Source organism: Ruegeria sediminis (assembly GCF_005938215.1).
Taxonomy (GTDB): domain Bacteria; phylum Pseudomonadota; class Alphaproteobacteria; order Rhodobacterales; family Rhodobacteraceae; genus Ruegeria; species Ruegeria sediminis.
This window is the reverse complement of the sequence record NZ_VCPD01000002.1, coordinates 1-453231: the sequence shown is the minus strand read 5'-3', so window position 1 is coordinate 453231 and position 453231 is coordinate 1. Positions and strand designations below refer to the sequence as shown.

429 protein-coding genes, 8 tRNA genes, 1 other RNA gene and 2 pseudogenes (1 of these 440 only partly in view) are annotated in these 453231 nt (G+C 61.5%); 222 read left to right on the top strand and 218 right to left on the bottom strand.

Translation table 11 applies throughout. The features are described 5' to 3' along the window. Positions 1–116, bottom strand: partial view of an acyl-CoA dehydrogenase family protein gene (locus FGK63_RS06820; protein ID WP_138840858.1) — the 5' end (the start) only. The gene continues 1027 nt to the left of window position 1, outside the view; 116 of the gene's 1143 nt are visible here — the first part of the coding sequence; its start codon is at positions 114–116; the stop codon falls past the left edge of the window. A gap of 173 nt (positions 117–289) precedes the next feature. Between FGK63_RS06820 and FGK63_RS06815 the strand changes: the two genes are divergently transcribed. After that, positions 290–1147, top strand: coding sequence for a hypothetical protein (locus tag FGK63_RS06815; RefSeq protein WP_138840857.1), 858 nt, complete (start codon positions 290–292; stop codon positions 1145–1147). 6 nt (positions 1148–1153) lie between these two features. Here FGK63_RS06815 and FGK63_RS06810 read toward each other — a convergent pair whose 3' ends face one another. Next, a complete protein-coding gene (locus tag FGK63_RS06810) occupies positions 1154–2269 on the bottom strand; it encodes a carboxylate-amine ligase (RefSeq protein WP_138840856.1) in 1116 nt (371 codons plus the stop codon). Positions 2270–2407: 138 nt separating this feature from the next. On the opposite strand from FGK63_RS06810, the gene FGK63_RS06805 reads away from it, so the two are divergent. Further along, on the top strand, positions 2408–3253 hold the full coding sequence (locus FGK63_RS06805; protein WP_138840855.1) for a class I SAM-dependent methyltransferase: 846 nt from the start codon (positions 2408–2410) through the stop codon (positions 3251–3253). A 78-nt stretch (positions 3254–3331) separates the two neighbouring features. Next, positions 3332–3823, top strand: coding sequence for a fasciclin domain-containing protein (locus tag FGK63_RS06800; RefSeq protein WP_138840854.1), 492 nt, complete (start codon positions 3332–3334; stop codon positions 3821–3823). Between the two features lie 55 nt (positions 3824–3878). Here the strand turns inward: FGK63_RS06800 and FGK63_RS06795 are convergent, their stop codons facing one another. Together FGK63_RS06795 and FGK63_RS06790 are read right to left on the bottom strand one after the other, a co-directional pair. Continuing rightward, positions 3879–4460: a L,D-transpeptidase gene (locus tag FGK63_RS06795; protein WP_171052605.1), complete on the bottom strand. Its 582-nt coding sequence runs from the start codon at positions 4458–4460 to the stop codon at positions 3879–3881. A gap of 213 nt (positions 4461–4673) precedes the next feature. Continuing rightward, entirely contained in the window at positions 4674–6173 is a 1500-nt protein-coding gene (locus FGK63_RS06790) for a CoA-acylating methylmalonate-semialdehyde dehydrogenase (protein ID WP_138840852.1), read from the bottom strand. 104 nt (positions 6174–6277) lie between these two features. On the opposite strand from FGK63_RS06790, the gene FGK63_RS06785 reads away from it, so the two are divergent. The 3 genes from FGK63_RS06785 (at position 6278) to coaD (ending at position 8279) form a co-directional block, all read left to right on the top strand. After that, positions 6278–7180, top strand: coding sequence for a LysR family transcriptional regulator (locus FGK63_RS06785; RefSeq protein ID WP_138840851.1), 903 nt, complete (start codon positions 6278–6280; stop codon positions 7178–7180). Between the two features lie 60 nt (positions 7181–7240). Next, positions 7241–7678, top strand: a complete 438-nt coding sequence (locus FGK63_RS06780) for a CBS domain-containing protein (protein ID WP_138840850.1) — start codon at positions 7241–7243, stop codon at positions 7676–7678. 103 nt (positions 7679–7781) lie between these two features. After that, positions 7782–8279 carry a pantetheine-phosphate adenylyltransferase gene (gene coaD / locus FGK63_RS06775; protein ID WP_138840849.1) on the top strand — a complete coding sequence of 166 codons (498 nt, stop codon included), beginning with the start codon at positions 7782–7784 and terminating at the stop codon, positions 8277–8279. Between the two features lie 34 nt (positions 8280–8313). Here the strand turns inward: coaD and FGK63_RS20700 are convergent, their stop codons facing one another. Both FGK63_RS20700 and gap read right to left on the bottom strand, forming a co-directional pair. Next, positions 8314–8457: a hypothetical protein gene (locus tag FGK63_RS20700; protein WP_171052587.1), complete on the bottom strand. Its 144-nt coding sequence runs from the start codon at positions 8455–8457 to the stop codon at positions 8314–8316. Positions 8458–8533: 76 nt separating this feature from the next. Continuing rightward, positions 8534–9535 carry a type I glyceraldehyde-3-phosphate dehydrogenase gene (gap, locus tag FGK63_RS06770; RefSeq protein WP_138840848.1) on the bottom strand — a complete coding sequence of 334 codons (1002 nt, stop codon included), beginning with the start codon at positions 9533–9535 and terminating at the stop codon, positions 8534–8536. A gap of 183 nt (positions 9536–9718) precedes the next feature. Between gap and FGK63_RS06765 the strand changes: the two genes are divergently transcribed. After that, entirely contained in the window at positions 9719–10690 is a 972-nt protein-coding gene (locus FGK63_RS06765) for a DUF808 domain-containing protein (RefSeq protein WP_138840847.1), read from the top strand. A 151-nt stretch (positions 10691–10841) separates the two neighbouring features. On the opposite strand, the gene bfr is transcribed toward FGK63_RS06765, so the two are convergent. Together bfr and tkt are read right to left on the bottom strand one after the other, a co-directional pair. After that, complete coding sequence (bfr, locus tag FGK63_RS06760; RefSeq protein WP_138840846.1) at positions 10842–11330, bottom strand: bacterioferritin; 489 nt, start codon at positions 11328–11330, stop codon at positions 10842–10844. Between the two features lie 423 nt (positions 11331–11753). After that, positions 11754–13778, bottom strand: coding sequence for a transketolase (gene tkt / locus FGK63_RS06750; RefSeq protein ID WP_138840844.1), 2025 nt, complete (start codon positions 13776–13778; stop codon positions 11754–11756). Positions 13779–14017: 239 nt separating this feature from the next. On the opposite strand from tkt, the gene FGK63_RS06745 reads away from it, so the two are divergent. Then, positions 14018–14803: a coiled-coil domain-containing protein gene (locus FGK63_RS06745; RefSeq protein ID WP_138840843.1), complete on the top strand. Its 786-nt coding sequence runs from the start codon at positions 14018–14020 to the stop codon at positions 14801–14803. Further along, on the top strand, positions 14803–15198 hold the full coding sequence (locus FGK63_RS06740; RefSeq protein WP_138840842.1) for a cell division protein ZapA: 396 nt from the start codon (positions 14803–14805) through the stop codon (positions 15196–15198). The genes FGK63_RS06745 and FGK63_RS06740 overlap by 1 nt, the downstream gene beginning before the upstream one ends. Before the next feature lie 151 nt (positions 15199–15349). Here FGK63_RS06740 and grxD read toward each other — a convergent pair whose 3' ends face one another. The 7 genes from grxD to FGK63_RS06705 all read right to left on the bottom strand — a co-directional run bounded on the left by grxD (position 15350) and on the right by FGK63_RS06705 (position 23287). Next, complete coding sequence (gene grxD / locus FGK63_RS06735; protein ID WP_138840841.1) at positions 15350–15712, bottom strand: Grx4 family monothiol glutaredoxin; 363 nt, start codon at positions 15710–15712, stop codon at positions 15350–15352. Positions 15713–15750: 38 nt separating this feature from the next. Beyond that, positions 15751–15981, bottom strand: a complete 231-nt coding sequence (locus FGK63_RS06730; RefSeq protein WP_138840840.1) for a hypothetical protein — start codon at positions 15979–15981, stop codon at positions 15751–15753. Between the two features lie 60 nt (positions 15982–16041). After that, positions 16042–16278 carry a BolA/IbaG family iron-sulfur metabolism protein gene (locus FGK63_RS06725; protein ID WP_138840839.1) on the bottom strand — a complete coding sequence of 79 codons (237 nt, stop codon included), beginning with the start codon at positions 16276–16278 and terminating at the stop codon, positions 16042–16044. A gap of 138 nt (positions 16279–16416) precedes the next feature. Beyond that, on the bottom strand, positions 16417–18576 hold the full coding sequence (gene purL / locus FGK63_RS06720; protein ID WP_138840838.1) for a phosphoribosylformylglycinamidine synthase subunit PurL: 2160 nt from the start codon (positions 18574–18576) through the stop codon (positions 16417–16419). Between the two features lie 88 nt (positions 18577–18664). Further along, a complete protein-coding gene (locus tag FGK63_RS06715) occupies positions 18665–19786 on the bottom strand; it encodes a BamA/TamA family outer membrane protein (protein WP_138840837.1) in 1122 nt (373 codons plus the stop codon). A gap of 39 nt (positions 19787–19825) precedes the next feature. Beyond that, a complete protein-coding gene (locus FGK63_RS06710) occupies positions 19826–22090 on the bottom strand; it encodes a mechanosensitive ion channel family protein (protein WP_138840836.1) in 2265 nt (754 codons plus the stop codon). A 288-nt stretch (positions 22091–22378) separates the two neighbouring features. Further along, the gene (locus FGK63_RS06705; protein ID WP_138840835.1) at positions 22379–23287 is read right to left on the bottom strand and encodes a LysR family transcriptional regulator; all 909 of its coding nucleotides are present in this window, start codon (positions 23285–23287) and stop codon (positions 22379–22381) included. 149 nt (positions 23288–23436) lie between these two features. Here FGK63_RS06705 and FGK63_RS06700 point away from each other — a divergent pair, with 149 nt between their 5' ends. The 11 genes from FGK63_RS06700 (at position 23437) to FGK63_RS06650 (ending at position 36512) form a co-directional block, all read left to right on the top strand. Then, positions 23437–26880 carry an indolepyruvate ferredoxin oxidoreductase family protein gene (locus tag FGK63_RS06700; protein WP_281282110.1) on the top strand — a complete coding sequence of 1148 codons (3444 nt, stop codon included), beginning with the start codon at positions 23437–23439 and terminating at the stop codon, positions 26878–26880. Between the two features lie 78 nt (positions 26881–26958). Further along, complete coding sequence (locus FGK63_RS06695) at positions 26959–27837, top strand: lysophospholipid acyltransferase family protein (protein ID WP_138840833.1); 879 nt, start codon at positions 26959–26961, stop codon at positions 27835–27837. Positions 27838–27845: 8 nt separating this feature from the next. Further along, on the top strand, positions 27846–28655 hold the full coding sequence (locus FGK63_RS06690; RefSeq protein ID WP_138840832.1) for a glutamate racemase: 810 nt from the start codon (positions 27846–27848) through the stop codon (positions 28653–28655). A gap of 93 nt (positions 28656–28748) precedes the next feature. Then, on the top strand, positions 28749–29777 hold the full coding sequence (argC, locus tag FGK63_RS06685; protein WP_138840831.1) for an N-acetyl-gamma-glutamyl-phosphate reductase: 1029 nt from the start codon (positions 28749–28751) through the stop codon (positions 29775–29777). A 7-nt stretch (positions 29778–29784) separates the two neighbouring features. Beyond that, positions 29785–30231, top strand: a complete 447-nt coding sequence (gene ccmE / locus FGK63_RS06680; RefSeq protein ID WP_138840830.1) for a cytochrome c maturation protein CcmE — start codon at positions 29785–29787, stop codon at positions 30229–30231. A 151-nt stretch (positions 30232–30382) separates the two neighbouring features. Beyond that, positions 30383–30994, top strand: coding sequence for a holin-associated N-acetylmuramidase (locus tag FGK63_RS06675; protein WP_138840829.1), 612 nt, complete (start codon positions 30383–30385; stop codon positions 30992–30994). Beyond that, complete coding sequence (locus tag FGK63_RS06670; RefSeq protein ID WP_171052586.1) at positions 30985–31566, top strand: holin family protein; 582 nt, start codon at positions 30985–30987, stop codon at positions 31564–31566. Before FGK63_RS06675 ends, FGK63_RS06670 begins: the two co-directional genes overlap by 10 nt. Positions 31567–31641: 75 nt before the next feature. Next, positions 31642–33606 (top strand): heme lyase CcmF/NrfE family subunit, encoded by a 1965-nt coding sequence (locus FGK63_RS06665; RefSeq protein ID WP_138840828.1) that lies wholly within the window; start codon positions 31642–31644, stop codon positions 33604–33606. Next, on the top strand, positions 33603–34058 hold the full coding sequence (locus FGK63_RS06660; RefSeq protein ID WP_138840827.1) for a cytochrome c-type biogenesis protein: 456 nt from the start codon (positions 33603–33605) through the stop codon (positions 34056–34058). Before FGK63_RS06665 ends, FGK63_RS06660 begins: the two co-directional genes overlap by 4 nt. 75 nt (positions 34059–34133) lie before the next feature. Further along, positions 34134–34910, top strand: coding sequence for an enoyl-CoA hydratase-related protein (locus FGK63_RS06655; RefSeq protein ID WP_138840826.1), 777 nt, complete (start codon positions 34134–34136; stop codon positions 34908–34910). Between the two features lie 42 nt (positions 34911–34952). Beyond that, positions 34953–36512: a trypsin-like peptidase domain-containing protein gene (locus tag FGK63_RS06650; RefSeq protein ID WP_138840825.1), complete on the top strand. Its 1560-nt coding sequence runs from the start codon at positions 34953–34955 to the stop codon at positions 36510–36512. A gap of 62 nt (positions 36513–36574) precedes the next feature. Here FGK63_RS06650 and bmt read toward each other — a convergent pair whose 3' ends face one another. Next, positions 36575–37594, bottom strand: a complete 1020-nt coding sequence (gene bmt / locus FGK63_RS06645) for a betaine--homocysteine S-methyltransferase (protein ID WP_138840824.1) — start codon at positions 37592–37594, stop codon at positions 36575–36577. Between the two features lie 146 nt (positions 37595–37740). Continuing rightward, the gene (locus tag FGK63_RS06640; protein WP_138840823.1) at positions 37741–38061 is read right to left on the bottom strand and encodes a DUF1476 domain-containing protein; all 321 of its coding nucleotides are present in this window, start codon (positions 38059–38061) and stop codon (positions 37741–37743) included. Positions 38062–38221: 160 nt separating this feature from the next. Between FGK63_RS06640 and purC the strand changes: the two genes are divergently transcribed. The 8 genes from purC (at position 38222) to FGK63_RS06600 (ending at position 48279) form a co-directional block, all read left to right on the top strand. Then, a complete protein-coding gene (gene purC, locus FGK63_RS06635) occupies positions 38222–38977 on the top strand; it encodes a phosphoribosylaminoimidazolesuccinocarboxamide synthase (protein ID WP_138840822.1) in 756 nt (251 codons plus the stop codon). A gap of 159 nt (positions 38978–39136) precedes the next feature. Next, positions 39137–39817, top strand: coding sequence for a MarC family protein (locus FGK63_RS06630; protein ID WP_138840821.1), 681 nt, complete (start codon positions 39137–39139; stop codon positions 39815–39817). Between the two features lie 154 nt (positions 39818–39971). After that, positions 39972–40202, top strand: a complete 231-nt coding sequence (gene purS, locus FGK63_RS06625; RefSeq protein WP_138840820.1) for a phosphoribosylformylglycinamidine synthase subunit PurS — start codon at positions 39972–39974, stop codon at positions 40200–40202. A 3-nt stretch (positions 40203–40205) separates the two neighbouring features. Then, on the top strand, positions 40206–41249 hold the full coding sequence (locus tag FGK63_RS06620; RefSeq protein WP_138840819.1) for a zinc-dependent alcohol dehydrogenase family protein: 1044 nt from the start codon (positions 40206–40208) through the stop codon (positions 41247–41249). Positions 41250–41260: 11 nt separating this feature from the next. Beyond that, positions 41261–41929 (top strand): phosphoribosylformylglycinamidine synthase subunit PurQ, encoded by a 669-nt coding sequence (gene purQ / locus FGK63_RS06615; RefSeq protein WP_138840818.1) that lies wholly within the window; start codon positions 41261–41263, stop codon positions 41927–41929. Between the two features lie 36 nt (positions 41930–41965). Then, positions 41966–43744 (top strand): sensor histidine kinase, encoded by a 1779-nt coding sequence (locus FGK63_RS06610; protein WP_138840817.1) that lies wholly within the window; start codon positions 41966–41968, stop codon positions 43742–43744. Positions 43745–43756: 12 nt separating this feature from the next. Next, positions 43757–45091 (top strand): sigma-54-dependent transcriptional regulator, encoded by a 1335-nt coding sequence (locus FGK63_RS06605; protein WP_138840816.1) that lies wholly within the window; start codon positions 43757–43759, stop codon positions 45089–45091. A 527-nt stretch (positions 45092–45618) separates the two neighbouring features. Continuing rightward, a complete protein-coding gene (locus FGK63_RS06600) occupies positions 45619–48279 on the top strand; it encodes an Rne/Rng family ribonuclease (RefSeq protein WP_138840815.1) in 2661 nt (886 codons plus the stop codon). A 40-nt stretch (positions 48280–48319) separates the two neighbouring features. Here FGK63_RS06600 and FGK63_RS06595 read toward each other — a convergent pair whose 3' ends face one another. Next, positions 48320–48553: a sulfurtransferase TusA family protein gene (locus FGK63_RS06595; protein WP_138841205.1), complete on the bottom strand. Its 234-nt coding sequence runs from the start codon at positions 48551–48553 to the stop codon at positions 48320–48322. A 106-nt stretch (positions 48554–48659) separates the two neighbouring features. Here FGK63_RS06595 and FGK63_RS06590 point away from each other — a divergent pair, with 106 nt between their 5' ends. The 4 genes from FGK63_RS06590 (at position 48660) to FGK63_RS06575 (ending at position 52999) form a co-directional block, all read left to right on the top strand. Continuing rightward, complete coding sequence (locus FGK63_RS06590; RefSeq protein ID WP_138840814.1) at positions 48660–49412, top strand: cytochrome c biogenesis CcdA family protein; 753 nt, start codon at positions 48660–48662, stop codon at positions 49410–49412. Positions 49413–49478: 66 nt separating this feature from the next. After that, positions 49479–50693, top strand: coding sequence for a hypothetical protein (locus FGK63_RS06585; RefSeq protein ID WP_138840813.1), 1215 nt, complete (start codon positions 49479–49481; stop codon positions 50691–50693). Next, entirely contained in the window at positions 50690–52039 is a 1350-nt protein-coding gene (locus tag FGK63_RS06580) for a cytochrome P450 (protein WP_138840812.1), read from the top strand. Before FGK63_RS06585 ends, FGK63_RS06580 begins: the two co-directional genes overlap by 4 nt. 72 nt (positions 52040–52111) lie before the next feature. Continuing rightward, the gene (locus FGK63_RS06575) at positions 52112–52999 is read left to right on the top strand and encodes a fructose bisphosphate aldolase (protein ID WP_138840811.1); all 888 of its coding nucleotides are present in this window, start codon (positions 52112–52114) and stop codon (positions 52997–52999) included. A 28-nt stretch (positions 53000–53027) separates the two neighbouring features. Here the strand turns inward: FGK63_RS06575 and FGK63_RS06570 are convergent, their stop codons facing one another. The 4 genes from FGK63_RS06570 to fumC are packed head-to-tail and all read right to left on the bottom strand — an operon-like array spanning position 53028 to position 55483. Then, positions 53028–53636, bottom strand: a complete 609-nt coding sequence (locus FGK63_RS06570; protein ID WP_138840810.1) for a DNA-3-methyladenine glycosylase I — start codon at positions 53634–53636, stop codon at positions 53028–53030. Between the two features lie 58 nt (positions 53637–53694). Then, the gene (locus tag FGK63_RS06565) at positions 53695–53916 is read right to left on the bottom strand and encodes a ribbon-helix-helix domain-containing protein (RefSeq protein WP_138840809.1); all 222 of its coding nucleotides are present in this window, start codon (positions 53914–53916) and stop codon (positions 53695–53697) included. After that, a complete protein-coding gene (locus tag FGK63_RS06560) occupies positions 53913–54089 on the bottom strand; it encodes a DUF4169 family protein (protein WP_138840808.1) in 177 nt (58 codons plus the stop codon). The genes FGK63_RS06565 and FGK63_RS06560 overlap by 4 nt, the downstream gene beginning before the upstream one ends. Next, the gene (gene fumC / locus FGK63_RS06555) at positions 54089–55483 is read right to left on the bottom strand and encodes a class II fumarate hydratase (RefSeq protein ID WP_138840807.1); all 1395 of its coding nucleotides are present in this window, start codon (positions 55481–55483) and stop codon (positions 54089–54091) included. Before fumC ends, FGK63_RS06560 begins: the two co-directional genes overlap by 1 nt. 207 nt (positions 55484–55690) lie before the next feature. On the opposite strand from fumC, the gene FGK63_RS06550 reads away from it, so the two are divergent. Continuing rightward, positions 55691–56254: a hypothetical protein gene (locus FGK63_RS06550; RefSeq protein ID WP_138840806.1), complete on the top strand. Its 564-nt coding sequence runs from the start codon at positions 55691–55693 to the stop codon at positions 56252–56254. Positions 56255–56262: 8 nt separating this feature from the next. Here the strand turns inward: FGK63_RS06550 and FGK63_RS06545 are convergent, their stop codons facing one another. From FGK63_RS06545 to FGK63_RS06510, 8 genes are all read right to left on the bottom strand, one after another. Then, on the bottom strand, positions 56263–56733 hold the full coding sequence (locus FGK63_RS06545; protein ID WP_138840805.1) for an SspB family protein: 471 nt from the start codon (positions 56731–56733) through the stop codon (positions 56263–56265). A 76-nt stretch (positions 56734–56809) separates the two neighbouring features. Further along, positions 56810–58060 carry a chromate efflux transporter gene (gene chrA / locus FGK63_RS06540; RefSeq protein WP_138840804.1) on the bottom strand — a complete coding sequence of 417 codons (1251 nt, stop codon included), beginning with the start codon at positions 58058–58060 and terminating at the stop codon, positions 56810–56812. Continuing rightward, positions 58057–58872 carry a chromate resistance protein ChrB domain-containing protein gene (locus FGK63_RS06535; protein WP_138840803.1) on the bottom strand — a complete coding sequence of 272 codons (816 nt, stop codon included), beginning with the start codon at positions 58870–58872 and terminating at the stop codon, positions 58057–58059. The genes chrA and FGK63_RS06535 overlap by 4 nt, the downstream gene beginning before the upstream one ends. Before the next feature lie 135 nt (positions 58873–59007). Continuing rightward, positions 59008–59439 (bottom strand): ester cyclase, encoded by a 432-nt coding sequence (locus FGK63_RS06530; protein ID WP_138840802.1) that lies wholly within the window; start codon positions 59437–59439, stop codon positions 59008–59010. Between the two features lie 97 nt (positions 59440–59536). Continuing rightward, positions 59537–59885: a transfer-messenger RNA gene (ssrA, locus tag FGK63_RS06525) on the bottom strand. 162 nt (positions 59886–60047) lie between these two features. Then, the gene (locus tag FGK63_RS06520) at positions 60048–60701 is read right to left on the bottom strand and encodes a hypothetical protein (RefSeq protein WP_425471843.1); all 654 of its coding nucleotides are present in this window, start codon (positions 60699–60701) and stop codon (positions 60048–60050) included. A gap of 10 nt (positions 60702–60711) precedes the next feature. Continuing rightward, a complete protein-coding gene (locus FGK63_RS06515) occupies positions 60712–62112 on the bottom strand; it encodes a selenium-binding protein SBP56-related protein (protein ID WP_138840800.1) in 1401 nt (466 codons plus the stop codon). 128 nt (positions 62113–62240) lie between these two features. Further along, positions 62241–62975: a FadR/GntR family transcriptional regulator gene (locus FGK63_RS06510; RefSeq protein ID WP_138840799.1), complete on the bottom strand. Its 735-nt coding sequence runs from the start codon at positions 62973–62975 to the stop codon at positions 62241–62243. An 86-nt stretch (positions 62976–63061) separates the two neighbouring features. Here FGK63_RS06510 and FGK63_RS06505 point away from each other — a divergent pair, with 86 nt between their 5' ends. From FGK63_RS06505 to FGK63_RS06425, 18 genes are all read left to right on the top strand, one after another. Then, positions 63062–63823: a DUF2182 domain-containing protein gene (locus FGK63_RS06505; RefSeq protein ID WP_138840798.1), complete on the top strand. Its 762-nt coding sequence runs from the start codon at positions 63062–63064 to the stop codon at positions 63821–63823. Positions 63824–63835: 12 nt separating this feature from the next. Beyond that, a complete protein-coding gene (locus FGK63_RS06500) occupies positions 63836–64522 on the top strand; it encodes a DUF1326 domain-containing protein (RefSeq protein ID WP_138840797.1) in 687 nt (228 codons plus the stop codon). Beyond that, on the top strand, positions 64522–65028 hold the full coding sequence (locus FGK63_RS06495; RefSeq protein ID WP_138840796.1) for a DinB family protein: 507 nt from the start codon (positions 64522–64524) through the stop codon (positions 65026–65028). Before FGK63_RS06500 ends, FGK63_RS06495 begins: the two co-directional genes overlap by 1 nt. A 1-nt stretch (position 65029) precedes the next feature. After that, positions 65030–66124, top strand: a complete 1095-nt coding sequence (locus FGK63_RS06490) for a dimethylsulfoniopropionate demethylase (protein WP_138840795.1) — start codon at positions 65030–65032, stop codon at positions 66122–66124. A gap of 90 nt (positions 66125–66214) precedes the next feature. After that, positions 66215–67210 carry an acryloyl-CoA reductase gene (gene acuI, locus FGK63_RS06485; RefSeq protein ID WP_138840794.1) on the top strand — a complete coding sequence of 332 codons (996 nt, stop codon included), beginning with the start codon at positions 66215–66217 and terminating at the stop codon, positions 67208–67210. Between the two features lie 189 nt (positions 67211–67399). After that, complete coding sequence (gene frr / locus FGK63_RS06480) at positions 67400–67963, top strand: ribosome recycling factor (RefSeq protein ID WP_138840793.1); 564 nt, start codon at positions 67400–67402, stop codon at positions 67961–67963. Positions 67964–67972: 9 nt separating this feature from the next. After that, complete coding sequence (locus tag FGK63_RS06475; RefSeq protein WP_138840792.1) at positions 67973–68704, top strand: undecaprenyl pyrophosphate synthase; 732 nt, start codon at positions 67973–67975, stop codon at positions 68702–68704. Continuing rightward, positions 68701–69483: a phosphatidate cytidylyltransferase gene (locus tag FGK63_RS06470; RefSeq protein WP_138840791.1), complete on the top strand. Its 783-nt coding sequence runs from the start codon at positions 68701–68703 to the stop codon at positions 69481–69483. The genes FGK63_RS06475 and FGK63_RS06470 overlap by 4 nt, the downstream gene beginning before the upstream one ends. Beyond that, positions 69483–70655: a 1-deoxy-D-xylulose-5-phosphate reductoisomerase gene (gene dxr / locus FGK63_RS06465; protein ID WP_138840790.1), complete on the top strand. Its 1173-nt coding sequence runs from the start codon at positions 69483–69485 to the stop codon at positions 70653–70655. Before FGK63_RS06470 ends, dxr begins: the two co-directional genes overlap by 1 nt. A 4-nt stretch (positions 70656–70659) precedes the next feature. After that, positions 70660–72012, top strand: a complete 1353-nt coding sequence (gene rseP, locus FGK63_RS06460) for an RIP metalloprotease RseP (RefSeq protein ID WP_138840789.1) — start codon at positions 70660–70662, stop codon at positions 72010–72012. Positions 72013–72115: 103 nt separating this feature from the next. After that, positions 72116–72244 (top strand): hypothetical protein, encoded by a 129-nt coding sequence (locus FGK63_RS21110; RefSeq protein ID WP_281282111.1) that lies wholly within the window; start codon positions 72116–72118, stop codon positions 72242–72244. A 130-nt stretch (positions 72245–72374) separates the two neighbouring features. After that, positions 72375–74735 (top strand): outer membrane protein assembly factor BamA, encoded by a 2361-nt coding sequence (gene bamA / locus FGK63_RS06455; protein WP_138840788.1) that lies wholly within the window; start codon positions 72375–72377, stop codon positions 74733–74735. A gap of 6 nt (positions 74736–74741) precedes the next feature. Then, complete coding sequence (locus FGK63_RS06450) at positions 74742–75314, top strand: OmpH/Skp family outer membrane protein (protein WP_246043967.1); 573 nt, start codon at positions 74742–74744, stop codon at positions 75312–75314. An 86-nt stretch (positions 75315–75400) separates the two neighbouring features. After that, on the top strand, positions 75401–75868 hold the full coding sequence (fabZ, locus tag FGK63_RS06445; RefSeq protein ID WP_138840786.1) for a 3-hydroxyacyl-ACP dehydratase FabZ: 468 nt from the start codon (positions 75401–75403) through the stop codon (positions 75866–75868). 2 nt (positions 75869–75870) lie between these two features. Beyond that, positions 75871–76656 carry an acyl-ACP--UDP-N-acetylglucosamine O-acyltransferase gene (lpxA, locus tag FGK63_RS06440; protein WP_138840785.1) on the top strand — a complete coding sequence of 262 codons (786 nt, stop codon included), beginning with the start codon at positions 75871–75873 and terminating at the stop codon, positions 76654–76656. Positions 76657–76660: 4 nt separating this feature from the next. Continuing rightward, the gene (locus tag FGK63_RS06435; protein ID WP_138840784.1) at positions 76661–77455 is read left to right on the top strand and encodes an LpxI family protein; all 795 of its coding nucleotides are present in this window, start codon (positions 76661–76663) and stop codon (positions 77453–77455) included. Further along, complete coding sequence (lpxB, locus tag FGK63_RS06430; protein WP_138840783.1) at positions 77455–78621, top strand: lipid-A-disaccharide synthase; 1167 nt, start codon at positions 77455–77457, stop codon at positions 78619–78621. The genes FGK63_RS06435 and lpxB overlap by 1 nt, the downstream gene beginning before the upstream one ends. Next, positions 78614–79195 carry a hypothetical protein gene (locus FGK63_RS06425; protein WP_138840782.1) on the top strand — a complete coding sequence of 194 codons (582 nt, stop codon included), beginning with the start codon at positions 78614–78616 and terminating at the stop codon, positions 79193–79195. Before lpxB ends, FGK63_RS06425 begins: the two co-directional genes overlap by 8 nt. Here FGK63_RS06425 and mnmA read toward each other — a convergent pair. Beyond that, positions 79189–80334, bottom strand: coding sequence for a tRNA 2-thiouridine(34) synthase MnmA (mnmA, locus tag FGK63_RS06420; protein ID WP_138840781.1), 1146 nt, complete (start codon positions 80332–80334; stop codon positions 79189–79191). The genes FGK63_RS06425 and mnmA overlap by 7 nt on opposite strands. A gap of 133 nt (positions 80335–80467) precedes the next feature. On the opposite strand from mnmA, the gene sciP reads away from it, so the two are divergent. The 5 genes from sciP (at position 80468) to FGK63_RS21105 (ending at position 86131) form a co-directional block, all read left to right on the top strand. After that, positions 80468–80746 (top strand): CtrA inhibitor SciP, encoded by a 279-nt coding sequence (gene sciP, locus FGK63_RS06415; protein ID WP_138840780.1) that lies wholly within the window; start codon positions 80468–80470, stop codon positions 80744–80746. A gap of 96 nt (positions 80747–80842) precedes the next feature. After that, a complete protein-coding gene (ctrA, locus tag FGK63_RS06410; protein WP_138840779.1) occupies positions 80843–81559 on the top strand; it encodes a response regulator transcription factor CtrA in 717 nt (238 codons plus the stop codon). Positions 81560–81682: 123 nt separating this feature from the next. Beyond that, positions 81683–83809 (top strand): NAD-dependent DNA ligase LigA, encoded by a 2127-nt coding sequence (ligA, locus tag FGK63_RS06405; protein WP_138840778.1) that lies wholly within the window; start codon positions 81683–81685, stop codon positions 83807–83809. After that, the gene (gene recG / locus FGK63_RS06400; RefSeq protein ID WP_138840777.1) at positions 83806–85896 is read left to right on the top strand and encodes an ATP-dependent DNA helicase RecG; all 2091 of its coding nucleotides are present in this window, start codon (positions 83806–83808) and stop codon (positions 85894–85896) included. The genes ligA and recG overlap by 4 nt, the downstream gene beginning before the upstream one ends. 112 nt (positions 85897–86008) lie before the next feature. After that, on the top strand, positions 86009–86131 hold the full coding sequence (locus FGK63_RS21105) for a hypothetical protein (protein WP_281282108.1): 123 nt from the start codon (positions 86009–86011) through the stop codon (positions 86129–86131). Between the two features lie 184 nt (positions 86132–86315). On the opposite strand, the gene FGK63_RS06395 is transcribed toward FGK63_RS21105, so the two are convergent. After that, positions 86316–86954, bottom strand: a complete 639-nt coding sequence (locus FGK63_RS06395) for a MarC family protein (RefSeq protein WP_138840776.1) — start codon at positions 86952–86954, stop codon at positions 86316–86318. 56 nt (positions 86955–87010) lie between these two features. After that, entirely contained in the window at positions 87011–87463 is a 453-nt protein-coding gene (locus FGK63_RS06390; RefSeq protein WP_138840775.1) for an iron-sulfur cluster assembly scaffold protein, read from the bottom strand. A 67-nt stretch (positions 87464–87530) separates the two neighbouring features. Between FGK63_RS06390 and hisI the strand changes: the two genes are divergently transcribed. After that, positions 87531–87890 (top strand): phosphoribosyl-AMP cyclohydrolase, encoded by a 360-nt coding sequence (gene hisI, locus FGK63_RS06385; RefSeq protein ID WP_138840774.1) that lies wholly within the window; start codon positions 87531–87533, stop codon positions 87888–87890. 61 nt (positions 87891–87951) lie between these two features. On the opposite strand, the gene gluQRS is transcribed toward hisI, so the two are convergent. The 4 genes from gluQRS to FGK63_RS06365 all read right to left on the bottom strand — a co-directional run bounded on the left by gluQRS (position 87952) and on the right by FGK63_RS06365 (position 91858). Next, positions 87952–88797 (bottom strand): tRNA glutamyl-Q(34) synthetase GluQRS, encoded by an 846-nt coding sequence (gene gluQRS, locus FGK63_RS06380; protein WP_138840773.1) that lies wholly within the window; start codon positions 88795–88797, stop codon positions 87952–87954. After that, positions 88794–89408: a class I SAM-dependent DNA methyltransferase gene (locus FGK63_RS06375; protein ID WP_138840772.1), complete on the bottom strand. Its 615-nt coding sequence runs from the start codon at positions 89406–89408 to the stop codon at positions 88794–88796. Before FGK63_RS06375 ends, gluQRS begins: the two co-directional genes overlap by 4 nt. A 37-nt stretch (positions 89409–89445) precedes the next feature. Further along, entirely contained in the window at positions 89446–90786 is a 1341-nt protein-coding gene (trmFO, locus tag FGK63_RS06370; RefSeq protein ID WP_138840771.1) for a methylenetetrahydrofolate--tRNA-(uracil(54)-C(5))-methyltransferase (FADH(2)-oxidizing) TrmFO, read from the bottom strand. A 286-nt stretch (positions 90787–91072) separates the two neighbouring features. Then, on the bottom strand, positions 91073–91858 hold the full coding sequence (locus tag FGK63_RS06365) for an enoyl-CoA hydratase (RefSeq protein WP_138840770.1): 786 nt from the start codon (positions 91856–91858) through the stop codon (positions 91073–91075). Positions 91859–91916: 58 nt separating this feature from the next. Here FGK63_RS06365 and FGK63_RS06360 point away from each other — a divergent pair, with 58 nt between their 5' ends. After that, positions 91917–92360 carry a PaaI family thioesterase gene (locus FGK63_RS06360; protein WP_138840769.1) on the top strand — a complete coding sequence of 148 codons (444 nt, stop codon included), beginning with the start codon at positions 91917–91919 and terminating at the stop codon, positions 92358–92360. A 59-nt stretch (positions 92361–92419) separates the two neighbouring features. Here FGK63_RS06360 and FGK63_RS06355 read toward each other — a convergent pair whose 3' ends face one another. After that, the gene (locus FGK63_RS06355) at positions 92420–92647 is read right to left on the bottom strand and encodes a DUF1127 domain-containing protein (protein WP_138840768.1); all 228 of its coding nucleotides are present in this window, start codon (positions 92645–92647) and stop codon (positions 92420–92422) included. A gap of 100 nt (positions 92648–92747) precedes the next feature. Between FGK63_RS06355 and FGK63_RS06350 the strand changes: the two genes are divergently transcribed. The 3 genes from FGK63_RS06350 to rpsI all read left to right on the top strand — a co-directional run bounded on the left by FGK63_RS06350 (position 92748) and on the right by rpsI (position 95263). Then, on the top strand, positions 92748–94151 hold the full coding sequence (locus FGK63_RS06350) for an aminotransferase-like domain-containing protein (RefSeq protein ID WP_138840767.1): 1404 nt from the start codon (positions 92748–92750) through the stop codon (positions 94149–94151). A gap of 164 nt (positions 94152–94315) precedes the next feature. Next, positions 94316–94774 (top strand): 50S ribosomal protein L13, encoded by a 459-nt coding sequence (rplM, locus tag FGK63_RS06345; protein ID WP_138840766.1) that lies wholly within the window; start codon positions 94316–94318, stop codon positions 94772–94774. A gap of 6 nt (positions 94775–94780) precedes the next feature. Continuing rightward, on the top strand, positions 94781–95263 hold the full coding sequence (rpsI, locus tag FGK63_RS06340) for a 30S ribosomal protein S9 (protein WP_138840765.1): 483 nt from the start codon (positions 94781–94783) through the stop codon (positions 95261–95263). An 85-nt stretch (positions 95264–95348) separates the two neighbouring features. Here rpsI and FGK63_RS06335 read toward each other — a convergent pair whose 3' ends face one another. The 10 genes from FGK63_RS06335 to FGK63_RS06290 form a co-directional block, all read right to left on the bottom strand. Then, entirely contained in the window at positions 95349–96509 is a 1161-nt protein-coding gene (locus FGK63_RS06335; protein WP_138840764.1) for an ABC transporter substrate-binding protein, read from the bottom strand. 29 nt (positions 96510–96538) lie between these two features. Then, complete coding sequence (locus FGK63_RS06330) at positions 96539–98425, bottom strand: AMP-dependent synthetase/ligase (protein WP_138840763.1); 1887 nt, start codon at positions 98423–98425, stop codon at positions 96539–96541. Between the two features lie 5 nt (positions 98426–98430). Continuing rightward, on the bottom strand, positions 98431–99204 hold the full coding sequence (locus FGK63_RS06325; RefSeq protein WP_138840762.1) for an ABC transporter ATP-binding protein: 774 nt from the start codon (positions 99202–99204) through the stop codon (positions 98431–98433). Beyond that, positions 99201–99965: an ABC transporter ATP-binding protein gene (locus FGK63_RS06320; protein ID WP_138840761.1), complete on the bottom strand. Its 765-nt coding sequence runs from the start codon at positions 99963–99965 to the stop codon at positions 99201–99203. The genes FGK63_RS06325 and FGK63_RS06320 overlap by 4 nt, the downstream gene beginning before the upstream one ends. Further along, entirely contained in the window at positions 99962–101059 is a 1098-nt protein-coding gene (locus FGK63_RS06315) for a branched-chain amino acid ABC transporter permease (protein ID WP_138840760.1), read from the bottom strand. The genes FGK63_RS06320 and FGK63_RS06315 overlap by 4 nt, the downstream gene beginning before the upstream one ends. A gap of 4 nt (positions 101060–101063) precedes the next feature. Beyond that, complete coding sequence (locus tag FGK63_RS06310) at positions 101064–101939, bottom strand: branched-chain amino acid ABC transporter permease (protein ID WP_138840759.1); 876 nt, start codon at positions 101937–101939, stop codon at positions 101064–101066. 78 nt (positions 101940–102017) lie between these two features. Continuing rightward, a complete protein-coding gene (locus tag FGK63_RS06305) occupies positions 102018–103046 on the bottom strand; it encodes a zinc-binding dehydrogenase (RefSeq protein ID WP_138840758.1) in 1029 nt (342 codons plus the stop codon). Positions 103047–103364: 318 nt separating this feature from the next. Further along, a complete protein-coding gene (locus FGK63_RS06300; protein WP_138840757.1) occupies positions 103365–103886 on the bottom strand; it encodes a hypothetical protein in 522 nt (173 codons plus the stop codon). A gap of 208 nt (positions 103887–104094) precedes the next feature. Continuing rightward, positions 104095–104169: transfer RNA gene (locus tag FGK63_RS06295), tRNA-Asn, on the bottom strand. 74 nt (positions 104170–104243) lie between these two features. Further along, positions 104244–105158 carry an MBL fold metallo-hydrolase gene (locus FGK63_RS06290; protein WP_138840756.1) on the bottom strand — a complete coding sequence of 305 codons (915 nt, stop codon included), beginning with the start codon at positions 105156–105158 and terminating at the stop codon, positions 104244–104246. Positions 105159–105202: 44 nt separating this feature from the next. On the opposite strand from FGK63_RS06290, the gene FGK63_RS06285 reads away from it, so the two are divergent. Beyond that, entirely contained in the window at positions 105203–106522 is a 1320-nt protein-coding gene (locus FGK63_RS06285) for an ATP-binding protein (RefSeq protein ID WP_138840755.1), read from the top strand. 106 nt (positions 106523–106628) lie between these two features. Then, on the top strand, positions 106629–106778 hold the full coding sequence (locus tag FGK63_RS20695; protein ID WP_171052585.1) for a hypothetical protein: 150 nt from the start codon (positions 106629–106631) through the stop codon (positions 106776–106778). 113 nt (positions 106779–106891) lie between these two features. Here FGK63_RS20695 and FGK63_RS06280 read toward each other — a convergent pair whose 3' ends face one another. Next, entirely contained in the window at positions 106892–107104 is a 213-nt protein-coding gene (locus FGK63_RS06280) for a hypothetical protein (RefSeq protein WP_138840754.1), read from the bottom strand. A 38-nt stretch (positions 107105–107142) separates the two neighbouring features. Then, a tRNA-Ile gene (locus tag FGK63_RS06275) sits at positions 107143–107219 on the bottom strand. A 106-nt stretch (positions 107220–107325) separates the two neighbouring features. Between FGK63_RS06275 and purM the strand changes: the two genes are divergently transcribed. From purM to rnd, 3 genes are all read left to right on the top strand, one after another. Further along, a complete protein-coding gene (gene purM / locus FGK63_RS06270) occupies positions 107326–108372 on the top strand; it encodes a phosphoribosylformylglycinamidine cyclo-ligase (protein ID WP_138840753.1) in 1047 nt (348 codons plus the stop codon). Beyond that, on the top strand, positions 108369–108965 hold the full coding sequence (purN, locus tag FGK63_RS06265) for a phosphoribosylglycinamide formyltransferase (protein ID WP_138840752.1): 597 nt from the start codon (positions 108369–108371) through the stop codon (positions 108963–108965). The genes purM and purN overlap by 4 nt, the downstream gene beginning before the upstream one ends. A 118-nt stretch (positions 108966–109083) precedes the next feature. Continuing rightward, positions 109084–110241 carry a ribonuclease D gene (rnd, locus tag FGK63_RS06260; RefSeq protein WP_138840751.1) on the top strand — a complete coding sequence of 386 codons (1158 nt, stop codon included), beginning with the start codon at positions 109084–109086 and terminating at the stop codon, positions 110239–110241. A 10-nt stretch (positions 110242–110251) separates the two neighbouring features. Here the strand turns inward: rnd and FGK63_RS06255 are convergent, their stop codons facing one another. Further along, positions 110252–110779, bottom strand: coding sequence for a hypothetical protein (locus tag FGK63_RS06255; RefSeq protein ID WP_138840750.1), 528 nt, complete (start codon positions 110777–110779; stop codon positions 110252–110254). A 137-nt stretch (positions 110780–110916) separates the two neighbouring features. On the opposite strand from FGK63_RS06255, the gene FGK63_RS06250 reads away from it, so the two are divergent. Next, a complete protein-coding gene (locus tag FGK63_RS06250; RefSeq protein WP_138840749.1) occupies positions 110917–111327 on the top strand; it encodes a SufE family protein in 411 nt (136 codons plus the stop codon). 32 nt (positions 111328–111359) lie between these two features. Here FGK63_RS06250 and FGK63_RS06245 read toward each other — a convergent pair whose 3' ends face one another. The 3 genes from FGK63_RS06245 to FGK63_RS06235 all read right to left on the bottom strand — a co-directional run bounded on the left by FGK63_RS06245 (position 111360) and on the right by FGK63_RS06235 (position 113992). Next, positions 111360–112034 carry a DUF1638 domain-containing protein gene (locus FGK63_RS06245; protein ID WP_138840748.1) on the bottom strand — a complete coding sequence of 225 codons (675 nt, stop codon included), beginning with the start codon at positions 112032–112034 and terminating at the stop codon, positions 111360–111362. 77 nt (positions 112035–112111) lie between these two features. Further along, complete coding sequence (locus tag FGK63_RS06240) at positions 112112–113146, bottom strand: Hint domain-containing protein (protein WP_138840747.1); 1035 nt, start codon at positions 113144–113146, stop codon at positions 112112–112114. Positions 113147–113293: 147 nt separating this feature from the next. Then, positions 113294–113992 carry a corrinoid protein gene (locus tag FGK63_RS06235; RefSeq protein ID WP_138840746.1) on the bottom strand — a complete coding sequence of 233 codons (699 nt, stop codon included), beginning with the start codon at positions 113990–113992 and terminating at the stop codon, positions 113294–113296. A 280-nt stretch (positions 113993–114272) separates the two neighbouring features. Here FGK63_RS06235 and FGK63_RS06230 point away from each other — a divergent pair, with 280 nt between their 5' ends. After that, on the top strand, positions 114273–115361 hold the full coding sequence (locus tag FGK63_RS06230; RefSeq protein ID WP_138840745.1) for a PA0069 family radical SAM protein: 1089 nt from the start codon (positions 114273–114275) through the stop codon (positions 115359–115361). A gap of 54 nt (positions 115362–115415) precedes the next feature. Here FGK63_RS06230 and gltA read toward each other — a convergent pair whose 3' ends face one another. Beyond that, positions 115416–116711 carry a citrate synthase gene (gene gltA / locus FGK63_RS06225; RefSeq protein WP_138840744.1) on the bottom strand — a complete coding sequence of 432 codons (1296 nt, stop codon included), beginning with the start codon at positions 116709–116711 and terminating at the stop codon, positions 115416–115418. 119 nt (positions 116712–116830) lie between these two features. Further along, the gene (gltX, locus tag FGK63_RS06220; protein ID WP_138840743.1) at positions 116831–118231 is read right to left on the bottom strand and encodes a glutamate--tRNA ligase; all 1401 of its coding nucleotides are present in this window, start codon (positions 118229–118231) and stop codon (positions 116831–116833) included. A gap of 78 nt (positions 118232–118309) precedes the next feature. On the opposite strand from gltX, the gene FGK63_RS06215 reads away from it, so the two are divergent. Then, on the top strand, positions 118310–120361 hold the full coding sequence (locus FGK63_RS06215; protein ID WP_138840742.1) for a ComEC/Rec2 family competence protein: 2052 nt from the start codon (positions 118310–118312) through the stop codon (positions 120359–120361). Here FGK63_RS06215 and lexA read toward each other — a convergent pair. The 6 genes from lexA to FGK63_RS06185 form a co-directional block, all read right to left on the bottom strand. Continuing rightward, positions 120355–121053, bottom strand: coding sequence for a transcriptional repressor LexA (gene lexA / locus FGK63_RS06210; RefSeq protein ID WP_138840741.1), 699 nt, complete (start codon positions 121051–121053; stop codon positions 120355–120357). The genes FGK63_RS06215 and lexA overlap by 7 nt on opposite strands. Before the next feature lie 77 nt (positions 121054–121130). Continuing rightward, complete coding sequence (locus FGK63_RS06205) at positions 121131–122303, bottom strand: molybdopterin molybdotransferase MoeA (RefSeq protein ID WP_138840740.1); 1173 nt, start codon at positions 122301–122303, stop codon at positions 121131–121133. Continuing rightward, the gene (gene moaC, locus FGK63_RS06200) at positions 122300–122773 is read right to left on the bottom strand and encodes a cyclic pyranopterin monophosphate synthase MoaC (RefSeq protein WP_138840739.1); all 474 of its coding nucleotides are present in this window, start codon (positions 122771–122773) and stop codon (positions 122300–122302) included. Before moaC ends, FGK63_RS06205 begins: the two co-directional genes overlap by 4 nt. Further along, positions 122773–123585 (bottom strand): indole-3-glycerol phosphate synthase TrpC, encoded by an 813-nt coding sequence (gene trpC / locus FGK63_RS06195; RefSeq protein ID WP_138840738.1) that lies wholly within the window; start codon positions 123583–123585, stop codon positions 122773–122775. The genes moaC and trpC overlap by 1 nt, the downstream gene beginning before the upstream one ends. Continuing rightward, the gene (trpD, locus tag FGK63_RS06190; protein ID WP_138840737.1) at positions 123582–124601 is read right to left on the bottom strand and encodes an anthranilate phosphoribosyltransferase; all 1020 of its coding nucleotides are present in this window, start codon (positions 124599–124601) and stop codon (positions 123582–123584) included. Before trpD ends, trpC begins: the two co-directional genes overlap by 4 nt. After that, a complete protein-coding gene (locus FGK63_RS06185) occupies positions 124598–125179 on the bottom strand; it encodes an anthranilate synthase component II (RefSeq protein WP_138840736.1) in 582 nt (193 codons plus the stop codon). Before FGK63_RS06185 ends, trpD begins: the two co-directional genes overlap by 4 nt. 199 nt (positions 125180–125378) lie before the next feature. On the opposite strand from FGK63_RS06185, the gene FGK63_RS06180 reads away from it, so the two are divergent. Further along, positions 125379–126824, top strand: coding sequence for a polysaccharide deacteylase family 2 protein (locus FGK63_RS06180; protein ID WP_138840735.1), 1446 nt, complete (start codon positions 125379–125381; stop codon positions 126822–126824). 33 nt (positions 126825–126857) lie between these two features. On the opposite strand, the gene trpE is transcribed toward FGK63_RS06180, so the two are convergent. The 5 genes from trpE to fabI all read right to left on the bottom strand — a co-directional run bounded on the left by trpE (position 126858) and on the right by fabI (position 132920). Then, complete coding sequence (trpE, locus tag FGK63_RS06175) at positions 126858–128369, bottom strand: anthranilate synthase component I (protein ID WP_138840734.1); 1512 nt, start codon at positions 128367–128369, stop codon at positions 126858–126860. Positions 128370–128379: 10 nt separating this feature from the next. Continuing rightward, the gene (locus FGK63_RS06170; protein WP_138840733.1) at positions 128380–130224 is read right to left on the bottom strand and encodes a peptidyl-prolyl cis-trans isomerase; all 1845 of its coding nucleotides are present in this window, start codon (positions 130222–130224) and stop codon (positions 128380–128382) included. Positions 130225–130304: 80 nt separating this feature from the next. Further along, positions 130305–131480, bottom strand: a complete 1176-nt coding sequence (locus FGK63_RS06165) for an aminotransferase (protein WP_138840732.1) — start codon at positions 131478–131480, stop codon at positions 130305–130307. A 117-nt stretch (positions 131481–131597) separates the two neighbouring features. Next, the gene (gene gpt / locus FGK63_RS06160) at positions 131598–132107 is read right to left on the bottom strand and encodes a xanthine phosphoribosyltransferase (RefSeq protein ID WP_138840731.1); all 510 of its coding nucleotides are present in this window, start codon (positions 132105–132107) and stop codon (positions 131598–131600) included. A 6-nt stretch (positions 132108–132113) separates the two neighbouring features. After that, positions 132114–132920, bottom strand: coding sequence for an enoyl-ACP reductase FabI (gene fabI, locus FGK63_RS06155; protein WP_138840730.1), 807 nt, complete (start codon positions 132918–132920; stop codon positions 132114–132116). A gap of 135 nt (positions 132921–133055) precedes the next feature. Between fabI and pdxH the strand changes: the two genes are divergently transcribed. The 4 genes from pdxH (at position 133056) to FGK63_RS06135 (ending at position 134910) form a co-directional block, all read left to right on the top strand. Next, positions 133056–133661 carry a pyridoxamine 5'-phosphate oxidase gene (gene pdxH, locus FGK63_RS06150; protein WP_138840729.1) on the top strand — a complete coding sequence of 202 codons (606 nt, stop codon included), beginning with the start codon at positions 133056–133058 and terminating at the stop codon, positions 133659–133661. 142 nt (positions 133662–133803) lie between these two features. Then, on the top strand, positions 133804–134313 hold the full coding sequence (locus FGK63_RS06145; protein WP_425471842.1) for a cold-shock protein: 510 nt from the start codon (positions 133804–133806) through the stop codon (positions 134311–134313). Between the two features lie 9 nt (positions 134314–134322). Then, the gene (locus FGK63_RS06140) at positions 134323–134790 is read left to right on the top strand and encodes a DUF192 domain-containing protein (RefSeq protein ID WP_138840727.1); all 468 of its coding nucleotides are present in this window, start codon (positions 134323–134325) and stop codon (positions 134788–134790) included. Between the two features lie 43 nt (positions 134791–134833). Next, a tRNA-Pro gene (locus tag FGK63_RS06135) sits at positions 134834–134910 on the top strand. An 8-nt stretch (positions 134911–134918) separates the two neighbouring features. Here FGK63_RS06135 and FGK63_RS06130 read toward each other — a convergent pair. Beyond that, positions 134919–135326 (bottom strand): hypothetical protein, encoded by a 408-nt coding sequence (locus tag FGK63_RS06130; protein ID WP_246043966.1) that lies wholly within the window; start codon positions 135324–135326, stop codon positions 134919–134921. Positions 135327–135906: 580 nt separating this feature from the next. Between FGK63_RS06130 and FGK63_RS06125 the strand changes: the two genes are divergently transcribed. Then, positions 135907–139545 (top strand): vitamin B12-dependent ribonucleotide reductase, encoded by a 3639-nt coding sequence (locus FGK63_RS06125; protein WP_138840725.1) that lies wholly within the window; start codon positions 135907–135909, stop codon positions 139543–139545. 811 nt (positions 139546–140356) lie between these two features. After that, positions 140357–140602 (top strand): EF-hand domain-containing protein, encoded by a 246-nt coding sequence (locus FGK63_RS06120; protein WP_138840724.1) that lies wholly within the window; start codon positions 140357–140359, stop codon positions 140600–140602. Positions 140603–140650: 48 nt separating this feature from the next. Here the strand turns inward: FGK63_RS06120 and FGK63_RS06115 are convergent, their stop codons facing one another. From FGK63_RS06115 to FGK63_RS06105, 3 genes are all read right to left on the bottom strand, one after another. Then, on the bottom strand, positions 140651–142195 hold the full coding sequence (locus tag FGK63_RS06115) for a trimethylamine methyltransferase family protein (protein WP_138840723.1): 1545 nt from the start codon (positions 142193–142195) through the stop codon (positions 140651–140653). Between the two features lie 235 nt (positions 142196–142430). Then, the gene (locus FGK63_RS06110; protein ID WP_138840722.1) at positions 142431–143612 is read right to left on the bottom strand and encodes a pyridoxal phosphate-dependent aminotransferase; all 1182 of its coding nucleotides are present in this window, start codon (positions 143610–143612) and stop codon (positions 142431–142433) included. A 57-nt stretch (positions 143613–143669) separates the two neighbouring features. Next, the gene (locus FGK63_RS06105) at positions 143670–144014 is read right to left on the bottom strand and encodes an MmcQ/YjbR family DNA-binding protein (protein WP_138840721.1); all 345 of its coding nucleotides are present in this window, start codon (positions 144012–144014) and stop codon (positions 143670–143672) included. A 216-nt stretch (positions 144015–144230) separates the two neighbouring features. On the opposite strand from FGK63_RS06105, the gene cysS reads away from it, so the two are divergent. From cysS to FGK63_RS06085, 4 genes are all read left to right on the top strand, one after another. After that, on the top strand, positions 144231–145631 hold the full coding sequence (gene cysS / locus FGK63_RS06100; RefSeq protein ID WP_138840720.1) for a cysteine--tRNA ligase: 1401 nt from the start codon (positions 144231–144233) through the stop codon (positions 145629–145631). Positions 145632–145706: 75 nt separating this feature from the next. Next, on the top strand, positions 145707–147338 hold the full coding sequence (cimA, locus tag FGK63_RS06095) for a citramalate synthase (protein WP_138840719.1): 1632 nt from the start codon (positions 145707–145709) through the stop codon (positions 147336–147338). Further along, complete coding sequence (locus FGK63_RS06090) at positions 147293–148057, top strand: class I SAM-dependent methyltransferase (RefSeq protein WP_246043965.1); 765 nt, start codon at positions 147293–147295, stop codon at positions 148055–148057. The genes cimA and FGK63_RS06090 overlap by 46 nt, the downstream gene beginning before the upstream one ends. Beyond that, positions 148054–148830: a squalene/phytoene synthase family protein gene (locus tag FGK63_RS06085; protein ID WP_138840718.1), complete on the top strand. Its 777-nt coding sequence runs from the start codon at positions 148054–148056 to the stop codon at positions 148828–148830. The genes FGK63_RS06090 and FGK63_RS06085 overlap by 4 nt, the downstream gene beginning before the upstream one ends. Positions 148831–148839: 9 nt before the next feature. Here FGK63_RS06085 and FGK63_RS06080 read toward each other — a convergent pair whose 3' ends face one another. Next, on the bottom strand, positions 148840–150060 hold the full coding sequence (locus FGK63_RS06080) for an MFS transporter (RefSeq protein ID WP_425471841.1): 1221 nt from the start codon (positions 150058–150060) through the stop codon (positions 148840–148842). Between the two features lie 109 nt (positions 150061–150169). Between FGK63_RS06080 and FGK63_RS06075 the strand changes: the two genes are divergently transcribed. Both FGK63_RS06075 and FGK63_RS06070 read left to right on the top strand, forming a co-directional pair. After that, on the top strand, positions 150170–150802 hold the full coding sequence (locus FGK63_RS06075; RefSeq protein ID WP_138840716.1) for a DNA-3-methyladenine glycosylase family protein: 633 nt from the start codon (positions 150170–150172) through the stop codon (positions 150800–150802). Next, positions 150799–151464, top strand: a complete 666-nt coding sequence (locus FGK63_RS06070; RefSeq protein WP_138840715.1) for an alpha/beta hydrolase — start codon at positions 150799–150801, stop codon at positions 151462–151464. Before FGK63_RS06075 ends, FGK63_RS06070 begins: the two co-directional genes overlap by 4 nt. A gap of 13 nt (positions 151465–151477) precedes the next feature. Here the strand turns inward: FGK63_RS06070 and FGK63_RS06065 are convergent, their stop codons facing one another. Next, a complete protein-coding gene (locus FGK63_RS06065) occupies positions 151478–151903 on the bottom strand; it encodes a VOC family protein (protein WP_138840714.1) in 426 nt (141 codons plus the stop codon). Between the two features lie 32 nt (positions 151904–151935). Then, positions 151936–152538 (bottom strand): pseudouridine synthase, encoded by a 603-nt coding sequence (locus tag FGK63_RS06060; RefSeq protein WP_138840713.1) that lies wholly within the window; start codon positions 152536–152538, stop codon positions 151936–151938. A 215-nt stretch (positions 152539–152753) separates the two neighbouring features. Between FGK63_RS06060 and FGK63_RS06055 the strand changes: the two genes are divergently transcribed. Then, positions 152754–153338 (top strand): HNH endonuclease, encoded by a 585-nt coding sequence (locus FGK63_RS06055; RefSeq protein WP_138840712.1) that lies wholly within the window; start codon positions 152754–152756, stop codon positions 153336–153338. Between the two features lie 10 nt (positions 153339–153348). On the opposite strand, the gene FGK63_RS06050 is transcribed toward FGK63_RS06055, so the two are convergent. Further along, positions 153349–153813, bottom strand: coding sequence for a disulfide bond formation protein B (locus FGK63_RS06050; protein WP_138840711.1), 465 nt, complete (start codon positions 153811–153813; stop codon positions 153349–153351). Beyond that, positions 153810–154388 carry a YqaA family protein gene (locus tag FGK63_RS06045; protein ID WP_138840710.1) on the bottom strand — a complete coding sequence of 193 codons (579 nt, stop codon included), beginning with the start codon at positions 154386–154388 and terminating at the stop codon, positions 153810–153812. Before FGK63_RS06045 ends, FGK63_RS06050 begins: the two co-directional genes overlap by 4 nt. Positions 154389–155388: 1000 nt before the next feature. Between FGK63_RS06045 and FGK63_RS06040 the strand changes: the two genes are divergently transcribed. The 5 genes from FGK63_RS06040 (at position 155389) to FGK63_RS06020 (ending at position 156964) form a co-directional block, all read left to right on the top strand. Then, positions 155389–155745: a MarR family winged helix-turn-helix transcriptional regulator gene (locus tag FGK63_RS06040; RefSeq protein WP_138840709.1), complete on the top strand. Its 357-nt coding sequence runs from the start codon at positions 155389–155391 to the stop codon at positions 155743–155745. Between the two features lie 45 nt (positions 155746–155790). Continuing rightward, positions 155791–156282 (top strand): hypothetical protein, encoded by a 492-nt coding sequence (locus FGK63_RS06035; protein ID WP_138840708.1) that lies wholly within the window; start codon positions 155791–155793, stop codon positions 156280–156282. A gap of 22 nt (positions 156283–156304) precedes the next feature. Further along, entirely contained in the window at positions 156305–156430 is a 126-nt protein-coding gene (locus FGK63_RS21100; protein WP_281282107.1) for a hypothetical protein, read from the top strand. Positions 156431–156476: 46 nt separating this feature from the next. Beyond that, a tRNA-Leu gene (locus tag FGK63_RS06025) sits at positions 156477–156560 on the top strand. 17 nt (positions 156561–156577) lie between these two features. Then, positions 156578–156964, top strand: a complete 387-nt coding sequence (locus tag FGK63_RS06020; RefSeq protein ID WP_138840706.1) for a hypothetical protein — start codon at positions 156578–156580, stop codon at positions 156962–156964. Positions 156965–157520: 556 nt separating this feature from the next. On the opposite strand, the gene FGK63_RS06015 is transcribed toward FGK63_RS06020, so the two are convergent. After that, positions 157521–158195 (bottom strand): phosphoribosyltransferase, encoded by a 675-nt coding sequence (locus tag FGK63_RS06015; RefSeq protein WP_138840705.1) that lies wholly within the window; start codon positions 158193–158195, stop codon positions 157521–157523. 188 nt (positions 158196–158383) lie between these two features. On the opposite strand from FGK63_RS06015, the gene FGK63_RS06010 reads away from it, so the two are divergent. The 3 genes from FGK63_RS06010 to FGK63_RS06000 all read left to right on the top strand — a co-directional run bounded on the left by FGK63_RS06010 (position 158384) and on the right by FGK63_RS06000 (position 160798). Further along, a complete protein-coding gene (locus tag FGK63_RS06010; RefSeq protein WP_138840704.1) occupies positions 158384–159226 on the top strand; it encodes a glycosyltransferase family 25 protein in 843 nt (280 codons plus the stop codon). A gap of 148 nt (positions 159227–159374) precedes the next feature. Next, positions 159375–159743 (top strand): group I truncated hemoglobin, encoded by a 369-nt coding sequence (locus FGK63_RS06005; RefSeq protein ID WP_138840703.1) that lies wholly within the window; start codon positions 159375–159377, stop codon positions 159741–159743. Beyond that, a complete protein-coding gene (locus tag FGK63_RS06000) occupies positions 159740–160798 on the top strand; it encodes an adenylate/guanylate cyclase domain-containing protein (RefSeq protein WP_138840702.1) in 1059 nt (352 codons plus the stop codon). Before FGK63_RS06005 ends, FGK63_RS06000 begins: the two co-directional genes overlap by 4 nt. 31 nt (positions 160799–160829) lie before the next feature. Here the strand turns inward: FGK63_RS06000 and FGK63_RS05995 are convergent, their stop codons facing one another. From FGK63_RS05995 to FGK63_RS05955, 9 genes are all read right to left on the bottom strand, one after another. Next, positions 160830–161444, bottom strand: coding sequence for a TetR/AcrR family transcriptional regulator (locus FGK63_RS05995; protein WP_138840701.1), 615 nt, complete (start codon positions 161442–161444; stop codon positions 160830–160832). Beyond that, positions 161437–162306, bottom strand: coding sequence for a polyphosphate kinase 2 (gene ppk2, locus FGK63_RS05990; RefSeq protein ID WP_138840700.1), 870 nt, complete (start codon positions 162304–162306; stop codon positions 161437–161439). The genes FGK63_RS05995 and ppk2 overlap by 8 nt, the downstream gene beginning before the upstream one ends. A 49-nt stretch (positions 162307–162355) precedes the next feature. Further along, on the bottom strand, positions 162356–163309 hold the full coding sequence (locus FGK63_RS05985) for an alpha/beta fold hydrolase (RefSeq protein WP_246043963.1): 954 nt from the start codon (positions 163307–163309) through the stop codon (positions 162356–162358). Next, entirely contained in the window at positions 163299–164216 is a 918-nt protein-coding gene (metA, locus tag FGK63_RS05980; protein ID WP_138840698.1) for a homoserine O-acetyltransferase MetA, read from the bottom strand. The genes FGK63_RS05985 and metA overlap by 11 nt, the downstream gene beginning before the upstream one ends. A gap of 38 nt (positions 164217–164254) precedes the next feature. After that, on the bottom strand, positions 164255–165127 hold the full coding sequence (locus tag FGK63_RS05975; RefSeq protein WP_138840697.1) for an ATPase: 873 nt from the start codon (positions 165125–165127) through the stop codon (positions 164255–164257). Between the two features lie 47 nt (positions 165128–165174). Further along, positions 165175–166074 (bottom strand): DMT family transporter, encoded by a 900-nt coding sequence (locus FGK63_RS05970; protein WP_138840696.1) that lies wholly within the window; start codon positions 166072–166074, stop codon positions 165175–165177. A 102-nt stretch (positions 166075–166176) separates the two neighbouring features. Then, positions 166177–167067: a DMT family transporter gene (locus FGK63_RS05965; RefSeq protein ID WP_246043962.1), complete on the bottom strand. Its 891-nt coding sequence runs from the start codon at positions 167065–167067 to the stop codon at positions 166177–166179. A gap of 126 nt (positions 167068–167193) precedes the next feature. Continuing rightward, positions 167194–168756, bottom strand: a complete 1563-nt coding sequence (gene guaA / locus FGK63_RS05960; protein WP_138840695.1) for a glutamine-hydrolyzing GMP synthase — start codon at positions 168754–168756, stop codon at positions 167194–167196. 101 nt (positions 168757–168857) lie between these two features. Further along, positions 168858–169571 (bottom strand): DUF2270 domain-containing protein, encoded by a 714-nt coding sequence (locus FGK63_RS05955; protein ID WP_138840694.1) that lies wholly within the window; start codon positions 169569–169571, stop codon positions 168858–168860. A gap of 149 nt (positions 169572–169720) precedes the next feature. Here FGK63_RS05955 and FGK63_RS05950 point away from each other — a divergent pair, with 149 nt between their 5' ends. Further along, positions 169721–171265: a trimethylamine methyltransferase family protein gene (locus FGK63_RS05950; protein WP_138840693.1), complete on the top strand. Its 1545-nt coding sequence runs from the start codon at positions 169721–169723 to the stop codon at positions 171263–171265. On the opposite strand, the gene FGK63_RS05945 is transcribed toward FGK63_RS05950, so the two are convergent. Beyond that, positions 171266–171553, bottom strand: coding sequence for a DUF6477 family protein (locus FGK63_RS05945; protein ID WP_342777311.1), 288 nt, complete (start codon positions 171551–171553; stop codon positions 171266–171268). It lies immediately after the preceding gene. Positions 171554–171805: 252 nt separating this feature from the next. On the opposite strand from FGK63_RS05945, the gene FGK63_RS05940 reads away from it, so the two are divergent. Next, positions 171806–172918: a DUF6456 domain-containing protein gene (locus tag FGK63_RS05940; RefSeq protein WP_138840691.1), complete on the top strand. Its 1113-nt coding sequence runs from the start codon at positions 171806–171808 to the stop codon at positions 172916–172918. 69 nt (positions 172919–172987) lie between these two features. Then, complete coding sequence (locus FGK63_RS05935; protein WP_138840690.1) at positions 172988–173929, top strand: LysR substrate-binding domain-containing protein; 942 nt, start codon at positions 172988–172990, stop codon at positions 173927–173929. Between the two features lie 74 nt (positions 173930–174003). On the opposite strand, the gene FGK63_RS05930 is transcribed toward FGK63_RS05935, so the two are convergent. Continuing rightward, positions 174004–174552 carry a peroxiredoxin gene (locus FGK63_RS05930; RefSeq protein ID WP_138840689.1) on the bottom strand — a complete coding sequence of 183 codons (549 nt, stop codon included), beginning with the start codon at positions 174550–174552 and terminating at the stop codon, positions 174004–174006. 263 nt (positions 174553–174815) lie between these two features. Here FGK63_RS05930 and lipA point away from each other — a divergent pair, with 263 nt between their 5' ends. Beyond that, a complete protein-coding gene (gene lipA / locus FGK63_RS05925) occupies positions 174816–175766 on the top strand; it encodes a lipoyl synthase (RefSeq protein ID WP_138840688.1) in 951 nt (316 codons plus the stop codon). After that, positions 175763–176905 (top strand): amidohydrolase, encoded by a 1143-nt coding sequence (locus FGK63_RS05920; RefSeq protein ID WP_138840687.1) that lies wholly within the window; start codon positions 175763–175765, stop codon positions 176903–176905. The genes lipA and FGK63_RS05920 overlap by 4 nt, the downstream gene beginning before the upstream one ends. A 215-nt stretch (positions 176906–177120) precedes the next feature. On the opposite strand, the gene hpt is transcribed toward FGK63_RS05920, so the two are convergent. Continuing rightward, positions 177121–177663: a hypoxanthine phosphoribosyltransferase gene (gene hpt, locus FGK63_RS05915; protein WP_138840686.1), complete on the bottom strand. Its 543-nt coding sequence runs from the start codon at positions 177661–177663 to the stop codon at positions 177121–177123. Between the two features lie 72 nt (positions 177664–177735). On the opposite strand from hpt, the gene FGK63_RS05910 reads away from it, so the two are divergent. Then, positions 177736–178182 (top strand): type II toxin-antitoxin system RatA family toxin, encoded by a 447-nt coding sequence (locus tag FGK63_RS05910; protein ID WP_138840685.1) that lies wholly within the window; start codon positions 177736–177738, stop codon positions 178180–178182. A 37-nt stretch (positions 178183–178219) separates the two neighbouring features. Then, on the top strand, positions 178220–179563 hold the full coding sequence (locus tag FGK63_RS05905) for an MmgE/PrpD family protein (RefSeq protein ID WP_138840684.1): 1344 nt from the start codon (positions 178220–178222) through the stop codon (positions 179561–179563). Between the two features lie 42 nt (positions 179564–179605). Here the strand turns inward: FGK63_RS05905 and FGK63_RS05900 are convergent, their stop codons facing one another. The 4 genes from FGK63_RS05900 to FGK63_RS05885 all read right to left on the bottom strand — a co-directional run bounded on the left by FGK63_RS05900 (position 179606) and on the right by FGK63_RS05885 (position 183085). Beyond that, positions 179606–180787, bottom strand: a complete 1182-nt coding sequence (locus FGK63_RS05900) for an ammonium transporter (protein WP_138840683.1) — start codon at positions 180785–180787, stop codon at positions 179606–179608. A gap of 194 nt (positions 180788–180981) precedes the next feature. Beyond that, positions 180982–181464 (bottom strand): CinA family protein, encoded by a 483-nt coding sequence (locus FGK63_RS05895; protein WP_138840682.1) that lies wholly within the window; start codon positions 181462–181464, stop codon positions 180982–180984. Then, on the bottom strand, positions 181461–181958 hold the full coding sequence (locus tag FGK63_RS05890) for a phosphatidylglycerophosphatase A family protein (RefSeq protein ID WP_138840681.1): 498 nt from the start codon (positions 181956–181958) through the stop codon (positions 181461–181463). The genes FGK63_RS05895 and FGK63_RS05890 overlap by 4 nt, the downstream gene beginning before the upstream one ends. Continuing rightward, positions 181955–183085, bottom strand: a complete 1131-nt coding sequence (locus FGK63_RS05885; RefSeq protein WP_138840680.1) for a bifunctional 2-C-methyl-D-erythritol 4-phosphate cytidylyltransferase/2-C-methyl-D-erythritol 2,4-cyclodiphosphate synthase — start codon at positions 183083–183085, stop codon at positions 181955–181957. The genes FGK63_RS05890 and FGK63_RS05885 overlap by 4 nt, the downstream gene beginning before the upstream one ends. A gap of 183 nt (positions 183086–183268) precedes the next feature. Here FGK63_RS05885 and dusB point away from each other — a divergent pair, with 183 nt between their 5' ends. The 5 genes from dusB (at position 183269) to ntrX (ending at position 190489) form a co-directional block, all read left to right on the top strand. Continuing rightward, positions 183269–184252 (top strand): tRNA dihydrouridine synthase DusB, encoded by a 984-nt coding sequence (gene dusB / locus FGK63_RS05880; protein ID WP_281282106.1) that lies wholly within the window; start codon positions 183269–183271, stop codon positions 184250–184252. Beyond that, positions 184249–185331 (top strand): two-component system sensor histidine kinase NtrB, encoded by a 1083-nt coding sequence (locus tag FGK63_RS05875; protein ID WP_138840678.1) that lies wholly within the window; start codon positions 184249–184251, stop codon positions 185329–185331. The genes dusB and FGK63_RS05875 overlap by 4 nt, the downstream gene beginning before the upstream one ends. After that, entirely contained in the window at positions 185331–186698 is a 1368-nt protein-coding gene (locus tag FGK63_RS05870) for a response regulator (protein WP_138840677.1), read from the top strand. Before FGK63_RS05875 ends, FGK63_RS05870 begins: the two co-directional genes overlap by 1 nt. A 129-nt stretch (positions 186699–186827) precedes the next feature. Then, a complete protein-coding gene (locus tag FGK63_RS05865) occupies positions 186828–189083 on the top strand; it encodes a sensor histidine kinase NtrY-like (protein WP_425471836.1) in 2256 nt (751 codons plus the stop codon). Then, positions 189080–190489, top strand: a complete 1410-nt coding sequence (gene ntrX / locus FGK63_RS05860) for a nitrogen assimilation response regulator NtrX (protein WP_138840675.1) — start codon at positions 189080–189082, stop codon at positions 190487–190489. The genes FGK63_RS05865 and ntrX overlap by 4 nt, the downstream gene beginning before the upstream one ends. Before the next feature lie 26 nt (positions 190490–190515). Here ntrX and FGK63_RS05855 read toward each other — a convergent pair whose 3' ends face one another. Next, the gene (locus tag FGK63_RS05855; RefSeq protein ID WP_138840674.1) at positions 190516–190983 is read right to left on the bottom strand and encodes a hypothetical protein; all 468 of its coding nucleotides are present in this window, start codon (positions 190981–190983) and stop codon (positions 190516–190518) included. 96 nt (positions 190984–191079) lie between these two features. Between FGK63_RS05855 and trkA the strand changes: the two genes are divergently transcribed. From trkA to hflX, 4 genes are all read left to right on the top strand, one after another. After that, positions 191080–192456, top strand: coding sequence for a Trk system potassium transporter TrkA (gene trkA, locus FGK63_RS05850; protein ID WP_138840673.1), 1377 nt, complete (start codon positions 191080–191082; stop codon positions 192454–192456). After that, positions 192456–193994 carry a TrkH family potassium uptake protein gene (locus FGK63_RS05845; RefSeq protein WP_138840672.1) on the top strand — a complete coding sequence of 513 codons (1539 nt, stop codon included), beginning with the start codon at positions 192456–192458 and terminating at the stop codon, positions 193992–193994. The genes trkA and FGK63_RS05845 overlap by 1 nt, the downstream gene beginning before the upstream one ends. A 130-nt stretch (positions 193995–194124) precedes the next feature. Then, positions 194125–194364, top strand: coding sequence for an RNA chaperone Hfq (hfq, locus tag FGK63_RS05840; protein WP_005982826.1), 240 nt, complete (start codon positions 194125–194127; stop codon positions 194362–194364). Next, positions 194364–195635, top strand: coding sequence for a GTPase HflX (gene hflX / locus FGK63_RS05835; protein ID WP_138840671.1), 1272 nt, complete (start codon positions 194364–194366; stop codon positions 195633–195635). The genes hfq and hflX overlap by 1 nt, the downstream gene beginning before the upstream one ends. Positions 195636–195638: 3 nt before the next feature. Here the strand turns inward: hflX and FGK63_RS05830 are convergent, their stop codons facing one another. The 5 genes from FGK63_RS05830 to hemB all read right to left on the bottom strand — a co-directional run bounded on the left by FGK63_RS05830 (position 195639) and on the right by hemB (position 201644). After that, positions 195639–196034: an SgcJ/EcaC family oxidoreductase gene (locus tag FGK63_RS05830; RefSeq protein WP_138840670.1), complete on the bottom strand. Its 396-nt coding sequence runs from the start codon at positions 196032–196034 to the stop codon at positions 195639–195641. 60 nt (positions 196035–196094) lie between these two features. Beyond that, positions 196095–197267 (bottom strand): cation:proton antiporter, encoded by a 1173-nt coding sequence (locus tag FGK63_RS05825; protein ID WP_138840669.1) that lies wholly within the window; start codon positions 197265–197267, stop codon positions 196095–196097. A 3-nt stretch (positions 197268–197270) separates the two neighbouring features. After that, positions 197271–199733 (bottom strand): penicillin acylase family protein, encoded by a 2463-nt coding sequence (locus FGK63_RS05820; RefSeq protein WP_138840668.1) that lies wholly within the window; start codon positions 199731–199733, stop codon positions 197271–197273. Positions 199734–199927: 194 nt separating this feature from the next. Continuing rightward, complete coding sequence (locus tag FGK63_RS05815) at positions 199928–200500, bottom strand: lipid-binding SYLF domain-containing protein (protein WP_138840667.1); 573 nt, start codon at positions 200498–200500, stop codon at positions 199928–199930. Positions 200501–200645: 145 nt separating this feature from the next. Beyond that, on the bottom strand, positions 200646–201644 hold the full coding sequence (hemB, locus tag FGK63_RS05810) for a porphobilinogen synthase (RefSeq protein WP_138840666.1): 999 nt from the start codon (positions 201642–201644) through the stop codon (positions 200646–200648). 121 nt (positions 201645–201765) lie between these two features. On the opposite strand from hemB, the gene FGK63_RS05805 reads away from it, so the two are divergent. Both FGK63_RS05805 and mfd read left to right on the top strand, forming a co-directional pair. Beyond that, positions 201766–202290: a component of SufBCD complex gene (locus tag FGK63_RS05805; RefSeq protein WP_138840665.1), complete on the top strand. Its 525-nt coding sequence runs from the start codon at positions 201766–201768 to the stop codon at positions 202288–202290. Positions 202291–202312: 22 nt separating this feature from the next. Beyond that, positions 202313–205768, top strand: coding sequence for a transcription-repair coupling factor (gene mfd, locus FGK63_RS05800; RefSeq protein ID WP_138840664.1), 3456 nt, complete (start codon positions 202313–202315; stop codon positions 205766–205768). Positions 205769–205778: 10 nt separating this feature from the next. Here mfd and FGK63_RS05795 read toward each other — a convergent pair whose 3' ends face one another. From FGK63_RS05795 to FGK63_RS05785, 3 genes are read right to left on the bottom strand one after another with little or no spacing between them, the layout of a single operon-like run. After that, positions 205779–206450 (bottom strand): SH3 domain-containing protein, encoded by a 672-nt coding sequence (locus FGK63_RS05795; protein ID WP_138840663.1) that lies wholly within the window; start codon positions 206448–206450, stop codon positions 205779–205781. Next, positions 206447–208111: a tetratricopeptide repeat protein gene (locus FGK63_RS05790; RefSeq protein WP_138840662.1), complete on the bottom strand. Its 1665-nt coding sequence runs from the start codon at positions 208109–208111 to the stop codon at positions 206447–206449. Before FGK63_RS05790 ends, FGK63_RS05795 begins: the two co-directional genes overlap by 4 nt. Before the next feature lie 58 nt (positions 208112–208169). Beyond that, positions 208170–209378, bottom strand: coding sequence for a multidrug effflux MFS transporter (locus FGK63_RS05785; protein ID WP_138840661.1), 1209 nt, complete (start codon positions 209376–209378; stop codon positions 208170–208172). 151 nt (positions 209379–209529) lie between these two features. Here FGK63_RS05785 and FGK63_RS05780 point away from each other — a divergent pair, with 151 nt between their 5' ends. Further along, positions 209530–209841: a hypothetical protein gene (locus FGK63_RS05780; RefSeq protein ID WP_138840660.1), complete on the top strand. Its 312-nt coding sequence runs from the start codon at positions 209530–209532 to the stop codon at positions 209839–209841. 47 nt (positions 209842–209888) lie between these two features. Here the strand turns inward: FGK63_RS05780 and FGK63_RS05775 are convergent, their stop codons facing one another. Beyond that, positions 209889–210542 carry a DsbA family oxidoreductase gene (locus FGK63_RS05775; protein ID WP_138840659.1) on the bottom strand — a complete coding sequence of 218 codons (654 nt, stop codon included), beginning with the start codon at positions 210540–210542 and terminating at the stop codon, positions 209889–209891. Between the two features lie 221 nt (positions 210543–210763). Between FGK63_RS05775 and FGK63_RS05770 the strand changes: the two genes are divergently transcribed. Beyond that, complete coding sequence (locus tag FGK63_RS05770) at positions 210764–211387, top strand: helix-turn-helix domain-containing protein (RefSeq protein WP_138840658.1); 624 nt, start codon at positions 210764–210766, stop codon at positions 211385–211387. Here the strand turns inward: FGK63_RS05770 and FGK63_RS21155 are convergent, their stop codons facing one another. The 6 genes from FGK63_RS21155 to FGK63_RS20690 form a co-directional block, all read right to left on the bottom strand. Beyond that, entirely contained in the window at positions 211388–211525 is a 138-nt protein-coding gene (locus tag FGK63_RS21155; RefSeq protein WP_342777310.1) for a hypothetical protein, read from the bottom strand. 277 nt (positions 211526–211802) lie between these two features. After that, positions 211803–212462 carry an aquaporin gene (locus tag FGK63_RS05760; RefSeq protein ID WP_138840656.1) on the bottom strand — a complete coding sequence of 220 codons (660 nt, stop codon included), beginning with the start codon at positions 212460–212462 and terminating at the stop codon, positions 211803–211805. Continuing rightward, complete coding sequence (locus FGK63_RS05755) at positions 212459–212935, bottom strand: arsenate reductase ArsC (protein ID WP_138840655.1); 477 nt, start codon at positions 212933–212935, stop codon at positions 212459–212461. The genes FGK63_RS05760 and FGK63_RS05755 overlap by 4 nt, the downstream gene beginning before the upstream one ends. Before the next feature lie 29 nt (positions 212936–212964). Further along, complete coding sequence (locus FGK63_RS05750) at positions 212965–213789, bottom strand: metalloregulator ArsR/SmtB family transcription factor (protein WP_138840654.1); 825 nt, start codon at positions 213787–213789, stop codon at positions 212965–212967. Between the two features lie 32 nt (positions 213790–213821). Continuing rightward, positions 213822–215636, bottom strand: a complete 1815-nt coding sequence (locus FGK63_RS05745; RefSeq protein WP_425471835.1) for an extracellular solute-binding protein — start codon at positions 215634–215636, stop codon at positions 213822–213824. 160 nt (positions 215637–215796) lie between these two features. After that, the gene (locus FGK63_RS20690) at positions 215797–215940 is read right to left on the bottom strand and encodes a hypothetical protein (RefSeq protein WP_171052584.1); all 144 of its coding nucleotides are present in this window, start codon (positions 215938–215940) and stop codon (positions 215797–215799) included. 42 nt (positions 215941–215982) lie between these two features. On the opposite strand from FGK63_RS20690, the gene FGK63_RS05740 reads away from it, so the two are divergent. Then, entirely contained in the window at positions 215983–216756 is a 774-nt protein-coding gene (locus tag FGK63_RS05740; protein WP_138840653.1) for a 3-hydroxybutyrate dehydrogenase, read from the top strand. A 47-nt stretch (positions 216757–216803) separates the two neighbouring features. Here the strand turns inward: FGK63_RS05740 and FGK63_RS05735 are convergent, their stop codons facing one another. The 3 genes from FGK63_RS05735 to FGK63_RS05725 form a co-directional block, all read right to left on the bottom strand. After that, positions 216804–217529 carry a DUF502 domain-containing protein gene (locus tag FGK63_RS05735; RefSeq protein WP_138840652.1) on the bottom strand — a complete coding sequence of 242 codons (726 nt, stop codon included), beginning with the start codon at positions 217527–217529 and terminating at the stop codon, positions 216804–216806. A 78-nt stretch (positions 217530–217607) separates the two neighbouring features. Then, the gene (locus FGK63_RS05730) at positions 217608–218522 is read right to left on the bottom strand and encodes a pseudouridine-5'-phosphate glycosidase (RefSeq protein WP_138840651.1); all 915 of its coding nucleotides are present in this window, start codon (positions 218520–218522) and stop codon (positions 217608–217610) included. After that, positions 218519–219412, bottom strand: coding sequence for a PfkB family carbohydrate kinase (locus FGK63_RS05725; RefSeq protein WP_138840650.1), 894 nt, complete (start codon positions 219410–219412; stop codon positions 218519–218521). The genes FGK63_RS05730 and FGK63_RS05725 overlap by 4 nt, the downstream gene beginning before the upstream one ends. Positions 219413–219614: 202 nt before the next feature. Between FGK63_RS05725 and FGK63_RS05720 the strand changes: the two genes are divergently transcribed. Continuing rightward, the gene (locus tag FGK63_RS05720) at positions 219615–220763 is read left to right on the top strand and encodes a HupE/UreJ family protein (protein ID WP_138840649.1); all 1149 of its coding nucleotides are present in this window, start codon (positions 219615–219617) and stop codon (positions 220761–220763) included. Here FGK63_RS05720 and FGK63_RS05715 read toward each other — a convergent pair. Next, positions 220760–221380 (bottom strand): thiamine phosphate synthase, encoded by a 621-nt coding sequence (locus FGK63_RS05715; RefSeq protein WP_138840648.1) that lies wholly within the window; start codon positions 221378–221380, stop codon positions 220760–220762. The genes FGK63_RS05720 and FGK63_RS05715 overlap by 4 nt on opposite strands. 157 nt (positions 221381–221537) lie before the next feature. Here FGK63_RS05715 and FGK63_RS05710 point away from each other — a divergent pair, with 157 nt between their 5' ends. The 4 genes from FGK63_RS05710 (at position 221538) to FGK63_RS05695 (ending at position 225930) form a co-directional block, all read left to right on the top strand. Beyond that, positions 221538–222281: an RNA methyltransferase gene (locus FGK63_RS05710; protein WP_138840647.1), complete on the top strand. Its 744-nt coding sequence runs from the start codon at positions 221538–221540 to the stop codon at positions 222279–222281. A 60-nt stretch (positions 222282–222341) separates the two neighbouring features. Continuing rightward, the gene (ctaA, locus tag FGK63_RS05705; RefSeq protein WP_138840646.1) at positions 222342–223487 is read left to right on the top strand and encodes a heme A synthase; all 1146 of its coding nucleotides are present in this window, start codon (positions 222342–222344) and stop codon (positions 223485–223487) included. A gap of 6 nt (positions 223488–223493) precedes the next feature. Next, positions 223494–224963: a carboxypeptidase M32 gene (locus tag FGK63_RS05700; protein ID WP_138840645.1), complete on the top strand. Its 1470-nt coding sequence runs from the start codon at positions 223494–223496 to the stop codon at positions 224961–224963. Positions 224964–225087: 124 nt separating this feature from the next. Further along, the gene (locus tag FGK63_RS05695) at positions 225088–225930 is read left to right on the top strand and encodes a DUF4396 domain-containing protein (RefSeq protein ID WP_218961115.1); all 843 of its coding nucleotides are present in this window, start codon (positions 225088–225090) and stop codon (positions 225928–225930) included. A gap of 96 nt (positions 225931–226026) precedes the next feature. On the opposite strand, the gene gyrA is transcribed toward FGK63_RS05695, so the two are convergent. After that, a complete protein-coding gene (gyrA, locus tag FGK63_RS05690; protein WP_138840643.1) occupies positions 226027–228753 on the bottom strand; it encodes a DNA gyrase subunit A in 2727 nt (908 codons plus the stop codon). A gap of 192 nt (positions 228754–228945) precedes the next feature. On the opposite strand from gyrA, the gene FGK63_RS05685 reads away from it, so the two are divergent. After that, on the top strand, positions 228946–229215 hold the full coding sequence (locus FGK63_RS05685; protein WP_138840642.1) for an usg protein: 270 nt from the start codon (positions 228946–228948) through the stop codon (positions 229213–229215). Positions 229216–229451: 236 nt separating this feature from the next. Next, positions 229452–230150 (top strand): lipid-binding SYLF domain-containing protein, encoded by a 699-nt coding sequence (locus FGK63_RS05680; RefSeq protein WP_138840641.1) that lies wholly within the window; start codon positions 229452–229454, stop codon positions 230148–230150. A gap of 3 nt (positions 230151–230153) precedes the next feature. Here FGK63_RS05680 and FGK63_RS05675 read toward each other — a convergent pair whose 3' ends face one another. Next, complete coding sequence (locus FGK63_RS05675) at positions 230154–231107, bottom strand: radical SAM protein (RefSeq protein WP_138840640.1); 954 nt, start codon at positions 231105–231107, stop codon at positions 230154–230156. Positions 231108–231269: 162 nt separating this feature from the next. Between FGK63_RS05675 and zwf the strand changes: the two genes are divergently transcribed. From zwf to FGK63_RS05655, 4 genes are all read left to right on the top strand, one after another. Then, complete coding sequence (gene zwf / locus FGK63_RS05670; RefSeq protein ID WP_138840639.1) at positions 231270–232724, top strand: glucose-6-phosphate dehydrogenase; 1455 nt, start codon at positions 231270–231272, stop codon at positions 232722–232724. Beyond that, positions 232721–233392, top strand: a complete 672-nt coding sequence (gene pgl / locus FGK63_RS05665; protein ID WP_138840638.1) for a 6-phosphogluconolactonase — start codon at positions 232721–232723, stop codon at positions 233390–233392. Before zwf ends, pgl begins: the two co-directional genes overlap by 4 nt. 12 nt (positions 233393–233404) lie before the next feature. Next, complete coding sequence (gene pgi, locus FGK63_RS05660; RefSeq protein WP_138840637.1) at positions 233405–235012, top strand: glucose-6-phosphate isomerase; 1608 nt, start codon at positions 233405–233407, stop codon at positions 235010–235012. A gap of 184 nt (positions 235013–235196) precedes the next feature. Then, complete coding sequence (locus tag FGK63_RS05655) at positions 235197–236816, top strand: long-chain-fatty-acid--CoA ligase (RefSeq protein WP_138840636.1); 1620 nt, start codon at positions 235197–235199, stop codon at positions 236814–236816. A 475-nt stretch (positions 236817–237291) separates the two neighbouring features. Here FGK63_RS05655 and FGK63_RS05650 read toward each other — a convergent pair whose 3' ends face one another. Further along, positions 237292–238077 carry a 3-methyl-2-oxobutanoate hydroxymethyltransferase gene (locus FGK63_RS05650; protein WP_138840635.1) on the bottom strand — a complete coding sequence of 262 codons (786 nt, stop codon included), beginning with the start codon at positions 238075–238077 and terminating at the stop codon, positions 237292–237294. Next, a complete protein-coding gene (locus tag FGK63_RS05645; RefSeq protein ID WP_138840634.1) occupies positions 238078–239058 on the bottom strand; it encodes a sterol desaturase family protein in 981 nt (326 codons plus the stop codon). It abuts the gene before it with no gap. A gap of 106 nt (positions 239059–239164) precedes the next feature. Here FGK63_RS05645 and FGK63_RS05640 point away from each other — a divergent pair, with 106 nt between their 5' ends. Further along, positions 239165–240097, top strand: coding sequence for a LysR family transcriptional regulator (locus FGK63_RS05640; RefSeq protein ID WP_138840633.1), 933 nt, complete (start codon positions 239165–239167; stop codon positions 240095–240097). A gap of 9 nt (positions 240098–240106) precedes the next feature. Here FGK63_RS05640 and FGK63_RS21185 read toward each other — a convergent pair whose 3' ends face one another. From FGK63_RS21185 to gntH, 4 genes are all read right to left on the bottom strand, one after another. Continuing rightward, on the bottom strand, positions 240107–240346 hold the full coding sequence (locus tag FGK63_RS21185) for a TRIC cation channel family protein (RefSeq protein ID WP_171052583.1): 240 nt from the start codon (positions 240344–240346) through the stop codon (positions 240107–240109). A gap of 302 nt (positions 240347–240648) precedes the next feature. Beyond that, the gene (locus FGK63_RS05630; RefSeq protein WP_138840632.1) at positions 240649–241428 is read right to left on the bottom strand and encodes a bestrophin-like domain; all 780 of its coding nucleotides are present in this window, start codon (positions 241426–241428) and stop codon (positions 240649–240651) included. Between the two features lie 479 nt (positions 241429–241907). Continuing rightward, the gene (locus FGK63_RS05625; protein ID WP_138840631.1) at positions 241908–242897 is read right to left on the bottom strand and encodes a CobW family GTP-binding protein; all 990 of its coding nucleotides are present in this window, start codon (positions 242895–242897) and stop codon (positions 241908–241910) included. A gap of 15 nt (positions 242898–242912) precedes the next feature. After that, on the bottom strand, positions 242913–244373 hold the full coding sequence (gene gntH / locus FGK63_RS05620; RefSeq protein ID WP_138840630.1) for a guanitoxin biosynthesis MBL fold metallo-hydrolase GntH: 1461 nt from the start codon (positions 244371–244373) through the stop codon (positions 242913–242915). Positions 244374–244439: 66 nt separating this feature from the next. On the opposite strand from gntH, the gene FGK63_RS05615 reads away from it, so the two are divergent. Further along, complete coding sequence (locus tag FGK63_RS05615; RefSeq protein ID WP_171052582.1) at positions 244440–245477, top strand: helix-turn-helix domain-containing protein; 1038 nt, start codon at positions 244440–244442, stop codon at positions 245475–245477. A gap of 136 nt (positions 245478–245613) precedes the next feature. Here the strand turns inward: FGK63_RS05615 and FGK63_RS05610 are convergent, their stop codons facing one another. The 3 genes from FGK63_RS05610 to FGK63_RS05600 all read right to left on the bottom strand — a co-directional run bounded on the left by FGK63_RS05610 (position 245614) and on the right by FGK63_RS05600 (position 250405). Next, entirely contained in the window at positions 245614–245841 is a 228-nt protein-coding gene (locus tag FGK63_RS05610; protein ID WP_138840628.1) for a hypothetical protein, read from the bottom strand. A 404-nt stretch (positions 245842–246245) separates the two neighbouring features. Further along, positions 246246–247880 (bottom strand): N,N-dimethylformamidase beta subunit family domain-containing protein, encoded by a 1635-nt coding sequence (locus tag FGK63_RS05605; protein ID WP_138840627.1) that lies wholly within the window; start codon positions 247878–247880, stop codon positions 246246–246248. Between the two features lie 44 nt (positions 247881–247924). Continuing rightward, complete coding sequence (locus FGK63_RS05600) at positions 247925–250405, bottom strand: CoA transferase (protein WP_138840626.1); 2481 nt, start codon at positions 250403–250405, stop codon at positions 247925–247927. A 113-nt stretch (positions 250406–250518) separates the two neighbouring features. Here FGK63_RS05600 and FGK63_RS05595 point away from each other — a divergent pair, with 113 nt between their 5' ends. Next, a complete protein-coding gene (locus FGK63_RS05595) occupies positions 250519–251508 on the top strand; it encodes a GlxA family transcriptional regulator (RefSeq protein ID WP_138840625.1) in 990 nt (329 codons plus the stop codon). Positions 251509–251887: 379 nt separating this feature from the next. On the opposite strand, the gene FGK63_RS05590 is transcribed toward FGK63_RS05595, so the two are convergent. From FGK63_RS05590 to FGK63_RS05580, 3 genes are read right to left on the bottom strand one after another with little or no spacing between them, the layout of a single operon-like run. After that, complete coding sequence (locus FGK63_RS05590; protein WP_138840624.1) at positions 251888–252298, bottom strand: helix-turn-helix transcriptional regulator; 411 nt, start codon at positions 252296–252298, stop codon at positions 251888–251890. Beyond that, entirely contained in the window at positions 252295–252870 is a 576-nt protein-coding gene (locus FGK63_RS05585) for a cytochrome b/b6 domain-containing protein (RefSeq protein ID WP_138840623.1), read from the bottom strand. Before FGK63_RS05585 ends, FGK63_RS05590 begins: the two co-directional genes overlap by 4 nt. Positions 252871–252877: 7 nt before the next feature. After that, the gene (locus FGK63_RS05580; protein WP_138840622.1) at positions 252878–253129 is read right to left on the bottom strand and encodes a PepSY domain-containing protein; all 252 of its coding nucleotides are present in this window, start codon (positions 253127–253129) and stop codon (positions 252878–252880) included. 639 nt (positions 253130–253768) lie between these two features. Between FGK63_RS05580 and FGK63_RS05570 the strand changes: the two genes are divergently transcribed. The 3 genes from FGK63_RS05570 (at position 253769) to FGK63_RS05560 (ending at position 255684) form a co-directional block, all read left to right on the top strand. After that, on the top strand, positions 253769–254410 hold the full coding sequence (locus FGK63_RS05570; protein WP_138840620.1) for a hypothetical protein: 642 nt from the start codon (positions 253769–253771) through the stop codon (positions 254408–254410). 165 nt (positions 254411–254575) lie between these two features. Further along, positions 254576–255064 (top strand): peptidase associated/transthyretin-like domain-containing protein, encoded by a 489-nt coding sequence (locus FGK63_RS05565; protein WP_138840619.1) that lies wholly within the window; start codon positions 254576–254578, stop codon positions 255062–255064. Between the two features lie 20 nt (positions 255065–255084). After that, positions 255085–255684 (top strand): ferric reductase-like transmembrane domain-containing protein, encoded by a 600-nt coding sequence (locus FGK63_RS05560; protein ID WP_138840618.1) that lies wholly within the window; start codon positions 255085–255087, stop codon positions 255682–255684. Between the two features lie 229 nt (positions 255685–255913). Here the strand turns inward: FGK63_RS05560 and FGK63_RS05555 are convergent. Then, positions 255914–256003, bottom strand: a tRNA-Ser gene (locus tag FGK63_RS05555). Between the two features lie 126 nt (positions 256004–256129). On the opposite strand from FGK63_RS05555, the gene FGK63_RS05550 reads away from it, so the two are divergent. The 9 genes from FGK63_RS05550 (at position 256130) to FGK63_RS05510 (ending at position 263599) form a co-directional block, all read left to right on the top strand. Further along, on the top strand, positions 256130–256969 hold the full coding sequence (locus FGK63_RS05550) for a DUF2059 domain-containing protein (RefSeq protein WP_425471834.1): 840 nt from the start codon (positions 256130–256132) through the stop codon (positions 256967–256969). After that, positions 256969–257778 (top strand): DUF2059 domain-containing protein, encoded by an 810-nt coding sequence (locus tag FGK63_RS05545; protein WP_138840616.1) that lies wholly within the window; start codon positions 256969–256971, stop codon positions 257776–257778. The genes FGK63_RS05550 and FGK63_RS05545 overlap by 1 nt, the downstream gene beginning before the upstream one ends. Positions 257779–257991: 213 nt before the next feature. Beyond that, positions 257992–258600: a 50S ribosomal protein L21 gene (locus FGK63_RS05540; RefSeq protein ID WP_138840615.1), complete on the top strand. Its 609-nt coding sequence runs from the start codon at positions 257992–257994 to the stop codon at positions 258598–258600. An 11-nt stretch (positions 258601–258611) separates the two neighbouring features. Further along, a complete protein-coding gene (gene rpmA / locus FGK63_RS05535) occupies positions 258612–258881 on the top strand; it encodes a 50S ribosomal protein L27 (protein WP_138840614.1) in 270 nt (89 codons plus the stop codon). A gap of 95 nt (positions 258882–258976) precedes the next feature. Continuing rightward, positions 258977–259585: a LysE family translocator gene (locus FGK63_RS05530; protein WP_138840613.1), complete on the top strand. Its 609-nt coding sequence runs from the start codon at positions 258977–258979 to the stop codon at positions 259583–259585. After that, positions 259582–260118, top strand: coding sequence for a GNAT family N-acetyltransferase (locus FGK63_RS05525; protein ID WP_138840612.1), 537 nt, complete (start codon positions 259582–259584; stop codon positions 260116–260118). The genes FGK63_RS05530 and FGK63_RS05525 overlap by 4 nt, the downstream gene beginning before the upstream one ends. A gap of 36 nt (positions 260119–260154) precedes the next feature. Then, the gene (gene obgE, locus FGK63_RS05520; protein ID WP_138840611.1) at positions 260155–261189 is read left to right on the top strand and encodes a GTPase ObgE; all 1035 of its coding nucleotides are present in this window, start codon (positions 260155–260157) and stop codon (positions 261187–261189) included. Continuing rightward, complete coding sequence (gene proB, locus FGK63_RS05515) at positions 261177–262283, top strand: glutamate 5-kinase (RefSeq protein WP_138840610.1); 1107 nt, start codon at positions 261177–261179, stop codon at positions 262281–262283. Before obgE ends, proB begins: the two co-directional genes overlap by 13 nt. Before the next feature lie 53 nt (positions 262284–262336). Further along, positions 262337–263599, top strand: a complete 1263-nt coding sequence (locus FGK63_RS05510) for a glutamate-5-semialdehyde dehydrogenase (protein WP_138841200.1) — start codon at positions 262337–262339, stop codon at positions 263597–263599. A gap of 21 nt (positions 263600–263620) precedes the next feature. Here the strand turns inward: FGK63_RS05510 and FGK63_RS05505 are convergent, their stop codons facing one another. After that, entirely contained in the window at positions 263621–264217 is a 597-nt protein-coding gene (locus tag FGK63_RS05505) for a histidine phosphotransferase family protein (RefSeq protein WP_138840609.1), read from the bottom strand. A gap of 46 nt (positions 264218–264263) precedes the next feature. Between FGK63_RS05505 and FGK63_RS05500 the strand changes: the two genes are divergently transcribed. The 4 genes from FGK63_RS05500 to FGK63_RS05485 all read left to right on the top strand — a co-directional run bounded on the left by FGK63_RS05500 (position 264264) and on the right by FGK63_RS05485 (position 267345). Then, the gene (locus FGK63_RS05500) at positions 264264–264446 is read left to right on the top strand and encodes a DUF3553 domain-containing protein (protein WP_010440107.1); all 183 of its coding nucleotides are present in this window, start codon (positions 264264–264266) and stop codon (positions 264444–264446) included. A 116-nt stretch (positions 264447–264562) separates the two neighbouring features. Further along, a complete protein-coding gene (gene olsB / locus FGK63_RS05495; protein WP_138840608.1) occupies positions 264563–265330 on the top strand; it encodes an L-ornithine N(alpha)-acyltransferase in 768 nt (255 codons plus the stop codon). Then, positions 265327–266166, top strand: a complete 840-nt coding sequence (gene olsA, locus FGK63_RS05490; RefSeq protein ID WP_138840607.1) for a lyso-ornithine lipid O-acyltransferase — start codon at positions 265327–265329, stop codon at positions 266164–266166. Before olsB ends, olsA begins: the two co-directional genes overlap by 4 nt. Before the next feature lie 153 nt (positions 266167–266319). Continuing rightward, a complete protein-coding gene (locus FGK63_RS05485) occupies positions 266320–267345 on the top strand; it encodes a DcaP family trimeric outer membrane transporter (RefSeq protein ID WP_218961114.1) in 1026 nt (341 codons plus the stop codon). Between the two features lie 7 nt (positions 267346–267352). Here the strand turns inward: FGK63_RS05485 and FGK63_RS05480 are convergent, their stop codons facing one another. After that, a complete protein-coding gene (locus FGK63_RS05480; protein ID WP_138840605.1) occupies positions 267353–268483 on the bottom strand; it encodes a porin in 1131 nt (376 codons plus the stop codon). Between the two features lie 239 nt (positions 268484–268722). Between FGK63_RS05480 and rpsB the strand changes: the two genes are divergently transcribed. After that, positions 268723–269502, top strand: coding sequence for a 30S ribosomal protein S2 (rpsB, locus tag FGK63_RS05475; RefSeq protein WP_138840604.1), 780 nt, complete (start codon positions 268723–268725; stop codon positions 269500–269502). 76 nt (positions 269503–269578) lie between these two features. Continuing rightward, on the top strand, positions 269579–270454 hold the full coding sequence (tsf, locus tag FGK63_RS05470) for a translation elongation factor Ts (RefSeq protein WP_138840603.1): 876 nt from the start codon (positions 269579–269581) through the stop codon (positions 270452–270454). Positions 270455–270858: 404 nt separating this feature from the next. Here tsf and FGK63_RS05465 read toward each other — a convergent pair whose 3' ends face one another. The 4 genes from FGK63_RS05465 to FGK63_RS05450 all read right to left on the bottom strand — a co-directional run bounded on the left by FGK63_RS05465 (position 270859) and on the right by FGK63_RS05450 (position 273758). Then, positions 270859–271614: a helix-turn-helix transcriptional regulator gene (locus FGK63_RS05465; RefSeq protein ID WP_138840602.1), complete on the bottom strand. Its 756-nt coding sequence runs from the start codon at positions 271612–271614 to the stop codon at positions 270859–270861. Further along, the gene (gene aroQ / locus FGK63_RS05460) at positions 271611–272060 is read right to left on the bottom strand and encodes a type II 3-dehydroquinate dehydratase (RefSeq protein WP_138840601.1); all 450 of its coding nucleotides are present in this window, start codon (positions 272058–272060) and stop codon (positions 271611–271613) included. Before aroQ ends, FGK63_RS05465 begins: the two co-directional genes overlap by 4 nt. Positions 272061–272199: 139 nt before the next feature. Further along, entirely contained in the window at positions 272200–272670 is a 471-nt protein-coding gene (locus FGK63_RS05455; RefSeq protein ID WP_138841199.1) for a MaoC family dehydratase, read from the bottom strand. A gap of 92 nt (positions 272671–272762) precedes the next feature. Beyond that, on the bottom strand, positions 272763–273758 hold the full coding sequence (locus tag FGK63_RS05450) for an NADPH:quinone oxidoreductase family protein (RefSeq protein WP_138841198.1): 996 nt from the start codon (positions 273756–273758) through the stop codon (positions 272763–272765). Between the two features lie 133 nt (positions 273759–273891). Here FGK63_RS05450 and FGK63_RS05445 point away from each other — a divergent pair, with 133 nt between their 5' ends. From FGK63_RS05445 to FGK63_RS05400, 10 genes are all read left to right on the top strand, one after another. Next, positions 273892–275055, top strand: coding sequence for an acyl-CoA dehydrogenase family protein (locus FGK63_RS05445; protein ID WP_425471833.1), 1164 nt, complete (start codon positions 273892–273894; stop codon positions 275053–275055). A 4-nt stretch (positions 275056–275059) separates the two neighbouring features. Next, positions 275060–276175, top strand: coding sequence for an acyl-CoA dehydrogenase family protein (locus FGK63_RS05440; protein WP_138840599.1), 1116 nt, complete (start codon positions 275060–275062; stop codon positions 276173–276175). 10 nt (positions 276176–276185) lie between these two features. Beyond that, on the top strand, positions 276186–277007 hold the full coding sequence (locus FGK63_RS05435) for an SDR family oxidoreductase (RefSeq protein WP_138840598.1): 822 nt from the start codon (positions 276186–276188) through the stop codon (positions 277005–277007). 57 nt (positions 277008–277064) lie between these two features. After that, positions 277065–278066: an NAD(P)H-dependent flavin oxidoreductase gene (locus FGK63_RS05430; protein ID WP_138840597.1), complete on the top strand. Its 1002-nt coding sequence runs from the start codon at positions 277065–277067 to the stop codon at positions 278064–278066. 3 nt (positions 278067–278069) lie between these two features. Beyond that, positions 278070–278720 carry a histidine phosphatase family protein gene (locus tag FGK63_RS05425; RefSeq protein ID WP_138840596.1) on the top strand — a complete coding sequence of 217 codons (651 nt, stop codon included), beginning with the start codon at positions 278070–278072 and terminating at the stop codon, positions 278718–278720. 9 nt (positions 278721–278729) lie between these two features. Continuing rightward, positions 278730–279758, top strand: coding sequence for a phosphotransferase family protein (locus tag FGK63_RS05420; protein WP_138840595.1), 1029 nt, complete (start codon positions 278730–278732; stop codon positions 279756–279758). Positions 279759–279765: 7 nt separating this feature from the next. Further along, positions 279766–280563, top strand: a complete 798-nt coding sequence (locus FGK63_RS05415; protein WP_138840594.1) for an IclR family transcriptional regulator — start codon at positions 279766–279768, stop codon at positions 280561–280563. Positions 280564–280718: 155 nt separating this feature from the next. After that, on the top strand, positions 280719–281462 hold the full coding sequence (locus tag FGK63_RS05410; protein ID WP_138840593.1) for an enoyl-CoA hydratase/isomerase family protein: 744 nt from the start codon (positions 280719–280721) through the stop codon (positions 281460–281462). 78 nt (positions 281463–281540) lie between these two features. Further along, on the top strand, positions 281541–282776 hold the full coding sequence (locus FGK63_RS05405; RefSeq protein ID WP_138840592.1) for a serine hydrolase domain-containing protein: 1236 nt from the start codon (positions 281541–281543) through the stop codon (positions 282774–282776). A gap of 47 nt (positions 282777–282823) precedes the next feature. Further along, entirely contained in the window at positions 282824–283693 is an 870-nt protein-coding gene (locus FGK63_RS05400; RefSeq protein WP_138840591.1) for an acyl-CoA thioesterase, read from the top strand. On the opposite strand, the gene FGK63_RS05395 is transcribed toward FGK63_RS05400, so the two are convergent. From FGK63_RS05395 to FGK63_RS05385, 3 genes are all read right to left on the bottom strand, one after another. Next, positions 283690–284454: an SDR family oxidoreductase gene (locus FGK63_RS05395; RefSeq protein ID WP_138841197.1), complete on the bottom strand. Its 765-nt coding sequence runs from the start codon at positions 284452–284454 to the stop codon at positions 283690–283692. The two genes, FGK63_RS05400 and FGK63_RS05395, sit on opposite strands and share 4 nt — an antisense overlap. Positions 284455–284690: 236 nt before the next feature. Continuing rightward, entirely contained in the window at positions 284691–286436 is a 1746-nt protein-coding gene (locus FGK63_RS05390) for a SulP family inorganic anion transporter (RefSeq protein WP_138841196.1), read from the bottom strand. Positions 286437–286599: 163 nt separating this feature from the next. After that, the gene (locus tag FGK63_RS05385) at positions 286600–287829 is read right to left on the bottom strand and encodes an acyl-CoA dehydrogenase (RefSeq protein WP_138840590.1); all 1230 of its coding nucleotides are present in this window, start codon (positions 287827–287829) and stop codon (positions 286600–286602) included. Positions 287830–287926: 97 nt separating this feature from the next. Here FGK63_RS05385 and FGK63_RS05380 point away from each other — a divergent pair, with 97 nt between their 5' ends. Continuing rightward, positions 287927–288838: a LysR family transcriptional regulator gene (locus FGK63_RS05380; protein ID WP_138840589.1), complete on the top strand. Its 912-nt coding sequence runs from the start codon at positions 287927–287929 to the stop codon at positions 288836–288838. On the opposite strand, the gene phoB is transcribed toward FGK63_RS05380, so the two are convergent. From phoB to FGK63_RS05330, 10 genes are all read right to left on the bottom strand, one after another. After that, positions 288835–289524, bottom strand: a complete 690-nt coding sequence (gene phoB / locus FGK63_RS05375) for a phosphate regulon transcriptional regulator PhoB (protein WP_138840588.1) — start codon at positions 289522–289524, stop codon at positions 288835–288837. The two genes, FGK63_RS05380 and phoB, sit on opposite strands and share 4 nt — an antisense overlap. A gap of 11 nt (positions 289525–289535) precedes the next feature. Further along, complete coding sequence (gene phoU, locus FGK63_RS05370) at positions 289536–290237, bottom strand: phosphate signaling complex protein PhoU (protein ID WP_138841195.1); 702 nt, start codon at positions 290235–290237, stop codon at positions 289536–289538. Between the two features lie 16 nt (positions 290238–290253). Then, the gene (pstB, locus tag FGK63_RS05365) at positions 290254–291051 is read right to left on the bottom strand and encodes a phosphate ABC transporter ATP-binding protein PstB (RefSeq protein WP_138840587.1); all 798 of its coding nucleotides are present in this window, start codon (positions 291049–291051) and stop codon (positions 290254–290256) included. 14 nt (positions 291052–291065) lie between these two features. Continuing rightward, positions 291066–292418, bottom strand: a complete 1353-nt coding sequence (pstA, locus tag FGK63_RS05360; RefSeq protein WP_138840586.1) for a phosphate ABC transporter permease PstA — start codon at positions 292416–292418, stop codon at positions 291066–291068. Continuing rightward, the gene (gene pstC, locus FGK63_RS05355) at positions 292415–293887 is read right to left on the bottom strand and encodes a phosphate ABC transporter permease subunit PstC (protein WP_138840585.1); all 1473 of its coding nucleotides are present in this window, start codon (positions 293885–293887) and stop codon (positions 292415–292417) included. The genes pstA and pstC overlap by 4 nt, the downstream gene beginning before the upstream one ends. Before the next feature lie 80 nt (positions 293888–293967). Next, entirely contained in the window at positions 293968–295008 is a 1041-nt protein-coding gene (locus tag FGK63_RS05350; protein ID WP_138840584.1) for a substrate-binding domain-containing protein, read from the bottom strand. A 187-nt stretch (positions 295009–295195) separates the two neighbouring features. Continuing rightward, entirely contained in the window at positions 295196–296257 is a 1062-nt protein-coding gene (locus tag FGK63_RS05345; protein ID WP_171052580.1) for a sensor histidine kinase, read from the bottom strand. Between the two features lie 87 nt (positions 296258–296344). Then, the gene (locus tag FGK63_RS05340) at positions 296345–296866 is read right to left on the bottom strand and encodes a gamma carbonic anhydrase family protein (RefSeq protein ID WP_138840583.1); all 522 of its coding nucleotides are present in this window, start codon (positions 296864–296866) and stop codon (positions 296345–296347) included. Beyond that, entirely contained in the window at positions 296863–297504 is a 642-nt protein-coding gene (gene gmk, locus FGK63_RS05335) for a guanylate kinase (RefSeq protein WP_138840582.1), read from the bottom strand. The genes FGK63_RS05340 and gmk overlap by 4 nt, the downstream gene beginning before the upstream one ends. An 18-nt stretch (positions 297505–297522) precedes the next feature. Continuing rightward, positions 297523–298413, bottom strand: a complete 891-nt coding sequence (locus FGK63_RS05330) for a YicC/YloC family endoribonuclease (RefSeq protein WP_138840581.1) — start codon at positions 298411–298413, stop codon at positions 297523–297525. Between FGK63_RS05330 and FGK63_RS20940 the strand changes: the two genes are divergently transcribed. Further along, a complete protein-coding gene (locus tag FGK63_RS20940) occupies positions 298400–298684 on the top strand; it encodes a hypothetical protein (protein WP_218961124.1) in 285 nt (94 codons plus the stop codon). The genes FGK63_RS05330 and FGK63_RS20940 overlap by 14 nt on opposite strands. 19 nt (positions 298685–298703) lie before the next feature. Continuing rightward, positions 298704–299324: a PAS domain-containing protein gene (locus FGK63_RS05325; RefSeq protein ID WP_246043961.1), complete on the top strand. Its 621-nt coding sequence runs from the start codon at positions 298704–298706 to the stop codon at positions 299322–299324. Positions 299325–299461: 137 nt separating this feature from the next. On the opposite strand, the gene FGK63_RS05320 is transcribed toward FGK63_RS05325, so the two are convergent. After that, entirely contained in the window at positions 299462–300832 is a 1371-nt protein-coding gene (locus FGK63_RS05320; protein WP_138840580.1) for a class II 3-deoxy-7-phosphoheptulonate synthase, read from the bottom strand. A gap of 170 nt (positions 300833–301002) precedes the next feature. On the opposite strand from FGK63_RS05320, the gene FGK63_RS05315 reads away from it, so the two are divergent. Then, a complete protein-coding gene (locus FGK63_RS05315; RefSeq protein ID WP_138840579.1) occupies positions 301003–302007 on the top strand; it encodes a GlxA family transcriptional regulator in 1005 nt (334 codons plus the stop codon). A gap of 7 nt (positions 302008–302014) precedes the next feature. Here the strand turns inward: FGK63_RS05315 and FGK63_RS05310 are convergent, their stop codons facing one another. Continuing rightward, a complete protein-coding gene (locus tag FGK63_RS05310) occupies positions 302015–303106 on the bottom strand; it encodes a PQQ-dependent sugar dehydrogenase (RefSeq protein ID WP_138840578.1) in 1092 nt (363 codons plus the stop codon). A gap of 168 nt (positions 303107–303274) precedes the next feature. On the opposite strand from FGK63_RS05310, the gene FGK63_RS05305 reads away from it, so the two are divergent. The 6 genes from FGK63_RS05305 (at position 303275) to FGK63_RS05280 (ending at position 308948) form a co-directional block, all read left to right on the top strand. Beyond that, the gene (locus FGK63_RS05305; protein ID WP_138840577.1) at positions 303275–304456 is read left to right on the top strand and encodes an ABC transporter substrate-binding protein; all 1182 of its coding nucleotides are present in this window, start codon (positions 303275–303277) and stop codon (positions 304454–304456) included. 134 nt (positions 304457–304590) lie between these two features. Further along, positions 304591–305379, top strand: coding sequence for an ABC transporter ATP-binding protein (locus tag FGK63_RS05300; protein WP_138840576.1), 789 nt, complete (start codon positions 304591–304593; stop codon positions 305377–305379). Beyond that, complete coding sequence (locus FGK63_RS05295) at positions 305376–306206, top strand: ABC transporter ATP-binding protein (protein WP_138840575.1); 831 nt, start codon at positions 305376–305378, stop codon at positions 306204–306206. The genes FGK63_RS05300 and FGK63_RS05295 overlap by 4 nt, the downstream gene beginning before the upstream one ends. Before the next feature lie 3 nt (positions 306207–306209). Next, the gene (locus tag FGK63_RS05290) at positions 306210–307220 is read left to right on the top strand and encodes a branched-chain amino acid ABC transporter permease (RefSeq protein ID WP_138840574.1); all 1011 of its coding nucleotides are present in this window, start codon (positions 306210–306212) and stop codon (positions 307218–307220) included. Beyond that, the gene (locus tag FGK63_RS05285; protein ID WP_138840573.1) at positions 307217–308521 is read left to right on the top strand and encodes a branched-chain amino acid ABC transporter permease; all 1305 of its coding nucleotides are present in this window, start codon (positions 307217–307219) and stop codon (positions 308519–308521) included. The genes FGK63_RS05290 and FGK63_RS05285 overlap by 4 nt, the downstream gene beginning before the upstream one ends. A 178-nt stretch (positions 308522–308699) precedes the next feature. After that, positions 308700–308948, top strand: a complete 249-nt coding sequence (locus FGK63_RS05280; RefSeq protein ID WP_138840572.1) for a hypothetical protein — start codon at positions 308700–308702, stop codon at positions 308946–308948. A 13-nt stretch (positions 308949–308961) separates the two neighbouring features. Here FGK63_RS05280 and FGK63_RS05275 read toward each other — a convergent pair whose 3' ends face one another. Continuing rightward, positions 308962–310509, bottom strand: coding sequence for a helicase HerA-like domain-containing protein (locus tag FGK63_RS05275; RefSeq protein WP_138840571.1), 1548 nt, complete (start codon positions 310507–310509; stop codon positions 308962–308964). 472 nt (positions 310510–310981) lie between these two features. On the opposite strand from FGK63_RS05275, the gene FGK63_RS05270 reads away from it, so the two are divergent. Continuing rightward, positions 310982–311599 carry an invasion associated locus B family protein gene (locus FGK63_RS05270; RefSeq protein WP_138840570.1) on the top strand — a complete coding sequence of 206 codons (618 nt, stop codon included), beginning with the start codon at positions 310982–310984 and terminating at the stop codon, positions 311597–311599. 65 nt (positions 311600–311664) lie between these two features. Here FGK63_RS05270 and FGK63_RS05265 read toward each other — a convergent pair whose 3' ends face one another. The 4 genes from FGK63_RS05265 to FGK63_RS05250 are packed head-to-tail and all read right to left on the bottom strand — an operon-like array spanning position 311665 to position 315912. Continuing rightward, positions 311665–312873, bottom strand: a complete 1209-nt coding sequence (locus FGK63_RS05265) for a beta-ketoacyl-[acyl-carrier-protein] synthase family protein (protein WP_138840569.1) — start codon at positions 312871–312873, stop codon at positions 311665–311667. An 8-nt stretch (positions 312874–312881) separates the two neighbouring features. Then, positions 312882–313139 carry an acyl carrier protein gene (locus FGK63_RS05260; protein ID WP_138840568.1) on the bottom strand — a complete coding sequence of 86 codons (258 nt, stop codon included), beginning with the start codon at positions 313137–313139 and terminating at the stop codon, positions 312882–312884. 32 nt (positions 313140–313171) lie between these two features. Further along, positions 313172–314263, bottom strand: coding sequence for a UDP-3-O-(3-hydroxymyristoyl)glucosamine N-acyltransferase (gene lpxD / locus FGK63_RS05255; protein WP_138840567.1), 1092 nt, complete (start codon positions 314261–314263; stop codon positions 313172–313174). A 38-nt stretch (positions 314264–314301) separates the two neighbouring features. Next, positions 314302–315912, bottom strand: a complete 1611-nt coding sequence (locus tag FGK63_RS05250; RefSeq protein ID WP_138841192.1) for a L,D-transpeptidase family protein — start codon at positions 315910–315912, stop codon at positions 314302–314304. 367 nt (positions 315913–316279) lie between these two features. Between FGK63_RS05250 and mepK the strand changes: the two genes are divergently transcribed. Continuing rightward, positions 316280–316849 (top strand): peptidoglycan L,D-endopeptidase MepK, encoded by a 570-nt coding sequence (gene mepK / locus FGK63_RS05245; RefSeq protein WP_138840566.1) that lies wholly within the window; start codon positions 316280–316282, stop codon positions 316847–316849. A gap of 323 nt (positions 316850–317172) precedes the next feature. Here mepK and FGK63_RS05240 read toward each other — a convergent pair whose 3' ends face one another. Beyond that, on the bottom strand, positions 317173–317610 hold the full coding sequence (locus FGK63_RS05240; RefSeq protein ID WP_138840565.1) for a hypothetical protein: 438 nt from the start codon (positions 317608–317610) through the stop codon (positions 317173–317175). A 693-nt stretch (positions 317611–318303) separates the two neighbouring features. On the opposite strand from FGK63_RS05240, the gene FGK63_RS05235 reads away from it, so the two are divergent. The 5 genes and pseudogenes from FGK63_RS05235 to FGK63_RS21010 form a co-directional block, all read left to right on the top strand. Next, a complete protein-coding gene (locus FGK63_RS05235; RefSeq protein ID WP_138840564.1) occupies positions 318304–318948 on the top strand; it encodes a recombinase family protein in 645 nt (214 codons plus the stop codon). A gap of 1152 nt (positions 318949–320100) precedes the next feature. Further along, positions 320101–320463 (top strand): hypothetical protein, encoded by a 363-nt coding sequence (locus FGK63_RS05230; protein WP_138840563.1) that lies wholly within the window; start codon positions 320101–320103, stop codon positions 320461–320463. Between the two features lie 50 nt (positions 320464–320513). Further along, the gene (locus tag FGK63_RS05225; protein ID WP_138840562.1) at positions 320514–321503 is read left to right on the top strand and encodes a hypothetical protein; all 990 of its coding nucleotides are present in this window, start codon (positions 320514–320516) and stop codon (positions 321501–321503) included. Between the two features lie 6 nt (positions 321504–321509). Next, positions 321510–321731, top strand: coding sequence for a hypothetical protein (locus FGK63_RS20935; RefSeq protein WP_218961113.1), 222 nt, complete (start codon positions 321510–321512; stop codon positions 321729–321731). 80 nt (positions 321732–321811) lie between these two features. Beyond that, a pseudogene (locus FGK63_RS21010) lies at positions 321812–322036 on the top strand (BRO-N domain-containing protein); the annotation flags it as partial. 502 nt (positions 322037–322538) lie between these two features. On the opposite strand, the gene FGK63_RS05215 reads toward FGK63_RS21010, so the two are convergent. The 11 genes from FGK63_RS05215 to iscR all read right to left on the bottom strand — a co-directional run bounded on the left by FGK63_RS05215 (position 322539) and on the right by iscR (position 331905). Then, the gene (locus FGK63_RS05215; protein WP_171052579.1) at positions 322539–323879 is read right to left on the bottom strand and encodes a site-specific integrase; all 1341 of its coding nucleotides are present in this window, start codon (positions 323877–323879) and stop codon (positions 322539–322541) included. 91 nt (positions 323880–323970) lie between these two features. Then, a tRNA-Arg gene (locus tag FGK63_RS05210) sits at positions 323971–324047 on the bottom strand. 109 nt (positions 324048–324156) lie between these two features. Then, on the bottom strand, positions 324157–325377 hold the full coding sequence (locus tag FGK63_RS05205) for a cysteine desulfurase (RefSeq protein WP_138840560.1): 1221 nt from the start codon (positions 325375–325377) through the stop codon (positions 324157–324159). Further along, the gene (locus tag FGK63_RS05200) at positions 325370–325963 is read right to left on the bottom strand and encodes a Yip1 family protein (protein ID WP_138840559.1); all 594 of its coding nucleotides are present in this window, start codon (positions 325961–325963) and stop codon (positions 325370–325372) included. Before FGK63_RS05200 ends, FGK63_RS05205 begins: the two co-directional genes overlap by 8 nt. Then, complete coding sequence (locus tag FGK63_RS05195) at positions 325960–326445, bottom strand: YIP1 family protein (protein WP_138840558.1); 486 nt, start codon at positions 326443–326445, stop codon at positions 325960–325962. Before FGK63_RS05195 ends, FGK63_RS05200 begins: the two co-directional genes overlap by 4 nt. Beyond that, positions 326445–327725, bottom strand: a complete 1281-nt coding sequence (gene sufD, locus FGK63_RS05190; protein ID WP_138840557.1) for a Fe-S cluster assembly protein SufD — start codon at positions 327723–327725, stop codon at positions 326445–326447. Before sufD ends, FGK63_RS05195 begins: the two co-directional genes overlap by 1 nt. Further along, positions 327725–328480, bottom strand: a complete 756-nt coding sequence (gene sufC, locus FGK63_RS05185; RefSeq protein ID WP_138840556.1) for a Fe-S cluster assembly ATPase SufC — start codon at positions 328478–328480, stop codon at positions 327725–327727. Before sufC ends, sufD begins: the two co-directional genes overlap by 1 nt. A gap of 19 nt (positions 328481–328499) precedes the next feature. Continuing rightward, positions 328500–328688 carry a heavy metal-binding domain-containing protein gene (locus FGK63_RS05180; protein WP_246043960.1) on the bottom strand — a complete coding sequence of 63 codons (189 nt, stop codon included), beginning with the start codon at positions 328686–328688 and terminating at the stop codon, positions 328500–328502. A 115-nt stretch (positions 328689–328803) separates the two neighbouring features. Continuing rightward, the gene (gene sufB, locus FGK63_RS05175; RefSeq protein ID WP_138840555.1) at positions 328804–330324 is read right to left on the bottom strand and encodes a Fe-S cluster assembly protein SufB; all 1521 of its coding nucleotides are present in this window, start codon (positions 330322–330324) and stop codon (positions 328804–328806) included. 18 nt (positions 330325–330342) lie between these two features. Next, positions 330343–331386 (bottom strand): cysteine desulfurase family protein, encoded by a 1044-nt coding sequence (locus FGK63_RS05170; protein WP_138840554.1) that lies wholly within the window; start codon positions 331384–331386, stop codon positions 330343–330345. Between the two features lie 60 nt (positions 331387–331446). After that, entirely contained in the window at positions 331447–331905 is a 459-nt protein-coding gene (gene iscR, locus FGK63_RS05165) for a Fe-S cluster assembly transcriptional regulator IscR (protein ID WP_138840553.1), read from the bottom strand. A gap of 179 nt (positions 331906–332084) precedes the next feature. Between iscR and FGK63_RS05160 the strand changes: the two genes are divergently transcribed. The 5 genes from FGK63_RS05160 (at position 332085) to FGK63_RS05140 (ending at position 337040) form a co-directional block, all read left to right on the top strand. Beyond that, positions 332085–332738 (top strand): alpha/beta hydrolase, encoded by a 654-nt coding sequence (locus FGK63_RS05160; protein ID WP_138840552.1) that lies wholly within the window; start codon positions 332085–332087, stop codon positions 332736–332738. Further along, positions 332738–332983, top strand: coding sequence for a hypothetical protein (locus tag FGK63_RS05155; protein WP_138840551.1), 246 nt, complete (start codon positions 332738–332740; stop codon positions 332981–332983). Before FGK63_RS05160 ends, FGK63_RS05155 begins: the two co-directional genes overlap by 1 nt. A 488-nt stretch (positions 332984–333471) precedes the next feature. After that, positions 333472–333807 carry a DMT family transporter gene (locus FGK63_RS05150; protein ID WP_138840550.1) on the top strand — a complete coding sequence of 112 codons (336 nt, stop codon included), beginning with the start codon at positions 333472–333474 and terminating at the stop codon, positions 333805–333807. Positions 333808–333883: 76 nt separating this feature from the next. Next, positions 333884–335701: a translational GTPase TypA gene (gene typA / locus FGK63_RS05145; RefSeq protein ID WP_138840549.1), complete on the top strand. Its 1818-nt coding sequence runs from the start codon at positions 333884–333886 to the stop codon at positions 335699–335701. Between the two features lie 748 nt (positions 335702–336449). After that, positions 336450–337040 carry a hypothetical protein gene (locus tag FGK63_RS05140; protein ID WP_138840548.1) on the top strand — a complete coding sequence of 197 codons (591 nt, stop codon included), beginning with the start codon at positions 336450–336452 and terminating at the stop codon, positions 337038–337040. Positions 337041–337125: 85 nt separating this feature from the next. Here the strand turns inward: FGK63_RS05140 and FGK63_RS05135 are convergent, their stop codons facing one another. The 7 genes from FGK63_RS05135 to guaB form a co-directional block, all read right to left on the bottom strand. Next, complete coding sequence (locus FGK63_RS05135; protein WP_246043959.1) at positions 337126–337821, bottom strand: transglutaminase-like cysteine peptidase; 696 nt, start codon at positions 337819–337821, stop codon at positions 337126–337128. 292 nt (positions 337822–338113) lie between these two features. Beyond that, positions 338114–338401 (bottom strand): DUF1330 domain-containing protein, encoded by a 288-nt coding sequence (locus FGK63_RS05130; RefSeq protein WP_138840547.1) that lies wholly within the window; start codon positions 338399–338401, stop codon positions 338114–338116. Between the two features lies 1 nt (position 338402). Further along, a complete protein-coding gene (gene alaS, locus FGK63_RS05125) occupies positions 338403–341072 on the bottom strand; it encodes an alanine--tRNA ligase (protein WP_138840546.1) in 2670 nt (889 codons plus the stop codon). A 173-nt stretch (positions 341073–341245) separates the two neighbouring features. Next, positions 341246–342313, bottom strand: coding sequence for a recombinase RecA (gene recA, locus FGK63_RS05120; protein ID WP_138840545.1), 1068 nt, complete (start codon positions 342311–342313; stop codon positions 341246–341248). A 336-nt stretch (positions 342314–342649) separates the two neighbouring features. After that, complete coding sequence (locus FGK63_RS05115; protein ID WP_138840544.1) at positions 342650–344956, bottom strand: hybrid sensor histidine kinase/response regulator; 2307 nt, start codon at positions 344954–344956, stop codon at positions 342650–342652. Between the two features lie 90 nt (positions 344957–345046). Next, entirely contained in the window at positions 345047–346216 is a 1170-nt protein-coding gene (locus tag FGK63_RS05110) for an RsmB/NOP family class I SAM-dependent RNA methyltransferase (protein WP_138840543.1), read from the bottom strand. A 27-nt stretch (positions 346217–346243) separates the two neighbouring features. Beyond that, positions 346244–347692: an IMP dehydrogenase gene (guaB, locus tag FGK63_RS05105; RefSeq protein ID WP_138840542.1), complete on the bottom strand. Its 1449-nt coding sequence runs from the start codon at positions 347690–347692 to the stop codon at positions 346244–346246. Positions 347693–347941: 249 nt separating this feature from the next. Here guaB and FGK63_RS05100 point away from each other — a divergent pair, with 249 nt between their 5' ends. Together FGK63_RS05100 and FGK63_RS05095 are read left to right on the top strand one after the other, a co-directional pair. Then, a complete protein-coding gene (locus FGK63_RS05100) occupies positions 347942–349984 on the top strand; it encodes an ASKHA domain-containing protein (protein ID WP_138840541.1) in 2043 nt (680 codons plus the stop codon). A 23-nt stretch (positions 349985–350007) separates the two neighbouring features. Next, complete coding sequence (locus FGK63_RS05095; RefSeq protein WP_138840540.1) at positions 350008–350865, top strand: class I SAM-dependent methyltransferase; 858 nt, start codon at positions 350008–350010, stop codon at positions 350863–350865. 68 nt (positions 350866–350933) lie between these two features. Here the strand turns inward: FGK63_RS05095 and FGK63_RS05090 are convergent. The 5 genes from FGK63_RS05090 to FGK63_RS05070 all read right to left on the bottom strand — a co-directional run bounded on the left by FGK63_RS05090 (position 350934) and on the right by FGK63_RS05070 (position 354382). Further along, a tRNA-Gly gene (locus tag FGK63_RS05090) sits at positions 350934–351007 on the bottom strand. A gap of 77 nt (positions 351008–351084) precedes the next feature. Continuing rightward, positions 351085–351906, bottom strand: a complete 822-nt coding sequence (locus FGK63_RS05085) for a polyphosphate kinase 2 family protein (RefSeq protein ID WP_171052578.1) — start codon at positions 351904–351906, stop codon at positions 351085–351087. Positions 351907–352051: 145 nt separating this feature from the next. Further along, entirely contained in the window at positions 352052–353113 is a 1062-nt protein-coding gene (locus tag FGK63_RS05080) for a methyltetrahydrofolate cobalamin methyltransferase (RefSeq protein WP_138840538.1), read from the bottom strand. 9 nt (positions 353114–353122) lie between these two features. After that, positions 353123–354049: a methylenetetrahydrofolate reductase gene (locus FGK63_RS05075; RefSeq protein ID WP_138840537.1), complete on the bottom strand. Its 927-nt coding sequence runs from the start codon at positions 354047–354049 to the stop codon at positions 353123–353125. A 36-nt stretch (positions 354050–354085) separates the two neighbouring features. Further along, positions 354086–354382: a virulence factor gene (locus FGK63_RS05070; RefSeq protein WP_138840536.1), complete on the bottom strand. Its 297-nt coding sequence runs from the start codon at positions 354380–354382 to the stop codon at positions 354086–354088. Between the two features lie 240 nt (positions 354383–354622). Here FGK63_RS05070 and FGK63_RS05065 point away from each other — a divergent pair, with 240 nt between their 5' ends. Both FGK63_RS05065 and FGK63_RS05060 read left to right on the top strand, forming a co-directional pair. Continuing rightward, entirely contained in the window at positions 354623–355735 is a 1113-nt protein-coding gene (locus tag FGK63_RS05065) for a Ppx/GppA phosphatase family protein (protein ID WP_138840535.1), read from the top strand. Next, positions 355735–356451, top strand: a complete 717-nt coding sequence (locus FGK63_RS05060; RefSeq protein WP_138840534.1) for an RlmE family RNA methyltransferase — start codon at positions 355735–355737, stop codon at positions 356449–356451. Before FGK63_RS05065 ends, FGK63_RS05060 begins: the two co-directional genes overlap by 1 nt. Positions 356452–356480: 29 nt before the next feature. Here FGK63_RS05060 and FGK63_RS20680 read toward each other — a convergent pair whose 3' ends face one another. The 3 genes from FGK63_RS20680 to FGK63_RS05050 all read right to left on the bottom strand — a co-directional run bounded on the left by FGK63_RS20680 (position 356481) and on the right by FGK63_RS05050 (position 359610). Continuing rightward, the gene (locus FGK63_RS20680; RefSeq protein WP_171052577.1) at positions 356481–356681 is read right to left on the bottom strand and encodes a hypothetical protein; all 201 of its coding nucleotides are present in this window, start codon (positions 356679–356681) and stop codon (positions 356481–356483) included. A 101-nt stretch (positions 356682–356782) separates the two neighbouring features. Then, the gene (locus FGK63_RS05055) at positions 356783–358702 is read right to left on the bottom strand and encodes a cytochrome c3 family protein (protein ID WP_138841189.1); all 1920 of its coding nucleotides are present in this window, start codon (positions 358700–358702) and stop codon (positions 356783–356785) included. 38 nt (positions 358703–358740) lie between these two features. Further along, positions 358741–359610 carry a YihY/virulence factor BrkB family protein gene (locus FGK63_RS05050; RefSeq protein ID WP_138840533.1) on the bottom strand — a complete coding sequence of 290 codons (870 nt, stop codon included), beginning with the start codon at positions 359608–359610 and terminating at the stop codon, positions 358741–358743. Between the two features lie 235 nt (positions 359611–359845). On the opposite strand from FGK63_RS05050, the gene FGK63_RS05045 reads away from it, so the two are divergent. The 4 genes from FGK63_RS05045 (at position 359846) to cls (ending at position 365237) form a co-directional block, all read left to right on the top strand. Continuing rightward, the gene (locus FGK63_RS05045) at positions 359846–360874 is read left to right on the top strand and encodes an AI-2E family transporter (RefSeq protein WP_246043958.1); all 1029 of its coding nucleotides are present in this window, start codon (positions 359846–359848) and stop codon (positions 360872–360874) included. 249 nt (positions 360875–361123) lie between these two features. Beyond that, positions 361124–362743, top strand: coding sequence for an arylsulfatase (locus FGK63_RS05040; protein WP_138840532.1), 1620 nt, complete (start codon positions 361124–361126; stop codon positions 362741–362743). An 85-nt stretch (positions 362744–362828) separates the two neighbouring features. Continuing rightward, entirely contained in the window at positions 362829–363800 is a 972-nt protein-coding gene (locus FGK63_RS05035) for an HAD family hydrolase (RefSeq protein WP_138840531.1), read from the top strand. A gap of 24 nt (positions 363801–363824) precedes the next feature. Then, positions 363825–365237, top strand: a complete 1413-nt coding sequence (gene cls, locus FGK63_RS05030) for a cardiolipin synthase (RefSeq protein WP_138840530.1) — start codon at positions 363825–363827, stop codon at positions 365235–365237. Here cls and FGK63_RS05025 read toward each other — a convergent pair. Next, entirely contained in the window at positions 365234–365668 is a 435-nt protein-coding gene (locus FGK63_RS05025; RefSeq protein ID WP_138840529.1) for a potassium channel family protein, read from the bottom strand. The two genes, cls and FGK63_RS05025, sit on opposite strands and share 4 nt — an antisense overlap. Before the next feature lie 188 nt (positions 365669–365856). Here FGK63_RS05025 and FGK63_RS05020 point away from each other — a divergent pair, with 188 nt between their 5' ends. From FGK63_RS05020 to FGK63_RS05010, 3 genes are read left to right on the top strand one after another with little or no spacing between them, the layout of a single operon-like run. Further along, on the top strand, positions 365857–366504 hold the full coding sequence (locus FGK63_RS05020) for an ABC transporter ATP-binding protein (RefSeq protein WP_138840528.1): 648 nt from the start codon (positions 365857–365859) through the stop codon (positions 366502–366504). After that, positions 366501–368915: an ABC transporter permease gene (locus FGK63_RS05015; RefSeq protein WP_138840527.1), complete on the top strand. Its 2415-nt coding sequence runs from the start codon at positions 366501–366503 to the stop codon at positions 368913–368915. Before FGK63_RS05020 ends, FGK63_RS05015 begins: the two co-directional genes overlap by 4 nt. Next, positions 368905–369942, top strand: a complete 1038-nt coding sequence (locus tag FGK63_RS05010; protein ID WP_138840526.1) for a lipocalin-like domain-containing protein — start codon at positions 368905–368907, stop codon at positions 369940–369942. Before FGK63_RS05015 ends, FGK63_RS05010 begins: the two co-directional genes overlap by 11 nt. Before the next feature lie 15 nt (positions 369943–369957). Here FGK63_RS05010 and FGK63_RS05005 read toward each other — a convergent pair whose 3' ends face one another. The 4 genes from FGK63_RS05005 to glf form a co-directional block, all read right to left on the bottom strand. After that, a complete protein-coding gene (locus FGK63_RS05005; RefSeq protein ID WP_138840525.1) occupies positions 369958–370389 on the bottom strand; it encodes a universal stress protein in 432 nt (143 codons plus the stop codon). Then, positions 370386–372995, bottom strand: a complete 2610-nt coding sequence (locus tag FGK63_RS05000; RefSeq protein WP_138840524.1) for a TRAP transporter permease — start codon at positions 372993–372995, stop codon at positions 370386–370388. Before FGK63_RS05000 ends, FGK63_RS05005 begins: the two co-directional genes overlap by 4 nt. 105 nt (positions 372996–373100) lie before the next feature. Continuing rightward, on the bottom strand, positions 373101–374069 hold the full coding sequence (locus FGK63_RS04995) for a TAXI family TRAP transporter solute-binding subunit (protein WP_138840523.1): 969 nt from the start codon (positions 374067–374069) through the stop codon (positions 373101–373103). Positions 374070–374439: 370 nt separating this feature from the next. After that, positions 374440–375597 carry a UDP-galactopyranose mutase gene (glf, locus tag FGK63_RS04990; protein WP_171052576.1) on the bottom strand — a complete coding sequence of 386 codons (1158 nt, stop codon included), beginning with the start codon at positions 375595–375597 and terminating at the stop codon, positions 374440–374442. Positions 375598–375932: 335 nt separating this feature from the next. On the opposite strand from glf, the gene FGK63_RS04985 reads away from it, so the two are divergent. Then, on the top strand, positions 375933–376565 hold the full coding sequence (locus FGK63_RS04985; RefSeq protein ID WP_246043957.1) for a porin family protein: 633 nt from the start codon (positions 375933–375935) through the stop codon (positions 376563–376565). Positions 376566–376660: 95 nt separating this feature from the next. Then, a tRNA-Asn gene (locus FGK63_RS04980) sits at positions 376661–376735 on the top strand. A gap of 215 nt (positions 376736–376950) precedes the next feature. Here FGK63_RS04980 and FGK63_RS04975 read toward each other — a convergent pair. Continuing rightward, complete coding sequence (locus FGK63_RS04975) at positions 376951–377712, bottom strand: DeoR/GlpR family DNA-binding transcription regulator (RefSeq protein ID WP_138840521.1); 762 nt, start codon at positions 377710–377712, stop codon at positions 376951–376953. 262 nt (positions 377713–377974) lie between these two features. On the opposite strand from FGK63_RS04975, the gene glpD reads away from it, so the two are divergent. From glpD to FGK63_RS04925, 10 genes are all read left to right on the top strand, one after another. Further along, entirely contained in the window at positions 377975–379573 is a 1599-nt protein-coding gene (glpD, locus tag FGK63_RS04970) for a glycerol-3-phosphate dehydrogenase (protein ID WP_138840520.1), read from the top strand. A 13-nt stretch (positions 379574–379586) separates the two neighbouring features. After that, positions 379587–380675, top strand: a complete 1089-nt coding sequence (locus FGK63_RS04965) for an ABC transporter ATP-binding protein (protein WP_138840519.1) — start codon at positions 379587–379589, stop codon at positions 380673–380675. Between the two features lie 12 nt (positions 380676–380687). After that, positions 380688–381764, top strand: coding sequence for an ABC transporter ATP-binding protein (locus FGK63_RS04960; RefSeq protein WP_138840518.1), 1077 nt, complete (start codon positions 380688–380690; stop codon positions 381762–381764). After that, a complete protein-coding gene (locus tag FGK63_RS04955; protein WP_138840517.1) occupies positions 381764–382633 on the top strand; it encodes a carbohydrate ABC transporter permease in 870 nt (289 codons plus the stop codon). Before FGK63_RS04960 ends, FGK63_RS04955 begins: the two co-directional genes overlap by 1 nt. A gap of 3 nt (positions 382634–382636) precedes the next feature. Then, entirely contained in the window at positions 382637–383488 is an 852-nt protein-coding gene (locus FGK63_RS04950; RefSeq protein WP_138840516.1) for a carbohydrate ABC transporter permease, read from the top strand. 23 nt (positions 383489–383511) lie between these two features. After that, positions 383512–383784 carry a DUF2160 domain-containing protein gene (locus FGK63_RS04945; RefSeq protein ID WP_138840515.1) on the top strand — a complete coding sequence of 91 codons (273 nt, stop codon included), beginning with the start codon at positions 383512–383514 and terminating at the stop codon, positions 383782–383784. 96 nt (positions 383785–383880) lie between these two features. Next, a complete protein-coding gene (locus FGK63_RS04940) occupies positions 383881–385602 on the top strand; it encodes an ABC transporter substrate-binding protein (protein ID WP_138840514.1) in 1722 nt (573 codons plus the stop codon). 96 nt (positions 385603–385698) lie between these two features. After that, complete coding sequence (gene glpK, locus FGK63_RS04935; RefSeq protein ID WP_138840513.1) at positions 385699–387183, top strand: glycerol kinase GlpK; 1485 nt, start codon at positions 385699–385701, stop codon at positions 387181–387183. 12 nt (positions 387184–387195) lie between these two features. Further along, the gene (locus FGK63_RS04930) at positions 387196–388179 is read left to right on the top strand and encodes a class 1 fructose-bisphosphatase (RefSeq protein WP_138840512.1); all 984 of its coding nucleotides are present in this window, start codon (positions 387196–387198) and stop codon (positions 388177–388179) included. Further along, the gene (locus FGK63_RS04925; protein WP_138840511.1) at positions 388176–389336 is read left to right on the top strand and encodes an iron-containing alcohol dehydrogenase; all 1161 of its coding nucleotides are present in this window, start codon (positions 388176–388178) and stop codon (positions 389334–389336) included. The genes FGK63_RS04930 and FGK63_RS04925 overlap by 4 nt, the downstream gene beginning before the upstream one ends. A gap of 14 nt (positions 389337–389350) precedes the next feature. Here FGK63_RS04925 and FGK63_RS21005 read toward each other — a convergent pair whose 3' ends face one another. The 5 genes from FGK63_RS21005 to FGK63_RS04900 form a co-directional block, all read right to left on the bottom strand. Beyond that, positions 389351–389611, bottom strand: coding sequence for a hypothetical protein (locus tag FGK63_RS21005; RefSeq protein ID WP_246043956.1), 261 nt, complete (start codon positions 389609–389611; stop codon positions 389351–389353). A 262-nt stretch (positions 389612–389873) separates the two neighbouring features. Continuing rightward, entirely contained in the window at positions 389874–390647 is a 774-nt protein-coding gene (locus FGK63_RS04915; RefSeq protein ID WP_138840510.1) for a maleate cis-trans isomerase family protein, read from the bottom strand. Between the two features lie 10 nt (positions 390648–390657). Continuing rightward, positions 390658–391824, bottom strand: a complete 1167-nt coding sequence (locus FGK63_RS04910) for a M24 family metallopeptidase (RefSeq protein ID WP_138840509.1) — start codon at positions 391822–391824, stop codon at positions 390658–390660. Next, entirely contained in the window at positions 391817–393013 is a 1197-nt protein-coding gene (locus FGK63_RS04905) for a diaminopropionate ammonia-lyase (protein WP_138840508.1), read from the bottom strand. Before FGK63_RS04905 ends, FGK63_RS04910 begins: the two co-directional genes overlap by 8 nt. A 5-nt stretch (positions 393014–393018) precedes the next feature. Next, on the bottom strand, positions 393019–394164 hold the full coding sequence (locus tag FGK63_RS04900; RefSeq protein ID WP_138840507.1) for an amidohydrolase: 1146 nt from the start codon (positions 394162–394164) through the stop codon (positions 393019–393021). 123 nt (positions 394165–394287) lie between these two features. Between FGK63_RS04900 and FGK63_RS04895 the strand changes: the two genes are divergently transcribed. Beyond that, a complete protein-coding gene (locus tag FGK63_RS04895) occupies positions 394288–394737 on the top strand; it encodes an Lrp/AsnC family transcriptional regulator (protein WP_138841186.1) in 450 nt (149 codons plus the stop codon). Positions 394738–394801: 64 nt separating this feature from the next. Here the strand turns inward: FGK63_RS04895 and hisD are convergent, their stop codons facing one another. From hisD to FGK63_RS04870, 5 genes are all read right to left on the bottom strand, one after another. Continuing rightward, positions 394802–396100 carry a histidinol dehydrogenase gene (hisD, locus tag FGK63_RS04890; protein ID WP_138840506.1) on the bottom strand — a complete coding sequence of 433 codons (1299 nt, stop codon included), beginning with the start codon at positions 396098–396100 and terminating at the stop codon, positions 394802–394804. Next, a complete protein-coding gene (cuyB, locus tag FGK63_RS04885; RefSeq protein ID WP_138840505.1) occupies positions 396097–396876 on the bottom strand; it encodes a cysteate racemase in 780 nt (259 codons plus the stop codon). The genes hisD and cuyB overlap by 4 nt, the downstream gene beginning before the upstream one ends. A gap of 3 nt (positions 396877–396879) precedes the next feature. Next, entirely contained in the window at positions 396880–397893 is a 1014-nt protein-coding gene (gene cuyA, locus FGK63_RS04880; protein WP_138840504.1) for a D-cysteate sulfo-lyase, read from the bottom strand. A gap of 46 nt (positions 397894–397939) precedes the next feature. After that, positions 397940–400375 carry a GcvT family protein gene (locus FGK63_RS04875; protein ID WP_138840503.1) on the bottom strand — a complete coding sequence of 812 codons (2436 nt, stop codon included), beginning with the start codon at positions 400373–400375 and terminating at the stop codon, positions 397940–397942. A gap of 152 nt (positions 400376–400527) precedes the next feature. Next, a complete protein-coding gene (locus tag FGK63_RS04870; protein WP_138840502.1) occupies positions 400528–401508 on the bottom strand; it encodes a LysR family transcriptional regulator in 981 nt (326 codons plus the stop codon). Positions 401509–401698: 190 nt separating this feature from the next. On the opposite strand from FGK63_RS04870, the gene FGK63_RS04865 reads away from it, so the two are divergent. From FGK63_RS04865 to FGK63_RS04855, 3 genes are all read left to right on the top strand, one after another. Then, positions 401699–402709 carry a taurine ABC transporter substrate-binding protein gene (locus FGK63_RS04865; protein WP_138840501.1) on the top strand — a complete coding sequence of 337 codons (1011 nt, stop codon included), beginning with the start codon at positions 401699–401701 and terminating at the stop codon, positions 402707–402709. A 73-nt stretch (positions 402710–402782) separates the two neighbouring features. Beyond that, a complete protein-coding gene (locus FGK63_RS04860) occupies positions 402783–403601 on the top strand; it encodes an ABC transporter ATP-binding protein (RefSeq protein ID WP_138840500.1) in 819 nt (272 codons plus the stop codon). 5 nt (positions 403602–403606) lie between these two features. Further along, the gene (locus FGK63_RS04855; RefSeq protein ID WP_138841185.1) at positions 403607–404863 is read left to right on the top strand and encodes an ABC transporter permease subunit; all 1257 of its coding nucleotides are present in this window, start codon (positions 403607–403609) and stop codon (positions 404861–404863) included. Positions 404864–404953: 90 nt separating this feature from the next. On the opposite strand, the gene FGK63_RS04850 is transcribed toward FGK63_RS04855, so the two are convergent. The 8 genes from FGK63_RS04850 to FGK63_RS04815 all read right to left on the bottom strand — a co-directional run bounded on the left by FGK63_RS04850 (position 404954) and on the right by FGK63_RS04815 (position 414214). Beyond that, entirely contained in the window at positions 404954–406600 is a 1647-nt protein-coding gene (locus tag FGK63_RS04850) for a BCCT family transporter (RefSeq protein ID WP_138840499.1), read from the bottom strand. A gap of 40 nt (positions 406601–406640) precedes the next feature. Further along, positions 406641–407147 carry a universal stress protein gene (locus FGK63_RS04845; protein ID WP_342777306.1) on the bottom strand — a complete coding sequence of 169 codons (507 nt, stop codon included), beginning with the start codon at positions 407145–407147 and terminating at the stop codon, positions 406641–406643. A 147-nt stretch (positions 407148–407294) separates the two neighbouring features. Then, positions 407295–408206 (bottom strand): sugar kinase, encoded by a 912-nt coding sequence (locus FGK63_RS04840; RefSeq protein ID WP_138840498.1) that lies wholly within the window; start codon positions 408204–408206, stop codon positions 407295–407297. A gap of 38 nt (positions 408207–408244) precedes the next feature. Further along, positions 408245–410038: an IlvD/Edd family dehydratase gene (locus tag FGK63_RS04835; protein ID WP_138840497.1), complete on the bottom strand. Its 1794-nt coding sequence runs from the start codon at positions 410036–410038 to the stop codon at positions 408245–408247. A 14-nt stretch (positions 410039–410052) separates the two neighbouring features. Then, complete coding sequence (locus tag FGK63_RS04830) at positions 410053–411249, bottom strand: mandelate racemase/muconate lactonizing enzyme family protein (RefSeq protein ID WP_138840496.1); 1197 nt, start codon at positions 411247–411249, stop codon at positions 410053–410055. Between the two features lie 10 nt (positions 411250–411259). Beyond that, positions 411260–412576 (bottom strand): TRAP transporter large permease, encoded by a 1317-nt coding sequence (locus FGK63_RS04825; protein WP_138840495.1) that lies wholly within the window; start codon positions 412574–412576, stop codon positions 411260–411262. Further along, on the bottom strand, positions 412576–413130 hold the full coding sequence (locus FGK63_RS04820; RefSeq protein ID WP_138840494.1) for a TRAP transporter small permease subunit: 555 nt from the start codon (positions 413128–413130) through the stop codon (positions 412576–412578). Before FGK63_RS04820 ends, FGK63_RS04825 begins: the two co-directional genes overlap by 1 nt. A 64-nt stretch (positions 413131–413194) precedes the next feature. Then, positions 413195–414214: a TRAP transporter substrate-binding protein gene (locus tag FGK63_RS04815; protein ID WP_138840493.1), complete on the bottom strand. Its 1020-nt coding sequence runs from the start codon at positions 414212–414214 to the stop codon at positions 413195–413197. Positions 414215–414368: 154 nt separating this feature from the next. Here FGK63_RS04815 and FGK63_RS04810 point away from each other — a divergent pair, with 154 nt between their 5' ends. Then, positions 414369–415424 carry a LacI family DNA-binding transcriptional regulator gene (locus FGK63_RS04810; protein ID WP_138840492.1) on the top strand — a complete coding sequence of 352 codons (1056 nt, stop codon included), beginning with the start codon at positions 414369–414371 and terminating at the stop codon, positions 415422–415424. A 33-nt stretch (positions 415425–415457) separates the two neighbouring features. Here the strand turns inward: FGK63_RS04810 and FGK63_RS04805 are convergent, their stop codons facing one another. From FGK63_RS04805 to FGK63_RS04795, 3 genes are read right to left on the bottom strand one after another with little or no spacing between them, the layout of a single operon-like run. Continuing rightward, positions 415458–416876 (bottom strand): efflux transporter outer membrane subunit, encoded by a 1419-nt coding sequence (locus tag FGK63_RS04805; RefSeq protein ID WP_138840491.1) that lies wholly within the window; start codon positions 416874–416876, stop codon positions 415458–415460. Positions 416877–416899: 23 nt separating this feature from the next. Beyond that, positions 416900–418045, bottom strand: a complete 1146-nt coding sequence (locus FGK63_RS04800; RefSeq protein WP_138840490.1) for an HlyD family secretion protein — start codon at positions 418043–418045, stop codon at positions 416900–416902. Positions 418046–418048: 3 nt separating this feature from the next. Then, entirely contained in the window at positions 418049–418459 is a 411-nt protein-coding gene (locus FGK63_RS04795) for a DUF3302 domain-containing protein (protein ID WP_138840489.1), read from the bottom strand. Positions 418460–418846: 387 nt separating this feature from the next. Between FGK63_RS04795 and mprF the strand changes: the two genes are divergently transcribed. The 16 genes from mprF (at position 418847) to FGK63_RS04715 (ending at position 438525) form a co-directional block, all read left to right on the top strand. Next, positions 418847–421435, top strand: coding sequence for a bifunctional lysylphosphatidylglycerol flippase/synthetase MprF (mprF, locus tag FGK63_RS04790; protein ID WP_138840488.1), 2589 nt, complete (start codon positions 418847–418849; stop codon positions 421433–421435). Between the two features lie 10 nt (positions 421436–421445). After that, on the top strand, positions 421446–421766 hold the full coding sequence (locus tag FGK63_RS04785; RefSeq protein WP_138840487.1) for a YidH family protein: 321 nt from the start codon (positions 421446–421448) through the stop codon (positions 421764–421766). Between the two features lie 105 nt (positions 421767–421871). Then, positions 421872–422663, top strand: coding sequence for a ubiquinol oxidase subunit II (cyoA, locus tag FGK63_RS04780; protein WP_171052575.1), 792 nt, complete (start codon positions 421872–421874; stop codon positions 422661–422663). Further along, positions 422660–424621, top strand: coding sequence for a cbb3-type cytochrome c oxidase subunit I (locus tag FGK63_RS04775; RefSeq protein WP_246043955.1), 1962 nt, complete (start codon positions 422660–422662; stop codon positions 424619–424621). Before cyoA ends, FGK63_RS04775 begins: the two co-directional genes overlap by 4 nt. After that, positions 424618–425193: a cytochrome c oxidase subunit 3 gene (locus FGK63_RS04770; protein WP_138840485.1), complete on the top strand. Its 576-nt coding sequence runs from the start codon at positions 424618–424620 to the stop codon at positions 425191–425193. The genes FGK63_RS04775 and FGK63_RS04770 overlap by 4 nt, the downstream gene beginning before the upstream one ends. Beyond that, positions 425193–425483 (top strand): cytochrome o ubiquinol oxidase subunit IV, encoded by a 291-nt coding sequence (gene cyoD / locus FGK63_RS04765; protein ID WP_138840484.1) that lies wholly within the window; start codon positions 425193–425195, stop codon positions 425481–425483. The genes FGK63_RS04770 and cyoD overlap by 1 nt, the downstream gene beginning before the upstream one ends. 205 nt (positions 425484–425688) lie before the next feature. Then, positions 425689–426261 (top strand): dTDP-4-dehydrorhamnose 3,5-epimerase, encoded by a 573-nt coding sequence (gene rfbC / locus FGK63_RS04760; RefSeq protein WP_138840483.1) that lies wholly within the window; start codon positions 425689–425691, stop codon positions 426259–426261. Further along, the gene (gene rfbB / locus FGK63_RS04755) at positions 426258–427307 is read left to right on the top strand and encodes a dTDP-glucose 4,6-dehydratase (protein ID WP_138840482.1); all 1050 of its coding nucleotides are present in this window, start codon (positions 426258–426260) and stop codon (positions 427305–427307) included. Before rfbC ends, rfbB begins: the two co-directional genes overlap by 4 nt. Beyond that, entirely contained in the window at positions 427304–428167 is an 864-nt protein-coding gene (gene rfbD / locus FGK63_RS04750; RefSeq protein WP_138840481.1) for a dTDP-4-dehydrorhamnose reductase, read from the top strand. The genes rfbB and rfbD overlap by 4 nt, the downstream gene beginning before the upstream one ends. Next, positions 428164–429039: a glucose-1-phosphate thymidylyltransferase RfbA gene (gene rfbA / locus FGK63_RS04745; RefSeq protein ID WP_138840480.1), complete on the top strand. Its 876-nt coding sequence runs from the start codon at positions 428164–428166 to the stop codon at positions 429037–429039. The genes rfbD and rfbA overlap by 4 nt, the downstream gene beginning before the upstream one ends. A gap of 58 nt (positions 429040–429097) precedes the next feature. Then, the gene (locus FGK63_RS04740) at positions 429098–430075 is read left to right on the top strand and encodes a glycosyltransferase family 8 protein (protein WP_138840479.1); all 978 of its coding nucleotides are present in this window, start codon (positions 429098–429100) and stop codon (positions 430073–430075) included. After that, a complete protein-coding gene (locus tag FGK63_RS04735; RefSeq protein ID WP_138840478.1) occupies positions 430065–431204 on the top strand; it encodes a rhamnan synthesis F family protein in 1140 nt (379 codons plus the stop codon). The genes FGK63_RS04740 and FGK63_RS04735 overlap by 11 nt, the downstream gene beginning before the upstream one ends. A gap of 424 nt (positions 431205–431628) precedes the next feature. After that, positions 431629–433563, top strand: a complete 1935-nt coding sequence (locus FGK63_RS04730; RefSeq protein WP_138840477.1) for a PrkA family serine protein kinase — start codon at positions 431629–431631, stop codon at positions 433561–433563. A gap of 20 nt (positions 433564–433583) precedes the next feature. Continuing rightward, positions 433584–434906 carry a YeaH/YhbH family protein gene (locus FGK63_RS04725; RefSeq protein WP_138840476.1) on the top strand — a complete coding sequence of 441 codons (1323 nt, stop codon included), beginning with the start codon at positions 433584–433586 and terminating at the stop codon, positions 434904–434906. Further along, positions 434899–436383: a SpoVR family protein gene (locus FGK63_RS04720; protein ID WP_138840475.1), complete on the top strand. Its 1485-nt coding sequence runs from the start codon at positions 434899–434901 to the stop codon at positions 436381–436383. Before FGK63_RS04725 ends, FGK63_RS04720 begins: the two co-directional genes overlap by 8 nt. Positions 436384–437091: 708 nt before the next feature. Then, on the top strand, positions 437092–438525 hold the full coding sequence (locus tag FGK63_RS04715) for an oligosaccharide flippase family protein (RefSeq protein ID WP_138840474.1): 1434 nt from the start codon (positions 437092–437094) through the stop codon (positions 438523–438525). A gap of 16 nt (positions 438526–438541) precedes the next feature. Here FGK63_RS04715 and FGK63_RS04710 read toward each other — a convergent pair whose 3' ends face one another. After that, positions 438542–440089, bottom strand: a complete 1548-nt coding sequence (locus FGK63_RS04710; RefSeq protein WP_138840473.1) for a GMC oxidoreductase — start codon at positions 440087–440089, stop codon at positions 438542–438544. 361 nt (positions 440090–440450) lie between these two features. Between FGK63_RS04710 and FGK63_RS04705 the strand changes: the two genes are divergently transcribed. Beyond that, positions 440451–441602 carry a glycosyltransferase family 4 protein gene (locus FGK63_RS04705; RefSeq protein ID WP_171052574.1) on the top strand — a complete coding sequence of 384 codons (1152 nt, stop codon included), beginning with the start codon at positions 440451–440453 and terminating at the stop codon, positions 441600–441602. 18 nt (positions 441603–441620) lie between these two features. On the opposite strand, the gene FGK63_RS04700 is transcribed toward FGK63_RS04705, so the two are convergent. From FGK63_RS04700 to capB, 8 genes are all read right to left on the bottom strand, one after another. Continuing rightward, positions 441621–442742, bottom strand: coding sequence for an NAD-dependent epimerase/dehydratase family protein (locus FGK63_RS04700; RefSeq protein ID WP_138840471.1), 1122 nt, complete (start codon positions 442740–442742; stop codon positions 441621–441623). A 523-nt stretch (positions 442743–443265) separates the two neighbouring features. Then, positions 443266–444435: an ABC transporter substrate-binding protein gene (locus FGK63_RS04690; RefSeq protein WP_138840470.1), complete on the bottom strand. Its 1170-nt coding sequence runs from the start codon at positions 444433–444435 to the stop codon at positions 443266–443268. 13 nt (positions 444436–444448) lie between these two features. Continuing rightward, positions 444449–445513 (bottom strand): branched-chain amino acid ABC transporter permease, encoded by a 1065-nt coding sequence (locus FGK63_RS04685; RefSeq protein ID WP_138840469.1) that lies wholly within the window; start codon positions 445511–445513, stop codon positions 444449–444451. Position 445514: 1 nt separating this feature from the next. Beyond that, a complete protein-coding gene (locus FGK63_RS04680; RefSeq protein WP_138840468.1) occupies positions 445515–446429 on the bottom strand; it encodes a branched-chain amino acid ABC transporter permease in 915 nt (304 codons plus the stop codon). Next, positions 446426–447166, bottom strand: a complete 741-nt coding sequence (locus FGK63_RS04675; protein ID WP_138840467.1) for an ABC transporter ATP-binding protein — start codon at positions 447164–447166, stop codon at positions 446426–446428. Before FGK63_RS04675 ends, FGK63_RS04680 begins: the two co-directional genes overlap by 4 nt. Further along, complete coding sequence (locus FGK63_RS04670) at positions 447166–447915, bottom strand: ABC transporter ATP-binding protein (RefSeq protein ID WP_138840466.1); 750 nt, start codon at positions 447913–447915, stop codon at positions 447166–447168. The genes FGK63_RS04675 and FGK63_RS04670 overlap by 1 nt, the downstream gene beginning before the upstream one ends. A 3-nt stretch (positions 447916–447918) precedes the next feature. Then, entirely contained in the window at positions 447919–450039 is a 2121-nt protein-coding gene (capA, locus tag FGK63_RS04665) for a caprolactamase subunit alpha (protein WP_138840465.1), read from the bottom strand. Between the two features lie 26 nt (positions 450040–450065). Then, the gene (capB, locus tag FGK63_RS04660) at positions 450066–451817 is read right to left on the bottom strand and encodes a caprolactamase subunit beta (protein WP_138840464.1); all 1752 of its coding nucleotides are present in this window, start codon (positions 451815–451817) and stop codon (positions 450066–450068) included. Between the two features lie 275 nt (positions 451818–452092). On the opposite strand from capB, the gene FGK63_RS04655 reads away from it, so the two are divergent. Next, positions 452093–453043, top strand: coding sequence for an AraC-like ligand-binding domain-containing protein (locus tag FGK63_RS04655; protein ID WP_138840463.1), 951 nt, complete (start codon positions 452093–452095; stop codon positions 453041–453043). A gap of 46 nt (positions 453044–453089) precedes the next feature. On the opposite strand, the pseudogene FGK63_RS04650 reads toward FGK63_RS04655, so the two are convergent. Beyond that, positions 453090–453231 (bottom strand): annotated as a pseudogene (locus FGK63_RS04650) (electron transfer flavoprotein subunit alpha/FixB family protein); the annotation flags it as partial.

The following is a 453231-nucleotide window of genomic DNA, read 5'->3' as shown; positions in this document are numbered from 1 at the left end:
TTGGGAATCGTGCCTTCGGATTCCCACTGGCGGGCGAAGGGGGCGATATTCTCCTGCCCGAACGCATGAGCCATGTCGAAAATGGCGGTTTGTTCCTCGGTCAATGCGAAATCCATGGACAGTCTCCCTCCGGCGTTGTGAATTGAACGACTGTTTATTTCCGAATTCTTACAGAAGTTTTGCACGGGCAGCAATCGTGCAGCATTCCTCGCAGGGGTTTGGGCGGCGGGCCCAGTTTGGGGTATGCTTGGAGCACGTTTCAACAACTGATTTTCCAAGGAGCACCGGCATGTCGAATTTCAAGATGGCGGTCGTGGTCATTCACGGCATGGGCAGCCAGTTTTCGGGGGTAGAGCAGCCTTCTTCGGCGCTGACTTTCTCGCGGGAACTGCACAAGCGGGTCGAACGGTTCGTGGGGGCGGACATGGGCGAGGTCGCGTGGCGTGAAGTCGTGTGGGCGCATGTGCTTCAGGGACGCCAGAAGGAGTATCTGCGAAAAATCAAGCGTCGTACCGGGTATGATGATGTCCGCGAATTCGTCGTGCGCAACCTTTCGGATGCGGCGTCCTACCGGCAGACACCCGACGGGACCGACAAGACCTACGAGGCGATTCACGCGCAAGTCGACAGGGTGATGGAGGATGTCCGGGTGCAGGTGGGAGATCAGGCGCCGGTCCTGCTGTTGGCGCATTCGCTCGGCGGTCACATCATGTCCAACTACATCTACGATCTGCAGCGTCACTTGCTGGACACCGGGCAAACCCTGCACAGCACTCCGGTCAGGAACATGCAAACGGTGGCGGGTATAATGACCTTTGGGTGCAACATTCCGATCTTTCTGTTTGCCTATCCTGAAGCCAGCATCACGCCGATTGCTCCACCGAACTCTGCACTGCCCCAAGGACTCAGGTTCCAGACATGGTGGTACAATTTCTTCGACAAGCATGACGTCCTGGGTTATCCCCTGCGCGACTGCGCTCCGGCCTATGATCTGTTGGTGGCAAGCCGGGAAATCCGCGACGTATCAATCAATTCCGGGAACATCTTCACTTCATGGAACCCGTTGTCGCACAACGGGTACTGGAAGGACCCGGACCTGTACGAGCCGGTCGGGCGAATGATCCGGAACATGCTGCGGGTGCTTTGACGCGGGTCAGAGGTCGGCGTGGAACTCTTCGATCAGGTGCCGCACGACCGCCTGTCCGGGGTCTTCTCCCTTGGCCGCCGCCTCGGCATGCACACGGCGCTGCCGCGTCGCCGAAGTGCCGTTTTCGGCGATCTGGCGCAGGCGCGCGATCTCGGTCAGCGTGTCCAGGGCCTCGGCGTCTTCGGCGAGCATTCCCACCAACTCGTCCATCAACTCGGTCATCGGTTTGATGGAGCGTTCGCCGAAATCGATCAACCCTTCTCCGACGCCATATCGCTGCGCCCGCCATCGGTTCTCGCCGATCAGGAAACGGTCATATTGCCGCCAGCGCAGGTTGCGGGCCTTGAGGCGGCACAGCATCCGGGTCAGCGCCTGGACCATCGCTGCCAGCGACAGCGCGTGTTCCATCCTGGGCTGGACGTCCATGATCCGCGTTTCCAGCGTCGGAAAGCGGTGTGACGGTCGCAGGTCCCACCAGATCTTCGTGGTGTCCTCGATCACACCCAGGTCGACAAGAATGCCTGTCGTACGCTCGTATTCCGACCAGCTGCCGAATGTGGGGGGCAGGCCGGTGCGCGGCAGGTTGTCGAATATGGTCAGTCTGTACGAGGAAAGCTTGGTATCCTCGCCACCCCAAAAGGGCGAAGACGTCGAGAGCGCCAGCAGATGCGGCAAGAAGTAGCTGAGCTGCGGCATCAGGTCGGACCGGAGCGGCGGATCCTCGATACCGACATGGACGTGCATCCCGCAGATCAACATCCGCCGCGCCACGCCGCCCAGGGCATGGTGCAGGGCGTCATAGCGTTCCTTTCGGGTATGGTGCTGATCCTTCCAGTCGGCAAACGGGTGGCAGGACACGGCAATGGGCGCCAGGTTATGTTCCGCCGCGCGCTTGGCCACGCAGGTACGAAGGCGTTTGAGATCCTCGCGGGCGCCGGCGATCGTGGCGTAGGGGCGGGTGCCCACTTCGATCTGGCATTGCAGGAATTCCGGGCTGACCTGGCCTTCGAAATCGTCCTGGCAGGCTTTCATCATGGCCTCGGGCGCCACGGCAAGTTGCAGGGAATCCCGATCGACCAGAAGGTATTCTTCCTCGATCCCAATCGTGAATTCCTGCTGCATTCCGGTTCTCCTGAGTTCGTTGCCGTTCAGTGAATACGGATTGACCCGAATTGCCAAGGGGTTGCGGCATCGCTTCTTGCGGTCACGCGACGTGGGGCGTTATGGAAGCGTAAACCGCAGGACAAGAGGGACCGGCCCGTGAAACCAAGAAAATTTCCCCGAGCCAACGCCTTTCTCGACCGGTTTGGGGTCAGGCTGATTGATCGGGCGACCGAGCGGGACGAGCGGGCGCGGCTGGAAGAGTTCGAGCGGGCAGGGGGGCTGAACGGCCCGGCCTATGCCCTGTCTCCCGGGATGGACAAGTTCGATATCGCGAAGCTGGTCGGGGAATATCGCGAACATGCCATCGCGCTGAACGCACTGAAAGACCCGTCTTCGAACCAGACCGGCTATCAACCCGGTAACGGTTACTATGACAGCCCGGACGCCGATGCGCTCTACCTGATGATCCGCCGCTTCCGGCCGAAGCGGGTGGTCGAGGTCGGGTGTGGAAACTCGACTCGCGTTACGCGGCAGGCTGTGATGGATGGCGGGATCGAAACTGAAATCACCGCAATCGACCCCTTTCCGCGCGCCGATATCGCCCATGTGGTCGACCATTTCGAACAGAAGCGTCTGGAACAGGTGGATCCCGCGCTGTTCGCCGGACTTGAAGCGGGTGACGTGCTGTTCATCGACTCGAGCCACGTTGTACGGATGAGCAACGACGTGGCGCATCTGTTTTGCCGGATCATTCCGGAGCTGAAGCCGGGTGTCGTGATCCATGTGCACGACGTGTTCCTACCCTACGAATATCCCAAGCGGTTCTTCTATGATTGCCCGGGCTGGGGCGAGCAATATGTGCTGCACGCGCTGCTTCAGACTGGAGGTTACGAGATGCTTTGGCCCGGGTACTACCTGCAGCAGGCCCGGCCCGACGCGGTCGAGGTATTGCCGTTTCTTTCCGAAGGGCGGGCGCAGAGCCTTTGGGTGATGAAAAAATAGCGGCAAAAGAAAAATTGATCCGGCCGCCGGAACCGGGCGTACCACTTTCCATCAAACGCAGGAGAGGAGTTCGCTGCAATGTTTCGTCGCAAGTTCATGGGAATTTTCGGAGCCGCCGCTTTGGCAATGACAGGCGCGATGCCGCTGAAGGCCGAGGCCGGTCAGGACATCGTCGACACCGCGGTTTCGGCCGGATCGTTCAACACGCTGGTTGCCGCCGTGCAGGCAGCGGACCTGGTGGGGACGCTCAAGGGCGAGGGTCCGTTCACCGTGTTCGCGCCCACGGATGAGGCGTTCGCGGCCCTTCCGGAAGGTACGGTCGAGACCCTGCTCAAGCCCGAGAACAAGGATCAGCTGGTTGCGATCCTGACCTATCATGTGGTGCCGGCCAAGGTGATGTCCGGCGACATCGCGGGCAAGAAAGCTCAGGTGATGACCGTGCAGGGCGACCGGCTGGAGGTCAACGCGCGCAACGGCGTCAAGGTTGAAGGCGCCGAGGTCATTCAGGCCGACATCGTCGCCTCGAACGGCGTGATCCATGTCGTGGACAAGGTATTGCTGCCGGAATAATCCTTCCGTTGTTCAGGCAGTATGCCCCGGTCCGAAAGGACCGGGGCTATTTCGTTCAGATAAGCCGCACCTGCGTGCCGATCTGCACAAGTTCGTACAGTTCTTCGACATGCTGGTTGTAAAGCCCGATGCACCCGGACGAGCTTTGGCGCCCAATCTTGCGGGTGTCATGCGTGCCGTGGACCAGGTAGGCCGGCCAGGTGAGGTACATGGCGCGCGTGCCCAGCGGGTTGCCCGGATCGCCGCCTTCGATCCGCTCGGGCAGCGACGGGTCGCGCTCGCGCATCGAGGCGGTCGGTGTCCAACTGGGGTTTTCGGACTTGCGCACAACCTCGGTATGGCCGCGCTTGGTCAGTTCCTCGGACATCGGAACCGACGAGGGGTACAGCCGGTAGGTCACGCCGTCGCCGCCCCAGTAATGCACGGCGCGGCTGGTGATGTCGGCCAACAGGCAGCCGACGCCGAGACTCGCGAAATGGTCCTGCCAGTCCTGCTGTGCGAAGGACGAGACGTTGCGACGTGTCGGCACCTGCGTTTCGATCGGCGGTTCATTCACCGGAAATGCGCTTTGAGCACGGACAAGGGCCGGAGCGGACAATGCGCTAGCAACACCCAGCAGGGCGCTGCGGCGGGTCATGCGAAATTTGGACACGGAAAGCCTCCGATAATCTGCTCGACTGCTGTTATTCGCGGCGACGTTACGTGTCAATTGACGGTTTTTCCAGAGAGGCGGGGCTGAAATTTTCGTGAGTCCGGGCGCTCGCCCGATCGCTGGCAAAGGTCTGCCGAAACGAAAGACCCCGGCCATCTGGCCGGGGTCGGTATTGAACATGCGGAATGCGCGTTGTGGTCAGTCCATCGGCTTGAAGTGGAACTCGCCGCCTTCCTTCAGACCCGAGGGCCAGCGCGAGGTGATGGTCTTGGTGCGCGTGTAGAACTTGAACGCATCGGGGCCGTGCTGGTTCAGATCGCCGAAGGCCGACTTCTTCCAGCCGCCGAAGGTGTGATAGGCCAGCGGCACCGGGATCGGTACATTGATGCCGACCATGCCGATGTTGATCCGGTTGGCGAAGTCGCGGGCGGTGTCGCCGTCGCGCGTGAAGATCGCTGTGCCGTTGCCGTATTCATGGTCCATCGCAAGACCAAGGGCTTCCTCATAGGTCTTGGCGCGAACGGTGGACAGGACGGGACCAAAGATCTCTTTCTTGTAGATGTCCATGTCCTTGGTCACGTTGTCGAACAGGTGCGGGCCGACGAAGAACCCGTCTTCGTAACCCTGCAGGCTGAAGTCGCGGCCATCGACCACCAGTTTCGCACCCTGATCCACGCCGGACTGCACCAGGCGCAGGATGTTCTCCTTGGCGGCCGCGGTCACGACCGGGCCGTAGTCCACGTCGTCGCCGGCGGTGTAGGGGCCGACTTTGAGCTTTTCGACGCGCGGAATCAGCTTTTCGATCAGGCGATCGGCGGTCTCGTCACCGACCGGGACGGCGACCGAAATGGCCATGCAGCGTTCGCCCGCAGCGCCATAGCCTGCGCCAACCAGCGCGTCCGCGGCCTGATCCATGTCGGCATCGGGCATGACGATCATGTGGTTCTTGGCACCGCCGAAGCACTGCACGCGCTTGCCGTTGGCGCAACCAGTCGAATAGATGTACTCGGCGATGGGGGTCGAACCGACGAAGCCGATCGACTGGATCACCGGATGGTGCAGAATTGCGTCCACCGCTTCCTTGTCGCCGTTCACGACCTGCAGGATGCCTTTGGGCAAACCGGCTTCTTCCATCAGTTCGGCCAGCATCAGCGGAACCGAGGGGTCACGTTCGGACGGCTTCAGGATGAAGGCGTTGCCGCAGGCGATCGCGGGCGCGAACATCCACATCGGGATCATGGCCGGGAAGTTGAAGGGGGTGATGCCGGCGGTGACGCCGAGCGGTTGGCGCATCGAATAGATGTCGATGCCCGGGCCGGCGCTGTCGGTGAATTCGCCCTTCAGCATCTGGGGCGCGCCGATGCAGTATTCCACCACTTCCAGCCCGCGCTGAACGTCGCCCTTGGCGTCAGGGAAGGTCTTGCCGTGCTCGCGGCTCAAAGCTTCGGCCAGCTTGTCCATGTCGCGGTTCAGCAGATCGACGAATTTCATCAGCACGCGGGCGCGGCGCTGCGGGTTGACGGCTGCCCAGGCGGGTTGCGCAGCGGCTGCGATCTCGACTGCCTTGGCAAGTTCGTCTTTAGAGGCCAGCGGGCACTTGGCCTGCACTTCGCCGGTGGCGGGGTTGTAGACATCGGCAAAGCGACCGGACTTGCCGGTCACGTGCTCGCCATTGATGTAGTGGGTCAGTTCCTGCATCTGGGACTCCTCCGATGAATTTGGGCGCACCATAGGCTTGCAGAAATCCCCTGAACAGAGGCAATGTTCCAAAGTAGCTTTGCAAAAATGTAGGTGTGGGTGCGATGGAGCCGAATTGGGATGACATGAAGATTTTCCTTGCCGTGTCGCGCGAGGAAAGCCTTTCTGCGGCGGGGCGTCTTCTGAAACTCGATCCCGCTACCGTGGGACGACGTGTGTCCCGGCTGGAGACGGCGCTGGACGCGCCGCTTTTTACCAAATCCCCGCAAGGTTACGTGCTGACGGCGGCGGGCGAGCGGCTGATGGCGCATGCCCTTCAGGCCGAAGAGGCGATGCGGGCGGCTGCCGGAACCATGGCGGGGCCGGCCGGAACGCTGAGCGGCCAGATCCGGATCGGCGCGCCGGACGGCTGCGCCAATTACCTGCTGCCGCAAGTCTGCGCCAGGATATGCGACGCAAACCCGGATCTCGACATACAGATCCTGGCGTTGCCGCGGATCATCAACCTGTCGCGGCGCGAGGCGGACATGGCCGTGACTGTCAGCGCGCCCACGGCCGGGCAGTTGCTGGTTCAGAAGATCAGCGACTACAAGCTGCACATGGTCGCCACGCGCGGATACCTGGAAACTCATCCGTTCATCCAGACGACAGCGGATCTCAAGCAGCACAGGATGGTCGGCTATATCCCCGACATGATCTTTGATCGAGAGCTGGATTACCTCAATGATTTGGGTATCGAGCGTGTCGCGCTTGCATCAAATTCCGTTTCCGTCCAACTCCGGCAGATCTCGGTCGGGACGGGGGTCGGAGTGGCCCATGACTTCACGCTGCCGTTTCATCCGGAATTGCGGAAAATACTGACGGATCAGGTCAGTCTGACGCGCAGCTTCCATCTGGTGCGGCATCAGGGAGACCAGCGCAACCAGCGTCTGAACCGGTTCGCCGAGGCGCTGACGCGCGGAATCCGCGACGAAGTCGCCCGGCTTGAGGGGGAAGCTGCATCTTGACAGGATCGGGCAATCCGGCAACGCTTTGGAAAACGTGAGTTTATTTCGGAGGTGTTGCATATGCTCGTACAGGCTCTTTTGAAAACAAAGGCGACCGAGGGCGTAGTTACCGTTCCTTCCTCCACGACGGTCTCCGAAGTGGCCAAGATCCTGGCGGAAAAGCGGATTGGTACGGTCGTCATTTCCGACGATGGCGGAGAAACGGCGATGGGCATCCTGTCAGAGCGCGACATCGTCCGCGAACTCGCAGCCAGCGGCAGCGGCTGCCTGTTCGGAACGGCCAAGGCGTACATGACAACCAATCTGGTCACCTGCACCAGCCAGTCGAGCGTCAAGGAGATCATGTCCCTGATGACCGAAGGCCGCTTCCGCCACATGCCGGTGGTCGAGGAAGGCAAGCTGATCGGAATCGTGACGCTGGGCGACGTGGTCAAGGCGCAGTTGATGGAAGTGGAAATGGAGAAGGATGCCCTAGCAGGCATGATCATGGGGCACTGATCCGGGGCTGCGGAAGCGGGGTCGCGCCTGACGGTGCGGCCACTTGCACCCGCAGCGAAGTTGTGTTTGCTTCCGCAGAAATATTCTTGCGCAGGAGAACGTCATGCGGGTTGCCTTGTATCCCGGGACATTCGATCCGATCACCTTGGGTCATATCGACATCATCCGTCGCGCTGCCGCCCTTGTCGACAAGCTGGTGATTGGTGTCGCGATCAATCGGGACAAGGGGCCTATGTTCTCGCTGGAAGAACGCGTCGCCATGATCGAGACGGAATGCGCCTACCTGAGCGAACAGACCGGCACCGAGATCGTCGCCCATCCCTTTGAAAACCTGTTGATCGATTGCGCCCATGACGTCGGCGCCCAGATCATCATCCGCGGTCTGCGCGCGGTTGCCGATTTCGAGTACGAATTCCAGATGGTCGGCATGAACCGGGCGCTGGACGACACGGTCGAGACCGTCTTTCTCATGGCTGACGCCCGCCGTCAGGCCATCGCCAGCAAGCTGGTGAAGGAGATCGCCAGACTGGGCGGCGACGTGTCGAAATTCGTCACCCCGCAGGTCAACGAGGCTTTGAAATCGCGGCTGGCTCAGGGCTGATTTCGGGGCATCACCTGACATCAAGGAAGGCGGATCATCTCCAGAAGGCCAGCCAATCCAGGAATTCGTAGAATTTCCTGCCGAGAAACAGAAGGTGCTCGGTGCCGAAAATGGCGTAGTCCACCATGAATGCGCCGAGGATGAGAACCCCAAGCCAAATGGCGATCCGGTCGGTCATGGTGGCCCCGATGCAATTGAAAGCGCCCGCCCAGATAACCTGAACGGGCGTTGCGTAACAAGAGCTTAGGCGGGGGTCAGCCCAGTTTGCCCATCGCGACGGCGACATCGGCCATGCGGACCGAAAAGCCCCATTCATTGTCGTACCAGGCCAACACGCGCACCATCCGGCCTTCGACCACGCGGGTCTGATCCGGGGCGAAGATCGAGCTTTCTTCGGTATGGTTGAAATCGGTGGATACCAGCGGGGCGGGCTCGTATCCCAGGACGCGCTTCATCGGACCTTCGGCAGCTTCCTTGACGATGGCGTTGATCTCTTCGGCGGTGACGTCACGGCCAGCGCGGAAGGTCAGATCGACGGCCGAGACGTTCGGGGTCGGCACGCGAATGGCAGAGCCATCCAAACGCCCCTTGAGGCGCGGCAGCACCTCGCCCAGAGCCTTGGCGGCGCCGGTGGTGGTCGGGATCATCGACATTGCCGCGGCGCGGGCGCGGTACAGGTCCTTGTGACGACGGTCCAGCGTCGGCTGGTCGCCGGTATAGGCGTGGATCGTGGTCATGATGCCATGCTCGATGCCGACACCCTCGTCCAGCACCTTTGCCAGCGGAGCGAGGCAGTTGGTTGTGCAGGAACCGTTGGAGATCATCCTGTCGCCGGCTTCAAGCTGGTCGTCGTTCACGCCGAAGACGATGGTTTTGTCCACGTTCTTGCCGGGGGCGGACAGCAGCACCTTCTTTGCGCCGCGCTCAAGGTGCACATTGGCCTTGGTCCCGTCATTGAAGTTGCCGGTGCATTCGAGAACCACATCGCACCCATCCCAGTCCAACTCGTTCAGGTCGTAGGTCGAGAACATCTGCATGTCGCCGCGGCCCAGGTTCATGGTGCCGTCGCCGATGGTGACCTCGCCAGGAAAGCGGCCGTGGACGCTGTCGTACTTGATCAGGTGGGCAGCGGTATCCAGCGGGCCGGTGGCGTTGACCTTGATCACCTCGATATCATCGCGGCCCGAAGCCGCGATGTGGGACAGGGTGCAGCGGCCGATGCGGCCAAAACCGTTGATGCCAACCTTGATGGTCATGTTGCGACTCCGAATGACGTGAAGTTTGCGGGCCGTATAGACGTGCAGGCTGCGGGCAGAAAGGGCAAAATCGGCGCAAATTGAATATGTTAGCGCAAAACCCTGTCGATTGCGCTAACGCTTGCGCTAAGGGTTGGATCGGGTAGGGTTCAAGAGCGGGAGGTTGAGCGAAAGGGCGCCTGGATGAGTGGTCTTCTGGCCTTGTTGGACGATGTGGCGGGGATCGCCAAGGTTGCGGCGGCTTCCGTAGACGACGTGGCGGCCAACGCGGCCAAGGCCAGCGCCAAAGCCGCAGGAGCGGTGATCGACGATGCGGCGGTCACGCCGAAATACGTCCATGGCTTCGCGCCCGCGCGCGAGTTGCCGATCATCTGGAAAATCGCCAAGGGATCGATCCGCAACAAATTGCTGATCCTTTTGCCAGTGGCGCTGGCGCTGTCGAACTTCGCGCCCTGGCTGATTGCACCGCTTCTGATGCTGGGGGGCGCGTATCTGTGCTTTGAGGGCGCGGAAAAGATCTATCACGCGCTGGTGCCCCATGACGACACGCACGTGTTCAAGGAAGACGAACCCGGCGATCCACTGCATCTGGAGGAGCAGAAGGCGGCGGGCGCGATCAAGACCGACTTCATCCTTTCGGCCGAGATCATGACGATTATCCTTGCCGCGATCCCGCAGAGTGATTTCTGGATGGAGGCGGCGACGCTGGCCGTGGCCGGGGTGGCCATCACGATTGCCGTCTACGGTTCAGTGGCGCTGATCGTGAAGGCCGACGATGTCGGCCTGTTTGTCGCGCAGTATGGGCGGTTGGGCGTCACCCGCGCCATGGGGCGCGGTGTGGTGCGGGCCATGCCGGGATTCATGCGGCTGCTGACGATCATCGGTACGGCGGCCATGCTGTGGGTCGGCGGCTCGATCGTGGTTCACGGGCTGGAAGAACTGGGATTTGGCTGGCTGGGACACCACATCCACGATTGGGCCTATGCTGTGGGGCACGCAGTACCCGAACAATGGACGGCTGTCGTGGAGTGGTCGGCGAAGGCCGCGCTGGACGGAATTCTGGGGCTTGTCTTGGGAATGATTCTGATCCCCGTCGCAACCAATGCGATTGCACCGCTGTTCGCCAAATTCGGGTCGCAGAAATCCTCTAATTGATCCGGTTGATGCGTAGGGTTCGTTTCACTCGTCGGGCGCGTCGGTAGGCCGGTTGCTTATCGGTGACATGCACAAAGTCGCGCGCAGCTCGGAAGCACGAAATCAGGAGAGTTTTCGAAAACCCTCCTGAGCCTTCGGTCGCGTGCCGTGATCAGTCGTCGGCTTCGTTGGCCGGTTCGGCGTTGAGCTGGCCGTAATTCTGGGCGCCGATTTCATCGTGCAGGTCAATCTGGGTTTCCAGAAAATCGATATGACCCTGTTCATCCAGGATCAATTCTTCAAAAAGATGCATCGAGGCGTAATCGCCAACCTCGGCGCAGTACTTCCGGGCTTCTGTGTAAAGCTTGACCGCTTCCATTTCGGCGGCCAGGTCGCAGGTCAGGGTTTCGCGCACATTTTCGCCGATCCGCAGAGGATCAAGAGTTTGCAGGTTCGGGTGTCCTTCCAGAAAGATGATCCGGTCGATCAGCTTGTCGGCATGTTCCATCTCTTCGATGGATTCTTCACGCATCTTCTTGGCGAGTTTTCCGTAGCCCCAGTCCTTTTGAAGCCGGTAGTGCAGCCAGAACTGGCTGACGGCAGTCAGTTCAACCCGAAGCGCCTTGTTCAAGTACTCGATGACCTTCTTGTCGCCCTTCATGTCCCCGTCTCCTTTCGCTGGCGGTTTTCCTGAGACCCCGCAAGACTGCGGGCACTTCGAGGTTATCGTTTTGACGCATCGTTGCAACGAACAGTTTCATGCAACCGCCGCAGTCGGGGGTCTTGCCCAGCGCGTGATAGATTTTTCCCGGGGTCACGATGGTCTTTGGATCGGCAGCGCGCATCCAGTCGATAGCGGCGTGAATGTCACGGTCGGATATGGATTCGCAACTGCAGACGATCATGGGGCGGCCTGTCGTGTTCTTGTTTGGCTGCATAATCGATAAAAACAGTCGGAAAGTCAATCCTGATAGAAAATATCGGAATAAGGTCTGAAAGCGGCGTGTAAGCCAATAAAGAAAAACAAGAAACCCACCGGCGGGCCGGTGGGTTCGATTTCAGCGCACTGTACAGGTGCTGCGGATCAGAGACCCAGCAGGGCTTTGACCTTGGCGACTGTGGCCTCGGCGGTGATGCCGAAATGCTTGTACAGTTCTTCCGCCGGGGCCGAAGCGCCGAAGCCCGACATGCCGATGAATCCGGCCTTGGCTTCTCGTCCGCGTTCGCCGAGCAGCCAGCGGTCCCAGCCGCCGTCGCGGACCGCGGCTTCGATGCCGACCCGCACCGGACCAGCAGGCAGCACACGCTTGCGATAGGCATCGTCCTGCTCGGCAAACAACTCCATGCAGGGCATCGAGACGACGCGGGTACCGATACCTTCGGCTTCGAGCATGGCCTTGGCTTGCATCGCGATCGAGACCTCGGATCCGGTGGCGATCAGAATGGCCTGCCGTTTGCCTTCGGCCTCTGCGAGCACATAGGCGCCCTGTGCGGTCAGGTTCTTGGTCTTGTGTTCAGTGCGCACGGTCGGGACGCCCTGGCGGGTCAGTGAAAGGACCGAAGGGCTGCTCTTGAAAGTCAGCGCCAATTCCCACGACTCGGCGGTCTCGACCGTGTCGGCGGGGCGGAACACGTAGGTGTTGGGGGTCGCGCGGCTGATCGCCAGATGCTCGACCGGCTGGTGCGTCGGGCCGTCTTCGCCCAGCCCGATCGAGTCATGGGTCATGACGAATACGCTGGGGATCTGCATCAGTGCGGCCAGACGCATTGCGGGGCGGGCATAGTCGGTAAAGCACATGAAGGTGCCGCCATAAGGGCGTATGCCGCCATGCAAAGCCATGCCGTTCATCGCGGCGGCCATGCCGTGTTCGCGGATGCCGTAGTAGATGTACCGGCCTTTGCGGTTTTCCGGATCGAACACGCCCAGATCTGCGGTCTTTGTGTTGTTCGAGCCGGTCAGATCGGCCGAGCCGCCAACCGTTTCGGTCATTACCGGGTTCACCACGCTCAGAACTTTTTCCGAAGCGGCGCGGGTGGCCAGCTTCGGCTGATCTTCCGAGGCTTGCTTTTTCAAGGCGCGGATGACGCTTGTAAGCTTCTTCGGTGCTTCGAAGGCATAGGCCCGGTTGAACTCAGCCTGCTTGCGCTCGGAGAGGGTTGCAAACCGGTCTTCCCAGGCCTTGCGCTCGGCCGCACCGCGGGCGCCGATGGCTTCCCAGGCGGCTTTTACATCCGCCGGAACCTCGAACGCGCCGAGCGGGCAACCATATGCTTGCTTGGCGGCCTTGAGTTGCTCTGCATCTGTCAGCGCGCCATGACCTTTGGAAGTGTCCTGCGCCGCGTGGCCGAATGCGATATGGGTCTTGCAGGCGATCATCGTGGGTTTTCTCGACGCCTTGGCCTGGGTGATGGCGGCGTCGACCGCTTTGGGATCGTGGCCGTCGATTTCGATCACGTGCCAGCCCGAGGCGGCGAAGCGCCGGACCTGGTCGGTGCGGTCCGACAGATCGACCTTGCCGTCGATGGTGATGTTGTTGTTGTCCCAGAACACGATCAGCTTCGACAGTTCGTGACGCCCGGCAAGGCCGATCGCCTCTTGGCTGACGCCTTCCATCAGACAACCGTCACCGGCGATGACATAGGTATAGTGGTCAACCACCTTCTTGCCGTAGTGAGCGCGCTGGATTTCCTCGGCCATGGCGAAGCCGACGGCGTTGGAAATGCCTTGGCCCAGTGGGCCGGTCGTGGTTTCGATGCCTTTCGCCAGGAAATTTTCGGGGTGGCCTGCCGTCTTGGCACGAAGCTGGCGGAAGTTCCTGATCTCGTCCAGCGTGATCTCGGCATTGCCCGTCAGGTAAAGCAGCGAATAAAGCAGCATCGAGCCGTGCCCGGCAGACAGGATGAACCGGTCGCGGTCGGGCCACGTCGGGTTTGCGGCATCGAATTTCAGGTGCTTTTCGAACAGAACGGTCGCAACGTCGGCCATGCCCATCGGCATGCCGGAATGTCCGGAATTCGCGGCGGCGACCGCGTCGAGGGTCAGAGAGCGGATGGCCGAAGCCTTGGCCCAGTGTTCGGGGTTCGCATTGCGCAGCGCAGTCAGGTCCACGGCACTTGTTCCTTTGGATTACGGGCGTTTCGCGCGCTCAATACCATCCAACCCCCAAAGTGCAAGCGGAACCCGGCGCAAGGCCGTTCCGGCGCTTCAGGAGTGTTGTCCAAGTCGTTGAAAGCAAAAGGGGGGTATTTTCCGGCCCGTTTCGGTAGACTAGTGCTATTCGCGGCCGTTTCCGATTCGGGATCCGGTGGCGCACAAGAACGAACCTTGGAAACAAAGGCAAAACGGGCATGAGCCAGATCGAGGAATTGCACAACCGTATCACCTCCGCGATGGAGCGGATCGGCTCGGGCGTCGAGGCGCTTCGAGGACAGGCCGCTGCCGCCGTCGGCGAAGATCTGGCGCTGAAGGCGGCCTTGGAAGAGGAAAGGGTTGCCAACGCCCAGCTTGAGGAACGTCTGAAAGCCCTCAAGGAACGCCATGCCGCGGAAATCGACGCCCTGCGCGCCGACGCTGGGAATGGCGAGGATGTGCAGGCTCTGAAAGCCGAACTCGAGGAATTGCGCAGTGGCGTCGCAGACGAGTCCGAGGTGAACGAACTTCGAACGCAGCTGGCCGACGCAGCGGCCAAGCTGACTGCGGTAGAAGCGGCGCGCGCCGAATTGGCCGAAGCCAAGGCCGCACTGGAAAACAACGACGACAAGGCCCGGTTGCTGGCGGAGATCTCGGCGCTCAAGGCGGAACTGGCCAACAGCGAGCGGGTAGGGGAACTCAGTGCCGAGCTTGACATGCTGCGGGCCGAGCGGGTCAGCCACGGCGCCGCCATGTCGCGGCTGGACAGCGACCTACAACAGCTGCGCAAGGCGAATGAGCAGCTTCGTGAAACCGTTGCCGAACTGCGGGCGGCGGGCGAAGCCGGGTTGGCAAACCCGGATTTGTTGAATCGCGCCACGAAGTCCGAGCTTGAGGCGTTGCGCGCCGTGCGGGCGACCGACGCGGCCGAAGCACATGCGGTGCTGGCGAGGCTGGAGCCGCTGCTGGCTCAGGCGAACCTGGCGGAAGGAGAGGTGGAGTGATGCCCGAGGTAACCATTCAGATCGGAGGGCGCGACTTTCAGGTGTCCTGTCAGGATGGCGAGGAGTCCTATCTGTACGCGGCGGCCAAGTTGCTGGACGACGAGGCGCAGGTACTGTCGGACCAGATCGGGCGGATGCCCGAGTCCCGGATGTTGCTGATGGCGGGGCTGATGCTGGCCGACAAATCCGCGGCGACAGAGGAAAGGATCAAGTCGCTCGAGGCGAAACTGGCTGACCGTGAAGCCGTACTCGAACAGATCCGCAACGCTCCACCGCCCGAGCCTGAGCGCGTGGAAGTGGCCGTAGTGCCGCCTTTGGTCACAGATACGCTCGCGGAATTGGCCGCCCGCGCCGAGGCGCTGGCGGACATGGTCGAGGAAAAAAGCCGCGCTTGAATCGGATTGCGCTCGCCGCGTCTGCAGGTTGCAGCGCAACCGGGCGCGCATCAAGGGCTGGCGAAAAGCCTCAAGAGGCAGACGAGGTTTCTGGCGGCGGATCGCACCGCCAAGGTGGTTGTGATGAGAGTCGATCCGGAGCCCGATCCCGTCAGGCGTTCGCCTCGCGGATCTTGTCAGCGGCTTCCTTGTTGTAGGCAACTCCGTTCTCGTCGAACAGGCTGTCCAGTTCTCCCGACAGCGTCATCTCTGTGATGATGTCGCAGCCGCCCACAAACTCGCCCTTCACATAGAGCTGCGGAATCGTCGGCCAGTCTGAATAGTCCTTGATGCCCTGACGGATCTCTTCGTCGGCCAGCACGTTCACATCGGTGAAATCGACGCCCATGTAGTTCAGGACGCCCGCCACGCGAGAGGAGAATCCGCATTGCGGCATCTCCTTGGTGCCTTTCATGTAAAGCACCACGTCGTTCGCTTTGATGGTTTCGTCAATCCGGGTCTTTGCGTCGCTCATCTCGCTATTCCTTGTATCTGCCCGCGGTTCGCGGGCGGTCAGTCCGTTCGGCGGCCGAACCGCCAGTTGTTCTTTTCCAGACGCTGATCCAATGGATGGATCTTTGCAACCCCGTCCGCCTGCCAGGGGCGCCGTCTGAGGCTTTCAGGATCCGGCCGCATGTCCGACAAACGGCGTCTGCTGTTGCGTTTCAGATATGCTTCGACCAGTGCGGCGACAACCACCAGTGCAATCAAGCCGCCAATAATGATGTAAAGCCAGAACATCATGCTGTGTCGCGTTCATTTCGCCTTGTCTTCGCTGGATCAGCTCAAGCGGCCACCCCTCTGTTATTCGGGGGCTTTTGTCGTAAGTGCCAATGCGTGCAACTCGCCATCCGGGCCGTCCATCTTGCCCTTGAGCGCTGCATAGACGGCGCGCTGTTGCTGGACCCGGTTCTTGCCGCGAAAGCTCTCGTCCACCACCAGCGCGGACATGTGAACGCCATCGTTCCCGCCAACTTGTATTTTCGCGTCAGGAAAGGCTTCGCGCAGAAGGCGTTCGATTTCGTGGGCGCTCATCGGCATGTAGGATACTCCTGAAGGTCTTTGTGAAGATGTAGAGCGATGCGGGATGCCACGCAAGGGCAGGCTGAAAGGGCTGAAAACGGAACTCCTGCGCCACTGACGAGCGCAGGAACCGTTTGGTCATTTCCGGAAAATGGATCAGGCAACGGCTGCCGCAAAACTGGTTCGGAACGTGCCCGCCAGTTCGGACAGCGGGGCCTCCGATCCTCCGATCCGGATGGTGTCGCCGGTGAACCGGCCCACCGATGCGATCGGAACGCCAACCTGTCCAGCGGCAATCATCAGCGCCTCGGCCTGATCGAAGTTGCAGGCGACCAAATACCTCGCCTGATCCTCGCCGAACAGCACCTCGGTCGGTGCGGAATCAAGGTGGACCCCGACGCCCGCCGCCTCGGCCAATTCAAAAGCCGCCAGCGCGAGGCCGCCGTCGCCCAGATCGGTGCATGCCTTTATCATGGAGCGGTTGGCGCGGATGAATTCGCCGTTGCGCTTCTCCGCTTCAAGATCGACATGCGGGGCATCGCCGTCTTCACGGTTGAAAACCTCGGCAAGCAGAGCGGATTGGCCCAGGTGGCCCCTGGTTTCACCGACGACCAACGCAACGTGGCCTTCGCGGACCTCGTTGCCGATGATTTCGTCGGTGTGGTTCAGCAGGCCCACGGCGCCGATCGTGGGAGTAGGCAGGATCGCCTGGCCGTCCGTCTCGTTGTAAAGGGACACGTTGCCTGACACGATCGGCATGTCCAGCGCGGCGCAGGCAGCACCGATGCCTTTGATCGCACCGACGAACTGACCCATGATCTCGGGCTTTTCCGGGTTGCCGAAGTTCAGGTTGTCGGTCGTGGCCAGCGGCTTGGCGCCCACAGCGGTCAGGTTGCGATAAGCTTCGGCCACCGCCTGCTTGCCGCCTTCCTCGGGGTTGGCGCGGACATAACGGGGCGTGACATCCGAAGTGAAGGCAAGCACCTTGTCGGTGCCGTGCACACGCACCATGCCGGCACCCAGACCTGGGGTGCGCGCCGTATCGGCCATGACCATCGTGTCATATTGTTCGTAGACCCACTGCTTCCCCGCATAGTTGGGCGATGAGAGCAGCGCGCGCAGGCCGTCGATCGGGTCGATCTGGGGAATGTCGGTCAGTTCTTCGGGCGCCGGCGTCGGCACCCAGGGGCGGTCGTATTCGGGAGCGGTGGACGAAAGCTTTGAAAGAGGCAGGTCGGCCTTGATATCGCCGTTGTGGATAATCAGGAAACGATCCTCGGGTATCGTTTCGCCAACTATTGCGAAATCGAGGTCCCATTTCTCGAACACCGCACGCGCTTCAGCCTCCTTTTCAGGCTTCAGCACCATGAGCATACGCTCCTGCGATTCCGACAGCATCATCTCGTAGGCGGTCATGTTGTCTTCGCGCTGAGGAACCGCGTCGAGGTCCAGTCGGATGCCCAGACCGCCCTTGTCGCCCATTTCGACCGCCGAGCAGGTAAGGCCAGCAGCGCCCATGTCCTGGATCGAAATCACGGCCCCGGTCTTCATCAGCTCCAGGCAGGCTTCCATCAGACGTTTTTCGGTGAAGGGATCGCCAACCTGAACCGTGGGCCGCTTTTCCTCGATCGTATCGTCGAACTCGGCCGAGGCCATCGTCGCACCACCGACACCGTCGCGACCGGTCTTGGCGCCAAGGTAGACCACTGGCATTCCCACGCCGGAGGCGGCCGAGTAAAAGATCTTGTCACTGTCCGCGAGACCGGCGGCAAACGCGTTCACAAGGCAATTGCCGTTGTAGGCGGGGTGAAACCGGACCTCGCCCCCAACGCAGGGTACGCCGAAACAGTTGCCGTAGCCGCCGATGCCCTCGACCACACCATTGACCAGACGGCGCGTCTTGTGGTGCGACGGTTCGCCAAAGGACAGGGCGTTCATCGACGCGATAGGGCGCGCGCCCATGGTGAAGACGTCGCGCAGGATGCCGCCGACACCAGTCGCCGCGCCCTGGTAGGGTTCGATGTACGACGGGTGGTTGTGGCTTTCCATCTTGAAGACCACGGCCTGGCCATCGCCGATGTCCACCACGCCCGCGTTTTCGCCCGGGCCACAGATCACCTGCGGACCAGAGGTGGGCAGGGTGCGAAGCCATTTCTTGGAGGATTTGTAGGAGCAATGCTCGTTCCACATGGCCGAGAAGATGCCAAGCTCGGTGAAGGTGGGTTCCCGGCCGATGATCTCGAGGATCATGTCGTATTCTTCGGGCTTCAACCCGTGCGCGGCAATCAGTTCCGGTGTGATGGCGGGCTCTTGCATCGTCTGTCCTGTCCCCAAGCTGGCCGATATTGCGCGCCTTTTAGGGCAAGGGCGCGCCGGGGGAAAGGGCCAAGAGCATGCAGTGTTGTCAGAACCGTTGCCCTACGTAGATGTAGAGGTTGTCCTCTTGCTGGTCGTTGCGACTGAAGTCGACCGAGAAATCCAGCGGAAACTTCTGCGAGACCCGGTAGCGGGCGCCGATGCCATAGGCCGTATGGGTTCCGCCTGTGTCGAGATCGGAAAAGTCGCTTCCGGCTTGTCCGGCACCGCCAAAGGCCACCACCCCGATGCGCTTGGAAATCCGCTGGCGCAGTTCGACCTGCAGAGAGGCCGAGCGGAAATCCAGAAATTGCGTGGCCGAAAACCCCCTGAACGCGTCGATCGTTCCAAGGCCGCACTGGTCGAAAAACGGCGTTTCGGACGAGGCGGCGCATAGGGAAAACCGGGTGGCGACGACGCCTCGGTTCCACGGGCTGAGGTAGAACGTGTAGTTCGCGTAGGATTTTGAGTAGTCCTGCACGAGGCCGTTGAGCGCATATCCTCGAGTTGCTTCGAAGTGGAGGATGTGACCGTCAGCCGGATAGATCGTGTCATCCCGCGTGCCCCAGTCCGATACTACGCCCACGTTTCCGATTTTCACGTTCAGGAACTGGTCGAAGGGTGGAGGAATTGGCGGAAGCCCCACGAAGGCGGGCGTTATCGTCGTATCAAGGTATCGGAAGGTTGCGCCAAAGGACAGGTCGGGCGTCACGCCGTAGGACAGGCTCAGCCGGCCCAGAACCCCGTCCTGGCGGATCGGCAACACTCCTACGCTGGTGAACAGGTCGTATTGGACGTCTGCCTTTCCATAGATCGCTTCCACGTTCCAACGGTTGTCGGCGAGATTGAGGTTGATGGCAGCTGCGCCGGCCATGCTGCCGTTGTCCGACCGAAGCCCACCGGCCCCGATGACCGAGGGGTCCGATCCTTCGTCCAGTTGGAACAGGTAGCCCGCGCCAAGAACCAGGCCCGATCCAATCGTCGGGTTCGAAAACGGAATGGGCGCCACGACGATGGATCCGCGGCGGAAGCCGACCGTTTCGTCTTTGGAGTAGTCGTCCAATGTACTGACATGTTTGTCTAGAACGCCATGAGCGTCCTGCGCGCTCGCCATACCGGCCGATACGCTGAACACTCCGGACAAGGCAATTCCGACCGCTCTGTGAAGCACTGTCAGTTTCCCGTGGTTCCAACGCCCAACCAAGCGACTCTACTTCTTGCCTTCCTGCTGCTCGGCCTGCTGCGCTGCCGCCTCGCCGGCGGCCGCGCCGATCGCGGCCTTTTGCTCTTCCGAGAGATGCTCGGCCTCGTCCAGTCCCGGAATGGCGACCCGAACCTCGCGGCGGGCAAAGTCGATCCCCGCCTCGTTGAACGCGCGTTTCACCCGGTTGTAGATCTCCTTGCGGATGGTGAACTGGGTACCCGGCTTGGCCATGAACTTGCCGCGTATGATCATGCCGACATCGTCGAAGTCGAAGACGCCCTGGCTCTTGAAGGGTTGCAGGAAGCCGTCCTTGTGAATCGGGTCCTCCATCATCTCGGCGCCGATCTTCTTGAATATCTTCTTGACCTTGTTGGGGTCGGTGTCGAACGGAACGGTGAATTTCAATTTCATGATGACCCAGTCGCGGCTGTAGTTGGTCAGCTTCTGGATCTCGCCATAGGGGATCGTATGCACCGCGCCGCGGTGATGGCGCAGTTGCATCGAGCGGATCGAGATCTTTTCGACTGTACCCGCGGTGCCTCCGACATCGACGTACTCGCCCACGCGGAACGCATCATCGATCAGGAAGAAGATGCCGCCGACGATGTCCGAGACCAGTTTCTGAGCGCCGAAACCGATGGCCAAACCCAGGATCCCTGCGCCGGCCAGCAGCGGCGTGATGTCAAGGCCAAGCGCCCCGAGCGCGAGAAGGCCGAAAATGACCGCTATCCCGACCTGCGCGGTGACACGCAGCAGGGGCAGCACGGTGGCAAGGCGGGAGCCACCGGCACCTCCGCCTTCGCCCGCCTCTTCGTCCTGCGTCTGTGCGGCTGTCTGCTCCTGTGCCAGCCGGCGGTTGATCCAGAGCGACACGACTTCGTTCAGGATGTAGCCGATGGCGATGATCATGAAGAACTGGATCACCTTGCCGCCGGCATCGGTTCCGGCTCCCGCGATGTTCCGCAGGTCGATGTCCCAGGCATTGGCGATCATCAGGATCACAAAGACCCCGGCCACCACCCGGCCAATGCGGATATAGCTGCGCTTGGTCGCCTTGTGGGCGCGTTCCGCTACCGGGCCGCTGCCGATCATCGGGGGTTGCAGGTGGCGCACCAATCCGCGGATCAGCGTGTCGATGGCCGGCGCCATCAGCAGCCAGAACATGGTTATGAAATGCGCCCCTCCGGCTGCGGCGGCAAGCAGTGTAGCGTTGTCCGTCGCGGCCAGGTACTCGATCACCAGCCACATGACGGCCGAAACGCCGATTGCGAAATAGGGGTAGAAATCGGCGACCCTCTCATCAAACTCTGTGCGGTCCGGGTCGGTGCCGCGCATCATGTCGCTCAGTCCCTTGCGCGCGGTCCAGGCGATCAGGCCGATATAGATGTGGATCGACGTGTTCAGCCAGAAGCCCAGACGCATTTCGGCCATCGGGACGCCGTTCAGGTTGTTGAATCTCAGGATGAACAGCGTGAAGCCGATAAGCAGGAACAGACCGATCAGGTTGCGGTGCAGGTACTTTGCCCATTGGTCGTCAACATTGACGAGGCGCAAGGACGACCGTTCCGGGGCCAACACGAACCGCGAAATCGCGGCGCCAAGACGGGGAAACCAGATCATGTAGAAGACAAACGGGGCGGCGAAAGCGATCTGCTGCTCGTCCAGCAATTGCCGCCCCACGAAGATCAGCACGTAATAAAAGACGATCAAACCGAGGATTTCTCGGCAGAAACGTCGGAACAGAAATGAAACCGCGCCGCGCAAATCGCTTTCGGCGTCGCCCGGAACGGCCCTGGTCCAGCGGCGGGTCCACAGTCCGACAGCCTTTTCCGCGGCGTAACCAATGGCCAGCGCCAGAAAAGTGAAGCCGAACAGCTTGCCAAGCCCGGCCGCGCCGAAGGTCGCCCCGAAATTGGCGAATGCCTCGGCTTGCAGCGAGATGAGCGAGGGCACCTTCCGGATCACGTCGAGCCAAGAGGCGACCATGGCGCGGGCGGTGTCGATCAGAGACGCGATCAGACCTTTCTTCGGTTCAACTTCGTCCTGCTTGGCCGCAACCGCGTCCAGGCGTTCCAGCAGCAGGGCACGAACCTGATCGTCCGACATGCGCGCGACAAGGTCATCGACCTGTTCCGGCGTCAAATCCTCGGGAACGACGACGGTGGAAGGCGCCGCCGCGTCGCCGGAGGCCGCAGTGTCTTGTGCGAAGGCAGGCAAAGTCAGGAAGGCTAGTGCTGCCAGCGCCAGCAACAGGCGGGTGAATTGGAACATGGACTGACCCTCAATCTCTTAATTCTGTTGGTTTTTCGGAATCATAGGCAAAGGCGCCCCGATTTCCCAGAAAAATTCAGCCGTTTGGAGGCGATTGAGGTAGCGGCTGTTGCCTGGCCGAAAAAAAAGGCCGAGCTCTAAGCTCGGCCGTAGTCCAACAGGGAGGTATGAAGATGATGAGCGTTTCAGCATCATCGCCTTCGCGTGACCATTTAGGGGGCCCGGTCCCCCCGTTCAAGAAAATTCAGGGTGCAACATGCTCATGTCCGCTATGCTGCAGGTGCATAGCTACAGCTTTCCCATCTGCCTCAACTGCTTGCGGTGGGCAATGATCTCGTCCTGAACGAAGTCGCGGAAGGCCGCAACGCGCTGCGAATGACGCAATTCCTCGGGATAGGCGAGATAAACGGGAACATCCGCGCTTTCGATGTCAGGAATGACGCGCACCAGATCGGGGAAGTCCTCGGTCACGTAATCCGGCAGAACGCCGATGCCCAGGTTGTGCAGCACGCCCTGCAGAACGCCGAAATAGTTGTTCACGGTCAGCAGGGATTTCGGATTGTAAGTCATCAGGTGCTGGACCAGCGATGCACCGGCGCTCACCTGCGCCGCGGTGGGGTTTTGGCAGATGAGCCTGTGGTGCTGGATGTCGCTCAGTGTTTCGGTGGGGACACCGCAACCGTCCACGTAGTCCCGCGTGGCGTACAGTTGGATCTGCACCGTCATCAGGCGCTTTCTGACCAGGTCGGCCTGGCTGGGTTCCTTCATGCGGATGGCGACGTCGGCCTCGCGCATGGGCAGATCCAACACCCGTTCTTCAAGCATCAGGTCAATATTGAGTTCAGGGTACTTCTCATAAAGCTTAGGCAGGCGCGGAGCGAGCCAGAGCGTCCCGAATCCGAATGTGGTGGTCACGCGCAACTCGCCGAACACCTCTTCTTCGCTGTCGCGGATGCGCGCTGCCGCGGCGTCCAGGCGTTTGGACATCGCGTTGGTGGCGTCGAACAGCAGTTCTCCCTGTTCGGTGAGAATCAGGCCGCGCGCGTGCCGGTGAAAGAGGGTCGCGTTCAGCGCCTCTTCGAGCGCGCGGATTTGCCGGCTGACTGCCGATTGCGACAGATTCAGCTTGTCTCCCGCATGGGTCAGGCTGCCCGCATCGGCAACCGCGTGAAATATTCTGAGCTTGTCCCAATCCATTGCCGCAACTTTCGTTATTGGTCCGATGCCCTATATGAAAGGTGTAACAATTTCCACAATCAACCGAGGTTGCCGAAACGGAAAGGGGAAAAAATCACCTATACAGGTCAGAAATTATGACCTAAAATGGGTGGAGGATAACGCACTCTATTCCGGCGAAGGGGAGACGTCAGATGAGTCAGGCGAAAATTTCGCTTAATGACCGGTTCGACTTGGAAAAAAGCCCGGTTCTTTTGAACGGAACGCAGGCGCTGGTGCGCTTGATGCTGATGCAGAAGGCCCGCGACCGCGAGGCCGGACTGAACACCGCAGGACTGGTCACCGGCTATCGCGGCTCGCCTCTCGGGGCGGTGGATCTGCAGATGGTCCGAGCGCAAAAGCGGCTGTCCGAGCACGATGTCACATTCCAGTACGGGTTGAACGAGGATCTGGCCGCCACCGCCCTGTGGGGCAGCCAGCAGGCGGGGCTTCGCGGCGACGGCAAGTTCGATGGCGTCTTCGGCCTTTGGTACGGCAAGGGGCCGGGGGTGGACCGTTCGGGCGACGTGATGCGCCATGCCAACATGGCCGGCACTTCGAAACATGGCGGCGTTCTGATGGCGATGGGCGACGACCATACCGGCGAAAGCTCAACCGTGCTGCACCAATCCGAATGGTCACTGGTGGACATGTACATGCCGGTGGTCAGCCCGGCCGGAGTTCAAGAAATCCTGGATTACGGCATCTACGGGTTTGCGCTGAGCCGGTTCGCCGGGCTCTGGGTCGGTCTGAAGACCATGAAAGACACGATCGAAGTGACGTCGGTCGTGGATGGTCGCCCCGATCGGATGAAACTGATCGTGCCCGAATTCGACATGCCCAAGGGCGGGCTGAACATTCGGCTTGGCGACACGCCGCACGAGCAGGAAAGCCGGATCATCGATTTCAAGCGCTTCGCCGCCGAGACATTCTCGCATGTCAACAAGATGGACAAGCGGATGTGGGGCAAGCCCGGCGCCAAGATCGGCATCGCGGCTGCGGGCAAGAACTGGCTGGACCTCGTCCATGCAATGTCGCTCTTGCATATCGACGAGCAAGAAGCCGAACGCCTTGGCATCACCACCTACAAGATCGGTCAGACTTTCCCGCTGGACATGAAAGGGTTCCATGACTGGGCCGAGGGGCTGGACCTGATCATCATAGTCGAGGAAAAGCGCAAGCTGATCGAGGTTCAGGTCAAGGAAGCCATCTTTGACGACCGCCGCGGCCGCCGCGTCTATGGCTGGTACAAGGGCGGCGCGGGCACCATGCACCGTGACGAACTGTTCCCGACCCGCGGTGCGCTGGATCCGGTGATGATCGCCGAGAAACTTGGACAGATCCTGATCGAAGAGGGGCACGACACCGACGGAATCCGCGCGGGCCTAGCCAAGCTGGACGACGCGCGCCGGGCCGACAACGCCCAGGAAATCGCGTCGCGCCTGCCTTATTTCTGCTCGGGCTGCCCGCACAACACTTCGACCAAACTGCCGGACGGCAGCCGCGCCTATGCGGGGATCGGCTGTCACTACATGGTGCAGTGGATGGATCGCAACACCACCGGCTTCACGCAGATGGGCGGCGAGGGCGCGAACTGGATCGGCGAGGCACCATTCTCGACCACGAAGCACGTGTTCCAGAATCTTGGCGACGGCACCTACAACCACTCGGGCGTTCAGGCCATCCGGGCGGCTCTGGCGGCCAGGACCAACATCACCTTCAAGATCCTGTTCAACGACGCGGTCGCTATGACCGGCGGCCAGCACAACGAAGGCGACCTGACCGCGGAGCGCATCGTCAACGAGTTGAAGGCGATGGGACTGAAGCACGTCGCCGTGGTCTATGACGACAAGGAAGACGTGAATTTCGCGGCCCTGCCGAAGGGCATCGAGACGCACGAGCGCGCCGAGATGATGAACGTCCAGAAGCGCTACCGCGAGATCGAGGGCGTCTCGGCCATCGTTTACATTCAGACCTGCGCGGCCGAGAAGCGCCGGCGTCGCAAGAAGGGCGAGTTCCCCGATCCGGACAAGCGGGTATTCATCAATACCGACGTCTGCGAAGGCTGCGGCGATTGCGGGATCCAGTCGAACTGCGTTTCCATCGTACCGAAGGAAACCGAACTCGGCCGCAAGCGCGCTATCGACCAGTCGAGCTGCAACAAGGATTATTCCTGCCTCAAGGGCTTCTGCCCGTCCTTCGTGACGCTCGAAGGCGCCAAGATCCGCAAGGAGGCCACGACCGAGATCGACCTGCCGCATCTGCCTATGCCGGAACTTCCGCAGATCAACGGTACGCATAACGTGGTCATCACCGGTGTCGGCGGCACGGGCGTCGTGACCATCGGTGCCGTGATGGCCCAGGCCGCCCAGATCGACGGCAAGGGTGCGGGCATGATGGAGATGGCGGGCCTGGCGCAGAAGGGCGGCGCGGTGCATATCCATTGCCGTCTGGCCAACAAGCCCGAAGATATCAGCGCCATTCGCGTGGCGACCGGCGAGGCCCATGCGCTGATCGGTGGCGATCTGGTGGTATCGGCCGGTGCCAAAACTCTTGGCCTGACGCAGTCGGGCAAGACCGGCGCCGTCGTCAACAGCCACGAGATCATCACCGGCGATTTTACCCGCAACACCGATTTTCATATCCCGACCGAACAGCTTTCGTTGGCCCTTGAGGCGCGGCTGCGGGATCGTCTTGACCTGTTCGATGCCACGGAACTTGCGCGCGCGGTGATGGGCGACTCGATCTATTCGAACATGATGGTGTTTGGCGCGGCCTGGCAGCGCGGCCTGCTGCCGATCAGCCATGACGCGATCATGGAGGCGATCGAACTGAACGGAGCGGCCGTCGAGCGCAACAAGCGCGCCTTCGAAATCGGCCGCTGGGCGGTACTGCACCCGGAAGAAGTCGGCAAGATCCTGAAGCCGACGGTCGTCGAACTGCCCAAGACGCTGGACGAAAAGATATCGTTCCGTGCCGATCACCTTGTCGCCTATCAAGGCAAGCGCCTGGCGAAACGTTATCGCACCATGCTCGACGGAATCGAGGATGAAGGGCTGAAAGAGGCGGTCGCCAAGGGGTATCACAAGCTGCTCGCCTACAAGGACGAGTACGAAGTGGCCCGCCTGCTGTTGAAGAACCGAGACAAGGTGGCCGCCGAGTTCGACGGCGACCCGAAGATGACGCTGCATCTGGCGCCGCCGATTCTGGGCGGCAAGGATCCGGACGGTCGCCCCAAGAAGCGGGAATTCGGAGAATGGATGCTGGGGCCGCTCAAACTGCTGTCGCGGATGAAGGCTTTGCGGGGAACCCCGTTGGACATTTTTGGCTACAGCGCGGACCGCAGGATGGAGCGGGCGTTGGTCAGGCAGTACGAAAAGGACATGAGGGAGGTCCTGCCCAAGCTGAACTCGCAAACCCGCGATGCGATTGTCGCGCTGGCGCAGCTGCCGCTTGACATCAAGGGTTTTGGCCCGGTCAAGAACGCCAACGAAGCCAAGGCGGCCAAACGGCGCGAGGAACTCTTGGCGGTGATCCGCCAAGGTGGGCCGGAGATGAAGAAGGCGGCTGAGTAAAACGTCACGAACCTGTCGCGAAGGCTATGCAAAATTGTCGCCTGCCCGTATTTAGCCGGCAACGACTCGGAGCAACGCATGCCTTCGCGCAGACACATCGCCCGCGACATCTCTTATGCTCACTCGGCCGCGACCAAGGGAGGAAGGGCAGTCATCCGCCTGATGGAAAACACGACCGGGCGATTGCGTCTCATCAAACGTGCTGACGGTTACGAAGACGAAGTGGCGGCTGGCCGCGATTTCTGGGCGGTGATGGTCGAACGCTACGGTCTGAGTCTGGATGTGATCGGCGGATCGCTGGACAACATTCCCAAAGATGTGCCGCTAATCCTGATCGCCAACCATCCCTATGGAATCCTGGATGGGTTGATGATGGGAAACATCCTGTCCAAAACCCGCGGCGATTTCCGCATTCTGGCGAACCGGGTGTTTCGCAAGGCCGAGGATCTGGACCGCATCATTCTGCCGATCTCGTTCGATCAGGACAAGGAGGCGAGGCGCACCAACCTTGAAACCCGGAAGATCGCGCTAGACTACTTGGGGGAGGGCGGCGCCATAGGCATTTTTCCCGGCGGTACAGTCAGCACCGCGGCAAAGCCGTTTTCGCACCCGATGGATCCGGGGTGGCGAGGGTTCACCGCGCGCATGGTGGCGAAATCGGACGCAGTGGTGGTGCCCGTTTTTTTTGACGGCCACACATCGCGGTTGTTCCAGGTCGCGAGCCATCTGCACAGCACACTTCGCATGGGTTTGCTGATCAAGGAGTTCAAGAATCGTGTCGATACTTCGGTGAAAATCGTGGTTGGCGAGCCCCTTGGACGCGACATTCTCGACCCGATGGCACGTGACACGCGCAAGATGATGGATTTTCTGCGCAAAGCCACGTATGAGCTTTCTCCGGAACCGTTGAAGTCGTACGACTACGGTTATGAATTCGAGAAACGGCATCGCGCCTGAAGGGGCAAATGGCAGTAGGCATCTTTGATTCCGGTCTGGGCGGGCTGACCGTCCTGAACGCCGCGCAGAAGCATCTGCCGGACGTTCCATTCCTGTATTTTGCCGACAGCGCCCATGCGCCTTACGGCGTTCGGGACGCCGAGGACATCTATCAGCTCACGCGCTCGGCTGTTCAGGATCTATGGAACCGGGGCTGCAACCTGGTGATTCTGGCCTGCAATACCGCCAGCGCCGCCGCTCTGCGTCGGATGCAGGAAGAGGGAGTGCCTGCGGGCAAGCGTGTGCTTGGGGTCTTCGTACCGCTGATCGAGGCGTTGACCGAACGGCAATGGGGCGACAACTCGCCCCCGCGCGAGGTCGCGGTAAAGCATGTGGCGCTTTTTGCCACTCCTGCGACCGTCGCGAGCAGAGCGTTCCAGCGCGAACTCGCGTTCCGGGCCATCGGCGTCGATGTCGAGGCGCAAAGCTGCGGCGGCGTGGTTGATGCGATCGAGGAAGGGGACCTGATCCTGGCCGAGGCGCTGGTTCGGTCACATGTGGACGCGCTCAAGCGAAAGATGCCCTTTCCCGAGGCCGCGGTATTGGGCTGCACCCATTATCCGTTGATGGAAGCGACGTTTCAGGCGGCTCTGGGTCCGGATGTGAAAGTCTATAGCCAAGGTGATCTGGTGGCCTCGAGCCTTGCGGACTATCTGAAGCGGCATCCCAACATGCTGGGCGAGGGCGAGGGCGGATTCCTGACCACCGGCAAGCCGGGTTTCGTCAGCGACCGGGCGACGCAGTTCCTTCGACGACAGATCACGTTTCAGGCTGCCTGACTTCGGTCAAGGACGGCCCGTTTCGCTTTCCTTATTCCCGTGGCCGTCGCATCGGCGGTCGTGACATGTGACACCCAATGCAAGAGGTCTGGCATGACCCATAAAATCGCAATACTTGGCGCCAGCGGCTATACCGGCGCGGAACTGGTGCGGCTGATCGCCGAGCACCCGAACATGGAAATCACCGCACTGGCCGCCGAACGCAAGGCAGGGCAGACAATGGCGCAGGTCTTTCCGCATCTGCGGCACCTGGACCTGCCGGCGCTGTGCAAAATCTCGGAGATCGATTTCGGCCAGATCGATCTGTGCTTTTGCGCGCTGCCGCACATGACCTCGCAGGAGGTGATCCGGGATCTGCCGAAAACGCTGAAGATCGTTGATTTGTCTGCGGATTTCCGGCTGCGCGATCCGGCCGAATACGAGAAGTGGTACGGCAATCCGCATGTCGCGCTGGAGCAGCAGGCAGAGGCGGTTTATGGCCTGACCGAGTTCTACCGTGACGAGATCCGCAAGGCGCGGCTTGTGGCCGGGACCGGCTGCAACGCCGCAACCGGGCAATACGTGCTGCGGCCGCTGATCGCAGCCGGAGTGATCGATCTGGACGACATCATCCTCGATCTGAAATGCGCGGTATCGGGGGCTGGCCGGTCCCTGAAGGAAAATCTTTTACACGCCGAGTTGAGCGAGGGCTACAACGCCTATGCAATAGGCGGCACGCACCGGCACCTGGGCGAATTCGACCAGGAATTCTCGAAGATCGCCGGGCGTACCGTGCATGTGCAGTTCACGCCGCACCTGATCCCGGCCAATCGGGGCATTCTGGCCACCACCTATGTGCATGGCGATCCGCGCAGTGTGTATGACACGCTCTGCCATGCCTATGAGGGCGAACCGTTCATCCGGATGCTGCCCTTCGGCGAAGCCCCTTCGACCCACCATGTCCGCGGGTCGAATTTCTGTCATATCGGCGTCACCGCCGATCGTATCGAACGCCGCGCCATCGTCATCGGTGCGCTGGACAACCTGACGAAAGGTAGCAGCGGGCAAGCCTTGCAGAACGCAAACCTGATGTTAGGTGAAAACGAGACCACGGGCCTGATGATGGCCCCGCTTTTCCCGTGAGGACGAGATGAAATCGCTCAAGAAACAACGCCGCATCCAAGTTATCCTCCTGGCCATCGTGGCCCTTGTGCTGGCGACCGGGTTGATTGGGTACGCGATGCGCGACGGCATCAATTTCTTCCGCGCACCCAGCCAGATCATAGCCGAGCCGCCCGAACCGACCGAGGTGTTCCGCATCGGCGGCCTGGTCGAGGATGGCACGCTGGTGCGGGGCCAGGGAGAGACCGTGCGGTTCTCGGTTACAGACGGCGGAGGCAGCGTGCCGGTGGTCTATACCGGCGTGTTGCCCGATCTCTTTGCCGAGAACCAGGGAATGATCGGCACGGGGAGTTACGTGAACGGCGTGTTCGAAGCTACGGAAATCCTTGCAAAACACGATGAAACTTACATGCCGAAAGAGGTGATGGATGCCCTCAAGGAACAGGGTGTCTACCAGGAGCCCGGCGAAAGCTGAGTGCAGCCGCGCCGTGAAACTCTGGCGGCGGTTTTCGGGTACTTGGAAATCAAAGGGCGTTGCGCGGATCGGCCGTGCAGCGCCCTTTCCTTTCGATGGGGATTAATACAATTGCCGGACCTTTTCCGCGTTTTCGCGGAGGACTTGATAAATGCAGTCGGTACGGCAGATCGCCGAAGAGATCGTGACGCGGGAGGGAGGGTTCGTGAACGATCCCGACGATCCGGGTGGTGCAACGAAACATGGCGTTACCATTCATACGTTGCGGCGGTTGGGGTTGGACCTGACCGGCGACGGCGAGGTGGGCATCGCGGACGTCAAGGCCCTGAGCCGGGCGCAGGCGGTGGAGATTTTCCTGACTCACTATTTCCACCGGCCCCGGATTGGGGAGACGCCCGAGGCTCTGTGGGCGCCGCTTTTCGACATGAACGTCAATGCCGGGCCGCAAGCAGTTCGAATCCTGCAGAATTTGCTGCAGGCAATGGGGTATACCTTGCGTGTGGACGGGTTGATAGGGCCGCATACGCTAAAGGCTTGCCGTGCGGCGGCTGATCCGGACGCAATCGCGCTGCGCGATGCCTACGGCGTGGAACGGCGGAACTTTTATTTCCGCCTTGCCAATAAGCGGCCCGCTGCGCGGAAATATGTTCGTACCCGTGACGGTCAAAAAGGCGGATGGATCCGCCGGGCCGAGGCGTTTCTTTCCCCTCGCTACCATCTGAGCGAGGACGCGTTTCAAAGGAGGATCGCAGCATGGGGTTGATTTCCGGTATCCTGACGCTGCTGTTCGGGGAAGGTCGAAACGCGTTGCGCGAGACAGCGGAGGTCTTCCGGGAGAACGCTGAAGCCGGGGCAGAAAGGTCGGTGTCTCTGCACGAGCAGGCGATGACGCAGTTCGGGGCCGAGTTTTTGCTGCCCCAAAAGGGCATGTACGATCGTTTCATCGACGGTCTGAATCGCTTGCCGCGCCCGGCACTGGCGCTTGGAACCTTGGCGATGTTCGTTGCGGCGATGGTCGATCCCCTGTGGTTCGCCGAGAGGATGCAGGGGATCGCGCTGGTGCCCGAGCCCCTGTGGTGGCTCTTGGGGGTGATCGTCTCGTTCTATTTCGGGGCGCGACACCAGGCCAAGGTGCAGGACTTGCAGCGCGAAGTTGCCAGCACCGTACTGAGAGCGCCGCAGGTCGTGGCCAACATCTCCGCATTGCGGGAAATGAGGGCGGATAGCCCAGGTGCGGCGGGTCACGGGACGGATGCGGAAGTTGCCCAGTCGTCGGTGGAACACGACGCGAATCCGGCGCTCGAGGACTGGCGCAAGCTGCGCCGGACCTCGTAAACCGCGACACTATGTTCAGGCGGGCGCTGCTAAAGTGATTGGCGCTCGCCGGCGTGGCGGATTATATCTCGGGCCATGATTACCGAGCTTGGCCACTTCGCCCTAATCCTCGCCTTTCTGGTCGCGATCGTTCAGACCGTCGTGCCCCTGGTGGGAGCCCATAAACGCTGGTCCGGATGGATGGCCATGGCAGAACCAGCGGCCGTGGCGCAATTCCTGCTGACGGCCTTCGCCTTCGGTGCCTTGACCTGGGCTTTCGTAACCTCGGATTTCTCGCTGCGCCTGGTGGTGATGAACAGCCACTCGGCCAAACCGATGCTTTACAAGATCAGCGGCACGTGGGGAAACCACGAAGGTTCAATGCTGCTGTGGGTGCTGATCGTGACGCTGTTCGGCGCGATGGCGGCCTGGTTCGGCGGCGGCTTGCCGCCGACGCTGAAGGCCCGGGTTCTTGCGGTGCAGTCGGCGATCGCGGTGGCGTTTTTTGCCTTCATTCTGTTCACTTCGAACCCGTTCCTGCGGTTGGCCGTGCCACCTTTTGACGGGCAGGATCTGAACCCGCTGCTGCAGGATCCGGGCCTCGCCTTCCACCCGCCGTTTCTTTACTTGGGTTACGTGGGTCTCAGCATGGCGTTCAGCTTTGCAGTCGCCGCCCTGATCGAAGGTCGCGTGGACGCTGCATGGGCGCGTTGGGTGCGGCCTTGGACGCTGGCGGCTTGGGTGTTTCTGACCATCGGCATCGCGCTGGGATCGTGGTGGGCTTATTACGAACTGGGCTGGGGCGGTTTCTGGTTCTGGGATCCGGTCGAGAACGCCTCGTTCATGCCGTGGCTTTTGGCGGCGGCGCTGCTGCACTCCGCCATTGTGGTGGAAAAACGCGAGGCGCTGAAAAGCTGGACCATCCTGCTTGCGATCATCGCCTTCGGCTTTTCGCTGATCGGCACCTTCATCGTGCGTTCGGGCATCCTGACTTCGGTTCACGCCTTTGCGAATGACCCGGAACGCGGCGTCTTCATCCTCGCCATTCTGGCGTTCTTCATCGGCGGCGCGCTGACCCTGTTTGCGGCGCGTGCGCAGGCGATGGAGGCCAAGGGCGTCTTTGGAATGGTCAGTCGCGAAAGCGCGCTTGTCGTCAACAACATCCTGCTGGCGGTCGGGTGTTTCGTCGTCTTCTTCGGGACGCTCTGGCCGATCGTGGCCGAGATGGCCTTTGGCCGCAAGCTGTCCGTCGGCGCGCCGTTCTTCAACGCGGCCTTCACGCCCTTCATGGTGGCGCTTGGAATCATTCTTCCGCTTGGGTCGATGCTTCCGTGGAAACGCGGCAGGCTGGGCCGCGTCGCTTGGTCGTTGCGCTATGTTTTCGGACTGGCGCTTGCGCTGGCCATCCTGGTCTGGGCAATGCAGACCGGACGCAGCGCGCTGGGGCCGGTTGGGGTCTTCCTGGGGACGTGGATCGCCTGTGGTGCGGCAGTCGATCTGTGGAGCAGGACTGGACGGTCAGGCAGCCTGTCGCGCATGATGCGCCTGCCGAGGGCCGATTGGGGCAAGGCCGTGGCGCATTCCGGGCTTGGCGTCACCATGTTCGCCATTGCCGGTCTGATGGCCTGGGAGATCGAGGATATCCGCGTTGCGCGCATGGGCGAACCCTTCGAAGTAGGCGGGTTTACTCTGACCCTCGAAGAAGTGCAGCGCGTGCAGGGGCCGAACTATGTCTCTACCATGGGCTCGGTGAAGCTCGAGCGCGATGGCCGTCAGATCACTACCCTGCACCCCGAGAAACGCGACTATCCCGTTGCCCGGATGCCCACGACCGAAGCTGCCATCGACTATCGCTTCACGCGGGACGTCTATGTCGTGATCGGCGACCGGCAGGATGACGGCAACTGGACCATGCGGACTTACATCAAACCCTTCGCCAACTGGATCTGGGGCGGCTGTATCCTGATGGCTCTTGGCGGTGTCCTCAGCCTGTCCGACCGCCGATTCCGTGTTGCGGCGGGCGCGCGCAAGGCGCCGAGCGGAGGAGTGCCTGCGGAATGAAGCGCCTGATCCTGATCCTCACGCTGCTGGCCGGACCGCTGTTTGCGGTGCAACCAGACGAAGTTCTGGACGACCCGGCGCTTGAGGCCCGTGCCAGGGAGTTGAGCCAGGGCTTGCGCTGTCTGGTCTGCCGGAACGAAAGCATAGACGACAGCAATGCGGAACTGGCGCGCGATCTTCGCCTACTGGTGCGCGAACGTCTGGTCGCCGGGGACACGGATGAAGAGGTGATCGACTTTGTCGTCGATCGCTACGGTGAATACGTGCTTCTCAAGCCCACCACGACGGGGGCGAACTGGCTGCTGTGGTTGGCGGGGCCGGCCATGCTGCTGGTCGCTGCGGTCATGGGATGGAGCTTTCTGCGTGGCCGTTCGCGCAAGCGTACTGCAGCGGTCGAAGCGACTCTGACGGATAGCGAGAAGGAGCGGCTGCGCCAAATTCTGGAAGAGTGACGCGCGGTTTCACTTTCCCTGAACGTCAGCTTGCGCCAGTTTGCGGGCCAATGGAACGCAGGCGAGGGGCTTCCCATGCAGTATGAAACCATCACGTTCGACATTACCGACGGCCTGGCCGTCCTGACGCTGAACCGGCCGGAAAAGATGAACGCGCTGACCACGCAGATGCGGGCGGAGATCACTCACGCCATGCAGCGGGGTGCACGGAATGCCCGCGCCATCGTGATGACCGGTGCGGGCGGCGCTTTCTGCACCGGGCAGGACCTGGGCGATGCGTCGAGTACCGGCAAGATCGACCTCGAACGCGCGCTGCGGGACGAATACGAGCCGATGCTCGAATCGGTCTATGACTGCCCCGTGCCCACGATTGCGGCTGTGAACGGTCCGGCAGCGGGGGCAGGGGCCAATCTGGCGCTCTGCGCAGACGTGGTGATCGCAACCGAAAGCGCCTATTTCCTACAGGCTTTCGCTCGGATCGGGCTGATGCCGGACGCTGGAGGCACCTGGTTCATGCCGCGCCAGATGGGGTTCGCCAAGGCGATGGGGGCGGCGCTTTTCGCTGACAAGATCAGTGCCCGGCAGGCGGATGATTGGGGCCTGATCTGGGAGGCCGTGGCGGACGACGAGTTCGACGCGCATTGGCGCAGGCGGGCGGCCTATCTTGCCAACGGCCCGACCGCCGGCTTCGCGGCCATTAAGAAGGCGATCCGCGGCACCTATGACAAGTCGTTGCCCGAGCAGTTGGCGGCAGAGGCACATCTTCAGGGCGAATGCGGACGGACGCGCGATTTTACCGAAGGCGTGGTGGCCTTTCTTGAGAAGCGGCCCGCAAGGTTCGAAGGCCGCTAAACCATTGACAAATGAAGGCTGGAGGCGCGTCATGTCCGGGACATGACCGCTCCGACCCCAAGCCCCTGCGCTGCGGTTCTGGAACATCTGACAGGACGGAACCGCGGCCACTACTCCTGGATCACATCCGACGCGATGGACATCTGGTTGGATGGCGAAGATCGCCTGCGTGTTCTGTTGCCCGGCGCCCGGTTGCTGGAAGGGCAGCACGTGGCCCGCATCCTGCGCGACGGCGAGGAATTCTCGGTCGTTTCCTCCGACAGTTCCGAGATCTGGGTCAACCGGAAGAAGGTTGAGCAGGCGCCGCTGGTACAGGGCGACACGATCGAGTTCGGCGAAACCGGCCCATTGTCACGGTTCCGCGTCTATGACGAGGACACCGAGCCCAAACCGACGTTGGTGGAGATATTTGGTGACGCGCTTTCCTATCTTCGTAGCAGTCGGAAGCCTTTGCCGAGGCGATTGTTCCGGGCCGTAGGCGGATTGGCAGGCCGCATAGCACGCGATGCGACCTTGCTGTTCCGCGTCGGGGTTCTGTCCGCACTCCTCGCATTGACCGTGGCTGTCGTTGCGCAATTCCGGGAGGATCGGAGCATTCGTGCCCAGATCGAAAGCGGGCGTTTCCAGGTCGAAGCGGTGGCGGCCGCGCTGACTGAAGCGCAACGCGAGGCGATCCGACCCGGTGATCTTGCAGCCCTTCAGGAAGAATTGAGCGCGCGGGTTTCCGTGCAGGCCGAACGGTTGCAGACGCTCGAGGCCCGTACCGGCGCCGCGATGCGTGTGGTGGGCGCGGCGGCCGGTTCCGTCGCGTTCATTCAGGGCGGCTACGGGCTGCGCCACAGGGAAAGCGGACAGATGCTGCGGCAGGTCGTGGGGGTGGACGGGCTGCCGATACGCCTGCCGACCGGGCAACCGATGCTGTCGCTGGAGGGAAATGGGCCCGTGGCCGAAGTGCAATTCAACGGCACCGGTTTCGTTCTGCGAGACACCGGCCTGATCGTGACCAATCGGCATGTTGCAGTGCCTTGGGCCAACAAGCCCGGCGTGCAGATGGGGGGAGAGGCGATGGAACCGCTGATGATCCGGTTCATCGGCTACTTCCCTGAGCGGATCGGACCGATGGATCTTTCCCTCGTGGCGGCCAGCGATACGGCCGATGTCGCATTGCTGGCTCCGGCCGAAGGAGTGGAACTGCCCCCTGGGTTGCCGCTGGCCGAAGAACTTCCGGTTCCGGGGCAGGAGATCCTCGTCATGGGCTTTCCCACCGGGCTCATGTCGTTACTCGCCCAATCGGGTGAGGAATTCGTTGAAGATTTACGCGAACGCGGGGAAACCGGGTTCTGGCAGGTGGCGGCGCGCCTGTCCGAGGCCGGGCTGATGTCGCCTCTGTCCAGCCGCGGAATCGTAGGGCAGGCCACAAGCGCCGCGGTGGTTTACGATGCCGAAACCACCCATGGCGGCAGCGGCGGTCCGGTCCTCGATCTGAAAGGACAGGTAGTCGCGGTGAACGCTGCGATCATTCCGGAGTTTGGCGGATCGAATTTCGGTGTGCCGGTGGCGCAGGTGCGGCACCTTCTGGAGGTCACTGCCGGGACTCAATAATCTGAGGCGACAAGAAAAAGCCGCCCAAAGGCGGCTTGAAACACGTTCGTGACTTTGTTGTCTCAGGCCCGGCGGCGGCGACCACGGCTTCGGCGATCCGCACTTGCCGCGTCGTCTCCTGTTCCGTCCGAGGCCGAAGTGAACGGGCCGAGTGCCGCCGTGATCTGATCCAGAGTCGGACGATCGCCGCGCGACGTGCTGTCCAGCGCCTCGCGCATCTTGCGCAAGTGATCGGGCATCGTGCCGCAACAGCCGCCGATGATCGTGGCGCCCGCATCCCGTGCCATGGCGGCGTATTGGCCCATAAGCTCTGGGGTGCCGTCATAGTGGATGTGACCGTTCACGTATTTCGGGATGCCTGCATTACCCTTGGAAATAATCGGGCGCTCGGTTCCCTGGGCGACGAAACCCAGGACGGTGCGCAGGATGTCGGAGGCGCCCGTGCCGCAATTGGCGCCGAAGGCCAGCGGCGGGTTCGGCAGGGATTCGACCAGCAGCGCCAGATCGGAAGATGTCACACCCATCATGGTGCGTCCGGCAGTGTCAAAGCTCATGGTTCCGCACCATGGCATGTCGGCGAGGGCAAAAGCCTCGGCGGCCGCGCGGAACTCTTCCGGTGCGCTGATGGTTTCAAGCCACAGGATATCGGCGCCGCCTTCCTTGAGTCCTTGCGCCTGTTCATGGAACATCTCGACCGCTACCGCGTGCGACAGGCTGCCGACCGGCTCCATAATTTCGCCGGTCGGGCCGACCGAACCGGCGACGACAACCGTGCGACCGGCCTTGTCCGCAACCTCGCGACCCAGTTCTGCGCCGATGCGGTTCAACTCGCCCACGCGGTTCTGCGCGTCATGCAGTTTGAGGCGCGCTGCGGTGCCGCCAAACGTGTTGGTCAGGAACAGATCGCTGCCCGCGTCGACCGAACCTTGGTACAAAGCCCTGATCTTGTCTGCCGCCGTGGTATTCCACAATTCGGGCGCATCGCCTGATTGCAGGCCCATGTTGAACAAGTTGGTCCCGGTGGCGCCATCCGCGAGGATGACGTCGTTGGCTGCAAGCAGATCGGCAAGCGCGTTTGTCATGGTCGAGAATCCATAGCGACGGCGACCAATGGACGCCAAAATCAGAGACGCCCCGTTTCCCATGAACGGGGCGTCAAATCAAACTCATAAAACTCATGAAGATCATGAGGCTTGCGCCAAGGTCAGCGCCGGGCGCAGCGCCCGCATCACCTGTCGGTTTCGGAGAGAAGCTGTTCCTTGGCTTCTGCCAGAAGCTCGGCCATCTTGCCTCGGATCGTCTGCTCGTCCGCCAGGTCGCCCAAGTACGACTGGACGGCGTTGACCACATCGTCTTCGCTGACGTGCTGAATGTCGGTATGGATCAGTTCGTCACCATATTTGCGGGCCTGTTCGACGGTTTCGCCTTTGAGCGCCGAAGCCCAGACGGCCATGAACCGGTTGCGGCGCATGCGTGCAAGAAACTGCATCTGCTCGTCATGGGCGAATTTGGCTTCAAAAGCGGCTTCGCGCTCGTCGAATGTGGTCATGGGTGGCGCCCCCTTAGATGTTTTTCGTCGATTCAGGTATGACGCCGCCATGCCGCATCCGCAAGAGGGCGCAGCCAGCTTGCGACACAACGGCGCTTGCCTTATGAGGGCGCAAACGCGAAGGGACTCATTCCCTCGCCCCAAAAGGGAAAGGTCGCTCATGGCGCGTCGCAAGAAGATCTACGAAGGCAAGGCCAAGATCCTTTATGAGGGCCCCGAGCCGGGAACGATCGTTCAATATTTTAAGGATGACGCCACCGCTTTCAACGCGGCCAAGAAGGATGTGATCGAAGGCAAGGGCGTGTTGAACAACCGTCTGTCCGAGTTCTTCATGACCGGTCTCAACCAGATCGGCGTGCCGACCCATTTCATCCGCCGGCTGAACATGCGCGAGCAGCTTGTGCGTAGCTGCGAGATCATCCCGCTTGAAGTGATCGTTCGCAACTATGCGGCAGGTTCCTTTACCAAGCGTCTCGGGATCGCCGAGGGCACCCAACTGCCGCGTCCGATCGTCGAGTACTGCTACAAGGACGACGCGCTGGGTGATCCGCTGGTGACCGAAGAACACATCGCCGCGTTCGGTTGGGCAAGCCAGCAGGACATGGACGACATCCTCAGCCTTGCGTTGCGGGTCAACGACTTCATGAGCGGCATGATGCTGGCCGTGGGCATTCGCCTGATCGATTTCAAGATCGAGATCGGCAGGGTTTACGATGGCGACTTCCAGCGTCTGATCGTGGCCGACGAGATCAGCCCCGACAGCTGCCGGCTGTGGGACATCGAGACCGGGCAGAAGCTGGACAAGGACGTGTTCCGGCGCGATCTGGGCAATCTGACCGACGCCTACTCGGAAGTGGCCCGCCGCCTTGGCGTCTTGCCGAAGACCGCGGTCGCAAAGCCGACGCTTATCAATTGACGTCAAAGCTGGCCGCCGTAGCCAGCCGAGGTAGGAAACCGAACAAGGCCGAGGCGCACAGCCTCGGCCTTTTTAGTCCTTGTTTCGCCTCGGGTTGACTTGAGGCCCCATGTCCTGTGCACTTTGTGACAAGCTTTTTGTCGGTCCGAGGTGCGGGAAATGGCCGAACTCTTTCATCTGGATACGTTTTTCCTTTTTCTTGCCGCCTTGCTTGCGATCTTTAATCCGCTCTACGGGCTTCCGGTCTTTCTGAGTTTGACGGCAGGCTATACCACGGCCGAGCGGCGGCGTGTCGCCCTTGTCGCGACCCTTGCGGTGACGATCATCGCGATGCTGTCGGTGCTGGTGGGCGAAGAGATCCTGGCGATCTTCGGCATCGACATCCCGTCATTCCGAATCGCCGGGGGGCTGATCGTTCTGGGCATAGGGATGACGATGCTGAACGCAGGCGATCGGCCGCCCGGAGACCAGGCGGCAGCCAGCGAAGGCCAGGAGCGAAAGCAGAGCATTGCCGTCGTGCCTCTGGCGATCCCGTTGACCATCGGCCCCGGCACCATTGCGACGACAATCGTCTTTGCCCACACGCTGTCCGACCCCGCCGAGATCGTGACCTTGGGTTCTGCCGTTTTGATCGCCTGTGCCATCGTCGGCGTAGGGCTTTACTTCGGGGACACGATTTCCCGGATCTTGGGCGACACGATGATCAGCGTTCTGACCCGGATCATGGCGATCATCCTAGTGGCAGTTGCAATAGAAATGATGTTAACGGGCGCCTTCGAAGCCTTCGATGCCCACTTTCCTGACTGGGCTCCGAAGCCTCCATCCGAAGCCACCAAATGAAACGGTTGCCGCGTCCCACTGGCCGGGGCGAAGCACGGTCTTGCGCTGCGTTCTTCTTGCGCGCAAAGGGTTGTTCAAATTCAGCAGGCAGGGTATCTCCGCGCTCAACGGAACCGGCCGGTAGCGGGACGGGAGTCAGTTGGAGTTGCAAAGAATGAAAGCGCGTGTGCATGTGATGCTGAAGAACGGGGTACTGGACCCGCAGGGCGAAGCGGTTCGCCACGCGTTGGGCGCCATGGGCTTCGACAAGGTCGAAGGCGTGCGTCAGGGCAAGGTGATCGATCTGGACCTGGCCGACGGTGCGACGGAAGCGGATGTGGTCGAGATGTGCGAGAAGCTTTTGGCCAATACCGTGATCGAACGTTACGAGATCGAACTGGTCTGATCGATGCGGGCCGCGCGTCTGATCGCTTACCGTCAGCCGCTGGAACTGGCGACAGTCCCGGATCCTGAACCGGATCCGGATGGCGTCGTCATCCGGGTGCTCGCTTGCGGCGTGTGTCGGTCTGACTGGCACGCCTGGTCCGGATCGGATCCCGACGTCGCGCTGCCGATGACGCCCGGCCATGAATATTGCGGTCAAGTCGTCGCTGTGGGTGCGCGGGTCACGCGCTGGCGCATCGGTGACCGGGTGATAGCGCCGTTCATCCTGGCCTGCGGCCGATGCGGAGATTGCGCCGCCGGCAACCAAACGATCTGCGCAGAACAGGTGGTGCCCGGCTTTACATGCGATGGCGCGTTCGCCGAGATGATCGCGGTGCAGCATGCCGATGCCAACCTGACGGCGCTGCCCGACACGCTTGCGCCCGAGGTTGCTGCGGCGCTGGGGTGCAGGGTCACGACCGCGTGGCAGGCGCTGGTGGGCCGTGCGCAGGTCCGGCCTGGAGAATGGCTGGCGGTGTTCGGCGGCGGCGGCGTCGGGATATCGACGCTGCTATTGGGCCGCGCGCTTGGCGCGCGCGTGGTGGTCATCGACATAGACGATGACAAGCTTGCCTACGCCCGAACGCTCGGGGCGGATGCCGTCGTGAATGCGGCAACCGGCGATGCGCCCGAGGCCGTGCGTGAGATCACCGGCGGTGGAGCGCATGTGGGGATCGAAGCGCTTGGCGTCGAGGCCACGACCGTCGCCACGATGCGGTCCCTGCGCAAGCTGGGCCGGATGGTGCAGATCGGTATGCCCGCCGGAGACCATTCTCAAATGTCCTTGCCGATGGATGTGCTTTATTCCGGGCAGTTGACGGTCTACGGAACGCGCGGCATGCCCAGTTGGCGGTATCCGTCATTGTTGAACATGATCGCCGGCGGACACGTCGATTTGGGCCCGCTGGTGACGCGCAAGATCGCTCTTAGCCAGGCGAGCGACGAACTTGCCGCTTTCGACCGGCCCGCGCCGCCGGGCGTTGCGGTCATCACCGATTTTGTGACTTAGGAGGATCTGCCATGCGTGCAGCCGTAGTCGTTTTTCCCGGATCGAACTGCGATCGAGATCTCGCCGTCGCCTTCGAACGGGCCGGGTTCCAGGTGGACATGGTCTGGCACAAGGATGCATCCCTGCCGAACGGAGTGGACATCGTGGGGGTCCCCGGCGGCTTCTCCTACGGCGATTATCTGCGCTGCGGCGCCATTGCGGCGCAATCGCCGATCTGCAAGGCGGTCGTTGATCACACCGAGCGCGGCGGATATGCGGTCGGCATCTGCAACGGGTTCCAGATCCTGACGGAAACGGGCATTCTGCCAGGTGCGCTGCTGCGCAACGCCGGGCTGAAATACATCTGCCGCACCGTGGGGCTGAAAGTCGAAACCAGCGACAGCGCCTTTACCGAAGGGTACAATGCCGGTGACGTGATCGGCATACCGATCGCGCATCACGACGGCAACTATTTCGCGGACGACGAAACCCTATCGGCGTTGCGTGACCAGGATCGTATCGCCTTCACCTATACCGAGAACCCGAACGGGTCGTGCAGCGACATCGCCGGCATCCTTTCTGCGAACCGCCGGGTGCTGGGCATGATGCCGCATCCCGAGCGTGCAGCGGACGAGGGGCATGGCGGCACCGACGGGGCGGCGCTCTTCCGCGCATTGGCCGGCGTTCTGACGCCGGCGTGACTTGAGTAGGCGGCTTTCGAGGCGTAGCTTCGGAGGATGAGTTCCGAGGGCATTTCGAGACAGGACAATCGCCGCATCAGGCTGGGCGGCGGGTCGCTTGGCTGGCGGCTGCGCACGGCCGTCATCCTCCTGTTGGTGGTGGCCGCGGCGACGGTCTGGGTCACGAACCGCCTGCTGACCGACCGCTTCACCGAAAGCACCCGCAGCCGCGCGGAACTGCGCCTTGCGCTCTATTCCGGCAACCTGCTCAGCGAGTTGCGGCGAAACGCCATCGTCCCGCAGTTGCTGGCGCGCGATCCGACCCTCATCGCGGCGCTGCAATCGAACGATTTCTCGCTGTCGACGCAGCGCCTGATCTCCTTCGTGGAAGAGATCGGCGCGGCGTCTCTGATGTTGCTGGACCGTGACGGGCGGTCGGTGGCGGCCACGGACCGGAACCGGCTGGGCGAGACGCACCGCAACTCGCCGTTCTTCGTCGAGGCCGTGCGATCGAATTCCACGATCTTCAACGTGATCCGGCGCGAGGCGGGCAGCTACAGTTTTTCCTACGCCCGCCGCCTGGAAGCCAACAACGAAATCCTTGGCGTCATCGTGGTCGAAGTCGATCTGCGGAAGTTCGAACGCGCCTGGGCGGGTATTTCGGACGCGGTGATGGTCACCGACAGTACCGGGACCATCATCCTGTCGACGGAACCGCAATGGCGGGGGCTGGATGAGAATGCGGCGCTACTGCGTCAGCCGCCGCAAAACGCGATCGAACGCGCCATCCGGGCCACCACCGACTGGACCGCGCTGCCGCCTGACGCCTACGTGCAGGGCGAGGCGGTGATGCGCACCGAGAACCGCATCCCGTTCCGGGGCTGGCAGATGACCTCGTTCACCACCTACGCGTCGATCCGCGAGCGGGTGAACGGCGTGTTGGCGTTGGAAATCATGGGGTTCGCGATTCTTCTGGCGCTGGTCTTCTACGCGCTGAGCCGCCGGACGGCGTTGCGCATGGCGTTGTTCCAGCGGGAGTCGGCGGAGCTTCGCGCATTGAATGCACGGCTGCAGCGGGAAATCGCTGAGCGCGAAAGGGTTGAGAAAACCCTGGAAGTGGCCGAGCAGACGCTGGCCCAAAGCTCGAAGCTGGCCGCCTTGGGCGAGATGTCGGCGGCGGTCAGCCACGAGTTGAACCAGCCGCTGGCCGCGATGAAGACCTATCTTGCCGGGGCCCGCCTGTTGCTGCGGCGCAACCGCCCCGAAGAGGCGCTGGCCAGTTTCGGTCGCATCGATGGGCTGATCGAGCGGATGGGGGCGATCACGCGTCAGCTGAAATCCTATGCGCGCAAGGGTGCAGATGCGTTTTCGCCCGTGAATCTCAAGGATGCGCTGGCCTCGTCGCTGTCGATGATGGAGCCGCAACTGCGGCAGAGGCATGTGAAGATCACCCAGATCCTGCCCGAGGAGCCCGTTCTGGTCATGGGCGACCGGATGCGGATCGAGCAGGTCATGGTGAACCTCTTGCGAAATGCGCTGGATGCCACCAAATCTGTTTCGGAACCGGACGTCGAGATCATACTTGCCGCCGGCGATACCGCCATCCTGACGGTGCGGGACAATGGTCATGGTATCGAGGATATCGAGAACCTGTTCGAACCCTTCTACACGACCAAGCAACCGGGAGACGGGGTAGGGTTGGGACTTGCCATTTCGTCCGGGATCGTGAACGACCACGGGGGACGGTTGACTGCACGCAACGGGCAACACGGCGGCGCGGTATTCGAGATGCGGTTGCCGATACTGGACAAGGACGGCCTCGAGGCCGCCGAATGACGAGGAATGACTATGGCACAGGCCATGAAAATTGCCATCGTGGATGACGAACAGGACATGCGCCAGTCGATCAGCCAATGGCTTGCGCTGTCCGGATACGACACGGAAACTTTCGCCAGCGCCGAAGAGGCGCTCAAGGCGTTGGGGCCGGACTATCCCGGCATCGTGATTTCGGACATCAAGATGCCAGGCATGGACGGCATCCAGCTTCTCAAGAAGCTCATGGGCGTGGACAGCGCCTTGCCGGTCATCATGATCACCGGTCACGGCGATGTGCCGATGGCGGTCGAGGCCATGCGGGTCGGCGCATTCGACTTTCTTGAAAAACCGTTCAATCCCGACAGGATGTCTGAATTGGCGAAACGGGCCAGCAATGCCCGCCGTCTGACGCTGGACAACCGTGCCCTGCGCCGTGAGTTGTCGGGCGGCACCCAGATCATGAAAAAGCTGATCGGCGCTAGCCCGGTGATGGAACGTGTGCGCGAGGATATCCTGGATCTAGGGCAGGCCGACGGACACGTTCTGATCGACGGCGAAACCGGCACCGGCAAGACGCTGGTCGCGCACGCACTGCATGCCGTCGGCAGCCGCGCGGGCAAGAAATTCGTTTTGGTATCCTGCGCGGCGCTTGAGGAAGAGGCGCTGTCGAAGCGTCTGTTCGGTCCGATGATGCCCGAGGATGCGCAGTTGCCCGCGATCGAAGAGGCGCGAGGCGGCACGTTGGTTCTGGAAGGAATCGAGGCGCTGAGTGACACGCTGCAGGCCCGGCTTCTGAGTGTGATGAACGACCAGGGAACGCCGGCCGAAACGCGGATCGTCGCGATCTCGAACCTGCAGGAGGCCGGCAAGACCTGCGAAGACGTGCTGCGCCCGGACCTGTTCTATCGTCTGGCCGCGCTGCGCATCACCATGCCGCCTTTGCGCCAGCGGGGGGAAGACATCCTGACACTTTTCACCCGTCTCAGCGAGCAGTTCGCCGAGGAATACGGCTGCGAGGCGCCCCAGGTCAGCGCGCAAGAAGCCGCGCAACTGCTGCAGGCTCCCTGGCCCGGAAACGTGCGCCAACTGATCAACATCGCCGAGCGCGCGGTGCTGCAATCGCGACGGGGCTCGGGAACCATCGCTTCGCTGCTGATGTCGGATCATGATGAAATGCAGCCGGTGATGACAACAGAGGGCAAGCCGCTCAAGGAATATGTCGAGGCGTTCGAGCGGATGCTGATCGACAACACGATGCGACGCCACAAGGGCTCGATCGCGTCCGTGATGGAAGAGCTTTGCCTGCCGCGCCGTACGCTGAACGAAAAGATGGCGAAATACGGGTTGCAGCGTTCGGATTACCTCTGACCGCAACTTCCGCCGGGTCGGATCAGGAGATTTGGCGGAAAACCATTTTAGAACAGCTGGTTGTTTGTCGTTGTTACCGTGCGCTCATCGGGTCGTTGGGTTGGCAAAATCGGACGCCGCCGTTTTGCCATTGTCTTTTCCACAGGAGTGCTTTTATTGTGGCAGAACGGGCAGGGCGCGATGTGTGCCCCGGTGCCCCGAATCTTTGAGTTTCGCTGCTCTGCCTCGTATGGCGATGATCCCCACAGGGCAAAGCAGACCGATTGTGCCCCAACATGGGGCAGTGGAGTGCCTTTGCCCGGGCAATCGGGTGAAAGGAATTAATGGGCAGGCGCGTGGCGTTCCCGCGCTTGTCGGAGAAGAACCGCGATGACGCGCGCGCTAGGATTGAGAGATCGTGCAGGGGGCCAAAGAGCCAGACCCTGCCGCGCGCCGTCCGAAATCGCCCTGACAAGACACCACCCCAAAAGCGCCCGTCCACCCGGACCGGGTAGGACAACGCGATTGGCGCGGTGCACCAAGGAAACATGGCAAAGAAAATGCTTATCGATGCCACCCACGCGGAGGAGACCCGCGTCGTGGTGGTGGACGGAAACAAGGTCGAAGAGTTTGACTTTGAATCCGAAAACAAGCGTCAGCTTGCAGGCAACATCTATCTCGCAAAGGTAACGCGGGTCGAACCGTCGCTTCAGGCGGCCTTTGTGGATTACGGCGGAAACCGTCACGGTTTCCTGGCCTTTTCGGAAATCCATCCGGATTACTACCAGATCCCCGTCGCCGACCGTGAGGCGCTGATGGAGGAAGAGCGCGCCTATGCCGAGGCTTTGAAGGCCCGCGACGAGGCGGATGAGGGCAAGCCAAAGTCGCGGCGGCGGTCACGTTCGCGCACCAAGGCTGAAGATTTCAAGTCGAAGGACCTGATCGAGACCAAGGACTTGTCCTCGGAACCTACGGGCATGGAGACCATCGACCTGGGCGAGGACGAGGAGCATATCGACATTCCGGAAGGCACCTCGCCCATGGAACTGGTTGCCGAAACCCCGGTGGAAGAGCCGGAGGACGCGTCCGAAGAAGAAACTGCGGTTTTTGACCAAGCCGACGACGACGGAGAGGACGACGAAACCGCGCGAGCGGATGATGATGAAGAAGAGGACGGTGACGACGAAAACGGCGACGACGATCATGCCGAGGCGTCCGAAAAGGATGACAGCATCGAATCCGTTGCCGAAGAGGATGACATCGAGGACATCCGTCCGCCGCGCAAACCGCGCCCGCGCCGCTACAAGATCCAGGAAGTGATCAAGGTCCGGCAGGTTCTGCTGGTGCAGGTCGTCAAGGAAGAGCGTGGCAACAAGGGCGCTGCGCTGACGACCTATCTTTCGCTGGCGGGCCGTTATTGCGTTCTGATGCCCAACACTGCCCGTGGCGGCGGAATCAGCCGCAAGATCACAAATGCGGTGGATCGCAAGAAACTCAAGGAAATAGCCTCGGAAATCGACGTGCCGAGCGGCGCTGGCCTGATAATCCGCACGGCCGGGGCCAAGCGGACCAAATCCGAGATCAAGCGCGACTATGAATACCTTCAGCGTCTGTGGGAACAGATCCGGGAACTGACGCTGAAGTCCATCGCGCCTGCCAAGATCTATGAGGAAGGCGACCTGATCAAACGCTCGATCCGCGATCTCTACAGCCGCGACATCGACGAGGTTCTGGTCGAGGGTGAAAGCGGCTATCGCATCGCCAAGGACTTCATGAAGATGATCATGCCGTCGCACGCCAAGAACGTGCAGCGGTACGAGGACCAGTTGCCGCTCTTCGCGCGCTACCAGGTGGAAAGCTACCTGAGCTCGATGTTCAATCCGACGGTTCAGTTGAAATCCGGCGGCTACATCGTGATCGGCGTGACCGAGGCGCTGGTGGCGATCGACGTGAACTCTGGCCGGGCCACAAAGGAAGGCTCGATCGAGGAAACCGCGCTCAAGACCAACCTGGAGGCTGCCGACGAGGTGGCTCGCCAGTTGCGCCTGCGCGATCTTGCCGGCCTCATCGTGATCGACTTCATCGATATGGATGAGCGCAAGAACAACGCTGCCGTCGAAAAGCGGTTGAAGGACAAGCTCAAGACCGACCGGGCGCGCATCCAGGTCGGACGCATCTCGGGCTTTGGCCTGCTGGAGATGAGCCGTCAGCGTCTGCGCCCCGGCATGATCGAAGCCACGACACAGCCGTGCCCATCCTGCCACGGTACGGGGTTGATCCGCTCGGACGACAACATGGCTCTGTCGATCCTGCGCCAGATCGAGGAGGAAGGCACCCGCCGTCGGTCGCGCGAGGTTCTCGTGCGCTGCCCGGTGAACATCGCCAACTTCCTGATGAACCAGAAGCGCGAGCATATTGCGCAGATCGAGGCTCGGTACGGGCTGTCGGTGCGGGTCGAGGGAGATGTGCATCTGGTCAGTCCCGACTTCTCGATGGAGAAGTTCAAAACGGCCAGCCGCGTGGTTCCCGAGGCACCCGCGCCTGTCGTGTCGGTTGACGCCAAGCTCATGGATCAGATCGATGCTGACGAGGATGAAGAAGAAGTCATTCAGGACGAGGAAGAGACCAAGCCCAAGTCCAAGCGCAAGCGCCGCCGCCGCAGTCGTCGCAAGAAGAGCGGCGGCAACGGGGATGCGCCAGAAGTGACCGAAGAGCAGGGCGACGAAGCGTCCTCGGGGGACGCAGAGCCCGATGAGGTTGCGGAAACGCCTGCCGAAGCTGCTCTGGAAGAGGCTGAGAAAGCGGTAACTTCCAAACCCAAGAAAACCCGCGCACCGCGTTCGAGAAAGAAGAAGACCGAAGAGGTTGCCGAACCGGACAGCGCGGTTGCGGAAAAGCCGACCGAGGCGGAAACGGCTGATGGCGACGCACAAGGCGATGAACAGACTTCGGTGACCGAGAAGGCCGTCGAAACGGTCGACGCGGCGCCGGAAGCTGCCGAAGAAGCCCAAACAACCGCGGAACCCGAGCAACCTGTGCTTTCCGAGACTGATGCGGACGCGGACCAGGCGGAGCCTGTCGCAGAAAACGCCGAAGAAGTGAGCCCGGAAAAGGCCGAACCAGTGCTGGAAACCGTTGCTGAGAAAGCTCCGGAGCCCGAAGATACCGGCAAGCCCAAGCGTCGCGGGTGGTGGTCGATCGGAACCTGATACGAGGAAATGGGGCGGGTCACATCGACCCGCCTTTTTCTTATCCGCCTTTGCGGATCAGATAGCTCTGGTAGCCGTTCTCGTCATCTTGCGAGACCAGAGCATGTCCCGCTTCCGCGCAGAAATGGGGCACGTCCACAATCGCCGCCGGATCATCCGCCAGAACGCGCAGAAGCGCGCCGTCAGGCAGCGATTTCAGTCGCTTGCGGGCTTTCAGGACGGGCAGGGGGCACAGTAGGCCAAGCGCGTCCAGGGTTTCGGTAACTTCTGTCATACCCGCCAGATATTCCGCCGCGCCGCTTCTGTCCAGCATCCGGAGCACGGGGATGTGACCGCATGGCCACGTGACGCCGCCGCGATGATGACATATGTGCAGAATCATGTTCGGAATCGATATCATCGATGCGGGCCTGCTGCCTGCCATGTTCGTCGCGATGCTCGGCGGAATCATCAGTTTCCTGTCACCGTGTGTGTTGCCAATCGTGCCGCCTTACCTGGCCTATATGAGCGGCGTGACTATCCACGAGATGCAGGATCAGGCACATGCCCGACGCAAGGCGACCTTGGCGGCGTTGTTCTTCGTTCTGGGGCTGTCGACGGTGTTCCTGCTGCTCGGATTCACGGCGTCGGCCTTCGGCGCGTTTTTTCTTTCTAATCAAGAACTTTTCGCCAAACTCTCAGGCGCGGTCGTGATCGTTTTCGGTCTGCATTTCCTGAACGCGTTCCGTATTCCGCTACTGGACCGGGAGGCGCGGATGGAAGCCGGGGATGCCGGCGGCTCGGTCTTTGGCGCGTACCTTTTGGGGTTGGCCTTCGCCTTCGGCTGGACCCCTTGCATCGGGCCGCAACTGGGCGCAATTCTGTCACTGGCGGCCTCGGAAGCGTCCGTGGCACGCGGCACGTTGCTGCTTGGGGTTTACGCTGCGGGGCTGGGGGTTCCCTTCCTGCTGGCGGCCATGTTCCTCAACCGCTCGATGACGGTGATGAACCGGATCAAACCCCATATGGGCAAGATCGAAAAGGGTATGGGAGCCTTGCTGCTCATCGTGGGCGTGATGTTGATCACCGGCCTGTTCTCTGAGTTCAGCTGGTGGCTTCTGGAAACATTCCCGGGCCTTGCGACGCTTGGCTGAGGTCATCGGGGCGGGGCTTACGCTTGCCCCGATGCTGCGCTAGGCTGCGCTCCAGAGGTCATGGCCATGAGCAGTCTATCGCCGCAGAAACGGGTGCGCCGGCGCCGGGTGTTCTACATTCCCGGCTACGATCCGAATCCACCACGCAGATACAGGGAACTCTACCGCAAGGAGGCCGCGGCCCAGGCGCGGATTTCCGGCTATGAGATCAACCTGAAACCGAAATCCGGAGAAGGCTCTTATGGATGGCAGGTTTCCTCCTTCCAGGACGGCAGCCAAACGGAAACGGAGTTCGCGGTTCTGGTCTGGTCGGATGTCGTGCGCACCAGCATGTCGAACTCGATCCCCGCTACATATCTGCAACTGGCAAGGACGGCATGGATCTACGCGTCGACCGGTGCGTTGTGGCGCCTCATGAGACTGCGCAAAGGGCCCGTCATCGCTGCATTTTACCCTGTTGGCATGTTGCTGCTTCAGTTGGCGCTGGCGCTGGCAATCGTGTGGATCGTGGGCAAGGCGACAGCGCCTGTTCTGCACTGGCTTAGCCCGGTGCCGGGGATCGTGCTGGCCGGTCTGATCCTGCACCGCTTCAGGGCCCTCGATCACAAGCTTTACGTCTATTACCTGTTGCACAACTACGCCTATTCCGCGCGTTTCCGGGGGGAATATCCGCCAGAGTTTGAGGCCAAAATCGCGCAGTTCGTCGATCTCATCGGCACGGCGATGCGGGACGACGTGGACGAGGTTCTTGTCGTCGGACACAGTTCGGGCGCGCACCTTGCCGTTTCGGTTGTGGCGGACCTGATCCGCGAGGGACACGTCGCCGAAAATCGACCCGCATTGGGCTTGTTGACGTTGGGTCAGGTGATGCCGATGGTATCCTTCCTGCCGAGGGCGCACCGGCTGCGCGGTGATCTGAATTATCTTAGCGCGAGGAACGAACTCGCCTGGGCAGACGTTTCGGCCCCGGGCGACGGCTGTTCCTTTGCGCTCTGTGACCCTGTGACGGTCAGCGGTGTGGCCGGTCCCGGTAAAAAATGGCCACTGGTCCTTTCTGCGGCCTTCACGCAAACGCTTTCGCCGGACCGTTGGTCCGAACTGCGCTGGCGGTTCTTCCGGTTGCACTTCCAGTATCTCTGCGCCTTCGACAGGCCAGGCGATTACGACTATTTCCGGATCACCGCGGGCCCCATGACCCTTGCAGAAAGGTATCGGGGCAGGGCGCCTTCACGGTCGCGTATAGATGTGGCGGTGTCCAAATACACTTCGGTGGCCGCATGATCCCGCCAAAGCCGCCTGCGCGGGCCGACAAGGTCTCGTTGTGGCGCTACCTAAAACTGTTTCGCCAGGATCTTCTGTCTGCGCAGCCGCAACGACTCTACCGGGCCTGGATGGCCGAGTTCCGGACGCCTTTCTTCCGATCCTTCCTGATCAACCAGCCGGATCTGATCGACACGGTGCTCAAGCAGCGCCCGGATGACTTCCCGAAATCCAACCGAATCCGCGAGGGGCTGAGGCCATTGCTGGGCGAGTCCGTCTTTCTTACTAATGGCGAGACATGGAAGCGGCAACGGCGCATCATCGATCCGGCCTTCGAAGGCGGGAGGTTGCGTGACACGTTTCCCGCCATGCGGGACGCCGCAGAGGCTTGCGTGGCACGGTTGCGGCAGCGTATCGGGCAAGACATCGAGTTCGAGGAAATCACAAGCCATGCCGCGGCAGACGTGATTTTCAGAACCCTGTTCTCCATCCCCATCGAACACGAAATCGCCACGCGCGTGTTCGACAGGTTTCGCGCGTACCAGCGGGCGCAACCTCTGCTGAACACCGCCGCGTTCGTTCCCGTTCCGCGCTGGGTTCCCCGGTTCCACTCGCGCGAAACTCGCGAGAGTGCGGCCGAGATCCGGACGCTGATCGAACGGCTGACCTGTGACCGCATGGCCGCCATCAATACCGGGACAGCGCCCGACGATCTGGCGACCAAGATCATGACCACCGCGGATCCGGTGACGGGCGAGCGGTTCGGCACGGCCGAGATGGTAGACCAGGTGGCGATCTTCTTCCTTGCCGGTCACGAAACAAGTGCGTCGGCGCTGGCCTGGACCTTGTACCTCATGGCGCTTTATCCCGAGTGGCAGGACCGGTTGGCGGCCGAGGCGCAGGCTTTGGAAGACGAAAGTTTTGCCGTGATGTCGAAACTCAGGCTCAGCCGCGACGTGTTCCGCGAGGCGCTTCGGCTTTACCCGCCGGTGCCGATGATGGTGCGCGAGGCAACATGCCCCGAACGGTTCCGTGGGCGGGACGTGCCCAAGGGGGCGCAGATCGTGCTCAGCCCGTGGCATTTGCACCGTCACGAACGGCTTTGGGACCGTCCAGACGAATTCGACCCGGCGCGATGGCAAACCGAGAACGGCAAAACCTGCCAACGTGACGCCTATGTCCCGTTTTCCGCCGGACCCAGGGTTTGTACCGGGGCCGGGTTCGCCATGGTCGAAGGGCCGTTGATCCTGTCGATGCTGCTGCGCCACTTCCGGCTTGAGCGGATCGATGGCAAGGATCCCGTTCCGGTAGCGCATCTGACCGTGCGGGCGCGGGATGGGATCTGGCTGCGGGTGGTTGAGCGTTAACACGCTACCATCCGTCAAAGCCTTGCTGTATTCGGAAACGCAAATCGGAATCAGATTGAACGGGAAAGTGATATGTCCAAGGCAGACCAGCGCGAACAGATGAAAAACGGTGCGGGCTTCATCGCGGCTCTGGACCAGAGCGGTGGTTCGACCCCGAAGGCGCTGGCGCTTTACGGCGTCGATGCCGCCCAGTACGGGTCCGAAGAAGAGATGTTCGCCGAGATCCAGAAGATGCGCGAACGGATCATCCTGGCCGACGATTTCACCAAGGCGAAGGTGATAGGCGCAATCCTGTTCGAACGCACCTTGGGCGAAGAAATCGAAGGCCAGCAGGTCGCTGACTACCTCTGGTCGGTCAAAGGCGTCGTGCCGTTCCTGAAGATCGACAAGGGCCTGGAGGAACAGGCCAATGGCGTCCAGATGATGAAGCCGATCCCGGGCTTGGCCGCAACTCTGGCCAAGGCGTCGCCCATGGGCGTGTTTGGCACCAAGGAACGCTCGGTTATCCACGAAGCCAATGCCGAAGGGATCGCCGCCGTGGTGGCGCAACAGTTCGACGTCGCGCGCGAGGTGATCGCGGCCGGAATGGTGCCGATCGTCGAGCCGGAGGTGAACATCGACTCGGCAACCAAGGCCGAGGCCGAGGACCTGCTGAAAGCCGAAATCCTCAAGCATCTCGACACGCTGGACGACGGCCAGGAAGTGATGCTGAAGCTGACCATCCCGAGCAAGGCGAACCTGTACGACGAACTGGCCGACCATCCGCGCGTTCTGCGCGTGGTTGCGCTGTCGGGCGGCTACTCCACCGAAGAAGCCTGCGATCTGCTGAACAGGAACGGCAAGATGATTGCCTCCTTCTCTCGCGCCTTGACCGAAGGGCTGTCCAAGCAGATGTCGGACGCCGAATTCATCGCGGCATTGGGCAGCAATATCGATAAGATCTACCGCGCCTCGGTGTGACAGAGCAGGCGCTCTGCGGGGCGCCTTTTCATTCCGGCTTGGTAAAATCCCGGCGCAGCCGCGTGGCCTTCTCGCGCATCGCGCACCCTACGGCATGGTCGTTCACCAGCCCCATTGCCTGCATGAAGGCGAAGACCGTCGTAGGACCGACGAATTTCCATCCGCGTTTCTTGAGATCCTTGGACATGGCCACCGATTCGGGCGAGGTCGAAACCGTTTGCGGTTCGGGCAAATCCTCGGGCAGCGCCTCGTATCGCCAGACGTAGGCCGCAAGCGAGCCTGTCTCCGCCACCAGTTCGTGTGCCCGGCGCGCGTTGTTGATGACCGCCTCGATCTTTCCCTTGTGGCGGATGATGCCCTTGTCGTTCAGCAGGCGCTCCACGTCTTTGTCGGTGAACTCAGCTACCCGTTCGATGTCGAAGCCGTGGAATGCCGCCCGGAAATTCTCGCGTTTTGCCAGGATGGTGCGCCAACTGAGACCTGACTGGAAGCTTTCGAGGCAGAGCTTCTCGAAAAGGCGTTGATCGTCTGCGACCGGATAGCCCCATTCGGTGTCGTGGTATTCGAAAAACTCGGGTGCCGCTTGGCACCAGCGGCAACGGGGCAGGCCGTCCGGGCCGGGAATCGTTTCGCTCATCGGATGATCCTGTTTTGTTCCCATCCAATCAGCCAGCTATCAGTTCGTATTTCAAGCATCAATCGCGCTGGCGGTACCAGTTCAGGATGAAAACCCGAATGGCGGAGGCGAGGCCGGTTTCGGGATCGCGCGCGACATCGATTTCGGAGGCCAGCACATTGATCGGCAAGCCTTTTGTTTTGGCGATTTCACGAAAGGCTTGCCAGAATTCGTCCTCGAGCGACACGGAGGTCCGGTGCCCCTTGAGCGTCAGCGAGCGTTTGACGGGCGGGCCGCTCATTTGTCGCGCTCATGCCCGTCAAGGTCGCGGCGTTCCTTTTCCGCACGGGCTTTTTCCAGGTCTTTTTCCGCCTTGGTGCGACCAAAGGCTGCCGCATTTGCGTTTGCGCGGGCCTTTTTCTCGGCCCGCGCCTTTTCCTTTCGGTACCGGTTCAGGTTGACCGGCTTGCCCATCAGTCTTTTGGCCCGATCATCTCTTCGGGGCGAACGACGTCGTCAAATGTTGCCTCATCGACAAAACCCAGTCTGACCGCTTCTTCTTTCAAAGTGGTGCCGTTCTTGTGGGCTGTCTTGGCGACGGTCGTTGCGTTGTCATACCCGATTGTGGGGGCCAACGCGGTGACCAGCATCAGCGATTCCTTCATCAGCTTGTCGATGCGCGGTTTGTTGGCCTCGATGCCCAGCAGCATCCGTTCGGTGAAGCTGTCCGCCGCATCGCCCAGCAATTGGATCGACTGCAGCAGGTTGTAGGACATCATCGGGTTGTAGACGTTCAACTCGAAATGGCCCTGCGAGCCCGCGAACTTGATGGCGGCGTCATTGCCCATCACGTGGGCGGCCACTTGTGTCAGCGCCTCGGCCTGCGTCGGGTTAACCTTGCCCGGCATGATCGACGATCCCGGCTCGTTTTCGGGCAGGATCAACTCGCCCAGCCCCGAACGCGGACCAGAGCCGAGGAAGCGGATGTCATTGGCGATCTTGTAGCAAGACCCGGCAATCGTCGCGAGCGCACCCGACAGGAAAACCATCGCGTCATGGGCGGCCAGCGCCTCGAACTTGTTGGGCGCGGTCACGAAGGGCAAACCGGTGATCTCGGCCATGTTGGCGGCGACGGTCTCGCCCCAGCCTTTCTGGGTGTTCAGCCCGGTACCCACGGCTGTACCGCCCTGCGCAAGCTCGTAGATGCCCGGCATGGCCGCGTTCACACGCGCGATGCCCTGACGGATCTGATGCGCGTAGCCCGAAAACTCCTGGCCCAGCGTCAGCGGCGTCGCGTCTTGGGTATGGGTGCGGCCGATCTTGATGATGTCCTTGAACTCCTGGGCCTTCTGCTCCAGACCAGCGGCCAGCTTTTCCAGCCCCGGCAGCAGAACGTCACGCACCATCATTGCGGTGGCGATGTGCATGGCGGTGGGGAAGGTGTCATTCGACGATTGCCCCATGTTGCAGTGATCGTTGGGATGCACCGGATCCTTGGACCCGATCACGCCGCCGAGGATTTCGATGGCGCGGTTTGCGATCACCTCGTTCGAGTTCATGTTGGACTGGGTGCCCGACCCGGTTTGCCAGACGACCAGAGGAAAGTTGTCGTCGAACTTGCCTTCAATCACCTCGCCGGCCGCCTGAATGATGGCATCAGCCAGTTTGGCATCCAGTTTGCCGCTGGCCTTGTTCGCCATGGCGCAGGCCTTTTTGATCACGCCCAACGCGCGGACGATGGCCACGGGCTGTTTTTCCCAGCCGATGGGGAAATTCATGATGGAACGCTGCGTCTGAGCGCCCCAATACTTGTCGGCGGGAACTTCCAGCGGGCCAAAGCTGTCGGTTTCGGTGCGGGTCTGAGACATCTGTCACTCCGTCTGGTATGCAGTTGTATGCCGTTTAGCCGCGTCGCCCTTTGGACGCAATCGGCCAGTTGCGCGCACCATAAAGTCATGCGGGCGCAAGGTATAGGATCAAAGCCCGCGTCAATTTTTCGTGGCAAGAGAAAGAGCGTCGTTGTGCCGGACCCTCTCGCTTGTAGAATGTCTGCCATAACCGTGACGGAGGCCCTCATGTTTGGATCGACCCGAAGCCGGAATGCGATGCCCCTGTTGGTGGCAGCGCTAAGCCTTTTGTGGTTATTGTCACTGGTCGTTCCGGCCTGGGCGACGGGGATTGCGCCTTTTGTCGGATCCTACGAAGGCTCGGCCGAGTTGGTCGATTCCGAAGGCACGTCCACACCGAGGGACATGAGCGTCACGATCACCGAAACGAAATCGGGTTTCAACGTCAGTTGGACGACGACGACGTACAAACCGGACGGGCGGGTAAAAGAAGGCAAGTATTCGGTCGATTTCGTGCCGTCGGACCGGGAAAACATCTTTTCCGCCGCAATGGCCCGAAACGTCTTTGGTCACGAGGTCCAACTTAACCCCATGAAGGGTGAGCCTTATGTCTGGGGCCGGATCGTCGGCGACACACTGACGGTCTACTCGCTGTTCATCGATGAGCAGGGCGGGTACGAGATGCAACAGTTTGACCGGACGCTAGCTGAAGGCGGGCTCAACCTGTCGTTCTCCCGGTTTCGAAATGGAATGAAGTCCCGGTCGGTCGAAACCTTCCTGAAAAGGCTGTAGGATCCGCATTATTTGCGAAAACTGTCCAGCGACACGACGTCCGCGTCGTGGTGCGCGCTGGCTTCTTCTTCGTCATCGTCCTCGGGCCCGCCGGGGAGCTGCGCAGAATCCTCTTCCTCGTCCTCGTCGCTGCTTTCGAACCGCAGCCCGAATTCGACGGATGGATCGACGAAGGTCTTGATCGCGGAATAGGGAATGTAGATCGGTTCGGGCGTGTCACCGAAGTTCAGCGTTATGGAAAACCCGTCGTCGTCGACGTTCAGGTTTTCGAACCAATGCTGCATGACGATCGTCATCTCGCCAGGGTAGCGGTCGCGTAGCCATTCGGCGAGTTCCACGCCCGGATAGCGAGTGTCGAACGTGATGAAGAAATGATGTGCTCCGGGCAGACCATGCTCTGACACCTGGGTCAGAACGCTTTTGATCAAGCCCCGCATCGCGGTGTGCATCAGGTTTCCGTAGTTGATGTCGCGCGACATTTCCCATCCTCAAGAATTCTCGTGTTCAGCATAGGGGATTCGGTCGGAAACAAAAGACCAACTCGTGCAATATTGGTCAGAAGAAATGGGTTAGTGCTCCGACGGTTGCCATGATGGCCAACGCGGTCGCCAAACCGGATTTCAACTTGAAAATCAGTAGTCCAGCCAGCAGCGTCAATGCAGCAGCAACCGCATCCAGAGAAGCGAGGGACGGCAGCGGAATGGATACAGGACCCAGTGAATAGGCCGGGACCGACCCGAAAAGAACGTTCAGCGCGAACCACACGGACAGGTTGAGAATCACTCCGACCACAGCGGCGGTGATACCGCGCAGCGCCGAGGACAAACGCGGACGAGCAGCGATCTGCTCCAGATATGGCGCTGCCAAGAAAATCCAGAGAAAACAGGGCACGAAGGTCGCCCAAAGCGCAACCGCGCCTGCGGCCAGCGCCAGAGAGGCACCACCGGAGATCTGCCCCGTCAACATCGCCACGAATTGCGTGACCAAGATCAGCGGGCCAGGAGTCGTCTCGGCCAATCCCAGCGCGTCGATCATCTGGTCGGTCGTGACCCAGTTGTATTTGTCCACGACGGTCTGGGTCATGTAGGCAAGAACCGCGTAGGCGCCGCCGAAGGTCACGACGGCAAGGCGGGCGAAGAACCAACCCAGATCGCTGAGAAGTTTCTGACCCGAAAGCGTCAGCGCAAACAGCGGCGCCAGCCAGAGGCTGAGCCACAGCGCCGCCGTCCGCAGCGGGCGGGAACCGGTCCGGGACGCAGGAACGGTCGCCGGCACTGTTTGGCCGGTGGTCGCGAAACCCCAGATCGCCGCAACGGCGATGATCAGTGGAAACGGCAGGTCGAGCGCAAAGATCGCCAGAAAGGCGAGTGTCGCGATCACGCGTGACGCGGGATCCGTCAGCGCCTTGCGCGACAGGTTCCTGAGCGCGTGCAGTACGATCACGATGACAGTTGCCTTCACACCCAGAAAGGCCGCCTGTACCAGCGGCAAATTTCCGAACGCGGCGTAAAGGCCGACAAGTATGGCGATGATTGCAGCCCCTGGCAGAACGAACAGACAGCCTGCAATCAATCCACCAGGAACGCCGCGCAATCGCCAGCCGGCGTAGGTCGCCAATTGCATCGCTTCGGGTCCGGGCAGCAACATGCAAAGCGACAGCGCACGCAAATAGGCCTGCTCGTCCAGCCAGAGGCGGTCTTCGACCAGTTCCCTGTGCATCAGCGAGATCTGGGCAGCCGGCCCGCCGAAGGACATGAGGCCGATACGCCCGAAGACGCGAAACAACTCGCCGAATGTGGGCGTCATGACTTGCGGTCCGCGGGCCAGTCATGCCCCTCGTCAAAGCCATCGCGGGCCCAACGGTAATACGCGTCGTAAATGTCCATACCGGCCTGCAACTGCTGATGATCATCCCGGTACTGGCGCGACAGCCCGACCGAGATGGCCAGCAGACCCGCAGCTTCGGGCGCAAGGTCATGCCGGTTGGTGTCGGCGCCGCGCACGACGGTTGCCAGGCGGTTCAGCGCCTCGGTCCGAAGGTGGAATTCATCCAGCATCGCGTCAAAGGTGCAAGCGTCTCCGCGATGGCTCCAGAAGGTGTTTTCCACGTCGAACGGAACGGCCCCGAAACGCTCCGCCACGCTTTCCACCTCGGCGGGGGCGACGAACAGAAAACGGGCGCCGGGATCGACGAAACGGCGGATGAGCCAAGGGCAGGCGATCCGGTCGATCTTCGGGCGATGGCGCGTAACCCAGAGGGTGTGATCGCCGACAGGTTTGGGAATCGCGCCCGCAGCGACGCTTGGCGCCCCGGCGAGGTCGCGCCAGGCGAACATTCCCCCATCCAGGAATTCCGCCTCGTGCCCGTCCCCGCGCAGCCACGATGCAAGGCCCTGGCTGAGTTTCCTGCCCTTTTGGCAAACGATCACGCAGGGCTGGCCGCCGACGCGTTCGTGGAGTGCGTCCAGGTCAGTGTGCGGCAGACGAACGGAGCCGGGGATCAGATGCGGATCGCTGGCTAAATCTTCGTCGAGTCGTATGTCGACAATCGTCGGTGCCTTGGGCGTCCCGACCAGCCGAAGCAGTTGTTGGGCGGTGATAGCATTGGGTGCAGCCATGGCATGTCTCCCTTTCTTGCGGATACATGCGAAACTTGGGCTGTCGCCTCACGGGGCGTTCGCAGAATGTGACCCCATGAGACCTTGCTACCTTGGAAAAGCGCCGAGCGTCAATATGGCTGGTCCGAGTTCCCGCTACGCCCAGTCCAGCCTTTGTCCTGTCATGCAGACGGGCAGAGTATCCTGAGGGAATTGGCCCAACTGTTCAAAGAACGAGATAAAATCGAACTGATTGTAGGCTTCGACCACCTTGCCATCGCGAAACCGCGCCATCACCTGACCTGTCACTTCGATCGGCGCCCCGGTATCCGCGCGCGTCGTATGCACATGCAGGATCGCCGAAAGCCAATTTCCGTCTTCGATGATCTTTGGCAGATCCACCCTGATATCGCCCAGGATGTGGCGGAATGCGGTCACCAGATCGCGGAAATCGTCCGGGCCGACCTGCATCTCCGGGATCAACCCCTCGGCCGTCGTGTCGGGCGTGAAGAACCGGCTGATCGCATCGGTGTTTCCCTGTTCCCAAACCTCTGCATACCAAGCCTTCAACACATCGGATTTCGTCATGTCGGGTCTCCGTCCTATTTCCTCGGACCTTGACGGAAATGAGTGAACGAAAGTTGAACGCGTTTGGCGTTTGGGGCAGTTGATTTCGGTGGGATGAGATGCAGGTTTCTGTTGCCAGGTACCTGCGGACCCCGCCTTACGCGGCTAGGCGCAAGGGCTTAGATTTCGGTCTTTCGGACTGCTTACGCAGCCAGAGCAACCGGAGCACGATTGTCATTGGCAATTATGCTTAACGGACCGATAACGGTGGTACCTCACCGGGACAAAGCAAACCCCTTTAGACGTTCGTCGATCCTATTTCGGCCCCATTATCCCCCAATGACGAGATGTTGGTGGAGCCGCCGGGTACCGCCCCCGGGTCCGATCCGCTTATTACGAGCGCGTTTATGTCCATAGTTCTTGCGAACGGTGGAAATATAGTCAGGCGGAACGGGCATTGCAAGCGGGCAAGGGGCGTTGGATGGCGGTTCTTGAGTGTAGTAAAAGAGTTTTCCCTTCGTGCCGTTGTGATGCATGTAATATAGATAAAACAATTTGTTGCGATTTGATATTCATGTGCGAATTGCCGATGGCACCAGCAGTTCAGCCTTTCTCCAGCAGGGCTTCGATCAAACCGCTGCCCAGAGACTCAGGCCACCGACCAGCAACAGGCTCAGCGCCCACACCAATTCCAGATCGAACCAGCCACGCGACAGGAAACGAAGGCCGAGCCACCGGAACACCGCATAGGCCAGAACACCTCCGGAAACGACCATCGCCAGCGTGTGAACGAAGGCTACGACCAGGGCCAACACCACGTTGGTCCCCATGATCTCGGAAGCGGCTCGATGGCCCCGGTCCATCTCGTCCAGTCCGCAAAGGCCGAGGTAAATGGGCAGGATCATCAGCGCCGCGCCATGCGCGAGCGCCACAAGGAAGGACCAAAGGGCAAGGCGCGACGGTGGCACGCGCGCCAGAAACCTCGGGTGGCGGCGTGTAACCATCAGGTAGAGACCCATACCGATCACCAACAGTGCCGCGACCAAGCGAATCTCGCGCTGCAAATCGATGAGCGCGACCATCAGGGTGAAAGGCAGCAGCACCGCAAGCATCGCGAGGAAATGACCTCCGGCAAGTGCTCCGAGGGCTTTCCATAGGGAAAAGCGTTGCCTTTCCATCAACGCGGAAGACACTGCAAGCGGCCATCCCATTCCCGGGTTGAGCCCGTGATAGAACCCGCTCACCACAACGGCCAGCCAGAGGCCGGCCGCCGTTGTCGTCAGGTCACTCAACTCAGACCGACGGGTAGCAGAAACTATCCGTCGAACAGTCGCCGCCCTCCAGCCGGATCTGGTGCGTGCGATAGCCTTTGGGGAATTCGATCCAGAACTCCGGGTCGAGCGTCAGGCCACCATTCTCTCCCACATCGGCTTTGACCATCGCGGCACCCCGGTCGCCTGGATAGAATTGATCGTCCCATGTGGAATAGAGCGAATTGGTCCAGTAGACCCGCTTGCCGTCGCGGCTGATCTCAACCATCTGCGGGCCGTAGCCGAAGTCCCTGCCGTTCGGATGCTTGGTTTTCTTGACGATGCCGCCGATATCGACCTTGCCGGCAAGCTTTGGGTTCATCGGATCCGAAACGTCATATTGATGCATCTCTCCAAGGCCCCAGCAGGAGACGTAGAGGTACTTGTCATCAAGGCTCAGGTCGATGTCGGTCACCAGCGGCGGAACTGCGGAAAACCCCTTGAGCAGTTCCGGCAGGTCGTCCGGGTCCGCTGGTTGCGGGTCAATGGTGATGGTTTTCTTGGCTTCGAAAGTGCCGTCCTCCTTGCGCCACCAGGTGAAGACGGCCCCCTGCAGGTTGGTCGTGTCAACGACAACTCCGCAGAACCCATGCTGTTTGACCGGGTCATGCGCAGGGCGGATCTCGAGCGCCATCTGGTGGTTCTCTCCAAGGTCGATGGTCTGGATGTTGGTGCGGTTGCGCAGGTTCCAGAAATGGATGCGGTGGCCGTATTTGTTCGACAGCAAGTCTTCGGGCACCAGCCCATTCTCGAATTGCGGCGGCAATGCCCATTCCGAACTCACCATGTAGTCCCGCGGAAGATTCCACCAGAAGTCATAGTGCTTGTCCTGAACGCCGCGCTCGATCTCGTAGCGGCCGATGATGTCGAAGGTCTGGCAGTCGAGGATGAAAATGCCGGGAGGGCCGTCGGTGCCGTCGGGCCCACCGCCGCCCAGCGTGCTGACATAGATCCCCTCGGGGCCGCAATGGATGGTGTGCGGGCGGGAATACCCTGTCTTGGCAAAGACCTCCTTGGGTTCGATGATCTTGTGGATCTTCGCGTTGAGGGGGTCTTTCACATCCACGATGTAGATGCGGCTGGACCGGATGCCGGGGATGATAAGGTACCTGCGTTCAAGGAACGCGTGGCCGGTCAGGGGCGAAAGCGCGGATGAACAGGCGTTCCAGCCGAAGTGGTGAAACTCGTCCCCCTTTTCCGGCATGATGACCTTGTGGACGATCTTGCAATAGTCATCCGAAGTGGGATCGACGTTCACCACGGCCAATCCGTCGGGTTGCGAGGAATCGGGGCTGAGCATCAGGGTGAAGGCCAGCGTTTCCGCCGGCGCTTCCATTGCGATCTTTGGCGATGGATAGAAAGTCGGGTCCGGTCTAAGGTTCATAACTTCCTCCCGTAACGAATTGTCATTCTGTTATTTCAGAGAAAACCGGTCTTTGCGCCGGGCGTTATGCTGCCTGACCAAGTGTCCGTCCCGGACCTGGTTCCGTCAAGGTTCTTTTGAGGTAGGGTTCAGCCGGACTGTTTCCGCCGGCGCTCCGCGACATCACGTGCCAGTTGCCGGGTATAGGTTTCCAGTTCCACCAGGGCAGCGTCAACCTCGCCCGCGGCGCGGGCGTCCAGCGCGTCGGCGATGCGGGTATGCAGGGCAATGATCGACTCGCGGGAACGGGCGGAAAAGGTGATCATGTTCATCAGCGGCTGCATCGCTTCGACGGCCCCGGCCAACTGATAAGACAGAACAGGGTTGCCCGCGCCGTCGACCAGCGCGCGGTGGAATGCCACGTCCGAAGCGCAGAAGGCCTCGTCGGTAAGGCCGGGTTGGGACTGCCGGAAGATCTCGGTCCGCATGGTCGCCAGATGATCGGGCGTGCGGCGCTCGGCGGACAGTGGGGCGCAGGCCCGTTCCAGCGCGTACCGCGCCTCGCAGGCCGTGTCGAAGCTGACGGCGTTCATCGACAGCAGAAGGGTCGAGGTGGTAATCTGCTGCGAATAGGCGTCCTCGAAGTTCAGCCGGTTCACGAATGCGCCGCCGGTTGCGCCGCGTTGCGTGCGGATCAACGACTGTGCCGCCAGCCGTTTCAGCGCCTCACGCACGGTCGGGCGTGAGACTTGGAACTGGTCTGCCAATTCCGCTTCGGAGGGCAGGCGGGCGTCGACGATCAACTCGCCGGAAACGATCGCCGCCTTGATGGCCTGAGCGATTTGGGCGGACAGGTCGGCCGGGTTTTGCGGGTCGATTTTCATGAATGACCATTTTTCATTTGTCTGACATTTAAAAGTCTGACATTTGAAAAGCAAGAGATGAGTCGGGCGTGAGGAGAGGGAGAGCCATGCTGTCGGACCGCATCAGGGCCATGTCTGCGCCTCGCTGGCTGGCATTGTTCACAGGTATAGTCGCGGCATGGACCGCGTTGTACCTTATGGCGATTCCGGCAGAGCAGCGGCAGTTCGGCGCGATTTACGGCGCCGATTTCTGGGCCAGCCTATGCACAGTCACTCCGGACGCGGCGGGGTTTGCGCGCATGTTCGCCATGTGGGTGCTGATGTCGGCTGCTATGATGGCGCCGACGGTGCTGCCGGCGCTGGCCACCTATGAAGAGCTTGGCCAGAGCGGCGCCGACGCGAGCATGGCGCGACTGCTGGGCGGCTACATGTCTGTCTGGCTCGGTTTTTCCTTGGTGGCGGCGGCGCTTCAGATGGGTCTGTTCCGCGCCGGGCTGCTGGATCCCCTGGGGCAAAGCGGCACCGTATGGCTGACCGCCGGTCTGCTCGGGATCGCGGGGCTATACCAATTCTCGCCAGTCAAGGATCTCTGTCTGGAGAAATGCCGCTCGCCGATGATGTTCTTCATGTCCCATTGGGACGAGGGGCCGTGGCGCAACGGAATCCGACTGGGGCTCGTCTGTCTGGGCTGCTGCTGGGCGCTGATGCTGCTGGCCTTCGTGGGCGGCGTAATGAACCTCGCCTTCATGGGCCTCGCCACCGCGATCATGGTTTTCGAGAAACTGCCCGAACTTGGGCGATGGATAACCCGACCGCTGGGCGGGTTGCTGATCGTGGCTTCCGCCGCGATCGGGTTTGGTTTGGTCTAAGGAGGAAATAGAATGGCAAGCGACCGACTGGAAGTGCCAGAAAAGATCGACAGCCGACACCCGGCCGCAGAACGGAAGGATCCCGGTCTGACGCCTTGGGCGATCAAAGGGGAACTGGTCCTGAACTGCAACTGCACGGTGTTCTGCCCATGCGTGGTGTCGCTGGGCAAGCACGCCCCGACCGAGGGGCATTGCCAGACCTGGGGCGGTGTGCGGATCGACAGCGGCCATTATGGCGACGAGGACCTGTCCGGCCTCAACATTGGTCTGCTGATCGAGATCCCCGGCATGATGTCGCGCGGCAACTGGAAGGCAGCCGTGTTCATTGACGATCGCGCAAGCCATGCCGCCTATGAAGCTCTGGTCAAGATTTTCTCAGGTCAGGCCCGCGGCACGACCGGGTTGTTCTCAGTATTGGTGGGCGAATTCCTTGGCGCCGAGCGCCAGCCGGTTTCCTATGTCAACGACGGCAAGAACCGTCACATTACCGTTGGCAAGAAGATACAGGGCACCGTGTTCCCTGTCGAAGGCAAGGACAAGGATCAAGAAGTCGTGATCACGAACACTGAGTACTGGATGGGTCCCGACATCACCGTCGCCACCGCCAGCAAGGGTCGGGTACGTGCCTTTGGCCGCGTCTGGGATTTCGAGGGCCGCTCGGCCGAGATTTGCCAGATCGACTGGCACGGGCCCAAGTAATGATCTCCGCCGAATACGCCCGGCAGATGGCCCGCTACAATCGCTGGCAGAACAGCCAGTTGGCGGGCTTTCTTGCGGAGCTTCCGGTCGATGAACTGACCCGCGACCGCGGGGCGTTCTTCGGGTCGATCCTGGGCACGGCAAATCATTTGCTCTGGGGCGACACGATGTGGATGTCGCGGTTCGACGGGGGCGACGCCCCCGCGGGCGGCATTTCCGACAGCACCGGATTCTGCCCCGATCTGCCGGCCTGGCAAGAGGCCCGAACGGCCGTGGACGCCCGCATCGGCCGCTGGGCGGAGAACCTGACGGATGCAGAGTTGCAGGGCGATCTCACCTGGTACTCTGGTGCCGCGGGGCGCGAGGTTTCCAAGCCGCTGGCGATGCTGGTGGTCCACATGTTCAATCATCAGACCCACCACCGGGGTCAGATCCACAAGATGCTGACCGAAAGCGGATCCTCCGCTCCGGTCAGCGATCTGTTCTTCATGCCAGAGGATGTATGAGATGGCGGTGATCTTCCCGTCGCGCCGCGTGCGCAAGACCCCGTTCACGCCGGGCGTAGAGGCCGCAGGCGTCGGCGGATATACGGTCTACAACCACATGCTGTTGCCGACCTTTTTTGAAGGCGTCGCCGCGGATGCAGCGCATCTGAAGCAGCACGTCCAGATCTGGGACGTAGCCTGTGAACGGCAGGTGCAGATCAAGGGGCCGGACGCGCTCAGGCTGATGAAGCTGCTCAGCCCGCGCGACATGGACCGGATGGAGCCCGATCAGTGCTATTACGTGCCGACGGTCGACCACCAGGGCGGGATGCTGAACGATCCGGTGGCGGTCAAGCTGGCAGACGATCATTATTGGTTGTCCGTCGCGGATGGCGACCTGTGGCAATTTGCGTTGGGGCTGGCGATTGGGCGCAGTCTGGATGTGGAGATCGACGAACCCGACGTCTCGCCGCTGGCGGTGCAGGGACCCAAGGCCGACGACCTTATGGCGCGGGTGTTTGGCGACGTAGTGCGCGATATCAGGTTCTTCCGCTACAAGCGTCTACCGTTCGAGGGGCGCGAATTCGTGGTGGCGAGGTCGGGCTGGTCGAAACAGGGCGGGTTCGAGATCTACGTGGAAGGGTCGGAATACGGAATGCCGCTCTGGGATGCGCTGTTCGCCGCAGGGCAGGATCTGAACGTCCGGGCCGGCTGTCCCAACAACATCGAACGGATCGAAAGCGGGCTTCTCAGCTTTGGCAATGACATGGGGCGGGAGAATACGCCATATGAATGCGGTCTGGGTCGGTTCTGCAACTCGCCGGAAGATTTCATCGGCAAGGCGGCGCTGGCCGATCAGGCCAAAAACGGGCCGCCGCGCCAGATCCGGCCATTGGTGATCGAAGGCGAAATCGGAATGTGCGCCGGGTCCTGGCCGCTGCTGGCCGATGGAAGGCAGGTAGGGCAAGTGGGTTCGGCCATCCATTCTCCTGAATTCGGTGTGAACGTCGCCATCGGCATGGTCGACCGTTCGCATTGGGCGCCGGGTACGCGGATCGAGATCGAGACCGAGCAGGGCATGCGTTGGGCCGTCGTGCAGGAGAGGTTCTGGCGCTGAATGCGGGCAGACCGAACCGCATTCGACCGGTGAAACTGAAAATGATGCAAAAGCGGGGCGCGGACGCGTCCAAAGCGAAGGAGGGAAATGATGTTCAACGCGTTGGTGGTTGAAAAGGATGAAGAAAGCGGCAAGGCGACAGCGTCGATCCAGCAATTGGGCGAAGATGCTCTGCCCAATGGCGAAGTGACCGTGGCCGTCGATTACTCGACCGTGAACTACAAGGACGGGCTGTGCCTGAGTTCCAGCGGTGGCGGTTTGGTGCGGAAATACCCGCACGTGCCGGGAATCGATTTTGCCGGAACGGTCGAGGGGTCATCCGACAGCCGCTACAAGCCCGGCGACAAGGTGGTGCTGACCGGCTGGCGCGTTGGCGAGGCGCATTGGGGCGGTTATTCGCAGAAGGCCAACGTGCTGGCGGATTGGCTGGTGCCGCTGCCCGACGGTTTGGACGCACGGCAGGCGATGGCGGTGGGCACCGCCGGTTTCACCGCGATGCTGGCCGTGATGGCGCTTGAGGATCATGGGCTGAAGCCGGGGCACGGCCCGGTTCTGGTGACCGGCGCGGCAGGTGGTGTGGGCTCGGTCGCGACCGCGATTCTGGCAAATCTCGGGTACGAGGTGGCAGGCGTTACCGGACGTCCCGAAACTGAGGACTATCTTCGGTCGCTTGGCGCGACCAAGATCGTCCCGCGCGACGAGCTGAACGAAACCACCAAGCGGCCCCTCGAAAGCGAGATCTGGGCCGGGTGTGTCGATGCCGTCGGCGGCGCGATGCTGGCGCGTGTTTTGGGGCAGATGAAATACGGGGCTTCGGTCGCCGCGGTGGGCTTGGCCGGAGGCGCGGCTCTGCCCGCGACTGTCATCCCGTTCCTGCTGCGGGGGGTGAACCTGCTTGGGATCGACAGCGTGATGCAGCCCTACGACAATCGCCTCCGCGCGTGGAAGCGCATCGCGACCGACCTGCCGATGGACAAGCTGGAATCGATGATCCAGCCCGCAAAGCTGAGTGACCTGCCCAAGCTGGGCGCAGACATCCTGCAAGGCAATGTCAAAGGCCGTGTCGTGGTTGACGTGAACGCCTGAACTATTTTACGGCGGCGAACCTGCCCGGGACAGCGACCGGGCAGGTCATGCGACGCTTGGAAAGAAATGGCGGAAAGCGCAAAAACTGTTCTCGCCATTGCCACATTTCCCAGCCAAGATTGCTATACATCCCATTTCCGATGGCTTATGACCCATCCGAACAGCACCTGACTACGGGGAGTGAGCAGCATGTCTGACGATTTCGAACTGGACACCGATGATCTCAAACGCCGCATGGATGGCGCGATGGCCAATCTGCGGACCGAATTTGCCTCGTTGCGGACCGGTCGGGCTTCGGCTTCGATGCTGGAGCCTATCATGGTGGACGCATATGGGTCGCCGACTCCGATCAACCAGGTTGGCACGGTCAACGTGCCCGAGCCGCGCATGGTTACTGTAAATGTGTGGGACAAGTCGTTGGTAGGTAAGGTGGAAAAAGCGATTCGCGAAAGCGGGCTTGGCATCAACCCTCAGCTCAACGGCACCATTATCATGCTGCCGATCCCCGAGTTGAACGAGGAACGCCGCCGCGAATTGACCAAGGTCGCCGGCCAGTATGCCGAACATGCCCGCGTCGCCATCCGCAACGTGCGCCGCGACGGGATGGACCAGGTCAAGAAGGCCAAGGCTGACGGCCTGTCCGAGGACGATCAGAAATACTGGGAAACCGAGGTTCAGGACCTCACGGACGAGATGATCAAGGCCGTCGACCAAGCGCTTGAGACCAAGCAAGCCGAAATCATGCAGGTTTGAGCGGCAATCATGCCCAACGACCCCAATATCCGGCCCCCGCTTGGCCCGCGCCACGTCGCCATCATCATGGACGGCAACGGTCGTTGGGCGCAGGCGCGCGGGCGGCCGCGGCTGTTCGGACACCACGCCGGCGCCCAACGCGTGCGCGAGGTGGTCGAAGCCTGTCCGTATTTGGGCATCAAGTACATGACGATATTCGCGTTTTCGACCGAAAACTGGAAACGGACCCAGGTCGAGGTGGCTGGGCTCATGAGCCTTTTCCGGCGCTATATTTCCAAGGAAACGCGTGCGCTGGCCGCCAACAACGTCCGCGTGCGCTTCATCGGCGATCGCGTGCGTCTTGACGCAAAGCTGGTCGAGCTGATGGATGCATTGGAGGCGCAGACCTGCGGCAATACCGGTGTCAACCTGACCGTGGCGCTGAACTATGGCGGGCGGGACGAGGTGGCGCGGGCGACCAAGCGGCTTGCGCTGGACGTGGCCGAAGGCAAACTCAAACCCGAAGACGTGGACGAGGAAACCCTGCCCAGATACCTCGATACTTGCGTGCTGCCCGATCCGGACCTGGTCATCCGCACCAGCGGCGAGGCGCGGATCTCGAATTTCCTGCTCTGGCAATCCGCCTACGCCGAATACGAGTTCATCGACACGCTTTGGCCCGACTTCACGGCCGCCGAGCTTGAGCAGTTGTGCCGCAACTTCGGAACTCGTGATCGGCGGTTCGGGATGGTCCCGGCATGAATGACGGGCGCTGGTCGGACCTGACGGCCCGGGTTGGCTCGGCTGTCGTTCTGGTTGCCATCGGCGCGATCGAGGTTTGGCTGGGAGGCCTGTGGTTCGAAAGCTTCATCGCCGTAGCCTGTGGCCTGATGATCTGGGAACTGGTCCGGATGGTCGATCCGGATCGCCGCGGCGTCGCTGTGCAGCTTTCGCTTTTGACTGCCTTTGCCGTGCTGCTGAGCTATCATGTGCCTTCCGTTTTCACGCTTCCCATCTTGCTCGCGCCTGCGCTGGTGGGGGCGGGGCAGGTGACCCGGCATCGAGGGATCTACGTCGTTTTCGCCGTCTGGATCGCCGCGGCGGGGCTGGGTTTCATATCCATACGCGAGTCCATGGGTTTCGGCTGGATGGTGTGGCTGATTTCCGTGGTGGTGGCGACTGATGTTGCCGGGTATTTCGCGGGCAAGACCTTTGGCGGCCCAAAATTCTGGCCGAAAGTCAGCCCCAAGAAAACATGGTCCGGAACCGCCGGCGGCTGGATTGCGGCCGCTCTGGTGGGGGCCGGCTTTGCGGTCTATGCCGGTTTCGGCTTTGCCTTGGTCCTGGTATCCGTGCTGACCTCGATGGCAAGCCAAGCCGGGGATATTGCCGAAAGCGCCGTCAAGCGCAAACTGGGGGTCAAGGACAGTTCGAACCTGATCCCAGGCCACGGCGGTTTCCTCGACCGGTTTGACGGCATGATGGGCGCTGCCGTCTTCGTTCTGATCGCAGGGCTGATCTACGCGCCCGGGGCGATGTGATGCGCAAGGTTTCCATATTCGGCGCGACCGGTTCGATCGGTCAGAACACGATCGACCTGATTGCGCGTGACCCCTCGGCATATAACGTCGTGGCCCTGACCGGCGGGGCCAATGTAAGGCAGTTGGCCGAGGATGCGCGGCGTCTGGGTGCGGATTTGGCCGTGACCGCTTATGAGGACTGTCTCGGCGATCTGCGCGCCGCCCTTGCGGGCAGCGGTGTGGAGGCCGCTGCAGGGCAGACTGCTCTGATCGAGGCGGCAGCTCGACCGGCCGATTGGGTCATGTCTGCAATCGTCGGATCTGCCGGTCTGGCCCCCGGGATCGAAGCCTTGAAGCAGGGCGCGACGCTTGCCCTGGCCAACAAAGAGACACTGGTCTGCGCGGGAAAGTTGGTGCTGGAAACCGCCCGGCGGCATGGCGCCCGTTTGCTTCCCGTGGACAGCGAGCATTCGGCGGTGTTCCAGGCGCTGGCGGGCGAAGATATGGCGGCAGTGGAACGCATCATCATCACAGCCAGTGGCGGCGCTTTCCGCGACTGGCCGATCGAGGACCTGGCCCGGGCGACGGTCGAGCAGGCCTCGAGCCATCCCAACTGGAACATGGGGCAACGGATCACGATCGACAGCGCCTCAATGTTCAACAAGGCGTTGGAAGTCATAGAAACGTATGAGTTTTTCGGCATCGAGCCGGACGCTATCGAGGTGCTGGTTCATCCCGAATCCATGGTTCACGCGCTGGTCGGGTTCCGCGACGGGGCATTGATGGCGCATCTCGGGGCTCCGGACATGCGCCATGCCATCGGCTATGCGCTGCACTGGCCCGATCGGCGCGATCTGCCGGTGGAGCGGCTGGATCTGGCCAAGCTGGGGCAACTGCACTTCCGGACCCCTGACGAGCGGCGCTATCCGGCACTTCGACTGGCCCGCGAGGTCATGGCGCGGGGTGGTTTGGCAGGGGCTGCCTTCAACGCCGCAAAGGAACGCGCGCTGGATCTGTTCCTGGAACGAAAGATCGGGTTTCTGGACATGGCGCATAGCGTCGAGGCCGTTCTGGACCGTTTCGAAGCGGCCAGCGGGCTGCTTGATGTGGCGATGACACTTGATAACGTTCGGGAAACGGACCATCTGGCACGTAAGTGGGTGGATGAAACCGTGATCAAACGAGCAGGGTAAGTACTTGGATATCATATCACTGATCCCGGAATTCGGCGGTCTTCTCTACACCATCGCCGCATTCGTGGTGGCCCTGTCGGTCATCGTGGCCGTGCATGAATACGGTCACTACATCGTCGGCCGGTGGTCCGGTATCCATGCCGAGGTGTTTTCCATAGGCTTCGGACCGGTCCTGTGGAGCCGAACCGACAAACGCGGCACCCGTTGGCAGATCGCCGCCCTGCCGTTCGGCGGCTACGTCAAGTTCCTGGGCGACGCCAATGCCGCCTCGGGCAAGGACGGCGAGACGATGGCCGAAATCTATGACCGCGATCCCGAAGATCTGCGTCACACCATGCACGGCGCCCCGCTCTGGGCGCGCACGGCCACGGTTGCTGCCGGTCCCATCTTCAACTTCGTGCTGTCCATCATCGTGTTCGGGCTGATCTTCTGGAGCCAAGGTCAGGCCAAGGAACCCTTGACGGTTGGCGAGCTTTTTTCCTTGCCCGGTTCGGTACAGGAACTGCAGGAAGGCGATGAGATCATTGCAATCGAAGGGGTTCCTACCCCGGATTTTGACGAGGATGAAACATGGTCCGATTTCGTGGATGCATTGCCCGTACAACCGTCGCTGGACTACACGGTTCGTCGCGATGGGCAGGAACTGACCGCGGCAGGGCCATGGCTGTTTCCGCCGCTGATCCAGCAAATCGCGCCGCGCAGCGCCGCCATGGATACGGGATTGGAGGCAGGTGATGTCATCGTTGCGATCGATGATGAACCAATCTTTGCGTTCTCGCAGCTAAAGGACAAGGTCGAGTCCTCGGACGGCCGTCCGTTGCTGCTCGACGTTTGGCGCGACGGGGCGGAGCTTGAGTTCGCGCTGGCCCCGCGCCGCACCGACGAACCCAGGCCCGAGGGCGGATTTGTCACGCATTGGCGCATCGGCATCATCGGCGGCATGGCGCTGGAGCCGGCGACCGAACCGACCGGTCTGGGAACCGCCCTGTCCGGGGGAGTCGCGCAGACTTGGCGGATCATCGAAGGCTCGCTGTCCGGGATCTGGCACATGATCACGGGTGCGATCAGCACCTGCAACATCTCCGGTCCGATCGGCATCGCCGAAACTTCGGGCGCGATGGCGAGCCAAGGAGCGCAGAGTTTTGTCTTCTTTATTGCCGTCCTGTCGGCTGCGGTCGGATTGCTGAATCTGTTCCCCATTCCAGCGCTGGATGGCGGGCATCTGCTTTTCTATGCCTACGAAGCGGTGGCCGGAAAGCCGCCCAGCGACGCGGTGTTGCGGGTGCTGATGGCGGTCGGGATCACCCTGATCCTGTCGCTGATGGTGTTTTCGCTCAGCAACGACCTTTTCTGCTGATCGCGTGGGGGCGCAAGCCCGCGAGCCGTCAAAGTCTCGCCATATTTGCTTGGTAGGTTTGCTGCAAATTGGAACCTCACAAGCGATTGCGGACCAGAAAGTGATGCTGAGTACACTTCAACACTCCTACCGTGGCCTGAGCCTGTTGATGACCCTGAATTGGGACCGTTTCCTGAGCGTGGCAGCCATCGCGATTGCACTGACCGCAGGGGCCTATGTGCTGACCCTGTGATTCCCGGATTGACCTGAGGTTCATCGCTGCGCGGCCCATCGGGCCGCGTTGTTGTTTTGCGCTTTTGACAACCTACTGCAATGTCGGTACTCAACTTCTAAAGTCTGAGGAAATTTGGGTAGAGACAAAAATGACTGACAGGCGAGGCGCGGGCACATCCTGCGGTTACGGCGCACCGAAGGCCTACATTTTGTGGCAATCAGCGGTGGCCTTTTTCTTTTTCTTTGCAACGGTTTTTCTGGTCACGCCGCAGCCGGCACATGCGCAGAGCTACACCTTCAACACGGTGCAGGTCGAAGGCAACCAGCGTATCGAAACCGCGACCATCCTGGCCCGAATGGGAATCGAACGCGGCAAGCCGGTTAGTGCGGGGGAATTGAACGACGCCTATCAGCGACTGCTTGACAGTGGTGTTTTTGAAACAGTCGAGTTGACGCCGCGAGGCAATACGCTGGTCGTTGCGGTGTCGGAATACCCGACAATCAACAGGATCAGCTTCGAGGGCAACCGCCGCGTCAAGGACGAGGTGTTGCAGGAAGCCATCGGGTCACAGTCGCGCCGCGTCTTCACGCCCGAGCAGGCTGAAAAGGACGCCAACCTCGTGGCCGAGATCTACTCGGCACAAGGACGCGTCGCGGCGACCGTCGTGCCGCGCATCATCCGCCGCAGCGAGAACCGCGTCGATCTGGTCTTCGAGATTTCCGAGGGCACCACGATCGAGATCGAGCGCGTCAGCTTTGTCGGCAACCGGGCATTCTCGGACCGCCGGCTGCGGCAGGTGCTGGAGACCAAGCAGGCCAACATCCTGCGGACCTTCCTGCGGTCGGACACGTTCATCGCCGACAGGATCGAGTTCGACAAACAGGTGTTGCGCGATTTCTACCTGTCGCGCGGCTATGTCGATTTCCGCGTGAACAGCGCGAATGTCGAGTTCACGCGCGAGCGGGACGCCTTTTTCCTCGTCATGGATGTGACCGAAGGCCAGCAGTTCAAGTTCGGGCGGATCACAACCGTCAGCGAGATCCCAGGCGTGGATGCCGCGATCTATCAGAACGCGCTCAAAGTCAAACCGGGGGTGGTCTATTCGCCGTCGCTGGTGGAAAACTCGATCGCACGTCTGGAGCGTCTCGGACTAAAGCAGGGTGTCGATTTCCTCCGCGTGGAACCCCGCATCAAGCGGAACAACCGCGACTTGACCTTGGATGTCGAATTCGCACTGACCAAGGGACCGCGGATCTTTGTCGAACGCATCGACATCGAAGGCAACACCACGACGCTTGACCGCGTGATCCGCCGTCAGTTCGACTCGGTGGAAGGCGACCCGTTCAACCCCCGCGAAATCCGGCAGAGCGCCGAACGCATTCGCGCGCTGGGGTTCTTCGCGACCGCAGACGTCGAAACTCGGGAAGGGTCGTCGCCGAGCCAGGTTATCGTGGACGTGGACGTCGAGGAGCAGCCGACAGGGTCGCTCAGCCTCGGCGGCAGCTACTCGATTTCGGACGGTTTCGGTGTTGCCGTCGGTCTGCAGGAATCCAACTTCCTCGGCCGCGGACAGACCTTGGGCCTGACGCTTTCGACCGCGCAGGAAGCCGAACAGTACGTGATCAACTTCTCCGAGCCCTACCTGCTGGGCCGCAGACTACGGTTCGACATCGGCACTGGTCTGGCGACCCAGAACTCGAACTTTTCGTCCTATGACGTGAAGCGCGTGTTCTTCAATCCCGCGCTCACCTTCTCGACCGGCGAGTTGTCCTCGGTCCAGTTCCGCTACAACTGGCAAGACAGCGAAATGAAGGGCAGATCGAACGAGGTCAACGGGGCCGTCATCAGTTCGGAAATCGCGCAGGGCAAGCGGACGACCAGTTTGCTTGGCATTTCCTACACGTACGACAGCCGTCTGGGCGGGCTGAACCCCAATGCCGGCGTCCTGTTCGAGGTCGGAGTGGACGCTGCCGGGCTTGGCGGAGACAACGAGTTCATCAAGACGTCGGGTCGCGTGATCGGGCAGACGCGGGTACTGAACGAAGAGGTGACTCTGCGGGCCACTCTGGAAGCCGGGGCCCTGTCCTGGACCGGCAACGACTTCAGCCGCACCATCGACCGTTACCTTCTGGGTCCGAACACCTTCCGCGGTTTCGAGCCGGCGGGTCTTGGCCCGCGCGACCTTTCAGGTGGGCAGGACGATGCCATCGGCGGCAACTACTATTGGGTTACCCGGTTCGAAGCCGACTTCCCGCTGGGGCTGCCCGAAGAGTTGGGCCTGCGCGGTGGCGTGTTCTACGACGTCGGCAATCTCTGGGATCTGTCCGACGTGAACACGGCCGGCGGGAACATTGTTGGCGCTGATGGTTCGGTGCGGCACGTTCTTGGCCTTTCGCTGCTCTGGACCACAGGTTTCGGTCCGCTTCGGTTTAACTTCTCGAAGGCTCTCAAGAAGGAGAGCTTCGACAAGGAGCAGAGCTTCGACCTGACCATCCAGGCAAATTTCTGACACCAGATGGACATGCGTCTGTTGAGAAATCTGCGACAGGGCCCGCTTCGGGCCCTGTGCGTCTTTTTGGCCCTGATCGGACCCGTTCCGGCGTTGTCACAGCAACTTGGGCTGCCCGACGCGGCCATCCTCACGATCTCGAGCGACCGCCTTTTTGCCGGTTCGGCCTTCGGCCGGCGTGTCATCGATGAAATCGAATCCGAAGGGGCGGAACTGGCCGCCGAGAACGAGCGCATCGTGGCGGACCTCAGCCGGGAAGAGAAGGAACTGACCGAACAACGCGCGGAAATGACGCCCGAGGAGTTCCGCGAACTGGCCGATGCGTTCGACCGCAAGGTGCAAAGCCACCGTGAAGGGCAACGGGCCAAGCTGGAAGCCCTCGGTGCGCGCGGCGACGAGGCGCGTGGCGTGTTTCTCCGGTTGGCGAGGCCGATACTAGTCGACCTTTTGCGCGAATCCGGCGCCGGCGTCATCCTGGAGCGGTCGAGCGTGTTTCTCAGTTCGGACGCCACCGACATTACCGACATCGCCATTGCCCGCATCGACGCCGAAATAGGCGACGGCAAGGACCTGGAATAGCAGGACGGCAAACAGGCAAGCTTGCCCTTCCGTGGCGGGATTGTTAACCACTCAGAAAACACCATCCAGAACAGGAAAACCGCACGATGACCACGGAAACCAAGAGTGCCGACATTCAGCTGATTCAGCGGATCCTGCCGCACCGGTATCCGTTTCTGCTGGTCGACAAGGTGATCGAGATCAACGGCTACCACTCGGCCATCGGTATCAAGAACGTGACCATGAACGAGCCTCATTTTCAGGGCCACTTCCCTGGCACCCCGATCATGCCGGGCGTGACCATCATCGAGGCGATGGCGCAGACCGCCGGTGTGATGCTGGGGGTCGGGTTCGACGTGGTGGACACCGACCTGCTGATCTATTTCATGAACATCGACAAGTGCAAGTTCCGCCGAAAGGTGGTGCCCGGAGACGTGATGGAAATGCATATCGAAACGCTGCGCGGCAAGCCCGGCGGCAAGATCTTCAAGTTCAACGGCCGCGCGACCGTCGACGGGGAAGTCGCGGCCGAGGCCGAGTTCTCGGCGATGGTGGACTGGACACCGGAAAGCTGATCATGACGCAGATACATCCGAGTGCGATCATCGAAGACGGCGCGCAGATCGGGCAGGGCTGCGTGATCGGCCCGTTTTGCCATGTGGGATCCAGTGTTTCTTTGGGCGACAGGGTCGTGCTGAAATCGCATGTGGTCGTCACCGGAGAAACGACGATCGGTGAAGACAGCATTGTATTCAATTTTTCAGTGATCGGAGAAATTCCGCAGGATCTGAAATTCAAGGGCGAAAACACCCGGCTGGAAATCGGCAAGCGCAACCGCATACGCGAACACGTGACCGTCAATGCAGGGACCGAAGGCGGTGGCGGCGTCACCCGGATCGGCGATGACTGCCTGCTGATGGCGGGTGCGCATGTGGCCCATGACGTGCAGATCGGCAACCGGGTTATCATGGTGAACCATGCCGGTGCCGCAGGTCATTGCATCATCGAAGATGACGTGATCGTGGGTGGTCTGTCAGGCTTGCATCAATGGGTGCGCGTCGGGCGCGGAGCCATCATCGGCGCGTTGACCATGGTTGCCAACGACGTGATACCTTACGGGCTGGTGCAGGCGTCGCGCGGCGAATTGGACGGGTTGAACCTGGTGGGCCTCAAACGGCGGGGCGTATCGCGCGCCGACATCGCCGCATTGCGCGCGGCGTTCCGGGAGCTGTCCGAAGGCGAGGGGACCTTCATGGAGCGGGCCAGGCGCCTGGGCGAGGATAACGACAGCGAATATGTGCAGCGGATCGTCGATTTCGTTACTGGCGAGACGGACCGGTCCTTCTTGACGCCGAGGAAGTGATGCCATGCTGGCTCTGATCGCCGGAACCGGGGCATTGCCGGACGAACTCGTGGCGCGTTTGCCCGAACGCCCGCTGATCTGCGCGATGGAGGGATTCGAGCCGGACCGCCTGAAAGTGGACCGCGCCTTCCCGCTGGAACAACTCGGCAGTTTCATCGCCGACATCAAGTCGCGCGGAGTGGTCGAGGTCTGCATGGCGGGGGCGGTGCGCCGCCCGGTGATCGATCCAAACCGGATCGACGCGGAAACCCTTCCTCTGGTCCCGATCCTGAAGCGCGCGGTCATGTCCGGCGATGACGGAGCGCTGCGCGCGGTGATCGGCATATTCGAGGAAGCCGGGCTGACCGTCCGTGCCGCGCACGAGCTGGCCCCGGACATTCTGCCGCCGCTCGGCTGCTTGACGGACGCGCAACCCACCGAGGCGGATCTGGCGGATGCGCATCGCGGAGCGGGCATCCTGCGCGCGATGAGCGCGGCTGACGTCGGGCAAGCCTGCGTGGTGCTGCGCGGCCAGGCGCTGGCGATCGAAGGGGTCTTCGGAACGGCATGGATGCTGGAGTCGCTGACCCAACGGCCCGATGCCGGAGGCGGCGTCCTGTTCAAGGCGCCGAAGCCGGACCAGGACCGCCGTGCGGACTTGCCCACGATCGGGCCAAATACAGTGACTGCCGCCGTGGCGGCGGGGCTTTCCGGGATCGTGATAGAAAAGGGCGGTGTCATCGTGCTCGAACGCGACCGGGTGGTGGATGAATGCAATCGTCTCGGACTGTTCCTTCTTGTGCGGGAGCGCGCGGCCTGATGCGGGTGTTCCTTGTGGCCGGAGAACCTTCGGGCGACCGGCTGGGCGGGGCGCTGATGGAAGGGTTGAAGACCCTCGCGCCGGATGTCCGGTTCGACGGTGTCGGTGGGCCGCTGATGCAGGCGCAGGGGCTGGTCAGCCGGTTTCCCATGTCCGAGCTGACCGTCATGGGACTGATCGAAGTCCTGCCCAAGTATTTCCACCTCAAACGCCGCATCGCTGAGACGGCGCAGGCTGTTCTCGAAACCAGACCGGATGTTCTGATCACCATAGACAGCCCGGATTTTAGCCTGCGCGTGGCGAAGCTGGTCAAGGCGGCCAGTGGCATCCGCACGGTGCATTACGTGGCGCCCAGCGTCTGGGCCTGGCGTCCGGGTCGGGCCGACAAGATGGCGAAGGTCATCGACCATGTTCTGGCGCTTCTTCCTTTCGAGCCGCCCTACATGGAACGCGCCGGGATGGAATGCGATTTCGTCGGGCACCCGGTCGTCAACGAACCCCTAGCGAGCGTCGAGGAAAAGTCGCGCTTTCGCAGCGAGTTCGGGCTTGGGGATGCGCCGCTCTTGCTGGCCTTGCCCGGATCGCGGCGTGGCGAGGTCGAGCGGTTGGCCCCGGTATTCGGCGAGGCGCTCAGGATGCATCTGTCGCGGCATCCGGAAATGCGGGTGGTGGTGCCTGCCGTCGCTCATATCGCGGATCAGGTGGCGGAGCAGGTCCGCAATTGGCCGGGCGATCCGGTCGTCGTAGACCCGCGCGGTGTCGAACCTACTCTTGCAGCGGCGCACAAACGCGCCGCCTTCGGGGCGGCCGATCTGGCGCTGGCCGCCTCGGGAACGGTGTCATTGGAACTCGCCGCACAGGCAACGCCGATGGTGATTTCCTACAAGCTGAACTGGCTCACCCAGAAGATGGCCGAACGGTTGGTCAAGCTGGATACGGTGACGCTGGTCAATCTGGTCAGCGACACGCGAGCAGTGCCGGAATGCCTGGGGCCGGAATGCGTGCCGGACAAGATCGCGGCCCGGCTGGCCGAGGTGCAGGCAAATCCCGAGACTCAGACCGAGGCCATGCGCGTGACGATGGAGCGGTTGGGGCGAGGCGGTGAATCCCCCGGTTTGCGGGCTGCCCAAGCGGTGTTGGACCGTATGCCGGGCAGAAATGCTTGATCATCTTCTTTTCTTGTTTTCCGCGGGTACTGCCCAGGTTCTGACCAACCTCGACAATATGGCGGCATTGGCCGTAACGATGCTGGTCGTTGGGCGCGCAAAGGCAGTCGGTGGGTTTGCACTGGCACAACTCTTGGTGATTTCGGCGTCGCTTGCGGCGGCTGCCGAAATCAGTGGCGCAATACCCTCATGGACCGGGTACTTGGGTGTAATCCCGTTGACCTTGGGGGCTTGGGGAATCTGGCGGCAGTTTGCCCGGCAGCCGGAGTCCATGCCTGCGCCCACGTCAAAGGGTTCGGTATTCGTGATCGCGGCCATGTTCCTTGGTATGTCGGTGGACAGTTTTGCGGTCATGGCGCCGCTGCTGGCGGATTCGACGCCAAGTTACCGATTTGCCGGTTTTCTGGGGGCATCCCTAGCCGCCGCAGGATTGGCGGCGCTGGCCATGTTGGGTGCGCAGGCTTCTTTCCTTGCCGGGAAATGGGCGGGACGACTGGAAAAGTTGGGCCCGTTCGTCATGGTCTTTGCCGGGCTCTACATCCTCAGCAATTCGGGTACCGACGCTATTCAGTAGCCGCGCCAGATCCAGCCGCCGCCGAAGATGCGGCTGCCGCCGGTTTCGTAGAATACGCAAGCCTGTCCCGGCGAAACCCCTTCTTCCGGTGTCAGCAACTCGACTTCGGCCGTGGTGTCCGACAGGGGGCGGACAACTGCTTCGCGCGGCGGGCGGGTCGAACGGACCTTGACAGAAAGGTGCCATTCCGGCCGGCTTGTGAACGGTTCGTCACCAAGCCAGTTGATCTCGCGCACGGGCACGGTGCGGGTGGCCAGCATCTCCTTGGGGCCGACCACGACCTGCTGGCGGTCAACGTCCAGCTTGACCACGTAGAGCGGTTCGCTGAGACCGCCTATGCCCAGGCCCCGGCGCTGGCCGATCGTGTAGTGGATCACGCCGTCATGCGCGCCCAGAACACGGCCATCCGCATGAACGATCTCGCCCGGCTCCGCAGCGCCGGGGCGCAGTTTCTCGATCACGCTGGCATAATTGCCATTTGGTACAAAGCAGATGTCCTGACTGTCCGGCTTGTCCGCCACGGCAAGCCCGTATTGCGCCGCCAACACGCGGGTCGCGCCCTTCGAAGGCAGGTGGCCCAGCGGAAAACGCAGGTAGTCCAGTTGCTCTGGCGTGGTCGAAAACAGGAAATAGGACTGGTCGCGGTTGGCGTCTTCGGCGCAGTGCAACTCTGGCCCGTTCGGCCCCAGCTTGCGCTGGATGTAATGTCCGGTCGCCATGCAGTCCGCCTCGAGATCCTTGGCGGTCCCCAGCAGGTCCTTGAACTTGACCCGCTCGTTGCAGCGGATGCAGGGAACCGGTGTGGCGCCGGCCAGATAGCTGTCGGCGAACTCGTCGATCACCGCGTCCTTGAAGATGTTCTCGTAGTCCAGGACATAGTGGGGAAAGCCCCGCTCTTCGGCCACGCGACGCGCGTCATGGATATCGATCCCGGCGCAGCAGGCGCCCTTCTTGGCCAATGCCGCGCCGTGGTCGTAAAGCTGCAGGGTGACGCCCACCACGTCGTAACCCTGATCGGCCAGGTAGGCGGCGACGACGGAACTGTCCACGCCGCCGGACATGGCGACGACCACCCGCGTTTCCGAGGGCGGTTTGGCGAAGCCGAGCGAGTTCAGCGGTGTCTCGGTATCGAGGGCCATTTGTGCGGATCCTGTCCGGGTTAACGAAGACCGGCAGAATATAGGAAAATCCTAGACACTCTCAAGGGGCGGTTTCACCCCGCCTTAAGATGCGGGCGACCAGCGTGCAGAAGCGTAAAATGAGGAGCGGGAGATGTATTTGCACAAGGTTGATGGCCCGCGGTCGGTCACACTTCCGGACGGTTCCATCCTGTCGCGCGCAGATCTGCCCCCTGAAGGTACACAACGGTGGGTTGCGTCCAGAAAGGCGGCTGTGGTCAAGGGAGTGCTTTACGGATTGCTGACGTTGTCCGAAGCCAAGCAAAGGTATGGCCTCAGCGATGAAGAGTTCAACGCCTGGGCATCGGCCGTTGTCGATCACGGAGAAAACGCGCTGAAGGTGACGTGGTTGAAAAAATATCGACAACCTTAAGTTGATGGGAAATAACTCAATTATCGGTAACGTCAGGTTAACCATTCTTGGTCAGGCTCGATACGAAACCGGAACATTGCAAAGTGGAGACTTGAGATGCGCATACTTCTTGTCGAGGATGATCCGACCACGTCAAAAAGCATCGAGTTGATGCTGACCCATGCCAACCTGAACGTCTATGCGACCGATCTGGGCGAAGAGGGGATCGACCTGGCCAAGCTGTACGACTATGACCTGATCCTGCTGGATTTGAACTTGCCGGACATGACCGGGCATGAGGTGCTGCGGCAATTGCGGATCGCGAAGATCGAAACGCCGATTCTGATCCTTTCCGGAGCGGATGACACCGAAAGCAAGATCAAGGGGTTCGGATACGGCGCGGACGACTATCTGACCAAGCCATTCCACCGCGAGGAACTGGTTGCGCGCATTCACGCCATCGTGCGCCGTTCAAAGGGGCATTCCCAGTCGATCATCCGGACCGGGCGCATCGCGGTCAACCTGGATGCAAAAACGGTCGAGGCCGACGGTCAGCCGGTGCATCTGACCGGCAAGGAATACCAGATGCTGGAGCTGCTGAGCCTGCGCAAGGGAACCACGCTGACCAAGGAAATGTTTCTGAATCATCTCTATGGCGGCATGGATGAACCGGAACTCAAGATCATCGACGTATTCATCTGCAAGCTGCGCAAAAAGCTGAGCAACGCGACGGGCGGCGAGAACTATGTCGAGACGGTCTGGGGCCGCGGCTATGTTCTTCGCGAGCCGCAGCCAACCACGGCGAATGAACCCCGAATGGCCATCGGAGCCTGACCCTATCGACGAAGGCCGCCACGGGTCCGGGGCGGCACTGCCACTCACGGCAAGGGAACATCTGGACCTGCACATGGCCTCGCCCTATCACTGGTGTTCAAGATCGAGCGACAGGGCGGGGCCATGAACGACACCATTCCGGCGGACAAACTGACCGAAGCCCAGGCACGGGAGGAACTGGCCCGGTTGGCAGAGGAGATTCTGCGGGCCAACGAACTCTATCACACCGCCGACGCGCCCGAGATTTCAGACGCCGAATACGACGCGCTCAAGCGCCGCAATGCCGAGATCGAAGCGCGTTTTCCGCATCTGAAACGCAGCGACAGCCCCTCGGAGCAGGTCGGTGCCCGCCCGGGCGAAGGGTTCGCCAAGGTCACCCATGTGGTCCGCATGATGTCACTGGGCAATGCCTTCGACGAAGAGGATGTGGCGGATTTCGACAGGTCGGTGCGCAAGTACCTCGGGCTCGATTCTATGGTGCCATTGGCTTATTCGGCCGAGCCCAAGATCGACGGGCTGTCCTTGTCCCTGCGCTATGAAAACGGAGTTCTGGTTCAGGCCGCAACCCGCGGCGACGGCGAGGTGGGCGAGAACGTCACCGCCAATGCCCGCACCCTTTCGGACATCCCGGATCGGATCGATGGTGCGCCGAACGTGCTGGAAGTGCGCGGTGAGGTCTATATGTCCCACGCGGATTTCGAGGCGCTGAACAAACGGCAGGCCGAGACGGGTGGAAAGCTGTTCGCGAATCCCCGCAACGCGGCCGCCGGATCCTTGCGCCAGCTTGACGCGGAGATCACCCGCTCTCGCCCGCTGCGCTTTTATGCATATTCCTGGGGCGAGGTCTCGGAGCCGCTCGGTAAATCCCAGATCGAAGCTATCGACCGCCTGCGTGGTTTAGGTTTTCAGACCAACCCCCTGACGCGGCTTTGCAATACCCTGAACGAAATGATGGCGCATTACCGCGAGATCGAAGCACAGCGGGCCACTCTCGGCTATGATATCGACGGTGTCGTCTACAAGGTCAACGACTTGTCGCTGCAGGCGCGGCTTGGGTTCCGCTCGACCACGCCCCGCTGGGCGATCGCGCACAAGTTCCCGGCCGAACTGGCCTGGACCCGGCTGGAAGCCATCGACATTCAGGTCGGCCGCACCGGCGCGCTCAGCCCGGTCGCGCGGCTGTCGCCCGTGACGGTAGGCGGTGTCGTGGTGTCCAACGCTACCCTGCACAACGAGGATTACATCGCGGGGCGGGATGCCAAGGGCGGCGCGATCCGTGGCGGCAAGGACATCCGTGTCGGCGACTGGGTCCAGGTCTATCGCGCCGGAGACGTCATCCCCAAAGTCGCGGATGTGGACCTGTCGAAACGTCCCGCTGACGCCGAACCCTATGTCTTTCCGATACAGTGCCCCGAATGCGGCAGCGACGCGATCCGCGAAGAGGGTGATGCGGTTCGGCGCTGCGCCGGCGGCGTGATCTGTCCGGCGCAGGCGGTCGAGAAACTCAAGCATTTCGTGTCGCGAAAAGCCTTCGATATCGAGGGGCTGGGCGCCAAGCAGATCGAGATGTTCTACGACGACCCGGACCTGCCGGTGAAGACGCCGGCGGATATCTTCACACTGCAGGAACGGGACGCGGCCAACCTGACGAAGCTCGCGAACCGCAAGGGCTGGGGTCCGCAGAGCGCCGCCAACCTGTGGGCCGCTATTGATGAAAAGCGCACGATCCCACTAGGGCGGTTGTTGTTTGCCTTGGGAATCCGACACGTCGGCGAGGCGGCCTCGAACCTTATCGCCAATCACTACGGCACCTGGGAGGAGTTCGAGCGCAGCATAACCGCGGCGGCCGGATGCGAAGGGCCGGAATGGGAAACGCTGCTGAGCATCGACGGCGTGGGCGAGGTCATGGCGCGCGCCTTGGTTTCGGCATTCGCGCAGGAGGCCGAGCGCCAGAGCATCGATGCGCTTGTGGCGCAGTTGAAAGTCGAGGAGGCCAGGCGGCCGGATACGACGGGCAGCCCGGTCGCCGGCAAGACCATCGTGTTCACCGGTTCCCTGGAAAAGATGACGCGCGCCGAAGCCAAGGCGCGGGCCGAGGCTTTGGGGGCCAAGGTGTCGGGGTCCGTCAGCAAGAACACCGATCTGGTCGTGGCTGGTCCCGGCGCAGGTTCCAAGGCCAAGAAGGCGGCTGAGCTGGGCGTCGAGACCATGGACGAAGATGGCTGGCTGCAGCTGATCGGACAGGCATGAAGGGCAGGCCAGAACAGCTTTTCCCGCTATTTGCCGGGCTCGAAACGCTTGAGGGTGTGGGACCCAAGACGGCTCAACTGCTGGGGCAGCTCGAGATCGAAACGCCGCGCGACGTTTTGTTCTCGCTCCCGTACGCAGTGGTGGACCGGCGGCGGCGCGACACCATCAAGGGCGCTGAAATCCCGTCTACGCTGACGGTCGAAGTGACCGTGGGCGCGCACCGCCCGCCGCGTACCAAGGGCGGCGCCTACCGTGTTCATGTCGAGGATTCGCAGGCCGATTTCCAACTGGTCTTTTTTCACGCCCGTGGCGACTACCTGAAAAAGGTATTGCCGCAAGGTGCCCGGAGCGTGGTCTCTGGCAAGCTGGAACTGTTCGACGGCATGGCCCAGATGGTGCATCCGGATCACATGCTGCCGGTCGAGGAGGCCGTTGACATCCCGGAGTTCGAGCCGGTCTATCACCTGACTCAGGGCGTGACGCAAAAAACGGCCTACAAGGCGGCGCAAAGTGCGCTTGCACGCGCGCCCGGGCTGGCGGAGTGGATAGATCCGGCACTTGTGGCGCGCGAAGGCTGGACCGACTGGCGCTCGGCGATCCAAACGGCGCACTCGCCGCGGGGGCTTGATGACGTGGCTTTTTCGGCACCGGCCCGGGCTCGGCTGGCCTATGACGAATTATTCGCACACCAACTGACGTTGGCAATCGCACGACAGCGCGAACGCAGGGCGCGCGGCATCGTCAGCGTCGGAACCGGGGCGTTGCAGTCCCGTGTTTTGGCCAACCTGCCATACCGACCAACTGCAGCGCAGGTCCGGGCGATCGAGGAAATCGCGGCCGACATGGCGTCGGAGGCGCGGATGAACCGGCTGCTGCAGGGCGACGTTGGTGCTGGCAAGACGCTTGTGGCTTTCATGGCGCTTTTGGTCGCGGTCGAAGCGGGCGGGCAGGGGGTGATGATGGCGCCCACGGAAATCCTTGCCCGCCAGCATCTCGAAGGGCTGCGGCCGCTGGCCGAGGAGGCGGGCGTCGTTCTAGAATTGCTGACCGGTCGGGACAAGGGCGCAGAACGCAAGGCGAAACTCGCCGCATTGAAGCGCGGCGACATTCACATTCTGGTCGGTACGCACGCCGTGTTTCAAAGCGACGTGGAATTCCGCGAACTGCGCCTTGCCGTCGTCGACGAACAGCACCGCTTTGGCGTTCGCCAGCGGATGGAACTGGCTGAGAAGGGTGTCGCTGCGGATGTTCTGGTGATGACGGCCACGCCGATCCCACGCAGCCTGGCGCTGGCGCAATATGGCGACATGGACGTGTCGGTGCTGGATGAGAAGCCGCCGGGGCGCAAGCCGATCAAGACGGCAATCGTCAGCACGCAGCGCATGGACGAGGTCGTGGCGCATCTGCGGCGTGCGATCGAAGAAGGGCGCCAGTGCTATTGGGTCTGCCCGCTGGTCGACGAATCCGAGGTTTCCGACCTGACCGCCGCCGAAGAAAGGTTCAAGCATTTGCGGGCGGTCCTCGGCGAAGGTGTCGTCGGCCTTGTCCACGGTCAGATGCCGCCCGCCGAGAAGGATGCGGCGATGGCCGCTTTCCAGTCCGGTGAGACACAGGTTCTGGTCGCCACCACGGTTATCGAGGTTGGTGTCAATGTCCCCAACGCCACGATCATGGTGATCGAGCGGGCCGAGATCTTTGGTCTGGCGCAGTTGCACCAGTTGCGCGGCCGGGTGGGGCGGGGCGATGCCGATTCGACTTGCCTGCTGATGTATCAGCCGCCGCTCAGCGAAGGTGGGCGGAGGCGGCTTGAAGTTCTGCGCGAAACCGAAGACGGATTCCGTATTGCCGAAACCGACCTTGAAATGCGGGGCGCAGGCGACCTGATCGGGACCGCGCAGTCGGGGCTGCCTAAATTCCGCATTGCCGATCTTGAGCGCCAGGCCGGGTTGATGGCCGTGGCCCAGACCGACGCGCGGTCCCTGCTTGCCTCGGATCCCAAGCTGGCCTCGGAACGGGGAAGGGCTGCCCGCGTACTGTTGTGGCTGATGAAGCAGGATCAGGCGATCCGTTTGATTTCAGTAGGTTAAGGTGTCGGAACGCAAAAAGTTCACAAATGTTCTTAAAAAGTTCTTTACAGATGCGGCGAGAAATGAGAACAAAAGGTCAACAAAGGCTTAATTCCTGACCGGAGGTGAGACCATGCTGACCCAGATCAAGACCGCGCTTGTTCGTTCGCAGAAGACGTTGCTGCAGGATACGGTGGGCGCCGCATCGCTGGTGGTCATGCTGATGGTCGCTCTCCATCTGCCCACAGTGTTCTGAGCCATTCTGCCTGCGGTCTCGCGCCGGCCTGCCAGCATCGCCTGTCCCATCTGATGCAAGGGTGACCTGCCTTTCCCAAGACCCTTGAGGGGCCCTGCCTCGGCCCCGCCTGGCCAACCGGATCCCTCGCGAGACCCGCGCAAACTGCCGCCGCTCTCTCCGCCCGGGAGGAGCGGCGGTTTTTTCACAACTGACCGGTCTTGAAAATGTCGAGCAATGCCGACAGGACCGAATTCGCCGCGACCGACGCCAGGATCATACCCATGACCCGGCTGATGATGGCCGAGCCGGCATGGCCAATGAGACGTATGATCGGATCGGCGAGCAACATCATGACGAAAGCGGTGGCGATGACGGCCAGCATGACGATTGCGGTGATGCTTTGGTGCGCAATACTGAAATGGTCGTTGTCGGTCAGCAGGACGACCGCGAGCATCGCTCCGGGCGACGCGAGGGACGGCACGGCCAGCGGAAAGATCGCCGGATTTGGCTTGTCCGCGTCCTGGGCCGTTTCCTCCTCAGTCTGGCGCCGGTCCGATTCCGGTTTGCTCTCGCCAAAGATCATGGTGAGCGCGAACAGGAAAAGGATGATTCCGCCTGCTACCTGGAAGGAATTAAGGCCGATATCCAGCGCGTCGATGAGCAACTGGCCCAGGACCAGAAAGAACATCAGTACACCGGCACTTACCAGCGCGGCCTGAAAAGCGGTGCGGCGACGTGCCGAGGCATCCATTGTCGCAGTTACGGCAATGAAAACCGGAACGGTTCCGATCGGATCAATCACGACCCACAGGGTGACAAAGGCTTCCAACAGATCGGCCAAATCGGGCTCCCAGACTTTGTTGCGAGCCTAAGCTGAATGACCGAAAAAAGCCATGTTCAGGCGCAGTTGGCCTGTTCCGCCTGTTCCATGGCTTCGGCGGTCGCTTCGAGCGACAGCAGGATCGAGGCATGGCGATTCTTGTAGTCACGGGCCGGCATCAGCACTTCGAGCCCGTCGAAAGGCGCATCCGGGGCGGGTCCGCCCTGTTTCAGCATCGACTTGAGTTGGTCGCGGGCGGTTTCCACCTGTTGCAGGGTGGCGCCGACGACCGCGCTGCCCACCACCGAAGCCGAGGCCTGGCCGAGCGCACAGGCCTTGACGTCCTGCCCGAACTCGGAAATCCGGCCGTCCTGAATTTTGACATCGACGGTCACTGTCGAACCGCAGAGAGGCGAGCGTTTCTTGACCGTGGCGTCCGGGTTTTCCAGCCGGTCGAGATGCGGGATATCAGCCGCAAGTGCGAGGATACGGCTGGAATATAGCTTGATCAGATCGGTCTCGCCGGACATGGGTTTCCCTCGTTGGCTGTTCCCCATACATAATGGCCGTGTTTCGGGATGCAAAAGGTTTTTGCCCATGTCATTCGACCCTTCTTCATTGAAATTCAACGAGGCCGGGTTGATCCCGGCCATCGCTCAGGACGAGAACTCGGGCGAGGTTCTGATGATGGCCTGGATGAACGCCGATGCGGTGGAGCAAACACTTCGGACGCGCAGGGTCACGTATTGGTCCCGTTCGCGCCAATCCTTCTGGGTCAAGGGCGAAAGCTCGGGGCATGTTCAGGAACTGGTGGATTTCCGCGTCGATTGCGACCGCGACTGCCTGCTGTTGGTGGTGCGGCAGACGGGGCCTGCCTGTCATACGAACCGACGGAGTTGCTTTTACACCGGAGTTCGCGAAGGTGAGGAAGTTGAATTGATGGCGCCGTTGCCATGAATGGCCCGTGCCGGGCCATGCCTTCGGCGAGAGTATTTTTGAAAAGATGAAGGAAAGGGCGTCAGAGAGCGACCAAGGCTCGGACGTCTTGCGGACTTGCGCCTTCTTCCCGGTACTTCGCGATGGCGCGGGCATCGTCGCGCTTGGCGAGGCGCTTGCCGCGCTCGTCGCGGATCAGGCGGTGGTGATGGTAGATCGGCGTGTGCAGGTTCAGCAATGCCTGCAGCAGCACGTGGATCGCGGTGGCGTCGAACAGGTCTTCGCCACGGATGACATGAGTGATGCCTTGGTCGGCGTCGTCCACCACGACGGAAAGGTGGTAGGAGCTGTGCATGTGCCGGCGCACGAGAACGAAGTCCCCAACGGATTCGATCAGTGCCTCGGGGGCCGGGACATGCGTACCCGTATGGGTTGGACCGGTTTCGACAAAGCGCAGGGACGGGGCCGCAGCAAGCGCCTTGCGGATGTCGAGCCGGAGCACGTCGTCAGGGCCAGCATCGGATAACGGCCGTTCAAGACACGTACCCGGGTAGATGCGACCATCAGGGCCGAATTGCGGCACACCCTCCTGCGGGGCACCGGCCGCGGCTTCGATGTCGGCGCGGTTGCACTTGCACGGGTAGACCAGGTTCAGGCGGATGAGCAGTTCCAAAGCCTGCCGGTACCGGGGCAGACGGTCCGATTGCCGCATGACGGGCGTGGGCCATTCGAGGCCCAGCCAATGCAGATCGTCATGAATCTGGGCCTCCCAGTGCGGGCGGGCGCGGCTCTGGTCGATATCCTCGATGCGGAGCAGGAATGTCCCGCCTGCCGTCCGCGCCATGTCATGGGCCAGCATCGCGGAATAAGCGTGGCCAAGGTGCAGAGGACCGGTTGGGGAAGGAGCGAATCTCGTGATGAAGGTCACGCTTTTTCAACAACATATACGTCAGACTTCAGGTCCATTCCCGGCAGGTGCGGACCGTGTTCGCGGAATAGCAGGCGCGCGGCACCTATGTCCAGCCAATCGCTGAGGCGCACGGTGTAGGCGGGATCCGCCAGGGCATGGTCGTTGAAGGAGAAGGCCAGCAAACCGCCTTTGGGCAGGGCCTTCATCAACAGATCGAAGGTCGACGGCGGCGCTGCTCCGACGCCGATGACGCCGATGGCTGTTATGGCCTTGTAGGCGCCCTGCGACAGGGGGGCGGGATCGGTGATTTCGAAGGTGGAGAGGTTGCGGTACACCCCTTTGGCACGAGCCCCCTCAAGCATCTTGGGCGTGGGATCGATGCCGTCGATGACCTTGTAGCCCACCCGGGACAGCGCCACGCCGGAAAGTCCCGTGCCGCAACCGAAATCCAGGACCGGGGTCTGCGGCTCGGGCAGTTGGGACCAAAGCGCATCTGCCACGCGGCCGGGGGTGGCATAACCGTGTTCAGTGACCTCTTCGTCATAAGAGGCGGCCCATTTCTCATAGTGGGTGCGGGTCGCCTGCGGCGAGTCAAGATTGTAGGTGTCTTTCAGGAACTTGTCGCTCATGCCCGTATGTTAGGCGCAGCACGCGATTTCCGTCCAGTCAGGAATGCGAGAGCCACTCGGTCCAGGCCGCCTTTGCCCGATCGGTGTAGGCCTTGTATCGGTCCTTCCGGCCGCGGCGCCCCCCCTTCAGTCCATCGACGGGGCGGAACAGGCCGAAATTGACGTTCATCGGCTGAAAGGTCTTGGCCTCGGCCCCGCCCGTGATGTGGTGGATCAGCGCGCCCATGGCGCTGTCCTGCGGAACCTCGGGCAGCGATCTGCCCTGCATCTCGGCGGCGGCCATGCGGCCGGCCAGCAAACCCATCGCGGCGCTTTCGACATAGCCTTCGACGCCGGTGATCTGCCCGGCAAAGCGGATATTCGGACGCGATTTCAGCCGCATCCGGCTGTCGAGCAGCGTAGGCGAGTTGATGAAGGTGTTGCGGTGGATGCCGCCCAGGCGCGCAAAACTGGCGTTTTCCAGGCCGGGGATCATGCGGAACACCTCGGTCTGCGCCCCATATTTCATCTTGGTCTGGAAGCCCACGATGTTGAACAGGGTGCCCAGCGCATTGTCACGGCGCAACTGCACCACTGCGAACGGCTTGACCGCCGGTTGATGCGGGTTGGTCAGGCCGACCGGTTTCATCGGCCCGTGTCGCAGGGTTTCGCGCCCGCGTTCGGCCATCACCTCGATCGGCAGGCAGCCGTCGAAATAGCCGGCCGTTTCGCCTTCGTGGAACTCGGTCTTGTCGGCGGCCAGAAGCGCGTCGATGAAGGCTTCGTACTGATCGCGGTCCATCGGGCAGTTGAGGTAGGCGGTGCGCTCTTCCTCGGTCTCGCCCTTGTCGTAACGCGACTGCATCCAGGCCCGCGACATGTCGATGCTTTCGGCATAGACGATCGGCGCTATGGCATCGAAAAAGGCCAGTGCGTCGGCCCCGGTCTCTTTCCGGATCGCTTCGCCCAAGGCAGGCGAGGTCAGCGGCCCGGTTGCAAAGATCCATTGGCCGTCGGCAGGCAGGTCCGTGACTTCCTCGCCGGTGACGGAGACCCGCGGATGCGCGCGGAGCTTGGCGGTGACGGTTTCGGCGAATGGGTCGCGGTCAACGGCCAGCGCGCCACCCGCGGGTAGGCGATGGGCGTCCGCGGTCGTCATGATCAGCCCGTTCGCCGCGCGCATCTCCCAATGCAGGAGGCCGACCGCATTCTGCTCGTCGTCATCCGAGCGGAAGGAGTTGGAACACACCATCTCGGCCAGGTTTCCGGTCTGGTGCGCGAAGGTGCCGACTTTGGGCCGCATCTCGTGAATCACCACGTCGATACCTGCCTCGGCGGCCTGCCATGCGGCTTCGGACCCGGCCATGCCGCCGCCCACGATATGCAATCTTTCGGTCATGGGCAGCCACATAGGGCAGGGAGCGGTGCTGTGCAACGCCCTGCGGCCAATGCGGAGCATACGCCAAAAGGCGGGCAGACAGACGGCATCGTTGCTTTCTGGGAACTTGGGGTCGCCGCTGCGGGAATGTCAGTGCCGGTGAGAGAAACCAGCAGGAGGGACCTTCCGCCCACGGCGACCCAAAAGTGTGGATAAGGCTATGCCTTGACAAACCTTTGTCACAGTATTGCCGTTTTGAAAAGCCCCAAATCGAGAACAATCACGACCTGTTGTTGAAACAATTAACCTATTGGCTCCAATTCGGGTCTCTTTTTTCGATAAATGCCGAGATACCTTCTTCGGTCTCGCGGTAGAGCATATTCTCGACCATTACGTCTCCGGTATAGGCATAAGCCTGCTCGAGCGGCATCTGGAGTTGCTGGTAGAATGCTTGCTTCCCGATCTTCACCACCGACCCTAGTTTTGCGGCCAAGGTCTCGGCCAGGGATCGGGTTTCCTGTTCCAGCGCCTCGGGCGGCACGGCGCGATTCACCAGACCCAGTTCCACCGCACGGTTGGCTTCGATGAACTGGCCTGTGGTGAGCATCTCGAAGGCTTGCTTGCGGGGAATGTTGCGGCTGAGCGCGACCATGGGCGTCGAGCAGAAAAGGCCGATGTTGACGCCATTGACGCCGAACCGCGTGCCTTCGGCGGCCACAGCCAGGTCACAGGTGGCCACCAACTGGCATCCTGCGGCTGTGGCGATGCCATGAACCTGCGCGATGACGGGTTGCGGCAGCGACTGGACAGACATCATCATTCGGGCGCAGCGGTCGAACAGGTTCTTGAAATAGGCGCGGCCTCCATCTTCGGCCTGCCGGCCCGCCGTCATCTGTTTTAGGTCATGCCCGGCGCAGAACGCCTTGCCGGCGCCAGACAGGATCACCGCGCGGATGGACCGGTCCTCGCGCAGCGCATCCAGTTCGGCCTGCAGCGCCGCCAGCATCTCGTCGCTGAGCGCGTTCAGCCTGTCGGGCGCGTTCATTCGCAAATGCGTCACCGCACCAGTGTCGCTACGTTCCAGAATTGCCATCTTGCCCTCTCTGCATGAGTCAGGGCAACTCTAAGGCCGACAGCCGGGGAGTGGAAGAATGTCGTTGGCAATGTGCAAGGAAGAATTGGCGGAATATCTTGCGGTCGTTTTTCCGCAGGTCAAAGAGGACTTTGCCATCGACGATCTGACCGAGGACTCCGTGACCATGCGCCTGCTGACTGCGGATCGGCACCTGCGGCCGGGCGGCACCGTTTCGGGCCCGTCCATGTTCGCTCTGGCGGATGTCTGTGTCTACGCAATGGTGCTTGCGCGGCTGGGGCGCATGGCGCTGGCCGTGACCACAAGCTGTTCCATGGATTTCATGCGGAAACCCGAAGGGCAGGCGCAGATGATCGCCAAGTGCCGGTTGCTCAAGCTGGGCCGGACGCTCGCGGTGGGGGACATCCTGATGTACTCGGAAGGTTCGGACAAGCCGGTCGCGCGCGCCACCATGACCTATTCCGTACCGCCCGCCGGGTCGGCTGCGTCGGTGGCGGGGTAAAAAAGGCCGGGGACGGGCCCCGGCCAGGATGAGGTCCCGCGGACGGGACTGGGGATGCATCAGAACTGCCAGAACCGGCGGTTCATTTCCTGGTGCGCTGCCATTCGGGTCAGGCCCACGTCCTTGAGCAGCCTGTCGTCCAGGCGGCCGAGATTGACGCGGGTTCGGCGGCGTTGTTCCCACTTGGTCACGACCGCGGCAAAGCGTACGGCCAGTGATGCGATCAGCGGCAGCCGGGGGCTGGCGGTCAGCAGCGTCAGGGCGGGGCTTTGCGTTGCGCGTGTCATGGGCGGTTTCCTTTCCGAATTGTATTGACACAAATGTAATCAACTTGATACTCAGTAGTGGTACATTCCGAATTGTGTCGAAATCAAAGGAAAGATTGTAGTGAGTACAATTTGGCCAGAACGGTTGCCGCAATCCAAGGGGCCGAAATACACGCTTGTTGCGGATACAATCAGGAAAGCGATCGAAAACAAGACACTGGAGACCGGTGCCAGGCTGCCGCCCGTGCGGGAGTTGGCCTACAGACTGCGGATCACGCCCGGCACCGTGGCACGGGCCTATTCGCTTTTGACGGATGAAGGGCTGCTTCAGGCCGAAGTTGGACGCGGTACATTCGTGGCGGCGCCTAAGTCGCCGATCCTCGATGATGTCTGGTCACGGCAGCTGCACCTTAGAGAGGACAAGTACAACGCGCATGTCAGCCTGTTCAGCCCACGGCTGGCGGATGTGGGGCAGGTGGCGTTGATACGGGAATGTCTGATGAAGGTGGCGCAGTCCGATCCAGAAATGTTCCTGAACTACCCGACCCGGGACGCCTATCAACCGGCCCGGCAAGCGGTGGTCGATTGGCTATCGGACTTGCCGCTGGGACCGCTGACCGCCGACGATATCGTGCTGACACATGGCGGGCAGAACGGGCTTTGCGTGGTGTTCCAGACCATTCTTCGTGGGCCCAAACCGATCGTTCTGGTCGAAGATCTGTCCTATGCGGGATTTCGTCGGGCTGGCGAACTCATGCGGGCCGAGGTGGTGGGCATCCGTATGGACAAGTGGGGAATATGCCCCGAGGCATTGGACGATACGCTGCGTCAAACCCAGGCGCAGGCAGTCTGCGTTTCGCCGGAGGTGCAGAACCCAACCGGAAGCCATTCGCCGCTGGAGCGCCGGAAGGAAGTTGTCGAAGTCGCGCGCCGCCACGATCTTCAGATCGTCGAAGATGATTGCTATCGGATGGGCGAAGCCCGCGCCTCCAGCTATAGGGCCTTGGCGCCCGAGCGGGGATGGCATGTCTCGTCGATCTCCAAGACGCTGACTCCGGCCTTGCGCGTCGGCTTTGCCATCGCGCCACTGGAGCGCAGCGCGGATCTGAGACGATCCGCCGAGTATGGGTATTTCGGGTTGGCGCAACCGATCGTGGAACTGACTCGGCTGCTTCTCAGTGATCCCCGCGCCCGGAAGATCGCCCAGGATGCCCGTGCGCGCATGGGGGAATATGTGCGTGTGACGGTCAATGCGCTTGGCGGCTTCGATCTGGTCTGGGATGCCGAGGTTCCCTTCGTCTGGCTCAAACTCCCCTCGGGCTGGCGGTCGGCGGCCTTCAGCAGGGCGGCAGAGCGAGAAGGCATACAGGTCCGCTCGGCGGATGAATTCGCCTTGCGCGACGGTCGCGCCCCGAATGCGGTGCGCATCGCGATGAACGGGCACGTATCGCTGGAGCGGTTTGAGGAGGCGATGCTGCGCCTGCGCGCGCTTCTGGATAATCCGCCGGAGCAAATCAGTGTGTAAATCTGGGGTAATAATATACCTATTTTGTAATCCATTGAAAACATGATGATAAAACGGCACAGATGTGCTTGACCTGATCGCACGCCGCACATAAAACCCGTCCATCGAATTCGGACCGGTCTTGGTTGAGACCGGTCTTTCACATCAAACAGGATTGTCCTGACATGAAAACCTTCTCTGCAACACCTGCAGACATCGACAAGAAGTGGATCCTGATCGACGCCGAAGGCGTTGTTCTGGGCCGTCTCGCCTCGATTGTCGCCATGCGTCTGCGTGGCAAGCACAAGCCGTCGTTCACCCCGAACATGGACATGGGCGACAACGTCATCATCATCAACGCCGACAAGGTTCAGATGACCGGCAAGAAGCGCGAAGAAAACTTCTACTGGCACACCGGCCATCCGGGCGGCATCAAGTCGCGCACCAAGCAGCAGATCCTCGAGGGCGCACACCCCGAGCGCGTGGTCTACCAGGCCGTCAAGCGCATGCTGCCGGGCAACCGCCTGTCGCGTCAGCAGATGACCAACCTGCGCATCTACGCCGGTGCCGCGCACCCGCACGAAGCCCAGGCCCCCGAAGTTCTGGATGTCAAATCCATGAACAAGAAAAACACCCGGAGCTAATGACCGATGGCTGATCAGATCAACACTCTCGAAGAGCTGGGCGCCGTCGCAGGCGTTGAAACCCTGACCGCAGACGAGCCGCGGGAACCCGTGCGCGACGAGCTGGGCCGCTCCTACGCCACCGGCAAGCGCAAGGACGCCGTTGCCCGCGTCTGGATCAAGCCGGGGTCCGGCAAGGTCACCGTGAACGGCAAGGACCAGGACGTGTATTTCGCCCGTCCGGTGCTGCAGCTGATCCTGCGCCAGCCTTTCCAGGTTGCCGGTGTCGAAGGCGAGTTCGACGTTGTCGCAACCGTCAAGGGCGGTGGCCTGACCGGTCAGGCCGGCGCGGTCAAGCACGGCATCTCGAAAGCCCTGCAGCTTTACGATCCGTCGCTGCGTGGCGCTTTGAAGGCTGCGGGCTTCCTGACCCGCGACAGCCGTGTCGTGGAACGCAAGAAATTCGGTCGCCGCAAGGCCCGCCGTTCGTTCCAGTTCTCGAAGCGTTAACCGCACCGGGAGATACGAAAAGAAAAGGGCTCGCGATTGCAAGCCCTTTTTTATTTTCAGTGACTTGAGGCCAAAAGCTCAGGCGTTATTCTTCGTAGATCTTTTTCCACGCGCCGTTCTCGACCACGTTCACATAGACCGAGTCGGCGCCTTGGTGGTCGTCGGGTCCATAGGTCATGTGGTTGCCCACCAGATCGTCCTGATAGTCCAGCGATTCCATGGCGGCGATGAAGCTTTCGTGGGTCAGATCGGGGCCGGCGGCCTCCAGTGCCTTTACCATCATCTCGGCCGCGGCGTAGCCTAGCATGGCAAAGCCCACCGGATCCTCGCCCGTGGCGGCCTTGTACTCTTCGATGAACGCCTTGGGTGCGGGTTCGTCCGCGCGCGCCCACAGATCCTGCCACGAGGCCGCCGCATAGAAACCGTCGGTCACGCCGCCCGGCACCTGCGCCACCACGGTCAGGAAGCTGGCCGAGGTGCCCATGAACTTCATGTCCTCAAGCCCCATCTTCTTGGCGGTGCCCACCACGGTGATGGCCTGACGCACGCCCAAGGCCATGGTGACGATGTCGCACCCTTCGTCCTTCAGCTTGCTGAGCGAGCCGACAAAATCGGTTTCGTCCGGCTTGTGCGTCGTTTCCGCGGCAAATTCGATGCCTGCCTCTTCGGCGCCCGCCTTGGATCCTTCGAGGATTTCCTCGCCGAAATCGGTCGGCAGATACATCGTGCAGACCTTGTCTGCGCCGAATTGTTCGGCCAGGTATTTCACGCCGACGCGGCTTTGGTCATAGTAGCTGGAGAACGAGGTGAACTTGTTCTTCATCGGCTCCTGCAGCATCTGCCTTGCCGCCGAAAGCGGGGCGACGTTCGGGATTCCCATGGGATCAAGCAGCTTGAAGCCGGCCAGGTTCATGGGGGTGCCAAGCGATTGCAGCATCGCAAAGACCTTGTCGCGGTTCAGCAGCTTGTTGTAGCCCTGCATCGCGCGCGGCATCTGATAGCCGTTGTCCTCGACCACATAGCGGATCTTGCGGCCGTGCACGCCGCCTTCCGCGTTCACGCGGTCGAAGACCACGTTCGCGCCCTTGACCGCTGGCACGCCCACCGCGGCGAAGATACCTGACAGGTCGTTTACCGAACCGATCACGATTTCGTCGTCAGTGACGCCCTGTGTTTCGGCGCTGGCCAAAGTCGCCGCCGCCGTCAGGGCGGTTGCGGCCGCAAGCCGTTTGATCATTTTCTTCATGTTTCTCCTCCCTTTGGGTAATCCCGTGTTTATTTGTACATATCTTCGATCAGATGTGAGTGCTTCTTTTCAACAAAACTCCGTTTCAGCTTCATCGTCGCGGTCAGTTCGTCGTCCTCAGCGGTCAGCAGCACGTCGATCAGGCGGAAATCCTTGATCTGCTCGACGCGGGCGAACTCTTTGTTGACGGCGTCGACCTCGGCGGCGATCAGGTCCTTTACGTCTTTCGCGGCGCAAAGCGACGCGAAATTCGAGAACGGCACCTTGCGGTCCTGAGCGTATTTCTCGACGTTCTCCTGATCAATCATGATCAGCGCCGTCAGGAACTTGCGCCGGTCACCGATGATCACCGCGTCCGAAATGTAGTGGCTGAACTTCAGGCGGCTCTCGATCTCGGCGGGGGTGATGTTCTTGCCGCCCGCGGTGATGATGATGTCCTTCAAGCGGCCGGTGATCGTTACGTAACCGTCTTGGTCCATTCGTCCGATGTCGCCGGTCCGTAGCCAGCCGTCGGCGGTGAACGCCTCGGCGGTCTTTTCGTTGTTGCGCCAGTAGCCCTGGAAATTGTTCAGGCCGTGGACCTGGATTTCGCCATCATCGGCGATGCGGACGTCGATGCCCGGAACCGCCTTGCCGATCGTGCCCAGTTTGTTTTCCTCTGGTGTATTGATCGTGGCGATGCCGGATGTTTCGGTCATGCCGTAGCCCTCGACCAGCGGCACGCCGATCGCCCAATACCATTTCAGCAAGGCCGGTGAGATTGGCGCGGCACCGGTGCCGCCGCGACGCAGCTTGTCCATGCCCAGCATCCGACGCAGGTTGCGCAGGACAAGCCTGTCCCAAAGCCAGAAATTGGCGGCGACCCCTGCGGGAACCGATTTGTTTTCAACAAGATACTCGGCGCGCTTCATCCCCGCTTTGAGCGCCATGCCGAACGCCGCGCGCCCGGCTGGCGTGGCCTCCTGCGCCATGATCAGGACCTGGGAATAGATTTTTTCCCAGACCCGCGGTACGGCCGTGAAGGTGTCGGGTGAGACCTCCTGCAGGTTGGCGAACACCGTTTCCGGGCTTTCGGCGAAATTGACAGTGCTTTTCGACGCCAGCGGGAAGTAGATCGAAACATCCCGTTCGAGTATGTGGCAAAGCGGCAGGAAACAAAGCTGTTCGTCCGTCGGTTGCGTGGGCAGGCGATGCGCGCCGGCTTCGATCGCGGCCATGACGTTCTCGTGGCTCAGCATCGCCCCCTTCGGCATTCCGGTCGTGCCCGAGGTGTAGATGAGCAAGACGGTGTCCTGCGGCTTTGCCTTGGCGATTTCCGCTTCGAAGGCGCCAGGTTCGTCCCGTTCCGCCTGCCGCCCGATCTCGTATAGCTCGTCGATCATCAGGCAGCGGTGATGCTCCAGATCGTGCAGCCCTTCATCCTCGAGGATGATGACGTTCAGCAGCCCCGGCACCTCGCCTTCGATCTGAAGGTACTTGTCCAGTTGCTCCTCGTCCTCGACGATCAGGAACCGGCTGTCGCTGTCGTTGACGAGATAGGCAAGCTGGTTGGCCGAGTCGGTGGTGTAGACACCTGCAGCAATGCCGCCAACACATTGAATTCCCATGTCGAAATAGGCCCATTCCTTGCGGTCTTCGCTGAGGATCGAAACGACCTCTCCGCGCTGGAGCCCAAGTTTGCGCAGGGCGAGGCCGATCCATTTGGCGTGGTTCCAATAGTCCGACCAGGAATAGGACTTCCAGATGCCGAAGTCCTTTTCCCGGTGCGCGGTTTGGCTTCCCAGATCTTTGCAGCGTTTTTCGAACAGCCCGACGATGGTGTCTGTGCCATCGACCAGAACCGGACGCTGCCCCGGGGTTGCGTTGAACGTGACACCGTTGATCACGGTCTGGGCGGGCAGGGTGTTTGCATCCATCTTGCTCACCTCCATGTCTTCCTGCGTTTCCAGCGGCGGTTCTCGCGCGCGCCTTCTTCCTGAACGCCCAGGTAGAAATTCTGGATGTCCTCGGATTTCATCAGGTCTTCTGCCGTGCCGTCCATGACGATCCGTCCGACTTCCATGACATAGCCGTCATGGGCCAGTTCCAGTGCCGCCGAAGCGTTCTGTTCGACCAGCATCATTGTCATGTTCTGCTCTTCATTGAGCCGCTTGAGGATTGCAAAAATCTCTTGCACGAGAATGGGGGACAGCCCCAGGGACGGCTCGTCCAGCAGCATGATCCGCGGATTTGCCATCAGCCCGCGACCGATTGCCAGCATCTGCTGTTGTCCGCCCGAAAGTGTGCCGGCCTCCTGATTGCGGCGTTCGGCTAGTATCGGAAAATAGCTGAACACCAGATCCCGGTCGCGTTCGATTTGCGCCTTGTCCGCAAGGGTATATGCCCCGAGGCTAAGGTTCTCATCCACGGTCAACAGGGGAAAGACCTCGCGCCCTTCGGGGACGTGCACGATGCCTTTCTGCACGACCTTGTGCGGTTCCCAGCCCTGGATGTCTTCGCCCTCGAATGTGATCGTGCCCTTTTCGGGGTCCATCACGCCGGATACGGTCTTCAGCAGAGTCGTCTTGCCTGCGCCGTTCGCGCCGAGGATCGAAACGATCCGTCCCGGCCGTACGTCCAGAGACACGCCACGGATTGCCATGATGGGGCCATAGAAGCTTTCGATGTTGCGAATCTTGAGTACCGGTTCGCTCATGACGCTTTCCCCAGATAGGCTTCGATCACGGCGGGATGCGACTGTACCTCGGCAGGGGTGCCTAGTGCCAGCTTGGCACCGTCAGCCATTGCCAGAACCCGGTCCGAAACGCCCGAGACCAGCCCCATGTCATGTTCGACCATCAGCACGGTGATCCCCATCTGGCGGCGAATGTCGTCGATCCACCAGCGCATGTCCGTGGTCTCTTCCACCGACAGACCCGATGCCGGCTCATCCAGCAGCAGAAGCTTGGGATCGGTGGCCAGTGCGCGCGCCACTTCGACGACCTTGCGGACCCCGTAAGGAAGCCCCGCGATCATCTTGTCGCGATATGCCTGCAGATCGAGAAAATCTATGACTTCCTCGACCTTTTCCCGGTTCTCCAGTTCCTGCCGTTTCACGGACGGCGTAAAGAAAAGTTCCGAAATCACGTTGCTTTTGTGATGCCGGTGCCGTCCGACCAGAAGGTTTTGCAACACCGTGGCATGTTCGAAAAGTTCGATGTTCTGGAACGTCCGCGCCACGCCATAGGCCGCTACGCCCGAGGGTTTTACCGCCAGCAGGTCTTGTCCGTCGAACCGGATCGTACCCTCGAAAGGATCATAAAATCGCGATATCAGGTTGAAGACGGTGGACTTTCCCGCGCCGTTCGGGCCGACGATGGCAAAAACCTCGCCTTCCTCGACCGAAAAGGACAGGCGGTCCACCGCCGTCAGCCCACCGAATTTCAGCGTCACGTTTTCAAGCTCAAGCAGGCTCATCTCAGACGCTCCGTTTTCAGATAGGATTTCTGTCGTTTGAACATGTCCTTGCGGTAGAAGGGGAACAGTTCGATCCAGGTGCGTATCTTGAGCCATCGGCCGTAAATGCCCATCGGTTCGAACAGGATGAAGGCGATCAGGATCATGCCGAAGACGCCGAATTCGAGGCCGGGAATGGCGACGGTGTCGCCGCCGAACAGGGCGCCGACATACTCCTTGGCGATGGACAGGAACTGCGGCAGAAACCCGATCACGATGGCGCCGAAGAATGCGCCGTGGATCGACCCCAGGCCGCCGATCACGATCATCATCAACAACTGGATCGAGATCACGACGCTGAAGGTCTCGTTGTTGAAGGCGCCGGCATAAAGCCCCATCAACGCGCCGGCCCAGCCGGTGACGGTGCAGGACAGACCGAAAGAGATGGTCTTGGTCCGGGCGATGTCGACGCCCATGGCCTGTGCGGATACCTCGCTGTCGCGGACCGCGATGAAGCTGCGGCCCAAGGGTGCGCGCAACAGATTGATGTATCCCAGCGTCACGATCACCGTAACCGTCAGCACCAGCCAAAAGAACTGACCTGGCGTTCCCCAGCGTTCGATCATGTGGCCGAAGATCTCGACGCCGCCGATATACTTGCCGCCGACACCGCCGGTAATGGGATCGGCCAGGACGATGATATCGTCCATCAGGATCGACAGGGCGAGGGTGAAGATAGCAAGGTAGATGCCGTGAAGGCGCAGGGCAGGGACGGCGATGGTAGCTCCGATCACGCCGGTCAGGATTCCCGCAAGGGGAAAGGCGATCAGAAATGGAATGCCCGCTTCGATCAGGATTACGTTGGCGTAACAGCCTATGGCCAGGAAGGCCGCGTGACCAAGGCTCGCTTGACCGGTGTGGCCGGTCAGGACCATCAGGCCCAGCCCCGCGATTGCCCAGATCAGGACGTTGGTCAACTCACCCAGGTAAAAGTCGTTGAGCCACCAGGGGGCGGCAATGACCACCGCCAACAGGATCAGGTACAGGCTCAGCTGATATCCGTCTTTCCAGGGGCGGATATCCTGCATGTAGTCGGTTTTGAATACGATCCGCATGGGTCTAGACCTTTTTGACGCGCACTTGAGAGAACAACCCGTGCGGGCGGAAGATCAGCACGGCCAGCAGCAGCGCGTAGGGCGCGATCTGGCTGTAGCCGGCGGCGATGTAGCGGCTGGCGAAGGGTTCGATCACGCCGACGATCAGCCCACCGGCCAGCGCGCCGGGCAGGCTGCCAAATCCACCGATGACGGCGGCGGCGAAGGCCTTGATCCCCAAAAGTCCCGTGTTGGGATCGACCGAACCCTTGGCGGCGAAGAGGATGCCGGCGACGCCCGCGACCGCCCCGGCGAGGGCCCAGATCAGGCCCTGCACCCGTTTGACAGGAATGCCCATGTAATAAGCCGCCAGTTGGTTCTGCGAGGCGCCCTGCATTGCCAGCCCGAGCTTGGTCTTGCTGAAGAACACATACAGCGACCAGGTAAGCAGGATGGTCACGATGATCACCGCCACATCCTCCATGCCCAGCACCAGACCGCCGAACCGGACTTCCTTGCCCGCCAGCGGGTTCTGCAGGGTCTGCGGCTCGTGCCCCCAGATCAGCCCGGCGACGAAGCGGATCACGAATCCCAGCGCGATCGTCAGGATCACGACCGCGGTCTGGCTTTCTCCGAACATCCTTCGGATCACCAACCGGTCGAGCAGGTAGCCCAACGCGGCCATCACGCCCAGCGAGATGGGCAGCGCCATCCAGAAGGGCAGCCCCATATATTCCGTGTTCGTCAATCCGATGGTCACGAAGGCGCCCAGCATCATGAAATCGCCCTGCGCGAAGTTCACTGCCTCGGTCGCCTTGTAGATCAGCACGAAGCCAAGCGCGATCAGGCCGTAAACGCAGCCATTCGCCAGCCCGCTGATCAGCAGCTGTATGTTGTCCAAATTTTCCTCCCTGCGCCGGTAAGCCCGACGTCCTTTTTCATGCCCCGCCGCTCCTCACTTCGCCGGGGCATGCGCCCACTATGGCGTGATCATCACCTTTCCGTCAGTCTTTTTTAGGGCCTCGGCCAAACCTGACACAACGTCACGCAGCGGGAGATGCGTCGATACATCGGTTTTCCACCGTCCGTCCGCGAACCGCGCCTGCACTTCGGCCACGACGCGGATCTGATCGGCGGGCGGCGTGCTCATCATCCATTGGGTCAGCCAGAATCCCTCGATCCGTTTGCCCATGAAAATCAATTGTCCCATCTGCGTCAGCCTGGGCTGTTCGGCGCTGAGCTTGCCATAGCTTACCCAGCGGGCCTTGTTCGGCATCGCCGCGAAGATCTGTTCAGACAACTGGTCGGATACCGCGTCGAGAAAGACGCGCGGTTTCAGCGTCTTGCTGATGGCAGCGAATTTTTCGGGCAGATCCGGATCGTTTGTGACGAGAACCTCATCCGCACCAAGTTCCCTGAGCGCGTCCACCGTTTCGGCACGCCGGACAAGGGCGATGGGCTTCAGTCCCAGATCACGGCCAAGGCTGCACATCAGCTTGCCCAATTGGCTGGTCGCGGCCGAGACGACAAACGCGTCGCCCTCGGATCGGGCAATGTCGACCATCGCCATGGCCGTCATCGGGTTGACGATCTGCGCGGCGCCATTCTCGTCCGAGATGTCGGGGCGCAGCGGAATGCACATCTGGGCCTGCGTCACGACGTACTCGGCCCAAGCGCCGGACCCCGACGCGACAAAGGCGACACGTTGCCCTTTCAGCGCCTCGGCCCCCGAACCTATGGCAACCACGTCGCCGCAACCTTCGAAACCGGCGGGCGCGCCCTTGACGCGTGGCTGACCATATTCACCCTTGATGAAATGCAGGTCCGAAGGGTTGACTGAGGCCATGCGAAGACGGATCAGCACCTGACCCGGCCCCGGTTCGGGTAAGGGCAGTTCGGCAGGGGCCAGCCATTCCGAGGCATTGTCTATGCCGGGTCCGGTCGCCGTACCGGAGAATCCGTCATGGGTCTGGACGACCGCGAACATCGTTCCGGGCAAATCTGTCATTCTGATATCCTTCTGAAAAAGCAGCGCGGGCGAAAACCGTCAATTTTGGCCCGAGGCAGCCTGTCGGCCGAGCGTCCGTACCAAACCTTGGGACCGTTTCGGATCATTGTCCGAACAACAAGACTCATTGCAGGTTTGATAAGCGGCTCCGATGTGCGGGTCAGCGCGTTGGTCTGGATCACGGGCGGGTCCGATTGCAGCAGTACTGGTACAAGGCAATCATGCCCGCTTGGTTCCCGTCAATTCGCCTTCCCTGTGACGTGGCGGAAACAGGTTGGGCAACGAGGCCGGCGCGGCAGGACCGCCGGCCTCGGCAGATCATTGCGTGAGCAATTTGCGCAGTTCGGCGATTTTGTCGGACAAGGTTTCCGGCGCGGCCTTGATTTCATCCAGAATCTTGATCGCCTCGGTCTTCACGTCTTCGGCCAAGGGGCTTTTCTGAATGTCGGCGACAACCTTGTCATAGTCGAAGCCTTCTTCCGTCAGATAGCCTTGTTCTTCGAAGCTTTTCAGCAGGGCGTCACCTTGGTCTCCCAAGGCCGCGACCTGATCCTGCGCCTGTTGCGACAGGGACTGAGCCGCCTCTCCGGCCTGCTGAGTGGCGCTGTCGACGGCGTCTCCGGCTTGATCGGCCAATTCCGACGCCTTTTCGGTCGAAGACTCAACCACCGATCCGGCCGCCTCCGAGACGGCTTTGGCGGCATCGTTCAACGCCTGGCCTGCGTCGTCAGCCGCCGCTTCCAGCTTTTCGGCGGGGGTCGGCTCGGGTTGGGACAGATAGTAATAAGCGCCCGCGCCCAAGGCGGCGACAACGACCGCTGTTATGATTAATCGGGACATGTTGACCTCCTTTTGTTCATGTGTCCCTCAAGATGGGTGCTACTTTGTGTTCAAAAAGGGTGACGTTGTAGAAAATCTTTTTATTCCCGTGGCTTGAGCTGGGAATTGCTGAATGATCATGGTTTCGGCGGCAGGATAGTGCCGGTTTGGTTTGTGAAAAACAAAAAGGGGTCCGACAAACCCTGTCGAACCCCTTCGCTGAATCTGTTGGCTCCGGCGGTAGGGATCGAACCTACGACCAATTGATTAACAGTCAACTGCTCTACCGCTGAGCTACGCCGGAACTTCGGGCGATATAGCAACCCGGATTTTGTCCGTCCAGAGGGGAACTAGGCAAAATCGGGATTTTTTTAGTCGTCATGTCAGTCTCGAAAACCGAGCCGCCGCGGACAACTCGCCCTGCGGCTCGACGCGTGATTTTCCCGTCAGGTCCACCAGATGGGCAAACACATTCCGCTCGGCCGCGGGAAGAAGGCTGGCAGGCGTATCCGTGTAGATCCGCTGGGCCAGTTCCCGTGCCGTGGCAGGAGCCTCGGTGAGCGCCGCCAGGATCGCCGCCTCCCTGCCCATACGATGCGCGATCAGCCAGTCCAGACGCCCGGCCGGGTCCGTCACCGGCGCGCCGTGGCCCGGGTGAAGGACGTTCCAGTTCCGGGCCCGCAGCCGGTGACACGCAGCCATGAAGTCGGTCAGATCGCCATCCGGCGGCGAAACCAGCGAACTGGCCCAGCCCATGACGTGATCGGCGGTAAAGCAGGCGTCTTCCCAGGCCAGCGCGATGTGGTTGCCCAAGTGGCCCGGCGTATGGAGCACTTCAAGCGACCAGCCATCGCCGCGTATCAACTCGCCATCGGCCACCTCGACATCCGGGCGGAATGCGTGATCGATACCCTCGCCGCCACCGGCAAGCCCACCTGCCGCCAGCCGCTTCATCACTGTGCTGCGACCGGCCTCGGGGCCGCCGAACGCATGGACGGGCGCTCCGGTCCTTTGCGCCAGCGGCGCCGCCAGCGGAGAATGGTCCAGATGCGTGTGCGTCACGAAGATGTGGCTTATCCTCTGCCCGGGTTTCAGCGCATTCAGGATCGCGTCCATGTGGGCCATATCCAACGGCCCCGGATCGATCACCGCGACATCCCGTTCTCCAAGGAGATAGGTGTTGGTGCCGCGATAAGTCATGGGAGAGGGATTTGGCGCCAGCACACGCAGCAAGCCGGGCGCCAGTTCGACAGGCACCCCGGCCGGAGGATCGAATTCGTCGGGTGGTTGCATCGCGGCCTCTTCCTCTTTTTTCAACGGCTCGCTAGGCTTACCCCATGTCCTTCCACTGGTTCAAACCCTATGCGCCGCGAAGCCTCTATGCCCGTGCGGCCATCATCCTGATCCTGCCGATGGTGGTGGTCCTGCTGGTCGTCGCCGTGGCCTTCATGCAGCGCCATTTGGAGGACGTAACTTCGCAGATGACCCGGACGGTTTCACGAGAAATCAGCCTGATCAGCGACCAGATGAAGGGTGCGGACAGCCGGCAAGAGGCCTTGGCCCGGGCCGAACCCGCGCTTTCGGCCCTGCAGATGCAGGCGCGGTTTCTCAATCCGGGCGAGGTGCCGTCGGTCGGGTCCCGCCGGTGGTACGATTTCACTGCGCCAATCGTCGTCGACAAGCTGCACCAGCTTTTGCCCGCGGTCACCGCCGTATCGATTCCGAACAGCCGGCGGACCCTGGTTTTTCTCGAGACCGAGCTTGGCCCGCTGGAACTGGCCTTCGATCCGCGCCGCCTGTCGCCCGCGGCGCCTCACCAATTGATCGTGACAATGGTGTTCTTTGCTGTTCTCATGACTTCGATTTCCTTCCTGTACATGCGCAATCAGCTTCGCCCCATCACGCGGCTGGCCGACGCCGCGCAGGCCTTTGGCCGGGGCCGGTCAGTTCCTTATGCGCCAAGCGGCGCGATCGAGGTGCGCGCGGCGGGCAACGCTTTTCTGGACATGCGCGCCCGGATCGAACGGCAGATCGAACAGCGCACGATGATGCTGTCCGGTGTCAGTCACGATCTGCGCACACCGCTGACCCGGCTCAAGCTGGGTCTGTCTATGCTGCCCGACGAGGATGCCGCGCCGATGCTCAAGGATGTGGATGAGATGCAGCGCCTGCTCGACACATTCCTGGAGTTTTCGCGCGGCGCCTCCGAAGGTACGCCCGAGGCGGTGGACCCGGGCACGCTGCTCCGCCAGATCGTCGAGGATGCAAGGCGGGCAGGGCGGTCGGTCGAATTGTCGGAATGCCAGTCGAACGGCAAAGTGATGCTGCGGCCAGTCGCGATTCGCCGCGCGGTGGAGAACCTGATCGGCAACGCGGTGCTCTACGGAACCTGTGCCGAAGTCAGCATGTCGCTGACGCCGAAAACGCTGCGCATCCGGGTCGAGGATGACGGACCCGGAATCCCACCCGAACAGCGTCTTGAAGCGGTGAAGCCCTTTGCCCGTCTGGACCCCGCGCGAAACCAGAATCGGGGCAGCGGCGTTGGGCTGGGCCTGGCCATCGTCGCCGACGTCGCCCGCGCTCATGGCGGCGTGCTCCGGTTGGGCCAAAGCGAACGGTTGGGCGGATTGTGCGCCGACATCGTGATTTCGCGATAGCTGGTCGGCAATTCCGGCACACCGGGCAAGGCGGTTTTGCGGGGCCCGGAATTCCGGTTAAAGTTCATTGCGCTGGCGGTTTCGAAGAAGAAAAGGCGCGCGTCAGGTGAGCACCAGACTCCATTTCAAACAGACGTTGCTTCTGTTCTGGGCCATCTGGTGGCTGTTTGCGATTCTGACCGACTTCATCGGCGGGCTGGAATTGCTGGGCGCTACATCGACGCCCTGGTTTGCCGGTCCAACTATCCTTTCCTGAGCAATACCCTGGCCCCGTTCGGAGTGCCCGGCGCCGTTGAGGTCTTTTTCTTTGTAGGAATCATCGCTTGGGCATTGCTCTCTTCGGTTCTGTTTTTCCTGACTTTTTTCTCTTCACCCGCGAACCGGTAGTCGTGGTTGCGGCGCGTGGACCGCGCTTTCATCGTTTCCTTGGGACTGTGGCTCGCCTTCTTCCTGGCCGATCAGGTTGTCATGAAATTCGACCTCGAGGAAAACCACATGGTTCAAGGCGGCTTCCAACTGCTTTGCCATCTCGCCTGCCATCTGCTTGCCGACTGACGGCAGCCAGCGCGGCCGGCTGGTCATGGGAAGACCGTCCAAAGTGAAGCGTTTCTCGAAGTTACTGGTAGGCCCGGAGGGACTCGAACCCCCAACCAAAGCGTTATGAGCGCTCTGCTCTAACCAATTGAGCTACAGGCCCGCCTGAGCGCCTTGCGTATCACGCGTATCGCCCGCGTCAAGCCTGACCGTTGCATGCGCGGGCACAATCGACTAACCCGCGTCAAAGCACTCATGAGGGATTTGCCATGACAGCGGGCAAGAGCGGCATGACCTATGCCGATGCGGGCGTGGATATCGATGCGGGCAACGCGCTGGTCGACCGGATCAAGCCTGCGGCCAAGCGAACGGACCGTTCGGGCGTGATGAGCGGGTTGGGAGGTTTCGGCGCGCTCTTCGATCTCAAGGCGGCGGGATACAGCGACCCGATTCTGGTGGGCGCGACGGATGGTGTCGGCACCAAGCTGCGGATCGCGATCGATACCGGCGTCGTGGACGGGGTGGGGATCGACCTGGTTGCCATGTGTGTGAACGACCTGATTTGCCAGGGCGCCGAGCCGCTGTTTTTCCTTGATTATTTCGCCACCGGCAAGCTTGAGACGGACAAGGCCGCGCGGATCATCGAAGGCATTGCCGAAGGCTGCGTCCGATCGGGCTGCGCGTTGATCGGTGGCGAGACGGCGGAAATGCCGGGAATGTATCCTGCCGGTGATTTCGACCTGGCAGGCTTTGCCGTCGGCGCGATGGAACGCGGCTCGGCCTTGCCTGCAGGCGTGAGCGAAGGCGACGTCCTGCTTGGCCTGGCCTCGGACGGCGTGCATTCCAATGGTTATTCGCTGGTGCGGCGTCTGGTCGAACATTCCGGTCTCACTTGGGAATCGGACTGCCCGTTCGCGAACGGCTCGCTGGGCGAGGTGCTTCTCACCCCGACCCGGCTTTACGTGAAATCTACGCTCAGCGCGATCCGTGCAGGCGGCGTGAACGCCCTCGCTCATATCACCGGCGGCGGCCTGACCGAGAACCTTCCGCGCGTTCTGCCCGAGGGCACGGGGGCCAGGATCGATCTGGATGCCTGGGATCTTCCGCCGGTGTTCCGATGGATGGCCGATACCGGCGGGATCGCCGAGGCAGAAATGCTCAAGACCTTCAACTGCGGCATCGGCATGATCGTGGTTTGCGCGGCGGACCGCGCCGACGATCTGGCAAACCTGCTGGCGGCCGAAGGCGAAACCGTGGCCCGTATCGGAACCGTCACCGACACGCCCGGCGTCGCCTACACGGGCACGCTGTTGTGAGCCACAAACGCGTCGCCATTCTGATCTCGGGTGGAGGGTCGAACATGGTGTCGCTGGTCGACAGCATGTCCGGCGACCATCCGGCGCGGCCCTGCCTCGTCCTCTCCAACGAGGCGCAGGCAGGCGGGCTTAGGAAGGCGGCGGATCGGGGCATTCCGACAGCGGTGGTCGATCATCGACCATTTGCCGGCGATCGCGCTGCGTTCGAGGCGGAATTGCTCAAACCGTTGCTGGCGGCCGAGCCGGACATCGTCTGTCTTGCCGGTTTCATGCGGGTTCTGACGGCCGGTTTCGTGTCGCGGTTTCAGGGGCGGATGCTGAACATCCACCCATCGCTGCTGCCCAAGTACAAGGGACTGCACACTCACGCCCGCGCGCTCGAAGCGGGCGATACCGAACATGGCTGCACCGTGCATCAGGTGACCGCGGCGCTGGACGATGGCCCAATCCTTGGTCAGGCGCGAGTGCCCGTCGAACCCGGTGATACGCCCGAAATTCTGGCCGCGCGGGTTCTGGTGTGGGAGCACAAGCTGTACCCAGCCGTTCTGCGCCGGTTCGCTTCGGGCAACAGTGATCCGGTTCTCTTGCCTTGACAGCTTGACGGAGATTTACACGCGCCCGCGGTTCAGCCTATGTTCGCGCGTGGCGCCTGCAGCGATACAAGTTTCTACGGGCAGTAAAAGAACATAAGAGCAAGACTTAATACCGCGCATGAGAACACTGACCACAACGCAAGAACTGGCCGAATTCTGCAAGGCCGCCGCCGCCCATCCCTATGTCACCGTCGATACCGAGTTTCTGCGCGAGCGGACGTATTACTCCAAGCTGTGTCTGGTTCAGCTGGCCTATCCATCGGACGACGACGCAAGCGCGGTGCTGGTGGATCCTCTGGCCGACGGAATTTCGGTGGAGCCGCTGCTGGATCTGTTCCGCAACGAAGACGTAGTCAAGGTCTTTCACGCCGCACGGCAGGATCTGGAAATTTTCTGGGTCGAGGCCGGCGTCTTCCCCAAGCCGCTTTTCGACACACAGGTCGCGGCGATGGTCTGCGGCTTTGGTGAGCAGGTGGGCTACGAGACTCTCGTGCGCAAGATCTGCAAACAAGGGCTCGACAAGACCTCGCGCTTTACCGACTGGTCGCGTCGCCCTCTGACCGATGCGCAAAAGACCTATGCGCTGGCGGATGTGACCCATCTGCGGAAGATCTACGAACACCTTGCGGCCGAGTTGAAAAAGACCAACCGGACGCATTGGGTGGCCGAGGAACTACGCACGCTGACCGACCCCGCCACCTACGACATCCGCCCCGAAGAAGCGTGGCGACGGGTCAAGACGCGCACCAATTCGGCTAAGTTTCTGGCCGTGGTAAAGGAACTTGCCCAGTTCCGCGAAACCTATGCGCAAGACAACAACGTTCCCAGAAGCCGCGTGTTCAAGGACGACGCGCTGATCGAACTGGCCTCGACCAAACCCCGCACGCCTGCGGATCTGGGTGGTTCACGGCTGCTGCTGCGCGATGCGCGAAAGGGGGCGATCGCGGACGGTATCCTGGCCGCAGTCAAGCGCGGCATCGACTGCCCGCCCGAAAAGATGCCCCGCGCGGATACAAGCCGCGACAAGCTGAAGGTCAATCCGGCCCTGGCCGATCTGCTGCGTGTGCTTCTGAAGTCAAAGACCGAAAGCTCGGGCGTTGCCGCCAAGCTGATCGCCACCAGCGCGGAGCTCGATCAGATAGCGGCAGGCGAGCGCGAGGTTCCCGCGATGTCGGGCTGGCGCTTCGAAGTGTTCGGAGAGGACGCGCTGCGCCTTTGCGACGGCAAGATCGCCCTGACCGCCATGGGGCAGGAAGTCAAGGTGGTGTCGCTCTGACGTCCCCGGTTCAACGCCGACGGGCTTCGCGCGCGTTCTGTTGACCCGACACGCGGATCAGGCGGATCCCTTCCAGTTCCTGAGTCGTGACATTGACCGCATCGGAAACTGTGCGCGAGCGTTCGGGGCCCTGCGTCGTCGGCTCTTCGGGGTAGATCACGCGGAACGTGTAGGCCAGGACGCCGTTCTTTGCGTTTTCTTCCGACGGATCAGGACGCAGTTCGGCGCCAAAGGCTCCTTGCCGTGCGGCGACGCCGCTGGCAAAGATGATCGCGCCCGTGTTGGTCGGGTCGATCCGCAACTCCGACACCACGGCGATCGGGACGCTCCGGTCCACTTCATCCGGGCGCGCAAACAGGCCTTTTCCCGAACTTTGCGGAACCAGTGGGTTTGTTTCCTGGGCGGTCGCCGAAGCTTCGACCGTGGTGGACGTGCTGTCCCCGAACCAGTTCGTCGGGTTAGCCCGGGAATTCTGCCAACTGCTGCAGGCAGTCAGGGACACGGAGGCGACCAGAAGGGCAATCAGTGGTTTTCTCATGGTACTCGGCACACAGACAGAATTTGGTCGCAACGGGTTAGCCCATCTTTAACCGTTTGAAAAGCCATGGCAGGGCTGGACAGGGCGGCGTCGGCAACTTAGGTCACAATCGAGAACCGAAAAAAGAGGACCTGCAAATGGCGAGCCCTGCCTTTGAAGAAATCGTGGAAGATTTCGAATTCCTCGAGGATTGGGAAGACCGTTACCGCCACGTGATCGAGCAGGGCAAGGCGATGGAGCCGCTGGACGATGCGCTGAAGGTCCCGGCGACCAAGGTTCACGGCTGCGCCAGTCAGGTGTGGCTGCACCCGGTGATCGAAAACGGGGTGTTCCGGTTCGACGGCGACAGCGACGCGCTGATCGTTCGTGGCCTGATCGCGCTGCTGCGCTCGCTGTATAACGGGCTGCCAGTGACCGAGGTTCCAAAGGTTGACGCCCGGGCGGAAATGGCCCGGCTGGGGCTCAACGACCATTTGTCGGCGCAGCGGTCCAACGGGTTGCGGTCCATGATTGAGCGGATCCGCGAGGTGGCCTCGGAACACGCCTGAACGGCGCGAGGCTGATCTGCCATATCAGGTTCTTACTGTTCGGAAGACGCGGACCTCTGGGCCCAATCCGCCAAGGTGGTCTCAAGATCCCCATACCCGGTGAAACGGCGTTCGAATTCCAAACCCATGCGCTCGGCGCATTCCCGCGCTTTTTTTGTCAGTGCCGGGTCGTCGGTCTGGGCCTGATAGACAAGTTTTGTGTAGTTTCCGAAGTACATGTCGCGTAATTGCGGATGACGGTCCAGACCCAGCGGTTTCCACACGAAAGCGTCGAACTGCCGGGCCAGGAAATCGGTCAGATAGAATGCCGTGGCCTCACTTTCATCCCGCGCCTCAAAGGCTTGATTTCCTTCGAAAAACGAGTAGCAGTGGGGGCCTTCGACCATCTCGACGCCAAGCCTCTCGCACGCCTTTTGCAACAGGCCACCGGTGCCGCAATCGGCATAGACGACGAAGATGCGGTCATAGGCGTTGCGGTGTTTCTTGACGGCCTCTTCGACGGCTTCGGTGATCTTCTCCGGATGCACGTGCAGGATGGCGGGCAGGCATGTCAAATCCATGTGATTCCAGCCGTTGCGGGCCTTCACATCCAGGATTTCGCGCGCAAGCGCCCCACAGGCGATCAGCAGGATGCGTCCGGATGGTTCGGAAACGGCCAGGCCATCCTTTGTCAGTTGTTCATCGTCTGGCAGGTCTTGCCTGGTCATGTCGCGACTCCGGTTTTGCGCCGCCCAAGGAAAACCCGTCACCGGATCGGGGGCAAGCCCCGATCCGACATCGCAGGTCAGGCCACCGACATAAGCGCCTCATGCGCGCGAAGGGACGGGCGGGCGCTGGGGCCGTATGCAACCGGACCCATGACCGCGAGTTCGGGGAAAAGCGTCGTGATCTCGCGGTGTGCCTCATCGCCAAGAATGCCCCAGGACAGATCCCCCGGATGGAAGCTTTCGCTCGGGCAACCCTCGGCCATGATCACCTCGTGCCGGTCGAACAGAAGGTGGTAGTAAGTGACGAAGCCGCCGGGTTCGAGGGTAATGTTGCGGCCATTCACCAGGTGTTTCGCGGGCACAAGAGCCTCGTCATGGCCGGTGTAGAGTTGGAGGCGCCAACCGCGCAGCAGCATCCGGTGTTGCTGCGACACCTTCAGGTCGCGGGAGTTCTCCAACGCGCCCGCGCGGAACAGCACCGGTGCGAAACTTCCGGTCGCAGACACGGTCCGATGCCCGATCCATCGAACCGGTTGCAGGCCATTGTCGAGCGTGGAAACCAGGTCGCCGGGTTTCAGCGATTCGATCGGGCGTTCCCCCTGTTCGGTTTCGATCATCGTGCCCGAGCAGAAACAGGTGACGATGTTCCAACTTTGGCGGCTTGATGTCAGACCTTGGGCGACGTTGCTTTCGAGGTTATCCAATCTCAGCGAACGGATACCCTTGGCCTCCAATGCCGATTGATCGGCGTTGTTTTGGAACTCCGGGACGAGGTATGTGTTGCCGGCCACATCCTGAGCTACAACGGCGGTTATCGAAGCGGTAGTGCCGTCAATATAGGTGATTGTCGCATAATATGTCACGGACGCGTCGTAGGTCTGCGCCGGACCGCCATCTATCGAAAACCGATCGGCCGGCGAGTTGTTCATATTGTAGTAGTCGCCCGGATTGCCGACGTTTTTCCACTCGACCGCACGGTTCAAAAGCGCATCGCCGGGGCCGCCGAAAGTCATTCCGACCAGAGCCGCAGCATTTTCTGCGATGTTGTTGCCTTCCACCGTGTCGATGTCGGCGAGATTCCCCAGGAAAATCGCGTTGAAAGTTCTGGGCATCGGTAACCTCAATACCAATCAATTCCGTGCGGCAGATCTAGCACGGAAAACTGTAAACAAAAGATGAATGCCGCCGTAACAAGCTGATAAAAAAAGAAAAGGCCGCCCGAAATTGGGCGGCCCTTGGAAACAATCGCGATCGTCGGATCAGGCGGTCAGCTGGTTGTGCTTGCGCGACACGAAGTGCTTTGCGGTTTCGACGGCCACTGCCGCGTCACGGCAATAGGCGTCGGCGCCGATGGCCTTGCCGAATTCTTCGTTCAGCGGCGCGCCGCCCACCAGAACGATGTACTCGTCCCGGACGCCTTGTTCGACCAACGTGTCGATCACGACCTTCATGTAAGGCATGGTGGTCGTCAGCAGGGCTGACATGCCCAGAATGTCGGGCTTTTCGGTTTCCAGCGCTTCCAGGTAGTTTTCAACCGGGTTGTTGATGCCCAGATCGACCACTTCAAAGCCGGCGCCTTCCATCATCATCGACACGAGGTTCTTGCCGATGTCGTGGATGTCGCCCTTGACGGTGCCGATCACCATCTTGCCGACGCGCGGTGCGCCGGTTTCGGCCAGCAGCGGCTTGAGGATGGCCATGCCGCCCTTCATGGCGTTGGCCGCCAGAAGAACTTCGGGCACGAACAGGATCCCGTCGCGGAAGTCGGCGCCCACGATGGTCATGCCGCCCACCAGGGCCTTGGTGAGGATGTCATAGGGCGCCCAACCGCGCTCCAGAAGGATGTTCACGCCTTCTTCGATCTCTTCCTTGAGACCGTCGTAAAGGTCGTCAAACATCTGCTCGACGAGTTCGTCGTCGTTCAGTTCCGACAGGACGATGTCTTCTTCATCCGACATGAGCCGTTTCCCTGAGCTGTTTGGGGCCGCGCCCCAGTGTGGCAAGTTGGTCCGTTTTTGCCATTTCGCCGCATTTCGACTGCGTTGATTGCGACATAGGCGGTTCCGCAACCGACCTATAGATCAGATTTTGACGCGTCACGAAGGAATAATTCACATGATCTTCCTGAACGCACCACATGTCGCCTCCGAAAAGGCCCGGTCGCCCGATCCGTGTGCCGGTGTGACGCGAGCCAGTGAATCAGTTGCCGATGTTCCCTTATTGTTCTAGATTTGGGGAATGGAACAATTGAAGAACACGGCGGAATCTCAATTCAACGCACCGGGTCGCGGCGCGGTGTCGAACCATGCCGGGCGGTTCGAGCGCCACGAAACCGCAGCCTTCGACGATGGATGGGACAACGAAGAAGAAACTCCCGTTCTTCAGACGGTTGTGCGGGACGAAGTGGCACGCAGCCTGATCACCTACAACCGCTCTCCGGATCTTCCTTTCGACCGCTCGATCAATCCCTACCGCGGTTGCGAACACGGTTGCGTCTATTGCTTCGCCCGTCCGACCCACGCCTATCTGGGCCTGTCCCCCGGTCTGGATTTTGAAACCCGGCTGATTGCGCGACCTAACGCGGCCGAAGTGTTGCGTCGCGAATTGGCGGCGCGGTCATACAAGGTTGCGCCGATCGCCATTGGCACGAACACCGACCCGTATCAGCCGATCGAAAAGGACAGGCAGATTACACGGGCTTGTCTCGAGGTGCTAAAGGACACCCGACACCCGGTCGCCATCGTCACGAAGGGGGCCTTGATAGAACGCGATCTGGATATCCTTGCCCACATGGCGCGGGATGGGCTGGTGAGAGTCGGCATATCGCTGACGACTCTCGATGCCGGACTGTCACGTCGGATGGAGCCGCGCGCACCTGCACCGCTGCGCCGACTGCGGACGATCGAACGCCTGGCGCGGGCGGGCGTGCCTGTGCGGGTCATGACATCGCCGCTGATCCCCGGTTTGACCGATCACGAGCTTGAGGCGCTGTTGCAAGCGGCCAGGGACTCCGGCGCGGATGCAGCCAGTTGGATCATGTTGCGGTTGCCCCGCGAGGTTTCGCAACTCTGGCAGGAGTGGCTGGCCGCGCACGAACCAGGCCGCGCCGACAAGGTCATGACCAGGCTGCGCGAGATGCACGGCGGTCGCGACTACGACCCGCGCTGGGGGCACCGGATGCTCGGCGAAGGTCGCTACGCAGAAATGATCGCCCAGCGGTTCAGGGCAGCCGTCAAGCGGATCGGCCTGGAAATCGAAACGGCGCCGCTTCGCAGCGACCTGTTCGTCCGGCCCGAGCGGGCAGGGGCGCAACTGTCCCTGTTCTGAAACGGCAAACGCCCCGGACAAGGCCGGGGCGTTTTCGTTTCGTTGCAGTGTATCTCAGCGTTTTTCGATATCCACGTAGTCGCGCATCGTCTCGCCCAGATACAGCTGGCGCGGGCGGCCGATCTTGTTCTGCGGGTCGGCGATCATTTCCTTCCACTGGCTGACCCAGCCGACAGTGCGCGACAGCGCGAAGATCGGCGTGAACATCGAGGTCGGGAAGCCCATCGCCTCGAGGATGATGCCCGAGTAGAAATCCACGTTCGGAAACAGCTTCTTGTCGATGAAATAGGGATCCTCCAGCGCCTGCCTCTCCAGCGCCTTGGCCACCTGCAGCTTGGGGTTGTTGTCGACGCCAAGCAGGTCCAGCACCTCGTCGGCGGACTGCTTCATCACCTTGGCGCGCGGATCGAAGTTCTTGTAGACGCGGTGGCCAAAACCCATGAGCCGGAACGGATCGTCATGATCCTTGGCGCGGGCGATGTATTCTGGAATGCGGTCGACGGTGCCGATCTCTTCCAGCATCTCCAGGCAAGCCTGGTTGGCGCCGCCATGCGCCGGCCCCCAGAGGCAGGCGATGCCGGCCGCGATGCAGGCGAACGGGTTGGCGCCCGAGGACGAGGCCAGGCGCACGGTCGAGGTCGATGCGTTCTGCTCGTGGTCCGCGTGCAGGGTCAGGATCCGGTCCATGGCGCGGCTGAGAACCGGGTTTACTTCGTAATCCTCGGCCGGAACGGCGAAGCACATGTACAGGAAGTTGGACGCATAATCGAGATCGTTACGCGGATACACGAACGGTTGGCCGATCGAGTACTTGTACGCCATGGCCGCAATCGTCGGCATCTTGGCGATCAGCCGGTGCGCCGCAATCTCGCGCTGGCGCAGATCGCTCACGTCGGTCGAATCGTGATAGAAGGCCGACATCGCGCCCACCACGCCCACCATGGTCGCCATCGGGTGCGCATCCCGGCGGAATCCACGGAAGAAATAGTGCATCTGCTCGTGGATCATCGTGTGCCGGGTGATCGTGGTCTCGAACTTCTCCAGTTCCTCCGCCGACGGCAGATGGCCGTAGAGCAGCAGGAAGCACACTTCCAGATAGTGAGATTTTTCCGCAAGCTGGTCGATCGGGTAGCCGCGGTGCAGCAATTCGCCCTTTTCACCGTCGATATAGGTGATGGTGCTGTCGCAGCTTGCGGTCGACGTGAAGCCCGGATCATAGGTGAACACACCCGCCTGACCGTAAAGCTTGCGGATGTCGATCACGTCCGGCCCCACAGTCGGAGAAAAGACCGGCAGCTCGTAGCTCTTGCCATGCACAGTCAGTTTGGCTGTTTCTTTGCTCTCAGACATGGTTGTCCTTTCCTCGTTCATGCGCAGGCCGGTTCGCTGTCCGACCGTGCGGGCAACGGCTGCGCGCCGGCGCAGTCCGTAATATAGCGGAGCAGCGTTACCTGAACATGAAACCAGGCTTAATTCACTGCATCAGAAAGCCGCGCCAAGGTCTCTTCTCGCCCCAGCACAAGCATCATGTCGAAAACCGAAGGTGTGACAGCACGACCCGCCAGCACAGCCCTGAGCGGACCCGCCAGTTTGCCGAACTTCAACCCCTGCGTTTCGGCGAACGCGTTCAGGGCCTCCTCCAGTCCGTCTCGGGTCCAGCTAGCATTTTGCACGTGCGGCGTCAATTCGTTCAGTATACCGTCGGATACAGACCGCAGCGCCTTCGTGGCATTTTCATCGGGCGAAATCGGGCGCGATGTCAGAACAAAACGCGCCTTTTCAAGAAGTTCCGGGAATGTGCGGGCCCGATCCTTGAGGCAATACATCGCACGCTCCAGATCACCGGCTTGTGTCGGGGAAAGCGCTGGAAGTTTCGCGGCGTCCAGGTAAGCCTCGATTTCTTGCCGCAGCGCAGCATCATCCGAGACCGCAATATGTTGTCCGCAGAGATTTTCCAGTTTTTTCAGATCGAACCGGGCAGGGCTCTTGCCGATCCCGTCCAGATCGAACCATTCCCTGGCCTGTTCGTCGGTGAAGAACTCGTCGTCGCCGTGGCTCCAGCCGAGCCGCGCCAGGTAATTCCGCATTCCGGCGGCCGGATATCCCATCGCCTGGTATTCCTGCGCGCCCAACGCCCCGTGGCGTTTGCTGAGTTTCTTTCCGTCCGGCCCGTGGATCAGAGGGATATGCGCCCAGACCGGCACTTCCCATCCCATCGCCTCGTAGATCATCATCTGACGGGCGGCGTTGTTCAGGTGGTCGTCGCCCCGGATCACGTGCGTCACGCCCATGTCGTGGTCATCCACCACGACGGCCAGCATGTAGACCGGCGTTCCGTCCGACCGCAGCAGGATCATGTCGTCCAGCTGATCGTTGCGGATGGTCACGTCGCCCTGCACCTGGTCGCGGATCACGGTCACGCCGTCCTGCGGCGCCTTGATGCGGATGGCATAGGGCGCGTCGGGATGGTTTGCGGCATCCGCATCGCGCCACGGGCTGCGGAACAGGGTGGATTTTCCCTCGGCGCGGGCCTTCTCGCGGAAATCGGCAATTTCGTCCTGTGTGGAAAAGCACTTGTAGGCCTTCCCCTCGGCCAGAAGCTGGTGCGCCACTTCGGCGTGGCGTGCGGCACCTTCGAACTGGCTGATGACGTCCCCGTCGTGGTCCAGACCCAGCCACTCCAGACCCTGCAGAATCGCGGCCGTCGCCTCAGGGGTCGAGCGTTCGCGGTCAGTGTCCTCGATCCGCAAAAGGAATTTGCCGCCGCGCCCGCGCGCATAGAGCCAGTTGAACAGCGCCGTGCGGGCCCCGCCGATGTGCAGGTAGCCGGTGGGCGAGGGGGCGAATCGGGTGACGACCTGTTCGGACATGGAGGCAATTAACCTTTTGGTAACCGTGGCGGGATAGCGTTGGCGCCTGTCTAACGAGCCGGGCGGACGGGGGCAACCATGCGCGTTCTGGCAAGGGTCGAGGCCGCGTTGCTGGCGCAGCGCGGGAATCTGCTTCTCTGGTCGCCAGTGTGTCTGGCGCTGGGGATCGGCCTCTATTTCGCCCTTCCGCAAGAGCCAGAGCGGCGTGCCTACACGGGCGTCGTTCTGTTGGCGTTTGGCTTGATCTGGATCGGGCGCAAGATGCCGGCGGCCTGGGCTCCGTTGACTTGGGCGCTGGCGCTGGCGGCCGCGGGTTTCGCGGTAGCCGGCGCCCGGGCCCACAGGATGGCGGCGCCGGTTCTGGAATGGCGCTATCACGGCCCGATCGAGGGGCGGGTCGTGGGGCTGGACCGGTCCGCCTCGGATGCGCTGCGGGTCACACTGGACGAAGTTCGTCTCAAAGGCGTTCTTGCCGTGCGCAGGCCCGCGCGCATCCGTCTGTCCCTGCATGGCGACAGCGTGGCGTTGATGCCGGGCCAGCGGATCATGACGACCGGACACTTGTCGCCCCCGCAGGGCCCGGTGGAGCCGGGCGGCTACGACTTCCGCCGCCATGCCTGGTTTCTGGGTCTTGGGGCGACCGGATACACCCGGAATCCGGTCGTGACCGCAGCGCCGCCGCAGGACGGCGCTGCGGGGTTGCGCGTTGCGGCACTGAGGACCGCCATTTCGGGCCGGGTCCTGGCGGTTTTGCCCGGCGATGTCGGCGGCTTTGGCGCGGCTGTGACCACTGGCGACCGCAGCGCCATCAGCCAGGACGCGGTGGACGTCCTGCGGGTGTCCAACCTTGCGCATCTGCTGGCGATCTCGGGGCTGCACATGGGCTTGCTGGCCGGTTTCGTCTACGCGGCCATGCGGATCGGGCTGTCGCTTGTGCCGCCGCTGGCGCTGCGAATTCCCGTGCGCAAGATCTCTGCCCTCTTTGCCCTGGTGGCGGCATCAGGTTATCTGGCGCTGTCGGGCAATAGCGTGGCGACCGAGCGAGCGTTCATCATGGTGGCGGTGATGATGGGCGCTGTCCTCGTGGATCGACGCGCCATCTCGCTGCGCGCAGTGGCAGTCGCGGCGATCGTTGTCTTGTGTCTGCGCCCCGAGTCGCTGCTCAGCCCCGGTTTCCAGATGTCCTTCGCTGCGACGACCGCGCTGGTGGCGGTGTTCGGCGGGCTGCGGGATGTCGGGATCGGCCTTGGCCCGGCCTGGCTCAGGCCGACGGCAAGCTTGTTTCTTGCCTCCACCGTAGCCGGTCTGGCGACCGCGCCGATAGGGGCCGCGCATTTCAACATGCTGGCGCATTACGGGCTGTTGGCCAATGTGCTGTCGGTGCCGGTAATGGGGGCTGTGGTCATACCGGCGGCGGTACTGGCCGTGGTGCTGTCGCCGTTGGGCCTAGAATGGGTCGGGCTGTGGATCATGGGCCGTGGTCTGAACTGGATCCTCGGGGTAGGAGAATGGGTCGCGGGCATGGTCGGCGCACGCGGGTTCGTCGCCAGCCCCCCGGATTATGTTCTGCCAGTCTTGGCACTGGGTGCACTGTGGCTCATCCTGTGGCGGGGCAGGGGGCGTTGGGCCGGGATCTTACCCATGATCATCGCTCTTTCGCTCTGGGGGCAGGTGCAACGCCCCGAAGTTCTGGTGGCCGACACCGGCGGACTTGTGGGCGTGATGACGGAACAGGGCCGGGCGCTGAGCAGGGACCGGGGCAGCAGCTTCATTGCGACCGTCTGGCTGGAAAACGACGGGGACGGGGCCGATCAAGCGGCCGCCGCCGCGCGATGGCCGCAACCGGACGGAGATTTGCGACGCTTCCGACTGATCGACAGGGAGCTGATCCACGTCACGGGCAAACGCGCGGCGCAGCGCCTGGACGGCTGCCATGCAAACCTGATTGTCGTGTCCACGGTCTCGCTCGACCTCACCGGCGAATGCGACGTTTTCGATCCCGAGCGGCTCAGGCTGACCGGCAGCCTCGCCCTTGATGGCGGCACGGTTCGGACCAGCGTAGAAATGTCAGGAAATCGATTGTGGTCGCCGACCCGAAACCCGGACCGGCGTCTGGCGAAATCTCAGTAAGTCCGGATCAGCCCGACCAGTCGGCCCTGCACCTTTACCTTGTCCTCGGGCAGAACGCGGGTTTCATAGGCGGGGTTCGCCGCCTCGAGAGCGATGGCATTGCCACGCCGGAAGAACCGTTTGAGCGTGGCCTCCTGATCCTCGACCAACGCCACGACGATGTCGCCGTTGTCCGCGACAGATGTTTCCCGGATCACCACCACGTCGCCATCGTTGATGCCGGCGTCGATCATCGAGTCGCCCCGCACCTCGAGCGCGTAATGCTCGCCCCGGCCTGAGATCATGGAGCCTGGCACGGCCACCTGATGCGAGACGTGGCTGATCGCCTCGATAGGCACACCGGCGGCGATCCGGCCCATGACCGGCAATTCGATCGCATGCACCGCGACCGGCTCCACGTTGGCGGGCCGCGGGCCAGAGGGCCTGTCGCCTTCGATCACGCGCGGTTTGAAACCCGCTGTCGGTTCGCCGCCCAGGCTTTCCGGCAGCTTCACGATTTCGATGGCGCGCGCACGGTGAGCCAGCCGGCGGATGAAGCCGCGCTCCTCCAGCGCCGTGATAAGCCGGTGGATGCCGGACTTCGACCGCAGGTCCAGCGCCGCCTTCATCTCGTCGAAACTGGGCGGAACACCGTCAGCCTGCACCCGTTTGTGGATGAACTCCAACAGATCCAGTTGTTTCTTGGTCAACATTGCTCGTACCTCGTCGCTCATGCGTTTGCTTTTGTTCTACGCATGTTCACGTTTTGTGTCAACCGATTTGGGTGGGGTTACAAGGGTAGGTAGAGTACCTCATCCCCGGAATCGCGCGCCGGATCCTCCGGCGGGCGCACAAGCAAGGCGTTCGCCCGAGCCAGGACGCTCAGCAGGGAACTGTCCTGATCGGCGCAGGCGCGGAGTCCGTTATCGTCGAGCACGGCGCGCATGTAATGTTCGCGCGGACCGTTCTTGTCGATCGGCGCCGCCAACCGTGCGCGGCGGAAGGGCGGCAGCGTCTCTTCCAGCCCCAGCATCCGGCGGACCATGGGCGCCAGAAATAGATATCCGCACACCATGGCCGAGACTGGATTGCCCGGCAGCCCGACCATGGCCGCGTCTCCCATCCGCCCCGCCATCAGCGGTTTCCCCGGCCGCATCCGGATCTTGTAGAAGGACCGTTCCATACCCAGTCCGGCTGCCACCTGACCGACAAGATCATGATCCCCGACCGACGCGCCGCCGATCGTCACCACCATATCCGCGCCCTCGGCCAGCGAAAACGCCGTTTCGAGGGACGAAACCGTGTCCCGGGCGATCGGCAGAATGCGGACATGCGCGCCGAACCCTTCCAGCAGGGCCTTGAGGCCAAAGGTGTTTGACGCGATGATCTGGTTCGGTCCGGGATCCTCTCCGGGCATTACCAGTTCGTCGCCGGTGGAAATCAGTGCGATGTCGGGTATTCGCGTCACGGGAACCGAGGCGATGTTCATTGCCGCCATCAGCGCGACGTCCTCGGCGCGCAGCAGTCGCGGCGCTTCGATCGTTGTTCCTTTGGTAAAATCGACGCCAGCCGGTCGGATGTTGGTCTTGGTCCCCGGATCGTCTTTGACGGTTATCAGGTTGCCGCGCCGCTCCACATCTTCCTGAATGACGACGAAATCTGCACCGTCCGGCACCGGAGCCCCGGTGAATATCCGCACGGCCTGGCCGGCGCCGACGCTCCCGTCAAAGCCGTGACCCGCGGCCGCTTCGCCGATGACCTTGAACATGGCGTGCATCTCGACCTCGGCCGCCTTGACCGCGTAACCGTCCATCGACGATGCGGCAAAAGGAGGCTGGTCGCGCGTCGCGGCAACGTCACGGGCAAGCACACGGCCAGCGGCTTCGGTCAGGGGTACGTCTTCGGACGGCAACACCCGGACAAGATCGAACAGCAGGGCGCGGGCTTCCTCGACCGTGATCATTGCGCCTCGTATCGCCCCGATTTTCCGCCATCTTTCAGCAGGACGCGAATGCCGCCAATCTCCATCGCCTTGTCGACGGCCTTGGCCATGTCATAGACGGTCAGCGCGGCGGTGGACACGGCTGTCAGCGCCTCCATCTCGACGCCGGTCTGTCCCGTGGTCTTGACCGTCGCCTCGACGCGGATTCCTGGCAGATCGGGGTCCAGCGTCAGTTCGACCGCTACCTTGGTCACCGGAAGCGGGTGGCACAGCGGGATCAGGTCGGGTGTCTTCTTGGCGCCCATGATCCCCGCCAGCCGCGCGACGCCTAAGACGTCACCTTTCTTGGCCTTGCCTTCCGCAATGATGTCAAAGGTTTCCCGCGCCATCCTTATGTGCCCCTCGGCAACCGCCACCCGGGGGGTCACGGCCTTGTCCGAGACATCGACCATATGCGCGTCGCCCTTCTTGTCGAAATGGGTCAGCGGCATCACATCGCTCCGGGCACCAACGGGTTCGCCAGAAGGGCGCGGGTCGCCGCAGCCACATCATCCTGACGCATCAGGCTTTCGCCAATCAGGAAACAGCGCGCGCCGTACCGGGCGATGTCCGACAGATCCGCGGGCGTGTTGAGACCGCTTTCGCTGACGATCATTCGATCGGCAGGAACAAGCTTGGACAGGCGCCGCGTTACGTCAAGAGAGGTCTCGAAGGTCTTGAGATTGCGGTTGTTTACCCCGATCAGGCGGCTTTGCAGGTCCGACGCGCGTTCCAGCTCGGCCTCGTCATGAACCTCGATCAGAACGTCCATGTCCCAGTCGATGGCGGTCTGTTCCAGTTCCGCGGCCTGCGCGTCGCTCACCGAGGCCATGATGATGAGGATGCAGTCAGCGCCCAGAACGCGCGCCTCGACCACCTGATAGGGGTCGTACATGAAATCCTTGCGCAGCACGGGCAGTTCGCAGGCTTCGCGCGCTGCCGTCAGATAGCCTTTTTCACCCTGAAAGCTCGGCGTGTCGGTCAGGACCGAAAGGCAGGTTGCCCCGCCTTCCTCGTAGGCTTGGGCCAGGGCGGGCGGGTCGAAATCCGGACGGATCAACCCTTTGGACGGGCTGGCTTTCTTGATCTCCGCGATCAGGCCGTAGCCGTTCCTTTTCGCCTTTTCCAGGGCCTTGGCAAACCCGCGCACGGGTGTCGCCTCGCGGGCTTGGAACTCCAGATCCGCCTGGGGTATCCGCTCCTTGTCGGCCGCGACTTCCTCAAGTTTATAGGCTTTGATCTTGTCGAGAATTGTACCAGTCATGCGGCGTCCTGTGTAATTCGGGCCAGTGCGGCGATCTTGTCCTTGGCTTTGCCGCTGTCGATGCTTTCAGTGGCCATGGCGACGCCTTCGCGCAGGTCGTTCGCGGCGTCGGCAACCACCAGCGCGGCCGCCGAGTTCAGCAGCACCGCGTCGCGATAGGCCGACGGTGCGCCGTCCAGCAGGGCTCGGAAGGCGGCAGCGTTGTCCTCAGGCGTGCCGCCAAGGATGTCTTCGAATGGGTGCACCGGCAAACCGGCATCTTCGGGATGCAATTCCACCTCCTTGACGACGCCGTCTTCCAGCGCGGCGATCCAGCTGACTCCGGTGATGGTCAGCTCGTCTGTGCCGTCGGATCCATGCACCAGCCATGCGTGGTCCGATCCCAGCACGCCCAGGGTTTCGGCCATCGGGCGGATCAGGTCGCGGCTGAAGGCGCCGGTCAACTGGCGCTTGACCCCCGCCGGATTGGTAAGAGGCCCAAGGATGTTGAAGATGGTGCGGGTTCCCAACTCCTGCCGGGTCGGCATCACGTGGGCGATCGCCGGGTGGTGCATCGGCGCCATCATGAAGCCGATCCCGGCCTCTTTCAGCGCCTTTTCAACGACCTTCGGGCCGACCATCACGTTGATTCCCATCTGCCCCAGCGCGTCCGCCGCGCCGGATTTCGAGCTGAGATTGCGGTTGCCGTGCTTGGCGACGACGACGCCCGCGCCCGCGACGACAAATGCCGTGGCCGTCGAGATGTTCAGCGTTCCCTTGCCGTCGCCGCCTGTGCCGACAATGTCCATGGCGCCTTCGGGCGCTTTCACCGCGTTGCATTTGGCGCGCATCACGGCGGCGGCGGCGGCATATTCATCCACCGTTTCACCGCGCGTCCGCATCGCCATCAGCAGCCCCCCGATCTGGCTGGGCGTTGCTTCACCCTCGAACAGGAGTTTGAAGGCGGTCTCGGCCTCGGCGCGGGTCAGGGGCCGGTCGGCGGCGGCTCCGATCAGCGGTTTCAGCGCGTCACTCATGCAGGGACTTTCATCTCGTTCAGGAAGTTTCTCAGCAGGGCGTGGCCATGCTCGGATGCGATCGATTCCGGATGGAACTGCACGCCATGAATCGGCAGATCCCGATGCTGCAGGCCCATGATGGTGCCATCCTCAAGCTCCGCCGTGATCTCGAGGCAATCCGGCAGGCTTTTCCGTTCGACCACAAGCGAGTGATAACGTGTCGCCTCGAACGGTGACGGGACACCGGCGAACACGCCTTTGCCCGTATGATGCATGGTTCCCATCTTGCCATGCACGATTTCATGGCACCGCACCACCTTGCCGCCAAAAGCCTGGCCAATGGTCTGATGCCCAAGACAGACACCCATCAACGGCGTTCTCGTTTCGGCGGCAGCCTGCGTCAGTGCCAGGCAGATGCCGGCTTGATCCGGATCGCAGGGGCCGGGGCTCAGCAGAATGCCGGCGGGATTCATCGCCATCGCCTCCTGGACGTCCAGCGCGTCATTGCGCCGCACGACCATCTTGGCGCCAAGCTCTCCCAGATAGTGGACGAGATTGTAGGTGAACGAGTCGTAGTTGTCGATCAGCAGCAGCATTCGGGCACATATCTCGGTTGGGCATTTGGGACTGGCGGTATGGTCCCGGGCCACGGTATAGTATCGGGGACATACATGCTCAGGCTTGTGCGGCAGCGTCAAGGGCGCATCCGTGCGACGGTGGCCCGGGGGACGTCAACGCCGCAACAGACGGTGAGACAATGAACGAGGCAAGAGAAGGACATAGGGGCAAGCAGAGATGAGCCGATTTCTCGGAGGAATGACAGCGGGCGCGGTCGTGGTGGTCGCCATGGGCGCATTCCTGTCGCTGAACACGCCGATGTCGCACAGTCCGCTCGTCGCCAGCAAGGCGCCGGCGACGGAACCGCCGGGCCAGAACGGGACCGACAGCGAGGTCAAGGAACCGGGCGCCGATGCCGACCTGGTAGAGCTTGCGCCGCACGCGCCGAAAGACGGCAAGGCTAAGGCCGACTGCCTGGCCGCCCTGGACGAAGGCGCGACCAAACCGTCCGACCGGCCCGCCGTGGGTGGCGCCACGGGAGCGTTGAAGAAGCCCGAAGCCGCTTCGGAGACCGGCGTGGATGTCGCGACCGTTGCGCCCGTCGCTCCGCCAGCGCCCTCGGCATTGCCCAACTCTCCGCAGGAAGACATCCAGCCAGTCGTGGTCGACAACGCACCTTCGCAGCCGACGGCGAAACAGGCCGAACCGGTTCCGGCATCGGAACCCGGAAAGGAAGAACCGGCGGAACAGGCTGGGCCGCAGATCGCTGCAATTGACGACAAGCCCGCCGAGCCGCCGATCGCCAAACCCGAGCCGGCTCTCAAACCCGAGCCCTCGGGCGAGGCTGGGGTCGAGAAAGAGGACGACGAGACGCCGTCGCGTCCGCGAATGGCGGCGCTTCCACAGATCGGCGGCGCCGAAAACGCCGAACCCGGCGTCACGGTCGGCACACGTGTCGTACCCCTGATCGACCGCGACAAGGAACCGGAGGTCGTGGAACTGCCGGCGATAAAGCCGATCGAGGCGCACGCCGCGGCGTTTGCAAACCCCGAGGGCAGGCCCCTCATGTCGATCGTTCTGATCGACGACGAAGGCTCTTTCGGTGTCGAGGCGCTGCAGGACTTCCCGTACCCGCTGAGTTTCGCAGTCAGCCCGACAGACCCGCAGGCCGCCGAAAAGATGGCACGGCACCGTGCGGCCGGCTTCGAGGTTCTGGCGATGGTGGACCTGCACGAGGCCGCCAGCGCGCAGGATGCCGAGGTTTCGATGTCCGTCTGGCTGGATACTCTGCCGGAAACCGTCGGAATCTTGGAAGGAACCGCATCCGGGATTCAGGGCAACCGCAAGCTTGCGGATCAGGTCGCAGCCATCGCCGGTGGCACCGGCCGCGGTCTGCTCACGCAGGACAGCGGGCTGAACACCGTGCAGAAACTTGCCGCGCGAAATGGCGTGCCTTCGGCCGTCGTGTTCCGCGACTTCGACGGCGCCGGGCAAGAGACCAAGACCATGCGCCGCTTTCTCGACCAGGCCGCGTTCCGCGCCGGGCAGGAAGGGGCCGTCGTCATGCTGGGCCGGGTGCGCCCCGAGACGATTTCCGCCTTGCTGCTCTGGGGGCTAGAGGACGCGACCGACAGGGTCGCTCTGGCGCCGATCTCGGCGGTCCTGATGAAAAGCCAGGAATAGGCGGGCGCTGACGTAGCCCGCCGGAACGACCGATCAGCGGTTGCCCGGCCCGGCAAACCGCGCCGCGTCCACGGCCGCACGGCGGATGGCGTTCGATTTGTGCACCGTTTCCATGTATTCCGCCTCGGGGTCGCTGTCATAGACGACGCCGCCTCCAGCCTGGATATACAGCCTGCGGTCCTTCACGATGGCGGTGCGTAGCGCGATGCACATGTCCATGTCGCCGCCCGCGCTGAAATAACCGACGCCGCCGCCGTAGATACCGCGTTTTTCGGGCTCGAGCTCGTCGATGATCTCCATCGCCCGCACTTTCGGTGCACCAGACACTGTTCCCGCAGGCATACCGGCGAAAAAGGCGTCCAGCGCGTCCTTGCCCTCGGCCAGTTCGCCCACGACATTCGACACGATGTGCATCACGTGGCTGTACCGCTCGATGATGAATTTCTCGGTCGGGCGCACGGTGCCGATCTTGGACACCCGGCCCGTGTCGTTGCGGCCCAGGTCAAGCAGCATGAGGTGTTCGGCCAGTTCCTTCTGATCCGCCAACAGATCTGCCTCGAGCGCGCGGTCCTCTTCCGGCGTGGCTCCGCGCGGGCGTGTGCCGGCGATCGGGCGGATGGTGACTTCCTTTCCGAAAACGCGCACCAGGATTTCCGGGCTCGCGCCGACCACCTGGAAACCGCCGAAGTTGAAGTAGAACATGAAGGGCGACGGGTTGGTCCGCCGCAAGCTCCGGTACAGCGCGAAGGGCGGCAGTGGAAAGTCCTGCGTCCAGCGTTGCGCCGGGACGACCTGAAAGATGTCGCCCGCGCGAATGTAATCCTTGGCCTTTTCGACGGCCTCCATGTAGGCAGCCTTGGTATAGTTCGACTGCGGCGGCGCGATCTCATGCGCTTCGCCCAGATCCCGGGATTCGGCGGGCATGGCGCGCTCCAGGTCGCGCACCGCGTCCATCACGCGCTCGGCGGCCTGCGCATAGGCCGCCTTGGCCGTTTGACCGTCGTTGACCCAGGCGGGCGAGACCACCGTGACCTCTCCCTTGACGCCGTCAAGGACGGCGACGACCGACGGGCGCATCATCACCGCATCCGGCAGGCCCAGCGGATCTGGGTTGACGTTCGGCAGGTGCTCGACCAGCCGCACCATGTCGTAGCCCAGATAGCCGAACAACCCGGCGGCGGCCTGCGGAAGGTCGTCGGGCAGCGCGATGCGGCTTTCCGCCAGCAGCGCGCGCAGGTTGTCCATCGGATTGCGGTCCTGCGGTTCGAACGCCTCGGGGTCGAACCGGGCCGAGCGGTTCAGCGACGAACGCTCGCCGTCGCAGCGCCAGATCAGATCCGGCTTCATCCCGATGATCGAATAGCGCCCGCGCACTTCGCCCCCCGTCACCGATTCCAGCATGAAGGCGTCCTTCTGCGCGCCCGTCAGCTTGAGCATCAGCGATACCGGCGTGTCCAGGTCGGCGGCGAGCCGCGTGTAGACGACCTGGTTTTCACCCGCTTCATAAGCGCGGGCGAAGGTGTCGAAATCCGGGGTCAGGGCCATGTCCGATCCCTTACTGGAAGCTGGCCTGAACCGCGTTCAGGGCACGCTGGTCCAGTGTCGGCTGCGCGCGGATCTGCGCGTCCCGGACATAGATGTCAAAGATGTTCTGCGCCAGCGCCTGATCGAGCTGCGCCGACATGGCCGCGCGCATCTGGGTCAGGTCTTCGGTGTCCGCGGGCGGCAGCACTTCGTCCAGCCGCACGATCAACGCGGTGCCGGGGCCCGCGATCACGCGCATGTCGCCCGGTTCCATTTCAAAGACCTGGACCATGAAGTCGTTGGGAACGTCTTCCAGGAACGCGGTGCGGGTCAGCCCGTTCTCGACGCGGAACGGCAGGCCGGTCGCGGTGAAATCGCCGTCGGTCGCCAGTTGCGGCAGCAGGCGGTTGGCCTGTTCCTGCAACGCCTTCGCGGTTTCCGCCTGCATCCAGGCGGCAATCACCCGGTTGCGGGCGCTTTCCAGCGGTTCGGGCCGCGGTTCCAGTTCTTCGTCGAGCCGCAGCGCAAAGATCGAGCCGTCCTCCAGGAATGCGATCTCCGGGAAGTCGTCGGCGCTGACCGCCTCGGCCACCGAGCGGAATCCGTCATAGGCCGCGACGCCGTCCGAACTGTCCGTCGTCCAGTCGATCTGGCCCAATTCCATTTCGGTTTCGTTTGCCAACTCTTCCAGCGTCGCGCCGCCCGCAAGCAGGTCGTTGATGTCCTCGGACTGCGCCTCGATCAGGCGACGGGCGCGTTCGGCGGCCAGTTCGTCGCGCAACTCGGCCTCTGCGTCCTCGAATGTGGTGATCTGCTCGGCCAGCGTTCCGTTGACGCGGAACAATGCCGGCCCGAGATCCGAGGGCAGGGGGCCGACCACCTGGCCGATCTCGGCCGCAAAGATTGCCTCGGCCGCGTCGCCCAGATCGTCTGCCGTCATATCGCCAAGGTCGATGTCGCGCAGTTCCAGCCCGCGATCCTGCACCAGTTTCTCAAAGGTGGTTCCGGCGACCTCAAGCTGTGCCTTTGCGCTTTCGGCTGCTTCTTCGTTCGCAAAGACCAGCCTTTCGACCAACCGCCGTTCCGGCTGTTGGAACTCGGCCTCGCGCTGCTCGTAAAGGCGGCGGACGCTGTCCTCGTCCAGGTCGACCGAATCCAGCAGCATCTCGGGCGAGAGCAGGGCATAGGTCAGCCGTTTGGTGCGCGGCAGCATGAATTGATCCTGGTGCGCGTCGTAATAGTCCTGGATCTGCGCATCGGTCGGCGCGGCCACCGGCGTGTCCAGGTTTTCGCGCGACAGCGTCGCCACGGTGAAACTGCGCCGCGCGCCGACATAGTCGGCCAGCGTGTCCGCCATGGTGTCGGGCATCGTGACGCCCGCCATGATCGCGCCCTGTACCAGCGTGCGGGCGGATTCGTTGCGCAGTTCCTCTTCGAATTCGGCTTCGCTCACGCCGATCTGTTCCAGTTGAAAGCGGTAGGATTCGCGGTCGAATTTTCCGTCAACGCCCTGAAATGCGGGAATCGAAACGATTTCCTTCTGCAGGTTCTCGTCACCGATCGACACGCCAAGCCGGGCGACTTCGTTGTCGAGCGAGGCAAGGGCGATCAGCCGGGCCAGGGCCATCTGGTCCAGCCCCATTTCGCGGGCCTGCGCCATCTGAAGCGGCTGTCCGGTCTGGGCTTCGATGGCGCGGATCTCGCGCTGCAACTCGCGGGCATAGGCGTCGACGGTCACCGTTTCGTCGCCCACCTGCGCCACGGTCCGCACGGTGCCGGTCAGGTTCACCGCGCCGAACCCTGCAAGGCCAAGCATCAGCAGGCCCATGAGGATCCAGACGAAGGTTTTCGATAAGCTTTTGACGCCCGCGGCCATGGTGCCCCCTTGGTTTGTGGCTGGTGTTCCGCCCCTTTGATTGCGGCCCTGAATACGACGCGCCGTGACGGGGGGCAAGCTCAGAAGGCCAGCGCAGCCAGCCGCTCGAACAATTGCCCGATTCCGGCCCGGTCGAGGTTCGCGAAAGCGATGCGAACCTGCCTCTGTCCTTCCGGGTCATTTTCCGGCATGAACATCGTTCCCGGCAGCAGCAGAACCCCGGCATCGGCGACCAGCCGACGGGCCAACTCGTCCGAAGGCATGTCGAACGGGTGTTCGAGATAGGCGAAATAGGCGCCAAGCCCCAGCAGTTTCCACCCCCGGTCCTCCAACGCCCCCACACCTTCGGAAATCGCCGCGCGCCGGTCCAGGATCTCGGCCCGCTCACCGGCAAGCCACTGGCTCAGGTTCCGCATTCCCCAAAGCGCCGCGTGCTGGCCGATCTGGCCCGGACAGATCGCGACCGTGTCGAGGAACTTCTCGATTTCGGCCAACAGCGCCGGGTTCGTGGCCAGAGCGCCGACCCGGTGCCCGGTCAGACGGTAGGACTTGGAGAAGGAATAGAGATGCACCAGCGTCTCGTCCCAGTCCGGTTGCTGGAACAGATCGTGCGGCGCGCCGTCCCGGCTGTCGAAGTCGCGGTAGGTCTCATCGACCAGCAGTTTGAGGCCGGTCTCTTTCGCTAGGTCGTAAAACGCACGGACCAGTTCCGCCGGATACTCGACGCCTCCGGGGTTGTTCGGCGTGACCAGCGCGATCGCGCGGGTCCGCTCGGTGATGAGCCCGCGCGCCTTTTCCGGGTCGGGCAACAAGTCGTCGCCGGTGCGCAGATCCACGGCCCTCACGCCGGCCATGTCCAGCCACATCTTGTGGTTGAAGTACCAGGGCGTCGGCAGGATCACCTCGTCGCCTTCGCCGGTGATGGCAGAAATCGCCGCCGCGAAGGCCTGATTGCAGCCCGAAGTGATGGCGACCTGCCGCGCCTCGACCGAGGCGTGGTAGTGCGACGAAATCTGCCGCGCAAGCTCTGCGCGCAACTCGTCATTGCCCAGCACCGGCCCATACAGATGCGCGCTGTCCTCGGTCATGGCGAAGTCGGCCATGGCCTTGCGCAAGGCGGCTGGCGGCGGATCGACAGGCGCGGCCTGGCTGACGTTGATCAGGGGCCGATTTTCGGGAAACTTGACGCCTTGCAGCCAGCGGCGCGCCTCCATGACCGGCGGGGCGAAAGTGGCGGCGGTGCGGGTGATACTCATGTGTCGATCCGGATCGGCTGATGGTTTCGGTATAATGCGGATGCGGGCCTGACAGGCACGCCGGGCGGCGAACCTGCGGCGGAAAACAAAAAGCGCCCCGGCCGGGACGCTTCTGGATCAGTCGGTGCCGCGATAGGGTTCGACGTATTGCAGGGCCATGTCCCAGGGAAAGAAGATCCAGGTATCCTGGCTTACCTCGGTGATGAACGTGTCCACCATCGGGCGGCCCTTGGGCTTGGCGTAGACGGTGGCGAAATGCGCCTTGGGGTACATGTTTCGCACCAGTTCCAGCGTCTTTCCGCTGTCCACCAGGTCGTCGATGATCAGGATGCCTTCGCCGTCGCCCATCAGATCTGCGTCAGGCGACTTCAGCACTTCGGCCTGACCCTGCGCCTGGTGGTGGTAGGACCGAACGCTGATCGTATCGACCGTGCGTATGTCCAATTCGCGGCTGACGATCATCGCGGGTGCCATGCCACCGCGGGTGATCGCCACCACTGCGCGCCAGGCCCCGTCATCCGGGCCTTGCCCGTCAAGCCGCCACGCCAGCGCCCGAGCATCGCGATGGATCTGGTCCCAGCTGATGTGAAAGCCTTTTTCGTGGGGCAGGCGGTCCTTGCCGGTCATCGTCGTTTATCCCTTTTCCACGTCGGGCGCATCGACGGCCTTCATGCCGACGATGTGGTATCCCGAATCCACGTGCAGGTTCTCGCCCGTCACGCCGCTGCTGAGATCGGACAACAGATAAAGCGCCGATTTTCCAACTTCGTCGATGGTCACGTTGCGGCGCAGGGGCGAGTTGTACTCGTTCCACTTCATGATGTAGCGGAAGTCGCCGATGCCGCTGGCGGCCAAGGTCTTGATCGGCCCTGCGGAGATCGAGTTGACGCGGATGCCGTCCTTGCCCAGGTCCTCGGCCAGGTATTTCACCGACGCCTCCAGCGCGGCCTTGGCGACGCCCATGACATTGTAATGCGGCATAACCTGCTCGGCGCCGTAATAGGTGAGGGTCACGGCGCTGCCGCCTTCGGTCATCAGCTTTTCGGCGCGCTGCATGACGGCGGTGAAGGAATAGACCGACACGTCCATGGTCAGCTTGAAATTGGCGCGGCTGGTATCGACGTAGCGGCCGCGCAATTCGTTCTTGTCGGAAAAGCCGATGGCGTGAACCACGAAATCCAGCCGACCCCACTTGTTCTCAAGCTCTGTGAACAGGGCGTCGATCGACGCCTCGTCGCTGACGTCGCAGGGAAGCACGATCTCGCTGCCCAGTTGAACGGCCAGAGGATCGACGCGCTTTTTCAGCGCATCGCCCTGATAGGAAAAAGCAAGCTCGGCCCCGGCCTCGGACAAGGCGCGGGCGATGCCCCACGCGATGGACTTGTCATTGGCCAGTCCCATGATGAGGCCGCGCTTGCCGGCCATCAACTGATTTGACATGTTCGGTTCTCCGCCTGTCGTCGCGATGTGTTGAGGTGGTTTATGCCATTGGTCTGATTGCTTCAAGGCCGCGTGCTCTTGCCCGCGGCGAGTTCTGGCCGTAGGGTCAAATGTGAAGCGTTCAAGGGGATGGAAATGAACGAACGTGACGGCATCTTTGCCGGGACCGACCCGTTTGTCATAGCGAGTCGGTGGTTGAGGGAGGCTGAAAAAACCGAACCCAACGACCCCAACGCGATCGCCTTGGCGACCGTGGATTCGCAAGGTTTGCCCAACGCCCGCATGGTTCTTTTGAAGGACATCGATGCGGACGCCTTTGTTTTCTATACCAACTATGAAAGCGCCAAGGCGCAGGAACTCGACGGCGCGGGCAAGGCGGCCTTCGTGATGCATTGGAAATCGTTGCGGCGTCAAATCCGCGTTCGTGGTACAATCGCGCGCGAAGAGGGTGGGAATGCCGACGAATATTTCGCCTCCCGCTCGCTGAAAAGCCGGCTGGGCGCGTGGGCGTCACGCCAGTCGCGGCCTCTGTCGAGCCGCGCGGCGCTAATGGCGGAAGTGGCCAAGGTGACCGCGAAACTGGGGACAAACCCGCCCCGCCCGCCATTCTGGGGAGGATACCGTCTGGTGCCAAGCGAGATCGAATTCTGGGCGGATGGCGCGTTCCGTCTGCACGACAGGTTCGTCTGGCGGCGAGAGCAGCCCGAGAAGGAGTGGCAAGTGCAAAGGCTGAATCCATGAGACTCGCGCAACTTGAAATGCAACCGCTGGAAAACAAAGGGTTTTTAACGCTTGAATTTGCGCTGCAAAAGCCTACACATCACTCCCTTAATGATCGAACAAAATCCACGATGGGAAAGACGTGCCTGAAGATCTGAACGACATGTACCGCGTCCGCGGACACGTGAAATGGTTCGACCCCGCCAAGGGGTTCGGATTCGTCGTGTCCGAAACCGGCGGGCCGGACATTCTCTTGCATGTGAACGTGCTTCGGAACTTCGGCCAGAGTTCGGTTGCCGATGGTGCTGGCATCGAGATCATGACCCATCGCACCGAGCGGGGCGTGCAGGCGGTCGAGGTTCTCAGCATCGAGCCGCCGGCGCGGACCGAAACGATGATGCTTGCGGATTTCGCCGATCTCGATCCCGACGTCATCGCGCAGGCGCCCCTGGAAGCGGCACGGGTCAAATGGTTCGACAAGGGCAAGGGCTTTGGCTTTGCCAACGTGTTCGGCCGCAGCGAGGATGTCTTTCTGCACATCGAAGTCCTGCGGCGGTCGGGCCTTGCGGATCTGCAGCCCGGTGAAGCTCTGGCCATGCGCGTGATCGACGGCAAGCGCGGACGGATGGCCGCCCAGGTCCTGGCCTGGGAAGCGGCGCTGAACAACCGCTGAGTCACCGCCATGAAAGGTCTGTTCGCAACTCTGGCCCTGATCACGCAGGTCTGGGCCGGGATGGCCGCCGCCGCCTGTTCCCCCGAGGTCGTTGATCTGAAGAACGAACTGGCGCAGATTCGCTTCAACATCGAATTGGCGGTTACCCCGCAGGAGAGGTCCAAGGGCCTGATGTTCCGCGAACCCATGCCCGACCGGTCGGGAATGCTGTTCGTTTTCGACCCTCCGCAGCCGGTTGCCTTCTGGATGAAGAACACGCTGATCCCGCTCGACATGATTTTCGTCGATCGCACCGGCGTCGTGACGCGCGTGCATCACGGTGCGATTCCCGGTGACGTGACCCCGATCGATGGCGGTGAAGCTGTCTTTGCGGTGCTCGAGGTCAATGCCGGGCTGGCTGCCCGCTACGCCATCGCCCCCGGCACCGTGCTTCGGCACGAGATTTTTGCCCAAGGTCCCGCGATCTGGCCCTGTTAGGTCTTTTCAAACCCGGATCGCGCCGTTAGGAAGGCGCACGGTCCGGGGCGTGGCGCAGTCTGGTAGCGCACCTGTTTTGGGTACAGGGGGTCGTGAGTTCGAATCTCGCCGCCCCGACCACTTTCCGATCAGACCGGGGTCCCTCCCGCCACTTGGTAAAGCCGCGTGAGTTTCCGGTCCAGCGTCGGGCTTTCGATGGCGACCTTGAGTGTCCTGCCCGACTTTTGCGGAATCAGCAGGAACATGTCCGCGTCCACCTGATACCCTCCCTGGTTCTTGACCGAACTCAGCTGCATGACGCTTTTCGGCAATTTTTGCGGGTACCCGTCGAAGTTGAGGATAAGATAGGCGGTCGTTTCCGGCGACAGCAGCTGCCGGCATTCGGTACTGGTCTGGCTGATGCGCCGGAACTCCTCGCCGGGATCGTTGCAGGCCGCCTCGAAGGCAGTGAAGAGATCCGCGGGAAACTCGGAGAACTGCGCGCTGCGCGACGAGATTCCCTCATGTTGTGGTGTGCAGGCCACGATTGCGGCCATGACGGGAAGACTCCAGAGCGCGCGCATGGCCGGAAAATCCAAATAATGATGTCACGTATCCCGAACTTTAGGACATCGCCGGGCCGCGAGCGACAGTGATTCTGTTTGCGCTGAAATTGTGTGCGGTTTTTGCAGGGTTTTCATTCCTTGCCGTAAGCACCCCCCAGCAAACGGGAAAATCGAAATGCGCTTTGCCGATGCCGGTGAAATGCCACTGAGGAAAACCCTGTGGAGGAATCGGGAATAACCTGCGGCGCCGATTCCCGGCCTTGCGGGTCAACAGAAAAGATTGCCCTCAAGGCGGAAAAATGCCGTTGACCTGATATGGGGACATACGTCAGATTGTGGGAGCCGGATCAGCTGCCACTAAATCTGGTAGGGAATGACCAGAAAGGCAGCAGGCGAGGGACGGAGAGAATACCAAGGTTTCGTTTGACCGCATGTCGGTCATGCGCTGCGGTTCGCAGCGTCGGGGTTTCTTTGTCCTGCGTGATGCGGCGACCGGTACGGAAGACGTAATTCGGGTTTTTCACGGTCGAATTGACCGGAAGCGAAGTTGGTTGAAGCTAGGGCGGCGGACATGAAGATTGATAGAAAGTTCACGAAGGCAGGGCAGGACGCATATGCGGAGTTGGAGTTCATCTCCGCGACTTCCGAGATTCGCAACCCGGATGGCACCATCGTATTCCGGCTGGACGAGATCGAAGTGCCAGCCCGTTGGAGCCAGGTTGCCAGCGACGTGATCGCTCAGAAATATTTCCGAAAGGCCGGTGTTCCTTCGCGCCTGAAGAAGGTCAAAGAAAAGGGTGTGCCCGAATTTCTGTGGCGCTCGGTGCCCGAAGACGGGGCCGAATTCGGGGGCGAAACCTCGTCCAAGCAGGTATTCGACCGCCTTGCCGGTGCATGGGCTTATTGGGGTTGGAAAGGCGGCTATTTCTCGACCGAGGAAGATGCGCGCGCCTATTTCGACGAGATGCGCTACATGCTGGCAACCCAACGCGCCGCGCCGAACTCGCCGCAATGGTTCAACACCGGCCTGCACTGGGCCTATGGAATCGACGGGCCGGCGCAGGGGCATCACTATGTCGACCACCAGACCGGCAAGCTGACCAAATCGAAGTCGGCCTACGAGCATCCGCAGCCGCATGCCTGCTTCATCCAGTCGGTCAACGACGACCTGGTGAACGACGGCGGCATCATGGACCTCTGGGTGCGCGAGGCGCGCCTGTTCAAATATGGCTCTGGCACCGGAACGAACTTCTCGCACCTGCGCGCCGAAGGCGAGGCGCTGTCCGGCGGCGGCAAGTCCTCGGGTCTCATGGGCTTTCTCAAGATCGGCGACCGCGCCGCAGGCGCGATCAAATCAGGCGGGACAACCCGTCGAGCAGCGAAGATGGTGATCGTCGATGCAGATCACCCTGACATCGAGCAATTCATCGAATGGAAGGTGATCGAAGAGCAGAAGGTGGCCTCGATCGTAGCCGGTTCGAAAATGCACGAAAAGATGCTGAACGGCATTTTCGAGGCCATCCGCTCCTGGGACGGCGTTCAAGACGACGCCTATGACCCCAATACCAATGACGGCCTCAAGTCCGCCATCCGCGAGGCGAAAAAGGTCGCGATTCCTGAAACCTACATCAAGCGCGTGCTGGATTACGCCCGGCAGGGCCATGACAGCATCGAATTCCCGACCTACGACACCGACTGGGACAGCGATGCCTACAGCACCGTGTCGGGGCAGAATTCCAACAACTCGATCCGCGTGACCAACGCCTTCCTCAAGGCGGTCGAAAAGGACGCGGACTGGGAACTGATCAACCGTGTCGACGGCAAGGTCGCCAAGACGGTCAAGGCGCGCGACTTGTGGGAAAAGGTCGGCCATGCCGCCTGGGCCTGCGCAGACCCCGGCATCCAGTACCATGACACCGTGAACGAGTGGCACACCTGCCCCGAAGACGGTCCGATCCGCGGCTCGAACCCGTGCTCCGAGTACATGTTCCTCGACGACACCGCCTGCAACCTGGCATCGATGAACCTGCTGACCTTCCTCAAGGACGGCGAGTTCCAGGCCGAGGACTACATGCACGCCGCCCGGCTCTGGACGCTGACGCTGGAAATTTCGGTGATGATGGCGCAGTTCCCGTCCAAGGAGATCGCGCAGCTTTCCTACGATTTCCGCACCCTGGGTCTGGGCTACGCCAATATCGGCGGCCTGCTGATGAACATGGGCTACGGCTATGACTCGCCCGAAGGCCGGGCGATCTGCGGCGCGCTGACCGCGATAATGACCGGCGTGGCTTACGCCACCTCGGCCGAGATCGCCGGAGAACTCGGTCCCTTCGCCGGATACGAACGCAACGCCGACCACATGCTGCGCGTCATCCGCAACCATCGCCGCGCCGCGCAAGGCGTCGCAGAAGGCTATGAAAAGCTGAGCGTCAAGCCGGTCCCGCTGGATCACGCAAACTGTCCCGACAAGCGCCTCGTCGAACTGGCCATGAGCTCTTGGGACGACGCGCTGAGCCTCGGTGAAAAGAACGGCTACCGCAACGCGCAGGCCACGGTGATCGCGCCCACCGGCACCATCGGCCTGGTGATGGACTGCGACACCACTGGGATCGAGCCCGACTTCGCCCTGGTCAAGTTCAAGAAACTGGCGGGCGGCGGCTACTTCAAGATCATCAACCGCTCGGTTCCTTCGGCGCTGGAAAAGCTGGGCTATTCCAGTTCTCAGATCGAAGAGATCGTGTCCTATGCCGTCGGCCACGGAACCATCGGCAACGCGCCGGGGATCAACCACACCTCGCTGACCGGCCACGGCTTCGGCCCGAATGAGCTGCGCAAGATCGACGAGGCGCTGGGATCGGCCTTCGACATCCGCTTCGTCTTCAACCAGTGGACCCTGGGCGAAGAGTTCTGCACCGGTGTTCTGGGCATCCCGGCGTCCAAGCTGAACGACCCGACCTTCGACCTGCTCCGCCACCTGGGTTTCACCCGCAAGGACATCGAGGCGGCCAACGATCATGTCTGCGGCACCATGACCCTTGAGGGCGCGCCGCACCTGAAACCCGAGCATTACGCAATCTTCGACTGCGCCAACGCCTGCGGCAAGAAAGGCAAGCGGTTCCTCAGCGTCGATAGCCACATCACCATGATGGCGGCGGCGCAAAGCTTCATCTCGGGCGCGATCTCCAAAACGATCAACATGCCGAACAACGCGACCATCGAGGATTGCCAAAAGGCCTACGAACTCAGCTGGTCGCTTGGCATCAAGGCCAACGCGCTTTACCGCGACGGTTCCAAGCTGAGCCAACCCCTGGCGGCGGCGCTGGTCGAGGATGACGACGACGCGGCCGAGACGCTGGAAAGCGGCACGCCGCAGGAAAAGGCGATCACGCTGGCCGAGAAGGTCATCGAAAAGGTCGTGGTCAAGGAGATCATCCGCAGCCACCGCGAAAAGCTGCCGCACAGGCGCAAGGGCTATACGCAAAAGGCCATCGTCGGCGGGCACAAGGTCTATCTGCGGACCGGTGAATTCGCGGACGGTTCGCTGGGCGAGATCTTCATCGACATGCACAAGGAAGGCGCCGGCTTTCGGGCAATGATGAACAACTTCGCCATCGCGGTGTCGGTCGGCCTGCAATATGGCGTGCCGCTCGAGGAATTCGTCGACGCCTTCACCTTCACCAAGTTCGAACCGGCGGGGATGGTGCAGGGCAACGACTCGATCAAGAACGCCACTTCGATCCTCGACTACATCTTCCGCGAACTGGCGGTCAGCTACCTTGACCGCACCGATCTGGCCCATGTGAAACCCGAAGGCGCCACCTTTGACGACCTGGGCCGGGGCGAGGAAGAGGGCGTGTCGAACGTCAGCGAAATCAGTGAAACCGCGGCCTCCAGGTCGTTGGAAGTGCTGAAGCAAATCAGTTCGACCGGTTATCTCCGCAAGCGCCTGCCGCAGGAACTGGCGGTGTTCAATACCTCGCACAGCGGCTTCGGCGGCATGGCGGACGCCGCGGCGGCCTTCCAGGCCAGCACCTCTGAAACCGTCATCGCGACGGAAACCGTGGCGACGGGCGCCATGGACGCCCGCACCAAGGCCAAGATGCAGGGGTACGAGGGCGACCCCTGCGGCGAATGCGGCAACTACACGCTGGTGCGCAACGGCACCTGCATGAAGTGCAACACCTGCGGAGCGACGAGCGGGTGTAGCTGAGGAGAAAAAGATGAAGGTGACCGGCTTCTATCGAATTGAAAGCGAAACTCGGCAGTTTCAGATAGATTGCGAAGGAGATGAGACTGATCTGCCCGTACCGTATGGCTTTCTGTGTGAAAACAGAAACAACGCTAACAAACTGGAAATATTTCTCGAGGAATCTGGAGTTCAAGCAGACGTTGGAATGCGTATGCGGTGCCTAAAACCAGTGACTGCTACAGATCGCCAGTCTTGCGAAAGGTCGATACCGGTCAGCTTTGTATTGAGATCGCGCCATTAACAAGTGGCGTGTAGGGGTCCGGATTTCCCTCGGTGATCCGACCCCGACGAAACCCGGGATGGGGCAGTGCCTGAGACTTACCCAAGGCGCCCCATCCCACTCGGTGGAACATGCCCGTGTTCTGCCGGGAACAGGGTGGGGCGGAATATCAGTCCTTCCCACTCGCACCAGGGGCGGGTGCGCTCGCCCCATACGACGTCCAGGCCGCAGGCAAAAAAACACCGGGCGGTCAACGAATTGAGCTTGGACGGCGAAACTAGACAGGGGGCTTCGGCCCCCTCTTTCTTTTTCACCGACTCGGACCTGTTTGAGCGAAGGTCTGCCATTTCTCCCGATGGTTGTAGGGGGTTAGCCGCTGATGGCCAATTCCGACAGTCCATCGCGCGGAACGCCGCGCAGGCGACGGGGCTGATCCGGCGGGCTTTGGCGCGGACACCGACGCGATCCTTCAATCTGATGACGAAGTGGTCTGACCGGGTTTAGCTGTCCCAGTCCGGACAAAGAAACGCAATTCAACCAGGAGATACTGACATGAAACCGCAACACCTGGCGCTGATCGCCGCAATCACTGCGGGACTTCCGTCCTTGGCGCTTGCGCAGTCGGCGGCCGATGCCAATGGCGACGGAATGCTGACAATCGAAGAACTGCAGGCCGTCATTCCTGATCTCGAAGCGGAGCAGTTCGCCAGTATGGATGTGAACGGCGACGGTTCTTTGGATCAGGATGAAGTGGCCGCGGCGCAGGAAGCCGGGCTGCTGCCAGCCACTGACGGCTGATCGGAAACTGCGGCGGCCCATGAACGATGGGCCGCCGTTTTCAATGACTTACGACGACAAGTGAATGTTGAACCGCTTGCGGATCTCGGCGTCGAGCGCCGCATCGAAGCGCGCGGGCGACCGCTCGGCCAGTATCCGGTTTTTCCGCGCCACGGCCTTTTCGATCAGGTCCGGCTTGCCCCGTTCCACCCATTCCTTGGGCGAGGTTCGGTCGCCAAGCGTCGGATAGACGTAATCCGCCTGCATCCGACCCAGGGTCTGGTCGGTGCCCAGATAGTGACCGCTGCCGCCTAGGCAGACCTCTGCGATCTGGTCCACCGCCAGGGTTTCGTCGGTCACTTCGATGCCGCGTACGCAACGCAACGCCTGACCGATCAGATCGTCGCCCAGGATCAGGGATTCGTGGCAGAAGCCAAGCAGCGATGAGTGCATCCCCGCCGCCTCGTACACCATGTTGAGGCCCGAGAGGCCCGCCATCACGTTCGAGCACATCTGCTCCCAGCCGGCCTGCATGTCGGGCAGTTTCGAATCCGACGCCCCGGCGGCGGCGCCTCCGGGCAGGTCGTAGAAATGGTGCATCTGGGCGCAGCCGGCCGTCAGCAGCGCCTGTTCGCCCGACCCAACGGTCATCGCGCCGGTGCGCAGGTCGAGGCCAAAGGGCCAGGTGCCGAAGACCGCCGGGGCGCCGGGTTTCACGGCATTGACATAGACCAGCCCCGCCAGGCACTCGGCCACCGCCTGCACGATGGCGCCCGCCACGGTGGAAGGCGCCGTCGCACCCGCCATGCCCGCCGACAGCAGCAGGACCGGCATCCCGGCCTTGATGCACTCCTCCATCACCTGACAGCTTTCGGTGGCGAACTTCATCGGCGGCACCACGAAGCAGTTCGAGTTCGACACGAACGGCCGCTCGCGCCACTTGTCCTCGCCACCGGCGATCATGTGCAGCAGTTCCATCGCGGGGGCGACATAGCTGGGGTCGGTGAACGAGGTGCCGACATGCTTGAAGGTGCCCGAGCAGCAGGCATAGATCGTGTTCAGGTCCATTTCCCGATTGTCCAAAATGTCACGACAGACCATTGGACGTTGTACAAAATGGATATTTTCCAGGTTTTCGCAGATGCGCGCGGCGTCGTGCAGGTCCTGAACCGTCGAGTCGCGGTATTCCCGCCCATCGACATCCACCATGTGAACCGCCGCACCGGCAGTGCCGTAGTGCACACGTTTGCCCGAGAGATCGAGGTCGGTCCTGCCGTCGCGGCTGAATAACGTGACGGAACGGTTCGCCTTGGCCAGCGTGTCCTCGACCAGCGCCCGCGGAAACCGGATGCGACCGTCATCACCTAAGATGCAGCCGGCGGCAGTCAGGTAGTCGATGCCGCTTTGCGGCGCATCCGCAAGGCCGATCCGTTCGAGAGCGTCGAGCGCGGCATGGTGAATCCGTTCAACCCCTTCTTGCGTCAGCGGTTTCAGCCAGCCGCCTTCAAGTCCGGGGCGCACCGGGCGCAGATGTTCGGGAAGGGCCGTGGCACGGGCTGCACGACGGGCCGCGCGACCTCCAGTGCGGGAGATGCTCCGAGTTTGATCGTTCATATGGGGTATCCGTATGGAGTTGAAGAAAGGGTTGCGGCTTCAACCGTTTCCTGGCCGTCCACGCGCCGCACGCCCGCGATCCGCTCCGATCGTGCGGCTGACCAAGCAGATTTTCGACTGCTCGCCCTGCATGCGGCTCCTCCCTGTTCAGCCGAATGTTGCATCTGGGCCGCACTCGATCTGTCCTGTTTGCGACCTCACGGCATGTCGATTTGGGAGTTTCCTTTGATCCGGGCTATTCGAACGCGCGCTGTTCGCTAAGCACCGAAGCGAACTGGCACAATGTGGACAATGCCGCGGCAAAAGCCTCGATCGTCATCGCGACACGCACATGCCCTGCCGCTGCGCGGCCAAAGCTTTCTCCGGGCATGACGGCGATGTGATGGCTGTCCAGCAGGGCGTTGGCAAAGGCTTCGCCCGTCAGACCCGTGGCGCGAATGTCGAGCATCAGGTACATCGCGCCCTGCGAGGGGATCATGGTCACCGCGTTCTGACGCCCAAGTATGCCGCTCGCCAGTGCGCGCCGGCGTCGGAAGGGTTCGGAGATCTCGTCTTCGAGTTCACGCCCGGAACTCAGCGCGAAACTTGCCGCGTCCTGAATGAAGCCCGGCACTCCATAGGTCGTATGGGTCGCGAGGTTGATCAGGTGCCCGATCACCTCGGCCGGCGCCACGATCCAGCCGCATCGCGATCCCGTCATGGCGTGGGACTTGGACATGGAACCCACGACCAGCGTGCGCTCGGCCATGTCCGGCAGGGCGCGAGGAGAGACATGCCCACCTTCCCAGACCTGAGTATCGTAGACTTCGTCCGAAATCAGCCACAGGTCGCGCCGCTTGCAGACCTCGGCGATGCTCTCGAGTGTTTCGCGGGAATAGATGACGCCGGTAGGATTGTTGGGGGTGTTGATCAACAGCGACACCGCGCCGTGGGCGGCGGCGTCGATATCGGCGGCCCGCGGCTGGAACGCATCTTCGGCGCGGGTCCTGACTGCCTTGGCAATCGCGCCAACGCCCCGGATCGTGCCGGGGTAGGTGGCGTAGTATGGGTCGAGATAAAGCGCCGTATCGCCATAATCGCAGGCAGCGCTGTGCGCGGCGAACAATGCGGCCTGACCGCCGGGAGTAATCAAGACATTGTCGCGGGTGGTCGGAACACCGGTGCGCGTCTGAACCCGGGCGGCGACCGTATCGCGCAGCAGCGCGGTGCCAGGGACCATCGCATAACCTGTATGTCCTCCGACTGCCGATGCATTCATCGCATCTAGGATGGACGGGTGCGTTCCGATGTCATGCTCGCCTATGGTCAGTTCCGTGACCGCAACCCCTTCGGAAATCATTCGCCGTGCACGGTAGAATACATCCCAGCCGTCCGAACCGCCGCCAGTCAGATGTGTGATGCGGTGCGACAGCTTCATGGGGAACCTCTCTCGATAACTGACGGGGAGAGGGGCAGAGCCCTCGGGCAATGTCAATCACTTGCGCGGCGGCAGGGCTGCCTGCGCTTTCTTGGTCAATGAACCGCGCACGATGTCGTAGGATGTTACGATCCGGTGCCGCAACTCGTCCGGATCGGTCGTCCAGGGAATGTGGATCCAGCTTTGGTGGAAATACCGCGCCTTTATCCCGATCCCGGCGTCTATCAGCATCCGGGCGGTTTCCACGTCGGGCGTCTTGACCGAGACGCCGTCATCCGCAGTACCTACACAAGCGAACATCTTGCCACCAATCTTCCAGGCGTCATGCCCCCCGCCCCACGGGTCCGAAACCTCGGCCCCAGGCAGGGTGGCGCAGATGGAATTGACGGTATCGCGGCTCATGCGCAAATGATTGTCGGAATCGCGCACGCGACACAAGACTTGGCCGAGCGGGCCTGTCGTGCTATGAGCGGCCCATGAACCGGACCATTTGCATCATCATCTGCTGCATTACCTGCTGAACCTTCACGCGGGCCGGTTTCTTTCGTTTTCATCTCCGAGACAAGTTGCTATGCCCGCGCCAACGCGCAAGCATCTGCTGCCCAAGGACATGACCCGATGACGACGATCAAGCTGTACAACACACGGACCCGAAAGAAGGAAGAGTTCGTTCCGCTCGACCCCGACAATGTCCGGATGTATGTCTGCGGACCCACCGTCTATGACCGCGCTCATCTGGGCAATGCGCGGCCCGTAGTCGTGTTCGACGTGCTCTACCGGTTGCTTAGGCAGGTTTATGGCTCGGACCATGTGACTTACGTGCGGAATTTCACGGACGTAGACGACAAGATCAACGCCCGCGCCGCCGAAACGGACCGCCAGATCGGCGACATCACTGCCGAGACGACGCAATGGTTCCTGGACGACATGGGCAAGCTTGGCGCGCTGGAGCCTGACCACATGCCGCGTGCGACGCAGTACATCGACCAGATGATAGAGATGATCGAAACCCTGATCGAAAAGGGCCACGCCTATGCGGCCGAAGGCCATGTACTGTTCGCGGTGGACTCGTGGAAGGAAGGGTACGGCAAGCTGTCGGGCCGGTCGGTGGACGACATGATCGCCGGTGCCCGGGTCGAGGTTGCGCCCTACAAGAAGAACCCGATGGACTTCGTTTTGTGGAAACCCTCGACCGCCGATCTTCCGGGCTGGGACAGCCCGTGGGGCCGGGGGCGCCCGGGTTGGCATATCGAGTGCTCGGCCATGGCTTACGAGTTGCTGGGCGAAAGCTTCGACATCCACGGCGGCGGCAACGACCTGATGTTCCCGCACCACGAAAACGAGATCGCGCAAAGCCGCTGCGCGCATCCCGAGGGTCACTTCGCCAATGTCTGGCTGCACAACGAAATGCTGCAGGTCGAAGGCAAGAAGATGTCCAAGTCTCTGGGCAACTTCTTTACCGTGCATGATCTGCTGGAACAGGGCGTGCCGGGCGAGGTGATCCGCTTTGTGTTTCTGTCGACGCATTATCGGAAGCCGATGGACTGGACTGCGGAAAAGGCTGTTTCGGCTGAAGCAAAGTTGTTCGGGTTCGTTGAACTCATCGCGATGTATGGAGATCTGGAAATCGCGAGATCCTTGGCCCCTGAAAGGGCGATCATTGATGCACTTGCGGATGATCTAAACACGCATGCCGCACTCGAATGCCTGTCAAAAATGAACGATGCGGATAGCGCGAACCGTCTGGCCCGGAACATTGAATTTCTGGGGCTTTATTCCTGGTCGCAGCTTGAAAGAAAGGTGTCAGCTTACCGGGATGCCAAAACAATCTTGCGGTCGCTTGAGAAAAAACTTTCAACTCTCAGAGAAGTTGCCCTGAGTACAAAGGATTTTTCCGAAGTGGACGCGATGAAATCGGCGCTTCAGATCGCAAACGTGAGCGTTCGAATGAACAAGTCCGGGATTTCGCTCAGCCCGGAAATGGGCTTTGATCCGGCCAAACTGGAGCCGCTGCTGTGAACGGTTTTGGAACACAGGGCCGCGCCCGACCTGTGGGGGGCGGGACGGGCGGATCCGCTACGACGGAGCTGCGGTATGACTAGGGAACGCCTCTACATCTACGACACCACCCTGCGAGACGGGCAACAGACGCAGGGGGTGCAATTCTCGACCGCCGAGAAGGTGCAGATCGCGCAGGCGCTGGACGGGTTGGGTGTGGACTACATCGAGGGCGGCTGGCCCGGGGCCAATCCGACGGACAGCGCCTTTTTCGATGCCGCTCCGACGACCAAGGCACGGCTGACGGCCTTTGGAATGACCAAGCGCTCGGGCCGGTCGGCCGAGAACGATGATGTTCTGGCCGCCGTGATGAACGCAGGGACACGGGCCGTCTGTCTGGTCGGAAAGGCGCACGATTACCACGTGACTCACGCCCTAGGCATCCCGTTGGAAGACAACGTCGAGAATATCCGCGCCTCGATCGCGCATCTGGTGGCGCAAGGTCGCGAGGCGCTGTTCGACGCCGAGCATTTCTTTGACGGCTACAAGGACAACCCGGACTATGCGGTCGAGGTCTGCCAGGCGGCTCTGGAGGCGGGTGCGCGCTGGGTTGTGCTGTGCGATACGAATGGCGGTGCATTGCCTGCCGAGGTTGGCCGGATCGTGGGCGAGGTGATCGCAGCCGGACTGCCCGGTGACCGGTTGGGCATTCACACTCACAACGACACCGAGAACGCCGTGGCCTGTTCGCTGGCCGCAGTCGATGCCGGCGCGCGGCAGATCCAGGGAACGCTGAACGGATTGGGCGAACGCTGCGGCAACGCCAACTTGACGGCGCTGATCCCGACATTGCTGCTCAAGGAACCATACGCTTCCAAATATGATACCGGAATCAGCCGTGAGGCATTGGCCGGTCTGACCCGGATCAGCCGGATGCTGGACGATATCCTGAACCGAGTTCCGACCAAGCAGGCCGCCTATGTCGGCGCGTCGGCCTTTGCCCACAAGGCGGGGCTTCATGCCAGCGCGATCCTCAAGGACCCGTCCACCTACGAGCATGTGGACCCGGCCACCGTCGGAAACGCCCGTATCATTCCGATGTCCAACCAGGCCGGACAATCCAACCTTCGCAAACGCCTGACCGAAGCCGGGTTGAAGGTCGAGGCAGACGATCCGGCGCTTGGCCGTATCCTGGAACGGATCAAGGCGCGCGAGGCCGAAGGGTATTCCTATGACACCGCGCAGGCCTCGTTCGAGTTGCTGGCGCGCGAGGAACTGGGGCAGATGCCGGAATTCTTCGAGGTCAAGCGCTACAAGGTCACGGTGGAGCGACGGAAGAACAAATACAACAAGATGGTCAGCCTGTCCGAGGCGGTCGTCGTGGTGAAGGTGGATGGCGAGAAGAAGCTTTCGGTCAGTGAATCCCTGGATGAAAGCGGCAGCGACCGAGGGCCGGTGAACGCCCTGGCCAAGGCGCTTGCGAAGGATCTGGGGCGCTATTCCGAAGTGCTGGATGACCTGCATCTTGTCGATTTCAAGGTGCGCATCACGCAAGGCGGCACCGAGGCCGTTACCCGTGTCATCATCGACAGTGAAGACGGGCAGGGGCGGCGCTGGTCCACGGTAGGCGTCAGCGCGAACATCGTGGACGCGTCCTTCGAGGCGCTTCTGGAGGCGATCCAGTGGAAACTCGTCCGCGACTGCGGCGCCAAGGCGACGGCCGCGTGATGGACTGGGAGTCGTTCTTCACCTTGCATCGCGGCCTTCCGCGCGAAGGGCCGGGCTGCCCCGACGATGTGTTCTGGGCGCTGGAACGCATCGGATTATACGGCGAATTGAACGTCTGCGACGCGGGCTGCGGACCTGGCGCCGATCTGGAAACGCTGGCCGAAGCCCTGCCACAGGCGCAACTGTTGGGAATCGAGTCGCAACCGCAGTTCGTGGAGGAGGCGCAAGCGCGCTGTGGCCGTTTCGGCGACCGGGTCCGGGTGATCGAAGGCGACATGGCCGACCCCGGCGGGCCTTTCGACCTGATCTGGTGTGCTGGCGCTCTTTACTTTCTGGGCGTGACCGAAGGGTTGACGGCGTGGCGCAATGCACTTGCGCCGGGCGGTTGGGTGGCATTTTCCGAACCCGTTCTCTTGCCCGGCTCTCAATCGGCGGCCGCACGGGAATTCTGGGAGGAATACCCGGCGCTGACGGAAATGGAGGGGATCACCGACCGTGTGTCCAAAGCAGGTTATGACGTGATAGACTACCGGTTGATCGTCGGCGCGCCTTGGGCGACGTACTACGGCCCCTTGCGCGATCGGATCGCCGAGTTGCGGGCCCAGAACCCCGGCGTGGCGCTATGTGCCGTTCTGGACGCACATGAACGCGAGATCAGTTTGTGGGAAGCCGCCCGGGATCAGATCGCCTACGCGCTTGTCCTTGCACAACCTGCATGACCTTCGACGACGATCTCAACGCCTGCGCCGCCCTGATACAGCGGGCCGATCCCGACAGGTTTCTGGCGGCAATGGCCGCGCCGGTCGAAGCACGTGCGGTGCTGTTTCCGCTTTACGCGCTGAATGTCGAAGTCTCGCGCGCGCCCTGGGTCACGCAGGAGCCGATGATCGCCGAAATGCGGCTGCAATGGTGGCGCGACGCTCTGGGAGAGATCGCCATGGGCGGGCAGGTGCGGAGGCATGAGGTTGTCACGCCGCTTGCTGCGGCAGTGCCGCCCGACCTTGCAGGGGAGTTGGATGAGTATGTGGCGGTAAGGCGCTGGGATATATACCGGGATCCGTTCGAGAATGCCGAGCATTTTGTCAAGTACATCGACCAGAGTGCAGGAACGTTGACTTGGGTTGCTGCGCGGGCGTTGGGTGATGCCGACGAGGGCGTCGTGCGCGATTTTGGCTTTGCCGCCGGCATCGCCAATTGGTTCCGCGCGATACCGGAACTTGAGGCCCGCGGCCGGGTTCCCCTGCTGGATGGCACGCCGGATGGGGTGAGGCGGCTGGCTCAGGAAGCACTGGACAGGCTGGCGCGGGCGCGGAGCAATCGCGTCGCGGTGTCACGTCCCGCTCGCGCGGCGCTGTTGGCCGGGTGGCAGACCGAAACCATTCTACGACAAGCCTTGTCGGATCCCGTTCGCGTTTCTGAGGGAAATTTGGGACAAAGCGAATTCCGGCGCAGAACCTCGTTGATGTGGGTCGCAGCGACCGGTCGCTGGTAAGCCCTCGGCTTAGATCGTTTCGGGGTCGGACGGCCGCAAGGCAAGCCACAACAGCGCGCCGCCGGCCAGTGTCAGCAGCGGGACCATCGCCAGGTTGACAGCGGTCCAGCCTTCTACCGGCGAGCCGCCCGAACAGTTCATCAGCCCGCCCGAAGCCAGCGATGCGAACGTCACGCCGCCAAAAACCAGAAGGTCGTTGAGGCCCTGCATCCGTCCACGCTCGTGCACTTCGTGCGCGCCTGCCAGCATCGTCGTCGCCCCGATGAAGCCAAAGTTCCAGCCCACGCCCAGCAGGATCAGGGCGATGAAGAAATTGCCCAGTTCGACGCCTTGCAGCGCGATCAGTCCCGCTCCTGCAAGTATGGCGAGCCCGGCCGCAACGATCTTTTCCACACCAAAGCGCGCGATCAGGTGGCCAGTGAAAAAGCTGGGCACGTACATCGCCAGCACATGGCTGGTGACCACGTCGGCGGCATCGCCTTCGGTATAGCCGCATCCCACTACCGCCAGCGGGGTCGAGGTCATCACCAGGTTCATGAGCGCGTATGAGACCATGGCGCAGATCACCGCGACGGCGATGCGCGGGTTGCTCAGCAGTTCGCGGCGGCTGCGTCCCCGCGGGCTGTCCTGGGTGGGGCGGGGCGGTTTGGGGATGTCGAGAAAGAAGAACAGCCCCGAACCGATCAGGTTGACCGCAATCACTGCGAAATAGGTCCCAAGAAACGGGATGACATAGGCTTGCGACGTCAGCTTGACGATCTGGGGACCGATGATCGCGGCGGCCAGCCCTCCGGCCATAACGTAAGAGATCGCCTTTGGCCGGAATTCGTTCGACGCGGTGTCGGCAGCGGCGAAGCGGTAGAAGCCGTGCGCGCTCATGTAAATGCCGGTCAGCAGGCTTCCTGCCAGAAAGACCGGGAACGACCCGAGATACAGGCCATAAGCGCCTACCATGCCGCCAAATGCGCCGGCAATTGCCCCCACAAGGAAACCAGCCCGGCGGCCCCATTTCTGCATGATTGCGGAAATCGGCGTGGCCGCCAGCATCGAGCCAAGGACGATCAGCGAAATCGGCAGTGTCGCGAGGCAGGGATTGGTCGCCAGCGACTGACCGGCAAGCCCGCCGACCGTGAAGATCATCGGCATCTGAGCGCCGAGAATCGCCTGCGCGGCCACCAGAACGGCGACGTTGCGTTTGGCCTGGCTGTTGTCCGGTGCGGCGGCGGTCATGGTCATGGGCGCATCCGTAGCGGCAATCCGGATTCACCTCAAGCGGGTTGAATATGCGCCACGCCAGCCTAACGTAGCTGACGCGGCGTCGGGCGAAAGGAACGGAAAAGTGGCGGTCGGGCGGATCATCGAGACACCGGATTGTGTCGCCGAAGGCGCGGCATGGCTTGCGGACCGATGTCCGCGCTTGGCCTACGCGATGGACCAGACCGGCCCCTTGCCGCTACGTCGCCACCCTGACGGCTTTGCCCAATTGCTCAGCGCCATCGTGAGTCAGCAGGTCAGCGTGGCCTCAGCCAACGCGATTTTGGGGCGGATGAAGGACTCGGGGCTTACCGGTCCGCGCAAGATCATGTGGGCCACCGACGACGATCTGCGCGCCGTGGGCCTGAGCCGTCAGAAGATCCGCTACGCCCGTGCCCTGGCGGCGGCGCGGATCGACTACAAGGCATTGCGGGCCGCGCCCGATGACGAGGTCGTGGCAATCCTGACCGAGGTTCCGGGCATCGGCATCTGGACCGCCGAGATTTACGCGATGTTCTCGCTGGGCCGTGCCGATGTCTTTGCGCCAGGAGATCTGGCGCTGCAAGAGGCGGCGCGTATCCTGTATGACCTGCCCAAACGTCCGACCGACAGGGAACTGCGTCAAATGGCCGAAGTCTGGTCGCCGTGGCGGTCGGTTGCAGCGCGCGTGCTCTGGGCCTATTACCGCGTGGCCAAGGACAGGGAAGGGATCAGATGACTCGGGTTTTGAATGCGGGCCGCAAGGCGCCGGTCTCGGGCACGACACGCTCGGTCGTGGTTTTCGTGCACGGTTATGGCGCCAACGGGGCGGACCTTTTGGGGCTGGCCGATGTTCTGGGCGAACACCTGCCCGACACGCTGTTCGTTGCGCCGGACGCGCCCGAGACCATTCCGGGCATGCCTTTCGGCTATCAGTGGTTCCCAATTCCCTGGATCGACGGCTCGTCCGAGGAGGAGGCCCGCCGCGGGCTGGAAATGGCGGTCGAGGATTTCAACGCCTTTCTCGACGCGCTGATGATCGACGAGGACGTCCTGCCCGAGCAGGTCGTACTGTTCGGGTTTTCGCAAGGCACCATGATGAGCCTCTACGTGGCGCCGCGCCGCGAGGATCCGGTTGCGGGGATCGTCGCCTTCTCGGGCCGGTTGCTGGAACCGGATCTGCTTGCCGACGAGGTCGTCAGCCGGATGCCGGTCTTGCTGGTTCATGGCGATTCCGATGACCTGGTGCCGCCGCAATCGCTGCCCGAAGCGGCCGAGGCGCTGCAGCGTGCCGGGTTCAAAGAGGTCTATGCCCACGTGATGAAGGGAACCGGGCACGGTATCGCGCCGGATGGCCTGAGCGTTGCGCTGGCCTTCATGCGCGACAAGCTGGGCCTGTGAAGGCGGCCGAGCGTCAGTCCCACAGCCAGGCTTCGGCGAACTCAACGGAATTCCCCGCAGGATCCCGAACGTAGAGCGATCTGGCGCCGTTGGGCCAGTCGAACTCGGTATCGATCGGCGTTCCCGCCGATTCAAGCCGTTCGCGCATTGCCTGAAACTGATCTCTTTCCAGCACAAGGCAGACGTGTCCTGGCCCGCGCGCTCCGTGCGGCGGCACTGGAAGGCGCGGGTTGCTGGGCGGCAGCTCCGTCTTGTCCGGATTGAAAACCAGCAAAACCGAGGATCCGACGCGAAAGAATGCGTGCCGGTTGTCCACCCGCTGGAACTGCTCAAGGCCCAGCAGGCGGCCATAAAATTCCTCGGCCTTGTCGAGATCATCGACATAAATCGCCGCTTCGAGAATTGCGGTCGGGGCTGGGGCATTGGGCAGGTCGTTCATGGCGGCAGCGTAGCAGCCACGACGTGGCCCTGTCACTTCCTCCGGCGACTTTTGCCTTGTGATTTGAGCGTGGATGTTTCGGGCATGGGCAGGGTTTCCCACCTGCCGGGCTGCAGGCCGTCCAATGTCCAGTCGCCGATGCGGCAGCGGATCAGGCGAAGGGTCGGGTGCCCGACCGCAGCGGTCATGCGGCGCACCTGTCGGTTGCGCCCTTCACGGATCGTCAGTTCGATCCAGCGATCCGGAACCGACTTGCGCACCCGGATCGGAGGTGTCCGCGGCCAGAGATCTTTCGGTTCTTCGATGAGCCGGGCCTGTGCCGGGCGCGTCAACCCATCGTTCAACTCAACGCCGTCACGCAAGGCGCGAAGCGCGTCTGCATCCGGAACTCCTTCCACCTGAACCCAATAGGTTTTGGCCATCTTGTGTTTCGGGTCCGAAATCTGCGCCTGGAGGCGCCCGTCATCCGTAAGCAGCATCAGTCCCTCACTGTCACGATCAAGCCGCCCCGCCGGGTAGACGCCGGGCAAGTCGATGAAATCCGACAAGGTGCGACGAGTAGAACCAGCACTGCCGCGATCGGTGAATTGCGGCAGCACGTCGAAGGGTTTGTTGAAGCGGATGAACCAGGCCATGAAATCACCCAATAGCGTGTGGCGGCCGGTGTGGGCAAGTTGTGGATAACTGTCACGCAGGTGTTACCTGACCGGCATATCACATCTCCGACATATTGTGGAAACTCAGGGCTTGCCAGAGTTAATGCACGATATATAGTCGAAGTAAGGCCGGGGCGGGTGCTCCCCGCTCTGATGTCGAAAGCGGGCAGTGCAGGGCGAGGAGAGATTCCGTCATGGATGGAGATTTCAGGACCGAATTTGTCAGGGAACCGGGCGCGCTGAAGCAGCATCCGGCGTTGGTTCTGAACGCTGACTATCGTCCGCTTTCCTACTATCCGCTTTCTCTCTGGCCGTGGCAGGAGGCGATCAAGGCTGCCTGGCTCGACCGGGTGGTCATAGTCGCCGAATATGACGAGGTGGTCCGCAGTCCGAGCACGGAGATCCGAATACCATCTGTCGTTGTGCTCAAGGACTATGTGAAACCCCAAAAGCGCGTGGCCTTCACGCGCTTTAATTTGTTTCTGAGGGATGAATTCCGCTGCCAGTATTGCGGCAGCAAGGGCGACCTGACCTTCGATCATGTGGTGCCGCGCGCAGCGGGCGGGGTGACCAGTTGGCAGAACGTGGTTGCGGCCTGCAGCCCGTGCAACCTGCGCAAGGGGTCCAAGTCGCTGCGGCAAGCGGGCATGACGCTGCGCAAGCCGCCGCGTCAGCCGCAGGCCGAGGAGTTGCGGAACGTCGGGCGGAAGTTCCCGCCCAATCACCTTCATGCCAGCTGGATGGATTTTCTCTACTGGGATGCCGAACTGGAGGCCTGAACGTCGCCCGTCACCGGAAACGCATGGCGGCAAGCCAGATCAGGGCCAGTCCAATCGATATCACCGCGTTCCAGCTCGCCATCGACAGGCCGAACATCTCCCACGGGACTTCGTCGCATCGCACAAGCGGAGCGGCCATGATCTGATCCAGGAGTTGCTGCGTTGAAAGCCCGCCGATATCACCCGATGAACAGGTCGACGGACCTTCCCACCAACCGCGCTCGACACCAGTATGATAGAAGCCAATGCCGGCAGTCGTCAGCGCCGCCAGCGCACCAGCCAAAGGCAGCAGCCGTATTGCGGGAGCGGCCAGCGCGGCTGCCCCGATCAGAACCGCGGCGCCATGCGGATAGCGCTGCCAGATGCACAGCTTACAGGGCGCCATGCCACCAAGGTACTGAAAGCCCCAGGCGCCCAAAAGCATTGCCGCAGAGCCCAGCATTGCCAGCAGGATCAGTGACTTTCTGTTCGTCATAGGTATTTCACCAGCATGAATCCCCCGATCAGAAGGATGATGAAGGCCGTGAAGACCAGTCCAAGCCGTTTCTCGATGAAATCGCGGATCGGTTCGCCAAATCCCCATAGCAGGCCCGCGACAGCAAAGAACCGCAAGGCGCGGGCAAGGATCGAGGTGGCGACAAAGGTCCCCAGCGGCATCCCGGTCCAGCCGGACATGATGGTTATGACCTTGTAAGGGAAGGGCGTTACCCCAGCCGTCAGCACCGCCCAGAAGCCGAAATCGTTGAAGCGCGTGTTGAACGCCTCCATCGCGTCGGATTTCCCCATCGCCTGCAGGACAGGCTGGCCTACGCTGTCATAGAAGAACGCGCCGATGGCATATCCCAGCAACCCGCCGAGAACCGACGAAACCAACGCCACCGAAGCGATCAGCCACGCCTTGGACGGGCGGGCCAGGATCATCGGAATCATCAGCACGTCCGGCGGGATCGGAAAGACCGAGCTTTCCACGAACGCCACGATTGCCAGGGCCCACATGGCTTGAGGGTGTTCGGCCAGACGGATTGTCCAGTCATAGAGCGATCGCAGCATCGGGTGCGGTATCCATTCCACTGTGTTGCGAATGGCAAATCACGCGGTCTGCAGGAGGTCAACCATTGTCGCCGAGAAAGGTCGGTACATCGACCATTTTTGCCTCTGGACCTTCGACGCCACGGGCGCTAATGCAGTGTCCGTGGCCCAAGTGGCGGAATGGTAGACGCAGGGGATTCAAAATCCCGAGCCGCTGCAGTGCGGCAACCCTCCACACAGGCAGCAATCCACCAGATGGAGACGGAAAGTGTAGCCCTAACAGCGCGTTAGGTCTCTTTTCGCATGTCCCGAAGTCTGCACAGGTGGAGCATCTGCAGGGGAGTACGTCACCACCTTGAGTGACGGGTGCGCCACCTCTCCACGGGTGGATCAAGTCACCGCAAGTCACCAGCAAGTCACCAGTGACGTGGCTCTGAAGTCAACTACCCACACCTTAGCCCTGAGGTTCACACATTAAGGGTCACCTTAAGGTTCACCTAAAGGGCAGCCCCCAAAGAGGAAGATACATGGAAGCCGTGAAGCCAGCCGAAGACTTGATCTTGCAGCAGCAAGACCTTGAGAATGAGATGACGATAATATGACACACAGTCCCGTAGTGATACCATATCTGGTTGCACTCGGGGCTGAACTAAACGACGGACAGGTAGCGGGGACGAAGCACTGCACCCGCCGACTTTCGTTTAGTATTGGGGATACGGATGATATTAGCAGCAGTAGAATATGGCAGCCGGGAAACGGTTGTCGAGTACGACCGCCTCGCTCGGTGGTCGGATGTAAAGGTTGAACGCCTCGACGAGAGGCAGGTTATCTACGACCTCGGGAAATTTGCCGTCACGCACACAAATTTCTTTGACAACCCTAGGTCGTTTGGTAAACGGTCGAAATGTACCAAGTGGCTGTGTGCATTGCTCTTTCTGATCGGAGGAGCAGCAGCACATGCAGCCGGGTTCACGCCCATCGAGTGGATGGGCACGGTTATGTAAGAAACTAGGAGAAGATCATGCCCACCCAAACATTCAGCAACGATAGCGACCGGCGTTCCTTCCGCTCTATCTTCGCGGTCTGTAGCAAGCTCCGAGACATAGACGAAAACATGCCCCTTCAGCAGGCGCTGGTCTTCCTTTGGGCAGCCCTGAACGAAGGCAAGACACAGGTCGATCTACGGCGCGATCTGGACATGCTCTCCTCCACAGCTTCGCGTAACCTCGCGGCGCTCTCCAAGGTTCACCGGCTGGGCAAACCCGGATTGAACCTGATCGAATGGGTCGAGAACCCCGAAGACAGACGGGCCAAACTGATCTACCTCACTGTGAAGGGTAGGCAACTCGCCTCGAAACTACTGGAACCTCTCTCCTGAGGTTCTTTTCTTTTACCCCTAAGTCTCCCTGAAAGGAGCATTTCCATGAATGCACAAGACACCATCAGCCGCGTCCGCAGCATCCGCACGGCCATGCATTACGGTATGAGCATCGGCTTGGTCCAGAACCAGCTGTTCGCCCTTGAACGTGAACTGGCCCCGACCCAGAAGCCTGACTTCGAGATTGGCATTGAGGGGTTCGACACGGTTCTGTCCTACCTGAGCAAGACCAACCCCGAGGCGCTGGACCTCATCCACGACCCCATCCATGACACCGTCAAGGACGGCAAGACGCTGGCTGTACGGGCCCGCTGCCGTGGCCTTCCGGTACTGCGGGTCGAGGCCCCTGCGCACATCAAGACGCGCTACCCCACCTGTCCCCCAGCAGCCTCGATCTGGCGCTGGTGGCACTCAACGAATGGAACGAGAGAAAGGAAGCAGCATGAGCATGCACATCCAAACCACAGACCTTTCGGAGGTCAGCTTGGAGGACATGAGCCGCGCCCATACAGTTGCCCTCTTGAAGCGCAGCGGTGAGTGTGGCGAGGTGGAAATCCACATGGTCAAGAACCGCGACGATGGTCGGTTGGGCCGGGTTCCGCTCGGCTACTACTTAGGCCTGACCCAGATTGACCCCTTTGAGGGTTTCTATCCGTCCCTCATGAAGTGGGTCGAAGACGCCTGATCAACCCTTGACACTCACCCTCGCGTCCAACTAGATCATCCCCGCTGCGGGTGTGGCGGAATGGTAGACGCGAGGGTCTCAAACACCCTTACCGCAAGGTGTGCCGGTTCGAGTCCGGCCACCCGCACCACCCCCAAAGGAAATCCCATGCAGCTACCTATGGCCGGGGCCTTCGAAGGCACCCGCACAGCAACCCGTTTGCCTCGCCCCTCTCCAACCACTCTGGGCCTCTACGCCGACGCCAAGGGCACCATTGAGGTGGTGGACTTCGGTTTCAACGAGGTCTACCGGGTCGAGGCCCGCATAGGCACCCAGATCGCGGTCAACCCAAACATGACGAGTGACGCCCGTATCCAACTCATCGCAGATGCGCGGGGCAGGATGATGCGGTACGTCTACGGCCCGGTCTACGATGAGCTTATCCAGGTCATGACGTTGATGTTCGATGAGGGCCTCCACCGGGGCGACCCTGCTTTCGACCGGCTGCAGGACATGATGGATACCTTCGGGCGCTCCTTCAAGGGGGACGTCTGAGCAGTCCCACAACAGACACGCAGGGGGACACCTAATCCCCTGTCAGATATGCCCGCGTCACTGGTGACTTAAGTGGTGACGTGGGTGGTGACGCGGTGACGCGCCCGCTTTAGTAAAAACAATAGCTTACGGAGAAGGCATGCCATTCAAAATCCCCCGCTGGCAACAGCGTGTGAGTTCGAGTCTCACCTTGGGCACCACATTGTCTAAAAAAACTGAAACTGCGTGCGTTCCGTGGAGCTGATCCTCTTGATTGCCGCACCCGGCTGAAAGCACTTGGTGCTCAATTTGGCGTCGACATTTGCAAGACCGCTTAGCAATTAATCTCTGGCCGATTTTGGCATGTGCGGCGACCTAAAATGACATAAAGGCATGGGTGTCATGCTGGCCCATTGCTGCTATTGCAGCATACATGCCCGACAGCCTGATCGCCCATTTTTTAGCGCAGGCACCAATTGCGGATCCTGCCGGCCCGAGTTGCAACAACTGATCGACGACGTCTCGCCAAAGAAACTGGCCGCCGAGTGAAGCCTTTTGGTCATGCTTTCGACGTTGATCACTTGTTGGATGTTTCGCCGCCCGAGCGGATCGCATTCGCTTCGTCCAGCAACTGCACCACTTCTTCGTCCGAGGTCTGCGAGAAGTCGGAATAATGCGCGCCAATCGCCCAGAATGGTTCGGGCGTTTCCAGGCAGATGATGTCGTTTACGTCACCGCGCAGTTCGGCAAGCGTATCCTGGGGGGCTACGGGAACCGCCAGCAAGATCCTCGCCGGCTTCCGGCGCTTCAGGCCCTTGAGCGAGGCCCGGACCGTTGCGCCGGTGGCGATACCGTCATCGACGACTATGGCGGTACGCCCTTCGACCGGCACTTGCGCCCGTTCGCCCAGATAGATCTGTCGGCGGCGCTGGATCTCGGTCAATTGCCTTGCCGCCATGCGGTCGATGTCATCGCCGGTCAGTCCAAAAGCCCTTGCGACACCGGAATTGATGACGACCTGCGGATCGTCACCGTTCACGATTGCCGCGGCGGCCAGTTCCGGTTGCGAAGGCACCCCTATCTTGCGGACCATGATCAGGTCCATCGGGATGCGAAGCGCCCGAACGATCTCGATCCCGATCGGAACGCCGCCGCGCGGCAGCGCCAGCACCAGCGCGTCGATCAGATTCATTTCGCCAAGCGCCGAGGCCAGGTTTTTGCCGGCTTCGGCCCGGTTCACGAATTGCTTCATGTTCTTCTCCTTTCACCGGTTTCGATGCGGACATCAGAACAGGGACAGCTTAGCACTTTGTCGGACTTGTCGGAGGATCGACTTGCGGAAACGGCTACGGCCCGGCTATCGACAGCCCCTTGTCGTTGCGGCTATGACGTCACCGAAGCAAGTATCGGGGCCTACACCCCAGCAAAAAAGGCCGCAGCGTGCAAAACGACAAGCCGGAACCAAGGTCTGACATTTTCTACATCAACCTCGACCGGGTACCCGCGCGCCGGGATTTCGTGGAAAGACACTTTGTCGAGCGAGGTCTGGGGTTGCCAACCCGGCTGAGCGCCACGGACGCCGCCGCGCCCGGCGCCCTGGATCATGCTGGCTACGTTCCTGGTACCGGCGGGCGCTGGGGCCTGAAGCTGAGCGAGATTGCCTGTTTCGAAAGCCACAGGCGTATCTGGCAGATTGCGGTGGAGCGTGGCTTGAATGCGGTGGCGATATTCGAAGACGATTTGCGCCTGTCGTGCGATGCTGCGCCAGTGATCGAAAGATTGCTGGAAAACGGTGATGACTTCGATCTGGTCAAGATTGACTATTGCCCAAAAATCAACCGGTTCGGGCCGTTTGTTGACATGAATGGGGTGCCGGTCCGCGAGCTTTTGACGATGGCATCCAGTGCTGCAGGTTACATTCTGTCGGGCCGAGGCGCGGAAAAGTTGTTGGCTAAATCAGAACGATACTCGGACCATCTGGACGATTTCCTTTTTACACCGGGGCCGGGCTGGAGGATGTTTCAGAGCTTTCCCGCGGTCGGTGTCCAAGCCGTTTGGCACAAGGACCCGGGCGATGCGCCCGAAGTCCTGAAAACAAGCGAACGCACGCAGGCTCCCGAGATCAATTGCGGGTTGGACAAGGGGCCGTTGTGGTTCCGGTTGCGCAGGGAACTGCTTGCTGCGCGGCGCAAACTGCACTGGCGCTTTGGTGGCGAGGCACGGTTGCTTGAACAGGGTGGTTTCGTCGGTCATATCCCCTGCGCCGAAGACCTGGACGTCTGACCCGATGACGTCATGACACGCTGTTGAGTGTATGGCAATTCGCGCCGGTCCCGAAACCGCCGTTTCGAAAGCGTCAAGTTGGTTAACAATTTCGGCAATATACACTATCCTGATCAGAATAAGATCATGCTTTCCCGGGCCAGGTGCGATGAGCCAGACGATTTATGAAAAATACGGCGGCTTCAAGACCATCAGCCGGATCGTGATGACCTTCTATGAAATGGCACTGGATTCCGACCAGATCGGCGGCTACTTCGCGGATATCGACATGCCGCGAATTATCGATCACCAGACAAAGTTCGTGTCCTCTCTGGTCGGTGGCCCCGCATCCTTCAGCGACGAGCGTATTGAAGCGGTGCATCGCCATCTGAACATCAGCCATGCCGATTTCGACGAGATGACCGAACTGTTTTCCGAGGCGCTGGCCGAGCATGGAATGTCCGAACCGGACATCCGGACCGCGCTTGCTGCCATCGAGGAAAAGCGATCGATCATCGTGGTTCGTGACGCGGCATGAGCATCTCTGCCATCAACGAGCATCTGTTGCGCGCAATCGGGGTCGGTGTTGCGGTGGTACGCGCTTCGGACCTGAGTTTCGTTTTCCACAATGAACCCTTCGCGGAATGGTTCGGCGCACCGGGAGAAGCAGACACACTCAAGGATATCCTCGACGCCCTGGATGCAGCGGAACTGGACAAGGTACGCAGTACCGGAGAGCGTTACTCGGTCGAATTGCAGATCAAGCCCAAGCGGCGCACCCTGATATTTGCGATCAACATCTCTCTTGCCAACTCTTTGGACGAACAGATACTCGTCGTGGAATGCCAGAACATCACGCGCATCCGCGAACTGGAAAGCATGATCGACAGCTATTCGACCATGGTCGAACGGAACACCCGTGAACTGGAGCGGGAGAAAGAGCGGGTCGAACGGCTACTGCTCAACCTCATGCCGCGCTCGGTCTACGAGGAATTCAAGACATTCGGAGTGGTGACGCCGCAGCTTTATGAAAACGTTTCGGTCGTAATGCTGGATTTCGTGGATTTCACCGATTTCGCGGCGAGGACGGATCCGACGGTGACACTGGGCGAGTTGAACGACATTTTCACAGCCTTCGACCGTATCGTTGAACAGTTCGGTTGCGAGCGGATCAAGACCATCGGTGACGCCTATCTGGCGGTATCGGGCATGCCGGATCCTACACCGGATCATGCGACCGCCGTAGCGCATTGCGCCACGCGGTTCCTGCGTTATCTGGAACGCCGCAACGAAAGCCACCCGCACAAATGGCGCGCCCGGATCGGGTTGGGAACGGGCGCCGCAGTGGGGTCCGTGGTCGGCATCCAGAAATACGTCTACGATGTGTTCGGCCCGGCGGTGAATATGGCATCAAGGCTGCAAGTTTTTGCCAATCCAATGAAAATCGTTGCCCCGGAAGAAATGAAATTCGCGCTGATCGACGAATTCCACGTCTCGGACCTTGGGCCGGTGGACATCAAGGGCATTGGCGAGGTGGAACTGATCAGCGTCAGTTCTCCGCTGCGGTCGCCGCAACCGGCGGCAAGGTTCTGAGCACGCACCCCAGGCTCGTCTGCCGAAATCCCTATTGATCCGGCTCAAGCAACCCAAGACCCCGAAGGTATATGCCGATACCGGTTTCCAGGAGGTCTTCTGGCGCGAAAGGCGAGGTTGTACCGGCGTTTCTGGCGTAAAGTTCAACCACCCCGTGGCTCATGGCCCAGATATGGGCGCTGAACATCGTTGCGGGCGGGCGCTTTTCCGGCGGAATATGCTTGGACAGATCGGCGGCCGCCTTCTCAAGAACGGCCTTTGCCCGATTGGCGGCGGCGGCAAGTTCCGGCGTCCGGTTGACCGAGATGCCGCTTTCAAACATCGAGATGTAGTGGCCGGGGTGCTTGCGCGCAAAGGCCAGGTAAGCGCGCCCGGTCGCTTCGAAAGCGGCCAGCGCCGATGGCTGGCCCTTGTCATAGGCGTGCTGCATCAGGTCGGCGAACATCTCGAACCCTTGCCGGGCGGCTTCTGCGATCAGATCCTCGCGTCCTTCGAAATGCCGATAGACCGCCGCAGGCGTGACGCCGGCCTGCTTGGCCGCCTCGGACAAGGTGAACCCGGTCGGTCCCTTTTCCTCGATGAGCGTCAGCGCAGCGTCGATCAGGGCTTGCCTCAGGTTCCCGTGATGATAGCCGCGTTTAGTCATCCCAGATATCCGGCCCTCCGCATATCTTCCCGTCGATCGCGCCCAAAGCCCTCTGGTCCTTTTCCTGGTAGTCGAGTGCGTGAAGAACGGTGCGTATCGCCGCCAGCCGCGCGCGTTTCTTGTCGTCCGAGCGAATGACGGTCCAGGGACAGATGTCGGAATGCGATCTGGTGAGTGTTTCGGAGATCGCGGCAGAGTATTCGTCCCATTTCTCCAGGCCCGCGACGTCGATCGGGCTGAGTTTCCAGTGCTTCAGGGGGTCGTTTTCACGGGCGAGAAAACGCTTCAGTTGTTCGGCGCGGCCCACGTTGAGCCAGAACTTGAAAAGCCTGATGCCGTCATCGACCAACCCCTGTTCCAATGGAAGAACCTGTCGAAAGAACCGCTCGCGTTCATGGCTTTCGCAGAATCCGAAGACATGTTCGACAACGCCGCGGTTGTACCAACTGCGGTCGAAGAACGCGATTTCGCCTGCCGAGGGCAGGTGCGAGATGTACCGCTGGAAGTACCACTGGCTGCGTTCGGCGTCCGATGGTTTGGCCAAGGCCACAACACGCGCGCCCCTGGGATTAAGGTTCTCGCGAAACCGCTTGATCGTGCCCCCTTTTCCGGCGGCATCGCGGCCTTCGAAGATGATGACGATACGTTGCTCTGTTTCCTTGACCCAGGACTGCATCTTGACGAGTTCGATCTGCAGGTCCTCGATCTCGTCGTCATAGTCCTTGGATTTCATCCGTTCGGAATATGGGTAGGAGGGGTTGAGGATATCGGCCTTGTCCGATTTGTCGATGGCCTTGCGTATCTCCTTGGGAGCCTTTTCGTTGTAGTAGGAGGTGATGGCGCCTGCCTTTGCCCGGGTCATGCAATGTCTCCCAGTGAAATCCGTACCTTACTATGGAATGTGAATCGGATTAACGCAAACCCGCTCGTGCCGCTGCCCGATCGACCGCCGCTGCGACTTCTTCGGCGGCGACCACCTGTGGCATATGTCCGATGCCTTCGAGACGGACAAGGTTTGCTTCCGGTATTTCCTGCACCAGTTTGCCCGAGTGTCGGTCAAGGCCAACCGTCACATCGGCAGTGCCGTGAACGATTTCCGTGGGCACGCCAATTCCGCTGTAGAAGGGCTGCAGCGCGACGATTTCATCCTGCAGGCTGGCGCGCTGCAACGCATTGGAGTGCATCGAGTGGCGGCGCAGCGTCAGACCCGGTCCGAAATGCTCTGCATAGCCTTGTGGCGCCGTTTGCGGAGCAAAAACCTCGTCCAAAGCGTTCGACACGAAACTGTCCGGAACGTACGCGGTGACGAGGGGCAGAACCAGGGCGCTGCCGACCGGATGCGACGCCACCGTGTTGAAGAGATCCAGCGGGTCGTCCCACGGGTGCGATGCAGCGGCCACCGGAACCAGCGCAGAGATGTTTTCCGGGTGGTGGACCGCCCACGCCAGCGCCACCGAGCCGCCATAACTCTGACCAAGTACGATCGGCCTGTCCGCGCCAAGCTGCACGGCCGCCTTCTGCAGAATTGCGGCCTGGTCTGAAATGCTTTCGCCGCCGGAGTTGAACCTGCCGGAATACCCGAGGCCCGGACGGTCAAAGGCGATCACCCGGTAGTTTTCCGCGAGGATCGGCGCCAAAGAAAACGTCATGTCGCGGGCGTTTCCGCTGGAGCCGTGGATCAACACCACATCCGGCCCTTCGCCCATGACGACTGCATGTATCGGCACGCCATCCACATCCAGCATGATGCCTTCTGCGGGATATTCAGCTTCGGCATGAGTCTCGTGACGCGCCGCCTTCCAGACGGTCAACACGGTCAGCGCAGCAAAAAGCAGGCCGACGGATATCAGGACCTTAACCGCCAATGGCTTCCAGGTCGTAGGGCGTGGTCTGATAAATCTCGTTGATCCAGTTGCCATAAAGCAGGTGCGCGTGGCTGCGCCAGCGGTTCTGCGGCGTCCGGCTGGGATCGTCGCCGGGATAGTAGTTGATCGGTACGTTGATCGGCGTGCCGTTCATCACGTCCCTGTCATATTCCTGCTTCAGCGTGTCACTGTCATATTCGAAGTGGTTGAAGATGTAGAGTGCGCGGTGTGACGGGTCCTCGACCAGGCAGGGACCGACCTCGTCGCTGCCGAGAAGGGTGCGCAGGGCCGGCACCGCGTCGATCTCGGCCTGCTTCATCTCGGTCCAGCGGCTTACCGGAATGACGCAATCGTCTGAAAACCCGCGCAGAAACGGCGAGGCGGGCGCAAGGTTCCTGTGCCGGAAACAGCCGAATGCCTTGTGATCCAGGATGTGCTTCCGGACACCGTGGAAATGGTTGATCATCGCCATCCCGCCCCAGCAGACGCCGAAGGTGGAATGCACGTTCGTCTGGGTCCAGTCGAAGACTTCGCAGATTTCGCCCCAGTAGGTGACGTCGGAGAAATCCAGATGCTCGATCGGCGCGCCGGTGATGATCAGGCCGTCGAATTTCTCGCCTTTCACCTCCTGGAAGGGGCGGTAGAATTCCTCCATGTGTTCGGCGGCGGTGTTGCGGGTCTGATGTTCGGTCATGCGGATCAGCGACAGCTCGATCTGCAATGGCGTCGCCCCGATCAGACGCGCGAACTGGTTCTCTGTCTGGATCTTCTTCGGCATCAGATTCAGCAATCCGATCCGCAGGGGCCTGATGTCCTGTCGCGCCGCCTGGTCCTCGGACATCACCATGACGCCCTCGCGCGTGAGGACGTCATAGGCGGGCAGGTCGGAGGGAATCTTGATGGGCATAGACTCGGGACTTTGGTGTTGCGAACGAAATCAGGACATTAGGTCGGCTTGGTGCGGGTCTCAAGGGTACGTTCGATCAACTCATCGAAATCGCCCGCATCGCGCACCGCGCCGATGTCGTCGTCCGTCACGGTGACGCCCCAGTTGCGCGCCATCGCCTCGTACCGCGGCTGGCGATGGGCCAGGGCCTGTGCATAGGTCCAGCGGATGAAGGCATCGGGATCCACCTCGTCTTCGGCGCAGCCCTTTACGGCCAGGTATTCGCTCCAGACGCGGGTCAGGAACTCTGGCTGATACGACATCGGCTTGGGCGCTTTGTCAAAGCGGCGGATCAGCCGGTCAGTATGGGCATCGTCGCCCTTGATCCAGATCATCAGCGTGTGCTGGGAAAGATCGGACAGGACACGGTCGTTCGGATCGTCCGGCTCGACCCATTCGCAGATCGATCCGCCCGTATCGCAGATGAAATTCGGATATCCATAAAGTCGTAGCGCCCGGTCGATGAAGTACTCGGTGTCCAGCAGCGCGTGGATCTCGGCTTGTCGGAACTGCTCCTGACGGCGGCGGTACTCTTCAATCTCAAGACCGCCGAGCGCGGGATTGCCCGGCTTGCCCAGATATGTCGAAACCGGGGTGAGGTTAGAGAAGGAGATGTTCGAGCCGATATAGATCGAGTCCGACATCAGCAGATCGCGCAGAAACGGCACCTTCATGGCATGCGCCTTGGCGTTGTCAGCGATGTACTCGCCCATGTAGCGCGTGCCGATCCGGTAATCGATCGAGTAGTGGAACCACTGGCCCTGATCGCGCAATAGGTTCGAGACATGGGTCTTGCCCAGCCCGGACATGCCGAAGAACAGCACCTTTTTGCGCGCTGCTTCGCGCCATTCCTTTGCCGAGCCGTAGATCATGCCCCACCTTCCTTTTGCGCCCTTGCTAAATCGGGGGGCAGGCCGCGTCAATCGCGGCGGCGCCCGGACCGGTTCAGGACCACGAGGCCAAGCGCCAGCAGTGCAAAGCCGCCATATGCCTGTGGCCCCAGAACCTCGTCCCGCAGGGCCGCGCCGAGCAGGATCGCGACGGGCGGAATGATGAGAGTGACCAACAGCAGATTCCCAGCCCCCGCCATCGCCAGAACCCGATAGTAAAGCAGGTATGCACCGGCGGTCGCGATCAGCGAGTAATAAGCAATGGCCGCCCATGTTATCGGCTGCAATTCCAGAGAGGGTGGCCCATCGATCAGCAGGGCCATCGGCAGGATGGTGAGGGTCGAGCCGGTCAGCATTCCGGCTGCAGCCACCTGCGGCGGAAGAAATGACAGCTTCAACCGGGCCCAGGCCCCGGCAAAGGCATAGGACAAAGTGCCGGCGAGTATGGCCAGTTGGGCTAGGTTGCGAGGATCGAAACTGGTGAAGTTGCGCAACCCGATGGCGGCCGCGACGCCGGCGAAACCAAGGGCAACACCTATGGCCCTATGCGCCGTCAGCCTTTCGTCCGGAAAGACCATCGCCGCCACGATCACCCCGAATATCGCGGTGGCCGCGTTCAAAATTGAAGTCAGGCCGCTTTCGACATGGAGTTGGCCCCAGGCCATGAGGCTGAAAGGGATGACGTTGTTGAGCAGCCCCATCACCAGAAAGGCGCCCCAGACCCGCGGATCGCGTGGCAGCGGCAGCCGCATGACAAGCACCGCGACCCACAAGACCAGCATCGCCCAGAACGTCCGGTGAAGAACCGAAGTGACGACAGGAACCTCGTCCAGCGCCACCCGGATCGAGACAAAGGACGCGCCCCAGATCACTCCCAGGAGGATCAGTTCGGACCAGGCGCGGGGGGACAGGTTCTTTTGTTCGCTCATAGGTTTGGATTAACCGCAGCCGGCACGCCCTGCGACCCGGTTCCTGCGCAATGAACGGCGTCGGACGAGCCGGGTGGTAACCTTCGCGTTGACGGTCCTTGTTCAGGCACGGCGACCCGCGCGAAGCTTACCGGAAGCGTCCAGGATGTTGATGTAATTGCCGGCGAAAATCACGGCCGCGCCGACCAGCACCCAAATGTCCAACGGCTCGTGGTAGAGCAGCATTCCCAGAACGGCGATCGTGGGCAGGCGCGCAAAGTCGATGGGCACAACGACCGTGGCCGGAGCAATCGACAGCGCATTGGTGATGCAGAAATGCGCAAGCAGCCCGGCCAACCCGACGAGGATGAGAAATGGCGCGGTCTGAAGCGTGGGCAAAGCAATGTCTCCATCAAATCCCGAAGCCGCAATGCCCAGTATCGCCTGAATGACCGTAAGCCAGAACATGATGCAGCCGATGCTCGCAATCTGCGTCAACTTCTTGGTCGAAATAGTTGTAATAGCAAAGAAAATTGCGGACATCGCGGCGGTGACCACGCCAATGTTCAGTGTGGTGGCCCCCGGGCGCGCCACGATGAGAATGCCGATGAATCCAATCGCCGCCGCCGCAACCCGCACCGGCGTCAGACGCTCGCCCAGCAAAAGCGGCGACAGGACGATGACCCAAAGCGGTTGGGTGAATTCCAGCGCAAAAACCTGCGCCAGCGGAATGACGGTGACCGCGTAAAACCAAAGGTTCTGCCCGGTGAAGTGCACGACATTGCGGGCGACCTGCAGCCCCATCCGCCGGGTTGTGACCTGCGACCAGCTTTTCGTGGCCGTCAAAACCAGCGAGACGACAAGGATACCGACAAAGCTGCGGTACATCATGATTTCGAAAGTGTCGTGCGTGACACTCAGTTCCCGGCCCGCGATGGCCATGGACGAGAACGAGGCGATAGCCCCGGTCATCCAGAGCGCGGCTTTGCCAACTTGTACCGGTCCCTGATCCATCCTTGCCTCCCGCCGACACGTGGACCCGCAAAATCGGATCGGGTCAAGCGAGAAACCCGCTATGGCGCGCCGGATCCGGCGCTTTCGATACGAAAAAGCCGGGCGCTGGCCCGGCTTGACGCTTGATCACTCCCACTCGATCGTCCCGGGCGGTTTCGAGGTGATGTCGTAGGTACAGCGGTTGATGCCCTTGACCTCGTTGATGATCCGCGTGGCGGTTTCGCCAAGGAACTCGTGGCTGAACGGGTAGTAATCCGCGGTCATACCATCGACCGACGTGACTGCGCGCAACGCGCAGGCATAATCATAGGTACGCCCGTCACCCATTACGCCAACGGTACGAACCGGCAGGATCGCGACGAAAGCCTGCCAGATCTCGTCGTAGAGACCGTGCTTGCGGATCTGGTCGATGTAGATCGCGTCCGCCTCGCGCAGGATGTTCAGCTTTTCGCGCGTGATCTCTCCCGGGCAACGGATCGCAAGGCCGGGGCCGGGGAAGGGGTGGCGGCCGATGAACGACGCGGGCAGGCCCAGTTCGTGACCCAGTGCGCGGACCTCGTCCTTGAACAGTTCGCGCAGTGGTTCGACCAGCTTCAGTCCCATCTTTTCAGGCAGGCCGCCCACGTTATGATGCGACTTGATCGTGACGGACGGACCGCCGCTGAACGAGACGGATTCGATCACATCGGGATAGAGCGTGCCTTGGGCAAGGAATTCAGCGCCTTCGATGGTGTCGGCGTGTTTTTGGAAAACGTCGATGAACAGCTTGCCGATGATCTTGCGCTTGGTCTCGGGATCGCTGACGCCTTCGAGTTCGCCGAGGAACAGGTCGGATTCATCGGCGTGAATCAGAGGCAGGTTGTAATGCTCGCGGAACATGCCGACCACTTCGGCGGCTTCGTTTTTTCGCAGCAGGCCGTGATCGACGAAAACACAAGTCAGTTGCTCGCCGATCGCCTCGTGGATCAGGATTGCCGCGACCGAGCTGTCGACACCCCCGGACAACGCGCAGATCACCTTCTTGTCGCCAACCTGCTCGCGGATCTTGCGGATCATTTCCTCGCGGTAGGCGCCCATCGTCCAGTCGCCGGCAAACCCGGCGATCTTGACGAAATTCTCATAAAGCGTCTTGCCGTTCGGCGTATGGTGCACTTCGGGGTGGAACTGCACGGCATAGAAGTGCCGGCTCATGTCGGCGGTGATGGCAAAAGGCGCATTGGGCGACGTGCCATAAACTTCGAAACCCGGAGCGAGTTGGCTGACGTGATCGCCGTGGGACATCCAGACCTGCTCGTTGCCTTCCAGGAACCAGCCACGCAGAAGGTCGATATGCTCGCCTTTCTGGGTGACGTAGGCGCGGCCGAACTCGGCGGTGCCATGCCCTGATTCAACCATGCCGCCAAGCTGTGTCATCATGACCTGCTGCCCGTAGCAGATGCCCAGGATTGGCAGGCCCATTTCGAACAGCTCTTGCGGCGCGCGCGGAGAACCTTCGCGGGTCACGCTGTCGGGGCCGCCGGACAGGATCACGGCCTTCGGGCTCATCTCGCGGATGAAGCCTGCGGTGACGTTCTGGTAGGGGTGAATTTCACAATAGACGTTCAGTTCGCGCAGGCGGCGGGCAATCAGCTGCGTCACCTGGCTGCCGAAGTCGATGATCAGAAGGCGGTCGTGGGATGTCTGGGTCATGACTGGCTCTTAGGTCGCGTCGCCGATTTGTGCAAGCGGTATGAGGGCGATCGCGACCACGCGCAATCGCGCGCGGGTTTTATCCTTGTGGTGTACGCGGCTTAACCCATGGAATGAGAACTGGCGGCCCCGCGCCGGGCAGCCCGGGCGCCGTCCACACGATAGCTCCAGATTGCGATCGTGGACCAGGACACCACGTAGATCAGACCTATGGCGACGATCACTTCGCCGGGCAGAGGGCCAACATCGGCCCTTTGAAACGCCTGTTCCCAGCTTTGAACAGGGGTCGGATGAACCGCCAGCTTTCCGGCGAAGGCCAGCGACTGGATCAGCAGGATCCACAGGTAATTCCGTCGGATGCGCCTGCCGATCGCGATCAGGAAACCGATATGGTAGCGCGGCCGCAGATAGTCTTCGGCCAGAACCTTCTGCCAGTTCTCTTCCATGTGCAGATCCCCGTCATAAAGCAGCGGGGCGTAAAAATGCGTCTCAAGCCAACGGGCCCTCGCACGCCACACATTGAAGTAGCGATAACGGCGCGCTTCCAGCATCAGGAACAGAATGATGAGGACGCCGACAAGCACCAGGGGCAGGGGGGACGCCTCGGGCGACGCGAACGAGATCGACAGCGCGACGCCAAGGGTCACGACCGCCCAGTTCGAGGTGGTGTCGAGCCGGGTCCGCCAGATCGTGCTGCGGTATACCTCACCGCGATAAAGGTGGGCCACCGCACCGATTTCCGCGGCGCTGAGGGTCTTGCGTTCGGTTTCAGGTTCAGAAATCGGTTTTATCTCCCTTGGCTTTGTCTGGATCATGCCTTTGCGTCAGGCTTGGGTCAAAACATTACCGACACCTCCGGCATGTCGCTTTCCCCCCTCAGGTGCCGTAATCCATATTCGGAGGTGGGGAAGAGTCCTGTAATTAGACCGCCAAAGCAGAACCATCTTATCCAAGGGATCATCTCATGGCAGAGGCAAACACCCAACGCAGAGGACGTGGCGGTGGCGGTGCGGCACGGCGGGCCGAGCGCACGGCAGTCCGTATCGAAACCGCGAAATACATCGAACGCAACATTCCGAACTTCGAGATCCTGAACGACGAGGCCCTTGAAATCATCGAGGCCAACGCGGAAACGATTCTGGAAGAGGTGGGCGTCAATTTCATCGAGAACCCCGGTGCGCTCGAACTCTGGCGCAACGCTGGCGCCGATGTCGATGGCGAGCGGGTTCGGATTCCCCGCGGCCTCGCCCGCAAGCTGTGCGCAACAGCGCCCAGCCAGTTCACCCAACACGCCCGCAACCCCGAGAAATCGGTGGTGATCGGCGGCCGCAACCTGGTTCTTGCCCCGGTTTATGGCCCTCCCTTCGTGCGCGACGTCCAGGGCGGCCGGCGCTATGCCACGATGGAAGATTTCAACAAGTTCGTGAAACTGGCCTACATGTCCAAGTGGCTGCACCACTCGGGCGGCACGGTGTGCGAACCGACCGACATACCGGTCAACAAGCGCCACCTCGACATGCTGATGGCGCATATGACGCTGAGCGACAAACCCTTCATGGGCTCGGTGACCGATCCCAGCCGGGCACAGGACAGCGTCGACATGTGCGGGATCCTGTTCGGAAAGGATTTCGTGCAGGAAAACACCGTGATGACTTCGCTCATCAACATCAACTCGCCGATGACCTTCGACGATGTGATGATGGGCGCGCTGGAGGTCTATGCCAAGAACAACCAGGCCGCGATCATTTCGCCCTTCATCGTGGGTGGCGCAATGGCACCTGTGTCCGTGGCCGGCACCTTGACCCAGGTTCTGGCCGAGGTTCTTTCCGGCATCGCCTATTCTCAGTTGATCCGTCCCGGCGCGCCAGTGATCTTTGGCGCATTCGTGACCTCGATCGACATGAACTCGGGCGCTCCGACCTTCGGCACACCCGAAGCCGCGCATATTACCTATGGCGCCGGTCAGTTGGCCCGCCGTCTGGGCGTGCCTTACCGCTCGGCCGGGTCGTTCTGCGGCTCGAAACTGCCTGACGCGCAAGCGGCGTACGAAACGTCGAACTCGCTCAACATGGGTCTTCTGGCGGGTGTCAACTTCATGCTCCATGCCTGCGGCTGGCTCGAAGGCGGTCTGGTCGCTGATTTCGAGAAGTTCGTCATGGATGCGGACCAATTGGGCGTTCTGCACGGGCTGGCCAGAGGCGTGGCCTACGACGAGAATGCGCAGGCAATGGATGCCATCCGCGAAGTCGGCCCGGGCGGCCACTACCTGGGATGCGCGCATACCCAGGCCAACTTCAAGGAGGCGTTCTGGAAGACCGAACTGCTGGATTACAAGCCGTTCGAGACCTGGGAGGACGAAGGCTCTCGCGATACGCGAACGCTGGCCGCACGCCGGGTCGAGCATCTGCTGGCGAATTACCAGCAGCCGCAGCTTGATCCGGAAATCGCCGCGGCACTGGCTGCCTATGTGGCCGAAAAGAAGGCGTCGATGCCCGACGCCTTCATGTAATCAAGCGTGAAGAGAGGCGCAGCTGGCCTGATACAGCTGCGCCTCACCCAAGATCGCGATCAGCACGTCCAGATGCCGGGCCAGGGAATAGGCGGCACCGTCGTCGCGACGCTGATCGTTCAGTTCCCGTTCCATATCCAACAGCTTCATCAACGCGGCCCCGGAAGTCGGAAGGGTTCCGTATCCGAAAAGCCGTTGCAGGTGGCGGTCACGATTGTACTCCTGCGTCCCGAATTTCGCTGCCCGGATCAAAAGCCGGGGGCGGCGGAGTGTTGAGAGTGTTGTCATGATATCCTGCATGTGATGACCCTTCCTGGTTCTGCGTGATCCCGCGCGTTGTGACACAATCTATAAGGGTGTTGCCCGCATCAACGAACAACGTGCGATGGTTTCACGACTGTTTATCTTTTTGAATCAATCCTGCCCGGAACCGCTGGCCTTTAACGAACGGGTAACGAAACCGCTCATAGGTAGAGTTTTGTTAACCTTAATTCCGCTGGCGAATTGAGACCGTGTCACTGTCGACGAGGGCGTGAAACCATGGAAAATCGTATTGTTTCTTCCGTTCCGGCCTGGGTTCCCGAAGGCGCGCAGCGTTACTTGGCCCATACCGAGGCGGGGCGGTCGATCAGGGACCTTGCGCGTTCGGCGGGCTGTCATGCCTCGACCGTGCTGCGGCAGATCCGGCGGATCGAGATGCGCCGAGACGATCCTCTGGTGGATGCGGCCCTTCAGTCCCTCGCCGCGCATCTGGCGGCGCCAAGACGGGAAGGCGTGCCACATGGCGGGGTGTGGATGCGCCCGGATGAGATGCCGGAAGACGAGGCGCAGCAAGCCGAAGCCTTCGACCGCGAAGCGTTGCGGGTTCTGCGGCGGTTGTGCGAGGCGGGGGCAGTACTTGCCGTGGCCGAGGACATGGACAAGGCCGTGGTCGTTCGGGATGGCGGCGAGACCGGCGCCACAAGAACCGCGGTCGTGGACAGCGAGGTCGCCCAGGCGCTCGCGTTAAACGATTGGATTTCCTGCAACAAACCTGGTCGCATATCGAGGTATCACATCACTCCGCTAGGGCGCAGCGCTTACGGCCAGTTGGTGGCCAACGCGGAAAACCGCGCCCGTTCCCGCAACGACCTGGGCTTTGCCGAGGTCCGCGCGCCCTTCGCTCCGCAAGGCCACGGTTTCATCGACGAAGGCGACAGGCCGAGGCGGTTGCGGTACAGTTTGACCGAAAGCCCTTTGATCGCGCTCGCGCGACGCCGGGATCGGGACGGACAACCCTTTCTCGATGAGGCGCTCGTTCGTGCGGGCGAACGGTTGCGCGAAGACTTCGAGCTGTCTCAGATCGGGCCGCAGATTGCGCAGAACTGGGATCGCTTTCTGACCGGCGGCGTGAGCAGTGACCCGGTATCGGATGCGCATGCCGGCCGTGGTCCGGCTGCGGCGCGCGAGCGTGTCGCGCGGGCGCTTTCGGATCTGGGGCCGGGGCTTAGCGACGTTGCTTTGCGGTGTTGTTGTTATCTGGAAGGGTTGGAACTTGCGGAAAAGCGGATGGGGTGGTCGGCCCGATCTGGCAAGATCGTGCTGCGGATCGCGCTGCAGCGGTTGAAACGGCACTATGACGGACAGGCCGAACGCGACCGCTTGATCGGCTAATTCCGACGGACATCGCCGTCTTGCATTGATCCAGCTTGCCGAAGCCGGGTGAAGTGATAGCTTTTGGCTATGAATTTCACTCTCAGGCAACTTCAGTACTTCAAGGCTGTCGTGGAACACCGGAACTTCGGCCGCGCGGCGCAAGCGTGCCACGTGTCACAACCGGCCCTGTCGGTCCAGATAAGGGCGCTGGAAGATCTGTTGGGCGGTCCGCTGGTCGAGCGCCGATCGCGGGACATTCTTCTTACGCCGCTGGGCCGGGACGTGCTGGAACATGCCCGGTACATCCTTGGCGCGGCCGATCGGCTGGACCGGTTGGCCCGCGATCACTCCGGAGGGCAGAAATCGCTGTCGCTGGGTCTTATCCCGACGATGGCGCCCTATCTGCTGCCCGGCGTTCTGGCTGCGTTGCGGTCCGGCGACGTGTCCTTGCGCGTGCAGATCCGCGAGGCGCGGACCGAACGGCTGTTGGCGCTGCTGCGCGAAGGCGAGATCGACGCCGCGGTGCTGGCGTTGCCGTCCGGCACTCCCGGGCTGCACGAAGAACCGCTGTTCGAAGACAGGTTTTTGCTTGCGGGCAACCAGGCAAGGCTGGACCGTCTGGCCAACAGCCCAGAGGCGCTGCGGCCTACCGACCTGAAATCGGCGCATCTGATGCTTCTGGAAGACGGTCACTGCCTGACGGATCAGGCGTTGGAAGTGTGCGGCCATGATCGCACCAGCGCACGGATCGACATGGGAGCGTCTTCGTTGGCCACTCTGTCGCGGCTGGTGGCCGAAGGTTTCGGCCTGACGCTGATGCCGGAACTTGCCGCCCGTGCCGAGGCCGAGGCTGTGCCGGGCCTCAAGCTGTTGCGTTTCACCGAACCGCAACCCGCACGAACGGTCGGCCTGGTTCGCCGCGACTCCACGTCAGCCGACGGATGGTTCGACGAGTTGGCGGATGTGATACGTGAAGTGGGCGAAGGGATTGTCGAACGCACACGCTCGAACGCCACCCTTTGCGCCTGACCCTAAATCGGCATCGCGGAAAGAAAAGGGGCCCGGCAAATGCGGGCCCCTAAGCAAGGATTTCTCCGACCAGATCAGGCCAGTTCGGGCTGCTTCGCCTCGGCGAGATAGCTCAACAGGTTTTCCGGCGAGGAAACGCCGTAAGGATCCTCGGGGCAGTTGTCCATCAGGCCGGGCTCTTCGAACCATGCTTCGACAACACCGTCGTTGACGATGGCTGCATAGCGCCACGAACGCATGCCGAAGCCCAGGTTGTCCTTGTCGACCAACATGCCCATCTTGCGGGTGAATTCGCCCGAGCCGTCCGGGATCACTTTGACGTTCTCCAGCTTCTGATCCTGCGCCCATTTGTTCATCACGAAGCTGTCATTCACCGACATGCAGTAGATCGCGTCGATGCCATGCGACTTGAACGTCTCGAAGCCCTTCTCGAAACCGGGCAACTGGTAGGTCGAGCAGGTGGGGGTGAACGCGCCGGGCAGCGAGAACAGGATCACACGCTTTCCGGCGAAATAGTCGGCGGTTGTCTTGTCTTCCCAACGGAACGGATTGGGGCCTTCGACCGCTTCGTCGCGCACGCGGGTGTGGAAGGTCACGTTGGGCAGTTTTGCGCCAGTTTTCATGATCTAGCTCCTGTGATTCACTGTCTTCTTCGCGGGGGCTTAAAACGATTCTAACTGGGCTTCAACGGTTGAAATTCTGCGTGCGCCAACTACTCAAAACCCAATTCAAACATTGGCATAGGGGCAAATACCCATATTTTTCTTGTCGCCATGCCGCATCTGCAAACTGGATGCGCATAGCGGCCATGCGTCACTGGCCTTACTTGTGACCCCACGTTATGTTATCGGGAAACCGTGTTGACCCAAATTGACGGAAAACCTCTGTGCGTGACCTGAAAATCCCCGAGCAACGGCATCCGGAAAAGGCGCATCGCCCTGACAATGCGCAGCCCAAGAAACCAAGCTGGATCCGCGTCAAGGCGCCCGGCGGCAAGGGCTATGCCGACACCCACAAGATCATGCGCGAGAACAACCTGGTAACCGTCTGCGAAGAGGCCGGTTGCCCCAATGTCGGCGAGTGCTGGAGCGCGGGCCACGCCACCATGATGATCATGGGCGAGATCTGCACGCGCGGCTGCACCTTCTGCAACATCGCGACGGGCCGGCCGGACGCGCTGGACGTCTTTGAACCCGGTCGGGTGGCTCATGCCGTCGAAAAGCTGGGTCTCAACCATGTGGTCATCACCTCGGTCGACCGGGACGATCTGGAAGACGGCGGCGCCGAGCACTTCGCGCAGACGGTCCGCGCGGTGCGGCACCGTTCTCCCAGCACGACGATCGAGATCCTCACGCCGGATTTCCTGAAATGCGATCCGTCGGTGCTGGAGGTTGTTGTCGAGGCGAAGCCCGACGTTTTCAACCACAACCTGGAGACCGTTCCCGGCCTCTATCCCGAAGTGCGCCCCGGCGCGCGGTATTTCCACTCGCTGCGTCTTCTGCAGCGCGTCAAGGAACTCGATCCGTCCATTTTCACCAAGTCGGGCATCATGGTCGGACTGGGCGAACAGGAACAGCAAGTCCGCCAGGTGATGGATGACATGCGGGCGGCGGATATCGACTTCTTGACCATCGGGCAGTACCTGCAGCCGACGCCGAAACACCATCGTGTTGACCGGTTCGTGACGCCCGAGGAATTCGCGGCATACGAAAAAGCCGCCTACGGCAAAGGCTTCCTGATGGTTTCGGCCACCCCGCTGACGCGCTCGTCCTACCACGCTGGCGACGATTTCGCCCGTTTGCGCGAGGCGAGGCAGAAGAAGCTTGGACAGGCATGACGCCCGAAGCGCAGGCGCGTCTCGCGGACCTGCGGCATGAACTGCACCAATATCCCGAGATTTCCGGGCAGGAAGAACAAACCGCAGCCCGCATCCAAAGCTGGCTGCGACAGTGCCAGCCGGACGAGGTTCTGACCGGCATTGGCGCTCACGGAGTTGCCGCCGTGTTCGACAGCGGCATCGAGGGTCCGTGCGTAGGCGTAAGGTGCGAACTCGACGCCCTGCCCATCGAAGAACAATCCGTCGCGGACCATGCGTCGCGCGTGTCGGGCATGGCGCATCTCTGTGGCCACGATGGACACATGACTATGGTCCTTGCGGTTGCGGAGGCATTGGCACTGGACCGACCGAAACGGGGCAGGGTGGTGCTGATCTTCCAGCCCGCGGAAGAAACTGGAAAAGGTGCGGCTGCCTATATGGCGGATCCCGCATTTGAGCGCATTGCGCCGGACTATGTGTTTTCTCTGCACAACCTGCCCGGACTTCCGCTCGGAAAGGTGGAACTTTGCACTGGTCCGGCCAATTGTGCCTCGCGCGGGATGCGCGTCGTGCTGAAGGGAAAGACTTCGCACGCTGCCGCCCCGCAAGACGGGCTTTCGCCCGCTGCTGCGATGGCGCGGCTGATGCCTGCTCTCGCTGGTTTGGGCAGGGGAGGAGCGCTTGATGCGGGCTACGCCCTGACGACGCTGACCCACGCAGAATTGGGCGAACCCACCTTCGGCGTGGCGCCAGGGCGAGGCGAGCTATGGGTGACTCTTCGCACGGTATCGGACGAACGGATGCAGCAATTGGTCAACGAAGCCGAAACGCTGGCGCGGGCTGAGGCCGCGACTGCAGGGTTAGGGGTGGAAATTGCCTATGACGACATCTTCGAAGCCTGCACCAACCATGCCGAAGCGGTGAGAATCCTGTCCCGCGCTTGCCAGACGAATGGCGTACCTCTGCAGTTGACGTACAAGCCTCAGCGGTTTTCCGAAGATTTCGGGCAATTTGCGAAAGGCGCGGTTTCGGCGATGTTCTGGCTGGGGGCAGGGCGTGACCACCCGCAGCTTCACAATCCGGATTACGATTTCCCGGACACGCTCATACCCGTCGGCGCAGGCATTTTTCTTGCCGCCATCCGTGACGTGTTGGGCTGAAGCCTGACCTCCTCAGGGCCGGAGTTTCAGCGCCTCGCTTCGGGCCCATTCAGGCCACCAGCCCATGTATTCGATCCCGGCTACGATGAGGCAGGCAAGAATGACGCCGAAAACGAATTTCACGCGTCCCTCCGACGGAGGATTCCGCGCCCATTTCGACATGCGCAAAAAGTGCCGGATGTTCATCTTGGCCTCCGCCGGGGTTTGCCGGTGACTCAGCTGTCAGGAAACCGGACCTTGCCGATGAAGGGCAGATTCCGGTTCCTCTGCGCATAGTCGATGCCATAGCCCACCACGAATTCGTCGGGGATCTCGAACCCGATCCAGTCAGAGCGGAAATCCACCTCGCGGCGGCTGGGCTTGTCCAGAAGGGCGATGGACTTCAGTCTCCTTGGTTTCCTGCTTTCCAATAGGTGGGTCACGTGGTTCAGCGTGTGGCCGGTATCCACGATATCCTCGACGACCAGCACGTCGCGCCCTTCAATAGCGCCGCGCAAATCCTTGAGAATACGCACTTCCCGGCTGCTTTCCATCGCGTCGCCATATGATGAAGCCTCGAGGAAATCCACTTCGATGGGCAGATCCAGTTCGCGCACCAGATCGGCGATGAAAACGAAGCTGCCGCGCAGCAAGCCGACGACCACAAGCTTTTCGGTATCGCCGAATTCGGCGGAAATCTCGCGGCACAGCTCCTCGATCCGAGCGGCGATCGCCTTGGCCGAGATCATCTCATCTATCACATATGCGCGTTGGCTCATGTCGGGCCCCTTGATCTTTGGCGCGCAACATACGACATGACGCGCCATTGTCATGCAATAAAACCGGAACTGATGCCTACCCACTCGGAAACCCGTCACCTGCCTTACACCGCCCAGCAGATGTACGATCTGGTCGCCGACGTGGCCAAGTACCCGCAGTTCCTGCCCTGGTGTGCGGCCGCCCGCATCCGGCGCACCTATGCGCTTGGCGAGGTCGAGGTGATGGAGGCGGATCTGGTGATTTCCTTCAAGGTGTTCCGCGAACGTTTCGGCAGCCGCGTCACGCTTCAGCCGGTGATCAAGCGGATCGACACCGAATACCTGGATGGTCCCTTCCGCTACATGAAATCCGACTGGACATTCCACGAATCGCCGGACGGTGGTTGCAATGTCTCGTTCCATGTGGATTTCGAGTTCAAGAACGCGGTCCTGCAGGGGATCATCGGCGTGGTTTTCAACGAAGCGATGCACCGGATCGTGCGCGCCTTCGAACAGCGCGCCGCCGCTCTCTACGGCTGAGGCTTTACCCGCCGTCTAGCGGCGCTAGACTGCGACCATGACTGATCTGACCTCGACACTTGCCGACTTTGCCGCGGGGCCGGTTGCGACCACGACCCAGGCCCGGATCGTCGCATCCCTGTCCGCGCTGGACTGGCTCGCCGTCGGGCGGGCGGGTGCGGATGAGCCGGTGTCGCGAATCGTCCGCGACATGGTGCTTGAAGAAGGCGGTGTCGCCCAGGCGCAGTTGTTCGGTGAAGGTGCCGCCCCCTTGCGCGGCGCGGCGCTGGTCAATGGCACGGTTTCCCACGCGCTCGACTATGACGATACGCATTTCGCGCATATCGGGCACCCTTCGGTCGCGGTGTTCCCCGCTGCGTTGGCCATCGCGGAAAGCACCGACCGGATGCTTGTCGATCTGTTGGAAGCGGCATTGGTGGGGATGGAGGTGTCCATCCGCATCGGCCTTTGGCTGGGGCGCAGCCACTATCAGACCGGTTTCCATCAGACGGCAACCTCGGGTGCATTTGGTGCGGCCGTCGCGGCTGGTCGGCTGGCCGGGCTGAACGCGGATCAGATGAAGAAGGTCCTGGGCCTGACCGCTACCCGAGCATCGGGGCTCAAGGCGCAGTTCGGAACCATGGGCAAGCCGTACAATGCCGGTATCGCCGCTGCGGCCGGCCTCGAGGCGGTTCTTTTGGTGCAGCGCGGGTTCGAGCCCAACCCGGATGCGCTGGAAGGTCCGTTCGGCTTTGGTGCGACCCATCACGGCGCGCTGGATCTTGTCGCTGCGCTGGACGGGCTGGGGGACGAATGGCTTTTCGAATCCGTCAGCCACAAGTTCCACGCCTGTTGTCACGGCCTGCATGCCGCACTCGAAGCGGCGCTTGCGCTGGACATCGCGGAACCGGAGGTCGCGGAAATCAAGGTCAAGACGCATCCGCGCTGGATGAGCGTGTGCAACCAACCGGCGCCGACAACTGGGTTGGGGGCAAAATTTTCGTATCGCACCGTGATCGCGATGCAAGCGCTGGGGCACGATACGGCAAAACTCGACAGTTATTCAGAGGCGGTCTGCGCCGATCCGCGCCTGATTTCCTTGCGGAACCGGATTGCGGTCGAGGCGGATGAGAGCCTGTCCGAGACGCAGGCGCACTTGTCTCTGCTGCGGCGCGACGGTGTCCGGCGCGAGGTGACGCATGACCTGATGACTCCGCTTTCGCTGAGTGAGCGAGAGGACCGCGTGCGCGAGAAGGCGGCCAAGCTGATCGGCGCCGATGAGTCGGACGAAATCTGGTCGATGCTGCGAACCGGCGGACGCACCAGAGATCTGGCGGCGCGGCTGAACGCTGCGCGAGGCATTGCCGCGAGTGAGGCGGAAAGAAAAAGCGGGCCTCAATAAGCCCGCTTCATGCCCTTTCGGGCGCAGAGCACTGAGGTGGGCTCAGCTGCTCATGTCATAGGCCCGCTCTCCGTGAACTGAAAGATCGAGCCCGTTTGTCTCGGTTTCGGCATCTACGCGAAGCGCGGTGACAAGTGCAACCACTTTCACCAGTACAATAGTGACAACTGCCGTAAAGGCACCCACGATGATCAACCCTCCAAGCTGCGCGGTCCAGCTTCCAAGACCATAGACCGCAATCATCAGCGTGCCGAAAATGCCGCCCACGCCATGCACGGCAAACACATCCAGGGTGTCATCGATCCTGAGCATGTTGCGGATGACGTTGACGGCCTCCTGGCACAGGATTCCGGCTACCGCACCGATGATCAGCGCCTGTACCGGATCGACATAGCCGGAGGCAGGCGTGATCGAGGCGAGGCCGGCAATCGTACCGGTCACCAGGCCGACCATCGATGCCTTGCCGTATTTGATACGCTCCCAAAGCGCCCAGGTCAGCGATGCGGTCGCCGCCGAAATATGCGTGACCGTCAGCGCCATCGCCGCACCGCCATCGGCGGCCAACTGCGACCCGCCGTTGAAGCCGAACCAGCCCACCCACAGCATCGCCGCGCCGATCATGACGAAGCCGGGATTGTGCGGCGGCGTCGTGCGGTTGCGGCGGGGGCCAAGGAAGATCGCGACGATCAGCGCCGCGATGCCAGCGGTTTCGTGAACGACGATCCCGCCGGCAAAGTCGCGAACACCGACCTCGCCCAGAATGCCGCCATCGGTCAGGATACCTCCACCCCAGATCCAGTGAACCACCGGCGCATAGCAGAGCAGCATCCACAGGCTGGAAAAGGTAAGTACGAAGCCGAAGCCCACACGCTCCACATACGCGCCCACGATCAGGGCCGGGGTGATGATGGCGAAGGTCATCTGGAAGGCAAAGAACAGGATCTCGGGCAAGGTGCCGGACAGGCTGTCGGCGGTGACCCCGGTCAGGAACGCTTTGCCCAGACCGCCCCAAAGCCCCGAAGTTCCGTCGCCGAAGGCGATGGAATAGCCCGCAATGAGCCAAAGGATACTCATGAGGCAGGCGATGGCGAAGCAGTGCATGAACACGCTGAGCACGTTTCGCGCTCGAACGAGCCCGCCGTAGAACAGGGAAAGACCGGGAAGGGTCATGAAAAGAACCAACGCCGTCGCGACGATGATCCAGGCTGTATCGGCTCCGTTCATGGGCCGCTCTCCTTTCGCGTCAGGTTCACCGGTTCGCCGCAGGGGCGGTCGGACCGGCACCGTGTGAGTGGTGATGAGAAGCCTTCAAGCGAAGCGCGGGCGAGGAAAAAAGAGGCAACCCCGGTCGGGCCTGCCTGTTTTGGCATCTTTTGTTCAAATGGTGATTATTTGCGCGTCAATTCCGGCAAACCGCCTCATTTTTCCGCGAAATGGGAAAGCCCCAACATCAGCAGGTTCAACGCATGATCCCGTGCGGCACGCCGCACCCGGTCTCGTCCGGGCGCCCCGAATTCGATGGTTTCGACGCGCGTCTGCAGTCCAGTTCCGGCAAGGCCGAAACAGACGCGGCCCTCGGGCTTGAACCCGGACCCGCCGGGCCCTGCGATGCCGGTTACGGATACCGCCAGTTGCGCGTGCGAATTCCTCAGCGCGCCTTCGGCCATTTCCTTCGCCACTTCCTCGGACACCGCCCCAACCGCATCAAGAGTTGCGGCCCTGACGCCCAGCATTTCCTGCTTGGCCTTATTGCTGTAGGTGACGAAGCCACGTTCAACCACATCCGAACTGCCCGGGATGTCGGTCAGGGCGGCGGCGACCATGCCACCGGTACAACTTTCCGCGGTGACGATCTTGACCTTCAGCGCCCTTGCGCGGTCGAGCAGTTCGATGACATTCACAGCCCCAGAACTCCATGTGCCAGCGCCGCAAGAAGCGCGACGCCGATGGCGGCGAATATGCCGGCGATCATGTCGTCCAGCATCACGCCCAACGGTCCACCCTTTCGGTCCGCCCAACCGACGGGACCGGGTTTGGCGATGTCGAACAGGCGGAACAGTACGAATGCGGCGATCCAGCCCGGCCACAGGGCCGTGATCGAGATGCCATGCGCCCAAGCCGGATAAGACAGCGCCCAGAGCGCGATGAACTGGCCCACGACCTCGTCGATCACGATTTCGGATGGGTCATGATCCTCTTGCCCCTCGGTCATAACGCCAGTGGCCCAAAACCCGCCCAGGAAAGCCGCCAGCGTCGCCAGAACCAGCAGGGGAAATCCTCCGGCAATGTGCAGGATCCATGCCATCGGCAGAGCTGCCAACGAACCCCAGGTGCCGGGGGCAGGGCGCAGATAACCGACACCGGCCACCGTGCCTATGAGCTGCGCCAGACTCATGCGCGCACCAGACAGGCTGTGGCAATCGCGGCGATGCCTTCGCCGCGACCGGTGAAACCGAGACGTTCCGAAGTCGTCGCCTTGACCGAGACCTGATCGGCGCGCAGCCCCATGATCCGGGCCATCTCGGCGCGCATCGCATCGGCATGTGGCCCGATCTTTGGCTGTTCGCAGACCAGCGTGCAGTCAGCGTTCGAGATGGCAAAGCCCATTCCGGCCGCCAGATCGACCGCGTGGCGCAGGAAAACTTCGCTCGCAGCCCCTTTCCACTGCTGATCGGACGGCGGGAAATGCTGGCCGATGTCGCCCCGCGCCAGAGCGCCATAGATTGCATCGGTCACCGCGTGCATTCCAACGTCGGCGTCGGAATGCCCCTGGAGCCCGCGATCATGTGGCACCTTCACGCCACACAGGATCACGTGATCTCCGGGCCCGAAGCGGTGCACGTCATAGCCGTTGCCAAGCCTGATATCCATGAAAGCTCCCAAAATCCGTTCGGCCCGGGCGAAATCCTCGGGGCGCGTTATCTTGATGTTGTCGGGGTCGCCCGGAACGATGGCGACCTCGATTCCCGCGGCGCGAGCAACCTCCACGTCATCCGCTGCGCCTCCGGGGTGGGCGTCATGGGCGGCAACAATGACATCATAGTGGAACCCTTGCGGAGTCTGCGCGGCATAAAGGCCAGCTCTGTCCTGCGTGCCGGTGACCCGCGCCTCGTCTCCGGTCCATAGCGCGTCCGTCACGGCCAATCCCGGTGCGGCTGCGGCATGGGTTTCAAGCGCGGCCAGCACACCCGCAATTGTATCGGGCGAAACGCAGGGCCGCGCCACGTCATGGATCACGACCTTTTCGACACCAAGCCCAACGAGAGAGCGTAGGCCGTTCCGCACGGATCCGGCGCGATCCAGACCGCCTCGAGCGAGGATCAAGTCGGTACCCTCAAACTCCTCCCACGCTCTGCGGTCTTCTTCGGAAAGTACCAGCACAATGTGATCGAGACCGGCAGCCCGGAACCTGTCCAGGGTCCAGTCGGCGACTCTGCGACCCGCCAGTACACGCCATTGTTTCGGCGCGCCGCCGGCGCGCTGCCCCCGTCCGGCGGCGACGATGATGGCGGCTGTGGTCATGGTCTGGTCGGCTCCTGTTGTTGGGGTTCTGTTTATGGGGCGGCGTAAGCAGAGGCAATCGCCCGCGTTGGCGTGCTGAAAAAATAGGCAAATGATGCTTCTGCGGGCTTGCCGGGTCGGGATTTGTTGTTCATAGCCTGCGATTTCGGTATCAAACTCTCGACTGCACAAGGATTAGGCACGTTGACCCTGCGTCTCGCCGACAAGGAATTGAACCCGCCAGTGCTTCTGGCGCCCATGGCCGGAATCACCGACCGCCCGTTCCGCGACCTCGTCATGAGTTTCGGCGCCGGCATGGTGGTCAGCGAAATGGTCGCATCTCAGGAGATGGTGCAGGCCAAGCCCGGAGTGCGCGAACGCGCCGAACTTTCGGCGGACGTCGAGAACACGGCCGTGCAACTTGCCGGGCGCGAGGCGCACTGGATGGCCGAGGCCGCCCGCCAGGTGGCGGACCGGGGCGCGCGGGTGATCGACATCAACATGGGCTGCCCGGCCAAGAAGGTGACGAACGGCTATTCCGGATCGGCCTTGCTCAAGACCCCAGATCACGCGCTGACTTTGATCGAGGCGGTCGTCGATGCGGTGGACGTGCCGGTCACGCTGAAAACCCGCCTCGGCTGGGACGAAAACCTGCTCAACGCGCCCGAAATCGCCCGAAGGGCCGAGGACGCTGGGATCCGAATGGTCACGATCCACGGACGCACCCGCTGCCAGTTCTACAAGGGCCGCGCGGATTGGCGGGCGATCGCCGCGGTGAAACAGGCCGTGTCCATTCCCGTCATCGCCAACGGCGATATCATCGATAGCGAAACTGCGCGCACCGCGTTGCGGCAATCCGGGGCGGATGGCGTCATGGTCGGGCGCGGGGCGCAGGGAAAGCCGTGGCTGCTGGCAGAGCTTTGCCACGACATCTACGGAACGGAATCGCCGGACGTTCCCGAAGGCGCCGCGCTGATCGAAATGGTGCGCGCGCATTACGCTGCAATGCTGAATTTCTACGGTGCCGAACTCGGCCTGCGCGTCGCCCGCAAGCACTTGGGCTGGTACATGGACGAGGCGGGAACCGCCGTGCCGTTGCGGCGCGCCGTTCTGACCTCGCGCAATCCGGACGAGGTTTTGCGCCTGCTGGGCGAGGCGCTGGCGCCGCAATCGGAGCAGGTGGCATGACATCGGATCAGGAAATCTGGACCTCTCTGCCGGTTCCGGCCTTCGTCATAGATGCCGAGGACCGCATCGCCGACGTGAATTCGGCCGGAGAGGGATTTCTGAACGCGTCGCGCAAGTCGGTGCTTGGCCATCCGGTCTGGGATGAGATCGCCGTGGACGCGCCGCTGGAAGAAGCGTTTCAGCGCGCTCGGACGAATGGAACGCCTCTGTTCGTCAACGATGTGGATGTGGGCTCGGGCAGCCGCGCACCGCTGCAGTGCGCGCTGCAGATCGCACCGCTGATCGGCCATCCCGGATCGATGATCATGACCATCTCGCCGCGCGAACTGGCCGGGCGGATGACGCAGAGCCACACGGCGAAATCCGCCGCGCAGTCCGCCATCGGCATGGCAGAGATGCTGGCGCACGAAATCAAGAACCCGCTTGCTGGAATTACAGGCGCGGCGCAGCTTCTCAGCATGAACATTTCGCCACAGGATCTGGAATTGACAGATCTTATCGTCGAGGAAAGCCGCCGGATCGTCAAATTGCTGGAACAGGTCGAACAATTCGGAAACCTGTCGCGGCCCGATCTCAAGCCGGTAAACATCCACGATGTTCTGGACAAGGCGCGGCGCTCGGCTTTGCTGGGCTTTGGGGCGGACATGACCATTGTCGAAGACTACGACCCTTCGCTGCCGCTGGCCCATGGCGATCCGGACCAATTGTTGCAGGTGGTTCTGAATCTGCTCAAGAACGCCTCGGAGGCGGCGGGGGCCGGGGGCGGCACGATCCGTCTGCACACCTATTTCGAACATTCCTTCAGACTTCGCCGCAGCGACGGGTCGGGCCATTCGCTGCCCCTGCAGATCGAGGTCATCGACGATGGCCCGGGACTGCCCGAGAACATACGCGCCGACATTTTCGATCCGTTCGTGTCGGGGCGTGAGAATGGTACCGGCTTGGGCCTGGCGCTGGTCAGCAAGATCGTTTCGGACCACGACGGCTGGATTTCGGTGGATTCGGTGCCCGGACGCACCGTGTTTCGCCTGTCGCTGCCCCGCGCGCCGCGGGAAATCGTAACAGAGGAGAGACCCTGATGGATGGCACCGTTCTGGTCGCGGATGACGACCGTACGATCCGCACCGTTCTGACCCAGGCGCTGACGCGCGCGGGCTGCAAGGTACATGCCACCTCTTCGCTGACCACGCTGATGCGCTGGGTTGCCGAGGGCAAGGGCGACGTTGTGATCTCGGACGTGGTCATGCCCGACGGCAACGGCCTGGAGATGTTGCCAAAAATTGCGCAGGATCGCCCCGGTTTGCCCGTCATCGTGATCTCTGCACAGAACACCATCATGACTGCAATTCAGGCCGCCGAGGCCGAGGCGTATGACTATCTGCCGAAACCCTTCGATCTGCCTGACCTGATGAAGCGAACTGCCCGTGCGCTGGAGCAGAAACGTCGCGCGCCGGCCGCGCCGCAGGAAGAAAGCGAGGATCGGCCCGAAGAGTTGCCGCTGGTCGGGCGCACGCCGGTCATGCAGGCGCTCTACCGGTTGGTGGCCCGAGTGATGAATACCGACCTGCCGGTGATGATCTCGGGCGAGAGCGGGACGGGCAAATCGCTGATCGCGAGGGCAATCCATGACTTCTCGGACCGGCGGACATTGCCCTTCGTGACCGTGACCGGCGCGGAACTGCGGGACCTGGAGGGTCCGGCGCGTGTCATGGCGCGGGTTCGCGGCGGCACGCTTTTGATCGACGAAGTGGGCGACATCGAGGAAGAAATACAGGCACGCATCGTGCGGATGATGGATGCGCCCAGCGACCATGTGCCGAGGTTCATGGCCACAAGCCAGACCGATCTGGCCGGGGCGATGGAAAACGGGCGCGTGCGGCAGGATCTGTATTATCGCCTCAGCGGGGCGACCGTCCATGTTCCGTCCCTGCGCGAGCGGGTTGATGACATCCCATTGCTGGCCGAGCATTTCCTGGCCCGCGAGGAGCGGGACGGCGCGTCCAAGCGGTGGCTCAGCGCCGAGGCGTTGGAACTTGTTCGCCGCTACTCCTGGCCTGGCAACGTGCGACAGTTGGAAAACGCGGTGCGCCGTCTGGGCCTGACCAGCCGCGCCAGCGAAATCACCCGCGCCGAAGTGGAGGCCGTTCTGGGCAGCCAGCCCGAAGTCGAGCCGGTTCTTGGCGGCAGCGACAAGGAAAAACTGTCGACTTCGGTGGCCCGTCATCTGCGGCGCTATTTCGATCTGCACGGCAACATGCTGCCTGCGCCGGGCCTGTATCAGCGCATCCTGCGCGAGGTCGAAGCGCCGCTGATCGAGATCGCGCTGGACGCAACTGCCGGGAATCAGGCGAAATGTGCCGACCTTTTGGGGATCAATCGGAATACGCTTCGTAAAAAAATCACCGATCTCGATATTCAGGTGACACGCCGCCGCAAACTGATGTAATATCGCCACACAAATCGTGGCATCCGGGTGTCAACCCGGCAAGGACCACGACATATGGCGGTAAGCCGCGAACGCGGCACATTAGAATGAGGGCAGCAGGTGGCATCCCGGGCACAGTACGGGCCATTCTTGACGATCAGCCGGTGGCGCAACTCCCGAAAGTTCCGTAATTACGGCACGTTGGGACTGGTTGTTCTGGGCCCTGTTCTGACGCTGGCAACCTATCTCGTCATCGGTCCGCTCGATCTTGGCGCGTCGGCGCCAACACTGCGACTCGTACTGCTGGCCGACCTCGTTTACGTTCTGGTGCTGGCCGCGCTGGTGCTCAGCCAATTGGGCCGACTCATCGCGGCGCGGCGGGCCAAATCGGCGGGTTCCCGCCTGCACCTCCGCCTGATCGGTGCGTTCACCTTCCTGGCGCTCGTGCCGACCGTCACCGTGGCCATCTTTGCGGGCCTCACCGTGAACATCGGTCTGGAAGGGTGGTTTTCCGACCGGGTGCGGCAGGTCGTGGGTTCTTCGCTGTCGGCGGCCGAAGCCTACGAGGCGGAGCACCGGCAAGGCCTGGCCCAGGACGCCAGCGTGCTGGCGCGATATCTCGACAATGCGCGAAAGGTCAATTTCTACGTCTCGGATGCGGAACTGCGCGAATTTCTGGCCCAAGGGCAGGGCCAGATACAGCGCGGGCTTCGCGAGGCCTATGTAATTGACGGCACCGGTGAGATCCGGTCGCGCGGCGACAGGTCATACCTTTTCAATTTCGAACGTCCGACACCGGAACAGATTGCGCAGGCAGCGGATGAGGGCCTGCTGATCATCAAGGATTGGAGCAACAACGAATTCCGCGCCATTGTTCCCCTCAAGGCCTATCTGGATCGGTACCTCTATGTCAGCCGTGACGTGGACGGCAAGATCTTGAACCTGCTCGACGAAACCAAGGAAACCGCCCAGTTCTATCAACAGCTCGAAAGCGATCGGGGCCGGGTGCTGTTCGAGTTCGGGCTTCTTTATGTGGGTTTCGCGGTCATCCTGATCCTCGCGGCCGTGTCGCTGGGCATGTGGTTCGCCGAGCGTCTGTCACGCCCCGTTGGGCGGCTGACCACGGCGGCGCAGCGTGTCGGCGGGGGCGATCTGAGCGTTCAGGTGGTCGAAGAGAAGGGCGACGACGAGATCGCAATGCTCGGCCGCTATTTCAACCAGATGACCCGGCAACTGAAAGGCCAGCGCGACGCTCTTTTGGACAATACCCGCCAGATCGAGCGCCGCCGGAGGCTTTTCGATTCGGTGCTGAGTTCCGTGACCTCGGGCGTGGTGGGGCTGGACCCGGACGGCCGCGTCACTTTCGTGAACCGTTCAGCGGAAAGCCTGCTGGACTGGTCCGGCGACGAGCACAGCCTGGCGCTTGGGATAGCCGTGCCTGAATTTTTACCGCTGTTCGAGACACTCAAGGAAGGCGCGCAGGAAACCGTGCAGAGCGAGGTCAAGGTCAGCCGCAAGGGGCGGCTTGAGAACCTTTTGGTTCGGTTGTCCACGCGGCGCGGCGAGGACGGGCGGCTGGAAGGCTACGTGATCGCCTTCGACGACGTGACCGATCTGGTCAGCGCCCAGAGGATGGCGGCCTGGGGTGACGTCGCGCGCAGGATTGCGCATGAAATCAAGAACCCGCTGACGCCGATCCAACTGAGCGCCGAGCGAATCAAGCGCAAGTTCTCGCGCAAACTGGACGAAGAGGACTGCGAAAGCCTGGAGTCCATGACCGCGGTCATCGTGCGCCAGACCAATGATTTGCGGCGCATCGTTGACGAGTTCTCGAAATTCGCCCGGATGCCCGAGCCGGTGAGGCAGCAGGAGAACCTTGTCGATCTGGTGCGAGAGGCGGTGCTGCTGCAGCAAGCCGGACAGCCGGACGTGAAGATCAAGGCAGATCTGCCCGACCACGAGGTAATGGCCGACGTGGATTCGACAATGCTCAGCCAGGCGTTGACAAACCTTATCAAGAACGCCGGCGAAGCCATTGAAACGTTGAAGGAAAACGGCGCACCCAACAATCTTGAGCCGCAGATCCATGTTGCCTTGACGGATGCCCCCGAAGGTACGCTCATCACCATCTCCGACAATGGGATCGGCTTGCCCGAGGACCGGGCCCGGCTGTTCGAGCCCTATGTGACCACGCGCGACGAAGGAACGGGCCTGGGGCTGCCCATCGTCAAGAAGATCATCGAAGAACACGGCGGCACTCTCGTACTTGAGGATGCGCCTGTGTTCGACGGACAGGACCATTTTGGCGCGATGGCCGTGATCCGTCTACCAAGGGTCGAGACCCTCCCATCAGATGCGCCGCCGAAGCAGGCGACCAAAACCAAAACGAAAGCAGGCCAATCATGAGTGATATTCTGATCGTAGACGACGAGCGAGACATTCGCGAACTGGTGTCCGACATTCTGGAGGATGAGGGCTATTCCACCCGGCTGGCTGGCAATTCCGACGAGTGCATGGCCTCGATCAATGCCGAACCGCCGGGGCTTTTGATCCTCGACATCTGGCTCAAGGACAGCCGGATGGACGGAATCGACATCCTCAAGGCTGTCAAACGGGACAATCCCGATGTTCCCGTTGTCATCATTTCCGGGCATGGCAACATCGAGATCGCCGTGGCGGCGATCAAGCAGGGGGCTTACGATTTCATCGAAAAGCCCTTCAACATCGACCAGCTCATGGTGGTGATCCGGCGCGCGATGGAGACCTCGCGGCTGCGTCGCGAGAATGCCGCCTTGAAACGGCGCGAGGTGAGCAGTTCAGACATGATCGGCAAGTCGGCCGCTTTCCGCGCCATGCAGAGCCAATTGGACAAGGTCACCAAGTCCAACGGCCGCGTCATGCTGCGCGGCCCGGCCGGATCCGGCAAGGAGATTGCGGCGCGTTACATCCATGCGCACTCAAACCGCGCCAACGGCCCCTTCGTCACCGTGAACTGCGCCGGAATGGAACCCGAGCGCATGGAAGAGGTGCTGTTCGGCCGGGAATCTCCCGAACGCGGCATCGAATCCGGCCTGTTGGAAGAGGCGCACGGCGGCGTCATCTATTTCGACGAGGTCGCCGACATGCCGCTGGGGACGCAATCCAAGATCTTGCGCGTTCTGGTTGATCAGCAATTCCAGCGCGTCGGCGGCTCGGATAAGGTGCGGGTGGATCTGCGGGTTATTTCCTCTACAAACAAGGATTTGGAGGCTGAAATTCAAGCAGACCGCTTCCGGGAGGAGCTGTATCACCGTCTGAACGTGGTGCCGATTTCGGTGCCGTCGCTTGAGGAGCGGCGCGAGGACATTCCGCTGCTGGCGCAGCATTTTATCGAAATGTGCAACGAAGCCCAAGGGTTGGCGGCGCGCGAACTTACCGACGAAGCGGTCGCCCTGATGCAGACCATGGTCTGGCCGGGAAATGTGCGTCAACTCAAGAACATGATCGAACGGGTTCTGATCCTGGGCGACAGTTCCGGGCCGATCGAGGCGCGCGAGTTGCCGAGCGACGACATCAAGGCCGAGGACGAGGGGCGCGTGGTCCTGTCGGGCGCTTTGGCGACCCTTCCGCTGCGCGAGGCGCGCGAGGCGTTCGAGCGCGAATACCTGCTGACTCAGATCAACCGGTTCGGGGGAAATATCAGCCGTACCGCCAGCTTTGTCGGCATGGAACGCAGCGCGCTGCACCGAAAACTGAAATCGCTGGGCGTGGTGACGACGACCAAATCCGGCGCGCGGGTCGCCCGCGTGGACGAAACGGAACCGGCGGAATAGGCAAAGCTTCCGGATTGTACATCCCGCTAAGGGGTGATGATCTGAAAAGTACCGTCGTCGAACCTGACATAACAGGAGCCGCCGGACAGCGGCGGCAGCTTGGTCGTCCGCTGGGCGGGGACCCGAGACTTAACGTTCTGCTTGCAGGGCGGCAGGCTGACCGGACGAAAACCTTTTGCCGCCATGCACTGCGCCTCGACCTGGTTGCGCAAGCTCTGGTTGACATCGACCGAATAGATGCGGCCGGGATCCCACCAACCCGGTGTCGTGTAGCATTGCCCGGCGTTGTTGCAAATTGTGCGGCCGGGATAGTAGATGGGCGCGGTCTGCCGGACCTGGTTCGCGACGGGCGCATCCCTCAGCGCCTTGACCTGGCAATCCGTGGTTTCGGCCTGCATCCGCGAGACCGACGCGCCCTCCTGGTAATAGAGCGAAAGCGGGCCGCACGAGCCGAGGCAGAGGGCAAGCAGCGTGGTTCGGATCACTGTTTTCATACACTTACACTGCCGCAGCCATTGGATGAATACAAATGAATTGACCGCCTGTAGGGCATCTGTCATTCAAAACCTTCAGGCAGAAAGGCCAGAGGCATGAAGGTCATCATTTGCGGCGCCGGCCAGGTTGGCTGGCAGATCGCGCGTCACCTTTCCGGCGAACTGAACGACGTGACGGTGGTCGACAGCAATCCCGATCTGGTGCGGCGGGCGACCGAGACGCTGGACGTGCAGGGCATCGCCGGGTTCGCCAGCTATCCGGACGTGCTGGAGCGGGCAGGGGCGCGGGATGCGGACATGATCATCGCCGCGACCTACTCGGACGAGGTGAACATGGTCACCTGCCAGATGGCGCATTCCGTGTTCTCGATCCAGCGCAAGATTGCCCGGCTGCGGGCGAAATCCTATCTCGAGGCGATCCACTCGGATCTCTACCGGCGCGACCATCTGCCGATCGACGTGGTGATCAGCCCCGAGCGCGAGGTGGCGGCGGCGGCGATGCGGCGTCTGTCCGCGCCGGCGGCCTTCGACACCGAGATGTTCATGGACGGCAAGGTGCAGCTGCTGGGCATCCGCATCGGCGAGGACTGCCCGATCGTGAACACCCCGCTGCGCCAGCTGACGGACCTGTTCTCGACCCTGAGCGCCATCGTGGTCGGCGTGCGGCGCGAGGGCACGCTGTTCGCGCCCGAGCCGGACGACCAGCTTTTCATTGCCGATGAATGCTACGTCTTCACAAAGGTCGAAGACGTTGAACGGACCATGGAGGTATTCGGCAAGAAGCAGAAGAAACAGGACCGCGTGGTCATCGTGGGCGGCGGCAACGTCGGGTTGGAGGTTGCCAAGACGCTGGAAGAACGCAAGAGCCGCATTCGGGCCAAGGTCATCGAACGCGACCGGCGCTGCGCCGAGCGGGCCGCCGAGGCGCTGGAGCGGACCATCGTCCTGAACGGGGATGGCTTGGATTCGGCGCTGCTGAGCGAGGCGGGGATCGACCGCGCCGACGCGATGCTGGCCGTGACCGATGACGACCGCACGAACATGCTGGCCGCGGTGCGGGCCAAGGCCGACGGCTGCCCGCTGGCCATCGCACTGATCAACGATCCCAGCATGGTGGCGCTGATGGGGCCGCTGGGGATCGACGCCTATATCAACCCCCGCGCCACGACGGTCAGTTCGATCCTGCGGCACATCCGGCACGGACGGGTTCGGCAGGTCTATTCCATCGGCGACGCCGAGGCCGAGGTGATCGAGGCCGAGGTTCTTTCGACCTCGCCCATGGCCGGACAGAAACTGCGCGACATCGACTTTCCCGAGGGGGTTCTGGTGGGCGCGGTGCGCAAGGGCGACGAGGTCCTGCGGCCGACCGGCAGCCTGAGAATCGAGGAAAAGGACGTGGTGGCGATCTTTGCGATGTCCGATGACGTTCCCGAGGTCGAGCGTCTGATGCAGGTTTCGATCGATTTCTTCTGATGGCGACGCGGACGGGACAACAGATCGGAACGATGCGGCGCCTGCCGCTGTTCCTTCTGATCTGGGGTATCGTTTCATTCGCCATGTGGATACCCGCGGCCTATGCGCTGGCGCTGGATGACGAGGACACGTCGCGTTCGTTCTTCTATTCCGGGCTGGTGGGGCTGGTCGTCGTCTCGATGATCGCCCTGTCGATGCAGAACCGCCATCCGAAGCGCGGAACGCTGGGGCAGCTGGCGGTCCTGCTGGCGACCTTCACTGTCCTGCCGCTGTTCCTTGCGGTGCCGCTGCATGACGCCCTGGGAACCACGAGTTTCCTGAACGCCTATTTCGACATGGTCAGCGCCCTGACCACCACCGGGGCCGACATTTTCGCGGATCCGGGCCGGCTGTCGTCGCCGCTGCACCTGTGGCGGGCGCTGGTCGGCTGGATGGGCGGGCTGCTGATGTGGATCGCCGCCTCGGCCATCCTGGCGCCGCTGTCGCTGGGCGGGTTCGAGGTGACCGCCAAGGGCGAGCCGGGCCGCCCGGTTTCCGGGGTCGCGCAAAGCGAAAAGGCGGATCCGCGCGGGCGCCTGTTGCGCGTGACCATGACGCTGGCGCCGGTCTATGCCGGCCTGACGGGTGTGATCTGGCTGTTGCTGATGGTCGCCGGGGAAGGCGCCCTGACCGCCGTCTGCCACGCGATGTCGGTGATGGCGACTTCGGGAATTTCGCCGGTGGGCGGGCTGCCGGGATCGACGGCGGGCGTGACCGGCGAGGTGATCATTTTCCTGTTCCTGTTCTTCGCGCTGTCCCGCCTGACCTTTTCGTCGGACACCGCGACGGGCGGGTATTCGCGGCTGGACAAGGACCCCGAGTTCCGCATCGGCCTGCTGATCGTCGCCGGCGTGACGCTGATGCTATTCTTTCGGCATTGGTACGGAGCCTACGAGGTGGGCGAGGAAATGAACGCCGAGCGGGGGCTGCACTCGCTCTGGGGCGGGATGTTCACGGTGCTGTCCTTTCTGAGCACCACAGGTTTCAAGAGCGCCTATTGGGCGGAATCGCAGCAATGGTCGGGGCTGGGCACGCCCGGGCTAATCCTGATGGGGCTCGCCCTGATCGGCGGCGGAGTGGCGACCACGGCGGGCGGGGTCAAGCTGCTCAGGGTTTTTGCGCTGTACCTCAATGGCGCGCGGGAAGTGGACAGGCTGATCCATCCCTCGTCGGTCAGCAGCGCCAATGCGGGCAACCGCCGCATTCAGCGCGACGGGGCCTTCATCGCCTGGGTCTTCATCATGCTGTTCGCGCTGGCGCTTGCGACGTCCAGCATGGCGCTGGCGGCGATGGGGTCGAGTTTCGAGCAGGCCATGGTTCTCAGCGTTGCGGCGCTGACCACGACCGGGCCGCTGATTCACAGCGCGACCGAGATCCCGATCCGGCTTGTGGAACTTGGGGCGGGGGCAAAACTGGTGCTGTGCGCGGGCATGATCATCGGGCGGCTGGAGACGCTGGCGATCATCGCGCTTTTGACGCCGGCCCTGTGGCGCGGCTGACCCTGTGGGCTAAACTGCGGTTTCGCCTGTTTTTTCGTCTGGAATATCTCATCACTGCACTCCATACTCTTCCGATGGGAGCGCGTTGGTCCGCAGCGCGTAGCAAGAACAACGGCGAGATTATAAAAACATGGCTTCGGACAGACAGAATCTTCAGGACGCGTTCCTGAACAATGTACGGAAAGCAAAAGTCCCGGTTACGATCTTCCTGATAAACGGCGTGAAATTGCAGGGTGTCATTACCTGGTTCGACAATTTCTGCGTGCTTCTGCGCCGCGACGGACAGTCGCAGTTGGTCTACAAACATGCGATCTCGACCATCATGCCGTCGCAGCCGATCAACCTGTACGAGGGCGAAGACGCCTCTTGATGGAACATGACAGGGTGCGCACCCGCGCCTGGGTGCTGCATCCCGATATCAAGTCAGACAATGAGCGCCGGCCACCCGAACCGGCGCTGGAGGAGGCTGTGGCATTGGCTGCGGCGCTGCCCGATCTGGATGTGATCGGGTCGGAAACCGTGCGACTGCCGCGCGCGCAGCCGGGCCTTCTGTTCGGGAGCGGCAAGATCGAGGAGCTTGGCGCGCGGTTTCGCGAAGGCGAGATCGAACTGGTTCTGATCGACGGGCCGGTCACGCCGGTTCAGCAGCGCAACCTGGAGCGGGAATGGAAGGTCAAGATCCTGGACCGCACGGGCCTGATCCTTGAGATCTTTTCGGATCGCGCACGCACCCGCGAGGGCGTGCTTCAGGTCGAAATGGCGGCGCTGAGCTATCAGCGCACGCGCCTTGTGCGGGCCTGGACCCACCTTGAGCGGCAGCGCGGCGGGCTGGGGTTCGTGGGCGGCCCGGGTGAAACCCAGATCGAGGCGGACCGCCGCGCCATCGACGAGCAACTCGTGCGCCTGCGCCGGCAGTTGCAGAAAGTGGTCAAGACGCGAACCCTGCATCGGGCGGCGCGCGCCAAGGTGCCCTATCCGATCGTGGCGCTGGTGGGTTACACGAACGCCGGCAAATCGACGCTGTTCAACCGCCTGACCGGGGCCGAAGTGATGGCGAAGGACATGCTGTTCGCCACGCTGGACCCGACGATGCGACGGGTCGAGTTGCCCGACGGGCCCGAAGTCATCCTGTCGGACACGGTGGGGTTCATCTCGAACCTGCCGACCGAGCTGGTCGCGGCCTTCCGCGCCACGCTGGAGGAAGTTCTGGGCGCCGACCTGATCGTTCACGTGCGCGACATCAGCCATGCCGAGACCGAGGCGCAGGCGCAGGATGTCGAGGCGATCCTGTCCTCGCTGGGCGTCGATGAGGATCGCGGCCGCCTTGAGGTTTGGAACAAGATCGACCTTCTGGCCGAAGAGGACCGTACCGCGGTGCTGGCGCGCGCCGCGCGGGACCCCGAGGTTTTCGCCATATCGGCCGTGAGCGGCGAAGGGGTGCAGCCGTTGCTGGCGAGCATTGCCGAAAAGCTGCAGGGGGTTCGCCACGAAGAGGTTCTGCGGCTGGGCTTTGACGAAGGCCGCAAGCGCGCGTGGCTGTTTCAGCAGGATGTCGTGCAGGCCGAGAACCAGACCGAGGACGGTTTCGAGATCACGGTGCTGTGGACGCCGAAGCAGCAGGCGCAGTACGCCGCCCTGTAGGTTTCAGACCCCGTCAATCTGGCGCTGATGATCCTCGGCGTCGAACCAATCGCGCGAAGATACGACCTTGTAATCGGCATCCAGATCCCACTCTTCCCAACCGCGGGTCACGACGTGATTGCCGGTTTCAGCATGGTGGCCTTCGAGCGTCCAGACGAAGATCGCGTGATCGCCGGCCTTTCGCATCATGTCGCAGCGGACCTCGAGATCGGGGAAATCGGTGAAGAACCCCCTGGCCATTTCGGCGATGGCGGCGCGGCCCTTCATCGGCTCGCCGCCGTTGATGGCGATCTGACCTTCGCCCGCAAAAAAGCTGGCGACCGCGTTGGGGTCTCCGGAACTCCAGGCGATCGCGTAGTCGCGCGCCAGGTTCTGCAGAATGTCCTGTTGGCTCGCCATGAGACGTTCTCCGCTTGGTGCCTAGACCCCGGGAAGGGTAAGCATTTGAAGGGACTTCGTCTATGACCGTGTCTTTTCCGTGCGGGCGATCGCCCATGAGGCGGCCAGGGGACCGATCAGTTCGAAGACGACCGTGGCCGAAACCGCAAGCGCCATGATGGCGGCGCCATGATCCGGGAACAGGTCCGAGGCGATGAGCGCCATGCCGATGGCCACCCCCGCCTGCGGCAGCAGGGCCGGGCCGTACAAGGCCCGTTCGGGCGTTGGGGCGTTGGCGGCGATGCCGCCGATCCAGCCGCCCAGAACCCGGCCCAGAATGCGCAGAACCACATAGGCCAGTCCCAACGGTCCGACGGTCAGCAAAGCGGTCGCGTCCAGGCTGGCGCCGGCCAGGATGAAGAAGATGATCATAAAGGGCCATTCCAGGTGCTCGATTTCGCGGAAAGCCTTGGTGTGGTGCCTGGCCGCGTTCACGATCACCGCGCCGACCGTCATGCCCGCGATGAGGTAGGACAGCCCGAACCAGAGCGCGAGGCCGGTGGTCAGGAACACCAGCCCCAGCGCCTCGATCCGCAGGGGCTCGCCGCCCGAAAGGCGGCCGGTCAGGTAGGCCGCCGGAAGACCGATGGCGATGCCGAGCAGGATAGAACCCGCGACCTCGGCCAGGCCCGCGAGCAGAACGTGGGGGCCGGTTTCCGAACCTTCCAACCCCTGCGCCAGAACGATGATCAGCGCGAAAAGAATGACGCCCCAGGCGTCGTCGATGGCGACGATGCCCTTGAGCGTCCGGCTGAAACCGCCTTTGGCGTGCTTTTGCCGAATGACATCGTAGATCGCGGCCGGATCGGTGGCCGTCGCAAGCGCCCCGATCAGCAGCGCGGCGCTTGCGGGAATGCCGATCGCCCAGAGGCCGGTGGAAACGATCGTCATGGTCGCGATCACCACCGAGAGCGAAATCGCCAGGATCTCGCGGCCATGCGTCCGCATCGTGGACAGCGAAAGCTCTCCGCCCAGCAGAAAGGCGACCATGCCCAGCGCGATGACGGAGACCACCGGGTAGAGATCCTGAACCGAGCGCGGAATCAGGTCGGCGCCCGCGGTTCCGGCGAACAATCCGCACAGCAGAAGCAGCGTCACCCGCGGCAGCCGTGTGCGCCGCCCAAGCTGATCCACCGCCAGGCCGGTCAGGAACAGGAGCCCCAGAACGATCAGCGCGACGGCGTTCGCCTGCATGGCTCAGCGCGGGACCAGCTGCGTCACACCGACGGCGGCGGCACGGGCGAGATCGGTGTCGAGCGACATGGGGATGTATTCCCCGCGCCGCCAGAGCTGGGCCTGATCGTCGTAGTAGCGCGACAGGAAATGGCCGGACTGCCCGGTCGAGGTGATGAAGACCGAACTGTCGGGATCGGCAAAGTCGTAGACGCCGCGGTAGCCCGCGCCATGTACGTTCAGGAACGGATCGGGATCCTCGCCCGAGCTGCGCCCGCGCTGCAGGGTGTTGTCGCCGCCGCTGGTGGATTGCCGGATGTTCATGAAATAGCGCAGCAGCGGCACCTCTCCCAGGACCTGGTGATCGTGGGTCGCCTGGTGCGCGTCGCCCCAGCGCAGGGATTCAAGGGCGGTTCCGTGCCGCTCGGATATCCAGACCAGCGCATCGTTCAGGGCCAACCGCGCCATGTCTGTGCAGGTTTCCACCGGCGCGCTCTGCTTGACGTCGCACCAGGCCGAGGCGCCGTCGATGTCGCGGTAGACCCTTTCGATGAAGAGCGGTTCGACGTGCTTGAACTCCTCGGCCAGCGGGCCGAGATCGTCTGCGATCAGGCGCTTCTGCAGGGCGCGGAGCCACGCGGCGTAGATCAGCGGTTCGGGCATGTATTCGTTCATCTCGCCGTTCCACTCGGCCAGCAGCGCAAGGGCTATCTGGCGCTGGCGTTCGGGCGTGCCTTCGGGCGCGGATTCGCCGGTGAACCACAGGTCGGCGCCGATCAGCGGCAGCAGCGAACGGGCGGTGAAGCTGATGGTGTCCAGCTGCGCCTCGATGAAGCTGTCGCGGGTGTGCACCTCGCGGTCCTGCATCAGCTTTTCCCAGCGATGCACCCGCTGGGTGTCGCCCCAAACGAACGAGACATGCTCGGGGAAGGGACGGTCGATGATCTTGTTGTTGGTGTTGCCCAGCAGGCCGCCGGCGGGCGAGACGAATTCCGGGTTGGAGGAATAGGGCATCCGGCCCTGCCAGCGGTTCTCGGGCAGCCAGCCCTGGCTGGGCATCCGGCCCTGGCTGTGGTGGCGGGCGTCGCGCTTGGGCATCGCGCCGATCGTCTTCATGGCGATGGTCGATCTGTCGGCCAGCGACAGGTTCTGCGACGGCGCGATGAACCGTTCGGCTGCCTGGATCGCGCCTTGGACATCGTCGGAAATCATCAGCGCCATCGAGGCGGACATCGACGTGTCGCGCGGGCTGAGCACCGTCCAGGACAGCGACACGACATGGCCCGGCGGGGTGATGGTTTCGAGACCGTAGAAGGTGCCGGGCAGCACCGGCCCGTTTTCCGTCCAGCGCAGGGTCAACGTGATCGGCGGCGCATCCTTGATGTCGATGATCGAGGGGCGCGAGTCGAACTTTTTGTAGCCGTCCGGCGTCAGGTATTCCTCGGGGTTCTCGGGGTTGAGCTTTTCGATGTAGAGATCCTGGTCGTCCAGATAGGACGAGGTCAGCCCCCAGCCCAGACGGTCGCTGCGCCCGGCCATGATGGCGGGCACGCCGGGAATCGAGGCGCCGATCACGCCGCCATTGGCGAGTTCGAGGCGGGCAAGGTACCAGATCGCCGGCGCGGTGAAGCCCAGGTGCGGGTCGTTGGCAAGAAGGGTGCCGCCGCTGGCCGACCGCGAGGGCGCGGCTGTCCAGGCGTTGGACGCGCCGGCAAGGCCCCTGCGGGGGAAGGGCGACAGCGGATCGTCCGGCATGGGCGCGGCCGATGCGAAGCGCTGCGCGCCGGGAAACAGCGCGGCATATTCCGGCAGGGCGGCGATGCCGCTGCCGGGAACGTCGGGCAGAATGTCCGAAAGCCGGGCCGGATCGTCGAGCATCAGCGAGGTCCGCGCGCGCAGCACCTCTTCCTCGAGATGGCCGGACAACTGAAGCCCCATCAGCTTGATGATCGCCAGGCTGTCGCCGGGCTGCCAGGGGGCGACGGGGATGTTGAACAGGAACATCTCGGGCGCGCCGCGGCCCAATGCCTCGTCGTTGATTTCGGCCAGACGGGCGTTCACGCCATCCGCATAGGCCCTGAGCGCGGCCTTGGTGTAGTCGTCCTGCACCTCGACGGATTGCAGCGCCAGCCGGTAGAGATCGAGCCGCCGCAGCAGCTTGTCTACGGTGACGGTGCGCTGGCCGAAGATCTCGGACAGGCGCCCCTGAACGGTGCGCCGCAAAACGGTCATCTGCCACAGCCGGTCCTGCGCATGGGCATAGCCAAGACCGAAGAACACGTCTGGGTCGGATTCGCCGAAGATGTGCGGGACGTTGGCGTTGTCGCGGACGATCTCGACCGGGGCGGCAAGGCCGTCCACCTTTACCGTCTGGTCGTAATCGGGAAGGGACTGGCTGGCGAGGAAATAGACCAGGGCGATGACCGCCACCACCAGCACCACGAGACCGGCGGCAATGCGCATTAGCCAGCGAAAAAGAAGACGCATCGACTCCCCGTACCGTCGTTGAGGTTTTGACCTGTGCGGAGATTAGTTGAACCGCGCCCGGACCGAAAGGGGGCCTGTCCCGGCGTCAGCCCGCGCGGCGCATTGGGGGCACGGACCCCGAAGAGGGTCCTGTGCCGTTGGCCGAAGTGTTTTCGCAAGGGGCGGGGGTGCAGCGGCCCGCCCGGTCGCATCGATCAGGGGATGATGCGCGTGTACTTGGTGCCTTCCAGCGTGGCGCCGATCTGCAGGCCCGCCTGTCCGAAAATCGCGGCCAGGACCGGCGTGCGCAGCGTCGTGGTGTCGGTGGCGATCGAGTCGGCCTGATCCCGGACCACGTATCCGACGTCGGCCCCGGCGGTCCAGCCGCTGGCGCGGCGGAATTCGTTCAGCGCGTCCTGGGTCATGAAGAACAGCACATGCGCGTATTGCTGCGCCCCGATCTGGAGCCCGGCGCTGCCCTTGACCGCCGAGTAGTAGTCCACGGTGACGCCGTTGATGCGCAGCGCGCCGCGGCCATAGCCGCCGCCGACCACGAAGCCGGCTTCGGTCACCAGCGGCATGACCAGAATGCCGTTGGCCTTTTGGCCGATTTCGACCGTGTTGGGGTATTGCGAATACATCTGGTTCAGCGTCGCATCGACACGCGCGTCGATCATGTTGGCGTTCGAATTGCCGACACCGTTGCCGCAGGCGGCGGTGAAGGTCAGCCCGGCCATGCCAAAGGCAAAGCCGCGACGGGTCAGTCGGGGGGTAGGGGAACTGCTCATCTCTCTTTGGTCTCTTTTGATCATGCCTGAAAAGCCGGGTTAACCCGGTCTTGCGGGAAAGACTACGACGATTGCGCCCGGGTGTCACGGGGAAGCTGCCTGCTGGCCGCTGCAATTCAGCGAAAAATCGCAGGATCTTGGCCGGTCAGCCGTTCAGGATCCGTGCGGCGGCCGGGGCGAAATAGGTCAGGACGCCGTCGCAGCCCGCGCGTTTGAACGCCAGCAGGCTTTCCAGCATCACCTTCTCGCCGTCGATCCAGCCGTTCTGCGCCGCCGCCTGGATCATCGCGTATTCGCCCGAGACCTGATAGGCATAGGTCGGTGCGCCGAACGTGTCCTTGACCCTTCGGCAGATGTCCAGATAGGGCATTCCCGGCTTGATCATCACCATGTCCGCGCCCTCGGTCAGGTCGCGTTCGATCAGGCGCAGCGCCTCGTTCGAGTTGGCGGGGTCCATCTGGTAGGTCTTCTTGTCCCCTTTCAGCGCGCCGGAGGCGCCCACGGCATCGCGGAACGGGCCGTAGAAGGCGCTGGCGTATTTCGCGGCGTAGCTGAGGATCATCACGTTGTGGTGGCCCGCATTTTCGAGCGCCCGCCGCATCGCGCCGATCCGTCCGTCCATCATGTCTGACGGCCCGATGATGTCCGCCCCGGCGTCGGCCTGCGCCAGGGTCATCTTGACCAGCGCCTCGACGGTGGCGTCGTTGACGATCTCGCCATCCACCACGTAACCGTCATGGCCGTCGATGTTGTAGGGGTCGAGCGCCACGTCGGTCATCACCGCGATGTCGGGCGCGGCCGCCTTGATCGCGCGGATGGCGCGGTTCGACAGGTTGTCGGGGCTCCAGGCCTCGGCGCAATCCTCGGTCTTGAGGCTGGGGTCTGTATAGGGAAACAGGCAGATGGCCGGAATGCCGAGCGCCTGCGCCTCGACCGCGGCCGCCGCGATCAGGTCGACCGACCGCCGCACCACGCCGGGCATCGACGGAACCGGCTCTTCGATCCCTTCGCCATCGCGCACGAAGACCGGCCAGATCAGGTCGTTGACGGTCAAGGTGTTCTCGCGCACCAGGCCCCGGATGGATTCGGACTGGCGGGCACGGCGGAAGCGCGCATTCGGATAAGGGGCGATGGTCGGTTTCATGGCGCGCTCTCCTTGCACATCTGCGCATTGGGTGGCATGAAAATTCACCGGCCTCAAGGGTATCAATGGCCGCGGCAGCGCGGTAGAACGGGCAAAAAGCCGAACGAAAAGGGACGCGCGGTTGGACTGGTATACCTCGATCTTCGAACTCATTGATTTGCGAAGTTTCTCCAATCTCTGGTTCTGGATCGCGGTGGCGGTTCTCTGGTCATCGGCCAGTCATTGGGTGCTGGGCGTCCCCTACGACATGATCCAGCGCGCCCGGCGCGTCGGCGGGCAGGCCGAGGCGGACCTGCTGGACATCGTGCGAATCCACGTGAACCGAGTCCTCTACATCATTGAAGTATCAGGGGTTTGGCTGCTTGCCATCGTGTGCTTCCTGCTGTCGATGCTGGCGATGCTGGGGTTCTACTACAGCATCGAATTCGCACAGGCGGTTTTCCTGATGGCCTTCCCGATGTCGCTGGTGGCGCTGTTGAACCTTTCCTTCGCCCGGCGTATCAGGCGGCAGGAACCGAAGCTTGAGATCGTGGCGAAACTGCTGTTGCGGTGCAGGCTTTATGTTCAGCTGATCGGGATCGTCTCGATCTTCGTAACCTCCCTGTGGGGCATGTATCAGAACCTCTCGATCGGAGTTCTGGGGTAGGACAATTCTGGAAGGCAAGCGGATGAAGGCTCCGAACCACGTGACAGTCGGCGGCGCCCCGGAAGGGTTTGACGCGCAACTGATCCTGAACGAGATCGCCCGTTCCGAAGGTCCGGTCTGCCATGTCGCGCGGGATGACAAGCGGATGGAGGCGATGCGGGCGGCGCTGGCGTTCTTTGCGCCGGACATGCCGGTGTTCGTCTTTCCCGGCTGGGATTGCCTGCCTTATGACCGGGTTTCGCCCAATCCCGACATCGCGGCAAGCCGGGTGGCGACGCTGGCCGCGCTGGTCCACCAGATGCCGGACCGGTTCGTCCTGCTGACCACGCTGAACGCGGCAACGCAGCGGGTGCCCGCCCGCGCGGTGCTGCGCGAAGCGGCCTTTACCGCCCGGGTGGGCCATCGCATCGACGAAGCGGCGTTGCGCGGCTTTCTCGTACGCATGGGCTTCAGCCAGAGTCCCACGGTTATGGAGCCGGGCGATTATGCGGTCAGGGGGGGGATCATCGACATATTCCCTCCGGGCGACAGCGGGCCCGTGCGGCTGGACCTGTTCGGCGACGTGCTGGACGGCGCCCGGCGGTTCGATCCGGCGAGCCAGCGCACGACCGAAAAGCTGGACGTGGTGGAGTTGGCCCCGGTGTCCGAGGTCATCCTGGATGAGGCGGCGATCACCCGGTTCCGCCAGAACTACCGGATCGAGTTCGGAGCGGCGGGAACCGACGACCCCCTGTACGAAGCGGTGAGCGCGGGGCGCAAGCATCAGGGGATGGAACATTGGCTGCCGTTCTTCCACGAGTCGCTGGAAACGCTGTTCGACTACATTCCCAACGCGACGGTCACGCTGGACGACCAGGTGACGCCCGCGCGGCTGGCGCGGTGGGAAAGCATCCGCGACCAGTACGAGACGCGGCGGCTGGCGCTGGAAAACCGCTCGCGGATGGACACGGTCTATAAACCGTTGCCGCCGGCGCTGCTTTATCTGGATGACGACGCCTGGACCGTTTCAGTGACGGACCGGAGGGTGTTGCAGTTCAACCCGTTGCCGCAATCGTCGGGGCCCGGCGTCATCGATGCGGGCGGCCGGATCGGGCGCAATTTCTCGCCCGAACGACAGCAGGAAAACATCAGTCTTTTCGGCGCGTTGACCGGTCACATTCAGGCTAAGCTTGAAAAAGGCCCGGTGCTGATCGCGTCCTATTCCGAAGGTGCGCGCGAACGTCTGACCGGGCTTATCGAGGACGAGGGGCTGGCCGAGGCCATCCCTGTTCGGAACGGCACCCGGATCGGCAAGCGCGGCCTGCATCTGGCGGTCTGGGCTTTGGAACACGGGTTCGAGACGCCGGACCTGACCGTGATCTCGGAGCAGGACGTTCTGGGCGACCGCCTGATCCGGCAGCCGCGCAAACGCCGCAAGGCCGAGAATTTCTTGACCGAGGCGCAGTCGCTGAGCCCCGGCGACCTGGTGGTTCACGTTGATCACGGGATCGGCCGCTACCAGGGGCTGGAAGTCATCACCGCCGCGGGCGCGGCACATGAATGCCTGGCCCTGGAATATGCCGAGGAAGCCAAGCTGTACCTGCCGGTCGAGAACATCGAGCTGTTGTCGAAATACGGGCACGAGGAGGGATTGCTTGACCGTCTTGGCGGCGGCGCATGGCAGGCCAAGAAGGCCAGGCTGAAAGAGCGCATCCGCGAGATGGCGGACCGGCTGATCCGCATTGCCGCCGAGCGGGCGCTGCGCAAGGCGCCGATCATGGATCCGCCGCATCACGCCTGGGAGGAGTTCAGCGCGCGGTTTCCCTATCAGGAGACCGAGGACCAACTGCGCGCCATCGCCGACGTGATGGACGATCTGCATTCGGGCACGCCGATGGACCGGCTGATCTGCGGCGACGTGGGGTTCGGCAAGACCGAAGTGGCGATGCGCGCGGCCTTTGTCGCCGCGATGTCCGGGTTGCAGGTCGCGGTGATCGCGCCGACGACGCTGCTTGCGCGGCAGCACGCGGCCTCGTTCAAGGACCGCTTCCGCGGCTTTCCCCTGCAGGTCCGGCAGCTTTCGCGCTTTGTTTCCGGCAAGGAGGCGCAGCAGACCCGCGAAGGACTGGCGCGCGGCACGGTAGATATCGTGATCGGAACCCACGCGCTTTTGGCCAAGGGTGTCCGGTTCAACAATCTGGGCCTGCTGATCATCGACGAGGAACAGCATTTCGGGGTTTCCCACAAGGAGCGGCTGAAGCAGCTGCGATCCGACATCCACGTTCTGACGCTGACCGCGACGCCGATTCCGCGCACCCTGCAACTGAGCCTGACGGGCGTGCGGGATCTGTCGATCATCGGCACGCCGCCCATCGACCGGCTGGCGATCCGCACCTATGTCAGCGAGTTCGACGCGGTCACCATACGCGAGGCGCTGCTGCGCGAGCATTACCGCGGCGGGCAGAGTTTCTATGTCGTGCCGCGCATCTCGGACCTGCCGGAGATCGAGGAGTTCCTGAAACAGCAGCTGCCGGAGCTTTCCTATGTGGTGGCGCATGGGCAGATGGCGGCGGGCGAGCTGGATGACCGGATGAACGCGTTTTACGACGGAAAGTACGACGTGCTGCTGGCGACGACCATCGTGGAAAGCGGATTGGACATCCCGACGGCGAATACGATGGTGGTGCATCGGGCCGACATGTTCGGCCTTGCGCAGCTTTACCAGATCAGGGGGCGCGTCGGACGTTCCAAGGCGCGCGCCTATGCCTATCTGACGACCAAACCGCGCACGCGGCTGACGCCGGCCGCCGAAAAACGCCTGCGGGTGCTGGGGTCGCTCGACACGCTGGGGGCGGGGTTCACGCTGGCGTCGCAGGATCTGGACATCCGCGGCGCGGGCAACCTGCTGGGCGAAGAACAGTCCGGCCAGATGCGCGACGTGGGTTACGAGCTGTATCAGTCTATGCTGGAAGAGGCGATCGCCAAGATCAAGGCGGGCGAGATGGAGGGGCTGTCCGAGGCCGACGACCAGTGGGCGCCGCAGATCAACCTGGGCGTACCGGTGCTGATCCCCGAGGATTACGTGCCCGACCTGGACGTGCGCCTGGGCCTGTACCGCCGGCTGTCGTCGCTGTCGACCAAGGTCGAGCTTGAAGGTTTTGCCGCCGAACTGATCGACCGTTTCGGCACGCTGCCCAAGGAGGTGAACATGCTGCTGCTGGTGGTGCGCATCAAGGCCATGTGCAAGCGGGCGGGCATCGCCAAGCTGGATGGCGGGCCGAAGGGCGCGACGATCCAGTTCCACAACGACAAGTTCGCTTCGCCCGAGGGGTTGGTCGAATTCATCCAGAACCAGCGCGGACTTGCCAAGGTCAAGGACAACAAGATCATCGTGCGCCGCGACTGGACGAAGGAGAGCGACAAGATCAAGGGGGCATTCGCCATCGCCCGGGACCTGGCCGAGAAGGTCGCCGAGACGCGGAAAAAGGCCAAGGTCTGACCCCCGGCTCTCAGTCGCCGCTGACGAAGGTGCAGAGTTGCCATCGGCCGTCGTCGGATTTGACCAGCGCGGCGCGGTGTCCGACCATCGACCATAGGTAGTCGCGGTGCATGAACCCTCGGGTTCCGTCGGTGAGCATGACCTTCTGGTATTCGGCCTGCGGATCGTGGTCGGCGATCAGAACGACCTCGTGGCTGATCTGGTCCAGGATGCGGGCGTCGCCGTCGGCCCGGTCGCGCAGGGCGACACGGGTGCCGGTGACGAAATAGGCGTGGATGGGATCGACCGAGGCCGGCAGCCTGATGCGCCACTGGTGCGGCATCCAGAACTCGCCCATGTCGTCGAAGTAACCGGGGGCGGCAAGTGTCTGTTCGAGCGCGACCCAGTAAGCCTCGCGCATGTCGTCGGCCTGATCGCGGTATTCTTCGGCCAGCGTGTCGGGCGGAAGCGTCAGCCTTTCCCGCAACTCCTCAGGCCCGCCGGAGCCGCCGTGGCCGAGATGGATGTCGGGACAGGCAGCCGCCACGACCGCCTCGGTATCCCGTTCGGCGACATGGGCCAAAAGGGCATCGCGGAACGCCAACAGGGACGGATCGCGCCCGGCCTCGTCGGCGGGCGGAAAGCGCATGCGTTCGGCCTGGACCGGGGTGGCCGCGAGTATCAGCACGGGCAGAAGCTTCATTCGGCGGCCTTCATCGCGGCCTGCGCGCAGAAGCAGGAAGCCGCCACCGCACGATCGGCGCGGGCAAGGGCGAGGTCGAGCCGCTGTTTGATCTGGAGAATTTCCTGTTGCTCGCCACGGGCCTTAAGGCAGTCATGCAAGCCCTTGAGACTCCAGACATTGTCGGGGTGGATGCTGGCGCGGCTCAGATTGCCGCCAAGCCCCAGATCCTCGCGATAGACCGCCTCGGCCTCGGCCAAGTGGCCCTGTTCGAAGAGCAGCGCGCCCAGGGCATGGCGCGTGGGCTGCATCCAGCCCCAGGGTTCGTCGTAGGGCAAGGTGTCGTCCAGTTCGACCGAACGGCGAAGATGCGCAAAGGCCGCGTCGTGATTGCCCTTGCGGTATTCGATCTCGCCCCGCAGCATTTCCGTTGCAATGTCAAGCAGATCGACGACGCGGTTGTTGTGGAGCAGCCGGGTTTCCGGAACCCGGTCCTTGGCGGCAAGAAACAGTTTTTCCTCGGCTTCGGCCCGCGTCACGTCGCCGGTCGCGGCGAAGGCCACGGCGCGGGCGTAATGCGTGGTGGCGGTGAGCGTGCGGAAAAGGTCGGGGTCGTCGGGCAGGTCCAGCGCCATCGCCTCGTGCCAGCGGCCGAACCGGATCAGAATGTGGGGACCCATCGACATGTAGCTTTCAAAGTAGTCGGCCATCGGCGGGCTTTCGATGCGCAGCATCTCTTCGGGCGTCGTGTCCCAGATGCCCTGGTTGGCGCGCAGGGCCGGTTCCATCTGCCCCAGGAACAGGGCGCCGTAAATGACGAAGTGATAGTTGTGCTGGCGATAGCCGGTGTAGATGTTGAACGCGCCTTCGCGCTCGAAATACTTCAGGTCGGCCTCGATCGCCTTTTCGTTCCAGTGAACCACGTTCTGATAGTGGCCGCACAGCACGTCGATATGGGTCGGCATGTGCACCAGATGCCCTGCATCGGGAACGAGCGTGCGCAGGACATCGCCGGCCTTGAGCGCCTTTTCCGGGGTGGGCGACATTTCCATCAGGTGTACATAAAGATGCAGAAGGCCGGGATGGGTCATTGCCGCCGGATCGTTGGCCATCGCCCATTCCAGGGCTTCCTGCGCTTCGACCGTTGCGGCGCCTTCGGCCGGGACGCCCGCCTTGAGGTCCCACATCTGCCAGGGCGTGAGGTTCAGCAGCGATTCGACGAAGATCGTGCGCAGGTCGAGGTGGTCTGGCACAAGGGCAAAGGCCGCGCGCATGGCATCGGCAAAGTCGTGGTCCCACACATGCATATCGTCGATCGGGTCGCGCCAGGGATAGCGGGCGGGCAGGGCGCGGATCAGCGCCTGTTCGACCGGAGTGACGTTTTCCACCAACGCGAGCGCGTTTTGCGTCGCATCGTAAGCCTTGGCCAGCGCCTGGGCACGGCCGGAGTCGTCCAGCAACTCCCACGGCAGGTTGTAGTTCGGCCCGGCTGCGTAGGCGACGCCCCAATGGGCCATCGCGCAGTTCGGGTCGTGGCCGAGGGCGCGTTCGAAACAGGCCACCGCCTCTTCGTGATTGTAGCCGTAGGTCCAGGCCAGCCCCTGGTCGAACCACATCTGCGCTTCGGTCGAAGCCGTGGTGACCGCGCAGTGATGGTTGCCGAGATCGTAATAGTCGTTCATCGAAATCCCTCCGCCCTGTCGCGGGGCAGAGTAGTCGAAAACGGCGGGTCTGCACAGGTCAGGCGGGGAGGCGATCCTCGATCCGGCCCATATGCAGCATCAGGCCGAAGGCGAGTACGCACATGGTCAGGACGCCGGTGGTCAGCGGAGTCAGCGAGCCGTCGAACAACAGCCCGACCGGCGCGGCGATCGCCGCGGCGAGCACGGTCGAGATCGAGCCGATGACCGAAGCCGCCATCCCCGCGATATGGCCCATCGGCTCCATCGCGATCGCGTTGAGATTGCCGAGCGTCGTTCCCGCCATGAAGAAGATCGAGGTCTGCCATGCCACGAACAGCGCGAAGGAGGCCGTGTCCGACAGATCCGTTCCGTTCAGGGCGATGACAGCGGAGGTGAAGATTATCTGCGCGAACAGCGTCCACGTCACCATACGCCGCATCCCCACGCGGACCACGACCGCCGCGTTCAACAGGCTTGCGGTCCCGGACATCAGGGCGACGAAACCGAACCAGAAAGGGAAGCTTTCGGCCCGGTCGTGGATGATGTCGTAGACGGGTTGAACCATCGTCAGCATGGTGAAAAGCGTGCCCATGCACAGGGTCTGTACGACGATGGACAGGCGGACGGTCGGGTGCGAGAACATCTCTTGTGCGGCGCTGATCATCAGCGGCAACCGGAAGGGTCGGCGGTTTTCGAGGGCCAGCGACTCGGGCAGGCGGAAACCCATCCAGAAGATCGTGATCAGGGAAAAGAGGATGAACGAGGCGAATATCCCGCGCCAGCCGGCGATGGCGATCACGCCCGCGCCCAGCATCGGGGCGATGGCGGGGACCAGCGTGAAGATCATCATGGCGATCGACACGATCCGGGCCATCTCGCGCCCCGCGTAGAGATCGCGCACGATCGCCATTGCGACGACGCGGGGACCCGCGGCGCCCAGCCCCTGCGCGACCCGGGCCGCCAGAACCAGTTCGAGCGACGAGCTTGCCCAGGCGACCACGGAGGCCAGGATGTAAATGGCGGCGCCGGCGAAGATCACCGGCTTGCGCCCGAAGGCGTCGGACAGCGGACCGGTGAAAAAGGTTCCGATTCCCATGCCCAGGACGAAGGATGTCAGGATCAGCTGCGCCCGGTTGGGGTCGGCAGGGCTGAGCTGCGCGCCGATTTCGGGCAGCGCGGGCAGCATCGAGTCGATCGAAAAGGCAATCGTCGCGAACATCATCGCGATCAGCGCGATGAACTCGGCCTTGGACATGCGGTCAGCCATGGGGAACTCCTAACCCGGTCGCGCTATCACGGCTGGCGGGCGAGGTCCAGATTGAGACTTGCGCAAAAGCCGACAAAAACTGTCAAATAAATGGTTGCGAAACTCCTGACTAAAACAATAAGAATTAGCCATCAAAAAACGGAGCGACTCGATGAAACGATTGATGATTTGCATGACCGCAGCCCTGTTCGGAACCGCCGCGCTGGCGTCAGGGCCGGGGGAATCGCACAAGGGCGGGACCGCGTACCTGGGCAATGGAGCGTTCACTTACGAAATATTCGAAACCGCGGTGGAACACGCCGACCTCGAGGGGTGCCCGGCCGAGTTCGATCCCGAGGCGGTGTTCTGCCGGTTGACCGTCGCCGCCGACATGGCGCACGTCTTCGTGTTCTCGTACAACGGAGATCAGCCGCTGCTGGCGGTGAAGGGCTATGAACTGGGTGACGGTTTCCTGCCGTTCTGAACCGCGAGCCGGACGCGGGGCCTGGCCGGTACTGGCCGGGTCCGGGGTTATACGGCGGTGTTCAACTGATCCTTGATCTCGCCAATCACCTTTTCCCACAGTTCGGGCGGCTGCGCGCCCGGTACGGCGTGCTTGTTGGCGACGATGAAGGTGGGAACCGAGTTGACGCCCATCTGGCGGGAATGGGCGTCGCGGTTGCGGATGTCCTCGCGGTCGGCATCGGATTTCAGCAGCTTCAGAACCAGGGCGGCGTCCATGCCGATACCGTCCGCGATGTCGGCCAGAACCTCGTGATCTCCGATGTCGCGGGCTTCGACGAAATAGGCGTTGAAAAGGGCGTCCACCGCGGCGTTCTGCTTGCCCTCGATCCCGGCCCAATGGATCAGGCGGTGCGCGTCCAGCGTGTTGGGCGTGCGCTGCATGTCTTCGAAATTGATCGAGAGCCCGGCCTTTTCGGCATGTTCAACCACGGGCGCATAGGCCTGCACCGCGCCTTCCTTGCCGCCGAACTTGCGCTCGAGGTATTCGCGGCGGTCCATGCCTTCGTCGGGCATGTCGGGGTTCAACTGGAAGGGATGCCATTCGATGACGAAGGGATGGTCGGGGATCGCGGCCAGCGCCTTTTCCAGATTGGTCTTGCCGATGTAGCACCACGGGCAGATCGGATCGGACAAAATGTCCAGCTTGACGGTCTGGGTCATTCGGGCGGTCCCTTGGGTTGCGCCGGCGGGGCTGGCGGATGGATGAAGGCGCGCTGTCAGACAGGAGCGCGCCGGGTCCGCCTTGACATAAGGGGGCAGGGCAGGAACGTCCAGTTTTTCCCGCGCTTTGTGAAAAACCGCGACGCTGTATGCGCCCCGTTCGCCGCGGCCCGGCATGGTGCACGTTGCAAGCACCGCCGGGCGGCCCTATAGAACGTGCCATGACAAGCCGCGATCCCAAATCCATCATCCGCATTGCCCGCGACAACGGGATTGAAACCGAGGCCGAGCCTCTGGATTTGGGCGCCCGCGTGCGCGAGTTGCGCAAGGCGCGGGACTGGACGCTTGAGCAGGCCGCGAGCCAGGCCGGGCTGGCGCGATCGACCCTCAGCAAGATCGAGAACGGGCAGATGTCGCCGACCTATGACGCGCTGAAGAAGCTGGCGGTCGGGTTGCAGATCTCGGTGCCGCAGCTGTTTACACCGCCGCAGCGGGAACAGGTGATCGGGCGCATGTCGGTCACGAAATCGGGCGCGGGAACGGCCCATGCCACGGCGACCTACGAACACGAGCTGCTGGCGGAGACGCTGACCAAGAAACAGATGCTGCCCTATCGCGCCCGTGTGCGCGCCCGGTCGATGGAGGAATTCGACGGCTGGGTCCGCCACGACGGCGAAGAGTTTCTGTACGTCCTGACCGGGGTGGTCAGGCTGTATACGGAGTTTTACGAACCGGTCGAGATGCGCCGCGGCGACAGCGCCTATTACGACGGCAGCATGGGGCATAACGTCATATCCGTCAGCGACGAAGACGCCACCATCCTTTGGGTCACATCTCTGGCGTGATCAGCGACGGAATTCGCGGTTCAGCGACTCGGTAAATAGAAAATCCTCGACCTCTTCACGAGCCTCGTTGACCGTCAGGTGATGCCGTTCGGCCAGATAAGCCTCGAACCGCTTGCGGTCCTGCTTCACGTAAGCCATGTCCCTATCGCGCAAATTCGGAAAACGCGTCTTTGCGCGGGCATATGATGAGGCCCAATCTTGCGTCAGGTCCGACCAGTTCAACATGTGCGAGCTTTCCCTGTTTTGGTATGCGGAACGCTCCCCTCCCTGACCAAGGTTACGTAGAGTCGCGGTTTGATGGAGACAGGACAAAATGCCGCACGTATGCAGGTTGAGTTCGTGCCGGCGTTCTGCCCGTTCCCAGTGTTCCGCGCCAGGTGCAAGCAGGCGGTGTCGATGAGGCCTTGCGGGCCTGTTACTCCGGGTCCGAAAACAGCCAGTTGAGCACCACGTGCCCGATGAAAACCGCGAGAATCTGCATCGCGACGAAGGGCAGGATGTGGGCCGGGAAGATGCCCGCGAAAGTGTCCGTGAACCCTCTTGCGAGGGTGACGGCCGGGTTCGCGAAACTTGTGGATGACGTGTACCAGTAGGCGCCGGTTATGTAGAGACCCACAAGCGGCGGTACCGCATCGGGTTTGTGCCGAATTCCGCCGAAGATCACGAAGAGCAGGCCGAGCGTCGCGATGATCTCGGAGAACCATTGGTTCGCGCCGGTCCGGTGCATGGTGGTCGAGCTTTGCAGAATCGGCAGGTCGAACATGAAGTGCGCGGCCCAGACACCGATGATGCCGCCGGCCAGCTGGCACAGGACATAGGGCGCCACGGCGTTCCAGCGGTGTTCGCCGCGCAAGGCGAAGGCCAGCGTGACGGCGGGGTTGAAATGCGCGCCCGAGACCGGGCCGAGCGTGGTGATGATCGCATAGAGGATGCATCCCGTGGCGATGGCATTGGCCAGCAGGGCAAGCCCGACATTGCCGCCCGACAGCGTGTCGGCCATGATCCCCGATCCGACGACTCCGATCAGCAGGAAGGCGGTGCCGAGGAATTCGGCGAAGTATCTGCGGGCGTTCATGCGATTTCTCCGATGCGCTTGAGGTGTTCCGAAAGCTCGGTCCGGTTCATGGTTTCGATCGGAAGGTCGAGCAGCGCGGCGGCCCGGCGTCCGAGGATGTCGTAGGCGGTGGCGAAGGCCTGTTCCCATTCGGATTCGGATGCGGCCGCTGGGTCTTCGACGCCCCAGTGGGCACGGACCGGAGCGCCGGGCCAGACCGGGCATGTCTCTTGGGCGGCCGAACCGCATACCGTGATCACCATGTCCATCTCCGGTGCGCCGTCGGCCGCGAATTCGTCCCAGCTTTTGGAGCGCGCGGCCGAAATGTCGTGGCCCCTGGCCGCCAGAAGGGCAAGTGATTGCGGATGCACCTTGCCGGTCGGGTTCGAGCCTGCGGAAAAGGCGCGGACGCGGCCTGCGCCGTGGTGATTGAGCAGGGATTCCAGCAGGATGGACCGGGCCGAGTTGCCGGTGCAGAGAACGAGGATGTTCATGTGGTTTTCCTTGGAGTGATGCAGGGAACTCAGTCGGTCATGCGGCCGATGTCGTCCAACATGTGCTGCAGCGAGATGCGGTCGAGCGTTTCGAACGGCAGGTTCACGAATGCGGTGATCCGGTTTCGCAGCAGGCCATAGGCTTGCTGGAAGGCGAGACGTTTCCGGGCGCCGGCGCCAGCGGCCTTGACGGGATCGGCCAGGCCCCAATGCGCGCTCATCGGCTGGCCGGGCCAGGTCGGGCAGGTTTCATTGGCGGCACGGTCGCAGACGGTGAAGACGAAATCCATTTTTGGAGCGCCGTCGGCAACGAATTCGGCCACGGATTTCGAGCGCAATTGCGAAATGTCGTAACCCTTGTGCTTCAACAGGTCCAACACTTCGGGGTGGGGATTGTCGGAGGGAGCGGTGCCTGCGGAATACACATTGAACCTGCCTTTTCCTTCTTCGCGCAGGATGGCCTCGGCCATGATCGAACGGGCCGAGTTGCCGGTGCAGACGAACAGGGCGTTCAGAACGCGGTCCCGTGTGGTGATGACGGGGTCCTTGGATGGGGACAGGCAGAGATCGGGGCGGTTCCCGCAGCAGTCGCCGAGAAGGCCGCTGAACAGGTTTCTGACCTCGGGCAGGTTTGCGGTGTAGTGCAGGGAAGTGCCGTCGCGCGATTGTTCGATCAGGCCGGCGCTTCGCAGCACGTTGAGGTAGGAAGAGGTGGTGTTCGGCTTTAGATCCAGCGCCTCGGCGATGTGTCCGGCGGGCACGGAATCCGGGTAGCGCCGCATCAGCAGGCGGAACAGGTCCAGCCGCCGGGGATGGGCGAGGGCGTTCAGCTTGTCACTCAGGCTTATTTCCATATTTCGCGAAATACGGAATCAGAGTCCTCGCGTCAATCCTCGTACCACCAGACATCCGGCATGTATTGCGGACCGTCGCCGTAGATCGGCAGGCGTTCGGGATATTTGAGCTGCTTGGCGTGGGCGATGCGGCCGACGTCGAAGCTCCAGATCGGGATAACGTAGCGGCCCGTGGTCAGAACCCGGTCGAGCGCCCGCGTCGCGGCGACGAAGTCCTCGCGGGATTCGGCGGCCAGTATCGCGTCGATCATCGCGTCAGCGGCCGGCGAGGCCATGCCCATGAGATTCCGGGTGCCCGGAGTGGCGGCGCCTTCGCTGCCCCAATAGAGCCGCTGCTCGTTGCCGGGAGACAGCGACAACTCGCGCCGGAACGGCGTCATGGCGAAATCGAGTTCCGCGACGCGGCCCGCATATTGCGCGTTGTCCACCTTTTCGGTCGTGACCTTGATTCCAAGACGTTCCAGCGCGCGGGCATAGATTTCGATCACGGTCTGCATGTCCGTGTCGCCTTGGCGGATCAGGATCGAAAATTCGAAAGGATCGCCGTCGGCGTTCCTGAGTACGCCGTCCGTCACGCTCCAGCCGGCCTCGGCCAGCAGGTCCGCCGCAACCCGAAGGTTCTTGCGGTTGCGGGCCGACCCGTCGCCTTGCGGCAATTCGTAACCGTCCAGAGCCCCCGGGAGGAGATGTTCTGCGTATGGCTCGAGCAGGGACCGGACCTTGCTGTCGGCCGGCCCCGGCTGCATGGCCAGGTCCGAACCCGAGAAAAACGAGGTGATGCGGGACTGTGCGCTGCCCGTGATGGTGTCGTTGATGTATTCGAAGTTGAAGGCGAAGAGCAGCGCCTCGCGCACGCGCCAGTCATCGAAGGGAGGCTGGCGGGTGTTCATGACGAAACCCGTCATGCCCGAAGGCTTGCCGTGCGGGATCTCGGTCTTGACGACATCCCCCCTGCGAACGGCCGGGAAATCGTATTGGGTTTCCCATTTCTCGGCGTTGAATTCACGCACGGCGGTCAGTTCGCCGGCCTTGAACGCCTCGAACAGGACCGTCTCGTCGCCATAGAATTCGATCCGCAATTCGTCGAAATTCATCGTCCCCCGGCGAAACGGCACGTCCTTGCCCCAGTAATCCGGGTTTCGCTTCAGCGTGACGAAGCGGCTGGGTTCGTAATCGGTGACGACATAAGGCCCGGTCCCGATCGGGATCTCCTGCAGGGGGGCGTTGGCGAAATCCTTCCCTTCCCATTGGGCTTTGTTCAGGATCGGGCGCAGGCCGGCGATCATGGCCAGTTCCCGGTCCTCCTCGGAAAAGGTGATGCGGACCGAGCGCGGGCCGGTCTGTTCGATCCTGTCGATCTGGGACCAGAGGCCGCGGTACCGCAGGTGCCCCTTTGTGCCCAAAGTCTCGTAGGACCAGATCACGTCATCGACCGTCACCGGGCTGCCGTCGGAGAATCGGGCCTCTTCCCGGAGGGTGAATTCGACCCAGGATCGGTCCTCGGGGGTCTCGACTGATTCGGCCAGAAGGCCGTAGAGCGAGAAGGGTTCGTCCCAGGATCGGCCCATCAGGCTCTCGTAGGACCAGAAGCGAAGTTGCCAGGGATCGGTGCCTTTCTGGACGAAAGGATTGAGGCTGTCGAACCCGCCGGTGTTGCCGAACACCACGCGGCCACCTTTGGGGGCGTCGGGGTTGGCGTAAGGCAGGGACACAAAATCCGGTGGCAGGGCCGGGTCCCCATACATAGCTATGCCATGAACCGATTCTGCTTGCGCGTTTTGTATGGACAAAAAGAGCGCGACACCCGCCATCAGCGGGAGGTGTTGGCGAAAAAAATTCAGTCGCAATTTGGCTACTATCCTGCTCTGGCCTTATTTTGCTTGGGATTCACCGTAGCGATGGTTTTCCATATTTTCAAACTTTTAGCTTGGATGACGGCGCGGAATTGCTTATAAAGGATGCACTGCTCGATAGGTTTCTTGCCTGTATGAAACCTGCCTCAATAACTTAACGCCCGCTTCGTGCGGGCGTTTTTTTTGGCGGTCGCGCGGCGGTTTTCCATTCACGTTCGACACCGGCCATGCCCGGCGCGCCGATGGCCGGACGCATGGTCGCGGCACGGTTTTGCCATTCCCTTTGCAACTGCAGCATGGCAGTCTCCGGAAAAATCGGGCTGAGAAAGGGAGAGCTGTCATGTCCTTGTCGGGCAAAACCGCAATCATCACGGGATCGAATTCGGGGATCGGACTGGGCATCGCCCGTGAACTGGCCAAGGCCGGGGCGGATGTGGTGCTGAACTCCTTCACCGATCGCGACGAGGACCACGCGCTTGCGGCGCAGATCGCGCAGGAGACGGGAACCAACGCGCGCTACATCAAGGCCGACATGTCCAAGGGCGACGAATGCCGGGCGCTGATCGAAAAGGCCGGGTCGTGCGACATCCTGATCAACAACGCCGGGATCCAGCATGTCTCGCCGATCGACAGCTTTCCGGTCGACAAGTGGGACGCGATCATCGCGATCAACCTGAACTCGGCCTTTCACACCACGGCCGCGGCGCTGCCGATGATGCGCGCGGCGGGCTGGGGCCGGATCGTCAACATCGCCTCGGCGCACGGTCTGACCGCGTCTCCGTTCAAGTCGGCCTATATCGCGGCCAAGCACGGCATCGTCGGGATGACCAAGACCGTGGCGCTGGAAACCGCGCAGGAGCCGATCACCTGCAATGCGATCTGCCCGGGCTATGTGCTGACGCCGCTGGTCGAGGCGCAGATACCCGACACCATGAAGGAATACGGCATGAGCCGCGAGGACGTGATCAAGAACGTGATGCTGGTCCGGCAGCCGTCGCGCGAGTTCGCCACCGTCGAACAGCTGGGCGGTACGGCGGTGTTCCTGTGCTCGGTCGCGGCGGCGCAGATCACGGGAACCACGATTTCGGTCGATGGAGGCTGGACGGCGCTTTGACGGGCGGGGGTCCCCACGTCTTTACGAGATAGAAAGGCCGGGCGGCGTCATTCGACCTTTTCGACGAGAGCGGCCTTATTGTCCTTCCCCTTCGGCTTTTCGATCGGGCGCGTCGGATCCTTTTCGTTCGGGTAGACAAGACCGGCCGAGATGACCAGCTTGGCCGCGTCTTCCACCGACATGTCGAGGATGATGACATCCTCGGCGGGGAAATACAGAAGGAAGCCCGAGGTCGGGTTCGGCGTGGTCGGAACGAAAACGCTGAGAAGCTCGCCCTCGGTATCGGCGCGTTTCGCGACTTCGCCCTTGGCGGTGGTCGAGACGAAGCCGATGGCCCATATGCCCTTGCGGGGATATTGGATCAGGCAGGCCTGCTCGAACGAGCGTTCGGTCTGCGCGAAGACCGTCTCGGAAATCTGCTTGATGCCGGAATAGATCGAGCGCACGACCGGCATCCGGGCGACCAGGCTTTCCGCGAAGTGGATCAGCGACCGGCCGATGATGCCCTTGGCGATCCAGCCGATGATGATCGTGAAGATCAGGAAGATGATGACGCCGACGCCGCGCAGGTTGATGCCGACATACTGTTCCGGCTGGAACCTTGCGGGGATCAGCGGCAGAACCGCGCTGTCGATCCATCCCACCGCGGACCAGATCAGCCAGAGCGTCAGCCAGACCGGCGCAATGACCACGATGCCCGTCAGAAAAGACGCGCGCAGCCGGGACAACAGCCCCGGGCGTCGGTGAGGTTCTTCGTCGAACGGTGTGTTCATCGCGGTTCCGAATGATTTATCGAGTTAGTTAGGGAGTTTGATGCGCCGGTACAATAGGCCGCCGGATCAAAGACGCCGTCAGGACTGGAGCGGGAGCAGCGCCTTTGCGATTTCGGCCGCAAGGCGCGCATTGTTGCGCACCAGCGCGATATTCGCCGTCAACGAGCGGCCTTCGGTCCGTTCAAAGATCCGTTGCAGCAAGTAGGGCGTCACGCCCTTGCCGGTGATCCTGTGGGCCTCGGCATCCGCTTGCGCGCTGGCGATGATCGGGGCCAGCTCATCGGCCGCAATCTGATCCGCCGCGGGGATGGGATTCGACACCAGCTGCCCGCCGGGCAGACCCAGCGCCCGGCGCATCGCATGGGCGCGGGCAATCTCGTCGGCGCTGTCCATGCGCAAGGGTGCGGCGAGGGGCGATTGCGCCGACCAGAAGGCGGGAAAGGCGTCCTGGCCGTAGGCGATGACGGGAACACCGAGGGTTTCCAGCACTTCGAGCGTTTTTGCCAGGTCGAGGATCGCCTTGGCTCCGGCGGCCACTACGGTGACTGGCGTCTGCGCCAGTTCATGCAGGTCGGCGGAGATGTCGAAGGTCGTTTCCGCGCCCTGATGGACGCCGCCGATGCCGCCGGTTGCAAAGACCTCGACCCCAGCAAGGCGCGCGGCGATCATCGTGGCGGCGACGGTGGTCGCGCCGGTGCCGCCGCCGGCCATGCAGGCCGCCATGTCGGCGCGGGACAGTTTGGCGACGCCTTGCGCCTGTCCCAGCGCGGCCAGCTGCTCGGGCTCCAGCCCCACGTGCAGCCGACCTTGGATCACGGCCATGGTCGCCGGCACGGCGCCCGCATCCCGGATGTCCTGTTCGACCTGCCTTGCCACTTCGACGTTCTGGGGGTGGGGCATGCCGTGCGTGATGATCGTGCTTTCAAGCGCGACGACGGGGCGGCCCGCATCCTTGGCGGCGCGGACCTCGGCGGAATACTGGATGTCGATCACAGGGGGGTGTCTCCGGAAACGTAGGTTGCGGCGGCGTTCAGGGCGCGGCCCAGGGCCTCGTCCCGGTCGGCGCCCTTGGCTTCGGCGGCGATGTGGGCCGCCATGAAAGTATCGCCCGCGCCGGTCACGCGGGTCACCAGCACCGGTGGCGGGGTGCGGGTCAGGATCCCGTCGGCGCTGGCCTCGGTTGCGGAATTGCCGCCGTCGGTCACAAGCGCCCGCCGCGCGCCGCGTTCAAGCAGGCAGTCGGCGGCGCTGGCCGAGTCGGTGAATTCGCGCTGGCAGAGCAGGCTGGCCTCTTCGAGATTGAGATATAGCGTGGCGCGGCCGTGCTGAAGGAACGGCAGCAGGCGCTCGGCCTTGCCGGGCGAGGCCGGGGCGACGCGAAGGTCCGCGCGCCCGAAGGCCGGGCTTTGCGCAATCTCTTCGAGCAGCGCGATCGTCAGGTTGCCGTCGAGCGCGATGGGGCCGTCGAACGGCGAGTTTTCCGAACCCAGAGGCCCGTGGATCAGCGGATGCAGGATCTTGGCCCCCGCCGCCTCGAGCGAATGGGCGTCGGCGATCGCCGCGATCAGGCCGTTCGCCCCCTCGACGGCCATGTACCGGTCGGTCGGAAGATCTTCGGAACGGTAGATGTGATCCGTGTCCATGCCCAGCATGGAGCAGGAATGGACCAGTTCGTCACCTTCGGCGTCGCGTCCGATCGCCGTCAGCAGCGTCGGTTTCATTCCGAAGCGCACCAGCGTCATGGCGATGTTCATCGCGACGCCGCCGGGCAGGCGGGTGATGCGGCCCGGCACGTCGGATCCCTGCCGCATGTGGCTGGCGGATCGCCCGATCACGTCCCAGAGGACCGAGCCGATGCAGAGGATGTCGGTGGTGTTGGTCATCCGGCTTTCATGCCGCAGCACCGGAGGCGGCGCAAGGGAGAAGGCCGATGCAGAAGGAATCGGCGGGGGCTGTTGCGGGTACTGTAGGCAAGCAATATTTTGTGGGCAGCATACGGGTTTCCGCTTGATCTTGATGTGGTTCAGTCGAAAACTCGTGGACAGGTGCATTGGGTTAATCGTCGGATTTGGGGTCGGAACGGATATGGTTGGATTGCGCGGGGCGGCTGGTCTGACTCGGATCGTCCTGGGGCTGTTTCTGCTGTTCGCCCTTTGCGCCCTGCCTGATCGGCCAGCCGCCCATGGCGTGACCCCGACCGTGGCGGATTTCCGCGTCGAGAAGGGGCAGTTGTTCCTTGAGTTGCGGATAAATGTCGAAGCCTTCGTGGCCGGCGTCGAACTGGACGGACTGGCCGACACGAGGGAATCGAATGTTTCGGAACGGTACGAAACCCTGCGCGGGATGGCGGCGGCACAGCTTGAGCCGCGAGTGCGGGAGTTCTTTCCGGAGTGGATCAAGGGCATTCAGGCCGAGGCGGGCGGGCCGCTGGATCTGTCATACGAGGGCGTGCGGATCCCGGTGGTCGGCAGCACGGATGCGCCGCGCAAGTCGGTCATGCTGCTGACTGCCGATCTGCCGCCGGGCGCGCGCAGCCTTCGACTGACCTGGCCGGTCGGGGCCGGGGCACTGGTGCTGCGGCAACAGGGCGTGCAGGCGCCCTATACCGGCTATCTGCGCGGAGGCGAGATCAGCCCGCCGATCCCTTTGGCCGGGGGCGCCTCGCTTGGCCCTTGGGAGACGTTCGAAGCCTATGTCCCGACCGGGTTTGAACAGATCCTGCCGCGGGGCACCGAGCAGATCCTGTTCATGCTGGGGATCTTCTTTCTGTCGCATCGAACGCGCCCGCTGGTTCAGCAGTTCGCAACCTTGTCGCTGGGCGTCGCGGTCGGGATGGCGGCGAAGACGCTGGCGCTGGTCGAAGTGCCGGCCGGGATCGTGCCGCCGATGGTCGCGGCATCGATCGTGCTGATCGCCGCGGAAAACGTGTTCTTCAGGCGGCTGCATCCGTGGCGGCTGATCCTGGTCTTGCTGTTCGGGATCTTCCACGGGCTGGCCCTGGCGCATGTGCTGGACGGGATCGGGCTGCCGCCGGTCCAGTTGCTGAGCGCAATGGGCGGATATTATCTGGGGATCGAACTCGGCCTTCTGGCGGTTGTCGTCGTGGCCTATCTTGCGACCGCGCTGTGGTTCCGCCGGAAACCCTGGTACCGGGGCCGGATCGCCATTCCGGCCTCGCTGGTCATCGCGCTGGTCGGGGGATACCTTCTGGCGCAGCCCTACCTGTCGGTCTAGCCCATCGCGGCGATGAGCGTATTGAGGCTGGCCAGCGGATCCTCGGCCGACCAGATCTCGTCTCCGATGCCGAAGAAATCCGTGTGCGGGGCAAGGGTGCGGACGATTTCGTCGGTCAGGCCGCCCTCGGCGACGACGGGAACCTCGATCATCTCGGACCACCATTGAAACAGGTCCGGATCCGCGAAGGAACCGTCGCCCAGCGAGGATTGCCCCACCGGGCCGAAGGCCACGTAATCGGCCCCGGCCTCGCCGGCGGTCATGCCGTCATGGCGCGAGGTGCCGCAGAAACTGCCGACGACCGCGTCCGGGCCAAGCTCCTTTCGGGCGGCGCGCACGGACCGCGCGGCATCGTCCAGGTGGACGCCATCCAGCCCGAGGCGCTGCGCCAGAAGCACATGGTTCGAGATGACCAGCGCGACGTCCCTGGCATGGGCGACTTCGCGGCAGGCATCGGCCGCGCGCGCGATCTGATCCTCGTCCTTGCCGGCCAGGGCCAGGCGGATGCAGGCGATCTCGGCTCCGTCAACAACGCGGGCGAGCCGATCGGGGAAAGAGGCCAGCGAGATCGCCGGCGGGGTGATGAGATAGATCTGCGGCTGCTCGGGAGTGTCCATCGGCGCGTCCTTCGATTTCCTTGGCGCGGTTTAGCGGATTGCGTGCTGGAAGCAATCTTTTATGCCGGACGTTGCGGGAATTGCAAACCGAAGGGGCAGGGGTGGCTTGCCCTGTCCGGATGTCGGGATTACAGCAGGCGGGATTTCGGAGAAGACCATGCCCAGCGACAGACTTCAGCCATCCTTCGTGCTCGTGCGCCCGCAGATGGGCGAGAACATCGGCGCCGCCGCGCGCGCCATGTGGAATTTCGGCCTGGACCGGATGCGGATCGTCGCGCCGCGCGACGGCTGGCCGAACCCCAAGGCGGTCGCGATGTCGAGCGGCGCAGGGCGGCTGCTGGACGAGGCGCAGCTGTTCGACGACCTCGAAGGCGCGCTGTCGGACCGGACCTTTTCCTTTGCCACCACCGCGCGTCCGCGCGGCATGACCAAGCCGGTCTACAGCCCCGAACGCGCCATGCAGATCGCGGCCGAGATGGTCGCGGCGGGCGAGAAGGTCGCGGTTCTGTTCGGGCCCGAGCGCGCCGGTCTTGAGAACGAGGATATCGCCAAGGCCAATGCCATCATCTCGGTTCCGGTGAACCCGGAATACGCCTCGCTGAACCTCGCGCAATGCGTGCTGCTGACCGCGTATGAGTGGATGCGCCAGACCGGTGACGTGGTTCATGAAGCGACCGACCTGGGCAAGGGAGACTGGGCCACGGGGCTGGAAGTCGAGAAGCTGGTGGAGCATTACGAGGAACGGCTGGACGCGGCCGGGTTCTTCTATCCTCCGGAAAAGGCGGAGGGCATGAAGGTGAACCTGCGCAACCTGTGGTCCCGGATGCGGATGACCCGCGCGGATGTCCAGATGCTGCACGGGATCATGCGGCAGATGGTCCGCTGGAAGGAAAAGGGCTGAAGCTGGACGCGGGCGGGTGGCCGCCTTAGCTTGCGGGAAACTGAACGGCATGAGGATGACATGAGCGGCAAGCGCAGCATCTTTGAGGAAGTCTCGGATGACCAGAAACAGTCGGCGGCCCAGCCCGGCCTGATCGACCGCGGCCGCGGCGGCGCTCGGCGCGGCATCCGCATCTGGTTGATGCTGCTGTTCGCCATGGTGGTCGCCATGATCGTCGTCGGCGGCCTGACCCGGCTGACCGACAGCGGACTGTCGATCACCGAGTGGCGTCCGATCACCGGGGCCGTCCCGCCGATGAACGAGGCCGAATGGCAGGCCGAATTCGACAAGTACAAGCAGATCGACCAGTGGCGCATCCAGAACCAGTGGATGGAACTGGACGATTTCAAGGAGATCTACTGGTGGGAATGGGGGCATCGTCAGCTTGGCCGGGTGATCGGCCTGGTCTGGGCGATCGGCTTCGTCGGTTTTCTGGTTGCGCGCCGGATACCTGCCGGCTGGACCGGCCGCCTGCTGCTGCCCGGCGTTCTGGGCGGGGTCCAGGGCGCCGTGGGATGGTGGATGGTCGCCTCGGGCGTGACGCAGGGCGAGGGCATGACCTCGGTCGCCAGCTACCGGCTTGCCGTGCATCTGGGGCTGGCCTTCGTGATCCTGGGTTTCCTGGCCTGGTACATCTACATGCTTGGCCGCGACGAGAGGGACCTGATGCAGGCGCGGCGGGCGAAGGAGGCCAGGCTTTTCTCGCTTTCGACGGGGCTGATGCATTTTGCCTTTCTGCAGATCCTGATCGGCGCGATGGTGGCCGGTATCGATGCGGGCCGGTCTTATACCGACTGGCCGCTGATCGGCGGGCAACTGCTGCCGCCTGACGCCACGGTGCTTGAGCCGATGTGGCGCAACTTCTTCGAAAGTCCCGGGCTGGTTCAGTTCATCCATCGCTGCGCGGGATACCTGTTGTTGATTTTCGGCGTCGTGGTCTGGCTGCGCGGGCGCAACAGCGCGCATCCCCAGACCCGCTTCGCCTTCAACGCCGTGTTCGCGGCGCTTCTCTTGCAGGTGGTTCTGGGTATCGTGACCGTCGTCTACGGGGCCCCGTGGCAGATCGCCATTTTGCACCAGTTGCTGGCGATCGTGCTATGGACCTTGATCCTGCGCGCCCGCTTCCTGACCGCCTATCCGATCGCAACCTCACTTCGTGGAGCCTGACGCACGATGACCGCCTTTGACGAATTGATGGCCTTTCAGCGCGAAACCACCGCACTGGCGCAGATCGCCGGGCGACTGGGCTGGGACCAGGAAACCGTGATGCCGCGCGGTGCGGCCCGGCAGCGCGGCGAAGAGATGGCCGCGATCGAGGCGGTGCTGCATTCCCGCCGCTCGGACCCGCGCGTCGCGGATTGGCTGGAGCGGGCCGAGGCGCCCTGCGAGGTGGGGGCGGCGCAACTACGCGAAATTCGCCGCGCCTATGACCGGACGATCAAGGTCCCTGCCGATCTGGCCAAGGCAATCGCCCGCGTGACCTCGGAAGCGCAGGGGAAATGGGCGCAAGCCCGCGCCGACGAGGATGTCGCGGCGTTTCTGCCCGTTCTTGAAGAGGTTGTTGCGTTGAAGCGCGAGGAGGGCGCGGCGCTGGCCCGGGGCGGCGACATCTATGATGCGATGGTCGAGGATTACGAGCCGCACACGACCAGCGCGCAGATCGCGGAAATCTTCGACACGATGCGCCCACGGCTGGTCGAGTTGCGCGGTGCAGTCCTGGACAGGCCCATGCCCAAGGCGGTATCCGGACGGTTCGCCGAAAGCGATCAGCTGCGCCTGTCGCACAAGCTTGCGGTGGCGTTCGGCTACGACATGGATCGCGGCCGGGTGGACAAGGCGGTGCATCCGTTCAGCTCGGGCAGCGGGTCGGACGTGCGGATCACCACGCGGACCAGCGAGACCGACCCGTTCAACTGTTTTTACTCGACCATCCACGAGGTCGGCCACGCCGCCTATGAACAGGGGATCGACCCCGGTTACGCGCTGACGCCGCTGGGCCAGGGCGTGTCGATGGGTGTGCATGAAAGCCAGAGCCGGATATACGAAAACCAGCTTGGCCGGTCGCGCGCCTTTACCCGCTGGCTGTTCGACCAGATGACCGAGGTATTCGGTGATTTCGGGATCGCAAATGCTGACGAGTTCTATTCCGCCGTGAACCGTGTCGACAAAGGCTACATCCGGACCGAGGCCGACGAGGTGCAGTACAACCTGCACATCATGCTGCGCTTCGATCTTGAACGCGCGCTGATGCGGGGCGATCTGCAGGTGGCCGATCTGGAGGCCGCTTGGAACGACCGTTTCGCGGCTGATTTCGGCTATGCGGTGGACAAGCCGTCGAACGGGTGCCTGCAGGACGTTCACTGGTCGGTGGGGCTGTTCGGTTATTTCCCGACCTATTCGCTGGGCAACGTCTATGCCGGGTGCCTGCACGAGGCGCTGCGGGGCGCGGTGCCGGATCTGGACCCGCAACTGGTCCAGGGCGACACCTCGCGGGCGACCGGCTGGCTGCGCGAGAATCTGCAGCGTCACGGCGGGCTGTTCGCGCCCAGGGATGTGATCAAGCGCGCCAGCGGCCAGGAGCCGGGGCCGGAGCCCCTGCTGCAATACCTGGAGGACAAGTTCGGCGGGCTGTACGGGCTGTAGGGCCAAGCGCCCCGGTCGGACAAACCGCTTGCCGGGCTGCAGCGATATGCGGTTTCCGGCATGTCGTGGTATCGTCGCATGACCGAAAGGTCAGTGCGGGGTAGGATCGATGCTGGAAGGCGCGATGCTTGTGTGGTTTCTGCTGACAGGCGCCAGCGTCCTGTTCGTGGTCTGGGACTCGGTGTCGAACGGCGTCACAAGCTGGGTGCAGCGCGCGGCGTGGATACTGGTCACGCTCTACACTGGACCGGTCGGGTTGTTCTTTTACCTGATGGCCTGTCGCAGACCGTTTCCCGGCGGGCATGATCAATTCACCAAGGCCACCTGGAAACAGGGCGTGAACAGCGAAATGCACTGCGTCGCCGGAGACGCGACGGGCATCATCGTCGCGGCTGTGTTGGTGTATTCCATGGCCCTGCCAAACGGGTGGGACATCGTCGTCGAATACAGCTTTGGTTTCATCTCGGGGCTGTTCATCTTTCAGGCGCTGATGATGTTGCCCATGTTCGGAAGCTATGCCCAGGCCGTGCGCAAGACGGTTTTTGCCGAGACGGTGTCGATGAACATGGTCATGACGGGGATGATCCCGACGATGGTCCTGCTGTCGGCGGCATGGCCCGGTTCCGAGAACCCGCTGACCCCGGCTTTCTGGTTCCGGATGAGCCTGGCGACGGTCGTGGGCGCCGTGATCGCCTTTCCCATGAACTGGTGGCTGGTCGCAAATCACCTAAAGCATGGCTGCATGTCCCTGCCGGGGGCCGATGGGCCTGCACCGGCTTTGGGCCATGAATCACCTGAAGGTCCCGACCATTCCGACAAACCCATGGGTGATGACATGAGTGGGCACAAGATGATGGAAATGAACACGCTTTCGACCCCGCGGATGCTGGGTTGGGTGATGGGAACTTACGCCATTCTGATCGCGGCGCTTTGGCTGACCTCTCGGTTCGTGCCGATCGAATTCTGATTTCGGCTGCGGTGGCCAGCCCTGGAACGGTCAGGGGCTTCTGCGCATGTCACGCAGAAGCCCCGTTTGGTTTGGCAGGTTCCAAAGGACGGGTGCTTACTCGTCTTCGTCTTCGTCCTGCTGGTCCGCGATCCAGGCGACGCTGACCACCACTTCGCCCTTGCCGGTGTTGAAGACCTTGACCCCGCCGGCCGAGCGCGAGCGGAACGAGATGCCGTCGACAGGTACGCGGATCGATTGCCCCTTGGAGGTCGCCAGCATGATCTGGTCGTCGATCTCGACAGGGAAAGAAGCGACCAGTTCGCCGCCGCGCATGGCCTTGTCCATCGCCGCGACGCCCATGCCGCCGCGTCCGCGAACGGGGTAGTCGTGCGACGAACTCAGCTTGCCGGACCCGCCGGCGGTGATGGTCAGGATCAGGTTCTCGGCCGCCGACATTTCGGCATAGCGTTCCTGCGGCAGAACGCTGTCGGCATTGCCTTCGTCTTCTTCCACCTCGGAGTCGTCCGTGACGCCGGCCATCAGACGGCGCATCTTGAGATAGGCGGCACGTTCGTCCGCGGTCGCCTCGAAATGGCGGATCACCGACATGGACACCACGCGGTCGCCATTGCTCAGCCTGATGCCGCGAACGCCGGTCGATTTCCGCCCCTTGAAGACGCGGACATCGGTGGTCCGGAACCGAATGGCGCGGCCCGAGTTCGTGACCAGCATCACGTCGTCATCTTCCGAGCAGATGCGCGCATTCACCAGCTCCACGCCTTCGGGCAGGTCCATCGCGATCTTGCCGTTGCGCTTGACGTTGGTGAAATCGCTGAGCGCATTGCGGCGCACGTCGCCTGCGCTGGTGGCGAAGACGACCTGAAGATCGTCCCAATGTTCCTCGTCCACATCCACCGGCATGATCGCGGCGATCGAAACGCCAGTCGGGATCGGCAGGATGTTGACGATCGCCTTGCCTTTGCCGGTGCGCCCGCTTTGAGGCAGGCGCCAGGTCTTGAGCTTGTAGACCATGCCGTCGGTGGTGAAGAACAGAAGCTGCGTGTGGGTGTTGGCGACGAAGAGGGTGGTGACCACGTCCTCTTCCTTGGTCTGCATCCCCGACAAGCCCTTGCCGCCGCGCTTCTGGGCGCGGAAATCGGCCAGCGGCGTGCGCTTGATGTAGCCGCCCGAGGTCACGGTCACCACCATGTCCTCGCGCTCGATCAGGTCTTCGTCCTCCATGTCGCCGGACCAGTCCACGATCTCGGTACGGCGCGGAACGGCGAAGCTTTCCTTAACCTCGCGCAGCTCGTCGGCGATGATGCCCATGATCCGCTCGCGCGAGGACAGGATTTCGAGGTATTCCTTGATCTTGCCCGCCAGTTCTTCAAGCTCGTCCGTGACTTCCTTGACGCCCAGCTGAGTCAGTCGCTGCAGGCGCAGGTCCAGGATTGCGCGGGCCTGGATTTCGGACAGGTTGTAGGTGCCGTCCTCGTTCATCGTATGGGTCGGATCGTCGATCAGCCGGATGTAGGCGGCGATGTCCGAGGCCGGCCAGCGGCGGGTCATCAGCTTTTCGCGCGCCTCGGCGGCGTCGGCGGAGGAGCGGATGGTGGCGACCACCTCGTCCACGTTCGACACAGCAACGGCCAGACCGCACAGGACATGGCTGCGCTCGCGCGCCTTGCGCAGGTCAAAGGCGGTGCGGCGGGCGACGACTTCTTCGCGGAAGTCGATGAAGCAGGTCAGGAACCGGCGCAGCGTCAACTGCTCGGGCCGGCCGCCGTTCAGCGCCAGCATGTTGCAGCCGAACGAGGTCTGCATCGGGGTGAACCGGTAAAGCTGGTTCAGCACCACTTCGGGCGTCGCGTCGCGCTTGAGTTCCACGACCACGCGCACGCCGTTGCGGTCGGATTCGTCCTGCACATGGGCCACGCCTTCGATGCGCTTTTCGCGCACCGCTTCGGCGATCTTTTCGATCATCGCGGCCTTGTTCACTTGGTAGGGGATCTCGTCCACGATGATGGCGTAGCGGTCCTTGCGCAACTCTTCGACCCGCGTCTTGGCGCGGATGATGACGCTGCCGCGCCCTTCGAGATAAGCCTTGCGCGCGCCGGACCGGCCCAGCATGACGCCCCCGGTGGGAAAGTCGGGGCCGGGAACATAGGCGATCAGCTGTTCGCTGGTCAGGTCCGGGTCGTCGATCAATGCAAGCGTCGCGTCCACGACCTCGCCCAGGTTGTGCGGCGGGATGTTTGTGGCCATGCCCACGGCAATGCCGCCCGCGCCGTTGACCAGCATGTTCGGGAACCGGGCGGGAAGGACGGTCGGTTCCTTGTCCTTGCCGTCGTAGTTGTCCTGGAAATCGACCGTTTCCTTTTCGATGTCCGCCAGCAGGGCCGAAGCGGGCTTGTCCATGCGAACTTCGGTGTAGCGCATGGCCGCCGGGTTGTCGCCGTCCATCGAGCCGAAGTTGCCCTGACCGTCGAGCAGCGGCAGCGACATCGAGAAATCCTGCGCCATCCGCACCAGCGCATCATAGATCGCCGAGTCGCCGTGCGGGTGGTACTTACCCATGACGTCACCGACCGGACGGGCCGACTTGCGGTAGGGTTTGTCATGCGTGTTGCCGGTTTCGTGCATCGCGTAGAGGATGCGCCGATGCACCGGTTTCAGACCGTCCCGCAAGTCCGGAATCGCGCGGCTGACGATGACCGACATCGCATAGTCCAGATACGAGGTCCGCATCTCGGATTCGATGGACACGGTCGGGCCGTCATACGCGGGTCGCGGCGGCGGTGATGTGTCTTCGTTTTCAGGGGTTTCTGGCGTATCGCTCACGTAAACTGCCCGTTCTTTGTGCAGGGTCTATATCTTGTGGAGGCACCTTATCAGACCCGGCACATAAGGTGCAAGCAAGCTGCGCCCGTGCAACGCAATCGGAATTCACGTCAGGGTAACGCTTTGTTTTCGTACGTGTTTGACCAATTCCGTGGTATCTTGGAGAGACCGAAGCAAGAAACGGAGGTCTGCATGAAAAAAACCGAAACCGAATTGATGCTCAAGGGCTATGGCCTGACGACGGCCGAATTCTTCTACCGAATGCCGGATTACATCCACGTGCTGAACACCTTCATCTGGCAGGACTACGACATCGCGCCGGATCACCCGAAGCTGTTCAGTTTCATCGAATTCTGGCAACGCGAGATCGAAGGCCCGTTGCACTCTGTCCGGTTCACGCATCGCAAGATGCTGGCATCCGGAGAATGGCGCAACGTGGTCGGGGAATTCAGGCTGAACTGAGCGGATTTCAGGATCAATTCACCACGGGCCGGAGTTGCATTCTTTCCGGCGATGGACGTGGACATTCATTGCCCGGCGCGACGCGCCCGAAAGTCATTTTTCAAGAACGCGGCCACATTGCATTGTTGTGTGAGACCGATGTGGCCCCTTTTTTTTGCCCGCGCACGGAGTGTTTCAATTTTCTCGGGGTCGGCTATGGTTGACCCGCACAGATTTTCTGCGTTCGGGGTGTTCGCATGACCAGAGTTCTGCCCGCCATCGTTGCCTGTCTGATCCTGAGCGGGCCTGCATCCGCGCAAGGTCTGCTGGACAAGATCAAGAAAGGCGCGAACGATGCGGCGGCAGCGGTCGGTCGTGGCGCTGAAACGGTTGGAAACGCGATCGGGACCGGCGTCGACAAGGTTGAAGATTCCATCGATTCCACGAACGAACTAGTCAGGAACGAGGCGACGCCCGAGGAAACGCGTGCCAAGCTGGATGCCATGGCCGGCAGGGTCATGTCGCAGCTGCTGGAGGAGAACCCGGACGCAAACGCCGTGTATGAAGCCAGCGCCGGATATGCCGCGTTCGACACACGCAAGGTGACGGTCTTTCCGGTTTCGGCCGGTTACGGCCGGGGTGTTGCGGTGTCCAAGGCGGATGGCAGCCGGACCTACATGAACATGGGAACCGGCGGCGTCGGCGCCGCGTTCGGCATCGGCGGGTTCGAAACCCAGTTCGTGATCTTTTTCGAAACCCAGGCCGATTTCGACGTCTTCGTGATCCAGGGCTTCGACGCGACGGCGGAATCGAGCGCCATGTACGGAGAAGACAAGACCGAGCAGGCCGTCCGGTTCATCGACGGGCGGTCCATTTTCGTGCTCGACAAGACGGGCTGGCGCGTCGCCGCCGGCGCTTCGGGCACGAGGTACTGGAAGGCTCCGGACCTGAACTGAGGATCAGACCGAACAGCTTGCGCCGCCGAGCACGCAGAACTTGGCGCAATGGGGGTGGTTCAGCTGCACGTCCGCCTCGGCCTCGCGCAGCGTGGCGCCCATCTCGAATTCCGGCGAATAGGGCAAGAGGGTGCAGGCCAGCACCACGGGCGCCGTGGCCCCCCTGCGTTTGACCACCATGCGCGAGCTGGCGCACATGACGTCCGTGGGCGACTTGCCCAGAATGCCCCAGCAGGCCGTCGTGATCTCGGGCACTTCGACGGTTTCGTCCATCTCGGGGAAAAGTACGGTCTGGCCGGGATCCTGCGCGTCGATGGCGAATCCGTGCTCGGCAAAGAACGCGGCATAACCCGCGCGGCTTTCGGCATCGGTTCCTCCCCAGACGGTGCGGCCTGCGACCGCCATTCGGAAGCCGTTGTCGCGGAGCCATTTCATGCCTTCCAGGGTCTTCGCAAAGCTTCCCGCGCCGCGTTCTGCATCGTGGAGTTCAGGCCGGAAATGATCGACGGAAACGCGGAGCGTCAGCCGATCGCCGTGATCGCGCCGGAGCGCGAGCAGCCCTTCGCGCATCTGCCTGCGCATCATCGGGCGCATCGCGTTGGTGAGGATCAGAACCTCGAAGCCGCGTTCCAGCGCGGCGCGGGTCAGCGCGATCATCTCGGGGTTCATGAAGGGTTCGCCGCCGGTGAATCCGATCTCGCGAATGGGCCAGCCGCGATCCTCGATCTGGTCGAGAAAGGCACGCACTTCATCGGCCGAGATATAGACCAGCGCGTCATTCGTCGGACTGCTTTCGATATAGCAGTTCGCGCATTCGATGTTGCACAGGGTTCCGGTGTTGAACCAAAGCGTTTCCGGCCGGGTCAAGCTTACCGAGGCGCGGGTCTGGCCGTCGGCTGTCACGAATCTGTCCTGAAACTTGCCGATGTTGGCGCTGTGGGGGGCGTTGTCTTTCATTCCCGCTTCCGGCTGCTGAAACTGTCCGAACGATCTAGCCTATTGCGTCGGACAAGTTAAAGTCGCAAGCAGGCGGTCTGACGGAGTTTTGATTGCGGGCGATCGGAAAAACTGGTGGCGCTAACATTGGACATGCGGACAGGACAGCGTTAAGGAAAATTCATGGTTTCTCGCGTCATACCGGTAGAACCTTTCGATCTGGTCGTTTTTGGCGGAACCGGCGACCTGGCACAGCGCAAGATATTGCCTGCCTTGTTCCGCAGGTTCTGCGGCGGTCAGTGGCCGGAGGACGTTCTTGTACTGGGCGCCGCACGAAAAAAGCTGGATGACGACGGCTACAGGGCGCTGGTCGCCGGCTGGCTGAAGGAACATGCGCCGGATCGGAGTGCGGATTGCGCGGCGCTGGACCGGTTCCTTTCGCGCGTCGGCTACGTACCGGTGGAGGCGCAAGGCGACGAGGGGTGGCCGGAACTGGCGGCACGGCTGAGCCGTGACCGGGTGCGCGCCTTTTACTTTTCCGTCGGTCCACGCCTGTTCGGCGCGCTGGCCGAGCGCATCGAAGCCCACGGAATGGCCTCTGACAAGACGCGAATCGTGGTCGAAAAACCGTTCGGTCACGATCTGGAAAGCGCACGGGCGCTGAATGCCACGCTCGCCGGGCATTTTCGCGAACGGCAGATCTATCGGATCGATCATTACCTGGGCAAGGAAACGGTCCAGAACCTGATGGCGGTGCGCTTTGGCAACATGCTGTTCGAACCCCTCTGGAACAGCCAGTACGTGGATCACATCCAGATCACCGTTGCCGAGACCGTCGGCGTGGACGGCCGCGAAAGCTACTACGACCGCGCGGGCGCGATGCGGGACATGGTGCAGAATCACCTGATGCAGTTGCTGTGCCTGATCGCGATGGAGCCGCCGGCGAAGTTCGATCCGGACGCGGTGCGGGACGAAAAGCTCAAGGTGATCCGCGCACTTGACCCGGTGCTGCCGCATCACATCGTGCGCGGTCAGTACGTGGGCGTCGATGGGCAGCCGGGCTATCGCGAGGTGGTCGGGAATCCGCGCTCATCGACCGAAAGCTATATCGCCCTGCGCGCCCATATCAGCAATTGGCGTTGGGCGGGGACGCCGTTCTACCTGCGCACGGGCAAAAGGCTGGTGGCGCGGTCATCGGTCATCAACGTGATGTTCAAGGACGCGCCTCATTCGATCTTCGGCGCCGACGCCGGGAGGCACGCCAACGTGCTGTCGATCCGGCTGCAGCCGAACGAGGGCATAACGCTCAAGGTCACGATCAAGGAGCCGGGCCAAGGCGGGATGCGATTGGTGGACGTACCGCTGGACATGAGCTTTGCCGAGGCGCTGGGGCCTGAAAATCAGGTTTCGCCAGATGCTTATGAACGGCTTATAATGGACGTGGTGCGCGGCAACCAGACGCTGTTCATGCGTGGGGACGAGGTCGAAGCCGCATGGGCCTGGACCGACCCGATCATCGCCGGCTGGGAATCGAGTGGCGATGTTCCGAAACCATATGACTGCGGCAGTACCGGGCCGGGCGACGCCGAACTGCTGATGAAACGTGACGGTCGAAACTGGCAGGGGATCAAACCATGAATATTCAGGAATACGCCGATCGCGACATGCTGGCCATCGATGTGGCCAACAAGCTGGCCGGAGAGCTGGAAACCGCCTTGCTGCACGACGAGGCCGTCGCCTTTGCCGTGCCCGGCGGCACCACGCCCGGCCCGATCTTCGACAGCCTGTGCGCCGCGGACATCGAATGGGAACGGGTCAGGGTTCTGCCCACGGATGAACGCTGCGTGCCGCAGGACCACGAACGTTCCAACGCCCGGCTTATCCAGGAACACCTTCTTGTCAACCGCGCCGCGTCGGCGCAATTCGTGCCTCTTTACGTCCCTTCCGCGAATCCCGAAGACGCCTTGCCCGAGATCGAGGCGCTGATCGCGCCGGTGCTGCCGCTGCACGTTCTTGTGCTTGGCATGGGCGAGGACATGCACACGGCCTCGCTTTACCCCGGCATGCCCGGCCTGGAACAGGCGCTGAGCAGCGACGCGCCAATCCTGGCGGTCGCGCGGACCGAGGTGCAGCCGGAGCCGCGGATCACGCTTACGGCGCCGGTGCTGGACGGCGCCCTGTCGAAACACCTGGTGATCTACGGAGAGCGCAAGCGCGAAGCTTTGGAGCGGGCGATGTCCAAGCCGCCCGAAGAAGCGCCGATCGCGGCCGTTCTGAGTGGAATAACCGTGCACTGGGCCGAATAGGATCATTCAATCATGTTCGATCATTTGAAGACATTGGCCGCATCGGCGCGCGAGCGTCGTATCCTGGACCTTTTCGCGGCCGATCCCGATCGCGCCGCGCGCTTTTCGGCGGGAACCGGGGACATGCATTTCGACTATTCCAAGACACTCATCGACGATGAAATCCGCGCGTCGCTGCTGAAGCTATGTGACGAGGCCGGGCTGGCGGCGCGCCGCGACGAGATGTTTGCGGGCGAGAAGATCAACGAGACCGAGGGCAGGGCGGTTCTGCACACCGCCTTGCGCAATCTCGATGGCGACCCGATCGAGGTCGATGGCGGCGACGTGATGCCCGAAGTGCTGGAGACCCTGCGCCGGATGCGGGTCTTTGCCGAGGAAATCCGCGGCGGGGCGGCGCAGGGCGCGGGCGGCGGCATTACGGATGTGGTGAACATAGGGATCGGGGGATCGGATCTTGGCCCCGTCATGGCGACGCTGGCGCTTTCTCCCTACCACGACGGCCCGCGCGTGCATTTCGTGTCGAACGTGGACGGCGCCCATATCGCGGACATTCTCCGCCCGCTGGACCCGACCCGGACACTGGTCATCGTGGCGTCCAAAACCTTCACCACGATCGAAACCATGACCAACGCCCGGACGGCGCGCGCATGGATGCAGGAGGGCGGCGGCGATCCGGCCCGTCAATTCGCGGCCGTATCCTCGGCGCTGGACCGGACCGAGGCGTTCGGGATCCCCGCTGACCGCGTTTTCGGATTTGCCGACTGGGTCGGCGGCAGGTACTCGGTTTGGGGGCCGGTCGGTCTGCCTGTTCTGATCGCGGTCGGGTCATACGCCTTCGACGCCTTCCTGCGCGGCGGTCAGGCGATGGATCTGCATTTCCGGTCCGCCGACTGGGCCGAGAACGTGCCCGTCATGCTGGCGCTTGTCGGGATCTGGCACCGGCAGGTATTGGGCTGCGCCAGCCGGGCGGTGCTGCCTTACGATCAGCGGCTGTTGCGGCTGCCGGCCTACTTGCAGCAGCTCGAGATGGAATCGAACGGCAAATCGGTGGCGATGGACGGTTCGGCACTGTCCGCACCGTGCGGGCCGATCATCTGGGGCGAACCCGGAACCAACGGGCAACATGCGTTTTTCCAGCTGATTCACCAGGGTACGGACGTGGTTCCCTGTGAATTTCTGGTTGCCGCGGAAGGGCACGAACCGGAACTGGCGCATCACCACCGGCTGCTGCTGGCCAATTGCTTAGCGCAGTCCGAAGCGTTGATGCGGGGGCGGTCCCTGGATGAGGCGCGCGCGCGGACGGCGGCCGCCGGTCTGACCGGCGAGGAACTGGAACGCCAGGCGCGGCATCGCGTCTTTCCGGGGAACCGGCCTTCGACCACGCTGATCTACCCGAAACTCACGCCGTTCGTTCTTGGGCAGATCGTGGCGCTTTACGAGCACCGCGTGTTCGTCGAGGGCACGATTCTTGGGATCAATTCCTTCGATCAGTGGGGTGTCGAGCTTGGCAAGGAGCTGGCCACCTCGCTGGGTCCGCTGGTGGACGGCGAAGCCGGCGCCGAGGGCAAGGACGGCTCGACCGCGGCCCTGATCGCCTACGCGCTGCGCTACAGATCCTGATCCGCGCCGGCGGGATAGTGGTGCCGTTGCGCCAAGTCTTGCAAGGTATGTTGTCAACCGGCGAATTGCTTGGCAGGGTCGCGTTGAGGAGGAGCCTTGATCACCCGGCATTCCCGGACTTGTCGAGGCACAGGAACAAAGATCGGGCGGCCGTGAACCCGCCCGGCCAAGGGGAGGATGCCACATGCTGGGACAGATGATGACGCAGCCGCTGCTGATCTCATCGCTTATCGACCATGCGGAACGCTATCACGGCCAGACCGAGATCTGGTCGGTGGAAACCGCCGGAGGCGTGACCCAGACAAGCTGGGCCGAAGTCGCGCGCAACGCCCGCCGGCTTGGCTCGGCGCTGAGCAAGCTGGGGCTCGAGCCGCAGGACAGGGTCGCCACGATCGCGTGGAACAACCGGCGCCATCTGGAGATCTATTACGGAGTGTCCGGCGCCGGTTTCGTCTGTCACACGATCAACCCGCGCCTGTTCCCGGAACAACTGGTCTATATCATCAACCACGCACAGGACCGGGTCGTGTTCGTGGACGCGACATTCGTGCCGCTGGTGGCCGCGCTGAGGGACCAACTGACCGAAACCCGCCATTTCGTGCTGATGGGTCCGCGGGACCAGGCCGCGTTGGATCAGGTGCCGGGCCTGCTGTTCTATGACGAATTGATCGAGACCGGCGACGAGGATTTCCAGTGGCCCAGCTTTGACGAAAACACCGCTTCGAGCCTGTGCTACACGTCGGGTACGACAGGCAACCCCAAGGGCGTTCTCTATTCCCACCGGTCCACGGTGCTGCACAGTTTTGCTTCGAACACGCGCGACGTGATCGGGTATTCGGCCATGGATGTGGTGCTGCCGGTGGTGCCGATGTTCCACGTCAATGCCTGGGGGTCGCCCTATGCCTGCGCCATGTCCGGCGCGCGGATGGTTTTGCCGGGGCCCGACCTGCATGGCGAGGCGTTGGTGGGCCTGATCGACACCTACGGGGTCACGCTGGCCATGGGCGTACCGACGATCTGGCAGGGTCTGCTGGCCCATGCCGCAAGTTCGGGCAGCAAGCTGGACAGCCTGCAGCGCACTGTCATCGGGGGCTCGGCCTGCCCGCCGTCGATGATCGCCAAGTTCCGCGATCAATACGGCGTCGAAACGGTCCATGCCTGGGGCATGTCGGAAATGAGCCCGCTGGGCACGTCGAACCACCCGCTTGCCAAGCACCGCGACCTGCCGCTTGAGGATCAGTACCGGCTGCGCGAGAACCAGGGGCGGCCGCCCTACGGCGTGGAACTCAAGATCGTCGACGACGACGGCAACGATCTGCCGAACGATGGCGTGACCCAGGGCGATCTGATGGTGCGCGGGCACTGGGTTCTGACCAGCTATTTCCATATGGAGGATCAGCAGTTGCTGCAGGACGGCTGGTTCGCCACCGGCGACGTCGCCACGCTGGACCCCGACGGCTACATGACGATCCGCGACCGGTCCAAGGACATCATCAAGTCCGGCGGCGAATGGATCAGTTCGGTCGAGTTGGAAAACATTGCGGTTGCGCATCCGAAACTGGCGACTGCCGCGGTCGTCGGCGTGAAACACCCCAAATGGGACGAACGCCCGCTGCTCGTGGCCGTGAAAGCCGACGGGCAGGAGCCCACGGAAGACGAATTGCTGAGTTTCTTCGACGGCAAGATCGCCAGCTGGCAGATCCCCGACAAGGTTGTCTTCGTGGACGCGCTGCCGCTGAATGCGACCGGCAAGGTGCTGAAGCGGAAACTGCGCGAGGAGTTCTTTGACGTTTTGACGGGGTAGGCGGGGAATGGAACGCCGATCGGCGCTGAAACAACGGATCAGCTGGAATTCACGGCGATAATGGCGGAGAGACAGGGATTCGAACCCTGGGTGGACTTGCGCCCACAACGGTTTTCGAGACCGTTTCTTGGGTTCTTCTGAGAATTGCAGAGTCAACAAAACAAGGGAATTGTCTGGTTCGAAATGGGCAAAGTCGGCATGGGTGAAGGGTAGGGGCGTGATAGGAATGTGTCAAAGCAGGGAACGGGAAGTTCTCCCGCTTCGGATTTTGAGCGGTAGTTCTGAATGGATGGTGCTTTCCGGAAAATGGGCGGGTTCCGGACCTTCGCTGCGATCGCATGCCTCACGGTCTAATCAGCAGGAGCGGACATTTCTTGGCGACGGAAACCGGGCTACGCCTCCGCGCTGCGGCAATGCGCTCCGATCTCGAGATTCGGCGTTCTGCAACACGGCCGATGCCGGTCATACTTCCGCATCAAACATCGTGTCTCCAGACGCCCTGCAAAGCATCGGGGTCCATTTTCACGATATGATCCGCCTCAGGAAACGCGCCGGATGAAACATCCGCGATGAACTCCTTGTAGGCGGCGACCCTTTCGGCCTGGAGACGGTCCCGCTCGGCCGCGAAGTTCCGGTAGGTCTTGGCATGGCGCGGGACATGCCCCCGGTTCTCGCCCAGCAGGTCGGCGGAAAACAGGTATTGCACATCGCACCCACCGCCCGAGCCCAGCGAGATCGTCAGCATCGATGTCCGTCTCGAGATCTCTGCAGCAAGGTTCGCGGTTACGACTTCCATCTCGACCGCGAAGGCACCGGCTGCCTCGAAATCCTGAACCTGCCGCCAGACCATCCTGGCCTGTTCCAGCGTCTTTCCCACGGCGCGGTAGCCGCCTGTCCAGGTGGCCTTGGGCGGCACCAGCCCGACATGGCAGATGACCGGCACCCCTTCGCGCGCAAGCGCCTCGACGACCGACGGGCTCATGCCGCAGTAGATCGATTGCGCGCCGGCTTGCATCGCCGCCATCGCGTCGCGCAGAACCTCCGTTGCATCGGCGTGTTTTCCCCAAGGCATCCCGAACTGGAAATGCGTATCGGGTACCGCCCTGGCAAAATGTGCGCGTTCCGGAATGAAGGCAGTACCTATCATGTCCATGCCCGCCTGCGACGCAGCGATGGCTTCTTCTTCGCGGGCGACCTGGACATAGGCCAATTGGCGCTTGCCTTTGGCCTCCAGCAGATCCCTGATCGTCAAGGCGGCCATTCAGTTCCCCGTCATCTTCTTGCGCCGCTCCTTCATCCGCTCGTTCGCCTCGCTGGTCCCGTCGTGGAACGAACCGAACAGCTTGTCCCACGGGATCTCGAGCGAGCCGTAATTGCACTCGAAGTAGCGGTGGTGCATCTGGTGATGGAACGTTCCCAATGCCAGGCGGTTCTTGTCCTTGACCAGAAGACCCTCGAACCCGGTGTGGGTGGTGGTGGCGGTCAGCGCGTAATACTGCAGATGGTAGAGGATGTGGACCGGATGCGCGGCAACGATCCAGTGGATCAGGACCGAGCCCAGAAAGATCACATGCTCCACGGGATGCATCGACATCCCGGACCATGGCCCCACGTTGATGTTCCGATGATGCAGCGCGTGCACGTGCCGGTAGAGGAACGGCACGTGCAGCAGGCGGTGGATCCAGTAGAAATAAAAGCTCTCCCACACCGGGATCAGCAGGAACAGCGCAATGAACCAGACCGGGTGCGCGGCCCAAGTCAGCATCGGCGCGTAGCCGTTCGCCAGGGCCCAGAACATCAGCACCTCGTATGCCGTCCAGACCGTGACGCCGCTGGCCAGGGTCCAGAACATGTTGTCCCTGATCTGGCCGCCCAGCGTGAACTGGCGCCCGTTCTTCATCAGCGGGCGCGTGTCATAGCGCAGTTTCTGACCTTGCCGGGTGAAGGTGTAGAAATAGAGGTGCAGCCCGCCGGCCACCAGCGACATCAGCACGAGGTTGCGCAAATACATCTGCGCGATCCATCCGAAGGCGAAGGTGCGCGACTCCTCCAGCGGCGGCTGGAACCAGTAGTACGACGCAAACGCGATGCCGACGATGATCAGCCGTTCTGTGATCAGGAACCACGAGTTCCAGACCCAGGCCAGCATGTCGAGCGGGCGCAGAGGCCGGGCGAAGAACGGGGAAACCTTGAGCGGGACGGCAGGAACATGGTTCCAGCCTTTGAGAGGTGCATCTGACATCCGAGTTGCCTTCCAACCGAGCAGCACAGGCCGGAGTTTGACAGAAGCGGAAACCTGTGAAAAACAGTTTTAATAGCGTAATAAAACCGGAAAAACCGAGGTAGTCGTGGCGATCACACTCAAGGCGATGGAGTATTACACAACCGCATTGCGCCATGGGAACATCGCGAGGGCCGCGGAAGAGTTGAACATCGCCGCTTCCGCCGTGTCCGCTGCGATTGACCAGGTTGAGGCCGCGTTCGATTTGACACTGATCACAAGACAGCGGTCACGCGGGATACAGGCCAATGCAAGCGGGCGCTTGGTGGCGCAAAAGTTCGAGCGCTTGCTTGAAGACTACCAATCGGTTCTTTCCGAGGGTGCAGATCTGAAGGAAGCCCTGAGCGGCACGTTGCGCATCGGGTATTACGCGCCCGTTGCCCCCGCTTTCTTGCCGTCCATCCTTTCCTCCTTCGTTCCCGAGGGCAACAAAGTGGTGCTGCATCTCGAAGAATGCGACAACAACAGCGCACAGGATGGCTTGGTGAACGGAACATACGACGTCATTCTCTTCGTCGGTGAGGATGTGCGGCCCACCGTCGATTTCGACGTTCTGGTCGAGGCCCCTGCCTACTGCCTGTTGCCCGCGTCGCATCCTTTGGCCACGCAAGGCAGTGTGAGCATGGCGCAGGTTGCAAAAGAGCCTCTTGTTGTACTCAACCGTCCTGTTGCGGCAACTTATTACCAGGGCCTTCTTGAAGCGCACACCAAGGATATCTCGATCGTTGCCTACGCAAACTCGACCGAGATGGTGCGCAGTCTTGTCAGCGCAGGCCATGGATGCGCGGTTCTCAACATGCAGCCGCTGACGTCGACAAGCTATTGCGGCGCCGAGTTGGCGGGTTTGCCGATTTCCGATCCGCTGCCGCCTCTGCCCCTTGCCGTCGGCTACGACAAATCGCGCCCTCGCCGCCTGGTGCAGCATTTCGTTGACGCCTGTCACGAACACTTCTCCGACACCGGAAATGAAAGATGCATCGTCGAAAGACAACGGGTCTGATCGCCGGCGTCAGCTTTTCCGGGGGAAGCAATCTCGCCGCGGTTTGCTGCATCGGGGCAGGATCATCGGCTGCGTGATCGTCAGCATATCGCAAATGATGCCACCGCCGGTAGCGGTTACCATACCCATGCTGGCGGCGTCCAACAATGGCGCTCCGAATGCAAGCGCCGCATGGCAGCCGACCACAGCGAAGGCCGCCAGTCCCAGGACGGAATGAAGAAGAGCGTGATCAGGGCGGCGGCCAGGCACACTGTGAGTTCGGTGTATCGGGACCTGCGTCCATTTTCGGGCTTTTTTTGGCAGGTTTCTCTGATCCCAACCTTCGATCGCCCGGTCTTGCAGTGTGCCCGGGGCGGAGCGATTGAGACGAGATGAGACGGAAATTCGGAAATCACCGAGGCCTCGGCGAAAAGGTCGCCAAGGACATATGTGAGAAGATCAGCAAACGCTCTGCGGTTTCCTAGGCACGAAGGATCGCCGTATCGGACGCGCCAGAGTTCCGGTTCGTCCGTCGCCGGAATGCCCCCGGAAGTCGCAGGCCGGTTGGGAACTCAACCCCTTTGCCAGTCCGCAATCGATCGCGCCGTGTCCAGCATCGGCTGCTGGTTCAGGCGAATGAACCCCTGGTTCGGCCGGTCGAGATCATGGATCAGCATGATGACGGCTGTCACAAGAAAGGCCATCAACAAGGTTGAGCTTCCCAGCCGGGAGGTTTCCAGCGCGGCAACGTATCCGGAAAAGCCCATCGCGCAACAGGCGACGAAATAGATCGTCAGGTAAACCACTTCAGGGATATGAGCGCGGCTGGCGGCGAGCCGGGTGGTCTGAAGATCGATCGTGGTATTCAGCGCGTCTATGTACAGGCCGGTCGGAACCATCGCCGGATCAAGCGCCGCTGCCTTCATGGCGCGCTGCCACAGGGTTTCCTGGATTTCGTTGGACCGGTTCACAAGCGCCTTGAGATCGACGTGCGTCGGACCAACTTCGGCGATCCTCTGCCGGAGATCAATGTACTCGGCAATGAGTGCGACGCTTTCACCGGCATAGGGCACCGGTATCATGCGCGCCCGCAGCGCGGCGGTTCCTATTGCGTTGGCCTCTTCGAGAAGCGCAAGGCGACGCGCTTCATGCCGGCTCAGAGCCATGGCGAAGGTGAAGCCAACCAGCAAGGCGAGCATTCCCAGGATCGCGGAATGCAGCGTCGTGACGCTCGTTCCGCCCGCGGCTTCGCGAGACCTGGAAAACCAGACACCGATCAAGGCGCTGCCCACGAAGAGCATGATCGTGGCGGCAAGTGTAAACCACAGTGAAAAATCTATGACTTCGGGCATTTGACACTCGCGGTTCGGAGCATGAATACGTCCCTTTGGCCGGACGCGAATTGAACACGTTCGACACCATCATCTGCGAGCAATCTGTTCCTCTCGTCAATCTGGAACAAAACAATAAATTCGATTGCTCGCAGTCCTTTTTCCCCTTGATGCCCATAAAACCCCGCGGTGCCGACGACGCATCACGTTTCAGATGCGCGCCCGCGGCGAATGTCGAATCTTGTGCGCCGCGCTGCAGAGAGGGCTGGCGCAGGTGAACGGCGCGAGTGGGCCAGGAGAGTGGGTTGGGAGCCTTTTGTTCCAAGCTGATGCTGTAATGGTCCAAAGGTCTGGAGTGAGCCCAGTCTTGTCTTTGCTGGTAGCCGCAGTGTTCTTGGCGTGGGCGATTTTTTCGGACCTTCGCCGCGATCAATTAAAAAGACCGCTCCAGTCTTCCTTGAAGGTTGTTGGCAAGGCGAAGGCGGAAAACAAAGCGTCCTTTACGCCACTTCGAGAAACACTCTTCTCAAGGTGTCTTCCGAAACGGCTCCGGGCGCTCCGATTGCGACGAGGCGTGTTTCCGGCTTGCGGCTTCCCCACTTTTTGTCTCGCGCAATGTCGATGCGCTTGCCGACAACCTGCACGACGATCCGGTGTTCGGGGGCCTCCTCGCTGAAGACGAACCCTTTTATGCGGTACACCTCGCCTGGCAGTTCCTTGATTGCTTCTCGCAGGCCCGACAAGGTGACCGGAAGGTCCGAGCGGAACATCGTGGTCGAGAATTGAGCCGCGTGGTCATGGTGATGCGAGTGTTCTGGACACCCGCAACCGGAGTCATGAACGTGGTCAGGCACGTCCGCATCCAGTTGCTCGGCGGAAAACCTGCCGACCGAGAGAAGTATGTCGAGCGGTACGTCAGCGTCGACTGCTTCCACCAACCGGTAGCGGCGGAAGCGAGAGCCCAGCCATTCGTGGACCTTCTGCACCGTTTCCCGGTTTACGAGATCCACCTTGTTTAGGACTACCATGTCCGAGAAGGCGATCTGGCGCAGTTTCAGTTCCATTTGTTCTGGCGCCGCAAAGACTTGTTCAGCGTCGACGAGGCACATGATGCTGTCGAGGCGGATCATGTCGCGGAACCTTTGGTCGGTAAAAGTCATGGCGATGGAAGACGGGTCGGAAACGCCGCTGGCTTCCAGCAGGATGTATTCCGGCCGCTCCGGACGGGCGAGCACCGCCTCGACCGTCTCGATCAGGTCATCCCGGATCGAGCAGCAGACGCAGCCATTGGCGAGGCTCATGACGTCGTCCTCGACGCCCACTACGAGATCGGCATCGACATTGATGGACCCGAAATCATTGACCAGAACTGCGACGCGCAGGCCGTGGTTTCCGGTAAGGATCCGGTTCAGAAGGGTTGTCTTACCGGCTCCGAGGAAGCCGGTAAGGATGGTGACGGGAACGGCAGAGGTTGAGCCGAATTCGATCATGCAGGCACCTGTTCCTTACTTGTCGCGGGGACCGAGCACGTCGGACACCTTGATCGTTAGGTCCTTCGGCCATTCACCGTCGGGAGCGCGGAAGACATCCTCGGGGTAGTATTCCTTCGGATCGATCTCCATGTCGCGGTACTTCTGATCCTGCTGATCGGCGCGGGTCAGGCGTGGATTTGGCAGCGTAATCTCTTCGGGCAGTTCGAGCCGACCGGCATCCACTTCGGCTTGCAACTCGCGGAACGGCGGCACCGTTCCCGATTTACCAGGAATCACCGCCTTGCGATACCAGATTGCCTCCTTGGTGACATTCACGACAGCAACGTCGATGCCCCACTGGAACAGGCCGTCGTAATGCGCGCGGATACCTGCCAGCATCTCCGCATCGATATCCTCGTCCTGCGTGTAGTGGGTGACCATGCCAAGCCTTGGACGCGCATCCGCGAAAAGCTTGCCGACCGCGTAGTGAGAGGTGTGGTGCGTATCGATGGTGTAGTTGAAGAGCTCTTGCGGGATACCGTATTTGTAGGTCATTAGTTGGCCGATATCTTGACCGGACATTTCGGTCACGAACACGTCAGCGCCTTCGCCATATTTCCGCGACAACTCGTCAGGGCGACCATCACCCGTCCAGACAAAGCTGAGGCCGTTCCAATCGAGGCGGTATCCCACAGCGCCGTCCTTGGCGTGGCTTCGCGGCCACGAACGTACCGTGACACCATCCTCGTCATAGACGACGCCCCCCTCTTGACGGAAGTCGAACTCGTTGACCTCAATCTCGTACCCGTCTCCGATGGGAAATACGTCGAAGGCTTCCAGATGCCACCTCAGCATCTGCTTCATACCGTCGACCATTGCTTGGGTGCCAAGTTCCGGGGTGCGCCCCGAAGGCCCATGGATGCGCAGTGGCGTGTACCCGCCCGACCACGCCCGGAACGGATAGATGTAGGGAATGTCGGCATAGTGGTCGACGTGAAGATGCGAGATGAAGATGTCGTTGATCAATTGCCCCGGCACCTGCATTCCCACGATATTGCGCACGCAACCCGAGCCGAAATCGAAAAAGAAGCGCTTGCCGTTGCCAAGCTCGACCATGATGCACGTCCCGGCCTGATCCTCCCGCGGCGGATAGGGGGTTGAGCCGCAGAAGGAGATGCGCATCTCGTCAGGACCAAGCTCCTCGGAGAGCGGGAAATAGTTGGCGTTGGAGCCCGTCATGTATTTGGTCGGTCGGAAGTATTCGGGCAGGCTGATGCCCCCGGCCGGGCGGCCGCCATACGGGTTCTTAAGCTCCGCCCCGAGTGGCCCGCTGCCTTCGTGAGCCTCGGCGCTCCCGGCTGCCAACCCTGCGGCGCCGGTTGCTGCAGCGCCTGTCGCGATGCCTTTCAGCACTGTGCGGCGCGTCGGGTCCTGCGGCGCACCGTCCTCGATGTGGTTCGGCTGTTTCGGGTCGTTCTGAATGTCTTTGGTCATTCGATGCGTCCTTCGTTGACGTGCCGGCCGCATAGGGCCACGAAAAAGGTGCTTAGAAGATGCACAATGGCGCGTCAGAACAGTGATCGAGATTCCGCAAATTTTTGCTTTTTGCTGAACTGCCGCTACTGTTCTGTGATGGCACGCGAAAATCAAATTTTGCTTCAGGCATGTTTCAATGACGTGGACTTGTTCTGCGACACCACGAGACATTGGGACCTCGACTTCAAGCCATTGTCCGGTGTGAACAACGGCCTGGCGGCTGCAGAAGTCGTACAGGTCGGTTTTGGCGAAGTCGAATTCGGCTCCGCGCGAATTCGTGCGTCACTCGATCAGGCAGGAGCCCCCCCGGCTGGCCGGCACACCTTGGTGGTACTCGGCTCAAGCATCCGAAACCTGTGGTGGAGAGGCAGGACGGTAACCTCTGATGACGTTCTGATCTTTCCTGAAGGGGCTGAAATTGCATGTTTTTCTGGACCTGACTTTCTCAATTTCTGCCTGTCGGTGACCGAACAATACGTTGTGGAACTCGCCGAGCGCGCTCAAGTGCAGCTTCCTGCCTTGAAGCGCCGTCCGGAAGTGTTCCGTCCTGCACCGCAGGTGATTCACGCCGCACGAAGCGTTCTTGCCGAAACCCGCATCCGCCCTGCGTCGGTATCGCAGGATGCAGTCCGCGACACGACGGACAGTCTCGTCTTGGCCTGGCTCGCGCAAGGCGGGGTGCACCTGAACGAAAGATCTCCCCGCAAGGGGGAACGTGGCCTTGCCAGGTGCCTCTCGCTGATCGAAGCGTCACCGCATAGACAACTGCCGGTGTTGGAGCTATGCGAACTCGCCGGTGTATCGCGGCGGACGCTTGAGGCGTTGTTCCATGATCGATTTGGCGTCGGACCTGCCGCTTTCATGAAAATGCGACGTCTCGCTTCTGTGCGGAGCGATCTCCGAAAATCTCCCCCGGACGAGACCCTCATTGGCGACGCAATGTCGAAATACGGTTTCATGCATGTTGGTCAGTTCGCCGCTGATTACAGAAAAGCCTTTGGAGAGCGGCCTTCCGAGACACTTAAAGACGGCCGGCGCAGGGTTGCCGAGAGCAGACATTGACCATCGACCTAGTCTGTGAACGGTCAGGGCCGGCAACGTCGACGAATTCACGAATCCGCTCGCAGCGACCGCAGCGCCCCTTGACAGCTGCAAGTCATGAACAACCTCCTGGCCAATCCTGCCGAAGCCCGACGTCCTATGCTGCAGCGCCACCAACCAGCCGGAACACATCCCTTGGGTCACGCAGCCCCTTGAGGCTCAACTTGCCGCCCGTTTCGACCTGATAATCGTCCTCTACAGGCCCCTCGTCCTCGCGGCTCCGGTCAATGACCTCAAGAATACTGCGTGTCGCTTGCTCACGCTCATGCCCGCGAACAAGGTCGGCCAGCAGAAATTCCCGAGTTGCACCTTTCTGCACGGCCAATCCCCCGTCCCGTTACTCACAGTGAAGAACTTAGGCATGCCAATCTACACTCGCCAGACAAATGCACTTCCGGCGTTCCGAGAAAGTTGGCTCCGTTGAATTATGAAGTTCCTGGGTGGCGCACGAATGGCCGGTTTGGCGAAGTTGCACTACAGCGGCGATGGATGTGGTGAATGACAGCTTTGGGCCGTTTTCGCCAGTTCGACGTCTCCTAAACTGGGGCGGCAAGCGGCCATTCGCCGTATTTTGCTTCAACGGTGAAAATGCGTTGTTAGCGCCGAAGTGCTCGCTCCCTGACAATCGACGGCTGTTGTCCTTCACTCACTGTTGCCGACAGCTACAGAGTTTCAAGTTAAGCGAATGGCAGATTTTTTCACGAGCTTTTCGGTTTGCCAATCGTCAGTTCACCATTCCGCACCAAAGCGATCCAATACATTGCTCGTGATGCGTTCCACCTGCCAGTCATGGCGGGCAAGTCCCATGACCCATTCGCATGTGCCTGCAGTGAATACCTCGCCCTTGCCGCGTTTCCAGGATACGATCACACCGTTGCCGCGCGTGGAGCGGTCCAGGGTCTCCGGGGTGATCTCACCGAACAAGGACAACGCCTTGAAGGCCGCGTCGGCGGACCCGATGTAGACCGTCTCGCCCCAGGTGCCGTGGTCGGGCTCCACATTGGTCGCCAGCCCCATCGCCAGGATCTCCAGTGCCGGGTCGGCCCCGTCCGCGCCTGTGGCGAATGGCAACCCGTCCTCCATTCTGCAATCGACTCCGTCCACTTCGTATCCGAAGATGCGCGAAGACGCGCCCAGTTGGTCGCCGTACCCGAGCTGTGTTCCTTCGAATGCCCAATGCTGCGGGCGGTAGACGGTGAAACCGTTGCTGCCCTGACCGGTGCAGCGGCCCAATCCTGCATACATCCCTTTCAGCCCATTGGCCCCAAAGGTCTGAGCTCCCGGCCAGTTCACAGGGGCGACCTCCCATGCAGCGGTGACGAGGTGCTCTTGGTCCGTGCCCACCAGTGGATCCTGCGTCGCGATGTACTTGTAGCAGACCTGGGTGCGCCCCGCGTTCTCGATTCGGGTCTGCCAGAGGAAGTTTCCGGCAAAACGCGCCACCCGTCCGCCGTTTTCAGTGAACCTGTCCACCGCCCTGCGCATGTTGGCACTCCAATACTCGTCATGGCCAACGAACACCGCGCAGGCATGGCGGCTCAACAGGTCCGGATCGGCCTCGAGGTCGTGCTGTGTGGCGAAGTCAAACTCGTACCCTTGCGCTTCGGCCCAGCGGGCGAAATGACGTTCATAGCTGGCCCAGCCGGCAGAGGCGTATTTCTTGGAATAGCCATAGGCATAGGCCCATTCCATGTAAGGGTAACGCACCATGCCGCCCGGAACGTGGGTCACGTCGGGAACGGCCCGTGGAGCGCCTTCGGGCAGCTTGCAGAAACCCCGCGTCCAAGGGCGCTGAGTAGAAACCACGGGCGAGAAGGCGTTGCGTTCGGGGCCGGTGATCCCTTCGTAGTGGTTCGACCCGCCCCAACAATTGTAGGCCAGCCAGGTTCCGGTGGCGCAGACCAGGACATAAGGCGCGGCCGGGCGATCCGCCTCGCGGCGCAGCAAGAACAGATGGTGTTCCTCGACCACGTCACCATCGCGTTCCGCCCGCAGCGTGACCAGATAGCCGCCTTCATTCCAGTCTTTCGGTATGGTGAATTCATAGGTTGCGGCCCAATCGCAGCCGCGAACCGAGCAATCCGGCGGTGTTTCCTGATGCACACCCGGCAGATCGGTCTCCTGCAAAACCGGGTGGTAAGTCGCACCATCACGACCGATTTCCAGGTCCCAGGTGGCGGCGGTGGTCGAGACCTGCAGCGCGACCCGGTCGCCCGGGGAATAGGTGAAACGCTCGGTATAGCCCCAGACCTCCAGCACGTTTCGGTCCCGTGCTGGGCCGATGTAGTAATTGTCCAGGATGTGCCGTGCCTTGGCGCGAGTGCGCGGGGTGGTAGCCGGACCGGCGCTCTCCGAATTCGTCATTTTGTCTGAGTCTCCTGGTTGCACGGCGACGAGCTCGATCCAGCCTATTCCGGCAGGTATTTTTCCGACCAGCTTTCTCCGGCGGCGCCGTTGACGATCATCTCATGGATACGTTCGGTACTGTACCCGAGTTGTTCCAGTACCTTGCGGGTATGTGCGCCGTATTTCGGCATCGGACCTGGGATTCGAACTCGAGCCTTTGCGGGGCGGACCGCATTTGGCGCAACCAGATCGCACCAGCGCCCCATGGGGTGCAGGTCGTGGCGCACCACGCTGAAGGTCCCTTGGTCGAGGTCAATCTCTCCCACGCTTTCCAATTGCAGCGCCGCATCCCGCGTGGCGTGCAGTGAGCCGAGCGGCATCACCGTGCTTGACGTCCCTGAAAAGGCAGTGGCCCAGTGCGCGGTGGGTCGGGTGCCGAAACGACCGCTAAGTGCGGTGGCCAAAGCGTCCTCGGGCAAGTCCGCCAAATCCGCCAGATCGGGCACTTCGCACAGCGCCTCCTGCCGGTTGGTGGGAGCGGCAAAGAACATCCAGCCATCCGCGGCACGGTAGCAGTGGTAGAACGGTCCCCAGCCAAGCGCCTCGCGTCCCGAGGGTTCGTCGAACGGCGCCCTGCCGTCGAAATCGTACATCAGTTGCGCCTGGATCAGGTTGCCGGCCGCCGCCAACGCCGCACGGGCGATGCCTCCCTCGCCGGTACGTTCCAGCCGCAGCAAGGCCGCGCCAAGCGCCACACAAGCGCAATAACCGGTCAGCACGTCGATTGTGCCAAAATGAGCGTGTTCTTCCGGGGTTTCCATTCCACCACCAAAGCGCACCATTACCCCGGTCGCGGCCTGGGCCAGATCGTCGTAGCCAAGATGGTCGGATTTCGGTCCACGCGATGGCCCGCCGAACGCATCCAATTGCACCAGGATCAGGCGTGGATTGATCGTGGCCAGCTGCTCCGGTGACAGACCCAGCGCGTCGCGTTGGGCATCCGTGCCGTTCATGGTGATGACGTCCGATCGGGCGATCAGCTTTCGAAGCGCATCCTGCCCGGTCGGTTTACGCAGGTTCAGCAGCACGCTTTCCTTGCCGCGATGGGCATGCAGACCAAAGACCACGGCATTCCACGGATCGACCGAGGGCGAGACCGGTTGCACCATTGTCACTTCAGCACCGTAGCGGGCAAGGGTCGAACCGATGGTGGGGCCCGCGATCACGTTGGTCAGGTCGAGCACCTTGAGCCCGTCGAGCCAGCCCGCGGAGCCGGCAACCGCCGGCGCGGTCCGGGGCGCCTCGGCCAGTATCTTGGCGAGTTGTTCCCGCGCGCCGTCCTCCACGGGACCAGGGCGCTTCACCAACGCCATGTCGTCTCCTGCCAGCCAAGCGACATTTCCCATCTGCTTCATTCGACCGTGACGCGGGTCATCGACCTCAAGGACCAAGCCGGAGGCCAACGCATGGGGGTCGTGCATCCACTCCCGGCTGGAACGCTGAGCGGTAGCCGGGGCCTTGGCCGCGCCGAACAGCATCTCCCAATCATGCGAGGGTTTCGTGAGAAAGGCCGCCTTCATTGCGTCGGATATTCGGGCACGATCCTTCTCGCCCACAGGGTAGTTTCGCAGCGCCCATGTGTCCGGCCAATCCACCTGATCGAGATATGCGTCGAAATCGGGCAAGCCGTCCGCAAGATCCTTGAGACCCAGCGTTTCCAAGACCCTACGAGGGTGGTTCACAATACTGCACGCCACCACGTAGAAGCCGCGGCCGTCGGCGCAGGTATAGGTGCGATAGAAGGGGTCGAGGAACTCGGACAGTTCTTCGTAGCGCAAATCCATTGGCAAACCTTCAGCGGAACGGCGATCCAGTTCGACCTCGCGCGGAGATTTGAAGCGTTGGGGGTAGTCTTCGATTTGTTCACAATTGTAGACCAGTCCCTCCAATAGCGCCGAGGCCAACGGGACCTCGATATGATCGCCGCCATTTCTTGGACGGGCATACAGAGCGAACTGGACAGCCATCGCTCCAAACGCCGCACCGTAGGCCGAGGCCAGGGTAAGGGGCGTGAACGAGGGATTGATGCCCATCAGCCGCCGGTTCAACCCCATGTCGGTGAACTGGCCGGTGCGGGCGGCGATAACCGCCTCCCACGCAGGCAGATCGGCCAGCGCCGGATCAGTCGAGGCAAAGCCCGGAAGCGACAGCGAGATGATCTGCGGGTTGATGCGGCGCAATTCTTCAGGCCCGAGACCAAGACGGGACATGACACCGGGACGGAAGTTCTCGATCACCACGTCGGCGCGGGCAACAAGATCCCGTGCGATGGCCAATCCGTCGTCGGATTTCAGATCCAGTGTCAGCGCGGATTTGCCGCGCGACAGCATATCGGTGGCGGGTTCCTTCAGCCGAGGGCCGCTTGGGGGATCAATTCGGATCACATCTGCACCCAGATCCGCCAGCATCATGCCCACAAGCGGACCGGCGAGGTATTGGCCGAAATCGAGAACACGGATGTGCTCAAGTGGGCGGGTCGTCATCGAGTGAATCTCCTGTCGCCATACGCAAACCGGTTGCGCTGACTTGCGACGTTAGAGTTGCCTTTACCTCCACCGCGCGCCAATTTGGACAAAATGCACGCCGAAATTGCCAAATGCCATCTCTAAGTGTCTCCATCCTGCTTTCCGAAGCTTTTTCGAACATCGTGCTCGCCTGCCTGCTGGAACCGCTGCGGGTGGTCCGTGACAGCTTGGACGCGGATATCACCTGGTCGATCCTCACCCACGACGACGCGGCAGTGGCGAGTTCCAGCGGAATTCGGGTCGAACCGGATACGTTGCAGCGCTATGCGCAGAAGAGCGACCTGGTGCTGGTGATCGGCGGCGATCAATTCCGCGAAGAGGTCGCAAAGGGTTCAATACGAAACAGCTTGCGGATCGCACGGCGGTCTGGAGTGGTGATCGGGGCCGACACCGGGGCTTGGCTATTGGCATCCTGCGGCTTGCTGGACGGGCGGCGGGCCACCATTCATTGGCAATTGCATTCCGAGTTCGCCGAGACCTTTTTGAATACGCACACCACCAACGAGCGTTTTGTACGCGACGGGCGCTTCTGGACCTGCGGCAGTGCCGCGACAGCGCTGGACTTGATCCTGTTGTTCATTGACGAAAACTTCGGCCCCGCAGTTGCGCTTGATGTATCGACAATGTTCCTGCATGACACGCCACCGCAGGCGGACCCCGCAAGAAATTTTCCAACGCTTGGCGGTCGCGGGTCCGGGCAGTTGCGGAAAGTGCTGACCTTGATGGCGGACGCGATTGAAACCCCGCTGCCCTTGTCGGAACTCGCGCGCCGGTCCAATCTGTCAGAGCGAAACCTGTCGCGCTTGTTCGTGAAGGAACTTGGTGTCCCTCCTGGGCGTTACTACCAAACATTGCGTCTGGCCCGTGCCCGTGAACTGGCAACACATTCCGGAGTTGGAATCGAGGAAATCGCCCTGCGCTGTGGTTTTTCAACCGCATCCGGGCTGCGCAAGGCATACAGAAAGCAATACGGGACGGTTCTGCGACCTCGCAGATTGGCACAGCGAGCAATCACTGCAATTCGTACCGAAGACCTTTCGGGGCTGGGTATCAAGTCTTGAACCAGTGAACGACCGTCGTTCGCCGTGTTTTCCAGATGCCGCGACAGCAATCCCGGAAGTATGAATTTGCTGCGAAAGACTGGACAGTACGTCGCGCCGACCTCCATCTGGTCGCTGATCGTGAACATGCGGCGCATGGCCGGTTTGGTGAAGCCGCATTGCGGCAACAGTTGACATGTTCAACGGCAGGTCAGGGCCGTACTCGACAAGACATCGTAAGACCTTCGCACCTCGCCGCGAACCAGTTTTTTTGGGCAAACATTGAAGGACCAGTCTGCCGCGGCGCAAAGTGTCTGCAACCCCCGAAAAGTACTACGATAACTCCGCTTGGATTCCATATGAGGCGAATCTACATTGTTCGCACATTGCCGACCGGTGTCTATGCAAGTGCGGAATCATGGCCGTTGTTGGCCTCATCCGCGAACAAGTCGGCTGACATCAGCTCTTCCATGCACAAGCTGACAAACTGGGCGCGGCCGTGTGTGCCTGACTTGGTATAGATGCTGGTGGCTTGCGCGCGCACGGTGCCGGGCGCGGTGTTCCTGACATTTGCGATGGCCTCGTTTTCGATGCCCTTGAGGATCATGATTGCGACGTCTCGCTCCGCGGGAGTCAGGTTCCAGTCTTCAAAGAAACCCTCCATCACCTCGGCCATTTGCCCGCCGCCGCCGAGGTCGACGATAACGTCACCGATGACGAACAGCGCGCACAGAGCTTGCAGAATGATGATGCCGGCAAGCACCGTCGCGCGTCGTTCCTTTGCTTTGGCCGTCTGCTCTCGACGATTCACTCCACCTTGGTTCCCAGAGGAATACGCTTGCGTCCATTTACCATTGCACGCACCAGATTGATACCTGAACGCCAAGCATCAAATCCCACGCCCGCAACATGCAACCCGACTGACAGGAGCAGCCAGTAGAACGCCAATTCGTGGGCTTCCGCCACCCAGCCAATGCCAAGGAACCGGAGCGTCGTCATCATGTAACCGGTTACGCCAAGAGCGATCACGGTGAGCCAGAGGTTGTAGACCATGAGCGCACCCAACGGGTTGTGCGACAGTTGGACGGTGTGGTCACCGCGCAAAACCCTCCGCACATGGCTGACTGCCCGCATAGGGCTGGGCGGGAAGGCCGAGAACCGTGCGTTCCTCGATCCGATGCCCCCCCAAAGAAGGCGAATGGCAACAAGCCCCAGCGCGGCATAACCAACCCATTCGTGCAGTTTGCTTTCGTCGTCGGTGATTGCGCCGTTCACAAGGATCGTGAGGGCAAGGGACCAGTGGATCAGCCGGACAAGCGGGTCCCACACGAGGGTGTCGCGGGCGCCGTCGCGCCCGCTGGTCTGATTTTCTGCTACCGACATCGTCCGCTCACTTCATCTCGAGCTTCGTGACCTTGCCGGTCTTGGGGTCCACATAGACTTCGCCCCTGGTCTTGTCCTTGACGAAATAGACCTCGATCTTGCCGTCTTCCATTTCGGCGTTGCGAACCTCGTAGCCCATATTTGTCAGGCTGGTGGTCACTTCTTCCATCGTGGTGCCGAGCATCGTGTCCATGCCCAGGTCTTCCGCAAATGCGGGATTGGCCAGGGCGACAAGCGTTGTCAGAGCAAGAGTGCGCATCGCATTTTCCTCGTTTCAGATTTCTCAATGGCGGCAACGGCAGTTGTCGCGGTGCACCGACCTGAGCGTTCTGACCCTGTTTCACCATTGGCGAATGGCTTATTCAGCCTCGATTAAGCGCTTGCTTAAAACAAGAGAGCGCCAATGAGAGAATTATGGGGTGACGGCGACCGAACCGATCGGACAGGCTACAGGATCGAAATTGCGTTCACAGGTGTCGATTTCACTATTGGCGATGCTGCCCGCCGGTGGATTCTAAGAAAAAACTGCGACGCTCCAAATCTCGTCGCCGGAGCCATCAGAAACACATTCACCATCGACCCTGACCATTCCAGTGATCACGAAAACACGCGTCACGACGAACGAATGGCCGATCTGACGGCCAGGCTGCGGTAGATGCCGACGCCGTGGAAGTCCGCTCTGGGGTCCAACGCATCACAATAAGCGGCGAAAAATACCCACCGACAACGGGCCTTTCGATTAAGCTTTTGGGGGTGGTGATCCGTTCTTCCGTGAAAAGGACAGTCAGCCCAACTGGGCGGCCACGTTCCCTATCACTTGACCGTGAAGTCCTGATCGCGGTCTTTCGTCCAACCCTGCAACTCCGCAAACTGCGGGCAGTCGCAAAGGGAGGATGTCATGACCCGATTGACCACGCTATTTGCCCTGACAATTCTGGCCTCACAATCGCTTCCGGCGGATGCACAAGAGCCGCCGATGGGGTTCTTCGTAACCTCGGTCGGGCTGGGCGACGGCGGAAATCTTGGAGGGCTCGAGGGCGCGGACGCCCATTGCCAGAGCCTCGCCGAAGCCGCCGGCGCAGGCGATCGCGAATGGCGCGCCTACCTGTCTACGCAGGAAGAGGGCAAGCGCGGCATCTCGGCGCGGGAAAGGATCGGCACGGGCCCGTGGTACAACGCCATTGGCGAACTCATCGCCGTCGACCTCGATCAGCTTCACATCAACCCCAACATCTTCCTGCGCACCGCGCTGGACGAAAACGGCAACCGGATCATGGGGCGCTATGACGAGCGCAACGAGCACGACATCCTGACAGGGACACAGGAGGACGGCACCGCCTATTTCCCCTGGCAGGAAGGCGACAAGACCTGCTCGAACTGGACCTCGAACGGCGAGGGTGCGGCGACTGTGGGCCACCATGACCGGCATGGCGGCGGAAACACCTCATGGAATGCGGCACACCAATCGCGCGGATGCAGTGCGGACAACCTGCGCTCGACCGGTGGAAACGGCTATTTCTACTGCTTCGCGGCGGATTAGAACGGCCCGCTTGCGCCCCCGCGCTCACGAAACCTTGAGCGCGGTTTGCCCCGCTCAGGGCCGCGCCGCACTCGGAAAATTTCGAATCGTGCTACATTCAGGCTCTGTCGCTGCTGGGCTGGCCGGATCGGCCCAGCGACAGCAAGTTCCGTAGGAGAACTCCACATGCCTACCGTTCTATTGACCCGCCGCTCGCTCATCGTCAACGGATGCGCCGCCATGGCCGCCGTCGTGTCTGTGCCCATTGTCCCCGCCCAGGCTCAGGGCCTGGCACCGACGCCCACGATGCGCGGTGGGGCCAACAACTATCTTCCCGGCGCACCCATCGTGAACCGGATCGGCGTTGGCGGCTTCTGGATGACCGGCACGGTGCGCCGCGCCGGCGATGGCGCCCCGCTGGCCGGGCAGCGCATCCAGATCTGGGCCCACACCACCGAAGGGCATGAACGCGATCCGCACAGCCACGGCGCCACGCTCACCGACGCGAATGGCGAATTCCGTCTCGAAATGCCTCAGATCGTGCCTGCCTTCGGCCAGCCGCACGGCCACCTCGCCTATGACAGTGGTGAGTTCGAACCCGTTTTTCTGCGTCCCGTCATGCCAAGCGCCAAGGACACCAGCCTCAGCGCGCATTTCGTGCTTCAGCCCGTCTGAACCGGGTGGGCCGCCGCGGGATGACGCTGCTCCGCGCAGCCCTGATCTGGTCCGCCCTGGCGATTGCCGTCGTCGTGCCGCTCGCCGCCGCACTGAACAGCCCGCTGCTCGCCTGGCGCCAACCCGTCTATATCGCCGCCGGGTTGGCGGGGGTCGTCGCAATGGCGCTGCTGCTGGTGCAGCCACTGCTTGCGGGCAACTACCTGCCGGGCCTGTCGCTTGCGCGCAGCCGGCGTGTGCATCGCTGGACCGGCGGGTTTCTTGTCGCCGCGATCGTCGCCCATGTCGCCGGCCTTTGGGTCACCAGCCCACCGGACGTTGTCGACGCCCTTCTGTTCGCATCGCCGACACCGTTTTCGGCATGGGGTGTGATCTCGATGTGGGCGGTTTTTGCCGCCGCGCTGATGGCCGCTTTGCGCAAACGGATGCGGCTGCGTCCTCGCACATGGCGTCTCGGCCACACGACCCTTGTGACAATCGCCGCCGTCAGCAGCATCGTCCACGCCATGTTGATCGAAGGCACGATGGAAGTGGTGTCCAAACTTGGCCTCTGCGCGCTGGTCCTGGCGACCTTGGTGAAGGCGGTGATCGACCGGCGGGTGTGGAAGACCCGAAGATGAACCGAAACTCGGAGGCGACGCCAGATAACGCAAGTACGGTTGTCTGCGCGAGCGCGCAATGATCAGGGGCACGGGGGTCATTGCCGACACCCCAAAGGGACATAGCCGGCATCGGTGGAAGGCCCAAAAGGGGTCATAGTATGACACCTTTGACCCAAAGCATCGCCAATAACGGAAATCGTACCACGCCCTGAAATACGATAGATATCATTGCTTTTCAGAGCGATAATGGCGGAGAGACAGGGATTCGAACCCTGGGTGGACTTGCGCCCACAACGGTTTTCGAGACCGCCCCGTTCGACCACTCCGGCACCTCTCCGCGGGGGTCTGTGAGGGGGGGATTTAGTGGTGAACGCCGGGCGGTGCAAGCAGAAATTTCCGGAAATTCGCCATTCCCGGATTTTCCGTTGCCTGCCGCCGGAAATCACCTAGGCTGGATGTCATGATGCACGTTTCTCTCCGCTTCCTTGTTCTGATCCTTGCTCCGGTGTTGGCCCTGGCGGTCGCGACGGCACCGATTTCGGCTGCCGAACGGAGCCGGATCGAAGCCTTTCTGAAAACCACCGGGTTCGATGTCGCGCTCGACAGCATCGCGCTTGCGTCATCCTCGGCGCCCGGGATGCTGGGGATCGATCCCGGCGATTTCGGATCCGACTGGACGCGCCTGACCGACGAAGTCTTCGACACCGAAGAGATGCATGAGCTGGCCGTGTCCATCCTCGAACAGACACTGAGCGACGAGGCGCTTGAACACGCGGTGGACTTCTATGCCTCGGACCTGGGGCAGAGGCTGGTGGAGGCGGAAAACGCTTCACACATGGTCGAGGACGACGACGCCAAGCAGTTGGAGGGGCAGGAAATCGTTGCGGGCCTGGTCAGGGACGGGTCACCGCGGGTGGAAAGCCTTAAGCGGATGAACCGCGCGATCGACGCCAGCGGCATCGCTCTGAAGGCCCTTCAGGAGATCCAGATCCGCTTCCTGCTGGCCGCAAGCGGGGCAGGGGTGATCGACCTTGAGATGAGCGCGGACGAATTGCGCGAAATGATGCGGCACAACGAAGGCTCGATGCGAAACGCGCTGCAGATGTCCGCGCTGGCCGGGGCCGCCTACACCTACAAGGACTTCTCGGACGCGGACGTCACGGCTTATGCCGAGGCGTTGGAGCAGCCATTGATGCAGGAGGTCTATGAACTGTTGAACGCGGTCCAGTACGAGATCATGGCCGGGCGTTTTGAGGTTCTGGCGGCGCGGATGGCCGAACTGCATCCGGCCCAGGATATCTGATGCGGCTCGGCGCCTTTCTTGTCGGGGTCTCGCTTGTCTGGTCGGCGCCCCTGGCCGCGGACGAGGCAGTGGACCGGCTTGCAAGCGCCATGCGCATTGACGAGGTGGTGGGCATACTTCGTGAAGAGGGGTTGAGCTATGCGCGCGATCTCGACCAGGACATGCTGGGCGGAAGTGGCGGTTCGTTTTTCGAAAGCCAGGTCGAAATCATCTACGCAACCGAGGCGATGAAGGCCGATCTCCGAAACGCGCTGGACGTGGGGCTGACGCCGGGCCAGATCGAACAGGCGGCGCTGTTCTTTGAAAGCGATCTGGGGCAGATGATCATCGCGCTGGAGAACTCGGCTCGCCGGGCCTTTTCCGACGATGCGGTCGAAGAGATGGCCAAGGCCAACTACGCGGCGGTGGATCGCAATTCGGCCCTGTTTCTGCTGGTCGACGAGTATGTGCAGATCAACGACCTGGTGGAGCAGAACCTGAACGGCACGTTGAGCGCAGATTTCAACTTTCTTCGGGGCGTCGCTGATGGGCAGGATGTTTTCAGCGACGACGCGGCCTTGCTGTCGACGCTTCTGACGCGCAAGGACGAGACACGGAAGGAAACCGAGGACTGGCTGTATGGTTTTCTTCTGATGGCCTACCAGCCGCTGAGCGAGGCGCAGTTGCGGGAAAACATCGCCTTTTCCAGAACCGAAGCGGGAAAGGCCCTGAACACGGCCTTGTTCGAGGGGTTCGACCGGATGTATGACCGCATCTCCTTCGAACTCGGGTTTGCGGTCGGCGGCGCCATGACGGCATCGGACCTGTGATCGCCGATATCTGTTGACATTCCGACGGAATGCTTGGATAAGCGCGCATCCCGGCCGGATATTCCGCGCCGGGTATCGTTATTGTTCGGCCCGCAAGGTTTTCCTGAAGGGTCTCAAATCCGCCCTGAAAGGGCGCGCTGTTCGAGGTGGCATCAAGCCGGCAACGCCCGCAGGACGGGGACCACAGAACGCGGCAATGAAAAGGAATGACGCATGTTTGCGGTCCTCAAGACTGGCGGCAAGCAGTACAAGGTTCAGGCGGGCGATATGCTCCGCGTCGAGAAACTGGCTGCCGACGCAGGTGAAAAAGTTCAATTCAACGACGTTCTGATGCTGGGCGGTGACGCTCCGGTCGTCGGCGCGCCGTTCGTCGCTGGCGCTGCCGTTCAGGCCGAAGTGATCGAACAGGTCAAGGGTGACAAGGTCATCCACTTCGTCAAGCGCCGTCGCAAGCACAGCTCGAAGCGCACCAAGGGCCACCGTCAGAAACTGACCCTGGTCAAGATCACCGACATCCTCACCTCGGGTGCGGACAAGTCGGGCGTCAAGGTCGCAACCGGTTCGGCACCGGCCGGCGTAGCTGCTCCGGCGGCCAAGCCCGCCAAGAAGGCCGAAGCGAAGGCCGCAACACCGGCCGCCGCCGCCGACGATCTGACCCAGATCACCGGTGTCGGTCCCGCCGCAGTCAAGAAACTGGCCGATGCAGGCATCGTGAGCTTCGCCGCTCTGGCTGCCTTGTCGGACGAGCAGATTGCTGCTATCGAGACGATCAAAGTGAAACCCGAATGGGTTGAGCAGGCCAAAGAGCTGGCCAAAGGCTAAGGAGAGAGAGAATGGCACATAAGAAAGCTGGCGGTTCCTCCCGTAACGGCCGCGACTCCGCGGGTCGTCGCCTTGGCGTGAAACTGTACGGCGGCCAGGCCGCTGTTGCAGGCAACATCATCGTGCGTCAGCGCGGCACCAAGTTCTGGCCGGGCGAAGGCGTTGGCATTGGCAAGGATCATACCATCTTTGCTACCGTCGACGGCGCCGTGACCTTCCACAAGGGCCTCAAGGGCCGCACCTTCATTTCGGTTCTGCCAGCGGCGGAGGCCGCAGAGTAAGCCGAGACCCGAAAAGGTTTGGAAAAATTCCAAGGGGACCGGCAGAAAATGCCGGTCCCCTTTCGCTTTTCACCAAGTTTTGAAACGCCGTTGGAATGACCGTTGCCACGACCAGTTTCCTGATCTTTGCCGCTTCGCAGGTCGGCACGCCGGGACCGGCCAACATGGTCCTGTTGGGAACGGGTGCGCGCTATGGGTTCCGGGCGGCTTTGCCCTTTGTGGCGGGCGTGGTGTTGGGCAAGCAGTTGATCATCTGGCCGGTGGGCTTTGGATTGATGCAACTGGCGGAACTGGTGCCTGGGTTTTTCGAAGTTCTCAAATATGTTTCGGCGGCCTACATCTGCTGGCTGGCCTGGAAAATCGCCAACTTGCGTCTTTCGGCGGAAGGGTTCGAAGGCGATGCGCCGGGGTTCTGGGCCGGTTTGGTGGTTCACCCCCTGAATCCGAAGGCCTGGGCGATGATCGTGGCGGGTTTTACCGGGTTTGTGGCTACTGGAACGCCACCATTTGATGCTACACTGACGATCGCTCTCTGTTTGTTGTTCTGTCAATTGCTGCTGCACCCGGTCTGGACATTTGCCGGAGATAGAATTGCCCACGCGGTTGCGGGAAAGGTTGTCGAAAAATATCTGATGTGGACGTTGGCATGTCTTACGGTCGCGTCCGTGTTGTTTGTGTTGTTCGGAGGAGGAGCGCACATATGAAGTTGGAAACAATAACAAATCAGCCGGTCATCGAAACCGAGCGGTTCGACCTGCGGCCGGTGCGCCGGTCGGATATGGGGTTGATCGAGCACTACGCCAGCGACGAGCGTGTTGCCAGGATGACCACGGCGATTCCGCACCCGTTGCCGCCCGGTTCGACCGAGGCATTCGTGATCCGGTCCATGGCCGAGGACCGGGACGAGGATGTTTGGGTCATGGATGCCACCAGGGATGGCGGGCCGGAACTGATCGGGGTGATTTCGCTGAAAAGGCTGGACCGCAACCAGTCCGAAGTCGGGTATTGGGTCGCGCCGATCTATTGGAACACCGGCATCGCCTCGATGGCGGTCGAAGCCCTGGTTCAGGCCAATCCGCAGGACAACACCACCATGTTCGCCAGCGTGTTTCAGGACAACCCGGCCTCGGCCCGGGTATTGACCCATTGCGGATTTCAGTATCTCGGCGATGCCGAAACCTATTCCGTTGCTCGCGACGCTAATGTAGCAACCTGGACATACAGCCGAAAACTCTGACTTGTGGCCGAAGTGGCCTTTGCATAAGGGGACCCCATGAAATTTCTCGATCTTGCAAAGGTCCACATCCGGTCCGGGGCCGGGGGCGGCGGTTGCGTCAGCTTTCGGCGCGAAAAGTTCATTGAATTCGGCGGACCCGACGGGGGCGACGGGGGCAAAGGCGGCTCGGTCTGGGCCGAGGCGGTTGACGGGCTGAACACCCTGATCGATTTCCGCTATCAGCAGCATTTCTTTGCCAAGAACGGGCAACCGGGCCAAGGCCGTCAGCGCACCGGCAAGGATGGCGACGACATCGTGCTTCGGGTTCCGGTGGGGACCGAAATTCTCGACGAGGACGAAGAAACCGTCATAGCGGATCTGACCCAGGTGGGCGAACGGGTGCTGCTGGCGCGAGGCGGCAACGGCGGCTTCGGCAACCTGCACTTCAAATCCGCCACCAACCAGGCTCCGCGCCGGGCGAATCCCGGGCAGGCCAGCGTCGAGCGCACCATCTGGCTGCGCCTCAAGCTGATCGCGGATGTGGGGCTGCTGGGCATGCCCAATGCCGGCAAGTCCACCTTTCTGGCGGCGACATCAAATGCCCGGCCGAAGATCGCGGACTACCCCTTTACCACCCTGCATCCGAACCTTGGCGTCGTCGGGGTGGACAATGTGGAATTCGTCGTGGCCGACATCCCCGGCCTGATCGAAGGCGCCCATGAAGGTCGCGGTATCGGCGACCGTTTCCTGGGCCATGTCGAGCGTTGCGCCGTTCTTCTGCACCTTGTCGATGGGACGTCGGAAACGGTGGCCGAGGATTACCGGACCATCATCCACGAACTCGAAGCCTATGGCGGCGATCTGGCCGGCAAACCGCGGATCACGGTTCTGAACAAGATCGACGCGCTGGATGACGAGGAAATGGAACTTGCCAAGAGCGAGTTGGAGGATGCAGTCGGCGGGCCCGTGATGACCATGTCCGGCGCCTCGCATCAGGGAGTGACCGAGGTCCTGCGCGCCCTGCGCGCCAAGATCGACCAGGATCGCCTGCGCCACAAGCCGGTCGAGGAGGCCCAGCCTTGGCAACCCTGACTTCGGCGCGCAGGCTGGTCGTCAAGATCGGATCGGCGCTTTTGGTGGATCGGCAGACAGGGTTATTGCGATCGGAGTGGCTGCTGTCGCTGGCGCAGGACGTCGCCTGGCTGAAAAAACAGGGCACTTCCGTCATTTTGGTCTCTTCAGGCTCGATCGCGTTGGGGCGTGGGGTGCTGAACCTGCCGTCAACCGCGCTGCCGTTGGAACAGTCGCAGGCGGCCGCAGCGGTCGGCCAGATCCGCCTTGCCCGCGCCTATGAGGAAGTTCTGGCGCCGCACCAGATCACCACCGCGCAGGTTCTGGTCACGCTGGAAGACAGCGAAGACCGCCGGCGTTACCTGAATTCCCGCGCGACGCTGGAAACTCTGCTGAGCCTGGACGTCGTTCCGATTGTCAATGAAAACGACACAGTCGCGACGGATGAAATCCGGTATGGCGACAATGATCGGCTTGCGGCGCAGATCGCTGTGACCGTCGGCGCCGATCAGTTGATCCTGCTTTCGGATGTGGACGGGTTCTATTCAGCCAACCCGAATCACGATGCCGATGCGCGTCGTTTCGACTTCGTCGAACAGATCACCCCCGAGATCGAGGCCATGGCCGGCGACGCCGGGTCGGGTCTGTCAAAGGGGGGCATGAAGACCAAGCTGATGGCGGCCAAGATGGCGACCGCGGCCGGATGCGACATGGCGATCACCGAAGGATCGCCTCTCAATCCTCTGAAAACGCTGGAGAATGGCGCGAACTGCACTTGGTTCACGGCCAAGCTTGACCCGCAGGCGGCCCGCAAACGCTGGATCGCGGCGATGAAGCCGCGCGGCGCGATCGTCGTAGACGACGGAGCGGCAAGGGCGCTTGCGAACGGCAAGAGCCTTCTGCCGGCAGGGATCGTCGAGGTGACCGGCGATTTCGGGCGCGGCGATCCGGTTGCGATCCTCGACCGCAAGTCGCACAGGCTGGGGCAGGGGCTGAGTCGGTACACCGCGCAGGAGGCGGAGGTGATCAAGGGGCGCAAATCCTCGGAAATAGAACCGACATTGGGTTATCCCGGCCGCGCAGCTCTGATACACCGTGACGATATGGCCCTCTGACACATCTTTTTGCTAGAAGTTCGGAAATTCGAATGACCGGAAAGGCGTCCACGATGAAGGATCTCGACAACATTCCAGCCCTGATGGCCGAACTGGGCGCCCGCGCCAAAGAGGCTTCGAGAGAATTGGCCTTTGCCAGCGCCGAACGCAAACACGCGGCGTTGATCGCGGCGGCGGATGCGGTCTGGGCCAATCGTGCAAAGATCGTCGCGGCCAATGCCAAGGATTTGGATTTTGGTCGCGACAAGGGGCTGAGCCCGGCCATGATGGACCGGCTGATGCTGGACGAGAACCGGATTCTCAGCATGGTTGATGGCCTGCGCACGGTGGCCGAGCAGGCCGATCCGGTTGGCGAAGTTCTTGCCGAATGGGACATGCCTTCGGGCCTGAACATCCGGCGGGTGCGCACGCCGCTGGGGGTGATCGGCGTGATCTACGAAAGCCGCCCGAACGTGACTGCCGATGCGGGTGCATTGTGCCTGAAATCCGGCAACGCCGTGATCCTTCGAGGCGGCTCGGAGAGCTTTCATTCCTCTGGCGCGATTCATGCCTGCCTGGTCGAAGGGTTGAAGGCCGCAAACCTGCCGGAACACGCGATCCAACTGGTGCCGACCCGTGACCGGGCCGCGGTGCAGGAGTTGCTGACCATGACCGACTACGTGGACGTGATCGTGCCGCGCGGCGGCAAGGGTCTTGTCGGACTGGTGCAGCGCGAAGCGCGGGTGCCGGTTTTCGCGCATCTCGAAGGGATCGTGCACATCTATGTCGACAAGGCCGCCGATCCGGCCAAGACGATCGAGGTTGTTCTAAACGCCAAGACGCGGCGGACCGGCATATGCGGTGCCGCCGAGTGCCTGCTTGTCCACCAGGACGTGGTGGGCACGCTGGGCAGCGAGATGGTGGCCGCGCTGCTGGCCGCAGGCGTCGAGGTTCACGCCGAGGGTGGTCTGGCCATCGACGGCACGGTTCCCGCCACATCTCAGGACTGGGGCAGGGAATATCTCGACAGCATCATCGCCGCGCGCCCGGTCGCCGGCATCGACGAGGCGATCGAGCATATCCGCACTTATGGCTCCAGCCATACCGACTGCATCATGACCGAGGACCCAGCCGCAGCGGCGCGCTTTTTCGAGCGGCTGGACAGCGCCATCCTTATGCTCAACGCCTCGACCCAATTCGCGGATGGGGGAGAGTTCGGCATGGGAGCGGAGATCGGCATCGCGACCGGCAAGATGCATGCGCGCGGTCCGGTGGGCGCGGCGCAGCTTACCAGTTTCAAGTACCTGGTGCGGGGCGACGGTACGACCCGCGCCTGATCCGGCCGGCCTGCCGCCAGGTCAGAACCGGATCACCACGCGCGTCGACGAGGTTTCGGCGCGGACGCGCCGCCCCGCCTCGGCGGCGATTGCAGGCAGCAGGGCGAACTGGACGAGCGCCGGCGTGATACGCGCACGGGTGGTCCGGGCGTTCAGGCCATGCCAGAGATCTGATTCTATGTTCATCTTGTCGGCCATTCCGGCCACGGTCCATTGCCCGCCATCGCAAGCGACTTCGACAGTGCCGCCCAGGGGCATCGCCGTTTCGCAGCATAACAGCGCAAGGAACGCAAGTTTGACCTCGGTACGCGGCTTCGGCTCCTGCGGCGCCCAATGCGCCTTGATCCGGCTGGCGCGGCCGAGGTCGTCGAGGATCTTGGCGATTTCCGTGCGTCCCAATCTGGCCTCGCCGGATGACCCAAAGGCGATTCGAAAGAACCGGATACGCGCACCCGCATTTCCGACGCTGCCCGAGATCAGTTCCATCTCGGGGCCTTGCACCGCCCCGACCATGTCCAGCAACTCCAGCCCGTTGGTGATGGCGCCGATGGGGCTGATCAGATCGTGGCAAATCCGCGAGCCGATCAAGGCGGCAAGGTTGACGCTGCTATCGCCCATGGATACCTCCTGTTGCATCCGCCAGTTGCCCTGATACGAGCCGGAAATGACAGATCTGAATGCCATACTTGCACCGGGCATGTACGTCCGCCACCCGGATTTCCCCGATTGGGGGGTCGGACAGGTACAGTCCAATATCGGCGGCAAGATCACCGTCAACTTCCGCGAGCAGGGGAAGGTGGTGATCGACGGGACGCGCATAGCCCTGATGCCCGTCTTTGATCCGTGAAACTGGTTTACGAAAGGTTAACGCCGCCGCGGTACACGTGGCGCAGGTTGTCATTTTCCCGAAATGTGCTGTATCAGACGCAGCGTCCTGAACTTCTCCTGACTACTGGATCGTGAATGCCGGATCGCGGGCCCTCCTTCACCGTCAAGATTGCCCAGACCGAGGATGAACTGCGGGCGGCCCAGCGGTTGCGCTATGACGTGTTCGTGCGCGAACTGGGCGGCGGCGGCGAAATGGTGGATCACGAGGCTGGGCTTGAACAGGACCGTTTCGACCCGTTCTTCGACCACATGCTGGCCATCGACAACGATACCGCCGAGGTCATCGGCGTCTATCGTTTGCTGCCTGGGGACCGCGCCGAAGAAGTCGGCCAGTTCTATTCGGAAGATGAATATGATCTGAGCGTTCTCAAGGCCAGCGGTCGCAAACTTCTTGAACTGGGCCGGTCCTGCGTTCATCCCGCCTATCGGGGCGGCACGGCCATGTACCACCTCTGGCACGGGTTGGCGGGATATGTGGCCGAGCACGAGATCGACGTGCTGTTCGGCGTCGCCAGCTTTCACGGAACGGATGTTCAGGCGTTGGCGCAACCCTTGTCGATGTTGCACCACAACCACCTTGCGCCAGCGGAACTGAGGGTCCGGGCACAACCGGCTTCCTACGTGGACATGAATCTTGTTCCGGCAACCGAGCTTGACCGGCGCAAGGCGATGCTTGCGGTTCCGGCCCTCATCAAGGCCTATCTGCGACTAGGGGGGTTCGTCGGAGACGGGGCCTTCATCGATCACGGCTTCAACACCACCGACGTGTGTCTGATCCTCGACACCGCCCGAATGAACGAGCGCCAGAGGCGCATCTACGCCGGAGCGTCACCCGACCGATGAACCCGTCATGGCATAGCGAGGACGCGCCGGACCCGGTGGAAATCGGCGCATTGGGCTGGCTTCTGGTGATCCTGCGCGGCGTGCCGCTTGCCGCGATGCTTTTTGTCGGTCTGCTGGTTCTGGTTGCGATCCGCCTGATCGAAAAGCCGATCTGCGGGATGCACCGGCCGGTCACGGCCTTTCTGCCGCAGTTCGTGGGCCGGAATGCGTTCCGCATTCTTGGCATCAAGCTTCGGACCACCGGCGACCTGATGCGCGAACGCGGCGCAGTCGTGGCGAACCATACGTCATGGCTGGACATCTTCGCGCTCAATGCGCGCAAGCGCGTCTATTTCGTGTCCAAGGATGAGGTCGCGCAATGGCCGGCCATCGGCTGGCTGGCCCGCGCGGCCGGAACGGTGTTCATCGAGCGCAATCCGAGAAAAGCGCGAGAGCAGACAAAGTTGTTCGAAGAACGGCTCAGGGCAGGGCACAAGCTGCTGTTCTTCCCGGAAGGAACCTCGACCGACGGGCTGCGCGTGCTGCCGTTCAAAACCACACTGTTCGCAGCGTTTTTCGCCCCGAAACTCAGGTCCTTCATGTATGTGCAGCCGGTCACTGTCGTGTTTCACGCCCCCAAGGGACAGCCCGACCGCTTCTATGGCTGGTGGGGAGACATGGACTTTGGTCCGCATCTGCTCAAGACGCTGGCGGCATGGCCGCAGGGTTCGGTCGAACTGATCTATCATCCGGCCGTGCCGGTGGCGGGCTTTGCCGACCGCAAGGAACTTGCCAGGTTTTGCGAGGATCAGGTTCGGAACGGTCATTATCGCGCCGTGGAAGCCGATCAAGACTGACGCAGGCGATCTGCGTCCTTTGCACAACAGGTGCGTTTCATTTGATTTGGCGCAGTCTGTGTCCCGACCAGATGCGGTATCTTGCCACCAAGAACGAGTGCTTTTGCGGGGTTCGATATGCAAACCGTCTTGAAAACCATTTGTTGCGGCTGCGTGGCGACGACGATCGGCCTGTCGCCCGCATTTGCCGAAGATGACCGGTCGCCCTTGGCATTCGATATCGGATCCGGTGTGACCGTCACGCCTTATGGCTATGTCAAACTGGATTTGATCCGGGACTTTGACTACGAGCTTGGAAATACGACCGCTCAGATCCGCAACATCGGGCTTCCCAACGGACCGGCGACGGGCACTTTCGACCGAGCAAACGTTCGAGAAACGCGGATCGGTTTCGACGTCCACGGCCAGGACATCTTTGCCCGATTCGAGGGCGACTTCTACGGCAGCAACGAAGCCCTGAGATTGCGCCACGCGTTCGTGGAATGGAACGGCTTCATCGTCGGCCAGAACTGGACCAACTACATGTCGGTCGAAACCCTTGCCGACACCGTGGATTTCCAGGGGCCCGGCGGCTATCCCTTCGCGCGGAAGCCGCAAGTGCGTTACACCTTCAACCCGAGCGCAAGATGGACCGTCTCGGCTTCGGCGGAAGAGGATGTAGCCAATTCGGACGACGTCGCCTTCACAGCGGCTGTGCGCTACGGCTTTGACTTTGGAATGGTCCGTGTTTCCGGCCTTTGGCGCGACGCGACCATTTCCGGCAACGACGTCGAAGGCTGGGGCATGACATTCGCAGGTCTTTTCCGTCCGTGGCAGGGCGGCACGATCAAGGCCGGGGTTTCCATCGGTGACGGTACCGCGGACATTCTCAACGCCGGTCTTTCGGGACCTGCGGTGTTTCTTGGCGGCGACACGGTCGAATACAACGCCGGCGCCGTGACCGTTTCGCATCAGGTCAACGACAAGCTGAAGCTTGCCATCACGGGTGGCTGGGTGGACCTGGACCGGGCCGTAGGAACCAATACCAAGGATCTGCAGACCGTCCATCTGTCGGCGTTTTACACCGTCTACAAGAACACAACGCTGATGGCCGAGTATTTCAACGGGCGCCGCAAGGATGCTTCGGGCAATTCCTTTGACGCGGACCGGGTGCAGTTTGCCGTGAAATACGCGTTCTGAACTTTGCTCAGAACCTGACCCGCGCGCCGATCTGGACCGCGCCTGCGTCCTGATAGCTGACGGGCGTGGGATCGTCGTAGGAAAATGAGCGGTATCCTCCGTAGACCTCGAGATTCCGCTGCTCGAAGTTCTGGATGATGCCTGCACCCCACATGCGCGAGGTCGATGCGCGCGCGGCATAGTCCCGACCCAGAAAACTCTCGATCACGAAGTTGGTCGGACCAAAGTCGAACAGGTCCGTGTTCCACCCGCCTTTGACGTAGATGTAACCTGGCTGTGTTTCCTCGGATGACTGGCCCGCGGCCACCGACAGATAAAGGCCGCTGCGTTGATCCAGGGCGGATATGGAACCGACCGTCATGCGCGAAGTTCCGGGCCTTCCATCGGCATAGCCCGAACCGATCGCGCCAATGACCTTGAATCTGTCGAAACTCCGGTCAAAGCGTAGCGCGAAGCCGTAGTACCGATCGTCGTCCCCGGATTTCAGGACCTCCTTTCCGATGCCTGCGGACAAGGAGAACCCGGCGATCGCGGGTGTGTCGTACCGCAACCTGAGACGGCGCGATCCGTCGAAGTTGTCGAACGTGTCGCCAATCGTGACGCCGGTGAGCGTTCCGTCCGACGCGCGCAGGAAATAGGCTCCGTTGGCTTCGGGTATCGTGGATTTCGCCACGACAACCGTGCCGCCGAGATTGGACTCCGCAACGCCGTCCGTCGGCATGCTGCCTTGCCCGATCCTGAATGTGCCGAGATGGCTGTCATGTATGAACTGGACCTTGCGAAGATCGGTCCGGCTCCAGTCCCAGAACTTGGGCGTGAATGTCTGGCTTGTCTTGCTGGACGGACGAAACCCCAGGCCGGATTCGAACTGAAAAGACAACGCGGCCAAATCCGAGCCGGGCTCAATGAAAAAGCCCAACCGGCTGTTGGAGTTGGTGATGTCGACGATGTTGCCAGTCTTTTCCTGCCCATCATCAAAGGACTGGTAGGCGAAATGAAGTTGACCGTAGGGTGCAAAGACGTAGCCGCCGGCCAGTTTATACGTCGGCAACTCGGAACGGCCCATCGTAGCGGTCAGCATCAGGCCGACGCCAAGTGCCACGGCCCCGACGGCCTGGCGTGTTGCAGTACTGTCCATGTATCCCACCTTGTTCCCGGCAGTCCGCCTTTTGGTGCCACGGGAAAGCGTCGATACCATGACGCAGACGGTTTTCCACCCTTGCAACCGGGGAAAAGCTGCCTTATACGCGCGCTATTCAAACCCGCAGGCGGGGTTTTGGCCTTTTTGGGGGAGACATCCCCATAAAGACCGCCGGTTGGAGCATCCGCTTCTCTATCACCCCCGCCAAGGCGTAAACCGGAAAGGAAAAACTAAGCATGGCTCTTCCCGAGTTCACCATGCGTCAGCTGCTGGAAGCTGGCGTTCACTTCGGCCACCAGACTCAACGCTGGAACCCGCGCATGGCTCCGTTCATCTACGGCGCGCGCAACGGCATCCACATCCTCGACCTGACGCAGACCGTCCCGATGCTGGACCAGGCTCTGCAGGTCATTCGCGAAACCGTTGCAAAAGGCGGCCGCATCCTGTTCGTCGGCACCAAGCGTCAGGCTGCCGGCCCGATCGCCGAAGCTGCCGAAAAGTCGGCGCAGTACTACATGAACCACCGCTGGCTGGGCGGCACGCTGACCAACTGGAAAACCGTTTCCCAGTCGATCAGCCGTCTCAAGCAGATCGACGAGACAATGGAATCCGGCGCCGAGGGCCTGACCAAGAAAGAGCGTCTGGGCATGGAACGAGACCAGGAGAAGCTGCAGGCTTCGCTGGGCGGCATCCGCGAGATGGGCGGCGTTCCGGATCTGCTGTTCGTCATCGACGTCAAGAAAGAAGCGCTGGCCATTGCCGAAGCCAACAAGCTGGGCATTCCGGTCGTGGCCGTAGTTGACACCAACTGCTCGCCCGATGGCATCGACTACATCATCCCCGGCAACGACGACGCGGCCCGCGCCATCGCACTTTACTGCGATCTGGCTTCGCGCGCTGCCTTGGACGGCATGTCGGCGCAGCTGGGCGCCGCTGGCGTCGATCTGGGTGAGTTGGAAGAAACTCCGGTCGAAGAAGCCGTTGCCGCAGACGCCGAAGAAACGGCCGAAGCCTAAGCTGCCCGTCACTGAAATGACATATGGGGCAGGGTATGACCTGCCCCAAATCCGTTTGAATTGAGGAGAGCCGAAAATGGCAATCACAGCAGCACTCGTTAAAGAACTGCGCGACGCAACCGGCGCCGGCATGATGGACGCCAAGAAGGCGCTGACCGAAACCGATGGCGACATGGACGCCGCCGTTGACTGGCTGCGTACCAAGGGTCTGGCCAAGGCCGCCAAGAAATCGGGCCGCACCGCCGCCGAAGGCCTGGTTGCCGTCGTCGTCGAAGGTGGCAAGGGCGTCGCCGTCGAAGTCAACGCTGAAACCGATTTTGTCGCCAAGAACTCCGAATTCCAGGAGATGGTTTCGCGTATTGCCACTGCTGCCCTGAACGCGGCTGATGTCGAGGCTCTGAAGGACGCCGACCTGGGCGGCAAGACCGTTGCCGACACCCTGACCGACAAGATCGCCACCATCGGCGAGAACATGACCCTGCGCCGCATGGCCAAGATCGAAGGCGACACCGTCGTTTCCTACGTCCACAACGCCGTGACCCCTGGCATGGGCAAGATCGGCGTTCTGGTCGGTCTGAAAGGTGGCGATGAGACCATTGGCAAGCAGGTCGCAATGCACATCGCGGCCGTGAACCCGGCTGCCCTTTCCGAGGCGGACATGGATCCGGCCATGATCGAGAAGGAAAAGCAGGTTCAGATGGACATCGCCCGCGAATCCGGCAAGCCGGAAGCGGTGATCGAAAAGATGATCGAGGGGCGCATGAAGAAATTCGTGGCCGAGTCGACCCTGCTGAACCAGCAGTTCGTTGTGAATCCCGATCTGACCGTCGAAGCTGCCGCGAAAGAGGCCGGCGCCACGATCACCGGGTTCATTCGTCTGGAAGTCGGCGAAGGCATCGCACGCGAAAAGGAAGACTTCGCTGCCGAAGTCGCCAAAGCGGCCCAAGGCTGACACGCCTTCGTCCGGCCCTGAGAGTCCGGACGCGACCAATTGCAAGCCGGTTGCACACAGTGCAGCCGGCTTTGTTCGTTCTCGGTCACCGGAGAACGTGCGACCACGCGCTGTAGCGAAACGTCAGGTTCATAGCGGTTTTGGGAAATTAAATGAGGGGCCCCACAATGATGGGGATGGTAGGGGCCCCTCAAAATTTCCGACTCAAGCGCGCGAGGAATAAACGCCTTTTGTCGGAGTGACCGGAGAGCCCCGAAATCGCGAAGGTCCGATCGAAATGTTCCTTGGCTAAAGCCACCACTCACGGAACAGTTTCATTGTGCTATTTCGCACCCGGTAAAGGGAAGTCATGATTTCCTTACCCAAGGTAATTTGGCGCGATTTAGCATCACAATCGCGTTACCCTAAGCCTCCATCACGAACATCTGGTTGTGCAGAGATGCCTTCAGGACAGCCTGCGCCGTGGTTTCGACCGATAGCGCCTCGCGGGCGAGCCGCAGGTGCTTTTCGACGGTCGCCGTCGTGAGGCCCATGAGTAGGGCAATGTCCTGCGTGGTCTTTCCATCCCCGACCCATTGCAGCGCCTCGCGCTGGCGTCTGGTCAGCGCCCGGTTCGGAGCGTTGTAGGGCAGGGTCAGGATCTTGAGATGAGCCATGTTGTTCATCAGCAGAATGTCCTGGCCATGCTTGTCCCACAGCGCGTCAACCTCGTCCTGGGGCCGTCCGTTTTCAGCGCAGAGCGAAATCGCCCCCTTGGACCGCATCGAGACCGAGTTGAAGCTGATCGTATAGCCACTGACGACGCCCATTGATTGGTTGAACTCGTAGACCCGCCGCTCTTGCGGGGACATCACGTTGCTGTTCATCATCTCGGCAATGAGGCGCCAGCTGGCCGCGCCTTCGTGGTTCAACGCCCATTTCAACATCGGCGCGTGGAAGTAGAGCCCCGAGTGCAGGAAACCGTCCAGGTATTCCTTGCAGTGGTTGGAAAGAATGACGAAATCCGCGGGGTCGCCAAGCGATGTCTCGGTCCGGTACTGCGTGCATCCGTACAGAAGCCGCACGAACCCGTACTCAGCCATCTGGCGGCAATGTGCGTCCCAGAATTCTTCCAGCGTCTTGGTATAACTCAGAAAATGCAGGTATTCCCGTAGCTTCATCCGAGCGTTTCCCCTTGCAGATATGCGGCCAATGCATCGAGCGCGAGGGTGTAACCCCGTGCCCCGAAGCCGCAGATTTGCCCGATCGCGACCGGAGCTATGAACGACTTGTGCCGAAAGGTTTCCCGGGCGTGAATGTTCGACAGGTGAACCTCGACCACTGGCACCTGGGCCGAGGAAATCGCGTCCATGATGGCAACCGATGTATGGGTGTATGCCCCGGCATTCAGAACGATCCCGTCCTGTTCTTTGCGGGCAGCATGAATCGCGTCGATGAGAGCGCCTTCGTGGTTCGACTGACCGCAGGTCACCTTCAGCCCGCGTTTCTCCCCGTGCCGGGTGCAGGCCTCTTCGATCATCTTCAATGTCGTGTTCCCGTAAACCTCGGGCTGGCGCGTGCCCAGCAGGTTGAGGTTCGGGCCATTGAGGACCAAGATTTTACTCATGCGTGTAATTTCCCCATAGACTCTCTCATAGCCATGAATGGGATTGACTGTCCACAGGCCTGTCGGTCGCATGCAACATACAGGTGACCTAACGGCGGGAATATGACCATTACCGGCATTTATCGGGGAAAAAATCGGGCTAGAGATCAAAAATGGTCAACCCCAGCCAACTTGTGACCAGGGCGGGGGTATTCTGGTTCTCGATCTCGACGGTCAGATCGTGAACCCGCAACAACTCGGTCTCGGACCGTTTGCGCACCTTGCTCAGGACGAAGCGTCCACGGATGCGGGCGCCGGAGCGCACGGGCGCCAGAAACCGCAGCTTGTCGAAGCCATAGTTGATCCCCATCGCCTGACCAGGCAGCGGATCGAAACAGTCGTAGAACATGCGGCTTGCCAGCGACAGCGTCAGGAACCCATGGGCAATGGATCCGCCGAACGGGGTTTCGGCAGCCGCGCGGCTTGGGTCGACGTGGATCCATTGGTCGTCCAACGTCACCCGGGCGAACTCGTCGATCATGTGCTGGCTGACGGTAATCCAGTCCGACACGCCGACCTCGACGCCAAGGTTTTCCTGTGCAGCCGCCAGAGCGTTGTCCAATGCCGACATGAAGTGTTCCTCGATCTTTGCTTGGAATGCCGCCGTCAACACGGTCAAGCGGGGTTCCGGATTTCCGAGGCTTCGCGCACTCGGGCCGTGCCTCAGTCCATCGTGATCACGACCTTGCCCATGACCTTGCGCGCTTGCATGAGGTCCAGCGCCTCGGCAGCCTGTTCCAGCGGATAACGCGCACTGATCCGGGGCTTGATCCTGCCCTCGCCGTATAGACGGAACAGGTCGGCCATATTCTCTGCATGGCCCTTGGGATCCCGGAACACCGACGCGCCCCAAAAGACACCGACGATCTGACATCCTTTGAGCAAGGTCAGATTGAGCGGGATTTTCGGGATGCCAGCCGGGAACCCGACGACAAGATACCGCCCTTGCCAGGCCGTCGCCCGCAACGCCGGCTCGGCATAGTCTCCGCCCACCGCGTCGTAGACAACGTCCGCCCCTTCGCCGCCGGCCAACTTCTTGATATCCGCCGACAGCGCCTTTTGCGCGTCCTTGTCCATCCGGAGCGGATAGACGAGCGTTTCGTCCGCTCCGATCTCGCGGCAGAACTCGGCCTTTTCCTGCGACGACACCGCCGCGATAACCTGCGCGCCGGCCGCCTTGCCAAGCTCGATTGCAGCGGCGCCGACGCCCCCGGCGGCACCCAGGATCAACAAGCTTTCACCAGCCTGCAGCGCGGCCCGGTCCTTGAGCGCGTGGTGGGAAGTTCCGTATGTAAAGATGAAGCAGGCGGCATCCTCGTAAGGCATCGTATCGGGCATCTTCACGGCAGAAGCGGCCCTGATTGTCAGATGCGTGGCGAACCCGCCGTGACCGGTCAGGGCGAGCACCCGGTCGCCTGTCTTGAACCCCTCGACCCCTTCGCCGATGGCCAGAACCTCGCCCGCGATCTCGCCGCCAGGAGCGAAGGGGCGGGGCGGTTTCATCTGGTATAGGTCCCGGATCATCAGCGTGTCGGGAAAGTTCACCCCGGCCGCACGCACCCGCACCAGCAATTCGCCCTTCTTCGGCACGGGATCGGGGAGTTCGGTCAATTCCAGTGTTTCCGGCCCGCCGGGCGCTGTGCTGAGCATTGCTTTCATGGACATTCTCCCCTCTCTCGGCCGCGCGGAATCTGCAAACTGACGTGAAGTCTTCTGTCGGCTCAGGCTGTTGTCAACCAGCTTTCGAAATGCAATTTTGCTATGCGAAACGGCTTTCTGTGCGGGAGGAGACATGGGCATGGAAGCAACGGAACCAGAAGCTTTTCGGGGCGAATTGCGCGCCTGGCTTGAGGATAATTGCCCCGACGAAATGCGGGACGGCCGTAATGACGAGGCTAGCATCTGCTGGGGCGGAAAGAACTGGAAATTCGCATCCGACGCCCAGCGGACCTGGTTGGAACGCTGCGTCACCAAAGGCTACACGGTGCCGACCTGGCCGGTCGAATACGGCGGGGCCGGGCTCAACCGCGAGCAGGAAAAGATATTTCACGACGAGATGCGCCGCCTGAACGCGCGCTACCCTTTGCAAAGCTTTGGCATCTGGATGCTGGGCCCGGCGTTGCTGCATTTCGGCACGCATGAGCAGAAAAAGCACTATCTGCCACCGATCGCCCGCGGTGAAGTCCGCTGGTGCCAAGGCTATTCCGAACCCGGCGCGGGGTCCGACCTCGCCAGCCTGCAAACACGATGCGAGGACAAGGGCGATCACTGGCTGGTCAACGGACAGAAGATCTGGACATCCTATGCCGACAAGGCCGACTGGATATTTGCGCTGGTGCGGACAGACCGTGACGCACCGAAGCACAAGGGTATTTCCTTTGTTCTGATCGACATGCAGAGCGATGGCGTTTCGACCCGGCCTATCAAGCTGATTTCGGGCGTTTCACCATTTTGCGAGACGTTTTTCGACCATGTGAAGGTGCCGAAAGATCTGGTCGTGGGCGAAGTCAACCGGGGGTGGGACGTGGCCAAGTACCTGTTGACCCACGAACGCGAGATGATTTCGGCTGCTGGCGGCACGATGGGCGCGGGCAGGCCGCTTGGCGCGGTTCTGGCCGACAGCGAGACGGGGCTGACCGATCCGGTTCTGCGCGCCGATGCGATGCGCGCCGAGATCGATGGCCTTGCGGTCGGCCTGACGCTGGAACGCTACAAGGATCAGGCCGAGGCCGGGCAGGGGGCAGGCGATGCCTCGGCCATGCTGAAATACATGGGGACCGAGTTGAACAAGCGGCGGCTGGAACTGGTGATGGCAGCGGGTGGATCCGATGCCTTGGGCTGGGACGACGACCGGGCGCCGAACTGGCTGAGAACCAAGGCGAATTCCATCGAAGGCGGCACCTCCGAAGTGATGCTTTCAATCATTTCCAAGCGCGTGCTTGGGCTGCCGGGTTGACGACATGGCGAAGCTAGTAAGGACAGACGAAGAAGCCCTTCTTGCGGAGGCCGCGCGCGGTTTCCTGGATGGCGCAGCCCCCGTCTCGCGTCTGCGGAACATGCGGGATTCGGGGGAAACGGCGGACCCGGGGCTTTGGAAGGCCATGGTCGAAATGGGTTGGGCCGGGATTCTGGTGCCCGAAGCTGCAGGCGGTTCGGACATGGGCCATGCTGCGGCCTGTGTTCTGGCTGGCGAGATGGGCAAGACTTTGGCTTCGTCCCCTTTCATATCGACGGCAGTAATCGCCGCGACGGCGCTGCGCCAGGTATCGGACAGGCGCGCGACCGAGGCGCTTGGCCGAATAGCGGCAGGCCAGGCAACTTATGCCCTGGCCGTGGACGAAGGGGCCAAGTTTGACCCCGCCAATACCCGGATGGAGGCTCGGGCCGATGGCAACGGCTTCCGGCTGAACGGCGAAAAGCGGTTCGTGGTCGATGGCGGCAATGCCGACCGCCTGCTGGTTCTGGCGCGTACCGGCAACGGGTTGACGCTGTTCGACATTCCGTCGGGCAGGGAGGGAGTGAGCCGAGAACGCCGAGCGACGATAGACAGCCGGGATACGGCGGATATCCGGTTCGACGAGGTGGTTGCCACCGGGGAAGATGTCCTGGGGCAGGTGGACGACGCCATGACCGTCCTGAAACCCGCGCTGGAGGCAGGGCAGGCTGCATTGGCCGCCGAGATGGCCGGCCTCGCCGCCGGGGCCTTCGGCATGACCGTGGAATACCTCAAGGAGCGCAAGCAATTCGGCGTTCCGATCGGGGCCTTCCAGGCGCTGCAGCACCGGGCGGCGCATCTTTGGTGCGAATGCGAAGTGACGGCCTCGGCCATCATGCACGCTGGCCGGATGCTTGATGACGATCCGGGCAATGCTTCGCTGGCCGTGTCGCTCGCCAAGGCGCGTGCCACCGACACGGCACAGCGCGCCGTGCAGGAAGGCGTTCAGATGCACGGCGGCATCGGCATGACGGACGCCTTCGACATGGGGTTCTACATGAAACGCGCAAGGGTCGCGGCCGAATGGTTGGGCGACTATGGGTACCACGCAAACATCGTCGCGCAAGCGCGCGGGTTCTAAGGATAAACACATGACACCGGAAGCTCTGTTTTCTCTTCACGGCAAGACCGCGCTGATTACGGGCGGCGCCACCGGCATCGGTCGGATGGCCGCCGAAGCACTTGTGCGTGCGGGCGCCCGCGTGCTGATCGCCTCGCGCAAGGGCGACGCCTGCGAGGCTGTCGCGATCGAACTGAACGCTTTGGACGCGCCCGGTACGGCGGAAGGGTTTGCGGGCGACGTCGGCAGCAAGGGCGGTGTGGATGCGCTGGTCGCCGAAGTCAAGAAGCGCACGGAAACCCTTGATATCCTGATGAACAATGCAGGCGTCACCTGGGGCGCTCCGATGGGGCAGTTTCCACATGAGGCCTGGGACAAGGTTATGTCGGTCAACGTGGCCGGTGTGTTCGACCTGACCCAGAAACTGCTGCCGATGCTGATGAAGTCCGGAACGGTGGAAGACCCGGCGCGGGTTGTGAATGTGGGCTCGGTGATGGGAGAGATCCCGATGGGCGACGGCGCCTACAGCTATTCCGCGTCCAAGGCAGCGGTCATCCACCTGACCAAGATCATGGCTAAGGAGTTGTCGCCCCATGCGATCACCGTCAACGCGCTGGCCCCGGGGCCCTTCGTGTCGCGCATGACGGCCTTCGCCACGGCGGACCGGGAAATGCGCGAAAAGGTCGGGTCGGACGTGCCGCTGAAACGTGTGGGCCGGGACGAGGATATCGCGGGCTGCATGTTGTTCCTGTGCGGCAGGGGCGGTTCCTATGTCACCGGCGCGGTTATTCCGGTTTCGGGCGGCATCAATGTCATGGCCGGGCAGAACATCTTTGAAAAAGCGCTTCAGTAGAATGTGTTGGACCGAATTTTTCACTCAAAATGCAAGCAAGGGATGGACATGAAAGACATGGCCTGGAAACGAGACGACAGCCACCTTCCTGAACAACTGCGCGGGCTGCGCCTGCCGATGATCGGCTCGCCCCTGTTCATCATCTCGGTACCTGAACTGGTGATCGCCCAGTGCAAGGCCGGGATCATCGGAGCCTTCCCGGCGCTGAACGCGCGCGAGGCGGATGGAGAACCGCCGCTGCTCGAAGTCTGGCTGAAGCGGATTACCGAGGAGCTGGACCGCCACAACCAGCAAAATCCCGACAATCCCGCCGCGCCGTTCGCCGTTAACCAAATCGTCCATCGCTCGAACGCGCGGCTTGAACGGGATCTCGAGATCTGCGCGCGCTGGAAGGTACCTGTCTGGATCACATCGCTGGGCGCGCGGGTCGAGGTCAACGAAGCGGCGCACAGTTGCGGCGGTGTCGTGCTGCATGACATCATCAACAACACTTTTGCGCGGAAGGCGATCGAAAAAGGCGCCGACGGGCTGATCGCCGTAGCTGCAGGCGCAGGCGGGCACGCCGGTCAACAGTCTCCGATGGCGCTGGTTCGCGAAATCCGGCAGTGGTTCAACGGGCCGATTGCCCTTTCGGGCGCCATCGCCTGCGGCGAGTCGCTGCTGGCGGCGCGGGCCATGGGCGCGGATTTCGGTTATGTCGGGTCTCCCTTCATCGCCACCCACGAGGCGAATGCGCAAGAGGAATACAAACGCATGATCGTCGAGAGCGGTGCCGAGGATATCGTCTATTCCTCGCTCTTTACCGGCGTGCACGGCAACTATCTGAAGAAGTCCGTGGTGCGGGCAGGAATGGATCCGGACAACCTGCCGTCGGCGGACGCGTCCACGATGAATTTCGGCCAGGGATCTTCCAAGCCGAAGGCGTGGAAGGAAATCTGGGGCTCGGGGCAGGGTATCGGCGGTGTGACCAAGATCGTTCATGCGGCCGAGCTTGTGGATCGAATCGACCGGGAGTACCGGGCCGCGGGCGCCAGACTGACCGCCGAGTTCATGGGGTAAACCATGGCGGAGTTGCTGGTCGTTCGTCACGCTCAGGCCTCGTTCGGGGCCGAGAATTACGACCAGTTGAGTGAGTTGGGCCACCGGCAGTCCGTGATTGCGGGCGAAACTTTGCGCCGGATGGGATGGGTTCCGGACCGCCTGGTCACAGGTACCCTGGCGCGGCAAAAACAAACCTTGCAGTCGATGGGGTTTAAGGAAGAACCCGATGAACATCCGGGCTGGAACGAGTATGATTTCCACGACCTGCTGCGTGTCCGGTTCGGCGGCACCATTCCCGGCCCGGTACAGAATGACCGCAAGACCCACTTTCGAACCTTGCGCGACACGCTGCGGGACTGGCAGGCGGGCGGAGTCGTCGGCGCGCGTGAAACCTGGGCTGCGTTCAAGTCTCGGGTCGAGGCGGCCAAGGTTTTTGCCACCGGGACCGAAGCCAAACGCGTTCTCGTCATCAGTTCAGGTGGCGCTATCGGGCAGTTGGTCGCCGCAAGTCTTGATGCGCCGCCGGAACAGATGATCGCGCTGAACCTGCAGGTCAAGAACACCTCGATGACGCGTTTCATATTCACGCCCCGCGCCTTTTTCCTTCACGAATTCAACGCCACGCCGCATTTCGCGCCGCCCGAACATGCTGCATTGCTGACCTACAGCTGAGGATCCGTCATGAGCCAAGACACCCAATCCCTCGATCTGGACGCCGTCGATGCCTATCTGCGGAAGCATCTTGAGGGGTACCAGGGCCCGTTGCAGGCCACCAAGTTCACCGTGGGCCAGTCCAACCCGACCTTCCTGCTGAAGACGCCGGAACGGAATTATGTCCTGCGGCGCAAACCGCCAGGAGTGCTGTTGAAATCAGCCCACGCCGTAGATCGTGAGTTCCGGGTTCAAAGGGCGTTGGCGAATACCAAGGTTCCGGTCGCCAGGATGTACCTGCTGTGCGAGGACGATAGCGTGATCGGCTCGACCTTCTACGTGATGGAGCATCTGGACGGCCGAAACTTTTTCGAACCCACGATGGATGGGGAAGCCAACGAAACCCGCGCGGCGGTCTTCGACGAGATGAACCGGGTACTTGCCGAGTTGCATATGGTCGATGTGGACAAGGTCGGGCTGTCGGATTTCGGGCCGCCGGGAAACTACTTTGAACGCCAGATCGGCCGTTGGACCAAGCAGTACCGGGCCTCGGAGACCGGGGCGATTGCGGATATGGACGATCTGATCGACGCGCTGAACCGGGACCTGCCTGCCGATGACGGGCAGCGGACACTTGTGCACGGCGACTACCGCATCGACAACATGATGTTCGAAAAGAACGGCACGGCCTGTCTGGGCGTGTTGGACTGGGAGCTTTCGACCATCGGTCATCCCTATGCCGACCTTGCTGCGGTGATCATGCAGTGGCAGATGCCTCCGGGAAAGGAAGGGCGCGGGTTGGCGGGCATCGACCGGGCGAGCCTGGGATTGCAGTCGGATCAGGAGTTCATCGCGCGCTATTGCGAAAGGCGCGGGCTGGCGGGGATTGACGATTTCGGGTTCTATCTTGCCTTCAATTTCTTCCGGATGGCGGCGATCATTCAGGGCGTCTACAAGCGCGCGCTGGACGGGAACGCGTCGAACCCCGAGCGGGCAAAGAAACTCGGTCAATACGTGCCGATGTTCGCGCAGCACGGGCTTGCGGCGCTCGGTCGATAGGTGTGGCATGTCGGAACTGGATCTGGGCGCGACGCCGGACGAGGAAAAGGATCGGAACTTCGTTACCGCGCTGGCGCGCGGATTGGACATCCTGCGCTGTTTCCGCCCCGGAGAGACCAGCCTGTCGAACCTTGATTTTTCGGAAAGAACGGGCCTGCCGAAACCGACCGTTTCGCGTCTGACCCATACCTTGTGCCATCTGGGCTATCTGGTGCAGGACCGGCAAGGGGGCGCCTACAGGCTTGGCGCCGGTGTGCTGCAACTGGGTTTCGGCGTGTTGGCAGGCATGGATATTCGCGACAGGGCGTCCGAAGTGCTGCGGGCGCTGCGAAACGGGCCAAATTCCTACATTACAGCGGCTTTGGGCGAAGCGCACCGCGCCGAAGTGGTCTATGTCGCCGTGCATCGCTCGCGCGAAACCGTGGCGCTGACGATGCATGTCGGATCACGCCTGCCGCTGTTTTCTTCCGCCATGGGCCGGGCGATCCTAGTCGGAATGACGCCAAACGCGCGCGAGGCCGCGATTGCGTGTGCGGTGGAAGATCTCGGAGCGCAGGAAGCCCAGTTGCGCAAAACGATCCAAAAGGCGCAGGCGGATCATGAAGAGCGCGGGTTTTGCACCGGATATGGTCTGTGGCGCGAAGACGTGAATGCGATTGCGGCACCGGTGCATTCCCTGGACGAGGGGCGGGTTTTCGGTCTTAACGTCGGGGGGCCGAGCTTTCATGTGAAGCCCGAGCAACTGGAGCGGGACTATGCCAAGCCGCTTGGGGAAGCGGCCCGGTTTCTCGGGCTTGCGCCATAACGGCCTAGCTGGGCCGTCAGGCCAGGGAAAGAGGGCCGTCCACTTTGCTAACCGTCGCGACCCAAGGTAACCGCGACATCATCCCCGATCGCCTGTCGACCGGGGCCTGCACATCTGGCTAATGTTTTTGCAGCGACAAACCGGAGAGGGTGCAAATGGCTGAGCTTTTGACACGCAAGCATCACGGAGACGGCATCGTCGAACTGCAATTGAATCGCGCACCGGTGAATGCCCTGAGTGCCGAGTTTCTTATGAGCTTCGCCGCCGAAATGGACGAGCTGAGCCGGGATCCGGATACCCGCACAATCGTTTTATCGAGCGCCTTCAAGGTTTTCTCGGCAGGACTTGATCTGAAGGAAGCCCAGAATTTCGATGTGGCGCAACAACAAGCCATAGTCGAAGGGCTGAATGTCGGCTTTCTGACCCTGTTTGCCTGCCCGAAACCGACGGTTTGCGCCGTGAACGGCGCCGCCATTGCGGGCGGGTTGTTCTTTGTGCTCGCCTCGGATTTCCGGGTTGCCGCGCCGGAGGCCAAGCTGGGGCTGGCCGAAGTGCGGGTCGGCGTGGATTTTCCTGTAGGTCCAATGGAAATCGCCCGCGCGACGCTGGATCCGAACACACTCAGAAGGCTGCTGCTGACGGGGCAGCCAATGGATGCGGACAGTGCGCAGCGTGTTGGCGTGATCGACGTGATCGACGCCGACGTGCTGTCCCGCGCAGTCCAGGAGGCTCGGGCGCTGGCGCAGATCCCGCCGCGGACCTACGCATCGGTCAAACGGCAGATCAGGCAAGCGGTGATTTCCCTGATCGAGGAAAGCATGGCCGCCGGCGGCAACGCGCCGGAAGGCGGCTGGTTCAACGACGAAACCCGGGACGCCATGAAGCGGATGATCGGGTGATATGTATTCCTACGTACTTCCCTCGCCGCACCGGTCGGAGGACACTCGGGCAACCGGGCGCTGAGAAAGGGAGTGACGATGAAAACCGCCAACACGCATGGGTTTGACCGGACTCGGCTGAATCGCATCGGTGTCTGGATGCAACGCTATGTCGACGAGCGGAAGTATCCCGGCAGTTCGGTGCTGGTGACGCGCGGCGGTGACGAGGTCTATTTCCACGCCTGTGGATGGCGTAGCCTTGAGAATGACCTGCCGTTCGAGCGTGATACCCTTGCGCGCATCTATTCCATGACCAAGCCGATCACTTCGGTTGCCGTGATGATGCTGGCCGAGCGCGGGGATTTTCACCTGGATGCGCCTGTGGCCAATTTCCTTCCTGCTTTCAGCGACATGCAGGCACTGGTGAATGGAGCGGAACGGATCGATCAGGTGGAACCTTCCGTTTCCCCGACTTTGCACCAGCTGCTGACCCATACAAGCGGCCTGAGCTACCCGTTCAACCCGGGCGTACTGGCGCGGGCGATGGACGAGCAGGACCTGATGTTCAAGCCCAACCAGGGCGTGCTGGCCGACATGGTGAACAAGGTCGCAGACCTACCTTTGGCATTCCAGCCGGGTTCGCGCTGGGAGTATTCGGTGGGAATAGACGTGCTGGGAAGAGTCGTCGAAGTGGTGTCGGGCAAGACGCTCGACCGTTTCCTTGCCGAAGAAATTTTCGAGCCCCTGGGCATGGCGGAGACAGCGTTTTCCGTACCGGATGGGGCAGGGGACCGGTTCGCGTCGCTCTACACGCCGCTTGCGGGCGACGCCATGGCTCTGAACGCGGCGAAGAGCGGCGGAGAGACATTGCGCCTAGTGGACCAGGCCGGCAGCTCTCCGTTTGAAGGTGCGAGCATGTATTCGGGCGGCGGCGGGCTTGTCGGCACCATCGACAATTATCGCCGCTTTGCCGAGATGCTGCGCTGGGGCGGCGAGGCCAATGGGCACAGACTGCTGAGTCCGAAGACGCTGGATTTCATGATGCGCAACCATCTGCCGGGCGACATCGCGTCGATGGGTCCGCAAAGCTTTGCCGAACAGCCTATGGAAGGTATGGGCTTTGGCTTGGGCGGCGCGGTGGTGCTGGAACCGGGCAGGGCGCGCGTTCCGGGTTCGGTGGGGGATTTCAGTTGGGGTGGAATGGCTTCGACCTTCTTCTGGCTGGACCGGAGGCATGATCTGACGGTGGTGTTTTTCACCCAGCTGTCACCTTCCAGTTCCTATCCATCGCGGTCGGAGCTCAAGGCGCTGATCCATGGGGCTCTTGCAGATTGACGAAGGTTTCGGCCTGTTCTAATGGCGGGCCGAACAAGGGAAATGGCATGAACGAAGCGGAAAAGACACTCCTCGACCTTCTCGACATCGAACGGCTGGAGGTGGACCTGTTCCGCGGCACAGGGTCGGGCGGCGAAACGCCGACGCGCATCTATGGCGGGCAGGTGGTCGCGCAGGCATTGGCTGCGGCCTATCGGACGGTCGAAGATCGGTTGTGTCATTCGTTGCACGCCTATTTCATCCGCCCCGGTGATCCGAGCATTCCGGTTGTTTATCAAGTCGATAGAGCACGTGATGGAGGTTCCTTCACCACACGCCGTGTCGTTGCGATCCAGCACGGGAAACAGATCCTGAACTTGTCGGCATCGTTCCATGTTCAGGACGACGGATGGGATCACCAGCACCCCATGCCCGGTGTCGAAGGGCCGGATGCCCATCCGACGCGGGACGAGCTGCGCCAAAGGTATCTGGACCGCGTTCCCGAGAAGTTTCGTACGGAGTTTCTGCGCGAACGACCCATCGAGGTGCGCGAGGTCGATCCGCTGGACCTATTCGATCCATCGCCAGGCGACGACCGCAATCATTTGTGGTTCCGCATGAAAGCAGCCGCCGGGGCCGATCCGAAGACACAGCATCTTTTGCTGGCCTATGCCTCGGACATGGCCCTGCTGAGCAGCGGTTTGCGGCCCCACGGGCTGAGCTGGTTCAAGCGCGAAGTGAACGGGGCAAGCCTGGATCACGCCATGTGGTTTCATGCCCCGATCCGGTTCGAGAACTGGCACCTCTACACGATGGACGCGCCCTGGACCGGGCATGGCCGCAGCTTCAATCGCGGCGCGATCTACACCGAGGATGGCATGCTGGTGGCGTCGGTCGCGCAAGAGGGTCTCATGCGGCGCCGTAAGACCTCAACTTAACCGCCGAACTTACTGTTTAATTTGCTCATTCCGCCGATCCAGCGATCGTAGTCCGACGCCTTCAGGCGGATGTAATCCTGCACTTGAGGATGCGGCAGGACCAGAAACCGGTTCTCGCGGATAGCCTCGATGCAGGCGTCGGCTGCTTGTTCGGGTTCCAATATTCCGTCGATTGCGGCAACCGAGTCCTCATGCCCTTGGATCATTGCCGACCGAACTGCCTGCGGGCATAGAACCGATACGCCGATTCCCTTGTCGGCATATGTCAGCGCCAGCCATTCGGCCAGCCCGACGGCGGCGTGTTTCGTCACGCCATATGGGGCTGCGCCCGGCTGGTTGAGCAGACCGGCCGCCGAAGCGGTGTTCAGCAAATAGCCGCCCCCGCGAGCGATCATGCGGGGTACGACATGACGCGCAGCCCAGACATGCGACATCACGTTGATCTCCCAAGTGCGCTGCCATTGCTCATCGGGCACGTCAACGCCGCCAAGTGTCAGAATCCCGGCGTTGGAGCAGAACAGGTCGATCGGGCCAATCCGGTCTTCGACCGCTTCGACAAGCGACCGGATATCGGCTTCGCGTCCGACATTGCAGTGGAGTGCCACGCCACCGATCCCTTCGGCAACACGTTGTGCGCCAGCCAGGTCGATGTCCGCGCAGATCACGGTCTTTGCACCTTCCTGGGCGAACCGTTCCGCCAAACCTTTGCCGATACCACCGGCGGCACCGGTCACGACAACGATCTTTTCCGTCAATTCCATGCGTAATCCTTGTGCATCGTGTCTCCGACAAAGAACCAGCCGCAACGCATTGCCGTTACGCCATTTTCACTCATGCCGTTAGAAGCATCGGTTTTCCATTCCAGGGCAAAAGCGTATGCACGGTAGGCCCGCCAACCAACAGAAACGTCGTCAGGAAAATTGGAAACGTGGCGTCACCTCAGCGGCCACCAATCATTTTACCATAATACCGATTATGCGTTTTACGTGTGATCGATTCACGCAGCCACTGTATCAGCCCCCTTCAACCCGTGGAACGCTTCATGCTGTGACAGGAAAACTCGTCCTGAAAGATGATCCAGAAAGTGACTGCGTTTGAGGCGGTCCATTACTGGTCCCTTCACCTCGGACAGGTGCAGCGTAACGTCCAGATCCCGCAAACGCTGATTGATCGCTTCGAGCGAGTCCAAGGCGCTCAGGTCGATCTCGTTGACGGCCGAACACATCAGGACCACGTGGCGGATCTCGTCGCGGTTACGATGCACGCGCGCCAGGATCAAATCCTCCATGCGGCGTGCATTAGCGAAGTAAAGGCTTTCGTCGATCCGCAGAGTGAGGATGGCGGGATCGGTCAGCACCTGGTGGCGGTGGATGTTCCGGAAGTGATGGCTTCCCGGCACCTGCCCCACCTCGGCCACGTGCGGACGCGCGGTCTTCCAGACGAACAGGACAAGCGACACGGCGACGCCGCTGGCGACGCCGATTTCGACGCCCATGGTCAAAGTCAGGGCCATCGTGGCGAAGACCGCCGCGAAATCCGCTTTGGAATAATCCCACGCGTGTTTCAGGATCGTCAGATCAACCAGGGACAACACAGCGACGATGATTGTCGCCGCCAGTGTGGCCTTGGGCAAAAAGAACAAAAGCGGCGTCAGCGCCAACGCGGCAAAAAGAAGCCCGACCGCTGTGAAGGCGCCAGCGGCTGGCGTTTCGGCGCCTGCGTCGAAGTTCACCACGGACCGGGCAAATCCCCCGGTAACGGGGTATCCGCCAGAAAGCGCGGATGAGATGTTGGACGCACCCAAGGCAATGAGTTCCTGGTTCGGCCCTATACGCTGCTTTTTCTTTGCCGCCAGGGTTTGGGCCACCGAAACGCTTTCCACGTATCCGATGATGGAGATCAGGATCGCAGGAGCGACAAGCTGCGATATCAGGCTGGTGTCGATGCCGGGCAGGCCAAGGGGCGGAAAACCGGTCGGAACCTCGCCGACGATGGCCACGCCGAGTTCCGGCAGGTTCAAGGCCCAGGTCAAAAAGGTCGTTCCGATCACGGCAAACACCGGACCAATCCGCGCAGCCGTTGAGGCGAAATGCTGGGTAACGTTGCACTTGCGGACAAGGGCCCTTGCCAGTCCCTTTCGGGCCCAGAACAGGAACGCCAACGTCGCTGCGCCGATTGCCAAGGTAGCGACGTTCGTCCGGCCGAATTGGACAAAGATCTCTACAAGGATCTCAGGGAACGTGTGGCCCGATACCGGGATTCCGAGGATGTGTTTCAACTGGCTTGCCGCGATCAGAAGGCCCGACGCCGAGATGAAACCTGCGATGACTGGATGCGACAGCAGGCTTGAAAGCGCGCCCATCTTCAGGGCGCCCATGGCCACAAGAAACATACCTGAAAGAAGCGCCAGGACCCCGGCCGCGGCGACATATTCAGTCACGCTGGAAAGCCCAAGCGGTGCAAGCGCCGTAGCCGTCATCAGCGACACAACTGCCACCGGACCCACCGCCAAAGCCCTGCTGGTGCCGAAAACCGTATAGGCGACCAGCGGCAGGATCGAAGCGTATAGCCCGACTTCGGCGGGCAGTCCTGCCAGCAAAGCATAGGCAAGCGATTGGGGGATCAGCATGATCGTCACGATCGCCGCCGCCGTCAGGTCCCCTGTCAGGTTGCCGCGGTCATAGTCGCGCGCCCATTCGAGAATCGGAAAAAACTCGCGCAGGCGCTCAGTCCTTCCTGTCATTCTCACCAGTCCGACCATTGCCGTCCCCTGCCCCTGCATGTTGCTACACAGATTCATATTCGTGTTTTTGCATATAAAGGTTCTGGCAGAAATGTGAAGCCTTCCCGAACGAAAAAAGCGCGCCCGTTTTGGGCGCGCCTGAAGAACACTGCTGGTTTTTCGATCAGTAAAAGGCCTGCAGCCCGGTCTGCGCCCGGCCAAGGATCAGAGCGTGAACGTCATGGGTACCTTCGTAAGTATTGACCGTCTCGAGGTTCACCATGTGGCGAATGACCTGAAACTCCAACGAGATCCCGTTGCCGCCATGCATGTCCCGCGCCATGCGCGCGATGTCCAGCGCCTTGCCGCAGTTGTTCCGCTTGACGATCGATATCATTTCGGGCGCCGCGTTGGCCTCGTCCATCAGGCGGCCGACGCGCAGGCTGGCCTGAAGGCCCAGTGCGATTTCGGTCTGCATGTCCGCAAGCTTGCGCTGGAACAGTTGGGTCTGGGCCAGCGGGCGGTTGAACTGCTGACGGTCGAGCCCGTACTGCCGCGCGGCGTGCCAGCAGCATTCGGCAGCCCCCATCGCACCCCAACTGATCCCGTAGCGGGCACGGTTGAGACAGCCGAACGGACCTTTGAGGCCCTGAACATGCGGCAGCAGCGCATCCTCGCCGACTTCGACGCCGTCCAGCACGATCTCGCCGGTAATCGAGGCCCGCAGGCTCAGCTTGTTCTGGATCTTGGGTGCGCTCAGGCCCTTCATGCCTTTTTCCAGAACGAAGCCGCGGATTTTGCCGTCATGCGCTTCGGACTTGGCCCAAACCACGAACACGTCGGCGATGGGCGCGTTCGAAATCCACATCTTGCTACCGGTCAGGCGATAACCGCCTTCGGTCTTTACGGCACGGGTTTTCATGCCGGCCGGGTCGCTGCCCGCGTCAGGCTCGGTCAGGCCGAAACAGCCGATCCACTCGCCGCTGGCAAGCTTGGGCAGGTATTTCTGCCGCTGTTCCTCGCTGCCGTAGGCATAGATCGGGTACATCACCAGCGAGCTTTGCACCGACATCATAGAGCGATAGCCGGAATCCACCCGCTCCACTTCGCGCGCGACCAAGCCGTAGGCAACATAGCCCGCACCGATGCCGCCATACTGTTCGGGAGTGGTGGTGCCCAGCAGCCCCATCTCACCCATTTCGCGGAAAATTTCAGGGTCGGTCTCTTCGTTCTGGAATGCTTCGGTCACGCGCGGCTGCAGCTTTTCCTGGGCATAAGCGCGGGCGCTGGCCGCGATCATCCGTTCGTCTTCGGTCAGCTGGTCGGACAGGCGGAAAGGATCCTCCCAATCGAATTTGCCAAGATCGGGCGCATCCTTGGCGCGCAGGGTCGGTTTGCTTACGGGCGCATTCATGGCGCATCTCCTCGATTCAGACTTTGAGGCACCCTACCCCGCAAGAAACGCAAAAAACAGCGAGACTTTCGCAAGGTTTCATGAGTAGAACGCATATATGGATACTCCGCGCCGATATCTTCCCTCGATCTCGTCCTTGCGTGCCCTCGAAGCGTTGGACCGTCTCGGCTCGGCATCTGCCGTTGCCGAGGAGTTGGCGCTGACGCAAAGCGCCGTCAGCCGCCAGTTGCAGTCGCTCGAGTCGCAACTGGGCGTCGAATTGATCCAGCGCGATCGCAAACGATTGTCGCTGACACCGATCGCGCAGGACTATGTCCGGGAAATCCGCGAGGCCCTGAATCGCATCGCGCAAGCCTCGTTGCGGCTGCATGTGGCGCCTGTCGGAGGAACGCTAAACCTGGCCATTCTGCCGACCTTCGGGATGCGTTGGCTGATGCCGCGGCTGCCGGAATTCGCTCGTCTGCACCCGGACATCACCATCAACATGTCCACCCGCCTGCGCCCGTTCAGCTTTGCCACCGAACCATTTGATGCAGCACTGCATTTCGGTGAGCCGGACTGGCCCGGAACGGATCGCCTTCTGCTGAAACTGGAGCGGGTCCTACCGGTCTGTGCGCCTTCGCTTTTGCCGAACGGGGCGCCGAAATCGCCGAAGGATCTGCTGCGGCTGCCGCTGCTGCATATCCAGACACGCCCGCGCGCCTGGCAGGATTGGTTCAAACAGATGGGCGTAGAGCGGTCCGACCCACTGCCCGGAACCGTCCACGATCAGTTCTCGACGATCAGCCAGGCCGCGATCCACGGGTTGGGTGTGGCGTTGTTGCCCAACTACCTGGTCGAGCAGGATCTGGCGACGGGCAAGCTGATGGCGGCCTATCCGGATGCGGTGGAAACGGTCGGCGCCTATTACCTCGTCTGGCCCAAGTCGAAGTCGAACGACCCTTCTCTGCGCGAGTTCCGCCATTGGCTGGCGTCGCAGGCGCAGCCCGAAGACGCCCTGCCCCGTTAACCCAGTGCGTATCCCGCGCCGCGCACCGTGCGCACAGGGTCTTCGCCGCCATGTTCGGTCAAAGCCTTGCGCAGGCGGCCGATATGGACGTCCACGGTCCGCGTGTCGACATAGATGTCGCGTCCCCAGACCCGGTCCAGAAGTTGCTCCCTGCTCCAGACGCGCCCCGGTTTTTCCATGAAGGTGCTCAAAAGGCGGAACTCGGTCGGTCCCAGCTTGAGCGGTTTGTCGCCCCGGCTGACCTTGTGGGTTTCCGAATCCAGCACGATGTCTTCGTATTCCAGGCGCAATCCTACGGTCGCAGGTCGCACCCGCCGCAACTGTGTCCTTACCCGCGCCATCAACTCCACGACCGAGTATGGCTTGACCACATAGTCGTCGGCGCCGGTCTCGAGCCCGCGAACCTTGTCCACCTCTTCGGTCCGCGCCGACAGCATGATGATCGGGATCGACCGTGTCTCGGGCTTGGATTTAAGGCGGCGGCAAACCTCGATGCCGCTGAGGTTGGGCATCATCCAGTCAAGTACGATGATGTCGGGCGACTCTTCGTCCACCAGCAGCAGCGCCTCGTCGCCGTTTGCGGCTCTGGACACCCGGAAACCTTCGGCCTCGAGATTGTAGGCCAGAACCTCGCGCTGCGCTGGTTCGTCCTCGACGACAAGAACCGTAGGCTGATCCGAACTCATGCGGGCGCCTCCTAGATGATTTGCGACGTGGTATCGGCCTTGGGGCGGGCATCGGTCGGCCGCTTTCCCGTGACCAGATATATCACTTGTTCGGCTATGCCCGTCACGTGGTCGCCCATGCGCTCGATGTTCTTGGCGATGAAATGTAAGTGCATGCAGGCCGAGATGCTGCGCGGATCCTCGGCCATGTAGGTCAGCAGTTCCCGGAACAGACCGTTGTACATCTGGTCGACGTCCTTGTCGCGGTCGATCACATCGCTGGCAAGTTCGGAATCGCGCTGGATATAGGCGTCCAGCGCGTCGTGCAGCATCAATTCGACCTCGCGCGCCATTCTCCGCAGGGCCGAAGTGCTGCCGTTGACATCCTGAACGTCAACCAAAACCGCCGTTCTTTTGGCAATGTTTTTAGCCTGGTCGCCGATGCGTTCAAGATTGGCGGCAACCTTCAGCACTGACAGGACAAGCCGAAGATCGCCGGCTGTAGGTGAACGCAACGCGATCAGCCTGGCGGCTTCCTCGTTGATCAATTCCTCCAGCGCGTCGATAGCGGCATCGCCCTTGCGAACCTGCTGCGCCAGCTCTTCGTCACGTGCTTCAAGGGCCCGCGCCGCGCTCGTGATCGCGGCTTCGACCAGCCCGCCCATCTTCATGATGTGGGCCTGTACTGCTTCCAGATCCCGATCGTAAACCGATGTGATGTGCTTTTCCGACATTGTCATGTACCTGTCCTCAACCGATCCGGCCGGTGATATAGCTTTCCGTGCGGGGATCTTTCGGGTTGGTGAAGATCTGTCCGGTCTCCCCAAACTCGACCAGATTTCCCAGATGGAAGAATGCGGTCTTCTGGCTGACGCGCGCTGCCTGCTGCATCGAGTGCGTGACGATGACCACCGAGTAACGCTTGCGAAGGTCGTCGATCAACTCTTCGACCTGAGCAGTGGCGATCGGGTCCAGCGCCGAGCAGGGTTCGTCCATCAACAGCACCTCGGGCTCCGTCGCGACCGCGCGCGCGATGCACAGACGCTGCTGCTGGCCGCCGGACAGGCTGGTCCCAGGCGCATCCAAGCGGTCCTTGACCTCGTCCCAGATCGCTCCCCTGCGCAGCGAGTTCTCGACGATCTCATCCAGTTCGGCCTTGTTCCTGGCCAGACCGTGGATGCGCGGACCGTAGGCCACGTTGTCGTAGATGGACTTGGGGAACGGGTTCGGTTTCTGGAACACCATGCCCACCTTGGCGCGCAGTTGAACCGGGTCCACCCGCTTGTCATAGATGTCTTCGCCGTCCAGCAGTATGTCGCCCTCGACGCGGCAGATGTCGATAGTATCGTTCATCCGGTTCAGGCATCGCAGGAACGTGGATTTGCCACAGCCGGACGGGCCGATGAAGGCGGTGACGGTGTTGTCCTCGATCTCGACGCTCACGTCCTTGATGGCGTGCGCGTCCCCGTAATAGACCTGAACATTTTTTGCGGCGATCTTGGTTTGGCGCGTGTCCACGGCTTTCTCCAGTCGAGACATATCGTTCATTTCATTGCCCCCATTTACCAGCGGCGTTCAAAGCGGCGGCGCAGGATCACTGCCACAGTATTCATGGTCACGAGGAAGACCAGCAGTATGATGATGCCTCCCCATGCGCGTTCATAGAATGCCGGATCGGCGCGTTTCGCCCATTCGTAGATTTGCGCAGGCATGGCCGAGTTCGGGGACAGCAGACCGCTGGCAATACTGTCGGGCGCGTTCGATGCAATGAAACCGACCATGCCGATGAGCAGGAGCGGCGCAGTTTCGCCCAGTGCCTGAGCCAATCCGATAATCGTTCCGGTAAGTATGCCGGGCGCCGCCAGCGGCAGGACGTGATGGAACACCGCCTGCATTTTTGATGCCCCTACCCCCAGCGCGGCATCACGAATGCTCGGCGGCACCGACTTCAGCGAGGCGCGGGTCGAGATGATGATGGTCGGCAATGTCATCAGCGTCAGCACCAGGCCGCCGACCAGCGGAGCGGACATCGGCAGGTGCATGTAGTTGATGAACACGGCCAGGCCGAGAATACCGAACACGATGGACGGCACTGCGGCCAGGTTCGAAATGTTCACCTCGATGATGTCGGTGAGCCAGTTCCGCGGCGCAAATTCCTCGAGATAGATCGAGGCGGCGACGCCAATTGGCAATGCCAGCGCCAGCACGACCAACATCATGAACAACGAGCCGATCATAGACACGCCCATTCCGGCGGCCTCGGGCCGCTGATCAGATGCATCCGCACCGGTGATGAAATCAATGTTGAAGGTCTTATTCAGTACGCCGGCCTTGTGAAGTTGATCCACAAGGTCGAGTTGCTCGACCGAAATCGACTTGTCGTTCGCGATGGACTCTCTGGTCACGCGTCCCTTCATGTAGCCGTCCACCCGTGAGTTGGCGAGAAACCGAAACTCGATCGTTTCTCCGATCTTGTCCGGATTTGCGATCACGAAATCCCGCAATTGCGCCTCGGCGCTCTTGGACAGAATGGCGGCCTGGTCCTTGGGCTTGAGCGGCGTCTTGATGCCAAGCTCTTCAACTTTCTTCTCAAAGGCGTTTTTGATCAGAGGCGCATAGCCGAAAGTGGTGACCTTCTTGATTTCTTCGAGGTTTCGGTTGCCGTTCTTGTCGAGCTTGCTCTCCAAGAGTTCGACATCCAACGTGATGAAGGTCTGGCTATAGGCGCCGACGCCTCTGGTGACGATGTTGTAAACCAGGACGGCCAGCATCAGCATACCGACGGCGATCGCGAAGATGCCGTAGATCTTGAAGCGCGCCTCGGCACGGTTGCGCCGCACGGTCCGGGAGTCCTTTTGCAGAAGAGATCCCGCATGCCTGCTTTGGGGCGCGGACTGGTGGCTTATGTCGGTCATTCGTACTGCTCCCGGTACTTGCGCACGATGTAGAGCGCCAGGACGTTCAAGCCGAGGGTCAGGACAAACAAAGTCAAGCCCAGGGCAAAGGCCACAAGCGTCTCGGGGCTGGCAAAGTCGGTGTCGCCCGTCAACTGGCTGACTATGCGTGTGGTGATGGTGGTCATCGACTCGAGCGGGTTGAGCGAAAATTTCGCGATCGCGCCTGCGCCCATCACGACGATCATAGTCTCACCGATGGCGCGCGAGGCGGCCAGCAGGATCGCCCCGACGATGCCAGGAAGAGCTGCCGGCAGAACCACCTGCCGCACTGTTTCCGACTGGGTTGCCCCCAATCCCAGCGACCCGTCGCGCATGGATTGCGGCACCGCGTTGATGATGTCGTCCGACAACGACGACACGAAGGGGATCAGCATGATCCCCATGACCACGCCCGCGGTCACTACCGAGGTCGCACCTGTCATCCACTCCACGCCCAGAAGGCCGCCCTTGGCAAAAACATCCGCCAGCATCGGTCCCACGGTCAGCAGAGCGAAAAGCCCGTAGACGATCGTCGGGATGCCGGCGAGGATCTCGAGCAACGGTTTGGCGAAGCTGCGCGTAGCCCCGTTTGCATATTCCGAAAGGTAAATTGCTGCGAAAAGGCCGATCGGCACCGATACCAGCAACGCGACGAAGGAGATATATAGCGTTCCCCAGAGTAGCGGCAGGATCGACAGTTCCGAGTCCCCGCGAAAGTTGGGTGCCCAGGTGCTTCCAAAAAAGAAGTCCTTCCAGCTGTGCAATCCGAAGAAATTTATTGTCTCGAAGAACATCGAGAACACGATGCCGATCGTAGTCAGGATCGCCAGCGAGGCGGCGACGACAAGCAGTGCCAACACCCCCTTTTCGACGACATTGCGTGCTCGAAAATCCTTGTGTGTCTGAGAATAGGACCAAGCCAACCCGCCCAAAGCCAAAACGGCAACTACGATGGACATCGCAGTCTTGCCGACCGAGGTCAGCTGACGATAGCGCTGAGCCGCACGAAGCACTTCGGGACGCACGTCGGAGCCGAGGGCGACTCCGACCTCGCCAAGGCGGGCGCGAATGTCGGTGGCTTCGGCATCGAGTTGCCGGGCCTCGGAAGGCGTCAGCGCACCTTGTTCGACAGCTTCGTCCAAGCCATCCGCAACGCGGCGCACGTCGGACATGACGAGATCGAGCGTTGCGTCTTCAGGGACGGCAGAATCCGGGATCAACGTTGAAACCCGGCTGTCAACGAACACCGGCTGCACCAGCATCCAGACGATCAGAACTCCCAGTGCGGGAACCAGAGAGGTCAGGGCAACATTCAGCCCGTAGTAATTCGGCAGCGAGTGCAACGCCCTGGTGTCGCCACCGGCCGTTTGCAAGGCGCGATTGCGCCCCAGGACATATCCGACGGCGGCAAGGACCAGCAGCGACAGAACCAACCAATAAGTGGGCATTAGAACATGCGTCCGTTCTTTGAGCAGCGATGCCGGGGCGGTACTCCCGCCCCGGCCGTTTTTCGATCAGTACGGGATTATCAGGAGTTGCTGTCCATGGTGGCTTCGTCGGCAACTACCTGCTGCGTCTCACTCAGTTCAGGATCGGCAACCAGGCCGTATTCGGCCAGCGGTCCGTCGGGGCCGGCAACTTCGTCAGCGACGAAAAACTCGGCATACTCTTTCAGGCCGGGGATCACGCCGATATGCGCCTTCTTCACGTAGAAGAAAAGCGGACGCGACACAGGATATTCGCCAGACGCGATCGTTTCGGTCGAAGGGACGACACCCGACATGGTAGCAACTTGCAGCTTGTCGGTGTTGTTTTCGTAGAAGGCCAGACCAAAGACGCCGATGCCGTCCTTGTTCGATTCGATGCGGGCCAAAGTCTCGGTGTAGTCGCCATCGATATCGACTGACTTTCCGTCCGTGCGCAGGGAAATACAGGCCTTCTCGGCCGCTTTCTTGTCGTCGCCGTTCACCGCCTTGAAGGCCTCGAAGGCGCCTGTCTCCTCGCAACCGGCCAGGATAACCTTGTCCTCGAACACTTCACGTGTGCCGTGCTTGGTACCAGGAACGAACGCCTGAATGTCGATGGCGGGGAAATCGGGGTTCACGTCGGCCCAGGTATTGTTCGGGTTGTCGACCAGTTGACCATCAACCAGAACCTTGTCTGACAGAGCCAGGAACCAGTCGCTCGGGGTGAATTCGTACGCGTTTCCGTTGATGTCCGAGGCGAAGACGATGCCGTCGTAGCCAACACGGACTTCGATGATGTCAGTGACGCCGTTTTCGGCGCAGGCCTCGATTTCCGAGTCCTTGATCTGTCGCGACGAGTTGGCGATGTCGATGGTGTTTTCACCGACGCCTTCGCAGAAACGCTTGAGACCAGCGGACGAGCCGCCTGATTCAACGACAGGGGTCGGGAAATCGAAGTTTTCGCCAAAGGCTTCCGCCACGATCGAAGCATAGGGCAGCACGGTCGAAGAACCGGCAACCTGGACATTGTCACGAGCGGCGGCAGCGGTTGCCGATGCGGCTGCGATGGCGATTGCCGGAACCGACAGTTTCACGAAGGACATTTCAGTCTCCCTGATAAGGACGTTTAGCGATCACCCCATGATGATCTTGGCCGCACTCCTAAGTTCGGTGCGTAAGTCTTTTGTGACACCCGTGTAACAACTTCATGACAACGATCGAAAAACTGCGGAATCCTGACGCATAGCTACTATGCAAATCGGTAATGCCAAATGCGCAGCCGAAAGGCCTTCAGCGGGGAAGGATGACGGTGAAACAGGCGCCCTTGCCCAATTCGCTTTCCACCCGCAGCCGGCCCCGGTGCCGGTTGACGATGTGCTTGACGATTGCCAGACCCAGCCCGGTACCGCCCAACTGGCGCGAGCGGTGGTTGTCGGCGCGGTAGAAACGCTCGGTCAGGCGCGGCAGGTGAACGGCGTCGATGCCAGGCCCGTTGTCGATGATCTGAACCCTTGCCGACGGCTCCCGCACCGCGGGGTCACGATCAAACAGGGTCAGCACGACTTTCACCAATCCGCCGCTGCCGCCGTACTTGATCGCATTCTCTACCAGATTGGTAAAAACCTGGCGCAGTTGGTCGGTATCGCCGGTGACCAAAACCGGCTCGTCCTGTGCGTCCAGTGTCAGTTCCACACCGGCGTCATCAGCCAGAGGCCGCAGTGAATTCAGCGTCGAATGCAGTTGCCCGGTCAGGTCGATCTGTTCCTTGGGACGGATCCGTTCCTCGTTCTCCACACGATTCAGCGACAGCAAATCTCCGACCAGACGGTTCATCCGGTCCGCCTCGTCCGCCATGATCTGAAGGAATCGCTCGCGGGCGGCGGCATCCTCGCGCGCCGGGCCACGGAGGGTCTCGATGAAACCCATCAGCGCGGTGAGCGGCGTTCGCAATTCGTGGCTGACGTTGGCGACGAAATCCCGCCGCATCTGTCCGGCCTGTTCCAGGTGCGTCACATCCATGAAACTCACCAGAACCGCCCCTTCCTGACCGTCACCGTTGTTTCCGACGTAGCGGCATTGAACCTCGAATGTCGTGTTCTGAGCGCCGTCATTGGAGAGGTGGCGGGTCTTTTCCGCACCCTTCTTGTGCAAGCTCTGCTCGATGGCTTCGATGACCTGCGGTTGCCGCAGAACGGTCGCGAAATGGCGCTCGAGCATGTTCTGGCCCAGCAGCGACCTGGCCTCGTCATTTGCCGCAATGATCCGTTCGGACCGGTCGATCAGGACCGCCGGAAGCGGCAGGGCGGCGATAAGGTTGGAAACATCACCTGCGGTCAACGGCGTTTCGGGCATTTGCTGGTCTCGAAATTACCAATGTGTTTCCTGCCGACCCTGCTGGAAGTGTGAAGCTTGTGCGCCTGACAGGCCCCTGGCCATCCGTCACAATTCGGACAGGGTATCGCGGTACTTGCGCATGTTCTCTTGATAATGTTGCGCGCTGAACTTGATCCTTTCCACTGCGGCATCATCCAGAAGACGCACGACCTTGCCCGGCGAACCCATCACCAGGGAGTTGTCCGGGATCTCCTTGTTCTCGGTAATCAGTGCGCCGGCGCCGATCAGGCAGTTCCTGCCGATCTTTGCCCCGTTCAGAACGATCGCGCCCATGCCGATGAGGGTGTTGTCGCCGATGGTGCAGCCGTGCAGCATCACCTTGTGCCCGATCGTGCAGTTCCGTCCGACGGTCAGCGGATAGCCTGCATCAATATGCATGACGCAGTTTTCCTGTATATTGCTGCCCGCACCGATCCTTATTTCTTCGTGATCGGCGCGGATGATGGCGCCGAACCATACGGACGCGCCTTCTTCCATGATGACCTTGCCGATCAGGTTGGCATCGGGCGCGACCCAGGTGTCTGCGTGAAGTTGCGGTTCATGGGGACCCAAGGCGTAGATGGTCATGACAATTCCTCGAATTCGGTTTGCAACTTGCGGACATGCGCCTGCAGGGCCGGCTGCTGGATTCTCCGCATCCGCTCGGCACTCACGATGGTCTTCAGTTTCTCTTCTGTTTCGTCCAGATCGTCGTTGATAAGGACATAGTCGTAATAGCCCCAATGGCTGATCTCATCCCAGCTTTTCAGCATCCGCCTTGAAATGACGTCGTCGCTGTCCTGGGCGCGGTTTTCCAACCGGCGGCGCAATTCGCGGATCGAAGGCGGCAGAATGAAGATCGACAAGGCGTGTTTGCCAAGATCCGAATTGCGGATCTGGATTTCACCCTGCCAGTCCACGTCGAACAGAACGTCGCGGCCGCTTTCGATGGTGTCCTTCACCGGCCCTGCGGGCGAGCCGTAAAAGTTGCCGAAGACATGGGCGTGCTCAAGCATTTCGCCGTTGGCTACCTTTTGCTTGAACTGGTCTTCGCTCAGAAAGAAATACTCGCGGCCATCCACTTCACCCGACCGGGGCGCGCGGGTCGTGGCCGAGACCGAAAAGCTCAGCTCGTCGTCCCATGCCATCAAACGTCGCGCCAGAGTGGATTTTCCCGCACCCGAAGGCGAGGAAAGAATGATCAGAAGACCTCGGCGATCAGCCATGTCGTTTCGTTCCCGTTATTATTCGACGTTCTGAACCTGTTCGCGCATCTGGTCGATCACCGCCTTGAGTTCGAGACCAATTGCCGTCAACTCGGCATTCTGCGCTTTCGAACACAGCGTGTTGGCCTCGCGATTGAACTCCTGCATTAGAAAGTCCAGCTTGCGCCCGACCGGGCCGCCTTGGTCAATCAGTTTGCGCGCCGCCGCCACATGGGCTGCGAGCCGGTCGATTTCTTCCGTGATGTCCGCCTTGACCGCGATCAGGGCAAGTTCCTGCGCCACCCGGTCGGGATCGGCGCCTTCGAGATTGTCGAGGACACGCGCCAGATTGCTCCGAAGATTGTCCGCCATCTGCGCCTTGCGGCTCTCGGCCAGTTCCGCAGCCTGACGGGTCAGCGCGTCGACCAGTTCGAGTTGAGCGCGAAGAACCGTGGAAAGCGCCTCGCCTTCCGTTTCGCGCATGTCCAGAAATGCGCGCACCAGAGGCCCGAATTCGGCTTTCAGCCGTTCGACCAGAGGTGCGGCGTCGTCGGCTTCGGCTCCGGCGTCAAGCATGCCGCGCAACCCCAAAAGATCGGCCGCGCGCGACGGCGCGAGCGCAACTCCGCGATCCTCCGCCAGCCTCTCGGCTTCGGCCAGCGCATCCAGCGCGGCGGCAAGCGCGTCCTTGTTCAGCGACAACGCCGCGGCGTCCTCGCTTCGGGTCAGGCGCAACGACAAAGTGACATTGCCGCGGTTCAACGCCTTGGACAATTCGCCTCTCAGCGCGGATTCCAGCCCTTCCAGCCAATCGGGCACGCGCAGGCGCAGATCCAGCCCCTTGCCGTTCACGCTGCGCAGTTCCCAGCTCCAGCTGTGGGCTCCGAATTCGCCCTTGCCCGAGGCGAAACCTGTCATGGATCTGATCATTCCTGCCCTTTCCCCGCCGCCCACACCTTCGGCCACGGTTGCAGCACCTAATGCCATCCGCCCCCGCAGGGCAAGTCTTTGCTCTGAATCCGCTTCGGTTAACCAATCGTTAAATATTTGCTCCAAAATTGAATTAACCCGTGTCAGGCTGAAAGTTGAAGCATCTACCGTGTCGCCACACCCGACGGCAGCAAGGCCAGGACATTCAACGGCCAGTCGGAACAAGGGCAATGAAGATGAGAAACTTCTTTGGGAATTGCCCCGGTTCTAGGAAGGGGAAGATCGTCGCGATGGAAAGGTTCCGCAGTGGACGCAGCCTGTCCCCAATTCGTCAGGCCGAAGCCTATTGGACCGCACTTCTGACCGGTGACGGGGTTCCGAAAAGAGCCGATATCGACCCGCGCGGCCTTGAGAACATCCTGGAATACACGTTCATCCTGGAACGGATCGCGCCCGGCATTGCACGTTTTCGGTTGGCGGGAAACCACCTGTGCCAATTGGCGGGTATGGAAGTCCGCGGAATGCCGTTGACCGCATTCTTCACTGCCAGCGCGCGAAAAGAGGTCGAGACCATGCTGGAACGGCTTTTCGACGCCCCGGCGATCGGCGAGGTAGAGGTGACTTCGAAGCAACCACTGGGCCGGGCGCGGCTGGAAGCGCGCATGATCCTTTTGCCTTTGAAAAGCGATCTGGGGGATGTCAGCCGAATTCTTGGGGTTCTGGTGGCGGACGGCATGCCTGACAAGACACCTTGCAAATTTGCCCTCGACCAGTGCCGGATCAGGGATCTGGCCAGCATCCAGCAGAAAAGGGCCGATCAGCAACAGCCAGTGACGGGCTTCGCCGAGGAGCAGGGAACGTTCGAGCGACCCGCCACTCATCTTCGTCTGGTGATTTCGCGCGACGATTGATCGGGTGACCTGAAAAACAGTATTAGATCGCCACGCGAATTCGCCAATTCAGGCTCGGCCCCGACTTCTTGCTAATCTGCGGTCAAAAAAAAACGGCGGGCTCAAAAGCCCGCCGCATTGCTGTCGTCTTGTGTGCCTCAGCCTGCCGCCCGCTTGTCGCGTTCTCGGCGCAGGTTCGTGAGTTCTTCGGCAACCAGAAACGCCAGTTCCAGCGACTGGCTGGCGTTCAGACGCGGATCGCACGCGGTATGGTAGCGGTCCGAAAGATCCTCTTCGGTCACAGCACGGACACCGCCAGTGCATTCGGTCACGTCTAGCCCGGTCATTTCGAAATGCACACCGCCGGGGACGGTGCCCTCGGCCTGGTGCACGCTGAAGAAGTCACGCACTTCGCGCAGCACTGCATCGAACGGCCGGGTCTTGTAACCGGTGGCCGACTTGATGGTATTGCCGTGCATCGGATCGCAGACCCAGGTGACGGTAGCGCCCTCTTCCTTGACCGCTTTGATCAGACGGGGCAGATGCTCGCCCGCCTTGCCGGCCCCGAAACGCGCGATCAGGGTCAGGCGCCCTTCTTCGTTTTCGGGGTTCAGCTTGGACATCAGGATCTTGAGATCCTCGGCGGTGGTCGTGGGGCCGCATTTCAGACCGATGGGATTCAGAACGCCGCGGCAGAATTCCACATGCGCGCCGTCGGGTTGACGAGTGCGGTCGCCGATCCACAGCATGTGACCCGAGCCTGCAAGCCAGTTGCCAGAGGTGGAATCAAGGCGGGTCAGCGCCTCTTCGTATTCAAGCAACAGACCTTCGTGGCTTGTGTAGAACTCGACCGTCGAGAACTCGTGCGTCGTGTCGGCGGTGATGCCGGCCGCGCCCATGAAGTCGATCGTGTCCTGAATACGGTCGGCGATCTCGGAGTACTTCTGCACGTCCTGTTCGTCGGTGAAGCCCAGCGTCCACGAATGCACCCGGCTCATGTCCGCAAAGCCACCGGTCGAAAAGGCGCGAAGCAGGTTCAGTGTCGCGGCCGCCTGGGTGTAGGCCTGAAGCATCTTCTTGGGGTCGGGCAACCGGGACTCGGGCGTGAAGGCCAGCTCGTTGATGATGTCTCCGCGGTAGCTCGGCAGTTCGACGCCTTCGACCACCTCGGTCGGCGCGCTGCGCGGCTTGGCGAATTGGCCGGCCATGCGGCCCACCTTGATCACCGGCACCTTGGCGCCATAGGTCAGCACCATCGCCATCTGCAGCATCACCTTGAACGTGTCGCGGATCGCGTCGGCGCTGAACTGATCGAAGCTTTCGGCACAATCGCCACCTTGCAGCAGAAAAGCCTCGCCACGCCCGGCGGCCCCAAGATGGCGTTTCAGACGCCGTGCTTCACCGGCAAAAACCAGCGGCGGATACTTGGAAAGCTGCGCCTCGACCTGGGCCAATGCGGCCGGATCGGTATAGTCGGGCATCTGAACCCGCGGCTTGCTGCGCCAGTTCGTTTTTTGCCACTCGGTCATAGCTCAAATCTCCGCTGAGGTATTTCAGGGGGTCTCTATACAAAATGCCAGAGTAAGTGACCATATCCGATTTGCGCCTCTTGACGCCGCAAACAAGCTCTGAGCATGTTGTCTGCCATATTTGCAGCCGCTCCCGGGCACGGGAAACGCCGAACCAAGGACAATCCATCATGAGAGAGCAACGCCAAGTTGTCGAAGTGGAAAACACGGCGGCCAAACCGCGCCGTTTCATCTTTGTCTTGCTGGACAAGTTTTCGATGCTGTCCTTCGCCTCGGCACTGGACAGCCTCCGCATCGCGAACCGGATGGCGGACAAGAAGCTGTACGACTGGCAACTGGTCGGTGAAGGCGGTGATCTGGCCTATTGCTCGGCAGGCACGTCCTTCAACCTCGACGACGACCTGGCGGATCTGTCGCGCGAGGATGTCGTGCTGGTCTGCGGCGGCGTGGATGTGCAAAAAGCGGCTACCAAGAAGATGCTGAACTGGCTGCGCCGCGAAGCGCGCAAGGGCATCCGCATCGGCGGGCTTTGCACGGGCGCGCATGTGCTGGCGAAAGCCGGGCTGCTGGATGGCAAGCGGGCGACGATCCACTGGGAAAACGCCGACAGCTTCATCGAAGAGTTCGAAAATGTCGAACTGACGAAATCGGTTTTCCTGATCGACGGCAACCGGATGACAACGGCGGGCGGTACCTCTTCGATCGACCTCATGCTGAAGATCATCGCGGACGATTTCGGCGAAGAACTGGCAAATGCCGTGGCCGATCAGATGATCTATTCCTCGATCCGGACCGACCAGGACACGCAACGCCTGTCCACCCCGACCCGCATCGGCGTGCGTCACCCCAAGCTGAGCCAGGTCATCCAGATGATGGAAAAGAACATCGAGGAACCGATCTCACCAGCGATCCTCGCCAAGGATGTGGGAATGTCCACCCGGCAGCTTGAAAGATTGTTCCGCCGCTATCTGAACCGGTCGCCAAAACGGTACTACATGGAACTACGGCTGCAGAAGGCGCGCAACCTGCTGATGCAGACGGACATGAGCGTCATCAACGTGGCGCTGGCCTGCGGCTTTGCCAGCCCGTCGCATTTCTCGAAATGCTACCGGGCGCATTACAACACCACCCCCTACCGCGAGCGCGGAACGCAAGGAGCGCGCCTGTCGATCTGACGATGGTTCACGGGCGCATCCTGTAGACGGCCCCCTGCCCGACCGAAATAAACCAGATGGATCCGTCGGGCGCCTCGACGATGTCCCGGACGCGTTTGGTTTCCGGACCCTTGATCTGTTCTGCCTCTTGCAGCTGAGTACCAGTCAGACGTGAGATGTAGTCGAATTTCAGCGATCCGACGAAGAAGTTCCCCTTCCACTTGGGCCACAGTTTGCCCGAGTAGATCATCAGACCCGAGGGGGCGATTGAGGGATCCCAGTAGAATTCGGGCTGTTCCATGCCAGGCTTCGACGTTCCCTCGCCGATTCTCGCACCGGAATAATGGACGCCGTAAGAGATCACCGGCCAGCCATAGTTGGCGCCCTTGCGGATGCGATTCACCTCGTCCCCGCCTTTTGCACCGTGTTCCGAGACCCACAATTGGCCGTTCCGGTCCAGCGCGGCTCCCTGCGGGTTCCGATGCCCGAAGGACCAGATCTCGGGTCGAACGCCGGCTTGGCCGGCAAAGGGATTGTCCGCGGGCACGGATCCATCCCGGTTGATCCTGACAATCGACCCGTTGTGGTTGCTACGATCCTGCGCCGAAGGCCGGTCGCCCCGCTCGCCGACCGTCACGAACAGAGTCCCGTCAGGCGCCTCGACCACGCGGCTGCCGAAGTGGCGGCCGCCGGAACCGCCGGGTGCCGTTTCGAAGATCGTGCGCAAATCTGTCAGACGGGTCCCGTTCTCGCTGAGCCGGCCGATCGCCACTGCGGTTCCGGCACCGCCCCGTTGCCGTTTGGCGAGGGTCAGAAACACTTCGCGGGTGCTTGCGAAATCGAGCGGGATGGTGACATCCAGCAATCCGCCCTGTCCTCGGGCGTAGACCTTGGGAACACCCGCCACCCGGTTCTTCCGACCGTCTTTCACATGAATGAGGTTGCCGGAACGCTCGGTCACCAGAAAGCTTCCATCGGGCAATAGGCCAATGGCCCAAGGTGTATCCAGCCCGTCCGCAACCTTGTCGATCTGCACAGGTCCAAGACTGGTATCCAGCGACTCGGCCGCGGCGGCCGCCCCGCAGAAGCAGCAGAAAAGAATCACCTGGAAAAGTCGCATTGCACCTCGCTCCGCTTGCCCGTCATAGTGCCGGAAATAGGTTCAATTCCCAACAAAACAAATCGGTTATGCGGCGCAAACGCACGTTTGCGTTAGGACTTTTCTTTTCCCAAGAGCTTGCCTAGGGTCTCAATCAGAACGATTTCGTTCCAACTAGGGAGTATCCATATGAAAAAGCTGCTCACAGCTACTGCAGCGACGGCTCTGATGGCCGGCGCCGCCATGGCCGAAGACGTCAAGATCGGCGTGATCCTCGGCTTCACCGGCCCCATCGAATCGCTGACCCCGTCCATGGCCGACGGTGCGGAACTGGCGATGAAGGAAGTTACCGACAGCGGTCTGCTTCTGGACGGCGCGACCGTGACCTCGGTCCGCGCGGACTCGACCTGCGTTGACGCGGGCGCCGCGACCGCCGCTGCAGAACGTCTGGTCACGTCGGACAAGGTGGACGGCATCATGGGCGCCGACTGCTCAGGCGTCACCGGTGCGATCCTGTCGAACGTCGCCGTGCCCAACGGCGTGGTGATGATTTCGCCCTCGGCCACTTCGCCGGCCCTGTCGGATGCCGAAGACAACGGCTTGTTCTTCCGCACCGCTCCTTCGGATGCGCGCCAAGGCGAGATCATGACGCAAGTGCTGCTCGAGGAAGGCATCAAGAGCGTCGCGCTGACCTACACCAACAACGACTACGGCAAGGGCCTGGCCGACAGCTTCCAGCAGGCATTCGAAGCCGCTGGCGGCGAAGTGACCATCTCGGCCGCGCATGAGGACGGCAAGGCCGACTATTCGGCCGAAGTAGGCGCACTGGCTGCGGCAGGCGGCGACCGCCTGGTCGTGGCCGGCTACGTCGATCAGGGCGGATCGGGCATCGTTCGCGCGGCAATCGACTCGGGCGCGTTCGACACGTTCCACTTCCCGGACGGCATGATCGGCTCCAAACTGGAAGAGAACTTTGGCGACGAGATCGACGGCTCGACCGGTCAGCACCCCGGCACCGACAGCCCCGGCGTCGCCAAGTATGAGGAGATTGTTGCGGGCGCGTTCGACGCAACCTCGCCTTTCACCCCGGAATCCTACGACGCGGCCGCGCTGATCATGCTGGCGATGCAAGCCGCCGGTTCCAAGAACCCGGCCGACTACAAGGAAAAGGTGATGGAAGTCGCCAACGAACCGGGTGAAAAGATCTATCCCGGCGAACTGGCGAAGGCGCTGCAGATCCTGAAGGACGGCGGCGACGTCGACTATGTCGGCGCGACCGCAGTGGAACTGATCGGGCCGGGCGAAAGCGCCGGCAACTACCGCCAGATCGTGATCGACGGCGGCAAGATCACCACCGCGAAATATCGTTGATCCAATCCACGACGTGAACCTGAACAGCCCGGGCCTTGTGTCCGGGCTGTTTCAATGACAAAAGGCCGCACCTCTTCAGGGGATGAGGCAACAAACAACAGGGCCGCAGCAAGACAATGCGGCTAGGGGAAAACATGATCGTCGTCGAGGACGTGCATAAGCACTTCGGCGGATTCCATGCGGTGGATGGAGCATCGCTGGAAATCGCCAAAGGCTCCATTACCGGGCTGATCGGTCCGAACGGAGCGGGAAAGACCACTCTTTTCAACGTCATCGCGGGTGTCCTGCCGCCGACCAGCGGCAAGGTGACCATGGATGGCGAGGACATCACCGGCCTGCCGCCGCATGAGCTGTTTCACAAGGGACTTCTGCGCACCTTCCAGATCGCGCATGAATTCTCGTCGATGACCTGCCGCGAGAACCTGATGATGGTTCCCGGCAGCCAGTCGGGTGAATCGCTGTGGAACACTTGGTTCGGGCGCAAGCGGATCGCCGACGAGGAACGCGCGCTGCGGGCAAAGGCCGACGAGGTGCTGGAGTTCCTGACCATCGAACACCTCGCCGACCACAAGGCCGGTCAGGTTTCGGGCGGCCAGAAAAAGCTGCTTGAGCTTGGCCGCACGATGATGGTGGACGCCAAAATCGTCTTCCTCGACGAGGTCGGCGCCGGCGTGAACCGGACGCTGCTGATGACGATTGCCGACACCATTCTGCGTCTCAACAAGGAGCGCGGCTATACCTTCGTCGTCATCGAGCACGACATGGATTTCATCGGCAAGATCTGCGACCCGGTGATCTGCATGGCCGAAGGCAAGGTCTTGGCCGAAGGCACCCTGGACGAGATCAAGGCCAACGAGCACGTGATCGAAGCCTATCTGGGCACGGGGCTGAAGAACAAGGACAAGCTGGAGGCCGGGTCATGAGCGACAGTCCCTATCATGACGATCACGGCAACAAGGACGCCACGATCACCAACAAGGCCGGCATGGGCACCATGACCCCGGCGCACCGCAAAAGCGGGAAGACCCAATACGTTGGCGGCGGCCCCTTCCTGATCGGCGACTCGATGACAGGCGGCTATGGCAAGGGTCCTGACATCCTGCACGACTGCACCATTGCCGTGGACAAGGGCGAAATCGCAGTCATCGTCGGACCCAACGGCGCCGGCAAGTCAACCGCCATGAAAGCCGTCTTCGGCATGCTGGACGTGCGTTCGGGTTCGGTACGGCTGGATGGCGAGGACATCACCAATCTCAGCCCGCAGGATCGCGTCGTCAAAGGCATGGGGTTTGTGCCGCAAACTTCGAACATCTTCACCTCGATGACCGTCGAGGAGAACCTGGAAATGGGCGCTTTCATCCGCACCGACGACTTTTCCGACACGATGGAGCAGGTCTACGATCTGTTTCCGATCCTGAAGGAAAAGCGCAACCAGCCCGCCGGAGAGCTTTCCGGCGGTCAGCGGCAGCAAGTCGCCGTGGGCCGTGCGCTGATGACCAAGCCCAAGGTGCTGATGCTTGACGAACCGACCGCAGGCGTTTCGCCCATCGTGATGGACGAATTGTTCGACCGGATCATCGAAGTGGCCCGCACCGGTCTGCCGATCCTCATGGTCGAACAGAACGCCCGCCAGGCGCTTGCCATCGCCGACAAAGGCTATGTCCTTGTTCAGGGGCAGAACGCCTATACCGGTACCGGCAAAGAGCTTTTGGCCGATCCCGAAGTGCGCAAATCTTTCCTGGGAGGCTGAGACATGGACTTCCTCAATGCCTTCGTGGCACTTTCGAATTTCGTTCTTGTCCCAGCCATCGCCTATGGCAGCCAGTTGGCCCTCGGCGCGCTGGGTGTGACGCTGATCTACGGCATTCTGCGGTTCTCGAACTTTGCGCATGGCGACACCATGGCGTTCGGTGCGATGATCGCCGTTCTCGCAACGTGGTGGCTGCAAAGCATCGGCGTTGGCCTCGGTCCTTTGCCAACCGCATTGCTGGCCCTGCCGATCGCCATTTTGGGCTGCATGTTGCTGGTGCTGATCACCGACCGGCTAGTCTATCGCTTTTACCGTGAACAGAAGGCCAAGCCGGTCATCCTGGTGATCGTTTCCATGGGGGTGATGTTCATCACCAACGGCCTCGTCCGTTTCGTCATCGGACCTGACGACCAGAATTTCGCCGATGGGGAAAGGTTTCTGATCTCGGCGCGCGACTTCAAGGAGATGACGGGCCTCGAAGAAGGTCTTGCCATCAAGACGACACAGGGGATCACCGTCGTCGTCGCCGTCATCGCCGTGGCCCTGCTGTTCTGGTTCCTAAACAAGACCCGCACCGGCAAATCGATGCGCGCCTATTCCGACAACGAGGATCTGGCGCTTCTGTCGGGCATCAACCCCGAGCGGGTGGTGATGTACACGTGGCTGATCGTGGCGGCGCTGGCGACAACTGCGGGCGTGCTCTACGGGCTCGACAAGAGCTTCAAGCCTTTCGTCTATTTCCAGTTGCTGCTGCCGATCTTCGCTTCGGCGATTGTCGGCGGCCTTGGCAATCCGCTGGGCGCCATCGCGGGCGGCTTCATCATCGCGTTTTCCGAGGTGACGATCACCTATGCCTGGAAAAAGGTACTGACCTATCTGGCGCCGGAAACGCTTGAGCCATCCGGCCTCGTTCAGCTTTTGTCGACGGACTACAAATTCGCCGTCAGCTTCGTGATCCTGCTGATCGTGCTGTTGTTCAAGCCCACCGGGCTATTCAAGGGGAAAGCAGTATGAGCGAGCCCGTGAAAAACACTCTTCTCTTCGTCCTTGTCGGTGGTCTGATCCTTCTGACCGGGTTCATGCAAAGCTGGAACTCGGCAGTTCTGATCCTGAACATGGGACTGATTTCTGCCATCATGGCCATCGGAGTGAACCTGCAATGGGGATTTGCGGGCCTGTTCAATGTCGGCGTCATGGGCTTTGTAGCGCTCGGCGGGTTGGCGGTCGTGCTAATCTCGACCACCCCGACCCCCGGCGCTTGGAGCGCCGGCGGTTTCGGCATCGTGTTGGCCCTGCTACTTGGCGCCGCGACCGTCACAGCTGCGGTGATGATCGCGCAGAAGATGTCCAAGGGTCGCGCCCGGACGATTTCGCTGATCGCGGTCCTGGTGCTTGGCTTCTTCGTCTTTCGCGCGGTCATGGATCCGAATGTCGCGGCCGTCGAAGCGATCAATCCCGCCGCTGCCGGTAATATCGGGGGCCTGAGCCTGCCGGTTCTGCTTGCCTGGCCCGCAGGCGGTCTGCTCGCCGCCGGAGCCGCATGGCTGATCGGCAAGACGGCGCTTGGCCTTCGGTCGGACTACCTGGCCATCGCGACGCTGGGCATCGCCGAGATCATCATCGCGGTGCTCAAGAACGAGGACTGGCTGGCGCGTGGCGTAAAGAACGTGATTGGCCTGCCCCGACCGGTTCCGTATGAAATCGACCTACAGAACGATCCGGGCTTCGTAGAAAGCGCGGCAAGTCTGGGCCTGGATCCGGTCACGGCATCGACGCTTTACGTCAAGCTCGGCTATTCCGTTTTGTTCCTGGTCGTGCTGCTGGTTCTGCTGTGGATGGCGCAGATGGCACTCAAGAGTCCTTGGGGCCGCATGATGCGCGCAATTCGTGACAACGAGGTCGCGGCGGAAGCTATGGGCAAGGACGTGACCCGCCGGCACCTGCAAATCTTCGTTCTCGGCTCGGCCATCTGCGGAATCGCCGGCGCGATGATGACCACGCTGGACGGACAGCTGACACCCGGCACATACCAACCGCTGCGCTTCACCTTCCTGATCTGGGTGATGGTGATCGTCGGCGGTTCGGGCAACAACTTTGGAGCGGTGCTTGGGGCCATGCTGATCTGGTTCCTCTGGGTTCAGGTCGAACCGATCGGCTTGTGGCTGATGCAGGTCATCACCGCCGGAATGCCGGACGGCAGCGCCCTGAGGGCGCATCTGATCGACAGCGCGGCGCATATGCGGTTGTTGACGATGGGTGTCGTCCTGCTCCTTGTGCTCAGGTTCAGCCCAAGGGGCCTGATCCCAGAACGCTGATACAGCGGTTATTCCGTTCTCCAGACCGCGCCCGGAACCGGGCGCGGTTTCTTGATTCTGCGGGGATTTACCTCTATTGGGGGCGAATTGGTTGTGTGGCACACGTTCGGTGCAATCACTTCGTGCCGAGGCGTGACTAGCAATCCAGGTACCAGTAACAGCAACGAGCCCTCGGCAAATGAATCTTCTTCAGTCATCCGTTCCGATCTTCGCCCTTCTCGTCCTCGTCTCGGGTTGCGCCCCGACTCCCGAAAGCCTGGAAACCGAACCGGTACAGGTGCAGACCTCGAAAGGCGTCGTAACCTGCCAGCTTTACACGCATAGCCGTGTGCTGTGGGACCGGGCCATAGACCGGCCGAACAACATGTCGGTCAAGGAAGGCGACGAGGTTTGCCGAAACGAAGGCCGACGCCGCCTCGGCGGATGACCCAGGCAAAAGCCTAGCGGGCGCGGAACAGACCGCCCAGTATTCCGCGAACGATGCGCCGCCCGGTCGTGCCCTTCATTTCCTTGATGACCGCCTCGGTCAAGGCCGATGCGAACGTATCCTTCCCTCGGCTTGGCCGAGCGGTCGACCGGCCCACGCGATTGCCCGAATAACGGCGGGCCGACGCGTATTCCCTTTCGACGGGCGACTGCTTGTCCATCACGTCGTCGGCTTCGGCTCGCTCGGCGTCACGTGCCGCTTCCGCGGCTCGGCCGGCCAGTATTTCGTACGCCGATCTCCGGTCGATGACCTCGTCATACTTTCCTGCCATGTCCGACTTCGACAGAACCTCGTTGCGCTCCGCCGGGGAAACGGGGCCCAGCTGCGAGCCCGGGGGCCGGATCAGGGTGCGCTCGACCATGCCGGGAACACCTTTCTTCTGCAGCATGGAGGTTACCGCCTCGCCGACCCCGACCTCTCGAATTGCGGTTTCCGTGTCGAATGCGGGGTTGTCGCGATAAGTTTCCGCCGCCAGCCGCAGATTTTTGCGGTCTTTCGCGGTAAAGGCCCGCAAGGCATGCTGAACCCGGTTGCCAAGCTGGCCGAGAATGTCTTCGGGAATGTCCGCCGGGTTCTGCGTGATGAAATAGACGCCAACGCCCTTTGACCGGATCAGCCGGGCGACCTGCTCGACCTTGTCTACCAGAACCTTGGGGGCGTCCTCGAACAACAGGTGCGCCTCGTCGAAAAAGAAGACGAGTTTTGGCTTGTCCGGGTCACCGACCTCGGGCAGTTCCTCGAACAACTCGCTCAAGAGCCAAAGCAGGAAAGTGGCATAGAGGCGAGGCGCCGCCATCAGCTTGTCCGAAGCCAGGATGTTCACCATCCCCCGCCCGTTGTCGTCAGTCCGCATCAGATCGGACAGCGCCAGCGCCGGCTCTCCGAACAACCGGGTGCCGCCCTGGTTGTCCAATACCAGCAATCGACGCTGGATCGCCCCGACCGAGGCAGTCGAGATATTGCCGTACCGCAACGACAACTCGCCCCTGTTTTCTCCGATCCAGACCAACAACGCCTGCAGATCCTTGAGATCAAGCAGCGGCATTCCCTGTTCATCCGCCAGCCGGAAGGCGATGTTCAATATCCCTTCCTGCGCTTCGCTGAGTTCCAGCAGGCGGGACAGCAGCAGCGGCCCCATCTCGGTGACCGTCGTACGAACCGGATGGCCCTGTTCGCCGAACAGGTCCCAGAAGGTCACCGGACAGGCGCGGTAGGCAAAGTCGACAAATCCGATGCGCGCGGCCCGTTCGGCAAAGGCGTCGTGCAGCTTGTGTTCGGTCGATCCGGGTTTGGCAAGGCCCGAGAGGTCGCCCTTTACATCGGCAAGAAACACGGGAACGCCGGCATCCGAGAACCCCTCGGCAAGGATCTGCAAGGTAACGGTCTTGCCGGTGCCTGTGGCTCCGGCGATCAGGCCGTGCCTATTGGCGTATTTCAATGACAAACCTTGCGGGGTCGCGTATTCCCTGCCCGCCCCACCCAGAAAAACCGTTTCGTTCATAGGATTTGAACCTCGAAATTCACCGACATCGTCAAAGCATACTAAGTTAACCTTTGACTGCGATAGCCCCTTTGTCCTTCTTTCGCGGCGGGGAGCGGGTGGACATATTTCCCTTCTTTCGACTGGCCGAACCCACGGGCGCGATGTTTGTGCAAGCCCAGGCTCCGGCAACGAGACGTAAGTTGCTATGACACCGGTGATTTGGCGGAAAAAATCTTGGGATAACTGTTGACCCGTGGCCGCCCCTCTCGTAACGTCTCCCCAATAACTAAGTCGGCCAGTCCGACGGGGAGACATGTTTGAGAAAGGGAGCTGTCACAACAGCTCCCTTTTTCCTTTGTCTGCAGACCCTTCCGGCCATGTCTTGGCGGAAATCCGAGCACGCTCGGCGCAGGTACAACAATATTTTCTGACACCTCATGCCAACCATGCTAGACGGGGCAAAAAGCTGACCCAGAAAGAATGAGGCATCATGTTCAAGAAGCTTATCCCCCTGAGCGCCGTGGCCCTGACCGTATGGTCCGGTTTGGCCGCCGCGCAGGACACCACGACCAGCACCGAAGAGCAGACGGAAAGCCAGTCTTCCGCCGGGGCTCTCGACCTTGGTCAACCAGTGAACGGAGAACCGCAGGCCGGTCAGCGGTATTCGAAGGAAAAGTTCGGCGACTGGGATCTCGCCTGCATCAAGACGAATACGGAAACCGATCCGTGCTCGCTGTTGCAGATCTTGGAAGGCTCCGAAGGCAACGCCATCGCCGAGATCTCCATGTTCCGACTGCCCGAGGCCGAAGGCCAGCGCGCCGTCGCCGCCGCCACCGTCATTGTACCTCTGGAAACCCTGCTGCCCGCGCAGTTGACCATCTCAGTCGATGACGCGCCGGGCAAACGCTACAACTACACCTTCTGCGCCCCGATCGGTTGCGTCGCGCAGATCGGGCTTACGCAAGCGGATATAGATGCGATGAAAAAGGGCGCCAAGGCGACCTTGTCGCTGGTTCCGGCAACAGCGCCCGATCAGGTCATCAACCTGGATCTGTCGCTCAGCGGCTTTACCGCCGGTTATGACGTAGTTGACGTCGCCACCAACTGAGTTTGGCACCAAGCAAAAGACCGCCGGGCGTTGAAACCCGGCGGTTTTTTTGTTGAACGGAATGATCAGATCCGGCGCAAGGCCAGGACCGCGTTGAGGCCGCCAAAGGCGAAGGCATTGCTCAGGGCGACATCCACCATTGCCTCGCGCGCTTCGTTCGGCACGACGTCGAGGGCGCACTCCGGGTCGGGTTCCTCGTACCCTATGGTCGGAGCGACGATGCCGTCACGCACAGCCATGATGCAGGCCAGCAGTTCCACGGCTCCGGTGCCCCCGATCAGATGGCCGTGCATCGATTTGGTCGAGGATATCATCAGGTGGTCAGCGTGCCGCCCGAACACATCCGCCACTGCGGCGCACTCGGTCTTGTCGTTGGCCGCCGTCCCGGTGCCGTGGGCGTTGATGTAGCCGACCTCGCTTGCGTTGATCCGCGCATCCGCCAAAGCTCCGGCCATGGCCCGCGCCGCGCCTTGCTTGCTGGGCATGACGATGTCGGCCGCGTCCGAGGACATGGCGAACCCCACGACCTCGCACAGGATCTCTGCCCCACGTGCACGGGCGCGGTCATAGTCTTCGAACACAAAAACACCGGCGCCTTCGCCCTGCACCATGCCGTTCCGGTTGGCGCTGAAGGGGCGGCAGGCGTCCTTGGACATGACCCGCAACCCTTCCCAGGCTTTGACGCCGCCGAAACAGAGCATGGATTCGCTGCCGCCCGTCACCATCGCCGGGGCCGCGCCGCTACGCACCATCTGGAAAGCAAGCGCCATCGCGTGATTGGACGAGGCGCAGGCCGTGGACACGGTGAAACTGGGCCCCTTGAGGTTGTATTCCATCGACACGTGGCTTGCCGCCGCATTATTCATCAGCTTCGGTACGACGAAGGGATGGATGCGGTTTTTTCCGTCTTCGTAGACGGACCGATAGTTGTCGTCCCAGGTCGAAACCCCGCCACCTGCGGTCCCCAGAACAACACCCGATCTTGCGGCAAGGTCGCCGTGAAATTCAATTCCGGACTGATCGATTGCTTCTTTGGCGGCCGTAAGAGTGAATTGCGTGAACCGGTCGTAAAGCGTCATCTGCTGGCGGTTGAAACGGCCTTCGGCCTCGAACCCGCGCACCTGACCGCCGATCCGGATCGAGAGGCGTTCGACATCGCGAAAGTCCAGTTCGCCTATGCCACAACGGCCTTCGCGCATGGCCTCCAACGTTTCGGGAACCGAATGTCCGAGCGAATTGATGGTACCGGCCCCGGTAATAACGACGCGCTTCATGATCGTCGTCAGACCTTTTCCGCCACCAGCTTTTCAATGCCTGCGATGATCGCCGCAACATTCGAGATGTCGAAATCGCCGGCTGTGGGTTCATTGGCGTTGAAGGGGATAGAAATGTCGAACTCTTCCTCGATCGCGAAGATGCTTTCGACAAGACCCAGGCTGTCGATTCCCAGTTCCTCAAGCGTGCTCTCGGGCGTCACATCCGATGGCTCCAGCACGGCCTGCTCTGCGATGATTGCGATGACGCGATCGCTGATGCTCATGTCTATCCCCTGCTTTTCGCTTTGTGGGTGATTTACTCGCTCGGAGCCTGATTGGAAACCGCCTTTTTGAGTGCCTCGACGTCGCGCGCCAGACGCGGCAAACGGCGTTGCGCCTTGTAAATTTCCGTGTGCGTTTCCATCTTCACGCCCGGGTATCCCATGATCACACGTCCCGCAGGCACGTTGGACAAGATCTTGGTTCCGCCGCCCGAGATGACCCGGTCACCGATGAAGATGTTGTCGACAACGCCGGTCTGTCCGCCCAGCACCACGTTGTTGCCAATATCCACCGATCCCGAGATGCCCGTCTGGCCGCAGAGCAAACAATCATTTCCGACGCGCGTGTTGTGGCCCACGTGAACCAGGTTATCCAGCTTGGTGCCGTCTCCGATCCGGGTGTTGCGGATCGTCCCGTTGTCGATGGTGCTGTTGGAGCCGACCTCTACGTCGTCGCCGATCTCGACCGCGCCCAAGGAGTGAATACGCAGCCAACTCTGCGCCTTGGCCTCACCCTGATCGCCCATGGTCTTGCGCACGTTTTCGACGCCGGACACCTCGGGGGTGACGAAACTGAATCCGTCGCCTCCGATCCGCGCACCGGGCTGGGCGATGAACCGGTCTCCGATCAACGCGCGTGCGCCGATGCTGACCATCTCGCGCAGCAGCGCGCCCTCACCCAGCGAGGCATCCATACCGACGACACAATGCGACCCAATCATCGATCCCTTGCCGATTCGAGCACGAGCGCCAATTACCGCCAGAGGCCCGATCGAAACATCGGCGCCTATCTCGGCGGTGGGATCAATCACCGCAGACGGGTGTATCCCAGGTTGAACGCCCTGCCCCCGGTCAAGCAGCCTGGTGACGCCGGCCATAGCCATACGTGGACGGGGCGCAAAAATTGCGGCTTCGAGACCCATTGTCCGCCAATCCGCGCCGGGCCACAGCATCGCCACTCGCGCCGAGCCGGAACCAAGAGCTTCGGCGTATTTTGGGGACATCGCCATCGCCAGATCCGTGCGTCCCGCGTCGCCTGGCTCGGCCGCGCGCAGGATGGTCAGGTCGGTATTGCCCTCGGCCTCGGCGCCAAGGGCATTTGCGATCTGTTGGACGGTGAACTGCATGCAAGGGGTTCCCTGTCAGAGGATCTGGCCCCCCGTGCTTACCCCTGAACCGACGGCAGGACCACCCCCGCCTTGTTCAGTTCCTCCCAGATTTTCTGATCTCGGCCATAGATGTCCCGGCGATATTCAACCTCGCCCTTGGGTCCAATGAACGCCGTGCGATAGATCAGATGCACCGGAATCGGTTTTTTCAGGCGCACGGTGGTTTCGCGGCCGGTATCGAGCACACGATGGAAGTAGTCTTTCGGGTTCTCCTCCTGCCGCGCAAGAATGGCATAGGCAAAGCCGAACGGATCGGCCAGACGGATGCAACCGTGCGAAAAATCCCGCACCTCGCGTGAGAACAAGTCCTTCTGCGGCGTGTCATGCATGTAGACGTTGTGCTTGTTGGGGAACATGAATTTCACCAACCCCAACGCATTGCTCTTGCCCGGCGGCTGCCGCATCGAGAACGGGAAGCTGCGCGACGAGAACTGGCTGAAATTCACCGCGCCGCGGTTTACCCGCCGCCCCTGCCTGTCGGTAATCTCGATATGGCTTACGGCATGTGGGTTCGCGCGCAGCTTCGGAAGGTATTCCTTTGTCACGATCGAGCGGGGAACGTACCAGCTTGGGTTGATCACCATGTGCTCCATCTGATCCGAGAACTCTGGACTGCGGCGATCGCTCGTATTCTTGCCGATCACGGCCCGGGTCTGGAACGAGACATGCCCTTGGTCCACGATGGACGCGGAAAAATCCGTCTGGTTGACAAGTACGTGCCGTTCGCCCCGCTCGCGCGGCATCCAACGCTCGCGTTCCAGCGCGACAATGACCGCCTGCAACCTTTCCGAGACCGGTCTGTTCAATTCTGTGAGCGTTCCCTGGCCGGCGATTCCATCGGTTTCGAGACCATGCGCGGCCTGGAACTTCTGCACCGCCTCACGCAATGCATCGTCGTATCGCGGGCTGGCGGTGGGCCTGAGATATCCCATCGCCACCAGCCGATTGCGCAGCGCGACAACATTCGGCCCGGAATCGCCGGGCTCCATCTTGGCAACGGGTACATCCAGCCCCCAACCGCCTTGCTCCATAAGAGCTTCAAGCGCGATCTTGTGTTTCAGCAGAGCAAGATATTGCCGGGACTGCGGGGCAATCGACCGGAAAAACGCGGTCGCGTCCGACGCCACGAGTCCTGAAAGCTGATCCGCCGGCGAAAGGCGCGGGATCTCGCGGGCTATTCCGGTGTCGACACGCGAAGGATCCAGAAGACCCGATTGAAGATCGCGGGCGAAGATCACGAAAACACGGCTCAATTCCGCTTCGACCAAGCCAAGGTCCCGAACCGAATTGGCATCACGCATCTGCTGAAGCAGCGCATCTGCCCGGTACTTTCCTGCAGGTAGGCCATGCACGTCGGCGCGCGACACCGCATCGAACAGCGCGGCGCGCCGTGCAGCGAACTCGGGCCCGTTGCCCGTCCAGACGGGCTGGTATCCATTGCTTCGGTAAAACTCGGCGATTCCCGAATTGGTCGAGATGGATTCGGCCACAGCCTGCTTGAACGCCGTCACCTGCGCCGTTTCATTCGCGGCCGAAACGCTCGTCCCCGAGAAGGACAAGCAGAACGCGATTATGCAGGCGGAACTTTGCCGAAAGAGTTTCCTCATCAGATGCACCTTGGTCATTCAAATTCATCCCGTACCCTCGGGAGTCGTCCAATTTTCGAAGAAACGACCGGTAAATGTCCATTCACAAATGTACTATTTCCCGGCATCTGCCGGTGCATGGTGCGCGATTGCATCGGCTGTGGCAGTGGTCACAGCCACATTAAGAAAATAAGGCAACAATGCGTCGGCGAATTGCAGGTGCGCAAAATCTCGCCGAAAATTCCCCCTTTCAAACATGATTCCCAAAGACTTGTTGGCTCGGGAATCCGTCTGTGCCATACATTCGGCATCTGGGGATGGAACTAACAAGTTAACACGGCGCACGTAACATCGGGCGCAGGCAGAAAAAGTACGGGACGAGCAGTACATGACAGAGATCAGCTCTTCGGGTTTGACCCGACGCGCCTTGCTTGGTGCATTCGCCGCAACCGTGGTCACAGCAGCACCGACCTATTCCAATGCAGCAGGTTTCCTTCGCGGGGGTGGTGATATTCGCCGCATCCGCATGTATTCCGGTCGCACCGGTGAACGTCTCGACATGATCTATTGGGTGGATGGCGACTACATCAAGGACGCGGTGAGCGAAATCAATCACTTCATGCGGGACTGGCGGACCGATCAGGTCAAATCCATGGACCTGCGCACCGTCGACATCATGGCTGCCGCTCACAATCTGCTCGACGTGAACGAACCCTACATGCTTCTATCTGGCTACCGTAGCCCGCAAACCAACGCCATGCTGCGCTCGCGGTCGCGGGGCGTTGCCAAGAATTCTCTGCACATGAAAGGCCAGGCCGCGGACCTCCGTCTTTCCTCCCGGTCGGTCACACAGATGGCCAAAGCCGCGATGGCTTGCCGCGCCGGCGGCGTCGGACGCTACTCCAGATCTAATTTCGTACATATGGATTGCGGCGAAGTCCGCAGCTGGGGCGGCTGACAAACAGCCGCTCGAACTCGCCTCACCCCCGCGCCGAATGCGTCGGGGGTTTTCTTTTTTTGAAGTAGCGAGTTGGTGATCCAAATCCGAATTGCACGCAGGCTTCCTAAACCGTCGCACGGCAAGAGGAACGTGGTTCAGCATTCGCAATTCTTGGTGAAACTGGCGCACCTGAGATGCAGCGCCAGCAAAACCGAACCCTGCAGGTGGCTTTATTTTCAAGGCGTTACAAGGAGCCCTTTCGCCCTGTGTGTTACACGGGTGTGCATCCTGTGTTACAGATACCGCCCGCAATGTCAATTTTTGCGAGCTTTCAGCCTTAGCTACTTTGAGGAGTCTTTCGAGAGTTGCTCTGCTGCCCGCAATAGCACTTCATCGCTTTGGTCTGGCGGGTTTAGTTCTCCAGCAGCCTTAACAACGACGTCATAGCGGCCCGTATCTAAAGCCTTATCTATCGTTAGGTGCAGAACCTTTTGACGAAGACTTTGGTTCCAAAACTTTTTGCTGATCTGGTACATGATCTCCGCATCGGAGGCATTTACATCAATGTCTGCACGATTTGACCTGCCTACCATATCTTGGAAAGTCTGCATCATTAAGAGCAGTCCAAGCATTACCGCAGGGACCAACAAAATAGAAAGCGCTGCAGTGATCTGAACCAATAATGGCTCGGCTATTTTGATATTGGCTACCTTGTAAAGGCCGACAAGCGTCGTGATCAACGCTATCAACTTGACGACCAAATCAGTGCTGATGTCCATGCCGATTTCACCGTTTTTAGTAACTGCCGAAAGGGTTTGTATCTGTCCGCACGTCCGCAAACCAGAGGAACCAGAAGACCAATGCAAAATATTTCACCGCAAAAATCTGTCACCCAGAGATCAATATAGCGGCCCGCGAAATCCCCCCGTGGGGTACCCCTCAGGGTCACCCAGGGCGGCACCCTCCGCAATCCCCGCCAGATGTATCCACCTGCGGGAACTTCCCACATATGCAGCGAAAACAATGGGTATACGATTGTTCCAGAAACCCTCACCAAAGCACGCTACAAACACCGTTTAGATCAATCCAAACGGGTTCTTCTCAGGTATTCCCTTACTAGTTCAGCTGCAATTGCTGCGCGAACCTGTTTTTCCTCAACTTGGTTTCCATCGAGAATAGACAGCGCCATTGAGGTTGCGATGTCGTAGTCTAAGCAATTGCTACACATCATGGCAGTGGTTGTTTCTGGGAGTGGCGAATAGCAGTGCTTGCAGTGTGCGATGTTTGTGTTCATTTTTCTATCTCAACTCAATGAGTTGCAGATCGCACATGTTATCAACAAAGTCTATGTGTTCTTTACGGTATACCTCAACGCACAGCCCATGGGGTTGCTTGAGAAGTGTTCTAAGGGTTGACTTCTGCTTTCGAACAGGTCACCCATACGAACAGAACTCTTTTGAACAGGTGACCCCATGACCAAGACCGTCCTCTATGCCCGCGTGTCCACTTCCGAGCAGACCAGCGAACACCAGCTTGCACAAGCGCGGAAGGCAGGCTTCCAGATCAAGGACGAAGACGTCATTACCGATCACGGCACCTCAGGGGTCAACACCAAGTTGTCCGAAAGAGAGAACGGCAAGCGCCTGTTCGACATGCTCCGCGAAGGTGACACTCTGGTTGTCCGCTGGGTTGACCGTCTGGGGCGCAACTACGCCGACGTGACCGAGACCATCCGGCACTTCATGAAGAAGGGGGTCATCATCAAGACCGTGATCAACGGTTTGACCTTCGACGGAGCAACTCAAGACCCCATGCAGCAGGCCATCAGGGATGCCATGATCGGGTTCATGGCGGCACAGGCCGAAGCACAGGCACAGGCCACGAAGGAAGCACAGAGGGCAGGTATCGACTTCCACAAGGCAACCTCCCCCGAGAAGTTCAAAGGCCGAAAGCCCAGCTTCGACAGGGACTTGTTTGAGCAAGTGAAGGCGTTGCTTGACGCTGGTCAGGGTCATTCCGCCATTGCCAAGGCCACTGGTCTCAACCGGAATGCTGTCATCCGCATTGCCGAAGACCCGGCGAAGGCAGAGGCATCCTTGGCCCGCTGGGGGATGTAGAAGGCCCGGAGAGACTCTGAGAGGCAGCGCACGATTCGCCTAAAGCTCTCCATAGGGGTTACCACCGGGGAGCCCTCTAAGCGTCCCGTGCGCTGCCCCTGAGGGCCTCAACCTTCCCACACCTGCCTTCCTGGCAATGATCAAGGAAGTTGGCAAACCGCCTGATTCCATTTTTGTTCAAGAAGGCCATGTAAATAGTTGGCATTGCTAACAAAAAGCCATTTCTCCACCGATTAACCCACCCCATAGCCCTAGGCCCTGAGAGATTCCCCTTAAAGGTTAACCTTAGAGGTACACCTTAAGGTGCACCCTAGGCGCAATGCTCAGAGTGTTCATGATGATCACTGAGAGAGGGCTGAGGGTGACAGAAGGTTCTTCGTCTCCTTGGCGACAGCCAAGATAGAGTTATTCCCTTTGAGGTGCCCCTATTGGCGACCCTGTGGTTTCCCTTGGTCGCATGGCTTTGAGGGGGCTATCCGTGGCTTTCACAGCTTGTCCCAATTAACCCACCCCATAGCCCTAAGAGAGTGACCCTGAGCGGCGCACTGTATGCGGTCTTGGTATGGTGCCGCATAGGTGACGCTAGGCGACGACGGGTCATCTCTCTGGGGCATCGGATGGCTATGACTTCGACATGTTCTTTCTGGTTCCCGCTCAGGTGACCTTCGGGTTGCCGGGCGGGTTGCCCGATTGTGAGCCCCGCGATGGGGGTCTCCTCTCTTTTTCGTAGGTTGTCACAGCCACCCGAAAGCAGTCCGCCCTACCCCCAAAAACCCACTCTAGCCGCCCTCAAGGTTCACCCTCGGGGGCGCTTTCAGTTCTGCCCGAGGGAAACATCATGATCATAGTCACCCGGACCAGCGAGACCTCGGACGCCTATCCGAAGGTCATCTCGCGTCCACATCCCAACGTCCGTGTCATCACCTGCAAAGACGACCTCCAATGGGTTCTCCAAAAGCGCACTGGAGGCAGCGCAGAGAGACCTTGGAGGGCTGTCGGGTACTTCCGCACCCGGAACGCTCTAACCCGAGCCTGCGCTGCCTTGTGTGGCCGCAGCTTGGAGTCTCCGACGGCAATGAAGGACTTGGAGGCCCTGCCCGAGAACTTCATCGCCGGATAGCCGCCCCTCATCCCGACCAAAAGGATTTCCCAATGACCAAGACCCTCTACACCCGACCAGCGAAGACGAAGGCAACCGCCGTTGGCGAGAAGAACCGGCTTCGCTGGAACCGTCAGCTACGCAAGAAGGTTTTCCACCTGATCAAGGCCATGGACTTCATGCTTGCCGAGGAAACCGCCACATCGAACGCCCGCAAGTACCCTTGGGACGACCGTCCGACGTGGGTCACCACTCGCATCAGAATTGACCAGTTGGCAATCCTTGAGTTGCTCCAGAAGCGGCACCTAGAGACCACCGGCAAGGAAATCTCTCGGGCCGAGGTTCTGGCTGCCCTCATGGCCGCTGGTCTCGAACACGTCGTCAAGCATGAAGACTTCGGCGGCAACCGCACCTGACGCCGCCACTCTCCAACCCAAATCCCGAACTCAACAGAAAGGACACCATCATGTCTGAATGGATCACTGTCGAAGGCGCGCCGCAACAGAACAGCAGCAACCTCGCGAACACCGAGACCAAGATCGAGCCTCGCATCGAGCAAAGCGCCCACATGGAGGTTAGGTCGCATGGTGACGGCACCGCCTCCTTCATCGACCAGAGCGGGCGCGAATACGTCAGCAAGCCCGACAGCGAATATCGTGGTTCGGTCCTCGCCACCGCCACGACCGAAGGCGGCGGAATCATTGTGGGTCGCTCAGTCAGAGCAACCGACCAGGTGATGCTCCCTGAAGGCATCCCTGCCAGCGTAGCCGTTGCGGCCATGCTTGGTTACCTCCAGCGCAACCCCGATGGCTCCTTCTCGGACACCGACAAGGCCCGCTCAGGTGCAACCATGGACACGGCCCGAGAGGCTGAAGCCAAGCGCGCCGAAGCTGAAGCGGAAGCTGCCAAGGAAGCAGAGTTCCACATCGGAAACGACGGCGAAGCAGCCATGACGGCAATCACGCAGAGCGTTCAGCCCGGTGACGCTATCAAGGCCATGGACGAAGTGCTGCAGCGAGGCGAGGTCTCCGAGAACACCTTGGCCCGCATGGCTTCACAGGCAGGCATTGAGCCAGAACAGATGCGCGAACAGATCAACGCAGCCCATCAGGGCTTCTATGACGCCGCTGCCGCACGTCTGGAAGCCGCTGGGATCGCCGATGAAGACGCCTTTGCGGCCTTCGTTCAGGACAACCCGCAGGTTTACCAGAAGTTGCTTGAAGGTGCCCGCGCCTTGGTCATGAGCAACAGCACGACTGAGATCGACGCCGTGAAGGACGCCTTCCTTGAACAGGCTGATCGTTACATGACCGATGAGGTGAAAGACGCTCTTGAAGAAGCAGGGTATGGCTGGAAGCCGAAACCCGGCGGAGGGTTGCTTGTGGTCTTGGCTGGCGGGCAGGAAGTCCCGTTCAATGTAGCCGTAAAGCAGCGCATCATCACCTTCAGCCAGTAAGGGTCGATGACCATGGCCGACTTGTTCAACCCCAAGTGCAACCAATCAACGGGAACCGTCAAGTTCACCCGAGGGGCACCTTCATGCGCCGAAGCAGCGGCCCAAGGCATGAAGCGACATGCCGAATACCGCGCCCAACAAGCAGCCTATGAACGCGCCAAGGCTGCCGAGAGAGTGCAACAGGTGCCGCAGCCTGACAGGTGGCTGAAGCCCGGTGATTTGACGTAGACCCTGAAGCCATCCCCTTGCTGCCTTCATGGTGGTGAGGGGATTTTTTTTTCGACACCGCCCCGGCGGGCGATACCGCTGTGTCCACCTTCAACTTCCGTGGCTTCGACCTCCGCTGCGTCGAGATTGACGGCCAACCTTGGTTCACCGCGAAGGACGCTTGCGAACCCCTCGGTCTGACCAACATCACGATGGCCCTCATGAACATCAACAATACTGATGTTCAGAACTTCCGCTTTCCGGGCACCAAAGGGGGTCGGCCCAATAAGATGGTCTCCGAGGCTGGCCTCTACAAGCTCGTCATGGTCAGCCGGAAGCCGGAAGCGAAAGAGTTCCAGCGGTGGGTAACCCACGAAGTTCTCCCGGCCATCCGCAAAGACGGCGGCTACATCGAAGATGAGGAGAAGGTCGCGACCGGGGAGATGAGCGAGGAAGAACTGGTCCTCAAGGCCATGGAGGTGATGCAGCGCCTCGGGCGCACCGCCAAGGAAATCGCTGCGGAGATCGGTGAGATGCTGATCGCGGTACGTGAGGGCAAGCCTGAGGGCGGCCTTCGCAAGTGGATCGAAGACAACTGCGACTTCACCCGAAAACGCGCCTACGAATACATCAAGGTTTTCGAGGTGAGTGTCACCCGTGGGTTACACTTCGAGCAAGCCGACAGCATCCGAGAGGTACTGGACCTCAAGGACAAGCCCACCCCTAAGCCGGAAACCCGAGCGGCCACCCTCGACGACCTCCGCAAGGTGGAACGTCTGCGGGCACTGAGGGATGACCCGAGCGCGACCGAGGGGGAGAAGGCTGCGGCTACTCCACCACCCTCAGCAAAGCATCACGGCACACCGCAAGCCGCCCGTCAGGCCCCCCGTAGTCTTCCCCTACACCGCCCAAGGCATGGCCCAAGATCATCCCTTGCACGACCTGTTGAACCCCGGCAATCCGCAGCTTGTCCTTCATCAAGTGGCGGCAAGAATGGACAGTGTGCTTCTTGTTCTCCGTCAGAAGGCGCATGTGCTTCATCAGCGCCTGAGATGCACTGTCAGCGCCCCGAGGTTTCGCATAAGCGGGAAACAGAGGTTCACCAGCGGCTGCACCTTTACGCTCCCTGACAGCTTCCGTAGCGGCTTCCAAAGCCTTCCCGACCAAGGGCACCTTCCGAACCGATGCCTTCGTCTTCAATGACCTGACCCCATTCGGGCGAATGTCCAGATGCGGGACTTCGTGGTCTAGCACCACGTCGCGGACTTCCAGACCCGTGACTTCGGCAAGGCGGCAACCAGTGCCCACGAGCAGTCCCCAGAGGTGCCTCTGAGCGGGTGTCCTAGCGTTGTCCTTGAGGCGCTTCCGCATGCCCGACACGACAGCATCAGGGAGAGGCAGTCTTGCCTCTGAGGGACGGGCTTCAATGTCCTTGGGCATCCGAAGACCCTTGAACGGATTGACCACGTCCCCCGTTAGGCCGTGTTCTTCCAACCCTACGTTGATCATTGCAGAGAGGCACCGAAGTTCCCGCTTCACCGTTGAAGGAGACAATGGCTTCCCGTCGTCCTTGGTATCGGCAAGCATCGCATCTAGAAGACCCCGAGCCTTTTCCCGCGTCAGGTCACGCAACATGATGCTGTCCAGAGGCCCCCAGAACTTCCCAACACGGCGCACCACACGGTCCACCAACTGGTTCCCCTGCCGGTCGCTCCCCACGTTCAAACGCAGGTAATCGTTCTTGGCATCCAGAAGGGTGACTTCAGGGGGTGCTGAGGTTGGCGCGGCGACAGCGCGGATAAGCAGAGGGTCTCGCCCGACCCTATGCAGTTCCTCGGCCAACAACGCCCGCTTGTCTGCTTCGTCATCAGGACCAACAACAGCTTCGGTCATATGCTGCGCATGGCGAAGGTATCTGTCCCAGCGTTCCCTTGGGCTTTCGCCAGAGAGCGCCAGAAGCCGCGCTTCGACCTCTGAGACCCGTCTGTCATACTCGACCATCAAAGCCGCTTGCTCGCGAACCAATGTAGCCTCATCGCGGGCCTTCATGCGCTCCTGCATGAACTCCTTCCCAAGCGCCTCAGCGACTGCCTTGGGGTATCTCCTACGGAATCTGAAGGTGCCGTCTTTCAGGCTGTCCACGTGCTTCAGCTTCACCATGACTGCCATGTCTTGTGTCTCCATGTGTTACATAATGTGTTACACAACGGAGCGGTAGGGTCTTGTTTTCCTTGAAAATATGGCCTTCGGACGTGTCCGGTGGCGCACCTGAGAGGATTCGAACCTCTGGCCTCTGCCTTCGGAGGGCAGCGCTCTATCCAGCTGAGCTACAGGTGCCTGCGCCGTTAGCTATCCTTCTTCCCTGCGGGGTGCAACAGCAAATATCCGGATTTCGCACCGCAACACGCGGGATTGAGCGCACCGAAATTCCGCCTGGAAACGTCCCTCAGGCGAATAGTTCATGCGCCAATTCCAGCGCCTCGATCAGCGTGTCCACCTCGTCCTTGGTATTGTAGAGGCCAAAGCTTGCGCGGCAGGTAGCGGTGACGCCGAGATGGTCCATCAACGGTCCGGCGCAATGGTGCCCGGCCCGCACCGCAACACCTTTCTTGTCCAGAATCGTCGACACGTCATGCGCATGCCCGGCGCCATCGATGGTGAAACTGAAGATCGCCGCCTTGTCCGGCCGCGTGCCCTGCACCTGGATCCAGTTCAGCCCAGTCAGCCGCTCCAGCGCATAGTCACGCAATCCCGCCTCATGCGCCGCGATGTTCTGCATACCAAGGCCCATCATGTAATCCAGCGCCACCCCCAGGCCGATGGTCTGAACGATGCCGGGCGTCCCAGCTTCGAACTTCATGGGCGGATCGTTGTAGATCACGTGGTCCTTCGTGACCTCCTTGATCATGTCGCCACCACCGATGAAAGGGCGCATTTCGGCCATGCGTTCGGACCTGATGTAGATCGCACCGGATCCGGACGGCCCATACAGCTTGTGCCCGGTGATCGCATAGAAATCGCAGCCGATGTCCCGCACGTCGACCGGCATGTGCACCGCACCCTGGCTGCCGTCCACCAGCACGGGCACACCCTTGGAATGCGCGCCCTGCGTGATCGCCTTTACATCGACGACGGTGCCCAGAACGTTGGAACATTGCGTGACGGCGACCAGCTTGGTTTTCGGGCCGATCGCATCGATCACGGCCTGCGGATCAAGTCCGCCATCGGCATCGGTCTCGACCCATTTCAACACCACACCCTGACGTTCGCGCAAAAAATGCCAGGGTACGATGTTGGCATGGTGTTCCATCACGCTCAGAACGATCTCGTCGCCGGCTTCCATGCGCGGCATGGCCCAACCATAGGCGACCAGGTTGATCCCCTCGGTGGTGCCCGAGTTCAGCACGATTTCATCCTCGCTGCCCGCATTCAGGAAGCGCGCGATCGTGCCGCGCACGGCCTCGTATTTTTCGGTCGCAAGATTAGAAAGATAATGCAACCCACGGTGAACGTTGGAGTATTCCTCGGCATAGGCGCGGGTCACCGCGTCGATTACCACCTGCGGCTTCTGAGCCGAGGCCCCGTTGTCGAGATAGGTCAGCGGTTTGCCGTTCACCTGGCGGGACAGGATCGGGAAATCGGCGCGGATTTTCTGGACATCATACATGAGAAACGGATCCCGGGATCGGCCCTCCGACGAGGGACAGGAGAATGAACGATACGACGGCAATCGCCAGAACCGAGGCGATGAGAACGCCGGCTGCCCGCGACAGGGAATTCAGTCGGTGGGCCTGATCGATGAAGTGGACACTGATGTAGATGCCTATCAGGAAAGCGGCAAATGCCAGCAACGCCGAAAGTATCGGAATCGTCAGCACCAGGATGAGGCCCGCGGCCTGTACTGCGACTTTCAGAAACTGCATCCAGACCATCAGGATCATGACATCGTTGAAGGAACCGGTCCCTCCCAAGGCACGTCCGACATGGTAGAACGCCAGGATCGTCACGATCAGCCCGCCACCTACGATCGCGGAATAGGCGATCAGAGACGGAACGATGCCCTGCGTTTCCACACCGATGACCGGCAGAAGCAGATTGGAAGCGGCCTGCAGCAGGGTGTTCAGGACGACGGCCAGGGCCAACCCCAGCCAAAGCACCTCGCGCCCCAGCCCCAGCGCCATCAGCCGCCGGGCGGCTTGTGCGGGGTCCTTGATCGTGGTCACGGCCAGATCGCGCCAAAAGGCCGGGTTCATGTCAAAGACCTTTCCGCTTGGCTCAGCCCGGAAAACCAGAACCACCCGAAGACGATCAGCCAGAGCAGACCGACGCCCTGCATTGCCGGACCCGGCCCAATGAAACCAGCCACCATCCCGTGCAGCAGCAAGATCGGGCTTGAGGCCAGCAGCGACCAGAACAGCGCCAGACGGGCGCCGTACCAGTCACCCCTGCCCCCGACGGCACGAGCGAAGACATGGCTGACGGCGGCCAGAAAGTAGAAGATCAGCGGGGCGATGATGATCCAGGCCAAGAGGGCGCCGCCGAGCAACATGTTCAATTCCTGACCCGTCAAATGCGCCTCGCGCGCCAGCCTCGGCATCTGTGCAACGAAGACAAGCGTGCAGCCGGCCATCAGAATGGCCAGCGCCCGGTCTTCGCGCTGCCCCATGCCGAGCAACCGCCGAATGACGCGCCCCGGCCCCCGGTAGGTGGCGACGATATCGGCGGCGACCGGCATCAGCTGCGACGCTTCAGCCAGCCTTCGAGACGCGAGACGATGTCCTCGGCCAACGCCTTGTTCTCGATCTCGTCGACCGCCTCGGCGAGAAAGGCGAGGGTCAGCATGTTCGTCGCGTCCTTTTTGGGGACACCCCGCGAACACAGGTAGAACAGCGCCGTCTCATCAATCGCACCCGAGGTCGAACCATGCGAACAGGCGACGTCGTCGGCATAGATTTCCAGCTCGGGCTTGGCCAGGAACTGACTGTCTTCATCCAGCAAAAGCGACTGGCTGATCTGATAGCCGTCGGTTTTCTGGGCACCTTCCTTGACGAGGATCTTGCCCTGGAAAACGCCGGTGGCGCCGTTGCGAAGCACCTTCTTGAAGACCTGACGGCTTTCGCAATTCACTGCGTCATGGGTGATGAAAACGGTGTCGTCATGGTGGAAATCGCCATCGCCGACGCAGGCGCCCGCAACATGCGCGACGGCATCGTCGCCGGTCAACTCGACCACTTGTTCGTTCCGCGTCAAAACGCCATTCACCGTCAGAGTGAAGGATTTGTACACCGACTCGGCGCCCAGGCGGGCGAACATGTGCGTCGCCGCGCGCCGTTCATGATCGCGGCCCTGCGCCCGGACGTGATGCAGGATCCCGCCATCGGCGATATCGATTTCCATGCACTTGTTGAAGCGCGACGCGGCAGGGCCGTTTTCCAGGATCGTCACTTCCGCCTCGTTCTCAACCCGGATCACATGGTGAAGGAACGCGTCGGACGACTCGGAATCGTGATTGTAGATCAAGCTGATGGGTTTGGACGGCTTTCCGGTGACATGTATCGCCACGCCATCCGAGGCGAAGGCCGTGTTGAGAGCCGCCAGAGGGCGCGCGACGGGCTGCTGCCCGCCCGCTTCAAGAACGCCGTACAACTCCTTGGCCCAATGGATATCCTTGCAGCAGATATCCTCGAGCCGCTCGATCTGGACGCCTTCGAGACTCAGGTCGTCCGACGCCTCGGGGCTGAACACACCGTCGATGAACACGATCTTCAGCCGATCTATCCCGTCGAACATCATGGGCTCGTCGGCGGTGAAAAGCGCGGCTTTGGGGGCTTCGGGTTGTACTAACGTGTCGGGACGGGTGTACTTCCAATACTCGTCCCGCCGGTTGGGCAAGCCCATTTCCCGCAAGCGGGCCAACGCAGCCTCGCGCGCGTCTCTGGTGCAGCCGGCGGTCGGCAGGCTCAGCGAGGCCAGCCGGGCTTCGGTTGCGCTTTGCTTCACTTCCGGCAGGGCCATCAGTTCACCTCGGCAAGAATATCGGCATAGCCGTTGTGTTCGACTTCCAGCGCCAGTTCGGGACCGCCGGACTTTACGATCCGCCCATCCGCCATGATGTGCACGACATCAGGTTTGATGTGGTCGAGCAGGCGCTGATAGTGAGTAATGACAAGGAACCCGCGCCCTTGGTCCCGCAGCGCGTTGACGCCGTCGGACACCAGTTTCATCGCATCCACGTCAAGACCCGAGTCGGTTTCATCCAGAATGCACATCTTCGGCTCCAGCATGGCCATCTGGAGGATTTCGTTGCGCTTCTTCTCGCCACCTGAGAATCCGACGTTGACCGGGCGTTTGAGCATGTCGGCGTCGATCTGCAGGGTCTTGGCCTTGGCGCGCACAAGTTTCAGGAACTCGGCGGCCGACAGTTCCTCTTCGCCGCGCGCCTTTCGCTGCGCGTTCACCGCCGTCCGCATGAATGTCATGTTGCCGACGCCGGGGATTTCGACCGGATACTGGAAGGCCAGGAAAAGGCCGGCGGCGGCGCGCTCTTCAGGTTCCAGTTCCAGCAGATCCTTGCCGCCCAGTGTGGCCGATCCTTCGGTCACTTCATATCCGTCGCGTCCGGACAGAACGTAGCTGAGCGTCGACTTGCCCGAGCCATTCGGCCCCATGATGGCATGCACTTTGCCTGCCTCGACAGACAGGTCGACCCCTTTGAGGATCTCCTTGTCTTCCTCTTCAAGTTTCACGTGCAAGTTCTTGATTTCAAGCATGATTTCCTCGTCTCTCGTTTCAGGCGCGCATGTCCGCGGCCGGTGTGTCTGCTTCGGCGTACATCCACGCCGGAATATTTTTTGTGGCATCCGACTGCGCCAGAGCGACGCCATCGTCCAACCTGATCGCTTCGCCTACGACGATGCCCCGGCACTCGACTATCTTGCGCCCCTCCATGCTGGGTGTCGTGGTGATGATCATGCTCAATGCCTCTTTCTCCTACCTGCCGCCCAGAGAAGCCACCATGTCGGCGAATACCCTCGACCATTGAATGCCGCGGAAACTCGACGCGACCCCGGACAATCCGGGGCTTTGTTTCGGCTTAACCTACGGATCCCTCCAAGGAAATTGCGACAAGCTGTTGCGCTTCCATGGCAAATTCCATCGGCAGCGCCTGCAGCACGTCCTTGCAGAACCCGTTGACGACAAGCGCGACAGCCTCTTCCTCGTCCATGCCGCGCTGGCGGCAGTAGAAAAGCTGGTCGTCGTCCACCTTGGACGTCGTCGCCTCATGCTCGCAGCGCGACGAGTTGTTGCGCACTTCGATATAGGGAACCGTGTGCGCCCCGCATTTGTCGCCGATCAGCAAGCTGTCGCATTGCGTATAGTTCCGCGAGTTCTTTGCCTTGGGGTGCATCGAGACGAGACCGCGATAGGTGTTCTGCGCCTTGCCGGCGCTGATCCCCTTGGACACGATCCGCGACTTGGTGTTCTTGCCCAGATGAACCATCTTGGTGCCGGTATCGGCCTGCTGGTAGTTGTTCGTGATGGCGATCGAGTAGAACTCGCCCTGGCTGTCGTCGCCGCGCAGAATGCAGGACGGGTACTTCCAGGTTACGGCCGAGCCGGTTTCCACCTGCGTCCACATGACCTTTGAGCGGTCTCCACGACAATCGGCGCGCTTGGTGACGAAGTTGTAGATCCCGCCCTTGCCGTTTTCGTCGCCCGGGAACCAGTTCTGGACAGTCGAGTACTTAACCTCGGCGTCTTCCTCGACGATGATCTCGACCACGGCGGCATGGAGTTGAGCCGTGTCGCGCTGCGGCGCGGTGCATCCTTCAAGATAGGACACGTACGATCCCTTGTCCGCGATGATCAGGGTGCGCTCGAACTGGCCGGTGTTTTCGGCATTGATGCGGAAATAGGTCGACAGTTCCATCGGACAGCGCACGCCTGGCGGCACATAGACGAAGGACCCATCCGAAAAGACGGCAGAGTTCAGCGTCGCGTAGAAGTTGTCCGAGACCGGAACCACCGACCCCAGGTACTTCTTCACCAATTCCGGGTGTTCCCTGATCGCTTCGGAGATGGAGCAGAAGATGACACCGTGTTTCTTCAGCTCATCCTGAAAGGTCGTGCCCACCGAGACGGAGTCGAATACGGCGTCCACGGCCACCTTGCGGCCTTCGGCAGGGGCGTTCTCGGCGCCTTCGACTCCCGCAAGAATCATCTGTTCTTTCAGCGGTATGCCAAGCTTTTCGTAAGTCGCCAGCAGTTTGGGGTCGACCTCGTCCAGCGACTTGGGCTTCGTCTCCATCGACTTGGGACGCGCATAGTAATACTGGTTCTGGAAATCGATCGCGGGGTAATGAACCATCGCCCATTTGGGCTCTTTCATCTGGGTCCAACGTTCGAACGCGGCCAGACGCCAATCGGTCATCCACCCGGGTTCTTCGTTTTTCTGCGAGATCAGCCGGACGATATCCGGGTTCACGCCCTTGGGGGCGTATTCCATCTCGATCTCGGTTTCCCAGCCGTATTTGTAGGTGCCGACCTCGCGAACCGCGTCAACGGTTTCCTGATCGACACCTTCCTTAACCTGGGTCTGGTCCAATGCGGCCATGACTCACCCTCCGTCAGATCACGCGGCCCGCGCGCGATGCTTCTTTTCTTTTTCCAGCCACGCCTCGGCAAAGCGCAGCACATCTTCTTCCGTTGTACGAGGGCCCAGCGACACGCGGATCGCGCTGGCTGCCGTTGCCTCGTCATATCCCGTCGCGCTCAGCACCGCGCTTGCCCGAACCTTGCCGCTGGAACAGGCGGACCCGGCGCTGATGGCAAAACCGGCCAGATCCATCTGCATCACTTGCGTCTCCCCCTTCCAACCGGGCGTCGCAAAGCACAGCGTGTTCGGGAGTCGATCCCGATCTTTTCCGACAAAAATAGTAGATTTAGAACCAGCCTCAAGAGCCTTTTCTAGAATATTTCTAATTTCCGCAACGCGCTGCCAGACCCCAGCGGCAAGATCCCTGGACGCGGCTTCGGCGGCAGCGGCAAATCCCGCAATTCCAATGACGTTTTCTGTGCCTGAACGACGCCCCATTTCCTGGCCGCCACCCTTGATCTGGGCCTCAAGGTCCGTACCCCGCTTCATTATCACCGCTCCGACTCCCTTGGGTCCGCCCAGTTTATGCGCTGATACCAAAGCCATCTGGGCGCCCAGCCAGTTGAACGCGATCGGAAGTTTTCCGAAGGCTTGGGTCGCATCCGTGACCGCAAGGCCCTCAGGCAGTTTCTGAACGATCCCGGTCTCCGAGTTGGCCAATTGCAAGGTCGCGTTGGCCGGATCCGGAACCAGAACAGAACCGCCCAAGTCAGTCGTCAAATCCTCAACAATCCAAGCTCTTACGGCATCATGTTCAACCGCCGCGCCATGCAGGCCCCGCCCGGACAGGGCCAAGGCCGCACCTTCGGTGGAACCGGAGGTGAACACGATGTCCGCGCCATCTGCCCCAAAAGCGGTTGCGATCTGGGCGCGAGCTTTCTCAATCACGGCTTTTGCGGACCGCCCTTCGGCATGTACTGAGGACGGGTTTCCGCAAACCTCCATGGCCGCAATCATCGCATCCCGGGCTTCGGGACGCAGCGGCGCGGTGGCATTGTGATCAAGGTAAATACGTTTCATGGATGCATCTTTTTTCACAAGCGAATTTGCGGCGACATGCCTGATGCCGCACGTTCCACCTCATTCATCGACCACCGCAAAAAGGCTCGGGACCGCCGGACAGGGCGCAAGATCGTTCCGGATCACATCCGACAAGCGGGTCTGGTGGAGAAAGACATAGACATGCGCGCTGAGACTTTCCCACAGACGATTGGTCAGAGACTGGGCGCGACTGCCCGATGACGCGCCTGAGGCACCGGCTCCCTTGTGCATCGCATCCACCGTCTCATCAACGGCCGCCAGCACGTCTACCACACGAATCTCGGAAGCCGGTCGCGCCAGACGGTATCCGCCACCCGGCCCGCGCACCGAAGACACAAGCTCGGCCCGGCGAAGTTTGACGAACAATTGTTCCAGATAAGGCAGCGAAATATCCTGGCGCTCCGAAATCTCGCCAAGGGTGACCAGATCATCAGCCGGTTGAAGCGCGATATCGGCGAGGGCCACCATGGCGTAACGCCCTTTGGTCGACAGCTTCATCTTAGATTCCCCAAAGCCTCATATGTGCGAAATCATTGACGTTCCCGCAGTCAGTGCGTATCTCCGACTGACAGCATCGACAAGCCACGCAGTCACAATTAGAACCGTTCTAAGGTGCCCGATGGATACCGTCAAGAATATCCCGGCGCCTCGAAAAAAGAGACAGGACAAAAGCACACATGCCCGAGGTGATTTTTCCCGGACCAGAAGGCCGCCTGGAAGGCCGTTACCACCCGCAAAAGGAAAAAGACGCACCGATCGCAATCGTGCTGCATCCGCACCCGCAGTTCGGCGGGACCATGAACAACAAGGTCGTCTACAACCTGCATTACGCCTTTTACAACATGGGCTTCACCGTGCTGCGCTTCAATTTTCGCGGCGTCGGACGCAGCCAGGGCGAATACGATCAGGGCGTGGGCGAGTTGAGCGACGCTGCGTCGGCGTTGGATTATCTGCAGTCGATGAACAATAATTCCAAGCATTGCTGGGTCGCGGGCTTTTCCTTCGGCGCATGGATCGGCATGCAGTTGCTGATGCGCCGCCCCGAGATCACCGGCTTCATCAGCGTTTCGCCGCCCGCAAACATGTACGACTTCTCGTTCCTTGCGCCCTGCCCTTCGTCCGGTCTGGTCATCAACGGCACGGCCGACCGCGTCGCACCGCCCACGGACACCCGGGCGCTGGTCAGCAAGCTGCACGAGCAGAAGGGGATCACCGTCACGCATACCGAAGTCGAGGGCGCCGATCACTTCTTCCAGGATCAGCACATGGACACGCTGATCGACAACGTCACCGATTACGTAAAACGCCGCCTGACGGAGAACACTCGCTGATGGCCGGAACAATCGAAACTCTGGCCGCGAAACTGGCCGAGGATACGATGAAGGTCATGGACGAGACCGGGCAGGAGCGTCTGTTTGTCGAGGTCGGCAATGTGCTGGCCGCGGCTTCGCAATCTCTTGAAGAAGCCTATCTGACCGAAGTGCGCGTTCGCATGGCGGAAAGAAAGGCCAGGCAGTTCCTGGTCAAGAAACTGTCGGATCACCGAGCCAAGACCAAGGCGATCGAGAAGCACTAGTTTTGTCCGCGTTGTTGGAGCACGTTCGGCCGGTCCGGCGGCGGCGTACGCAGAACGCGCGAAATCGCACAATCGACTGAAATGCAAAAGGGGCCCGAAGGCCCCTTTTGTCCACTTTGGCTGATGCTCAAACCGAAATCACATGTAACCCCTCACCAGACATGGCTGCATCATTTTCAACGGACCCCCCGTCAGCAAGCCACCCTAGCACCACGACCAAAGCAGAAATCAGAATGACAGTCTTTGCAAAAGGTGTCATCGCTCAAACTCGTACAAACAGAAAACATCTAAAAGTGACCGCAACTTACCATGCCTCCGCTTGTCCAGAATAGTCGGGTTTCCCTGACCTGTTGCAACTTTGCACTGCATTCTGAAGCTACGATGACAGGCAGGTTACGATTTCTTTTTTCTTGCTGAATTACCGGATTCCGTGGTCTAGCTCGGCGTGAAATCCCGGTTCCTTGATCTCAAAGCCAGGACTCTGACCCATGCCCAATGCCTACGTGATCCTTCTGCTCGCCGTTTTTGCCGAAACCGTCGGCACTACCGCCTTGCAGGCCAGCCAGCAATTCACCCGCCTTTGGCCATCGGTCCTGGTTGTCGTTGGCTACGGTCTGGCGTTCTACCTGATGGCACTGACGCTCAAGGTGATGCCCGTCGGGATCGTCTACGCCATCTGGTCCGGCATGGGGATCGTCCTCATTGCGCTGATCGGCCTTGTCGTATTCGGCCAGAGGCTCGACTGGCCTGCCGTGGCGGGTCTTGGCCTCATCATAAGCGGAATACTGGTCATACATCTCTTTTCCGGGACCGCAGCGCACTGACAGCGCGAAAGGGCTGGCATATTTCCCCGTGCCGCGCTATTCGCGCCGCAACTTCCCGTTCAAAGGCTGACCTCATATGGACCTGCGTAATATCGCAATCATTGCTCACGTGGACCACGGCAAGACGACCCTGGTGGATGAGCTGCTGAAACAATCCGGCGCGTTCCGGGAAAACCAGACCGTGGCGGAACGCGCCATGGACAGCAATGATCTGGAACGCGAACGGGGCATCACCATTCTGGCCAAGGCGACCTCGGTCGAATGGAAAGGCACGCGCATCAATATCGTCGACACGCCCGGCCACGCCGACTTCGGAGGCGAAGTCGAACGCATCCTCAGCATGGTCGACGGCGTTGTCCTGCTGGTGGACGCGGCCGAAGGTCCGATGCCACAGACCAAATTCGTGACATCCAAGGCACTGGCGCTGGGCCTGCGCCCGATCGTCGTGCTGAACAAGGTCGACAAGCCGGACGCCGAACCCGACCGGGCGCTGGACGAGTGCTTCGACCTTTTCGCCAACCTCGGCGCAAATGACGATCAGCTGGATTTTCCCTCGATGTATGCTTCGGGCCGTTCCGGCTGGGCCGATCTGGAGCTTGACGGACCGCGGAAGGATCTCTCGGCTCTGTTCGATCTGGTGGTGAGTCATGTGCCGGCTCCGAAACAGATCGAACGCCAGGACGAGCCATTCCGAATGCTTGCGACGACCCTGGGCAGTGACCCCTTCATCGGCCGCATCCTGACCGGCCGCGTGGAAAGCGGACGACTCAAGGCAGGCGACGCGCTGAAGGCTCTCAGCCGCGATGGCAAGTTGATCGAGAACTTCCGGGCCACCAAGATCCTGGCGTTCCGCGGCCTCAGCCAGCAACCGATCGATGTCGCCGAAGCAGGCGACATCGTCACGATCGCAGGGATGAGCAAGGCGACCGTCGCCGATTCACTGGTGGCGCCGCAAGTGACCGACGCCCTGCCCGCTCAGCCGATCGATCCGCCGACGATCACCGTAACTTTCGGCATCAACGATTCGCCTCTGGCTGGCCGCGACGGCAAGAAAGTGCAATCGCGCGTGATCCGCGACCGTCTGATGAAAGAGGCCGAATCGAACGTGGCCATCCGCGTCACCGACACACCCGGCGGCGAAGCTTTCGAGGTCGCCGGACGCGGCGAATTGCAGATGGGCGTGCTGATCGAAAACATGCGGCGCGAAGGGTTCGAATTGTCGATTTCGCGCCCCCAGGTTCTGTTCCGCGAGGAAAACGGCCAGCGCCTTGAGCCGATCGAGGAAGTCACGATCGACGTCGACGACGAGTATTCGGGCGCGGTGATCGAAAAAGTTACCGGCGCGCGCAAGGGCGAACTGGTGGAGATGCGCCCTTCCGGTGCGGGAAAGACCCGGATCATCGCTCATGTGCCGTCGCGCGGCCTGATCGGCTATCACGGCGAATTCCTGACGGACACCCGCGGTACGGGCGTTCTGAACCGGGTCTTCCACGGCTGGTCGCCACACAAGGGACCTATCCCTGGTCGCCGTGCCGGCGTTCTGATTTCCATGGAAAACGGACAGGCCGTGGCCTACGCGCTGTGGAACCTGGAAGAGCGCGGACGCATGTTCCTGGGGCCGCAGACCGATGTCTATCAAGGCATGATCATTGGCGAGCATTCGCGCGACAACGATCTGGAAGTGAACCCGCTGAAGGGCAAGAAGCTGACGAACATCCGCGCGTCCGGTTCTGATGACGCGGTCAGGCTGACGCCACATATCCAGTTCTCGCTGGAAGAGGCGATCGCCTATATCGACGACGACGAACTCGTCGAAGTGACGCCGAACGCCATCCGTCTGCGCAAACGCTTCCTCGACCCGCACGAGCGCAAGCGTATGGCCAAGGCCGGCTAATCCCCCACCGCAGGGCGCGCAGACGTGCGCCCCGGAAACAATGGCAACAATATGGCTTTTTTGCATCTATTGGATGCACGAACCTGCCCTGATGGCCCGCCAATACGGCGGGCCTATTTGTCTGTTTTGCCGAACATTTCTACTTATCCGATAGCGGTTTAGGCCGCTCCAGTTTCGCTCGACCACCAAATTTTGCGGCAAAATATGGTTGGCAAATTGACGAAAATGCGGCGGTTGGGTACCCTTGTCATGTAAGTGTTGTGTCACGATTTTTTTGTTGGAGTACTAGTTATGAGTGCGAAGAAACGTTTCATCTCGCTGGTGTTGGCATCGACTTCGATGACCTTCATAGCGTCAGGCGGAAACGCGGCGGCCGAGAAATGTACCGTGAAGACGGCGCGCCAATCCGTATCAACCGAAACCCTGTGTGCGTGCCGCGTCGTTGAAGACCGGATGATTCGTTATATCCAGCTAAGGCCCGACTTTGAGGACATCCTTGCTCGCACGCTTCAGGCATGCCCTGCACTCGCCACGGTTCTGACCGACTTCCCGACTGCCACGATTCAGGATTCGACGTCCGAAAACGGCGACGGCAGCCTTGGCAACGTACTGGCCTCCAACGGAGGATCTTCGGGCGGGCCCGGCAGCGGCTCGGGTAGCGCAGGAGGAGCGCCGGCTGGATCGGGCGCGGCACCCGCACCGGGTAGCGGCACCGGACCCGGCGGCAATACCGGTGGTGGCAATACCGGTGGCGGCAACACTGGTGGCGGCACCGGTGGCAGCGGTGCTGGTGGCGGTACAGGTGGTGGCAGCACCGGCGGTGGCGGCGGTAGCGGCGCTGGTGGCGGCACCGGTGGCGGCAGCAACGGCGGCGGCGGCGGTAGCGGCGCTGGTGGTGGCACCGGTGGTGGCAGCAACGGCGGCGGCGGCGGCAGCGGCGCTGGTGGTGGCACAGGCGGCGGCAGCAATGGCGGCGGCGGCGGCAGCGGCGCTGGTGGTGGCACCGGTGGTGGCAGCAATGGCGGCGACGGTGGTAGCAGTGCCGGCGGCGGAGACGGCGGCGGCGGCAACAGCGGCGCAGGCGGCGCAGACGGTGGAACCGGCGGCGGCGATGGTGGGACCGCAGGCAGCGGCGGCGGTGCCGGAGGCACAGGATCGGGTGCCGGTGGCGGCACCAATGGCGGTCCGGGCGGCAGCAACGGCTCTGGAGGTGGCGACGGTGGCGCCGACGGCAGTGCCGGTGGTGGCGGCGGCACCGGTTCCGGCACAGGCGGTGGCGGCAGCAACGGCGGAGCCGGCGGCGCAAGCGGCGGCGGCGGCGGCTGAACCCGCGGAATAGGTCATGAACGTGAACTGGCCTCCGGGTTCCCAACCAGAGGCCAGTGAAATAAACGACAGCGCGCCTCAGTGGCGCGCTGTTCTTGTCAGCTGTTGGATACCCCGACCCAGCTTCCGGGTCGATTAGGGTTCTGCATTCTCAGGAAAAGATACCGCGTCGCCTTCCAGGGTTTGATCTTGTTGGTCAGGTTGTCCAGAACCAGATCGCCATAGCTGGAGCGGTACACCAAGACCGCGTGCGAGTTGCGATCGGTATCCAGAACGGTCGCCAACAGCAGTTTGCTGGGGTCGAGCCCCATCTGCATCAGTTCTCTCTTCTTCAGCAGGGCAAAGTCCTCGCAGTCGCCACCACGCCGAGTCGGCAGCGCCCATTTGTCCTTTTTCCGGTATTGGCTTTCGTCCGTCACGGCGCGTGTCGACCGGTTGACCCGCTTGTTGACCGCATTCACGATCCGCAACTCCTGCTCGCGCGGGAGACTGTTGGAACGGGAGCTTGCGCACGCCCAGGAATAGTTCACGCAAAGCGACTTGGCGCCGGTGGGCGGAGGCGTCGCAGCGACGGCCTTAATGAACGGCGTTTCGGAAGCCTGCAACGGGCCGGCCGTAGCAATTGTTCCGCATGCGACAACAGCGGCCAGCATCATCCTTACGGCTGCAGTTCGCGCGAGCAAATCCTGCGCGATTCCAAGTTTTGTCATGCCTGTCCCTCGATCCACTACAATCTTGACGATTGTTGCCTCCCGTCGATCCGCTTCTGTTTCCCAGAAGGGTCCGAAATTCATGGATGCATCGCAATCGTTTCGCAGATTGGAGGTCGAAAGCGGCGAAAATCCGTCGATTATTGTGACGCTTTCACGGTCAGAATCTGGCCGAAATGGCCGAATTCAAGGGCGGTTTCTCAGAAATTACCTGCCCCTGGCGAAAGTAATAGCATGAAAATAAATAGGATTTTTCGACGGAACTGTTGGTCGCTTGACCACTGGGATGCCAGAAACACCAAAAACACAAAAACCCGTCGCGAAACGGGTTTTTGTTAAATTGCAAATGATTCGCCCCGGGCAAAAAAAGCTGGAATTACTCGGTCGTTTCCACCACCAGCAATTCACGTTCGGACGCGCCTTGAGCATGGCTCAGAGCTTCCTGATACTCGGGCGAGTTGTAACAGTCGACGGCAGCTTCGACCGACGGAAAGCGGGCGACCACGTTGCGCGGACGCTCCTTGCCTTCAAGCTGAACGAAGCGCCCGCCGCGGGCGATGAATTCTCCGCCATGCTTTGCAATCGCCGGTCCCGCCAGTTCGGCATATTTACCGTAAGCCGCCGCGTCGTTTACCGTCACGTGCGCGATCCAGAGTGCGCCCATCTCAACCTCCCAGTACTTGTTCCGCGGCCTTGATCGCCGCTGCGGCGTTGGCCGCATCCTTGCCGCCGCCCTGCGCCATGTCGGGGCGGCCACCCCCGCCCTTACCGCCAAGTTCGGCGACCGCCGCCTTCACGAGGTCCACGGCCGACACCTTGTCCGTCAGGTCGTTGGTGACGCCGGCCGCCACGGCGGCCTTGCCGCCGGCATCGGCAATCAACAGCACTGCACCCGATCCGATCCGTTCCTTGTGTTCATCGATCAGGGCCGGAAGGTCCTTGCCCGATACTCCGGTCAGGGATTGGGCCAGGAAACGGATGCCGTTCACCTCGCGCGCATCGCCGCCGCCCTGCCCGGCTCCGCCTGCCATCGCCAGTTCGCGGCGCAGCTGCGCGACTTCGTTCTGCAGCGCCTTGCGCTCATCCATCAGTGCACGAACCCGCTCGACCACGTCTGATGGCTGGGCCTTGAGAATGGCCGTCACCTCGGACATGCGCGTGGCTTCCTGAGACAGATGTTCGAAAGCCGCCCCACCAGTGAGCGCCTCGATCCGCCGGACACCGGCGGCAGAGGCGCTGTCACCCAGCAGGACAAACGTGCCAATATCGCCGGTCTGTTTGACATGGGTGCCGCCGCACAGCTCGATGGAATAGGTCATTCCGTCATGACCCTTACCGGTTTCGGCGCGGCCCATCGACACGACCCGCACCTCGTCCCCGTATTTCTCCCCGAACAGCGCCTGTGCGCCAAGCGCGCGGGCATCGTCCGGCGTCATGATCCGGGTTTCCACCCTGGAGTTCTGCCGAATGAACCGGTTCACTTCCGAAGCAACCCGATCCAATTCATCTTCGGTGAGCGCCTTGGAATGACTGAAGTCGAAGCGCAGACGATCGTCGGCATTCAGTGATCCCCTTTGGGCCACGTGTGCGCCCAGCGTCTCCCGCAAAGCCTCGTGCAGCAGGTGGGTTGCCGAATGGTTGGCGCGAATGGCCGTCCGCCGGGCGTGATCGACCTCCAACTCGACCGGCTCGCCCTTGGCGAAGGTCCCGCGCTCGACCGTGACCTTGTGGGCATAGACCTTGCCCTCTGCGAATTTCTTGGTGTCCTCGACGATCGCGACCTGATCGCGGTTCTCCAGCCGGCGAATGACACCGGTATCCCCGACCTGACCACCGGCCTCGCCGTAAAACGGCGTCTGGTTGACTACGATCCAGCCGCTGTTGCCCTCGGCGATCTTGTCGACGATCACTCCGTCGACCACCAGAGCGGCCACTTGCCCTTCGGCTTTTTCTGTATCGTAACCCAGAAAATCCGTAGCGCCCGCCGCGTCGACGACATCGAACCACACGGCCAGATCCGCTGCTTCGCCGGATCCGGCCCAAGCCGCGCGCGCCTTCGCCTTTTGTTCGGCCATGGCAACATCGAAGCCGTCGGTATCGACGGCCCTGCCCTTTTCGCGCAGGGCGTCCTGAGTCAAATCCAGCGGGAACCCATAGGTGTCATATAGCTTGAACGCCGCATCGCCGGGCAATGGCGCCTCGTCCGGCAACGCAGCCAATTCATCGTCGAGCAGTTTCAGACCCCTATCGAGTGTCTGCTTGAACCGGGTTTCTTCCAGCAGCAGCGTTTCCTCGATCAAGGCCTGAGCGCGACCGAGTTCGGGATATTGCGCGCCCATCTGTTGCACCAGCGCGGGAACCAACCGGTGCATGACCGGATCCTTGGCCCCCAGCAGGTGGGCATGCCGCATGGCACGGCGCATGATCCGCCGCAGGACATACCCGCGCCCGTCATTCGACGGCATGACGCCGTCCGCGATCAGGAAAGAGGTCGAACGCAGGTGGTCCGCAATCACCCTGTGGTGAACGTTCTGGTCCCCGTAAGGATCCACATTGGTTGCATCCGCCGACGCCTCGATCAGCGACTTGAACAAGTCGGTGTCATAGTTGTCATGGCTTCCCTGTAGCAATGCGCCGATCCGCTCCAAACCCATGCCGGTGTCGATCGACTGCATGTCGAGTTCGACCATCGAGCCGTCCTCGAACTGTTCGTTTTGCATGAAAACGATGTTCCAGATTTCGATGAACCGGTCTCCGTCCTCGTCCGGGCTACCCGGAGGACCGCCCCAGATATGGTCGCCGTGATCGTAGAAGATTTCCGTACAAGGGCCACAGGGGCCAGTCGGACCCATCTGCCAGAAATTGTCACTGGTCTTGATGCGGATGATCCGGTCCTCTGGAACGCCGACTTTCTTCCAAATCTCGAAAGCCTCGTCATCGGTGTGATAGACCGTGGTCATCAAGCGCGTCTTGTCGATGCCGAAATCCCTAGTGATCAATTCCCAGGCAAATGGGATCGCCTCGTTCTTGAAATAGTCGCCGAAGGAAAAGTTGCCGAGCATCTCGAAAAACGTGTGGTGCCGCGCCGTGTAGCCGACATTGTCCAGATCGTTGTGTTTGCCGCCTGCCCGGACGCATTTCTGCGCGGTCGTGGCCCGCCGGTAGTCGCGGGTTTCGACGCCGGTGAACAGGTTCTTGAACTGAACCATGCCCGAGTTGGTGAACATCAGGGTCGGGTCGTTGCGGGGAACCAGCGGGCTGGATGCGACGACTTCATGGCCCTGTTTGGCAAAGTAGTTCAAAAAGGTTGAGCGGATCTCGTTCAGCGTGGGCATTTGGCTCTCTCGGCGCGCAATCGACTTGTTCTGCGAAGGTTTATCCGCGTCCCCTGAGATAGTCCACAGGACACTGACCAATGGAACGAAACAAGGCGGCTATCGAGACCGCCTTGTTTGCAATGTTCTCGTTGTTCCGGATAGACGGGAAGATATCCCCCGGTTCGTTGATGTCAGGCTTCGAGGATATCGTCTTCCTCCGCGGAAGACGCCATGTCGAATTCGAGCCCATGCGCTGCGCGGATCTTGTCTTCGATCTCAAGCGCGACGCGGTCGTTCTCGCGCAGGTATTGCTTGGCGTTTTCCCGCCCCTGCCCGATCCTTTCGTCGCCATAGCTGAACCAGGATCCGGATTTTTCGACCACGCCGGCCTTGACGCCCAGATCCAGCAACTCGCCCATCTTCGAGATGCCTTCGCCATACATGATGTCGAATTCCACCTGCTTGAAAGGCGGCGCCACCTTGTTCTTGACAACCTTCACGCGGGTCTGGTTTCCAACGACCTCATCCCGGTCCTTGATCGCGCCGATGCGGCGAATGTCCAGGCGCACCGAGCTGTAGAACTTCAGCGCGTTGCCACCGGTGGTGGTTTCGGGGCTGCCGAACATCACGCCGATCTTCATGCGGATCTGGTTGATGAAGATCACCATGCATTTCGAGCGGCTGATCGAGGCAGTCAGCTTGCGCATCGCCTGACTCATCAGACGGGCTTGCACACCGACGCTGCTATCGCCCATGTCGCCTTCCAGTTCCGATTTCGGGGTCAAGGCCGCCACCGAATCGACCACCACCATGTTCACGGCACCCGAGCGGACCAGCGTGTCGGTGATCTCGAGGGCTTGTTCCCCGGTATCGGGCTGCGAGATCAGCAGTTCGTCCAGGTCGACACCCAGCTTTCGGGCATATTGCGGGTCCAAGGCGTGTTCGGCATCGACAAAAGCGCAGACGCCGCCGCGTTTTTGTTGCTCGGCGATGCAATGCAGCGTCAGCGTTGTCTTACCCGAACTTTCCGGCCCGTAAATCTCGACGATCCGCCCCATCGGCAGCCCGCCTATTCCCAACGCGATATCCAACCCCAGAGAGCCGGTGGAACTGGCCTCGATCTCTTGGATGGGGTTTTCACCGCCCAGCTTCATGATCGAGCCCTTGCCGAACTGGCGTTCGATCTGGGCCAACGCGCTGTCCAGCGCCTTTTGCTTGTCCGGGTTCTGCTTGCTGCTCATCGTCAGAAGATCCGCCATTGTCCTGTTCGCTTTCTTTTTGTCACACCCGTGGCCGGGCGGCAATCGCTGCTTTGTTCGCCTCTTGTTCCTTATGGGACCAAAATGAGAACATTTCAACCAAAACTTCTGCAGATGAGATTTGCGGAATTGAGTTAAGGAGTCGTTTACGTGGATTTGGCGTCGTGAGAACGCAGGATGCGTCGGGTCCAAAAATCGTCTCTCACGAGAACCAAAGCGCGGCCAAATTGAACCGCCAAGTTTTCCATTGGGGCCTAGAGAAGTAGGCGAAACTCGAACATAAATATATATTTTTCGTGACTTAGGGCGCACTTTTAGTGACCATTCTTTGCCCGGCTAGCTCAATTGCTGATACACCGTTTCAGTCAACTGGTTCAGCGAGAACGGTTTTGCCAAGAATACGGAACCGGCTATTTCGGGGCCGGAATCGCCAAAGGCGCCTTCGGCATTGCCGGACATGAAGATCACCCTTACTTGTGGCCGCTCGACCAATGCCCGCCGCACCCAGCTTGGCCCGTCAAGGCCCGGCATGACCACATCGGTCACAAATACGTCGACGGACAGGCTCTTGTCTTCTAGCAGTCGCAAGGCTTCTTCGCCGGAATGGGCCTCCAGGACTGTATAACCGCGCAAGCGCAATGCTCGCGACGCGAATGCGCGAACCGGCGCTTCGTCTTCGACCAGCAGTACGACACCTTCGCCGTGTTTGGGAGACTGTCTTGCCGCCGGCGCTTGTTCCAGAGGTTCGGGTTCATCGATTCGAGAGTAGACCGGCAGAAAAATCGAAAACTCTGACCCGCTCCCTTCGACGCTGTCGACAAAAATATACCCACCCGTCTGCTTGACGATTCCGTATACGGTCGAAAGGCCAAGCCCGGTTCCCTCGCCTGTCCGCTTGGTCGTATAGAAGGGTTCAAACACCTTCTGCAGCTTGTCGGGTGCGATCCCCACGCCTGAATCGATCACCTTTACCAAGACATATTCACCGGCCGGAAGAATTGCCCGATCGCGCACCAACGGCTGGGTCAGAGACACCACTTCGGTTTCGATGCGAACCTCTCCGCCCTCCGGCATCGCGTCGCGGGCGTTGACGACAAGGTTCATCAACACTTGCTCCAACTGCCGTTTGTCCGCGCGCACCGGTTTCAGCACGGGATCGTGGCTGAGCGTAAGGGTGATCTTTTCTCCGACCAAGCGATTGAGCAGGTGAATCAGATCCGAGAGCGTGTCCCGCAGATCCAGCGTTTCGGGCCGCAAGGTTTGCTTGCGCGAAAACGCCAGCAATTGACTGACGAGCGCGGCGGCCCGGTTTGCGTTCTGGTTGATCTGCACGAGGTCGCCATAGTCCGGATCGCTCTGATCGTGGCGCAGCAACAATAGGTCGCAATATCCTGAAATCGCGGTCAAAAGGTTATTGAAGTCATGAGCGACGCCCCCCGCCAGCTGACCCACTGCCTGCATTTTCTGGCTTTGCACGAACTGCGCCTCAAGGGTTTTAAGTTCGGTCGCGTCATTCAGCACCGCGATCAGGCCGACCTCACCGTCCCGCGTGACGCGATTCAGCGTGACCTGAACGAACATCTCCGTGTCGTTGCGGTTCAGGCGGAGAAATTCGGATCTGGGAGCCGCTACCAGATCGACGGTTTCGCGCAACCAGTCCTTGATCGGTCGACCGAGCCCCTGCATGACCTGCTCGATCGTCGTGTCTTCGGACAGCCGCCCACCCAAAAGTTGAGTGGCCAGCCGGTTGGCTTCGAGAATAAGGCCGGTCGGGGACAACCGCATCAGCGGTACAGGCAATTCCGCGAAAGAGGTGCTTCCGCGGACTTCCGTTTCCGACCGAAGGGGAATCAGCAACATGTCTTGGGACGCGTCCGCCTTGGAAAGTTCCGCGGCCACGACCGAAACGACGCCTCCATTGGTTTGAATCCGGCTGACGACATCAAACTTGACGGGTTGGTCAACAAACAGGCGGTGGAGCGACGAAACCTCGGACCCGATCATCTCACGTGCCGCCTTGTTCATCGAAAGAACGGTTCCGCCCCTTCCGACCGTCAGGATTGGCAATGAGGGGAGCACATCGTCGTCACCCCATCCCGAACAGCAGCAACGGGCACCGAACCTCCAGACATAATGGTCGTCACCCAGACAGCGTACGGTCATTCGCACCCTGCCATGTCTGGTCGCAAGCACTTCATCCGCACGCCCTTCGGATCTGGCTCGCGACTGAAGCCGAAAGAGAACGGCATTGGGATTGGCCAAGGTTGCCCTGAGAACCCGATCCAGGCTTGCCCGTGGAGCCTGGGGATAAAACCGTTTTGCGGCCTCGTTGATCGATTGCACGACGCCTTCGGAGTTGGTCACGAAGCAAGGCGATGTTTCCAACTCGATAATGGACGCGACGACCGCCCGTCGCCTCGCCGCCTTCAGTGAAAGGTGCAGTCGCATCAGAAATACTGCCGCGAGAACCAGTGAAAGCGACGCCCCCGTCACGGCAACCGCATTCGCAAATGGCGCGTGAAGTCCTCCGAAAGCCGCGACCCACAGCGCCGAAACCGCCAGCAATAACAGGACAAGGTAGCGTGCGACCGGAGGTGCATACCGCCCGAAGGCGAGCGTCGACGGAACGGTGGAAACTGGCATGACGCAACTCGGAACGGTACGTGTTCGTAGAACCGTCGCGCGGCAAGGGTTAACCGCGGCTTAACGCGCCAGCTCTACCTTGCGTTGTTATTATCGCGCCCGGTTTCGCGTCAAGTGAGAGGTGAAGAACCCGTCGGTTCCTTGTGAAACCAGCCAGGATTGGCGATGGATCTCCACCCAATCCGGATGATCTTGCAGGAATGTCTCTACAACCAGCCCATTCTCTTCATCCAACACGGAACAGGTTGCATAGGCAAGCACGCCGGAGGCCGACACCACAGACGCCGCTTGCGCCAGGATATCGCCTTGAATGTGCGTCAGTTCCTGTAATCGTTCCGCCGTCAGCGCCCATTTCCCGGCCGGGGATCGCCGCCAGGATCCGCTTCCCGAGCAGGGCGCGTCCACCAGCACCAGATCGAAAGGTGCCAGTCGGGCAATCCCGGTCGTTTCGATGGTTGTCACCTTCACACCGGCGCGGTTCGCGCGCACGGGCAGATCCTGCATCCTTCCCGGCGCGGCGTCGTGGGAAAAGACTTCGACTCCCTCGTTGGCGGCCAGCGCCAGTGTCTTGCCACCGCCGCCTGCGCAATAGTCCAGCACGCGCATTCCGGGTGCAAGATTCAATGCGGCGACGACAGCCTGACTTGCCGCATCCTGCAGTTCCACCATCCCGTCAAGATAGGCGGAGTTCTGCGAAATCCCACGCGCACCGGACGTCACCTCAAGCGCAGTGTCGCAAGCAAGGTGCCGTGCGACCTCGATCCCGTCCCGCGCCAAGGCTGCGATTGCATCAGGTACCGTCGCCTTGCGCAGATTGACCCGCAAGTGAATCGGCGCGCGGCATTGCAATGCCTTCGCCACAGGCTCGCTCTCGGACCCCAAACTGCTGGAGAAGGAAGGCCAAAGCCAATCGGGGATGTCCAAGCGTTCAGGCTCGCTGCGCGGCGCATGGCCGGTTTCACCTTCCCTGACCGGATCCGGCGCGTGACGTTCGCCGGTAAAAACGGAGCCAGGATCACGCCCCTCTGCACGGAACGACCCCAGCATCAACCCGCGCCCGGTTTCGGCACCGCCCAAAGCGGCAAAGGATCTTTTGCAACGCAGCGCGTCGAAGACATGATCCCGGATCGCGGCCCGATCCTTGGACCCGGCGAACCGGCTGCGCCGCGCCCAACCTGTCAGGGCCTTTTCGGCGGGCGCCCCTGCGAGGATGTCGTCCAGGATCTCGATGGCGGCCTGTACGCGAGCGGAAGGGGTCATGGCGTTATCCGGCCTATCGCGATTCGATCACATGACGCGGTAGTTCGGGCTTTCGCGCGTGATCTGGACATCATGCACGTGACTTTCCTTGAGGCCGGCCCCCGTGATCTTGACGAACCGGCAGTTCGCGCGCATCTCGGTCACCGTGGCGCAGCCGGTATAGCCCATGGCCGCCCGAAGCCCGCCCACCAACTGATGGATCACGGCAGTCGCCGACCCCTTGTATGGCACCTGTCCTTCGACACCCTCGGGCACAAGCTTGTCGCTGGCCGCATCCTTCTGGAAATAGCGATCGGCCGATCCGCGCGCCATTGCCCCCAAGCTGCCCATGCCGCGATAGGATTTGAACGAGCGGCCCTGGTACAGGATTACCTCGCCCGGGGATTCGTCGGTGCCGGCGATCATCGAGCCCACCATGGCGCAGGACGCTCCGGCGGCGATGGCCTTGGCGAAATCGCCCGAAAACTTGATGCCGCCATCTGCGATCACCGGAACGTCGCCTGCCGCGGCAGCGCAATCCATGATGGCAGTCAGTTGCGGAACGCCCACGCCGGCCACCATCCGCGTGGTGCAGATCGACCCCGGTCCGATTCCGACCTTGACCGCATCCGCGCCCGCATCGATCAGCGCCTTGGTCGCCTCGGCCGTCGCCACGTTCCCTGCGATGATCTGCACTTCGTTCGACAGGGTCTTGGCGCGCTTCACCGCCTCGATTACGCCGGCCGAATGGCCATGCGCGGTATCCACGACGATGATGTCGACGCCCGACTCCACCAGCGCCTGCGACCGTTCAAAGCCGGAATCGCCAACCGAGGTCGCCGCCGCCACCCGAAGCCGCCCCAACCGGTCCTTGCAGGCCGTGGGGTTCAGCACCGCCTGTTCGGTATCCTTGAGCGTCAACAGACCGGTCAGCTTGCCCTTGGCGTCCACCACCAACAGCTTCTCGATCCGGCGGGCCTTCATCAGGCTTTTGGCCTCTTCCAGGTCCGCGGGTTCCTGCAGCATGGCCAGGTTGTCCGAGGTCATCATCACCCGGATCGGTGTTTCGTCCGACGTGGCGAAGCGCATGTCGCGGTTGGTGAGGATACCGACCACGCGGCCGCCTTCTGCGACAATCGGAAAGCCGGTGAAATTGTAGCGTTGCACAAGGGCCTTGGCATCGGCCAGCGTCTGATCCGGGCGCAGGGTGACGGGGTTGTACACGATGCCCGATTCGAACCGTTTGACGCGGCGAACCTCACGAGCCTGTTCTTCGACCGACAGGTTCTTGTGAATGACGCCTATACCGCCCGCCTGGGCCATGGTGATCGCCATTTGCGACTCGGTCACCGTGTCCATGGCCGAGCTGAGCAGAGGGATGTTCATCTTGATCTCGCGCGTCACGCGCGTCGAGGTATCCGCCGTTGACGGCAGGACCGAAGAGGCCGCCGGAACCAGTAGAACGTCATCAAAGGTAAGTGCCTCACGAATCTGCATCCGTCATCCCCATGCAAAGCCCCGTTTGGCGGTGACCCTATGGCACGGTTCTTGGCCGAGGGAAAGCCCCTGCCGCCACTTCGCGCTACCGGTTCTGTATTGTCTGAGCCTTCGGTTTCCGGGCTGCCAACGCCTGAACGGCCGAAAAACGACGCAACCTGGCCAAAACCTGCCGTTCAACGCCCTTTCCCTTTGGCGTCAAATTCATATGTTGCGCCGCATACGCGTGAACACCAAAGGCAGACCCCCATGACCAACGACCCTCTTGTCGTCTTTACCCCGTCCGGCAAACGCGGCCATTTTCCGGTCGGCACCCCGATACTGACCGCCGCGCGTCAGTTGGGCGTCGATCTTGATTCGGTTTGCGGCGGGCGCGGCATCTGCTCGAAATGCCAGATCACCCCGAGCTATGGCGAGTTTCCCAAGCATGGGGTCACGGTCAGGGACGGCGCGCTCAGCGAATGGAACGCGGTCGAGCAGCGTTACGACGACAAGCGCGGTCTGAAAACCGGACGGCGACTCGGCTGCCAAGCCACCGTGCAGGGCGACGTGGTGATCGATGTTCCGCCTGAGTCCCAGGTACACCGCCAAGTGGTCCGCAAGGCTGCCACGGCGCGGGCAATCGTCATGGACCCGGCGACGCGGCTATACTTCGTGGTGGTCGAGGAACCGGACATGCACTCGCCCACCGGCGATCTGGAACGGCTGGAACGGGCGCTGCGCCAGCAATGGGACATTCAGTCCGTTTCGGCGGACCTGTCGCTGCTATCCAAGCTTCAGCCGACGCTGCGCAAGGGCAAATGGGAAGTCACGGTCGCGCTCCACAAAGGACACAATGACGACGTGTCGCGGATCGTCGAGATCTGGCCTGGCCTGCACGAAGGCGGACTCTACGGCCTTGCGATCGACCTCGGATCGACCACCATCGCCGCGCACCTGACCGACCTGGAAACCGGTGAGGTCAAGGCGTCCTCGGGCCTCATGAACCCGCAGATCCGTTTCGGCGAAGACCTGATGAGCCGCGTGTCATACGCGATGATGAACCCCGGCGGCGACAAGGAGATGACCAAGGCCGTCCGCGAGGCGATCAACGATCTGGCTACGGCAATCGCGGACGAGGCGGGCATCGACGCGGGCCTGATCGTCGAGACAGTTTTTGTCTGCAACCCGGTGATGCACCATCTGCTTCTGGGTCTGGACCCGGTGGAACTGGGTCAGGCGCCCTTCGCCTTGGCCACCTCGGAAAGCATGTCGCTTGCGGCTCGGGAAATGGACCTGACCACGATCAACGCGCGGGCGCAGGTCTATATCCTGCCCTGCATCGCGGGCCATGTGGGCGCAGATTGCGCCGCCGTGGCACTGTCGGAAGAACCCGGCAAGTCCAAGGACCTAGTGCTGATCGTCGATGTCGGAACCAACGCCGAAATTCTGCTGGGCAACACCACACGCGTTCTGGCCTGTTCCTCGCCTACCGGTCCGGCCTTCGAAGGCGCACAGATCAGTTCGGGCCAGCGCGCCGCCCCGGGCGCCATCGAACGGATCGAGATCGATCCGGTGACGAAGGAACCCCGTTTCCGTGTGATCGGCTCGGACAAATGGTCGGACGAGGAAGGCTTTGACGCCGACATCGCCACTACCGGCATCACAGGTATCTGCGGTTCGGGCATCATCGAGGCCGTGGCCGAAATGCGCATGGCAGGGCTGCTGGATGAAAGCGGGCTGATCGGTTCGGCGGAAAAGACCGGCACCCAACGGTGCATTCCCGAAGGGCGCACACACGCCTATCTGATTCACGATTCCTCCGCCGATGGCGGACCGCGCATCACGGTCACGCAAGGCGACATCCGCGCTATCCAGCTTGCCAAATCGGCGCTTTATGCCGGGGCGCGGCTGCTGATGGACGAAATGAACGTGGACAAGGTGGACCGTGTCGTTCTGGCCGGCGCATTCGGCGCGCATATCTCGACCAAACACGCCATGGTGCTGGGAATGATCCCCGATGCGCCGCTGGACAAGGTTTCGAGCGCAGGCAACGCTGCCGGCACCGGCGCGCGGATCGCGCTCTGCAACGTCGCTTCAAGGGCCGAGATCGAACGCGTCGTGCGCGAGATCACAAAGGTCGAAACCGCGATCGAACCCAAGTTCCAGGAGCATTTCGTGGCCGCGAACGCGATCCCGCACAAGACCGACCCGTTCCCGGAACTGGCCAAGGTGGTCACCCTGCCCGCACCGTCATTCAACACGGGCGGCGACGACGAAACTTCTGGTCGTCGCCGACGCCGGAGGGCATAGTCCCCGAAAAGGGGGCGCAAGACATGCAGACCGGCAACGAGGAGCAGGCGGAGTACTGGGGAAAGTCAGCTTCGGGCGTCAAGTGGCTGACTTTCGAGGACCAGATCGACACGGTCTTTGCTCCGGTGCTTGACCTGGTCCTTGATCGCGCGGCCCTGTCCGCGGGAATGCGCGTGCTCGACATCGGCTGCGGCACCGGGGCCAGTTCGCTTGCGGCGGCGCGGCGCGTCGGGCCGTCCGGGCACATACTGGGCGTCGATATTTCGGCCCAGTTCCTCGACCGCGCCCGGGTGCGGGCAGCGTCGGAAAAGGCGGCGAACGTGGAATTCCGCCTCGCGGACGCCCAAATCGAGCCGTTTGCGCCGCAGGAACGGGACGCCATGATTTCCCGCTTCGGGGTCATGTTCTTCAGCGACAATGTCGCGGCATTCGCCAACATGGCGCGGGCAATGAAACCGGGTGGGTGCATGACCTTTGCCGCATGGGGTGAACTTTCCGGAAACCCTTGGTTTCGAATTCCACATGTCGCTGCGAGTTCGCGATTGGGCAATCCTCCCAAGGTCGACCGCAACGCGCCCGGCCCCCTGGCCTTTCACGATATCGACCGCGTCACCGGCCTGATGGCCGAGGCGGGTTTGGTTAACATCACCGGAGAAGCCGTCGAATTGCGCCTGGCTCCTGTCGGCGGGTGCGAGGACACGGCGTTCCTCTGTACCCGGCTTGGTCCGGCCGCCCGTGTGCTTGCCCATTTCGAAGGCACCGAAGAGGACGCCCAGGCCATCCAGGATGCGGTCGCCAAAGCCATACAACCCTTCGTCAGCGGCGATGGTGTCCACATGCCGGCGACGATCAACCTGTTTCAGGCACGGCGTCCGGATTAAGCGATCTGCCGCACGATCGAAACAGCGTTAAACTCGCGCGGAAATCGATTGAAAATATTCTGAAAATCTGGAGCGGGTAGCGGGAATCGAACCCGCGCGTTCAGCTTGGGAAGCTGACAGGCTACCATTACATCATACCCGCCGCGAGCTTCGGAATACCACCACATGCAAGCCTGGTTCAAGGTGATTCCGCCGGGCGACCGGAAGGCCGGCGCGTTTTCATTCGGTGCGTGCGCGCAGGCTTTCGATGAGGTTCTGGTCGACATCCAGATGCCTGCTGGCCTCGTCCAAAGTCCGGTGATCCAGGTGCTGCGGATCCAGATCGACGTCGCGCGAGAACGCTTTGACGACGGCCTTCATTGCAGCGATTCTACCGTATTTTTTGTTGTTCGACGGAATAACGTTCCACGGCGCAACCTTGGTCGACGTCCGGGCCAGCATTTCGTCCGTGGCGATCTCCGCCTGTTCCCATTTCTCGCGGTTCCGGAAATCTTCGTAGGTCAGCTTCCATCGCTTCATCGGGTTGCGCAGCCGCTCCTCGAACCGGGCCATCTGTTCTTCCGGCGAGATGTGAAAGAACAGCTTCACGATGCGGGCACCATCATCAACAAGCATTCGCTCGAAATCGTTGATCTCGCGGTAGGCTTCGCGCCAGCGCCGCTCGGGCGTCAGGTTTTCGACCCGTTCGACCAGAACACGGCCATACCAACTGCGGTCGAACGCCGAGATCGCGCCTTCGGGCGGCAGTCTCTCCCAGAAACGCAGCAGATAGTGGCGGTTGAGGTAGTAATTCCGCGGCGCACCTATGGGCCAGACCTTGAAACTTCGGGGATCCAGCGCCTGGCTGATCCGCCGGATGGTTCCGCCCTTGCCCGCGGCGTCCCAACCTTCGAATACGATCACGCCCTTGATGCCGTGGAACAGAAATGCCTGCTGGACGCGGGAAAGCTGTGTCTGCAGCACGGCCAACCTTTCCAGGTATTCCGCCTTGCCGAGCCGCTTCGACAGATCCGCATCGGCCAGCCTTGGGGGACGGGTCATGTGTTCTAACCTCCTGTCGCTTCTACGCGCGTTCCGTCCACTTTTCCCTGAATGAAGGCTCATGACAACAAGGCGGAGCGACCCAAGGCATGAAAAAAGGGCCAGGCAATCCGCCCGGCCCTTTCGATCTGGACTTCGCGCTGGATCAGGCGCGGCGGCGACGGCTGTTGCCGCGGCGACCACGGCCTTCGGCCTCGGCGCCTGCCTCGGCGGGCGGCTTGTTGAACCTGATCCACTCGCCACCGTGCGGATCGTTGTTGGTCAGCAGGTTGGCGGCGCGGATGGCCTCCATCTCCTTGCCAGCGCGCGGCATGGTCGAGCCCAGGCCGAACAGGGTCACGAAAGTCTCGTCATCCATGCCTTCAGGCAGTATGATTCCGGCGGCGGCCACCTGTTCCTTTTTCTCGGCAATCGCCTTTTGCGTCACCGGCAGGGCCACCGGGTTCATGATCGCCGAGGTCATGCCGGCGCCCATGGCCATCGGCAGGAAGGCATTGTTGATGCCGTGACGGTTCGGCAGGCCGAACGAGATGTTCGATGCGCCGCAAGTGGTGTTCACGCCCAGCTCTTCGCGCAGGCGGCGGACCAGCGCGAACACCTGCTGACCGGCTGTCGCCATGGCGCCGATTGGCATGACAAGCGGATCGACCACGATGTCATGCGCGGGAATGCCGAAATCGGCAGCGCGCTGCACGATCTTCTTGGCCACTTCAAAGCGAACGTCCGGATCTTCCGAGATGCCGGTGTCGTCGTTCGAGATCGCGACGACCGGAACGTTGTACTTCTTGACCAGAGGCAGAACTAGTTCCAGCCGCTCTTCCTCGCCTGTGACCGAGTTCAGCAGAGGACGACCGTGGGCGGCGGCGAGACCGGCTTCCAGCGCGCCCGGAACCGACGAGTCGATGCAGAGCGGCACATCGACGAGGCCCTGCACCAGCTCGACGATCTTGGTCATCAGCGGCGGTTCGGTCTCGTTCGGGTTGGGGTTCGAGTTGTAGACGACCCCCGCGTTGATATCGAGAACGGTTGCACCTGCAGCGACCTGCGCCAGCGCGTCTTTCTCGACGGTCGAGAAATCGCCCGCTTCGAGTTCGGCGGCCAGTTTCTTGCGGCCCGTGGGGTTGATCCGCTCACCGATCACGCAGAACGGTTCGTCAAAGCCCAGGACGGCGGTTTTTGTTTTTGATTCTACGACTGTACGGGTCATGTCCGATCCTTAGGAGTTTACGGGCTTCGCCGAAGCGCCGCCGTTTTCGATTGCCCATGTGGCGTTGGTCTTGATACCGCCAAGCGGGAAGAAATGCACGTTGGTGATGTTGAAGTCCGGGTTCGCCGCCTTGTGCGCCGCCAGTTCCGTAACCACGTCGTTCGGCTCGTAGGGGAGCAGCAGCTTGGAAACGTCCATGGCGCGCTTCTGCAGAACCTTCAGTGAAGGGCCGACGCCGCAGGCGATGGCGAACTTGATCAGCGTCTGCAGCTTGGCCGGACCTGCGATGCCGATGTGGATCGGCAGGTCGATTCCGGCGGCCTTCAGGCCGTCCGCCCATGCGATGATCGGCTTGGCGTCAAAGGCGAACTGGGTGGCCAGGGCCATCTCGGCGTCGGTGCGCTCCTTGAACTTCTGCTTCCACTGCAGCGCGGCATCGACGTTCTTGAACGAACCGTCCGGGTCGATGTCCTTGTTGCCTTCGGGGTGGCCGGCGACATGCAGGCGCTTGAAGCCCGCCTTGTCGAAAAGACCGGTTTCCATCAGCTGCATCGAACTGTCGAATTGCCCATGCGGTTTGGCGACGCCACCGGCCAGAAGCAGCGCCTGTTCGACGCCCGCCTCACCTTGATACATCGAGATCCAGTTTTCCAGCGTGGCCGCATCCTTGATGATCCGTGCCGGGAAATGCGGCATGACCGGATAGCCCTCGGCCGCGATCCGCTTGGCGGTCTTGACCATGTCCTCGATGGGCGTGCCTTCGATATGGGCGATGTAGACACGGGTGCCTTGCGGCAGCAGATCGCGGAAATCCTCGACCTTTTCGGCGGTGCGCGGCATCACCTCGATCGAGTAATCCTTGAGGAACGCCTCGACGGTCGGGTTTACCGGTGCCTTCTCGGCCGACTCGCGTTTCTTGAAGTTCAGCAAAGCCATAGAGGCCTCCCATTTAGATGCAGGTGGATGCAGGGCTCAAGCCCAACCGTCATTGGCGATCAGGGCCTTGATGCGTTCCCGATCGTATTCAGTTTCCAGTCGGCGCGCCTCGGCTTCGGCGATTTCTTCCGGCTCACCTTCCATTACGAAGGGTTCGGCCTTGCGCCATTCGGCCAGGTAGGCGTCGGTATCCTGCGCCCCCACCTTCATCGCGGCGCGGTCGATGGCTTGTTCAAACCGCTCTTCCAGCTGCCTTTTGGCCCCGCGGCGACCCTTGCCGACGATGACCTGAGCAGGGATGTCGCGCCAGTAAACGATGGTGACGTCGGGCATCGCTCTTGATTCCTCCTAACCAGATGCGCCGGTTCTAAACGGCAATATCGGCGCGGGTCGGTCGGATTTCGACACCTGCCGTATTTGCAGCGACTTTTCCGCCGCGATGGGGCCCACCATGCATCTACCCCATATCCCCCTCAGTTCCGTCATCAAATTTCTCATGACGATAATGAGCCGCTTGCGCCGATGATCGGCGCGACCTATGGTCGGGTTAACTCGAAATCGGAGGGCGTGAACATGGCGCCCAAGCGTCCCACTGGTGCGGGCGCGTTCCCGAAAGCGGTCGAAAGCCCCGCGCCTCGAAGGCCCGATCCGGATGCGCTTTACGCTGCGCTGGATTTGGGCACAAATAGCTGTCGCATGCTGATCGCCCAGCCCAAGGGCAGCGGTTTCCATGTGGTGGACAGCTTTTCCAAGTCCGTGCAGCTTGGCGCGGGATTGGAGCGGACCGGGCGGCTGTCGCGGTCTTCGATGTCGCGCACTGTCCAGGCGCTTCGTATCTGCCAGCAAAAGCTCAAGCGGAACAAGGTCACGCGGATGCGGCTTGTCGCCACCGAAGCGTGCCGGCGCGCCAAGAACGCACACGACTTCATCCGTCAGGTGAAACGGGAAACAGGCCTGACGCTTGAAATCATCCAACCCGAGGAAGAGGCGCGGCTGGCCGTGATTTCCTGCGCGCCGCTGGTTTCGATCAAGACGGAACAGCTTCTGGTGGTGGATATCGGCGGCGGATCGACGGAATTGGTCTGGATCGACCTCTCGTCGGTTCCGCGACGCGATCGCCCGGCGGCGATCATGCGGCTTCACGCCGGATTTCACCCGCCCGAAAGCCCCTTTCCCGCCGCCAAGGTGGTGGACTGGATCAGCGTGCCGCTGGGCGTCGCCACGCTGCGCGACCAATTCCACGACGTCGAGGATGACGCGGCGCGCTTTGCCTTGATGAGCTGGTTTTTCGAAGAGAACCTGGCCGATTTCGCCCCCTACAAGGACGAGCAGGCCCGAGCCGGTTTTCAGATCGTCGGAACCAGCGGGACAGTAACGACCGTCGCCGCCTCGCACCTTGGCCTGAAAAGATATGACCGGACCAAGGTTGATGGGTTGCGGATGACCTCGGACCAGATTGACAAGGTCATACGAGGGTATCTAGAACTCGGGCCCCAGGGCCGCCGCCGCGACCCTCGCATCGGTGAGGATCGGCAGGCGCTGATCATGTCCGGTTCGGCCATCCTGCAGGCGCTTTTGCGCTGCTGGCCAACCGACCGGCTGTCCGTGGCGGACCGGGGTCTGCGCGAGGGGCTGCTCTATGCCCAGATGAGCGCGGACGGCGTATTGGAAGACGGACCATTCTGATGGCAAAGACTCCGAGTGGAAAGAACACGTCGGGCCGTGGGCAGCGCGACCTGAAGGTTTCGGTCAAGACGGCGCGCGGGCGCAAGCTCAGCTCGACGCGCTGGCTGCAACGGCAGTTGAACGACCCGTATGTCAAAAGGGCGCAGGCCGAAGGCTATCGCGGACGCGCCGCCTTCAAGATCATGGAACTGGATGACAAGTTCCGCTTTCTCGTGCCCGGCGCCCGTGTGGTCGATCTTGGCTGCGCTCCAGGGGGCTGGTGCCAGGTCGCGGTCAAGCGGGTGAATGCCCTGGGCGAGAAGGCCGGCAAGAAGGTCGGAACGGTGCTTGGCATCGATCTGCAAGAGGTCGAGCCGATCGCAGGCGCCGAGATACATCAGCTCGACTTCATGTCCGATGATGCTGACGAGATGGTCAAGGGCTGGTTGGGCGGCAAGGCCGACGTGGTGATGTCGGACATGGCGGCCGCCTCGTCCGGGCACAAGCAGACCGACCACCTGAGAATCATCGCGCTTTGCGAAACCGCTGCCTACTTCGCCTTTGACGTTCTGGAGCCTGGCGGCACCTTCGTCGCCAAGGTTCTCGCGGGCGGGGCCGAGGGGGATCTGCAGAAGCTGCTGAAGCAGAAGTTCGAGAAGGTCGCCAACATCAAGCCGCCTTCATCCCGGTCGGACAGTTCCGAAAAATTCGTGGTTGCAACGGGGTTCCGGGGCTGAATGCATCTGTGCCGCTCGGATCAGTGTGATCATCCCTTCGGTCTCTGATCCGGCAGTCTCTGCTCGCGGAAAGACGCCATCGCCTGTCCCATCAAATCATGCGTCTCGCTGCGGCTGATATCGCGGCACTTGATTTCTGCGATCCGGCGGCACGCCTCTTCGGTCGGCCTGTTTCGCAGGATCCCTTCCACCGACTGGAAACGCCGGGACTTGGCCGGTTTCTCGTACATCACGCACCTGCAATCAACCACGGGCAAGAATTGCCCCTGCCCGACCGATAGCCGCAGAATGTGATGCCAAGATGGCGGGAAAACGGCTGTCCCGTGCCGTGTCAGGGTCGCAGTTCCACCGCAAGGCGCTGCAATGTCGGGTCATCCGGCAAAATGTCGAGCGCCTCGCGCAAAACGCTACGTGCAGCGGCCGGCCCCCCGTTGATCTGCGCAAGTTGCACAAGCATCGGCCAGGCTTCCGCCCTTTGTGGATCCATCGACACGACCTCGCGAAACGCCCGTTCGGCCGCCTCCGCGTTGCGCAGCGTCAGGGCCATGCCCCCAAGGACCATGTGCGTCTCGGGAAAGTCGAGGCGATGCGAAAGGGATCGCTGCCATTCCTGCATGCCCTGTCCGGCCAATGCCCTCTGGCTGGGTCCAAGGTTTTGTGTTGGGATGGTCAGAAACTCCCTCGCCGCGGCGATCCGAACCGATTGCATCGGGTCCTGCAACAACGGCATCAGCCGCGCCGTCCGATCTTCAAGCGCCGCCGCCCGTTGCAATGGCGCGGCATTGGCGCGGATCATTGGATCAGAGTCCGAGAGCAACTCTGCGGTATCGTCGGCGAGATCCGGTGTCGCATGGGGTTGCAAAAGATAGAGCGCCGTCGCGCGAACGATCCCCGCCTGCGTCTCGTCCATTGCCAGCGCCGTCAGGCCGGGGCCGCTGTCAGTTGGAGCGTTGATCGCTTGGGCGAAAGCCTCGCCGTAATGCGGCTGGCGATGGGTGCTGGAAGGAAACCACTCCGCAATCCGCTCAGCCGCCCATTCTTGCCCCTTGTCCTCATGACAATCCGTGCAGGCATCCGGCGCGCCAATCCTCGCACCCAGATCGGGTCTTGGAATGCGAAAGCTGTGATCCCTCCGACCGTCGACGCCCATGTAGACCCGTTCGATCATGTGGCAGCTTTTGCACTGCGCGCCTTCGCCCCCGTCGACGTGATGGTGATGCTCAGCGTCGTCATAATCCTTTTTGGCGAGCGTCGGGAATGACGGATTGCCGACGGGGGAATGGCACTGCGTGCATATCGCGTTCCCCTCGGCCTTCAGGGTGGCCCCATGAGGTTCGTGGCAATCCATGCAGCCGACGCCTTTGGCATACATCTTGGATTGCAGGAAAGACCCGTAGACATAGACCTCGTCCAGGATCTGGCCGTCGGGATGATACTGCCCGGGACGCAGAACCGCGAGGTTGTAGGCATCGTGGAACGGCGTGCCGGGCAAAGGGTTGCCGTCGCCAAGGGCTTCGCGGCGGGAATGGCAACTGGCGCATTGCTGGATTTCCGCCTCGGTCTCCCCGCTGCCCCAGGTCATGGAGAATCCGAATTCATCCAAACCGTCGGCCAATGCCTTGCCGGTCGCCCAATCCAGATGCGCCGATCCGGGGCCATGACATGCCTCGCACCCGACCCCGATCTCGGACTGGGTCGAGGCGTAGCGCCCCGTCCTCGCCCCGAAGTTTTTTTCGTATCCGGTGGCATGGCATTCCGCGCACCGGCCGTTCCAGTTCTTGTAGGGGCCGGTCCAGTGCAGGCCATCGTCGGGCGGCAGGTCCTGATCCGGATAGAGATAAAACCATTCGCCCTTTTCGGTGTCCCACACGACATCGAAGCTCTGAAGCCTGCCGGGTTCGGTCTCGATCAGGTATTGCTGCAATGGTTCGATCCCGACCACGCTGTGCAGTTCGTACTCGGTTGTCTCGCCGTTCTTTTCAGTTACCTCCGCAACATAGCCGTCGCCTTGATCGCGAAACCTGACGGTCATGCCGTCATGTTCGAACTCGGTGCCCTCAAAATCGGCCCGGACGGTCGTTGAGTCAGGAAGTGTCCAGGCTTTCGCATGGTGCGATCCGGCCCAGGCCAGCGCCTCGGCTTCGTGGCAGTCGGCGCACTGCTCCGATCCCACGTAGGCAGGCGTCTGCGCCGACACGGCACCGGGGGCGGACAAGGCACACAGAAGGCAAGTGAAAAGAACGCGGACCATGTGAACCATTGAAAGACGTTTTGCGTTGAAACCCGGCATCAGACTGTCCCTGCGCCAGACCGTTTGTCGCGCAAATCCATCAACGCCCCGTTGTATTCGGCCCCGAGTATGAGCATGGCGGCGCTGAGATACAGGTAGATCAGTGCCGCCATGGCCCCGGCCAACCCTGCATAGGTCGTGCTGTAGGTCGCGAAAGAACTAATGTAGACCGAAAACGCCCAACCGCCTGCGGCCCACAAAAACAGTGTCAGCGCGACACCGGGCAAGACCTGCGCCAACCGATGCCGAACCGGCGGCAGGATGAGATGGGCGCCGATGACCATGATCACGGGTATGGCCACCGTGAATGTCCAGCGGATCCTTTCCACTGAAAGCCATTCCGAGGCGTTGACCGCGGTTTTTTCGGACACAAGTCGGGTGTAGATCGGCAGCACGACCTCGACGGCAGCAATGGCCAGGATGGCCGCGCCGCCGCCGATCACCAGGGCGATGCACAAAAGCCGCGCCCTCCAGAACGGACGGGTGTCGACATCGTGATAGGCCCGCGTCATCGCAACCCGTACCGCATCCACGCCGTTGGACGCAAAATAGACGGCGAGAAGACCGCCTACCGTAATAACCCCGGACCCTGCACCCTGCAGAACCGCGCGCAGTTCGGCCACGATGGGATCTGCTACTTCCTCGGGCCACGCACCGAACATCAGTTCGATCAATTCTTCCGTGACATAATCCTGAGACAAGGTTCCGGCGAGGCCCACGGTGAACAGCATGAACGGAAACAGCGCCAGCATCAGCGACATGGCCACATGGCTGCTCATCACCAGCCCGTTCTTGGCGGCGAAACGACTCAGTGCCAGCCGCAGGGCCTGAAATGGAAGTCCGATCGTAAGATTCGAAGCGCCGCTCATCCCGTCACCCTAGACGGCCTTTGGCGCAGGCAGAACCCCGCTCTGCCTCTTATCCGCGGATTTCTTCGCGAGTTAACCGTCTGGCGCCATTGCACAAACCGTTCGGCCTGTGCAGGATTGACCGCATGTCCCATGTTTCAGGCCAAGATGAGAACGCCATCCGAGCCAGATCGCGAGCCGCTGTATGAACATGAACTCCGAACAAAGGGAAACTCGCGCACGACTGAGCCTGCCCATGGCTCGCGACACCATGATCGTCGGCACGTTGGCGGTTCTTGCGCTCTACGCCGGATCGAGCTTTCTGATCCCTCTTACCATTGCCCTGCTGGTCAACGTCCTGATCATCGCCGTCAGCGACCGGTTCGTCGCCGTGACGCACGCTCCGGTCTGGATCGCCAACCTGGCCGGGGTGATCGTGGTGCTGGCAGGCTTGTTCATGATCATGTACGTGCTTGGCAGTCAGGCCACGCAATTCGTGCGCGAGATCAACACCTTCGAGGATCAATTCGACAACGCGGTCCTAAAGATCACGGGGCTGGTCGGCAACGACGTGACCAAGTTCATCCGTGACAACCTGATCAGCATCGACCTGTCGATGGTGGCCCGCGCGGCGCTGGGCAGTGCGACCTCGCTGCTAAACCAGTTCCTGCTCATCAGCCTTTACGTCGCCTTCCTGATGGCCGAGCGTTTGGCCTTTCGCAACAAGATACGTCTGGCTGCACCAAGTCCGGAAATCGGTGCTGACCTGTCCACGGTGATGGACGCGATATCGGTCAGCCTGCAGCGGTACATCGGCGTAAAAAGCTTCATCAGCGCCCTGACGGCGCTGATCAGCTATGGCGTATTCCGCGTGCTCGGTCTGGAATATGCCGAGACGTGGGGGGTTCTGACGTTTGCGCTGAATTTCATCCCCTCTATCGGGTCCATCATCGCGGTGATCTTTCCTGCCCTGATCTCGCTCGTGCAGTTCGACTCCATCGTGCCGTTTCTGGTGATCGTGTTCGGCTGCGGAACACTGCAGTTCTTCATTGGCAATTTCCTTGACCCGGCGATGCTTGGGCGGTCCCTGAACATGTCCACTTTTCTGGTCATCCTCGCCCTGACCTTCTGGACTACGGTCTGGGGCATCATCGGCGCGTTCCTCAGCGTGCCCTTGACGGTCTGCATCCTCATCATCTTCAGCCACGTCCCCGCGCTGAGGCCCGTTGCGATTCTGATGTCCCTGGACGGGAGCCTTGGCGAGGACAACGGGAACAGAAACTGAGGGCGCGGCCGCGTCACGGCAACTTGAGGCTGTATTCAAGCGAAGAACCTCTCCGCAACCAGATATCGACCAAAACTAATATTCTTGAATGTAAAATTGTCTTAGGCTGTCGATGTCTGATTCCAAATAATGCCATTTAACACATGGAATCAGGAAATTGCAGGTGGTGCCGACACGAAAGGTACTGCCATCCAATGTCGAACTGAATGCCCATACACCTGCAAGGTGGAAGGGCACAGGGAGTAAGATATGATCTTTTCACAACCACAGACACATAGGTGGCTATCCGCATTGCGCGGCATCGCCACGGCGTCCTTCGCGGCTCTCGTCGCGTTGCCCGCGCTGGCTCAGGACGAAAAGCCCAACATTCTCGTCATTTGGGGTGACGATGTGGGGCAGTCCAACATCTCGGCCTATACGATGGGCATGATGGGATACCAGACGCCGAACATTGACCGGATCGCCGACGAAGGAATGATGTTCACCGACTATTACGGCGAACAGTCCTGCACCGCTGGGCGATCATCTTTCATCATGGGCCAGTCGGTCTTCCGCACCGGCTTGTCCAAGGTCGGCCTGCCGGGCGCCAAAGAAGGCATGCAGGTCGAAGATCCGACCATCGCGGGCCTGCTCAAGGCCGAAGGCTATGCCACGGGCCAGTTCGGCAAGAACCACTTGGGTGACCGGGATGAACATCTGCCGACAAATCACGGATTCGACGAGTTTTTCGGCAACCTGTACCACCTCAACGCAGAAGAAGAGCCCGAGAACGAAGACTATCCCGGAGACCTCGTGCTGCCAGACGGCAATACGTTTCGCGATGCTTTCGGTCCGCGCGGCGTCATCAAGTCTTCGGCCGATGGACAGATCGAAGATACCGGCCCGCTGACCAAAAAGCGGATGGAAACCGTGGATGACGAGACCGTCGCGGCCGCCATCGATTTCATCAAGCGCCAGGAAGAGACCGGAACGCCCTGGTTCGTCTGGTGGTCGGGCACCCGGATGCACTTCCGGACCCATGTGCGCGACGAAATGCGCCAGAAGGCCAATGAGATCGCCGGCAGGCATCTGGATGAATATCAGGCCGGCATGGTCGAGCATGATATGCATATTGGCCAGTTCCTCGATCTGCTTGACGAGCTTGGCATCGCCGACAAGACCATCGTGTTCTACTCGACCGACAACGGGCCGCACATGAACACATGGCCCGATGCCGCGATGACCCCGTTCTGGGGCGAGAAAAACACCCAATGGGAGGGCGCATGGCGCGTACCGGCCATGGTGCGCTGGCCCGGAAAGATCGCCGAGGGCGCTGTATCCAACGAGATCGTGCATCACATGGACTGGCTGCCGACATTCCTGGCTGCAGCCGGGAACGAAACGATCAAGGAGGACCTTCTGGAAGGCGTGACCGTGGCCGAGGTCGGCGGAGGCCGCGACTACCGCGTGCATCTCGACGGCTACAACATCCTGCCGCTGCTGACCGGCGAGGCGGCCGAAAGCCCGCGCAAGGAAATCTTCTACTTCACGGATGATGGCGACCTTGCGGCGCTCCGCTTCGGCGACTGGAAGATCACCTTCCTCGAGCAGAAGGCCTGGGGCACTTTCCGAGCCTGGATGGAGCCGCTGACGCCACTGCGGGTACCTCTGATCTTCAACCTGCGGCGCGATCCCTACGAACGTGGCTACCGGACATCGAATACCTACTATGACTGGATGCTCGACAGGGCCTACATGCTGGTGCCGGCGCAGCAATACGTCGGGAACTTCCTGGCAACTTTCCAAGAATACCCGCCGCGTCAGGAAGCGGCGAGTTTCTCGCTGGACAAGGTTATGGAACAGCTCTCGTCGCCACAGGGTAACCCGTAGGCACACCTCCCGATCGGGACGAACTTGCTCGAAACAGGCGGGGCTCCACGGAAGGGGCCCTGCCATTTATCAAGGATTTTGTACCATGCGTCATATTTTAGTTTCCTGCACTCTATTGGCCGCGGCCCCTGCATTGGCCGACCCCCTGCCATCCTGGAACGACACCGAGGCCAAGAACCGGATCGTGACATTTGTCGAGACCGTCACCGACCCCGCCTCGTCCGACTATGTCACTCCCTCCGAACGCATCGCCGTTTTCGACAATGACGGGACGCTGTGGGCCGAACAGCCGGTCTATTTTCAGTTGATATTTGCACTGGACCGCTTGGCCGATCTGGCAAAGGAAGATCCGTCGGTCCTGTCCAGCGATACGCTCAAGGCGGCCGCCGAGGGCGATCTTCAAACCGTGGTGCAAGGCGGCGAGGAGGCGTTGATCGAAGTCGTGAACGCCTCTCATTCAGGATCAAGCGTCGATGACTTTCAGACCGCCGTCGCGGCCTGGCTGGAAACCGCGCGCCACCCCGATACCGGCCTGCCCTACGACAAGATGACCTATCAACCGATGGTCGAACTGCTTCGCTACCTGCGCGACGAGCAGTTCAAAACCTACATCGTCTCAGGCGGCGGCATCCACTTCATGAGGGTCTTTGCCGAGCGGGCCTACGGCATTCCGCCCGAGCAGATCCTGGGCACGTATGGCAACAGCGACTACACCGAGGTTGAAGGAGTTCCCACGATCGTGAAGGCCCCCGGCATCGCCTTTGTCGACGACAAAGCCGGCAAACCCGTCAACATCGACCGCACAATCGGCAAGCGCCCGATCATCGCCGGCGGCAATTCGGATGGTGACTTCGCAATGCTTGAATGGTCGACTGCAGGCGACGGGCCGCGGCTGGGCCTTATCGTTCACCACACCGACGCCCAACGAGAGTGGGCATATGACCGCGACAGCCATGTCGGCCGCCTTGTCGACGGGTTGGACAAAGGCCCGGACATGGGCTGGCTGATCGTGGATATGGCGAAGGACTGGTCACGCGTCTACACTGGAAAGCAGTAACCGCTTCGTCAGCCAGAACCGCGCATGTGGACCATCATTCTATCCCTCGTCGTCGTCGCCTTCTACTCGCTGGCGATCCTGTTTTCCCTGCGCGCGGCACAGACGGCGAGAACACCGCAGGGTGCGGTTGGTTGGGCAGTATTCCTGTTGTCGGCACCTCATCTTGCGGTGCCCTTGTATCTGTTTCTCGGCCACCACCGCTTTCGTGGCTACCGCATCGCGCGGCGCGAAAGCGAGCAGGTCGTCGAAGGGATCAAAACCTTTGCGGAAATCGCCAAGGCGGACGCACAGACCATGCGGATCAATCCGCGCCCCTTCGAGAAGATCGCGCACCTTCCGGTATGCCGCGGCAATGGCGCGGACCTTTTGATCGACGGCGAAGCGACGTTCAGGGCGATCTTCGATGCGATCGACGCGGCAAAAACCTATGTCCTCATCCAATTTTACATCGTTCGCGACGATGAGTTGGGCTTGGAACTGCAGGAGAAACTGATCGACGCGGTGAAGCGCGGGGTTCGGGTCCGTTTTCTGACCGATGCGGTCGGCAGCTACAGCCTGCCAAAAGCCTATCTGGAAACCATGCGGCAGGCCGGGGTCGAGGTTGCGGATCCGAAAAAGAAGCGGGGCCCGAACTACCGGTTTCAACTCAACTACCGCAACCACCGCAAGACTGTGATCGTGGACGGCCACACCGGTTTCATCGGCGGCCACAATGTCGGGGTCGAGTATCTGGGGCAGGACCCGACCTTTGGCCCTTGGCGTGACACGCATCTGCGGCTGCACGGTCCAATCGTCCAACAGTTGCAGCTGATCTTTACCGAAGACTGGCACTGGGCATGCGGTGACGACCTGATCGCCCTGCTCGAATGGACGGGTGAAGTGTCCGAACAGGACATGAACGCGCTGATCGTCGCCACGGGTCCCGGTGACCAGACCGAAACCGGCGCCATGATGTTCTTTGCAGCGATTTCCGAGGCCAAGGAAAGAATCTGGATCGCAACGCCCTACTTCGTGCCGGATCTCGACATCACGTCGGCCCTGCAAAACGCCGCGTTGCGTGGAGTGGACGTTCGCATCCTCGTGCCCGAGGTCATCGACCACAAGATCCCCTGGCTGGCGGCGTTCTCTTATTTCGACGAAATTCGCAAATGCGGCGCACGTGTGTTCCGCTATGACGCCGGATTCATGCATCAGAAGGTTTTCGTGGTCGACGATACACTTGCGGCAGTCGGGACAACCAACCTGGACAACCGTTCCTTCCGCCTCAACTTCGAAGCTATGGCGCTGTTCTTCGACGATCGTGCGGCAGAAGCCATCGCCTCCATGCTGAGCGACGATTTCGCTTCCAGCACCGAGCTGACGCGCCTTCTGCGCGAGCAACCGTCACGCATACGCTTTGGCGCCCCGATCGCGCGGCTCTTCTCGCCCATACTCTAGGAGAGTAAACGGTTTTCGAAGACCCGGGTCATCAAGGCGACGAGGTATGCCGTGGACAACCCGAATGCCAGCAGCCCCGTGACCGAAGCAAAGGCCCCGAAGATCCGCAATTCGTCACCCAGAACGATGTCGCCGTAGCCCAAGGTGGTGAAGGTCACCAGCGAGAAATAGAGAGCCGAGTTCCAGTCCGGCAGGACTGCCCCCACCACCCAGACCACGGCCCAGATCCAGACCTGAATCGTGTGTGTAATGACGATAAAGAACAACGCGAGGCTGACCGGACCGGCGGTCCGAATGACCTGTCCCTTGTGCACCCACTTCTGTGACAGGTTGCGCAAAACCAGGGTGCACCAGGTCAGCATGATGATCTCGACCAGAAAGCAGAGCCCAAGATAGACACTGCCCCATAGAACCTGTTGCGACAGTGTCATGCGTAAAGCCTCACGTTATTGGCGAAATCCATCGGGTGCAGAATGTACGGAAGTGAAACGGGGAACAACCCCCGGCCCGGATCGCGGCCCAAAACGATGCGCTGCGGCGAATGGTTCCAAACCGGCCTCGGGTCTGGACAGTGCTCTTTCCGGTTGCACATTGTGACTGACCAATTGCGGAGACCCGAATGCTCCTGACAGTCGACCATGTCCGAAAGACCTACCCCGGTGGCAGGCCGGTCCTGCAGGACGTGTCTCTTGCACTCGATCATGGTCAGACACTGGCCCTGACCGGGGAAAGCGGCAGCGGCAAAAGCACGCTTCTTAACCTGGTGGGCGCGCTCGACACGTTTGAAAGCGGTGAGATCACGGTCGATGGACAAGCCTTGTCGTCGCTGAATGACCCTGGCCGGGCGGCATTGCGGCGGGATCGGGTCGCGATGGTCTTTCAGCAGTTCAACCTGATCCCGTCACTGACCGTCGCGCAGAACCTGTCCTTTCATGCACGCCTCGGCGAACGGCTGGACAAGGGATGGTTGTCTGATCTGACCCGACGGCTTGGCCTTGCGGACTTGCTGGATCGTTATCCCGAATACCTGTCCGGCGGCCAGCAACAGCGGGTTGCGATCGGGCGCGCAATGGCAGCGCGGCCGAAACTCCTGCTTGCGGATGAGCCAACCGGAAACCTTGATGAAACAGCAAGCGCGGCGGTTCTGGACCTGATGCTGGATCTTGTGCGAGATACCGGCGCGGCCTTGCTGCTGGTCACACATTCTCTCGATATCGCCAACCGGCTGGACCGGCGCGCCCATCTGGCCAGCGGACGGATTACATGATCGGCCCGGCCATCCAGGCGCTGGCGTCGCATTGGCGCCTGCACAAGATCCAACTCGGGACGTTGTTGATCGGGATTGCGCTGGCTACTGCCCTTTGGTCGGCGGTGCAGGCGATCAACGCCGAGGCGCGCGCCAGTTATGCCCGAGCTAGCGCACAACTGGCCGCCGGTCAGAACGACGAATTGCACATGCCAGGGGGCTTCATTCCCGTCGACCTTTACGTCACGCTGCGGCGCGCCGGCTGGCAGGTCGCGGCAGTCCTTGAAGGTCCTTACAGAACCGAGGACCGAACGCTACGCGTCATGGGGGTAGACGTGCTGGCCTACCCTGCCCTGCCTGCCTTTTCCGAGGCCAGAGATGGCGCAACCCAGCCTGATCTGGCAGAGTTGCTAACCGCCCCGGGCCGGCTTTTCGTACGGCCGGAGTTGTCGGCTTTTTTGGCAGGCCGCCCCGATCTACCGCCGGTCATCGAGAGCGACGCGGTCCCACCCGACCTGATCCTGACCGATATCGGCGTGGCCGAGAAGATGTTGGGAAAGCCCGGTCAGATTTCCCGTCTGGTCGTCTTGCCGGTCCAACCGATGGGTCTGCCGTCCCTGGACGCACTCGCGCCGGAACTCGAGCGCGTTGCACCTTCCGAGGCGATGGATACTGCACAACTAACCGACAGCTTTCACCTCAACCTGATGGCTTTCGGACTGCTGTCCTTCGCCGTCGGGCTTTTCATCGTTCACGGCACGGTTGGACTGGCCATGGCGCAGCGGCGCGGCATGTTCAGAACATTGCGGGCCCTGGGGCTTCCATTGAACCTTCTGGTCCGGCTCGTTCTTTTGGAACTGACGTTAATTGCATTGCTGGGCGGTGCGATGGGACTGGTTCTGGGCTATTTCCTGGCAGGCGCGCTTTTGCCCGACGTGGCCGCCACTCTGCGCGGGCTCTACGGTGCGCCCGTCGAAGGGCAATTGGTATTGCGCCCGGCCTGGATCGCCTCCGGACTGGCGATGGCCGCAGGCGGAACTCTTTTGGCCAGCAGCCAGACGCTGTGGCACCTGTCACGAATGCCACTGTTGGCCGCGCCGGGCTTGCAGGCTTGGCGGGGCCGCCCCGGTTCGGCGCGGCTGACTGCTCTGTGCGGATTTGGCCTGATCGCAGCGGGGGCCGCGACGCCGTTGTTGGGAGAGGGCCTGTTCGCCGGTTTCGCGATGCTGAGCGGAATATTGGTCGGTGCCGCATTGCTTTTGCCCGCATCGCTCGCCTTTCTGCTTGCGCGATTCGAGAGGCGGGCAAGTGGACCGGTTGCGCAGTGGGTCTGGGCGGACATGCGCGCCCAGTTGCCCGGGCTTTCGCTGGCGCTGATGGCGCTGCTTCTTGCGCTTGCGACCAATATCGGCGTCGGAACAATGGTCGCGAGCTTTCGCCTGACTTTTATCGGCTGGCTTGATCAGCGCCTGACCTCCGAGTTGTACGTGACGGCCAGGGACGACCAGCAAGGAGCCGAGATTGCCGATTGGCTTCGGCCTCGCTCGGAGTCGGTATTGCCGATCCGGCGCACCGAGCTTTGGCATGAGACCGGCCCACTTTTTCTTTACGGGATCATTGACGACCGAACATACCGCCAGAATTGGCCATTGATCGACGCCGCGCCCGATGTCTGGGTCCGCGTCGCGGCGGGGAACGCGGTTCTGGTAAACGAGCAGTTGGCGCGGCGTGGCAGCCTCTGGACCGGCGACCGGTTGACCATCGCGCCCGACTGGACGCTGGAGATTGCCGGCGTCTATTCGGACTACGGCAACCCCACAGGTCAGGCTCTTGTCTCAATGCAGCAGTTCGACACCCATTTTCCCGAGGCCCCGAACCGGCGTTTCGGTATCCGGGTCGTCCCGGAAAAAGCCACGGAACTGGCGCAAGCGCTGCGCGAGCAGTTCGACATGCCACCTCAAGCGGTGATCCATCAGGCCGCGATCAAGGCGCAATCCCTGGCGGTATTCGAGAAGACATTCGTTGTCACATCCGCCCTGAACATCCTGACGCTCGGCGTCTCTGGTTTTGCAATTCTGACCAGCCTGCTGACGCTTTGGACCCAACGGCTGCCGCAGATTGCGCCGGTCTGGGCACTGGGGCTGACGCGGACGCGACTGGCGCGGTTGGAACTGCTGCGCAGTGTGCTGCTGGCTGCCCTGACAGCTATTTTTGCCTTGCCTCTGGGCCTGATCCTGGCCTGGGTTCTGCTTTCCATCATCAATGTCGAGGCATTCGGTTGGCGGCTGCCGATGCATCTATTCCCGCTCGACTGGTTGCGCCTGTTGGGGTTGACGCTGCTCGCGGCTGCCGCCGCGGCGGCGCTTCCTGCAATGCGGTTGCGCCGTTTGCCGCCGTCGGATCTGTTAAGGGTGTTTGCCAATGAACGTTAGGCTTCTGGCATTTCTTCTGTTCTTGCCCTGCGCCGCGCTCGCGCAGGGGTTTGCCGGCTTGGGAACGGACGCCGAAGGCTTTAAAGTTCCGCAACGCGGTTATCAGTTCCAGTTCCCCGCAGATCATGGCGCTCATCCGACGTTCCGCATCGAATGGTGGTATGTCACGGCAAATCTCATGGGCGATGACGGCGCGGAGTACGGCATTCAGTGGACCCTGTTTCGCTCCGCCCTCAAGCCCCTTGACTCGGACGGCTGGCAAAGCCCGCAACTCTGGATGGGACATGCTGCCGTGACGACCTCGGACAGCCACCGCTTTGCCGAGCGGATTGCGCGCGGTGGAATCGGCCAGGCGGGCGTGACGGCCAACCCCTTCGCGGCCTGGATCGACGAATGGCGGATGGACGGCCCCGACATGGACTCCTTGACCCTGTCCGCAAGAGGCGCCGATTTCGGCTATGACCTGAAATTGAATGCCCAGGGTCCGTTGGTCTTTCATGGCGATGGCGGCTATTCGGTCAAATCGGCGGACGGGCAAGCCAGCTACTACTACTCGCAACCCGCTTACGCCGTCACCGGAACCCTTCAACTGCCCGATGGTGACGTTCAGGTTACGGGCAAGGCTTGGATGGATCGGGAATGGTCTTCGCAACCTCTGTCGGAAGACCAGACCGGGTGGGACTGGTTCTCGCTGCGTTTTGACAGCGGCGACAGGCTGATGGCCTTTCGGCTGCGCGGCGCGCGCGGCGACTACACTTCGGCCACGTGGATCGAACCGGATGGAAAGGCGCGGGCCATCGACGACGGCGCGCTTGTGGCTGAACCACTGGAAACGGCCCGGACAGCCGGGCGCAACATCCCGGTGCGATGGCGGCTTGGGCTGCCCGATGAAGACCTCGACATCGAGATCTCCGCGCTCAATCCGAATGCATGGATGGGCACCTCGTTCTCCTACTGGGAAGGGCCCGTAAGGGTAACAGGTAGCCACAGTGGCATCGGATACCTGGAAATGACCGGGTATGAATGAACCGGCGACGCCGAATCAGCGAACCACGTAGACCGAAACCGCGGAATGGCGAACGACGCGCGAGGCATTCGGACCCAGCAGGTAATCCTTGAGATCCGGTTTGTGCGCGCCGATGACGATCAGATCGCTGCCCGCCGTTTCGGCTGTCTTCAGGATTTCCTGATAGGCGGTTCCGGTGGCCACGACGTGACGGACGGAGGCATTGCGTTCCTCTCCCAAGGCCGAAGCACACAGTCCCACCAGGTGATCATGCGCGTCCTTGACCGCCTTTTCGTGAAAACCGGTGTCGAAGAAGCCCGATACCCACGTTTCCCCGAAATCCGGCAGCACAGTCACCACGTCGAGTTGCGCCCCGTCGAGGTCGGCCAACTGCGCCGCCCGCCGCAGAACCGGAATATCGCTGTCGCCGTTGCTGATGTCGACGGCGCAGAGTACGGACTTGGTCATGCGGGTACTCCTTGTCTGGCGGCCCGGCCGCGTTGCAGGAAGGCGATCAGCCCCAGCAGGAGCAGGGCCGGAATGAACATCAACTCTTTCGGCAGGCCTTCGGCCCGTTCCAGCGCCGAAACGATGTGTACCGGCTCATCGCCGTAGAAATCATAGTCTCCGAGCTTCTCGAAGAAGGGCGTGCCGGGGAAGGGTTCTTCGACCTTCAGCATGCCGTCTTCCTCAAGCACGAGCAGTCCGCGCGATTCCAGCCGTGCCGCTCCATCGTCGCCCTCGGCGATCGTGAGCGTGACGTGGGTTTCGCGGATCGCACCGGTGTCGAAATCCGGACCGGCCACCACAAGGCGCCACTCGCTGCCCGGCTCGGCGATTCCGACCTCCTGAACCACTTCGCCCGGCGGGATTTCCCTGTAGGGATCCTGGATCTGATCCATGAAGAACCCGGGCCGGAACAGGGCGAATGCGATTACGATCAACGCCACGCTTTCCCAGATGCGGGACCGCGTCACGAACCAGCCCATCGTTCCTGCAGTGAAGACCAGGATGCCGATGGTTGCCACGATGAAGACCAATATGCCCTGAATCCATGTCACGTCGATCAGCAGAAGGTCGGTGTTGAAGATGAACACGAAGGGCAGCGCCACGGTTCTAAGGCTGTAGAAGAATGCCACGAATCCGGTGCGGATCGCATCACCTCCGGACACTGCTGCAGCTGCGAACGAGGCCAGGCCCACAGGCGGCGTCACGTCGGCCATGATGCCGAAGTAGAAGACAAAAAGGTGCACCGCGATCAACGGCACGATCAGGCCGGAATTGGCGCCCAGTTCCACCACTACGCCCGCCATCAGCGAACTGACCACGATGTAGTTCGCGGTTGTCGGCAGCCCCATGCCCAGCACGAGACTAAGCAGACCGACCATCACCAGCATCAGGATCAGATTGCCGCCCGACAGGAACTCGACCAGGTCCGCCATCACCTGCCCTACCCCGGTCAGCGTCACGGTGCCCACGATGACGCCTGCGGTGGCCGTCGCCAGCGCAATGCCGATCATGTTGCGAGCGCCGTCAATCAGACCCTGCCAGAGGTCATGGACGCCATCGACGAATGTCGCAGCCATGTCGCTCTGCGCCCGCATCATCGACTTGAGCGGCTTCTGGGTCAGAAGGATCACGAAAAGCAAAGCCGTCGCCCAAAAGGCCGACAAGCCCGGCGATTTCTGTTCGATCATGAGGAAGTAGACCAGCACGATGATCGGCAACAGGTAGTAGAGGCCCGACTTGTAGATCTCGGCAACTTCGGGCAGTTCGACCGTTTCGGCGTTGGGGTCATCGGCCTCGAGATCCGGCACTTGCGCCGCAAACCAAAGCAAGGCGACGTAAGAAAGGAAGACCAAAGCCGCAAGAATCCAGCCGGACCCTTCGGGCACCAAGGCAACCACCCAGCGGACCGGGTACTGCACTCCATAGCAGAGCAGCGCGAAGCCCGCAAAGAACAAGGCCATCCCGGCGACGGTACGGCCAAGCGACACGACCTTGTCGCCCAGCGTCGGCATGTTCAGTTTCACTGCCTCAAGATGCACGATGTAAACCAGCGCGATGTACGAGATGAGCGCGGGCAGGAAGGCATGGGTAATGACTTCGACATAGGAGATGCCGACATATTCCACCATCAGGAATGCGGCTGCGCCCATGACCGGCGGCATGATCTGGCCGTTGACAGACGAGGCCACCTCGACCGCGCCGGCCTTTTCCGAGGTGAAGCCAACGCGTTTCATCAGCGGGATGGTGAAGGTTCCGGTCGTGACCACGTTGGCGATCGATGACCCCGAGATGAGTCCGGTAGCCGCCGAGCCCACAACCGCGGCCTTGGCCGGGCCGCCGCGCAGGTGGCCAAGCGCGCCGAAGGCCATCTTGATGAAGTAATTCCCCGCCCCGGCCTTGTCGAGCAGCGCGCCGAACAGGACGAAGAGGAACACGAACTTGGTCGAGACCCCCAAGGCGATCCCGAAAACGCCTTCGGACGTGATCCACATGTGGCTCATGGCCTTCTGGAGGCTGGCGCCTTTCCAGCGAATGACCTCGGGAACCCATTCGGACGAACCGAAGAAGACATAGACCAGAAAGATCGAGGCGATGATGGCCATGGCGGGCCCAAGCGCACGCCGCGCCGCCTCGAACAGCAACAGCAGGCCGGCGAGGGCGAACCATTTGTCGGTGTGATCGGCCAGCCCGCCCGCATCGACGATCTTCTGGTAGAATATGTACCCGTAAAGCGAGATACCGGCACCGACGACACCCATGATCCAATCCTGGATCGGGATATACCCGCGCGGGCTGGACTTCAGCGCCGGGTAAGCGGCATAGGCAAGGAAGATTGCGAAGGCCAAGTGAATCTGACGCGAGTTGTTGATGACGCTGCCGGGCAGAAGGACGTTCGACAGCGGCGAGGCAAGCGCCACCTGAAACAGCGACCAGATGACCGCGACTATCGCCAGAAACAGCCCGACATTTCCCGCGGGATCACGCGCACCAGCATCCGAGGACGCGACAAGTTCCTGCAGTTCTTCTTCGGATAGCGGACGTTTGCCGTGCGCCTCGTTAGCCATCAACCAGTCTCCCCTTCCCGCTGCCTTTTCATGCCGGCGGCTTGTTGCCCCTGTGTTCAGGGCGAGACGAGGCGCCCGCAGGCGCCCCGTGTTTTCAGGGTTGGATCAGTTCAACCAGCCCTTTTCCTTGTAGTACTTCTCGGCACCCGGGTGCAGCGGCGCCGACAGACCATCCTTGATCATTTCTTCCGGCTTCAGGTTCGCGAAGGCAGGGTGCAGCCCCTTGAAATCCTCGAAGTTCTCGAAGACCGAAGACACCAGCGTGTAGACCGCATCTTCGGAAACATCTGCCGAGGTCACGAGGGTCGCGCCCACACCGAAGGTGTTCACGTCATCGGGGTTGCCGCGATAGGTTCCACCCACAATGGTCGCCTTGCGATAGAACGTGTTTTCATCCACCAGCCGGTCGATGCCGGGGCCATCGACGCTGACCAGTACCGAGTCGCAGGCGGTCGTGGCCTCCTGGATCGAGCCGGAGGGGTGTCCAACCGTATAGATCATGGCGTCGATCTGGTTGTCGCAAAGCGCAGCCGACTGCTCGGCGGCCTTGAGTTCGGTGGCGAGCGCAAAGTCCTGCATTCCCCATTCCTTGGCCGCCATGACGACTTCCATGGTGCCACGCTGGCCCGAACCCGGGTTGCCGATGTTCACGCGCTTGCCCTTCAGGTCATCAAAGGTCGTGATGCCCGAGTCGGCGCGGGCGACCACGGTGAACGGCTCGGGGTGGATCGAGAATACGGCGCGCAGACCCTCGAACTTGCCCGCGTCCTCGAACTGCGACGAGCCATTGTAGGCGTGGAACTGCCAGTCCGATTGCGCGACGCCGAACTCCAGTTCGCCTTCGCGGATGGTGTTGATGTTGTAAACGGATCCCCCGGTCGACTCGACCGAGCAGCGAACGCCATGTTCCTTGCGGCCCTTATTCACTAGGCGGCAAATGGCGCCGCCGGTCGGATAGTAGACGCCGGTCACACCGCCGGTGCCGATGGTGATGAATTCCTCCGCATACGCGGCCGGAGCCATGAACGCCGTCGTGACAAAGGCGCCGAGGCTAAGCTTGCTGCTGTTTTTCATCTAAGAACTCCCACGTGTTATTTTTTGGACGGGAAAGCCGCGCGGCCCTCGCGCCTCCGGGACTGTGCCGATAAGGGACAATCCGGCCGGAGACAATGGGCGCAAACATTTGAAATTCAAAGCTCTCCCGATCGTCAAAGGGTTTCATTCCGATACGCGACTTGTCAAGGCTGACGCGCCTTCAGCCCGTGCCAGGTCGCAAATATGGCGAAAGCAGGCGAAGTTTCCCCCCGGATATAGGGATGCACAGGTGTCAACCCTCGGTCAGATCACCGATCCAGGCTTTGCAGGCGAGGCTCCCGGCTTCAGATCGGTATGCAGCCAAGCCGAAATCTGGGCGGTTCGTGACCGAGACAATCGTGCGGCAGGATTACAAGGGCTTCTGAAAGAAGGCTGGAACCGGGCGGTTATCCGCTCTGCAAGCCAGAAAGCCACGTGCCGCGTCCAGCGCTTCGCGGATTGTCACATCCATGTCGAGGTAGCGGTACGTGCCGAGGCGGCCGACGAACGTCACGCCGCGTGTCTGTTCGGCAAGCTCGACATACTTGCCCAACAACGCCTTCTCCCTGACCTGCCGGATCGGGTAATAAGGAATGTCGTCTGCCTCGGCAAAACGGGAAAATTCCCGGTAGCATACCGATTTGTCGTGGCTTTCCCAGGGCGCGAAATGCTTGTGTTCGGTGATGCGGGTATAGGGCACATCCTCGTCGGCATAGTTCATAACCGCGCAACCTTGATAGTCGCCCGCGTAGCTGAAACGCTCAAAATCCAGGGTCCGATAGCCCAACCGCCCGATCGAATAGTTGAAATATCCGTCCAGCGGCCCGGAATAAAATACGTGGTCGTATTCACGGGCCATGTCGCTGGCAAAGCTCGTCCCAAGCTTCACCGTGATTGCCGGATGATCGAGAATGCGGTCGATCATCGCAGTGTAGCCGTTTTCCGGCATCCCCTGAAACTTGTGAAAGAAATAGTTGTCGTCGTAGTTGAACCTGACCGGCAACCTCTTGAGGATCGACGCCGGCAGTTCGGACGGGTGGCACCCCCACTGCTTGATCGTGTACCCCTTGAAGAACGCCTCATAGAGGTCCTTGCCGACAAATCGCAACGCCTGCTCTTCAAAGGTCTGCGGGTCTTCGATCGACGTGTCCGCCTGCTGCTCGACAATGAAGGCGCGCGCCTCGTCCGGGCGCATCGTCTTGCCGAAGAACTGGTTGATCGTGTGCAGGTTGACGGGCAGTGAGTAGACCTGCCCGTTCGACGTCGTCTTGACCCGGTTCTTGTACGGCAGAAACGTTTCGTAAGCGTTGACGTAGTTCCAGACTTCTTCGTCGTCGGTGTGGAAGATATGCGGCCCATAGACATGGACCATAACGCCGGTCTCGGCATCACGTTCGGTATGGCAATTGCCGCCTGTATGCGCGCGGCTGTCGACAACCGTGACCTCATGGCCCCGATCGGCCAGTTCCCGCCCGATCACCGCACCGGAAAGCCCCGCGCCAACCATCAACAAGTTGCTTTTCGCCATGTTTCTTTCCGCCTGCGCCCTTTTTGCTCTTCAATCAACGCCATGCACGCCGATGTCAAATAGAAAGCCCCGTGATCAATCGAAATCGGATTGAAAAAATTCGGATTACCCAGCGTACAGTTTTGGCTAAAGTGCACCAATATCGGATCGGTGCCACGTCAGCAAAGGATCCCAACGCAATAGCGCCAGATGGTCAATGATAGGCCCTTGGTCAGGAGGATTGGATGAAAGTCACAACTACACTGGCACTTTGCCTGGGATTGGTTTCTGTCGCGCCCATCGAAGCCAATGCGCAGGATGGTTCTTGGGACTATGAGGCAAGCATCTACCTGTTCATGACCGAGACCAACACCTCGATTACTTCACCGACGCAGCAAATCGACGCCACCCTGTCTTTCAGCGATGCGCTCGACAATCTCGATTTCGCCTTCATGGGCGCCTTCTCCGCATCGAACGGCCGGTGGAGTTTCATCGCCGATTACATGGTGACGGACGTCTCGTTCGGCAACGCGACGCCCGGCCCGGCTTTCAGCAGTCTGGATACGGCCGTAAAGACGCAGATCTTCAACGGGTACGCCGCCTATCGCGTATATCAGGACCCGAAGACCGCAGTCGATCTCGGTGCAGGCTTCCGCTGGTACAAGACCGATACGGATTTCACATTGCAACCCGGCACCATGCCGGGCGGCACCACCAGCGTCGGTGACGACTGGGTGGATCCCCTCATCGCCGTACGCGCGAGGATGCAGTTCAATGACAGATGGTCCGGCACCGCATTTGCGGATTATGGCGGATTCGAAAGCGGCAGCGACACCTGGCAGGTCCTTCTGACGGCAGATTATGCGCTAAACGACAACTGGCTGTTGCGCGGCGGCTATCGCTACATCGAAGTCAATCACAACATCAACGGATCCGCCTACGAATTCGACCAGTCCGGCCCGATCTTCGGCGCGACCTACCGATTCTGAGGACGCCCCGAAGCTCCAGTGGAAAAGGAACGCCAAAAAAGTTCCAACAGCCCTCTGGACGCCGGATTCCCGGATTGCTATACGGCGCGAACCGTTCCGGCGTAGCTCAGCGGTAGAGCAGTTGACTGTTAATCAATTGGTCGTAGGTTCGATCCCTACCGCCGGAGCCAATCTTCCCGCAAGGCATTGATTGCGCGAGGAAAAGGCACCCCACTCAGGTGCCTATTCCGTTTCCGGGGACGTGGCATGCACTCCGCGCGTCACAGACGGTGCGCAAGCTGCGCCCCGAAGTGTAGAAAATCTAATCGAGGCGGCGCGAAGTAGGTCAGTTTGGTGCGCCCTGTTTCGCTGCGCTTACATCGCTTTTTACACCGACCCTACCGACCTAATCGGCAACGACGACGCCTACGCCCCAGTCGCGGCAGCGCGATGTCAGGTCGCCGGGCAGCGGCCGGTCGGTATAGAGCGCGTCGATATCCGAAAGCGAACCGATCCGCGCCGGGGCCGAACGCTTGAACTTGGAGTGGTCGGCCACAAGGAACACCTTGCGGGACTGCGCCACGATCGTCTGGCTGACGGCGACCTCCTGGATGTCGAAATCCAGCATGTCGCCGTCCTCGTCCAGCGCCGAACAACCGATCACCGCCACGTCGAACTTGAACTGGGCGATCGCCTCGCTGGTCAGCTTGCCGACCAGCCCGCCGTCGGTTCGGCGCAGTTGGCCGCCGGCGACGATGATCTGGCAGCCGGAATTGGCGACGAGGATGTTGGCCACGTTCATGTTGTTGGTGACCACCAGCAGGTTTCGATGATGCAGGAGTTCGTGGGCGACGGCCTCGGTACTGGTGCCGATGTTCAGGAAGACCGACGCGCCTTCGGGAATGTCCGCCGCGCAGAGCTTGGCGATCCGCTGCTTGGCCGCCATGAACAGGGTGCGACGTTCTTCGTAGCCGATGTTGGTCGTACCCGACGGAAGCACCGCGCCGCCATGCACCCGCTCCAGCCTGCCTGCCTCGGCCAGGTCGGACAGGTCGCGCCGTATCGTCTGCAAGGTCACCCCGAAGTGTTCGGCCAGCCCCTCGACGGTTACCTTGCCTTCGCGGCGGGCGATTTCGAGAATTTCCGGATGCCGAAAGGTCTGCGACATTGCTTTCGTTTCCTTTCGTATGCTCGTTGACGCGGGACGGTAGCGAAAAATTCGCGCCGCACCAAGGCCAAAAGCACGCAAAACGGCCGAAACTGGCATGAAAATCAAACCGCGTCGATGTCAACGGTTGTTCAAGTGATAGATTTTTTTCGGAAACTTTCAAAAGCTTGCACCCAAACGAACGAAAACGAAAACAAAACTGTTGCGAACCGCACGCGTACTTGTCACAAACGCTACACGTTTCGCGAATAGGGGGAATCGCGTGGCACGTCGCGGCGACACCGAAACAACTGACCTGTTCATCATAGGCGGCGGCATAAATGGCTGCGGAATCGCCCGCGATGCCGCCGGTCGCGGCCTGTCGGTGACGCTGGCCGAGATGAACGACCTCGCCTCCGCCACATCCTCGTCTTCGACCAAGCTGTTTCACGGCGGGCTGCGGTATCTGGAATATTTCGAGTTCCGGCTGGTGCGCGAGGCGTTGATCGAACGCGAGGTTCTGCTCCGCGCCATGCCGCATATCAGCTGGCCGATGCGCTTCGTGCTGCCCTATCACAAGGACATGCGCTTCGAGGCGGAAACCCCTACCTCGAAACTCCTGGGGCTTTTCATGCCCTGGATGCAAGGCCGCCGCCCGGCCTGGCTGATCCGGCTGGGGCTGTTCATGTACGACCATCTCGGAGGGCGGAAGATCCTGCCGGGCACCGCGACCCTAGAGCTCAGGGGCTCGGCGGAAGGGGCGCCGCTGCAGGACCGTTTCGGGAAAGCCTATGAGTATTCCGATTGCTGGGTCGAGGATGCACGCCTCGTGGTGCTGAACGCACGCGACGCCGAAGCGCGCGGCGCAAGGATCATGACCCGGACAAAGGTCGTTTCCGCCGCCCGCGAGGGCGATCTATGGCGCATCGAAACGCTGAATGCCGAAAACGACCGGGCCGAGGTCCATTTCGCGCGGATTCTGGTCAATGCCGGCGGCCCCTGGGTCGGTGAAATCATCCAGAACACGATGCGGATCAATTCGAGCGAAGGGGTCCGGCTTGTGCGCGGGTCGCATATCGTCACCCGCAAACTCTACGATCACGGCAAATGCTACTTCTTTCAGGGAACCGACGGCCGGATCATCTTCGCCATTCCCTACGAGACCGACTACACGCTGATCGGCACCACCGACGCCGATCACGACAGCCCGTCACGCGCACCGGAATGCACCTCCGAAGAGCGACGCTACCTCATCAATTTCGCCAACCGGTATTTCAAGGAAAAGCTGGTCGAAGATGATGTCGTGTGGACCTATTCCGGCGTCCGCCCACTCTATGACGACGGCGCGTCCAGCGCGACGGCGGCGACGCGGGACTATACGCTCAAGCTCCATGTGGAAGGCGGCGCGCCGGTTCTCAATGTCTTTGGCGGCAAGATCACCACCTACCGGCGGCTCGCCGAAAGCGCGCTCGAAAAGATCGGCCGGCACCTGGACCTTGCCAAGGGTCCCTGGACGGCGGGCGTCCCGCTGCCCGGAGGCGACTTCCCGGTCGACGGGTTCGACCGGCTGGTCGCGGACCTGGAATCCCGTTTCGGATTTCTGGACGACTTCTGGGCGCGGCGTCTGGTGCGGGCCTACGGCACCGAGGCCGCCGCCATCCTTGGCCAGGCGCAGACGGCCGAGGACCTGGGCCGGGACTTCGGCGCCACGCTGACCGAAACGGAAGTCGCCTGGCTGATGGCCCATGAATATGCCCGAACGGCTGAAGACGTGGTCTGGCGCCGCAACAAGCTCGGCCTTAGGCTGAGCGTGGAGCAAATCGAACAACTGGACAAGTGGATGGCGGCTCACCGCCGATCCGCTTCCGCCGCGGCGGAATAAGGAGGAGACCCCGATGACGCTCGAACTCAAAGGCGTATCGAAATCGGTCGATGGGCAGCCCCATATCCACCCCACCGACCTGACGCTCGAGAACGGCACGATGAATGTGCTGCTCGGACCGACGCTGTCGGGCAAGACCTCGCTGATGCGTCTGATGGCAGGGCTGGACGCGCCCAATACCGGCCAGATCTTCTGGGAAGGTCGCGACGTGACCGGCGTGCGCGTGCAGGACCGCCAGATCGCGATGGTTTACCAGCAGTTCATCAACTACCCGTCGATGACGGTCTATGACAACATCGCCTCGCCCTTGAAACTCATGGGCGTGGACCGCAAGGAGATCGACCGGCGGGTGCACGAGACCGCCGAGTTGATGAAGCTGGCGCCGATGCTCGACCGCAAGCCTCTGGAACTGTCCGGCGGGCAGCAGCAACGCTGCGCCCTCGCCCGCGCCCTGGTCAAGAACGCGGGCCTGGTGCTGCTTGATGAACCCCTGGCAAACCTAGACTACAAACTGCGCGAGGAACTGCGGATCGAGATCCCGAAGATCTTCGAGGCCTCCGGCTCGATCTTCGTCTACGCCACCACCGAGCCGGAAGAGGCGCTGCTGCTGGGCGGCAACACGGCCACGCTGTGGCAGGGCAAGGTCACTCAGTTCGGACCCACGCCGCAAGTCTACCGCCAGCCGGTCGACGCCACGACCGCGCGGGTGTTCTCGGACCCTCCGATGAATTTCCTGAGCGTCACCAAATCCGGCGGCCAGCTGATGTTCGGCGACGGCCAGAGCGCCAAGGCCACCGGCCAGCTCGCCGCGCTGCCGGATGGGCGCTACACCGCCGGATTCCGACCGAACCACCTGGAGATCCGCCAGCATTCGCCCGATGCCATGCAATTCGTCGCCAAGCTGTCGGTGACCGAGCTCACCGGGTCTGAAACCTTCGTGCATCTCGATCACCATGACGAACGCTGGGTCGGTCTGATCCACGGCGTGCACGAACTGGAACTCGGCGCGCGGCTCGACGTCTGGCTCGACCCGCGCCACGTCTACATCTTCGGCGAAGACGGCAAGCTGGTCGCGCCTGCCGCCTATGCGCTGGCCGCCTGAGGAGGAGAGGAAATGGCCAAGATCACGCTCGACAACCTCGCGCATTCCTATTTTCCGAATCCGAAGTCGGAAGACGACTATGCGCTGAAGGAACTGAACCACGACTGGCAGGACGGTGCCGCCTATGCGCTGCTCGGCGCGTCCGGCTGCGGCAAGTCGACCTTGCTCAACATCATCTCGGGGCTGCTGCGGCCCAGCCAGGGCCGCATCCTGTTCAATGACCGGGACGTAACCGATGCCCCCACGGCCGAACGCAACATCGCTCAGGTGTTCCAGTTCCCGGTTGTCTACGACACCATGACGGTGCGCGACAACCTCGCCTTTCCGCTGCGCAACCGTGGCCGGGACGAAGCCTATGTCGCAGAGCGCGTTCAGGAAATCAGCCGCATGATCGGCATGGATCACATGCTCGACCGCAAGGCGCGCGGACTGACCGCCGATGCCAAGCAGAAGATCAGCCTCGGCCGCGGCATGGTGCGCAAGGACGTCAACGCGCTTCTATTCGACGAGCCGCTTACGGTGATCGACCCGCACATGAAATGGGAACTGCGCACCCAGCTGAAGAAGCTGCACAACGATTTCGGTCACACCATGATATACGTCACCCACGACCAGACCGAGGCGCTGACCTTCGCTGACAAGGTCGTGGTGATGTATGACGGCCGAGTTGTGCAGATCGGCACGCCGGAAGAGCTGTTCGAGACGCCCGAGCATACCTTTGTGGGCTATTTCATCGGCTCGCCGGGAATGAACGTGATCCCGGCGCGGATCGACGGCAACAAAGCGCTCATCGCGGACGCGGAAATCACCCTGAAACGCGGCTATGCCGGCCTTGAAGGCAAGGTCGAGATCGGCGTGCGCCCGGAATTCGCCCGCCTGTCGCAATCCGAGGGCCTGCCGGTCAAGGTGCGCCGCGTCGAGGATGTCGGCCGCCACAAGATCATCCGCGCCGAGTTCTTTGGCCATGACATCAACATCATCGCCGGCGAGGACGACCACGTCAGCGCCGACATGAACCGCGTCACCTTCGACGCCGAATACGTCAACGTCTACGCCAACGACTGGCGCGTCGCAGGGGAGGCCGCGTGATGGACAAGACAGTCAACCAAAAGGCATGGTTCCTGGTCCTTCCGGTTCTTCTTCTCGTGGCCTTTTCGGCGGTGGTGCCGCTGATGACCGTGGTCAACTATTCGGTGCAGGACACGTTCGGCAACAACGAGTTCTTCTGGGCCGGCCTCGAGTGGTTCGAGGAAATGCTTGCATCCGAGCGGATGTGGGATGCGCTTGGCCGCCAGTTGCTGTTCTCGGCCATCATCCTTGCGATCGAGGTCCCGCTGGGCGTCTTCGTGGCGCTGAACATGCCGAAATCGGGTTTCTGGGCGTCCTTCTGCCTCGTGCTGATGTCTCTGCCGCTGTTGATCCCGTGGAACGTGGTCGGCACGATCTGGCAGATCTTCGGCCGGGTCGACATCGGCCTGCTGGGGTATGTGCTCGACGCATTGGGCATCCCGTACAACTACACTCAGGACTCGCTGGCCGCGTGGATAACGATCATCGTCATGGACGTCTGGCACTGGACGTCGCTGGTGGCGCTGCTGGCCTATGCCGGGCTGAAATCGATCCCCGACGCCTACTACCAGGCGGCCAAGATCGACCAGGCGTCGCGCTGGAAAGTGTTCCGCTTCATCGAGTTGCCCAAGATGATGGGGGTCCTGATGATCGCCATCCTCCTGCGTTTCATGGACAGCTTCATGATCTACACCGAGCCGTTCGTCGTGACCGGCGGCGGCCCCGGCAACTCAACGACGCTTTTGTCGATCGACCTCGTGAAGATGGCGCTGGGGCAGTTCGACCTCGGACCCGCCGCCGCCTTCTCGATCATGTACTTTCTCGTGATCCTGCTCATCTGCTGGGTGTTCTACACCGTGATGACCAACCTCGACAAACGGGAGGGCTGAGACATGGCCGATACGACCGCAAACAAATCCGCCTCTCGCGGAATTGCCCTGCCAAGGGTCAACAGCCGCGCGGTGGTGATGACGCTCTACCTTCTGTTCCTTCTGCTGCCGATCTACTGGCTGCTGAACATGAGCCTGAAGACAAACACCGAAATCCTGAACGATTTCACGCTCTGGCCACGGGATCTGACATTCGCCAACTACGCCACGATCCTCACCGACCCGGCCTGGTACATGGGCTATGTCAACTCGTTGATCTATGTGGTGATGAACACGGTGATATCGCTGACCGTGGCGCTGCCGGCAGCCTACGCCTTCAGCCGCTATCACTTCATGGGCGACAAGCACCTGTTCTTCTGGCTGCTGACCAACCGGATGGCGCCGGCCGCGGTCTTTGCGCTGCCCTTCTTCCAGCTCTACAGCTCGATCGGGCTCTTTGACACCCATATCGCCGTGGCGCTGGCGCATTGCCTTTTCAACGTGCCGCTGGCGGTCTGGATCCTCGAAGGGTTCATGCGCGGTGTGCCGAAAGAGATCGACGAAACGGCCTATATCGACGGCTACAGCTTCGGTCGGTTCTTCGTGAAGATCTTCATGCCGCTCATCGCATCGGGCATCGGTGTCGCAGCCTTCTTCTGCTTCATGTTCTCCTGGGTCGAGCTGCTGCTTTCCCGCACCCTGACGACGGTGGACGCCAAGCCCATTGCCGCGATCATGACCCGCACCCAGGGCGCCGCGGGGATCGACTGGGGCGTGCTTGCGGCCGCCGGCGTGTTGACGATCGTTCCGGGAGCTCTCGTGATTTATTTCGTCCGCAACTACATCGCCAAGGGCTTTGCCCTGGGCCGCGTTTGAACCTGGACCAGGGAGGAATTCCAATGGACTGGATGGCATGGACCTGGCCGACGGCGGCCTTCTTCGGCATCATCGCCTGCACCCTGATCGTCTTCACGATCCTGGCGATCAAGTTCCCGGAAACGCCGCGCATCGGCATTCTCCGGATCGAGACCACCCGCGGGGACCGTCTTTTCATCACCCTTCTCGGCTCGGCCTTCATAAACCTGGCCTGGCTTGGACTGGTGGGCGCCAACCAACCTTATGCGCTGATCCTATGCCTGATCTACGCCGCAGCGGTCTTCCGCTGGGTGTAAAAAAAGGCGAAACCGGCATCGCCCGCCCAGGTCTGAAAACCGTTCGGGCGCCGCCACACAAAGCAAACCAAGTTCTAACAAAAAGGGAGGATCCTCATGAACTTGAAGCTGAGAACAACCACATCGCTGGCGCTCGCGCTAAGCGTGCTGGGAAGTGCCGCATTTGCGGGCATGGACGAAGCAAAAGAGTTCCTGGACGGTGAAATCGGCGATCTGTCGACGCTGAGCCGCGCCGACCAGGAAGCCGAAATGCAGTGGTTCGTCGATGCCGCGGCACCCTTCGCCGGCATGGAGATCAAGGTGGTTTCGGAAACCATCACCACCCACGAATACGAAAGCCAGGTGTTGGCCCCGGCCTTTACCGCGATCACCGGCATCAAGGTCACGCATGACCTGATCGGTGAAGGCGACGTGGTTGAAAAGCTCCAGACCCAGATGCAATCGGGCGAGAACATTTACGATGCCTACATCAACGACTCAGACCTGATCGGCACCCACTGGCGCTATCAGCAGGCCCGCAACCTGACCGACTGGATGGCCGGCGACGGCGCCGACGTGACCAACCCGAACCTCGATCTGGAAGACTTCATCGGGCTCAGCTTCACGACCGGTCCGGACGGCAAGGTCTACCAGCTGCCCGACCAGCAGTTCGCCAACCTGTACTGGTTCCGCTACGACTGGTTCAATGACGAGAAGAACAAGGCCGACTTCAAAGAGAAGTTCGGCTACGATCTCGGCGTTCCGGTCAACTGGTCGGCCTACGAGGACATCGCCGAGTTCTTCACCGGCCGCGACCTCAGCCACCTGGGAGTCGAGGGCGAAGTCTTCGGCAACATGGACTACGGCAAGAAGGATCCCTCGCTCGGCTGGCGCTACACCGACGCCTGGATGTCGATGGCCGGCATGGGCGACGTGGGCGAGCCCAACGGCCTGCCGGTCGACGAATGGGGCATCCGCGTCAACGAAAACAGCCAGCCCGTCGGCTCCTGCGTCGCGCGCGGCGGCGCCACCAACTCTCCGGCCGCCGTCTATGCGGTGACCAAGGCGATCGAATGGCTGGAGAAATACTCGCCGCCGGCGGCCGCGGGCATGACCTTCTCCGAAGCCGGCCCGATCCCGGCCCAGGGCAACATCGCTCAGCAGATGTTCTGGTATACCGCCTTCACCGCCGCCACGGTCGAGCCCGGCCTGCCGGTGATGAACGAGGATGGCACGCCGAAATGGCGCATGGCGCCCTCGCCGCACGGTGTCTACTGGAAGGAAGGCCAGAAGGTCGGCTATCAGGACGCCGGTTCCTGGACGCTGATGCAATCGACCCCGGTCGACCGGGCCAAGGCTGCCTGGCTTTACGCCCAGTTCATCACCTCCAAGACCGTGGACGTGAAGAAAAGCCATGTCGGCCTGACCTTCATCCGCGAAAGCACCATCCAGCACGACAGCTTCACAGAGCGCGCCGACAAGCTGGGCGGACTGGTCGAGTTCTACCGCTCGCCCGCCCGCGTTCAGTGGTCGCCCACCGGCACCAACGTTCCGGACTACCCGAAGCTGGCCCAGCTTTGGTGGCAGAACATCGGCGATGCGATGTCGGGCGCCAAAACCCCGCAGGAAGCGCTCGATGCGCTCTGCGCCGACCAGGAAAAGGTGTTGGAGCGCCTGGAACGTGCCGGCATCCAGGGCGACATCGGTCCGAAGATGAACGAGGAAATGGACCCTGAGCACTGGCTGAGCCAGGAAGGCGCACCCTACGCCAAGCTCGAGAACGAGGACGAAGAGCCCAAGACGATCGCCTACGATGAGCTGATCAAGTCCTGGCAGTAAGCCTTACTCTCCGGCCGGGGCCCTTCGGGGCCTCGGTCAATCTTTCTTTTAGTTCTTACCAACCCGACCCGCACCGCGTCATCAGGAGGCAGCGCCATGCCCCATATCCTCGCCATAGATCAGGGCACCACTTCCAGCCGCGCCATTCTGTTCGACGGCGACATGCGGATCGTGGCCACGGCACAGGAAGAGTTTCCGCAGCATTTCCCGAATTCCGGCTGGGTCGAGCATGACCCGTCCGACCTGTGGTCGACCACTGCCGGCACCTGTCGCGCGGCGATCGAAAAGGCGGGGCTGGGCCCCGAGGACATTGCCGCCATCGGCATCACCAACCAACGCGAAACGACCATAGTCTGGGACCGCGCCACCGGGCAACCGATCTACAACGGCATCGTCTGGCAGGACCGCCGCACCGCCGGTTTCTGCGCCGAGCTGCGCCAGGCCGGTCACGACCGAATGATTACCGCGCGCACCGGGTTGTTGGTCGATCCCTATTTCTCGGCCACAAAGCTGAAGTGGATCCTCGATCACGTCGATGGCGCGCGTGAGAAAGCGCGCCGCGGCGAGTTGCTGTTCGGCACCGTAGACAGCTTCCTCGTCTGGAAGCTGACCGGGGGCGCGGTGCATGTCACCGACGCCACCAACGCCGCCCGCACCATGCTCTACGACATTCACAAGGGCCGGTGGAGCCGCACCATCGCCGATCTGTTCGACATCCCGCTGGACATGCTGCCCGAGGTCAAGGACTGCTCGGCCGATTTCGGCGCCACCCGGCCCGATCTGTTCGGCCGTCCGGTCCCGATCCTTGGCGTTGCGGGCGATCAGCAGGCCGCCACAGTCGGTCAAGCCTGTTTCGGCCCCGGCATGTTGAAGGCCACCTATGGCACCGGCTGTTTTGCGCTGCTCAATACCGGGCAAAAGCCGGTTGCGTCGGAAAACCGCCTGCTTACCACCATCGCCTATCAGCTGGACGGCAAGCCGACCTACGCGCTGGAGGGTTCTATCTTCATCGCCGGCGCCGTGGTTCAGTGGTTGAGGGACGGTCTCAGGATCATCCGCGAGGCCAGCGAAACCCAGCCCCTGGCTGCGGCCGCCGACCCCAACCAATCCCTGATCATGGTGCCCGCCTTCGTGGGCCTCGGCGCGCCGTATTGGAACGCGGAATGCCGCGGCGCTGTCTTCGGCCTGACCCGCGGCTCGGGCCCGGCCGAGTTCGCCCGCGCAGCGCTGGAAAGCGTCGGCTACCAGACCCGCGACCTTCTGGAAGCAATGCAGGCCGACATGGGCAACCCGGGCGAGGCAACCCTTCGCGTGGATGGCGGCATGAGCGCATCGGATTTCGCCATGCAGTTTCTGTCCGATATTCTCGGCGCATCCGTCGACAGGCCGAAAGTGCTGGAAACCACGGCGATGGGCGCGGCCTGGCTGGCCGGGCAGCGCGCCGGGCTCTACCCGGGGCAAGAAGAGTTCGCGGCGACATGGGCGCTGGAACACCGTTTCGAGTCCTCGATGTCCGCCGAAACCCGCGCAGAGAAATACGCGGCGTGGAAGCGCGCCGTAAACGCGACGATGTCGTTCTGAGGAGTGGCGCTGATGTCCATGCCCACGCTACGCCGTTTCCTCACGCAGCAGTCCGGAGAGCGCCAGCTCAACCCCAATCTGATCTTCCTCGTCGAAGACATCGCGGCCGCCTGCCGCGTCGTCGGCAACCACATTCGCAACGCGGCTTTCGAGGGGACGCTCGGCCTGGCCGGAGGGTCCAATATCCAGGGCGAGGAGCAGAAGACGCTCGACGTGGTCGCGGACCGGGAGTTCGCCCGGATCTGCGCCAATTCACCGCGGCTGGCCGCGCTTGTCAGCGAAGAAGTCGACGAAATCACCTGGCTCAAAGAGCCGGAGGCCGGCGACTACCTGCTATACTACGATCCGCTGGACGGGTCCTCGAACATCGACGTGAACCTCTCTGTCGGGTCGATCTTTTCGGTCTGCGAGGTGGAAAACGACGGCGACCGCGACGTGCTGAAACAGGGTTCCCGACAGATCTGCGCCGGCTACGCTATCTACGGACCCGCGACCATGCTGGTGCTGACCATGGGCGACGGCGTGAACGGGTTTTCCTGCGAACACGGCACCGGCGATTTCCGTTTGACGCATCCCGGCCTGGACATACCCGCAACAACCTCGGAATTCGCGATAAACGCCTCGCGCTATCATCACTGGGACGCGCCGGTGCGCCGATACGTGGATGAGTGCCTTGCCGGCGGATCCGGGCCGCGCGGCCGCGCCTTCAACATGCGCTGGACGGCATCGATGGTGGCCGACGTTCACCGCATCCTGATGCGCGGCGGCGTGTTTCTCTACCCCTCCGATGCAGCAAACCGTGGGCTCGGCGGCAAGCTGCGCTTGCTTTACGAGGCGAATCCGATGGCCCTGATCGTCGAGCAGGCGGGCGGCCTCGCCTCGACGGGCGAGCGGCGCCTGCTCGACCTGATGCCGGAAAGCCATCATCAACGGGTTCCCGTCATCCTTGGCTCTCGTGACGAGGTGGCCCGCCTGGAAGGCTATCACCGGACATGACGCCGCCTGACCTGAACCCGTTCACTTTCCAGACCGCAGGCATGATCGTCTTCGGCCGCGGCAAGGCCGCCTCGGCCGTCGAAATGATCCAACCCTGGGGGCGCCGAGTGCTGCTGGTTCGAGGGACAAGCGTCGAATGGGCGGATCGGTTCGCCGTCGATCTGTCGCAGTCGGGAAAAGACGTTTCCGAACACCGGACGCGGGGCGAACCGACGCTCGATCAGGTGCGGGCCGCTATCGCGGCGGGGCGGGAACGGGGCGTGGAACAGGTTGTGGCCGTGGGCGGTGGATCGGTGATCGATCTCGGCAAGGCGGCGGCCGCACTGATCCCGGGACAGGGCGACATCGCCGAACATCTCGAAGGGAGCGGGCCCGCGAAACCGCTGGACACCGCCCCCCTGCCCTTTACCGCCATTCCGACCACGGCCGGGACCGGCACGGAAGTCACGAAGAACGCGGTGATCGGCATTCCGCAGGCGCAAAAGAAGGTAAGCTTGCGCGATGCGCGCATGTTTCCGCGGCTGGCGGTCGTCGATCCGGCCCTGACGGATGGCGCGCCTTGGTCGGTGACGCTGGCCTCGGGCATGGATGCGCTGACACAGGTGATCGAACCCTTTCTGTCCGCCCGCGCGACGCCGCTGACCGACGCCCTCTGCACCAGCGTTATGGACAATGGATTTGCGGCGCTCGAGAAACTGGCCCAAGGCGAAAATCAGGCGGCCCGCGATCAGCTTGCCTACGTCAGCCTGACCGGCGGCATTGCGCTGGCAAATGCCGGTTTGGGCGCCGTTCACGGCTTTGCCGGAGTGATCGGCGGCAGAACGACGGCGCCGCACGGATTGATCTGCGCCCGATTGCTGGGACCGGTCCTGCAAGCCAATGCCGAAGCCGCCATTCGGGCGAAACAGGACATGACCAAGTACCGGATCATCGAAGAGGCCATCGCCAGAGCGACGGGCCTGCCGCCGGAACGGGCTTTCGCGGGGCTGGGCGACTGGCTGACCGGGATGGGGCTGCCTCGGCTTTCGGACTGGATGGATGACCCGAGTGACATTCCCGCCATCTGTGAAGCCGCGCAGAAGTCAAGCTCGATGCAGTCGAACCCGCACAGGTTGGCACCGGATCGGTTGGCGTCGATACTGGCATCGGCCTTGTGAACCCCTACCGGCGCTCACGTCTTCGGCGCCAGCGAATTCCCCTTCGACACGGTCGGATGCAACAGCTTGCGGACGGGCTCGGCTTCACCGCGCTGCCGCTGCCTTGTCAGGACGATTTCGGCGGCCGCCTCGCCGATCTCGAAACGGTGGGCATCGGTCGTCGCAAGCTCCAGCGGCAGCCCGCGCAGGATCTGCAGGTCGTTGAACCCGGCCAGCGCGATGTTCCGCGAACGCCAAACCGGTCGTCGTCGGCCATGAAAAGCTGGTCGGATCACCGCGGAACGATTTTCCGACGGCTCTCTGTCTCATCTACCCCGAGACCCCTAGAATATCTAAATGGCGAGGCGCGCGTGGATTGGGAACACCATTTGACCCTCGACGCTCAACGCTGGCCGGACATGGACATTCGCACGAATTGGCGTCCGATGAATTGTTTGCCTATTGTTGGAAATCTATTCCTTGCGAATTGGCTCCGCCCACTACCGCCGGAGCCAATCTTCTCAACTACTTGACCAAGATCGTATTGCGACAACCGGCCTAGGCTACGGTTGCTTGGCCCGACTGCAATTGATGCAGGAACAATCGCCCGAATTGCGGCAGAGGCTCGTCGATGCCGGCGAGGCGCAGCATGTGCCAGGCGAGGGCCTGGTTGCTCGAGATTATGGGGACGCCGATCCTGGCCTCTGTTTCGGGAATGATGCGCATGCATCTCAGGTTGGTGCAGGAAATGACGATCGCGTCGCAATCCGCAAGGGCGGCGACTTGCTCGGCTGCTGCGCTGATCGCGGGTTCCGTAATCCGGGCGACCACGCGGTCGTCGCCCTGCTCGAATGATCCGAATGCTGCGATCTCGAATCCCGCGGCCTCGAGCCGTTGGCGCATCCTAAGCGACACATTGGGCAGATAAGGCGTGATGAAGCCGAGCTGGGCCGCACCAAAGCTACGGCCAGCGGCAATGATCGCGGCCAGCGGATCGGTGACCTGCGTCCCGGGAAAAACCGTTCGGATCGCCTGGGCGACGTTTTGCGATCCGATCACCGTCGCGGCCGAGGTACAGCCATAGCCGACTACGTCGAAATCAAGAGAATGCGGCAACAGCCCGGCCGATGCAGGCAGGTCCGCCTCCATCCGCGCAAGGGTATCGGCGCGGATTTCGGGAACCATTGGAATGCGGCTGTGATAGAGCGCAACTCCGTCGATATCCATCATCCGCGCGAATTCCGGCTCAAGGGTCTCGTCCGTTTCCAGCACGATCACCCCAAGAGTTGCGCGGGTTCCGATCCCAGCATCTGTGTCAAAAGCCAGTTTCATCGGTTTCTCCTCAGATCACCGGCAATTCACGGGCGGCGCGTTTCGACAACAGATGGACCCCGTCGGCGCGCACCACGATGTTTTCTTCGTGCACCATGATACGGCCGTTTCCGTATCCAAGCGAAGGCTCCAAGGTCAGAACCATGTTTTCCTCGATGACGGTCTCGTCGAAATCCGCAATGGACGGCCATTCGGTCAGCTGCATTCCCAGCCCGTGACCCAGCCGGCCGACATCGCCGCCTTGATCATCCATCTCAGCAATTACGCGCCGCATGACTTGGAAATGATTGCGACAGGTCATTCCCGGACGTACGGCGGCAATCCCTGCCTCGGTGGCCCGCCACAAAGTGTCGTAGGCACGGCGGGACGGGTCGTCGGCGCGGCCCACGGCGAAGTTGCGATCGAAATCGCAGAAATACCCATCCCAGGTTGCGCCTGTGTCCAACATGACGATGTCGCCCGCCGTCAAGGGGCGGCGCGAGGGCGGTGAAATGACGTCGTGATACCCGCCCTGATCGGCGCCCCCGACCAGGTAGGGGATGTCATCCGCACCCTTGGCAAGAGCTTCGCGGCGGAAGGCGCGGAACAGATCTTCGAGAGGTTGTCCCTCGTAGGCCAGTTGCGGAACCTCGGCAAAGGTCCGCGAACCGATAGCGCAGATATGGGCGAGCTTGGCGATCTCGGCTTCGGACTTGACCATCCGCAAGGCGCGCACAAGTCCGGTGGCGTCCGCGACTTTCAAACCGGGCAGACCGGCCAACAAACGCTCGTAGTGGCCCAGGGGCATACGTAGCGAGGTTTCGTGGCCCTTTAAAACGCCGATTGCGCCGCCGCCCCTGGCGATCGGCGCCAGAATCTCGGTCAAAAGGCTAAGACCGTCGTCTTCGGGCGCAGGGGCGCTCCAGGTCCGAATGTCTTCGATCCAGGTCTTCCGCATCAGGGCGGCTCCGATCTCGGGGATGACCGCGATGGGTTTTCCCTCGGCCGGAACGAACAGAAACCACGGACGCGTGGGGCTTTGCCAGAACAGCGTGTGAAAGCCGCTGAAATAGCGTACTTCGGGCTCGGTCAGCAGCAACAGCCCGGCCAAACCCTGATCGGCCATGCGTTTCTGCGCCCTTTCCGTGCGCGAGGCGAATTCGGCCTCGGGAAAACCGCGCTCGGGTGCCTCAGACATGATCGGCGCCCTTCATGATCTCGGCGTAGATGGCCGGGTCGGTCACACCTTCGGAGCCGATCAGCAGGATCCGCGATCGAGCGTCCAGCCCCAATTTCTTGGACAAGTCTGCGTCTTGCCGGGCGGCGATCAGGGCGGCCAGCCCCGCCACGGCGCTTTCGCCGGCCTCAACCACGGCATCGCCGGTTTCGGCCTTGGCGAGCAGCCGAACTGCAGGCGCGACAATGGCATCGGGGATGGTGAGGAAATCTGACGCCTCTTCGCTCAGTATGTCCCAGGCCATTTCCGAGGGCTCGCCACAGGACAGGCCGGCCATGATGGTTTCTTCTTCAATGTGTACAGTCGTCGCCCTGCCAGCGCGGGCGCTTTCGAACAGACAGGCCGCAAGCTCGGGCTCGGAAATGACCACCCGCGGCGCTTGCGAGCCGTAGACCTGACGCAGGCCGGCAGCGACCGAGGCGGCGAGCCCCCCGACCCCTCCCTGCAGAAAGACATGCGTCGGCGCTTGATCCAGCGTTTCACAGATCTCACGGGTCATGACGCCATAGCCCGCCATAACGTCCCTCGGCGGTTCGGTATATCCCGGCCATGATGTATCCGAGACGACGAACCAGCCATTGGTCTCGGCTTCGTCTTTGGCCAGCCGGACCGAGTCGTCGTAGTCGCCGTCGATCCGGATCACCTCTGCGCCCATGTCGCGCATGGCCTTGGCGCGGCCTTCGCTGACCTCGGCATGAATGTAGATGCGGCATGGCGCTCCGAACCTCTGGCACCCCCAGGCCAGCGAGCGGCCATGGTTGCCATCAGTGGCCGAGACCAGGGTAATCTGCCGGCAAATGTCCCGATGGGTGCCGTTGCGGATGTCCGCGAGTGAGACCGCATGGCCAAGCCGTTTGGTCAGTTCGCGTTGCAACACCCGCATCGCCGCATATGAGCCACCCAGCGCCTTGAAACTTCCGAGCCCGAAACGCGGCCCTTCGTGTTTGTAGTCGATCCGTGCAACACCGATCCGTGCAGCCAGCCCATCCAGCGAAACCAGAGGAGTCGGGGCATAGCCTTCCCAGGCGGTGATCTCTTTGCAAGCTTCGGCAAATCCCTGTTCCGGAAGAACCCGGAACGCGGCATCGCCTGTTTTTCGGTTTCCTGCGGCGTGTTGCAGTCGTGCAGCAGAAAAAACGTCCAGAGTCATCGGTGTCAGTCCTTTCGTGGCGGCAACCGGTCTCGGACCAGTTGCACCCAGAACTCTGCGCCGATCGGCAGCAAAGCGTCGTTGAAATCATAGTCTGCCGCATGAAGCGGCTGGCCATTGGGGCCGTCTTCGCCGTTTCCGAGCAGCAGGAAACAGCCCGGGACGGCGGCCGCGAAATGGGCGAAATCTTCGGAAAAGCTCATCGGAGGGCGGTTGCGGACAACGTCGCAACCCACAGCCTCGGCGGCGCGATAGACCGCTTCGGTAGGCGTTTCGGCGTTGTTGGTCTCGACGAATTCGGTGTTGAATGCCGTCTCGACCTGGATCCCATGGGCCGCAGCGACCCCCGCAGCAATCTGGCGAACGAGCCTCTCGATTGCGGTTCGGTCCTCGGGGCGCATGGTCCGAATGTCTCCCTTGAGAACGGCGCGTCCCGGCAGGACGTTGCGCTGGCCGTCCGTCAGAAACTCGGTCACCGACACCACCGCCCCTGCCGCCGGCGCCAGTTTCCGCGCAACGATGGTCTGCAGAGCCAGCACCAGTTCCGCGCCTACGGTGATTGCATCGACACCGGCTTGCGGCATCGCGGCATGACCGCCCTGCCCGCGGATCGTGATTTCGAAAAGAGTTTCGCTGCTGCAGATCACGCCCGTGCGGCTTGAGACCTGACCCAACGGGGCGTCGGGCAGGTTGTGAATGGCATAGATCTCGTCCACCGGAAACCGGTCCAACACGCCCTCGCCGATCATCGCCTGCGCGCCCAGGCCGTGTTCTTCGTTGGGTTGAAACAGAAAAACGACAGTGCCGTCGTATCCCCCTTCTGCGGCCAGCCGCTCGGCCGCGCCCAGCAACATCGTCATGTGCCCGTCATGGCCGCAGGCATGCATGACGCCCGGGTTTTCGGAGGCATAGCCATGGGTCGAAGTCTCGAGGATCGGCAAGGCGTCCATGTCGGCACGAAGACCTATAGCGCGATTGCCTTGACCTGCCCGCAGGATCCCCACGACCCCAACACCTTCGTGCACTTCGACACCTAAAGCGCGCAGGTGCCGGGCGACTTGTGCCTTGGTCCAGCCTTCCTGAAAGCCGAGTTCGGGATGGCGGTGGAAATCCCTCCGCATCTCGGTCAGCCGATCACGCAATCCGTCCATCTCGCCTCTCTCGACAGGTCGAGGGTCACTCTACGCCGGGCCGCCAAGGTTCTTGCATAAATTTTCACCAGACCCGGTATGAAATCCATTGCCGAACAGGTCCATTTTTACGATTTTCGTAATATGGACGACAAGGATCTCGAAATTCTCCGACTGGTTCAGCGCGATGCACGCCTTACTGCCGACGCGATCAGTCAGGATGTGGGGCTGTCCCCGCCCGCCGTGCAAAAGCGTTTGAAAAAGCTGCGTGATTCAGGAGTCATCGAACGCGAGATTGCTGTCCTTTCACCCGGCAAGCTTGGCCGCGAACTGACGATCATCGTCGAGGTCATACTCGAGCGCGAAAGCCGCGCGCATCTGGATGCTTTCAAGCGCAAAATGCGCAACGCCCCTTGTGTGCAGCAGTGCTACTACACAACCGGTGAATCGGATTTCGTTCTGATCCTCACGGTGCGGGACATCAAGGAATACGAGGAATTCACCCAGGCGCATTTCTTCGACGAATCCAACATCAGCCGTTTCAAAACGGCTGTGGTGATGGATCGCGTGAAGACTTCGTTGGATGTTTTGTGAGGGGGTTGTCGGATGGGCAGCCGTCGATCCCGCCCCGATGACGCCGATCGGAAGCTTTGCCCGCTCAGTCGGCGGTGCTATCGCAATGACCGAAGTGCTTTTCCAGCCTGACTTCCGCCGAGCGGGCGTGGCCGGACATGCCCTCAAGCCGGCTGATTTTCGACGTCGCCTTGGCCAGTTCGCGCATGGCCGTCTTGTCCGTGCGCTGCCAGGTGACTGTCTTGGTGAATTTCTGGACCGACAGTCCACCCGTGTACCTCGCCGCGCCGCTGGTCGGCAGAACGTGGTTCGGCCCCGACGTTTTGTCGCCGAACGGGACCGTCGTTTCCTCGCCCAGAAATAGCGAGCCATAGACCGAAAGTCGTTCCAGCCACCAATCCAGATCGGCGGCCTGAACGTGCAAATGCTCGGGCGCATACCGGTCTGAGACCTGAGCCATTTCCTCGCGCGTATCACAAAGAATGACCTCGGCCCTTTCCGCCCACGAGACTTTCGCGGCCATTGCATTTGCCTGGGGCAAGGTCTCGATCAGTTGCGGCGCGCGCGTCATCACCGTTTCGGCCAGCGCCCTGTCGGAGGTCACAAGCCACACCGGGCTGTCCTGTCCGTGTTCAGCCTGCCCCACCAGGTCCCAGGCGACAATCTCGGGATCGGCCGTGCCGTCCGCGATGACCAGTGAATCCGTCGGCCCCGCGAACATGTCGATGCCGACGCGGCCGAAGAGTTGTCGTTTGGCCTCGGCCACGAAACTGTTGCCCGGACCGACCAGAATGTCGGCGGGAACGGTTTCAAACAGTCCGAATGCCATGCTGGCGATCGCTTGCACTCCGCCGAGGTTCAGGATCGTGTCTGCGCCGCTCAGGTCCATCGCATAGACAATGGCATCCGGCATTCCCGAGCCGGGTCGTGGAGGGGACGCTGCGGTAATGTGACCGACGCCCGCGACCTTGGCCGTAGTGATTGTCATCAGCGCGCTTGCGACGTGGCTGTAGCGCCCACCCGGGACGTAGCAGCCGGCGGCGGATACAGGTATCTGCCTTTGCCCGGCCCAATGGCCGGGCAGCAATTCCACTGCGCAATCCGTCAACGTGGCCTTCTGCGCCTCGGCAAAGCGGCGGATATTGTCGTGCGCGAACCGTATCGTATCCTTGAGGTCTTGCGGAACCCGCGCCACGGCCTGGGCCCGCGCGGCGTCGGGCAATACGATTTCTCCGTCCCATTTGTCGAACTGCTGACAATAGCGCCGTGCCGCCTCCGCGCCCTCCTGCTCGATCTTCGCCAGCATGATGGCAACCGCGTCGCGCAGATCGGCGCTTTCGGCTTCGGGCCTCGGCTCCGCCCTTTTGAGATAGGTCACGGTCATTCTTCAGTTTCCTTGCAGTTGGCGGAGAAGGAAAAATCCCTGATCGCGGCAACGAGTACGTCCAGAGTGTCCGTCGCTCGGGCGTTGGGGCAAACACAGTCAGCGATAAGCGAGAACTCGGAACAGGCGATCAGTTGGAACGATGCCCCTCCTGATGCCAGTTCGTCCGACGCGTGGCGAAGTGCCGCCTTCGCATCCGGGTGGGTGCCCTTGGCCTTGATCGTGCGAATGGCCTCCAGCAGGGCGTGATCGTTCGCGGGCCACAACGTGCTTAGCCCCCGCCGTTCAAGCGCCTTCTCGAACAGTCCGACCTTTCGGACTGCGGGCGAAGCCAGCATTCCCACGGATCCTCCAGCGCCCAAGGTACGCGCTGCCAGATCTGCGGACAGTTCGACCATGTCGAGAAACGGGATGGACACCGCATCCGCGATGGCCGCCGCGTAGTGATGAGCCGTGTTGCAAGGCATCGCGAGCGCCTCGGCACCCGCGTTTTCCAGCCTCCGCGCCATGTCGGCAAGCGTCGGGCCGGGATCCGCACCGTCGCCGGTGATCAGATGCGCGATCCGCGAAGGCACCTGAGTGTTCATGTCGATGATCAGCGGGATGTGATCGGCATCGTCGGCGGCATCGACCGCCACGATCAGCTTGCGCTGCAACAGGATCGTGGCTTCGGGCCCCATCCCGCCCAGAATGCCGATGCGCCGCAGTGGCCGCACAGCCAATTCCGCAGCCGCCGCCTGTTTCGAAGGTCCGTGATGGGCAGGTTCGGACGCCATGACTCAGACGTTCACCCAGCGATCGGCGTGATCGAAGGCAAAGTCGTAGCCGAACAGCCCGACTGCGCCGCCGGTGTGCAGAAACACGACGCGTTGGTCCTTGAATTCGCCTTTGCGAGCGAGATCGATCAACCCCGATGCCCCCTTGGCCGAATAGACCGGATCGAGCAGGATGCCCTCGAGTTCGGCGAAAATGCGAATGGCCTCGATCCCCGCTTCGGTGGGCAGGCCATAGCCTTCGCCCACGTAATCGGTATTGGCGGCCACGTCCTCGCGCCGGACCACGCCAGGGCATCCAAGTTTCTCTGCGGTTTTTACCGCCAGATCATAAACCATCTGCTCCTGCTTGGGCTGCGGCGCCCGGGTGCCGATCCCAAGAAGCGGGATATTGGCGTTCATGGCGCAAAGGCCCGTCACCAGCCCCGCCTGCGTTCCCGACGAGCCCGTCGCATGAACGATGCGGTCAACCTTCAGCCCCCGGTCGTTCACCTGGCCCAGCAGTTCCATCGCGCAATTCACGTAGCCAAGCGCACCAGTCGGATTGGAGCCGCCTCCGGGGATTACGTAGACCTTGCGCCCTTCGGCCCGCAGCATTTCGGCCGCCCGCTCCATTTCCGCAACCATGTCGTGGCCGCCGGGAAACTTCTCGGTCGTCGCGCCGTGCAAATGGTCGAGAAGCACGTTGCCGTTGGTGTTGTAGTTGGCGTTGTTGTAGCCGGTCCTGTCCTCCAGCAGGATATGGCAATCCATTCCCAGCTTTGCCGCAAAGGCGGCGGTCTGGCGGGCGTGGTTCGACTGGGTCGCGCCTTGGGTCATCACCACGTCGGCCCCCTGCGCTTCGGCCTCGGCCATCAGGAATTCGAGCTTGCGGGTTTTGTTGCCGCCCGTGCTCATGCCGGTGCAGTCGTCACGCTTGATCCAGATATCTGTTCCCAACTCCTTCGACAGACGGGGCATGTGCTCCAGCGGCGTGGGCAGGTGGGCGAGGTGCAGGCGGGGAAAGCGGGAAAGGTGCATCTTCTTGTTTCCAGTTTGCTTGACCCGATGTGGGCCGTGGATTTCGTCAGCTTCGGACCCTTGTCAGATCCGGATCATAAGGGCTGTGCGGGATCACGTGAGCTTGGATCAGCTCGCCCAGCACGTCGATTGTCATTTCGGTTCCAACTTCGGCCAGTTCGGGCTTCAGGTAGGCATAGGCGAGGTTCCGGCCGACCCGGTGCCCCCAATCGCCCGAAGTCACGGTACCCACGACGCTTGCCCCCTGCATGACCGAAGCTCCGCGATGGGCCGGGGCGTGGGTGCAATCTACGACGAGAGTGGAGAGTTTTCGGCTGGGACCTTTCCTACGTCTCTCGTTCAGAGCATCCCGCCCGATGAACGAGCCCTTGTCCAGTTTCACGAACCGCTCGAGACCGGTCTCATACGGGTCGAACTCGGTGATCAGGTCAGCCTTCCAGTGGAGGAACCCCTTTTCCAGCCGCATAGATTCTACGGCGCGGGCGCCGAAGAGTTTCAACCCGTGTGGCTCGCCCGCCTTGCGCAAGGCCAGGTAGGCCGCGTAGAGCGAGGCGTTGGGCACGTGGATCTCGTAGGCCAGTTCGCCCGAAAAACTCACCCCCATCACGGTGGCCGGAGCGAAGCCGACGAAGCATTCGCGCACGCTCAACCACGGGAAGGCTTCCTTCGACCAGTCACCGCGCGAACAGGCCGACAACACCTCGCGCGCCTTGGGTCCGGCAAGAACCAGGATGGTCTGGTCGTTGGTCAGCGAGCGGATCCGCACGTCCTCGCCGTCGCGCAGATGCTGCATCAGCCAGTCCATGTCGTGATACTCGGACGCCGCCGCCGAGCCGTACCAGATCCGCGCCGGGCCGCGGTCGGATGCGGGCAGGTTGGCGACCGTGGCCTCGGCCTTGACCATGCCGTGATGGTTCAGAAGGTAGCCTAGCCCGACCCGGCCAGGCTTGCGGGTGACGGTGCCGCAGAACAAGCGGTCGAGAAAATCATGCGCATCGGTGCCAGCGATCTCGAACCGGTTGAAGCCGTTGACCTCGCACAGGCCCACGTTTTCCTGCAGGTTCCTCACCTCGGCTGCGACCACGTCGAAGACCTCGTCGAAGTGGAAGCCGAGGGTCGGATGGAAGTCGGCCGAGGGCTTGATGTAATCGACGCGCTCCCAGCCGTTGACCACGGTGAACTCGGCGCCTTCCGCCGCAAGGATTGGGGTCAACGGCGTGGTCTTGGCCGGACGGCCAGCCGGGCGGTGCTCGTGCGGGAAATGGAAGCGGAATTCGTTCTGGTAATCCTCAATAGCTTTCAGGGCAGTCAATTCGACATTGGCGTGGCCGGCAAAGCGGCGCGGGTCGAGGCACCAGGTGTCAAAGCACGCCTCGCCATGCACAATCTGCTGTGCCAGCAGCCAGCCATGCCCGCCGCCTTCCCCGAGGCCCGCGCGCAGGCCGATGATGCAGAAGGCGTTGCGCTTGCCGGGAATTTGGCCGACCAGCGGCGCCCCGTCGATGGTGTAGGTGATCGGCCCGTTGACGACGGTGTGAATCCCCACCTCCATTAGCGCCGGCATCCGCGCGAAGGCCCCTTCCAGAACGTCGGTGACGCGCTCCAGATCGTCCGGGCACAGCGCGTTGACGAAATTCGGGTCGATGCCGTCCATGCCCCAGGTCTTGCAGCCTTTTTCGTAGAACCCGACCAGAAGACCGTTCTTTTCCTGCCGGCAATAGTAGTCCGAGATCGGACAGCGGATCAGCGGCATCCGGTGCCCGGCTTCCTTGATCGCCGCGATTTCCTCGGTCAGGAAATACTGGTGCTCCATCGAGGCGACCGGGTGGTGAACCCCCATCATCGCGCCCACCTCGTTGACACGGTATCCGCAGGCGTTGACCACGATGTCACAGTCGATGTCGCCCTTTTCGGTGTGCACGGTCCAAGTGTCGTCCTTGTGCTGGGTCAGGCCGATCACGGGCGTATTGCGATAGATTTCGGCCCCGGCCTTGCGGGCGCGGCGCGCCAGGGCCTGGCACAGCTGCGCAGGATCAATGTCGCCGTCCAGCGGATCCCACAGGCCTCCGATCAGGTTCTCGGTCGAAATCAGCGGGTGGCGGCGGGCGCATTCCTCGGCATCGATGACCTCGAAATGCACGTCCATGCCGCGGGCCATCGAGGCGAAATGGCGGTAGCCCTGCATCTGCGCCTCGGTATTGGCCAGCCGGATACCGCCGTCCGCATGATGATAGTTGATCGGATAGTCGGGATCCCCAGCCAGTTCCTTGTAGAGCCTGATCGAGTGGGTCTTGAGCCCCACCATCGTCTGGTTCATGCCGAAGTTGGTAACCTGCGCCGCCGAGTGCCAGGTGGTGCCGCTGGTCAACTCGTTGCGCTCGACCAGAACCACATCCGACCACCCCTCCTGCGTCAGGTGATACAAGGTCGAACAGCCGGCAATGCCGCCGCCGATCACAACAACTCTGGTTCGCGATTTCAAATCCCGCCTCCCTCAGGGTCACGCGCACTCAGCGCCTTTCCGGAGCGTCGGTCAAATGGCGTCTCGTTGTTACGAATAATTCGGAACCAATTTGTGACGAACTCGCAAATATGCTGCGCGAAGCTTTGTCGCTGGTCGGTTGGTATCGACGGCTAGTCCTTTTGTTCCGCTTTCGACAAAGGGCGGAAATCGGTGGACAACCACGCGAATTCACGCGTCACCGGCTCCACAAAGTGGCGGGTGATCAGGCGGCGCATGGTGCCCGCGATGATTTCGGCCATGCTCTGCGGATAGACCTCGGTCGTGAACAGGGACAGGGTGCGGACAAAACCCTTGCCCGGGAACTGCCGTAAAGCCACGCGGTCGTGAAACCGCTTGGCCCGGACATAGCTGCCCGGAGTGGTGACCGCCCAGCCGCTGCCTTCGGCGATCATGCCGAATATGGACTGGTTGCTTTCCAACTCGAACCTGTTGGGCAGGACAGCCTTGATCCGCCGCAGATGCGCCTCGATCAGGTTGCCGATGATCTGGTTGCGGGAATAGCGCAGGAACGGCAGACCCGACCCACCGGCCAGAAAGTCCTCGGGCGTCACTGTGCTGGAGGCCGGGACCGCCAGCACCAGGGGATCGCGAAGCAGCGGGTATTCTTGCAACTCCGGCACATCGTTCACCGGACGCGTCGCCACGCCGACATCCAGCTTGTGCTCAAGCAGCAACTGGATGATTTCATGACTGGGGCGGGTGTGATGCTTGAACGTGCATTTCGGCATCGCCTGAGCCAGGAACTGCGCCAGTTCCGGCGCGACCTCGCTGTCGAAGTCATCGACGATGCCGAGGCGCAATTCGCGCACCTCTTCCAAATTGCCCGAGGTCAGTTCGGTTTCCCCGCGCCGGATCAGATGCAGCCCTTCGGTGACATAGCGCAGAAAGATCGCCCCTGCCGGCGTCACGACCATCGGGCGGCGGGAATGGTCCAGAAGGCTGACGCCCAGGTTTTCCTCGAGGCTGCGCAGGTGATGAGACACCGTGCTGACGGACAGCCCGGTATCCGAGGCAACCTTGCGGACGGACCCGGATTTGGCGACAAGCTGAAAGACCTCCAGCCAGCGCAAGCTCAGATTTGTTCGTTTCATCGCCTCTCCAATCCGCACGTGGCCATAAGCCTAGGATTGAAAAATTAGAAACAACAATGCAAGATTTTCGAAATCACAAAATTCTTGAACTTTTCGAAAAAAATCGTGTGAGATGGTGATGTCCAATGACATCGAAGTGCCGAAAGAAAGCGCAAAGCTCAGGCAAAATCAATCAACAGGGAGAAAAATCATGAAATCAAGGACCTTCAAGACCGTTCTGGCGGCGGCAGCGACAAGCATTTCCGCATTGACCGCATCGCAAGCGGCGGCCTTGGACGAAATCACCGTTGCCTATTTCCTGGAATGGCCGATGCCATTCCAATACGCCAAGGTGCAGGGCATCTACGAAGAGGAAATGGGCGTCAAGATCAACTGGCGTTCGTTCGAAACCGGTACCGCGATGAGTGCTGCGATGGCCTCGGGCGACGTGCAGATTTCGGTCAGCCAGGGCGTACCGCCCTTCGTCGTCGCGACCTCGGCCGGACAGGATTTGCAGGTCGTGGATGTCGCCGTTTCCTATGCCGACAACGACAACTGCGTCGTGGCCGAAGCCCTGGAAATCGACAAGGACAGCGCCAAGGAACTGGAGGGCAAGAAGGTCGGCGTTCCGATCGGGACAGCGGCCCATTACGGCTTCCTCAAGCAGATGGAACATTTCGGCGTCGATATCTCGACCATGGAAATCGTCGACATGGCGCCGCCGGATGGCGCGGCGGCCTTTGCCCAAGGCAACCTCGACATGGTTTGCGGCTGGGGCGGCGCGCTGCGCCGGATGCTGGAGCATGGCAACGTGCTGCTGACCGGTGACGAAAAGACCGAACTCGGGATTCTCGTTTTCGACGTGACCTCGGCGCCCGCTGCTTTCGTCGCGGAGCATGGCGATCTGCTTGCCAAGTTCCTCAAGGTGACGGCGGATGCGAATTCGACCTGGAATGCCGGCGGTGGTGACGCCGAAGCCATGATCCCGGTCATCGCCAAGGATGCCGGCATGGATGAAGACGCCACCGCGGAAACCATGGCCACTTTTGTCTTCCCGGGCGTCGGAGACCAGCTTTCGGAAAAATGGCTGGGCGGCAACGCGCAGAAATTCATGCAGGGCGTCGCGAACGTCTTTGTGGAAGCAGGCTCCATTTCCGCCGCACGCGAAAGCTATGAAGATGCGGTCAATACCGGCCCCTTGACCGCCGCCTCAAACATGTAGTCGCAGCTGCAAACGGCAAGTCATGAATCCGGGCGGGAATTCCTGCCCGGATGATCCAACAAGGGAGTCAAAAATGGGGCAGGATCAAACCGGCCTGACTATCGACAATATCTCCATGCGGTTCGAACTGCCGAACGGTGTTCACGTCCAAGCCCTCAAAAACGTCTCCCTGCATCTGGATCAGGGCGAACTGTTGAGCGTTCTTGGTCCGTCGGGTTGCGGCAAGACCACGCTTCTGAACATCGTTGCCGGCTTTCTTGCACCGACCGAGGGCAAGGTTCTGCTGAACGGCCACCGGGTGACCGGCCCTGATGCCGAACGCGGCATGGTGTTCCAACAGGGCGCGCTGTTCGAATGGATGAACGTGCGAGACAATGTCAGTTTCGGCCCGCGCATGAAGGGGCAGAGCGAGGCCGACTACGGCCAACACGTGAATCACCTGCTCGACGTCGTCGGGCTGCGGGATTTCAAGGACAAGGCAATCTATGAATTGTCAGGCGGCATGCAGCAGCGTGTCGCGCTGGCGCGCTGCCTCGCCAACGACCCCGACGTGATCCTGATGGACGAGCCCTTGGGCGCTCTGGACGCGCTGACACGCGAAAAGATGCAGGGGCTGGTGCTGGACCTCTGGAAAGAGACGGGCAAGACCATCATCCTGATCACTCATTCCGTGGAAGAGGCGCTGTTGCTTGGCGAGCGTCTGATCGTGATGGCGCCCCGCCCCGGGCGCATCCACAAGGAATACCGCCTGCCCTTTGCCGAACGCGGCGTCGGCGGCGATCTGCGGGCCGTCAAGAAATCCGAAGGCTATGCGGAAACGCGCGAGGAAATCCTGTCGATGATCTGGGAAATGGAAGAAGAGATCATGGGACGTGTGGAGGGCGCGGCATGACCGGCATCATTCTGTTGCTCCTCTACGTCGCGATTTTCGTTGCCGCCTTCATGATTGTCCATTTCGTAGTGGACAGGATGATGCAGCACGCCGATTTCACCTCGCTCAAGACGGTGACCTTCGGCGACGAAAGCGCCGTCACCCCAAACCGGATCGCCTCGGTCGTCTCGGTGGTGACGATATTCCTTATCTGGGGTGCCTTCACCGGCTCCAAGATCACGCCGTTCCACATGCCGGGGCCGTTCATCGGCGACACCAGCTTTACCTACACCGCCGAAGACGCGAATGGCGACAAGGCGGATGCCACGGTGACCGTGCGCGTTCATTCCATCGATGAAAAGCCGGACGCGCCGGAATCCGGTACGAACAACGGATTTGCCAAGGATGACGCCGACACGATGGCAGCGTGGCGCAGCGGTCTGATCCGAGTGTTGCAAAACGACGAAGGCGAGGATCTGAAGATCGTCGCAATCGACGGCCAACCGGTCATGCCGGGCGATACGGTTCGCGTTGCCGACGGTGAGGTCAACCTGACGGCCAAGGGATCCCTCAATTTCACACCCAACAAGGGCCTGCAGATGGAGCCGATCTGGCTTCCGGCGCCTGAAGCGGTCTGGAACCGGTTCTGGGAAATCGCCAGCGACGGCTACCAGAACTTCACGCTGTTGGAGCATCTGGGGTTCTCGCTGCTGCGCGTGCTGGCCGGTTTCGTGGCCGGGTCGCTGATCGGCATCCCGCTTGGCTATGCCATGGGGCTTTCGGGTTGGTTCAGGGGCTGGTTCGACCCGATCGTCGAGTTCATGCGCCCGGTGCCTCCGCTGGCGCTCATTCCGCTGGTCATCATCTGGTTCGGGATCTGGGAAACCGGCAAGATCATCCTGCTGTTCCTCGCCGCGCTCTGGATCATGACGATCGCAGCCCGCGCGGGCGTTTCCGGGGTCAACATCACCAAGATCCACGCCGCCTATTCGCTGGGCGCATCGCGCTGGCAGATCATGCGCTACGTGATCGTGCCGAACTCGCTGCCCGAGATCTTCACCGGCGCGCGCGTCGCAATGGGCGTGTGCTGGGGCACCGTTGTCGCCGCCGAACTCGTGGCCGCGCAAAAGGGCGCGGGCATGATGATCATCGCGGCGTCCAAGTTCCAGCTGACCGACATCGTGATCATGGGGATCATCCTGATCGGCATCATCGGCTACGGCATCGACATCCTGATGCGCAAGGCCGAAGCCTGGCTGGTACCGTGGAAAGGCCGGAGCTGACCGCGGCTCGACGGACGTTCCTGCGGTGACGAAACGAGACAGGGCGCCTTTGCGGCGCCCTGCTCTGCTTTCATGATTTGTCCCTGCCCGTCAGCCGGGGTTCTTCTCAGCCATCAAACCCTTGACGATCGCCCAGCACAGAAGCAGCAACACGATCGTGAAAGGCAAGCCGGTCGAGATGACCATGGCCTGCAGGGCGCCAAGTCCGCCACCGATCAGAAGGACAATGGCGACGGCGCCTTCGAAGGTGCACCAGAAAACACGCTGCGGAACCGGCGCGTCGATCTTGCCGCCCGCTGTGATCGTGTCGATGACCAGCGATCCGGAGTCGGATGAGGTTACGAAGAATACGATCACGAGCACGATTGCGATCACCGAGGTTATCGAGGCAAGCGGCAGTCCTTCGAGCATAGCGAACAGGGACATCGGCGGGTTGTAGCTGTCGATCACCTGCGCCTTGACCGCGCTGGCGGCCGGGTCCGAAAGCACCTGCTCGATCGCGGCGCCGCCAAACACGGCCATCCACAGCACACAGACGAGCGATGGGATGATCAGGACACAGACGACGAACTCCCGTACCGATCTGCCGCGGCTGACACGCGCAATGAACATTCCGACGAACGGTGACCAGGATATCCACCAAGCCCAGTAGAACGCGGTCCATCCCTGCATGTAGCCCAGATCTTCGCGGGCGATCGGGTTGGACAGCGAGAAGATGTCCCTCGCATAGGTGCTCAGCCCTTCGACGAAGTAGGACATAATCCCGCCCGGCCCTGCCGCGAAGAACACAAAGAACAAAAGCAGCGCCGCGACGATCATGTTGATTTCGGAGAGGAGTTTGACACCTCCATCCAGACCGCGCAGAACCGACCCCAAGGCAACCGCGGTAATGACCGTGATCAGAACGATCTGGACGGTGACGTTGTTGGGGATCCCGAATACATGCTCGAGGCCCGCATTCGCCTGCTGCGCACCGAACCCGAGCGAAGTTGCGAGCCCGAACAGCGTGGCGAAAACCGCAAGTATGTCGATGACATGACCCCACCAACCCCACACGCGCTCGCCCAGGATCGGGTAAAAGGCCGACCGGATCGTCAGCGGCAAACCCTTGTTGTAGGTGAACAGCGCAAGGGCAAGGGCCACGACCGCGTAGATCGCCCATGGGTGCAGTCCCCAATGGTAAATCGTCGCGGCCAGTCCGGCCCGGCGCGCGGCGTCGACATTCGCCTCGATGATGGAACCGTCTTCGGCAATCGGGGAAGGAACGCCCAGAGGCTCGGAAATCGCCATGTGATAGACCGGCTCGAGCACGCCGAAGAACATCAGGCCGATCCCCATGCCCGCCGCGAACAACATCGCGAACCAGCCGGGATAACCGTAGTCCGGCACGGCCTCAGCGCCGCCGATCTTGATGCTGCCCCAGGGGCTGACGATCAGGAAAAGGCAAAAGAGCACAAAGAAATTGGCCGCAAGCAGGAAGAACCAGTCGAAGGTCGAGGTCAAGGCCGGGCGCAACCACCCAAAGAAGGCGCCGGCCTGTTCCGGCAGCGCCAGCGCATAGAAAACGAACGCGACAATGGTCAGACCCGAGATGAGGAAGACGGGGTTGTGGACATCAAAGCCGAATGGCCCAAACGTACCTTCGACGTTGTCCTGACCGATTTCATAGTCCGTCTCGATGACCTCGGAGTGACCTTCGGGATCCGGGATGCCCTGATTTGCAGATTCGTCGGACATGCTAGCCTCCTTTCGAATTCAGACCTGAACGATAGCGTCCTTAGTTGTCGCGTACGACAAAGACAGATGCGGATGAGTGCGCGGAAATCTTGCCACCATTCGAGGGCCAGAAATACTCCGCCAAGCCGGGTTTGTGGGATGCCATGACCACAAGATCGGCTTTCGTGTCCGACACCGCCTGCATGAGCGCATCGTCGATATCAGTGGTCGGATCGTGGCTGACGATCATATGCGCGTCGGCCTTGATGTCGTGTTTCCGCGCCTGTTCCGCCGCGAATTCTTCCAACCTGGCGCGAAACTCTTCGGGATTGTGTCCCAGCGGCCCCGGCGTGGCTGCCGTGACAGAAACATAGGCAACGCTCGCGCCGTGCCGCTTCGCTTCGTCGGCAACCACATTCAACGCTCGTTCGAGCTTGTCCAGATGAGCAAGGTCAACAGGCGCCATAATACGTTTGAACACTTGGTCCTCCTTCTTCGTCGCCGCTCGCGGATTTGGAACGAGCAGCGAACCAACCGTGATCTCAATTGCCGAAGCCGGAGTCGCCAAGAGACGAACCCCGGGCTTCCAATACGGGCCAGTGTAGGCACTAAATGGCTGTTTTTGCAATCGAAGGTTGCGGTCAGTTCAGTTTGCACCGGTTTCCACCAGGACGCCGCCTCTGGAAATCAGCGCAAAATGATCCTTGCCGGGCGGCTAATTCGAAAGCGCGGCCAGCACCCGATCCGAGGTCGGAATGGGCGCAACGGCGCCGCGTGATTCGACCGAAAGGGCTGCGGCGACGACCGCGTATCGCGCGGCCTCCCACGGATCTTCGGTCTGAAGCAACCGTGCAAGGAACGCCCCATCGAAACAGTCGCCCGCACCTGTTGCGTCTACAAGGCGCGCGGGACGTGACGGAATCGTTTCGATGTGGTCCCCATGCGCGACGAGGGCCCCGTCGGCGCCGAGCGTCAGGGCAACCGTGCTTGCGCCGAGGCCACGGTAGAATTCCACGATTTCTTTCGGATCGTCGAGTCCGGTCAGAAGCCGCGCGTCCTCGAGCCCCGGCAGCGCGATGTCCACCCGCTCCATCGCCCGGTGGATGGTTTCACGCGCTTCCTCGAGCGGCCAGAGCGACAGCCTGAGATTGGGGTCGTACGAGACGCGGACTCCGGCTTCGCGCGCCGCGTCGATGGCGGCAAATCCGGTCGCGCGGGCATCAGCGCTTATCGCCTGGGTGATGCCGGACAGATGCAGGATGCGGGCGTTCCGGATCGCGTCGAGCGGCAACTGCGCGGGCGTCATGCGCGCAGCGGCGGAACCGGCGCGACGGTATTCAAAGCTGTGGCCTTCGGGTCCATGTCGGACAAAATACAGGCCGGTCTGCGCCACCGGATCACGCTCGACCAACGAGGCGTCGACATCTTCGCGACGCCACAACTCCATCAGCGCATCGCCGAATCCGTCGTTGCCGAGCCGTGTCACGATCGCGCTGGACGCGCCCTGCCGACGTGCCGCAACGGCGACGTTCGACACGTCGCCGCCAAAGCCCTCGCACCAAAGACCCGGTTCGGCCTCGTTGAATTCGACGAGCGGTTCGCCAAGGCAGAGGATGTCAGCCGTCATTCCGTTTCCTCGTATTCGAGTTGCGAGGTTTTCCCGCCTCAGTGATTGTTGCGCGGCAGCCCCTTGGCCGCGATACGCTGGAATCTGACCGCCGGTTTCAGAACCATCCCCTGGGCCAGCTGATCGACGCAGCTGCGCTGCAGTTCTTGCCAGGGTGTCTGCGACTCGGGGTAAGCATAGCCGCCCGCGGCCTGCAGTTCCGCGCGGCGCCCATTCCATTCCGCTTCGGGCAGGATCACATCGACCCGGCCCTTGGCGAGATCGACGCGCACCCGGTCGCCGGTTCTGAGCACAGCAAGCCCGCCGCCCGCCGCCGCCTCGGGCGAGGCATTGAGGATCGAAGGTGATCCCGACGTTCCCGACTGTCGCCCGTCTCCGATGCAGGGCAGTTCCTGAACCCCCTGCTTCAACAGGTAATCGGGCGCGCGCATGTTCACCACCTCGGCGGCGCCCGGATAGCCGATCGGCCCGGTGCCGCGCATGAAGAGGATGCAATCGGCGTCGATTTTCAGGCCAGGGTCGTCAATACGGTCGTGATAGTCCTCGGGCCCGTCGAACACCACCGCGCGGCCCTCGAAAGCCATCGGATCGTCGGGGTCGGACAGATAGCGCCGCCGGAAATCCGGGGAGATGGTCGAGGTTTTCATCACCGCCGCATCGAAGAGGTTGCCGGTGACGACGCGGAATCCGGCCGCCGGTTTCAAAGGCTCGGCAAAGGGTCGGATCACGTCCATATCGGTTGGCAGAACGCCCCGGCAATTCTCGCCGATGGTGCGGCCGGTCACGGTCAATGCGCCTTCGCGTATCAGCCCTTCCTGGATCAGCGTACCGACGACAGCCGGAACCCCGCCCGCGCGGTGATAATCCTCGGCCAGGTAGTCGCCGGCGGGTTGCAGGTTGACGATCAGCGGGACGTCGCCGCCGATCCGCTCCCATTCCGTGAGGTCGAAATCGACGCCGATATGGCGGGCGATCGCCGCGATATGGATGGGCGCGTTCGTGGACCCGCCGATGGCGGAGCTTACGACGACCGCGTTCTCGAACGCATCGCGGGTCAGGATGTCCGAGGGTTTCAGATCCTCGCGGACCATGTCCACGATGCGTTTTCCGGTTTCATAGGCGATCTGGGCGCGTTCGCGGTATGGTGCAGGGATCGCGGCGCAACCCGGCAGGGACATGCCAAGCGCCTCGGCCAGCGAGTTCATCGTCGTGGCCGTTCCCATAGTGTTGCAGAACCCGGCCGAGGGGGCCGAAGCCGCAGCCATCTCCATGAACCCTTCATAGTCGATCTCGCCCGCCGCCAGCATCTCGCGGGCCTTCCAGATGATCGTGCCTGACCCCGCGCGTTCACCCTTGTGCCAACCGTTCAGCATCGGGCCGCCGGTCAGGACGATGGCGGGAATGTCCACTGTAGCGGCGGCCATAAGACAGGCCGGGGTGGTCTTGTCGCAACCGGTTGTCAGCACCACGCCGTCGATCGGATAGCCGTAGAGAACCTCCACCAGCCCGAGATAGGCGAGGTTGCGATCCAAAGCAGCGGTTGGGCGCTTGCCCGTCTCCTGAATCGGGTGAACCGGGAATTCAATGGCGATGCCACCAGCCTCGCGGATGCCCTCGCGCGTCCGCTTGGCAAGTTCGACCAGCGGACGATTGCACGGTGACAGGTCGCTCCCGGTCTGGGCGATGCCGATGATCGGTTTGCCCGATTGCAGCTCTTCGCGCGTCAGGCCGTAGTTCAGGTACCGCTCAAGATAGAGCGCGGTCATCGCCGGATCGTCCGGATTGTCGAACCAGGCGCGGGAGCGCAGTTTGCGGTCGCGGTTTTCGGTCATCTCGAACCTCCGTCCTATTCTTTCGTGACCCGGCGTATCGCGTCGGGACGCTCATGCAGGCCGGGCAAGAGAGATACTCCGTGGCCCGGCAAGTCGGGAACGGTAATCATGCCGTCCTTGACGACGGGCAGCCCGCTGACGAGTTCGCGATACCAGCCGGTGTAGAAGGCGCGCACGGATTCCTGGATGAGCGTGTTGGGCGCATGGAGCGAGAACTGGCAGGACGCAGCGAAAACCACCGGCCCCGTACAGTCATGCGGCGCGACCGGCACTCCGTAAGCTTCGGCCATACCCGCGATCTTGCGCGCCTCGCTCAGACCGCCGCACCACGACAGGTCAAGCATCGCAACCCCGGCCACCCCGGTTTCGAAATATTCGCGGAACGCGTGGATCGAAGGCAGCGTTTCCGAGCAGCAGATCATCGCCTCGGTATGTCGGGCGTATTCCTTTAGGTCCGACAGGTTTTCCAGCCGGAACGGATCCTCGTGCCAATAGGTGCCGTAGTCGCGCAACTCATGGGCCAGGCGCCGCGCCATCGGCGGCGACCAAAGCGAGTGGAACTCGACCATGATGTCCATCTGGTCGCCCACCGAGTTGCGGATCTTCTCGAAGGGCTCCAGCGCAGTCTTCAGCTCTTCCGCCGTGATGTCCCAGCCGCCGCTGCGTTCCGCCGCCGGGTCGAAAGGCCAGATCTTCATCGCCGTGATGCCCTGATCCAGCAGCGATTGGGCAAGTTCGTCCGCCCTGTACAGGAAGGCGTCCAGATCTTCGTATGGTCCCTCGGTTTCGCCCGCCTGCCAATTCGACACGCGCTGGCCCACGGCGCTGCGCACATAGCGGTAGCCGGCGCAGGTGTTGTAGGTGCGCACCGCATCGCGCGCGCGCCCTCCCAGCATGTCCGCAACGGGCCGTTCGTTTGTCTTGGCGAACAGGTCCCACAGCGCGATGTCGATGGCCGAAAGCGCCCGTGTCTCAACCCCTGCCCCGCGCCAGCCGATGTAGTCCTTCAGTTCTGTTCGCCTCGCCGGGATCGCCAGTGGATCGCGGCCCAACAGTCTTGGCGCGCACCAGTCGTGGACATAGGCCTCGACCGCGCTGGCGCCGAAGAACGTCTCGCCCAAGCCGCGCGTGCCGTCATCGGCGACGACCTCGACCCAGACGAGGTTGGGGAATTCCTTCAGCCGCAGCGTTTCGATCCGTTCGATCCGCATTGCTTGTTCCTCAGCGTCCGGTGATGCCCGGGAAGGCGATCAGAACCGCCACCGCAAGAATCTGCAGGCAGATGAACGGCAGCAGCGAGCGGAAGATCTCACCCAGGCTGATATCGGGAGGCGCGACGCTTTTCAGGTAAAAGGCCGCAGGACCGAAAGGCGGCGACAGGAACGAGACCTGCATGTTCATGGCGAAAAGAACGCCGAACCAGACCGGGTCATAGCCAAGCTTGACGATGATAGGCACGAAGATCGGCATGGTCAGCAGCGCGATCCCGACCCAGTCCAGGAACATGCCCAGCACGAACAGGATCAGCATCATGAAGATCAGGATGATCGTGGGGTTGTCCGAGATACCGGTGATAAGGTCGGACACGAACTTGATCCCCCCCATCAGGTTGAAGACGCCGACCAGCGCCGAGGCCCCTATCCCGATCCAGACGATCATGCCGACGGTCCGGAGCGTCTGCAGCGCCGCGCCCTTCATCAGTTCGATCGTGAACTCTCCGCGGATCATGGTCGACAAGGTCACGCCAAGCACGCCGACGGCCGAAGCCTCGGTCACACTGGCAATGCCGCCATAGATCGAGCCCAGCACCAAGATCACCACGCAGATCGGCAGGAACAGGCCCTTGAGCAGGCGCAGCTTTTCCGCCGTCGGGGTTGGCGGGCCTTCGACCACAGGCGCGAGCGAGGGATTGAGATAGGCACGCACCAGCACATAGGTGACGTAGAATCCCGCCAGCATGAGGCCGGGTACGAAGGCCGAAGTGAACAGGTCACCGACCGACACGTTGGCCGTCAGCCCGTAGATGATCAGAACGATCGAGGGCGGCACCATGGTACCCAGCGCGCCGCCCGCACAGACGACGCCGATGGCCAGTTTCCGGTCGTAGCCCAGGCGCAGCATCTGTGGCAACGCCACGAGGCCCAGCAGCACCACCTCACCGCCGATGATGCCCGACATCGCAGCAAGGATCACCGCCACGGCGATCGTCTGGATCGCCACGCCGCCTCTCAGCCTGCCGCCCATCAACCGCATGGCGTCGAACAGGTCGCGGGCGATGCCCGAACGGTCCAGGATCGCCGCCATCAGCACGAACATCGGCACCGAAACGAAGACGAAGGATGAAACAAAGGAATAGACGCGACTGGTGATAAGCGGCACCGACATCGGACCAAACCAGCCGAGCGCGAAGATGAGCGCGACAAGCAGCGTCACGAATGCCAGCGGAATACCCGTCAGCAGCAACAGCAGCAGCAGGACGAACATCACGAAAGTACCGGCCTCGATCCCGAGACCCTGAAGCGAACCGAAAAGTTCCATCACTTGCGCCCTTTCGCGTAGCCCCAGGCGAGGATCAGGAACTGAACCGCCATGACGGTCAACACGGCCAGAAGAAAGAGTTTGAGAAGCGCGGGATAAACCGGGTCCCACGCGCTGCCTGAACGTTCCAGGCGGACACTGCCATCGGGGCGGAACACCGCACGCTCGACCATCAGCCAGGCCGCCCAGGCGAACATCGCCGACGACGCCGCGCAGATCAGCGAGATCACGATGTCAAAGACCCGCCGGACGCGATCGGGCAGCCAATCGTAGATCAGCACGACGCGAATATGCTTGTCGTGCGAGGCGCAGTAGAGCCCGCCATAGATGAAGGCGATGGCGCAAAGGAACACGGTCGTTTCATGCGCCCAGATGGTGGGCGCGTTGAATACGTAGCGCAGCACCACTTCCTGAATGAGGATGAGCATCGCCGCGACGATGCCGATGGCCAAAACAATGCCCAGCCGGTCTATGACGCGGCCCAGCAAACCGGCTTCGGGGATCGGCCCCGCGTCCGGCGCCTCGGGCGATACGTGATTATCTGCACCGTCCATGTCGTGTCCTTGGAATAGGTGGTTTCGCCGGGGCGGCGCGCCGCCCCGGTCACGAGGCCACGCCTCAGTTCATCAGGCCGTTTTCCTTGAGGTAGGTGGTCAGCGCGTCATAGACCTTTTGCGCGTTGTCCGAACGTTCGGCCACCTTCGCCCATTCACCGGTCGCGATTTCCCGGAACTTGGCGCGTTCCTCCGCGGGCCAGTCGTGGACGGTGATCGTACCGCTTGCCTGGGCTTCTTCGACGGCTTTCATGTCGCGTTCCGCCAAGGCCGCGACCTGCGTCTGCGCGAACTCGGCGACCGTTTCTTCCATTACCGCCTTGAGGTCGTCAGGCAGCGCGTCCCACTTGCCCTTGTTCATCGAGATTTCGACCAGCGGCATCGAGTGGAAGCCCGGATAGACCGGATGCGGCGCCACGTCATGCATGCCCTGCTGGTGGTTGGTCGAGAACACGGTGTAGTCGGCTGCGTCGATCACGCCCTTGTCGAGCGAGGTGAACACCTCGGAACCCGGCAGGTTCACGGGGGCGGCGCCGGCCGCAGCGAAGACCTGCTGCACCAGCCCTTCGGGCGCGCGCATCTTCAAGCCCTGAAGGTCGTCAACGCCTTCAAGCGGCACTTTCGACAGGAAGGCTTCGAGCCCGGGCGTCGTAGCGCCGATGAAATGCAGGCCGTAGGGTTCGACCAGTTCGTTCATCAGTTCCTTGCCGCCGCCGGTGGTCATGAAGTCGAACATTTCCTGCGGGTCCGACCATGCGCCGACCGGGTTTGCGATCAGGCCGAACGCCGGGTCCTTGCCCGAGAAGTACGAGGTGTCGGTGATGTGCCCGTCGAGGATGCCTGCCGCGATCGCGTCCTGAGTCTCGTTGTGGGCGACGATCGATTCGACCGGCAGAAGTTCGATGGCGATTCGGCCACCGGACTTTTCTGCAACCGCCTCGGTCCAGCCCTGCTGAAGCTCGAAGTTCGGGTTCCCGGCGGGATCGCTCGACTGGAATTTGAAGCTGAATTCCTGCGCCGTAGCGCCCGGGGACAAGACAGCCGTCAGCGCCCCGGCGGCCAAGCCAGCTTTCAACCATTTCATGTGGATTCTCCTCCATTTTTGATCGGCGCATTGACCGATCCTGAAATCATGGTAACGTTACCATCGTATATGACAACGCTACCAACCTGTCAATCGGCCCACCGGGCGGGAATTGGCGGAACAAGGGCAGTTCGGCGGCGCAAAGAGGAAAAACATGAAAACACGAAGGGCAAGCGGTCGTCCGACTATCGCCGACGTAGCACGGCTCGCGGGTGTCGGGGCCATCACGGTGTCCCGGGCGATCCGTGACCCGAACCAGGTATCCGAGGAGTTGCGCAACCGAATCGAGGAAGCGATTCGAGAGTTGAACTACGTGCCGAACGTGCAGGCGCAGATCCTCGCTTCGGGCCAGAGCAACGTGATCGCAGTTCTTTTGCCAAGCCTGACCAACAGCGTTTATGCCGATGTCATTCGCGGCATCTACGACAAGGTCGCCCCGACACGCTTCCATATCCAGATCGGTAACACTCGCTATTCCGAGCAGGAGGAGGACAGGCTCGTCGCGCTCTTTGCCTGGCAGCGTCCCGCGGCGATGCTGCTGGCCGGTCTGGATCAGTCTGAAACGACGCGAAGCTTCCTTGCGGACGCTGAGTTTCCGATTGTCCAGATCATGGAACACGGGCCGGCAATCGACATGGGGATCGGCTGTTCGCACAAGGACGCCGCACGCGCCGCAGTCACGCACCTGATCGACTGCGGTTACCGCCGGATCGCCTTTCTGGGGGCCCGGAAAGACCCTCGCATGATGCGGCGGCGGGACGGCTATCGCGAGGCGTTGGCGGCCTTGCCCGGCGCCAAGCCGATCGAGCTTTTGACACCCGAACCGTCAGGCGTCGCCCGCGGCCGTGCCCTGTTCTCGCAGCTTTTGGACACGGCGACGGACATCGACGCGGTGGCCTGCGGCAACGACGACCTGGCGCTGGGGGCCTTGTTCGAATGCCAGGCGCGCGGGATAGCGGTGCCGGAGCAGATGGGAATCATAGGATTCAACGACCTCGAAATGGCCGCCGCTGCCGTCCCAGCCATCAGCACCGTCAGGATCGACCGTTACGAGATGGGCCGCCGCGCCATCGGAATGCTTCTGGACCGATTGGAAGGAAAGAAAGTTGGCGAACCCATCGTCGATATCGGCTTCGACGTCATCCGGCGCGCCAGCACGAGCGCGGTTGATCAAGGTGTTTCCGCGGCGCGTTCGGCTAAAGGCGGTTAACCAAGATGATGGATACAACCCGTCTGTTCCGCTCTAAATCGGCTCGCCCAATGCCATGTAAAGCAGAATCCGGTTGTTGAGCAGCGCCGCTTGGGCCTGGATGACGTTGACCTGGCGCTCAAGCTGGAACTGCTGCAGGACAAGAAGCCCGGTCATGTCGATCGTCCCTTGGACATAGCGGTCGTTTGCAAGTTCCAGTGCTTCGTCGGAATCTTTTAGGGACTCCTGCCAATTTGCCAGTTCGGCGCGAAGTGCCTTTTCGTTGGCCAGCGCAGTTTCCACCTCCTTGAAAGCTTCAAGGACCGTCTGGCCGTATTCCGCCACGGCGGCAGCCTGTCTGGATGTCATTCTCGCGACGTCGGCGTCTATCGCGCCACCGGCGAAAATCGGTTGAAGTAGGTTCACGCCAATCCGCAGGAAATCGGGATTGGTCCCCAGCAACGAGAGATTCGGTTCCAGCAGCGCCCCGCCCGCCGCATTCAGCGAGATGCCGGGCAACCTGGTCAGTTCCGCCACCTTGACGTTGTAAAACGCCGCCTTGACCTTGTTCCGGGCCGCCGAAACGTCGGGACGGCGGTCAAGCAGAGACAGCGGCAACCCCGAGGCTGGCAGCGATCCGGGCATCCGAGGAAAGCTTGCCGCCGGCTTGAGCCTGAGACCGGGGTATCGTCCAAGCAGTACCTCGAGGCTGCCGATGGCCGTGTTCTGATCGGTGGTGATCTGGCTGGTGGCCGCCTTTGCGGCGGCAACGCGCGCCCTGGCCTGAACGACGTCGAAATCCGAGACGGCGCCTGCGGCCGCCCTTTCGTCCGAGATGATCAGCAGGTTCTCGTAGACTTCCGTCGCCTCGCGGCTGACCGCCGCCAATTGTGCGATCTCGATATTCGCGACCCAGCTCCTTGCGACTGTCGCCGCAATGGACTGCTGCAGGAAACGGGCGTCGTCGGCGATGCTGCCGGCAAGGGCCGCGCTGGCCGCCTTGTCGCTGCGCAGCCGCCCCCATACGTCGATTTCCCAGGACGCAGCGAGCGCGCCGCCGAGCACCTGGCTGGTGCGATTCAGGTCAAGCCGACCGTCCCTGTCCGTCAGGCGCGAGGCTTGCGCGCCGGCTTCGAGCCCGATCTGGGGCAGCAAAGGCGAACCGGCAATCACCACCGTCTGCATTGCCGCCTCCACCCGCGCCACCGCGGCGGCCATATCGCGGTTGTTGCGCAGCGCCTCATTAACCAGGTTCGTGAGGTTCGGATCTCGGAAGGACGCAACCCAATCGCCCTTGACGGCCGAGCTTGGTGCTCCGGATGTAGACCATGCCGCCGGGATCACGGTTCCCTCCGGCAACGCGTCCTCGAGGATAACGCCATCTGACGGCGGCACCGGAGTTTCACACCCGGCGACAGCCAGCAAGCCTACGCCCACCGCGATGATTTTGAGCGGCGATACTGCGCCTGTCATTTTTTTTGCCCCTCAATATTTCTTCAAATTGGCAGCGGATAGATCCAGCGGCTCCAGGCATATGTCCGGAGCGAGATTTGCCCCAGCCAGGTGAACGGGCTGTCGCTGGTGAGTATCAGAGTGGCTCCGCCTCCACCGATCGGAAGTCGAACGTCGGGGTCGTCCATAACGATCTTGACGGGCAGGCGAACCTCGGTGTGCAGCGGAATGTCCGGGAATACCGGCAGGTCGCCGGAAGGAAGGTACTGACCCCGGCGGCTTGCCCACCAGATCTCGGCCACCCTGCCTGTGAAATGCTTGCCCGGATAGTTGTTCAGCGAAATGACGACCGGTTGGCCTTCGCGGACGTTCATCAGGTTTTCCTGCCGGTATGCAGCCAGCAGATAAGGGTTTTCATCGACGATCAGAGACGCGATCGCCCCGACGCGAAAGGTCCCGGCGACCATACCCTCTTGCACCTGTAGGTTGACAATCACCCCATCCTGCGGCGCCTTGAGTTCTGTGTTGTCCAGGTAATATTGCGCCTGCTCCAACTGGGCCTCGGCCTGGATGACCGAGGTATTGATGCCGTCGATCTGCGACGCATAAGCAAGCTCGGCGCGTTTCTGTTCCTCTTGCGCCTTGGCCAATGACGCCTGTGCCGAAAGTACACGTGTCGTCCAGCGATCCGCGGATTCCTGCGAGCCGGCCCTTTGATCGGCAAGCGTTGCAAATCGATCCTGCTGTACGGTTGCAAAATCCAGATCGGACTGCGCGCGGGCGACCGAGTCCTTGGCGATTGCAATGTCGGCCTCCAGGATCTTCGCGTTCTGCTGCGCGGCAACGACAGCCGCCTGGGCAGAGCGGACCTGCGCCTGGAAGATACTCTTGTCGAACACGAAAAGAACGTCGCCCTTCTTGACCGGCATGTTCTCCTTGACGCGAACGTCGGTGACCAGCGTCTGTTCAGGCAGTCGTGGCACCAGTTGAACGGTATGCCGCACGACGCGGACATCGCTTGTGAAGGGCGATTGCATTCTCATCCCGACCAGAGGCACGATCAGCAGGTGCAGCAGGAAGAAGACCGAGATCAAACCCCATGTCGGGGTGAACCGCAGCCATCTCAACTTGAAGAACACGATCCAGACGAACCCCAGGTAGACAAGGGTGATCGCGACGACACCGGCCATCTGTCAGTCCTCTCTGCCGGTCCGGGGATTGGATTGCGGCATCGGGGGGTCTTCGTTGTCGGGATCCTCTACTTCGCCATAGGCATAGGCCTTGAGACGCGCCAAGTCGCGCTTGATGGCCTCGCGCTCTTCATCAGGGAACCTGCGGATGTCCACGACGTCCGAAGGTTTGAACGCCCAGATGAATGCCTGAATCCACGGGATGACAGCCAGAAATCCCGCCCAGCCCATCGCATAGACGGCTTCTGCCTCGGGGTGGTTGCGTGCCACCGCAATTCGTCCCGGCAGTCCCAACAGCCAGACGATGAAGGCCAGGAAACCGAACACACAGATCATTCCGCAAACAAGGGTGACCGCATCCCAAAAGTAGTATGAATTGGTGACCGAGCTCCAGAATCCCTCAGAGTTCTGCATCCTTGTCTCCCTCAACAAGTTTGGCACCAGATCCAGAGAACCCTAATCGGTGCGAAGCATGAAGATGGTTCTGTCAAAATCATCTCAGTTCTGCTCCGAACTTTCAGGACTGGCAGAATGTTTGTCCAGATGTTTTCTGAACTCGAACCCAGAGGTGTCACATGTGCCCGGCGGTTCCTCAGCGCGTGCGGAACTGCACCGTCAACAAACCGGATTCGCCGCTCAATCCACTGCGGCTGGACAAAGGAACGGCCGCCGTTGCGTGGGGAAAACAACCATTGACGACTGCGGCTGCGGTCGCGCAATGATAAAGAACGACCTTCAAGCTATTGATCTAGCCACCCGAATTGCCGCCCCCGGCTAGCCGCAAGCCCGAGAGGTATCCCGATGGACACCCATGACGCCAGTTCCCTTTCGGCGCGACTGGTGAAGGTTCTGGAACATCCGGTTGTCCGGCTTGCCTTGCCCTTGGTTGTCTTGTGCCTGGCCGGCTACGTGCTGACCCGGCTCGCCTCCGAGGTCCGCTGGAGCGATGTCAAGGCCGACATTGCCGCCAGTTCCTGGTCGACCTTGGGCCTTGCGGCTTTTTGGACAGCGGCAAGCTATGTCGGTCTGGCGTCATACGACATCCTTGCGGTCAGAAGCGTTGCCAGGAAACGAATCCCGGACTGGGTGGCGGGATTTGCGGGGTCCAGCGGATACGCGATATCGAACCTTCTAGGCTTCTCCTATCTGACTGGAACGGCGGTCAGATACCGGATCTACTCCTCTCTGGGCCTTGAACTCAACCACGTGGCCGGGATCATCGCGATATCCTGGGTCGGCTTGTGGCTGGGCCTCACACTGATCCTGTCCATATTGCTGACACTGCACCCGCAGGGATTGTCGACCGTGGTGCCACTGAACCCGACGACCGAAACGGTCATCGGGGTCGCGCTCGCGGTCGCGCTTGCCGGGTTGTTCTTGTGGTTGTCGCGCGGGACGCGGCGGGTTTCGGTTGCGGATTTCGGGTTCGATCTGCCGGGCGTCAAGCTTGGCGGTGGTCTGATGATGGCCGGTGTCATCGATCTGTGCGGATCGGCGCTGACACTCTATGTCCTCATGCCATCCGATCTGGTCCAAAGCCCCACGTTTTTCTTCGTGATCTACGTTGGCGCCATCGCCCTCGGCATTCTCAGCCATTCACCGGGAGGACTTGGAGTTTTCGAGGCTGCAATGATTGCCGGGCTTGGCGCTGCGGGGCGGCCCGACGTTCTTGCGGCGCTGCTGCTCTACCGAGTCGTCTACACGATCCTTCCTTTCGTCGTCGCGATCGTCTGCCTTGCGGTGGTCTGGGCGATAGCGGAACACCGCACGGTCACGCAATCGGCATCCTGGGTCTTTCGAATTGCCCGACCCGTCGTGCCGTTCGCCGCCGCGTCCATTTCGCTGCTCGCGGGCAGCGTGCTTCTTTTCTCAGGCAACATCCCGGTGGATTCCGACCGGCTCGGCGTTCTGCTTGACGTTCTACCACTGTCGGTCATCGAAGCATCGCACATGATCGGCAGCGTAGTCGGGCTGCTATTGATCGTGATTTCCCGAGGGCTGTTCCGAAAGCTCTATCGGGCATGGTTGATCGCGATCCTGCTCATGACGGTCGGTTTCGTGGTGTCGCTGACCAAGGGGCTCGACTGGGAAGAGTCGCTTGGCCTCCTGGCGGCAATCGGACTTTTGGCCCTGTTTCGCTCGGCCTTCTATCGCGTCGAGGGCGCCTCGGTCTTCCGGCTGAACGGAACATGGATCCTCAGCCTGGCGGCGTTGGTGCTGGCCATTACCTGGGTCGGATTCGTTGCCTACAGCCACGTGGAATACCGGGATGAGCTATGGTGGGATTTTGCCTTGCACGCCGACGCATCGCGGTTTCTGAGGGCAAGCCTGGTCGTGGCCATCCTGCTTGCCGGAATATCGCTCGACTCGATCGTGCTTAACCGGGGTACGCGCTCGGGCCCCGAGCCGATTCCGGACGTCGTGCGAAAACTGGTCGCCGAGAGTGAGGACACCGAGGCGAACATGGCCCTGATAGGCGACAAGTCGTTTCTGATCGCAGAGGACGGTTCGGCCTTTCTCGCCTACGCCGACACCGGAAAATCCCTGATCACCAAAGGAGAACCGGTTGGCGACGAGGAAGCGGGCCGCGACCTCATCTGGCAATTGCGCGAGAAAGCCGACCGCGAAAGCAAGCGCTGCGCTTTCTATGCCGTGTCGCCGCGCTATCTTCCAACCTTCCTCGATCTCGGGCTGTCGATACTGAAGATCGGCGAGGTTGCGAGGGTCGATCTTACCGGATTCACGCTGGACGGATCGGCCAAAAAGGGCTTCAGGCAGGCGCGCAACCGGGCGTCGCGCGAAGGGTATGTCTTTGAGATCATTCCCAAACAGGAACTGAAGGAATACCTGCCCGAGTTGAAGGCGATCTCGGACAAATGGCTTGCCACCAAACAGGGCGAAGAAAAAAGCTTTGCGCTTGGCGGCTTTGACGAAGGCTACGTTTCCAATTTCGACCATGCCGTCCTGCGCGATCCCGAGGGGCGGATCGTGGCCTTTGCTAACCTGTTTCAGGGCGGCAACAAGCATGAACTGTCGCTCGATCTTATGCGGTATGATCCCGACGCGCCGAGTTTCGTGATGGACGCGCTCTTCGCGGAGTTGATGCTTTGGGGCGCGCAGACAGGGTTTCGCTGGTTCTCCCTTGGCGCGGCACCGTTTTCGGGGATCGAGAACCGGCAGTTGGCCTCGTTCTGGAACCGTGTTGGCGGCTTCGTCTACGATCACGGCGAGCAGTTCTACCATTTCGAAGGGCTGCGCAGCTTCAAGCAGAAGTTCGATCCGGTCTGGACGCCGAACTACCTTGCAAGTCCCGGTGGGCTCGCGGCACCGAAAATTCTCTACGAGGTCAACGTGCTGATTTCCGGCGGCATCCGGGGTCTGATGAAGTAGGAGCGGGCTGATGGTCTTGAATTTTACCGATCATGCGTCGAACGAGCGGACCTTCCTTGCCTGGGTTCGGACCGCGATCGCGATCATGGGGTTCGGCATTGGTATCGAGCGGCTTGTGACCAAGAATGTCGCGATCTGGTCCGAAGTGCTGTTGCTGGGCGCCGGCGCTGTGGTCATCCTGCTGGCTTACGTGAGGATGCGGCATCTGCGGGGGATGATCCTCCGATCGGAAATGATCGACCAGGAGGCGACGCCATCCGAAACGCTGTTGCTGCTGCTCGTCGCATCATTGATCGCGCTTTTGGGCGTCTTTGTTTTCCATATCAGCTGACCCTAAGGGATTCGACCAACAACACCCAAGACGGTTTCCGGATTCTCTGTATAATGTGAGGATATTGGCCGCACCCGGACGGCCAGCGCGACGAAGGGGCGAGGTGTGACAGGACCTATTGCCGAAGCCGAGAAACTGCTTTTACTGAAGGCGTCCGGCCTGATGCTGCTTGTCGTCGTGCCTGTCATTCTGATGGCTCTGGCATTTGCCTGGCGCTACCGGGCGACGAACGACCGGGCGGCGTATAGCCCGGACTGGGATCGGTCGCGGGTCGTGGAAATCACCGTTTGGGGAATCCCGGCGATCATGGTCGGGCTTCTCGCTACAATGGTCTGGGACAAGACCCACGCGCTCGATCCATACAAGCCGCTTCCAGGCGGAGAACCGTTGCTGGTGCAGGCCGTCGCTCTCAATTGGAAATGGCTGTTCATCTATCCGGACCACGGCATAGCCACTGTAAATGAGCTTGCCATTCCCGCGGACCGTCCGGTTTCGTTCAGGGTAACGTCGCAAGTCGCAATGAATTCCTTCATCATCCCCGACCTCGGCGGTCAGATCTATGCCATGGCGGGAATGGAGACGCAATTGAACCTGCAGGCGAATGAGCCGGGCAAGATGCAAGGCCGGAACATGCAGTTCAGCGGAACCGGGTTTCCCCAGCAGACATTCGACGTTCTTGCGATGACCGAAGCCGATTTCGACGGGTGGATAGAGCGGGTGCGCGCCAGTGACCAGGCCCTCGATGACCGCTCTTTTGCGGAAATCAGTCAGCCCAGCATCGCTGCTCCCGTCACCTATTTTGCCTCGGCTCCGCAGGGTTTCTTCGCCGGGCTCCTCGCCGGCAGCGCGGACATGCCCCATGCAGCGGATACCACCGCAGAAGGAGCCGGAAATTGACCGAAGACATTTCGCCCCTGCTTGGGCGCCTCGGCCCGGATGCCCTTCCGCTTTATAGTTGGGTCGCCATGGGCGGCGCCATGGTGACCGTGGCGGGCGGACTTGGATTTCTGGCGATCGTGACCTGGCTCGGCAAGTGGCGCGAGCTTTGGTCGGGATGGATTACCTCGGTCGATCACAAACGCATCGGCATCATGTACATCGTGCTGGCGCTGATCATGCTGATCCGCGGCTTCGTCGACGCCATCATGATGCGTCTGCAGCAGGCGCTGGCGATGGACGGAGGCGGATACCTGCCGCCCGAGCATTTCGAACAGATCTTCAGCAGTCACGGCACGATCATGATCTTCTTCATGGCCATGCCTTTCGTCACGGGCCTGATGAACTTTGCCGTCCCGCTTCAGATCGGCGCACGCGACGTGGCATTCCCGGTGATGAACTCGATCAGCTTCTGGCTGACAGCGGCCGGTGCCGGCCTTGTCCTTGTCTCGCTGGTCATCGGCAAGTTCTCGACGGCCGGCTGGACCGGGTACCCGCCCTACTCCGGCGTCCAGTTCACACCCGGGGTCGGCGTCGACTACTGGATCTGGGCCGTTCTGGTCAGCGGTGTAGGTTCGACGCTGACAGGCATCAACTTCGTCGTGACGATCCTGCGCAAACGCACAACCGGGATGACGTTGATGCATATGCCGATGTTCACCTGGACGGCGCTGTGTTCCAGCATCCTGATCGTCTTTGCCTTTCCGGCACTGACCGTCGTCACCGCGATGCTGGCGTTGGATCGAACCGTGGGAACCCATTTCTTCACGAATGACGGCGGCGGCAATGTCATGAACTTCATGAATCTGTTTTGGATCTGGGGACATCCCGAAGTCTACATCCTCATCCTCCCGGCGTTCGGGATCTTTTCCGAGGTGGTGGCGACCTTCTCGTCAAAGCGCCTGTTCGGATACCCTTCGCTGGTCTACGCCACCATGGTGATCGCCGTCCTGTCCTTTACGGTCTGGCTGCACCATTTCTTCACCATGGGCGCCGGCGCGAACGTGAACGCGATTTTCGGAATCGCAACCATGGTGATCGCCGTGCCCACGGGCGTAAAGGTGTTCGACTGGCTCTTCACGATGTATCGCGGCCGCATCCGGTTCGAACCGCCCATGCTTTTCACGCTCGGATTCATGTGCCTCTTCGTGGTCGGAGGCATGTCGGGCGTTCTGCTGGCGATCCCACCGATCAATTACGCGACGCACAACACCACTTTCCTCGTGGCGCATTTCCACAACATGATCATCCCCGGCGCGCTGTTCGGCTACGTGGCCGGCTACATGTACTGGTTTCCGAAGGCCTTCGGATTCCGGCTGGACCGCAACTGGGGCGCCCGCGCCTTCTGGTTCTGGTTTACCGGCTTCATCCTGGCATTCATGCCGCTTTACGTCATCGGCCTGATGGGTATGCCGCGCAGGATGGAAAGCTATGCGAACCCGGACTGGCAACCCTGGCTGATCATCGCGTTTCTTGGCGCATGTCTCATCCTTCTGGGGATCGTTTCACTGGGCATCCAGCTGTGGGTCAGCGTCCGCGACCGGGTGCGTCTTGCCGCCGAGGCGGACGACCCTTGGGACGGGCGAACGCTGGAATGGTCGACATCGTCTCCGCCCCCAGCATGGAATTATACAGAACTGCCGATCGTTTCGGTCCGCGATTCCTTTCATGAGGCAAAATTGACAGGTAAACCCATTCCGACGGCGCCGTTGACCGCCTCAATCCACGTGCCACGCAATACTGCCGTAGGCCCGGTCATCGGGTTTGCCGGATTCTGCGTCGGATTCGGAGTGATCTGGTTCATCTGGTGGCTGGCGGCAGTTGGGTTGGCCCTGGTCGCCACGACCCTGATTGCGCGTTCTTTCGCGGATGACACCGAAAGCGAAGCGTTCCCCGGACGAGGCACCGGGATCTCATGACCACCGCAGTACGCCATTCCGACAGTGAGGTGAGCTTCGGCTTCTGGCTCTATCTCATGAGCGACGCCATTCTCTTTGGCCTGATCTTCGCGACCTTCGTCGTCATGTCGACCAACCTGGCCGGCGGGCCGGGCGGCACGGACCTGTTCAGCATGACCAACCTCTCGATGCAAACCGCCCTGCTGTTGACCAGCAGCCTTACCGTCGCGCTGGCGCATCACGCGGCAATGGAGGAGCGCATCGGGCCGGCCCTGGTTTGGCTGGCATTGACGTTCGCCCTTGGGGCCGGGTTTCTCGTGCTGGAAGTCAGGGAACTCAGCGGTTTCGTCGCCAGCGGAGCGGGGCCGAATCGCAGCGGCTACTTGTCGGCATTCTTCACCTTGCTCAGCACTCACGGCCTGCACGTGTCCGCCGGCCTGATCTGGATCGGCACCATGATGATGCAATTGCTGCTGAAGGGGCCGAATTCGCGCGTGCTTTCCAGACTTTCGCGGCTAACGCTGTTCTGGCACTTTCTGGACATCGTGTGGATCGGGATCTTTTCTGTCGTCTACCTGCCGGAGTTGTTCTGATGCAGGGACTCCGCCCAATTCTGATCGGCTTTGCACTCGCCGTAGTTCTGACGGTGCTGCCGTTTGGCCTTGTCGCAACGCGGCTGCTGCCCCGCGATATGACCCTGTGGCTCGTGGGCGTCGCAGCTGTCACCCAGATCATGGTGCATCTTCGGTTCTTTCTCGGGATCCGGTTGGGATCAGGTGACCGGGAGAGAAACGGCGCGCTCATCTTCGCTTTCGTTCTCCTGTTCATCATGGTCGGGGGAACACTGTGGGTCATGGGTAACTTGAACTACCGGATGATGTAGGTTCCGACCTTGGCAGTCTGAGGTTCTTGCCGAGAGTTTTTCGTCGCATTTCAATCCATTTGCCACTCATGCCCAGTTCCCAAGAACCGACGTTCGGCCGCTCCAATTCGAGGCAATCCTCCGCCGATCAGAGCCTCCAATTGCCCTCTTCACATCAATTCGCTCGACTGCTAGGTCACAAACAGCCATTTTTGCGAGGTTTTCAGTGATTGTCGAACGCACTGCCATTCCGGATGTTCTTGTGATTACCCCGGCCCGTTTTGGTGATGACAGGGGCTTCTTCAGCGAAAGCTGGAGCGCGCGGAAGATGGCCGAGCACGGCTTGGACACTTTGTTCGTTCAGGACAATCACTCTTTTTCGGCCAAGGCTGGAACGGTGCGTGGGCTTCATTTCCAGTCACCGCCCCATGCCCAGGCCAAGCTGGTGCGTTGCGGAAGGGGGCGACTTTTCGACGTGGTCGTGGACATCCGCAGGGGCAGCCCGACCTACGGGAAATGGGTCGGCGAGGAATTGAGCTTCGAGAACGGAAAGCAGCTGTTTGTACCCGTGGGCTTTTTGCACGGCTTCGTTACGCGCGAGGACGGCACCGAGATTGTCTACAAGTGCTCCGACTACTACGCTCCGGACTGTGACGGCGCGGTGCGCTACGATGACCCCGACATCGGCATCGACTGGAAACTGGGGGACTCGGTCCCCGTTCTTTCCGGCAAGGATGCGGCCGCGCCCCTGCTCAGAGATCTGCAAAACCCGTTCGTGTTCGAAGGAGCGGTCCAGTGAAGATTCTGGTAACCGGCGGGGCCGGGTTCATAGGATCCGCCGTCGTCCGTCTGGCGATCGCCCGCGGGCACCAGATCGTCAATCTGGACGCGCTGACCTATGCCGCCTGCCTCGACAACGTGGCGAGCGTGGCTGACGACCCGAATTATGCCTTCGATCAGACTGACATCCGGGACCGGGCCGGGCTGGATCGGATCTTTTCGGAACACGCGCCGGACGCCATCATGCACCTGGCGGCCGAAAGCCACGTGGACCGTTCGATCGACGGACCCGAAGATTTCATCCAAACCAACATCACCGGCACCTACAACTTGCTTGAAGCGGCACGGCGGTACTGGATCGACCGCGGCAGGCCGGGCTTGTTCCGGTTCCACCACGTGTCGACTGATGAGGTTTTCGGCTCACTCCCGAATGACCCCGCGAAGCTGTTTACCGAGGACACGCCTTACGATCCAAGATCGCCATATTCCGCGTCCAAGGCAGCAAGCGACCACTTGGTGCGCGCCTGGCACGAGACCTACGGCTTGCCTGTCGTTCTGAGCAACTGCTCGAACAATTACGGCCCCTTCCATTTTCCGGAAAAGCTGATCCCCGTTACCATCCTGAATGCACTCGCCGGCAAACCTCTGCCAATCTACGGCGATGGATCCAACATTCGCGACTGGCTTTATGTGGAAGATCATGCCGATGCGCTGTTGCTGGTTCTGCAAAAGGGTGAACTAGGACGCTCCTACAACATCGGGGGCGGGAATGAACGCTCCAACCTCGAACTTGTCCGATCGCTCTGCACCATTCTCGACGAGCTTCGCCCGAAACCCGAAGGCAGCTATGCCGATCAGATCAGTTTCGTCGCGGATCGTCCGGGTCACGATGCCCGCTACGCCATCGACGCAAGCCGCATACGTCAGGAACTGGGATGGACACCGGCCGTTTCGCTGGAGGACGGACTTCGGAAAACCGTGGAATGGTATCTGAACAATGAAGCTTGGTGGCGACCGCTGCAGCAGCGCAAGGGTGTTGGCGTGCGCCTGGGGGAAAAAGTGTGAAGGTTCTGCTTTTCGGAAAGACCGGGCAGGTCAGCCGGGAACTGCAACGGCGCGCCGAGGCGGTGACGCTTGAAGTCGTCGGGCGCGACCAAGCGGATTTCGCGGATCCCGCGACTTGCGTGGAATGGATTCGGAACACCGATGCGGACGCGGTCATCAACGCGGCGGCCTACACGGCGGTTGACAGGGCCGAGGATCAGGAAGAACTGGCCGCGGCCGTCAACGGAACGACACCGGGTGCATTGGCCCGCGCCGCAGCTCAGCGCGGCCTGCCCTTCCTGCATATCTCGACGGACTACGTCTTTGACGGCCAAGGGAATACTCCCTACCCCGAAAACCGCTCCACGGCGCCGCTGGGGGCCTATGGGCGCAGCAAACTGGCCGGCGAAGTGAATGTCCGGGCTGCCGACGGCCCCCATGTCATTCTGCGGACATCTTGGGTGGTCTCGTCACATGGCGGCAATTTCGTGAAGACCATGCTCCGTCTCGGGGCCGAACGCGACCGCTTGACCATTGTGGCCGATCAGATCGGCGGGCCGACCTGCGCCGCAAACATTGCAGATACCTGTCTTGAGGTCGCGAAACAGCTTGCCGAGAACCCGAAAAAGACCGGAACCTACCACTTTTCCGGCGGGCCGGATGTCAGTTGGGCCGATTTTGCGCGCGAGATATTTCGACAAAGCGGCATTGCATGCGAGGTCGTTGACATCCCCAGCAGCGACTACCCCACGCCGGCCAGACGCCCCTTGAACTCGCGGCTTGACAACAGCAAGCTTGAAAGCGTTTTCGGTATCCAGAGGCCGAATTGGCGCAGGGGCCTGAGCGACATACTGGTGGATCTGGGAGTCCTGAAATCATGACCAATCGCAAAGGCATCATTCTTGCCGGCGGATCCGGGACGCGCCTGTACCCCGTGACCATTGGTGTCTCCAAGCAACTGCTTCCGATTTATGACAAGCCGATGATCTACTATCCGATCAGCGTCCTGATGCTTGCGGGGATACGCGAAATCGCGATCATCACGACGCCCCACGATCAGGACCAGTTCAAGCGTACGCTCGGCGACGGCAGCGACTGGGGTCTGTCCTTCACCTACATCGAACAACCCCGGCCCGAAGGTCTTGCGCAAGCCTACCTGCTAGCCGAAGAGTTCCTCGACGGCTCACCGAGCGCATTGATTTTGGGGGACAACCTGTTTTTCGGGCATGGCTTGCCCGAGATACTGGCGGCAGCCGACCGACGCGAACGCGGCGGCACGGTTTTTGGCTATCGGGTATCCGATCCCGCACGTTACGGCGTCGTCGGCTACGACGCAAACGGACGCGTCACCGAAATCGTCGAAAAACCCGAAGTTCCCCCGTCGAATTACGCAGTGACGGGCTTGTATTTCCTGGATGCAACCGCATCGGATAGAGCTCGGCGAGTCAAACCATCCCCGCGCGGCGAGTTGGAGATCGTCGATGTCCTGCGCAGCTACCTTGCCGAAGAAGAGCTGGACGTGCAGCAGATGGGCCGGGGCTACGCCTGGCTCGACACCGGCACTCATGCCAGTCTGCTTGACGCGGGGAACTTCGTGCGGACCCTGTCGGACCGCCAAGGCCAACAGGTCGGCTGCCCTGAGGAAATCGCCTACCACAAGCGCTGGATCAGCGCGGACCGGCTGAAGGAACTGGCGTCGCGTCTGAGCAAGAGCTACTATGGAACCCATCTTTCAGAGATCCTGAAAAGCTAGGTCCCCCGGCCAAATTCGGCTGACTGCACATGGTGATTTTGCGGCTGTGACGAACACGATGATCGAGCTTTCAAAGAAGGACATTCTTGACGGAATCGACCAGCAGTATTCGCGTGAGAAACCAGCCGATCCGGGCGCGGAAATCGACATCTGCCTTGCCTTTGACAGGAACTTCGTACCGCACGCGGCCGTGACTCTGGTTTCGGCTGCCAAGGCTTCAAAGATCCCGAGTAAAATCAAGGTGCATGTCCTGCACGCCGGAGACCTCGGTGCCGATGAACAAGCGGCGCTCGAGAAGCTGTCTCCGGCACTATCCATCAGGTGGCATGAAGTCGACAGTGAGCGTTTCGTTTCGCTTCCCGACAACCGTGACCACGTATCGCTTGCAACCTATCTGAGGCTTTTCATCCCTGAAACCCTAAGAGGCGTTGCCTCGCGGGTGATTTATTTGGATTGCGATACGATCGTCACCGACGACTTGGCCCATTTGTGGGCGGTCGACATGAAGGGCGCGGCGATCGCCGCCGCCCCAGACGAAGGTGGTGGAACGCAAGCGCAACGACTCGAACTGACGGAAGGAACATTCTACTTCAATGCCGGCGTTTTGTTGTTCAATCTTGAAGCCATCGATCCAGTAGAATTTGGATCCCGCGCACAAAGCGTTGTCTCGGAAAGGTTGGCAAAGCTGGAGCTTCAGGATCAGGACATCTTGAACCTGATGTTTGCCGGCCAGGTTCACCGCCTTCATCTTCGCTGGAACGCGAACACACGCCTCTACACGCCCAATGATCTGGAACCGGCCTACGGCCCGGTTGAAGCCCGGGAAGCGGTGACGGCACCGGGAATCCTTCACTTTACCGATCGCCGGAAACCGTGGAACACCAACTGCAACCACCCATTGCGCGAACTCTACTGGACATTGCGGAATGAAACGCCTTGGCGTGAAAGCAAGCCGCAACGAGTAAGGAGGCGCATCGAAGAACTGGTTCGGGACCGCCTCAGCAAATCTCGGAAGGCGGTAAAGATTGCAAGATAGTAAACCCTCGAAGCTGCGCCGCGAACTGGTTCGACCTGCCCGGCAGTTGGGAAAATTCCTGCATCGCACGACGTCTCGGGTTTATTCGCCCTACCTCTATGATCTCACCCAACGATTGAAGGTGCGCGTTTCGACAGGGTCGATCGGCATGCGGGACCACGTCGCGATCTATGTCATGGCACCCTTCGATGGGGTTTGGCCATCACATCTGGCCGCGCTTGAATACCTGGAAAACGCCGGTGCATCTCCGGTTGTCGTTTCCAATCTTGCTTTGTCCCCTGAAGAAAGAACCAGGATATCCGATCGCGCTTCGGTGGTGATTGAACGGCCAAATCAAGGTTACGATTTCGGCGCATACCGGGAAGGAGTCCTCTATCTGGGGGCACGGCTGGAGGGGCTTTCGCGCCTGTCACTGTTCAATGACTCCGTTTGGTTTCCTGTTCCGGCTGCTTCAAACTGGTTTGAGGCGGTCGAGAATGAGGGGACGGAGATCACAGGTGCCGCTTCCAATTTCGGCGCATCAAGAACCGTTCCTAGGGAACTCGTGGCTGAAACTTGGAAATACGGATCTGCTGGTGCCGGATTTCACTTTCCATCCTTTGCGCTGTCCTTTTCCGCCTCGGCATTGCGCACGCCAGCTTTTCGGCGTTTCTGGTCGAGATATCCATTGGTCAACAGCAAGGAACTCACGATTTTGAGGGGCGAGATTGGCCTTTCTCAATGGGCGCTCGCGCAAGGTTTCTCTGCTTCGTCGACCTACCCTGTTGTGAATATGGACAAATTGCTTGAGCCGCTTTCGACGCCACGATTGCGAGAAATAGCGGAAAACCTGATTGTCCTTGGAAACCCCAAATTCCTGGCGTTGAAGCACCGGACACTGCAGGAGCCGACAAACCGGAATACCTTGCTGGCGCTCCTCTTGGCCGCAACACGTTGCCTGGGCGTTTCTTATGCTTTCGCGGACTTCAATTTGGCGGAAATGAAGTTTCCATTTCTCAAGAAATCGCCTGTCTGGCATCAAAACGAGGCTTCGGAGATAACGATGCGGTTGCTCGAGAAACACGGCTTCAGCCCGGATACCCGGGACGAAGCGGAATTCCTTCGGCGTACACGATTGATCGCGACTTGAGCTTTGTAACTTCGGAGGAACTGTCGGCAACTCCGAATTTTCCTGTATGCGGCGGTGCGAAAGTTTGCCACGGTATCGCGCGCCCTTGAGGGATATCACGACCTGACCTTCGCGTTATCGATCGCCTTCGACCATTCACACCAAAAGTTGACAGACGCCAATCGTCCGAAGCTTGCAACCGGGCCGTGTGGTAGTGTTGTGCCGACGGCGTCTCTTTGTCTTGGGCTCTCAGTTTCAGAACCGCCACATGGACACTACCGGCTATTCCAATGCCCGTCGCAGGCGTGTTTCGCTCCACAAGTTGCAAAATGGGAAACAAAACGTGACTGGAAACGAGTCAAATAAAAGCCAAATTTATTCGTACACTATAATGGACTGAAGAATTCGGAATGAAGGGGGCTTCTGAAACCTAAAGGGGTCATAAATGGAGATTTTCGAGCAGTTTGCTGAAGAGTATGGGCGCACCAAGCTTGTCGAGATGTCGTTGCAGGACTACTTGCTGGGGTGCCGTGAAGATACCACGATGAGGGCGACCGCCGCCGAGAGGATGGTCGCTGCGATTGGAGAGCCCGAGCTTGTCGATACGAGCCAGGACCCGAGACTAAGCCGGATATTTCTCAACCGAACGATAAAGCGTTACAAACCTTTCCAGGACATTTTTGGCGTCGAGGAAACCATCGAACGCATTGTTGGTTTCTTCCGACACGCGAGCCAGGGGCTCGAAGAGCGGAAGCAGATCCTTTACCTTCTAGGCCCGGTCGGCGGCGGCAAGTCGACGCTTGCCGAGATCCTCAAGAACCTCATGGAGCGGCAACCTGTCTATGTCCTGAAGGCGGGCGACGAGATCAGCCCTGTCTTCGAATCCCCGCTGGGACTGTTTGACCGCGAGCGGATGGGAGATCTGCTGGAGAAGAAATACCATATCCCGAAACGACTGCTGAACGGGCTGATCTCGCCCTGGGCGGTCAAACGGCTCAAGGAGTTCGACGGCGACATTTCCAAGTTCTCGGTCGTCAAGCTCTATCCTTCCAAGCTGCGCCAGATCTGCGTCGCCAAGACTGAACCGGGCGACGAGAACAATCAGGACATCTCTTCGCTGGTCGGCAAGCTCGACATCCGCAAACTGGAGGAGTTCAGCCAGAACGACCCTGATGCCTATGCCTATTCCGGTGCTCTGAACCGCACCACGCAGGGGCTGATGGAGTTCGTGGAAATGTTCAAGGCGCCGATCAAGGTGCTGCATCCCTTGCTGACCGCGACGCAGGAAGGCTCTTATGCCGGTACCGAGAACATCGGCGCGTTCCCGTTTCAAGGCGTCATCGTCGCACATTCGAACGAAGCCGAATGGCGGCAATTCAAGAACAACAAGAACAACGAAGCGTTCCTCGACCGGATCAGCCTGGTCAAGGTGCCCTATTGCCTGCGGGCCACTGACGAAATCCGGATCTACGAGAAACTGCTGAATGAAAGCAGCCTTGGTGAAGCCCCTTGTGCACCGGAAACGTTGTCCATTCTGGGGCGGTTCAGCGTTCTGACGCGGCTGAAGGAACACGAGAATTCGCCGATTTACTCCAAGCTCCGCGTGTATGATGGTGAAACGCTGAAGGATACCGATCCCAAGGCGCGGTCGGTGCAGGAATACCGCGATGCCGCCGGCGTCGATGAGGGGATGACCGGCATCTCCACCCGCTTCGCCTTCAAGGTGCTGTCGGAAACCTTCAACCACGATACCGAAGAAGTCGGCGCCGATCCGGTGCATCTGCTTTACGTTCTCGAACAGTCGGTGAAGCGCGAGCAGTTCCCCGATGACGTCGAAAACCGTTACCTTTCGTTCATGAAAGACGATCTGGCGCCGCGCTATGCGGAGTTCATCGGCAACGAGATCCAGAAAGCCTATCTGGAATCCTACTCGGACTACGGCCAGAACCTTTTCGATCGTTACATCGCCTTCGCGGATGCCTGGATTGAGGATCAGGACTTCAAGGACCCAGATACCGGTCAGATTCTCAATCGCGACGTCCTCGAACAGGAACTCGAGAAGATCGAGAAGCCGGCCGGAATCTCCAACCCCAAGGACTTCCGCAACGAGGTGGTCAAGTTCGTGCTCCGCGCACGGGCCAACAATCGCGGTCGCAACCCGGATTGGCGCAAATATGAAAAGCTGAGAAGGGTCATCGAAAAGCGTATGTTTGGCCAGATTCAAGACCTCTTGCCGGTCATCAGCTTCGGCGCCAAGCGCGACAAGGAAACCGAAGCCAAGCACAACGAGTTTATCGAGCGGATGATCGGTCGCGGTTATACGCGCCGACAGGTCAGGCGCCTGGTTGAGTGGTACATGCGCGTCAACAAGGCCGGGTGAGGCAGGGAGTCCATACGCAAATGGCTCATTTGATCGACCGAAGGCTGAACCCAAAGGACAAGAGCCTCGGGAATCGGAGACGGTTCATACGCCGTGTCCGCACCGCGGTCAAAAAGGCGGTGGACGAAAGCGTGCGCCGCCGCAAAATCGCGGATGTCGACCAGCAGGAAAAGATTTCGGTGCCATCCGAAGGAATTGGAGAGCCGCATTTCAGGCATGCCAGTCAAGGTGGTTACCGGCGTACAGTCGCGACCGGCAACAAGAAATTCCGGACCGGCGACAAAATCCAAAAGCCGAGGTCGGGCCAGAGCGGGCAATACGGTCGCGAAGGTGCGTCCGAGGGCGAAGGCGAGGACGAGTTCCTGTTCGTTCTTTCACGCGACGAGTTTCTTTCCCTTTTCTTCGAGGATCTCGAACTTCCCGACATGGTCAAGCGCAGCCTGAAAGAGATTACGGCCGCCAAGCCGCAGCGCAGGGGCTACACCGCTTCCGGAACGCCCGCCAATCTCAGCGTCGCGCGCACGATGCGCAACGCTTTCGGTCGTCGCATCGCGATGCGACGCCCGACAACTGCCGAAACCCAGTCGCTCATGCAACAGGTGGAAGAACTGGAGGCGTTGACTAAGCCTGACGAGGCGCAGGAGGCGGAGTTGCAGGCGCTGCGCGACAAGCTCGACGAGATTCAGCGCCGCCGCCGGCACGTCCCTTTCATCGATCCGCTGGACGTGCGCTACAAGTATTTCGAGACGCGCCCCGAACCAGCCGCGAATGCGGTGATGTTCTGCCTGATGGATGTTTCGGCCTCGATGGGCGAACGCGAAAAGGACCTTGCCAAGCAGTTCTTCGTGCTCCTGCACCTATTTCTCAAACAGCGCTACGACAAACTCGAGCTTGTCTTCATCCGCCACACGCAGGTCGCGAACGAGGTCGATGAAGAGACGTTTTTCCACTCGCGTCAGACCGGCGGCACGGTCGTGAGCAGCGCGCTTGAAAAGATGAAGAAGATAATCGAAGCCCGCTATCCGCCCTCGCTTTGGAACATCTATGCGGCACAAGCTTCGGACGGCGAGAATTATCGTGGCGATTCAGACCTGTGCGCTGAACTCCTGATCGAGGACCTGATGAAGCGCTGCCAGTACTTCGCCTATACGGAAATCGTCGATGAGAACGAGGCGTCCCTGATGAACAGCGAGGATAGCGGCATGGAATTGTGGCGTGCATATCGGCAGGTGGCTGCAGCCTGGCCCAACTTCGCCATGAAGAGGATCGCGCGCCCCGCCGACATTTATCCGGTTCTGCACGAGCTGTTCGCGCGCAAGTCGGATGGGGTCACCAATGGCTGATCGCGCTGCAGCCGGGGTACCGCTCTTTGAAGGAGCGGAATGGGACTTTGAAAAGATTCAACGCAGCTATGACGCGATCGAGCGGGTCGCGATCGACGATCTCAAACTCGACGTCTATCCCAACCAGATCGAAATCATTTCCTATCAGCAGATGCTGGACGCTTATTCTTCGATCGGGATGCCGCTCATGTACCGGCACTGGTCTTTCGGCAAGCGTTTCGTCCACGAAGAACAGCTTTACCGAAAGGGCGCGCACGGCCTCGCCTATGAGATCGTGATCAATTCCGACCCGTGCATCAGCTACTGCCTTGAAGACAACACGATGGCGCTGCAGGTGCTGGTGATCGCTCACGCCGCATTCGGCCACAATCATTTCTTCAAGAACAATCACCTGTTCCGCCAGTGGAGCGACGCTCAGGGTATTCTCGACTACCTCGACTACGCCCGCAGCTTCATCGCCCAGTGCGAAGAACATCACGGCGAGCGCGAGGTCGAGCAGCTGCTTGATGCCGCACATGCGCTGATGCCGTCGAGCGTGTTCCGCCATCGCCGGCCACCCCATACATCGCTTGCGGATGAACGGGCCCGGCAACGCGAGCGGCGGATCGAAGAGGAACGGGCGGTGCATTACCTGTGGGATGCCTTCGACCACCCGGAGCCGTCAGCGAAAGCCGACGAGGAGGCCCGCAAGCGCAAGCGCGAAATGGGGCTGCCGGAGGAGAACCTGCTTTATTTCGTCGAACGTCACAGCCCGGTCCTGAAGCACTGGCAACGCGAAGTGCTTCGCATCGTTCGCAATATCGCGCAGTATTTCTATCCCCAACGTCAGACCAAGGTGATGAACGAAGGGTGTGCATGTTTCGTTCACTACCACATCACCAACGCTCTCCACGGCGCAGGTCTGCTGACGGATGGCGCCATGCTAGAGATATTGCACAACCACACCAATGTGGTGACGCAGCCAGGCTTCGATGCTCCGAACGCCGTAGGGATCAATCCCTACGCGCTCGGTTTCGCTATGATGCAGGACATCAAGCGCATCTGCACCGAACCGACGGAGGAGGACCGAGAGTGGTTTCCCGACATCGCCGGCAGCCGCGAATGGCGCGAAGTGTTGAAGGACGCCTGGGCCAACTATCGCGACGAAAGCTTCGTCCAGCAGTTCCTCAGCCCGCACATCATGCGCCGGTATCGCATGTTCACGCTTGCCGATGACGAGGGCGACCCATTCTACACGGTCGGAGCGATCCACGACGAGCGCGGCTATCACGAATTGCGCGATACACTGGCGCGGAGCCTCGACGTCTCGGAATTCGATCCCGATATCCAGATCGTCGACGTGGATCTTCTGGGGGACCGTTGTCTCAAACTGCACCACGCCGAGCGCAACGGCGTTTCGCTCGATGCGCGGAGCCGCGAAGCGACACTGAGCCATCTGCAGAAAATTTGGGGATATGAGGTAGCGTTCGACGATTGAAACTGGCGTGAAATCCATGCCCGAGACAATCGATCGGACTTATCAGAAGGGATCAGGTCAAGACTGGCGGGGCGGTCTCGCAGCGCCCTTTGATACCACAACGCGCCCCTTTCGAGGGTGCTGGTCAAAGGATGAGAACTCGTCTTCGGTATTTGCGTTTCCTATGTGAAGTCCTTCAGCCGGTATTTCCGCTGTGGCACCTGTGTCCTGGCTGGGAACACTCTTCGCTCCGTGAGCAGCGCACCTATTTGAACTGGGACCACCATCAGTTGCGATCAGAACAGGATCGGCGCATCAATCTTATAAGTAAAGCGCTTTCGTTTCCCAATTCCGCACGGAGACCACACCACTCAGCTATGGCAGCAGTGCCGGTCAGCTTGAGACTTGATCTTGCGGTCAGACAGCGCCCAAATTCCTGGCGATGTGTCGTATTGATGCCTCGATCGCGGAATGCGGACGCAAGGCATTACCGCAAAGCAATTGATTTCCGGGCTAGTCTTGAATTATCGAAACCGAGTTCGTTTGATCGTGGCCGACGCCACAACACCCCCTCCCCGCCTCAGCCCAGTTTCCTTTGACAGCGCCCTAGTGGCTGGTATTTCTGGGTAATTGACCAAGCACCGAATTACAGTTGGAGCGGATCGCGATGACTCCTGTCACCGCCGGGGACGTCAGATCGAGATTTAACCCGCGTGCGGAGCGCCGCGCGTGAACGGACATTTTTCGCGAAATGTGGCTTGGATCACTGGATCCAGCCTGGTCGAAAATCTGACCGGGATCTTCGTCTTTGTTCTGGTGGCCAGGATCATTGGGGCCGAGGCATTTGGCATCGTAATGATGGCCTTCGCCTTCGTTTTCATCGGTGAAGTCTTGGTGCGCGATACGGTTACCGAAGCGATCATCGCGCGTGACACGATTGAAGATGGGCGGCTTGAAGGCACATTCGCCGTCCTAATGATGCTCTCGCTAGGCATTGTCGCGCTTCTGATCCTGTTTTCGCCGGCGATCGCCGCCCTCTACGGCCAACCGGAGGTCGCCAGTTTGCTAGTTGTCGCCAGCCCGTCGATTCTGTTTCTGGGCGCTGGTGGGGTGTCGAGCGCCATTCTTAGACGCAACCTCGATTTCCGTACGGTCGCCATTCGCGATGCCTTGGCAGTCGTGGCAGGCGGTGCCGTGTGCATTGCGATGGCGGTCGGTGGCTTTGGGGCCTGGAGCCTGATCGCGCAGCGGCTCGTTCAGCTCAGCGTCAGCGCGGTGATTTCGGTAGTCGCCGCTGGCTGGTTGCCCAAGCGATTTCCAACGCGGGCCGATCTCTTGCTCGTTCGCGGGCTGGGTCCGAATACAATCATACTGAGGATTTCGTCGCTGGTGATCGCCCAAACTCCGACGATCGCATTAGGTCTGACAGCAGGCCCTGTCGCGGTAGGTCTGTATTCGTTTGCGTTTCGCTTGGTGGAACTGTTGACAACTTTTGTTTCGTTTCCGTTGAAAGGCGTCGCACAGTCAAGCTTCGCAGAACTTCGCCGCCACACGGGCGACACGGCCCGTTTCCTACTGGACGTATCGCAGATAGCCGCGCTGATTGCTTTCACGGCATTTGCCGGGCTTGCAGTGGTTGCAATCCCGGGCGTTCTGCTTTCGGTCGGGCCGGATTGGGACGGTGCTGGCAAAATCCTTCCGTGGCTATGCCTCATGGGAGCGGTCAATGCGCTTGTCGCCATCCACGAAGCCTACCTTTTGGCCTACGGTAAGATCTCACGATTTTTGATTGCCGCCGGGATTGAGGTCGCCGTAGGTATCGTTCTAGTTGGGCTGGCTGCGCCATTCGGTCTACTTGCCGTGTCGGTCGCCGCCACGGTACGAGCCGTTGTCGCTTTCCCGATACGATCCAATGTTGCACTGGCGACTGAAGCGATCGGGTGGAAGCGCTATCTGGCTAAACTGGTTGCACCCCTGCTGATCTCGGTCGGAATGGCACTGGTCGTTCTTGTCTGGCAGCGGTTGATCGGCGTGACGATGGGCGTCACGTTCCTGTTTCTCAGTTCAATTCTGGTCGGCGGCTTGACGTTCTTTGCTTTGATGCCGGTCGCCATGCCCGGATCAATTACCAAGGCGCTGCGAATGATCCGTCGCGAGGCATGAGGCAACGACTTGCAAGCTATGCCGTGGTGGCAATCCGGTGCGCGTTGGCCATGACCGAAAGGGTGATTGTACTCGCTGGAATTGCTGGCATAACGGAGGCATCGACGACATGAATCCTGATAGCGCCGTGCGGTCGCCCTAGGGCGTCGGTGTTTCCCCGTCGCGGACTTTTCGTCATGGGGAGCGTCGCGCCAATATGAAAACTCGATCCAGGCAGACCGATTTGCCCTGCTCGCGTTATTGCTATCAACCCTGCCCGCCGCAGATATCGCGCCATCGCGCGCCTAACCCGCCCTACCCTGTCTTCAAAACCGTCGGCCTCTACGACCTCCGCGCTCAGTCGGTGTTGTGGATCGCCCCGTGCGGGCTGTAGGTGAATCTTGGCGCAGTGGTCCGAGTGCAGGAAACTCTGGACGACGATCAATCGGCGCGCAACGCGCTCGAACAGCGGCTGCAGAAGCCCGAGGTTTCTCCCGTATTTTTCGAACATTTCACGCGCGTAGAAGTTGTTCCAGCCATAGAGCTGTGAGTGTACAGTCCAGGGCGAAATCGCCTGGTCACGCAACTCGACGAAAGCAAGCGCCAGAGTATGATGGGGCGCGGCACTGATGTTTCCGGCACCCCAGGTCGTCAGATGTGGTGTAAAGAAGTGCCGACTGTCGCGGAGGACCATGCCGCGCTCGGCCAGTTCCCGGTCGCTCTCGAACATGAGCCGCGCGGTCTCCAACACTCCCGTTGCGACAAACACACGTGCACCTGTAATCGGCGGACGTCCGTCCGCAATGTCAAGCGTTACACCTTCGCCGCTCTCGCGAATCCGAACGACCTCGGCCTGCTGGTATTCAATCCGACCTTCCCTTAGGTGAGCAGCCATCTTTTCTGAACTGTTGAAGATCTGGCCGTATGGGCAACCGTAGAGGCAAAGCCCGCAGGCGAGGCAATCGGGGCCGGCGGCCTGCCGGGCCGGACCAGGCCAGAATTGGGCTCCGCCCTGCGTGGTTGTCGGTTTCAGACGGCGCAACAATGCTTCGGCCTGTCGCGTGGCAGGCAGGCGACGCGCAAGGGGCAGGTCTCCGGTGGCAAGTATGTCATCGAAAGAGGCAGCGCTGCCGGCAATGGAAACTATTGAACCGATCGCAGTGTAATGCGGTTGAAGATCGGCGGGGGCGATTGGCCATCCTGCCAAATCACCTGGAGCCCAGGGCAGGACTGCCGCCCCCCACACGTTGCTAAGGCCGCCAAAAGCACGCGAGGACTGCAAAACCACGTTCGGGTTCGCGGGAAAGACCACGTCGTCGCGCGAGCGCAGCGCAAACCGAGACCCGAAACGCGCGACGCTGTCGGTAATATCGTGCTGACGCGAACGGAGTTCCGCAAGCGTATCATCGTCCCAGCCATCAGGTTTTGTTGCACCCAGGGCATCGCGCAGCGCGGCGCGGTTCGCCTCGAGTTTTTCGCCGGCATCCACGACCGTAACTTTCCGGCCCTTCTCCAAAATTCCCTCAACCGTCGCCAACGCTGAGGGGCCCGAACCGATAACAATGTCAGTCGCCCCGTTATTCATTTATGCCGTCCTTTTGGGCAGTAATCGTTGGCGATCTTGTCGTCATCAGAAACGCGTTTCGTTTCCAATGGGTAGGCGCCTTTTCCAGAGATCCAGGACCAGATTGTAGATCGTGTACCATCTGTCAACCGCCTCGCCCGGTAGCCTCCCAACCATGCCGGTGGGCGATTGTCTTGGCAAACTCGCCGAAGCGTTGTTTCCATTCAGAAACATTCCGGCGGTCAGCGACCGATTGGGTACTGCCTTGCTCGCGCTCATAGGCGCTGTCCCCTGCGCCTTGCGATGCTATTCGACTTGTGAAAGTGATGGGAATGCACGGCTCTCGCTCGTGCCCACTGCGGACCCGACCGGAGACACACCCATGACGACCGAACAGGCGCAAAATGGCGATCAAGCTCCTTTGTCGGTTCTCCAGATCGGCACTCAATTCAACCTTGGGGGAATTCCAAGGCACATGTTGTCGCTTGCGCAAACTCTGCGCGAACTTGGTCACGACGTCACACTGTCCGGTAACGCGGGCACCTGGTACGGACCCAATGACGACCCCGATTTTCTGGAACTACCAATACGCTACGTGGCCAGCGAGGGGGGCGGCATCCCCGCACGTCTGAAAAACCTTGCGCATTCAGTTTTCACATTGCGCCGCTGGCTCAGGCTAAATCGGGTAGACTTGATTCATGCGCATGAATCGGCGCCGGCACTGGTCTCGATGATGGCGCGTGCGGGTCTGCGGATTCCTGTCGCCGTGACTTATCATGGCTCCGAACCAGAGCGCGTGAAGACATTTTCTCGCGTCGCAAGACACTGCGATCTGGTCATCACGCCAAGCCATGCGTCGGCACGCGACTTGATAGAAATAGGAGGAATCCCCGAAACACGGGTTCAGGTTCTGGGCCTTGGCGTCAAACCGGCGCCCCTGGATTCGGCTGAAGAGATTGCAGCCGTGCGGCGGAGGTATCTGGGCGATGGTGAAAAGCTCATCGTGACCGTGGCTCGGCAATCGCACCAGAAGGGTATCGACATACTTATCGACTGTGTCGCACGTATGAAGGACAGCCATCCGGGCTACCGTTTCCTGCTTGTTGGCGACGGACATCTCGAAAAGGAATACAAGGCGCTTGCGACCGAAAAGGGCGTTCTCAACCATCTGACCTTTGCGGGTCGGACAGAGCGGGTACACCTGCATATTCGCGCGGCAGACGTTTTTGCCCTGACCTCACGCTACGAGTCGCTGCCTTTTGTCATTCCCGAAGCCTTTCAGACGGGAACCCCGGTCGTGGCGACAGCCTGTTCAGGGGTGGTTGAACTGGTCGATGACAGTGTCGGACGTGTTGTTCCCATAGGTGATGTGCCCGCTATTTGCACGGCGCTCCATTCAGTTCTTGCGGATGAGGCAGCGTTGGAGAGAATGGGTGCTGCGGCCCTGGAAAGAAGCCGCGAGGACAGGTTCAATCCGGATTGGGTTCATCGGCAATTCGTTGAGACGTATCGAAAACTGGCCGCGAAATTCTAACTCGGGCGTTTCTTGTCGCTAACTGTAGAAAGCAGCAACCTCGTCCAACCGCCCCTGAACGTCAGCGCCCCGAACAAATCCTAGCTCTGCCTCGGCTCGCGAAACGTCGATTTCACCGGTTGCGGTATAAAGATCGAACAAGAAGCGGTCCGGGTACTGCTCAGCCACATTGCTTTGAAGAATTCTGCGGAGCCGCCGCCCGACCACGTCAATGGTGTCGTTTCCCACAATCGTACGTAGTTTACTGCTTACGCGCGCCGCAAGGCTTGGCCCATGATCAACCGATCCCACGGTTAGCGGCATAAGACGGTCCTCAAGCTCTGCGAAGGGCCGCTTTTCGATGGTTCCAACGCCGAGCGCGCGGGCCTGGGCGCAATAATACTCCGGCCAAGTCGTTGGTGACGGATCCGAAATCAGATAGGCGCGAAGCCCTGGTTTTGCCGCAGCTCCTGCGACTACAGCCGCCCTGGCCAGGTCGTCCACGTGAACGAGATGGCATAAGCCGAAAGGGCGTCCGGCAGGGTGATCTCGGGGCATATCCGGGACGAGTATCGGCCCGGACCTGAGACGTTCGACAACGGCTTCGCTCCAGATTCGGCTGCCCGGCCCATATACCAGCGTCGGGCGCAGCAGGGTTGCCGATGACAATTGCCCCTTTTTGACAGCGTCAGAAATCAACGCCTCCATGGCGATTTTCGCACCTCGATAGCTGGAACCGTTGTCCGGCGGGGTGATCGGCGCATCCTCGACAAGATCACCTACAGGCCAACCATCGTGGACGACGACTGAACTCATGTGAACAAGATTGCTGACACCGGCGTGAGCGATTGCATTCAGAAACTTGCGGAACTCTGCCAGGTTTTCCGATCCTGAGGCGCGTAGATCGTATGCAAGGTGAAACACCGTATCGACGCCGCGCAGCGCCCGTCCCGGACTGGCGATGGTTCCGCGCGTAACCTCTGCGCCAAGACGCGAAATTGCGCCGGCACCGGGACTTCGCACGAGCGCGCGCGTGTTGGCGCCGGCATTCAACAGACTTCGCACGACCGCGCGACCGATGAACCCTCCCGCTCCGGTCACAAGAACTGGCGCGTCACCCTGTAACCATTCGGGCGCCTTTTTTGCGTTATGCTCATTCATTGTCGAACGCACCGGTTGTGTCTCATTCTTGCATTTGACACTCACCGCCGCGACCGGTGCAAGGCAAACCGACGCTTCACGCCCACACCGGGCCAGAACAGCCAGACGGTTTTGGCAAGCACATTGAGCGTGGAGGTGCCGGTAGACAAACGCAAACGGAGAAATCGGACGGATTTTGACCAGTCACCGTTTTCAAGGAACCGCAGAAACCTAGGCGGAACTACTCTGACGCCAGTCGAAATGAGCGGAGTATCGGATCAGCCCGAGAACCGCCAGGGCGTAAAGGTGACGCTCCTGGTTGAAATGGTTGTAGACAAAGGAATGGACGACGGCGAAGTCTTTCAAACTTTGCGTGCGCCGGAAGCGCTGTATTGCCAATCTTCGAAATCTGGCGTGAAAGAATGGCCCGATGTTCCGAGACCACCGGCAGAGCAGTTGGACTATCGACCCTAGCCATATGTTCCACACCCCCTGAGCGCCCCCGCGAACTCCGGAGGCGCCCAGTTTTGCCTTGCTCGGCGCGTCAGTTCAGAAGCACGTCCAGCGGGACCGGGTTGCTGATGGTCCAGTTTTCCACCACGGCCGGTTTGCCATTCTGAATTTCGATGATCTGCATCTCTGCGGAATTCTGATGGTGGAGTTCGTTGGTGAAGCTGCGCGGACCGAATGCGGTTTGCTCTCCCTTCATTTTTTCAAGCTCGGTCGTCACCGCGTTCCCGTCGAGAGTGCCCGCGCGCTCGACAGCCTTGGACCAGAGGTCCATCAGAACATACCCCGGGTAAGCGTAGGAACTTGCCGGCCGCGATCCGGTAGCCTTTTCGTAGGCCGCGTTGAAGGCCTCAACCTCGGGGCGCGGGTCGTCGCCATAGATCGATCCCTGAACGGGTACCACGAAGCCAGACAGATCCGGCGTCGCGTCCAGCCAGTAAGATCCGTCCACGGCCGAGCCGTTGAGGATCAGCGAATTGATGCCGGCGGCGCGGATCTGGCGGACCGCGGAAGCGGCGCCGGGGATGTAGGAGCACAGCATGATCACGTCTGGCTCTTCCGGCAGCGCCTTGATCCTGGTGATCTGGCTGGCAATGGAGGCGTCGTCGTTCTTGAAGGTGTCGCGCCCGACGATTTCCGTCCCTTCGAGCTGCGGGAACATCCAATCGAATCCGGTGCAAATGCCCTTGTTGTACTCGATCGTCGTATCCAGCAGCACATAGCCGGTCTTGGCATCGCGCTTGGCGTGGCTCCATTCGGCCATTGTGGCGCCCTGAACCGCCGCGAGCACTGAGCCCGAGAAGGAATTCGGCCCGACGCCCTGAATGCCGGCCTTGACGTCTTCGGCACAGAGGAAGAATGAAACCATCCCCTCGGCTTCGGCCGACAGCGCGGCGGGGGCTCCGAAGTCGTAGTCGCAGCTCACGACCATCATGTCGGCGCCTTCGTCGATGACCTGAAGTCCGGCGCGCGCCGATTGCTGGCGGTCGGTTTTTGTGTCGGCCTCGACCCACCGGATCTTTCGGCCGAGCAGCCCGCCGTTCGCATTGATCTCTTCGATGCGGATTTTTGCGGCGGTCGCTGCGGGCGTGTCATACGCCTCCATCCAGCCGGACTGCGCTATCGCAAAACCGACGGTGATGTCCTCGGCCGCGGCAGGCAGCGCCAGGACGGCCAGTGCCGAAGCAAATGCCAGGGGTTTCATGATTGGTCTCTCCTCAGTTGGTTGAAGTTGGCTCTTGCGAGAGCGGAATTCGCGGCAAGGTCAGCCGCAGCTTGAATTCTCGTCCGCCGGTCAGGCCGGCCGGACGCAGGATCAGGACAAAGATCATGGCGACGCCGATCAGGATCTCCTGACTGCCTGAAGGAAGCGCGAACTGGGTGGCGCCGATGGTGATGCCCCGTTCGGCGCGCACAAGAAGCTCGATCAGAAGCGACAGCAGCAGAACCCCGATGACCGCGCCGGACAGGCTGCCGATTCCGCCTACGACGAGCATCGCCAGCGAGATGAAGGTGATGCCGAGGTAGAAGCTGTCGGGGTTCAGGACGCCGATGGAATGCCCCAGTAGCGCGCCGGATATGCCGGTGAAGAATGCCGAAATGACCAGCGACCAAAGCCGGTGCCGATACATGTCGATGCCCGAGGCCTTGGCGGCGACCTCGTCTTCACGAGTGGCCCGCAGGGCGAGGCCCGACGCGGAATTGGCGTAGAGATTGGCGGCAACGATGGCGGCGACAGCCCATGCAAGGGCGACCCAGTGATCGACATAGCGCGTGAGGCCGACGACCGACGAGGTCGCGCCGGTCACGCCTTCCCAATTGGAATAGACCGTATTGACGATGGCGAGAAAGGCGAAGGTCGCGATCGACGCGGCGATGCCCGAAAGCCGCAGGATGGCCGCGCCCGAAAGAAGCGCGACAAGGGCGGCAAGCAGTCCCGAAGCAATCGCGGCGGGTAACACTGGCCACTGCGCATCCATCAACCAGGGCGGAAGGTCGGGCAAGAACAACGCCTTGCTCTGCGGCTTGAGCGTCAGCCAGGCCGAGCAATAGGCGCCGATCGCCATGTAGCCGGCATGACCAAAGCTGATGACCCCCGAATTGCCGACGAAGATCCAGAGCCCGACCACAAGCGTCACGCGGACAAGCGTTTCCGCGGCCGTCCGGGCCAGCGCCTTGTCGCCAAGAATGACCACGAAGGCGACGAAGGCAAGAAGGATCGCGGACAGGATCAGCGGGGTGGAATAAGCGGCAAGGCGGTGTTGAGCGTGTTGGGAAGACATGTCAGACCCTCGGCTTGGCAGAGGCGGCAACGAACAGACCCTGCGGACGCACCAGCAGGCAGACGATCACCAGCGTGTAGAGAAAGGCGTCGCGGAATGGGCGCGCGTCGAGCGGCAGGAAGGCCTGCAGCAGCACCGAGGCGGCGCCGATCAGGAAACCAGCGGCGACCGCACCCGGCAGTGAGCCGAGCCCACCGATGACCGTGGCTATGAACGCCACCAGCATGACCTGCCCGCCCATCCGCACGTCAGCCACGCCCGTCTGGGTAGCCATGATCAGAGCCACGGCAGCGGCCAGCGCACCGGAAAGCGCGAAGGCCCCGGTGATGACCACGTTTGCCTTAACGCCAAGCAGTCGAGCCATGGTGAAGTTCTCGGCAGCCGCCCGCATCTCGAGCCCCAGCCGGGTCTTTTTCAGCAAGGCTGCCAGCCCTGCGACCACCAATAGCGTGGTCAGGATGACGATGAGCTGCAGCAGCGGCACTTCGGCGCCGGCGATGCGGACCGGTGTGTTGAGGTCGGGCCAGAGGCTGATCGCCTTGGGACGGCCGCCATAGGCCGCCAGTAGCGCATTGCGGATGACGAAGCCGAGTGCAAAGGACGAGATCATCATCGCCACCGGATCGGCACGGCGCAGATGTCGGAACACAGCGTGTTCCGAGGCGATTGCGATGGCAGCGCCTAGAGCAAGGATCAGAGGAACGAGGATCAGGGCCGGAGCACGTCCGAGCAGCATCACGGCCACCGCGTCGGTCGACGGAACGATCAGGGCAAAGACGCAGAACGCGATGTATTCGCCATGCGCGAAGTTCACCAGGTTCATCACCCCGAAAATCAGCGCGATACCCAGCGCGGCCATGGCGTAGAGCCCGCCAAGCGAGGCCGCGTCGAAGAAGAGTTGTGCGAAATTGGTCATGCCACGGCCTCCGGTTCCGGGTGGGAATTGCCGAAATAGGCCTGGGCAAGCGCATCCCGGTCGGCCATGTCGGCGGCATTGCCTTCGCCGACGATCCGGCCGCCCCGCATCAGAACCATGCGGCCGCCGACGCGCGCCGCGCGCAACGAGCTCTGTTCGACGATCAGCAGCGTCAGGCCGCGCTCTTCCTGAAGCGCCGCGAGGGTGTCATAGACCTGATCGACGATCTTGGGGGCAAGTCCCAGCGACGGCTCATCGACCATCATGAGTTTGGGATTTGTCATCAATGCCCGCCCTATCGCCAGCATCTGCTGCTGACCGCCAGAGAGAGCGCCGGCCGCGGCGCGGCGGCGCTCTCCCAGGATCGGGAAGGCTGCGAAGATTTCCTCGATGTCCGTTTCGATCGCTTGGGCATCCTGGCGAATACCCGTGCCCACCCGAAGGTTCTCTTCCACCGTCAGACTGCCGAAGATTTCGCGGCCTTCGGGAACCATCGACAAGCCGAGACGCGCGATGGCTTCCGGGCTGCGGCCCGTCAGCAGGTCGCCATCCATCTCGATCCGTCCATGCGAGGTGGGCACTTTCCCGCAGATCGCGTTGAGGAAGGACGACTTTCCCGCACCGTTCGGCCCCGAGATGAACACCCGCTCACCTTCTTCCAGGTGAAAGGTCAGGTCAGAGATCGCGGGCACCTTGCCGTAGCGCACGGATATGTCGAATACACCAAGCTTGGACATCACGCGGCCTCCTGATCTGCGCCGAAATAGGCGTCGCGCACGCGCTGGCTTCCGGTGATTGCGGCGCGGTTGCCCTCTTCGATCAGTTGGCCCGCGTCGAGTACGTAGACATGGCTGGTGACCGAAAGGACCAGTTCGACATTGTGTTCGATCAGCAGCACGCCGGTTCCCAGTTCCTCCGCCATGCGCCGGATGAGCGCGGCGAGTTCGGCCGCCTCGGTCTCGGACATGCCGGCGGCTGGTTCATCCAGCAACAGGAAGGCCGGCGCGAACATCAGGGCGCGGGCGATGCCGACCCGGCGTTCATCCGTATAGGGCAGTCCGGCCGCTGGTTTTTCCGCCAGATGTGAAACGCCGATCCAATCGAGGACGCGCAAGGCTTCGACCTCGGCGGCGTGACGGGAGTGCCCGAGCCCCACACCGGTCACCGCGAGATTGTCGAGCACGTCGAGCCCGGCAAAGAGCCGCCCGGCCTGAAACGTGCGGGCGACGCCTTGCCGGCGCAGGGCATGCGCCGGGAGGTTGCCGACATCGCGCTTTCCGAGAGTCACGGTTCCGGTCGTAGGCGCCTGAAATCCGGTCAGCACGTTGACCATCGTGGTCTTGCCCGCGCCGTTCGGGCCGATCAGCCCGTGAACCGCACCCGGGGTGACGGAGAGGGAGACATCCGTCAGCGCCTTGAAGCCGCCGAAGGCCACCGTCACCCCGGTCGCAGAAAGGGAGGGACCGTTATGAACCGTGACACTCATCGCTCACGCCTCGACGAGGTCTTTGGCCGGCTTCGCCTTAACCGCGGGCTGTTCGGCGGTCAGGACATAGGTGCCGGTCTCGTGCAGGCTGACGGTCCAGCCCGGTTCGACCACGATGGTCGTGGTCACCTCTTCGATCACCGCCGGTCCATGCAACGTGTCGCCTGCACCCAACGCCGAGCCGTCATAGACCGGCGTGTTCTGGGCGATGCCATCGGAATTGAACACCATGTCGCGGTGTCCTTTCAGCGCCGTTGCCGCGCCCTGCCCCGGTGCAAGGTGCATGCGCTCGGGTTTTGCCACATGTCCGGTGATCGCGCTTTCGACGTTGACCACTTCGACCGCGTTGTGCGGCTCGTCATAGGTATAGAGTTCCCTGTGGCGGGCATGGAACGCAGCTTTGATGTCCTCAAGCGAGGTTTCGGTAACCTTGAACGGGCCGACCTCCACCGTGCATTCGTGGACCTGGCCGACATAGCGCATGTCGAGCGTGCGACTGATCGAGATGTCGGCCTCATGGAAGCCGTCGCCAGCCAGGTCTTCGCGTCCACGCGCCTCGAGACCGTTGAAGAGTTCGTCGAGTGTACTCGCTGCCTGCGCGCCCTGCAGGCGAAGCGGGGCCGGAGCCATGTAGTTGTACTTCACGTCCGAAATGATCTGCCCATAAGCGCAGAGCCCCGAGGCGAGCTTGTTGATCAACACTATGGAGATGCCCATCTCGCGCGCCAGCGCGGTGATATGAGCGCCCGTAGCGCCGCCCGCGCCCATCAGCACGAAATCGCGAGGGTCATAGCCCCGCTCGACGGAAACCCGCCGGATCGCGTTGACCATGTTGTTGTTGACGATTGTGAACATGCCGTAGGCGGCACGCTCGACACTGATCCCCAAAGGGTCGGCGAGATGCGTCTTGATGGCGTTGCGCGCCTTCTGCAGATCCAGCGGCAACCGCCCGCCGACAAGCCCGTCGGCGTTGAGATAGCCCAGCACAAGATTGGCGTCGGTCGTGGTCGGACGCTCGCCCCCCTGGCCGTAGCAGGCCGGCCCAGGCTCTGAACCTGCCGATTGCGGACCCATCTGCATGAGTCCCATGTCGTCGATCCATCCGATGGAACCGCCACCGGCGCCTAGGGTCTCGACCTGGATCATGGGGATACCGATGCGATAACGCAGGAAGTCGATGTTCTTGTTGACGTTGGCCTTGCCATCCTTGGTCAGAGTGATGTCGAACGAGGTACCACCCATGTCGCAGGTGATTATGTTCTGCTCACCCCAGGGCTTGCCCACGTCGAGCGCCGCCTGCGGCGCAGAAGCCGGACCGGAATTGATTGCGTATACGGATTGATCGGTAACGACTTTGCCAAGCGCCAAACCGCCGTTCGACTGGAAATACCGCACAGGGTGCTTTGAACCCAGTTCGCGGAAATAGGCGTCGATCGCCTCGACATAGCGTTGCAGGATCGGCGCCAGATAGGCGTTGACGATGGCCGTCGAAGTGCGTGTGTATTCGCGGACCTGCGGATAGAGCTGACTTCCGATGGTCAGGCGGACATCGGGCATCATCTCGCGCACGATTTCCGCCGCGCGGTTCTCATGCTCGGGATGCAGAACCGACCAGACGAAGCTGATGGCGACCGATTCCACCCCTTCCGCGATGAAGTAGCGGCACGCTTCGCGAACGTCGTCCTCGTTGAGCGGTGTCTTTACCGTTCCGTCCGAGATCACCCGCTCTTGAATGCCTTTGCGCAGATGACGCGGCACCAGCATCGTCGCGGGCGGGTAGTCGGGGTCATAGCGATAGCCGTCTTCCTTGTGGCCCAGGCGGATCTCGATGCTGTCCTGGTGGCCCAACGTGGCGATCAGGCCGGTCTTGGCGCCGGTATGGGTGATCAGCGCGTTGAGGCCGACGGTGGTGCCGTTGATGCAGAGATCTGAGTTCGAGACGATCTCTTCCGCGGTCAGCCCGGTTTCCTCGGTGATGAGCGCCAGTCCGTTGCGGATGGCCTTGGTGGGTTCGGTCGGTGTCGAAAGCACCTTGAATATCTGCACCGAGCCCTTGGCATCGGCGAGGATGAAATCGGTGAACGTGCCGCCGGCGTCGATGCCCAGACGATATTTGCTACGCATGAGATTATTCCTTTCTGTCAGGGGCTTCAGGCCGCCGCGCGAGCCTTGGCCGTGGCGTCTTCGTCCACGGCGAGCGTTTCGGGATCGGCGATGACGACGCCGTAGTCGAGCCGTGCGCCTTCGATGGAGACGAGACCGTTGCGGATGTCGGCTACCACCTTCTGCACGTCGCGCTCGAACGGGTTGCCGTAACCACCGCCGCCAGGGTTGATGTTGGCGGCGCGTTCTCCGGGCCGGATCGTCTCGATTACGTTGTCCGTGATGATCTGGGTTGCGCCATTGCGGGTGACCTCAAGCCGGCCGACCTTTTTCTCGACCATGGCCGATTTCGCGCCAGCCGCGCCCATGGCGGGGATGCGGCGGCCTTCGCCGAAGGTAACAAGGGTCATGTCTCGGTCGAGCGGTTCGACCTCCCAACGCGTGCCCGAGCCGCCACGGAACTTGCCCGCGCCGCCCGAGTCCGTCATCAGCCCGTATTCGTGGATGATGATCGGGTAGGAATGTTCAAGCATTTCGATGTCACCCGAGGTCAGCGCTCCAAAGCAGCATTCGGGGCCGCAGGCGTGCCAGCCGTCCTGACTTGCCGTGGCTCCGGCGCCCGAGATGATCGAGGCCAGCACCATGGTCACGTATTCCTCGTCATGGCGCGTGTCCCACCCGGCGATGTTGCAGCCGTTGGCGTGGCCCCAACTGGCCGAGACCTTCTCGGGCGCGGCCTGTTCGAAGGCCAGGCGAACCGCGTCGGTCAGCGTTTCCATCGGCGTGGTGGTGCAGTTCATGTGCGGCGCCGGAGGTTTGGCGTTGCAGAGCGTGCCTTTCGGACCCATGTCCACGGTGACGTTCCGGTAAAGCCCCTCGTTGTAGGGCGGCGGCAACTGGGCGAACATCATCAGCCCGAGATAGACGCCGGAGTAACTGTTCCCTTCGTAGGAATTGATGAAATAGGGGATCTGCGGCGGGCTCTCGATCTCGATATGACAGCTCGCGCCGTTGATGGTGACCGTGGCAGTGATGTCGAAATCCCCGAACCCGTGGCCCGCGTCCTCAAGAACGGCGGTTCCGGAATAGGTTCCATCAGGCACCTTGGCGATCAGGCTGTTCATGTGCCGGTTTGCCATCGAAAGCAGTTCCTCGATGCAGTCCTGCACCGTCTCCTTGCCGTATTTGTCCATCAGCGCCGTCAGGTTGCGGGCGCCAACCTGACATGCGCCGATCAGCGCGTTGAAATCGCCTTCCTGGTCGCGCCGGGCGCGCATGTTGGTCAGAAGAAGGTTCAGAACGTCGTCGCGCGGAACGCCCTTGTCCCAGATCTTGACCGGCGGAATACGCAGTCCCTCGGCAAAGATCTCCTTGGCCTCGGGGTTGTAACCAGCGGGCACCGGGCCGCCGATGTCGGTCAGGTGGCCCTTGCAGACGGTCCAGAACACCAGTTCGCCCTTGTAGAACACCGGGTAATACATGCAGGTGTCGATGATGTGGCTGCCCGCATAATCGGGATCGTTTTGCAGGATCAGATCGCCTTCGTGGATGTCGCCGTCAAAGAACTTGTCCACAGCCTTCATCGCCGGGATGAGCGAGCCGAGATGGATGGGGATGTCCTGTCCCTGCAGGATCATCTCGGGCGTGTGGTTGAAAAGCGCCGTCGAATAGTCGTGCGCCAGGTTGAAGACGGAACTGCGCGCGGTCTTTTCCAACGCAAGCGTCATTTCGCGCTGCGTTGTTTCCAGAACGCCCCTTACTACCGAAAGCGTGATCGGGTCGACTTGTCTTGCTGCCATGGGTTTGTGGTCCTCTGCTTGGGTGCAAAGGGCCCGCCAGCGGGTGTCGCTAATTCCTCCCGATCTGGCGTGCTCCTCCTGCACGTCGATCTCTGTTTTCAGCATTGCGGAAGGGTTCCAGACGGTCTTGACGATCCGTGCACAAGTGATTGACCCGGGACGCAGTAACTTTTTTCGCTCAGCGCAGGAAGGTTTGACGATCAGCGCAGCACCGCTGAATTCCTTTGGTGACAAGGGTAATTACGGGTAATCTCGCTGCAGGGAGGACCTAAAACATGACCGCCGAGCTTCGATTCTCGACGGCCTCGACCGAGCCGCAGCATCGTTCCAGCCACTGGAACGCCGTGATAACCGAGTCCTATTTCCCGCTGGAACTTCAGTTCCGCGACCCGATCCATTTCAATGGCCGTCTCACCCGGAAATCTCTGGGCCACGTCGGCATGTCGCGGCTCACGTCGGACCCGATGAATTACGAACGACGCCGGTCCCATATCCGCGAAGCACGTGAAGAGGAGTACCTGGTTACACTGCCGCGCACGAGTTCGGTGGAATTCCGGCAGCTCGGACGCGATGTGCGGTGTGATCCGGGCGGTTTCATCATCGAACGGGGCGACGAGCCCTACCGCTTTTTCTATGAGAACCCCAACGACCTCTTCGTTCTCAAGGTCAACCGAAAGGCGCTTGCGGAACGCGTGCGCCAACCCGACAGGTTCTGCGCCCGCGTCATTGACGCGACGAATGGAACCGCCGGCCTCTTCGCCACAATGGTCAACCACGCCCAGACGGAAATCGACAGCTTGTCCCGAGCTTCATGTGAGACGATTGGCCGGCAACTGCTGGAGCTTTTAGGCTTGGCTCTGAACGATGCGTCGGACGCCGGCGACAGTGGCTTTACCTCGGTGCGGGCCGCGCATCTGACGCGTGTGGAACGGTTCATTCGCGCGAACCTGAAGAACCCCGACCTTTCCCCCGACCTGATTGCCGAAGCCTGCGGTATTTCCAAGCGCTACCTTCACGACCTGTTCAAGGATGTGAACGGCACCGTCAGTCAGCAGATCCGGGACCAACGCCTGATCGCGGCGCGCGACCGGTTGCAGTCGTCGCGTGATCTTCCGATCTCCGAAGTCGCCTACCGGTTCAGTTTTGCCGACCAGGCCCAGTTCTCGCGCCTGTTCAAGGCAAAGTTCGGGGTCACGCCGTCAGAATTCCAGCGCAACCCCAATTAGCGTTCAAGTGCAGCCGCAACTGCAGCGCCGTACTTGTCGCCCCTGCCTACAGCCTGTCCTGCAACTCCGGCACGGCCTGGAACAGGTCTGCGACGAGGCCGAAATCGGCGACCTGGAAGATCGGCGCCTCTTCGTCCTTGTTGATGGCGACGATGACCTTGCTGTCCTTCATGCCGGCCAGGTGCTGG

Excerpts from the sequence above, each read along its gene's own strand:
- FGK63_RS06815 (WP_138840857.1), top strand. The coding sequence starts at position 290 with ATGTCGAATTTCAAGATGGCGGTCGTGGTCATTCACGGCATGGGCAGC.
- FGK63_RS06810 (WP_138840856.1), bottom strand. The coding sequence starts at position 2,269 with ATGCAGCAGGAATTCACGATTGGGATCGAGGAAGAATACCTTCTGGTC.
- FGK63_RS06800 (WP_138840854.1), top strand. The coding sequence starts at position 3,332 with ATGTTTCGTCGCAAGTTCATGGGAATTTTCGGAGCCGCCGCTTTGGCA.
- FGK63_RS06795 (WP_171052605.1), bottom strand. The coding sequence starts at position 4,460 with ATGACCCGCCGCAGCGCCCTGCTGGGTGTTGCTAGCGCATTGTCCGCT.
- FGK63_RS06790 (WP_138840852.1), bottom strand. The coding sequence starts at position 6,173 with ATGCAGGAACTGACCCACTACATCAATGGCGAGCACGTGACCGGCAAG.
- FGK63_RS06785 (WP_138840851.1), top strand. The coding sequence starts at position 6,278 with ATGGAGCCGAATTGGGATGACATGAAGATTTTCCTTGCCGTGTCGCGC.
- FGK63_RS06780 (WP_138840850.1), top strand. The coding sequence starts at position 7,241 with ATGCTCGTACAGGCTCTTTTGAAAACAAAGGCGACCGAGGGCGTAGTT.
- coaD (WP_138840849.1), top strand. The coding sequence starts at position 7,782 with ATGCGGGTTGCCTTGTATCCCGGGACATTCGATCCGATCACCTTGGGT.
- FGK63_RS20700 (WP_171052587.1), bottom strand. The coding sequence starts at position 8,457 with ATGACCGACCGGATCGCCATTTGGCTTGGGGTTCTCATCCTCGGCGCA.
- gap (WP_138840848.1), bottom strand. The coding sequence starts at position 9,535 with ATGACCATCAAGGTTGGCATCAACGGTTTTGGCCGCATCGGCCGCTGC.
- FGK63_RS06765 (WP_138840847.1), top strand. The coding sequence starts at position 9,719 with ATGAGTGGTCTTCTGGCCTTGTTGGACGATGTGGCGGGGATCGCCAAG.
- bfr (WP_138840846.1), bottom strand. The coding sequence starts at position 11,330 with ATGAAGGGCGACAAGAAGGTCATCGAGTACTTGAACAAGGCGCTTCGG.
- FGK63_RS06745 (WP_138840843.1), top strand. The coding sequence starts at position 14,018 with ATGAGCCAGATCGAGGAATTGCACAACCGTATCACCTCCGCGATGGAG.
- FGK63_RS06740 (WP_138840842.1), top strand. The coding sequence starts at position 14,803 with ATGCCCGAGGTAACCATTCAGATCGGAGGGCGCGACTTTCAGGTGTCC.
- grxD (WP_138840841.1), bottom strand. The coding sequence starts at position 15,712 with ATGAGCGACGCAAAGACCCGGATTGACGAAACCATCAAAGCGAACGAC.
- FGK63_RS06730 (WP_138840840.1), bottom strand. The coding sequence starts at position 15,981 with ATGATGTTCTGGCTTTACATCATTATTGGCGGCTTGATTGCACTGGTG.
- FGK63_RS06725 (WP_138840839.1), bottom strand. The coding sequence starts at position 16,278 with ATGCCGATGAGCGCCCACGAAATCGAACGCCTTCTGCGCGAAGCCTTT.
- purL (WP_138840838.1), bottom strand. The coding sequence starts at position 18,576 with ATGCAAGAGCCCGCCATCACACCGGAACTGATTGCCGCGCACGGGTTG.
- FGK63_RS06710 (WP_138840836.1), bottom strand. The coding sequence starts at position 22,090 with ATGTTCCAATTCACCCGCCTGTTGCTGGCGCTGGCAGCACTAGCCTTC.
- FGK63_RS06705 (WP_138840835.1), bottom strand. The coding sequence starts at position 23,287 with ATGGATTGGGACAAGCTCAGAATATTTCACGCGGTTGCCGATGCGGGC.
- FGK63_RS06695 (WP_138840833.1), top strand. The coding sequence starts at position 26,959 with ATGCCTTCGCGCAGACACATCGCCCGCGACATCTCTTATGCTCACTCG.
- FGK63_RS06690 (WP_138840832.1), top strand. The coding sequence starts at position 27,846 with ATGGCAGTAGGCATCTTTGATTCCGGTCTGGGCGGGCTGACCGTCCTG.
- argC (WP_138840831.1), top strand. The coding sequence starts at position 28,749 with ATGACCCATAAAATCGCAATACTTGGCGCCAGCGGCTATACCGGCGCG.
- ccmE (WP_138840830.1), top strand. The coding sequence starts at position 29,785 with ATGAAATCGCTCAAGAAACAACGCCGCATCCAAGTTATCCTCCTGGCC.
- FGK63_RS06675 (WP_138840829.1), top strand. The coding sequence starts at position 30,383 with ATGCAGTCGGTACGGCAGATCGCCGAAGAGATCGTGACGCGGGAGGGA.
- FGK63_RS06670 (WP_171052586.1), top strand. The coding sequence starts at position 30,985 with ATGGGGTTGATTTCCGGTATCCTGACGCTGCTGTTCGGGGAAGGTCGA.
- FGK63_RS06665 (WP_138840828.1), top strand. The coding sequence starts at position 31,642 with ATGATTACCGAGCTTGGCCACTTCGCCCTAATCCTCGCCTTTCTGGTC.
- FGK63_RS06660 (WP_138840827.1), top strand. The coding sequence starts at position 33,603 with ATGAAGCGCCTGATCCTGATCCTCACGCTGCTGGCCGGACCGCTGTTT.
- FGK63_RS06655 (WP_138840826.1), top strand. The coding sequence starts at position 34,134 with ATGCAGTATGAAACCATCACGTTCGACATTACCGACGGCCTGGCCGTC.
- FGK63_RS06650 (WP_138840825.1), top strand. The coding sequence starts at position 34,953 with ATGACCGCTCCGACCCCAAGCCCCTGCGCTGCGGTTCTGGAACATCTG.
- bmt (WP_138840824.1), bottom strand. The coding sequence starts at position 37,594 with ATGACAAACGCGCTTGCCGATCTGCTTGCAGCCAACGACGTCATCCTC.
- FGK63_RS06640 (WP_138840823.1), bottom strand. The coding sequence starts at position 38,061 with ATGACCACATTCGACGAGCGCGAAGCCGCTTTTGAAGCCAAATTCGCC.
- purC (WP_138840822.1), top strand. The coding sequence starts at position 38,222 with ATGGCGCGTCGCAAGAAGATCTACGAAGGCAAGGCCAAGATCCTTTAT.
- FGK63_RS06630 (WP_138840821.1), top strand. The coding sequence starts at position 39,137 with ATGGCCGAACTCTTTCATCTGGATACGTTTTTCCTTTTTCTTGCCGCC.
- purS (WP_138840820.1), top strand. The coding sequence starts at position 39,972 with ATGAAAGCGCGTGTGCATGTGATGCTGAAGAACGGGGTACTGGACCCG.
- FGK63_RS06620 (WP_138840819.1), top strand. The coding sequence starts at position 40,206 with ATGCGGGCCGCGCGTCTGATCGCTTACCGTCAGCCGCTGGAACTGGCG.
- purQ (WP_138840818.1), top strand. The coding sequence starts at position 41,261 with ATGCGTGCAGCCGTAGTCGTTTTTCCCGGATCGAACTGCGATCGAGAT.
- FGK63_RS06610 (WP_138840817.1), top strand. The coding sequence starts at position 41,966 with ATGAGTTCCGAGGGCATTTCGAGACAGGACAATCGCCGCATCAGGCTG.
- FGK63_RS06605 (WP_138840816.1), top strand. The coding sequence starts at position 43,757 with ATGGCACAGGCCATGAAAATTGCCATCGTGGATGACGAACAGGACATG.
- FGK63_RS06600 (WP_138840815.1), top strand. The coding sequence starts at position 45,619 with ATGGCAAAGAAAATGCTTATCGATGCCACCCACGCGGAGGAGACCCGC.
- FGK63_RS06595 (WP_138841205.1), bottom strand. The coding sequence starts at position 48,553 with ATGACAGAAGTTACCGAAACCCTGGACGCGCTTGGCCTACTGTGCCCC.
- FGK63_RS06590 (WP_138840814.1), top strand. The coding sequence starts at position 48,660 with ATGTTCGGAATCGATATCATCGATGCGGGCCTGCTGCCTGCCATGTTC.
- FGK63_RS06585 (WP_138840813.1), top strand. The coding sequence starts at position 49,479 with ATGAGCAGTCTATCGCCGCAGAAACGGGTGCGCCGGCGCCGGGTGTTC.
- FGK63_RS06580 (WP_138840812.1), top strand. The coding sequence starts at position 50,690 with ATGATCCCGCCAAAGCCGCCTGCGCGGGCCGACAAGGTCTCGTTGTGG.
- FGK63_RS06575 (WP_138840811.1), top strand. The coding sequence starts at position 52,112 with ATGTCCAAGGCAGACCAGCGCGAACAGATGAAAAACGGTGCGGGCTTC.
- FGK63_RS06570 (WP_138840810.1), bottom strand. The coding sequence starts at position 53,636 with ATGAGCGAAACGATTCCCGGCCCGGACGGCCTGCCCCGTTGCCGCTGG.
- FGK63_RS06565 (WP_138840809.1), bottom strand. The coding sequence starts at position 53,916 with ATGAGCGGCCCGCCCGTCAAACGCTCGCTGACGCTCAAGGGGCACCGG.
- FGK63_RS06560 (WP_138840808.1), bottom strand. The coding sequence starts at position 54,089 with ATGGGCAAGCCGGTCAACCTGAACCGGTACCGAAAGGAAAAGGCGCGG.
- fumC (WP_138840807.1), bottom strand. The coding sequence starts at position 55,483 with ATGTCTCAGACCCGCACCGAAACCGACAGCTTTGGCCCGCTGGAAGTT.
- FGK63_RS06550 (WP_138840806.1), top strand. The coding sequence starts at position 55,691 with ATGTTTGGATCGACCCGAAGCCGGAATGCGATGCCCCTGTTGGTGGCA.
- FGK63_RS06545 (WP_138840805.1), bottom strand. The coding sequence starts at position 56,733 with ATGTCGCGCGACATCAACTACGGAAACCTGATGCACACCGCGATGCGG.
- chrA (WP_138840804.1), bottom strand. The coding sequence starts at position 58,060 with ATGACGCCCACATTCGGCGAGTTGTTTCGCGTCTTCGGGCGTATCGGC.
- FGK63_RS06535 (WP_138840803.1), bottom strand. The coding sequence starts at position 58,872 with ATGGCTGCACCCAATGCTATCACCGCCCAACAACTGCTTCGGCTGGTC.
- FGK63_RS06530 (WP_138840802.1), bottom strand. The coding sequence starts at position 59,439 with ATGACGAAATCCGATGTGTTGAAGGCTTGGTATGCAGAGGTTTGGGAA.
- FGK63_RS06515 (WP_138840800.1), bottom strand. The coding sequence starts at position 62,112 with ATGAACCTTAGACCGGACCCGACTTTCTATCCATCGCCAAAGATCGCA.
- FGK63_RS06510 (WP_138840799.1), bottom strand. The coding sequence starts at position 62,975 with ATGAAAATCGACCCGCAAAACCCGGCCGACCTGTCCGCCCAAATCGCT.
- FGK63_RS06505 (WP_138840798.1), top strand. The coding sequence starts at position 63,062 with ATGCTGTCGGACCGCATCAGGGCCATGTCTGCGCCTCGCTGGCTGGCA.
- FGK63_RS06500 (WP_138840797.1), top strand. The coding sequence starts at position 63,836 with ATGGCAAGCGACCGACTGGAAGTGCCAGAAAAGATCGACAGCCGACAC.
- FGK63_RS06495 (WP_138840796.1), top strand. The coding sequence starts at position 64,522 with ATGATCTCCGCCGAATACGCCCGGCAGATGGCCCGCTACAATCGCTGG.
- FGK63_RS06490 (WP_138840795.1), top strand. The coding sequence starts at position 65,030 with ATGGCGGTGATCTTCCCGTCGCGCCGCGTGCGCAAGACCCCGTTCACG.
- acuI (WP_138840794.1), top strand. The coding sequence starts at position 66,215 with ATGTTCAACGCGTTGGTGGTTGAAAAGGATGAAGAAAGCGGCAAGGCG.
- frr (WP_138840793.1), top strand. The coding sequence starts at position 67,400 with ATGTCTGACGATTTCGAACTGGACACCGATGATCTCAAACGCCGCATG.
- FGK63_RS06475 (WP_138840792.1), top strand. The coding sequence starts at position 67,973 with ATGCCCAACGACCCCAATATCCGGCCCCCGCTTGGCCCGCGCCACGTC.
- FGK63_RS06470 (WP_138840791.1), top strand. The coding sequence starts at position 68,701 with ATGAATGACGGGCGCTGGTCGGACCTGACGGCCCGGGTTGGCTCGGCT.
- dxr (WP_138840790.1), top strand. The coding sequence starts at position 69,483 with ATGCGCAAGGTTTCCATATTCGGCGCGACCGGTTCGATCGGTCAGAAC.
- FGK63_RS21110 (WP_281282111.1), top strand. The coding sequence starts at position 72,116 with ATGCTGAGTACACTTCAACACTCCTACCGTGGCCTGAGCCTGTTGATG.
- bamA (WP_138840788.1), top strand. The coding sequence starts at position 72,375 with ATGACTGACAGGCGAGGCGCGGGCACATCCTGCGGTTACGGCGCACCG.
- FGK63_RS06450 (WP_246043967.1), top strand. The coding sequence starts at position 74,742 with ATGGACATGCGTCTGTTGAGAAATCTGCGACAGGGCCCGCTTCGGGCC.
- fabZ (WP_138840786.1), top strand. The coding sequence starts at position 75,401 with ATGACCACGGAAACCAAGAGTGCCGACATTCAGCTGATTCAGCGGATC.
- lpxA (WP_138840785.1), top strand. The coding sequence starts at position 75,871 with ATGACGCAGATACATCCGAGTGCGATCATCGAAGACGGCGCGCAGATC.
- FGK63_RS06435 (WP_138840784.1), top strand. The coding sequence starts at position 76,661 with ATGCTGGCTCTGATCGCCGGAACCGGGGCATTGCCGGACGAACTCGTG.
- lpxB (WP_138840783.1), top strand. The coding sequence starts at position 77,455 with ATGCGGGTGTTCCTTGTGGCCGGAGAACCTTCGGGCGACCGGCTGGGC.
- FGK63_RS06425 (WP_138840782.1), top strand. The coding sequence starts at position 78,614 with ATGCTTGATCATCTTCTTTTCTTGTTTTCCGCGGGTACTGCCCAGGTT.
- mnmA (WP_138840781.1), bottom strand. The coding sequence starts at position 80,334 with ATGGCCCTCGATACCGAGACACCGCTGAACTCGCTCGGCTTCGCCAAA.
- sciP (WP_138840780.1), top strand. The coding sequence starts at position 80,468 with ATGTATTTGCACAAGGTTGATGGCCCGCGGTCGGTCACACTTCCGGAC.
- ctrA (WP_138840779.1), top strand. The coding sequence starts at position 80,843 with ATGCGCATACTTCTTGTCGAGGATGATCCGACCACGTCAAAAAGCATC.
- ligA (WP_138840778.1), top strand. The coding sequence starts at position 81,683 with ATGAACGACACCATTCCGGCGGACAAACTGACCGAAGCCCAGGCACGG.
- recG (WP_138840777.1), top strand. The coding sequence starts at position 83,806 with ATGAAGGGCAGGCCAGAACAGCTTTTCCCGCTATTTGCCGGGCTCGAA.
- FGK63_RS21105 (WP_281282108.1), top strand. The coding sequence starts at position 86,009 with ATGCTGACCCAGATCAAGACCGCGCTTGTTCGTTCGCAGAAGACGTTG.
- FGK63_RS06390 (WP_138840775.1), bottom strand. The coding sequence starts at position 87,463 with ATGTCCGGCGAGACCGATCTGATCAAGCTATATTCCAGCCGTATCCTC.
- hisI (WP_138840774.1), top strand. The coding sequence starts at position 87,531 with ATGTCATTCGACCCTTCTTCATTGAAATTCAACGAGGCCGGGTTGATC.
- FGK63_RS06375 (WP_138840772.1), bottom strand. The coding sequence starts at position 89,408 with ATGAGCGACAAGTTCCTGAAAGACACCTACAATCTTGACTCGCCGCAG.
- trmFO (WP_138840771.1), bottom strand. The coding sequence starts at position 90,786 with ATGACCGAAAGATTGCATATCGTGGGCGGCGGCATGGCCGGGTCCGAA.
- FGK63_RS06365 (WP_138840770.1), bottom strand. The coding sequence starts at position 91,858 with ATGGCAATTCTGGAACGTAGCGACACTGGTGCGGTGACGCATTTGCGA.
- FGK63_RS06360 (WP_138840769.1), top strand. The coding sequence starts at position 91,917 with ATGTCGTTGGCAATGTGCAAGGAAGAATTGGCGGAATATCTTGCGGTC.
- FGK63_RS06355 (WP_138840768.1), bottom strand. The coding sequence starts at position 92,647 with ATGACACGCGCAACGCAAAGCCCCGCCCTGACGCTGCTGACCGCCAGC.
- rplM (WP_138840766.1), top strand. The coding sequence starts at position 94,316 with ATGAAAACCTTCTCTGCAACACCTGCAGACATCGACAAGAAGTGGATC.
- rpsI (WP_138840765.1), top strand. The coding sequence starts at position 94,781 with ATGGCTGATCAGATCAACACTCTCGAAGAGCTGGGCGCCGTCGCAGGC.
- FGK63_RS06335 (WP_138840764.1), bottom strand. The coding sequence starts at position 96,509 with ATGAAGAAAATGATCAAACGGCTTGCGGCCGCAACCGCCCTGACGGCG.
- FGK63_RS06330 (WP_138840763.1), bottom strand. The coding sequence starts at position 98,425 with ATGGATGCAAACACCCTGCCCGCCCAGACCGTGATCAACGGTGTCACG.
- FGK63_RS06325 (WP_138840762.1), bottom strand. The coding sequence starts at position 99,204 with ATGAGCGAACCGGTACTCAAGATTCGCAACATCGAAAGCTTCTATGGC.
- FGK63_RS06320 (WP_138840761.1), bottom strand. The coding sequence starts at position 99,965 with ATGAGCCTGCTTGAGCTTGAAAACGTGACGCTGAAATTCGGTGGGCTG.
- FGK63_RS06315 (WP_138840760.1), bottom strand. The coding sequence starts at position 101,059 with ATGCGGATCGTATTCAAAACCGACTACATGCAGGATATCCGCCCCTGG.
- FGK63_RS06305 (WP_138840758.1), bottom strand. The coding sequence starts at position 103,046 with ATGACAGATTTGCCCGGAACGATGTTCGCGGTCGTCCAGACCCATGAC.
- FGK63_RS06300 (WP_138840757.1), bottom strand. The coding sequence starts at position 103,886 with ATGTCCCGATTAATCATAACAGCGGTCGTTGTCGCCGCCTTGGGCGCG.
- FGK63_RS06290 (WP_138840756.1), bottom strand. The coding sequence starts at position 105,158 with ATGCAACCACCCGACGAATTCGATCCTCCGGCCGGGGTGCCTGTCGAA.
- FGK63_RS06285 (WP_138840755.1), top strand. The coding sequence starts at position 105,203 with ATGTCCTTCCACTGGTTCAAACCCTATGCGCCGCGAAGCCTCTATGCC.
- FGK63_RS06280 (WP_138840754.1), bottom strand. The coding sequence starts at position 107,104 with ATGACCAGCCGGCCGCGCTGGCTGCCGTCAGTCGGCAAGCAGATGGCA.
- purM (WP_138840753.1), top strand. The coding sequence starts at position 107,326 with ATGACAGCGGGCAAGAGCGGCATGACCTATGCCGATGCGGGCGTGGAT.
- rnd (WP_138840751.1), top strand. The coding sequence starts at position 109,084 with ATGAGAACACTGACCACAACGCAAGAACTGGCCGAATTCTGCAAGGCC.
- FGK63_RS06255 (WP_138840750.1), bottom strand. The coding sequence starts at position 110,779 with ATGAGAAAACCACTGATTGCCCTTCTGGTCGCCTCCGTGTCCCTGACT.
- FGK63_RS06250 (WP_138840749.1), top strand. The coding sequence starts at position 110,917 with ATGGCGAGCCCTGCCTTTGAAGAAATCGTGGAAGATTTCGAATTCCTC.
- FGK63_RS06245 (WP_138840748.1), bottom strand. The coding sequence starts at position 112,034 with ATGACCAGGCAAGACCTGCCAGACGATGAACAACTGACAAAGGATGGC.
- FGK63_RS06240 (WP_138840747.1), bottom strand. The coding sequence starts at position 113,146 with ATGCCCAGAACTTTCAACGCGATTTTCCTGGGGAATCTCGCCGACATC.
- FGK63_RS06235 (WP_138840746.1), bottom strand. The coding sequence starts at position 113,992 with ATGTCGGATGAAGAAGACATCGTCCTGTCGGAACTGAACGACGACGAA.
- FGK63_RS06230 (WP_138840745.1), top strand. The coding sequence starts at position 114,273 with ATGGAACAATTGAAGAACACGGCGGAATCTCAATTCAACGCACCGGGT.
- gltA (WP_138840744.1), bottom strand. The coding sequence starts at position 116,711 with ATGTCTGAGAGCAAAGAAACAGCCAAACTGACTGTGCATGGCAAGAGC.
- gltX (WP_138840743.1), bottom strand. The coding sequence starts at position 118,231 with ATGTCCGAACAGGTCGTCACCCGATTCGCCCCCTCGCCCACCGGCTAC.
- FGK63_RS06215 (WP_138840742.1), top strand. The coding sequence starts at position 118,310 with ATGCGCGTTCTGGCAAGGGTCGAGGCCGCGTTGCTGGCGCAGCGCGGG.
- lexA (WP_138840741.1), bottom strand. The coding sequence starts at position 121,053 with ATGTTGACCAAGAAACAACTGGATCTGTTGGAGTTCATCCACAAACGG.
- FGK63_RS06205 (WP_138840740.1), bottom strand. The coding sequence starts at position 122,303 with ATGATCACGGTCGAGGAAGCCCGCGCCCTGCTGTTCGATCTTGTCCGG.
- moaC (WP_138840739.1), bottom strand. The coding sequence starts at position 122,773 with ATGCCGCTGACCCATTTCGACAAGAAGGGCGACGCGCATATGGTCGAT.
- trpC (WP_138840738.1), bottom strand. The coding sequence starts at position 123,585 with ATGACTGGTACAATTCTCGACAAGATCAAAGCCTATAAACTTGAGGAA.
- trpD (WP_138840737.1), bottom strand. The coding sequence starts at position 124,601 with ATGAGTGACGCGCTGAAACCGCTGATCGGAGCCGCCGCCGACCGGCCC.
- FGK63_RS06185 (WP_138840736.1), bottom strand. The coding sequence starts at position 125,179 with ATGCTGCTGCTGATCGACAACTACGACTCGTTCACCTACAATCTCGTC.
- FGK63_RS06180 (WP_138840735.1), top strand. The coding sequence starts at position 125,379 with ATGAGCCGATTTCTCGGAGGAATGACAGCGGGCGCGGTCGTGGTGGTC.
- trpE (WP_138840734.1), bottom strand. The coding sequence starts at position 128,369 with ATGGCCCTGACCCCGGATTTCGACACCTTCGCCCGCGCTTATGAAGCG.
- FGK63_RS06170 (WP_138840733.1), bottom strand. The coding sequence starts at position 130,224 with ATGGCCGCGGGCGTCAAAAGCTTATCGAAAACCTTCGTCTGGATCCTC.
- FGK63_RS06165 (WP_138840732.1), bottom strand. The coding sequence starts at position 131,480 with ATGAGTATCACCCGCACCGCCGCCACTTTCGCCCCGCCGGTCATGGAG.
- gpt (WP_138840731.1), bottom strand. The coding sequence starts at position 132,107 with ATGACCGGCAAGGACCGCCTGCCCCACGAAAAAGGCTTTCACATCAGC.
- fabI (WP_138840730.1), bottom strand. The coding sequence starts at position 132,920 with ATGTCAAATCAGTTGATGGCCGGCAAGCGCGGCCTCATCATGGGACTG.
- pdxH (WP_138840729.1), top strand. The coding sequence starts at position 133,056 with ATGAACGAACGTGACGGCATCTTTGCCGGGACCGACCCGTTTGTCATA.
- FGK63_RS06145 (WP_425471842.1), top strand. The coding sequence starts at position 133,804 with ATGTACCGCGTCCGCGGACACGTGAAATGGTTCGACCCCGCCAAGGGG.
- FGK63_RS06140 (WP_138840727.1), top strand. The coding sequence starts at position 134,323 with ATGAAAGGTCTGTTCGCAACTCTGGCCCTGATCACGCAGGTCTGGGCC.
- FGK63_RS06130 (WP_246043966.1), bottom strand. The coding sequence starts at position 135,326 with ATGGCCGCAATCGTGGCCTGCACACCACAACATGAGGGAATCTCGTCG.
- FGK63_RS06125 (WP_138840725.1), top strand. The coding sequence starts at position 135,907 with ATGAAGATTGATAGAAAGTTCACGAAGGCAGGGCAGGACGCATATGCG.
- FGK63_RS06120 (WP_138840724.1), top strand. The coding sequence starts at position 140,357 with ATGAAACCGCAACACCTGGCGCTGATCGCCGCAATCACTGCGGGACTT.
- FGK63_RS06115 (WP_138840723.1), bottom strand. The coding sequence starts at position 142,195 with ATGAACGATCAAACTCGGAGCATCTCCCGCACTGGAGGTCGCGCGGCC.
- FGK63_RS06110 (WP_138840722.1), bottom strand. The coding sequence starts at position 143,612 with ATGAAGCTGTCGCACCGCATCACACATCTGACTGGCGGCGGTTCGGAC.
- FGK63_RS06105 (WP_138840721.1), bottom strand. The coding sequence starts at position 144,014 with ATGAGCCGCGATACCGTCAATTCCATCTGCGCCACCCTGCCTGGGGCC.
- cysS (WP_138840720.1), top strand. The coding sequence starts at position 144,231 with ATGACGACGATCAAGCTGTACAACACACGGACCCGAAAGAAGGAAGAG.
- cimA (WP_138840719.1), top strand. The coding sequence starts at position 145,707 with ATGACTAGGGAACGCCTCTACATCTACGACACCACCCTGCGAGACGGG.
- FGK63_RS06085 (WP_138840718.1), top strand. The coding sequence starts at position 148,054 with ATGACCTTCGACGACGATCTCAACGCCTGCGCCGCCCTGATACAGCGG.
- FGK63_RS06080 (WP_425471841.1), bottom strand. The coding sequence starts at position 150,060 with ATGACCGCCGCCGCACCGGACAACAGCCAGGCCAAACGCAACGTCGCC.
- FGK63_RS06070 (WP_138840715.1), top strand. The coding sequence starts at position 150,799 with ATGACTCGGGTTTTGAATGCGGGCCGCAAGGCGCCGGTCTCGGGCACG.
- FGK63_RS06065 (WP_138840714.1), bottom strand. The coding sequence starts at position 151,903 with ATGAACGACCTGCCCAATGCCCCAGCCCCGACCGCAATTCTCGAAGCG.
- FGK63_RS06060 (WP_138840713.1), bottom strand. The coding sequence starts at position 152,538 with ATGGCCTGGTTCATCCGCTTCAACAAACCCTTCGACGTGCTGCCGCAA.
- FGK63_RS06055 (WP_138840712.1), top strand. The coding sequence starts at position 152,754 with ATGGATGGAGATTTCAGGACCGAATTTGTCAGGGAACCGGGCGCGCTG.
- FGK63_RS06050 (WP_138840711.1), bottom strand. The coding sequence starts at position 153,813 with ATGACGAACAGAAAGTCACTGATCCTGCTGGCAATGCTGGGCTCTGCG.
- FGK63_RS06045 (WP_138840710.1), bottom strand. The coding sequence starts at position 154,388 with ATGCTGCGATCGCTCTATGACTGGACAATCCGTCTGGCCGAACACCCT.
- FGK63_RS06040 (WP_138840709.1), top strand. The coding sequence starts at position 155,389 with ATGCCCACCCAAACATTCAGCAACGATAGCGACCGGCGTTCCTTCCGC.
- FGK63_RS06035 (WP_138840708.1), top strand. The coding sequence starts at position 155,791 with ATGAATGCACAAGACACCATCAGCCGCGTCCGCAGCATCCGCACGGCC.
- FGK63_RS21100 (WP_281282107.1), top strand. The coding sequence starts at position 156,305 with ATGGTCAAGAACCGCGACGATGGTCGGTTGGGCCGGGTTCCGCTCGGC.
- FGK63_RS06020 (WP_138840706.1), top strand. The coding sequence starts at position 156,578 with ATGCAGCTACCTATGGCCGGGGCCTTCGAAGGCACCCGCACAGCAACC.
- FGK63_RS06015 (WP_138840705.1), bottom strand. The coding sequence starts at position 158,195 with ATGAAGCAATTCGTGAACCGGGCCGAAGCCGGCAAAAACCTGGCCTCG.
- FGK63_RS06005 (WP_138840703.1), top strand. The coding sequence starts at position 159,375 with ATGAGCCAGACGATTTATGAAAAATACGGCGGCTTCAAGACCATCAGC.
- FGK63_RS06000 (WP_138840702.1), top strand. The coding sequence starts at position 159,740 with ATGAGCATCTCTGCCATCAACGAGCATCTGTTGCGCGCAATCGGGGTC.
- FGK63_RS05995 (WP_138840701.1), bottom strand. The coding sequence starts at position 161,444 with ATGACTAAACGCGGCTATCATCACGGGAACCTGAGGCAAGCCCTGATC.
- ppk2 (WP_138840700.1), bottom strand. The coding sequence starts at position 162,306 with ATGACCCGGGCAAAGGCAGGCGCCATCACCTCCTACTACAACGAAAAG.
- metA (WP_138840698.1), bottom strand. The coding sequence starts at position 164,216 with ATGCCCATCAAGATTCCCTCCGACCTGCCCGCCTATGACGTCCTCACG.
- FGK63_RS05975 (WP_138840697.1), bottom strand. The coding sequence starts at position 165,127 with ATGATCTACGGCTCGGCAAAGGAATGGCGCGAAGCAGCGCGCAAAAAG.
- FGK63_RS05970 (WP_138840696.1), bottom strand. The coding sequence starts at position 166,074 with ATGAGCGAACAAAAGAACCTGTCCCCCCGCGCCTGGTCCGAACTGATC.
- FGK63_RS05965 (WP_246043962.1), bottom strand. The coding sequence starts at position 167,067 with ATGGATCAGGGACCGGTACAAGTTGGCAAAGCCGCGCTCTGGATGACC.
- guaA (WP_138840695.1), bottom strand. The coding sequence starts at position 168,756 with ATGACCCAGACATCCCACGACCGCCTTCTGATCATCGACTTCGGCAGC.
- FGK63_RS05955 (WP_138840694.1), bottom strand. The coding sequence starts at position 169,571 with ATGATCCAGACAAAGCCAAGGGAGATAAAACCGATTTCTGAACCTGAA.
- FGK63_RS05950 (WP_138840693.1), top strand. The coding sequence starts at position 169,721 with ATGGCAGAGGCAAACACCCAACGCAGAGGACGTGGCGGTGGCGGTGCG.
- FGK63_RS05945 (WP_342777311.1), bottom strand. The coding sequence starts at position 171,553 with ATGACAACACTCTCAACACTCCGCCGCCCCCGGCTTTTGATCCGGGCA.
- FGK63_RS05940 (WP_138840691.1), top strand. The coding sequence starts at position 171,806 with ATGGAAAATCGTATTGTTTCTTCCGTTCCGGCCTGGGTTCCCGAAGGC.
- FGK63_RS05935 (WP_138840690.1), top strand. The coding sequence starts at position 172,988 with ATGAATTTCACTCTCAGGCAACTTCAGTACTTCAAGGCTGTCGTGGAA.
- FGK63_RS05930 (WP_138840689.1), bottom strand. The coding sequence starts at position 174,552 with ATGAAAACTGGCGCAAAACTGCCCAACGTGACCTTCCACACCCGCGTG.
- FGK63_RS05920 (WP_138840687.1), top strand. The coding sequence starts at position 175,763 with ATGACGCCCGAAGCGCAGGCGCGTCTCGCGGACCTGCGGCATGAACTG.
- hpt (WP_138840686.1), bottom strand. The coding sequence starts at position 177,663 with ATGAGCCAACGCGCATATGTGATAGATGAGATGATCTCGGCCAAGGCG.
- FGK63_RS05910 (WP_138840685.1), top strand. The coding sequence starts at position 177,736 with ATGCCTACCCACTCGGAAACCCGTCACCTGCCTTACACCGCCCAGCAG.
- FGK63_RS05905 (WP_138840684.1), top strand. The coding sequence starts at position 178,220 with ATGACTGATCTGACCTCGACACTTGCCGACTTTGCCGCGGGGCCGGTT.
- FGK63_RS05900 (WP_138840683.1), bottom strand. The coding sequence starts at position 180,787 with ATGAACGGAGCCGATACAGCCTGGATCATCGTCGCGACGGCGTTGGTT.
- FGK63_RS05890 (WP_138840681.1), bottom strand. The coding sequence starts at position 181,958 with ATGAGTCTGGCGCAGCTCATAGGCACGGTGGCCGGTGTCGGTTATCTG.
- FGK63_RS05885 (WP_138840680.1), bottom strand. The coding sequence starts at position 183,085 with ATGACCACAGCCGCCATCATCGTCGCCGCCGGACGGGGGCAGCGCGCC.
- FGK63_RS05875 (WP_138840678.1), top strand. The coding sequence starts at position 184,249 with ATGACATCGGATCAGGAAATCTGGACCTCTCTGCCGGTTCCGGCCTTC.
- FGK63_RS05870 (WP_138840677.1), top strand. The coding sequence starts at position 185,331 with ATGGATGGCACCGTTCTGGTCGCGGATGACGACCGTACGATCCGCACC.
- ntrX (WP_138840675.1), top strand. The coding sequence starts at position 189,080 with ATGAGTGATATTCTGATCGTAGACGACGAGCGAGACATTCGCGAACTG.
- FGK63_RS05855 (WP_138840674.1), bottom strand. The coding sequence starts at position 190,983 with ATGAAAACAGTGATCCGAACCACGCTGCTTGCCCTCTGCCTCGGCTCG.
- trkA (WP_138840673.1), top strand. The coding sequence starts at position 191,080 with ATGAAGGTCATCATTTGCGGCGCCGGCCAGGTTGGCTGGCAGATCGCG.
- FGK63_RS05845 (WP_138840672.1), top strand. The coding sequence starts at position 192,456 with ATGGCGACGCGGACGGGACAACAGATCGGAACGATGCGGCGCCTGCCG.
- hfq (WP_005982826.1), top strand. The coding sequence starts at position 194,125 with ATGGCTTCGGACAGACAGAATCTTCAGGACGCGTTCCTGAACAATGTA.
- hflX (WP_138840671.1), top strand. The coding sequence starts at position 194,364 with ATGGAACATGACAGGGTGCGCACCCGCGCCTGGGTGCTGCATCCCGAT.
- FGK63_RS05830 (WP_138840670.1), bottom strand. The coding sequence starts at position 196,034 with ATGGCGAGCCAACAGGACATTCTGCAGAACCTGGCGCGCGACTACGCG.
- FGK63_RS05825 (WP_138840669.1), bottom strand. The coding sequence starts at position 197,267 with ATGCAGGCGAACGCCGTCGCGCTGATCGTTCTGGGGCTCCTGTTCCTG.
- FGK63_RS05820 (WP_138840668.1), bottom strand. The coding sequence starts at position 199,733 with ATGCGTCTTCTTTTTCGCTGGCTAATGCGCATTGCCGCCGGTCTCGTG.
- FGK63_RS05815 (WP_138840667.1), bottom strand. The coding sequence starts at position 200,500 with ATGAGCAGTTCCCCTACCCCCCGACTGACCCGTCGCGGCTTTGCCTTT.
- hemB (WP_138840666.1), bottom strand. The coding sequence starts at position 201,644 with ATGAAACCGACCATCGCCCCTTATCCGAATGCGCGCTTCCGCCGTGCC.
- mfd (WP_138840664.1), top strand. The coding sequence starts at position 202,313 with ATGAAGGCTCCGAACCACGTGACAGTCGGCGGCGCCCCGGAAGGGTTT.
- FGK63_RS05795 (WP_138840663.1), bottom strand. The coding sequence starts at position 206,450 with ATGAAGCTTCTGCCCGTGCTGATACTCGCGGCCACCCCGGTCCAGGCC.
- FGK63_RS05790 (WP_138840662.1), bottom strand. The coding sequence starts at position 208,111 with ATGAACGACTATTACGATCTCGGCAACCATCACTGCGCGGTCACCACG.
- FGK63_RS05785 (WP_138840661.1), bottom strand. The coding sequence starts at position 209,378 with ATGGCTGACCGCATGTCCAAGGCCGAGTTCATCGCGCTGATCGCGATG.
- FGK63_RS05780 (WP_138840660.1), top strand. The coding sequence starts at position 209,530 with ATGAAACGATTGATGATTTGCATGACCGCAGCCCTGTTCGGAACCGCC.
- FGK63_RS05775 (WP_138840659.1), bottom strand. The coding sequence starts at position 210,542 with ATGACCCAGACCGTCAAGCTGGACATTTTGTCCGATCCGATCTGCCCG.
- FGK63_RS05770 (WP_138840658.1), top strand. The coding sequence starts at position 210,764 with ATGACAAGCCGCGATCCCAAATCCATCATCCGCATTGCCCGCGACAAC.
- FGK63_RS21155 (WP_342777310.1), bottom strand. The coding sequence starts at position 211,525 with ATGGCTTACGTGAAGCAGGACCGCAAGCGGTTCGAGGCTTATCTGGCC.
- FGK63_RS05760 (WP_138840656.1), bottom strand. The coding sequence starts at position 212,462 with ATGAACGCCCGCAGATACTTCGCCGAATTCCTCGGCACCGCCTTCCTG.
- FGK63_RS05755 (WP_138840655.1), bottom strand. The coding sequence starts at position 212,935 with ATGAACATCCTCGTTCTCTGCACCGGCAACTCGGCCCGGTCCATCCTG.
- FGK63_RS05750 (WP_138840654.1), bottom strand. The coding sequence starts at position 213,789 with ATGGAAATAAGCCTGAGTGACAAGCTGAACGCCCTCGCCCATCCCCGG.
- FGK63_RS20690 (WP_171052584.1), bottom strand. The coding sequence starts at position 215,940 with ATGCTGCAGTTGCAAAGGGAATGGCAAAACCGTGCCGCGACCATGCGT.
- FGK63_RS05740 (WP_138840653.1), top strand. The coding sequence starts at position 215,983 with ATGTCCTTGTCGGGCAAAACCGCAATCATCACGGGATCGAATTCGGGG.
- FGK63_RS05735 (WP_138840652.1), bottom strand. The coding sequence starts at position 217,529 with ATGAACACACCGTTCGACGAAGAACCTCACCGACGCCCGGGGCTGTTG.
- FGK63_RS05725 (WP_138840650.1), bottom strand. The coding sequence starts at position 219,412 with ATGACCAACACCACCGACATCCTCTGCATCGGCTCGGTCCTCTGGGAC.
- FGK63_RS05720 (WP_138840649.1), top strand. The coding sequence starts at position 219,615 with ATGGTTGGATTGCGCGGGGCGGCTGGTCTGACTCGGATCGTCCTGGGG.
- FGK63_RS05715 (WP_138840648.1), bottom strand. The coding sequence starts at position 221,380 with ATGGACACTCCCGAGCAGCCGCAGATCTATCTCATCACCCCGCCGGCG.
- FGK63_RS05710 (WP_138840647.1), top strand. The coding sequence starts at position 221,538 with ATGCCCAGCGACAGACTTCAGCCATCCTTCGTGCTCGTGCGCCCGCAG.
- ctaA (WP_138840646.1), top strand. The coding sequence starts at position 222,342 with ATGAGCGGCAAGCGCAGCATCTTTGAGGAAGTCTCGGATGACCAGAAA.
- FGK63_RS05700 (WP_138840645.1), top strand. The coding sequence starts at position 223,494 with ATGACCGCCTTTGACGAATTGATGGCCTTTCAGCGCGAAACCACCGCA.
- FGK63_RS05695 (WP_218961115.1), top strand. The coding sequence starts at position 225,088 with ATGCTTGTGTGGTTTCTGCTGACAGGCGCCAGCGTCCTGTTCGTGGTC.
- FGK63_RS05685 (WP_138840642.1), top strand. The coding sequence starts at position 228,946 with ATGAAAAAAACCGAAACCGAATTGATGCTCAAGGGCTATGGCCTGACG.
- FGK63_RS05680 (WP_138840641.1), top strand. The coding sequence starts at position 229,452 with ATGACCAGAGTTCTGCCCGCCATCGTTGCCTGTCTGATCCTGAGCGGG.
- FGK63_RS05675 (WP_138840640.1), bottom strand. The coding sequence starts at position 231,107 with ATGAAAGACAACGCCCCCCACAGCGCCAACATCGGCAAGTTTCAGGAC.
- zwf (WP_138840639.1), top strand. The coding sequence starts at position 231,270 with ATGGTTTCTCGCGTCATACCGGTAGAACCTTTCGATCTGGTCGTTTTT.
- pgl (WP_138840638.1), top strand. The coding sequence starts at position 232,721 with ATGAATATTCAGGAATACGCCGATCGCGACATGCTGGCCATCGATGTG.
- pgi (WP_138840637.1), top strand. The coding sequence starts at position 233,405 with ATGTTCGATCATTTGAAGACATTGGCCGCATCGGCGCGCGAGCGTCGT.
- FGK63_RS05655 (WP_138840636.1), top strand. The coding sequence starts at position 235,197 with ATGCTGGGACAGATGATGACGCAGCCGCTGCTGATCTCATCGCTTATC.
- FGK63_RS05650 (WP_138840635.1), bottom strand. The coding sequence starts at position 238,077 with ATGGCCGCCTTGACGATCAGGGATCTGCTGGAGGCCAAAGGCAAGCGC.
- FGK63_RS05645 (WP_138840634.1), bottom strand. The coding sequence starts at position 239,058 with ATGTCAGATGCACCTCTCAAAGGCTGGAACCATGTTCCTGCCGTCCCG.
- FGK63_RS05630 (WP_138840632.1), bottom strand. The coding sequence starts at position 241,428 with ATGCCCGAAGTCATAGATTTTTCACTGTGGTTTACACTTGCCGCCACG.
- FGK63_RS05625 (WP_138840631.1), bottom strand. The coding sequence starts at position 242,897 with ATGATCGAATTCGGCTCAACCTCTGCCGTTCCCGTCACCATCCTTACC.
- gntH (WP_138840630.1), bottom strand. The coding sequence starts at position 244,373 with ATGACCAAAGACATTCAGAACGACCCGAAACAGCCGAACCACATCGAG.
- FGK63_RS05615 (WP_171052582.1), top strand. The coding sequence starts at position 244,440 with ATGGCGCGTCAGAACAGTGATCGAGATTCCGCAAATTTTTGCTTTTTG.
- FGK63_RS05605 (WP_138840627.1), bottom strand. The coding sequence starts at position 247,880 with ATGACGAATTCGGAGAGCGCCGGTCCGGCTACCACCCCGCGCACTCGC.
- FGK63_RS05600 (WP_138840626.1), bottom strand. The coding sequence starts at position 250,405 with ATGACGACCCGCCCACTTGAGCACATCCGTGTTCTCGATTTCGGCCAA.
- FGK63_RS05595 (WP_138840625.1), top strand. The coding sequence starts at position 250,519 with ATGCCATCTCTAAGTGTCTCCATCCTGCTTTCCGAAGCTTTTTCGAAC.
- FGK63_RS05585 (WP_138840623.1), bottom strand. The coding sequence starts at position 252,870 with ATGTCGGTAGCAGAAAATCAGACCAGCGGGCGCGACGGCGCCCGCGAC.
- FGK63_RS05580 (WP_138840622.1), bottom strand. The coding sequence starts at position 253,129 with ATGCGCACTCTTGCTCTGACAACGCTTGTCGCCCTGGCCAATCCCGCA.
- FGK63_RS05570 (WP_138840620.1), top strand. The coding sequence starts at position 253,769 with ATGACCCGATTGACCACGCTATTTGCCCTGACAATTCTGGCCTCACAA.
- FGK63_RS05565 (WP_138840619.1), top strand. The coding sequence starts at position 254,576 with ATGCCTACCGTTCTATTGACCCGCCGCTCGCTCATCGTCAACGGATGC.
- FGK63_RS05560 (WP_138840618.1), top strand. The coding sequence starts at position 255,085 with ATGACGCTGCTCCGCGCAGCCCTGATCTGGTCCGCCCTGGCGATTGCC.
- FGK63_RS05550 (WP_425471834.1), top strand. The coding sequence starts at position 256,130 with ATGCACGTTTCTCTCCGCTTCCTTGTTCTGATCCTTGCTCCGGTGTTG.
- FGK63_RS05545 (WP_138840616.1), top strand. The coding sequence starts at position 256,969 with ATGCGGCTCGGCGCCTTTCTTGTCGGGGTCTCGCTTGTCTGGTCGGCG.
- FGK63_RS05540 (WP_138840615.1), top strand. The coding sequence starts at position 257,992 with ATGTTTGCGGTCCTCAAGACTGGCGGCAAGCAGTACAAGGTTCAGGCG.
- rpmA (WP_138840614.1), top strand. The coding sequence starts at position 258,612 with ATGGCACATAAGAAAGCTGGCGGTTCCTCCCGTAACGGCCGCGACTCC.
- FGK63_RS05530 (WP_138840613.1), top strand. The coding sequence starts at position 258,977 with ATGACCGTTGCCACGACCAGTTTCCTGATCTTTGCCGCTTCGCAGGTC.
- FGK63_RS05525 (WP_138840612.1), top strand. The coding sequence starts at position 259,582 with ATGAAGTTGGAAACAATAACAAATCAGCCGGTCATCGAAACCGAGCGG.
- obgE (WP_138840611.1), top strand. The coding sequence starts at position 260,155 with ATGAAATTTCTCGATCTTGCAAAGGTCCACATCCGGTCCGGGGCCGGG.
- FGK63_RS05510 (WP_138841200.1), top strand. The coding sequence starts at position 262,337 with ATGAAGGATCTCGACAACATTCCAGCCCTGATGGCCGAACTGGGCGCC.
- FGK63_RS05505 (WP_138840609.1), bottom strand. The coding sequence starts at position 264,217 with ATGGGCGATAGCAGCGTCAACCTTGCCGCCTTGATCGGCTCGCGGATT.
- FGK63_RS05500 (WP_010440107.1), top strand. The coding sequence starts at position 264,264 with ATGACAGATCTGAATGCCATACTTGCACCGGGCATGTACGTCCGCCAC.
- olsB (WP_138840608.1), top strand. The coding sequence starts at position 264,563 with ATGCCGGATCGCGGGCCCTCCTTCACCGTCAAGATTGCCCAGACCGAG.
- olsA (WP_138840607.1), top strand. The coding sequence starts at position 265,327 with ATGAACCCGTCATGGCATAGCGAGGACGCGCCGGACCCGGTGGAAATC.
- FGK63_RS05480 (WP_138840605.1), bottom strand. The coding sequence starts at position 268,483 with ATGGACAGTACTGCAACACGCCAGGCCGTCGGGGCCGTGGCACTTGGC.
- rpsB (WP_138840604.1), top strand. The coding sequence starts at position 268,723 with ATGGCTCTTCCCGAGTTCACCATGCGTCAGCTGCTGGAAGCTGGCGTT.
- tsf (WP_138840603.1), top strand. The coding sequence starts at position 269,579 with ATGGCAATCACAGCAGCACTCGTTAAAGAACTGCGCGACGCAACCGGC.
- FGK63_RS05465 (WP_138840602.1), bottom strand. The coding sequence starts at position 271,614 with ATGAAGCTACGGGAATACCTGCATTTTCTGAGTTATACCAAGACGCTG.
- aroQ (WP_138840601.1), bottom strand. The coding sequence starts at position 272,060 with ATGAGTAAAATCTTGGTCCTCAATGGCCCGAACCTCAACCTGCTGGGC.
- FGK63_RS05455 (WP_138841199.1), bottom strand. The coding sequence starts at position 272,670 with ATGTCGGCATTGGACAACGCTCTGGCGGCTGCACAGGAAAACCTTGGC.
- FGK63_RS05450 (WP_138841198.1), bottom strand. The coding sequence starts at position 273,758 with ATGAAAGCAATGCTCAGCACAGCGCCCGGCGGGCCGGAAACACTGGAA.
- FGK63_RS05445 (WP_425471833.1), top strand. The coding sequence starts at position 273,892 with ATGGGCATGGAAGCAACGGAACCAGAAGCTTTTCGGGGCGAATTGCGC.
- FGK63_RS05440 (WP_138840599.1), top strand. The coding sequence starts at position 275,060 with ATGGCGAAGCTAGTAAGGACAGACGAAGAAGCCCTTCTTGCGGAGGCC.
- FGK63_RS05435 (WP_138840598.1), top strand. The coding sequence starts at position 276,186 with ATGACACCGGAAGCTCTGTTTTCTCTTCACGGCAAGACCGCGCTGATT.
- FGK63_RS05430 (WP_138840597.1), top strand. The coding sequence starts at position 277,065 with ATGGCCTGGAAACGAGACGACAGCCACCTTCCTGAACAACTGCGCGGG.
- FGK63_RS05425 (WP_138840596.1), top strand. The coding sequence starts at position 278,070 with ATGGCGGAGTTGCTGGTCGTTCGTCACGCTCAGGCCTCGTTCGGGGCC.
- FGK63_RS05420 (WP_138840595.1), top strand. The coding sequence starts at position 278,730 with ATGAGCCAAGACACCCAATCCCTCGATCTGGACGCCGTCGATGCCTAT.
- FGK63_RS05415 (WP_138840594.1), top strand. The coding sequence starts at position 279,766 with ATGTCGGAACTGGATCTGGGCGCGACGCCGGACGAGGAAAAGGATCGG.
- FGK63_RS05410 (WP_138840593.1), top strand. The coding sequence starts at position 280,719 with ATGGCTGAGCTTTTGACACGCAAGCATCACGGAGACGGCATCGTCGAA.
- FGK63_RS05405 (WP_138840592.1), top strand. The coding sequence starts at position 281,541 with ATGAAAACCGCCAACACGCATGGGTTTGACCGGACTCGGCTGAATCGC.
- FGK63_RS05400 (WP_138840591.1), top strand. The coding sequence starts at position 282,824 with ATGAACGAAGCGGAAAAGACACTCCTCGACCTTCTCGACATCGAACGG.
- FGK63_RS05395 (WP_138841197.1), bottom strand. The coding sequence starts at position 284,454 with ATGGAATTGACGGAAAAGATCGTTGTCGTGACCGGTGCCGCCGGTGGT.
- FGK63_RS05390 (WP_138841196.1), bottom strand. The coding sequence starts at position 286,436 with ATGACAGGAAGGACTGAGCGCCTGCGCGAGTTTTTTCCGATTCTCGAA.
- FGK63_RS05385 (WP_138840590.1), bottom strand. The coding sequence starts at position 287,829 with ATGAATGCGCCCGTAAGCAAACCGACCCTGCGCGCCAAGGATGCGCCC.
- FGK63_RS05380 (WP_138840589.1), top strand. The coding sequence starts at position 287,927 with ATGGATACTCCGCGCCGATATCTTCCCTCGATCTCGTCCTTGCGTGCC.
- phoB (WP_138840588.1), bottom strand. The coding sequence starts at position 289,524 with ATGAGTTCGGATCAGCCTACGGTTCTTGTCGTCGAGGACGAACCAGCG.
- phoU (WP_138841195.1), bottom strand. The coding sequence starts at position 290,237 with ATGTCGGAAAAGCACATCACATCGGTTTACGATCGGGATCTGGAAGCA.
- pstB (WP_138840587.1), bottom strand. The coding sequence starts at position 291,051 with ATGAACGATATGTCTCGACTGGAGAAAGCCGTGGACACGCGCCAAACC.
- pstA (WP_138840586.1), bottom strand. The coding sequence starts at position 292,418 with ATGACCGACATAAGCCACCAGTCCGCGCCCCAAAGCAGGCATGCGGGA.
- pstC (WP_138840585.1), bottom strand. The coding sequence starts at position 293,887 with ATGCCCACTTATTGGTTGGTTCTGTCGCTGCTGGTCCTTGCCGCCGTC.
- FGK63_RS05350 (WP_138840584.1), bottom strand. The coding sequence starts at position 295,008 with ATGTCCTTCGTGAAACTGTCGGTTCCGGCAATCGCCATCGCAGCCGCA.
- FGK63_RS05345 (WP_171052580.1), bottom strand. The coding sequence starts at position 296,257 with ATGCCCGAAACGCCGTTGACCGCAGGTGATGTTTCCAACCTTATCGCC.
- FGK63_RS05340 (WP_138840583.1), bottom strand. The coding sequence starts at position 296,866 with ATGACCATCTACGCCTTGGGTCCCCATGAACCGCAACTTCACGCAGAC.
- gmk (WP_138840582.1), bottom strand. The coding sequence starts at position 297,504 with ATGGCTGATCGCCGAGGTCTTCTGATCATTCTTTCCTCGCCTTCGGGT.
- FGK63_RS20940 (WP_218961124.1), top strand. The coding sequence starts at position 298,400 with ATGGATCTGATCATTCCTGCCCTTTCCCCGCCGCCCACACCTTCGGCC.
- FGK63_RS05330 (WP_138840581.1), bottom strand. The coding sequence starts at position 298,413 with ATGATCAGATCCATGACAGGTTTCGCCTCGGGCAAGGGCGAATTCGGA.
- FGK63_RS05325 (WP_246043961.1), top strand. The coding sequence starts at position 298,704 with ATGGAAAGGTTCCGCAGTGGACGCAGCCTGTCCCCAATTCGTCAGGCC.
- FGK63_RS05320 (WP_138840580.1), bottom strand. The coding sequence starts at position 300,832 with ATGACCGAGTGGCAAAAAACGAACTGGCGCAGCAAGCCGCGGGTTCAG.
- FGK63_RS05315 (WP_138840579.1), top strand. The coding sequence starts at position 301,003 with ATGAGAGAGCAACGCCAAGTTGTCGAAGTGGAAAACACGGCGGCCAAA.
- FGK63_RS05310 (WP_138840578.1), bottom strand. The coding sequence starts at position 303,106 with ATGCGACTTTTCCAGGTGATTCTTTTCTGCTGCTTCTGCGGGGCGGCC.
- FGK63_RS05305 (WP_138840577.1), top strand. The coding sequence starts at position 303,275 with ATGAAAAAGCTGCTCACAGCTACTGCAGCGACGGCTCTGATGGCCGGC.
- FGK63_RS05300 (WP_138840576.1), top strand. The coding sequence starts at position 304,591 with ATGATCGTCGTCGAGGACGTGCATAAGCACTTCGGCGGATTCCATGCG.
- FGK63_RS05295 (WP_138840575.1), top strand. The coding sequence starts at position 305,376 with ATGAGCGACAGTCCCTATCATGACGATCACGGCAACAAGGACGCCACG.
- FGK63_RS05290 (WP_138840574.1), top strand. The coding sequence starts at position 306,210 with ATGGACTTCCTCAATGCCTTCGTGGCACTTTCGAATTTCGTTCTTGTC.
- FGK63_RS05285 (WP_138840573.1), top strand. The coding sequence starts at position 307,217 with ATGAGCGAGCCCGTGAAAAACACTCTTCTCTTCGTCCTTGTCGGTGGT.
- FGK63_RS05280 (WP_138840572.1), top strand. The coding sequence starts at position 308,700 with ATGAATCTTCTTCAGTCATCCGTTCCGATCTTCGCCCTTCTCGTCCTC.
- FGK63_RS05275 (WP_138840571.1), bottom strand. The coding sequence starts at position 310,509 with ATGAACGAAACGGTTTTTCTGGGTGGGGCGGGCAGGGAATACGCGACC.
- FGK63_RS05270 (WP_138840570.1), top strand. The coding sequence starts at position 310,982 with ATGTTCAAGAAGCTTATCCCCCTGAGCGCCGTGGCCCTGACCGTATGG.
- FGK63_RS05265 (WP_138840569.1), bottom strand. The coding sequence starts at position 312,873 with ATGAAGCGCGTCGTTATTACCGGGGCCGGTACCATCAATTCGCTCGGA.
- FGK63_RS05260 (WP_138840568.1), bottom strand. The coding sequence starts at position 313,139 with ATGAGCATCAGCGATCGCGTCATCGCAATCATCGCAGAGCAGGCCGTG.
- lpxD (WP_138840567.1), bottom strand. The coding sequence starts at position 314,263 with ATGCAGTTCACCGTCCAACAGATCGCAAATGCCCTTGGCGCCGAGGCC.
- FGK63_RS05250 (WP_138841192.1), bottom strand. The coding sequence starts at position 315,912 with ATGAGGAAACTCTTTCGGCAAAGTTCCGCCTGCATAATCGCGTTCTGC.
- mepK (WP_138840566.1), top strand. The coding sequence starts at position 316,280 with ATGACAGAGATCAGCTCTTCGGGTTTGACCCGACGCGCCTTGCTTGGT.
- FGK63_RS05240 (WP_138840565.1), bottom strand. The coding sequence starts at position 317,610 with ATGGACATCAGCACTGATTTGGTCGTCAAGTTGATAGCGTTGATCACG.
- FGK63_RS05235 (WP_138840564.1), top strand. The coding sequence starts at position 318,304 with ATGACCAAGACCGTCCTCTATGCCCGCGTGTCCACTTCCGAGCAGACC.
- FGK63_RS05230 (WP_138840563.1), top strand. The coding sequence starts at position 320,101 with ATGACCAAGACCCTCTACACCCGACCAGCGAAGACGAAGGCAACCGCC.
- FGK63_RS05225 (WP_138840562.1), top strand. The coding sequence starts at position 320,514 with ATGTCTGAATGGATCACTGTCGAAGGCGCGCCGCAACAGAACAGCAGC.
- FGK63_RS20935 (WP_218961113.1), top strand. The coding sequence starts at position 321,510 with ATGACCATGGCCGACTTGTTCAACCCCAAGTGCAACCAATCAACGGGA.
- FGK63_RS05215 (WP_171052579.1), bottom strand. The coding sequence starts at position 323,879 with ATGGCAGTCATGGTGAAGCTGAAGCACGTGGACAGCCTGAAAGACGGC.
- FGK63_RS05205 (WP_138840560.1), bottom strand. The coding sequence starts at position 325,377 with ATGTATGATGTCCAGAAAATCCGCGCCGATTTCCCGATCCTGTCCCGC.
- FGK63_RS05200 (WP_138840559.1), bottom strand. The coding sequence starts at position 325,963 with ATGAACCCGGCCTTTTGGCGCGATCTGGCCGTGACCACGATCAAGGAC.
- FGK63_RS05195 (WP_138840558.1), bottom strand. The coding sequence starts at position 326,445 with ATGCCGGTCGCCGCCGATATCGTCGCCACCTACCGGGGGCCGGGGCGC.
- sufD (WP_138840557.1), bottom strand. The coding sequence starts at position 327,725 with ATGGCCCTGCCGGAAGTGAAGCAAAGCGCAACCGAAGCCCGGCTGGCC.
- sufC (WP_138840556.1), bottom strand. The coding sequence starts at position 328,480 with ATGCTTGAAATCAAGAACTTGCACGTGAAACTTGAAGAGGAAGACAAG.
- sufB (WP_138840555.1), bottom strand. The coding sequence starts at position 330,324 with ATGGCCGCATTGGACCAGACCCAGGTTAAGGAAGGTGTCGATCAGGAA.
- FGK63_RS05170 (WP_138840554.1), bottom strand. The coding sequence starts at position 331,386 with ATGAAACGTATTTACCTTGATCACAATGCCACCGCGCCGCTGCGTCCC.
- iscR (WP_138840553.1), bottom strand. The coding sequence starts at position 331,905 with ATGAAGCTGTCGACCAAAGGGCGTTACGCCATGGTGGCCCTCGCCGAT.
- FGK63_RS05160 (WP_138840552.1), top strand. The coding sequence starts at position 332,085 with ATGCCCGAGGTGATTTTTCCCGGACCAGAAGGCCGCCTGGAAGGCCGT.
- FGK63_RS05155 (WP_138840551.1), top strand. The coding sequence starts at position 332,738 with ATGGCCGGAACAATCGAAACTCTGGCCGCGAAACTGGCCGAGGATACG.
- FGK63_RS05150 (WP_138840550.1), top strand. The coding sequence starts at position 333,472 with ATGCCCAATGCCTACGTGATCCTTCTGCTCGCCGTTTTTGCCGAAACC.
- typA (WP_138840549.1), top strand. The coding sequence starts at position 333,884 with ATGGACCTGCGTAATATCGCAATCATTGCTCACGTGGACCACGGCAAG.
- FGK63_RS05135 (WP_246043959.1), bottom strand. The coding sequence starts at position 337,821 with ATGAATTTCGGACCCTTCTGGGAAACAGAAGCGGATCGACGGGAGGCA.
- FGK63_RS05130 (WP_138840547.1), bottom strand. The coding sequence starts at position 338,401 with ATGGGCGCACTCTGGATCGCGCACGTGACGGTAAACGACGCGGCGGCT.
- alaS (WP_138840546.1), bottom strand. The coding sequence starts at position 341,072 with ATGCCCACGCTGAACGAGATCCGCTCAACCTTTTTGAACTACTTTGCC.
- recA (WP_138840545.1), bottom strand. The coding sequence starts at position 342,313 with ATGGCGGATCTTCTGACGATGAGCAGCAAGCAGAACCCGGACAAGCAA.
- FGK63_RS05115 (WP_138840544.1), bottom strand. The coding sequence starts at position 344,956 with ATGCCAGTTTCCACCGTTCCGTCGACGCTCGCCTTCGGGCGGTATGCA.
- FGK63_RS05110 (WP_138840543.1), bottom strand. The coding sequence starts at position 346,216 with ATGACCCCTTCCGCTCGCGTACAGGCCGCCATCGAGATCCTGGACGAC.
- guaB (WP_138840542.1), bottom strand. The coding sequence starts at position 347,692 with ATGCAGATTCGTGAGGCACTTACCTTTGATGACGTTCTACTGGTTCCG.
- FGK63_RS05100 (WP_138840541.1), top strand. The coding sequence starts at position 347,942 with ATGACCAACGACCCTCTTGTCGTCTTTACCCCGTCCGGCAAACGCGGC.
- FGK63_RS05095 (WP_138840540.1), top strand. The coding sequence starts at position 350,008 with ATGCAGACCGGCAACGAGGAGCAGGCGGAGTACTGGGGAAAGTCAGCT.
- FGK63_RS05085 (WP_171052578.1), bottom strand. The coding sequence starts at position 351,906 with ATGACCCGTCCCCCAAGGCTGGCCGATGCGGATCTGTCGAAGCGGCTC.
- FGK63_RS05080 (WP_138840538.1), bottom strand. The coding sequence starts at position 353,113 with ATGACCCGTACAGTCGTAGAATCAAAAACAAAAACCGCCGTCCTGGGC.
- FGK63_RS05075 (WP_138840537.1), bottom strand. The coding sequence starts at position 354,049 with ATGGCTTTGCTGAACTTCAAGAAACGCGAGTCGGCCGAGAAGGCACCG.
- FGK63_RS05070 (WP_138840536.1), bottom strand. The coding sequence starts at position 354,382 with ATGCCCGACGTCACCATCGTTTACTGGCGCGACATCCCTGCTCAGGTC.
- FGK63_RS05065 (WP_138840535.1), top strand. The coding sequence starts at position 354,623 with ATGGCGCCCAAGCGTCCCACTGGTGCGGGCGCGTTCCCGAAAGCGGTC.
- FGK63_RS05060 (WP_138840534.1), top strand. The coding sequence starts at position 355,735 with ATGGCAAAGACTCCGAGTGGAAAGAACACGTCGGGCCGTGGGCAGCGC.
- FGK63_RS20680 (WP_171052577.1), bottom strand. The coding sequence starts at position 356,681 with ATGTACGAGAAACCGGCCAAGTCCCGGCGTTTCCAGTCGGTGGAAGGG.
- FGK63_RS05055 (WP_138841189.1), bottom strand. The coding sequence starts at position 358,702 with ATGGTCCGCGTTCTTTTCACTTGCCTTCTGTGTGCCTTGTCCGCCCCC.
- FGK63_RS05050 (WP_138840533.1), bottom strand. The coding sequence starts at position 359,610 with ATGAGCGGCGCTTCGAATCTTACGATCGGACTTCCATTTCAGGCCCTG.
- FGK63_RS05045 (WP_246043958.1), top strand. The coding sequence starts at position 359,846 with ATGGCTCGCGACACCATGATCGTCGGCACGTTGGCGGTTCTTGCGCTC.
- FGK63_RS05040 (WP_138840532.1), top strand. The coding sequence starts at position 361,124 with ATGATCTTTTCACAACCACAGACACATAGGTGGCTATCCGCATTGCGC.
- FGK63_RS05035 (WP_138840531.1), top strand. The coding sequence starts at position 362,829 with ATGCGTCATATTTTAGTTTCCTGCACTCTATTGGCCGCGGCCCCTGCA.
- cls (WP_138840530.1), top strand. The coding sequence starts at position 363,825 with ATGTGGACCATCATTCTATCCCTCGTCGTCGTCGCCTTCTACTCGCTG.
- FGK63_RS05025 (WP_138840529.1), bottom strand. The coding sequence starts at position 365,668 with ATGACACTGTCGCAACAGGTTCTATGGGGCAGTGTCTATCTTGGGCTC.
- FGK63_RS05020 (WP_138840528.1), top strand. The coding sequence starts at position 365,857 with ATGCTCCTGACAGTCGACCATGTCCGAAAGACCTACCCCGGTGGCAGG.
- FGK63_RS05015 (WP_138840527.1), top strand. The coding sequence starts at position 366,501 with ATGATCGGCCCGGCCATCCAGGCGCTGGCGTCGCATTGGCGCCTGCAC.
- FGK63_RS05010 (WP_138840526.1), top strand. The coding sequence starts at position 368,905 with ATGAACGTTAGGCTTCTGGCATTTCTTCTGTTCTTGCCCTGCGCCGCG.
- FGK63_RS05005 (WP_138840525.1), bottom strand. The coding sequence starts at position 370,389 with ATGACCAAGTCCGTACTCTGCGCCGTCGACATCAGCAACGGCGACAGC.
- FGK63_RS05000 (WP_138840524.1), bottom strand. The coding sequence starts at position 372,995 with ATGGCTAACGAGGCGCACGGCAAACGTCCGCTATCCGAAGAAGAACTG.
- FGK63_RS04995 (WP_138840523.1), bottom strand. The coding sequence starts at position 374,069 with ATGAAAAACAGCAGCAAGCTTAGCCTCGGCGCCTTTGTCACGACGGCG.
- glf (WP_171052576.1), bottom strand. The coding sequence starts at position 375,597 with ATGGCGAAAAGCAACTTGTTGATGGTTGGCGCGGGGCTTTCCGGTGCG.
- FGK63_RS04985 (WP_246043957.1), top strand. The coding sequence starts at position 375,933 with ATGACCGAGACCAACACCTCGATTACTTCACCGACGCAGCAAATCGAC.
- FGK63_RS04975 (WP_138840521.1), bottom strand. The coding sequence starts at position 377,712 with ATGTCGCAGACCTTTCGGCATCCGGAAATTCTCGAAATCGCCCGCCGC.
- FGK63_RS04965 (WP_138840519.1), top strand. The coding sequence starts at position 379,587 with ATGACGCTCGAACTCAAAGGCGTATCGAAATCGGTCGATGGGCAGCCC.
- FGK63_RS04960 (WP_138840518.1), top strand. The coding sequence starts at position 380,688 with ATGGCCAAGATCACGCTCGACAACCTCGCGCATTCCTATTTTCCGAAT.
- FGK63_RS04955 (WP_138840517.1), top strand. The coding sequence starts at position 381,764 with ATGGACAAGACAGTCAACCAAAAGGCATGGTTCCTGGTCCTTCCGGTT.
- FGK63_RS04950 (WP_138840516.1), top strand. The coding sequence starts at position 382,637 with ATGGCCGATACGACCGCAAACAAATCCGCCTCTCGCGGAATTGCCCTG.
- FGK63_RS04945 (WP_138840515.1), top strand. The coding sequence starts at position 383,512 with ATGGACTGGATGGCATGGACCTGGCCGACGGCGGCCTTCTTCGGCATC.
- FGK63_RS04940 (WP_138840514.1), top strand. The coding sequence starts at position 383,881 with ATGAACTTGAAGCTGAGAACAACCACATCGCTGGCGCTCGCGCTAAGC.
- glpK (WP_138840513.1), top strand. The coding sequence starts at position 385,699 with ATGCCCCATATCCTCGCCATAGATCAGGGCACCACTTCCAGCCGCGCC.
- FGK63_RS04930 (WP_138840512.1), top strand. The coding sequence starts at position 387,196 with ATGTCCATGCCCACGCTACGCCGTTTCCTCACGCAGCAGTCCGGAGAG.
- FGK63_RS04925 (WP_138840511.1), top strand. The coding sequence starts at position 388,176 with ATGACGCCGCCTGACCTGAACCCGTTCACTTTCCAGACCGCAGGCATG.
- FGK63_RS04915 (WP_138840510.1), bottom strand. The coding sequence starts at position 390,647 with ATGAAACTGGCTTTTGACACAGATGCTGGGATCGGAACCCGCGCAACT.
- FGK63_RS04910 (WP_138840509.1), bottom strand. The coding sequence starts at position 391,824 with ATGTCTGAGGCACCCGAGCGCGGTTTTCCCGAGGCCGAATTCGCCTCG.
- FGK63_RS04905 (WP_138840508.1), bottom strand. The coding sequence starts at position 393,013 with ATGACTCTGGACGTTTTTTCTGCTGCACGACTGCAACACGCCGCAGGA.
- FGK63_RS04900 (WP_138840507.1), bottom strand. The coding sequence starts at position 394,164 with ATGGACGGATTGCGTGATCGGCTGACCGAGATGCGGAGGGATTTCCAC.
- FGK63_RS04895 (WP_138841186.1), top strand. The coding sequence starts at position 394,288 with ATGGACGACAAGGATCTCGAAATTCTCCGACTGGTTCAGCGCGATGCA.
- hisD (WP_138840506.1), bottom strand. The coding sequence starts at position 396,100 with ATGACCGTGACCTATCTCAAAAGGGCGGAGCCGAGGCCCGAAGCCGAA.
- cuyB (WP_138840505.1), bottom strand. The coding sequence starts at position 396,876 with ATGGCGTCCGAACCTGCCCATCACGGACCTTCGAAACAGGCGGCGGCT.
- cuyA (WP_138840504.1), bottom strand. The coding sequence starts at position 397,893 with ATGCACCTTTCCCGCTTTCCCCGCCTGCACCTCGCCCACCTGCCCACG.
- FGK63_RS04870 (WP_138840502.1), bottom strand. The coding sequence starts at position 401,508 with ATGAAACGAACAAATCTGAGCTTGCGCTGGCTGGAGGTCTTTCAGCTT.
- FGK63_RS04865 (WP_138840501.1), top strand. The coding sequence starts at position 401,699 with ATGAAATCAAGGACCTTCAAGACCGTTCTGGCGGCGGCAGCGACAAGC.
- FGK63_RS04860 (WP_138840500.1), top strand. The coding sequence starts at position 402,783 with ATGGGGCAGGATCAAACCGGCCTGACTATCGACAATATCTCCATGCGG.
- FGK63_RS04850 (WP_138840499.1), bottom strand. The coding sequence starts at position 406,600 with ATGTCCGACGAATCTGCAAATCAGGGCATCCCGGATCCCGAAGGTCAC.
- FGK63_RS04840 (WP_138840498.1), bottom strand. The coding sequence starts at position 408,206 with ATGACGGCTGACATCCTCTGCCTTGGCGAACCGCTCGTCGAATTCAAC.
- FGK63_RS04835 (WP_138840497.1), bottom strand. The coding sequence starts at position 410,038 with ATGACCGAAAACCGCGACCGCAAACTGCGCTCCCGCGCCTGGTTCGAC.
- FGK63_RS04830 (WP_138840496.1), bottom strand. The coding sequence starts at position 411,249 with ATGCGGATCGAACGGATCGAAACGCTGCGGCTGAAGGAATTCCCCAAC.
- FGK63_RS04825 (WP_138840495.1), bottom strand. The coding sequence starts at position 412,576 with ATGGAACTTTTCGGTTCGCTTCAGGGTCTCGGGATCGAGGCCGGTACT.
- FGK63_RS04820 (WP_138840494.1), bottom strand. The coding sequence starts at position 413,130 with ATGGACGGTGCAGATAATCACGTATCGCCCGAGGCGCCGGACGCGGGG.
- FGK63_RS04815 (WP_138840493.1), bottom strand. The coding sequence starts at position 414,214 with ATGAAATGGTTGAAAGCTGGCTTGGCCGCCGGGGCGCTGACGGCTGTC.
- FGK63_RS04810 (WP_138840492.1), top strand. The coding sequence starts at position 414,369 with ATGAAAACACGAAGGGCAAGCGGTCGTCCGACTATCGCCGACGTAGCA.
- FGK63_RS04805 (WP_138840491.1), bottom strand. The coding sequence starts at position 416,876 with ATGACAGGCGCAGTATCGCCGCTCAAAATCATCGCGGTGGGCGTAGGC.
- FGK63_RS04800 (WP_138840490.1), bottom strand. The coding sequence starts at position 418,045 with ATGGCCGGTGTCGTCGCGATCACCCTTGTCTACCTGGGGTTCGTCTGG.
- FGK63_RS04795 (WP_138840489.1), bottom strand. The coding sequence starts at position 418,459 with ATGCAGAACTCTGAGGGATTCTGGAGCTCGGTCACCAATTCATACTAC.
- mprF (WP_138840488.1), top strand. The coding sequence starts at position 418,847 with ATGGACACCCATGACGCCAGTTCCCTTTCGGCGCGACTGGTGAAGGTT.
- FGK63_RS04785 (WP_138840487.1), top strand. The coding sequence starts at position 421,446 with ATGGTCTTGAATTTTACCGATCATGCGTCGAACGAGCGGACCTTCCTT.
- FGK63_RS04770 (WP_138840485.1), top strand. The coding sequence starts at position 424,618 with ATGACCACCGCAGTACGCCATTCCGACAGTGAGGTGAGCTTCGGCTTC.
- cyoD (WP_138840484.1), top strand. The coding sequence starts at position 425,193 with ATGCAGGGACTCCGCCCAATTCTGATCGGCTTTGCACTCGCCGTAGTT.
- rfbA (WP_138840480.1), top strand. The coding sequence starts at position 428,164 with ATGACCAATCGCAAAGGCATCATTCTTGCCGGCGGATCCGGGACGCGC.
- FGK63_RS04740 (WP_138840479.1), top strand. The coding sequence starts at position 429,098 with ATGATCGAGCTTTCAAAGAAGGACATTCTTGACGGAATCGACCAGCAG.
- FGK63_RS04730 (WP_138840477.1), top strand. The coding sequence starts at position 431,629 with ATGGAGATTTTCGAGCAGTTTGCTGAAGAGTATGGGCGCACCAAGCTT.
- FGK63_RS04725 (WP_138840476.1), top strand. The coding sequence starts at position 433,584 with ATGGCTCATTTGATCGACCGAAGGCTGAACCCAAAGGACAAGAGCCTC.
- FGK63_RS04720 (WP_138840475.1), top strand. The coding sequence starts at position 434,899 with ATGGCTGATCGCGCTGCAGCCGGGGTACCGCTCTTTGAAGGAGCGGAA.
- FGK63_RS04710 (WP_138840473.1), bottom strand. The coding sequence starts at position 440,089 with ATGAATAACGGGGCGACTGACATTGTTATCGGTTCGGGCCCCTCAGCG.
- FGK63_RS04705 (WP_171052574.1), top strand. The coding sequence starts at position 440,451 with ATGACGACCGAACAGGCGCAAAATGGCGATCAAGCTCCTTTGTCGGTT.
- FGK63_RS04700 (WP_138840471.1), bottom strand. The coding sequence starts at position 442,742 with ATGAATGAGCATAACGCAAAAAAGGCGCCCGAATGGTTACAGGGTGAC.
- FGK63_RS04690 (WP_138840470.1), bottom strand. The coding sequence starts at position 444,435 with ATGAAACCCCTGGCATTTGCTTCGGCACTGGCCGTCCTGGCGCTGCCT.
- FGK63_RS04685 (WP_138840469.1), bottom strand. The coding sequence starts at position 445,513 with ATGTCTTCCCAACACGCTCAACACCGCCTTGCCGCTTATTCCACCCCG.
- FGK63_RS04680 (WP_138840468.1), bottom strand. The coding sequence starts at position 446,429 with ATGACCAATTTCGCACAACTCTTCTTCGACGCGGCCTCGCTTGGCGGG.
- FGK63_RS04675 (WP_138840467.1), bottom strand. The coding sequence starts at position 447,166 with ATGTCCAAGCTTGGTGTATTCGACATATCCGTGCGCTACGGCAAGGTG.
- FGK63_RS04670 (WP_138840466.1), bottom strand. The coding sequence starts at position 447,915 with ATGAGTGTCACGGTTCATAACGGTCCCTCCCTTTCTGCGACCGGGGTG.
- capA (WP_138840465.1), bottom strand. The coding sequence starts at position 450,039 with ATGCGTAGCAAATATCGTCTGGGCATCGACGCCGGCGGCACGTTCACC.
- capB (WP_138840464.1), bottom strand. The coding sequence starts at position 451,817 with ATGGCAGCAAGACAAGTCGACCCGATCACGCTTTCGGTAGTAAGGGGC.
- FGK63_RS04655 (WP_138840463.1), top strand. The coding sequence starts at position 452,093 with ATGACCGCCGAGCTTCGATTCTCGACGGCCTCGACCGAGCCGCAGCAT.